At 63.8% G+C, this 461,373-nt stretch carries 401 protein-coding genes, 3 tRNA genes, 3 pseudogenes and 2 riboswitches (2 of these 409 only partly in view); of the genes and pseudogenes, 221 read left to right on the top strand and 186 right to left on the bottom strand.

Annotated features, from left to right (window positions below):
- A protein-coding gene (locus KI609_RS13600; RefSeq protein WP_226444011.1) for an aldehyde dehydrogenase family protein crosses the window boundary here: on the bottom strand, positions 1–961 show its 5' portion. The gene continues 491 nt to the left of window position 1, outside the view; 961 of the gene's 1,452 nt are visible here — the first part of the coding sequence; its start codon is at positions 959–961; its stop codon lies off the left edge, out of view.
- Between the two features lie 105 nt (positions 962–1,066).
- On the opposite strand from KI609_RS13600, the gene KI609_RS13595 reads away from it, so the two are divergent.
- Positions 1,067–2,056, top strand: coding sequence for a LysR substrate-binding domain-containing protein (locus KI609_RS13595; RefSeq protein WP_226444010.1), 990 nt, complete (start codon positions 1,067–1,069; stop codon positions 2,054–2,056).
- A gap of 71 nt (positions 2,057–2,127) precedes the next feature.
- On the opposite strand, the gene KI609_RS13590 is transcribed toward KI609_RS13595, so the two are convergent.
- On the bottom strand, positions 2,128–2,922 hold the full coding sequence (locus KI609_RS13590) for an SDR family NAD(P)-dependent oxidoreductase (protein WP_413463320.1): 795 nt from the start codon (positions 2,920–2,922) through the stop codon (positions 2,128–2,130).
- 146 nt (positions 2,923–3,068) lie between these two features.
- Here KI609_RS13590 and KI609_RS13585 point away from each other — a divergent pair, with 146 nt between their 5' ends.
- From KI609_RS13585 to KI609_RS13535, 11 genes are all read left to right on the top strand, one after another.
- The gene (locus tag KI609_RS13585) at positions 3,069–4,046 is read left to right on the top strand and encodes an SMP-30/gluconolactonase/LRE family protein (protein WP_226450398.1); all 978 of its coding nucleotides are present in this window, start codon (positions 3,069–3,071) and stop codon (positions 4,044–4,046) included.
- 86 nt (positions 4,047–4,132) lie between these two features.
- The gene (locus KI609_RS13580) at positions 4,133–5,089 is read left to right on the top strand and encodes an aldose 1-epimerase (RefSeq protein WP_226444008.1); all 957 of its coding nucleotides are present in this window, start codon (positions 4,133–4,135) and stop codon (positions 5,087–5,089) included.
- A 420-nt stretch (positions 5,090–5,509) separates the two neighbouring features.
- Positions 5,510–6,529 (top strand): D-xylose ABC transporter substrate-binding protein, encoded by a 1,020-nt coding sequence (gene xylF / locus KI609_RS13575; RefSeq protein WP_226444007.1) that lies wholly within the window; start codon positions 5,510–5,512, stop codon positions 6,527–6,529.
- A gap of 116 nt (positions 6,530–6,645) precedes the next feature.
- Positions 6,646–7,824 carry a sugar ABC transporter permease gene (locus KI609_RS13570; protein WP_226444006.1) on the top strand — a complete coding sequence of 393 codons (1,179 nt, stop codon included), beginning with the start codon at positions 6,646–6,648 and terminating at the stop codon, positions 7,822–7,824.
- Positions 7,821–8,606, top strand: a complete 786-nt coding sequence (locus KI609_RS13565; protein WP_226444005.1) for an ATP-binding cassette domain-containing protein — start codon at positions 7,821–7,823, stop codon at positions 8,604–8,606. Before KI609_RS13570 ends, KI609_RS13565 begins: the two co-directional genes overlap by 4 nt.
- Before the next feature lie 19 nt (positions 8,607–8,625).
- On the top strand, positions 8,626–9,780 hold the full coding sequence (locus KI609_RS13560; RefSeq protein WP_226444003.1) for an ROK family transcriptional regulator: 1,155 nt from the start codon (positions 8,626–8,628) through the stop codon (positions 9,778–9,780).
- 31 nt (positions 9,781–9,811) lie between these two features.
- Entirely contained in the window at positions 9,812–11,275 is a 1,464-nt protein-coding gene (xylB, locus tag KI609_RS13555; protein ID WP_226444001.1) for a xylulokinase, read from the top strand.
- Positions 11,276–11,334: 59 nt separating this feature from the next.
- Positions 11,335–12,651, top strand: coding sequence for a xylose isomerase (gene xylA, locus KI609_RS13550; protein ID WP_226443999.1), 1,317 nt, complete (start codon positions 11,335–11,337; stop codon positions 12,649–12,651).
- Positions 12,652–12,948: 297 nt separating this feature from the next.
- On the top strand, positions 12,949–14,307 hold the full coding sequence (yjjJ, locus tag KI609_RS13545) for a type II toxin-antitoxin system HipA family toxin YjjJ (protein WP_226443997.1): 1,359 nt from the start codon (positions 12,949–12,951) through the stop codon (positions 14,305–14,307).
- A gap of 268 nt (positions 14,308–14,575) precedes the next feature.
- Positions 14,576–15,070 carry a hypothetical protein gene (locus KI609_RS13540; RefSeq protein ID WP_226443995.1) on the top strand — a complete coding sequence of 165 codons (495 nt, stop codon included), beginning with the start codon at positions 14,576–14,578 and terminating at the stop codon, positions 15,068–15,070.
- A complete protein-coding gene (locus KI609_RS13535) occupies positions 15,067–16,053 on the top strand; it encodes an IS5 family transposase (RefSeq protein WP_226443853.1) in 987 nt (328 codons plus the stop codon). Before KI609_RS13540 ends, KI609_RS13535 begins: the two co-directional genes overlap by 4 nt.
- 735 nt (positions 16,054–16,788) lie before the next feature.
- Here the strand turns inward: KI609_RS13535 and KI609_RS13530 are convergent.
- From KI609_RS13530 to KI609_RS13520, 3 genes are all read right to left on the bottom strand, one after another.
- Positions 16,789–17,751, bottom strand: a complete 963-nt coding sequence (locus KI609_RS13530; protein WP_226450145.1) for an IS5 family transposase — start codon at positions 17,749–17,751, stop codon at positions 16,789–16,791.
- A gap of 206 nt (positions 17,752–17,957) precedes the next feature.
- Positions 17,958–18,944: an IS5 family transposase gene (locus KI609_RS13525; protein WP_226443853.1), complete on the bottom strand. Its 987-nt coding sequence runs from the start codon at positions 18,942–18,944 to the stop codon at positions 17,958–17,960.
- A gap of 225 nt (positions 18,945–19,169) precedes the next feature.
- Positions 19,170–20,132, bottom strand: coding sequence for an IS5 family transposase (locus tag KI609_RS13520; protein WP_226450219.1), 963 nt, complete (start codon positions 20,130–20,132; stop codon positions 19,170–19,172).
- An 84-nt stretch (positions 20,133–20,216) separates the two neighbouring features.
- Here KI609_RS13520 and KI609_RS13515 point away from each other — a divergent pair, with 84 nt between their 5' ends.
- Entirely contained in the window at positions 20,217–20,741 is a 525-nt protein-coding gene (locus KI609_RS13515) for a hypothetical protein (protein ID WP_226443993.1), read from the top strand.
- Positions 20,742–20,789: 48 nt separating this feature from the next.
- On the opposite strand, the gene KI609_RS13510 is transcribed toward KI609_RS13515, so the two are convergent.
- Positions 20,790–21,791 (bottom strand): LysR family transcriptional regulator, encoded by a 1,002-nt coding sequence (locus KI609_RS13510; protein ID WP_226443991.1) that lies wholly within the window; start codon positions 21,789–21,791, stop codon positions 20,790–20,792.
- A gap of 97 nt (positions 21,792–21,888) precedes the next feature.
- Here KI609_RS13510 and KI609_RS13505 point away from each other — a divergent pair, with 97 nt between their 5' ends.
- The 5 genes from KI609_RS13505 (at position 21,889) to KI609_RS13485 (ending at position 28,856) form a co-directional block, all read left to right on the top strand.
- Entirely contained in the window at positions 21,889–23,148 is a 1,260-nt protein-coding gene (locus KI609_RS13505; protein ID WP_226443989.1) for an MFS transporter, read from the top strand.
- A 210-nt stretch (positions 23,149–23,358) separates the two neighbouring features.
- The gene (locus KI609_RS13500; protein WP_226443987.1) at positions 23,359–24,561 is read left to right on the top strand and encodes an MFS transporter; all 1,203 of its coding nucleotides are present in this window, start codon (positions 23,359–23,361) and stop codon (positions 24,559–24,561) included.
- 262 nt (positions 24,562–24,823) lie between these two features.
- Positions 24,824–26,833 carry a PAS domain-containing sensor histidine kinase gene (locus KI609_RS13495; protein WP_226443985.1) on the top strand — a complete coding sequence of 670 codons (2,010 nt, stop codon included), beginning with the start codon at positions 24,824–24,826 and terminating at the stop codon, positions 26,831–26,833.
- 293 nt (positions 26,834–27,126) lie between these two features.
- Entirely contained in the window at positions 27,127–28,173 is a 1,047-nt protein-coding gene (locus tag KI609_RS13490) for a methionine ABC transporter ATP-binding protein (RefSeq protein ID WP_226443983.1), read from the top strand.
- 17 nt (positions 28,174–28,190) lie between these two features.
- Positions 28,191–28,856, top strand: coding sequence for a methionine ABC transporter permease (locus KI609_RS13485; RefSeq protein WP_226443981.1), 666 nt, complete (start codon positions 28,191–28,193; stop codon positions 28,854–28,856).
- A 191-nt stretch (positions 28,857–29,047) separates the two neighbouring features.
- Here KI609_RS13485 and KI609_RS13480 read toward each other — a convergent pair whose 3' ends face one another.
- Entirely contained in the window at positions 29,048–29,833 is a 786-nt protein-coding gene (locus KI609_RS13480) for a GNAT family N-acetyltransferase (protein WP_226443980.1), read from the bottom strand.
- Positions 29,834–29,966: 133 nt separating this feature from the next.
- On the opposite strand from KI609_RS13480, the gene KI609_RS13475 reads away from it, so the two are divergent.
- On the top strand, positions 29,967–30,551 hold the full coding sequence (locus KI609_RS13475) for a DUF1566 domain-containing protein (RefSeq protein WP_226443979.1): 585 nt from the start codon (positions 29,967–29,969) through the stop codon (positions 30,549–30,551).
- 33 nt (positions 30,552–30,584) lie between these two features.
- On the opposite strand, the gene KI609_RS13470 is transcribed toward KI609_RS13475, so the two are convergent.
- Positions 30,585–30,986: a carboxymuconolactone decarboxylase family protein gene (locus KI609_RS13470; RefSeq protein WP_226443978.1), complete on the bottom strand. Its 402-nt coding sequence runs from the start codon at positions 30,984–30,986 to the stop codon at positions 30,585–30,587.
- Positions 30,913–31,350, bottom strand: coding sequence for a MerR family transcriptional regulator (locus tag KI609_RS13465; protein WP_226443977.1), 438 nt, complete (start codon positions 31,348–31,350; stop codon positions 30,913–30,915). Before KI609_RS13465 ends, KI609_RS13470 begins: the two co-directional genes overlap by 74 nt.
- A gap of 620 nt (positions 31,351–31,970) precedes the next feature.
- On the opposite strand from KI609_RS13465, the gene KI609_RS13460 reads away from it, so the two are divergent.
- The 5 genes from KI609_RS13460 to KI609_RS13440 all read left to right on the top strand — a co-directional run bounded on the left by KI609_RS13460 (position 31,971) and on the right by KI609_RS13440 (position 36,886).
- Positions 31,971–33,110, top strand: a complete 1,140-nt coding sequence (locus KI609_RS13460) for a zinc-binding dehydrogenase (RefSeq protein WP_226443976.1) — start codon at positions 31,971–31,973, stop codon at positions 33,108–33,110.
- Between the two features lie 73 nt (positions 33,111–33,183).
- Positions 33,184–34,011: a hypothetical protein gene (locus KI609_RS13455; protein ID WP_226443975.1), complete on the top strand. Its 828-nt coding sequence runs from the start codon at positions 33,184–33,186 to the stop codon at positions 34,009–34,011.
- Positions 34,012–34,099: 88 nt separating this feature from the next.
- Positions 34,100–35,191: a DUF6817 domain-containing protein gene (locus KI609_RS13450; protein ID WP_226443974.1), complete on the top strand. Its 1,092-nt coding sequence runs from the start codon at positions 34,100–34,102 to the stop codon at positions 35,189–35,191.
- A 115-nt stretch (positions 35,192–35,306) separates the two neighbouring features.
- Entirely contained in the window at positions 35,307–36,107 is an 801-nt protein-coding gene (locus KI609_RS13445) for a MetQ/NlpA family ABC transporter substrate-binding protein (RefSeq protein ID WP_226443972.1), read from the top strand.
- Between the two features lie 230 nt (positions 36,108–36,337).
- Positions 36,338–36,886 (top strand): NADPH-dependent FMN reductase, encoded by a 549-nt coding sequence (locus tag KI609_RS13440; RefSeq protein WP_226443970.1) that lies wholly within the window; start codon positions 36,338–36,340, stop codon positions 36,884–36,886.
- 179 nt (positions 36,887–37,065) lie between these two features.
- Here the strand turns inward: KI609_RS13440 and KI609_RS13435 are convergent, their stop codons facing one another.
- A complete protein-coding gene (locus KI609_RS13435; protein WP_226443968.1) occupies positions 37,066–37,707 on the bottom strand; it encodes an FMN-dependent NADH-azoreductase in 642 nt (213 codons plus the stop codon).
- Between the two features lie 129 nt (positions 37,708–37,836).
- Here KI609_RS13435 and KI609_RS13430 point away from each other — a divergent pair, with 129 nt between their 5' ends.
- The 8 genes from KI609_RS13430 (at position 37,837) to KI609_RS13395 (ending at position 45,473) form a co-directional block, all read left to right on the top strand.
- The gene (locus KI609_RS13430) at positions 37,837–38,784 is read left to right on the top strand and encodes a LysR substrate-binding domain-containing protein (RefSeq protein ID WP_226443966.1); all 948 of its coding nucleotides are present in this window, start codon (positions 37,837–37,839) and stop codon (positions 38,782–38,784) included.
- A gap of 296 nt (positions 38,785–39,080) precedes the next feature.
- On the top strand, positions 39,081–39,722 hold the full coding sequence (locus KI609_RS13425; protein ID WP_226443964.1) for a peroxiredoxin: 642 nt from the start codon (positions 39,081–39,083) through the stop codon (positions 39,720–39,722).
- Positions 39,723–39,800: 78 nt separating this feature from the next.
- Entirely contained in the window at positions 39,801–40,382 is a 582-nt protein-coding gene (locus tag KI609_RS13420) for an RBBP9/YdeN family alpha/beta hydrolase (RefSeq protein WP_226443962.1), read from the top strand.
- A 255-nt stretch (positions 40,383–40,637) separates the two neighbouring features.
- On the top strand, positions 40,638–41,642 hold the full coding sequence (locus KI609_RS13415; protein ID WP_226443960.1) for a sulfate ABC transporter substrate-binding protein: 1,005 nt from the start codon (positions 40,638–40,640) through the stop codon (positions 41,640–41,642).
- Positions 41,643–41,803: 161 nt separating this feature from the next.
- The gene (cysT, locus tag KI609_RS13410; protein ID WP_226443958.1) at positions 41,804–42,631 is read left to right on the top strand and encodes a sulfate ABC transporter permease subunit CysT; all 828 of its coding nucleotides are present in this window, start codon (positions 41,804–41,806) and stop codon (positions 42,629–42,631) included.
- Positions 42,632–42,770: 139 nt separating this feature from the next.
- Complete coding sequence (gene cysW / locus KI609_RS13405) at positions 42,771–43,676, top strand: sulfate ABC transporter permease subunit CysW (RefSeq protein ID WP_226443956.1); 906 nt, start codon at positions 42,771–42,773, stop codon at positions 43,674–43,676.
- Between the two features lie 13 nt (positions 43,677–43,689).
- A complete protein-coding gene (locus KI609_RS13400) occupies positions 43,690–44,814 on the top strand; it encodes a sulfate/molybdate ABC transporter ATP-binding protein (protein WP_226443954.1) in 1,125 nt (374 codons plus the stop codon).
- A 122-nt stretch (positions 44,815–44,936) separates the two neighbouring features.
- On the top strand, positions 44,937–45,473 hold the full coding sequence (locus KI609_RS13395; RefSeq protein WP_226450396.1) for a disulfide bond formation protein B: 537 nt from the start codon (positions 44,937–44,939) through the stop codon (positions 45,471–45,473).
- A 198-nt stretch (positions 45,474–45,671) separates the two neighbouring features.
- On the opposite strand, the gene KI609_RS13390 is transcribed toward KI609_RS13395, so the two are convergent.
- The 3 genes from KI609_RS13390 to KI609_RS13380 all read right to left on the bottom strand — a co-directional run bounded on the left by KI609_RS13390 (position 45,672) and on the right by KI609_RS13380 (position 48,160).
- The gene (locus KI609_RS13390) at positions 45,672–46,214 is read right to left on the bottom strand and encodes a flavin reductase family protein (protein WP_226443952.1); all 543 of its coding nucleotides are present in this window, start codon (positions 46,212–46,214) and stop codon (positions 45,672–45,674) included.
- Positions 46,215–46,472: 258 nt separating this feature from the next.
- On the bottom strand, positions 46,473–47,162 hold the full coding sequence (locus KI609_RS13385) for a glutathione S-transferase (RefSeq protein WP_226443950.1): 690 nt from the start codon (positions 47,160–47,162) through the stop codon (positions 46,473–46,475).
- Positions 47,159–48,160 carry a rhodanese-related sulfurtransferase gene (locus tag KI609_RS13380; protein ID WP_226443948.1) on the bottom strand — a complete coding sequence of 334 codons (1,002 nt, stop codon included), beginning with the start codon at positions 48,158–48,160 and terminating at the stop codon, positions 47,159–47,161. Before KI609_RS13380 ends, KI609_RS13385 begins: the two co-directional genes overlap by 4 nt.
- 98 nt (positions 48,161–48,258) lie before the next feature.
- On the opposite strand from KI609_RS13380, the gene KI609_RS13375 reads away from it, so the two are divergent.
- Positions 48,259–49,869: an HD family phosphohydrolase gene (locus KI609_RS13375; RefSeq protein WP_226443945.1), complete on the top strand. Its 1,611-nt coding sequence runs from the start codon at positions 48,259–48,261 to the stop codon at positions 49,867–49,869.
- Positions 49,870–49,978: 109 nt separating this feature from the next.
- Here KI609_RS13375 and KI609_RS13370 read toward each other — a convergent pair whose 3' ends face one another.
- A complete protein-coding gene (locus tag KI609_RS13370; protein WP_226443943.1) occupies positions 49,979–50,860 on the bottom strand; it encodes a LysR family transcriptional regulator in 882 nt (293 codons plus the stop codon).
- A gap of 102 nt (positions 50,861–50,962) precedes the next feature.
- Here KI609_RS13370 and bla point away from each other — a divergent pair, with 102 nt between their 5' ends.
- The gene (gene bla, locus KI609_RS13365) at positions 50,963–51,880 is read left to right on the top strand and encodes a class A beta-lactamase (protein ID WP_413463319.1); all 918 of its coding nucleotides are present in this window, start codon (positions 50,963–50,965) and stop codon (positions 51,878–51,880) included.
- Here the strand turns inward: bla and argA are convergent.
- Positions 51,867–53,213, bottom strand: a complete 1,347-nt coding sequence (gene argA, locus KI609_RS13360; RefSeq protein ID WP_226443941.1) for an amino-acid N-acetyltransferase — start codon at positions 53,211–53,213, stop codon at positions 51,867–51,869. The genes bla and argA overlap by 14 nt on opposite strands.
- 162 nt (positions 53,214–53,375) lie before the next feature.
- On the opposite strand from argA, the gene hrpA reads away from it, so the two are divergent.
- Complete coding sequence (gene hrpA, locus KI609_RS13355; protein WP_413463428.1) at positions 53,376–57,344, top strand: ATP-dependent RNA helicase HrpA; 3,969 nt, start codon at positions 53,376–53,378, stop codon at positions 57,342–57,344.
- Between the two features lie 56 nt (positions 57,345–57,400).
- On the opposite strand, the gene KI609_RS13350 is transcribed toward hrpA, so the two are convergent.
- On the bottom strand, positions 57,401–57,757 hold the full coding sequence (locus KI609_RS13350; RefSeq protein ID WP_226443937.1) for a hypothetical protein: 357 nt from the start codon (positions 57,755–57,757) through the stop codon (positions 57,401–57,403).
- Between the two features lie 188 nt (positions 57,758–57,945).
- Here KI609_RS13350 and KI609_RS13345 point away from each other — a divergent pair, with 188 nt between their 5' ends.
- Positions 57,946–59,631 (top strand): long-chain fatty acid--CoA ligase, encoded by a 1,686-nt coding sequence (locus KI609_RS13345; protein ID WP_226443935.1) that lies wholly within the window; start codon positions 57,946–57,948, stop codon positions 59,629–59,631.
- 69 nt (positions 59,632–59,700) lie between these two features.
- On the opposite strand, the gene KI609_RS13340 is transcribed toward KI609_RS13345, so the two are convergent.
- Positions 59,701–60,075, bottom strand: coding sequence for a PilZ domain-containing protein (locus tag KI609_RS13340; RefSeq protein WP_226443933.1), 375 nt, complete (start codon positions 60,073–60,075; stop codon positions 59,701–59,703).
- A 189-nt stretch (positions 60,076–60,264) separates the two neighbouring features.
- Between KI609_RS13340 and KI609_RS13335 the strand changes: the two genes are divergently transcribed.
- The 4 genes from KI609_RS13335 to KI609_RS13320 all read left to right on the top strand — a co-directional run bounded on the left by KI609_RS13335 (position 60,265) and on the right by KI609_RS13320 (position 65,467).
- Positions 60,265–63,162: an EAL domain-containing protein gene (locus tag KI609_RS13335; protein WP_226443931.1), complete on the top strand. Its 2,898-nt coding sequence runs from the start codon at positions 60,265–60,267 to the stop codon at positions 63,160–63,162.
- A 312-nt stretch (positions 63,163–63,474) separates the two neighbouring features.
- Positions 63,475–63,981: a hypothetical protein gene (locus KI609_RS13330; RefSeq protein ID WP_226443929.1), complete on the top strand. Its 507-nt coding sequence runs from the start codon at positions 63,475–63,477 to the stop codon at positions 63,979–63,981.
- Between the two features lie 106 nt (positions 63,982–64,087).
- A complete protein-coding gene (locus KI609_RS13325) occupies positions 64,088–64,873 on the top strand; it encodes a 2OG-Fe dioxygenase family protein (protein ID WP_226443927.1) in 786 nt (261 codons plus the stop codon).
- Positions 64,874–65,029: 156 nt separating this feature from the next.
- Positions 65,030–65,467: a universal stress protein gene (locus KI609_RS13320; RefSeq protein WP_226443925.1), complete on the top strand. Its 438-nt coding sequence runs from the start codon at positions 65,030–65,032 to the stop codon at positions 65,465–65,467.
- Between the two features lie 197 nt (positions 65,468–65,664).
- Here KI609_RS13320 and KI609_RS13315 read toward each other — a convergent pair whose 3' ends face one another.
- The 5 genes from KI609_RS13315 to KI609_RS13295 form a co-directional block, all read right to left on the bottom strand.
- Complete coding sequence (locus tag KI609_RS13315) at positions 65,665–66,648, bottom strand: Bug family tripartite tricarboxylate transporter substrate binding protein (RefSeq protein WP_226443923.1); 984 nt, start codon at positions 66,646–66,648, stop codon at positions 65,665–65,667.
- A 201-nt stretch (positions 66,649–66,849) separates the two neighbouring features.
- Positions 66,850–68,034 carry a beta-ketothiolase BktB gene (gene bktB / locus KI609_RS13310; protein WP_226443921.1) on the bottom strand — a complete coding sequence of 395 codons (1,185 nt, stop codon included), beginning with the start codon at positions 68,032–68,034 and terminating at the stop codon, positions 66,850–66,852.
- A 93-nt stretch (positions 68,035–68,127) separates the two neighbouring features.
- Positions 68,128–68,889, bottom strand: a complete 762-nt coding sequence (locus tag KI609_RS13305; protein ID WP_226443919.1) for an SDR family NAD(P)-dependent oxidoreductase — start codon at positions 68,887–68,889, stop codon at positions 68,128–68,130.
- 216 nt (positions 68,890–69,105) lie between these two features.
- Positions 69,106–69,765: an RluA family pseudouridine synthase gene (locus KI609_RS13300; RefSeq protein WP_226443917.1), complete on the bottom strand. Its 660-nt coding sequence runs from the start codon at positions 69,763–69,765 to the stop codon at positions 69,106–69,108.
- Entirely contained in the window at positions 69,762–71,954 is a 2,193-nt protein-coding gene (locus tag KI609_RS13295; RefSeq protein ID WP_226443915.1) for a PAS domain-containing sensor histidine kinase, read from the bottom strand. The genes KI609_RS13300 and KI609_RS13295 overlap by 4 nt, the downstream gene beginning before the upstream one ends.
- 321 nt (positions 71,955–72,275) lie before the next feature.
- On the opposite strand from KI609_RS13295, the gene KI609_RS13290 reads away from it, so the two are divergent.
- The gene (locus KI609_RS13290) at positions 72,276–72,935 is read left to right on the top strand and encodes an NAD(P)H-dependent oxidoreductase (protein ID WP_226443913.1); all 660 of its coding nucleotides are present in this window, start codon (positions 72,276–72,278) and stop codon (positions 72,933–72,935) included.
- Positions 72,936–72,998: 63 nt separating this feature from the next.
- Here KI609_RS13290 and KI609_RS13285 read toward each other — a convergent pair whose 3' ends face one another.
- The 9 genes from KI609_RS13285 to KI609_RS13245 all read right to left on the bottom strand — a co-directional run bounded on the left by KI609_RS13285 (position 72,999) and on the right by KI609_RS13245 (position 84,044).
- On the bottom strand, positions 72,999–74,354 hold the full coding sequence (locus KI609_RS13285; protein WP_226443911.1) for an MFS transporter: 1,356 nt from the start codon (positions 74,352–74,354) through the stop codon (positions 72,999–73,001).
- A 76-nt stretch (positions 74,355–74,430) separates the two neighbouring features.
- Positions 74,431–75,492 carry a MerR family transcriptional regulator gene (locus tag KI609_RS13280; protein WP_226443910.1) on the bottom strand — a complete coding sequence of 354 codons (1,062 nt, stop codon included), beginning with the start codon at positions 75,490–75,492 and terminating at the stop codon, positions 74,431–74,433.
- A 149-nt stretch (positions 75,493–75,641) separates the two neighbouring features.
- Complete coding sequence (locus KI609_RS13275; protein WP_226443909.1) at positions 75,642–76,046, bottom strand: FKBP-type peptidyl-prolyl cis-trans isomerase; 405 nt, start codon at positions 76,044–76,046, stop codon at positions 75,642–75,644.
- A gap of 173 nt (positions 76,047–76,219) precedes the next feature.
- Positions 76,220–79,123: an aminomethyl-transferring glycine dehydrogenase gene (gcvP, locus tag KI609_RS13270; protein ID WP_226443908.1), complete on the bottom strand. Its 2,904-nt coding sequence runs from the start codon at positions 79,121–79,123 to the stop codon at positions 76,220–76,222.
- A 30-nt stretch (positions 79,124–79,153) separates the two neighbouring features.
- Positions 79,154–79,528, bottom strand: a complete 375-nt coding sequence (gene gcvH / locus KI609_RS13265; protein WP_226443907.1) for a glycine cleavage system protein GcvH — start codon at positions 79,526–79,528, stop codon at positions 79,154–79,156.
- An 87-nt stretch (positions 79,529–79,615) separates the two neighbouring features.
- Complete coding sequence (gene gcvT / locus KI609_RS13260) at positions 79,616–80,773, bottom strand: glycine cleavage system aminomethyltransferase GcvT (RefSeq protein ID WP_226443906.1); 1,158 nt, start codon at positions 80,771–80,773, stop codon at positions 79,616–79,618.
- A gap of 48 nt (positions 80,774–80,821) precedes the next feature.
- Positions 80,822–80,952, bottom strand: a riboswitch (glycine riboswitch).
- A gap of 13 nt (positions 80,953–80,965) precedes the next feature.
- A riboswitch (glycine riboswitch) is annotated at positions 80,966–81,070 on the bottom strand.
- Positions 81,071–81,076: 6 nt separating this feature from the next.
- Complete coding sequence (locus tag KI609_RS13255; RefSeq protein WP_226443905.1) at positions 81,077–82,354, bottom strand: TRAP transporter large permease; 1,278 nt, start codon at positions 82,352–82,354, stop codon at positions 81,077–81,079.
- Between the two features lie 85 nt (positions 82,355–82,439).
- Positions 82,440–82,934 (bottom strand): TRAP transporter small permease, encoded by a 495-nt coding sequence (locus KI609_RS13250; RefSeq protein ID WP_226443904.1) that lies wholly within the window; start codon positions 82,932–82,934, stop codon positions 82,440–82,442.
- A 138-nt stretch (positions 82,935–83,072) separates the two neighbouring features.
- Positions 83,073–84,044: a TRAP transporter substrate-binding protein gene (locus KI609_RS13245; protein ID WP_226443903.1), complete on the bottom strand. Its 972-nt coding sequence runs from the start codon at positions 84,042–84,044 to the stop codon at positions 83,073–83,075.
- Between the two features lie 465 nt (positions 84,045–84,509).
- Between KI609_RS13245 and KI609_RS13240 the strand changes: the two genes are divergently transcribed.
- Entirely contained in the window at positions 84,510–84,968 is a 459-nt protein-coding gene (locus KI609_RS13240; RefSeq protein ID WP_264181339.1) for an Lrp/AsnC family transcriptional regulator, read from the top strand.
- Between the two features lie 95 nt (positions 84,969–85,063).
- Here the strand turns inward: KI609_RS13240 and KI609_RS13230 are convergent, their stop codons facing one another.
- The gene (locus tag KI609_RS13230) at positions 85,064–86,764 is read right to left on the bottom strand and encodes an electron transfer flavoprotein-ubiquinone oxidoreductase (protein ID WP_226443902.1); all 1,701 of its coding nucleotides are present in this window, start codon (positions 86,762–86,764) and stop codon (positions 85,064–85,066) included.
- 142 nt (positions 86,765–86,906) lie between these two features.
- On the opposite strand from KI609_RS13230, the gene KI609_RS13225 reads away from it, so the two are divergent.
- Both KI609_RS13225 and KI609_RS13220 read left to right on the top strand, forming a co-directional pair.
- Positions 86,907–87,689, top strand: coding sequence for an SDR family oxidoreductase (locus KI609_RS13225; RefSeq protein WP_226443900.1), 783 nt, complete (start codon positions 86,907–86,909; stop codon positions 87,687–87,689).
- Positions 87,686–88,111, top strand: coding sequence for an acyl-CoA thioesterase (locus tag KI609_RS13220; protein ID WP_226443898.1), 426 nt, complete (start codon positions 87,686–87,688; stop codon positions 88,109–88,111). The genes KI609_RS13225 and KI609_RS13220 overlap by 4 nt, the downstream gene beginning before the upstream one ends.
- Positions 88,112–88,191: 80 nt before the next feature.
- Here KI609_RS13220 and KI609_RS13215 read toward each other — a convergent pair whose 3' ends face one another.
- Both KI609_RS13215 and KI609_RS13210 read right to left on the bottom strand, forming a co-directional pair.
- Positions 88,192–88,764, bottom strand: a complete 573-nt coding sequence (locus KI609_RS13215) for a peroxidase-related enzyme (RefSeq protein WP_226443896.1) — start codon at positions 88,762–88,764, stop codon at positions 88,192–88,194.
- A gap of 57 nt (positions 88,765–88,821) precedes the next feature.
- A complete protein-coding gene (locus KI609_RS13210) occupies positions 88,822–89,607 on the bottom strand; it encodes an IclR family transcriptional regulator (protein ID WP_413463427.1) in 786 nt (261 codons plus the stop codon).
- 205 nt (positions 89,608–89,812) lie between these two features.
- On the opposite strand from KI609_RS13210, the gene KI609_RS13205 reads away from it, so the two are divergent.
- The 11 genes from KI609_RS13205 to pcaC all read left to right on the top strand — a co-directional run bounded on the left by KI609_RS13205 (position 89,813) and on the right by pcaC (position 101,498).
- Positions 89,813–90,826, top strand: a complete 1,014-nt coding sequence (locus tag KI609_RS13205) for a Bug family tripartite tricarboxylate transporter substrate binding protein (protein WP_226443894.1) — start codon at positions 89,813–89,815, stop codon at positions 90,824–90,826.
- 63 nt (positions 90,827–90,889) lie between these two features.
- Complete coding sequence (locus tag KI609_RS13200; RefSeq protein ID WP_226443892.1) at positions 90,890–91,813, top strand: amidohydrolase family protein; 924 nt, start codon at positions 90,890–90,892, stop codon at positions 91,811–91,813.
- A 19-nt stretch (positions 91,814–91,832) separates the two neighbouring features.
- On the top strand, positions 91,833–92,831 hold the full coding sequence (locus KI609_RS13195) for a Bug family tripartite tricarboxylate transporter substrate binding protein (RefSeq protein WP_226443890.1): 999 nt from the start codon (positions 91,833–91,835) through the stop codon (positions 92,829–92,831).
- Between the two features lie 69 nt (positions 92,832–92,900).
- Positions 92,901–93,587 carry an RraA family protein gene (locus tag KI609_RS13190; RefSeq protein ID WP_226443888.1) on the top strand — a complete coding sequence of 229 codons (687 nt, stop codon included), beginning with the start codon at positions 92,901–92,903 and terminating at the stop codon, positions 93,585–93,587.
- Positions 93,584–94,516, top strand: a complete 933-nt coding sequence (locus tag KI609_RS13185; RefSeq protein WP_226443886.1) for an NAD(P)-dependent oxidoreductase — start codon at positions 93,584–93,586, stop codon at positions 94,514–94,516. Before KI609_RS13190 ends, KI609_RS13185 begins: the two co-directional genes overlap by 4 nt.
- Before the next feature lie 132 nt (positions 94,517–94,648).
- Complete coding sequence (locus KI609_RS13180) at positions 94,649–95,650, top strand: Bug family tripartite tricarboxylate transporter substrate binding protein (protein ID WP_226443884.1); 1,002 nt, start codon at positions 94,649–94,651, stop codon at positions 95,648–95,650.
- Positions 95,651–95,758: 108 nt separating this feature from the next.
- The gene (locus tag KI609_RS13175) at positions 95,759–96,715 is read left to right on the top strand and encodes a tripartite tricarboxylate transporter substrate binding protein (protein WP_226443882.1); all 957 of its coding nucleotides are present in this window, start codon (positions 95,759–95,761) and stop codon (positions 96,713–96,715) included.
- A gap of 6 nt (positions 96,716–96,721) precedes the next feature.
- Positions 96,722–97,615 carry an amidohydrolase family protein gene (locus tag KI609_RS13170; protein ID WP_226443880.1) on the top strand — a complete coding sequence of 298 codons (894 nt, stop codon included), beginning with the start codon at positions 96,722–96,724 and terminating at the stop codon, positions 97,613–97,615.
- 17 nt (positions 97,616–97,632) lie between these two features.
- Positions 97,633–98,550, top strand: coding sequence for an SMP-30/gluconolactonase/LRE family protein (locus KI609_RS13165; RefSeq protein WP_226443878.1), 918 nt, complete (start codon positions 97,633–97,635; stop codon positions 98,548–98,550).
- 197 nt (positions 98,551–98,747) lie between these two features.
- Entirely contained in the window at positions 98,748–100,952 is a 2,205-nt protein-coding gene (katG, locus tag KI609_RS13160) for a catalase/peroxidase HPI (RefSeq protein ID WP_226443876.1), read from the top strand.
- 159 nt (positions 100,953–101,111) lie between these two features.
- Entirely contained in the window at positions 101,112–101,498 is a 387-nt protein-coding gene (gene pcaC, locus KI609_RS13155) for a 4-carboxymuconolactone decarboxylase (protein WP_226443874.1), read from the top strand.
- A 32-nt stretch (positions 101,499–101,530) separates the two neighbouring features.
- On the opposite strand, the gene KI609_RS13150 is transcribed toward pcaC, so the two are convergent.
- Positions 101,531–102,076: a PAS and helix-turn-helix domain-containing protein gene (locus KI609_RS13150; RefSeq protein WP_226443873.1), complete on the bottom strand. Its 546-nt coding sequence runs from the start codon at positions 102,074–102,076 to the stop codon at positions 101,531–101,533.
- A gap of 76 nt (positions 102,077–102,152) precedes the next feature.
- Here KI609_RS13150 and KI609_RS13145 point away from each other — a divergent pair, with 76 nt between their 5' ends.
- The 6 genes from KI609_RS13145 (at position 102,153) to KI609_RS13120 (ending at position 111,033) form a co-directional block, all read left to right on the top strand.
- Positions 102,153–102,890 (top strand): CoA transferase subunit A, encoded by a 738-nt coding sequence (locus KI609_RS13145; RefSeq protein WP_226443872.1) that lies wholly within the window; start codon positions 102,153–102,155, stop codon positions 102,888–102,890.
- A 2-nt stretch (positions 102,891–102,892) separates the two neighbouring features.
- A complete protein-coding gene (locus KI609_RS13140; RefSeq protein ID WP_226443871.1) occupies positions 102,893–103,531 on the top strand; it encodes a 3-oxoacid CoA-transferase subunit B in 639 nt (212 codons plus the stop codon).
- A 207-nt stretch (positions 103,532–103,738) separates the two neighbouring features.
- Positions 103,739–105,079 (top strand): HD-GYP domain-containing protein, encoded by a 1,341-nt coding sequence (locus KI609_RS13135; protein ID WP_226443870.1) that lies wholly within the window; start codon positions 103,739–103,741, stop codon positions 105,077–105,079.
- Positions 105,080–105,170: 91 nt separating this feature from the next.
- A complete protein-coding gene (gene imuA, locus KI609_RS13130; protein ID WP_226443869.1) occupies positions 105,171–106,070 on the top strand; it encodes a translesion DNA synthesis-associated protein ImuA in 900 nt (299 codons plus the stop codon).
- 18 nt (positions 106,071–106,088) lie between these two features.
- On the top strand, positions 106,089–107,678 hold the full coding sequence (locus KI609_RS13125) for a Y-family DNA polymerase (RefSeq protein ID WP_226443868.1): 1,590 nt from the start codon (positions 106,089–106,091) through the stop codon (positions 107,676–107,678).
- 67 nt (positions 107,679–107,745) lie between these two features.
- Positions 107,746–111,033, top strand: coding sequence for an error-prone DNA polymerase (locus tag KI609_RS13120; RefSeq protein WP_226450390.1), 3,288 nt, complete (start codon positions 107,746–107,748; stop codon positions 111,031–111,033).
- Between the two features lie 66 nt (positions 111,034–111,099).
- On the opposite strand, the gene KI609_RS13115 is transcribed toward KI609_RS13120, so the two are convergent.
- Entirely contained in the window at positions 111,100–113,472 is a 2,373-nt protein-coding gene (locus KI609_RS13115) for an AsmA family protein (RefSeq protein WP_226443867.1), read from the bottom strand.
- A 291-nt stretch (positions 113,473–113,763) separates the two neighbouring features.
- Here KI609_RS13115 and KI609_RS13110 point away from each other — a divergent pair, with 291 nt between their 5' ends.
- From KI609_RS13110 to KI609_RS13080, 7 genes are all read left to right on the top strand, one after another.
- A complete protein-coding gene (locus tag KI609_RS13110) occupies positions 113,764–114,672 on the top strand; it encodes a pseudouridine synthase (protein WP_226443865.1) in 909 nt (302 codons plus the stop codon).
- 193 nt (positions 114,673–114,865) lie between these two features.
- The gene (locus tag KI609_RS13105; RefSeq protein WP_226443863.1) at positions 114,866–116,908 is read left to right on the top strand and encodes a methyl-accepting chemotaxis protein; all 2,043 of its coding nucleotides are present in this window, start codon (positions 114,866–114,868) and stop codon (positions 116,906–116,908) included.
- 59 nt (positions 116,909–116,967) lie between these two features.
- Positions 116,968–117,041: transfer RNA gene (locus tag KI609_RS13100), tRNA-Gly, on the top strand.
- Positions 117,042–117,215: 174 nt separating this feature from the next.
- Positions 117,216–118,448: a tyrosine-type recombinase/integrase gene (locus KI609_RS13095; RefSeq protein ID WP_226443861.1), complete on the top strand. Its 1,233-nt coding sequence runs from the start codon at positions 117,216–117,218 to the stop codon at positions 118,446–118,448.
- 27 nt (positions 118,449–118,475) lie between these two features.
- A complete protein-coding gene (locus KI609_RS13090; RefSeq protein WP_226443859.1) occupies positions 118,476–118,616 on the top strand; it encodes a hypothetical protein in 141 nt (46 codons plus the stop codon).
- Between the two features lie 144 nt (positions 118,617–118,760).
- Positions 118,761–119,237: a hypothetical protein gene (locus KI609_RS13085; protein ID WP_226443857.1), complete on the top strand. Its 477-nt coding sequence runs from the start codon at positions 118,761–118,763 to the stop codon at positions 119,235–119,237.
- Between the two features lie 11 nt (positions 119,238–119,248).
- Positions 119,249–119,587 carry a hypothetical protein gene (locus KI609_RS13080; RefSeq protein ID WP_226443855.1) on the top strand — a complete coding sequence of 113 codons (339 nt, stop codon included), beginning with the start codon at positions 119,249–119,251 and terminating at the stop codon, positions 119,585–119,587.
- A gap of 154 nt (positions 119,588–119,741) precedes the next feature.
- On the opposite strand, the gene KI609_RS13075 is transcribed toward KI609_RS13080, so the two are convergent.
- Positions 119,742–120,728: an IS5 family transposase gene (locus KI609_RS13075; RefSeq protein WP_226443853.1), complete on the bottom strand. Its 987-nt coding sequence runs from the start codon at positions 120,726–120,728 to the stop codon at positions 119,742–119,744.
- A 233-nt stretch (positions 120,729–120,961) separates the two neighbouring features.
- Here KI609_RS13075 and KI609_RS13070 point away from each other — a divergent pair, with 233 nt between their 5' ends.
- From KI609_RS13070 to KI609_RS13030, 9 genes are all read left to right on the top strand, one after another.
- Complete coding sequence (locus KI609_RS13070; protein ID WP_226450145.1) at positions 120,962–121,924, top strand: IS5 family transposase; 963 nt, start codon at positions 120,962–120,964, stop codon at positions 121,922–121,924.
- Between the two features lie 142 nt (positions 121,925–122,066).
- Entirely contained in the window at positions 122,067–122,774 is a 708-nt protein-coding gene (locus tag KI609_RS13065; RefSeq protein ID WP_226443849.1) for a hypothetical protein, read from the top strand.
- A 99-nt stretch (positions 122,775–122,873) separates the two neighbouring features.
- Positions 122,874–123,119 carry a helix-turn-helix transcriptional regulator gene (locus KI609_RS13060; protein ID WP_226443847.1) on the top strand — a complete coding sequence of 82 codons (246 nt, stop codon included), beginning with the start codon at positions 122,874–122,876 and terminating at the stop codon, positions 123,117–123,119.
- The gene (locus tag KI609_RS13055) at positions 123,116–123,328 is read left to right on the top strand and encodes a hypothetical protein (protein WP_226443845.1); all 213 of its coding nucleotides are present in this window, start codon (positions 123,116–123,118) and stop codon (positions 123,326–123,328) included. The genes KI609_RS13060 and KI609_RS13055 overlap by 4 nt, the downstream gene beginning before the upstream one ends.
- A complete protein-coding gene (locus KI609_RS13050; RefSeq protein ID WP_226443843.1) occupies positions 123,325–123,702 on the top strand; it encodes a hypothetical protein in 378 nt (125 codons plus the stop codon). The genes KI609_RS13055 and KI609_RS13050 overlap by 4 nt, the downstream gene beginning before the upstream one ends.
- Positions 123,699–123,890, top strand: a complete 192-nt coding sequence (locus KI609_RS13045; protein ID WP_226443841.1) for a hypothetical protein — start codon at positions 123,699–123,701, stop codon at positions 123,888–123,890. The genes KI609_RS13050 and KI609_RS13045 overlap by 4 nt, the downstream gene beginning before the upstream one ends.
- Positions 123,890–124,072, top strand: coding sequence for a hypothetical protein (locus KI609_RS13040; RefSeq protein WP_226443839.1), 183 nt, complete (start codon positions 123,890–123,892; stop codon positions 124,070–124,072). Before KI609_RS13045 ends, KI609_RS13040 begins: the two co-directional genes overlap by 1 nt.
- Positions 124,073–124,462: 390 nt before the next feature.
- On the top strand, positions 124,463–124,954 hold the full coding sequence (locus KI609_RS13035) for a hypothetical protein (protein WP_226443837.1): 492 nt from the start codon (positions 124,463–124,465) through the stop codon (positions 124,952–124,954).
- A gap of 372 nt (positions 124,955–125,326) precedes the next feature.
- Positions 125,327–126,529 (top strand): ROK family protein, encoded by a 1,203-nt coding sequence (locus tag KI609_RS13030; RefSeq protein ID WP_226443834.1) that lies wholly within the window; start codon positions 125,327–125,329, stop codon positions 126,527–126,529.
- Positions 126,530–126,597: 68 nt separating this feature from the next.
- On the opposite strand, the gene KI609_RS13025 is transcribed toward KI609_RS13030, so the two are convergent.
- The 6 genes from KI609_RS13025 to gabT form a co-directional block, all read right to left on the bottom strand.
- Positions 126,598–128,088 (bottom strand): NAD-dependent succinate-semialdehyde dehydrogenase, encoded by a 1,491-nt coding sequence (locus tag KI609_RS13025; protein ID WP_319003106.1) that lies wholly within the window; start codon positions 128,086–128,088, stop codon positions 126,598–126,600.
- Between the two features lie 212 nt (positions 128,089–128,300).
- The gene (locus KI609_RS13020; protein ID WP_226443830.1) at positions 128,301–129,122 is read right to left on the bottom strand and encodes an ABC transporter permease; all 822 of its coding nucleotides are present in this window, start codon (positions 129,120–129,122) and stop codon (positions 128,301–128,303) included.
- Positions 129,123–129,143: 21 nt separating this feature from the next.
- Positions 129,144–130,403: an ABC transporter permease gene (locus tag KI609_RS13015; protein ID WP_226443828.1), complete on the bottom strand. Its 1,260-nt coding sequence runs from the start codon at positions 130,401–130,403 to the stop codon at positions 129,144–129,146.
- An 85-nt stretch (positions 130,404–130,488) separates the two neighbouring features.
- Positions 130,489–131,523, bottom strand: a complete 1,035-nt coding sequence (locus tag KI609_RS13010; RefSeq protein WP_226443826.1) for an ABC transporter substrate-binding protein — start codon at positions 131,521–131,523, stop codon at positions 130,489–130,491.
- Positions 131,524–131,575: 52 nt separating this feature from the next.
- On the bottom strand, positions 131,576–132,685 hold the full coding sequence (locus KI609_RS13005) for an ABC transporter ATP-binding protein (RefSeq protein ID WP_226443825.1): 1,110 nt from the start codon (positions 132,683–132,685) through the stop codon (positions 131,576–131,578).
- Between the two features lie 28 nt (positions 132,686–132,713).
- The gene (gabT, locus tag KI609_RS13000) at positions 132,714–134,006 is read right to left on the bottom strand and encodes a 4-aminobutyrate--2-oxoglutarate transaminase (protein ID WP_226443824.1); all 1,293 of its coding nucleotides are present in this window, start codon (positions 134,004–134,006) and stop codon (positions 132,714–132,716) included.
- A 202-nt stretch (positions 134,007–134,208) separates the two neighbouring features.
- Here gabT and KI609_RS12995 point away from each other — a divergent pair, with 202 nt between their 5' ends.
- Entirely contained in the window at positions 134,209–135,627 is a 1,419-nt protein-coding gene (locus KI609_RS12995; RefSeq protein ID WP_226443823.1) for a PLP-dependent aminotransferase family protein, read from the top strand.
- Between the two features lie 140 nt (positions 135,628–135,767).
- On the opposite strand, the gene KI609_RS12990 is transcribed toward KI609_RS12995, so the two are convergent.
- The 9 genes from KI609_RS12990 to KI609_RS12950 form a co-directional block, all read right to left on the bottom strand.
- The gene (locus KI609_RS12990) at positions 135,768–136,442 is read right to left on the bottom strand and encodes a GntR family transcriptional regulator (RefSeq protein ID WP_226443822.1); all 675 of its coding nucleotides are present in this window, start codon (positions 136,440–136,442) and stop codon (positions 135,768–135,770) included.
- A gap of 85 nt (positions 136,443–136,527) precedes the next feature.
- Entirely contained in the window at positions 136,528–137,553 is a 1,026-nt protein-coding gene (locus KI609_RS12985; RefSeq protein WP_226443821.1) for a TRAP transporter substrate-binding protein, read from the bottom strand.
- A 58-nt stretch (positions 137,554–137,611) separates the two neighbouring features.
- Entirely contained in the window at positions 137,612–138,877 is a 1,266-nt protein-coding gene (locus tag KI609_RS12980) for a TRAP transporter large permease (protein WP_226443820.1), read from the bottom strand.
- 38 nt (positions 138,878–138,915) lie between these two features.
- Entirely contained in the window at positions 138,916–139,551 is a 636-nt protein-coding gene (locus tag KI609_RS12975) for a TRAP transporter small permease (RefSeq protein WP_226443819.1), read from the bottom strand.
- Positions 139,552–139,701: 150 nt separating this feature from the next.
- Positions 139,702–141,069, bottom strand: a complete 1,368-nt coding sequence (locus tag KI609_RS12970) for an FAD/NAD(P)-binding oxidoreductase (protein ID WP_226443817.1) — start codon at positions 141,067–141,069, stop codon at positions 139,702–139,704.
- Complete coding sequence (locus KI609_RS12965; protein WP_226450388.1) at positions 141,066–141,326, bottom strand: 2Fe-2S iron-sulfur cluster-binding protein; 261 nt, start codon at positions 141,324–141,326, stop codon at positions 141,066–141,068. The genes KI609_RS12970 and KI609_RS12965 overlap by 4 nt, the downstream gene beginning before the upstream one ends.
- Before the next feature lie 20 nt (positions 141,327–141,346).
- Entirely contained in the window at positions 141,347–142,462 is a 1,116-nt protein-coding gene (locus KI609_RS12960; protein WP_226443815.1) for an NAD(P)/FAD-dependent oxidoreductase, read from the bottom strand.
- A gap of 28 nt (positions 142,463–142,490) precedes the next feature.
- Entirely contained in the window at positions 142,491–143,438 is a 948-nt protein-coding gene (locus KI609_RS12955) for a 4-hydroxyproline epimerase (RefSeq protein ID WP_226443813.1), read from the bottom strand.
- A gap of 37 nt (positions 143,439–143,475) precedes the next feature.
- Positions 143,476–144,393 carry a dihydrodipicolinate synthase family protein gene (locus KI609_RS12950; RefSeq protein WP_226443812.1) on the bottom strand — a complete coding sequence of 306 codons (918 nt, stop codon included), beginning with the start codon at positions 144,391–144,393 and terminating at the stop codon, positions 143,476–143,478.
- A gap of 290 nt (positions 144,394–144,683) precedes the next feature.
- Here KI609_RS12950 and alaS point away from each other — a divergent pair, with 290 nt between their 5' ends.
- Together alaS and KI609_RS12940 are read left to right on the top strand one after the other, a co-directional pair.
- On the top strand, positions 144,684–147,311 hold the full coding sequence (alaS, locus tag KI609_RS12945; RefSeq protein ID WP_226443811.1) for an alanine--tRNA ligase: 2,628 nt from the start codon (positions 144,684–144,686) through the stop codon (positions 147,309–147,311).
- Between the two features lie 102 nt (positions 147,312–147,413).
- On the top strand, positions 147,414–150,398 hold the full coding sequence (locus KI609_RS12940; protein WP_226443810.1) for an HD domain-containing phosphohydrolase: 2,985 nt from the start codon (positions 147,414–147,416) through the stop codon (positions 150,396–150,398).
- Between the two features lie 96 nt (positions 150,399–150,494).
- Here KI609_RS12940 and KI609_RS12935 read toward each other — a convergent pair whose 3' ends face one another.
- From KI609_RS12935 to KI609_RS12915, 5 genes are all read right to left on the bottom strand, one after another.
- Positions 150,495–151,547 (bottom strand): GGDEF domain-containing protein, encoded by a 1,053-nt coding sequence (locus KI609_RS12935; RefSeq protein ID WP_226443809.1) that lies wholly within the window; start codon positions 151,545–151,547, stop codon positions 150,495–150,497.
- Between the two features lie 34 nt (positions 151,548–151,581).
- Entirely contained in the window at positions 151,582–152,346 is a 765-nt protein-coding gene (gene trmB, locus KI609_RS12930; RefSeq protein WP_226443808.1) for a tRNA (guanosine(46)-N7)-methyltransferase TrmB, read from the bottom strand.
- Positions 152,343–153,362, bottom strand: a complete 1,020-nt coding sequence (gene gluQRS / locus KI609_RS12925; protein ID WP_226443807.1) for a tRNA glutamyl-Q(34) synthetase GluQRS — start codon at positions 153,360–153,362, stop codon at positions 152,343–152,345. The genes trmB and gluQRS overlap by 4 nt, the downstream gene beginning before the upstream one ends.
- Complete coding sequence (locus KI609_RS12920) at positions 153,359–154,501, bottom strand: NAD(P)/FAD-dependent oxidoreductase (RefSeq protein WP_226443806.1); 1,143 nt, start codon at positions 154,499–154,501, stop codon at positions 153,359–153,361. The genes gluQRS and KI609_RS12920 overlap by 4 nt, the downstream gene beginning before the upstream one ends.
- A gap of 97 nt (positions 154,502–154,598) precedes the next feature.
- Complete coding sequence (locus tag KI609_RS12915) at positions 154,599–155,537, bottom strand: LysR family transcriptional regulator (protein WP_226443804.1); 939 nt, start codon at positions 155,535–155,537, stop codon at positions 154,599–154,601.
- Between the two features lie 104 nt (positions 155,538–155,641).
- Between KI609_RS12915 and KI609_RS12910 the strand changes: the two genes are divergently transcribed.
- The 5 genes from KI609_RS12910 to KI609_RS12890 all read left to right on the top strand — a co-directional run bounded on the left by KI609_RS12910 (position 155,642) and on the right by KI609_RS12890 (position 158,888).
- Positions 155,642–156,343, top strand: coding sequence for a pirin family protein (locus KI609_RS12910; RefSeq protein ID WP_226443802.1), 702 nt, complete (start codon positions 155,642–155,644; stop codon positions 156,341–156,343).
- Between the two features lie 64 nt (positions 156,344–156,407).
- Positions 156,408–156,821: a DoxX family protein gene (locus tag KI609_RS12905; RefSeq protein WP_226443800.1), complete on the top strand. Its 414-nt coding sequence runs from the start codon at positions 156,408–156,410 to the stop codon at positions 156,819–156,821.
- An 88-nt stretch (positions 156,822–156,909) separates the two neighbouring features.
- On the top strand, positions 156,910–157,464 hold the full coding sequence (locus tag KI609_RS12900; RefSeq protein ID WP_226443798.1) for a flavodoxin family protein: 555 nt from the start codon (positions 156,910–156,912) through the stop codon (positions 157,462–157,464).
- Positions 157,465–157,557: 93 nt separating this feature from the next.
- Positions 157,558–157,965, top strand: coding sequence for an OsmC family protein (locus KI609_RS12895; RefSeq protein WP_226443796.1), 408 nt, complete (start codon positions 157,558–157,560; stop codon positions 157,963–157,965).
- Positions 157,962–158,888: a pirin family protein gene (locus KI609_RS12890; protein WP_226443794.1), complete on the top strand. Its 927-nt coding sequence runs from the start codon at positions 157,962–157,964 to the stop codon at positions 158,886–158,888. The genes KI609_RS12895 and KI609_RS12890 overlap by 4 nt, the downstream gene beginning before the upstream one ends.
- A 95-nt stretch (positions 158,889–158,983) precedes the next feature.
- Here KI609_RS12890 and KI609_RS12885 read toward each other — a convergent pair whose 3' ends face one another.
- The 4 genes from KI609_RS12885 to KI609_RS12870 form a co-directional block, all read right to left on the bottom strand.
- Positions 158,984–159,781: a sulfurtransferase gene (locus KI609_RS12885; RefSeq protein WP_226443792.1), complete on the bottom strand. Its 798-nt coding sequence runs from the start codon at positions 159,779–159,781 to the stop codon at positions 158,984–158,986.
- A gap of 106 nt (positions 159,782–159,887) precedes the next feature.
- Positions 159,888–160,742 carry a MinD/ParA family protein gene (locus KI609_RS12880; RefSeq protein WP_226443790.1) on the bottom strand — a complete coding sequence of 285 codons (855 nt, stop codon included), beginning with the start codon at positions 160,740–160,742 and terminating at the stop codon, positions 159,888–159,890.
- A gap of 10 nt (positions 160,743–160,752) precedes the next feature.
- A complete protein-coding gene (locus KI609_RS12875) occupies positions 160,753–161,526 on the bottom strand; it encodes a GGDEF domain-containing protein (protein WP_226443788.1) in 774 nt (257 codons plus the stop codon).
- A 79-nt stretch (positions 161,527–161,605) separates the two neighbouring features.
- A complete protein-coding gene (locus tag KI609_RS12870) occupies positions 161,606–163,294 on the bottom strand; it encodes a SulP family inorganic anion transporter (protein ID WP_226443786.1) in 1,689 nt (562 codons plus the stop codon).
- A 164-nt stretch (positions 163,295–163,458) separates the two neighbouring features.
- Between KI609_RS12870 and KI609_RS12865 the strand changes: the two genes are divergently transcribed.
- From KI609_RS12865 to KI609_RS12850, 4 genes are all read left to right on the top strand, one after another.
- Entirely contained in the window at positions 163,459–163,950 is a 492-nt protein-coding gene (locus KI609_RS12865; protein ID WP_226443784.1) for a BON domain-containing protein, read from the top strand.
- 119 nt (positions 163,951–164,069) lie between these two features.
- On the top strand, positions 164,070–165,326 hold the full coding sequence (locus KI609_RS12860) for a PLP-dependent transferase (RefSeq protein WP_226443782.1): 1,257 nt from the start codon (positions 164,070–164,072) through the stop codon (positions 165,324–165,326).
- Positions 165,327–165,477: 151 nt separating this feature from the next.
- Entirely contained in the window at positions 165,478–166,383 is a 906-nt protein-coding gene (locus KI609_RS12855; protein ID WP_226443780.1) for a DUF2189 domain-containing protein, read from the top strand.
- Positions 166,384–166,437: 54 nt separating this feature from the next.
- Positions 166,438–166,629 carry a hypothetical protein gene (locus tag KI609_RS12850; RefSeq protein ID WP_226443779.1) on the top strand — a complete coding sequence of 64 codons (192 nt, stop codon included), beginning with the start codon at positions 166,438–166,440 and terminating at the stop codon, positions 166,627–166,629.
- Between the two features lie 41 nt (positions 166,630–166,670).
- Here KI609_RS12850 and KI609_RS12845 read toward each other — a convergent pair whose 3' ends face one another.
- On the bottom strand, positions 166,671–167,360 hold the full coding sequence (locus KI609_RS12845) for an arylesterase (RefSeq protein ID WP_226443778.1): 690 nt from the start codon (positions 167,358–167,360) through the stop codon (positions 166,671–166,673).
- A gap of 15 nt (positions 167,361–167,375) precedes the next feature.
- On the opposite strand from KI609_RS12845, the gene KI609_RS12840 reads away from it, so the two are divergent.
- The 4 genes from KI609_RS12840 to KI609_RS12825 all read left to right on the top strand — a co-directional run bounded on the left by KI609_RS12840 (position 167,376) and on the right by KI609_RS12825 (position 171,143).
- Positions 167,376–168,101, top strand: coding sequence for an ABC transporter ATP-binding protein (locus KI609_RS12840; protein WP_226443777.1), 726 nt, complete (start codon positions 167,376–167,378; stop codon positions 168,099–168,101).
- 140 nt (positions 168,102–168,241) lie between these two features.
- Positions 168,242–168,991, top strand: coding sequence for a 23S rRNA (guanosine(2251)-2'-O)-methyltransferase RlmB (rlmB, locus tag KI609_RS12835; RefSeq protein WP_226443776.1), 750 nt, complete (start codon positions 168,242–168,244; stop codon positions 168,989–168,991).
- A 62-nt stretch (positions 168,992–169,053) separates the two neighbouring features.
- Positions 169,054–169,779 (top strand): SIR2 family NAD-dependent protein deacylase, encoded by a 726-nt coding sequence (locus KI609_RS12830; protein ID WP_226443775.1) that lies wholly within the window; start codon positions 169,054–169,056, stop codon positions 169,777–169,779.
- A 197-nt stretch (positions 169,780–169,976) separates the two neighbouring features.
- Positions 169,977–171,143 carry an ABC transporter substrate-binding protein gene (locus KI609_RS12825; protein WP_226443774.1) on the top strand — a complete coding sequence of 389 codons (1,167 nt, stop codon included), beginning with the start codon at positions 169,977–169,979 and terminating at the stop codon, positions 171,141–171,143.
- A 71-nt stretch (positions 171,144–171,214) separates the two neighbouring features.
- On the opposite strand, the gene KI609_RS12820 is transcribed toward KI609_RS12825, so the two are convergent.
- The 3 genes from KI609_RS12820 to KI609_RS12810 form a co-directional block, all read right to left on the bottom strand.
- Positions 171,215–171,829 carry a chromate transporter gene (locus tag KI609_RS12820; RefSeq protein WP_226443773.1) on the bottom strand — a complete coding sequence of 205 codons (615 nt, stop codon included), beginning with the start codon at positions 171,827–171,829 and terminating at the stop codon, positions 171,215–171,217.
- Complete coding sequence (locus KI609_RS12815; RefSeq protein ID WP_226443772.1) at positions 171,826–172,416, bottom strand: chromate transporter; 591 nt, start codon at positions 172,414–172,416, stop codon at positions 171,826–171,828. Before KI609_RS12815 ends, KI609_RS12820 begins: the two co-directional genes overlap by 4 nt.
- Positions 172,417–172,724: 308 nt before the next feature.
- Complete coding sequence (locus KI609_RS12810; protein WP_226443771.1) at positions 172,725–173,009, bottom strand: DUF6150 family protein; 285 nt, start codon at positions 173,007–173,009, stop codon at positions 172,725–172,727.
- Positions 173,010–173,230: 221 nt separating this feature from the next.
- On the opposite strand from KI609_RS12810, the gene KI609_RS12805 reads away from it, so the two are divergent.
- Both KI609_RS12805 and KI609_RS12800 read left to right on the top strand, forming a co-directional pair.
- The gene (locus tag KI609_RS12805; RefSeq protein ID WP_226443768.1) at positions 173,231–174,637 is read left to right on the top strand and encodes a PQQ-dependent sugar dehydrogenase; all 1,407 of its coding nucleotides are present in this window, start codon (positions 173,231–173,233) and stop codon (positions 174,635–174,637) included.
- 115 nt (positions 174,638–174,752) lie between these two features.
- Positions 174,753–175,460: a VIT family protein gene (locus KI609_RS12800; protein WP_226443766.1), complete on the top strand. Its 708-nt coding sequence runs from the start codon at positions 174,753–174,755 to the stop codon at positions 175,458–175,460.
- A gap of 156 nt (positions 175,461–175,616) precedes the next feature.
- Here KI609_RS12800 and KI609_RS12795 read toward each other — a convergent pair whose 3' ends face one another.
- The 3 genes from KI609_RS12795 to KI609_RS12785 form a co-directional block, all read right to left on the bottom strand.
- The gene (locus KI609_RS12795) at positions 175,617–176,996 is read right to left on the bottom strand and encodes a type II toxin-antitoxin system HipA family toxin (RefSeq protein ID WP_226443764.1); all 1,380 of its coding nucleotides are present in this window, start codon (positions 176,994–176,996) and stop codon (positions 175,617–175,619) included.
- Between the two features lie 39 nt (positions 176,997–177,035).
- Positions 177,036–177,338, bottom strand: a complete 303-nt coding sequence (locus KI609_RS12790; protein WP_226443762.1) for a helix-turn-helix transcriptional regulator — start codon at positions 177,336–177,338, stop codon at positions 177,036–177,038.
- Positions 177,339–177,591: 253 nt separating this feature from the next.
- Positions 177,592–178,272, bottom strand: a complete 681-nt coding sequence (locus KI609_RS12785; protein ID WP_226443760.1) for a GntR family transcriptional regulator — start codon at positions 178,270–178,272, stop codon at positions 177,592–177,594.
- 103 nt (positions 178,273–178,375) lie between these two features.
- Between KI609_RS12785 and KI609_RS12780 the strand changes: the two genes are divergently transcribed.
- Positions 178,376–179,362 carry a Bug family tripartite tricarboxylate transporter substrate binding protein gene (locus KI609_RS12780; RefSeq protein WP_226443758.1) on the top strand — a complete coding sequence of 329 codons (987 nt, stop codon included), beginning with the start codon at positions 178,376–178,378 and terminating at the stop codon, positions 179,360–179,362.
- A gap of 114 nt (positions 179,363–179,476) precedes the next feature.
- Positions 179,477–180,751 carry a glucarate dehydratase family protein gene (locus KI609_RS12775; RefSeq protein ID WP_226443756.1) on the top strand — a complete coding sequence of 425 codons (1,275 nt, stop codon included), beginning with the start codon at positions 179,477–179,479 and terminating at the stop codon, positions 180,749–180,751.
- Between the two features lie 273 nt (positions 180,752–181,024).
- On the opposite strand, the gene KI609_RS12770 is transcribed toward KI609_RS12775, so the two are convergent.
- Positions 181,025–181,981 (bottom strand): LysR substrate-binding domain-containing protein, encoded by a 957-nt coding sequence (locus KI609_RS12770; RefSeq protein ID WP_226443754.1) that lies wholly within the window; start codon positions 181,979–181,981, stop codon positions 181,025–181,027.
- Positions 181,982–182,077: 96 nt separating this feature from the next.
- Here KI609_RS12770 and KI609_RS12765 point away from each other — a divergent pair, with 96 nt between their 5' ends.
- The 4 genes from KI609_RS12765 to KI609_RS12750 all read left to right on the top strand — a co-directional run bounded on the left by KI609_RS12765 (position 182,078) and on the right by KI609_RS12750 (position 187,328).
- A complete protein-coding gene (locus tag KI609_RS12765; protein WP_226443752.1) occupies positions 182,078–183,442 on the top strand; it encodes a D-serine ammonia-lyase in 1,365 nt (454 codons plus the stop codon).
- A gap of 105 nt (positions 183,443–183,547) precedes the next feature.
- Entirely contained in the window at positions 183,548–184,531 is a 984-nt protein-coding gene (locus KI609_RS12760) for a Bug family tripartite tricarboxylate transporter substrate binding protein (RefSeq protein WP_226443750.1), read from the top strand.
- Positions 184,532–184,586: 55 nt separating this feature from the next.
- Positions 184,587–186,143 carry an amidase gene (locus KI609_RS12755; RefSeq protein WP_226443748.1) on the top strand — a complete coding sequence of 519 codons (1,557 nt, stop codon included), beginning with the start codon at positions 184,587–184,589 and terminating at the stop codon, positions 186,141–186,143.
- Between the two features lie 21 nt (positions 186,144–186,164).
- Positions 186,165–187,328, top strand: coding sequence for an NAD(P)/FAD-dependent oxidoreductase (locus tag KI609_RS12750; protein WP_226443747.1), 1,164 nt, complete (start codon positions 186,165–186,167; stop codon positions 187,326–187,328).
- A 58-nt stretch (positions 187,329–187,386) separates the two neighbouring features.
- Here the strand turns inward: KI609_RS12750 and KI609_RS12745 are convergent, their stop codons facing one another.
- From KI609_RS12745 to KI609_RS12735, 3 genes are all read right to left on the bottom strand, one after another.
- The gene (locus tag KI609_RS12745) at positions 187,387–187,602 is read right to left on the bottom strand and encodes a YjfB family protein (RefSeq protein ID WP_226443746.1); all 216 of its coding nucleotides are present in this window, start codon (positions 187,600–187,602) and stop codon (positions 187,387–187,389) included.
- A gap of 162 nt (positions 187,603–187,764) precedes the next feature.
- Positions 187,765–189,204, bottom strand: a complete 1,440-nt coding sequence (locus KI609_RS12740) for a dihydrolipoyl dehydrogenase (RefSeq protein ID WP_226443745.1) — start codon at positions 189,202–189,204, stop codon at positions 187,765–187,767.
- 220 nt (positions 189,205–189,424) lie between these two features.
- Positions 189,425–190,018 carry an IMPACT family protein gene (locus KI609_RS12735; RefSeq protein ID WP_226443744.1) on the bottom strand — a complete coding sequence of 198 codons (594 nt, stop codon included), beginning with the start codon at positions 190,016–190,018 and terminating at the stop codon, positions 189,425–189,427.
- 218 nt (positions 190,019–190,236) lie between these two features.
- On the opposite strand from KI609_RS12735, the gene KI609_RS12730 reads away from it, so the two are divergent.
- Positions 190,237–190,431, top strand: coding sequence for a hypothetical protein (locus KI609_RS12730; protein ID WP_226443743.1), 195 nt, complete (start codon positions 190,237–190,239; stop codon positions 190,429–190,431).
- 63 nt (positions 190,432–190,494) lie between these two features.
- On the opposite strand, the gene KI609_RS12725 is transcribed toward KI609_RS12730, so the two are convergent.
- Complete coding sequence (locus tag KI609_RS12725; RefSeq protein ID WP_226443742.1) at positions 190,495–191,475, bottom strand: helix-turn-helix domain-containing GNAT family N-acetyltransferase; 981 nt, start codon at positions 191,473–191,475, stop codon at positions 190,495–190,497.
- Positions 191,476–191,664: 189 nt separating this feature from the next.
- Between KI609_RS12725 and KI609_RS12720 the strand changes: the two genes are divergently transcribed.
- Complete coding sequence (locus KI609_RS12720) at positions 191,665–194,076, top strand: YgiQ family radical SAM protein (RefSeq protein ID WP_226443741.1); 2,412 nt, start codon at positions 191,665–191,667, stop codon at positions 194,074–194,076.
- A gap of 23 nt (positions 194,077–194,099) precedes the next feature.
- Here KI609_RS12720 and KI609_RS12715 read toward each other — a convergent pair whose 3' ends face one another.
- The 3 genes from KI609_RS12715 to KI609_RS12705 form a co-directional block, all read right to left on the bottom strand.
- Positions 194,100–194,582, bottom strand: coding sequence for a hypothetical protein (locus KI609_RS12715; protein ID WP_226443739.1), 483 nt, complete (start codon positions 194,580–194,582; stop codon positions 194,100–194,102).
- Between the two features lie 184 nt (positions 194,583–194,766).
- The gene (locus KI609_RS12710; protein WP_226443737.1) at positions 194,767–195,465 is read right to left on the bottom strand and encodes a DUF1294 domain-containing protein; all 699 of its coding nucleotides are present in this window, start codon (positions 195,463–195,465) and stop codon (positions 194,767–194,769) included.
- An 18-nt stretch (positions 195,466–195,483) separates the two neighbouring features.
- Positions 195,484–196,374: a CoA transferase gene (locus tag KI609_RS12705; RefSeq protein WP_226443735.1), complete on the bottom strand. Its 891-nt coding sequence runs from the start codon at positions 196,372–196,374 to the stop codon at positions 195,484–195,486.
- A gap of 139 nt (positions 196,375–196,513) precedes the next feature.
- On the opposite strand from KI609_RS12705, the gene ygiD reads away from it, so the two are divergent.
- Positions 196,514–197,419, top strand: a complete 906-nt coding sequence (gene ygiD, locus KI609_RS12700) for a 4,5-DOPA dioxygenase extradiol (protein WP_226450386.1) — start codon at positions 196,514–196,516, stop codon at positions 197,417–197,419.
- Positions 197,420–197,529: 110 nt separating this feature from the next.
- Here ygiD and KI609_RS12695 read toward each other — a convergent pair whose 3' ends face one another.
- Both KI609_RS12695 and KI609_RS12690 read right to left on the bottom strand, forming a co-directional pair.
- The gene (locus tag KI609_RS12695) at positions 197,530–198,132 is read right to left on the bottom strand and encodes a nucleotidyltransferase family protein (protein ID WP_226443733.1); all 603 of its coding nucleotides are present in this window, start codon (positions 198,130–198,132) and stop codon (positions 197,530–197,532) included.
- Between the two features lie 162 nt (positions 198,133–198,294).
- A complete protein-coding gene (locus tag KI609_RS12690; protein ID WP_226443731.1) occupies positions 198,295–199,491 on the bottom strand; it encodes an amino acid aminotransferase in 1,197 nt (398 codons plus the stop codon).
- 105 nt (positions 199,492–199,596) lie between these two features.
- Here KI609_RS12690 and uvrB point away from each other — a divergent pair, with 105 nt between their 5' ends.
- The 16 genes from uvrB to KI609_RS12610 all read left to right on the top strand — a co-directional run bounded on the left by uvrB (position 199,597) and on the right by KI609_RS12610 (position 212,323).
- On the top strand, positions 199,597–201,687 hold the full coding sequence (gene uvrB / locus KI609_RS12685; RefSeq protein ID WP_226443729.1) for an excinuclease ABC subunit UvrB: 2,091 nt from the start codon (positions 199,597–199,599) through the stop codon (positions 201,685–201,687).
- Positions 201,688–201,931: 244 nt separating this feature from the next.
- Positions 201,932–202,468 carry a Fe-S cluster assembly transcriptional regulator IscR gene (gene iscR, locus KI609_RS12680; RefSeq protein WP_015013980.1) on the top strand — a complete coding sequence of 179 codons (537 nt, stop codon included), beginning with the start codon at positions 201,932–201,934 and terminating at the stop codon, positions 202,466–202,468.
- A gap of 197 nt (positions 202,469–202,665) precedes the next feature.
- Positions 202,666–203,886: an IscS subfamily cysteine desulfurase gene (locus tag KI609_RS12675; RefSeq protein ID WP_226443727.1), complete on the top strand. Its 1,221-nt coding sequence runs from the start codon at positions 202,666–202,668 to the stop codon at positions 203,884–203,886.
- 48 nt (positions 203,887–203,934) lie between these two features.
- Positions 203,935–204,336 (top strand): Fe-S cluster assembly scaffold IscU, encoded by a 402-nt coding sequence (gene iscU, locus KI609_RS12670; protein ID WP_226443725.1) that lies wholly within the window; start codon positions 203,935–203,937, stop codon positions 204,334–204,336.
- Positions 204,337–204,365: 29 nt separating this feature from the next.
- Positions 204,366–204,689, top strand: a complete 324-nt coding sequence (gene iscA, locus KI609_RS12665; RefSeq protein ID WP_008904781.1) for an iron-sulfur cluster assembly protein IscA — start codon at positions 204,366–204,368, stop codon at positions 204,687–204,689.
- A gap of 104 nt (positions 204,690–204,793) precedes the next feature.
- The gene (gene hscB, locus KI609_RS12660; protein WP_226443723.1) at positions 204,794–205,312 is read left to right on the top strand and encodes a Fe-S protein assembly co-chaperone HscB; all 519 of its coding nucleotides are present in this window, start codon (positions 204,794–204,796) and stop codon (positions 205,310–205,312) included.
- Positions 205,313–205,390: 78 nt separating this feature from the next.
- Positions 205,391–207,262: a Fe-S protein assembly chaperone HscA gene (hscA, locus tag KI609_RS12655; protein WP_226443721.1), complete on the top strand. Its 1,872-nt coding sequence runs from the start codon at positions 205,391–205,393 to the stop codon at positions 207,260–207,262.
- A 36-nt stretch (positions 207,263–207,298) separates the two neighbouring features.
- Positions 207,299–207,637: an ISC system 2Fe-2S type ferredoxin gene (gene fdx, locus KI609_RS12650; protein WP_226443719.1), complete on the top strand. Its 339-nt coding sequence runs from the start codon at positions 207,299–207,301 to the stop codon at positions 207,635–207,637.
- Complete coding sequence (gene dnaQ / locus KI609_RS12645) at positions 207,637–208,350, top strand: DNA polymerase III subunit epsilon (protein ID WP_226443717.1); 714 nt, start codon at positions 207,637–207,639, stop codon at positions 208,348–208,350. Before fdx ends, dnaQ begins: the two co-directional genes overlap by 1 nt.
- 37 nt (positions 208,351–208,387) lie before the next feature.
- A tRNA-Val gene (locus KI609_RS12640) sits at positions 208,388–208,462 on the top strand.
- Positions 208,463–208,511: 49 nt separating this feature from the next.
- Positions 208,512–208,586, top strand: a tRNA-Val gene (locus tag KI609_RS12635).
- Positions 208,587–208,823: 237 nt separating this feature from the next.
- Positions 208,824–209,861, top strand: a complete 1,038-nt coding sequence (locus KI609_RS12630; RefSeq protein WP_226450384.1) for a histone deacetylase family protein — start codon at positions 208,824–208,826, stop codon at positions 209,859–209,861.
- Between the two features lie 129 nt (positions 209,862–209,990).
- Positions 209,991–211,088 (top strand): NAD(P)/FAD-dependent oxidoreductase, encoded by a 1,098-nt coding sequence (locus KI609_RS12625; protein ID WP_226443715.1) that lies wholly within the window; start codon positions 209,991–209,993, stop codon positions 211,086–211,088.
- A gap of 135 nt (positions 211,089–211,223) precedes the next feature.
- Positions 211,224–211,526 carry a DUF883 family protein gene (locus KI609_RS12620; protein ID WP_226443713.1) on the top strand — a complete coding sequence of 101 codons (303 nt, stop codon included), beginning with the start codon at positions 211,224–211,226 and terminating at the stop codon, positions 211,524–211,526.
- A 42-nt stretch (positions 211,527–211,568) separates the two neighbouring features.
- Complete coding sequence (locus KI609_RS12615) at positions 211,569–211,964, top strand: phage holin family protein (protein ID WP_226443711.1); 396 nt, start codon at positions 211,569–211,571, stop codon at positions 211,962–211,964.
- Positions 211,965–211,966: 2 nt separating this feature from the next.
- Positions 211,967–212,323: a hypothetical protein gene (locus KI609_RS12610; protein WP_226443709.1), complete on the top strand. Its 357-nt coding sequence runs from the start codon at positions 211,967–211,969 to the stop codon at positions 212,321–212,323.
- 145 nt (positions 212,324–212,468) lie between these two features.
- Here the strand turns inward: KI609_RS12610 and KI609_RS12605 are convergent, their stop codons facing one another.
- Positions 212,469–213,521, bottom strand: a complete 1,053-nt coding sequence (locus tag KI609_RS12605) for a quinone-dependent dihydroorotate dehydrogenase (protein ID WP_226443707.1) — start codon at positions 213,519–213,521, stop codon at positions 212,469–212,471.
- 37 nt (positions 213,522–213,558) lie between these two features.
- On the opposite strand from KI609_RS12605, the gene rpiA reads away from it, so the two are divergent.
- Positions 213,559–214,248: a ribose-5-phosphate isomerase RpiA gene (gene rpiA / locus KI609_RS12600; RefSeq protein ID WP_226443705.1), complete on the top strand. Its 690-nt coding sequence runs from the start codon at positions 213,559–213,561 to the stop codon at positions 214,246–214,248.
- 142 nt (positions 214,249–214,390) lie between these two features.
- Here the strand turns inward: rpiA and KI609_RS12595 are convergent, their stop codons facing one another.
- The 5 genes from KI609_RS12595 to KI609_RS12575 all read right to left on the bottom strand — a co-directional run bounded on the left by KI609_RS12595 (position 214,391) and on the right by KI609_RS12575 (position 221,376).
- Positions 214,391–215,038 carry a glutaredoxin family protein gene (locus KI609_RS12595; RefSeq protein WP_226443702.1) on the bottom strand — a complete coding sequence of 216 codons (648 nt, stop codon included), beginning with the start codon at positions 215,036–215,038 and terminating at the stop codon, positions 214,391–214,393.
- Positions 215,039–215,117: 79 nt separating this feature from the next.
- Positions 215,118–217,163, bottom strand: a complete 2,046-nt coding sequence (locus KI609_RS12590) for a M3 family metallopeptidase (protein WP_226443700.1) — start codon at positions 217,161–217,163, stop codon at positions 215,118–215,120.
- A 97-nt stretch (positions 217,164–217,260) separates the two neighbouring features.
- The gene (gene folD, locus KI609_RS12585) at positions 217,261–218,115 is read right to left on the bottom strand and encodes a bifunctional methylenetetrahydrofolate dehydrogenase/methenyltetrahydrofolate cyclohydrolase FolD (RefSeq protein ID WP_226443698.1); all 855 of its coding nucleotides are present in this window, start codon (positions 218,113–218,115) and stop codon (positions 217,261–217,263) included.
- A gap of 76 nt (positions 218,116–218,191) precedes the next feature.
- On the bottom strand, positions 218,192–218,818 hold the full coding sequence (locus KI609_RS12580) for a response regulator transcription factor (RefSeq protein WP_226443696.1): 627 nt from the start codon (positions 218,816–218,818) through the stop codon (positions 218,192–218,194).
- The gene (locus tag KI609_RS12575; RefSeq protein WP_226443695.1) at positions 218,815–221,376 is read right to left on the bottom strand and encodes a PAS domain S-box protein; all 2,562 of its coding nucleotides are present in this window, start codon (positions 221,374–221,376) and stop codon (positions 218,815–218,817) included. The genes KI609_RS12580 and KI609_RS12575 overlap by 4 nt, the downstream gene beginning before the upstream one ends.
- 189 nt (positions 221,377–221,565) lie before the next feature.
- Here KI609_RS12575 and aceE point away from each other — a divergent pair, with 189 nt between their 5' ends.
- The 8 genes from aceE to KI609_RS12535 all read left to right on the top strand — a co-directional run bounded on the left by aceE (position 221,566) and on the right by KI609_RS12535 (position 233,897).
- The gene (gene aceE, locus KI609_RS12570) at positions 221,566–224,286 is read left to right on the top strand and encodes a pyruvate dehydrogenase (acetyl-transferring), homodimeric type (protein WP_226443694.1); all 2,721 of its coding nucleotides are present in this window, start codon (positions 221,566–221,568) and stop codon (positions 224,284–224,286) included.
- Positions 224,287–224,307: 21 nt separating this feature from the next.
- Complete coding sequence (aceF, locus tag KI609_RS12565; protein WP_226443693.1) at positions 224,308–226,056, top strand: dihydrolipoyllysine-residue acetyltransferase; 1,749 nt, start codon at positions 224,308–224,310, stop codon at positions 226,054–226,056.
- Between the two features lie 15 nt (positions 226,057–226,071).
- Positions 226,072–227,943 carry a dihydrolipoyl dehydrogenase gene (gene lpdA, locus KI609_RS12560; RefSeq protein WP_226443692.1) on the top strand — a complete coding sequence of 624 codons (1,872 nt, stop codon included), beginning with the start codon at positions 226,072–226,074 and terminating at the stop codon, positions 227,941–227,943.
- 259 nt (positions 227,944–228,202) lie between these two features.
- Positions 228,203–230,341, top strand: coding sequence for an acyl-CoA dehydrogenase (locus KI609_RS12555; protein WP_226443691.1), 2,139 nt, complete (start codon positions 228,203–228,205; stop codon positions 230,339–230,341).
- 390 nt (positions 230,342–230,731) lie between these two features.
- Positions 230,732–230,992: a DUF3079 domain-containing protein gene (locus KI609_RS12550; RefSeq protein ID WP_226443690.1), complete on the top strand. Its 261-nt coding sequence runs from the start codon at positions 230,732–230,734 to the stop codon at positions 230,990–230,992.
- A 49-nt stretch (positions 230,993–231,041) separates the two neighbouring features.
- Positions 231,042–231,686 carry a GDP-mannose pyrophosphatase NudK gene (gene nudK, locus KI609_RS12545; protein WP_226443689.1) on the top strand — a complete coding sequence of 215 codons (645 nt, stop codon included), beginning with the start codon at positions 231,042–231,044 and terminating at the stop codon, positions 231,684–231,686.
- 207 nt (positions 231,687–231,893) lie between these two features.
- Positions 231,894–232,856 carry a class I SAM-dependent methyltransferase gene (locus KI609_RS12540; RefSeq protein WP_226443688.1) on the top strand — a complete coding sequence of 321 codons (963 nt, stop codon included), beginning with the start codon at positions 231,894–231,896 and terminating at the stop codon, positions 232,854–232,856.
- A 60-nt stretch (positions 232,857–232,916) separates the two neighbouring features.
- Positions 232,917–233,897: a GGDEF domain-containing protein gene (locus KI609_RS12535; protein ID WP_226443687.1), complete on the top strand. Its 981-nt coding sequence runs from the start codon at positions 232,917–232,919 to the stop codon at positions 233,895–233,897.
- Between the two features lie 103 nt (positions 233,898–234,000).
- On the opposite strand, the gene KI609_RS12530 is transcribed toward KI609_RS12535, so the two are convergent.
- From KI609_RS12530 to KI609_RS12505, 6 genes are all read right to left on the bottom strand, one after another.
- A complete protein-coding gene (locus KI609_RS12530) occupies positions 234,001–234,507 on the bottom strand; it encodes an EVE domain-containing protein (RefSeq protein ID WP_226443686.1) in 507 nt (168 codons plus the stop codon).
- Between the two features lie 131 nt (positions 234,508–234,638).
- The gene (gene alkB, locus KI609_RS12525; protein ID WP_226443684.1) at positions 234,639–235,292 is read right to left on the bottom strand and encodes a DNA oxidative demethylase AlkB; all 654 of its coding nucleotides are present in this window, start codon (positions 235,290–235,292) and stop codon (positions 234,639–234,641) included.
- Positions 235,293–235,346: 54 nt separating this feature from the next.
- A complete protein-coding gene (locus KI609_RS12520; protein WP_226443683.1) occupies positions 235,347–236,102 on the bottom strand; it encodes a 2OG-Fe(II) oxygenase in 756 nt (251 codons plus the stop codon).
- Positions 236,099–237,232 (bottom strand): bifunctional DNA-binding transcriptional regulator/O6-methylguanine-DNA methyltransferase Ada, encoded by a 1,134-nt coding sequence (gene ada, locus KI609_RS12515; RefSeq protein WP_226443682.1) that lies wholly within the window; start codon positions 237,230–237,232, stop codon positions 236,099–236,101. The genes KI609_RS12520 and ada overlap by 4 nt, the downstream gene beginning before the upstream one ends.
- Before the next feature lie 219 nt (positions 237,233–237,451).
- Complete coding sequence (locus KI609_RS12510; protein WP_413463318.1) at positions 237,452–240,328, bottom strand: DEAD/DEAH box helicase; 2,877 nt, start codon at positions 240,326–240,328, stop codon at positions 237,452–237,454.
- Between the two features lie 181 nt (positions 240,329–240,509).
- Entirely contained in the window at positions 240,510–241,379 is an 870-nt protein-coding gene (locus tag KI609_RS12505; RefSeq protein ID WP_226443681.1) for a helix-turn-helix transcriptional regulator, read from the bottom strand.
- Positions 241,380–241,508: 129 nt separating this feature from the next.
- Between KI609_RS12505 and KI609_RS12500 the strand changes: the two genes are divergently transcribed.
- Both KI609_RS12500 and KI609_RS12495 read left to right on the top strand, forming a co-directional pair.
- The gene (locus KI609_RS12500) at positions 241,509–241,985 is read left to right on the top strand and encodes a DUF3237 domain-containing protein (protein WP_226443680.1); all 477 of its coding nucleotides are present in this window, start codon (positions 241,509–241,511) and stop codon (positions 241,983–241,985) included.
- A gap of 48 nt (positions 241,986–242,033) precedes the next feature.
- On the top strand, positions 242,034–243,059 hold the full coding sequence (locus tag KI609_RS12495; protein ID WP_226443679.1) for a Bug family tripartite tricarboxylate transporter substrate binding protein: 1,026 nt from the start codon (positions 242,034–242,036) through the stop codon (positions 243,057–243,059).
- 68 nt (positions 243,060–243,127) lie between these two features.
- On the opposite strand, the gene KI609_RS12490 is transcribed toward KI609_RS12495, so the two are convergent.
- The 3 genes from KI609_RS12490 to KI609_RS12480 form a co-directional block, all read right to left on the bottom strand.
- A complete protein-coding gene (locus tag KI609_RS12490) occupies positions 243,128–243,628 on the bottom strand; it encodes a hypothetical protein (protein WP_226443678.1) in 501 nt (166 codons plus the stop codon).
- 79 nt (positions 243,629–243,707) lie between these two features.
- The gene (locus tag KI609_RS12485) at positions 243,708–243,959 is read right to left on the bottom strand and encodes a GlsB/YeaQ/YmgE family stress response membrane protein (RefSeq protein WP_226443677.1); all 252 of its coding nucleotides are present in this window, start codon (positions 243,957–243,959) and stop codon (positions 243,708–243,710) included.
- A 150-nt stretch (positions 243,960–244,109) separates the two neighbouring features.
- The gene (locus KI609_RS12480) at positions 244,110–244,799 is read right to left on the bottom strand and encodes an adenylate/guanylate cyclase domain-containing protein (protein ID WP_226443676.1); all 690 of its coding nucleotides are present in this window, start codon (positions 244,797–244,799) and stop codon (positions 244,110–244,112) included.
- Positions 244,800–244,962: 163 nt separating this feature from the next.
- Here KI609_RS12480 and KI609_RS12475 point away from each other — a divergent pair, with 163 nt between their 5' ends.
- Entirely contained in the window at positions 244,963–245,343 is a 381-nt protein-coding gene (locus KI609_RS12475) for a hypothetical protein (RefSeq protein WP_226443675.1), read from the top strand.
- A 122-nt stretch (positions 245,344–245,465) separates the two neighbouring features.
- On the opposite strand, the gene KI609_RS12470 is transcribed toward KI609_RS12475, so the two are convergent.
- Positions 245,466–246,047 (bottom strand): C40 family peptidase, encoded by a 582-nt coding sequence (locus KI609_RS12470; protein WP_226443673.1) that lies wholly within the window; start codon positions 246,045–246,047, stop codon positions 245,466–245,468.
- 503 nt (positions 246,048–246,550) lie between these two features.
- On the opposite strand from KI609_RS12470, the gene KI609_RS12465 reads away from it, so the two are divergent.
- The 3 genes from KI609_RS12465 (at position 246,551) to KI609_RS12455 (ending at position 249,696) form a co-directional block, all read left to right on the top strand.
- Complete coding sequence (locus KI609_RS12465; protein WP_226450380.1) at positions 246,551–248,080, top strand: thymidine phosphorylase family protein; 1,530 nt, start codon at positions 246,551–246,553, stop codon at positions 248,078–248,080.
- Between the two features lie 2 nt (positions 248,081–248,082).
- Positions 248,083–248,997 carry a ribose-phosphate diphosphokinase gene (locus KI609_RS12460; RefSeq protein ID WP_226443671.1) on the top strand — a complete coding sequence of 305 codons (915 nt, stop codon included), beginning with the start codon at positions 248,083–248,085 and terminating at the stop codon, positions 248,995–248,997.
- A 93-nt stretch (positions 248,998–249,090) separates the two neighbouring features.
- A complete protein-coding gene (locus tag KI609_RS12455; RefSeq protein ID WP_226443669.1) occupies positions 249,091–249,696 on the top strand; it encodes an isochorismatase family protein in 606 nt (201 codons plus the stop codon).
- A gap of 271 nt (positions 249,697–249,967) precedes the next feature.
- Here the strand turns inward: KI609_RS12455 and chrA are convergent, their stop codons facing one another.
- Positions 249,968–251,191, bottom strand: a complete 1,224-nt coding sequence (chrA, locus tag KI609_RS12450; protein ID WP_226443667.1) for a chromate efflux transporter — start codon at positions 251,189–251,191, stop codon at positions 249,968–249,970.
- Between the two features lie 249 nt (positions 251,192–251,440).
- On the opposite strand from chrA, the gene KI609_RS12445 reads away from it, so the two are divergent.
- A complete protein-coding gene (locus KI609_RS12445) occupies positions 251,441–253,333 on the top strand; it encodes a propionate--CoA ligase (protein ID WP_226443665.1) in 1,893 nt (630 codons plus the stop codon).
- Positions 253,334–253,399: 66 nt separating this feature from the next.
- Here KI609_RS12445 and KI609_RS12440 read toward each other — a convergent pair whose 3' ends face one another.
- From KI609_RS12440 to KI609_RS12420, 5 genes are all read right to left on the bottom strand, one after another.
- A complete protein-coding gene (locus tag KI609_RS12440) occupies positions 253,400–253,867 on the bottom strand; it encodes a GNAT family N-acetyltransferase (protein WP_226443663.1) in 468 nt (155 codons plus the stop codon).
- 77 nt (positions 253,868–253,944) lie between these two features.
- Positions 253,945–257,772, bottom strand: coding sequence for an EAL domain-containing protein (locus KI609_RS12435; RefSeq protein ID WP_226443662.1), 3,828 nt, complete (start codon positions 257,770–257,772; stop codon positions 253,945–253,947).
- A 325-nt stretch (positions 257,773–258,097) separates the two neighbouring features.
- On the bottom strand, positions 258,098–259,021 hold the full coding sequence (locus tag KI609_RS12430) for a DMT family transporter (RefSeq protein ID WP_226443661.1): 924 nt from the start codon (positions 259,019–259,021) through the stop codon (positions 258,098–258,100).
- Positions 259,018–259,581 (bottom strand): methylated-DNA--[protein]-cysteine S-methyltransferase, encoded by a 564-nt coding sequence (locus tag KI609_RS12425; protein WP_226443660.1) that lies wholly within the window; start codon positions 259,579–259,581, stop codon positions 259,018–259,020. Before KI609_RS12425 ends, KI609_RS12430 begins: the two co-directional genes overlap by 4 nt.
- Before the next feature lie 56 nt (positions 259,582–259,637).
- Complete coding sequence (locus KI609_RS12420) at positions 259,638–261,263, bottom strand: DNA-3-methyladenine glycosylase 2 family protein (protein WP_226443659.1); 1,626 nt, start codon at positions 261,261–261,263, stop codon at positions 259,638–259,640.
- A 171-nt stretch (positions 261,264–261,434) separates the two neighbouring features.
- Between KI609_RS12420 and KI609_RS12415 the strand changes: the two genes are divergently transcribed.
- From KI609_RS12415 to KI609_RS12395, 5 genes are all read left to right on the top strand, one after another.
- The gene (locus tag KI609_RS12415) at positions 261,435–262,823 is read left to right on the top strand and encodes a phosphomannomutase/phosphoglucomutase (protein ID WP_226443658.1); all 1,389 of its coding nucleotides are present in this window, start codon (positions 261,435–261,437) and stop codon (positions 262,821–262,823) included.
- A 112-nt stretch (positions 262,824–262,935) separates the two neighbouring features.
- A complete protein-coding gene (locus tag KI609_RS12410; RefSeq protein WP_226443657.1) occupies positions 262,936–263,736 on the top strand; it encodes a carbon-nitrogen hydrolase family protein in 801 nt (266 codons plus the stop codon).
- Entirely contained in the window at positions 263,733–265,115 is a 1,383-nt protein-coding gene (locus tag KI609_RS12405; protein WP_226443656.1) for a 3-deoxy-D-manno-octulosonic acid transferase, read from the top strand. Before KI609_RS12410 ends, KI609_RS12405 begins: the two co-directional genes overlap by 4 nt.
- 76 nt (positions 265,116–265,191) lie before the next feature.
- Positions 265,192–265,497: a hypothetical protein gene (locus KI609_RS12400; RefSeq protein ID WP_226443655.1), complete on the top strand. Its 306-nt coding sequence runs from the start codon at positions 265,192–265,194 to the stop codon at positions 265,495–265,497.
- A 185-nt stretch (positions 265,498–265,682) separates the two neighbouring features.
- Complete coding sequence (locus KI609_RS12395; protein WP_226443654.1) at positions 265,683–266,855, top strand: trans-sulfuration enzyme family protein; 1,173 nt, start codon at positions 265,683–265,685, stop codon at positions 266,853–266,855.
- 53 nt (positions 266,856–266,908) lie between these two features.
- Here KI609_RS12395 and KI609_RS12390 read toward each other — a convergent pair whose 3' ends face one another.
- The 6 genes from KI609_RS12390 to KI609_RS12365 form a co-directional block, all read right to left on the bottom strand.
- Positions 266,909–268,243, bottom strand: coding sequence for a TolC family outer membrane protein (locus KI609_RS12390; protein WP_226443652.1), 1,335 nt, complete (start codon positions 268,241–268,243; stop codon positions 266,909–266,911).
- A gap of 78 nt (positions 268,244–268,321) precedes the next feature.
- Positions 268,322–268,663, bottom strand: coding sequence for a rhodanese-like domain-containing protein (locus KI609_RS12385; RefSeq protein ID WP_226443650.1), 342 nt, complete (start codon positions 268,661–268,663; stop codon positions 268,322–268,324).
- A 36-nt stretch (positions 268,664–268,699) separates the two neighbouring features.
- Positions 268,700–269,413 (bottom strand): protein-L-isoaspartate O-methyltransferase family protein, encoded by a 714-nt coding sequence (locus KI609_RS12380; protein WP_226443648.1) that lies wholly within the window; start codon positions 269,411–269,413, stop codon positions 268,700–268,702.
- 34 nt (positions 269,414–269,447) lie between these two features.
- Positions 269,448–272,648, bottom strand: a complete 3,201-nt coding sequence (locus KI609_RS12375) for an efflux RND transporter permease subunit (RefSeq protein ID WP_226443646.1) — start codon at positions 272,646–272,648, stop codon at positions 269,448–269,450.
- 15 nt (positions 272,649–272,663) lie between these two features.
- A complete protein-coding gene (locus tag KI609_RS12370; RefSeq protein ID WP_226443644.1) occupies positions 272,664–273,833 on the bottom strand; it encodes an efflux RND transporter periplasmic adaptor subunit in 1,170 nt (389 codons plus the stop codon).
- Positions 273,834–273,835: 2 nt separating this feature from the next.
- Positions 273,836–274,552, bottom strand: a complete 717-nt coding sequence (locus KI609_RS12365; RefSeq protein ID WP_226443642.1) for a TetR/AcrR family transcriptional regulator — start codon at positions 274,550–274,552, stop codon at positions 273,836–273,838.
- A gap of 100 nt (positions 274,553–274,652) precedes the next feature.
- Between KI609_RS12365 and msrA the strand changes: the two genes are divergently transcribed.
- The 10 genes and pseudogenes from msrA to KI609_RS12315 form a co-directional block, all read left to right on the top strand.
- Positions 274,653–275,189 (top strand): peptide-methionine (S)-S-oxide reductase MsrA, encoded by a 537-nt coding sequence (gene msrA, locus KI609_RS12360; RefSeq protein WP_226443640.1) that lies wholly within the window; start codon positions 274,653–274,655, stop codon positions 275,187–275,189.
- A 209-nt stretch (positions 275,190–275,398) separates the two neighbouring features.
- Positions 275,399–275,824: a Fur family transcriptional regulator gene (locus tag KI609_RS12355; RefSeq protein WP_226450378.1), complete on the top strand. Its 426-nt coding sequence runs from the start codon at positions 275,399–275,401 to the stop codon at positions 275,822–275,824.
- Positions 275,821–276,495, top strand: a complete 675-nt coding sequence (locus KI609_RS12350; protein WP_226443638.1) for an ABC transporter ATP-binding protein — start codon at positions 275,821–275,823, stop codon at positions 276,493–276,495. The genes KI609_RS12355 and KI609_RS12350 overlap by 4 nt, the downstream gene beginning before the upstream one ends.
- A 5-nt stretch (positions 276,496–276,500) precedes the next feature.
- Entirely contained in the window at positions 276,501–277,739 is a 1,239-nt protein-coding gene (locus KI609_RS12345; RefSeq protein ID WP_226443636.1) for an ABC transporter permease, read from the top strand.
- An 89-nt stretch (positions 277,740–277,828) separates the two neighbouring features.
- Positions 277,829–278,080, top strand: a complete 252-nt coding sequence (locus KI609_RS12340) for a hypothetical protein (protein ID WP_226443634.1) — start codon at positions 277,829–277,831, stop codon at positions 278,078–278,080.
- 302 nt (positions 278,081–278,382) lie between these two features.
- Entirely contained in the window at positions 278,383–278,895 is a 513-nt protein-coding gene (locus tag KI609_RS12335; protein WP_319003144.1) for a DUF3299 domain-containing protein, read from the top strand.
- 150 nt (positions 278,896–279,045) lie between these two features.
- Positions 279,046–279,630 (top strand): hypothetical protein, encoded by a 585-nt coding sequence (locus tag KI609_RS12330; protein WP_226443632.1) that lies wholly within the window; start codon positions 279,046–279,048, stop codon positions 279,628–279,630.
- A 354-nt stretch (positions 279,631–279,984) separates the two neighbouring features.
- Entirely contained in the window at positions 279,985–282,099 is a 2,115-nt protein-coding gene (locus KI609_RS12325; RefSeq protein ID WP_226443630.1) for a TonB-dependent receptor domain-containing protein, read from the top strand.
- A gap of 182 nt (positions 282,100–282,281) precedes the next feature.
- Positions 282,282–283,904, top strand: coding sequence for a sensor domain-containing diguanylate cyclase (locus KI609_RS12320; RefSeq protein ID WP_226443628.1), 1,623 nt, complete (start codon positions 282,282–282,284; stop codon positions 283,902–283,904).
- A gap of 9 nt (positions 283,905–283,913) precedes the next feature.
- Positions 283,914–284,108, top strand: a pseudogene (locus KI609_RS12315) (hypothetical protein); the annotation flags it as partial.
- 141 nt (positions 284,109–284,249) lie between these two features.
- Here KI609_RS12315 and KI609_RS12310 read toward each other — a convergent pair.
- From KI609_RS12310 to KI609_RS12285, 6 genes are all read right to left on the bottom strand, one after another.
- Positions 284,250–285,236, bottom strand: a complete 987-nt coding sequence (locus tag KI609_RS12310; protein WP_226443624.1) for an FAD:protein FMN transferase — start codon at positions 285,234–285,236, stop codon at positions 284,250–284,252.
- Positions 285,217–287,424 (bottom strand): PepSY domain-containing protein, encoded by a 2,208-nt coding sequence (locus KI609_RS12305; protein ID WP_226443622.1) that lies wholly within the window; start codon positions 287,422–287,424, stop codon positions 285,217–285,219. The genes KI609_RS12310 and KI609_RS12305 overlap by 20 nt, the downstream gene beginning before the upstream one ends.
- Positions 287,425–287,433: 9 nt before the next feature.
- A complete protein-coding gene (locus tag KI609_RS12300) occupies positions 287,434–287,910 on the bottom strand; it encodes a DUF2271 domain-containing protein (protein ID WP_226443620.1) in 477 nt (158 codons plus the stop codon).
- A gap of 26 nt (positions 287,911–287,936) precedes the next feature.
- Positions 287,937–288,404 carry a PepSY domain-containing protein gene (locus KI609_RS12295; RefSeq protein WP_226443618.1) on the bottom strand — a complete coding sequence of 156 codons (468 nt, stop codon included), beginning with the start codon at positions 288,402–288,404 and terminating at the stop codon, positions 287,937–287,939.
- A 278-nt stretch (positions 288,405–288,682) separates the two neighbouring features.
- Complete coding sequence (locus KI609_RS12290; RefSeq protein ID WP_226443616.1) at positions 288,683–289,324, bottom strand: RES family NAD+ phosphorylase; 642 nt, start codon at positions 289,322–289,324, stop codon at positions 288,683–288,685.
- A 62-nt stretch (positions 289,325–289,386) separates the two neighbouring features.
- The gene (locus KI609_RS12285; protein ID WP_226443614.1) at positions 289,387–289,779 is read right to left on the bottom strand and encodes an antitoxin Xre-like helix-turn-helix domain-containing protein; all 393 of its coding nucleotides are present in this window, start codon (positions 289,777–289,779) and stop codon (positions 289,387–289,389) included.
- 205 nt (positions 289,780–289,984) lie between these two features.
- On the opposite strand from KI609_RS12285, the gene KI609_RS12280 reads away from it, so the two are divergent.
- From KI609_RS12280 to KI609_RS12255, 6 genes are all read left to right on the top strand, one after another.
- Positions 289,985–291,049: a patatin-like phospholipase family protein gene (locus tag KI609_RS12280; RefSeq protein WP_226443613.1), complete on the top strand. Its 1,065-nt coding sequence runs from the start codon at positions 289,985–289,987 to the stop codon at positions 291,047–291,049.
- Between the two features lie 492 nt (positions 291,050–291,541).
- Positions 291,542–292,414, top strand: coding sequence for a FapA family protein (locus KI609_RS12275; protein WP_226443612.1), 873 nt, complete (start codon positions 291,542–291,544; stop codon positions 292,412–292,414).
- Positions 292,415–292,645: 231 nt separating this feature from the next.
- A complete protein-coding gene (locus tag KI609_RS12270; protein ID WP_226443611.1) occupies positions 292,646–293,599 on the top strand; it encodes an AEC family transporter in 954 nt (317 codons plus the stop codon).
- 95 nt (positions 293,600–293,694) lie between these two features.
- The gene (locus tag KI609_RS12265; RefSeq protein WP_226443610.1) at positions 293,695–294,309 is read left to right on the top strand and encodes a Maf family protein; all 615 of its coding nucleotides are present in this window, start codon (positions 293,695–293,697) and stop codon (positions 294,307–294,309) included.
- A gap of 34 nt (positions 294,310–294,343) precedes the next feature.
- Positions 294,344–295,834, top strand: a complete 1,491-nt coding sequence (gene rng / locus KI609_RS12260) for a ribonuclease G (protein ID WP_226443609.1) — start codon at positions 294,344–294,346, stop codon at positions 295,832–295,834.
- 88 nt (positions 295,835–295,922) lie between these two features.
- On the top strand, positions 295,923–297,182 hold the full coding sequence (locus KI609_RS12255; protein ID WP_226443608.1) for a cation:proton antiporter: 1,260 nt from the start codon (positions 295,923–295,925) through the stop codon (positions 297,180–297,182).
- A 50-nt stretch (positions 297,183–297,232) separates the two neighbouring features.
- Here the strand turns inward: KI609_RS12255 and KI609_RS12250 are convergent, their stop codons facing one another.
- Positions 297,233–297,841, bottom strand: coding sequence for a glutathione S-transferase family protein (locus KI609_RS12250; protein ID WP_226443607.1), 609 nt, complete (start codon positions 297,839–297,841; stop codon positions 297,233–297,235).
- Positions 297,842–297,935: 94 nt separating this feature from the next.
- On the opposite strand from KI609_RS12250, the gene KI609_RS12245 reads away from it, so the two are divergent.
- On the top strand, positions 297,936–298,910 hold the full coding sequence (locus tag KI609_RS12245; protein ID WP_226443605.1) for a helix-turn-helix transcriptional regulator: 975 nt from the start codon (positions 297,936–297,938) through the stop codon (positions 298,908–298,910).
- A gap of 6 nt (positions 298,911–298,916) precedes the next feature.
- Here KI609_RS12245 and KI609_RS12240 read toward each other — a convergent pair whose 3' ends face one another.
- The 11 genes and pseudogenes from KI609_RS12240 to lptF form a co-directional block, all read right to left on the bottom strand.
- On the bottom strand, positions 298,917–299,639 hold the full coding sequence (locus KI609_RS12240) for a response regulator (protein ID WP_226443603.1): 723 nt from the start codon (positions 299,637–299,639) through the stop codon (positions 298,917–298,919).
- Positions 299,640–299,885: 246 nt separating this feature from the next.
- Positions 299,886–302,615: pseudogene (locus KI609_RS12235) on the bottom strand (DUF4118 domain-containing protein).
- Positions 302,616–302,685: 70 nt separating this feature from the next.
- On the bottom strand, positions 302,686–303,300 hold the full coding sequence (gene kdpC / locus KI609_RS12230) for a potassium-transporting ATPase subunit KdpC (protein WP_226443601.1): 615 nt from the start codon (positions 303,298–303,300) through the stop codon (positions 302,686–302,688).
- Positions 303,301–303,473: 173 nt separating this feature from the next.
- The gene (kdpB, locus tag KI609_RS12225) at positions 303,474–305,540 is read right to left on the bottom strand and encodes a potassium-transporting ATPase subunit KdpB (RefSeq protein ID WP_226443598.1); all 2,067 of its coding nucleotides are present in this window, start codon (positions 305,538–305,540) and stop codon (positions 303,474–303,476) included.
- Between the two features lie 20 nt (positions 305,541–305,560).
- Positions 305,561–307,354, bottom strand: coding sequence for a potassium-transporting ATPase subunit KdpA (gene kdpA, locus KI609_RS12220; protein WP_226443596.1), 1,794 nt, complete (start codon positions 307,352–307,354; stop codon positions 305,561–305,563).
- Complete coding sequence (kdpF, locus tag KI609_RS12215) at positions 307,351–307,446, bottom strand: K(+)-transporting ATPase subunit F (RefSeq protein WP_010458774.1); 96 nt, start codon at positions 307,444–307,446, stop codon at positions 307,351–307,353. The genes kdpA and kdpF overlap by 4 nt, the downstream gene beginning before the upstream one ends.
- Before the next feature lie 311 nt (positions 307,447–307,757).
- Complete coding sequence (locus KI609_RS12210; protein WP_226443594.1) at positions 307,758–308,930, bottom strand: pyridoxal phosphate-dependent aminotransferase; 1,173 nt, start codon at positions 308,928–308,930, stop codon at positions 307,758–307,760.
- A 123-nt stretch (positions 308,931–309,053) separates the two neighbouring features.
- The gene (locus KI609_RS12205) at positions 309,054–309,995 is read right to left on the bottom strand and encodes a CysB family HTH-type transcriptional regulator (protein WP_226443592.1); all 942 of its coding nucleotides are present in this window, start codon (positions 309,993–309,995) and stop codon (positions 309,054–309,056) included.
- Positions 309,996–310,070: 75 nt separating this feature from the next.
- Positions 310,071–310,442, bottom strand: a complete 372-nt coding sequence (locus KI609_RS12200) for a sirohydrochlorin chelatase (protein WP_226443590.1) — start codon at positions 310,440–310,442, stop codon at positions 310,071–310,073.
- Between the two features lie 78 nt (positions 310,443–310,520).
- Entirely contained in the window at positions 310,521–311,633 is a 1,113-nt protein-coding gene (gene lptG / locus KI609_RS12195) for an LPS export ABC transporter permease LptG (RefSeq protein WP_226443588.1), read from the bottom strand.
- Positions 311,630–312,736 (bottom strand): LPS export ABC transporter permease LptF, encoded by a 1,107-nt coding sequence (gene lptF / locus KI609_RS12190; RefSeq protein WP_226443586.1) that lies wholly within the window; start codon positions 312,734–312,736, stop codon positions 311,630–311,632. The genes lptG and lptF overlap by 4 nt, the downstream gene beginning before the upstream one ends.
- 295 nt (positions 312,737–313,031) lie before the next feature.
- Here lptF and KI609_RS12185 point away from each other — a divergent pair, with 295 nt between their 5' ends.
- The 4 genes from KI609_RS12185 (at position 313,032) to KI609_RS12170 (ending at position 316,918) form a co-directional block, all read left to right on the top strand.
- Positions 313,032–314,576 (top strand): leucyl aminopeptidase, encoded by a 1,545-nt coding sequence (locus KI609_RS12185; protein WP_226443584.1) that lies wholly within the window; start codon positions 313,032–313,034, stop codon positions 314,574–314,576.
- Between the two features lie 7 nt (positions 314,577–314,583).
- Complete coding sequence (locus KI609_RS12180; RefSeq protein WP_226443582.1) at positions 314,584–315,018, top strand: DNA polymerase III subunit chi; 435 nt, start codon at positions 314,584–314,586, stop codon at positions 315,016–315,018.
- Entirely contained in the window at positions 315,018–315,659 is a 642-nt protein-coding gene (locus KI609_RS23045) for a hypothetical protein (protein ID WP_413463317.1), read from the top strand. The genes KI609_RS12180 and KI609_RS23045 overlap by 1 nt, the downstream gene beginning before the upstream one ends.
- A 131-nt stretch (positions 315,660–315,790) precedes the next feature.
- Complete coding sequence (locus KI609_RS12170) at positions 315,791–316,918, top strand: branched-chain amino acid ABC transporter substrate-binding protein (RefSeq protein ID WP_226443578.1); 1,128 nt, start codon at positions 315,791–315,793, stop codon at positions 316,916–316,918.
- Between the two features lie 150 nt (positions 316,919–317,068).
- Here KI609_RS12170 and KI609_RS12165 read toward each other — a convergent pair whose 3' ends face one another.
- Together KI609_RS12165 and lexA are read right to left on the bottom strand one after the other, a co-directional pair.
- Positions 317,069–318,076, bottom strand: coding sequence for a D-2-hydroxyacid dehydrogenase family protein (locus KI609_RS12165; protein WP_226443576.1), 1,008 nt, complete (start codon positions 318,074–318,076; stop codon positions 317,069–317,071).
- Between the two features lie 1,044 nt (positions 318,077–319,120).
- Positions 319,121–319,795 (bottom strand): transcriptional repressor LexA, encoded by a 675-nt coding sequence (gene lexA, locus KI609_RS12160; RefSeq protein WP_226443574.1) that lies wholly within the window; start codon positions 319,793–319,795, stop codon positions 319,121–319,123.
- 83 nt (positions 319,796–319,878) lie between these two features.
- Between lexA and KI609_RS12155 the strand changes: the two genes are divergently transcribed.
- A complete protein-coding gene (locus tag KI609_RS12155) occupies positions 319,879–320,829 on the top strand; it encodes an asparaginase (protein WP_226443572.1) in 951 nt (316 codons plus the stop codon).
- A gap of 109 nt (positions 320,830–320,938) precedes the next feature.
- On the opposite strand, the gene adk is transcribed toward KI609_RS12155, so the two are convergent.
- The 6 genes from adk to KI609_RS12125 form a co-directional block, all read right to left on the bottom strand.
- Positions 320,939–321,595 carry an adenylate kinase gene (adk, locus tag KI609_RS12150; RefSeq protein WP_226443570.1) on the bottom strand — a complete coding sequence of 219 codons (657 nt, stop codon included), beginning with the start codon at positions 321,593–321,595 and terminating at the stop codon, positions 320,939–320,941.
- Between the two features lie 310 nt (positions 321,596–321,905).
- Complete coding sequence (kdsB, locus tag KI609_RS12145; RefSeq protein WP_226443568.1) at positions 321,906–322,733, bottom strand: 3-deoxy-manno-octulosonate cytidylyltransferase; 828 nt, start codon at positions 322,731–322,733, stop codon at positions 321,906–321,908.
- Entirely contained in the window at positions 322,730–322,912 is a 183-nt protein-coding gene (locus KI609_RS12140; RefSeq protein WP_226443566.1) for a Trm112 family protein, read from the bottom strand. Before KI609_RS12140 ends, kdsB begins: the two co-directional genes overlap by 4 nt.
- A 28-nt stretch (positions 322,913–322,940) precedes the next feature.
- Entirely contained in the window at positions 322,941–324,044 is a 1,104-nt protein-coding gene (lpxK, locus tag KI609_RS12135) for a tetraacyldisaccharide 4'-kinase (RefSeq protein WP_226443565.1), read from the bottom strand.
- Positions 324,045–324,049: 5 nt separating this feature from the next.
- Positions 324,050–324,484: an ExbD/TolR family protein gene (locus KI609_RS12130; protein ID WP_226443564.1), complete on the bottom strand. Its 435-nt coding sequence runs from the start codon at positions 324,482–324,484 to the stop codon at positions 324,050–324,052.
- Positions 324,481–325,128 carry a MotA/TolQ/ExbB proton channel family protein gene (locus KI609_RS12125; protein WP_226443563.1) on the bottom strand — a complete coding sequence of 216 codons (648 nt, stop codon included), beginning with the start codon at positions 325,126–325,128 and terminating at the stop codon, positions 324,481–324,483. The genes KI609_RS12130 and KI609_RS12125 overlap by 4 nt, the downstream gene beginning before the upstream one ends.
- Before the next feature lie 351 nt (positions 325,129–325,479).
- Between KI609_RS12125 and xseA the strand changes: the two genes are divergently transcribed.
- Both xseA and KI609_RS12115 read left to right on the top strand, forming a co-directional pair.
- Positions 325,480–326,805 (top strand): exodeoxyribonuclease VII large subunit, encoded by a 1,326-nt coding sequence (xseA, locus tag KI609_RS12120; RefSeq protein WP_226443562.1) that lies wholly within the window; start codon positions 325,480–325,482, stop codon positions 326,803–326,805.
- Between the two features lie 140 nt (positions 326,806–326,945).
- On the top strand, positions 326,946–327,527 hold the full coding sequence (locus KI609_RS12115) for a superoxide dismutase (protein WP_226443561.1): 582 nt from the start codon (positions 326,946–326,948) through the stop codon (positions 327,525–327,527).
- 321 nt (positions 327,528–327,848) lie between these two features.
- Here the strand turns inward: KI609_RS12115 and KI609_RS12110 are convergent, their stop codons facing one another.
- Both KI609_RS12110 and KI609_RS12105 read right to left on the bottom strand, forming a co-directional pair.
- Positions 327,849–328,286, bottom strand: a complete 438-nt coding sequence (locus KI609_RS12110; protein ID WP_226450373.1) for a DUF192 domain-containing protein — start codon at positions 328,284–328,286, stop codon at positions 327,849–327,851.
- Between the two features lie 221 nt (positions 328,287–328,507).
- Positions 328,508–328,741 carry a hypothetical protein gene (locus KI609_RS12105; protein ID WP_226443560.1) on the bottom strand — a complete coding sequence of 78 codons (234 nt, stop codon included), beginning with the start codon at positions 328,739–328,741 and terminating at the stop codon, positions 328,508–328,510.
- A gap of 206 nt (positions 328,742–328,947) precedes the next feature.
- Between KI609_RS12105 and icd the strand changes: the two genes are divergently transcribed.
- From icd to KI609_RS12085, 4 genes are all read left to right on the top strand, one after another.
- Complete coding sequence (gene icd, locus KI609_RS12100; RefSeq protein ID WP_226443559.1) at positions 328,948–330,207, top strand: NADP-dependent isocitrate dehydrogenase; 1,260 nt, start codon at positions 328,948–328,950, stop codon at positions 330,205–330,207.
- Positions 330,208–330,605: 398 nt separating this feature from the next.
- Positions 330,606–332,459, top strand: a complete 1,854-nt coding sequence (locus tag KI609_RS12095) for a PAS domain S-box protein (protein WP_226443558.1) — start codon at positions 330,606–330,608, stop codon at positions 332,457–332,459.
- Positions 332,456–332,899, top strand: a complete 444-nt coding sequence (locus KI609_RS12090; protein ID WP_226443556.1) for a response regulator — start codon at positions 332,456–332,458, stop codon at positions 332,897–332,899. The genes KI609_RS12095 and KI609_RS12090 overlap by 4 nt, the downstream gene beginning before the upstream one ends.
- Positions 332,874–336,500, top strand: a complete 3,627-nt coding sequence (locus KI609_RS12085; protein ID WP_226443554.1) for an EAL domain-containing protein — start codon at positions 332,874–332,876, stop codon at positions 336,498–336,500. Before KI609_RS12090 ends, KI609_RS12085 begins: the two co-directional genes overlap by 26 nt.
- Before the next feature lie 93 nt (positions 336,501–336,593).
- On the opposite strand, the gene mmsB is transcribed toward KI609_RS12085, so the two are convergent.
- From mmsB to KI609_RS12060, 5 genes are all read right to left on the bottom strand, one after another.
- The gene (mmsB, locus tag KI609_RS12080; RefSeq protein ID WP_226443552.1) at positions 336,594–337,487 is read right to left on the bottom strand and encodes a 3-hydroxyisobutyrate dehydrogenase; all 894 of its coding nucleotides are present in this window, start codon (positions 337,485–337,487) and stop codon (positions 336,594–336,596) included.
- Positions 337,488–337,601: 114 nt separating this feature from the next.
- Positions 337,602–338,075, bottom strand: coding sequence for a TfoX/Sxy family protein (locus tag KI609_RS12075; RefSeq protein WP_226443551.1), 474 nt, complete (start codon positions 338,073–338,075; stop codon positions 337,602–337,604).
- A 60-nt stretch (positions 338,076–338,135) separates the two neighbouring features.
- Complete coding sequence (locus KI609_RS12070; protein ID WP_226443550.1) at positions 338,136–339,302, bottom strand: acyl-CoA dehydrogenase family protein; 1,167 nt, start codon at positions 339,300–339,302, stop codon at positions 338,136–338,138.
- A 159-nt stretch (positions 339,303–339,461) separates the two neighbouring features.
- Entirely contained in the window at positions 339,462–339,881 is a 420-nt protein-coding gene (locus tag KI609_RS12065; protein WP_226443549.1) for a lysozyme inhibitor LprI family protein, read from the bottom strand.
- 167 nt (positions 339,882–340,048) lie between these two features.
- Positions 340,049–341,572: a CoA-acylating methylmalonate-semialdehyde dehydrogenase gene (locus tag KI609_RS12060; protein ID WP_226443548.1), complete on the bottom strand. Its 1,524-nt coding sequence runs from the start codon at positions 341,570–341,572 to the stop codon at positions 340,049–340,051.
- Positions 341,573–341,742: 170 nt separating this feature from the next.
- Between KI609_RS12060 and KI609_RS12055 the strand changes: the two genes are divergently transcribed.
- Positions 341,743–342,642, top strand: coding sequence for a LysR family transcriptional regulator (locus KI609_RS12055; protein WP_226443547.1), 900 nt, complete (start codon positions 341,743–341,745; stop codon positions 342,640–342,642).
- Positions 342,643–342,817: 175 nt separating this feature from the next.
- Positions 342,818–343,399: a hypothetical protein gene (locus tag KI609_RS12050; protein WP_226443546.1), complete on the top strand. Its 582-nt coding sequence runs from the start codon at positions 342,818–342,820 to the stop codon at positions 343,397–343,399.
- Between the two features lie 164 nt (positions 343,400–343,563).
- On the opposite strand, the gene KI609_RS12045 is transcribed toward KI609_RS12050, so the two are convergent.
- The 6 genes from KI609_RS12045 to pdxH all read right to left on the bottom strand — a co-directional run bounded on the left by KI609_RS12045 (position 343,564) and on the right by pdxH (position 350,225).
- Positions 343,564–343,722: a DUF3309 family protein gene (locus tag KI609_RS12045; RefSeq protein WP_082516826.1), complete on the bottom strand. Its 159-nt coding sequence runs from the start codon at positions 343,720–343,722 to the stop codon at positions 343,564–343,566.
- Between the two features lie 406 nt (positions 343,723–344,128).
- Positions 344,129–345,772, bottom strand: a complete 1,644-nt coding sequence (locus tag KI609_RS12040) for a DHA2 family efflux MFS transporter permease subunit (RefSeq protein WP_226443545.1) — start codon at positions 345,770–345,772, stop codon at positions 344,129–344,131.
- A gap of 12 nt (positions 345,773–345,784) precedes the next feature.
- On the bottom strand, positions 345,785–347,107 hold the full coding sequence (locus KI609_RS12035) for an HlyD family efflux transporter periplasmic adaptor subunit (RefSeq protein ID WP_226443544.1): 1,323 nt from the start codon (positions 347,105–347,107) through the stop codon (positions 345,785–345,787).
- Between the two features lie 133 nt (positions 347,108–347,240).
- Complete coding sequence (locus KI609_RS12030; protein ID WP_226443542.1) at positions 347,241–348,695, bottom strand: efflux transporter outer membrane subunit; 1,455 nt, start codon at positions 348,693–348,695, stop codon at positions 347,241–347,243.
- A 51-nt stretch (positions 348,696–348,746) separates the two neighbouring features.
- Positions 348,747–349,295 carry a MarR family winged helix-turn-helix transcriptional regulator gene (locus KI609_RS12025; protein ID WP_226443540.1) on the bottom strand — a complete coding sequence of 183 codons (549 nt, stop codon included), beginning with the start codon at positions 349,293–349,295 and terminating at the stop codon, positions 348,747–348,749.
- 291 nt (positions 349,296–349,586) lie between these two features.
- Positions 349,587–350,225 (bottom strand): pyridoxamine 5'-phosphate oxidase, encoded by a 639-nt coding sequence (gene pdxH, locus KI609_RS12020; protein WP_226443537.1) that lies wholly within the window; start codon positions 350,223–350,225, stop codon positions 349,587–349,589.
- Between the two features lie 105 nt (positions 350,226–350,330).
- Here pdxH and KI609_RS12015 point away from each other — a divergent pair, with 105 nt between their 5' ends.
- The 3 genes from KI609_RS12015 to KI609_RS12005 all read left to right on the top strand — a co-directional run bounded on the left by KI609_RS12015 (position 350,331) and on the right by KI609_RS12005 (position 353,887).
- Positions 350,331–350,903, top strand: a complete 573-nt coding sequence (locus KI609_RS12015) for a TetR/AcrR family transcriptional regulator (RefSeq protein WP_226443535.1) — start codon at positions 350,331–350,333, stop codon at positions 350,901–350,903.
- A gap of 204 nt (positions 350,904–351,107) precedes the next feature.
- On the top strand, positions 351,108–351,569 hold the full coding sequence (locus KI609_RS12010) for a (2Fe-2S)-binding protein (protein WP_226443533.1): 462 nt from the start codon (positions 351,108–351,110) through the stop codon (positions 351,567–351,569).
- A gap of 11 nt (positions 351,570–351,580) precedes the next feature.
- The gene (locus KI609_RS12005; RefSeq protein ID WP_226443531.1) at positions 351,581–353,887 is read left to right on the top strand and encodes a xanthine dehydrogenase family protein molybdopterin-binding subunit; all 2,307 of its coding nucleotides are present in this window, start codon (positions 351,581–351,583) and stop codon (positions 353,885–353,887) included.
- 99 nt (positions 353,888–353,986) lie between these two features.
- On the opposite strand, the gene KI609_RS12000 is transcribed toward KI609_RS12005, so the two are convergent.
- Positions 353,987–355,387, bottom strand: coding sequence for a PLP-dependent aminotransferase family protein (locus KI609_RS12000; RefSeq protein ID WP_226443529.1), 1,401 nt, complete (start codon positions 355,385–355,387; stop codon positions 353,987–353,989).
- Positions 355,388–355,555: 168 nt separating this feature from the next.
- On the opposite strand from KI609_RS12000, the gene KI609_RS11995 reads away from it, so the two are divergent.
- A complete protein-coding gene (locus tag KI609_RS11995; RefSeq protein ID WP_226443527.1) occupies positions 355,556–355,789 on the top strand; it encodes a hypothetical protein in 234 nt (77 codons plus the stop codon).
- Positions 355,790–355,847: 58 nt separating this feature from the next.
- On the opposite strand, the gene KI609_RS11990 is transcribed toward KI609_RS11995, so the two are convergent.
- The gene (locus KI609_RS11990) at positions 355,848–357,092 is read right to left on the bottom strand and encodes an alpha-hydroxy acid oxidase (RefSeq protein WP_226443525.1); all 1,245 of its coding nucleotides are present in this window, start codon (positions 357,090–357,092) and stop codon (positions 355,848–355,850) included.
- A 145-nt stretch (positions 357,093–357,237) separates the two neighbouring features.
- On the opposite strand from KI609_RS11990, the gene KI609_RS11985 reads away from it, so the two are divergent.
- Positions 357,238–358,137 carry a LysR family transcriptional regulator gene (locus KI609_RS11985; RefSeq protein WP_413463316.1) on the top strand — a complete coding sequence of 300 codons (900 nt, stop codon included), beginning with the start codon at positions 357,238–357,240 and terminating at the stop codon, positions 358,135–358,137.
- A 154-nt stretch (positions 358,138–358,291) separates the two neighbouring features.
- Entirely contained in the window at positions 358,292–358,849 is a 558-nt protein-coding gene (locus tag KI609_RS11980) for an NTP transferase domain-containing protein (RefSeq protein ID WP_226443523.1), read from the top strand.
- 13 nt (positions 358,850–358,862) lie between these two features.
- Here the strand turns inward: KI609_RS11980 and KI609_RS11975 are convergent, their stop codons facing one another.
- Complete coding sequence (locus KI609_RS11975; protein ID WP_226443521.1) at positions 358,863–359,396, bottom strand: superoxide dismutase family protein; 534 nt, start codon at positions 359,394–359,396, stop codon at positions 358,863–358,865.
- A gap of 104 nt (positions 359,397–359,500) precedes the next feature.
- Positions 359,501–360,094 (bottom strand): gamma-glutamylcyclotransferase, encoded by a 594-nt coding sequence (locus KI609_RS11970; protein ID WP_226443519.1) that lies wholly within the window; start codon positions 360,092–360,094, stop codon positions 359,501–359,503.
- A gap of 93 nt (positions 360,095–360,187) precedes the next feature.
- On the opposite strand from KI609_RS11970, the gene KI609_RS11965 reads away from it, so the two are divergent.
- Positions 360,188–360,721, top strand: coding sequence for an OmpA family protein (locus tag KI609_RS11965; protein ID WP_226443517.1), 534 nt, complete (start codon positions 360,188–360,190; stop codon positions 360,719–360,721).
- A gap of 150 nt (positions 360,722–360,871) precedes the next feature.
- Here KI609_RS11965 and gloA read toward each other — a convergent pair whose 3' ends face one another.
- Positions 360,872–361,285, bottom strand: coding sequence for a lactoylglutathione lyase (gene gloA, locus KI609_RS11960; protein WP_226443515.1), 414 nt, complete (start codon positions 361,283–361,285; stop codon positions 360,872–360,874).
- On the bottom strand, positions 361,282–361,833 hold the full coding sequence (locus KI609_RS11955; RefSeq protein WP_121942929.1) for a PaaI family thioesterase: 552 nt from the start codon (positions 361,831–361,833) through the stop codon (positions 361,282–361,284). Before KI609_RS11955 ends, gloA begins: the two co-directional genes overlap by 4 nt.
- Positions 361,834–361,906: 73 nt before the next feature.
- On the opposite strand from KI609_RS11955, the gene KI609_RS11950 reads away from it, so the two are divergent.
- The 4 genes from KI609_RS11950 to KI609_RS11935 are packed head-to-tail and all read left to right on the top strand — an operon-like array spanning position 361,907 to position 365,588.
- Positions 361,907–362,386 (top strand): MarR family winged helix-turn-helix transcriptional regulator, encoded by a 480-nt coding sequence (locus tag KI609_RS11950; protein ID WP_226443513.1) that lies wholly within the window; start codon positions 361,907–361,909, stop codon positions 362,384–362,386.
- Complete coding sequence (locus tag KI609_RS11945) at positions 362,376–363,635, top strand: MFS transporter (RefSeq protein ID WP_226443511.1); 1,260 nt, start codon at positions 362,376–362,378, stop codon at positions 363,633–363,635. The genes KI609_RS11950 and KI609_RS11945 overlap by 11 nt, the downstream gene beginning before the upstream one ends.
- A 41-nt stretch (positions 363,636–363,676) precedes the next feature.
- Positions 363,677–364,180, top strand: coding sequence for a MaoC family dehydratase (locus KI609_RS11940; protein ID WP_226443509.1), 504 nt, complete (start codon positions 363,677–363,679; stop codon positions 364,178–364,180).
- 31 nt (positions 364,181–364,211) lie between these two features.
- Complete coding sequence (locus KI609_RS11935) at positions 364,212–365,588, top strand: MATE family efflux transporter (protein ID WP_226450369.1); 1,377 nt, start codon at positions 364,212–364,214, stop codon at positions 365,586–365,588.
- A 79-nt stretch (positions 365,589–365,667) separates the two neighbouring features.
- On the opposite strand, the gene KI609_RS11930 is transcribed toward KI609_RS11935, so the two are convergent.
- Positions 365,668–366,465 carry an SDR family NAD(P)-dependent oxidoreductase gene (locus KI609_RS11930; protein ID WP_226443507.1) on the bottom strand — a complete coding sequence of 266 codons (798 nt, stop codon included), beginning with the start codon at positions 366,463–366,465 and terminating at the stop codon, positions 365,668–365,670.
- Between the two features lie 345 nt (positions 366,466–366,810).
- The gene (locus KI609_RS11925; protein ID WP_226450367.1) at positions 366,811–367,149 is read right to left on the bottom strand and encodes an ArsR/SmtB family transcription factor; all 339 of its coding nucleotides are present in this window, start codon (positions 367,147–367,149) and stop codon (positions 366,811–366,813) included.
- A gap of 97 nt (positions 367,150–367,246) precedes the next feature.
- On the opposite strand from KI609_RS11925, the gene KI609_RS11920 reads away from it, so the two are divergent.
- The 13 genes from KI609_RS11920 (at position 367,247) to KI609_RS11860 (ending at position 382,352) form a co-directional block, all read left to right on the top strand.
- Complete coding sequence (locus KI609_RS11920; RefSeq protein WP_226443505.1) at positions 367,247–368,317, top strand: efflux RND transporter periplasmic adaptor subunit; 1,071 nt, start codon at positions 367,247–367,249, stop codon at positions 368,315–368,317.
- Position 368,318: 1 nt separating this feature from the next.
- A complete protein-coding gene (locus tag KI609_RS11915; protein WP_226443503.1) occupies positions 368,319–371,657 on the top strand; it encodes an efflux RND transporter permease subunit in 3,339 nt (1,112 codons plus the stop codon).
- A 54-nt stretch (positions 371,658–371,711) separates the two neighbouring features.
- Positions 371,712–372,998, top strand: coding sequence for an NAD(P)/FAD-dependent oxidoreductase (locus KI609_RS11910; protein WP_226443501.1), 1,287 nt, complete (start codon positions 371,712–371,714; stop codon positions 372,996–372,998).
- A 63-nt stretch (positions 372,999–373,061) separates the two neighbouring features.
- On the top strand, positions 373,062–373,271 hold the full coding sequence (locus KI609_RS11905; RefSeq protein WP_226443499.1) for a DUF2892 domain-containing protein: 210 nt from the start codon (positions 373,062–373,064) through the stop codon (positions 373,269–373,271).
- A 13-nt stretch (positions 373,272–373,284) separates the two neighbouring features.
- Positions 373,285–374,694 carry a TolC family protein gene (locus tag KI609_RS11900; RefSeq protein ID WP_226443497.1) on the top strand — a complete coding sequence of 470 codons (1,410 nt, stop codon included), beginning with the start codon at positions 373,285–373,287 and terminating at the stop codon, positions 374,692–374,694.
- 41 nt (positions 374,695–374,735) lie between these two features.
- A complete protein-coding gene (locus tag KI609_RS11895; protein ID WP_226443495.1) occupies positions 374,736–375,029 on the top strand; it encodes a rhodanese-like domain-containing protein in 294 nt (97 codons plus the stop codon).
- 66 nt (positions 375,030–375,095) lie between these two features.
- Complete coding sequence (locus KI609_RS11890) at positions 375,096–375,956, top strand: MBL fold metallo-hydrolase (protein ID WP_226443493.1); 861 nt, start codon at positions 375,096–375,098, stop codon at positions 375,954–375,956.
- A gap of 48 nt (positions 375,957–376,004) precedes the next feature.
- A complete protein-coding gene (locus tag KI609_RS11885) occupies positions 376,005–376,451 on the top strand; it encodes an OsmC family protein (RefSeq protein ID WP_226443491.1) in 447 nt (148 codons plus the stop codon).
- Positions 376,452–376,494: 43 nt separating this feature from the next.
- Positions 376,495–376,875: a rhodanese-like domain-containing protein gene (locus KI609_RS11880; protein WP_226443489.1), complete on the top strand. Its 381-nt coding sequence runs from the start codon at positions 376,495–376,497 to the stop codon at positions 376,873–376,875.
- Between the two features lie 106 nt (positions 376,876–376,981).
- Complete coding sequence (locus tag KI609_RS11875) at positions 376,982–377,173, top strand: DUF2892 domain-containing protein (RefSeq protein WP_226443487.1); 192 nt, start codon at positions 376,982–376,984, stop codon at positions 377,171–377,173.
- A 375-nt stretch (positions 377,174–377,548) separates the two neighbouring features.
- Positions 377,549–378,079 carry a molybdopterin-dependent oxidoreductase gene (locus KI609_RS11870; RefSeq protein ID WP_226443484.1) on the top strand — a complete coding sequence of 177 codons (531 nt, stop codon included), beginning with the start codon at positions 377,549–377,551 and terminating at the stop codon, positions 378,077–378,079.
- 30 nt (positions 378,080–378,109) lie between these two features.
- Positions 378,110–381,190, top strand: a complete 3,081-nt coding sequence (locus tag KI609_RS11865; protein WP_226443482.1) for a response regulator — start codon at positions 378,110–378,112, stop codon at positions 381,188–381,190.
- Positions 381,162–382,352: a two-component system response regulator gene (locus KI609_RS11860; protein WP_226443480.1), complete on the top strand. Its 1,191-nt coding sequence runs from the start codon at positions 381,162–381,164 to the stop codon at positions 382,350–382,352. Before KI609_RS11865 ends, KI609_RS11860 begins: the two co-directional genes overlap by 29 nt.
- A gap of 161 nt (positions 382,353–382,513) precedes the next feature.
- Here the strand turns inward: KI609_RS11860 and bioB are convergent, their stop codons facing one another.
- From bioB to scpA, 7 genes are all read right to left on the bottom strand, one after another.
- Positions 382,514–383,563 carry a biotin synthase BioB gene (bioB, locus tag KI609_RS11855; protein WP_226443479.1) on the bottom strand — a complete coding sequence of 350 codons (1,050 nt, stop codon included), beginning with the start codon at positions 383,561–383,563 and terminating at the stop codon, positions 382,514–382,516.
- A 52-nt stretch (positions 383,564–383,615) separates the two neighbouring features.
- The gene (locus KI609_RS11850; RefSeq protein WP_226443476.1) at positions 383,616–383,852 is read right to left on the bottom strand and encodes a hypothetical protein; all 237 of its coding nucleotides are present in this window, start codon (positions 383,850–383,852) and stop codon (positions 383,616–383,618) included.
- 225 nt (positions 383,853–384,077) lie between these two features.
- Positions 384,078–384,548, bottom strand: coding sequence for a VOC family protein (locus KI609_RS11845; protein WP_226443474.1), 471 nt, complete (start codon positions 384,546–384,548; stop codon positions 384,078–384,080).
- A gap of 115 nt (positions 384,549–384,663) precedes the next feature.
- Positions 384,664–386,712, bottom strand: a complete 2,049-nt coding sequence (locus tag KI609_RS11840) for an acetyl/propionyl/methylcrotonyl-CoA carboxylase subunit alpha (RefSeq protein ID WP_226443472.1) — start codon at positions 386,710–386,712, stop codon at positions 384,664–384,666.
- A 21-nt stretch (positions 386,713–386,733) separates the two neighbouring features.
- Positions 386,734–388,266 carry an acyl-CoA carboxylase subunit beta gene (locus KI609_RS11835; RefSeq protein ID WP_226443470.1) on the bottom strand — a complete coding sequence of 511 codons (1,533 nt, stop codon included), beginning with the start codon at positions 388,264–388,266 and terminating at the stop codon, positions 386,734–386,736.
- A gap of 33 nt (positions 388,267–388,299) precedes the next feature.
- On the bottom strand, positions 388,300–389,301 hold the full coding sequence (gene meaB, locus KI609_RS11830) for a methylmalonyl Co-A mutase-associated GTPase MeaB (protein WP_226450365.1): 1,002 nt from the start codon (positions 389,299–389,301) through the stop codon (positions 388,300–388,302).
- Positions 389,302–389,324: 23 nt separating this feature from the next.
- Complete coding sequence (gene scpA, locus KI609_RS11825) at positions 389,325–391,493, bottom strand: methylmalonyl-CoA mutase (protein ID WP_226443468.1); 2,169 nt, start codon at positions 391,491–391,493, stop codon at positions 389,325–389,327.
- Positions 391,494–391,620: 127 nt separating this feature from the next.
- Between scpA and KI609_RS11820 the strand changes: the two genes are divergently transcribed.
- Positions 391,621–392,256, top strand: coding sequence for a GntR family transcriptional regulator (locus tag KI609_RS11820; RefSeq protein WP_226443466.1), 636 nt, complete (start codon positions 391,621–391,623; stop codon positions 392,254–392,256).
- Positions 392,257–392,344: 88 nt separating this feature from the next.
- On the opposite strand, the gene KI609_RS11815 is transcribed toward KI609_RS11820, so the two are convergent.
- Positions 392,345–393,679: a ferric reductase-like transmembrane domain-containing protein gene (locus tag KI609_RS11815; protein ID WP_226443464.1), complete on the bottom strand. Its 1,335-nt coding sequence runs from the start codon at positions 393,677–393,679 to the stop codon at positions 392,345–392,347.
- Between the two features lie 382 nt (positions 393,680–394,061).
- A complete protein-coding gene (locus KI609_RS11810; RefSeq protein ID WP_226443462.1) occupies positions 394,062–394,727 on the bottom strand; it encodes a c-type cytochrome in 666 nt (221 codons plus the stop codon).
- Positions 394,728–394,970: 243 nt separating this feature from the next.
- On the opposite strand from KI609_RS11810, the gene KI609_RS11805 reads away from it, so the two are divergent.
- Positions 394,971–396,866 carry an AMP-dependent synthetase/ligase gene (locus KI609_RS11805; protein ID WP_226443460.1) on the top strand — a complete coding sequence of 632 codons (1,896 nt, stop codon included), beginning with the start codon at positions 394,971–394,973 and terminating at the stop codon, positions 396,864–396,866.
- Positions 396,867–396,886: 20 nt separating this feature from the next.
- Here KI609_RS11805 and KI609_RS11800 read toward each other — a convergent pair whose 3' ends face one another.
- Entirely contained in the window at positions 396,887–398,008 is a 1,122-nt protein-coding gene (locus KI609_RS11800; protein ID WP_226443458.1) for a saccharopine dehydrogenase family protein, read from the bottom strand.
- A 180-nt stretch (positions 398,009–398,188) separates the two neighbouring features.
- Here KI609_RS11800 and KI609_RS11795 point away from each other — a divergent pair, with 180 nt between their 5' ends.
- Positions 398,189–398,641, top strand: coding sequence for an Lrp/AsnC family transcriptional regulator (locus KI609_RS11795; RefSeq protein WP_226443456.1), 453 nt, complete (start codon positions 398,189–398,191; stop codon positions 398,639–398,641).
- A 100-nt stretch (positions 398,642–398,741) separates the two neighbouring features.
- On the opposite strand, the pseudogene KI609_RS11790 reads toward KI609_RS11795, so the two are convergent.
- Positions 398,742–399,330 (bottom strand): annotated as a pseudogene (locus tag KI609_RS11790) (lysophospholipid acyltransferase family protein).
- Positions 399,331–399,628: 298 nt separating this feature from the next.
- Here KI609_RS11790 and dusA point away from each other — a divergent pair.
- A complete protein-coding gene (gene dusA, locus KI609_RS11785; RefSeq protein ID WP_226443454.1) occupies positions 399,629–400,639 on the top strand; it encodes a tRNA dihydrouridine(20/20a) synthase DusA in 1,011 nt (336 codons plus the stop codon).
- 83 nt (positions 400,640–400,722) lie between these two features.
- Here dusA and KI609_RS11780 read toward each other — a convergent pair whose 3' ends face one another.
- Positions 400,723–403,647, bottom strand: a complete 2,925-nt coding sequence (locus tag KI609_RS11780) for an EAL domain-containing protein (protein ID WP_226443452.1) — start codon at positions 403,645–403,647, stop codon at positions 400,723–400,725.
- A gap of 169 nt (positions 403,648–403,816) precedes the next feature.
- On the opposite strand from KI609_RS11780, the gene KI609_RS11775 reads away from it, so the two are divergent.
- From KI609_RS11775 to rsxB, 3 genes are all read left to right on the top strand, one after another.
- A complete protein-coding gene (locus KI609_RS11775) occupies positions 403,817–404,902 on the top strand; it encodes a GTP pyrophosphokinase family protein (RefSeq protein ID WP_226443450.1) in 1,086 nt (361 codons plus the stop codon).
- Positions 404,903–405,119: 217 nt separating this feature from the next.
- Positions 405,120–406,682, top strand: coding sequence for a polyhydroxyalkanoate depolymerase (locus KI609_RS11770; protein ID WP_226443447.1), 1,563 nt, complete (start codon positions 405,120–405,122; stop codon positions 406,680–406,682).
- Between the two features lie 26 nt (positions 406,683–406,708).
- Complete coding sequence (gene rsxB / locus KI609_RS11765; protein WP_226450363.1) at positions 406,709–407,431, top strand: electron transport complex subunit RsxB; 723 nt, start codon at positions 406,709–406,711, stop codon at positions 407,429–407,431.
- Between the two features lie 99 nt (positions 407,432–407,530).
- Here rsxB and KI609_RS11760 read toward each other — a convergent pair whose 3' ends face one another.
- Positions 407,531–409,018, bottom strand: a complete 1,488-nt coding sequence (locus KI609_RS11760) for a methyl-accepting chemotaxis protein (RefSeq protein WP_226443445.1) — start codon at positions 409,016–409,018, stop codon at positions 407,531–407,533.
- A 152-nt stretch (positions 409,019–409,170) separates the two neighbouring features.
- On the opposite strand from KI609_RS11760, the gene dapC reads away from it, so the two are divergent.
- From dapC to KI609_RS11730, 6 genes are all read left to right on the top strand, one after another.
- Positions 409,171–410,376, top strand: coding sequence for a succinyldiaminopimelate transaminase (gene dapC / locus KI609_RS11755; RefSeq protein ID WP_226443443.1), 1,206 nt, complete (start codon positions 409,171–409,173; stop codon positions 410,374–410,376).
- 16 nt (positions 410,377–410,392) lie between these two features.
- Positions 410,393–411,226, top strand: a complete 834-nt coding sequence (gene dapD / locus KI609_RS11750) for a 2,3,4,5-tetrahydropyridine-2,6-dicarboxylate N-succinyltransferase (protein ID WP_226443441.1) — start codon at positions 410,393–410,395, stop codon at positions 411,224–411,226.
- 71 nt (positions 411,227–411,297) lie between these two features.
- A complete protein-coding gene (locus KI609_RS11745) occupies positions 411,298–412,461 on the top strand; it encodes a PilT/PilU family type 4a pilus ATPase (RefSeq protein ID WP_226443440.1) in 1,164 nt (387 codons plus the stop codon).
- A 108-nt stretch (positions 412,462–412,569) separates the two neighbouring features.
- Positions 412,570–413,763: a succinyl-diaminopimelate desuccinylase gene (dapE, locus tag KI609_RS11740; RefSeq protein ID WP_226443439.1), complete on the top strand. Its 1,194-nt coding sequence runs from the start codon at positions 412,570–412,572 to the stop codon at positions 413,761–413,763.
- A complete protein-coding gene (prmB, locus tag KI609_RS11735; protein WP_226443438.1) occupies positions 413,760–414,695 on the top strand; it encodes a 50S ribosomal protein L3 N(5)-glutamine methyltransferase in 936 nt (311 codons plus the stop codon). Before dapE ends, prmB begins: the two co-directional genes overlap by 4 nt.
- A 121-nt stretch (positions 414,696–414,816) precedes the next feature.
- Entirely contained in the window at positions 414,817–416,844 is a 2,028-nt protein-coding gene (locus KI609_RS11730; RefSeq protein WP_226443437.1) for an ABC-F family ATP-binding cassette domain-containing protein, read from the top strand.
- Positions 416,845–417,370: 526 nt separating this feature from the next.
- Here the strand turns inward: KI609_RS11730 and phbB are convergent.
- From phbB to KI609_RS11715, 3 genes are all read right to left on the bottom strand, one after another.
- Positions 417,371–418,108 (bottom strand): acetoacetyl-CoA reductase, encoded by a 738-nt coding sequence (phbB, locus tag KI609_RS11725; RefSeq protein ID WP_226443436.1) that lies wholly within the window; start codon positions 418,106–418,108, stop codon positions 417,371–417,373.
- A 387-nt stretch (positions 418,109–418,495) separates the two neighbouring features.
- The gene (locus KI609_RS11720; protein WP_226443435.1) at positions 418,496–419,674 is read right to left on the bottom strand and encodes an acetyl-CoA C-acetyltransferase; all 1,179 of its coding nucleotides are present in this window, start codon (positions 419,672–419,674) and stop codon (positions 418,496–418,498) included.
- 107 nt (positions 419,675–419,781) lie between these two features.
- Positions 419,782–421,482 (bottom strand): PHA/PHB synthase family protein, encoded by a 1,701-nt coding sequence (locus tag KI609_RS11715; protein WP_226443433.1) that lies wholly within the window; start codon positions 421,480–421,482, stop codon positions 419,782–419,784.
- Positions 421,483–421,619: 137 nt separating this feature from the next.
- Here KI609_RS11715 and KI609_RS11710 point away from each other — a divergent pair, with 137 nt between their 5' ends.
- The gene (locus KI609_RS11710) at positions 421,620–422,003 is read left to right on the top strand and encodes a hypothetical protein (protein WP_226443431.1); all 384 of its coding nucleotides are present in this window, start codon (positions 421,620–421,622) and stop codon (positions 422,001–422,003) included.
- Here the strand turns inward: KI609_RS11710 and KI609_RS11705 are convergent.
- The 3 genes from KI609_RS11705 to KI609_RS11695 all read right to left on the bottom strand — a co-directional run bounded on the left by KI609_RS11705 (position 421,923) and on the right by KI609_RS11695 (position 424,150).
- Entirely contained in the window at positions 421,923–422,849 is a 927-nt protein-coding gene (locus KI609_RS11705; protein WP_226443429.1) for a polyphenol oxidase family protein, read from the bottom strand. The genes KI609_RS11710 and KI609_RS11705 overlap by 81 nt on opposite strands.
- Positions 422,850–422,851: 2 nt before the next feature.
- The gene (gene maiA, locus KI609_RS11700; protein ID WP_226443427.1) at positions 422,852–423,520 is read right to left on the bottom strand and encodes a maleylacetoacetate isomerase; all 669 of its coding nucleotides are present in this window, start codon (positions 423,518–423,520) and stop codon (positions 422,852–422,854) included.
- Positions 423,521–423,637: 117 nt separating this feature from the next.
- A complete protein-coding gene (locus tag KI609_RS11695) occupies positions 423,638–424,150 on the bottom strand; it encodes a MarR family winged helix-turn-helix transcriptional regulator (RefSeq protein ID WP_226443425.1) in 513 nt (170 codons plus the stop codon).
- Between the two features lie 154 nt (positions 424,151–424,304).
- Here KI609_RS11695 and KI609_RS11690 point away from each other — a divergent pair, with 154 nt between their 5' ends.
- Together KI609_RS11690 and KI609_RS11685 are read left to right on the top strand one after the other, a co-directional pair.
- Complete coding sequence (locus KI609_RS11690; protein ID WP_226443423.1) at positions 424,305–425,000, top strand: fumarylacetoacetate hydrolase family protein; 696 nt, start codon at positions 424,305–424,307, stop codon at positions 424,998–425,000.
- A 109-nt stretch (positions 425,001–425,109) separates the two neighbouring features.
- Positions 425,110–425,661 (top strand): NUDIX hydrolase, encoded by a 552-nt coding sequence (locus KI609_RS11685; RefSeq protein ID WP_226443421.1) that lies wholly within the window; start codon positions 425,110–425,112, stop codon positions 425,659–425,661.
- Between the two features lie 75 nt (positions 425,662–425,736).
- On the opposite strand, the gene KI609_RS11680 is transcribed toward KI609_RS11685, so the two are convergent.
- The 11 genes from KI609_RS11680 to KI609_RS11630 form a co-directional block, all read right to left on the bottom strand.
- Positions 425,737–426,243, bottom strand: a complete 507-nt coding sequence (locus KI609_RS11680; protein ID WP_226443419.1) for a hypothetical protein — start codon at positions 426,241–426,243, stop codon at positions 425,737–425,739.
- Positions 426,244–426,393: 150 nt separating this feature from the next.
- On the bottom strand, positions 426,394–426,867 hold the full coding sequence (locus KI609_RS11675) for a periplasmic heavy metal sensor (RefSeq protein WP_226443417.1): 474 nt from the start codon (positions 426,865–426,867) through the stop codon (positions 426,394–426,396).
- Positions 426,864–427,334: an anti-sigma factor family protein gene (locus KI609_RS11670; protein ID WP_226443415.1), complete on the bottom strand. Its 471-nt coding sequence runs from the start codon at positions 427,332–427,334 to the stop codon at positions 426,864–426,866. The genes KI609_RS11675 and KI609_RS11670 overlap by 4 nt, the downstream gene beginning before the upstream one ends.
- 23 nt (positions 427,335–427,357) lie before the next feature.
- Entirely contained in the window at positions 427,358–427,912 is a 555-nt protein-coding gene (locus tag KI609_RS11665; RefSeq protein WP_226443413.1) for a sigma-70 family RNA polymerase sigma factor, read from the bottom strand.
- A gap of 361 nt (positions 427,913–428,273) precedes the next feature.
- Entirely contained in the window at positions 428,274–430,643 is a 2,370-nt protein-coding gene (locus KI609_RS11660) for a penicillin-binding protein 1A (RefSeq protein WP_226443411.1), read from the bottom strand.
- A 69-nt stretch (positions 430,644–430,712) separates the two neighbouring features.
- Positions 430,713–431,654: a patatin-like phospholipase family protein gene (locus tag KI609_RS11655; protein WP_226443409.1), complete on the bottom strand. Its 942-nt coding sequence runs from the start codon at positions 431,652–431,654 to the stop codon at positions 430,713–430,715.
- Positions 431,654–433,762 (bottom strand): NAD-dependent DNA ligase LigA, encoded by a 2,109-nt coding sequence (gene ligA, locus KI609_RS11650; RefSeq protein ID WP_226443407.1) that lies wholly within the window; start codon positions 433,760–433,762, stop codon positions 431,654–431,656. The genes KI609_RS11655 and ligA overlap by 1 nt, the downstream gene beginning before the upstream one ends.
- 14 nt (positions 433,763–433,776) lie before the next feature.
- Positions 433,777–434,892, bottom strand: coding sequence for a cell division protein FtsZ (locus tag KI609_RS11645; protein ID WP_226443405.1), 1,116 nt, complete (start codon positions 434,890–434,892; stop codon positions 433,777–433,779).
- A gap of 16 nt (positions 434,893–434,908) precedes the next feature.
- Positions 434,909–438,433, bottom strand: a complete 3,525-nt coding sequence (smc, locus tag KI609_RS11640; RefSeq protein ID WP_226443403.1) for a chromosome segregation protein SMC — start codon at positions 438,431–438,433, stop codon at positions 434,909–434,911.
- Positions 438,434–438,904: 471 nt separating this feature from the next.
- Positions 438,905–442,111, bottom strand: coding sequence for an EAL domain-containing protein (locus KI609_RS11635; RefSeq protein ID WP_226443401.1), 3,207 nt, complete (start codon positions 442,109–442,111; stop codon positions 438,905–438,907).
- Between the two features lie 307 nt (positions 442,112–442,418).
- Positions 442,419–443,909 carry a short-chain fatty acyl-CoA regulator family protein gene (locus KI609_RS11630; RefSeq protein WP_226443399.1) on the bottom strand — a complete coding sequence of 497 codons (1,491 nt, stop codon included), beginning with the start codon at positions 443,907–443,909 and terminating at the stop codon, positions 442,419–442,421.
- A 112-nt stretch (positions 443,910–444,021) separates the two neighbouring features.
- Between KI609_RS11630 and KI609_RS11625 the strand changes: the two genes are divergently transcribed.
- The 4 genes from KI609_RS11625 to prpF all read left to right on the top strand — a co-directional run bounded on the left by KI609_RS11625 (position 444,022) and on the right by prpF (position 449,651).
- On the top strand, positions 444,022–444,429 hold the full coding sequence (locus tag KI609_RS11625) for an acyl-CoA thioesterase (protein ID WP_226443397.1): 408 nt from the start codon (positions 444,022–444,024) through the stop codon (positions 444,427–444,429).
- 44 nt (positions 444,430–444,473) lie between these two features.
- Positions 444,474–445,640 carry a 2-methylcitrate synthase gene (prpC, locus tag KI609_RS11620; protein ID WP_226443395.1) on the top strand — a complete coding sequence of 389 codons (1,167 nt, stop codon included), beginning with the start codon at positions 444,474–444,476 and terminating at the stop codon, positions 445,638–445,640.
- A 95-nt stretch (positions 445,641–445,735) separates the two neighbouring features.
- Complete coding sequence (gene acnD, locus KI609_RS11615; protein WP_226450361.1) at positions 445,736–448,384, top strand: Fe/S-dependent 2-methylisocitrate dehydratase AcnD; 2,649 nt, start codon at positions 445,736–445,738, stop codon at positions 448,382–448,384.
- A 10-nt stretch (positions 448,385–448,394) separates the two neighbouring features.
- Complete coding sequence (gene prpF, locus KI609_RS11610) at positions 448,395–449,651, top strand: 2-methylaconitate cis-trans isomerase PrpF (protein ID WP_226443393.1); 1,257 nt, start codon at positions 448,395–448,397, stop codon at positions 449,649–449,651.
- A 938-nt stretch (positions 449,652–450,589) separates the two neighbouring features.
- Here prpF and KI609_RS11605 read toward each other — a convergent pair.
- The 3 genes from KI609_RS11605 to prpR form a co-directional block, all read right to left on the bottom strand.
- A complete protein-coding gene (locus KI609_RS11605) occupies positions 450,590–451,525 on the bottom strand; it encodes a sensor domain-containing diguanylate cyclase (protein WP_226443392.1) in 936 nt (311 codons plus the stop codon).
- A gap of 55 nt (positions 451,526–451,580) precedes the next feature.
- Positions 451,581–452,387: a hypothetical protein gene (locus KI609_RS11600; protein ID WP_226443391.1), complete on the bottom strand. Its 807-nt coding sequence runs from the start codon at positions 452,385–452,387 to the stop codon at positions 451,581–451,583.
- Between the two features lie 368 nt (positions 452,388–452,755).
- The gene (gene prpR, locus KI609_RS11595) at positions 452,756–454,741 is read right to left on the bottom strand and encodes a propionate catabolism operon regulatory protein PrpR (protein WP_226443390.1); all 1,986 of its coding nucleotides are present in this window, start codon (positions 454,739–454,741) and stop codon (positions 452,756–452,758) included.
- 175 nt (positions 454,742–454,916) lie between these two features.
- Here prpR and KI609_RS11590 point away from each other — a divergent pair, with 175 nt between their 5' ends.
- The 6 genes from KI609_RS11590 to KI609_RS11565 form a co-directional block, all read left to right on the top strand.
- The gene (locus KI609_RS11590) at positions 454,917–455,903 is read left to right on the top strand and encodes a Bug family tripartite tricarboxylate transporter substrate binding protein (protein ID WP_226443389.1); all 987 of its coding nucleotides are present in this window, start codon (positions 454,917–454,919) and stop codon (positions 455,901–455,903) included.
- 111 nt (positions 455,904–456,014) lie between these two features.
- Positions 456,015–457,037 carry a Bug family tripartite tricarboxylate transporter substrate binding protein gene (locus KI609_RS11585; RefSeq protein ID WP_226443388.1) on the top strand — a complete coding sequence of 341 codons (1,023 nt, stop codon included), beginning with the start codon at positions 456,015–456,017 and terminating at the stop codon, positions 457,035–457,037.
- 114 nt (positions 457,038–457,151) lie between these two features.
- Positions 457,152–458,012, top strand: coding sequence for an isocitrate lyase/PEP mutase family protein (locus KI609_RS11580; RefSeq protein WP_226443387.1), 861 nt, complete (start codon positions 457,152–457,154; stop codon positions 458,010–458,012).
- Between the two features lie 261 nt (positions 458,013–458,273).
- Positions 458,274–459,653 (top strand): bifunctional diguanylate cyclase/phosphodiesterase, encoded by a 1,380-nt coding sequence (locus tag KI609_RS11575; protein WP_226443386.1) that lies wholly within the window; start codon positions 458,274–458,276, stop codon positions 459,651–459,653.
- A 326-nt stretch (positions 459,654–459,979) separates the two neighbouring features.
- Complete coding sequence (locus tag KI609_RS11570; protein ID WP_226443385.1) at positions 459,980–460,453, top strand: CopD family protein; 474 nt, start codon at positions 459,980–459,982, stop codon at positions 460,451–460,453.
- A gap of 498 nt (positions 460,454–460,951) precedes the next feature.
- Positions 460,952–461,373, top strand: partial view of an ABC transporter ATP-binding protein gene (locus tag KI609_RS11565; protein WP_226443383.1) — the 5' end (the start) only. Its footprint extends 1,423 nt past the window's final position; 422 of the gene's 1,845 nt are visible here — the first part of the coding sequence; the start codon lies at positions 460,952–460,954; its stop codon lies beyond the right edge, outside the window.

Raw genomic sequence — 461,373 nt, 5'->3', positions numbered from 1 at the left:
CAAGCGCGTGCCCTACCTTGAGAGCCGCAAGCCGTTCGCGGAGCTTGTCCACAAAGATATCGTGCACACGGGCTTCCACGATCAGGCGGCTTGATGCGGTGCACCGTTGGCCGGTTGAAAAATAGGACCCATTCAGTGCGCAATCAATCGCCTGTTCCATGTCGGCATCCGCCAGCACGATCAGCGGGTTTTTGCCGCCCATCTCCAGTTGCACCTTGGCACGCCGGGCTGTGGCTGCGCGCAGGATGCGTTCGCCTGTGGAGACCGAGCCCGTAAAGCTGAGTGCATTGACCAGGGAGTGGTCCACCAGTGTCTGGCCCACCTCGCGGCCACTGCCCATGACCAGGTTGAACACACCCGCTGGCAAACCGCTTCGGCTGATGATCTCGGCCAGCGCCCAGCCGCAGGCCGGGACCAGCTCGGCAGGCTTGAACACCACGGTGTTGCCATAGGCCAGCGCGGGTGCGATCTTCCATGCCGGGATGGCGAAGGGGAAGTTCCAGGGCGCGATGATGCCCACCACACCCACGGGTTCGCGGGTCACGTCTACCTGCACCCCTTGGCGCACGGATGCCATTATTTCGCCGGGGATGCGCAGTGCCTCGCCCGCAAAGAACTTGAAAATCTGCCCGCTGCGCGCGACCTCGGCCACGGCCTCGGGCAGTGTTTTTCCTTCCTCACGCGCCAGCAGTGCGCCCAGTTCGTCCCTGCGTGCCAGCAACTCGCTGCCCACCATGTCCAGCACGTCGGCGCGGCGCTGAGGGTTGCTTTGGCTCCAGTGGGGCAGGGCGTCGGCCGCAGCGCGAATGGCCTGTTCGGCCTGGTTGCGGTCAGCGCGTGCGAATTCAGCCACCACCTCGCGGGTGTCCGACGGGTTGGTGCTCACCCCGGTAGTGGTGCCTGTCTCCCAGCGGCCATTGATCAGGTGCCGGGGCGTGTACTGCATGTCGCCGAACTTCATGAGAGCCTTTGTTCCTGTAGCCGCAAAGTCTATGAATGATTTTGATATCAATCCAATAGTTTTTTAGACAAAATACATATCAATTCACACATTCTGGAAAACCCCATGAGCACCTACAACCATTGGTTCATCCGGGCACGCCTTAAAACGCGGCAATTGCTGCTGCTGGTAGCGCTGGCTGAGGAGGGCAACATCCACCGCGCAGCGCAGGTGCTCAGCATGACGCAGCCCGCAGCATCGAAGCTGCTCAAGGATCTGGAAGACGTGCTGGAGGTTTCGCTTTTTGATCGCCTGCCGCGCGGCATGCGTCCGACCTGGTATGGCGAGGCGATGATCCGCCACGCGCGCATGGCGCTGGCCAGCCTGAACCAGGCGCACGACGAAATTGGTGCGCTCAAAACCGGTCACTTTGGCCAGGTGGGTATCGGTGCAATCACGTCGCCGGGCCTGAGCCTGTTGCCTGCGGCGGTGGCCCAGGTCAAGCAAGAGCACCCCAGCCTGCGCATTTCACTCGACATTGAAACCAGCCCTGTGCTGCTGGACCGGCTGGAGCAAGGCAAGCTCGACATCGTGGTCGGGCGGCTGTATGCGCAGCACGACAAGAGCAATCTGCGCTACGAATCCCTGACCGAAGAAATGGTGTGCGCCATGACACGGCCAGGGCACCCTTTGCTGGGCATCAGTGGTTTGACACTGCGCGATGTGGTGTCGGCCTGCTGGATCGTGCCGCCCGCCGGCAGTGTGCTGCGCCACCGGTTTGATCTCATGTTTCAGCAAGATGGCCTGGCCCCGCCGATCAATACCGTGGAGACCTCAGCGCTGCTGTTCATCACGCGCATGCTCCAGCAAAGCGACATGGTGGCCGTGGTGGGCGCTGACGTGGCGCACTATTACGCATCCCACGGATTTGTCTCGGTGCTGCCGCTGGCCATGCCCTGCCACATGGATGCGTTTGGCATCATCACCCGCAGCGACCGGCTGCTGTCGCCAGCTGCCAAGGTGATGATGAAAGCCATCAAGCAGAGCAGCATGATCCAGTACGGGCGCAAGCTGGACGCGGACTTTGAACAGGCGCTAGCGGGCACAGCGCGCTGAACCGGTGTGCGCGGATTCATTCGCAGTCCTACGGCTCGGCAGGGTGCTGCGCCAGATTCATGCCGCTTTGGTTACACCCAGCCCGCGTCCACTTTGAACTCCTGCGCCGTGCACATGGCGGCATCGTCGGATGCCAGAAACAGCACCATGCGCGCGATGTCGTGGGGGCGCAGCTTGTCGGGCAGGCACTGGTTGCGGGCGATTTCAAGCTCGCCTTCTGCGTCCAGCCACAGTTTGATCTGGCGCTCTGTCATGACCCACCCGGGTGACACCGTGTTGATGCGAATGCGGTCGGCCCCAAGCGTGCGGGCCAGGCCCCGGGTCAGGCCATTGACCGACGATTTGGCAATCGCGTAGCAGGGGTAGCCTGCGCCCTTGCCCTGCCAGCCTGTGGAGCCCAGGTTGATGACCGAACCGGCGCCGAGGCGGCGCATGCCCGGCACCACGGCCTGAATGGCAAAAAATGCCGGGCGCTCGTTGATGGCCATGCGCTCGTCGTAGTACTCCGGCGTGACGGATTCGAGCGAATGTCGGTCATCGCTGGCCACGTTGTTCACCAGCGCCGAAAAATCGCCCAGTTCAGTGGCCGCCGCGCTGATGCAGGCCTGCAAGGCCGACACGTCACGCACATCACATACACGCCACCACGGGCGCTCAAGCCCTGCGTCGGCGATCTCTTGCACCAGGCTTTCGCTCGCCTGCTGGGCCACGTCCACAAAAGCCACACGTGCCCCTTGTTCGGCAAACGCCTTGACGATGGCGGCGCCAATACCGCTGCCACCGCCGGTCACAAACACGGTGCGGCCATGCAGGCTGGGGAAACGTGAGAAACCCTGGGGTGCTGCGGGGGCTGGGGATGGGCTCATGGAGTGTGAAATGTTTGACATATCAATTTATGTATCAATTGATGATAAAAATATTAATTACGAGCATCAATTTGCGTTGATAAGATGCCGCCCGTCAAGAGCCATGCGACAGACATGTGCATAAACAACAACCGGAGACTGCCTTGATTCCCTCAAATCTTCCGCCTGCCGAACCGCCGGCCACCCGTTTTTATGCGCCCTCGGCGGGCGCCGCGCGCTGCGTGCAGGCACTGGGCGATGCCCTGGGGGAGGGCTTGCTGTGGTCGGTGCGCGAGCAGGCGCTGTATTGGGTGGACATTCTTTCGTGCCACCTGCACCGCTGGGTTCCGGCCCTGGATGTGCACCGCCAATGGACTTTTTCTGAGGAGATATCGGCACTGGCCGAGCGGGCCAACGCCCCTGGCCTGGTGGTGACACTGCGCCGGGGTTTTGCGCTTTTTGACCCGGCCTGCGATACCGCGCCCCAATATCTGCACCAGCCAGAACCCGAGCGCGGGGGCAACCGGTTCAACGACGGCAAATGCGATGCGCAGGGGCGTTTTTGGGCGGGCACGATGGACTTCGCCTGCGAGCGCCCCACGGGTGCCTTGTACCGCTATGACCCTGACGGGCGCTGCACGCGGCATGACGACGGGTTTGCGGTAACCAATGGCCCCACCTGGGGGCCCGTTGCGCGCAATGGCGGCCAGCAGCAAGAGGGATCGCAGGCCACGCAAGCGCTGTATTTCAACGACACCGTGCAGGGCTGCACTTACCGCTATGACTTCGATGAGGCCAGTGGCACCTTGTCCCACAAAAACCTGTGGAACCGTTTTGCGCCCGGCGACGGTGTGCCCGATGGCATGACCACCGACGCCCAGGGCCGTTTGTGGATTGCCCATTGGGGCGGCTCGTGCGTGAGCTGCCACGACCCTGTCACCGCCGCCGAGCTGGCGCGGGTGGTGCTGCCGGTCAGCCAGGTCACCAACTGCGCGTTTGGCGGGCCGGATCTGCGCACCCTGTTCATCACCTCTGCCCGCGTGGGGCTCTCGCCCGCTCAACTGCTTGCCGAGCCGCTGGCCGGCGCGTTGTTTGCCGTGTCGCTTGACAGCCCCGGCTTGCCCGCCCACGCGTTTGGTGGATGAGGGCGCATGCATCGCTTGAAAACCACCACCACCGTCCATAGCGTCCATCGCTCACCGGTTTTATTGCCCTCTCAGAAAGTCTGCCCATGACCGACACCGCTCATCCCATCGTCTGGCTGCACCATGCCGGTCAACACCTGGGGCTGGTTCCCTCCCTCGGCGCAGGCGTTGCGGCCTGGCAGATCGATGACCCGCGCGCACCCCAAGACGCGCAGGCACGCATCGATCTGTGGCGGCCTTGGGACGGCCAGACGCCAGACCTCTACCAGATGGCGTCGTTTGCGATGGTGCCGTGGTCCAACCGCATCAGCGGCGGTGGTTTCTCGCAAGGGGGGCAGTTCTATCCCATGCGCCCCAATCGCGAGGGAGAGCCTTACCCCATTCATGGCGATGGCTGGTTGCAGGCATGGGCCCTCGCGCAGCCCGCCGATGACACGCTGGAGATGTCGCTGCGCTCGCGGTGCTTTGATGGCAGCCCCTACGACTACGACTGTGTGCAGACGTTTCGTCTGGTCGATGGCGGCCTGGACCAGCGCGTGCAGGTGCGCCACCACGGCGCTCAGCCGCTGCCATATGGGCTGGGGTTGCACCCCTGGTTTCCGCGCACGGCCGCCACGCGCATCACGGCGCCGGTGCAAGGTGTCTGGCTCAGCGGGGCGGACCCACTGCCCACCGAGCACACCACCCGGTTCCCCGCTGGCTGGGACCTGAACGCCGGGGTGGCCGCCAATGGCAGCCTGATTGACAACGCCTACACCGGCTGGGGGGGCACGGCGTGCATCGAGTGGCCCGAACGGGGCCTGCAGCTCACAGCCCACATGCCTGATTTTGCGCAGGACGGGGGCGAGGCCCAGCACTATTGCCTGATCTACCGGCCGCCCCAGGGCCCTGCGTTCTGCTTTGAGCCCGTGAGCCAGCCCATTGATGCGTTTCACCAACCCGGGCAACCCGGGTTGCGTGTGCTGGCACGGGGCGAAAGCATGGCGCTGAACGTGCAGTGGCGTTTTGGCCCCTTCGGCGATGGCGGCGCAGCCATGCGCTGAAGCGTGTTGGGGGCACCACGCATCCTGTTCGGCCTGGGGGTGTTGGGTCTATCAAAAAAGATAGCTGCTAGCGCTTATGGATAGGGCGCTAGAGCCATTTTTTGCTTGAAATTTGAACCCGCAGGGGTTGCCAAGCGCTGCCACGGTGATGGGACCTCAGCGACGGCGCATGTCTGCTGGGCGGCCGCCTGTCGCCCAAAAAAGCTAGTCGCAAGCCACATGTCGGCGTGCGCGGCCAGTCATTAAGTTCGATCAATAAACTATGTCGGGTTTTCACCAAGGCTGTTTCTGGGGCAGTGTCTTCATAATTAGTTTGTCGTTCGCACTAAATGCACTGGGTGGCATGGAGGGCAGCACGATGGGCACGTGAATTTTTCCCAAACCAAAGGCTTGTTCAAGGCCAACCAACAGGAGACATCGATGCAACTGAAGACAACACTGACCGCTTTGACGCTAGGCCTCGCCGCTGCGGGCGCTTTTGCTCAGACGGTGGGCGTGAGCTGGTCCAACTTCCAGGAAGAGCGCTGGAAGACGGACGAAGCCGCCATCAAGGCGCAGTTGGAAAAGTCGGGTGCCAAGTACATCAGTGCCGATGCTGGCGGCTCGCCCGAGAAGCAGTTGGGGGACATCGACAGCCTGATCGCCAAAGGCGCCAAGTCGCTGATCATTCTGGCCATGGACAAGGACGCCATCCTGCCCGCCATCAACAAAGCCAACCAGCAAAAGATCCCTGTGGTGGCCTACGACCGCCTGATCGAAGCCCCTGGCGTGTTCTACATCACGTTTGACAATGTGGAAGTGGGGCGCATGCAGGCCCGCGCCATCCTGGCTGCCAAGCCCAAGGGCAACTACGTGATGATCAAAGGCTCCCCCACCGACCCGAACGCCAATTTTCTGCGCGCCGGTCAGCAAGAGGTCCTTGAAGTCGCTTTGACAAAAGGGGAGATCAAGATCGTTGGCGAGGAATACACCGAGGGCTGGAAGCCCGAAGTGGCGCAGAAGAACATGGAGCAAATTCTGACCAAAACCGGCGGCAAGGTGGACGCCGTGGTGGCCTCCAACGACGGCACGGCGGGCGGGGTGGTGGCCGCGCTCAACGGCAAAGGCATCAAGGGCGTGCCGGTGTCTGGCCAGGACGGGGACCATGCCGCGTTGAACCGCGTCGCGCAAGGCACCCAGACCGTGTCTGTCTGGAAGGACGCTCGTGAACTGGGGCGTGATGCCGCTGCCGCTGCCGTGGCCCTGGCCCATGGCAAGAAGGTGGATGGCGCCACGAACTGGAACGGTGGCGAAAAGAAGATGGTCATGCAGGCCCAGTTCCTCAAGCCCCTGCCTATTTCGTCGGCCAATCTGGACGTGGTGGTGAAAGCGGGCTGGATCAAGAAAGACGACCTGTGCAAAGGTGTGAACGCCGCTACCGGCCCCGCAGCCTGCAAATAAGCCGGGTTTGGTTTGCCGGCGTTCCGCGCCGTCGTCCCGCAGGCCCGGTGCCTGCGGGATTCCTTTGAGCCCCGACCCTACGACCTCTCTGGCGGAGAACGCATTTGAACCCCGTGATGAATTCGCTTAAACAGGCGGCCGTTGACTGGCGCCTGGTGATGATGAGCCTGGTGCTGGCCGCCATTGCCATCGTCTTCAACTGTCTCTCGGGCGGTCTGTTTTTGAGCCCCGAGAACCTCTACAACATCGCCCAGCAAACGGCCGTGGTCGGTATCGTCGCCACCGTGGTGGTGCTGGTGATCGTGGCGCGCCATATTGACTTGTCGGTGGGCTCCGTCATGGGTTTTGTGGGCGTGCTGATTGCCACGCTCATGTACAGCCGAGGCTGGCACTGGGTCGAGGCGTCGCTGGCCGGGCTGGCCGTTGCCATCGCCGTGTCGCTGTACCAAGGCGCGTTGACCTCGCTGATGGGGGTGCCGTCGTTTGTGGTCACGCTGGGCGGCCTCATGTCGTTTCGCGGCGCCGCATTTTTGGTGGCAGACGGCAAGACCCAACCCGTCACCGATGAATTTTTCCAACGCCTGGGCGGCGGTTTTGCGGGTGCCATTGGCGTTGTTCCCAGCTGGACGCTGGCTGCTGTGGTGGTGGTGGTGCTGGTCTGGCTGGCCGTGGCCAGGCGCCGCGCCAAGGCGTCGTACGGGGTGCCCAACAACCCCTTGTGGCTGGACGCCGTCATGGTGTTGGTGCCAGCCCTGATCGTGCTGGCCTTTGTCAACGCCATGAACAGCTACCAGATTGGCAGCAAAGAGGCGCCCCAGGGCATTCCGATTCCGGTGCTGATCTGGGCCGCTGTGGCGATGGCGCTGTCTTTCATCGTGCACCGCACGCGCTTTGGCCGCTACGTGTTTGCCATGGGCGGCAACCCCGAGGCTGCGGCCCTGGTGGGGATCCCGGTGCGCCGGGTCACGCTGATGCTGTTCATGCTGATGGGTGTTCTCATCACCATTGCCGCCGTGGTCTCCATTGCCCGGTTGAACGCAGGCACCAACTCGCTGGGCACCAGCATGGAGCTGTATGTGATTGCCGCTGCCGTCATTGGTGGCGCTGCGCTCTCGGGTGGCAGTGGCTCCATCATGGGCTCTGTGTTTGGCGCACTGATCATGCAGTCGATTGACAGCGGCATGCTGCTGCTGGACGTGTCGATTGGCATGCGCTACGTGATCATTGGGCAGGTGCTGATTGCGGCCGTGGTGTTTGACGTGATGTACCGCAAAGTGACGGGAGACACCGTATGAGCCCCGCGAACCCAACGGGCAGCGCGCCACTGGTGGATCTGCGCCACATCGGCAAGGCGTTTGGCGGCGTGCAGGCCGTTGACGATGTGAGCCTGAACCTCTACCCCGGCGAAGTGGTCGCCCTGCTGGGCCACAACGGCGCTGGCAAATCGACCCTGATGAAAATGCTGGCCGGGGCCTACCCGATTGACAGCGGCGAGGTGGCCATCAACGGCGAGCGCGCCACCATTCGCTCGCCCGTGGACGCGCAACGCTGCGGCATTGAATCCATCTACCAGACGCTGGCGCTGGCCGACAACCTCGACGCCGTGGCCAACCTGTTTCTGGGGCGTGAGTTGCTCACCCGCTGGAACACGCTGGACGACCACCGCATGGGCGCCGATGCGCGCAAGGTCTTTCACCGGCTCAACAAAAACTTCAAAAACGTCCACACGCCGGTGCGCCGCCTCTCGGGTGGACAGCGGCAAGTGGTGGCGATTTCGCGGGCGATCTATTTCAACGCCCGCATTTTGATCATGGACGAGCCCACCGCAGCGCTGGGGCCAGAAGAAACAGCCATGGTGGGCGCGCTGGTGCGCCAGCTCAAGGCCGAAGGCGTGGGCATCTTTCTGATCACCCACGACATGCCCGACGTTTTTGGCTTGAGCGATCGCCTGGCAGTGATGAAAAACGGCCGCCTGGTGGGCACCTACCGCACGAGCGATGTCACCGAAGACGAGGTGCTGGGCATGATCATCGCGGGCAAAAAGCCCGATGGAAAATCGCAGGCACTGACCTGCTGAGCGTTTACGCACCCTGACCATGAAAACCACCGGCGACCAACAACTTGTCAAACGCATCAACCGCAGCGTGTTGCTGCGCCTGGTTCGCGCCCACAGTGGCTTGTCGCGCGCCCAGTTGGCGCAGGCCAGTGGGTTGACGAAATCCACCGTGAGTTTGTTGGTGCGCGAGCTGATAGACGAAGGCTGGCTGTCAGAGACGGGCGTGACGCCCGCCAGTGGCCAGGGCCGGCCGTCCACCCCGCTGCACATCGACGGCACCACCCGGGGGCTGATTGGTGTGGAGGTGGCGGTGGAAGCCCTGCGCGTGGTTGGCATCTCGCTGACTGGCGAGGTGTTGTGGTCGGTCGAAGAGCCTCTGGCCGACACCGCGCCCGAGCGTGTGTGCAAACAAGCCGCACAACTCGTATCGCTGGCATGCATGCAGTTCATCAAACGCGAGCTGCGGCTGACCGGCATCGGAATAGGCCTGCCGGGCGCCTTTGATGACGCAACCGGCGTGGTGCGTTTTGCCCCCAACCTGGGCTGGCGCAACGTGAACTTTGTTCCCTTGATCACCCAGGCCCTCAGCGATGCGGGTGCGCCCGATGTGCCGGTGCATGTGCAAAACGAAGCGGACACCGCCGCCCTGAGCGAGTATGAGTTTTCTCCCGGCGACGCCAAAGACTCCCTCATCTTCGTCAGCTGTGGTGCTGGTGTGGGTGCAGGCATTGTGTTGAACGACCGCCTGTTCACCGGCGCACAGGGCATGGCTGGCGAAATAGGGCACAGCATTTTGCAGGTCGATGGCGCGCTCTGCTCCTGCGGGCGACACGGATGCGCCGAAACCTTTTTTGGCGCGCGGGCCCTGGCCCGTTTGCCAGAGCCCGCGCACGGCGGGCGTTACCTGGGCGTGGTGCTGCAAAACCTGTGGACCACGTTCAACCCCAACGTTCTGGTGGTGGGTGGGCCTTCGTGTGTGCGTTACCCCGCGATCGTCGAGGTTGCTCAAAGCAGCCTGCAGGCCTACGCCAACAGTGCGGGCATGGCCGCACCGACTTTGCGTGCGGCCCGTTTCGGTTTGCTCGCCTCTGCCGTGGGCGCGGCTGCCCTGGTGCTGCACCACGAGCTGCGTCCCATGCACAACCGCTCGCCATCGCCGGTGATGTCTCCCCAGGGCGCGACCGACGACCTATGACTGCTAGCCCACTCCCAACTTTGGATCTCTCATGTATTTAGGCGTTGATATTGGCACCTCGGAAGTCAAGGCACTGCTGCTCGACAACCGCCACCAGGTGATTGGCTCGGCGGGCGCGGCGCTCCAGGTGTCTCGTCCCCACCCTGGCCACAGCGAGCAGGCACCGGCGGACTGGTGGCACGCCACCCAGCAGGCCCTGGCCCAGCTGCGCCAGGACTTCCCTGCAGCGTTCGCGCAGGTGCAGGGCATTGGGCTGTCTGGGCAAATGCATGGCGCCGTGCTGCTCGATGCGCACGACCAGGTGCTTCGCCCCGCCATTTTGTGGAACGACACGCGAAGCGCGTTGGAGTGCACCGAGATGATGGCCGAGTGCCCCGAGCTGCCCACCTTGGCCGGCAGTTTGGCGATGCCCGGCTTTACCGCGCCTAAGCTGCGCTGGGTCGCCCGCCATGAGCCGGGGGTGTTCCAGCGCGTGGCAAAGGTGCTGCTGCCCAAAGACTATGTGCGCCTGATGCTCACAGGCGACTACGTGAGTGATTTGTCCGATGCCAGCGGCACCCTCTGGCTGGACGTGCACCGGCGCGCCTGGTCGGACAAGCTGCTGGCCCTCTCGGGGCTCACCAGCGCCCAGATGCCGCGCCTGGTGGAGGGCAGCGAAGCCGGTGGGCAGCTGCGGGCCGAGGTGGCACATGTCCTGGATCTCACCCCTGGCATCGTGGTGGCTGGCGGCGCAGGCGACAACGCGGCCAGCGCCGTGGGCATGGGGGCCGTCGAGGCGGGGCAGGGGTTTTTGTCACTGGGTACCAGCGGCGTGCTGTTTGTGGTCACGCCCAGCTATCAACCCAACGCCGCCAGCGCCACCCATGCCTTTTGCCACGCACTGCCACACCGTTGGCACCAGATGAGTGTGATGTTGTCCGCCGCCAGCGCGCTGCAGTGGGTCACCGGCCTGCTGGGGCAGTCTTCCGAAGGCGTGTTGGTTGCGCAAGCAGAAACACTCACGCTGGCGCAGCGCGCCGCAGCGCCCCTTTTTCTGCCGTATCTGGGCGGCGAGCGCACCCCGCACAACGATGCCAAGGTGCGCGGCAGCTTTCATGGCCTGGGTTTTGACACCGACGCGGCGCGCCTGGGCTATTCGGTCATGGAGGGCGTGACCTTCGGCTTGAAAGATGGCCTGGCCGCGCTCAACGCCGCAGGCAGCACGGTGCAGCAACTGTCCCTGGTGGGCGGCGGCAGCCGCAGTGCGCTGTGGGCGCAGCAACTGGCGTCGGCCCTGAACGTTGAGGTGGTCACCCACGGCAGCTCTGCGGTGGGTGGGGCCCTGGGGGCCGCGCGCCTGGCGTGGCTGGCCACAGGGGCACCACTGTCCACGGTATGCCGTCGTCCAGACGTGGAATCCACTTACCGGCCCGCTGCGCTGGAGCAAGACATGCTGGCCCGCCGCTACACCCAGTTTCGGGCGCTTTACCCCGCGTGTTCTGCCTTCTCGGCGTGACCCGCTTGACTTGACTCTATGGCTTCGATGGATCTCTCACCGCTTCTGACAAGGAACCCATGACCACTTACTTTGCCGATATCGCGCCCATCGCCTACCAAGGGCCCAACACAGACCACCCACTTGCCTTCAAGTGGTATGACAAGAACCGCACGGTCCTTGGCAAGCCCATGGCGGAGCACCTGCGCTTTGCGTCCTGCTACTGGCACAGCTTCTGCTGGAACGGCCTGGATGCTTTCGGGGGCGACACGTTTCAGCGCCCCTGGCACAGCATGGCCGACCCCATGGCCGCAGCCAAAGCCAAGGCCGACGCAGCCTTTGAGTTTTTTGCCAAACTGGGCGCGCCTTACTACTGCTTTCATGACCGCGATGTCGCCCCCGAAGGCGCCACCCCGCGCGACAGCGTGAACCATCTGCACGAGATGGTGGATGTGTTGGGTGCCAAGCAAGAGGCCACCGGCATGAAGCTGTTGTGGGGCACGGCCAACCTGTTCAGCCATCGCCGCTTCATGGCGGGCGCATCCACCAATCCCAATCCTGACATCTTCGCGCTCAGCGCCTTGCAGGTGAAAGAGGCGATGGACGCCACGCTCAAGCTCGGTGGCGAAAACTATGTGTTGTGGGGCGGGCGCGAAGGTTATGAAACCCTGCTCAACACACGCATAGGCCAAGAGCTGGACCAGATGGGCCGCTTTCTCAACATGGTGGTGGAATACAAGCACAAGATCGGCTTCAAGGGCACCATCTTGCTCGAACCCAAGCCGCGCGAGCCATCCAAACACCAGTACGACTTTGACACCGCCACGGTGTACGGCTTTCTGTGCCGCTATGGGCTGGAGAAAGAAGTCAAGGTCAACATCGAAGCCAACCATGCCACGCTGTCGGGCCACAGCTTTGAACACGAAATCGCCACCGCCATTGATCTGGGCATTTTTGGCTCGATCGACATGAACCGGGGCGACATGCAATGCGGCTGGGACACCGACCAGTTCCCCAACAACATCCCCGAGACCGCGCTGGCGATGTACCTGATCCTCAAAGGTGGCGGCCTTGCCTCGGGCGGGCTGAACTTTGATTCGAAGGTCCGCCGCCAGTCCATTGACCCTGAAGACCTGTTCCACGGGCACATCGGCGGCATGGATGTCTGCGCGCGTGCGCTGCTGATTGCTGAGAAGATGATCCTGAACGACGAGCTGGAGCACTTGAAAGCCGCGCGGTATGCCGGTTGGACCAGCGCCTTCGGGCAGGACCTGATGGACGGAAAGATGACACTCGATGCGGTGGCCGCCCATGTGTTGGCCCACAACACCGACTCCCAGCCCGCCTCGGGCCGCCAGGAGCGGCTGGAAAGCCTGTTGAACAGTTACGTCTATTGATTTGATGCGGCTTTATGGCGCGGCAGAGGTTCTCGCCGCGCTGGTCGTTGCCGCCCGGCCCCGTGCATCGTTTGGCGGAACCGGTAGCTGCGCTTTCTGTCGATGGTGTGAAGACAGAATTTTAGTGAAATTGGCCTCTGGCGCTTTATCCATAAGCGCTAGCAGCTATTGAATTGATAGTAAAACTGGTAGTTCCAATCTGGCCCGCTCCCATGTGAGTGCTTGTGTACAGATCAACGCCATTTATCCATTCTTTTATCTATTCAAGTTTCAATGCAATCGGCGTATCCTTAGCGCATGCCCTCAGCCGCCCAGACCTACGCCAGCGCCATCCGGCCCCTGCTGCGCCCCGGCCCCGCCAAGGCGCAGGCGCTGGCCCAGGCGCTCCAGGTCAGCCAGCCCACCGTCTCCAGAGCACTCGGCGCGCTGGGAGACGATGTGGTGCCTTTTGGCGCCGCCAGATCTATTCAATACACGCTCCGCGATCCCCTGCGCACCGATCTGGAGGCCACCGTGTACCGCGTCACCCCCCAGGGCGCGCTCGAAACCCTGGGCGCCCTGGTCCCGGTGTGCCCGCAGGGCTTTGTGATGGTCGAAGCGGGCGGGGCCCGGCTGCACAGCGACGGCCTGCCGTGGTGGATTTTTGACATGCGCCCACAGGGCTACCTGGGGCGCGCCTACTGCCAGCGGCACGGCCAGCGCCTGGGCCTGCCCGAGCGGCTGGGCGACTGGAGCGACACCCACGCGCTGCGCGCCATCCTGGACCAGGGCGACGACATGCCCGGCAACCTGCTCATCGGCCCCACCGCGCGCGACCAGTTCGTCAACGCGCCCGACCCCGTGCCGATTGCAGCCGCGCAAAAGCTGCACAGCTACGCCCAACTGGCCGACCTGGCGGCGCGCGGCGAAGTGGCGGGCTCGTCAGCCGCCGGAGAGCAGCCCAAGTTCACCGCCTACGCAGAGCAAGCCGATGGCACCGCCGCACATGTGATGGTCAAGTTCACCGCAGAACTCGACACCCCCGTGAGCGCCCGCTGGCGCGACCTGCTGCTGGCCGAACACATCGCCCTGCAGGTGCTGCAAGGCCATGGCGTGCCTGCCGCGCGGTCAATGACCTGGACGCACGGCACCCAACGGTTTTTGGAGGTGCAGCGGTTTGACCGGCTAGGCGCGCGCGGTCGCAGGGCGCTGCATTCCTTCGCCGCGCTGGATGCCGAGTTTGTGGGCAGCGGTGGCAACTGGCCGGTGATTGCCAAGGCGTTGTGGAAGGAGGGCGTTATCACCCCCCAGGCCTTTGACACGGCCTGCCTGCTGTGGGCGTTTGGCACCCTGATCGGCAACACCGACATGCACAGCGGCAATCTGTCGTGCTTGTCAGAGGGGCGCAGGCCCTACGAGCTGGCGCCTGCGTATGACATGACGCCCATGGCGTTTGCACCCACGGCGGGGGGAGGCTTGCCGGATCGGGCGCTAGAACTGACGGTGGGGGAACAGGTCAGTGCAGCGGCTTGGAAGGAGGCGCTTGCGATGGCGCAGGTGTTTGTTCGTCGGGTGGAGGGCGAGGATGAGTTCAGCTCAGGTTTCGAGGCATGCAAGGCTGAGTTGGTGCGACATGTGACGGTGGCTGCTGAGCGTATCGGGCGGCTCGTGCTTTGAGGGGGTTACCGGGGTGGCGAGTTGACCTCTAACACTGCCGCCGCCTCGCCAGTCAACCTCCTGTATGGCGGTGAGTCGAGAGGCGCATGCTGCACCACCGCAGCTGTGTCGTCTGCGGAATAGAAAGCGGTGCTCGTAACGGTTGTGCGAGAGATGACGCAATCATCAGCGGCGGCTGACTTTAACTATCAGGAACCAGAGCCTGTTTGCTTAGATAGACTGGACAAGACACAAAACGTCAATGGAGGGCAAGATGGCAGGTCATTTCATGCACCCACGTGAACTTGAGCTTGATGGCAAATTGAAAGATGAACATGGCAACACAATAGGTGTGCACTGCCGGCTTTCATTCCCTGTAGCTAGTCACGAACGAATATTTGTTGAGCTTTCCATTCCCCACTCGGCAATGCCTGCTCCCTCGCTGGCCAATGCGTGTACGTTTGACGGCACTACGCAAGGCCCTCCTGGCCCTATTACTGTTCATATGAGAGGGCTGCATTGGCAGAGATACACACAGACAAGAGAAAATTTGACAGAGTTCGGCCGTTCTGTGATCGAACTATTGCATATTGAATGGCTGGATATCAGCCGATCGCAGAATATAGATCATATCCAAAAAGAGGAAGTCGTCACTTTCCATCTGACTAATCCAAAGTTGACGCAAAAAATGCGTCCTCTTGGCTGGGGGGAGCTAGGGATTCTCTGCACAAATCCCTGCGTAATGTGCTTACGAAGGCTTGAAGCCGAGACAATAAGGCCATGAAGCAAAGCAGCCTGGGCCTGAGCAATACCACCAAGCGCACACGCAAGCGCGAGTTCCTTGATGCGATGGAGTTGGTGGTGCCCTGGGCCGAGTTGGTCTCGCTCATTGAGCCCTACGCCCCAGAGATCGGACGCCGGGGCCAGCAGCCCTTTGCGGTGCAGACCCTGCTGCGTATCCATTTCATGCAGCAGTGGTTCAAGCTTAGCGACCCAGCCATGGAAGAGGCACTGCACGACGTGCCAGCCTTTCGGGACTTTGCCGGCCTGTCTCACTGGGACGAACACATTCCCAGTGAATCGAGCATCCTGCGTTTTCGGCATCTGCTGGAGCGCCACAAACTGGCCGATCAGATCCTCGCTACGGTCAATGCCCTGCTGCAAGCCAAAGGGCTGCAACTCAAAGCAGGCACGGTGGTGGATGCCACGCTGATTGCGGCGCCGACGTCCACCAAGAATGAAGGCAAGGCACGAGACCCCGAGATGCATCAAAGCAAGAAGGGCAACGAGTGGTACTTTGGCATGAAGGCTCACATTGGCGTGGATGCGGATTCAGGCCTGGTGCACAGCGTGCGCGGCACCAGTGGCAATGTGAACGACGTGATAGAAGCCAACAGCCTGCTGCACGGGCAAGAAACGGATGCCTTTGGCGATGCGGGCTACCAAGGAGTGGACAAGCGGCCCGATGCCAACAAGAACGTGCGCTGGCATGTAGCCATGCGCCCGGGGTTGCGCCGGGCTTTGGACAAAAACAAGCCTGTGGATGCGCTGATCGACCAACTTGAACGCACCAAGGCCAGCATCCGGGCCAAGGTGGAGCACCCGTTCAGAGTGCTCAAGCAGCAGTTCGGGTACGTGAAGGTGCGCTACCGGGGGCTCATGAAGAACACGGCGCAGATCGTCACGCTGTTTGCGCTGGGCAATCTGTGGATGGCAAGGCACAAGTTGCTGGCCTGCATGGGGCAGGTGCGCGTGCAGGGGGCGTAAAGCCTCCGATATAGGGGCAATGGCCCTCGCCAAACGCCTGCTGGGTGCGCTGCGCACGCCTCATTACTCAAAGCGAGTGCTGTTTTAGTTCAGGCATCGCTGTGACATAGCCAGAACCGATTCGTGAAGAGCTTCCCTAGCTGATGCTCATCCAATATTTAGTATTGGGACGGTAATCGGGCTCATCACCTTTTATCGTTATTGGAACTCTGTTTTCGATCATCACGCCGATACCTTTAGTGGAGTTGCAGGTACTTTTGCGACCGTGTTGTTAAACGGGCCCCCGACGGAATTAGAAAAAATTTCAAATCAGTTTGATCGGGTGCGCCTCTGTCTATCACTCCTTTCCCGGCAGAGCGTGTTGTTTCGTTCTATCCACGGCTGCGTGGAAGGGGTTTCTATTTTCTCACGCAGATATCCCTTGGATGATGAAAATCCACCATATATGGCTATGGAGCCCCTTGACTATGCAGTACCTATCTCAAATGTAGAATCTGTATTGGAACAAACTGTGGCAGCGGCTCTCCCTATGGAAAAAGAGAATTGGGATATATTGACTTTTCTCATTACAGCGCTAGGGATGTTCTGAACAACTCGGTTTCGCGCGTGCTACGAGACTGAGTTTTTCAGCTGGCGCAATGGAGACCGTCTTTCCTGCGGTTCCGTCTTGTTTGGTGCCCCTTGTGGGGGCCGCTTGCGCAGCCGCTGCGGCTGCACGGCTGTTTGCGGACGCACTCATGCCTGCGCCCCCAGCAATTGGTGGCGCACCATCCACAGGTTGGACAGCGCAAACAGCGTCTTGAGCTGCAGTGTGTTCTTCTTCAATCCCCGGTAGCGCACCTTCACATATCCAAACTGCCGCTTGATCACCCTAAAGGGATGCTCCACCTTGGCCCGGATGCTTGCCTTGATCTTCTCCATCTGGTCTATGAGCGCGTCAACGAGGTTGTGCTCTTTGTCCAGCTCTTTGCGCTTGCCCGGGCGCATCGCTATGTGCCACGTCACGCCCGCCCTGGCATCCGGGCGCTTGTGAACGCCTTGATAGCCCGCGTCACCAAACCCGTCTTTTTCTTGCCCGTGCAGCAAGCTGTTGCCTTCTACAACGTCGGCCACGTTGCCCGAGGTTCCGATGACGGTGTGCACCAGTCCTGAGTCCGCGTCCACGCCAATGTGGGCCTTCATGCCAAAGTGCCATTCATTGCCCTTTTGGCTTGAGTGCATCTCTGGATCGCGCTTTCTGTCCTTGTTCTTGGTAGAGCTGGGCGCTGCGATCAACGTGGCGTCTACCGCAGTGCCCGCCTTGAGCAGCAAGCCCTGCGCTGCCAGCAGTTCGTTGACGGTGGCCAGAATCTGCTCGGCCAGCTTGTGCTTCTCCAGCCGGTGGCGAAACCTCAAAATGGTGCTCTCGTCAGGCATTCGTCCATGGGCATCAAGCCCTGCAAAATCCCGGTAGATCGGGGTGTCAAAGAGGGCTTCCTCCATCGCCAGATCCGACAAGGTAAACCACTGCTGCATGCAGTGGATGCGCAGCATGGTCTCCAGGGCAAAGGGTGGGCGGCCGTTCTTGCCCTCGGGGTAATACGGGGCAATGACATCGAGCAATGCAGCCCAGGGAACCACCCGATCCATCTGGGCCAGCAGTTCCTGTTTGCGGGTCTTCTTGGTGCTCAGGTTCAGGTCAAGGCTGCTTTGCTTCATGGCTTGCGAGGATGCCATGACTGGCCGGGGTCTATCAGACTGACCACGAGGTTTTGCAGGATTTCCCTAGGGAAGCTCTTCACGAATCGGTTCTGGCTATGTCACAGCGATGCCTGAACTAAAACAGCACTCGCTTTGAGTAATGAGGCGTGCGCAGCGCACCCAGCAGGCGTTTGGCGAGGGCCATTGCCCCTATATCGGAGGCTTTACGCCCCCTGCACGCGCACCTGCCCCATGCAGGCCAGCAACTTGTGCCTTGCCATCCACAGATTGCCCAGCGCAAACAGCGTGACGATCTGCGCCGTGTTCTTCATGAGCCCCCGGTAGCGCACCTTCACGTACCCGAACTGCTGCTTGAGCACTCTGAACGGGTGCTCCACCTTGGCCCGGATGCTGGCCTTGGTGCGTTCAAGTTGGTCGATCAGCGCATCCACAGGCTTGTTTTTGTCCAAAGCCCGGCGCAACCCCGGGCGCATGGCTACATGCCAGCGCACGTTCTTGTTGGCATCGGGCCGCTTGTCCACTCCTTGGTAGCCCGCATCGCCAAAGGCATCCGTTTCTTGCCCGTGCAGCAGGCTGTTGGCTTCTATCACGTCGTTCACATTGCCACTGGTGCCGCGCACGCTGTGCACCAGGCCTGAATCCGCATCCACGCCAATGTGAGCCTTCATGCCAAAGTACCACTCGTTGCCCTTCTTGCTTTGATGCATCTCGGGGTCTCGTGCCTTGCCTTCATTCTTGGTGGACGTCGGCGCCGCAATCAGCGTGGCATCCACCACCGTGCCTGCTTTGAGTTGCAGCCCTTTGGCTTGCAGCAGGGCATTGACCGTAGCGAGGATCTGATCGGCCAGTTTGTGGCGCTCCAGCAGATGCCGAAAACGCAGGATGCTCGATTCACTGGGAATGTGTTCGTCCCAGTGAGACAGGCCGGCAAAGTCCCGAAAGGCTGGCACGTCGTGCAGTGCCTCTTCCATGGCTGGGTCGCTAAGCTTGAACCACTGCTGCATGAAATGGATACGCAGCAGGGTCTGCACCGCAAAGGGCTGCTGGCCCCGGCGTCCGATCTCTGGGGCGTAGGGCTCAATGAGCGAGACCAACTCGGCCCAGGGCACCACCAACTCCATCGCATCAAGGAACTCGCGCTTGCGTGTGCGCTTGGTGGTATTGCTCAGGCCCAGGCTGCTTTGCTTCATGGCCTTATTGTCTCGGCTTCAAGCCTTCGTAAGCACATTACGCAGGGATTTGTGCAGAGAATCCCTAGGGATGTTCTGAACAACTCGGTTTCGCGCGTGCTACGAGACTGAGTTTTTCAGCTGGCGCAATGGAGACCGTCTTTCCTGCGGTTCCGTCTTGTTTGGTGCCCCTTGTGGGGGCCGCTTGCGCAGCCGCTGCGGCTGCACGGCTGTTTGCGGACGCACTCATGCCTGCGCCCCCAGCAATTGGTGGCGCACCATCCACAGGTTGGACAGCGCAAACAGCGTCTTGAGCTGCAGTGTGTTCTTCTTCAATCCCCGGTAGCGCGCCTTCACATATCCAAACTGCCGCTTGATCACCCTAAAGGGATGCTCCACCTTGGCCCGGATGCTTGCCTTGATCTTCTCCATCTGGTCTATGAGCGCGTCAACGAGGTTGTGCTCTTTGTCCAGCTCTTTGCGCTTGCCCGGGCGCATCGCTATGTGCCACGTCACGCCCGCCCTGGCATCCGGGCGCTTGTGAACGCCTTGATAGCCCGCGTCACCAAACCCGTCTTTTTCTTGCCCGTGCAGCAAGCTGTTGCCTTCTACAACGTCGGCCACGTTGCCCGAGGTTCCGATGACGGTGTGCACCAGTCCTGAGTCCGCGTCCACGCCAATGTGGGCCTTCATGCCAAAGTGCCATTCATTGCCCTTTTGGCTTGAGTGCATCTCTGGATCGCGCTTTCTGTCCTTGTTCTTGGTAGAGCTGGGCGCTGCGATCAACGTGGCGTCTACCGCAGTGCCCGCCTTGAGCAGCAAGCCCTGCGCTGCCAGCAGTTCGTTGACGGTGGCCAGAATCTGCTCGGCCAGCTTGTGCTTCTCCAGCCGGTGGCGAAACCTCAAAATGGTGCTCTCGTCAGGCATTCGTCCATGGGCATCAAGCCCTGCAAAATCCCGGTAGATCGGGGTGTCAAAGAGGGCTTCCTCCATCGCCAGATCCGACAAGGTAAACCACTGCTGCATGCAGTGGATGCGCAGCATGGTCTCCAGGGCAAAGGGTGGGCGGCCGTTCTTGCCCTCGGGGTAATACGGGGCAATGACATCGAGCAATGCAGCCCAGGGAACCACCCGATCCATCTGGGCCAGCAGTTCCTGTTTGCGGGTCTTCTTGGTGCTCAGGTTCAGGTCAAGGCTGCTTTGCTTCATGGCTTGCGAGGATGCCATGACTGGCCGGGGTCTATCAGACTGACCACGAGGTTTTGCAGGATTTCCCTAGCCCCTGCAATTAGCATGAACACGGCCGGGAGATTTGTGGCCCTTATGCATGGATTTGAAGCAATTCGCGTCGAATCTCCTCCGCTCGATGAGGCCGCGGAACGGTCGAAATCAGAGTTAATTGCTGCTTTGGTGGATGCAAGAAAGAACGTTTCGGATCCGGTTTCTGAACGAATCAAGGGCTTTGAGAAATTAGTTGCTGATGGAGCACCAAAAAACTTCAAAGCCCGAATGCGGCAGCACTTTGAGAAGTCTTCGGTGTTGGTCGCAGACCTCTGGCCGATGGCTGGAACCAGCAGTAGCCCAGGACTGATTGATATAAGGGACCGATTGGCCCATATGGGGTGGAGATCTATCAATTCACAATCGCTGTCAGTGGCAACATGGCATCTAAGCCTATACGCCGAGCGCTACTGCTTCGATAGGCTTGGGGTACAGCTCTCAAAAACCACAATATGCCCGGATCGATTGCGAAGAGAGGAATGGTATTCCGTGGCGGCTTGGCAGAAGGCGAGGTCCGAAGCGTTTGATCGCAACTAGACGCCGTGATTCCAAACATCAACGATCGGCCAGACCGTCCGATCATTCTCAACACGACGTTGAGCGTCCGTTCTCACTTGCCCCACAGGCAGCTCCTGACCCCACCGCCCGCATCCCCACCAACCCCGGCATCGCCCCCCGCATCGCCTCCAAAAACAACCGCAGCCGCGCCGGATAAAACCGTGCATACGGGTACACCAAGTACACCGGCAGCGGCGCTGCATGCCAGTTGGGCACCAGGTGCAGCAAGTTCCCCTGCCGCACATCGTTGTCCACGATCCATGCCGATGAAATGCACGCCCCCAGCCCGGCCAAGGCGGCGCTGCGCAGGGCGTACAGGCTGTCGGTGGCCAAACGCGGGGTGATGCCGAAGGTGTGGGCCTCGCCGCCGGGCTCTTGGGTCAGCGTGACCTCGCGGCGGTAGAAGGTGCTCAGGGCCAGCCAGGGCAGGGGCTGCAGGTCTTGCGCGTGCTGGGGCGTGGGGCGCCCGGCCATGAGGGCGGGGGCGGCCAGCACGATGCGGGGCACCTCGGCTAGGCGCACCGCCACCACGCTGGGGTCGTCCACCGCGCCGACCTGGATGGCGCAGTCGATGCCTTCGGCGATGAAATTGGGGCGGCGGTCGTGCAGCATCCATTCCACGTCCACCTCGGGGTAGCGGCGCAGGTAGGCCATCAGCGGGGCGATGAACTGGTCTTGCCCAAAGGCGTGGGGTGCCAGCACGCGCAGGGTGCCGCGCGGGGTGTCGGCGGTGCCGCGCAGGTCGTCTTCCATGGCGCGCCAATCTTCCAGCAGGGCCTTGGCGTGGGCAAAGCAGCGGTCGCCGTCTTCCGTCAACTTCATCACATGGGTGGAGCGCTGCAGCAGCTTGATGCCCAGGCTGCGCTCCAGCGCCTGCAGGCGGCGGCTCACGGTGGGCTGGCTGGTGCCCAGTTGCTGGGCGGCGGCAGACAGGCTGCCGGCCTCGACGATGCGGACAAAGGTCCGCATCAGCTCGATGCGGTCGGCGCCGGGTGGCTGGGTCGGGAGGGCCGCGAGGGTGTTGGTCATACGCCAAGCGTATAACTAATCTGCAATTGAGCCTACTACCCAGCGCGGCAGCGGGCTAGAACAATCGCACCATTCCTTTTTAACCGATGGTGTTGTGATGTCTTCCATTCAAAATGTGCATGCAAGGGGTGCGGTGGGCGTGGCCCCGGTAGCGCCGCCTGCTGAAGGTCCAGTGGGTGCAGAAAGCACAGTGAGCGCGCCGCTGCTGTTGCTGCTGGCGACCACGGCGGGGCTGAGCGTGGCGTCGCTGTATTACAGCCAACCCATACTGGGCGTGCTGGGGCCCGACATGCAGGCCGACAGCCGCGTGGTGGGGCTGGTGCCCACGCTCACGCAGCTGGGGTATGCGCTGGGCATCTTGCTGCTGGCGCCGCTGGGCGACCGGTTTGACCGGCGCCGCATCATCGTCATCAAGTCCATTGCGCTGATGCTGGCCTTGCTGCTGAGCGGCCTGGCGCCCGGCATGGGCGCGCTGCTGGCGGCCAGCCTGGCCGTGGGCCTGGCGGCCACGGTGGCGCAAGACGTGGTGCCCGCCGCCGCCACGCTGGCCCCGGCTGCGCAGCGCGGGCGCATGGTGGGCACGGTGATGACGGGGCTGCTGCTGGGCATTTTGTTGTCGCGCGTGGTCAGCGGCTTTGTGGCGCAGCAGTGGGGCTGGCGCACGGTGTATGTGGCGGCGGCGGTGGCCATTGCGCTGCTGACAGTGGCCGTGTGGCGCGGGTTGCCGCGCTTTGCGCCCACCACGCAGCTGGGCTATGGCGCGCTGATCGGCTCGATGGTGGCGCTGTGGCGGCAGCACGCTGCGCTGCGCCGTGCGGCCTGGGCGCAGGGGCTGTTGGCCGTGGGCTTTAGTGCGTTCTGGTCCACGCTGGCGGTGATGCTGCACAGCCAGTTTGGGCTGGGCACGGCGGCGGCGGGCGCGTTTGGCCTGGCCGGGGCGGCGGGTGCACTGGCTGCACCGTTGGCCGGGCGCCTGGCCGACAAGCGTGGGCCCGAGGTGGTGACGCGCTATGGCGCCGGGCTGGCTGCCGCGTCGTTTGCGGTGATGGCGCTGGCACCGCTGCTGCCTGCGCAGGCCCAGCTGGGTTTGATCGTGGTCAGTGCCATCGGCTTTGACTTTGGCGTGCAGGCCACGCTGGTGGCGCACCAGACCATCGTGTACGGCATCGACCCTGCGGCGCGCAGCCGGCTCAATGCGCTGCTGTTCACCGGCATGTTCATCGGCATGTCGGCCGGGGCGGCGCTGGGCAGCCTGGCGCTGGCGCAGTGGAGCTGGGTGGGGGTGGTGGCGCTGGCTACGGTGGCTTCGCTCGCGGCCCTGGCGGTGCGGGTGTGGAGGCCATTGGCAAGAATTTGAGCGAAAAACGGCGCTGGCGCATATGTGGTGAGCGCCAGCCGCTATCAATTTGCGAGTAAACGGTGTGCTCAACGGGATGTCTGACGGCGCTGGTGAGTCATCGCCCGACCGGGGCCTTTGCCGTTCGACCCGTGCTTGTGACCTTCACCGCGCGGGGTACATGCCCGTCGGGTCAGCAGCCCGGCAAAGCCCGCACGACAATCGGGTCATATGACATCTTCCTCGACCATGCTCCGGCTCATCAGCCTGGCCGCTTTTTCCAGCATGGCATCCATGCGTGTGTGCGACCCGATGCTGGTCGCCTTGTCCCAGGATTTCAGCATCACCACCGGCGACGCCTCGGCGGTGATCGCCGCATTTGCGGTGGCCTATGGGGTGTTGCAACTGGTGTATGGGCCGCTGGGTGATCGCATCGGCAAATTGCGGGTCATCATCGGCGCCACATCGGCTTGCGCGCTGTTCAGTGCCATGACGGCGCTGGCACCCAGCTTCACGTTGCTGGTGGTGGCCCGGGCAGCGATGGGCGCGGCGGCGGCGGGGATCATTCCGTTGTCCATGGCCTGGATTGGCGATCAGGTGCCTTACGAGCAGCGGCAGGAAACCCTGGCCCGCCTCATGGTGGCCACCGTGACCGGGATGATGGCGGGGCAATGGTTTGGCGGCTTTGCCACCGAGACGCTGGGCTGGCGCACTGCGCTGGGCGTGCTCGCGCTGCTGTTTACGGCAGCGGCGGTATTGCTGTTTCGCCATGCGCGCGGCAGTGGGGCCCTGCAGCCCCATGCGGCAGGTGATGCGGGGGCCTCTTTTTCGCTGGCGACGTATTTGGCAAATACCATGGCGCTTTTGCGCATTCCGCGCGTGCGCTGGGTGCTGATCGTGGTGGCCATCGAGGGCGCGCTGGCATTTGGCACGCTGGCTTTTGTGCCGGCACGCATGGTGGGCGGCTTTGGGTTGTCGGCCTCGGCGGCCGGGGGCGTGATGGTGCTGTATGGGCTGGGCGGGTTGATCTATAGCCTGTTTGCGCGGCGCTGGCTGGCCATGATGGGTGAACAGGGCTTGGCGCTGACGGGTGGGGCGCTGATCGCCATGGGGTTGCTGGCACTGGCGTGGGCGCCCGTGGTGGCCTGGGCCGTGGGCGGGTGTTTTCTGGCGGGGATCGGGTTTTACATGCTGCACAACACCCTGCAGGTGCAGGCCACGCAGATGGCGCCCCACGCGCGTGGCACCGCTGTCACGTTGTTTGCGTGCCTGCTGTTTCTGGGCCAATCCACAGGGGTGCTGGTGGTCGCGTTCAGTGTGGACCGGGGTTGGCTGCCTGCGGTGTTTTCGTTGGCGGCGTTGGGGGTATTTGCGCTGGGTCTTGTGGTGTCGCGCCAGGTGCAAGGGCGTGGCACTGTGGCTGCGGGGGCTTGAGCCAAGGGTATGCGGCTTGTCTTTGTTCGCAACCGCACGAAGCCTCCTGCCTACGTCGTTTCACTTGTAGACTCGGCGGCACTGTGATTGCCCCGTGGCCCGCCGAGGCCGGCGGCGCCCACGGCGACCACTGCGGGGCACGTTGTTTGGCCACGGGCCCGCAGTGACCCCAAGGTTTTCCGGGCGGACCACCGCGCGGCCTTTACTCGTCATGACTGATCCCTTGTCATCAATGGCTGTTTTTCCACGCGCTCAAGGCCCCATGGCCGACAAGATCCGGCAGTACGACTGGGCGAACCATGCCCTGGGGCCCATGGAGGGGTGGCCGATGGCCCTGCGGTTTGCGGTAGAGACCGTGCTTTCGTCGCATTTCCCCAAATGCCTGGTGTGGGGCAGCGGGCTCACCACGCTTTACAACGATGCATTTCGCCCCATCCTGGGCCATAAACCCGAGGCGCTGGGCCGTCCGTTCAACGAGGTGTGGGCCGAGGCATGGCCTGTGGTGGGCCCCCTTGCGCACCGGGCGTTCGAGGGGGAGTCCACCTTCGTCGAAGACTTCCCGCTGACCATCAACCGCAACGGTTACGACGAGCAGACGTACTTCACCTTCTGCTATAGCCCGGTGCGCGACGAGGCAGGCGTGGTGGTGGGCCTGATGGACACGGTGATCGAAACCACCGGCAAGGTGCATGCCGAACGCCAGCTGCGCGAAGCCACCGTGTTGCTCTCGCAGCAGGTGGCCCAGCGCACTGCTGACCGCGACCGCCTGTGGCTGCGCTCGGACGCGCTCTTACTGGTGGCCCGCTTTGACGGCGTCATTGTGGCGGTGAACCCCGCGTGGACTGACTGGCTGGGCTGGAGCGAGCGGGAAACTGTGGGCCGGCCCATGCGGTTGTTCGCACACTCCGACGATGACGCCGTGCTGGACGACGAATTTGCGCAGTTGCAAAAAGGGGCGCAAAAGCGCCAGGGTACGCTGCGGTTTTGCCACCGTGACGGGATGGTGCACTCGGTGTTCTGGACGGCATCGCCGGCCGATGGTTTTATCCACTTCGTGGGCCGCGATGTGACCGAGGAAAACGCCCGCGCGCAGGCGCTGCAAGAGGCCGAAGAGCAGTTGCGCCAGGGCCAGAAGATGGAGGCCATGGGGCAGCTTACCGGCGGTATTGCGCATGACCTCAACAACATGCTGCAGGGCATCGTGTTGCCTTTTCAGATCATCCGCCAGCGCATTGCGCAGGGCCGCCAGGAAGAGGCGGGCAAATACATCGATGCGGGCCTGGCCGCAGCCCGCCGCGCAGCCTCGCTCACGCAGCGCCTGCTGGCGTTTTCACGCCGCCAGCCACTGGACTCGCGGCCCGTGGACATGGTGGCCTCGCTCCACGGGCTGGAGTCGATGATCCAGACCACCTGCGGCGAGAACATCGCGCTGCAGTTCTCGTTGGCGCCCGATCTGTGGGCGGCCCTCACTGACGCCCACCAGTTCGAAAACGCCGTGCTCAACCTGGCCATCAACGCCCGCGATGCCATGCCCAGCGGCGGCACGCTGCGCATTACCGCCGACAACGTGCACCTGGATGCGGCCGACAACCACACGGTGGCCAGCCTGGACGATGGCGACTATGTGTGTGTGGCCGTCAGCGACACGGGCACGGGCATGTCGGACGATGTGTTGACCCGCGCCTTCGACCCCTTCTTCACCACCAAGCCGCTGGGCCAGGGCACGGGCCTGGGGCTGTCCATGATCTACGGCTTCATGCGCCAGTCGGGCGGGATTGCGGTGCTGGAGAGTTCGGCGGGGCAGGGCACCCGGGTGTCCTTGTATTTCAAGCGGTCGCAGGCGCCTGCGGTGCTCGAGCAGACCGAGCCCACCACGCCGCTGAGCGGCCCGCGCCGGCCCGATTCGGCCCTGGTGGTGGAGGACGATGACACCGTGCGGGCGCTGGCGGTGGAGTTGTTGCGCGACAGCGGCTTTTTTGTGATGGAGGCCGCCTCCGGCAACGCCGCCATGGCCTTGCTGTCGGGCGCGGTGCACTTTGACCTGCTGGTGTCCGACGTGGGCCTGCCCGGCCCCAATGGCCGCCAGGTGGCGGATTACGCTATCGAAAAGCTGCCCGCCATCAAGGTCATTTTGATGACCGGCTATGCAGAACAGGCCGCCATGAGCCCGCAGTTTCTGGGCGCGCGGATGGAGTTGCTGGTCAAGCCTTTCGACGCCCAGGCGCTGGTCAGCAAGGTGCACGCGGTGATGGGAATGGGCCCGGCGCACTGAGCCGCACGGTGGAGGGCAAGCCATAAGGCCGCAAGACACTCTGCGTCGGCTTAGCCGAATGGGGCAGGTGTTTGGGCGAAAATGGCAGATAGCGCTTATCTATAAAGCGCTGGCAGCTATTTATTTGATAGTAAAACCCTTCGCGGGTATGCTTCTTTATAAGCAGCAGGTCTATTCAATCGATTTTTTGATCGTTTGAGATATGACGCTTCACCGATACATTTCACCCATCCTTTTTCTCTTGACGGCGCCGCGTCCGGCCTCAACCGGGTCAACGCGGCGCTTTGCATTCCATGATCGACTTACGGGGTATTACCCAAACCTACCAGGGCTCCCAAGGCCCGGTCGAGGCCCTGCGCGGCATCGACCTTCACATCACGTCGGGCGAGGTGTTCGGCATCATCGGTAAAAGCGGGGCGGGCAAAAGCTCGCTGGTGCGCGTCATCAATCTGCTCAACCGGCCCACCACGGGCCAGGTCATCGTGGGCGGGCGTGATCTCACGCAACTGGGCGATGCGCAACTGCGCGAGGCCCGCCGCGAGATCGGCATGGTGTTCCAGCACTTCAACCTGCTGTCGTCGCGCACCGTGTTTGACAACGCCGCGCTGCCGCTGGAGCTTGCAGGCATGAGCAAATCGGACATCCGCGAGCGGGTGAACCCGCTGCTGGAGCTGGTGGGCCTGTCGGCCCTGGCCAACCGCTACCCGGCACAGATCAGTGGCGGGCAAAAGCAGCGTGTGGGCATTGCGCGTGCGCTGGCCAGCCGCCCCAAGGTGTTGCTGAGCGACGAAGCCACATCGGCGCTGGACCCTGAGACGACACGCTCCATCCTCGACCTGCTGCGCCAGGTCAACCGCGAGCTGGGCCTGACGGTGGTGCTCATCACGCACCAGATGCAGGTCATCAAGCAGGTGGCCGACCGCGTGGCCGTGATCGAAGCCGGCCGCATCGTGGAGCAGGGCCGGGTGCTGGACGTGTTCACGCGCCCGCAGCAGGCCATCACCAAGAGCCTGGTCGACGAAATATTGCCGCAAGAGCTGCCCGCCAGCGTGCTGGGCCATGTGCGCAAGCTCGCGGGCCAGCTGGGTGAGGGACGAACCGGCCAACTGCTGCGCCTGTCGTACGCTGGCGACAGCGCCTACCAGCCCATCCTGTCGCAGCTGATCCGCCAGTTTGGTGTGGACATGAGCATCCTGCACGGCCAGGTGGACGAGATCCAGGATGAAACCTTTGGCTCGCTGGCCGTGTACGCCAGCGGCGCGGCCGACAGTGTGCGGGGCGCCGTGGCGCACCTGCGTGCTGGTGGTGTGGCAGTCGAAGAAGTCGCCGTCCAGGCCTAGAGAGAGGGAAACACATCATGTTTGACAACTTCACGCCAGCCATGCTGGACCTGTTTGTTTCGTCGCTGTGGGAGACGCTCATCATGGTCGGCATCTCCGGCCTGGTCGGTGCCCTGCTGGGCGTGCCTCTCGGCGTTTTTCTGCGGCTGACCGACGACGGCGGTGTGCTCGAAAACGGGCCGCTCAACAAGATCGTGGGCTGGGTGGTTAACGCCGTGCGGTCCACGCCCTTCATCATTTTGCTGGTGGCCATCATCCCGTTCACGCGGCTCATCACCGGCTCGTCCATCGGCACCGCAGCGGCCGTGGTGCCGCTGACCATTGCCGCTGCCCCGTTTGTGGCGCGCCTGGTCGAAGCCGCGCTGCGCGAGGTGGACCACGGCCTCATTGAAGCCGCCCAGGCCATGGGCGCCACCACCAGCCAGATCGTCTGGAAGGTGCTGCTGCCCGAGGCACTGCCCGGCATCGTGGCGGGCCTGACCATCACGTTCGTGAGCCTGACCGGCTACTCGGCCATGGCCGGTGCCATTGGCGGCGGCGGCCTGGGCGACCTGGGCATTCGCTATGGCTACCAGCGTTTTCTGCCCGAGATCATGCTGGCCGTGGTGCTGGTGCTGATCTTCTTTGTGCAGGCCGTGCAAAGCCTGGGCGACTGGGCCGTGCGCAAGCTGAGCCACCGTTGAGCGGCAGACAGTGGGCGGTGGGTGGTGTTTGCTATTGAATCAATAGCTTCTAGCGTATGATGCGCAAGCGCTAGCGGCCTTTTTGGCTTCAAACCCACGTTTGGGCGCTGTGTGAGCCCCTGCGGTGGTCTTCACTCCGTCTCCCACAAGGGACGAGGGGCCAACACCGCCCTTAGATCGTAAACACGTTCTTAGCCCGGCACCCGGTAGTGGTAGCCGTAGGCCGTCTTGAACCCCATCGATTCATACAGCCGCAGCGCCGGCGTGTTCTGCGCGCGCACCTGCAGGTAGGCGCTGGTCGCCCCGGCCTCGGCGCCCCAGTGCAGCAGGGCCTGCACCAGCGTGCGCCCGCGCCCGCCGCCCCGGTGTTCGGGCGCCACGGCCAGGTCGTACAGGCCCACGGCGCCGCGCTCCAGCACCGCCAGGCCAAAGCCCACGGCTCGGCCCTGGGCGTCGTGTTGCAGCGCATAGCCCACCGGGTGAGCGATGGCGTCGAGGATGCTGCGGTGCAGGTTGCGGTGGTGCGGGGCCACGCCGTTGGCCGCTGCAAAACCTTCCAGCCATGCAGGTGAAGGCGAAGTGCTGACCACGGTGCTGCCGTCGGGCCGGGGCACCGAGCCCAGCGCCAGCGGCCGGTGCAAGACCAGCGAGGGGTCAAAGTGCTGGTAGCCCGCGTTGGCCAGCTCCTGGTCGGCCTCGGCCGAGGCCAGGGGGGAGATGCGAAACACGGCGGGCAACCCATGCCGTGCATACAGCGCAGCCGCCGCCTCGCGCACGCCGTCGAACGGCGCGCCGGGCATCAGCGCGTTGACCGAATTGGCACGCTTGGTATAGCCGCCCGACAGCCGGAACACCCAGCCCCGGTGAAACACCGTCTGGTGCGCGGGCCATGCGTTGAAGGCGCGCTCTTCCAGCGCGCGGACGAGGGCTGCGGGGGCTGTGTTGGCAATGGGGGCGGTGGCGGCGGTGGCGGTCATCGTGGGTTTATACAACCCGCCCCAGCCGCCTTGCCACCTTGGAGAACTGCTTTCTTGATCCAGTGGGTGGCGCAGTTGTCGCCACGGGGTTAGGGTGTTGGGGTTACCTCGTTGTTCTGCGCTCCGCCTGTCCATGAAGTCACCGTTCCATCTCCTTGCCTTGCTGTGTTCCCTGGCCGTGCCGCCTGCCATCGCTGCGGAGTCGTCTGCATCGGCCGATTGGTCCCTGTCGGCCGATGGTGCCTACGTGCTGGACCAGCGGGCCGGCCTAGCTTGGCCGCGCTGTGTGGAGGGCATGCAATGGACCGGCAAAACCTGCACGGGCCAGCCCCTGCTGCTGGACCGCGCCGAGGCCACCGCCCTGGCCGCTGACCGCTGGAAGGCCGAGGGTGTGGGCTGGCGCTTGCCCCGCGCGGCAGAGCTGCAGCGGCTAGTGGACAAGTCGCTGTCGTCGCCGGGCCTGAGCCCCTTGCTGTTCCCCGCCGCGCCGGGCCAGTGGCACTGGACGGCCACGGCCAATGTGAACGCACTGAGCACCAACCAATACACCTACGGCAACATCGCCCAAGGCCGCGCGGGCGATGGAGCGCGGCAGGCTGCCATGCTCAACGGCTGGGCGGTGAACCTGTCCACCGGCGAGGCGCGGGGTGATGCCGCGCGGGCCAGCAAGCTGCCCGTGCGGTTGGTCAGGCCGCAGCCGGTGGGGGCGGGGAAGTAGTTGGACCAATCGCTCGAAGCCGCGTGCGTAGCCTTATGCAGCCACGGCTTCGCCATCGCTCGCCGCAAATACTTCACGTGCCGCCGCCAACCCGTTGAGCGCGGCCGGAAAGCCCGCGTACACCGCCATCTGCATGAGCACCTCCACGATTTCTTCGCGGGTGACGCCCACGTTCAGCGCTGCCTGCAAATGCACCTTGAGCTGTGGCGTGGCGTTGCCCAGCGCGCTCAGCGCTGCGATGACTGCAATCTCGCGGCTGCGCAGATCGAGCCCGGGGCGCGAGTAGATGTCGCCAAACGGAAACTCGATCAGATAGCGGGCAAAGTCGGGGGCAATGTCGGCCAGGCTGGCGACGACGCGCTTACCCGCGTGGCCGTCGATTTCGCGCAGCTTGGCGAGGCCCTGGAGATAGCGGGGTTGGGTTTCGGGGGACATGGGAGCTTCCTTGGTGGGGTGGTGGCGATGGCGTGTGGCGAAGGGAAGCTTCCAGGCCCTGGTAGTGCGCGATCTTGGCTTGCAGCGCCTGTGCGGCTTGCTGCATCGCGGTGATCGTTGCCAGAACCTGTGCAAAGTGTTGCTCCAGCAACTGGCGCCGCTCAGGGGCGGTGGCGCTCCCTTCGCTGCGCAGCCGCGCAAAGGCCTGCATCTGCCCGATGGGCATCTGGGTCTCGCGCAGGCGCAGCAGGAATCCGATCCATTCCATGTCCGACGCCGCATAACGGCGCTGGCCGCCCGACGCACGCGCCACGGGCGCGATCAGCCCGGCGCGTTCGTCGTAGTAGCGCGGGGTGTGTGCCAAGAGCCTGTTTACGATCTCGCAGGGGATCGCGTTGGAGCGCAATCGGGATGAGTGGACGCTTCGGATGCGCCGCATGGGCTCATGCCCATGCAAGCAGCCGGGGCGTTCAATCACCCGATTTCGCTCCAACCCTTCGGGCAGTGGTCTTTGCGGGCGGTCTGCGGCGTTGCGGCGCTTGCCAATAGCCGAGCTATTGGCTGCACACCGTGCCTTGCATCCCATCCTGCAAAGACCGCTGCGCGACCCCTGGGAGATCGTAAACAGGCTCTACGGCCGGTGCGTTCGGTGACTTCGGCAATGGTGAGGATGGATGCCATGGGAGCGATTCTGAAAGTTGGAGTGCACTCTAAGTCAAGCGCCAAGTGTGGAATTGTCTTGAGGTGGTTGGCTGGGCCAGGAGCGGGAGTCTCTCCACGGGGGGCTATGACGCCTTTTGACTGAAAACGCAGGGGATGATGCAGCCTTTGAACCCAGGGGACAGCAGAGCGAGGCAGCTTGGTCAAGAATGGCGGCTGGTGATAGCGAGCCGCTGACGAACCCTGTCCCTCTCCCTCCACACAGTGTGACCCAACGCACGCGGCCACATCCTCACTGTCCACCTATCCCACTGCGAGTCCCCCATGAACCCATCCATCCCAACCACCGCGCTCCAACTGCGTTCGCTTGTGCAGGCCGACGGCACCTTGCAAATCAGTCTGGAGTCTGTGCCCGTGCCCACCCCGGGGCCTGACGAGGTGTTGATCCAGGTGCAGGCCACGCCCATCAATCCGTCTGACATTGGTCTGCTGCTGGGCCCCGCTGATCTGTCCACCGTGCAGGTGTCGGGCAGCCCAGACCGGCCGGTGGCCACCGCCCGCATCCCCGAGCGCGCCATGCCCGGCATGGCTGCGCGCATTGGCCAGAGCATGCCGGTGGGCAACGAGGGCGCCGGGCTGGTGGTGGCCGCGGGTGCCTCGCCCGCCGCGCAGGCCCTGCTGGGCCGCACGGTGGCCGTGATTGGCGGCGCCATGTATGCGCAATACCGCGCCATGCCTGCCGCGCAGTGCCTGGTGCTGCCACCCGGCACCACGGCGGCGGAGGGCGCGTCGTGTTTCGTCAACCCGCTGACCGCATTGAGCATGGTCGAGACCATGAAGCGCGAGGGCCACACCGCGCTGGTGCACACCGCAGCCGCCAGCAACCTGGGCCAGATGCTCCACAAGATCTGCCAGAAGGACGGCATTGGCCTGGTCAACATCGTGCGCAAGCCCGAGCAGGCCGCGCTGCTGCGCAGCATGGGGGCCCAGTATGTGTGCGACAGCAGCGCGCCCACCTTCATGGCCGAGCTGACCGACGCGCTGGCCGCCACCGGGGCCACCATTGCATTTGATGCCACAGGCGGCGGCACGCTGGCTGGGCAGATCCTGCAGTGCATGGAGGCCGCCATCAACCGCACAGCCAAGGAGTACAGCCGCTACGGCTCGGCCGTGCACAAGCAGGTGTATCTGTATGGCCACCTGGACACGCGCCCCACCGAAATCCAGCGCACCTTTGGCATGGCCTGGGGCGTGGGCGGGTGGCTGTTGTTCCCGTTCCTGAACAAGATCGGCGACGCGGCTGCGCAGGCACTGCGCGATCGTGTGGCCGCCGAACTCAAGACCACGTTTGCCAGCCACTACGCACGCACGGTGTCGCTGGCGGGGGCTTTGAGCGCCGATGCCATTGCGTTCTATGGGCCGCGCAATACGGGGGCGAAGGTGTTGATTGATCCGTCGCTGTGATTGTGTGCCCCAACTTTGTGCCATGCATTGTTGGCGGATTTGGACTCGACCAGAACTTTTGTTTGATCTGCAAATGACCCTCAAACTTCTCGCTACCGCAACGCTTGTGGCGTTGCCTGTTTATTCGTTCAGTCAGACATTTGACTGCTCTGCCTATCGCAACGTTGCTGACAACATGGCGTGCAAAGACCCGGTCATCAAGCAGCAAAAGGCAACGTACGAGAACATGCTGATGCAATTGCGCAGAGCCAATCCCGAGGCAAGCAGGGCGATTGCTCAAATTGACCATCAGAAGAAGCAGGAGGTCCAAGCCCAATGCCAAGATGCCCGATGCGTGTCTACTTGGTACGACTCTCAAATGGCTGCACTGCGAGATGGCACTTGGGCGCCAAAGCCGCAGCCACCGGCCCAGCGCGGTCCTCGCGCCGTTGGCAATGAAGAGCGCAATAGCCTCCAGGCTGCGGACCAAAGCACACCGCAGCAATTGCGAGACAACCCACCGCCCCCAGAGGTCTCGACGTCGACACCATCGACGCCGCCCAAACCGGAGCCGATGGCCGTCTCCGAGGAAGACAAGGCTCACATGGCCGACGTCGTAACGCGCTTTTGGACCGGCAAGAAGTGTGCAGACTTCAAAGGACTCATGACCAGGAACTCGTGGGATGCACTTGCCGAAAATCTTGGGGCGTCAGATGACATGATTTGCCGCACCTATGAGTCTATGCACGCGAAGGTTCGACGAGTGCAAATCACCAGGTTCAAAGCCGAGGCGAAGGGCGTCGAGGTGGAGTCTGAAGTCTTTCTGGCAGGGGGCGCGTCCATGAGCCAATCGGATTACATGGAAAAAGATAACGGCACGTGGAAGCTTGGCGCCCGGCCTCCGTACCGGCCAAGTCGTTAAGCCGTGCAGCCCCAGGAATGCCGATACTTACTGTGTGTACATTGCATTTCTGCTTTCTGATCCCTACCAATGCCGGAGACAAGACACCATGACCCTGCCGTTTCACCCCCTGGACGCTGACCTGTTCGCCCGCGCGCAGCCGCTGCTGGACGACGAGTGGCTGACCCGTGACCCAGACCTTGCCCCCGTGTTGCCCACGGTGCTGGCGCGCAATGTGGGGCAGGACTGGCACAAGGCGGGCACGTTTCGCCACCACCTGGTGGGCGTGACGCGCACGCTGACGGTGTGGCAGCAGCCGCGTGACGTGCGCCTGCTGGGGCTGCTGCACAGCGTGTACGGCAATGCATTTGTGGACCTGGTGAAGTTCGACCCCGCCAAGGAGCGCGCCCGGGTGCGCGAGATGGTGGGTGGGTCGGCCGAGCACCTGGTGTACCTGTTCTGCACCCAGTCGCGCACGCAGTTTGTGCAGCGCGTGCTGGCCCATGCGCTGGAGGCCGATGGCAGCCTGGTGCTACAAAAAGACGGGCAGGACCATGTGCTCACGCCGTACGAGGTGGCCACCTTCATCATCGTGAGCATGGCCGACACCATCGAGCAATGGTTCAGCTGGCAGGACGACATCTTCTCGCGCTTTCCGGACGTGCAGCACCGCAACCAGAAGGCCCACTGGGCCGCGTCGCTGTGGCCCGGGCCCATGCGGCCGACGGGGCGCATGGTGCACCAGATCAATGGGCTGGCCAAGGCGCTGCAGCACCCGGGCCTGAAGGGCCTGCTGCCCATGCCACCCGTTTTTGACCACTGCACGCAACACCTGTCGGCGGCCAACGAGGCGGCGGCCACGTCGCTGTATTGGTCGGTGATCCAGCAAGACCAGCCCCTGGTGGACCTGGACGTGGCCACCGGCGTGCTGGAGAGCGCCGTGCGCCACAACCCCTGGGTGGGTGAGCCGCAGATGGTACTGGCGCAGTTGTATCTGTCGGCCGGCCGCAAGGACGACGCCAAGGCCGCTGCCGAGAGTGCGCTGCACCTGTTCAGCGCCTGGGGCAACTCGTGGGACAAGCGCGTGCAATGGGACGCCTGGGTGGCCTGGACGCGCATCTTGTTGCAGGGCGCCACGGTGGAGGGCACCTGGCCGGAACGGCTGGACAAGCTGAACAACGTCGCCCTGCGGGGACAATGAACGCCGAAACACAATCGTTATTCGAATAGGTTGTAAGGACATGAAAACCTATTCGTTTGTGTTTTATCGGTGAAACCCTAGGATGTGAAACATCTCTTATCCAAAGGTGCCTTTCGTGAACAAACGCTCGCTGCTGCTGCAAACCACTCTCGCCCTGGCCTTGGCCGCTGGCTTTTCGACCGGCGTGCTGGCGCAAGACAAGCCCATCAAGGTGGGCGTGACCGGTGGCCCCCACGCGCAGATTTTCGAAGTGGTCAAGAAGGTCGCCGAGAAGGACGGCCTCAAGATCCAGGTCGTTGAATTCAGCGATTACGTGCAGCCCAATGCTGCGTTGTCGGCGGGCGACCTCGATGCCAACAGCTACCAGCACAAGCCCTACCTGGACGCCCAGGTCAAGGACCGTGGCTACAAGCTGGTGTCTGCGGGCTACACCGTCAACTTCCCCATCGGCCTGTATTCCAAGAAGGTCAAGAAGCTCGAAGACCTGAAGGAAGGCGCCAAGTTCGGCATCCCCAACGACCCCACCAACGGCGGCCGCGTGCTGCTGGTGCTGCAGGACAAGGGCCTGATCAAGCTGCGTGACGGCGCCGGCCTCAAGGCCACGCCGCTGGACGTGGTGAGCAACCCCAAGAAGCTCAAGTTTGTGGAGCTGGACGCCGCCCAGCTGCCCCGTTCGCTGGACGACCTGGACGCCTCGGCCATCAACACCAACTTCGCGCTGTCGGCGGGCCTGAACCCTGGCAAGGACGCGATTGCACAAGAAAACGCCAAGAGCCCCTATGTCAATCTGATCGCTGTGCGCGAAGCCGACAAGGACAAGCCCTGGGTGGCCAAGCTGGTGAAGGCCTACCACTCGGAAGAAGTGCGCCAGTTCATCCAGACGGAATTCAAGGGGTCGGTGCTGCCCGGGTTCTGATTTCGCCGGGGGTTATTTAGATAAAAACGGCTGCTGGCGCTTGTGTATAAAGCGCCAGCAGCTATTTTTTTGATAGTAAAGTGCTTCGGTATACCCCGCGATGGGTGCGCACGGAGCCGCTGCCGCTTGATGGCGTCATATGGGAGGCCTACGATAGGGAGGCCCGTATTTTCAAGGCCCCGTCGCGGTCCTGCGGGCTTGCACCTCATTGACTACCAAGGAGTTTCACCATGGCCCAGCTCAACATCGCCGTCATCGTCGGCAGCCTGCGCAAGGATTCTTTCAACCGCCAGCTGGCCACCGGGCTGGCACGCCTGGCGCCGCCGGATGTGAAATTCACCCAGCTGCGCATCGACGACTTGCCGCTCTACAACCAGGACGACGATGGCCAGCAAGCGGCTTCGGTGGTGCGCCTGAAGGGCGAGATCAAGGCGGCGCAGGGCGTGCTGTTTGTGACCGCTGAATACAACCGCTCGATTCCGGGCGTGCTCAAAAACGCCATTGACCACGCTTCGCGCCCTTATGGCCAAAGCGCCTGGGCTGGCAAGCCTGCGGGGGTGATTGGTGCGTCGGTGGGCGCCATTGGCACGGCGATGTCGCAGCAGCATCTGCGCAACGTGCTGGCCTACCTGGACATGCCCACGCTGGGCCAGCCCGAAGGTTTCATTCATGCCAAGGATGGCTTGTTTGATGCCGATGGCAGCATTGGTGCCGCCAGCCGCGAGTTTCTGCGAGCCTGGGTGACCAAATACGTGGACTGGGTCAAGAAGCACAACTGATCTGATTCAGTTGCTACTGGATCGATAGCTGCTCGCGCTTTATAGACGGGCGCTACAGCGTGTTTTTATCAAAATGAGGTCGAAAAATGAAAAGCCCGGCGCAAGTCCGGGCTTTTTACATGGCGAGAGCGAAAAGACAACGCAGGGTGCCTGGGGCGCCCTGGGTGTCACTCACTGAATCAAGCCGCTTGCGTGGCCTGGGCCTGGTTGGCGGCGGCCTGGCTGCGGATGGCCTGGGTGGCGCTCTCCAGTGCGGCGGCCTTGGCGGCGTCGCCCATGGCCACGCCTTCAGCGCGCACAAAACGCACGTCGGTCACGCCGAAGAAGCCCAGCACGACCTTCAGGTAGCTTTCCTGGTGTTCCATCGCCTGGCCACCTTCGCTGGTGGAGTACACGCCGCCGCGGGTGGAGGCGATGATGACCGTCTTGCCCTTGGCCAGGCCTTCGGGGCCGTTGGCGGTGTAGTGGAACGTGCGGCCAGGCTGGGCGATGCGGTCGATCCAGGCCTTGAGCTGGGTCGGGATGCTGAAGTTGTAGAACGGGGCGCCGATCACGACCACATCAGCCGCCAGGAACTGGCTTACCAGTTGCTCGGACACTGCGTTTTCGCGCTTTTGTGCTTCGCTCAGGCCATCGGTCTGGCCGGTGCGGGGTGCCATCGCGTCCATGGTGAAGTGGGCGGGGGCATTGGCCACCAGGTCGAGGTAGCTGACCTGGGTGCCGGGGTGGTTGGCCTGATAGGCGGCCACGATCTGTGCGGTCAGCTGACGCGAAACGGAATTGGCACCGGTGATGGCGGAATCGATGTGAAGCAGTTGCATGAGGTTCTCCGGGGGGGTTGTAAGGGAGCCACCACGTGTGGCCATGGGGTCAATTGTGGTTAGATGTCGTTTTGTTGATAAGCCAGCAAAATTGCGATAGATTGTTCTATCCATAGAACAATGCTCCCTATGCAAGACCTCAATGACATGCTGTATTTCGCCGAAGTGGTGGAGCGGGGCGGTTTTGCCGCTGCAGGCCGGGCGCTGGGCATTCCCAAGTCGCGCCTGTCGCGGCGGGTGTCCGAGCTGGAAACGCAGCTGGGCGTGCGGCTGTTGCAGCGCACCACGCGCAAGCTGTCCCTGACCGAGGTGGGCGAGGCCTATCTGCGCCACTGCCAGGCCATGCGCGAATCGGCCCAGGCCGCTGCTGACACCGTGGCCCAGGTGCAGACGACCCCACGTGGCACCGTGCGCGTGAGTTGCGCAGTAACACTGGCACAAACCGTGGTGGCCGATCTGATGCCGCAGTTTCTCGCCACCTACAAAGAGGTGCGGATCGAGATGCTTGTGACCAACCGCGCGGTGAATCTGGTGGAGGAGGGCATTGATGTGGCGCTGCGCGTGCGCCCCTCGGTGGACGACAGCGGGAGCATGGTGGTCAAGCGGCTGGACCATGCCACGCAGATCCTCGTGGCCAGCCCCGATCTGCTCATGCGGCAAGGCACCCCCGAGACCCTGGAAGACCTGGCGCGCATCGACAGCATTGCCATGTCGGCACCCGATGGCCGCTCTACCTGGAACCTGATCGGCCCTGGCGGTGTGCACCAGGTGGTGCACCACACCCCGCGGTATGTGGCCGATGATCTGCTCACGCTCAAGATCGCGGCCGTGGCCGGCACCGGCATGTGCTGGATGCCTGACTACATGTGCCAAGACGAAATGCGCGAGCGCCGGCTGGTGCGCGTGTTGCCCGCCTGGGCGCCGGCACCTGCCATCGTGCATGCGGTGTTCCCGTCGCGCCGGGGCCTGTCGCCTGCGGTGCGGCGGTTCCTGGACTACCTGGGCGAGGCCATGCCCGGGCGCAGCAGCTTGAGCACAAGGCTTGCCCTCCAGGGTGTGGGTGGCGCAGACATCTGACCGGCCAACCTTGCGCCCCTGTGGGGGCATCGGCGCACCGCCGGGCCTGTTTGTGGCAACTCGATAGCGTGCAAGAAGGGGACCCTGCGTGGCTGTGCCCCTCTCCCGGCACTGGAAGCCATGCGGTTCTGCTCAGCCCATCCCGATCCGCAGCGCACGCTTTCCGCTTGATTCGGGAAGCGCATTCATAGCGGTCTTTAGATGTTTTGGCGATTAAATAAAAACGATATATTTGTTTGGGTTTTAAAGACGGCGCCGCAGAATGCCCTTACCGCAATCCGCAAGGGGTTTTTTGTATGACGACTCTCCGCCTTGGCGACACCGCCCCCGACTTCACGCAGGACTCCACCGCCGGCCCCATCCACTTTCATGAGTGGGCCGGCGATTCGTGGGTGGTGCTGTTCTCGCACCCCGCCGACTTCACGCCCGTGTGCACCACCGAGCTTGGCAAAACCGCCGCCTTGGCCAGCGAATTTGCCCGCCGTAACGTCAAGCCCATCGCCGTGAGCGTGGACCCTGTCGATTCGCACAACCGCTGGGTGGGCGACATCAACGACACGCAGAACACCACCGTCAACTTCCCCATCCTGGCCGATGCGGACAAAAAGGTGGCCGACCTGTACGACATGATCCACCCCAACGCATCGACCACCGTGACGGTGCGCAGCGTGTTCATCATCGACCCGCAAAAACGCATCCGCACCACGTTCACCTACCCGGCCAGCACGGGGCGCAATTTTGACGAGATCCTGCGCGTGATCGACTCGCTGCAGCTCACCGACAGCCACAAGGTGGCAACGCCCGCCAACTGGCGCGATGGGGACGACGTGATCATCGTGCCCAGCCTGCAAGACCCGGCCGAGATCGCGCAGCGTTTCCCCAAGGGGTTCAAGGCCTTGCGCCCCTATCTGCGCATCACGCCCCAGCCGAACAAGTGAGCCAACCACCCAGCCCACGGAAAGCAGAGCGGTATTGCCATCGGCCGTGCCGTGGATGGCAGCCCTTTTTTTAAAACTGTGACCACCCCCTCCGTCATCATCGTGCCCGGCTGGCGCGACTCCGGCCCCGGCCACTGGCAAAGTCTGTGGGCTGAGCGCATGCCCCATGCCAGTCGCGTGGTGCAGGACGACTGGATCACGCCCACGCGCGCCGCCTGGGTGAGCCAGCTCGAGAAAACCGTGTTGGCCGCACCGAACCCGGTGGTCATCGTGGCGCACAGCCTGGGCTGTATGGCCACCACCCACATGGGCCCCGAAGCGGCGGCCCGTGTATGTGGTGCGCTGCTTGTGGCCCCTGCCGACCCGGAGCGCCGCGCCATCCTGAGCGACTTTGCCCCCGTGCCTTGTGCCGCGCTGCCCTACCGCTCCATCGTGGTGGCCAGCAGCAACGACCCGTATTGCCCCATCCGCCTCGCCGGTGCCTATGCGCGCGCCTGGGGCAGCGAGTTTGTGCGCATGCAGAACGCAGGCCATATCAACATCGACTCCGGCCACGGCGAATGGCCGCTGGGCTGGGCCCTGCTGCAGTCGCTGGGAGGCATGCCCGGCCCGCAGACGCTGCCATCCCATCGCGGTGTGGCTGATACGGTTGGCTCCTGAGGTGGTGCCATGGTGCCGAGGGGTGCTATTTTAATGATAGCTGTTTGCGCTTGATGCATAAGCGCTGCAGCCTGATATTGCCTTAAATGTGGGCATAAAACCACCCACGGCAATCTGCTAAAAAGCGGGGCAAAAAATGCGGCTCAATTTTCTATATTCAAAAAAATGATTATTTAACAAGAATATATTCTTTTGAGTTTTAAGCATGTGCTCCACACAATGGAGCATCTTCCGTACCTCTAAAGACCAGCCACCATGAATTCTTTGAAGCTCAAAACCCTTTTGGCCTCAGTCGCACTGGCCGCCAGCGGCATGGCGGCTGCGCAAAATTCGCTGTTGAATGTTTCGTATGACGTGGCGCGCGAGTTCTACAAGGACTACAACACCGCCTTCGTCGCGCACTACAAGAAGACCACAGGCCAGGACATAAAGATCGACCAGTCGCATGCCGGCTCCAGCGCCCAGGCGCGTGCCGTCAATGATGGACTGGCGGCCGACGTGGTCACCATGAACACCACCACCGACGTGCAGTTCCTCGCTGACAACGGCGTGGTGGCGAAAGACTGGGCCAAGAAGTTTCCCAACGACGCATCGCCCACCACCTCCACCATGTTGTTCCTGGTGCGCAATGGCAACCCCAAGAACATCAAGGACTGGGAAGACCTCATCAAGCCCGGTGTTCAAGTGATTGTGGTGAACCCCAAGACCGGCGGCAACGGCCGCTATGCCTACCTGGCGGCCTGGGGCGCGGTGCGCGAAAAGGGCGGCACCGAAGCGCAGGCGGCCGAGTTTGTGGGCAAGCTCTACAAGAACGTGCCCGTGCTGGCCAAGGGTGGGCGCGATGCGACAGCGACCTTCCTGCAGCGCAACCAGGGCGACGTGCTGATCACTTTTGAGTCCGAAGTGGTATCCATCAACCGCGAGTTTGGCGCGGGCAAGGTCGATGCGATCTATCCCTCGGTGAGCGTGGTGGCCGAGAACCCCGTGGCCGTGGTGGAGCGCACCGTGGCCAAGAAGGGCACCGCCCAGCTGGCCAAGGCTTATCTGGACTACCTGTACTCCGAAGAGGCGCAAGAGATCGCGGCCAAGCACGCCATCCGCCCCCGCTCGGAAGCCGTGCTCAAGAAATACGCCGGCACCTTCAAGCCGCTCAAGCAGTTCACGGTGGCCAAGTATTTCGGCTCGCTGACCGAAGCGCAAAAAGTGCACTTCAATGATGGCGGCCAGTTCGACAAGCTCTACACGCCTGGCGCCAAGTAGTAGTGAACAACCCCCTGAGGCGCTGCGCGCCTTCCCCCTTGTCTCGAATCGCTGCGCAATTCGGGAAGGGGGACGCCACCCGTGCGGCGGGGCGGCCCTTGCACGGTGGCCCTGGCCTGGGCCGCGTCAGTTTTTAGCGTTACCCGGAAAAATAGTTTGCTATGAATCGAAATAAGAGCGCGAAGAGGGTGCTGCCCGGCTTCGGGCTGACGCTGGGCTACACGCTCTTTTACTTGAGCATCATCGTCCTGATCCCGTTGTCAGCACTGGTCTTCAAGACCTTCACGCTGACCTGGGAGCAGTTCTGGGCAGCCATCAGTGCGCCGCGGGTGCTTGCTTCGTACCGGCTCACTTTTGGCGCGTCGTTTCTTGCGGCGCTGGTCAACCTGGTGTTTGGCCTGCTGATCGCCTGGGTGCTGGTGCGCTACAAGTTCCCGGGCAAGAAGATCGTGGACGCGTTGGTGGACCTGCCGTTTGCGCTGCCCACCGCCGTGGCCGGTATCTCGCTGACGGCCTTGCTGGCGGGCAATGGCTGGGTCGGCCAGTATCTGGAGCCACTGGGGATTCAGCTGGCCTTCAAGCCGGCCGGCATCGTTATCGCGTTGATCTTCATCGGCCTGCCGTTTGTGGTGCGCACGGTGCAGCCCGTGCTCGAAGACTCTGAAAAAGAGCTCGAAGAGGCGGCCACCTGCCTTGGTGCCACCCGCTGGCAAACCTTCACCAAGGTCATCCTGCCGTCCATCACTCCTGCCTTGCTCACGGGCTTTGCCATGGCTTTTGCACGGGCGGTGGGTGAATATGGTTCGGTCATCTTCATCGCAGGCAACATGCCCATGGTGTCTGAAATCACGCCGCTCATCATCATCGGCAAGCTGGAGCAGTACGACTACGCGGGCGCTACCGCCGTGGCGGTGGTCATGCTGATCATCTCGTTCATTCTGCTGCTGGTCATCAACGCGCTGCAGGCCTGGCAGCGCCGGAAGTCATGAAACACCCCTTGAGTCGCTTCGCGCCTTCCCCCTCTCCTTTGGGAGGGGGACGCACCCGGTGGCCTGGCAGAGCCAGTTCCACGGGTGCACTGGTCTGGGCCGCGCCAGCTTCGATCGCAATGCGCCATGGAAGGCTGATATGAATACCCGTACTGTTCGCCGTGCGCGGGCTGGAACCACCGAGGCCCCCTGGGTGCGCTACACGTTGATCGCCATCGCGCTGGCATTCATGCTGCTGTTTCTGGTGCTGCCGCTGGCCGCCGTGTTTGCCGAGGCGCTGCGCAAGGGCTTTGGTGCGTATCTCGACGGCCTGCGTGAGCCCGACGCGTGGTCGGCCATCAAGCTCACGCTGATCACCGCGCTGATTGCCGTGCCGCTGAACCTGGTGTTTGGCGTGGCCGCTGCGTGGTGCATTGCCAAATACGAGTTCAAGGGCAAGGCCTTTTTGACCACGCTGGTGGATTTGCCGTTCTCGGTGTCCCCCGTGGTGGCCGGGCTGGTGTATGTGCTGATGTTTGGTGCCAATGGCTGGTTTGGCCCCTGGCTGCAGGCGCACGACATCAAGATCGTCTTTGCCGTGCCGGGCATCGTGCTGGCCACCATCTTCGTGACCTTCCCGTTCATCGCGCGCGAGCTGATCCCGCTGATGCAGGCCCAGGGCAATGACGAGGAGCAGGCCGCCATCGTGCTGGGGGCCACCGGTTGGCAGACCTTCTGGCACGTCACGCTGCCCAACATCAAGTGGGGGTTGCTGTATGGCGTGATCTTGTGCAACGCGCGGGCCATGGGCGAATTCGGCGCGGTGTCCGTCGTTTCAGGCCATATCCGGGGTCAGACCAACACCATTCCGTTGCATGTCGAGATCCTCTACAACGAGTACCAATCCGTGGCTGCATTTGCCGCCGCATCGCTGCTGGCCTTGCTGGCGCTGGTCACGCTGGTCATCAAGTCGATCGCCGAGTGGCGCAACGAGCAGGAAATGAAGGCTGCGGCCGAACTGCCCCCGGAGCGCCCCGCGCCCACCGTTGCAACGCCCGCGCGTTGAAGGAAAAAACACCATGAGCATCGAAATTCGGAACGTCAGCAAGCAGTTTGGCGACTTTCACGCGCTGCGCGACGTGAGCCTTGATATCGCCTCGGGCGAGCTGATCGCGCTGCTTGGCCCCTCTGGCTGCGGCAAAACCACACTGCTGCGCATCATTGCCGGCCTGGAGACGGCCGACGTGGGCACCATCCATTTCAGCGGCGAAGACACCACCGACGTGCATGTGCGCGACCGGGGGGTGGGGTTTGTGTTTCAGCACTATGCGCTGTTTCGCCACATGACCGTGTTTGAGAACGTGGCCTTCGGCCTGCGCGTGAAGCCCCGTGGCGAGCGCCCGAGCGAGGCGCAGATCAAGCAGAAGGTGATGGACCTGCTCAAGCTGGTGCAGCTCGACTGGCTGGCAGAGCGCCACCCCGCGCAGCTGTCGGGCGGCCAGCGCCAGCGTATTGCACTGGCCCGCGCCTTGGCGGTGGAACCCAAGGTGCTGCTGCTCGATGAACCCTTTGGCGCGCTCGACGCCAAGGTGCGCAAAGAGCTGCGCCGCTGGCTGCGCCGCCTGCACGACGAGCTGCATGTGACCAGCATCTTCGTGACCCACGACCAGGAGGAAGCGCTGGAGGTGGCCGACCGCGTGGTGGTGATCAACCAGGGCCGCATCGAACAGACCGGCTCGCCCCAGCAGGTGTGGGACCAGCCTGCGAGTCCCTTTGTGTATGGATTTCTGGGGGACGTGAACCTGTTTCACGGCCGTGCGCACGAGGGGATGGTGCACATGGAAGGTGTGCAGATCGACTCGCCCGAACACAGCCAGGCACAAAACGCCAAAGCCTTTGCCTACGTGCGCCCGCACGATCTGGAGGTAGAGCGCTATTCGCCCGGGGCCGACCAGGACGCCCAGGGGCGCCCGCGTGGCATCGTGGCCCAGCTCACCCGTGCCATTGTGGTGGGGCCGATTGCGCGGCTGGAACTAATTGCGGTGCGCGATCACCAACCAGCGGACAATGTGTCCGCAGACCAATTGATTGAGGCGCAGATTCCTGCGCAACAATTCAAGGAAATGGGCTTCAGGGAGGGCGAAACGCTGGTGGTGACACCTCGCCGCGCCCGGGTTTTTCTGGATCAGGCCGCCGGGATTTGACTCCCCCCTGAGCCACTTTGCGTTTTCCCCCCGAGGGGGACGCATCCGGTGGACTGGCATGGGCCGCGCCCGTTTCGAAGGCTGCACCGTTTGCAATAGCTATTGGATGAGGGATAAGAATGATGGTGTTGAACTGGATCGATCAGGCCCCGCGACGCGTGCTCGCGCTCATCAGCGTGGCCTGCGTGGCCATGCTGGTTTTTGGCATGTACCTGCAGCATGTGGTGGGCCTGGAGCCTTGCCCCATGTGCATCGTGCAGCGCTATGCGCTCATTGGTGTAGCGGTCTTCACAGGCATGGCAAGCGCTAGAGGTCAAAAAGGCTGGTGGATGTCTTGGGCGGTGCTGGCCGTGCTCACTGCCGGGTTCGGCGCCTTCGTGGCGGCCCGCCAGAGCTGGCTGCAGTGGTATCCGCCCGAGATCGCCACCTGTGGCCGTGACTTCTACGGCATGATCGAAAACTACCCCATCAGCCGCGCCGTCCCCATGATCTTCCGGGGCTCGGGTGACTGCACGGCGATTGACTGGACCTTCCTCGGGGGCTCGATTGCCAACTGGTCGTTTGTCTGCTTTATCGGTTTTGGCATGGTGTTGCTGGTGCTGTTGGTGCGTGCGTTGAAGGGCAGCAGCCGGGCAGGCTCGGGTTTCTCGGTGGCTTGACGCCCCTGGCTCGCCGCAGACCTCGCTAAAGGCGCTCTTTGGAGCGCCTTTTTTTTATTTCTTCAGGCGGTTCGGAGCCAGCGAGAGTGCGCGCGAATCCCGGGATGGGGTGGCGCCGTCTGGTTGCCCTGATCGGCTGCAGCGGGCCGACTCGAGCCCATGGATGTGGCCTATGAGCGCTGAGAACGTGTTCACGTTCTAAACGCCCGGCGGAAGCTTGGAGGCCATCATCTTCTTGCGGTCGATCTTGCGCCCATCAACGATGAAGGTTCCATCACCCACCGCGTGCACCGTGCGCGTCTCCTTGCGTGTGGGGTCGATGTATGCGGCAACCGCTTCCAACACAACAATATGGTGTTTATCAATGAAGTCGATGACCTTGCACTCCATGTTGGCGAGGCACTCCTGAATCAAGGGGGGCCTGACGAGCTTGGCCTGCACGGGCGTGAGATCAAACTTGGCAAACTTGTCTGTATCCGCCCCCGAGCATGTCCCTATGCCAACTACCTTGTCCAGTAGGTCGACGGTGGGGATGGCAATGACGCATTCCCGATGCTTTCGCAGCGCCGCGAAAGAGTAATTCCATGCCCCCGTGGTGATGGCAAACACCGGGGTGAAATCCATCACCATGGTCCAGGAGATGGTCATGATGTTGTTGTTGTATCCATCACCGGTTGTCACGAGGACCACAGGCCCTGGTTCCATCAGGGTGAAAGCCTTGTTCAGGGCCATCTGCTGCATGCGAACTCCTTCAGTAGTTCTTGCCAAGCAAGCGCGCTGCATCGCTCAATGGCGCTGCCCTCGACGCGCAATATGCCCGCATGCCCGCATGCCCGCATGCCCGCATGCACGTGTGCACGCATACGGGCAACGCGAGGGGCGGCTAGACGGCGTTTTTTGGGGTGACCGCCCCTGGCTGGCAACGCAAGTCTAGCCCCCAGTCGGCCAGTTACGCCCGGCTTTGCATCAAAGCAGCTGCAGGGGCGTTCAGAGCGGGCTTCAGGCGTTGCCACCTGGCGCGAAAACCCCTTCGACGGGCGGAAACAGCACGCCCTCGGTGCCATCCGCCCATGCGGGCAGCTTGTGCATCACGCTATCGAACAGGCTGCTCGCCTGCCACTGCGCCAGCCAGGCCTGCAGGCGCGGCCAGGGCTGGGCGCCCCACCACGTGGCGTCAATGCCTGCAAACTGCCGCACGAAGGGGGCGATCGCCATGTCTGCGAGGGCTGCGTGGCCGCCAAACAGAAAGGGAGAGGGGCGCAGGGACAGCCGCGTCTCCAGCCCCAGCAGCCATTGCACCGCCTGAGCGCGGGCCTGGATGGCGTCGGCCTCGGGGTAGCGGCTGGGGTATTTGCAGCGATCCAGCGCCTGTTTGAAAGGGCCATCACACTCGGCGATCAGTGCCAGCATGGCGGCTTCAGTGCCTTCGCTGGGCGTCAGCCAGCCCACAGGGTCGTGCCGGGCCAATGCCCATCGCATGATGTCCAGACTCTGCTCCAGCACCTGCCCATCCGGGAGCACCAGCACGGGCACCGTCCCCTTGGGGGAGGCTTCAAGCAGGCCTTGGGGTTTGTTTCTTAGTACCACCTCGCGCAATTCGCAGACCTGGCCGCTCGCGGCCAGCGCCAGCCGCGCGCGCATGGCGTATGGGCAGCGGCGAAAGGAATAGAGAACGGGCAGGGCGTTCATGGGGACTCGCCCTCGCTACTCCCTTCATCGTCCCTGGCGGCGGCCCGCACCGGGTTGCCCGGTTGCCGCGCGCCGATGTGTTCTTGCCCGCGCTGGGCAGCCAGCTCCATCTGCCGCTCGCGTTCGGCCAGTGCGCGTTCTTGCTCGGGTGTGCGCGTGCCGTGGCAATAGGGACAGCTCACGCCGGCCACATAGTGCGGCGATGCCAGCTCGGCGGTGCCCAGCGGCATGCGGCAGGAGCGGCACAGTTGGTGGTGGCCTGGCACCAGGCCATGGCCCACCGACACGCGTTCGTCGAACACGAAGCAGTCGCCGTGCCATCGGCTGGCTTCTTCGGGCACGGTCTCGAGGTATTTGAGGATGCCGCCTTCCAGGTGGCACACCTCGTCAAAGCCTCGCGATTTGAGGAAGGCGGTGGACTTTTCGCAGCGGATGCCGCCCGTGCAGAACATGGCCACGCGCGGCTTGTCGGCCAGAACGCCGCCCGGTTGCGATTGCTGATCGACCCAGGCCGGAAACTCAGCAAAGCTCTGGGTGTGCGGGTTGATCGCGTGCTCGAACGTGCCGATGCCCACCTCGTAGTCGTTGCGCGTGTCCACCACCACCACATCCGGGTCGTCGATGAGCGCGTTCCAGTCCTCGGGCTTCACGTAGGTGCCCGCGTTGCGCGCGGGGTTCAGGCCCGGCACGCCCAGGGTGACGATCTCGCGCTTGAGCCGCACACGCATGCGATAGAACGGCATGCGCTCGGCATACGCCTCTTTGTGCTGCAGGGCGGCAAAGCGCCCATCGCTGCGCAGCCAGGCGAGCACCGCATGGACTGCGGCAGGCTCGCCCGCGATGGTGCCGTTGATGCCCTCGGGCGCCAGCAGCAGCATGCCGCGCACGCCGTTCGCGTCGCACAGTGCCTGCAGCGGTGCGCGCAAGGCAGCGCAGTCGGGCAGGTCGACAAACTGATAAAGGGCAACGGTGAGAAATGGGGAGGTGACCGAGTCCACGAAATGGGCGGGTTGGATAGCGGATAGTGAGAGGGGGATGATAGCGATCACCTTTCGTTACGATGCGGGCTTGCCAACGCTGTACCCAAGGTGGTTGTATGAGCAAGGAATCCACTCTCAATCTGTTTCGCCGGCTGGAGCAGCTCAATGGCATTGGTGCGGCGCTCTCGCGTGAGCGGGACATCGACCGGCTGCTGGAGAACATTCTCGAAGCGGCCAAGGCCATCACGGGCGCGGACGGGGGCACGCTCTACAGCGTGACCGAAGACCAGTCGGCGCTCAAGTTCGAGATTCTGCGCACCGACTCGCTTGGTATCCGCCTGGGCGGCACCACGGGCAAGCCCGTTGATTTTCCGAACTTGCCGCTGCGCCATGCCGATGGGACACCCAATGACTCGCTGGTGGCCGCCCATGCCGCCATCCATGACCGCACGGTGAATATTGCAGACGCTTATCGCGCCGAGGGATTCGATTTTTCGGGCACACGGGCGTTTGACGTGCGCAGCGGTTACCGCTCGCAGTCCTTTCTCACGGTGCCGATGAGAAATCACGACCACGAATTGATCGGGGTGCTGCAGCTCATCAATGCGCGCGACGCCGACACGGGCGATGTCACCGTTTTTTCCGAGGCCGACCAGAGCCTGGCGGAGTCGCTGGCCTCGCAGGCGGCCATAGCGCTCACCAACCGCTTGCTGATCACGCAACTCGAGCGCCTGTTCGAATCGTTCGTGAACCTCATCAATCTGGCAATTGACGAAAAATCCCCCTACACCGGCGGGCATTGCCAGCGCGTGCCTGCGCTCACCATGATGCTTGCAGAGGCGGCCCATGCCGTTGAGCACGGGCCGCTTGCCAGCTTTCGCATGACGGACCGCGACCGCCACGAGCTCAAGATGGCAGGCCTGCTGCACGACTGCGGCAAGATCACCACACCTGTGCATGTGGTGGACAAGGCCACCAAATTGCAGACGATTTTTGACCGCATCGGTCTGGTGGACACCCGATTCGAAGTGCTCAAGCGCGATGCCGAACTGGCCGCACTGCGCCGCCAGCTGGCGCTGCGGCCGGTGGTGGATGCACGCGCCGAGGGGCGAGAGTTGCACGGCATGCACCAGGAGATCCAGGCGCTGCAGGACGACCGCGAGTTTCTGCGCCGCTGCAACACCGGCACCGAGGCCATGCGGCCCGAAGACCAGCAACGGGTGCGCGACATTGCCGCCACGCGCCACTGGCGCAACCCCCAGGGCGTGCAGACCAGCTTTCTCACGGCAGAAGAAGTGGAGAACCTCACCATTCGTTCAGGCACCCTCAACCAGGCCGAGCGCGACACCATCAACTACCACATCGTCGCCACCATCAAGATGCTGGAGACGCTGCCCTGGCCCCGCCACCTCAAGAACGTGCCCGAATACGCGGGCGGCCACCACGAGCGCATGGACGGCAAGGGCTACCCGCGCGGCCTCACGCGCGACCAGATGTCGCAGCAGGCCCGCATGATGGGTATCGCTGATATCTTCGAGGCGCTCACGGCGGCAGACCGGCCGTACAAGAGTGGCATGACCTTGTCAGAGGCGCTGGCCATCATGCGCCGCATGCGAGACAACGGCCACGTCGACCCCGACCTGTTTGACGTGTTCGTGTCTGAGGGGGTGCACCTGCGCTATGCGCAGGCGTTTCTGGACCCATCACAGCGCGATCTGTCGCCGTAGGGGTGGCAGCGTCTGCGGTGTATGCAGTGTTTGCTATCGAATATGTAGCTGCTAGCGCTTGTGTATAAAGCGCTAGCGGCTTATTTGATTCAAATGGCTGCAGAACCCGTCACAGGCGCTGCGTGTAGGCATGCGGATTGGCCTGTGCGTGCAGCCACTGCTGAAAGGCCCCCATCGCGGCCGATTCGCTGCGCGACTGCAGCCGCGTGAGCCAATACGCACCGTGGTGCAACTCTTGGGCAAACGGCCGTACGAGCCGCCCTTGTTGCAGTTCGCGCATGAACAGCGCCACCGGCAGCAGCGCCACCCCCGCACCTTGCACGGCCGCTTCGGCCAGGGTGAGGGATGAGTCGAACACGGCGCCGCGCAGCACGGGGCAGGGCAGGCCCGCAGCCTCAAACCAGGCGGCCCATTCATCCGCGCGATAGCTGCGCAGCAGTGGCAGGCGGGCCAGGTCCGCCGGGTGCTGCAAGCCCTGCGCCAGGGCGGGGGAGCACATGGCGGAGAGCGGGGCCCGAAGGATGCACTCGGCATGGGTGCCGTGCCAGGCACCGTCGCCAAAACGGATCGCGTAGTCCAACCCTTCACCGGCCATGTCCACCCGGTTGTTGTGCGTGAGCAGGCGCAGGTCCACAAACGGGCAGGCCTGCTGGAAGTCGCGCAGCCGGGGCAGCAGCCAGCCCACGGCAAAGGTGCCCACGGCGCCCACGGTCAGCACCTCGCGCGGGCGGGCGTCGCCCAGTTTTTCCAGGGCGCGCGCCAGGTTGGCGAACGATTCAGCCACCACCGGCAGCAGTGCCTGTCCTTCGTCTGTTAACGCGAGCCCGCGCGGCAGCCGGCGGAACAGCGGCTTGCCCAGGCGCTCTTCGAGCTTGCGGATGTGCTGGCTCACGGCGGTCTGCGTCACATGCAGCTCTTCAGCCGCCCGCGTGAGGTTCAGATGGCGCGCCGAGGCCTCGAATGCGCGCAGGGCATTGAGTGGCAGGTGCATGGGCTGGTATAAGTTTTTCTTGGGGCTGGCGGCAATTATTGTCGATGGTGCTGAGGGCTGAGGCCTCGTATCGTCTGGACTTCTTTCAATTCACCGGAATTTATGATGCAAAGACGACAGTTTTCCTTGGGTTTGACGGCTGCAGCGGCGCTGCCGTTGTGGGGTTGCGCCGCTGCCGGCAATGCCATGGGCCGTGACCAAGCTGCCCGCCAGTGGCACGCGGCGCTGACCGACATCGAACGCCATGCCCAGGGCCGTCTGGGCGTGGCCATGCTGGACACGGGGTCGGGCCTGGCACTGGGCTGGCGCCAGGACGAGCGTTTTGCCATGGCCAGCACCTTCAAGCTGGTGCTGGCGGGCTGGATGCTGGCGCTGGTGGACCAGGGCAAGGAGCGGCTGGACGCCCGCGTGTTGTATGGCCGCGATGCCGTGGTGGAGTACTCGCCCGTGAGCGGTCCGCGCGCCGGTGACGGCGGCGGACTGACGGTGGCTGAACTCTGCGCTGCCACGGTGAGCCTGAGCGACAACACCGCCGCCAACGTGCTGCTGGCGCGCCACGGCGGGCCGACGGGGTTCACGGCCTTTGTCCGCTCACTGGGCGACAGCACCACCCGGCTGGACCGCAATGAGCCCACGCTGAACGAAGTCCGGGTGGGCGACCCCCGCGACACCACGACGCCGCAGGCCATGCTGCAGACCATGCAAAAACTGGTGTTGGGCGATGCGCTGACTTCCCCATCGCGCACCTTGTTGCAGCGTTGGCTGGTGGAAACGAGCACGGGCGACAAGCGCCTGCGCGCCGGTGTACCAGGCTGGAAGGTGGGCGACAAGACGGGCACGGCGGGCGACAGCGGCACGGCCAACGACATCGGCGTGCTGTGGCCGCAGGGCGGCGGTGCACCGGTGCTGGTGACCTGTTACCTCACGCGCTCCACGGCGTCAGGCGAGCAGCGGGACGCCGCCATCGCCCAGGTGGCGCGCGCCGTGGCCGCTGCGCGCGAAACGTTCAGAGCTTTTTGACCAGCACCTGGCTGCGCCGATCCCAGTTGTATTTGCGCTTTCGCGCATCGGGCAACCAGTCGGGGTCCACGGGCTGAAAGCCGCGTTTGATGAACCAGTGCATGGTGCGGGTGGTCAGCACAAAGATGCTGTCGAGCCCGGCGGCGCGGGCGCGCTGCTCGATGCGCTTGAGCAGCTTCTCCCCGTCGCCCGTGCCCTGGCTTTGTGGCGACACGGTCACGGCGGCCATCTCCGCCGTCCTGGCCTCGGCATAGGGGTAGAGCGCGGCGCAGCCAAAGATCACGCCATCGTGTTCGATGATGGTGTACGAGGCGATGTCGCGCTCGATCTCGGTGCGGTCGCGTTTGACGAGGGTGCCGTCTTTTTCAAACGGCTCGATCAGTTGCAGAATGCCGCCCACATCGTCAATGGTGGCCTCGCGCAGTTCTTCGAGCTTCTCGTCGATGACCATCGTGCCGATGCCGTCGTGCACATACACCTCCAGCAGCAGCGAGCCATCTACCGCAAACGGCAGGATGTGGCTGCGTTCCACGCCCGCCTTGCAGGCTTTGACGCAATGCTGCAGGTAAAACCCCGTGTCGGTGGGGCGCTGCGGAGGTGGCAGGCTCGCCAGCAGGGCCTGCGCCGCTGCCAGGGGCAGCTCGGTGTCGATGGGGTTGTCCTCGCTTTCGGGCTGGCTCGGGTCCATGCGGATGCCTTGCACTTCGCTCAGAAAGATCAGTTTGTCGGCCCGCAGCTCGATCGCCACGCTGGTGGCGACCTCTTCCATGTTGAGGTTGAACGCCTCGCCCGTGGGCGAAAACCCAAAGGGCGACAACAACACCATGGCACCCATGTCCAGCGAACGCTGGATACCGCCCACGTCCACCTTGCGCACCAGCCCCGAATGCTGGAAATCCACCCCGTCCACAATGCCCACGGGCCGCGCCGTGAGGAAGTTGCCCGAAATCACACGCACCGTGGCGCCCGCCATGGGGGTGTTGGGCAGCCCCTGGCTGAAGGCGGCTTCGATCTCGTAGCGCAACTGGCCCGCCGCCTCCTGGGCACAGTCCAGCGCCACGGAGTCGGTGATGCGGATGCCATGCGAATACCGCGCGGCATGGCCTTTGGCGGCCAATTGCTCATTCACCTGCGGGCGAAAACCATGCACCAGCACAATGCGCACGCCCATCGCCTGGATCAGCGCCAAGTCTTGCGCAATGTTTTGCAGCTTGCCTGCCGCAATCGCTTCACCCGTGAGACCGATCACAAAGGTCTGGTTGCGAAACTTGTGGATGTAGGGCGCCACCGAGCGAAACCAGGGGACGAAGGTGAAATTGAAGACAGCAGACATGTGCGGCAGGGTGGCGGTCGGGAGAAGTGAGGGGAACAGCAAGGGCTGGGATAATTCGCGATTCTCTACGAAGTTTCTGCTTTGACCGCGTCCACCGCTTCCTCTCCCCTGCACATCGAGTTTCCCGAATCCCTGCCCGTCTCTCTGCGACGCGACGAGATCATGGAGGCCATCACCCAGCACCAGGTCATCATCGTGTGCGGCGAAACCGGCTCGGGCAAGACCACGCAGTTGCCCAAGATTGCACTGGCGCTGGGCCGGGGCAAATGCAATGCCAAGCCGGGACAGAAAGGTCAGCTGATTGGCCACACCCAGCCGCGCCGCATTGCCGCCAGCAGCGTGGCCAAGCGCATTGCCGAAGAGCTGAAAACGCCACTGGGGGACGTGGTGGGCTTCAAAGTGCGGTTCCAGGACCGCCTCAGCCGCGATGCCTCCGTCAAGCTCATGACCGACGGCATCTTGCTGGCCGAGACGCAGACCGACCCTCTGCTCAAGAATTACGACACCATCATCATCGACGAGGCGCACGAACGCAGCCTCAACATCGACTTCCTGCTGGGTTACATCCGCCAGATCCTTCCGCGCCGACCGGACCTCAAGGTCATCGTCACGTCGGCCACCATCGATGCCGACCGGTTCGCCAAGCATTTCGAGAGCGCCAAGGGGCCAGCGCCGGTCATCATGGTGTCGGGCCGCACCTTCCCGGTGGAGCAGCGCTATCGCCCGTTTGAAGACAGCCGCGACTACGGCCTGAACGATGCCATTGCCGATGGCGTGGACGAACTCTGGCAGGGCAATGCGGCGGGCGACATCCTCGTCTTTCTGCCTGGCGAGCGCGAAATCCGCGAAGCGGCCGACCACCTTCGCAAGCACCTCTCGCACCAGCCCGTGATGCGCAATGCCGAGGTGCTGCCGCTGTTTGCGCGCCTCAGTCAGGCCGAGCAGGACCGCATCTTTGATGGCCACACCGGCCGCCGCATCGTGCTGGCCACCAACGTGGCCGAGACCTCGCTCACCGTGCCTGGCATTCGCTACGTGATTGACGCAGGCACAGCGCGCGTGAAGCGCTACAGCTTCCGCAGCAAGGTGGAGCAGCTGCTGGTGGAGCCCATCAGCCAGGCCGCCGCCAACCAGCGTGCGGGCCGCTGCGGCCGGGTGGCCAACGGCATCTGCATCCGCCTGTACGACGAGGCCGACTTCAACGGCCGCCCGCGTTTTACCGACCCGGAAATCCTGCGTTCGTCTTTGGCAGGCGTCATCCTGCGCATGAAGTCGCTGCACCTGGGCGATGTGGTGCAGTTCCCGTTCATCGAGGCCCCCTCGGGCCGTGCGATTGCCGACGGCTATCAGTTGCTGGCCGAGCTGGGTGCGGTGGACGATGCCAACGAGCTGACCCCCATGGGCACGGAGCTGTCGCGCCTGCCGCTCGACCCCCGCGTGGGCCGCATGATCATCGAGGCGCGCGACCGCAAGGCGCTGGAAGAGGTGCTGGTGATTGCCAGTGCCCTGAGCGTGCAGGACGTGCGCGACCGGCCGCTGGAAGCCCAGCAGCAGGCCGACCAGGCACACGCCAAGTTCGACGACGACAAGAGCGAGTTCAGCGGCTACCTCAAGCTGTGGAAGTGGATCAACGAGGCCCGTGGCGGGGCACCCAGCCTGCCGTCGGCCCGCGCGCAGAAGGCCATGGCCGCGCACAAGGCGCCATCACAGGCATTTTTGCCCGTGGCACAACGCAGTGGCGGTGGCAGCCCTGCGGCAGCGCCTGCCCCATCCACTGCCGCCCCAGCCGCTACCCACAAGCTGAGCAACCGCCAGTACGAGCAGCTGCTGCGCCAGAACTTCATCAGCATCCGCCGCCTGCGCGAGTGGCGCGACATCCACACCCAGCTGCTCACCGTGGTGACCGAGCACAAGTGGCAGATCAACACCCAGCCTGCGAGCTATGAGCAACTGCACCTGTCCATGCTGGCCGGGCTGCTGGGCAACGTGGGCGCCAAGGGCGACGAGGAAGACTGGTACCTGGGCGCGCGGGGCATCAAGTTCTACAAACACCCCGGTGCGCACCTGAACAAGAAGCCCGGGCGCTGGATCATCGCGTCGGAGCTGGTGGAAACCACGCGCCTGTTTGGCCGAGGCATCGCCGCCATCGAGCCGCAGTGGCTGGAGCAGATGGGCGGGCACTTGCTGAAGAAGCAGCTGCTGGATCCGCACTGGGAAAAGAAGTCGGCCGAGGTGGTGGCGCTGGAGCGCGCCACGCTGTATGGCATCGTGGTCTACAACAACCGCCGTGTGAACTTCGGCAAGGTCGATCCCTACGCCGCACGCGAGATCTTCATCCGCGAGGCCCTGGTCGGCAGCAACTGGGAGACCAAGCTGCCCTTCCTGGCCGCCAACCAGAAGCTCATTGCCAAGGTCGAAGAGCTGGAGCACAAGTCGCGCCGCCAGGACGTGCTGGTGGACGACGAACTCATCTACGCCTTCTACGACCAGCAACTGCCGCCCGAGGTGTGCAGCGGCCACAGCTTTGAGGCCTGGTACCGCGAGGAAAGTAAAAAGCGACCCGACCTGCTCAAGCTCACCCGCGACGAGCTGATGCGCCATGAGGCCGCAGGCATCACCACCAACGCGTTTCCCAAAACCGTGCGCCTGGGCGGCGTGGACTGCGCCGCCACCTACCTGCACGAGCCCGGCGATGCGCGCGACGGCATCACCGTGACCATCCCGCTCTTCGTGCTCAACCAGGTGAGTGACGAGCGCTGCGAATGGCTGGTGCCCGGCATGCTCAAGGACAAGATCCAGGCGCTGCTCAAAAGCCTGCACCAGCGCCCGCGCAGCCGCTTTGTGCCGCTGCCTGAATCGGCCACGCGGCTGGCCGAGCTGTTCAACGCGCCCGAGCGTTTTGGCACCGGCAGCCTGACGGACGCTTTGCTCAAGCAGGTGCGCGATGAGACCTCGCTCGATGTGAAGCGCGCCGACTTCAAGCTCGACATGCTCAGCCCGCACTTGTTCATGAACTTCCGCGTGGTCGATGAACATGGCCGCCAGCTCGGCCATGGCCGCAACCTGGGCGCCCTCAAGGCCGAATGGGGTGCCAAGGCGCGCGGCGCGTTCCAGGCGCTGGCAGGGCTCAAGTTGGGTGTTGTGGCGGCACACAGCGAGAAATCTGAATCAAATATGCCTCCAGCGCTTGATATTAAAGCGCAAGCAGCTATCAAATCAGGAGTAAAAGGCGCAAGCCCCGTCTCGGCAAAACCGGCAAGCGCTGCGCCATCGGCCCAGGCAGGCCAGCGTTACACGACCTGGACGTTTGGTGAGCTGCCTGAGCTCATGGAGATCAAGAAGGGCGGGCAGACGCTGGTGGGCTTCCCGGCGCTGATTGATGGCGGCGATGGCGTCACCATCGAGGTCTTCGATGAACCCGAGGTGGCCGCCGCCAAACACCGCGCGGGCCTGCGCCGTCTGTTTGCGCTGCAGATCAAGGACGCGCTCAAGTACCTTGAAAAGAACATCCCCGACCTGCAGAAGATGGCCGTGGCCTACATGCCGCTGGGTACGCAGGAAGAGTTGCGCACCCAGATCATCGACGTGGCGCTGGACCGCGCCTTCTTGCTCGACCCACTGCCCACCGATGAGTTCGACTTCAAACGCCGCGTGGAAGAAGGGCGAGGGCGCCTGACCTTGATCGCCAACGAAGTCGCGCGCCTGGCCGCCACCATCCTCACCGAATACGCGGCAGCCGCCCGCAAGATCAAGGACACCAAGAACGCGCCTGACGCGACAGCGGATGCTTTGCAGCAACTGCAACGCCTGGTGCCCAAGAACTTCATCGCCGTGGCACCCTGGGCGCAGCTGGCCCATTACGCCCGTTACCTCAAGGCCATCACCCTGCGGCTGGACAAATACCGCGCCGACCCCGCCCGCGACGCCGCCAAGCTGGCCGAGCTGCGCCCGCAAGAGCAGCGCTACTGGCGCCTTGTGGCCGAGCGCAAGGGCGCGGTGGATGCGCGCATGCAGGAGCTGCGCTGGCTGCTCGAAGAGCTGCGCGTGAGCTTTTTTGCGCAAGAGCTGCGCACGCCGCAGCCGGTGAGCGTGAAGCGGCTGGACAAGCTGTGGGCGCAGGTCAATAGCTGACGGCCTGAGCGAGCTGCGGGGTAAAGACGGTGTTGCCTAAGATCGTGAACACGTTCTCACTGCCTGAACCAGATCTTGAGCGTCACGTACATCGCGTAGCCCAGGGCTAGCACCAGCCACACCACAAAAAACAGGTTGGCCCAATACTGACCCGCATGCTCCGCCAAGGTGTAAATCTGGCCTGCGCAGCCTTTTCCGACACAGGGGATTTCGCGCAGCACCAAGGCCCGCATGGCCGCAAACAAAAGGTACGCAGCCACACCGCTGATAACCACAAACCCGACCGGCCCGACTGGTGGCTTGGTGAGTTCATCGTTCTCATCGCGCAGGCCCTGGCGCAGCAACTTCTGGCCGTATCTGTACCAAAAGACCCCGACCAAAAGCATCAGTAGGTAGTAAAGGGCAGTCAGCATGTCGTCGAGTCGTATCGTGGAGATAGAGGGAGCGGAACCGTCGGCAACGATGGTATCCGAGTGCCTTGCAACCAGATGCCGGGACCTTCGCCTTGCTTTCGCGTCACCTGCGCGACCCGGCATCAGTGGCATCCCCAATGCCATGCCGATGCATGGCCTCTAGGCTGCGGGGTAAAGGAATCTCATCCATGCGCCCTCACTTCAAGTTCTGGCCCCGCCGTCTGCCCCATGCCATCACCCTGCCTGCCACCTCGCTGTGGGACAACCTGGCCATCAGTGCCCGCCGTTACCCCGACAAGGCGGCGCTGGTGTTCTTTGGCCGTTCGGTGAGCTATCAGGAACTGGCTGAAGGGGCAGAGCGCTTGGCTGCGCGCCTGGTGCAGTTGGGGGTGAAGCGCGGCGACCGCGTGGTGCTGTGCATGCAGAACTGCCCCCAACTGGTGATGGCGCATTTCGCCATCCTGCGCGCCAACGCGGTGGTGGTGCCGGTCAACCCCATGAACCGGGCCGAGGAGCTCAAGCACTACGTCACCGACCCGGACACCAAGGTGGCCTTCACCACCGCTGATCTGGCGCCCGAAATGGCCAAGGCCAGCAACGCGCTGCCGCTTGGCGAGCGTCTGGCCCATCTGGTGGTGACCCAGTTCACCGACGCTTTTGATCCCGGCGTAACAGGCGCTGATGCTCCGCCCGAGGCCTGGATGGAATGGCTGAGCACCCGGCATCCGTTGCCGGCATTGGAGGGGGGGCGCACCTATGCCTGGACGGATGCGGTGGCCTGCTCCGACATGCCCCCCGCGCTGGCTGTGGGGCCCGACGACCTGGCGTTGTTGCCTTACACCAGCGGTACCACCGGCTTACCAAAGGGCTGCATGCACCTGCACAAAAGCATCATGCACAACGCGGTGTCGGGCTGCCTGTGGGGCAATGGCTCGGCCGACAACGTGACGCTGGCGGTGGTGCCCATGTTCCACATCACGGGCATGGTGAGCGTGATGCACACGGCGATCTACAGCGGCGCCACGCTGGTGATCATGCCGCGATGGGACCGTGACCTGGCGGGGCGCCTGATTTCGCGCTACCAGGTCACGACCTGGACGAACATTCCCACCATGATCATCGACCTGCTGGGCAGCCCCCATTTTGCGAACTACGACCTCTCCAGCCTGGCCTACATCGGCGGTGGCGGTGCAGCCATGCCCCAGGCCGTTGCACAGCGCCTGCTGGAGCAGTATGGCCTGCGCTATGCCGAAGGCTATGGGCTCACGGAGACGGCGGCGCCGTCGCATTCCAACCCACCCGATCATCCCAAGCAGCAATGCCTGGGCATTCCCTTCATGGGCACCGATGCCCGCGTGATCGACCCTGACACGCTGCAGGAGGTGCCCGTGGGCGAGCAGGGCGAGATCATCATCCATGGCCCCGAGGTGTTCGAAGGGTATTGGAAGCGGCCAGACGCCACCGAAGCGGCGTTCATCGATTTCGAGGGCAAACGTTTCTTCCGCTCGGGTGACCTGGGGCGCATGGATGAAGACGGCTACTTCTTCTTGACGGACCGGCTCAAGCGCATGATCAACGCCAGTGGCTTCAAGGTCTGGCCGGCGGAGGTCGAGGCGCTGATGTTCCGCCACCCCGCCATCCAGGAGGCCTGCGTCATCGCCGCCAAGGACAGCTACCGGGGCGAGACCGTGAAGGCCGTGGTGGTGTTGCGTGCCACACACCAGGACACCACCGAGCAGCAGATCATCGACTGGTGCCGCGAAAACATGGCGGTGTACAAGGTGCCGCGCATCGTGCAGCTGGTGACGGCGTTGCCCAAGAGCGGCAGTGGCAAGGTGATGTGGCGTGCGCTGCAGGAGCAAGAAGCGCAATAAACGGCCTGCTCTACCAAGACCAAAAAAGGGCTGCCTGTAGCAGCCCTTTTTGCTGGGGAATCAGGGGACTCAGTGGGATGAGGCGGCTGTCGTCAGCTCGCCCAGATCGCGCTCCAGCAAGGCGGGGTCACCCAGTTGCAGCTCGATCAGTTTGCGCAGATGGGTCACGCTGTCCAGATCGATGCCACGACACAGAAGGCCAGTGTGCAGACCTTGCACATGCGCCACTTCGGTGGACATGGCGATGTGGTTGCCGGTTTCGGCCAGGGGAATGGTGATCTGGCACAGCATGCCCGCTTCCAGCGCAGCCTCAGGGGGGGCCATGATGAGTGCTCCCTTTAGCGAAAGGTCCAGCACATGCACGCTGAATGCGTCGTTGGAGGTGGTCAGCAGGGCCGGCGCATCAAAACTGACGCGAACGAAGTGGCGGCGTTCATGGGGCATCGCTGTCTCCTGGGCCAAGCGTGGGGTTGGCACATGCTACTCCAACGCCCGCCATGGCAGATTGTCTTTGGAGGTTTTTGCAGGCTTTCGGTAACATGGGCTTTCCGCTGTGTGGGGAGGCAGGCTGTGGGTTCACGCGTGTATCGGTTCAGGCGCCGATGGGTTGGCTGGCTGCGTTGGGTCGCGGTCTTGCCCCTGCTGTGGGCCTGCGCCAGCGTGTCTGCCGCGCCCCGTGAGTTGCGGGTGGGGGTCTACTCCAACGAACCCAAGGTGTTTGCCGATGCCGGTGGCAAGGCCTCCGGCATTTTTGTGGACCTGCTGCAGCTGGTGGCAACGCGTGAGCAGTGGACGCTGAAATTCGTGCCCTGCGACTGGCAGGACTGCCTGGACGCGCTGCGTGCCGGGGAGCTTGATCTGATGCCCGACGTGGCCCGCTCGCCAGAGCGTGAAGCGCTGTACGACTTCCATACCCTGCCGGTGCTGCACAGTTGGTCACAGATCTATCGCGCGCCGGGCAGCGCGATTCATTCGCTGTTTGACTTGCAGGGCAGGCGGGTGGCGGTGCTCAGGGGGTCGGTGCAGCGCGCCACGTTCGCCAGCATGATGGACAGTTTTGGCATCCAGGTTTCGCTGGTGGATGCCGCCAGTCTCGTGGATGCCTTTGTGATGGTGCAGCGGGGCGATGCCGATGCGGTCATCTCCAACCACCTGTTTGGCAATTTCCATTCGGCCCGGTATGGGGTGCTGGATTCCGGCATCGTCTTTCAGCCTGCTGCGCTGTTTTTTGCGACCGGCCCGCAGCGCAATGCCGATGTGCTGGCGGCTATTGACCGGTCGGTACAGGACTGGCGCAGCGGGGCTGATCCTGCCTACAGCGAGGTCTTGCGGCGCTGGGGTGCGCAGGACCCGGGGGGGCGGATCTCGCCACTGCTTTGGTGGAGCTTGGGCGGGTTGCTGGTGTTCAGCCTGTTGGCCGCGCTGACGGTGGTGTTTCTGCGCCGGCAGGTGCAGGCGCGCACGCGCCACCTCAAAGACAGTGAACAGAAGCTGGCCACCATTTTGGACAGCGTGGGCGCGTTCATCTACATCAAGGGCAAGGACTACCGTTACCAGTACGCCAATCACCACACGCTCAAGCTCTTCGGCAAGTCGGCCCAGGAGGTGGTGGGGCATGACGACACGTTCTTTTTTGATGCGGCCACGGTCGCGCAGTTGCGCGCCAACGACCGCCGCGTGCTCGAAGACGGCGAGACCCTCGAAGCCGAGGAGGTGAATACCTCCCGGGCCGACAGCGAGCCCCGGGTTTTCTGGTCCATCAAGATCCCGTTGCGCCAGGCCGACGGCAGCATCCATGCGCTCTGCGGTATTTCCACCGATATCACCGAGCGCCGCAAGGCCGAAGAGTCACTGCAGATTGCCGCCATCGTGTTCGAGTCGTTCGAGGGCATGATCGTCACGGGCCCCGACCAGCGCATCCTCAAGGCCAACCAGGCCTATGCGCGCCTTACGGGATATGCCGTGGAGGAGCTCGTGGGGCAGACCCCCCGCTTGCTGCAGTCGGGGCGGCAGGATGCCGCCTTCTACGCCAGCATAAAAAGCGCACTGCGCACCACGGGCATGTGGCAGGGTGAGGTGTGGAACCGGCGCAAGAATGGTTCGGAGTATCCGGCCTGGATCACGATCACCGCCGTGCGTTCGCCCCAGGGCGACATCACGCACTATGTGGGCACGCAGACCGATATCTCCAGCCGCAAGGCCGCCGAGGAAGAGATCCGGTTGCTGGCGTTCTACGACCCGCTCACGGGTTTGCCCAACCGCCGCCTCATGACCGACCGTCTGAAGCACGGCATGGTGGCCACCGCGCGCTCTGGTTGCGGGGGCGCATTGCTGTTTGTGGACCTGGATAACTTCAAGGACCTCAACGACACCCAGGGCCATGAGCTGGGCGACCAGCTTCTGCGCCAGGTAGCGTCCCGCCTGGAGGGCTGCGTTCGCATGGGCGATACGGTGGCGCGCCTGGGTGGGGACGAGTTTGTCGTGCTGCTGGAAGGGCTGAGTCCGCACCCGCACGAAGCGGCCGCCCAGGCGGAGACGGTGGCGCGCACGGTGCTGCAGGCACTGAGCCAGAGCTACCAGCTCGATGGCCGTGTGCACCACAGCGCCTGCAGCATCGGCATTGCGCTCTATGCCGATGCGCAAGGTTCTGTGGACGAGTTGCTCAAGCACGGCGATATGGCCATGTACCAGGCCAAGGGGGCTGGGCGAAACACCTTGCGGTTCTTCGATCCGCGCACGCAGGCCAACGTCACGGCGCGCACGCTGCTGGAGGCCGGTTTGCGCGAGGGATTGCGCGACGGCCAGTTCCTGCTGCACTACCAGGCCCAGATCAGCCAGCACCACGGCATGGTGGGCGCCGAAGCCCTGGTGCGTTGGCAGCACCCGCAGCGTGGGCTGGTGTCGCCGGCCGAATTCATTCCGGTAGCCGAGGCCTCGGGTCTTATTGTTCCGCTGGGCGCGTGGATTCTGCGCACGGCGTGTCTACAACTCGTGGACTGGGCGCGTGACCCGCTGACGGCGCACTGGACGCTGGCCGTGAACGTGAGCGCGCGCCAGTTCCGCCACAGCCATTTTGTGAACGAGGTGTTGGGCGTGCTGGAGGAAACGGGGGCCAACCCCCATCGCCTGAAGCTGGAGCTGACGGAAACCCTGCTGCTTGACGATGTCGAAGACACCATCGAACGCATGGCCACGCTGCGTGCGGCGGGCCTGGGCTTTGCGCTCGATGACTTTGGCACCGGCTATTCCAGCCTGAGTTACCTCAAGCGGCTGCCGCTGGACCAGCTCAAGATCGACCAGGGTTTTGTGCGCGACCTGCTCACCGACGCCAATGACGCCAGCATTGCCCGCACCATCGTGACGCTGGCGCAGAGCATGGACCTGAGCGTGATCGCCGAAGGTGTGGAAACCGTGGAGCAGCGCGACATGTTGGCCAGCCTGGGTTGCCACACCTGGCAGGGCTACCTTTTTGGGCGCCCTGGCCCCGCTGCCGCATTGCGTGCGTCGGTGGCCCCGGTGCCCGTGCCTTGATCTCACCACCGGTTCAAAGCAATCGGTTCAAAGCAAAAGGTCTTGCCTGAAAAAAGCCCCGTTGCATTGGATGCTGAGTTTGCTTTCATTGTGATAGCGGAAGGCGCTTGCATATCAAGCGTTACAGGCTGTTTTGGCTTACAGAATTTCACAGATTGGTTGCGCCCAAGGCGCGGTAGTATCTGTCGCCATTGGCTGACATCTTTTCTGCACTTCCTGGGCTAAGGTACAGCAGCCTTTGTTACAAATACAGGCTGGCACACTGATCCACACCGCTCGAGCCTTCGGCGAGCCAGTCATCTGGAGTCCCCCATGAAAAACACCACCATCACCACGATCCGCCTTCTTGTTTCCGGAGCCGCTGCTGCCCTGCTGCTCGCTGCCGCTGGCGGTGCCCATGCACAAGCCTATGTCAATGCCACGGTGGGGGGCGAGCTGGCGCCCGGCGTGTATGGCCGCATCAATATCGGCAATGCGCCACCGCCGCCGCTGATCTATGCCGAGCCCGTCATCATCCAGCGCCCGGCTGTCATGGTGCCTCGTGCGCCCATCTACCTGTATGTGCCGCCAGGCCACGCCAAGAACTGGGGCAAGCACTGCGCCCGTTACAACGCCTGCAATCAGCCCGTGTACTTTGTGCAGGAGCCGCCACCACGGCGCGGCAACCCATACCCGGGCCCACGCGGGCGTGATGACCGCCGCTGGGACGATGACCGCCGCCACGGCGGCGGCAAACACGACCGTTACAACGGGCGTGGACATGGCCGAGGTGATGACCGCGGTGAAGGGCGTGGCAAGGGCCACGGCCACCGGGATTGAGCGGGGCCTGCGCGCCACGCCCTCTTTGACGAACGCCGGTGGGCGTTCGTTGGCAATGCGCCATCACCGCAGGCGGCCCAGCGCCTGCGGTTAAGCTTGAGCCCCTATGGCCCAAGTCACCTTTTCCCCTCCGTTCACCACCCCTTCCGATGTTGTCAGCCAGCTGCGCCAGGGCGGTTATGCCGTGCTTTCTCCGGCGGCCGTGGCCCAATGGGTGGGTTGTGATCTGTCAGAGTTAATGGGCCTCAATGGCGACTGGGCGACGCTGCCGCCCGATGATTTCTTGAAAGACGGTGGCCGCTATCGCCGCCGGCGCCACGCCTGTTTTGTGGTGCAGGATGGGCAAGCCCGGCAAGTGCCTCACCGCGCTCACTGGCAGCCCGTGGAGTACAACGCCTTGCACGGTGGCATGGAGCGCTGGTTTGCCCCCATGGAGCCCACCACGGTGGTCAAGCCGGTGTGGCAGCGGCTGCTGGCCGCGCTGGCCGGGGTCTCCGACGCCGTGTTTGCGGGCGCGGACGCACCCGCACCGTGGTTTGTGGAGGCGCACCAGTTCCGCATCGACACCACGGACGGCATCGGCCGCCCAACGCCCGAGGGCGCACACCGCGATGGTGTGGATCTGGTGGCGGTGTTCCTGGTGGGGCGAGAGGGCGTCAAAGGCGGGGAGACGCGTGTGTTTGAGGCCGCGGGGCCTGGCGGCCAGCGTTTCACGCTCACGCAGCCGTGGTCGCTGCTGCTGCTCGATGATGCCCGCATGATCCATGAGTCCACCCCCATTCAGCCGCTGGCCGACGGTGGCTACCGCGACACGCTGGTGGTGACCTGCCGGCGCGGCAACTTCCAGGGCGCTGAGGTGATGGGCCCAACACCGGCAACGGCGAATATCTGACGGAACCCGCTTTCTGGCGCCTGGGCCGACCCCGTCGCCATGGCGGATGAGTGCCCCTGATTTGATACGGATCAAGATGCCGGGTATGGTGGACGTTCACACTGGTGTTCAGCCGGGCCACTAGCCCGCTCACCATTCAACCCAAGGAGAAGCACCATGTTCAAACACATTCTGGTTCCTGTCGACGGCTCCAAGACCTCGATGCTGGCCGTATCCAAGGCCGCAGGCCTTGCCAAGACCTTCGGCAGCGCCGTGACAGCGGTGTATGTTATCGACCCGTATCCCTTCACTGGTGTGGGCGCCGATTTCGCTTATGGCCAGGCGCAGTACATCAGCGCAGCCACGGCCGAAGCCAATGCAGCACTCGACGCCACCAAGAAGGCGATGGCAGAGGCTGGTGTGCAGGTGACGGTCGTGGTGGGCGAGGGCCATGCGGTGCACGACGGCATCTTGCGCGCGCTGGAAAGCACGGGCGCCGACCTCATCGTGATGGGCTCGCACGGCCGCCGTGGCCTGGAAAAGCTGGTGCTGGGCAGCGTCACGCAGCGCGTGCTGGGTGTGGTGCATATCCCGGTGCTGGTGGTCAGGGACTGAGCGCCATTGCTCCATGACAAACGGCTCCGAAAGGAGCCGTTTTGCATTTCAGGTCTCAATGATGCCGCGCATCACCCGCAACCCACCACTGTCGTGGACTAGGCGCGCCTCAAACCAGTGCACCCGTGGAACTGGCTTAGCCAGGCCACCGGGTGCGTCCCCCTCGGGGGAAGGCGCCCCAGGCGCCTCAGGGGGGGTTACTCGATTTTTGCGCCAGAGGCTTCCACGATGCCCTTCCACTTGGCGTAGTCGGTCTTGAGCAACGCGCCGAACTGTGCCGCCGACATGGCCTGTGGCTCTGCGCCCTGGGCCTGGATGGCGGCCTTCATGTCGGCGGTGGCCAGCAGCTTGTTGATCTCGGCGTTGAGGGTGTTGACCACGCTCGCCGGGGTGCCTGCGGGGGCCAACACGCCATACCAGGTGCTGACGTCAAAGTTCTTGAAGCCTGATTCAGCCACGGTGGGCACGTCGGGCAGCGACGAGCTGCGCTTGGCCGACGTCACGGCCAAGGGGCGCAGCTTGCCGGACTTGATCTGACCCATGGCGGAGGGCAGCGAGGACACCAGCAGGTCCACGTTGCCGGCCAAGGCATCCATCAAAGCGGGGTTCGAGCCCTTGTAGGGGATATGGCTCAGCTTCACGCCCGCCGCCTTTTCAAACAGATCGCCCGCCAGGTGGATGGACGTGCCGTTGCCGGGGGAGCCATAGGTGATGCTGCCGGGCGCGGCCTTGGCTGCGGCCACCACATCGGCCAGGGTCTTGAACTTGGAGTTGATGCTGGTGGCAATGACCACGGGCGTGTAGGCCACGTGGGCCACGGCGGTCAGGTCCTTGGTGGGATCCCAGGGCAGGTTCTTGTAGAGCCAGGGGCCGATGACCAGGTTGTCCTTCTGGCCCATCACCAGGTCGTAGCCCGTGGGCGCGGCCTTGACCGCTTCGGTGATGCCGATGGTGCCACCCGCACCCGCCCTGTTGTCGACCACGACCGTCCATTTGGCGGTTTCGGTGAGTTTGGTGGCCACCAGGCGCGAGAGGATGTCGGTGCCGCCGCCGGGCGGGAAGGGCACGATCAGGCGGACGGGTTTGTTGGGGTAGGCGGCAGCGGGCGTTGGCGCTTGGGCATGGGCTGTGGCGCCCACGGCAAAGGCGAGTGTGGCAAAGGAAAGCAGGGTGCGAATCATGGTGGGGTTTGTCTCTGTCGGTTCAATGGATAAAGCGGTTGCGCGGGCGCGCTGCGCTCAGTTGGTCTTGGTGCCAGCTACGCATGATCGCTGATCCTGCGCAGGGCTTGCCTTGCCAATAGCGGGTGGCAGCATCGCCGGTGGCGATGGCAGACGCAGCGCCATCGCTGCCCCCACCGCCACCATCCGCTGGGCGATGCCTCAGATGCGTTCAAAAATCGCTGCAATGCCCTGGCCGCCGCCGATGCACATCGTCACCAGCGCGTAGCGGCCCTGGATGCGGTGCAGCTCGTAGATGGCCTTGACGGTGATGAGCGCGCCGGTGGCACCAATGGGGTGGCCCAGCGAGATGCCCGAGCCGTTGGGGTTGACCTTGGCCGGGTCCAGGCCCAGGTCCTTGGCCACCGCGCAGGCCTGGGCGGCAAAGGCCTCGTTGGCTTCGATCACGTCGAGGTCGTTGACGGTGAGGCCCGCTTTTTTGAGCGCCAGTTGCGTGGCGGGCACGGGGCCGATGCCCATGTACTTGGGGTCCACGCCCGCGTGCGCATAGGCCACCAGGCGGGCCAGGGGCTTGGCGCCGCGCGCCTTGGCGGCACCGGCCTCCATCAGCACCACGGCGGCGGCAGCGTCGTTGATGCCCGAGGCATTGCCTGCGGTCACGGTGCCGTTTTCCTTCACGAACACGGGCTTGAGCTTGGACAGGTCTTCCATCGTGGCGCCGGGGCGGAAGTGCTCGTCGGTGGCGTATTGCACGTCGCCCTTCTTGCTCTTCAAGGTGACGGGCACGATCTGGTCCTTGAACACACCGGTCTGCGTGGCGCGCTCGGCGCGGTTGTGGCTTTCGACCGCCAGCTTGTCCTGGTCTTCGCGGGTGATGCCCCACTTGGCGGCGATGTTCTCGGCCGTCACACCCATGTGGATGTTGTGGAAGGGGTCGTGCAGCGCGCCGATCATCATGTCCACCATCTTGGTGTCGCCCATGCGGGCGCCCCAGCGCATGTTCAGGCTGGCAAAGGGCACGCGGCTCATGTTTTCGGCGCCGCCGCCAATGGCCACGTCGGTGTCGCCCAGCAGGATGGACTGGCTGGCGCTGACGATGGCCTGCAGGCCCGAGCCGCACAGGCGGTTGACGTTGAAAGCAGGCGTGCCTTCGCCGCAGCCGCCATTGATGGCGGCCACGCGCGACAGGTACATGTCCTTGGGCTCGGTGTTGACCACGTGGCCGAACACCACATGGCCCACGTCCTTGCCTTCCACGCTGGCACGGGCAAGGGATTCGCGCACGACCAGTGCGCCCAGCTCGGTGGGGGGCACGTCCTTGAGGCTGCCGCCAAAGGTGCCAATGGCGGTGCGCACTGCGCTGACGACGACGACTTCACGGGTCATGGGGAGGTCCTTTCAGATGAGGTTCAGGTCAAATTGGCCGCTAGCGCTTGTCTATCAAGCGGTAGCAGCTATAAAAACAGGAGTGGTAAGGCTTTATGCGTCGCGCACATCGGCCACCGGGTGGGTGCCGAAGTCTGCGCGGTCCAGCCAGGCGAGCACGCGGATAGCGGCGTCGGCAGGCGATGTGAGCTGGCCACCCGTCTTGAGGTTGGCGAAATTCTGGCGGTCCGGGAAGGCGGCCGGGTCGGCGCCACGCAGCTGGACCTGCATGTCGGTGTCGATCACACCGGGAGCCAGCGAGCATAGCTTGGCGCCATGGGGCTTGATGGCCTCGTCCAGCGCCACGCAGCGCGTGAAATGGTCCATGCCCGCTTTCGCGGCGCAGTAGGCGGCTTGCGAGGCCATGGCCCGGCGGCCAAGGCCCGACGAGATGTTGAGCACCTTGCGCGGCACCGTCCAGGCATCCGTGGCGTAGAGGAAGGCGGCGGTGAGCTGCATGGGGGCCTCCAGCCCCACGCGCAGGGCTTGGGCCAGGTCGGCGGCATCGCTGTCAGACAGCGGGGTGATGCGCGGGATCATGCCCGCGTTGTTGATCAGCGTGGCACTGGCAAAGGCCTGGGGGCCTTGGGCTGTCAGCCAGCTGTGCAGTTTGTGTGCGGCCTGCTCGCCCTGCGACAGGTCTTGCTGCCATTGCTCGATGGTGACGCCAGCGGCCCTGGCTTCTGTGGTCAGATCTGCGTTGGCGCTGCGCGCGATGCAGACCAGCGTGTTGCCGCTGCGCAGCAGTTGCTGGGCCATGGCCAGCCCCATGCCGCGCGATGCGCCGGTGAGGATGTAGAGGTGGTTTTGGGGCATCCCGCCATGGTACTGCGTAGCAAGCGGCCCATGATTTTTGGGGGGCACGCACGGCACTTGCTCGATGGTGCGCTGGGCGATATCGCGGCTGGCCACAGCCAGGCTGCGACGCTGTGGCGCAAGGGCGCGCTGCGGCCCACTGCGGCGCACTGTGTGTGGTGCTATCTAATGAATAGCTGCTAGCGCTTGTCTATAAAGCGCTACAGGCCTATTTTGCTAAAAAACAGCCACCCATTCCATCGCCACGGGCACCCCTGTCACCGGGTGGGTGAAGGCCAGGTGGCTGGCGTGCAGCAGCAGGCGCGGGGCCTTCGTTTGCGCTGCGGCGTCGGCATACAGGGCATCGCCCAGAATGGGGTGCCCAATGGCCGCCAGGTGCACACGCAACTGGTGGGTACGGCCAGTAACGGGCTCCAGTTCGACGCGGGTGGTCTGGGCCACCAGGTCATGCGCCACGGCCCGCCAGCGCGTCAGGCTGGGCTTGCCCAGGGTGTGGTCAATCACGCGCAGCGGGCGCCGCTCCCAGTCGGCCGCGATGGGCAGGTCGATGTCGTTCCAGGTGTTGTCCAAGGCCCCCACAAGCCCTTGCACCACGGCCTGGTAGCGCTTGTGCACCTGGCGCTCGGCAAACGCGTGGCCCAGGCGCCGCTGCACGTCGATATGGCGGGCCATGAGAACCAGCCCCGAGGTGGCCTGGTCGAGCCGGTGCACGACGAGCGCATCGGGCCAGCGCTGTTGCGCGCGGGCGCTCAGGCAATCCTGCTTGTCAGGCCCACGGCCTGGCACACACAGCAGGCCCGAGGGCTTTTGCAGCACCAGCAGGTCGGCGTCCTCATACGCCGCGTCCACAGTGGCGGCGCAAGCGGGCAGACTCATGCCTGGCCCGACACCAGCCGCTGCACGGTGGCGCAAAGTTCTTCCACGTCATTGGGCTTGTGGATCAACGCCTGTGCGCCCTCAGCAAGTGCGGCCTGTTCGATCTCTGCCGTGACGTAGCCCGACGCCAGGGCCACGGGCAGATCGGGGCGGATGAGGCGGGCCTCGCGCACCAGGTCCACCCCACAAAAACCGGGCATGTTGTAGTCGGTCACCAGCAGGTCGTAGCGGTGAGGATCGGCGCGCAGCGCGGCTGTGGCCTCGTGGGGGTCGGTGAAGCCGCTGACCACGTAGCCTCGGCGGCGCAGCAGGCGCTGCACCAAAAACACCAGCGCCTGGTCGTCATCCACGTACATCACATGGGGTTTGCGTGCAGGGGGCTCGCCGTCGGCCACGGGCGAGGGCGTGTCGGCTGCGGGCATGGGGGGCGCGGCCTCCACCAACACCTGGGCAGCACTGGCCGGTGCCACCGGAAAATACAGCGTGAACCGGCTGCCGTGGCCTGGCGTGCTGTGGACGTCCACCGCGCCCTCGTGGGTACGCATCACGCCGTGCACCACCGCCAGGCCCAGGCCCGTGCCCTGGCCTACGGGTTTGGTGGTGAAGAAGGGCTCAAAGATGCGTTCGAGCTGGGCTGCCTCCATGCCGGGGCCGTTGTCGCGCACGGTCAGCGCCACATAGTCGCCCGCCGCCAGACCCAGCCTCTCTCCCAGGCGCTGGTCGGGCTGCACTGTGCAGGCCTCTACATGGATGCTGCCGCGCTCGGTGCCTATGGCATGGACCGCATTGGTGCACAGGTTGAGCAGGGCCTGCTCCACCTGGGTGGCGTCGGCCAGCACCGGGGGCAAGCTGGCTGGCAGTTGCATGTGCAGTTCGATGGCCGGGGGCAGGGTGACACGCAGCAGGCGCTCGGTGTCGTGCGCTGCTTCGGCCAGTGAGACGGCGGCGCGGCGCGGGGGCTCGTTGCGGCTGAAGGTGAGGATCTGGCGCACCAAGTCGCGCGCCCGGCGGCCGGCTTTTTCGATTTCGGTCAGGCTCTCCAGCACGGGTGAGCCGGGCGGGCTGTCGGCCTTGGCCAGCTCCACGTTGCCCAGAATGGCCCCGAGGATGTTGTTGAAGTCGTGTGCAATGCCACCGGCCATGGTGCCCACGGCCTGCATCTTGTGGGACTCGCGCAGCTGTGCCTCCAGCTCGTTGCGGTGGGCCTCGGCCTTTTTGCGGCCCGTCAGGTCGCGCGCAAACACCGTGGTGGTTTCGCCTTCGGCATGGCGCTCGAACGACACGCTCACTTCCACGGCCAGCTCTTTGCCGCTGGCCGTGAGCGCCGTCATCTCGCCCAGCATGGCTTGGGTGGTGAGCTGTGCAAACGCCAGTGCCTGCGCCGCATCGGGCAAAAAACGGTCGAGCGTGCTGCCCAGGGCATCGCTGGCACTGCACTGAAACAGCGCCGCTGCCGTGGGGTTGAACACACTGATGCGCTGGTGCTGGTCCACGCAGACAATGGCATCCAGCGCGGAATTGATGACGGCCTCCAGCCGCTTTTCGCTGGCATAAATCTGCTCGTTGCGCTGCAGCAGCGCACGTGCGCTTTGCTGCAGTGCCTGGCGCTCGGCCAGCAGCGGGCCCTGGTCGATCAACACGCACAGGAATTGCGGCAACGGCGGCCCGCCATCCTGGGGGGCCTCGATGCGCGCGATGTGCAGATCGCCGGTGATGCGCGTCTGCTCGTTGATGGAAAAGACGACTTCCTTGACTTCGCTGTGCCCCAGGTTTTCGGCTTGCACAAACGCCTCGCGCACGCGCCGTGTGTCCTGCGCGCCCACAAACGGCATCAAGGCCGAAAGGGGGCGGTCGCGCTCCGTGGGCTGAAAGGAGCGGTGGGCCATCGAGTTGGCCTGCACCACCATGTCGTGCTCGTCCACCACCATGAGGGCCAGAGGCACGCTGGCAAACAGGGTTTCGAAGCGTTCATACGCGCTTTCGGCCACGGTCTGGCTGTAGCGCAGCACCTTGTTCTGGCTTTCCAGCTCGGCCTGGTAAGCGCGCAGTTCGGCTACCAGGTCATCGACCGGGGTGCCCGTCAAGGCGGGCGCCGGTGGGGAGCGTGGGGCGGTTTTGACCGCTGATCCACCCGGGCGGGCGGGCATGCGACCCGATGGGTCCAGAAAAGAAAGATCGGGTTCACTCATGGGAATGCAGCACTGTCCACATAGAAACCTGCGCACCAAGGCGGCGTGCCGTACCGTGCTGTGGGTTGCCAGAACACAGCGCCGAAGTGTACGCCCCGCAGGCCTTTGCTCACGCGGATGGCGGGCGTGACGAATGCCTGCATATGCACGTTTTGAGGCGATTTTTGGCTGATCGATGGCCTATTGTTCGTGAAATGGGAACAGTGCTTTTCCCCGCCATGCCTTACAAAGTGCCAGGTGCTTGCCTACATTACCTACACGGCACCTTGACAACCGGGGCCGGCACATAGAACCCCCTTTTTCTGAATACGGCATTCCACCATGACCTCTATCGATACCGCAGGCTCCCAACCGCTGCTGAACCAATTGCAATGGCGTTATGCCGCCAAGAAGATGAACCCTGCCAAGAAGGTGCCGCAAGAGAAGGTGGAGCGCATTCTCGAAGCGGCACGCCTGGCGCCTACGTCCAGCGGCTTGCAGCCGTTTGAGATTTTTATGGTCACCGACGCCGCCGTGCGCGCCAAGATCCAGCCCATCGCATGGAACCAGGCGCAGATCACCGACGGCTCGCACCTGCTGGTGTTTGCCGCGTGGGACAACTACACCGTCGAGCGCATCAACATGATGTTCGATTTGACCAATGAGCAGCGCGGCTTCAAGAACGAAGGCTGGGAAAACTATCGCCAGATGCTGCTGGGCACATACCCGCAGCGCGATGCCGAAGTGAACTTTCAGCACGCCGCACGCCAGGCCTACATCGGCATGAGCGCTGCCCTAGTCGCTGCGGCTTTTGAGCAAGTGGATTCCACACCCATGGAGGGCTTTGACGCCAATGCCCTCGATGACATCCTGGGTCTGCGCGCCAAGGGTCTGCGCAGCGTCGCCATCATGCCGCTGGGTTACCGTGCCGACGAAGGCGACTGGCTGGTGAACCTGAAGAAAGTACGCCGCCCGCGCGAACAGTTCGTGACCGAAGTCTGAGCCGTTCGCTTTCAGACATCTAAAAGGCCGGGCAGCTGCCCGGCCTTTTTTGCGTGTGCAGCATCAGCGCGTGGCCGGGGCAGCATCCGTTACGCGGCGCATCGGCGTCAGCACCAAAGCCAGTGTGGTGAGCACCACCAGCGTGCCGCCACTGGTCGCAAACAGTTGAGGCAGCGTGATGCTTTTCATCACCCAGCCCGTCACCGCCGCAGAGATTGGCGCTAGGCCCATGAAGATGAACATGAACAGGCTCATCGCGCGGCCCAGCAGGGCAGGCGGTACACGTTGCTGGATCCAAGTGAACACACTCACCTGCATGAAGCCACCCAGCAGGCCGATGACCAGCATCAACGTCGCGCCCTGCCAGACGGCGGTGATCATGCCCATGGGCATGAACAGCACACCGATGATAGTGTCGAACGCCAGGATGGTCATGCCCAGGCTGCCAAGACGCAGCCGTGGCACCGTGCCCGACACCACCATGCCCAGCAGCGTACCCGCACCGTGGGCGCCCAGCATGATGCCGAAAGCGGCCGCGCCCAGCGCTGGCGTGCTGCTGGCCAACACCGGGATGGCAATGTGGATGGGCCCCATGATGAACAGGGCAATCGCGCTCCAGTAGAGAAAGCAGGTGCGCAGCTCGCCATCGCGCCAGAAGTGAACCAGGCCCTGCGCCACCGATGCCAGCACCGCCTGGGGTGCGGCTGCCGGTGCCGAATTGCCTGCATGGGGCTGCACCTTGGACAGTGTCCAGGCCGACACCGCAAAGCTCAGGGCATCGAGCGCAAAAGCGATGCCGATGCCGGTGGCATTGGCGTGGGCCGGTGCACCGGCAGCTCCTTGGGGCGCGTCGCCCGCACCAAACAGTGCAATCAGCAGTCCCGCCAGCAGGGGGCCGAGGAACATGGTCAGCTGCCGCAGCCCCAGGCTGATGCCGTTGGCGGCCTGCAATTGCGAGCGCGCCACCACATGGGGCATCATGGCCGTGGCTGCTGGGATGCTGAAGGCTGTGGCCAGCCCAATGCCCAGCGACAGCGCGTACACCATCCACAGCGTCAGGGTGCCCGCAAGCACCAAGCCCGCCAGCACGGCCAGCAGCACCAGGTTGATGTACTTGGTGATCATCAGCACCTGCTTGGGCGAGTGGCGGTCTACCAGTGCTCCGCCAATCAATATGAACAGCGCGCGCGGCACGCTGATGAGGGCCAGCACGGTGCCCAGCACCAGGGTGTCGCCCGTCATCTGCAGCACCAGCCAGGGCAGGGCAATCAGCGTGAACTGGTCGCCCAGCATGGACAGCAGGGAGCCGCCCGTCATCCAGCGGAAGTTGTGGTCTTTGAACAGCGCCGCGCGCGGGTCGTGAGAAGGGCCAGGGCGGGGAGGCTGTGGCTTGTGGGGTGATGCAGTGTCAGTAGTCATGTGTCGATCCATTCCAGGGGGCCGACTGTGCAGCCTCACGTTGCGTGAGGGTCAAGCACTTTTCAGAAATTCTGGGTCACTGTGTTGGCGGCGGCGGCGGCGGCGGTGCCGTGGCTGCGGATGCCGTTGTCGCTGGCTCGATGTGCGCCAGTGCGGCTTGCAGATAGGCACGCACGGGCGCACTCAGGGGCGAGCCCGCCTGCAGCAGCGGTTCGTTGGCGGAGGCCGTGAGCAGTTTTTGGCGCAGCTGGGGGCTCTGGCGGGCCAATGCATCAAACAGCGTGTTCCAGCGCAATGCGGCGGCCATCGCATCGGGGTGGTGGGGCGCAAGGGCCCGCGTCATAAGCTGTTGAACGTCCCGCTCCAGCGTCGCCCAGTCGGTATGGGGCACATGGCCCAGCGTGCGCAGGTCGTCACGGGTCAGGTACTTTTCAAGCAGTGCCATGCGCAGCTTGATGGCCGTTTCGATGTACTCGATCATGTCGCCATGCGGTGCATGGTTGCGCCCCTGGGTGCTGGGCTCGGTGCGGAACATGTGGCCCCAGCGCTCCAGCATGTCGAGGTCGCCTTTCATCCAGTGCAGCATGAGCGCCATCCAGCGGTAGGCCAGCGCCTGCACCTCGGGCGTGTCGGGCGCCAGTTGGCGGTCCATGGCGCTTTGCACCAGGTCCTTGACTGCCAGCCAGTCGGCCTCGATGAGGTTCCAGTTCTGAAAGATGTGCTTGAGTTCGGCCGAGCTGAAGTACTTGCCGTAGGTCGTCATCAACGCCAGAGCCTCCAGCCAGTTGCCCATGTCAGGATCGGCGCCGGCCATCAGGCCGTCCCGCAGCATGGTCAGGCGCCCGCGCAGTTCCGTGGCCTGTGCGATCTGCTGATCGAGCGAGCGGATCTGCTGCCCGATGATGCGCTCGGGGGCCATGCCTTCGCCCGCCAGCAGCTCCCCGATGTCACTGAGCGCCAGGCCCATCTGGCGCATGGTCTGGATGCCGTGCAGCCGCTGCACGTCGGCCTGGCTGTACAGGCGATAGCCCGCCTCGGACCGGCCCGAAGGCTTGAGCAGGCCAACCTCGTCATAGTGGTGCAGCGTGCGCACCGTCAGGCCGGTGCGCCGCGCGAGATCACCAACCTTCAGCAACACGAGCGATCCCACGATGCATCTTGCATTCCCCCTGAACGACACAACTGGCGCTCCTCAAGCCAGGGCAGCCGAACAAGGGCCGCCCCGCAGCGAGGGCTGCGTCCCCCCTTGGAGGAAGGCGCCACAGGCGACTCAGGGGGGATTCCATTTCAGCGACCGACTGAAATCAGCTCGATCTCGAAGTTGAGCGTGGCGTTGGGTGGGATCACACCGCCCGCTCCCCGGGCACCGTAGGCAATGCTGGGCGGGCAGGTCAGCTTGGCCTTGCCGCCTGGCTTCATGCGTTGCACGCCTTCGGTCCAGCAAGGGATCACCCCGTTGAGCGGGAACGACGTCGGTTCGCCGCGCTTGTAGGAGCTGTCGAACTCCTTGCCGTCCAGGAACATGCCCTTGTAGTGCACCTTGACGGTGTCGGTGGCCTTCGGGGAATCGCCCGTGCCGTCCTTGAGCGATTCATAGACCAGGCCACTGGCCGTGGTCACGGGCTTGGTTTGGGCCATGGCGGCGGGGGCGATCACGAGGCTGGCGAGCACGAGGCACAAGAGGTTTCTCAAAGGGGTCTCCTTGGGAGGGGGGTAAAACAGACAAGCCGCGATCTTATTCGCCTTTGTGGGGGCGCCTGGGCATGCTGGGCCATGAAAAAGCCCCCGTGCAAGCGGGCTGCACGAGGGCTTTGTAGCGACGCCACTACGGTTCGCAGGGGCGTCGTCTGCGCACAGGGCGTGAATCAGGCGTAGTCGCTCACGGGGATGCAGCTGCAGCTCAGATTGCGGTCACCCCACACGTTGTCCACCCGGCCCACCGGCGACCAGTACTTGTTGCTGCGCAGGGCGGCCACAGGGTAGGCGGCGGCTTCGCGGGCGTAGGGGCGGGCCCATTCGGTGCCCAGCAGACTCTCGGCCGTGTGGGGGGCGTTCTTGAGCGGGTTGTTGTCCTGCGGCCACGCGCCGTTTTCGATCTGGCGGATTTCTTCGCGGATGGCAATCATCGCGTCGATGAAGCGGTCGATCTCGAACAGCGTCTCGCTCTCGGTGGGCTCCACCATCAGCGTGTTGGGCACGGGGAAGCTCAGCGTGGGCGCGTGAAAGCCGTAGTCGATCAGCCGCTTGGCCACGTCCTCGGCCATCACGCCGCTGGTGTCCTTGAGCTGGCGCAGGTCCAGGATGCACTCGTGCGCCACATGGCCCGGCTTGCCATCCTTGCCTTCGCTTGCGTACAGCGTGGGGTAGTGGTCTTTGAGGCGTGCGCTGATGTAGTTGGCCGAGAGAATGGCGGTTTCGGTCGCCGCCTGCAGGCCCTCGGCACCCATCATGCGGCAGTACATCCAGCTGATCGGCAGCACGGCGGCATTACCCAGGGGTGCGGCCGAGACGGCGCCCACGCCACCGGGCACACCGGCTGTGGCATGGCCCGGCAGATAGGGCACCAAGTCGGCCACCACGCACACGGGGCCCACGCCGGGGCCGCCGCCGCCGTGGGGAATGCAGAAGGTTTTGTGCAGGTTCAGGTGGCTCACGTCGCCGCCGAATTCGCCGGGGGCGGCCACGCCCACCAGGGCGTTCATGTTGGCGCCGTCCACGTAGACGCGGCCGCCGTGCTGGTGCACCAGGGCGCACAGCTCCTTGACCTGGGTCTCGAACACGCCATGGGTGCTGGGGTAGGTGATCATCACGGCGGCCAGGTTGGCGCTGTGCTGCTCGCACTTGGCTTGCAGATCGGCCATGTCCACGTTGCCGTTGGCATCGCAGGCCGTCACTACCACTTGCATGCCCGCCATTTGGGCGCTGGCGGGGTTGGTGCCGTGCGCGCTGCTGGGGATCAGGCAGATGTTGCGGTGGCCGTGGCCCTGGGCCTCGTGGTAGGCCTTGATGGCCAGCAGGCCTGCGTATTCGCCCTGGCTGCCGGCGTTGGGCTGCAGGCTGATGCCGGCATAGCCCGTGGCCTGGCACAGCCAGGCGCGCAGTTGCTCGTCCAGTTCCTGGTAGCCTAGCAACTGGTCAGCGGGTGCAAACGGGTGCACGTTGGCGAACTCGGGCCAGGTGATGGGGATCATCTCGCTCGTGGCGTTGAGCTTCATGGTGCAACTGCCCAACGGGATCATGCTGCGGTCCAGCGCCAGGTCCTTGTCGGACAGCTGGCGGATGTAGCGCAGCATGGCCGTCTCAGAGTGGTGGGTGTTGAACACCGGGTGCGTGAGGTAGCTGCTGGTGCGGCGCAGTTCGGCGGGGATCAGTGGTTCGACGCCTTTTTCAAAGGCGTCGAAGGTGGGGTGTTGCTGGCCATCCTTGGCGAAGACTTTCCACAGCAGCTCGATGTCGGCGCGCGTGGTGGTCTCGTCCAGCGAGATGCACAGGTAGTTTTCGAAGTAAATTCGCAGGTTGGCGCCCATGGATACTGCGCGATTAGCTATGGATTTTGTAGCGTCGTCGGTTTTGAGAGACAACGTGTCGAAGCAAGCCTGTGGGCGCACCGGCGCGCCCAGCTGCGTGAGCCCCTTGGCCAGGATGGCCGTGTAGCTGGCCACGCGCTGCGCAACGCGCTTGAGGCCTTGGGGCCCGTGGTACACGGCGTACATGCTGGCGATCACGGCGGGCAGCACCTGCGCGGTGCAGATGTTGGAGGTGGCCTTTTCGCGGCGGATGTGCTGCTCGCGCGTTTGCAGGGCCAGGCGGTAGGCGGGTTTGCCGTGCACGTCCATGCTCACGCCCACCAGGCGGCCGGGCATGGAGCGCTTGAACTCGTCGCGGCAGGCCATGTAGGCGGCGTGGGGGCCACCGGCGCCCATGGGCATGCCAAAGCGCTGCGTGGTGCCCACCACGATGTCGGCGCCCCATTCGCCGGGCGGGGTGATCAGGGTGAGGGCCAGCAGGTCGGCCGCTGCGATGAAGGCGGCCTGTTTGGCATGGGCCCTCTCCACGTCGGCGCGCAGGTCATCAATGCGGCCGCTGGTAGCGGGGTACTGGGCCAGCACGGCGAAATACTCGCCATTCAGCGCGGCGTCCCATTCGGCGGCGGAATGGGCCAGCACCACGTCGATGCCCAGGGGCTTGGCACGGGTCTGGATCACTTCGATGGTTTGCGGATGGGCGTCGCCAGCCACCACAAACACATTGCTTTTGCTCTTGACCGAGCGCTTGGCCAGCGTCATGGCCTCGGCGGCAGCGGTGGCCTCGTCCAGCATCGATGCGTTGGCAATCGGCATGCCGGTCAGGTCGCAGGCCATGGTCTGGAAGTTGACCAGCGCCTCCATGCGGCCCTGCGAAATCTCGGCCTGATAGGGCGTGTAGGCCGTGTACCAGGCCGGGTTCTCCAGAATGTTGCGCAGGATGACGCCCGGCGTGTGGGTGCCGTAGTAGCCCTGGCCGATGAAGCTCTTCAAGACCTGGTTCTCCGATGCAATCGCCTTGAGTTCGGCCAGCGCCGCCGCTTCCGTGATCGGCAGGGGCAGATCCATCGCGGTGCTGCGCGCGATCGAGCGCGGCACGATGCTTTCGATGAGGGCGCGGCGCGAGGTCTCGCCGATCACCGACAGCATGTGCGCTTCGTCGGCCGCGTCGATGCCGATGTGACGGGGCAGGAATTCGGTGGCGTTTTCAAGCTCGCCAAGCGGCAAGGCGGATTGCATCAACATGGTGGGGCAGTCTCGAAGAGGGAATCGGGGTCAGGCGTTCTTGGCGAAGTCGGCGTAGGTGGCTTCATCCAGCAGCGCATCGAGCTGGCTGGCGTCACTGAGCTTGACCTTGAAGAACCAGCCGGTATTGAGCGGGTCGGAGTTGGCCAGCGAGGGGTCGGCACGCAGGGCTTCGTTCACTTCGGTGATCTCGCCAGAGACGGGCATGTACACGTCGGCGGCGGCCTTCACGGACTCCACCACGCCAGCGACATCGCCTTGGGCAAGGGTCTTGCCCACTTCGGGCAGGTCCACAAACACCACATCGCCCAGCGCGTCTTGCGCGTGGACAGTGATGCCGACCACGGCTGCATTGGCGTCAGCGGCGTTGATCCATTCGTGGTCTTTGGAGAATTTGACGGTCATGGGAAGGCTCCTCAAGCAACTAGAAAAATGAAAGGAATCTGCAATGTAGCGGCCGCAGGCGCGCTCTGTGCGCTGCGCCGGGCGAAATCAGCCGCGGAAGTAGTTGGCGGGCAGGAACGGCATGGCGCGCACTTCCATCGGCACGGCCTTGCCGCGCACGATGGCGTTGACGCGCGTGCCGATGGCGGCAAACGCGGGCGCGATATAGCCCATGGCCACAGGCTCGTTCACCGTGGGGCCCAGCAGGCCGCTGGTCACTTCACCAATCTTCTGGCCATCGGTGTTTTGCAATTCGGTGTGTTCGCGCACAGGCACACGCTCCAGCGCGACCAGGCCCACCCGTTTGCGCGGCAGACTGGCGGGGTTGTCGATCTGCGCCAGCACCTTGTCAGCGCCGGGGAATCCGCCTGCGCGGGCGCCACCCGTGCGGCGCACCTTCTGGATCGCCCAGTTCAGCGAGGCTTCGGGTGGTGTGGTGGTGGTGTCGATGTCATTGCCATACAGGCACAGGCCGGCTTCGAGGCGCAGCGAGTTGCGCGCGCCCAGGCCAATGGGCTTGACTTCCGGCTGCGCCAGCAGCGCGCGGGCCAGAGTGTCGGCTTGTGCGGCGGGCACCGAGATCTCGAAGCCGTCTTCGCCCGTGTAGCCGCTGCGGGTCACGAAGCAGTCGCAGCCTGCTATGGAGAAATTGCCGCCTGTCATGAACACCAGCTTTTCCACGCCGGGCGCCAGGCGGGCGAGGGCGGTGGCGGCCTGTGGGCCTTGCAGGGCCAGCAGAGCATGGTCGGGCATGGGAGAGACCTTGCAGCGCTGGCCAATGCGCGCCTGGATGTGGGCCATGTCGCCCACCTTGCAGGCGCCGTTCACGATGACGAACAGGGTGGGCTCGCCGTTCACCACGCCCTGGTTGAAGAACATCAAATCGTCGATGACCGTGCCCTCGTCGGTGAGCAGCAGGCCGTAGCGCTGTTTGCCCACGGGCAGGTCGATCACGTCCACGGGCATGAGGGTTTCAAACGCCGCAGCCGCATCGGGGCCGACGAGCTTGAGCTGGCCCATATGCGAGACGTCGAACAGTCCTGCCGCGCTGCGCGTGTGCTGGTGCTCAGCCATCAGGCCCGCAGGGTATTGCACGGGCATGGAATAGCCTGCAAACGGCACCATGCGGGCGCCCAGCTCGATGTGCAGGGCGTTCAGGGGCGTGGTGAGCAGGGGGGCGGCGGTGGCAGGGGTAGAAGCGGTCAAGGCGGAACTCCGGGGCAAATAGGGGCCGCGACCACCATGGGTCACGGAATTTGCCCTGCTGTCCGCTCTACCTGAGAGATTCACCGCAGCGCCTTGGCTGGCCGTGCGGTTTGCTCCTTCGGTGGGTGGCCTCGCGCACAGTTTTCATGTGGGGGCCACCTCTCTCCAGCAAGGGAACGCCCGCATCACTGCGGGCGGTTGTCAGTCCTTTTGCCTGAGCGTTCGGCTGCTGCCTGCGCCTTCGGCGGTGCGGTTGTCCTGATGGCAAGACGGAGCACTCTCTCCTGACCCGACGAATTCTAACTACTTTGCGTAGACCAGATCGCGAAGTGCCAGCGAGATCGAGGGGACGTACGTGATGATCAACAGGCACACCAGGATCACGCCGACAAAAGGCAGCAGGTGTTTGATGATCCGGTCCAGCGAGATTCTGGCTACCGTGCAGGCTGCAAACAGGTTCACGCCAAAAGGCGGCGTGATCATGCCGAGCGCCAGGTTCACAACCATGATGAGGCCGAAGTGCACAGGGTCAATACCGAAGTGCATGGCCACGGGCGCCAGGATGGGGGCCAGCACAATGATCGCCGCGCTGGTCTCGATGAACATGCCAATCACGAACAGCGCTGCATTCACGCCAAGCAGGAACAGGGCAGGGGACTGCAGCACTGCCTCCAGCCAGCGGCCGATGGCATCCGGCACACCAGCGCGCGTGATAAGGAAGGCGAACAACCCGGCGTTGGCGATGATGAACATGATCACCGCCGACGAGATGGCCGACTTGCGCAGGATGGCGAACAGATCCTTGAGCTTGATCTCGCGGTAGATCACCAGACCCACGACCAGCGCGTAGAACACGGCCACGGCCGATGCCTCGGTGGGGGTGAACACACCGCCATATATGCCGCCCAGAATGATCACGGGCATCAGCAAGGCCCAACCGGCCTGCAGCGTGGCCTTGCCAAAGGGCATGCGCCCATCGCCGTCGTTCTTGCCCCAGCCCTTGTACTTGCAGTACGCCCACACGAAGAACATCAGCGCGCCACTGATCAGCAACCCAGGGCCAAAGCCTGCAATGAACAGCTCGCCAATCGATACCTCGGCGCTCACGCCGTAAAGGATCATGGGGATGGAGGGCGGAATGATCACGCCCAACTCGGCGCTCGTGGCCTGCAGGGCCGCAGCATAGCTGGTGGGGTAGCCATGCTTGATGAGCGCAGGAATCAGGATGGCGCCGATGGCGAACGTGGTGGCCACCGACGAACCTGATACGGCCGCAAAGATCATGCAGGTCAGCACGCAAGTCATGGGCAGGCCACCCTGCACGCCACCGACGATGCTCTTGGCGAACTCGACCAGGCGGCGCGAGATGCCACCGGTTTCCATCAGGTTGCCCGCCAGAATGAAGAACGGAATGGCAGCCAGCGGAAACTTGTTGATGGCCCCGAACATCTCCTTGACGGAAATGAGCATGCTCGCGTTGGATGCCTGGATACCCAGGATGGATGCGAGTCCGATGGATACGGCCACTGAGACGGTGAGCGCAAAGCACAGCACCATCGTTGAAATCATGACCATGCTCATCGTGTTGCCCCCACGCTCGGCATTGCATGTCCTCGCTGCCCTTTGAGAGGGGCGTTCATTGGTTTGAGGCGGCTCGGCGCGGCGTTCATTGGGCGGTCTCCAGTTCCATACGCAGTGGGTCGATGAGGTTGCCGATGATGCCGATCACACAAAATAGTCCACCCACCGGCATGGCGAGATAGGCCCAGAACATGGACACGGACTCCAGCCCTGCCATGCTCTGAACGCCGCCGCGTTGGGCGTAGTCCCAGCCCCACCAGATGATGATGCCGATCAGGGTCAGGGCGGCCAGCGCCACCACCCAGTCCAGCACCCGCTTGACGCGTGGCGGACTCCAGCGGTACAGCACGTCCACGCTCACCATCGCACCCTGGCGAAAGGCGGCCGGGATGGCCAGAAAGACCATCCAGATCAGGCTGAAGCGGATGAGCACTTCTGTCCACTCGGCAGGCTGCTCCAGTACAAAACGCGTCACGATCTGGAACATGCCCAGCGATGCCGATAGGGCCAGCATGGCGCACGCCCCCAGCATGGCGATGAACGTGGTCCAGCGCTCAAAGGTCAAAAATGAATTTTTCATGGGGCAATGCCGACCGTGGAGTGATAGGCAGGGTGATGGCAAATGAACACGGGCAGGTAAAGAATGAAAACGCCCGTTAGCGCAATGGCTACGGGCGTTTTTAGCTATTTTATCAATAGCGTTGACCGAAAGGCCGAGTTACTTGAAATTGCGGATCTTGTCGAGAGTGGCTTTGCCGAACTGCTTTTCGAACTCGGCATTGACGGGCGCCAGCGCGGCCACAAACTTGGCTTTGTCCACGTTGTCGATCACGGTCATGCCTTTGGCGCGCAGATCCGCAACGCCCTTGGCATCGTCTTCGTCAACCCGTGCACGGTTGGCCTTGGTGCCTTCCTTGGCAGCGTCGAGGAACGCCTGTTTGTCGGCAGCGCTTAGCTTGTCAAAGGACGCCTTGTTCATCACAAAGATACAAGGCGAATACACGTGGCCCGTGAGCGTGAGGTGCTTTTGCACCTGGTCGAACTTGGCAGAGATGATGACAGGCAGCGGGTTCTCCTGTCCGTCGACGGTGCCTTGCTGCAACGCGGTAAACACTTCAGGGAAGGCCATGGGTGTGGTGATGATGCCAAAGCCCTTGTAGGCTGCGATGTGCACGGGGTTCTCCATCGTGCGCATCTTCAGGCCCTTGAGGTCGCCCGGCTCTTTCACATCACGCTTACTGTTGGTCATGTGGCGAAAACCGTTTTCGGCCCAGGCCAGGGCCTTGAATCCTTTGGCATCAAACTTGGTCAGCATCTCCTGACCGATGGGGCCGTCGAGCACGGCACGCGCATGGGCCTTGTCGCGGAACAGGAAGGGTACGTCCAGGATCTTGGTTTCAGGTACGAAATTGGGAATGGGACCGGTGGAGCTGAACGCCAGCTCCTGCGTGCCCAGTTGCACGGCTTCAATCGATTCGCGCTCGCCACCCAAGGCACCGTTGTAGAAGGTCTGCACCTTGTAGCGGCCGCCAGTGCGCTTTTCGACTTCCTTGGCAAACGTGTCGATGGCCACGCCCTGGTGGGAGTTCTGGGCGGTCGAAATGCTGATGCGCATGGTGGTCTGCGCGGCAGCAGTGGCCACAAAACCCAGAGCAAGGCTCAGGCCGATGACGAGTTTGGACAATTGCATGGTGTCTCCTGTTGTGTGGGGCCGCTGGCCTCGATAAAGAATGCGCCTATGGGCGCAGATGCGGTGGAGTGGCAGCAGTCAAATTATGGCGGTGCAACATGGCCCCAGGCATCGGGGTTTGTGCTGGTAAGCGTGCTTATTAATGCGGCATGCCATGCCGCTGGTGACGCCGCTTGTGGCGATCTCCCCCACGCTGCCAAACGTCGGGGCGGTGCCTAAAAGCAGTAGGGCCTGGGCTTTGGGCTGCATGGCTCACCACCCATCGCCATGCGGGCTCAAAATGCCAAGGGCCCCGCGCTGGCGGTAACCAGCCGGGGCCTTGTCAGTTCGTGCACTCCGGTAAGAGCGCCTTGATGGATGAAGTATGCGCGGCAGTCCGAAGATGAATTTGCTGAAATCAGTCCATTTGCACTTGTTTTCAGAAGAATTTTCTGTAAAGCGGTGTTTTGCTGAATAATCAGGCTAATGGATCGACTGGATAGAAAAATTCTCGCTGTGCTCCAAGGCAATGCCCGCGCCAGCCTGCAAGAGATCGGGCAGGCCGTGGGGCTGAGCGCTTCGCCGTGCTGGGGCCGCATCAAGAAGATGGAAGAGGCCGGCATCATCCAGGGCTACACGGTACGCATCGACCCCCAGGCGCTAGATCTGGCCGACACGGTGCTGGTGCAGGTCACGCTCGACAGCCATTCCGACAACACGCTCGAAAAATTTGGCGAGACGCTGGCCAGTATTCCCGAGGTGATCGAGGCGCACCTGGTTTCCGGCGACTACGACTACCTGTTGCGTATCGTCGTCAAAGACACGCGCGACTACGAGCGCTTGCTGCGCGAGAAGCTCTACAAGATCAAAGGCATTCGCCACAGCCGCTCCAGCTTTGTGCTGCGTACGCTGAAGAAGGCTGATCTGCCGCTGTTCGCGGGTTAGCCTCGCGCGACAGCGGCAGCACACCACAGCCACAACTTTCATAAAAAAAGGCCTGCAATGCAGGCCCATCAAGCGCAAGGCGCTATGAATATTGATTACATGCCCGAGTAGTTCGGGCCGCCGCCGCCTTCAGGCGTCACCCACACGATGTTCTGCGTGGGGTCCTTGATGTCGCAGGTTTTGCAGTGCACGCAGTTTTGCGCGTTGATCTGCAGCCGCTGCGCATCGCCGCCTTTGGTGGTGTCAGGCACAAACTCGTACACCCCTGCCGGACAGTAGCGCGCCTCGGGGCCCGCGTACTTGGCCAGGTTGATGTTCACCGGCACGCTCGCGTCCTTGAGCGTCAAGTGCGCGGGCTGGTTTTCTTCGTGGTTGGTGTTGCTGATGAAGACGCTGCTCAAGCGGTCAAAAGTCAGCTTGCCATCGGGCTTGGGGTAGACGATGGGCTTGCACTGGGCGGCGGGCTTCAGGTAGGCGTGATCAGGCTTGTCACGGTGCAGCGTCCAGGGGATATGGCCGCGCAGCACAAACTGCTCGAAACCGTTCATCAGCGTGGCGGTGGTCAGGCCGTACTTGAACCAGTTCTTGAAGTTGCGGTCCTTGTTCAGCTCGGTGTGCAGCCAGCTCTTTTCGAAGGCTTCGGGGTAGGCCGTCAGTTCGTCGTGCTGGCGGCCTGCCACCACGGCGTCGTAGGCGGCTTCGGCGGCCAGCATGCCGGTCTTGATGGCGGCGTGGCTGCCCTTGATGCGGCCCACGTTCAGATAGCCCGCATTGCAACCGACCAGCGCGCCGCCTGGGAAGATGGTCTTTGGCAAGGCGTTGATGCCGCTGGCGTTGATGGCGCGCGCGCCATACGAGAGGCGTTTGGCCGTGACTTCGCCCTTGTCGTTTTCGAAGTAATAGCGGATGTTGGGGTGGGTCTTCCAGCGTTGGAATTCCTCGAACGGGCTGAGGTAGGGGTTGGTGTAACCCAGGCCGGTGACAAAGCCCACCGCCACCTTGTTGTTCTCTGCGTGATAGAGGAACGCGCCGCCGTAGGTGTCGTTTTCCATCGGCCAGCCAGCGGTGTGCAGCACCAGGCCAGGCTGGTGGCGGGACGGGTCGATTTCCCACAGTTCCTTGATGCCGATGCCAAAACTCTGCGGATCGCGGTCCGCGTCGAGTTGGTAGCGTGCGATGAGCTGCTTGCCCAGATGGCCGCGCGCACCCTCGGCAAACACGGTGTATTTGCCCAGCAACTCCATGCCGAGCTGAAAATTCTCGGTGGGCTCGCCGTCTTTGCCTATCCCCAAGTTGCCGGTGGCAACGCCTTTGACCGCGCCGCCTTCGTTGTAGAGCACTTCAGCCGCGGCAAACCCGGGGAAGATCTCCACGCCCAGGGCTTCGGCCTGTTCCGCCAGCCATTTGGTCAGGTTGCCCAGGCTGACGATGTAGTTGCCGTGGTTGTGCGCGAAAGGCGGCAAAAACATGTTGGGCACACGAAAGCCCGATTTTTCGCCCAGAAAAACATAGGCGTCGTCGGTCACGGGCTGGTTCAGCGGCGCGCCGCGTTTCTTCCAGTCGGGGATCAGCTCGGTCAGGGCCTTGGGGTCCATGATGGCGCCAGAGAGAATGTGCGCGCCGGGCTCGGAGCCCTTTTCGAGCACCACCACCGAAACGTCCTGGCCTTTTTCTGCAGCCAGTTGCTTGAGGCGGATGGCCGTGGCCAAGCCGCCTGGGCCGCCACCGACGACCACCACGTCATATTCCATGGATTCACGGGGACCGTATTGGGCAAGAATTTCATCGTTCGTCATGGGCGTCTCGTCGGGCGTTTGATAATGGTCTGAATTTCAACAGGCAGGCGTGGCAATTGCTGTCTGACTGGCGACTGATTGTATTCATGGAATACAGACAAAAGAACGGTCGTTCTTTTTTATGGGAATTGGGAGGATTTCAATGACCTACAGCATCGACTTGTCGGGCCGCGTGGCCTTTGTCACCGGGGCCTCCAGTGGCCTGGGCGCCCAGTTTGCACGCACGCTGGCCAAGGCCGGCGCCGGCGTGGTGCTGGCCAGCCGGCGCATTGAAAAGCTCAAGGAACTGCGCGCACGCATCGAAGGTGAGGGCGGCGATGCCCACGTGGTCGAACTCGACGTGACCGACCACGACTCCATCAAGTCCGCCGTCGCGCACGCCGAGACCGAAATGGGGTCGATTGACATCCTGGTCAACAACTCGGGCGTGAGCACCACGCAGCGCATCCAGGACGTGACGCCCGAAGACTACGACTTCATCTTCGACACCAACGTGAAGGGCGCTTTCTTCGTGGCGCAAGAGGTGGGCAAGCGCATGCTGGCCCGCTCGCGCGGCGCGGCGCCGGGCAGCTTCACCGGTGGGCGGATCATCAACATTGCCTCGATGGCAGGCCTCAAAGTGCTGCCGCAGATCGGCGCCTATTGCATGAGCAAGGCCGCCGTGGTGCAGATGACCCGCGCCATGGCGTTGGAATGGGGCCGCTTTGGCATCAACGTCAACGCACTGTGCCCGGGTTATATCGACACCGAGATCAACCATGACCATTGGCGCACCGAGCAAGGCCAGAAGCTCATGGCCCTGCTGCCGCGCAAGCGTGTGGGCCAGCCCCAGGACCTGGATGTGCTCATCGTCATGCTGGCCAGCGACCAGAGCCACTTTGTCAATGGCGCGGTGATTGCTGCGGACGACGGCTTCGCCGTATGAAGATCGAGATCCCTGAGATCAAAAAGCGGGTGTTTGAAATGCGCTTTCCGGTGCGCTGGGGCGACATGGATGCGATGGGCCACGTCAACAACACCGTGTACTTCCGCTACCTGGAAACCGCGCGCATCGAGTGGATGGTGTCGGTGGGCTGCAACCCCGACCCGCGCGGGCAGGGGCCTGTCATCGTTAACGCGTTCTGCAACTTCTACAAGCAGCTGGAATACCCGGCCGACGTGCTGCTCAAGCTCTACGTGAGCGACCCCGGCCGCACCACGTTCGAGACCTGGGGCACGATGGAACGCGTGGACCAGCCCGGCGTAATTTGCGCGGCGGGTGGAGCCACGACGATCTGGGTGGACTTTCCGCAGCAGAAGGCCGCGCCCTTGCCCGACTGGATGCGGGCACTGGTCACCGCAGATTGAAATTTAAATGAAATAGGGCTGTAGCGCTTATTGAATAAGCGCTAGCAGCTATCAAATCAATAGTAAATTGCCTGAGGCACTCACTTCTGTTTGGGCACGCGCCCCATCAGATAGAACTCTGGGTTGGGCAACATGCCCGCAAAGCTGGCCATGCGGTTGGACAGACCGAAGAAAGCGGTAATGGCTGCGATGTCCCAAATGTCTTCGTCATCGAAACCATGGGGGTACAGGGCTTCGAAGTCCGCGTCGTCGATCTCATGCGCGTTCTGGCACACCTTCATCGCGAAGTCGAGCATGGCGCGCTCTCTTGGGCTGATGTCCGCCTTGCGGTAGTTCACCGCCACCTGGTCGGCGATGAGGGGCTTCTTTTCGTAGATGCGCAGGATGGCGCCGTGGGCCACCACGCAGTACAGACACTGGTTGGCCGCGCTGGTGGTCGTCACGATCATCTCGCGCTCGCCTTTGGTCAGGCTGCCTTCTTCCTTCAACATGAGGGCATCGTGGTAGGCGAAGAACGCGCGCCATTCGGCGGGGCGGCGCGCAAACGCCAGGAACACGTTGGGGATGAAGCCCGCCTTCTCCTGCACTTCCACAATGCGTGCGCGGATGTCTTCGGGCAGGGTGTTGAGGTCAGGGAAAGGGTAGCGGCTCATGTCGTCTCCGAAGGTGGTTATGTGCAATGGGTGGGCGATGAAAGGATGCTGCAAGTATCAAGGATGCCACTGCGTCGCTCGCACGGGGCTCTGTGAAGGAGCGGCTGTGTTGCCGGCCAGTGCATACGACAGCCGGGTGGCAGCGGCGATCACGGTCTGCGCCAGAGCCTCCAGTTTTTCAGCCGGCAGGCGCGACGCCGGGCCCGAAATGCACACCGAGCCCATGAGCCGCCAGTGCATGCCAAACACGGGCGCAGACACCGTGGCCACGCCCTGCTCGCGTTCGCCAATGGACCAGTGGTAGCCCTTCTTGCGGATGTCTTCATAGGCTCTGCCCGGCTCGCCGGAGAACGCCAGGATCACGCGGCCTGGCGAGCCCTTGTCCAGCGGCAGTCCCTCGCCCATGCGCGCATGGTGGCGCAGCGCCTGGGGGCCTTCCACGCGCACCAGGCAGGTCCGCACATTGTCTTCGCGCACATAAAAGGCCGCGCTTTCGCCCGTGGCAAGGGTCAGCTCGCGCAGCGCGGGCTCCAGCACGTTCTGCACGTCAAAGCCTGCCTGGTAGCGCGCGCCGAGCCAGCCGGCTGCCGGGCCCAGGCGCCAGTCGCCATCCTCGCGCTGCACCATGAAGCCCGACTGCGCCAGCGTGCGCGCCAGGCGCAGCACCGTGGTCTTGTGCAGGCCGCAGCGGCGGCTCAGCTCGGCCAGCGGCAGGCTCGATTCGCCCAGTACAAAGGCCTCCAGCACTTGCAGCGCGCGCGTGACGGCAATCACGCCGCCCGTTTCCTTGCCCGCGCTGCCGTCCGTCTCGGCTTCTCGCTCCGGTTGTGGGTTGCGCGCCAAGGGGGCCCTGGCAGGCACGGGCGCCTTGGCGGGGGCAGGGGGCAAGGGAGGTTTTTTGCGAAGGTTGCTCACGGCGCAATTCGTTTCATGGTGCGAAACAGCATTGTATGGGTTGAAACGTCTGCGTACAGTCGCCGCCACAGCGCCGGGCCTGCAGCAGATTGTGCAGAACGGCGTGAAGAACCACCCACAAGGAGACAAATCCATGCCCGCTTTTTCATCTCGTTTGCTTTCGCGCTCCCTGGGGGCGCACCTGTGCGCCGCCGTGGTTGGCCTTGTCGCTGTGGCAGCGCCCTTTGCAGGCGCTCACGCGCAGGCCGCCTATCCCAGCAAGCCAATCCGCCTGATCGTGCCGTTCCCACCCGGCGGTGGCACCGACATGATTGCACGCACCGTCGCGCAAAAGCTGACAGAGCAGAACAAGTGGAATGTCATTGTGGACAACCGCCCCGGCGCCGGAGGCAACCTGGGCGTGGACGCGGCCGCCAAGTCGCCCGCCGATGGCTACACGCTGGTGATCGGCCAGACCAGCAACCTGGCCATCAATCCCACGCTGTACCCGAAGCTGCCTTACGACCCGCTCAAGGACCTGGTGCCCGTGGCGCTGGTGTCGTCCTCGCCCATCGTGATGGCCGCGCCCGCCAATTCGCCGTTCAAGAGCTACGCGGATGTGGTGGCTGCCGCCAAGGGCAAGCCCGATGCATTGACCCTGGGCTACTCGGGCAACGGCACCGTGGCCCACCTGGCCGGGGAGCTGGCTGAAAACGCGGCCGACATCAAGCTGCGCCACATCCCCTACAAGGGCGCGGCCCAGGCTATGACGGACCTGGTGGGCGGGCAGATTGACCTGTACATGTCGTCCGTGCCCACGCTGCTGGGCCAGGTGCGCAACGGCAAGCTCAAGGTCCTCGCCATCACCTCGGCCAAGCGCTCCCCGCAACTGCCCGATGTACCTACGCTGGCCGAATCCGGCTACAAGGGTTTCGAAGCCGTCACGTGGTTTGGCATCCTGGCACCGGCCGGCACGCCCGCGCCCATCGTGGCGCAACTGAACAAGGCCATCAACCAGGCTTTGCAGCACCCTGAAGTGGCTGAAAAACTGCGCTCTGAAGGCGGCGATGTGCTGGGCGGCACGGCCGAGCGGTTCAGTACGCTGCTGCGCACCGAAGTGCCGCGCTGGTCCAAGATCGTGAAGGATTCGGGCGCCAGCCTGGATTGAGCGATACCGCGGCCCGCACGTCGTTCGCTACCCCCCCCTTTCTTCGCTCCCCCGGCCCTCGCCATGTCCAGCGAAAGCCTTGCTGCGCCGGTGCCATTTTCGGCAGGCACCGGTGTGCCCCGCGCCGCGCTGCCAGCGGGCGCGTGCGACTGCCATGTGCATGTGTACAGCCGCCGTTTCCCTGCTGCATCCGGCGCCCGGCTGCTGCCGCCCGACGCCTCGGCGCAGGACTACCGCGCGCTGCAGCGGCGTATTGGCACCACGCGTTCCGTGCTGGTCACGCCATCGACCTACGGCACCGACAACCGCTGCATGCTCGAAGGGCTGGCTGCACTGGGGGCGATGGGGACTGAAGCACGCGGCGTGGCGGTCATCGACGGCACCGAAAGCGATGCCGAACTGCATCGGCTGCACGCCAGCGGGGTGCGTGGCGTTCGGCTGAACCTGTCGTTGGGCATATCGGGTTCGGTGGATTCCATCGTGCCCCTGGCCCATCGCATCGCGCCTCTGGGCTGGCACCTGCAATTGCTGATGGCACCCGACCTGCTGGTGGCGCAGGCGCAGGTGCTTCACACCCTCCCAGTGCCTGTGGTGTTCGACCATTTTGGCCGCATCGCGCCAGCGCAGGTGGGGACTCACGCCGCCCATGCGTTGTTGCTGGACCTGCTCCAGCAAGGGTATGCGTGGATCAAGCTGTCGGGCGGCTACATCGTGAGTGCCCTGCATTCGGTGCAAGACCCTGCGCTGGACGCCCTGGCCGCGAGCTACCTGCGCTGCGCGCCCGGGCGCGTGCTGTGGGGCAGCGACTGGCCGCACGCCACCGCATCGGCCGGTGTGCAGCCCATGCCCGACGACGCACGCCAGGTCGACCGGCTCATCGATTGGACCCATGCCTGTGGTGCAGACGTTTTGCTCCACCAGGTGCTGGTGGACAACCCGCATGCCCTGTATGGCTTCGCCAAGCCGTCTTGCCCTTCCCATTTCTGACTCTCTGGAAAGCCCCTCCATGACCATCCACTCCCGCAACCTTTCGCCCATCGCCCGTCGCAGCCTGCTGGCGCTGGGTGCTGCCTTGTGCGCTGTTCCTGTGTTTGCACAGAGCGACTGGCCCGGGGGCAAGATCATCACCTGGGTGGTGCCGTATCCACCCGGCGGCAGCACCGATGTGCTGGGCCGCAACATCGCCCAGCGCCTGGGGCCGGCCCTCTCCACCAACGTGATCGTGGACAACAAGGCCGGCGCTACCGGCACCATCGGCGCAGCCTATGTGGCCAAGGCGCAGCCAGACGGGCTGACCTTGCTGGGCACCTCCATTGGTCCGCAGGCCATTGCGCCGCACCTGATGGCCAAGTTGCCCTACGACCACATCACCGCGTTCGAGCCCGTCATCACCATTGGCACCATCCCTCACATCCTGGTGGTGGGGCCGCATCAGCCTTTCAAGACCGTGGTCGACCTGCTGGCGGCCGCCAAGGCGCAGCCTGGCAAGCTGGCGTTTGCGTCGGGCGGCAACGGCACCATCTTGCAGATGCAGGGCGAGCTGCTGCAGCAGCAGACCGGTGCGCGCTTCATCCACGTGCCCTACAAGGGCGACACCCCGGCCCTGCAGGACACGCTGGCCGATCAGGTGCAGTTCATGTTCGCCCCCGCCGCTGCCGCGCTGCCCCACGTGCAGGCAGGCAAGCTGCGCGCCCTCGCGGTCACTTCCGTCCATCGCCTGCAGGCGCTGCCTGCCGTGCCCACGATGGGCGAGGTGGGGATGAAGGATTTCGTGGTCGAGCAGTGGCAGGCCGTGTTTGCCCCTGCCAAGACACCCGCGCCCGTGGTGCAGCGCCTGAACCAGGAAATCAACAAGGCGCTCAAGGACCCGGCTGTGGCCGCGCTGGCCGACAAGCTGGGCGTGACCCTGGTCGGCGGCACGCCGCAGCAGCTGGGCGCTTTGCAGAAGGCCGATTCCGCCAAGTGGGCCAAGGTCATCAAGGACGGAAACATCAAGGCCGACTGAAGTCGCCGGTGCCCCTGCCCACTGCTTCCTCACCCCTTCTTTTTTCTTTCTCCATCCGACAGAACCACCATGAGCCAACTACCCGAAATCATCCGTGACATCGACCGCGTGAGCGGCGACGTCGTGGCCAAAGCCTCTACCTACCAAGCCGCCATCCTGGCCGACGTGGCAGGCCGCCGCGGCACCATGCATGGCCGCGTGGCGCCCGTGCACCAGTCCATGAAGGTGGCAGGCCCTGCCTTCACCGTGGAAGTGCGCCCCGGCGACAACCTCATGATCCACGCCGCCATCGCGCTGGCCCAGCCGGGCGACGTGCTGGTGATCGACGGCAAGGGCGACCAGACCGCCGCGCTGATGGGCACGCTGATGCTCAGCGCCTGCAAGAAGCGTGGCCTGGCGGGTGTGATCGTGGACGCCGCCATCCGCGACAAGCTGGAAATTCTGGAGCTGGACTTCCCCGTGTTCAGCGCGGGCTTCAACCCCGCAGGGCCCACCAAGTACGTGCCCGGCCGCATCAACCACCCCATCAGCGCCGGTGGCGCGGTGGTGAACCCCGGTGACCTGGTGGTGGGCGACGCCGATGGCGTGGTCGTCATTGAGCGCGAAAAAGCCCCCGCCATGCTAGCCCTGGCCGGCAAGAAGGTGGCCGACGAAGCCGCCCGCATCGAGGCCATCGCGCGTGGCGACACGGCCTCCAAATGGCTGCCCGCCGCGCTGCGTGCTGCCGGTGTATTGAAGGAAGGGGAGTCGCTGTGAGCACACCAGCCATCATCGTCACAGGCGCCGACCTGGCGCAGCAGGCGCTGGACCTGCTGGCAGGTTTCGAGGTCATCTACGCCGGCAAGACGCCGACGGAAGACGATCTTCTGGCCCTCGCCAAGCAGCACGACCCCGTGGCCATCATCGTGCGCTACGGCAAGGTGGGCGCGTCCGTGATGGACGCGGCGCCGTCGCTCAAGGTGATCTCCAAGCACGGCAGCGGCACCGACACCATCGACAAGGTGGCTGCCCAGGCCCGTGGCATTGAGGTGGTGGCCGCCGTGGGCGCCAACGCCGCCGCCGTGGCTGAGCAGGCCCTGGCCCTGCTGCTGGCCTGCGCCAAATCGGTGGTGCAGCTCGATGCGCGCATGCATGTCGGCCACTGGGACAAGGCCACGCACAAGAGCCTGGAGCTTGCTGGCCGCACCGTGGGCCTGGTGGGCCTGGGCGCCATCGGCCTGCGCTTTGCCAAGATGGCCGACGCGCTGGGCATGCGCGTGATCGGCTTTGACCCGTATGCCAAGAACCTGCCGGACTATGTGCAGAGCGTCAGCCTGGACACCCTCTGGCGCGAGGCCGATGCAATCTCGCTGCATTGCCCGCTGACCGACGAGAACCGCAGCATGCTCAACACCGCCACGCTGGCGCAGTGCAAGCGTGGCGTGATCGTGGTGAACACCGCGCGCGGCGGGCTCATCGACGAAGCGGCGCTGCTCCAGGCGGTGCGCTCCGGCCAGGTGATGGCGGTGGGGCTGGACAGCTTCGCCGTGGAGCCCATGACGGCGGGCCACCCGTTCCAGGGCGAGAAGCACTTCATCCTGAGCCCGCACATCGGCGGCGTGACCAGCGATGCCTACGTGAACATGGGCGTGGGTGCAGCCAGGAACCTGCTGGAGGTGCTGGCCCGCGTGCCAGCGGCCGCGTGATCTGCGGCTGAAAGGTGCAGCGCAGGGCACGCCAGCGTTGTGTGCCTGAGGACAACAAGGGGCCGGGCACCGATCCGGCCCCGTTCATAACAAGAGGCTGCGGTCAGCGTAGCCCCGCTACAGGAGACATCCATGAACAAAAAGTTCAAGCTAAATTGGCCTCTGGCGCTTATTCATAAAGCGCTACCAGCTATCTTATTGGTAGCGTCCACCGCATGTTTCCCGCAAGGGAGCGGCTATCCCGACAAGCCGGTGAAACTGGTGGTGGGCTTTGCCGCCGGCGGCCCGACCGATGTGGTGGCGCGCGCCTTTGCCGATCACGCGAGCCGCGCGTTGGGGCAGCCGTTCATCATCGATAACAAGCCCGGCGCCAACACCATCCTGGCCGCACAGGCCGTGGCCAGTGCGCCGGCCGATGGCTACACGCTGCTGTTCGGCGCCACCAATCACACGATGATTCCTGGGCTGTACAGCGGCCGGGTCAAGTTCGATGCGGTGAGCTCCTTCAAGCCGCTGTGCACGGTGGCCACTAGCCCCACGGTGCTGGTCGTTGGGCCAGGCCTGCCTGTGAAGTCGCTGGCCGATTACATGGCCCGTGCGCGCAAGGAACCGGGCCGCGTCACGGCAGGCACCGCAGGCGTGGGGAGCTCGGGGCACTTCGCCACCGAAATGTTCGCGCGGGCCAACCACCTGCAGTTGAACCACGTGCCCTACAAGGGCGCCGCGCCCGTTGTCACCGACCTGATGGGCGGGCAGCTCGACAGCTCGTTCGCCACGCTGGGCTCGGTGCTGCCGCAGATCAAGAGCGGAAAGCTCACGGCGCTGGCCGTCGCGTCGCCCAAGCGCTCGTCGCTGCTGCCGCAGGTGGCCACATTCGCCGAATCAGGCGGCGGCAACTATTCTGCCGATGCCTGGTACGGCATGTTGGCACCGGCCGGCATTCCCGAGCCTGTGGCGCAGGCCCTGGAGCGTGTAGCCGCCGAATTCGCCAAGAGCAGCGCGGCGGCGGAGAAACTGCGTGGCCTGGGGCTGGATGCCGAGTCGACCTGCGGCGCGGCCTTTGCGACGCAGGTGGCGCGCGAGGTGGCCACATACACGCAGATCGCGCGCGACCTGAACCTCAAGGCCGAATGACCGTGCCAGCCCAGCTGCTTCTCACACTACCCACAGACTGGTCAGGTTGACCGGCGGCCAGATGCCGCCCTCCGGCTTCACCATCGCTTCATAAAAACAGGAGACCCCATGCACCCCTTCATCAAACCCCTGATCGCCGCCTGCGCCTTCGCTGCCGCTGTGGCCCATGCCGCGTTCCCCGAGCGGCCCGTCACCATCGTCGTGCCCTACGCGCCGGGCGGCGCTGCCGACGCCGTGGCCCGCCTGCTGGCCACGCGCCTGGGGGCCAAGCTGGGTACCAGCGTGATCGTGGACAACAAGGCCGGCGCCAGCGGCACCATCGGCGCGAGCTACGTTGCCAAGTCCAATGCCGACGGCTACACCATGCTGTACGACGCCACGCCGTACTCCATCAACCCGCATCTCTTTCCCAAGATGCCATACGCCAGCAACGCGCTGCAGCCCCTGTCGCTGGTGCTGCTGGCGCCCAATGTGCTCATCGTGAAATCGGATTCGCCGCTCAAGAACATCCATGACCTGGTGGCCAGGGCCAAGGCGGCACCAGGCAAGCTCAACTTTGCCTCTGGCGGCAGCGGTACGGTGCAGCGCCTGGCCGCAGAGCTGATGCGCCAGCAGCTCAACCTGGACATGGTGCATGTGCCCTACAAAAGTGGCGGCCCCGCCATTACCGACGTGATGGCCGGCCAGGTGGACTTCATGTTCGGCACCGTGGCTGCCACCTACCCGCATGTCTCGGGCGGCAAGCTGCGCGCCCTGGCCGTGTCGGCGCCCGAGCGCTCCAAGCGCCTGCCCGACGTGCCTACGGTGGCCGAGACGGTGATCCCTGGCTATGAGGCCTATGAGTGGAATGGCGTTTTCCTGCCCGCTGGTACGCCCGAGCCCGTCGCTGCCAAGCTGCGCGACGCGGTGCAGGAGGTGATGAAGGAAGACGAGATGAAGCAGCGCCTGGCCGACATGGGCGCACAGCCCGTGGGTTCCACGCCCGCCGAGTTTGCGGCCTTCCTCAAGAAGGAAGACAGCAAGTGGAGCGAAGTGGTGCGCAAGGGCAATATCAAGCTGGACTGACCTTTCATGGGTCTGCCACTGCTTTTCGCGCCCGTGCCGCATTCGGTGGGCTTGAATCGGCCTTCGCGCGTGCTGCAGCCGCTGGCGTGTGACAGCCACATGCACATCTTCGACACGCGCTTTGCGCCGTCGCCGCACTGGCAGCGCACGCCGCCCGATGCGCCCGTGGCGGCCTACCGGCGGTTGCAGCTGCGCCTGGGCACGTCGCGCACGGTGGTGGTCACGCCCTCCACCTACGGCACCGACAACGCCTGCACACTGGATGCGCTCGACCAATTGGGCGACAGCGCACGCGGCGTGGCGGTTGTGGATGCGTCGGTGAGCGATGACGAGCTGGCCCGCCTGGCCGCGCGCCGCGTGCGCGGGCTGCGCGTGAACTTCGTCTCGCCGCTGTCGTGGGGCACCACCACGCCAGAGATGTTGGCCACGCTGGCACGCAAAGTGGCGCGGCTGCAGGGCTGGCACATCCAGGTCCTCATGCAGCCTGAGCAGATCGTTGCCTGGGAGCCCCAGCTTGCGGCGTTGCCCGTGCCGATGGTGGTGGATCACCTGGGCCGCATCGACCCCGCCGAGGGGCCGTCGGCCACGGCCTATGGCGCGCTGCGTCGGTTGCTGGATGGCGGCAACACCTGGGTCAAACTCTCGGGGGCCTACATGCGTTCCATGGTGCGCGGCCCCAGTTATTCGGACACCCTGCCGCTCGGCCGCGCCCTGGTGTTGGCCGCGCCCGAGCGGTTGGTGTGGGGCAGCGACTGGCCGCACACCACCGAGACGCCCGGCACCGTGAACGACGCCGACCTGGTCAATCTGCTGCTGGCCTGGGCCGACAGCGACGCGGCCATGGACCGCATCCTGGTCGACAACCCGGCGCGGCTGTATGGTTTCGACGCCATTTCCTGAACACGAAAGACTCCGCCATGTTTTTGCTGCAAGCCCCCCAGGTCCGTGATTTGGAGGTGTTCACCACGCTCCCCGAACACTTTCGCCGCCGCGAGCGCAGCGACTGGGCCGACGCCAACCGGGGCGGCACCATCACCGACTCCTTCCTCGAAGGCCCGGTCTTCGACGATGCAGGCAACCTGTACGTGACCGACATCCCCTGGGGCCGTGTCTTCCGCATCAGCCCGCAGGGCGAATGGACGCTGGTGGCCGAGTACGACGGCGAGCCCAATGGCCTGAAATTCCTCAAGCCCGGAACGCTGCTCATCACCGACTACAAGAACGGACTGATGCAGCTCGATGTCGCCACGGGACTGGTCACGCCCTACCTGCAGCGCCGCAACAGCGAGCGCTTCAAGGGCGTGAACGACCTGATCTTCGATGCCGAGGGCAACCTCTACTTCACCGACCAGGGCCAGAGCGGCCTGCACGACCCGAGCGGCCGGCTGTACCGCCTGCGCCCCAATGGCCAGCTGGACTTGTTGCTGCACAACGTGCCCAGCCCCAACGGGGTGGCCTTGTCGCCGGACGGCCGTGTGCTGTATCTCGCCGTGACGCGCGGCAATTGCGTCTGGCGTGTGCCCCTGTTGCCCGATGGCAGCGTGGCCAAGGTCGGGCAGTTCTTCACCTCCTACGGCCCCAGCGGCCCCGATGGCCTGGCCGTGGACGCCGAAGGCCACCTGTTGGTGGCCAACCCCGGCCTGGGTTATGTGTGGGTGCTTAACCACCGGGCTGAACCCGACGTGGTGCTGCGCGGGCCCGCAGGGGCGTCCACCACGAACCTGGCATTTGGCGGGGAGGACGGCCGGACGGTGTTCGTGACCGACTCGACCCACGGCGATGTTCTGCGTGCGCGGCTGGATGCGCCGGGCCTGCCGCTGGCTCACGGCGGCTGAGGACGGGCGCTGAGGACAGGCCCTGGTGACACGCGGATGCCACCGGGCATAGCATGGTGGGTGCTACTGATTCGAGTGTTTTGATAAATATTGGCTATTGATCAAATTCAATCGATTCAATGTACGTGTCATGGATTGCTTCTTAACATTGATCCCACTGAGCGCTTGCTCTGAGCCCGATCCACAGGAGAGACTCCATGACGACAGAAGCCAAATGCCCCTTCGACCACACCCAGGCCGCCGCGCCCAAGGACCGTGGTAACGCCGGCTGGTGGCCCAACCAGCTCAATCTCCGCCCGCTGAACCAGAACTCCCCGCTCACCGATCCGATGGGCGATGGCTTCAACTACGCCGAGGAATTCAAGACCCTCGACCTGGCCGCCGTGAAGGCCGACCTGCGTGCGCTGATGACCGACTCGCAGGATTGGTGGCCCGCAGACTTTGGCCACTATGGCCCGCTGTTTGTGCGCATGGCCTGGCACAGCGCCGGCACCTACCGCCTGGCGGACGGGCGCGGTGGCGCGGGGGCAGGGCAGCAGCGTTTTGCGCCGCTCAACAGCTGGCCTGACAACGCCAACCTGGACAAGGCCCGCCGCCTGCTCTGGCCCGTCAAGCAGAAATACGGCCGCAAGATCTCCTGGGCCGACCTGATGATCCTGACGGGCAACGTCGCGCTCGAATCCATGGGCTTCAAGACTTTCGGCTTCGCTGGTGGCCGCCCCGACGTGTGGGAGCCCGATGAAAACGTGTACTGGGGGGCAGAGACCACCTGGCTCGGCGGTGACAAGCGCTACAGCGGCGAGCGCGACCTGGCCAATCCGCTGGCCGCCGTGCAGATGGGCCTGATCTATGTGAACCCCGAAGGCCCGAACGGCAACCCCGACCCCATTGCCGCAGCACGCGATATTCGTGACACCTTTGCGCGCATGGCCATGGACGATGAAGAGACCGTGGCGCTCATCGCCGGTGGCCATACCTTTGGCAAGACCCATGGTGCGGGCGATGCAGCGCTGGTGGGCCGCGAGCCCGAAGCCGGTGGCGTCGAAGACCAGGGCCTGGGCTGGATCAGCAAGCATGGCAGCGGCTTCGGCGGCGACGCCATCACCAGCGGCCTGGAAGTCACCTGGACCACCACGCCCACGCAATGGAGCAACAACTTCTTTGAAAACCTGTTCGGTTTTGAATGGGAGCTGACCAAGAGCCCCGCCGGTGCCCACCAGTGGACGGCCAAGGGCGCGGCGGCCACGATCCCGCATGCGCACGACCCGTCGAAGAAGCTGGTGCCGACCATGCTGACCACCGACCTGTCGCTGCGGTTCGACCCGGCTTACGAGAAGATTTCGCGCCGCTTCCTGGCGCACCCAGAGCAGTTTGCCGACGCGTTCGCACGGGCCTGGTTCAAGCTCACGCACCGCGACATGGGCCCGCGTGCGCGCTATCTGGGGTCGGATGTACCCGCTGAAGTGCTGGTCTGGCAAGACCCGGTTCCTGCGGTGGACCATGCGCTGGTGGATGCGCAGGACATCGCTGTGCTCAAGGCCAAGGTGCTGGCCTCGGGTCTCTCGATTGCAGAGCTGGTCTCTACGGCTTGGGCGTCTGCATCGACCTTCCGGGGCGGAGACAAGCGCGGTGGCGCCAACGGGGCCCGTATTCGCCTGGCACCTCAGAAGGACTGGGAAGTGAACCAGCCTGCGCAACTGGCCAAGGTGCTCGGTCAGCTCGAAGCCATCCAGCGCGAGTTCAACGCCGCGCAGACGGGCGGCAAGAAGATATCGCTGGCCGACCTGATCGTGCTGGCCGGTAGCGCCGCTGTGGAAGCGGCCGCCCAAAAGGCCGGGCAGAGCGTGAACGTGCCCTTCACCCCGGGCCGCACCGATGCCTCGCAAGAGCAGACCGATGTGCCTTCGTTCGCAGTCATGGAGCCGGTGGCCGACGGCTTTCGCAACTACGTGCGCCCTGGCCTGGAAGGCGCCGTGGCCGAACTGCTGGTGGACCGCGCCAACCAGCTCACGCTGACGGCTCCCGAGATGACCGTGCTGGTGGGGGGGCTGCGGGTGCTGGGCGCCAATGTGGGCCAAGCTCCTCACGGCGCTTTCACGCGGCACCCTGAAATGTTGAGCAATGACTTCTTCGTGAACCTGCTCGACATGCGTACCAAGTGGCAGAAGTCAGCCAGCGCGGCCGGTGTGCTGGAAGGTGTGGACCGCGCCACCGGTGCCCGGAAGTGGACTGGCACGGTGGCGGACCTGGTGTTTGGCTCCAACTCGGTGCTGCGTGCGCTGGCCGAGGTGTATGCCAGCAGCGACGCCCGGGGAGTGTTTGTGCAGGACTTCGTCAAGGCCTGGACCAAGGTAATGAACCTGGACCGGTTTGATCTGGCGCCTGGCAGCACCCAGGTCTGAGCACGATCCGCCATGGGCCGCGCGGTCGGGCGACCGCGCATATCGGTCCGATCAGGCCCTGGGCCCCGCTGAGTGCAATGCATTCGGCGGGCGTTTCTCCTTTTAAGGGCCCCCCGCTACCATCGGGCCTTCACATCCCAGGACCCAAGGAGAGCCCGCGTGACGCAACCCCCATCCAAAGATTTTGAAAAAGGCCTTGCCACTCGCCGCGAGGTCATGGGTGACGATTTTGTGGACCGTGCACTTGGCAACGCGACCGCCTTCACGCAGCCCATCCAGGAATACATCACCCGCAATGCGTGGGGCGACGTCTGGCAGCGCCCGGGGCTGGACCGCAAGACGCGCAGCCTCATCACCGTCTCGATGCTGATCGCGCTGGGCAAGCAGCACGAGCTCAAGGGCCACGTACGGGGTGCGCTGAACAACGGCGCCACAGCCGAGGAACTGCAAGAAGTGTTGCTGCACGCCAGTGTGTACTGCGGCTTGCCCACGGCGGTAGAGGCCTTCCGCACAGCGGCTGAAGTGATCGACGGCCCTGGCAAGTAGACAAAGCAACAGGGGGCCAGGCCCGCGACGGCTCAGCCGCCCGCCAGCAGCTTGTGCACCAGGTCGGCAGCAGTGGATGCGTTGTACTTGCGCATGAGGCGCGCCCGGTAGATTTCAACCGTGCGGTGGCTGATCTCCAAGGCCCGTCCGATTTCCTTGGAGGTCAGGCCCTCCAGAAGGCGTGCGGCCACCTCGCGCTCGCGGCCGGTCAATTCGGCTTTTACGGCGCGTTGAGAACTCAGGTCTTCAAAGCTCCAGATGCCTGATTCGTGCGGTGCATTGCGGTTGAGTGCACGGCCTGACACGTGGCACCAGAAAACCTCGCCATTGGCGCGCTTCATGATGCGGTTGTCCGCATAGTGGCCTTTGGCGTTGAGGATGGGCTCCATGTGCGCACCCAGACGCACATACTCGTCCACGCTCGGATAGAGTATCTGGAACGACTGCCCGATCAGCACCTCACGGGACGCGTGGAACATCTCGCAGACATGCCGGTTGCAGTCGATCATGGTGCGGTTGCGCGACAGCACCAACCCCACGGGCGCCATATCGAAGGCCAAGCGGTAATCAACGTCCATAGTGCAAATATCTACGAAAAACTACTTATTAAAGTACGTAGTATCGTAACGCATCCAATTACACAAGGAGATCGTGGTGAACAAGTTATTCCCCTCGGCAGCCGCAGCCCTCCAAGGCGTGGTTGCAGACGGCCAGCTCATGGCTGTGGGTGGCTTCGGGCTGTGTGGTATCCCCGAAGCACTGATCGACGCCTTGCGTGATTCGGGTGTAAAGGATCTCACCGTGATCTCCAACAACGCGGGGGTGGATGGCTTTGGCCTGGGCAAGCTACTGAACACGCGCCAGATCAAAAAGATGATTGCCAGCTATGTGGGCGAGAACAAGGAGTTTGAGCGCCAGTTTCTGGCGGGCGAGCTGGAGCTGGAGTTCACGCCCCAGGGCACGCTGGCCGAGAAACTGCGTGCCGGTGGTGCGGGCATCCCTGCGTTTTTTACCAAGACCGGGGTGGGCACCATGGTGGCCGAAGGCAAGGAGCTGCGCGAGTTTGACGGCGAAACCTATGTGATGGAGCGTGCCTTGGTGCCCGATGTGGCGCTGATCAAGGCCGACGTGGCGGACACCTCGGGCAACCTGCGCTTTAACCTGACCGCGCGCAATTTCAACCCTGCTGCGGCCACTGCGGGCAAGGTCTGCATCGTCGAGGTGGAGCGTGTGGTGGAGGTGGGCGAACTGGCCCCCGACGACATCCATCTGCCGGGCATTTATGTGCACCGCATCGTGCACAACCCGAGCCCCGAAAAGCGCATCGAAAAACGCACGATCACCGAAGCGCCGCGCGACCACGCGGCTCAGACCGAGAAAGCAGGAGCCTGACCATGCCGTGGACCCAAGACCAGATGGCCGCCCGTGCGGCGCAAGAACTCGAAGACGGCTTTTATGTGAACCTGGGCATCGGCATCCCCACGCTGGTGGCCAACTTTACGGGCGACAAGGAAGTGTGGCTGCAGTCAGAAAACGGCATGCTGGGCATTGGCCCTTTTCCGACTGACGATCAGGTCAACCCCGACCTCATCAACGCGGGCAAGCAGACGGTGACCACCATCAAGGGCTCGTCCATCTTTGGCAGCGACCAGTCGTTTGCCATGATCCGTGGCGGCAAGATCAACCTATCCATTCTGGGGGCCATGCAGGTCAGCGAAAAGGGCGACCTGGCCAACTGGATGATCCCCGGCAAGATGGTCAAGGGCATGGGCGGCGCCATGGACCTGGTGGCGGGCGTCAAGCGTGTGATCGTGCTCATGGAACATGTGGCCCGCAAGAAGGACGGCACGGAAGACATGAAGATTCTGCCCCAGTGCTCGCTGCCACTGACCGGCGTGGGGGTGGTGGACCGCATCATCACCGACCTGGCCGTGATGGACGTGACGCCACAAGGCATCAAGGTGGTGGAGCTGGCCCCCGATGTCACCTTCGAAGCCCTCCAGTCCAAAACGGGCGTGCCGCTTATTGCATAAGCATTGGTCCGTGCTGGGTGCGAATGCTTCGTGCCGCAAAAAGGCTGGTGTCCCACACGGGGCCCCGGCCTTTTGCTTTTTTTCATCCCGTGTGGTGGTGAAAGCCCCTTGATGTGGGTTAAGACTGTGCGGAAATCCAAGGGGGCTAGGGTCAGTGCCCGGACAGGGAAGGCCATATAGTCGAAGGCAACAATTTGTGTTTCTTGCATGGCAGATATCTCTCTTACTGCAGACATTGGCAGCGCTGACATGGCGACTGCTGACAGCCCTCATTACCTGCGCGCATTGACGGCCATGGCCGATCAGCGCGCCGTGGTGGCCGGTGCCGCGATCTACACCGACACCGGCATCAAGCTGGTGGAGAAGGGCGCGCGTATTGACAGCCGCCTGTATGACCGACTGGTGCAGCACAAACTGCGCGAACCCATCGACCGCCATCTGTCCATCGAGAACCCCGTGGATGTGCCCGCTTTGCTGGCTTTCGCCCAGGCCTTGATGGAGCAGGAGGTGTTGCCAAATATCCTGGCCGAAGCTTTGGGCTCGGCGGCCCGGTTGCTGGCGCCGTTGCGTTCGTTGCCGTTGCCGGCCTCCATGGCCTGCAAGCTCACCGTCATGCGGGACCAGCGCCCCGAGTTGTTTCAGCACAGTCTGCAGATGATGACGGTGACATTGTTCCTGGGTGTCAAAAGCGGTCTGTCCGACCGCGACTGCGCCACCTTGGCAGCCGCCGCGTTGCTGCATGACCTGGGGGTGCTGCACATGGACCCGGCCTGGAGCGACCCGGACCATAAGGTGGTGGGCGCACAGCGCAAACACCTGGTGGCCCACCCGATCACGGCGATGCTGATGATCCGGGATACCCAGTCTTACCCCCGTGCCGCCGAACTGGCCGTGCTGGAGCACCACGAGCGCATGGATGGCAGCGGCTACCCGCGTGCGCTAGTCGGCGCCGACATCACCCCCATGGGGCGCATTCTGTTGCTGGCAGAGGTCGTGGCTGCGTTCTACGAAAAGTATGACGACATGCCCGCTCAGCGCCTGTCGCTGATGCTGCGACTCAATCACCGCAAGTTTCCGTCCGCACTGGTGGCGCATATCCTGCCGCTATTGCAGGAGGAGGTGGTGCGTGAATCGACCTTGATGCCTTTGGGCAACGACGCAGCGCGCCAGATTGATTTGCTGGCCGACGCTTTTAACTACTGGGAACAGCTCAAGGCAGCCTTGGCGCCCACGGTGGCCACCCTGACTCAGACGGGCAAGCCCCCGGTGGGCAGTGCGTATGCATTTATGGATAACCGCCTGCAGGCTTTGCACAAAGTATTGCTCGAAGCCGGCGCCCACCCCCGGCAACAAGGCGATCTGCTGGAGCAGCTGCGAGGCGATGCCATCGGAATGGCCGAAGTGGCCATGGTGGGGCGTGAGGCCTTGTGGCAACTGCAAAGTATCGTCAATGCCACCCACCGCCGCTGGCCGCAGTTGTCCGGTCGAGCCACCCCAGCGGATGCCGCAGTGGCCGACTGGTGTGATTGGACGATGCGAAATTTGTAGATCCGGTTTTTAACCCCGGTTTGGAGGGTGGGACGGCACTTCAACGAATGCTGTGTATATTTACAGTATTCATTGAACCACTGCCACCACAATGTCTGCATCACGCCTGCCCTTGCGGAAGGTACCCCCTCCCTTTGCTTTTGAGGTGCCAGGCGTCTGGCACGCCGATGCGTTGGGTGCGGGGCCGTCACCGGTGCAGCCCACGGGGTATCCGCTGCTGGATGCGCAGTTGCCCGGCGGGGGCTGGCCTGTGGGGGCGTTGTGCGAGGTGCTGCAACCCCTGGCAGGCTTGCATGAATGGCAGCTGTTATTGCCCGCGCTGGCGCAAGCCACCGCCCGGCGTGCCGGGGCTCTTGTGGTGGTGGCGCCACCTTGTGAGCCTTTTGGCCCGGCCTTGCAGGCCCAGGGCCTGGCAGCCCACCGGCTGTGCCTGGTGCGAAGCAACGCAGCGGCGCCCGCATTGTGGGCGGCAGAGCAGGCGTTGCGGTGCCGTGATGTCATCGCTGTGATGGCCTGGCTGCCGCAAGCGCAGCCAGCCGCACTGCGCAGGTTGCAACTGGCGGCCGCGCAGCAGCAGCAACTGCTGTGGGTGTTCAGGCCCCTGGCAGCGTCGCCCCAGGCGTCGCCCGCTTTGCTCCGGTTGCAGGTGCAAGGACAAACACAAAGACAAGGGGATGTTCAAGGGCTTGGCATGGGCATGGCACCGGGCGCTTCTGCACCCACTGGTATGCAGGTGCACATTCTCAAACGCAGGGGGCCCCCGTTGATGCAGGGGCTGGATCTGCCGGGATGCCACGCCCACCTGGTGCAGATGCTGGCGGCTCAGGCACAGCGAAGGCGCGCAGCGCAACAACTGGCGCCCGGCCCCACGCAAAGCACTCTGCAAGAGAAGGAGCCAGGGAGAGCACAAGAAGCAGCGCAAACCATGGCGAACGACACTGCCCGTGGCAAATCGCCGCGATGGGCTGCGGCGTCTGCGGCTGTGCCATGAGATGAGCGGAGGGGATGCATGCACTGGATCGCGCTGCCGTTGCCACCGAGCGCGGGTGACAACCCCGCCGCACCCGCCTGCATCGATGCTACCGGGTGGTGGGCATTGCGTTTTACCCCGCGCGTGGTGCTGGTGGATGACGAAGCCGTGTTGCTGGAGGTCTCCACCACCGAGCGGCTTTGGGGCGGGCGCGATGCCTTGCTGGCACAGGTGCGCCAGGCCTGGGCGCAGGCTGCCGAAGGCGCTTTTGCCCAGCAAGGCGCTGATGCGCAAGCGGCTGATGGGGCGCATGGGGTGCATTCAACTCATGGGATATGGGGCTGTGGGCCTACCGCGCTGATGGCGCACGCCTTTTTGCGGGTGCACATGGCCATGGCTGGGGCCGGGTGTGCCCTGCCGTCGCAGGGCCCACAAGGATGTCCGCACCCACAAACCCTGCCTCTGCACACACTGACCGTGCTGCGCCCCCATGTGGCCAGCCTGGAGCGCATGGGCTGCCGCACCTGGGGGGCGTTGCAGGCGTTGCCCCGGGCAGGCGTGGCACGGCGTTTTGGTGCGGCGGTCTTGCAGGTGCTGGACCAGGCGCTGGGGCATGCCCCCGAGGTGCACCGTTGGCTGGAGCTGCCCGAGCAATTTGTGCTGACAGCCGAGCTGCCGGCTCTGGCCGAGTCGGCAGACGCCTTGCTCTGGAGCGCCCACCGTTGCCTTACCCTGCTGCAGGGCTGGCTGCAGGCGCGCCAGCAGGGCGTGTTGGCGCTGGCGCTGACCTGGCGCCATGACTTGCGCCGCATCGATGGGGTGGTGATTGCCCCCTCGCAAGCCTTGGTGGTGCGCACGGCACAAGCCACACAGGACATCACGCACCTGAGGCGTCTGCTGTCAGAAAACCTGGCACGCACCCAACTGGCGGCCCCCGCCAACCAGATCACGCTGCGTCTGCTGGAGTCGGCCTTGCTCCCACACCGCAGTGCCAGCCTTTTGCCACCCCATGGAGATGGCCGCCAAGTCGATCACCAAAGTGGGGGTGGTGATGTTTCGGCCGCGCAAGGGGAAGCCTTGCACCAGCTGCTGGAGCGCCTGTCGGCCCGACTGGGTGCAGACCAGGTGCAGGCGCCGGTGCTGCTGGCCGACCACCGGCCTGAATGCATGCAGCAGTGGCGGCCCGCAGCGCAGGTGCTGACAGCCAAAAATGCCCGCCTTGTGGACTACCTTGGTCCGGGTGGCCATGGCGGATCGGGCATCCCTGGCGCCACCGGCGGCTCGCATGCGCCAGACGCATCGCTGTGGCCCACCTGGCTGCTGCGCACGCCCCGGCGCCTGGCCATGCAGGGCCACCGGCCTTGCCACCATGGGCTGCTGCGCCTGCTGGCGGGGCCACACCGGTTCGAGGCCGGCTGGTGGACGGATGCCGATGCAGCGCCTGCCGATGCAGAACACCCCAGCCCAGGCCTGGTATTGCGCGATTATTTTGTGGCACACAACGAGGTGGCCGGGCTGGTGTGGGTGTTCCGTGAGCGCCTGGCGCTGCGCTCTGGTGACGCGGAGGCGGGCAGGGTGGCGGGGCCTGTGCAGCCGCACCGCTGGTTTTTGCATGGCATTTTTGGCTAATGCCATGGCCTGGACACCTCCTCGATTAACGCCGGTAGGCCCGGTGCCAGCAGTGCCCACCACCACAATGCCCGCGCGCGCACTGCCGGGATATGCCGAGCTGCACTGCCTGTCCAACTTTAGTTTTCAGCGCGGCGCATCCCACCCGCAAGAGCTGGTGGATCGTGCCGCCGAGCTGGGCTACCAGGCGCTGGCGCTGACCGACGAATGCTCGGTGGCGGGCGTGGTGCGGGCGCATCAGGCCGCCGAAAAATCGGGTCTGCACCTCATCCTGGGCAGCGAATTCTTGTGGGGCGGGCTGCGGATCGTGGCGCTGGCGCGCGATGCCGAGGGCTGGGGGAACCTGTGCGAGTTCATCACCGCCGCCCGCGCGCAAGCGCCCAAGGGGCAATACCACGTAGGCCCTGACAGCCCCTTCCGCCTTCTGGATCGCTGCGAACTGCTGCTGGCCCCTTGCCGCGAGCGTTTTAATGCTTCTGATTTTGTAGCTGTTAGCGCTTGTGTATCAAGCGCTAGAGGCCATTTTGATCAATATTTTAATGGCCATATCTGGTTGGCGGTAGAGCTGCACCTGGCCCCGGACGATGGCCTGTGGCTGGCCACGCTGCAGCGTGTGGGGGCGGCGCTCAGCCTGCCGCTGGTGGCTGCCGGCGATGTGCACATGCATGGGCGCGGGCGCAAGCCGTTGCAGGACGTGATCACGGCTGTCCAACGGGGCTGCAGCGTGGCCGAGTGTGGTTTTGCGCTGCAGCCCAATGCCGAGCGCCACCTGCGCCGTCGCGTGCGGCTGGCAGGCATTTATCCCCCTGAGCTGCTAGCCGCCACGCTGGCGGTGGCCGCACGCTGCACCTTCAGCCTGAACGAAATCAAATACCAATACCCGCTGGAGACCGTGCCTGCAGGCATGACCCCGGCTCAGGCCCTGGCCTGGCTGGTCGAGGTCGGCGCAGCAGGCTTTTACCCGCAAGGCGTGCCTGCCACCATCGCCGCGCAGATCCGCAAAGAGCTGGACTTGATTGCGCACCGCAAGTACGAGATGTACTTCCTCACCGTGCACGACATCGTGCGCTTTGCGCGCAGCCAGGGCATCCTGTGCCAGGGGCGCGGCTCGGCGGCCAACTCGGTGGTCTGCTACGTGCTGGGCATCACGGCCGTGGCCCCTGAAAACTCGCACCTGCTGTTTGAGCGCTTCATCAGCAAGGAGCGCAGCGAGCCGCCCGACATTGATGTGGACTTTGAGCATGACCGGCGCGAAGAAGTCATTCAATACATCTACGCCAAATACGGCCGTGATCGCGCCGCCATCACTGCGGTGGTCACCACCTACCGCACGCGCAGCGCCTTGCGCGATGTGGGCAAGGCGTTGGGCGTGGGGCCTGCTCTGGTGGATGCCTTTGCCAAGGACCACCACTGGTTCGATGAAACATTCGCCACCGACCGCCTGCAGGATTTGGCACAGGCCGTGGGGGAGACACTGCACCCGCGCACCGCTGCCTTGTGGCTGGAGCTGAGCGCGCAGCTCAAGGGGTTTCCGCGCCATCTGAGCCAGCATGTGGGCGGTTTTGTTCTCACACAGGGCAAGCTCACGCGCCTGGTGCCGGTGGAGCCCGCCAGCATGCAAGACCGCTCCATCATCCAGTGGGACAAGGACGACCTTGATGACATGGGCCTGCTCAAGGTTGACGTGCTGGCGCTGGGCATGCTCAGCGCACTGCGCCGCTGCCTGAACCTGCGCGCCGCGTTGCGCGGGGAACGCTGGCAACTGCACGACATTCCGGGCCGCGATGCCGCCACCTACGACATGATCTGCGCAGCGGACACGGTGGGGGTTTTCCAGATCGAAAGCCGTGCCCAGATGAGCATGTTGCCGCGCCTGCAACCGCGTGAGTTTTATGACCTGGTGGTGGAGGTCGCCATCGTGCGGCCCGGGCCGATTCAGGGCGGCATGGTGCACCCGTACCTGCAGGCGCGTGAGCGAAGGCGGCAGGGTAAACCGCTGACCCTCGAAAAACCCGAGTTGTATGAGGCGCTTGAGCGCACCCTGGGGGTGCCCATTTTTCAGGAGCAGGTCATGCAGATCGCCATGATTGCTGCGGGCTTCACGCCGGGTATGGCCGATGACCTGCGCCGCTCCATGGCCGCCTGGAAGCGCAAGGGGGGCGTGCACCGGTTTGAAGAGCCCCTGATCAAGGGCATGCTGACACGCGGTTATCGCCTGGAGTTTGCGCAGGCCATCTTTCGGCAGATGTTGGGTTTTGGCGAATATGGCTTCCCCGAAAGCCATGCCCACAGTTTTGCGTTGCTCGCTTATGCCAGCAGTTGGCTCAAGTGCCACGAACCTGCGTGTTTTCTGGCGTCGCTGCTCAACTCGCTGCCCATGGGCTTTTACTCGGCCTCGCAGTTGGTGCAGGATGCGCGCCGCCACGGCGTGCAGGTGTTGCCCATCGATGTCAATACCAGCGACATCGAATGCACGCTGGAAGGCCCGTTGGCACCGCTGCGGCCCCAAAAAGGCTTTCCATCGCCGTCGTTGCCGCAGCCCGCCGTGCGCCTGGGGCTGCGGTTGGTGGCCAGCCTGCAGCAAGACGCTGCCCAACGCCTGGTGCAGGCGCGTGCTGCCAGCACGGGGTTCACCAGCACCGAAGACCTGGCTTTGCGTGCCCAGCTGCGCCAGCAGGATCTGCAGGCGCTGGCCGCCGCCGATGCCCTGGCCAGCCTGTCGGGCCACCGGCGCCAGCAGATGTGGGACGCCGCAGCACAACACACCGCGCCAGCCTTGCTGCGCGATGTCCCGGTGAACGAAACCCCTTTGGTGTTGCCCGCTGCCCCAGAAGGCGAAGAAATTTTGTTCGACTATGCCGCTACTGGCCTCACGCTGCGCCGCCACCCGCTGGCGCTGTTGCGTCCGCGCCTTGCACGCTGGCGGCTGCAGACAGCGTTGCAACTGCAGGCGGTGCCCCCTGGCCGCAAGGTGCGCGCCTGTGGCATCGTCACCGTGCGCCAACGCCCCGGCACGGCCAAAGGCACCATGTTTGTCACTCTGGAAGACGAGACCGGCCCCGTCAATGTGATTGTGTGGCCCGCCTTGGTGGAAGCCTGGCGCGATGCGCTGCTGCGTTCGCAACTGCTGGCGGTAGAAGGGGTCTGGCAGTGCAGCGCGGCCCCACCAATGCATTCGAGCGGATCAGAAGACCCCAGCCCGCCGGAGGCCACAGTGGCTGTCGCCCCACAAGCGTCAGTGCCAGCCTCTGCGCCTGCGGTGGTGCGCCATCTGGTGGCCCAGCGATTTAAAGACTTGACCCCGCTGCTCGGTCGTATGGCCGGGGCACTGCAAGGCAGCCGCGATTTCCATTGAGCGGCGCAAGGGGCCTGGAGAAGCGGCGTCTACCCGTGCGCTTTTGTCACCCAGGCATGCCTGAAATCACCGGGGAGCAGTCGCCTTTTTGGCTGCTTTGCGCGCAGCCTGCGACGCCGTACCGGCAGCGCCTTCGCTGCCGGGTTTGACCGGTTCCTTGGCCAGCGTGAGCAGGGGTTTGCAGTGGGTGTCGTCGTCGCCAGCCGGCACGGTGACCGGCACCAACGCCAACGCAACGGGTGCGGCGACGGCCGCCGCCACCGCAGCGCCGGCCCGCAGCAAGAGGGGGCCTACTTCCACGCCTACATCCGGGTTGCCGAAGGTGCCCTTCACATACAGCGGCGAGCGCAGCGAGAAGAACTTCCACTGCAGAGATTCGGGTTTGATGCGCAGATTCATCTGCTCGGTGCCCAGGTCAATCGTGCCCGTGGCCTGCACCACCGCGTCGTCGGTGCTCATCTTGACGATGCGCGTGCTCGCCAGGCCATCGACCACCGTGAAGTCCGCCACTGCGCAGCGCAGATGCACTTCCTTGTCGTCGCCAAACAGCTTGCCGACAATGATGCTGCCCACGTTAAGGGCCGCCAGATCCAGCATCTGCTTGCTCAGGGTGCCGTCGCGCACATACAGGCGCGCTTCTCCCGTGCCCTGGCCCAGTAGCCCGGCGATGCTGTTGCCGCGACTTTCCAGCGCGATGGCGCCATCCATGCGGCCCAGGCTTTTTTTCATCAACTGCACTTTGGGGAACAACTCGGACAGTTGCAGCCCCTGGATCTTGCCGTGGATCTGGGCCTTCAAAGGGGGCGAGCGCCCGTCAATGCTGACCTCGGACTCGATCTTGCCCTGAGCCACCCCAAAGGTGAGGGGCGCGAGCTTGAGTTGTGCGTTGTCCATCACGGCCCGAAGGCTCAGATTCTCCAGCGGCAAGCTCTCGGGACGGATGATGTGCTGGCCTTTGAAGGCAATGTCCATGTCCATGGCGTTCCAGCGTTCGGCTGCGAACTTGGAGTCGGGCAGCACCTTGCCGCGCTGGCCGGTTTTGTCTTGGCCCCGGTTGGCGTTGTCGGCATTGTTGGTGCCCACGGTGGGGCCCAGGTCGGACAGGCGCAACTGGTTGGACGACATCTGCCCGGTGAGGCGAGGGCGCGGCTTGCCAGAGGTGTATTTCAAAGAACCATGCAAATCGCTTTGGCCCACCTTGCCATCAAAGCCGTTGTATTGCCACACCGCGCGCTCTGGCGTCAGGCTACCCGTCAGTTGCCCATCGGTTTCAAAAGGCGGTGTGCTGGGCAATACCAGCCCGGTGACGTCATACAGGTCGGCCATGCTGGCGCCTTTGAGGAAAACCTGGAAATCCAGGCCAGAAAGAGCGCCCGGGTTGGCCAAAATGCCTTCGGCGGAAAGTGCCAGGCTGCCTGCGCTGGCCGCAATCTGCAGTGGGTAGTTCACCATCTTGTTGCGCAGACTGATGACCTGGCCCGCCCGGCCACTGCCCTTGATTTTTGCCTTGGCATAGCGCCCCTCCAGTTCAAAGCGCAGGCCATAAGGCATGGGGCTGGTGGACGATGCGCTTGCTGCGCTGGCCGTGGCGGGCGTCATGAACGATGCTGCAACGTGGGGCGTTGTTGCCTTGCTGGCGCTGGCTGTCGATGCCTTGGGCGTGGCTGCCGATGTGCTGGTGGATGCCGCTTTTGCAGGAGCCTGGGCGGAGCGCTTGTCAAAGGTTGGCTCTGTGGTATCGATGCGTGCACGCAGATCCAGGTCTTTCATGCCATCGGCATAACCGAGGACACCTTGGCGCACCATCAAACGGTCCACGTCGAAGGTCCAGCCGCTGGGGGGGCCATCCTGGCGCTGGAAAGTCCAGTTGTTGTCTCCATGGGCCGTTCGTGCCAATGCAATGTCCGGCCCCGTGAGATCGATGGTCTCAATGGACAGATAACGGCCCAGCAACGGCAACAGGCGCACCGTGGCCGTGGCGCTGTCGATGCGTGCCATGGTGGCTGGTGCTGCAGGGGTGTCCGCACCGGCGTTTTTTGAGGCAGCGGATCTGCTGCCTGGGTGCGTGTCTGCAAAAGGCGGCTTGAAATCCGAGGGGTTGTCCATCACCAGGTGGTTGGCCGTCACTGCGACGCCAGGAACCCAGCGGTGCCAGCCTTCTTCGAGCGGCCGCGGCCAGCGCCATGCCACCGACAGATCTCCTTTGATGGCGAAGCGCCGCCCCGTGGCCTCGCTCACCTTTTGGTTCACCCACGGCCTGGCGCGGTTCCAGTCCATGACGGCCACCGCAATCGCCAGCACCACCACCAGGCCCAGCAGCAATCCAAACAACCACAGGCCCCAACGCGCTACACGCGGTAATCGCTGTGGCGCGGGGGGCGCCAGAGGTGCCATATCGGGTGGCGTCGCATGGGAGGAACTGCTAGGGGCTGGAGACATGTCAGGCTGAATGGGTTGAGATGATGGGGGTCGATGAAGCAGTCAATGCAAGGCCGTCGGCTGATTGCCTTTCTTGTCTTTTCAGTTCATTGCCAGCACGGTGGGCCAGAAAAGGTCATGCCATGCTAGCCCGCATCGACCGCAGTCATGGCTGGGGGCAACGAACTGCCGCCGTTGTCCTACAGATGCCTCCAGCATGGTGGCCGCGGCCTTGTGGGGAGTGCGCTGTGATTTTTTCAAAACCCTACAGACGTTCTAAGAACGTGAACAGGTTCTTAGAATGCGCGCACCATGCACAACCCCGTTCATAGCCACCTCCCACCGCCACGCCATGGTGTCGGGCCCAGTTGCGTGGCGCTCCCACACCGGGGCGAGGGCAGCATGCTTGACTTTCTGACCCAGCGTTTGCCGGTGGTCACCCGTGAAGAGTGGCGCCAGCGCATGCTGGCGGGTGACGTGGTGGACGAACGCGGCCATTCGGTGGCGCCCGAGCGGCCCTTTGAAGGGGGGCTGCGCCTGTATTACTACCGCAGTCTGGTAGCAGAACCCGCGTTGCCATTCAGCGAAACGGTGTTGCACCAGGATGATCATCTGGTGGTGGCCGACAAGCCCCACTTCATGCCCGTCACGCCTGCGGGCCGCTATCTGCACACCACGCTGCTGGTGCGGCTCAAGCTGAAGCTCGGGCTGCCGGAGCTGACGCCTTTGCACCGCATTGATCGCGATACCGCCGGGCTGGTGATGTTCTCGGTGCAGCAGCGCACCCGAGGTATTTACCAAGCCTTGTTCCGCGAGCGCCAGATCATCAAACATTACGACGCCATAGCGCCTTGGCGTGCAGACCTCGCCTTCCCACGCGACCATGCCAGCCGCCTGGAAGAAAGCCCGCAGTTCTTTCGCATGCACGAAGTGCCCGGCGAGTCCAACAGCCATACCCATATGCAGGTGCTGCAGGTGGTGGGCGACTGGGCCCTGTACCGACTGTCGCCCGTCACTGGCAAGCGCCATCAGCTGCGGGTGCACATGGCCGCCCTGGGATTGCCACTGCGCAATGACCCGCTGTACCCCGTCGTCAACGATGCGCCGGAGGGGGACCATTCACGGCCGCTTCAGCTGCTGGCGCGTTCGCTGGCGTTTGTCGACCCGCTCACGGGTGAGCACCGGGTGTTTGAGAGCAGGCAGTCGCTGAGCCTGCCTTGAGCGTTTGCTCAGAAAACAACGGGGGCATGCCACTCTCGCGCATGCGTGATACGGCACATGCTTGCTTGGATCAAGGGTTTACCCTTGGTTTGAAAAGGCCATTTTAGCGCCTATTACCCTATTTTTGGCGTACATATCAGACAATTGACGGTCTCATATGCAAATGGATGCATAGATTACCTAAAAGCACTATATGACTCCCTCCAACGCCCGCCACTCGGTAGCCTTCAAGTTATCGCTCACGGCATTGCTCAGCCTGCTGGTGGTTTTGTTGGTCACGATGGGCATCGTCAGTGCACTGCTCTGGAAGGACTTCGGCCGTATGGCGCGCGACGATGCCATGCAAGCTGCCGTCCAGGTGCGCACCCTGGTACAGACTTTTGACGAAACGGCTCAGGAGCAAGCCAAGCGTGACTTTGCCCAGTTCAAGGCGCGTTTCTCGGGCAAATTTGCGTTGACAGAGGCCCCGGGGCCTGACGGCAAACCCGAGGCTGTGTTGACGTTTCAGGACGCAGCGCTGAACGGCGACTTTGAAGGGATGGACCGTTACACCAAAGACAGCCTGGGCGCCGTGGCCACGATCTTTGCGCGCACGGGGGATGACTTTATTCGGGTGACCACGTCGGTGAAGAAGCAGGACGGTGAGCGCGCCTTCAAAACCCTGCTGGACCGCAATCACCCTGCCTATGCATTGATGAATGAGGGCAAGACCTATATCGGCAGAGCCAACCTCTTTGGCCGTGAGTACATGACCGTGTACGAGCCTATCCGTGAAGGCAACCGCACCATCGGCATTTTGTTCATCGGCTCTGATATTTCCGCCATCCTGGGCAAGCTCGATACGGTGATGGCTGGGCAAAAGTTGTTCCGCACAGGGGTTGTTTACGCCGTGAACCTCTCGACCGGCCCGGCGCGGGGCACGATTGCCGGGCTGCCAGCTGCCGAAAAATCCTTGAAAGTGGATGATAAAAACGACCAGGCTAAAGCGTGGCTCAGCTCGCTGGCAACCATTGAGCCCACCGGTGATCTGAAGTCGAACTGGTCGCCCCGCCGCAGCGGTGACAACGACCGGGCCACACGCTACGTGGCTGTGCAGCACTACAAACCCTGGAATTGGGCCATCGTGGCCGAGGCGCCCTTGGCAGAGATGATGAGCGAGGCGCGTGCCGTGCTCACCTGGCTTTGGCTGGGGGTGGTGATAGCCCTGGCCTTGCTGGCGATAGTGCTGGTGATGGCCACCCGACGCCTGGTAGGTGGGCCCGTGCAACAACTGAGCACCGCGCTGGCGTATCTGGCGCAGGGGGACCTGACGCACCCTGTGTCGATCCGGTCGCGCGACGAAATTGGCTCCCTCGCGCAGGCCATGGAAGGTTTTCGGGTGCGCCTGCTCGAAAGCCTTGGCATGGTGCGCACCAGCGCAGACAGCGTATCGGCCGCCAGCACCGAAATCGCCCAAGGCAACCAGGACCTTTCTGGCCGCACCGAAAGCCAGGCCAGTGCGCTGGAGCAAACGGCTGCCAGCATGGAGCAACTGGGCGCCACCATTCGCCACAACGCCGATAGCGCAAGCCAGGCCAACCAGCTTGCGGTGGGTGCAAGCCGCGTGGCGCAGCAGGGCGGAGAGGTTGTGTCCAAAGTGGTTAGCACCATGCAAGACATCCACACCAGCAGCCAAAAAATTGCCGACATCATCGGCGTGATTGACGGCATCGCATTCCAGACCAACATCCTGGCGCTTAACGCCGCTGTCGAGGCGGCGCGTGCGGGTGAACAAGGGCGTGGTTTTGCGGTGGTGGCCGCCGAAGTCCGTAACCTGGCGCAGCGCACGGCCGCCGAAGCCAAGGCCATCAAGGAGCTGATAGGCACCAGTAGTGCCATGGTGCAGGAAGGCTCTGTGTTGGCTGATCAGGCTGGAAGCACCATGCAGGAGGTGGTCGCCTCCATTCAGCGCGTGGCCGACATGGTGTCCGAGATCAGTGCTGCAAGCAACGAGCAGACCGCTGGAGTGGGCCAGGTGGGCGAGGCTGTCACCCAACTGGACCAGACTACCCAGCAAAATGCGGCGCTGGTGGAGGAAATGGCCGCAGCCGCCAGCAGCCTGCGGGGGCAGGCGCAGCAGATGGTGGCCGCGATTGCGCAGTTCAATCTGGGCCATTCAACACCCAGTGGGTCTGGCCCGGTGCCCCTGCCCACCTCTGCATTCTCCAACCCGGCCCCGCGCAGGCTGAACGACTGAGCCAAATGAGCGCAATCCGGCCGGCTGCCCGCGCTGGAATGCCTATAATGCGAAGCTACGCGGGTGTAGTTCAATGGTAGAACGGCAGCTTCCCAAGCTTCATACGAGGGTTCGATTCCCTTCACCCGCTCCATTTATGACATTCATATCCAGTCATAAACAGTCAAAAAACCAATCAAATCAAGCGCTTAGACCTTTTTAGGCCGTCAAGTGCTGTCATGTTCCGCCATTGCAGCGCAGAACATTTGGGGGTACAAACTGGGGGAACAGGGCAAATTTGTCCCCTTTCCTGGAGTTTTGTTCCCCCATGCTCACCGAGATTGCCTGCAAAGCTGCCACCTGCCCAGACGACAAGCCGCGCGTGCGCTTTACCGACGCTGGCGGGCTCTATCTGGAGGTCACTCCGAACGGGGCAAAGCGCTGGTTCTGGAAGTACCGCTACGACAACAAGGAGAAGCGGCTTTCGCTGGGCAGCTACCCCGCCGTCAAGCTCAAGGAAGCGTGTCTGACTCGGGATGACGCCCGCAGGCTTCTGTCTCAAGGTAGCGACCCGGTGCAGCGCCGAAAGATCGACAAGGCCACCGCCCGCGTCAACTCGGGCACCACCTATGAGAAGGTCGCCCGCGAGTTCCACGCCTTGAAGGCGAAGGAATGGAGTGATGCCCATTTCACCAAGTGGATAAAGCTGCAAGAGGCAAACCTTTTCCCCTGGATTGGCCCGCTGCCCATCGCTGAAATCACCGCGCCGCTGCTGCTGGAGACTCTGCGCCGCGTAGAAGCCAGGGGCAAGAACGAAACCGCCCATTCCCTGCGCCAGTACGCGGGCCAGGTGTTCCGCTACGGCATGGCAACAGGCCGATGCATCCAAGACCCCGCCCACGCTCTGCGCGGTGCTTTGCAAGCCGTGATCGTCAAGCACATGGCCGCCGTGCTGGAGCCTAAGCAGGCCGGGGAGCTGCTGCGCGCTATTGACGCTTACCACGGGCACCCGACGACGCGAGAGGCCCTGATCCTGTCCGCGCTGCTATTCCAGCGCCCCGGCAACATCCGGCAGATGGAATGGGCATGGGTTGACCTGGAAGGCGGCCTGCTGACCATTCCGGCCGCATCCATGAAGCGCACCGTTCAAGGCAAGCGCACCGGCAAACCTCACCTTGTCCCGTTGGCTCCGCAGGCCGTGGAATGCCTCAAGCGAATGCACGTTCTATCGGGCGCGGGCCGGTACGTGTTCCCCTCGCTGCTGACGGGCGAGCGCCCCATGAGCGACAACACCGTAAACACTGCGCTGCGCCGCATGGGCTACACCAACAGCGAGATGACCGCCCACGGGTTCCGGGCGATGGCCCGCACCATCCTGGGCGAACACCTGGAGACAGACCCCGAAGTGATCGAAGCGCAATTGGCCCACGGGAAATCCGGGCCGCTGGGCATGGCCTATGACAGAACCCAGTATCTGGCGCAGCGCCGCAAGATGATGGTGGAGTGGGCCGACTACCTGGACAAGCTACGCGGCGCGGACGTGGTCCCACTGCGGGCCTGAGAAGCTGAAAACGAAGGAGAACGACAAATGACAGAAGCCGAAACTGCGGCGATGCAACTTGCTTTTGAGCGTCACTACGACACGCATTGGGACGAAGCAAGTCTGCGCAATGAGCGCCTGGGCTGGATTGCTTGCTGGAAAGCAGCACGCGCCGCCCTGTCACGATAACCGGCAAGCCCTGCGCCGGTATTGGCAGGGCAACAAGCGAACGGCCAGGGTGCGCTAACACCCCAGCCGTTCTAACCACAACTGATCATTATAGGATCACCCATGGCTACAGCTAAGTCTACTCGCGCACCGCGCAAACCCTCCGTGAACAAGTTGGCAAAAGACGCCGAAACCGTCTTGGTGCCAGTGCTGGCCCAGCCCTATGCAAAGGCTCCAGCGACCGACCCCCACCTTCGGCCTGGCACAGTCACTGCCGAAGCGCTGACCGTTTGCGGCTACACGCTGCCCCCCATCTTGCGCGGCATCCAGCCCGGTCTAGGCCTGCAGGGCCAGCCTACCGACTACTCCGTGAAGGTTGTCTGGGTGTCACGCCAGCAGATTCAGGGCATGTTGGCCGCCATCGGAAACGCCCACCCGGAGCTCGACAAAGCGCTGGGTGTTGTCAGCGCCTACCTGTGCCACCTCGACACCATGCGCGATGAAGCAAAGCTGGGCGTGTCGGCTGCTGCAGGGTGGATTAAGAAGGATCACCCCACCTGCGCCGGAGCGCTCGACAACCTCCAGACCGTCACCAAGATGCTGGGCCGCTGGCGCGATGAAGCACGCCTGCACCTGCGCTGAAAGGAACGGACATGGCCAAAGCAAACAATCCTAGAGACGGCAGGCTTAAAGCAAACCGCGACTTTCGGCGCTTCTTTAAAGCCGCTGTTTACGAACCGCAGTGGCGGGGGACGTTCAAAGATGACCCCACGGTTTACCCTCCGGAACACGATGCAGAGAGTGCCGTGCGTCAGGCGCTACAGCGGACCATCAGGGCCAAGACCCGTGACGATATTGCAGACTCCGATCTGGTAGCAATGCTGCGTTTTGCGATGCTGCACGAGAGCGTGAAGCCGCTTTCTACCGCTGACAACATCCTGGCAGAACTACGCGAGCGCATTGCAAAGCGCGAAGCACAACGCCGGGCATGAGCCATTCGCCAGCCCTAGGGAAGCTCTTCACGAATCGGTTCTGGCTATGTCACAGCGATGCCTGAACTAAAACAGCACTCGCTTTGAGTAATGAGGCGTGCGCAGCGCACCCAGCAGGCGTTTGGCGAGGGCCATTGCCCCTATATCGGAGGCTTTACGCCCCCTGCACGCGCACCTGCCCCATGCAGGCCAGCAACTTGTGCCTTGCCATCCACAGATTGCCCAGCGCAAACAGCGTGACGATCTGCGCCGTGTTCTTCATGAGCCCCCGGTAGCGCACCTTCACGTACCCGAACTGCTGCTTGAGCACTCTGAACGGGTGCTCCACCTTGGCCCGGATGCTGGCCTTGGTGCGTTCAAGTTGGTCGATCAGCGCATCCACAGGCTTGTTTTTGTCCAAAGCCCGGCGCAACCCCGGGCGCATGGCTACATGCCAGCGCACGTTCTTGTTGGCATCGGGCCGCTTGTCCACTCCTTGGTAGCCCGCATCGCCAAAGGCATCCGTTTCTTGCCCGTGCAGCAGGCTGTTGGCTTCTATCACGTCGTTCACATTGCCACTGGTGCCGCGCACGCTGTGCACCAGGCCTGAATCCGCATCCACGCCAATGTGAGCCTTCATGCCAAAGTACCACTCGTTGCCCTTCTTGCTTTGATGCATCTCGGGGTCTCGTGCCTTGCCTTCATTCTTGGTGGACGTCGGCGCCGCAATCAGCGTGGCATCCACCACCGTGCCTGCTTTGAGTTGCAGCCCTTTGGCTTGCAGCAGGGCATTGACCGTAGCGAGGATCTGATCGGCCAGTTTGTGGCGCTCCAGCAGATGCCGAAAACGCAGGATGCTCGATTCACTGGGAATGTGTTCGTCCCAGTGAGACAGGCCGGCAAAGTCCCGAAAGGCTGGCACGTCGTGCAGTGCCTCTTCCATGGCTGGGTCGCTAAGCTTGAACCACTGCTGCATGAAATGGATACGCAGCAGGGTCTGCACCGCAAAGGGCTGCTGGCCCCGGCGTCCGATCTCTGGGGCGTAGGGCTCAATGAGCGAGACCAACTCGGCCCAGGGCACCACCAACTCCATCGCATCAAGGAACTCGCGCTTGCGTGTGCGCTTGGTGGTATTGCTCAGGCCCAGGCTGCTTTGCTTCATGGCCTTATTGTCTCGGCTTCAAGCCTTCGTAAGCACATTACGCAGGGATTTGTGCAGAGAATCCCTAGGCTGATCCCCGAAAACCCGTTTCCCCTGACGGGCTGGGCTGGCACCTTTTCAGGGAGCGTGAGGGAACGCGATGACGCTAGTTAATGGTAGAAATCTAAGGAAATCCTGCAAAACCTCGTGGTCAGTCTGATAGACCCCGGCCAGTCATGGCATCCTCGCAAGCCATGAAGCAAAGCAGCCTTGACCTGAACCTGAGCACCAAGAAGACCCGCAAACAGGAACTGCTGGCCCAGATGGATCGGGTGGTTCCCTGGGCTGCATTGCTCGATGTCATTGCCCCGTATTACCCCGAGGGCAAGAACGGCCGCCCACCCTTTGCCCTGGAGACCATGCTGCGCATCCACTGCATGCAGCAGTGGTTTACCTTGTCGGATCTGGCGATGGAGGAAGCCCTCTTTGACACCCCGATCTACCGGGATTTTGCAGGGCTTGATGCCCATGGACGAATGCCTGACGAGAGCACCATTTTGAGGTTTCGCCACCGGCTGGAGAAGCACAAGCTGGCCGAGCAGATTCTGGCCACCGTCAACGAACTGCTGGCAGCGCAGGGCTTGCTGCTCAAGGCGGGCACTGCGGTAGACGCCACGTTGATCGCAGCGCCCAGCTCTACCAAGAACAAGGACAGAAAGCGCGATCCAGAGATGCACTCAAGCCAAAAGGGCAATGAATGGCACTTTGGCATGAAGGCCCACATTGGCGTGGACGCGGACTCAGGACTGGTGCACACCGTCATCGGAACCTCGGGCAACGTGGCCGACGTTGTAGAAGGCAACAGCTTGCTGCACGGGCAAGAAAAAGACGGGTTTGGTGACGCGGGCTATCAAGGCGTTCACAAGCGCCCGGATGCCAGGGCGGGCGTGACGTGGCACATAGCGATGCGCCCGGGCAAGCGCAAAGAGCTGGACAAAGAGCACAACCTCGTTGACGCGCTCATAGACCAGATGGAGAAGATCAAGGCAAGCATCCGGGCCAAGGTGGAGCATCCCTTTAGGGTGATCAAGCGGCAGTTTGGATATGTGAAGGTGCGCTACCGGGGATTGAAGAAGAACACACTGCAGCTCAAGACGCTGTTTGCGCTGTCCAACCTGTGGATGGTGCGCCACCAATTGCTGGGGGCGCAGGCATGAGTGCGTCCGCAAACAGCCGTGCAGCCGCAGCGGCTGCGCAAGCGGCCCCCACAAGGGGCACCAAACAAGACGGAACCGCAGGAAAGACGGTCTCCATTGCGCCAGCTGAAAAACTCAGTCTCGTAGCACGCGCGAAACCGAGTTGTTCAGAACATCCCTAAATTGGAATGAACATCAAGCTAATCCAAATAATTGGCTGAAAATTCCTGAGTTCAACGTCATGCCGATGGATGTGAATTTTGAGGGCTTTGCATACCCTATATTGGGATCAAGATCGAATGATTTTTATTGGAAAGTGCCAATATTTGAATCTGTATGTACAGTAAGAGCGCTTGCGTGCAAGCGATTTACGCTTAAAAGACTGAAAGAATTAGTCCGCGAGGCAGTTATGTCGGACGAATTTATGTTCGGTGCCTTTGATGAAAAACCAATTAGCTGGACTTCTGAGCAAATATTCGCGTGGCGCTACGACGCTTTTTTTGCGCACATTACTAATGCGATTAATTATTTTCCGCATAAAAAGCAGGAAGCCATGGGGCAACTGGCTTATGCCATGTGCTACGCATTGGAGCTGTCAAGCGATTTGCCTTTGAGTGGATCAAGCGTAAAAGCTATTCGCTCGGAAATGGCGAAGGCGGGCGCGGCTGGCCGGATAGCCAAAGATCCGAAGCAGTCGGCAAAGACTTCGGTAAAAGAGTGCTGGGAGCTATGGCAGCGAGACCCCGAGAGGTACAAAGGACCGTCTGCTTTCGCCCGTGATATGCGTTCGAAGTTTGAGAACCTCGAAAGCGATGAGGTCATCCGCCGCTGGTGCCGAGAATGGAAGACTGCTACTGAACAGGCGCAGTAACTACCGAGCCGCCTGAGTTACTACTAAGCTGGCGCGCTGCTATATATTTTATAGCAAATTAAAAGCACATTGCACCCATGTTCATTCATGAGGTGCAAGATGCAACCCGACACAGTTTCTAGCCGTCATACCCGAGCGCCAGCGCAGACGCTCCAAGCGCTTCACATTCCCGAAGCGCTCCTGAAAATCCAGACGGTAATAGCTGTCACTGGGTTGTCTGAATCGACCATTCGGCGCAAGGTGGCCGAGGGCAAATTCCCGGCCCCTGTTAAAGACGGCACGCGCTGCACCCGCTGGGTTGCGGGCAACGTGACCAATTGGCTGCGCGCCAAGGTGTCGGCATGAGCTGCCAGCACACCGGGCACGATCCCGACGGAAAAACCTTTGCCACCATCGCTGCGAAATTCGCACTGAAGGGCCACGCCCTGCACCGCACAGTGCGCGCAGACGATGGCCGCGTGACGTACACCGCAAGCCGCTGGAACCAGTCCCGCGCCTTCACCACCTGGCACGACGTGCTGGCGTTTCTCATGCAGATTGGCGGTGCAGCATGATCGCCTGGAACGACTTTCCCGAAGGCGACCACCGCACCCAGTGCCCCGCCTGCAATCGCCGTGACAAATCCATGGGCGTGACCGTCCTGGGTCCGGGGCACGGGGTGGCGCACTGCTTTCGCTGTGGCTATGTGGAAACCCGCCAGACCACCCGAGAGCTGACGCCTGCAGAGCGCCAAGCCTTCGCCCGCCGCATGGATGCGCTCAAGGTCCAACACGACGCAGAACAACGCGCACGACAACCCGGACGCCTATATGCCAAGAACAATCTCGTGACGGATCAAGCTGGCACCTGGGTTGCTTTGCGCACGACCCAGCAAACGCCAGGTGACGGCGATGGCTGGCGGCACTGCGGTGCGGAGGCGACAACGTGAAAACAATCGAAGAAATCCGCGTTTGGCAGGCACAGGAGCGAGCACGGGCGCGTTCAAAGCTGCTGGCCGAGGGCATGCCATCAGAAACCGTTGACATGCTTCTCAACGAAGCTCAGGACATGCATGAGGCCCAGGTCGAATGCGTTGCACGGGCTGTCGGAGAGTCTCCGCCTGTGGTGGTGCACTGATGGGAATCACCATTCAAGACGTGCAGTTGGCCGCGCATTACGCGGGCTTGCAGGTTTGGGAGCGCAACAACCCAGGCGGCGGCGTGTATTGCATCGGGCGAGGGCGGAAGATCCTGCACATTGCAGAGGATATCGTTGACGCGCAGGGGTGGCTTAGGGCCTGGATCAGCCATGTGAATTGACATACACGCTGGGTAAACAGAAAAGCAGTTCCTTAAAATTTGGGCGCTGCTTTTTTCTTTGTCCACGTCATTTCTCGCGTGCGCGCCGAACCGTCAGAAAGCACCGCAACGCCTTTTTTCTGGACGTTTAACTCACTGAGTGGAACAAGACGGTGTCCCAGGATGACGCGCCATCGTCGTGAAGGCACCCCCCGAGATAGAGGCGACCCAAGGGGGGGCGAGACGGTCAAAAAAACCGGATCAGGCTGGAAACCGGCCAGTCCCCTAAACATTCGCATCCGCAATTCAAAAGACGACCCTGGAGGCCGTGGGAGCCGGGAAATCCCTGAGTGCGTGCGACCGACCTCAGAGCCACATTCAACGGGCCGCTGTTGGCATTTAGGAGGATGTATGGGTGCACAAAAAGACGATATTGCCGTGAAAGCAGTAGCTGCGGGAGCCTTTGAATTTGGGCTAGGTCAGGCTGCTGAACGACAGACGGATTTCCTGCAGTTACTGAAGCAGGCCGAAGGGCACCTGCTGCATCAGAAAGTGTCCGTCAACTGGCCTAGCATCGACAGTTCACCCAGTGCTATCAGCTTCACCAGCCCACTCGGAGAAATCCAAGCCAAATTTTTCAACGTGCTGGGCGATGGTGGCTATATCACCGCCGGGCTGGTTTTTTTCGACGAGAAGCCGCTTTCCACGTCCCTCGACAAGCGCCCGCTTTACTCAGTAAAACTCATGAGCAACGGCGAGTGGATCGGCAGCGATGGGGAGAGCATGGCAGTGGACCATGGACGACTCACTCCGGCGAGCGCCTTCAAGGCGGTTCGGTCAGCGCTCGCGCGGAAACTGCGGTTGGACACGGAGTTTGTTGATGCCATCGGGGGCGGCTCGTAGTCGCTGTGTTTCTTTCCGCGGAGGACGCAGACGCAGCACCGGCCCTGGTGCTGATGGAATAGAACCGATGGCGATGGGGAAAAAGTGGGGGTAAAAAATAAATCGAATCGCTGAAAACAAGCACCCATGCGGAATAGAAGCAACAGTTCGACTCCCTTCACCGCTCCAGCCTTCTCTGGCTGAGCATCCTCTCCCGCTTCCCTCCCTGGCCTCGCTTTTGTCATCCCCCGTGTATTGCGCGGGGTGCACGTCAATGCTGCGCGTATCGCAAGCGGAGCGATGTCAAGGCATTGGCTGACGTGGCTCCGTTGCCCCTTGCCTCACCATGCCTGGATGGCCCCGCGCGCGGGTCTCCATCGCATGAGGAAATGAATGGCTTCCAAGGACGCGGAAAAGGTAAACGGCAACGGCAAAAGCAAAAGCAACGGCAAGGAACAGCATCCGGCAAAGAAGCGGGTGGGCCACGCCAGGCCCGGTGCCGTCCGCGAAACCAAGGAGGCCAAGGATGCCAAGGCCCAGCGTGAACTGGGCATCATCGGGCCGCACGGCGATATGCGGCTGGCGTCAGCGGTCATTGAGGGATACAGCCTGGAGCTGCGTGACGGTGATGGTTATGTGGGCGATGCAGCCAGCCGCACGGCCTTTCGCCACATGCTGGATGCCTGGCGGAAACTGTTTACCTCCATGGCAGGCAAGGACCCGATGGGCGACAAGCCCACGCGCGAACTGAGCAAGCACCGGCTCGACGCCTTGCTGGAGAAGGACGGCGTTGCAGCGCAAGCCATCGCGGCTGCTTCGGAAGACTATGCGATGCAACTCGCGCACGTGGTGCGGTGTTTTCTGAAACACAAGACCTGGCGCGGCGTGCAGCGCATCATCATCGGCGGTGGCTTTCACCAAAGCGAGGTGGGTAGTGGCGCCATTGCCCGCGCCGCCAAAATCCTCCAGGCCGAAAAGGTGCCCGTGGAACTGCGCACCCTGCGCCACCACGCCGATGAGGGCGGATTGATCGGCTGGGTGCATCTGGCGCCGCCCGCGCTTTTGCAGAGCTATGACGCCATTCTCGCCGTGGACATTGGCGGCACCAACGTGCGCTGCGGCATTGTGCAGACCCACTTGCACCGTGCGCCCGACATGTCACTGGCCGAGGTGGTGCGCCGCGAAAAATGGGCCCACGCCGATGACGGGCCCACGTGTGACGGACTGGTGGAAGGCATCGTCACCATGCTGGAAGACCTGGTCGCGCATGCCGAGAAAAAGAAAATCCGCCTGGCACCCTACATCGGCGTGGCCTGCCCGGGGCTGGTGGAGGAGGACGGCTCTCTGGCCGGCGGCACCCAGAATCTGCCGGGCAACTGGGAGAGCACCCGCTTTCACCTGCCGCGCGATGTGTGTGAGCGGCTGCCGCACATCGGCGACGGCCGCACCCAGGTGTGTCTGCACAACGACGCGGTGGTGCAGGGGCTTTCGGAAATGCCCTTCATGCAGGACGTCAGGCACTGGGCCGTGCTGACGGTGGGCACGGGGCTGGGCAATGCAAGCTACACCAACCGCGTGCCGCAGTTATCTCGGTGATTTTGGCCTCTAGCGCTTATCTGTTAAGCGCTAGCAGCTATTAAATCAATAGTAAAATGTGCGATGGCCTACTTCTGGATATCCCCCAGGCACAGGTACTTGATCTCCACATAGTCGTCCATGCCGTAGTGCGACCCCTCGCGGCCCAGGCCCGACTGCTTGACGCCGCCAAACGGCACGTGCTCGGTGGCCAGGATGCCCACGTTGGCGCCGACCATGCCGTATTCCAGTGCCTCGGTCACGCGGAAGATGCGGCCCACGTCGCGGCTGTAGAAGTAGCTGGCCAGGCCAAACTCGGTGTTGTTGGCGGCGTCGATGGCTTCTTGTTCGGTCTTGAACTTGAACACGGGGGCAAAGGGGCCGAAGGTTTCCTCGCGGGCGCACAGCATGTCGGCCGTGGCGTTGGCGATCACTGTGGGTTCAAAGAACTGGCCCGAACCCAGGCTTTGCAGTCGTTTGCCGCCCGCTAGCACTTGGCCGCCCTTGGCAATCGCATCATCCACATGGCGTTGCACCTTCACGAGCGCGGCTTCCTCGATCAGCGGGCCCTGGTTCACACCGGCCTCAAAGCCGTTGCCTACCTTGGCCGCCTTCACCTTGGCCGCGAATTTGGTCACGAACTCGTCGTACACGCCTTCCTGCACATAAAAGCGGTTAGTGCACACGCAGGTCTGGCCCGCGTTGCGGTACTTGCTGGCAAAGGCGCCTTCGACGGCGCTGTCGATGTCGGCGTCGTCAAACACCAGGAAGGGCGCATTGCCGCCCAGCTCCAGCGACATCTTCTTGACGGTGGGGGCCGACTGCGCCATCAGGATGCGGCCCACTTCGGTGCTGCCCGTGAAGCTGATGTGGCGCACCACGTCGCTTGCGCACAGCACCTTGCCGATGGCGATGGAGTTGTCACTGTCGGCGGGCAGGATGTTGAACACACCGGCTGGAATGCCAGCGCGGATGGCCAGCTCGGCGGCTGCCAGGGCGGTGAGCGGCGTCAGCTCGGCGGGCTTGATGACCACGGGGCAGCCTGCGGCCAGGGCGGGTGCGACTTTGCGGGTGATCATGGCCAGCGGGAAGTTCCACGGTGTGATGGCCGCGCACACGCCGATGGGCTGCTTGAGGACCAGCAGGCGGCGGCTGTTGTCAAACTGAGGCAGTGTCTCGCCGTTGATGCGCTTGGCCTCTTCGGCAAACCATTCCACAAAACTCGAGCCGTAGGCGACTTCGCCCTTGGCTTCGGCCAGGGGCTTGCCTTGTTCGGCGGTCATGATGCGGCCCAGGTCGTCCTGGTTGGCCATCAGCAGGTCGTACCACTTGCGCAGGATGATGCTGCGCTCCTTGGCGGTCTTGGTCTTCCAGGGGCCCCAGGCGGCGTTGGCGGCGGCGATGGCCGCCTCGGCGTCGGCAGGGCCCAGGTTGGCCACGTCGGCCAGCTTGAGGCCCGTGGCCGGGTCGTTCACGTCAAAACGGCTGCTGCCCGCCACCCACTGGCCGTTGATGAGGCCGTCGGTCTTGAGCAGCGTGGGGTCGTTGAGCAGTGCGAGGGGAGATGTCTTCATGTCCATGGGAGTGCTTCCGGGATAGGTGACGAAACAGAGGGCGAGCAGAAAGGGGTAAGGGAAGGGGTGCGGGGCGGGCGCCTAAGAGCCTGTTCAAAGGGCCTGCGTGCGTCTAGCCAAAGGCTAGCATGGGCAGGGTTGCGCCCTGCGTCGCCAAAGTGGCACCGGCAACAGGGGCATGGTGCGGGCACATGCACGGGTGAACACGCCCTGCGCCGTCATGCGCGCCGACCCCGGATCCACTCCAGCATCAGCAGCAGGCTGGTGGTGAATAGGATGAGCAGCGTGGCCACTGCCGCAATGGTGGGCGAGATGTTCTCGCGGATGCCGGTGAACATCTGGCGCGGCAGCGTGGCCTGCTCGGCGCCCGCCAGGAACAGCGTGACTACCACTTCGTCGAACGAGGTGGCAAACGCGAACAGCGCCCCCGAGATCACGCCCGGTGCAATCACTGGCAGTGTGACGCGAAAGAAGGTGTTGAACGGTGTCTCGCCCAGGCTCAGCGAGGCGCGCACCAGGTTGTGGTTGAAGCCCGCCAGCGTGGCCAGCACGGTGGTCAGCACGAACGGCGCACCTAGCGCTGCGTGCACGATGATGAGGCCGAAGTAGCTGTCTGCCAGGCCCAGCGGCGCAAAGTACAGGTAGGTGGCCACACCGACCACGATGATGGGCACCACCATGGGGGCAATCAGGATGGCCATCAGCAGCCCCTTGAACCGGAAGTCCGCCCGCGACAAGCCCACGGCGGCCAAGGTGCCCAGCACAGTGGCAATGAGCGTGGCTGCGGGTGCCACGATGAAGCTGTTGCGCGTGGCACGGGCCCATTCGGCCGACTCGAACAGGTTGCGATACCACTTGAGCGACCAGCCGTGGATGGGGTAGGCGAGGAACGAACTCTCGGAGAACGACAGCGGCACCATCACCAGGATGGGGGCCAGCAGGAACACCAGCACGGCCACGCACAGCGCGCGCACGGCCCACCAGCCGAGCTTGTCGGCCAACGTGGCGTACAGGGGGAATTGGGGCAGGTAATGACGCATGGCGAATGTCTTATGAAGTGGTTAGCCCAGGCTCAGTTCGGCCTTGCCAATGCGGCGGTACACGCCGTACAGCAGCAGCGTGGCGGCCAGCAGCAGGGCGCCCAGCGCGCAGGCCATGCCCCAGTTCACTTCCACGTTGGTGTAGCGGGCGATGTAGTAGCTCAGCATCTGGTCATCGGCCCCGCCCAGCAGCGCGGGCGTGACGTAGTAGCCGATGGCCAGGATGAACACCAGCAGCGCACCCGCGCCAATGCCGGGGTAGGTTTGCGGCACATACACCCGAAAGAACGCGGCGATGGGCGAGCTGCCCAGCGACACCGCAGCGCGCAGGTAGGTGGGCGGCACGCTTTTCATCACGCTGTACAGCGGCAGGATCATGAACGGCAGCAGGATGTGCACCATGGCAATCACCACGCCCGTGCGGTTGAACAGCAGCGCCAGTGGCTGCTCGATCAGGCCCAGGCCCATCAGCCCCCGGTTGACCAGGCCTTCGGACTGCAGCAGCACGATCCATGCGGCCGCGCGCACCAGGATCGAGGTCCAGAACGGCACCAGCACCAGGATCATCAGCACGTTGGCCGAGCGGGCGGGCAGCGATGCCAGCCACCAGGCCAGCGGGTAGCCCACCAGCAGGCACACCAGCGTGACCACCAGGCTGATGTGGAATGTGCGCAGCAGGATGCCGCCGAAGGCGCGCTGCTCCTCGGGCATGCGTTCGACCTGGCCCAGCGCGTCGCGCTGCAGGTCCACCGATGCGAGCAGGTAGTCGGGCGTCCAGCGGGCGCCGTTTTTGGCAATGGCGCGCCAGAAGGGCGCCTCACCCCAGCGTGGGTCTGCGCCCAGCAGGCGCTCCTTGATGGCGTCCGGGGTGCCTTCAAAAGGCAGGTCGCGGTAGGCCCCCATCACCATGGAGCGTGCGCCCGGCACCTCGGAGTTGAGTCGGCGCGCCAGGGCGCCAGCGTCCGAGCGGTCTGGCAGGCGGGCGAGGTCGCCCACCAGTGCGGCGTAGGCCGCAGCCGGTGGTGCGTCGCGCCGGTCCCAGCCGTCCAGGGCACGCATGGTGCCGGGCAGTGCGTTGGCCACCTCGGGGTTCTCCACCGCACGCTGCAGCAGCGCGGCAATGGGCACCAGCAGCGTGAGCAGCAAGAACACCAGCAAGGGCAGCGTGAGGCTGAACGCCCGCCATTTGCGCCGCACTTCGGCGCGGGCCAGGGCTTTGCGCAGCGCGCCGGGGGCGTGGCTGTCCTGCGCGCGGGGCGGGGCCATATCAGGGGCGTTCATGGCGATCACGCCGGAGGGGCTTGCATGGTGGTGGGCTCTGTGTGCTGCTGGTGTGTGCTCATGGCTCAGGCGGGCGGGCGCAGGCTTACTGCGTGGCCCAGGCGGCAAAGCGCTTTTCCAGCGCCTCGCCCTGGTCGGCCCAGAAGCCCACGCTGAACTGCAGGGCCTCCTTGGCGTTGGTGGCCGAGGTGGGCAGGTCGTCCAGCACCTTCTTGTCCAGAGTGGCCAGGGCCTTGGTGTTGGCGGGGCCGTAGGCAATGTTTTGTGCGTAGGCGGCCTGCTGCGGCGTCTGCATGGTGAAGGCGATGAACTTCACGGCCGCATCCTTGTTGGGCGTGCCCTTGGGGATGGCCCAGTAGTCCAGGTCGTAGATGCCGCCGGGCCAGTAGATCTTGAGGTTGCGGCCTTCGCGGTTGGCGGCGTCGATGCGGCCGTTGAACACCGTGGTCAGGGCCACATCGCCCGCCACCAGGAACTGCGGCGCCTGGGCACCAGCCTCCCACCACTGGATGTTGGGCTTGAGTTCGGTGAGCTTCTTGAAGGCGCGGTCGGCACCGTCCTTGGTGGCCAGCACCTTGTACACGTCGGCGGGCTTCACGCCATCGGCCAGCAGCGCAAATTCAAGGTTGTAGCGCGCGCCCTTGCGCATGCCGCGCTTGCCAGGGATCTTCTTGGTGTCCCAGAAGTCAGCCCAGCTGGTGGGTGGGGTCTTGAGCTTGTCGCCGTTATAGGCCATGACGGTGGACCATACGAAGATGCCCACGGCGCATTCGTTCACCGCAGCGGGCAGCAGGTCGGCCTTGGGCACGATCTTGCTGTAGTCCAGCTTTTCGTACAGGCCTTCATCGCAGCCGCGTGCGGCGTCGGGTGACTCGACCTCGACCACGTCCCAGGTCACCTTCTTGGCCTCGACCATGGCCTTGACCTTGGCCTGCTCGCCGTTGTACTCCACGGCCACGATCTTGTTGCCTGCCTTTTCGTAGGGCTCGTAAAACGCCTTCTTTTGCGCATTGGCGTTGGCACCACCAAAGTTCACGACGGTAAGTTGTTGCTGTGCCAGGCTGGGCAGGGCCAGGCAGGCAGACAGGGCAGCGCAGGCGATCAGGCTCTTGTTTTTCATGGTGCGGATTCCTAGGGGTTGAGGGACGGGAACGGGGAACAAAAAATGCGGTTCAGTGAACGGTGGGCGGGGCGTAGATGCGCACCGACTCGGTGGGGAACTCCAGCCACACCGCATCGCCCGGCTCGGGGTGCGGGTTGGCATCGGCGCGGGTCAGCGGCAGCTTGACGGTGGCTTGCGCCTGCCCGGGGCCGATGTCGCACATCAGGCGCAGGTGGTCGCCGTAGTAGATGGCGCGGGCCACGGTGGCGCGCAGCGTGGGGCCTTGGGGCGTGGCGCTGGCGGCGTGCAGCGCAATGCGCTCGGGGCGGATGCAGGCCTCGGCCGGTGCGCCCGGTGCCAGGTGGTTCACATTGAGGCCGGGCAGGCGCTGGCCGTCTGGCAGCTGCAGCGCGCACGCAGCACCGCTGGCTTGCAGGGTGCCGGTGATGACGGTGCTGTCGCCCACAAAGCCCGCCACAAAGCGGTTGGACGGGGTCTCGTACAGCGATTCCACATCGGCCAGTTGCTGAATGACACCTTCGTTGAACACCGCCACGCGGTCGCTCATGGTCAGGGCCTCGCCCTGGTCATGGGTCACGTACACAAAGGTCACGCCCAGCTGGCGGTGCAGCTCTTTCAACTCGATCTGCATGTGCTCGCGCAGCTGCTTGTCCAGCGCGCCCAGGGGCTCGTCCATCAGCACCAGCTGGGGGTTGAAGACCAGCGCGCGCGCCAGCGCCACGCGCTGCTGCTGGCCGCCCGACAGGCGCGCGGGCAGGCGGTCGGCCATGCCGGTCAGGCGCACCATATCCAGCGCCTTCTTCACGCGGTCGGCCTGCTCGGCCTTGGGCACCTTGCGCACCGTGAGCGGGTAGGCCACGTTCTGCCCCACCGTGAGGTGCGGGAACAGCGCGTAGTTCTGGAACACCATGCCAAAGTTGCGCTTGTGCGGCGGCGTGCGCGTGATCTGCTTGCCGTCGAGCAGGATGTCGCCCGCGGTGGGCGACTCGAAGCCCGCCAGCATCATCAGCGTGGTGGTCTTGCCGGAGCCCGAAGGCCCCAGCAGGCTCAGAAACTCGCCGCGCTGGATGTCCAGATCCAGCGCGCGCACCACAAGCTGTTCGCCGTCGTAGGTTTTTTGCACGCCGCTGAAACGGACCAGGGGTTCTGCGTGGTTCATGGTGGTGGGGCAATCAAGGGAGAAAAATTCAGCCCACAGCCGCGAAGCTGTCGGCCAGGATGGCCAGGCCTTCGTGCAGCAGTTCGTCCGATGCGGTCAGGGGCACCAGGATGCGGATCACGTTGCCGTAAGTGCCGCAGGACAGCAGGATCAGCCCGCGCCGCGCGGCTTCGGCCACGACCTTTTTGGTCAGTGCGGCGTCGGGGCGGTGTACATCGCCGTTTTCAAACAGCTCGATCGCCACCATAGCGCCCAGGCCGCGCACGTCGCCGATGGCGGGGACTTTGGCAGCCATGTCTTTCAGCGCATGGACCAGCAGCGCGCCCATGTCCTGGCTGCGGGCCAGCAGGTTTTCCTGCTCGAACGCATCGATCACGGCCAGGGCTGCAGCGCAGGCCACGGGGCTGCCGGCATAGGTGCCACCCAGGCCACCGGCCGCTGGCGCGTCGATGACGTCGGCGCGGCCCACCACGCCCGACAAGGGGAAGCCGCCCGCCAGCGACTTGGCGGTGGTGATGAGGTCCGGGGCCACCGGCCATTGCTCGCACGCAAACCAGGTGCCCGTGCGGCCCGCGCCAGTTTGCACTTCGTCGGCAATCAGCAGGATGCCGTAGCGGTCTGCCAGGGCCTTGAGGCCGGTGATGAATTCCGGCGGGGCCACGTAGAAGCCGCCTTCGCCCTGCACGGGCTCAACGATGAAGGCAGCCACGCGCTCGGGCTCGATGTCGTTCTTGAAGATCAGCTCCACCGAGTGCAGCGCCTGCTCCACGCTTACGCCATGCAGTGCATTGGGGAAAAGGGCGTGGTACATCTCACCAGGGAAGGGGCCGAACCCAATCTTGTAAGGCGCGACCTTGCCGGTCAGGCCCAGCGTGAGGTTGGTGCGGCCGTGGTAGCCGCCCGTGAAGGCGATCACGCCGGGGCGCTTGGTGTAGGCTCGGGCGATCTTGATGGCATTTTCCACGGCCTCGGCGCCGGTGGTCAACAGCAGGCTCTTTTTGGCAAACGCGCCAGGGGCCAGGGTGTTCAGGCGTTCGCACACATCCACGTAGGGCTCATACGCCACCACCTGAAAGCAGGTGTGGGTGTACAGGTCCAGCTGGGCCTTCACGGCGGCAATCACACCGGCGTGCAGGTGGCCGGTGTTGAGCACGGCGATGCCACCGGCAAAGTCGATGAAGCGGCGGCCCTCCACATCCCACAGCTCGGCATTGCGGGCCTTGTGGATGAAGAGGTCATGGGCCTGGCCCACGCCCCGGGCCACGGCGGCGTGGCGGCGGGTGAGGAGGGCGGCGTTGGTGAAGTGGCGGTCTTGCTGCATGGTGTGGGGCGGTGGCTGTGAAGGACAAAAAGGGGATGAAAACCAGGAATTGAACGAATTCTGGAAGTCACGTCACGGCCCGTCCATGTACAGCGCAGCGCTGTTTGGCGCGCACTGTGCAGGTCTAGAATCCTGTACAGGCAATCCCTGATTTGGTGTGCGCCAACCCAGTGCACAATTCGCCCCCTTTTTTGCTCTCCTGATGCTCACTCTCAGCCCCGACCTCCAGACACCTCTGGTCAGCCAGATCGTCGACGGTCTGCGGGGGCTCATCACCGGGCAGGTGCTCAAACCCGGCAGCAAACTCCCGTCCATCCGTGCTTTTGCCGCTGCGCACGGCGTGAGCGTGTTCACCGTGGTCGAGGCCTATGACCGCCTGGTGGCGCAGGGCTGGTTGGTGTCGCGGGCCAATGCGGGCTTTTTTGTGAAGCGGCGGGGCGATGAGGGCGCTGCGCCCGGCGCTGGTGCGCCCGAGCAGGCCGTGCCCCGTTTTGATGCGCGCTGGTATCTCAAACAAATTTTTGAAAACCGCAACCTGCCCATGAAACCGGGCTGCGGCTGGTTGCCGCACGACTGGCTGTTCAGCGACGCGGTCAAACGCAGCATGCGCCAGCTGTCGTCCGACGGCCCCGAGCTGGACGGCTACGGTCTACCGCATGGCCATATGGCACTGCGCATGGTGGTGGCCGAGTCGCTGGCCGAACACCATCTGGCGGTGGACGCCGACCAGGTGCTGCTGACCCAGGGCTCCAGCCAGGCGCTGGACCTGGTGGCGCGCCGCCTCGTCAAGCCCGGCGACGTGGTGCTGGTGGACGACCCCGGCTACCCCAACCTGCTGTTCATGCTGCGCTTTGCAGGGGCCCAGGTGGTGGGTGTGCCGCGCACCGCCACCGGCTACGACCTGCCCGCACTGGAGGCCCTGCTGGCCGAGCACCAGCCCACGGTGTTCTTCACCCAGCCGCGCCTGCAAAGCCCGACCTGTTCGGTGGCATCGGTGGCGCACCTGCACCGGCTGCTGCAACTGGCCGAGCAGCACCACTTCATGCTGGTGGAGAACGACATCTATGCCGACATGGACCCCGGTGTGCGCCCCTCGCTGGCCAGCCTGGACCAGCTCAACCGCGTGATCTACCTGGGCAGTTTCTCCAAGACGATTTCGCCCAACCTGCGCACCGGCTTTCTGGCGGCGCGGCGCGATCTGCTCGATGAGCTGGTGCAGCTCAAGATGATCTCGGGCCTGACCTCGTCCGAGATCACCGAGCGCATCACCTTTGGCGTGGTGACCGATGGGCGCTGGCGCAAGCACCTAAAGTCCCTGCGCGAGCGCCTGGCCGAGGCACACCGCACCGTGGGGCGGCGCTTGCTGAACCTGGGGTTTGAGCTGTTCCACGAGCCCGAGGCGGGCATGTACCTGTGGGCACGCCACCCCGACCTGCCCGACAGTGCCGAGCTGTCCAAAGAGGCCACGGGTGCGGGCATCATGCTCGGGCCGGGCCAGCTGTTTCTGGTGGAACCGCGCCCCACGGGCTGGCTGCGCTTTAACGTGGCGTTCAGCCAAGACGAGCGCCTATGGCGCTTTCTGGAGCAGCGCATCGAGATGGGCCAGCAGGTGGCGGAATAGGCTCGCCGCCGTCGCCGTCTTTGCCAGAGTTTTAAGTCTTTTTGGCCGCTAGCGCTTATCTAATAAGCGCTAATAGCTGTAAAAACAATAGCAAATTCATCAAGGCAGCTGTCCATTCGGTCGCAGGCGCTGGGGATGGACTACCGGTCAATGATGCGCCGCGCAAACCGCTCCAGGTATTCCATCAGCTGCTCCGCACCCGCCACGGCCTGGGCCTCGTCGCCGCTGGCGATGCCCTGGGCCAATTGCATGTGCGCGCGGGCGCCTTCCGACACCTCGCCTTCGTGCTGGTAGGCGTACCAGAAGCGGCGGCACTGCACGATGAGCGGTTGCACGCATTTGACGGCCGAGTGGTTCTGGCTGGCCTGGTGGATGACCAGATCGAGTTCATGGTCGGCCAGCATGTAGTCTTCCAGGTGGCCGCGCGCTGCGGCTTGCACCATGTTTTCGGCGCAGCGCACGATGGCCTGGCGCTCTGGCGCGGTGGCGCGACGGGCGGCGTTGGAGGCCAGCAGGCGCTCCAGCACACGGCGGGTCTGTATCACGTCCAGGTGGTCGGCCAGGTCGATGTGCGACACCAGCAGCCCGCGCCGGGGCTGCTGCACGATGAGCCCGATGGACACCATGCGCAGCAGCGCCTCGCGCACCGGCGTGCGGCCCAGGCCCGTGCTCTCGGCGATCTCGGCCTCGACCACGGGGCTGCCGGGCTGCAGCTGTAGCGTGGAGATCATGGTCTCGATGGCGTCGTAGGCCACGTCCGCCGCGCGCCGCTTGGGCGCGGGGTCTTGCTGGGGGGCGGGGCGGCGGAGTGTCATCTGGCGTGGAAGGCGTGAAGGGCAGGGCGTTGCGAGAGGCCGCATCTTAGGCCAAGGCCATCGGATGCGGTCCTCGCTGGGCTCATCAGAGGCTTGCGCCCGCTTTGCGCAGCTCGGCAATCTGCGGTGCCTTGGGCAGCCACAGCTTGTCGAACTCCTGGACGATGCCGTCGGGGTTGAACGACGATGCCGTCTTGAAGGCGATGGACGTGCCCTTGAACTTTTCGATCAGCCCGGCCTCGGTGGTCACGATGTCGTTGATCTGCGCATCCAGCGACTGGGCCACCAGCTTGCGGATGATGTCCTTGTCCTTGGCGTCCAGCCCTTGCCAGATGCGGCCGGACACCAGTGGCGCGAATGGCATGAACAGGGCGTTCATCTGCAGCAGGGTCTTGGCTACCTTGTCAAAACGCTGGTTCCATGAGAACTCGATGTCTGCCTCCAGCCCATCGACCTGGCCGTTGCTCATCGCATCAAACACCTGCGGCGTGGGGATGGGCGTGGGCGCGGCGCCCAGCATTTGGTAGAAGTCGCGGTACACAGGCGTGGGGTTGATGCGCAGCTTCATGCCCTTGATGTCGGTGGGCACGGTGATGTCCTTGGTGGAAAACACGGCGCGCATACCGGTGATGCCCCAGCCCAGGCCGATGGTGCCGGTCTCCCGGGGCAGCACCTCCAGCAGCTTGGTGGCGGCCGGGTGCTTGACCAGCTTGGCTACGGCGGGGGTGGATCGCACCAGATACGGTGCATTGATGGCCGCGATGCTGGCCACGCGCGAGCCCAGCTCGGCGGCCTGGATCCAGCCCATGTCGAGCGCGCCGGACTGCAGCTGCTGCATCATCGCCGCCTCGTTGCCCAACTGGCCCGAGTGGAAGACGGTGACGCTCAGGCGGCCATCGGTTTCCTTCTTCAGCGCTTCGCCAAACTGCAGTGCGGCGCGGTTCCAGGAGTGGCCTGCGGGCGTGATCAGGCCCAGGCGAAACTCCTTGGCGTCGGCGGCGCGCACCAGCGCTGGAAAGCCCAGCCCCGTGACGGTGGCAGCGACCACGGCGTGGCGCTGGATGAAATGGCGGCGGGTGACAGTGCTGGTGTTGGCGGGCTGGGTCGTCATGGTGAACTCCGTGTGAAAGAACCTTGGGAGGGGGACGGGGGATTTGCTGCGCGGCGGGCTACTTGAGCAAACCGAGCGACAGGCTGGGGAACAGCGACAACATCACCAGCGCCACGCAGCTGATGATGAAAAACGGCAGCGTCACGATGAACATCTTTCCGGGTTTGGCCCCGGTGACGGCCGACGCGACAAAAAAGCTCAGGCCCACGGGCGGGGTCATCAGCCCCAGCACCAGGTTGACGACGATCACCACACCAAAGTGGCGCGGGTCAATGTGATAGACCTCGGTGGCAATCGGCAGCAGGATGGGCGCGGTCATGATGAGGCCGGGGATGCCGTCGATCACCGTGCCGATGACCAGCAGGATCACGTTGGTGAGCAGCAAAAAGGTGACCGGGTCGTGTGCCACGGTCTGCACCCAGGCGGCCACCATCTGCGGCACCTTGCCGTAGATCAGCAACCACGAGAACACGGCCGCTGCCGCCACCAGGAACAGCACGATGGCGGAGTAAATGGCCGAGCGCAGCAGGATGGCCGGCATGGCGCTGAAGCGGAATTCCTTGGTCACGTACCGACCCACCAGCGCCGATACCAGCGCACCCACGGCGGCAGATTCGGTCGGGTTGGCCAGGCCACTGAGGATGGAGCCCACGATGATGATGGGGATCAGCAGCGTGGGGCTGGCCTGCACCACGGTGCACGCGCGCTGGGCCAGCGTGCGCTTTTCGCTGCGTGGGTAGTTGTAGACGAAGCCCATGAGCGCGATCACGACGAAGAACAGCACCGTGAGCAGCACGCCGGGCAGGATGCCCGCAATCAGCATGTCGCCCACGGCCACCTGGGCCAGCACGCTGTAGACCACAAACATCACCGAGGGCGGGATGATGGGCCCGAGCATGCCGCCATACACCGTGAGGCCTGCCGCAAAGGTCTTGTCGTAACCCTGCTTTTCCATCTCGGGCACCATGACCTGCGACATGATGGCCACCTGCGCGGTGGCCGAGCCGATGATGGATGACACTAGCATGTTGGCCAGGATGTTCACGTAGGCCAGCCCCCCTTTGACGGAACCGATGAAGGCCATGGACAGGTCCACCAGCCGCCGCGTGATGCCGCCGCTGTTCATGATCTCGCCGATCAGGATGAACAGCGGGATGGCGATGAGGCCATAGCTGTCCACCCCGCCGAACATCTGCATGGGAAAGGACTGGAACAGCACCGGGCTGCCGATGCTGAGGATGTACACCGCGCCCGACAGGCACAGGCATACGCCGATGGGCACACCCACCATCAAGGCGGCGAGGAAGAACAGGATGGTGATCATGGTCGGGCTCTGGTGGGTTTTGCGTGCGTGGGTGGCGTTCAGTTCACGGCGTCGGCGTTGACCACGTCAAAGCCTGCGTGCTGCACACGCTCTGCGGCGCCCATGTCTTCGAGCAGGTTGGCCAGCGCATGCACGCTGAAGGTGGCAGAGAAGATTGGCAGGATCAGCTGCAGCACCCAGGTGGGCCAGTTCAGCGTCTGGGTGCGCTCGGTGTAGAGGAAGTTGAAGCTCTCGGCCGCAAACTCCTTGGCGTCAAAGCCGTAGCGCGCAATGCCGATGGGGTCCATCCACACCCAGCACATCACCAGCATGGCCAGGCCAAACAGCAGCACGCCGCATGTGGCCACCACCTTGGACGCCTGGGCACCCCGCGCGCCGAGGTGGTCGGTCAGCATGGTCACAGCAAAGTCCATGCGCAGCCGCGTCATGACCGAGGCGCCCACAAAGGTCAGCCAGACCACCGTATAGACCGCCGCCTCGTCCACCCAGTAGATCGGCATGCCGGTGTAGCGCGTGACCACGTTGAGCAGGATCAGCAGCACCAGCAAGGTCATGAGGGCGGTGAGCAGATGCCGCTCCATGCGCAGAACCTGCGTGGACAGCGCCAGCACCCAGCGGACGGGGGCGCGCGGCGATGCAGCTTGTGGGGCGGGTGGGCTGGTGAGCGTGGGCATGGTGTGGTTTCGGGGGAGGAGGGCTTGCCGAGGGAAGAAGAAGTCTTGCGATTTTTAATATCTAACAAATATATTTAAAAGCAAGATAGATGCCTGCTGGGTGCGGGTAAGCCCTGAAAAGGAGGACGGGGAAAACGGGCGGTGCGCCTGTCAGCCCGAGGGCGCTGCAGGCTCGCTACTGGGCATGAGTGCAGGTGCGGGCGTGCAGGCGGCCAGCGTGCCAATGCGTGCGGGTGCCAGCAGGTGCCGTGGCGGCGCGGGCGTCCAGCCGAAGAGGTGCTGCGTGGCTGCGCCGCAGATGCGGCCCTGGCAGGCGCCCATGCCGCAGCGGGTGTGGAGCTTGGCGTCGATCCAGCCTTTGCGCTGCGTGAGCGCGGCGTAGGGCACGTCTTCGCAGCGGCACACCAGGGTGTCGGGCTGTGCCAGTGTCTTGAGTGCGTCGTTCAGTGGAAAAGAAGCCTGCAGCACCTGTGCAAAACCCTCCCAGCGTGCCAGTTGCGGGCGCAGCGCTTCGGCCTGCTTGACATGCCCCGCCGCAGCATGGCCCGCCATGGCGCCCTGAACCAGTGCGCGTTCGCTGCCGCCAAAACCGGTGTTCTCACCGGCGGCGTACACACCGGGCACGCTGGTGCGCATGTGCGCATTCACGGCCAGGCCCTGGCCACCGCTGAGCGGCCCGCCCAGCGCACAGCCCAGCATCTGCCCCAAGTGAGTGTTGGGCACCAGCCCGAACCCGCAGGCCACGCGGTCGCAGGCGATGGTCTCTTCTGCATGTTGACTTTTGCGCAGCCGCACGGTTTGCACCTGCGTGGTGCCTTGGACTTCCAGTACATGGCTGCTGGCGCGCAACCGCGGGTGAAGCAGCGTGAGGGCCTGCGCCACCTTGGCGGGCCAGCGCGGCATTTGCGCCGCAAAGCCTGCGAGTGCGCGCCACGGCGCTTGTTCGGCCACGCGCACCACGGTGGCACGGGCTTTTGTGGCGGTGGCAGCAGCGGCCAGCAGTAGCGGGCCGGTGCCTGCGATGATGATGCGCTGGCCCTGAACGTCGAGCCCTGCCTTGATGAGGGCCTGCAAGGCGCCGGCACCCGTCACACCGGGCAATGTCCAGCCCGGGAAGGGCAGCAAAAGCTCGCGGGCTCCGGTGCACAGGATGATGCGGTGGCTGTGCTGGGTCCAGCCTCGGTCAGCGTCTTCCAGCAGCAGGGCGGGGGCCTTGTCGCCGGGTTGTGGGGCACCCAGGCCCACCACGCGGGTGCTGCGCAGCAGGCGGATGTTGGCGTGCTGGCTCAGTGCAGTGCGATGTTGCTGGGCCAGGGCAGGTAAGACCACCTGGGGGCCATCGCGCCAGATTTGCCCGCCGGGCTGCGGGTTGTCGTCCACGATGGTGATCGATGCACCGCTGGGCGCGGCGGCCAGGGCTGCGGCCAACCCTGCAGGGCCGGCGCCGATGATGAGGATGTCGCAGCGCTCGTGCGCCGATGGTTGCTCGGTCATGGGCTGGGTCACTGGCTGGGTCATGACGTGGCGCTCCCAGGCGCCGTGCCGACATCGGTGTGTATCGACATGCCCTCGGTGCAGACCGTCTGGCACGCCAGGCGGGTGCGGCCATGGATGCGGACCCTGCATTCGTGACACACGCCCATGCCACACAGCGGTGCCCGTGCCTCGCCAGTGACCGAGGTGCGCGTGGTGCCTGGTGTTTGCTGCGCCAACGCGGCGGCCACGCTGGTCCCCGCAGGCACCTGCAGGGGCGCGCCATTCACAACGATGTGCACCTGGGTGGGGGCGGATATGGTCATGGCGTGTTCAGGCCCGCAAAGCGTGCAGGTGCATAGGGCGTGGGGTCGATCGCTGGCGTGCCCCCTGTGATTTGCGCAGCCAGTAATTGCGCGGTGGCCGGGGCGGTGGTCGCGCCCAGCCCTTCATGGCCCACGGCCAGCCACAGGTGCGGGTGTTCGGGGTGCGCGCCAATGAGGGGTAGGCTGTCGGGCGTGGCGGCGCGAAAGCCGGTCCAGGTGCGAATGGCATTCAGGTCGGCCAGGCCCGGCAGGTAGTCGAGCGCACGTTGCAGCATGCGCGCCATGACGGCGTTGTTGACGGCGGGGTCGGTGGTGTCGAACTCGCGCGACGAGCCGATCAGCAACTGCCCTGTGGGCCGGGGCTGCACGTTGAAGGCCACCGAGGTGCCGTCGCTGTGGTGCGCGCTGGTGATGTAGCCCAGCTCCACCAGTTGGTGGCGCACGGTGCCCGGGTAGCGGTCGGTGATGACAAGGTGGCCCTTTTTGGGGCGCAGCGGCAGGCCGGGGCACAGCTGGGGGGCCTGGATGCCGCTGGCCAGCACGATGGCGCCCGCGCTGCGCTGACTGCCATCGCGCAGGGTGACGGTGTGGCCGTCGATGTGTGTGGCTTCAGCCTGCTCAAAGATCAAGTGTCCTTGGGCTGCGGCCTGGTCCAGCAGCCACTGGGCTGCGCGCGGGGCATAGACCACGCTGTCGCCCTGCACCTTGAGCGCACCCGCCAAACCGGGGCGCAGCGCGGGTTCTGCGCGGGCGAGGGCGGTAGCGTCGAGCATCTCGCAGGCGATGCCGTGCGCTTGCAGGGTGCTGCGCTTGTTATGCGCCGCCTGCAGTTCTGCATCGTTGGCAGCCAGCCAGAGCGTGCCGCAGGCGGTGAAAGCGCAGCCCGCATCCATGTGGGGTGCCCAGGCGTGCCAGAGGTCGAGCGATGTTTGGCTTAGCGCCAGTTCGGCCGGGTTGTCGTCCATCACCACCAGATGGCCCATGCCCGCCGCCGTGGCGCCGCCGAGGCGCGCATCGATGACACGCACCGACAGTCCGGCCTGGGTGAGGGCATGGGCACAGGCCGCGCCCACGATGCCGGCGCCAATCACAAGGACATCGGTGTGTTGCATGGGGCGCAGGTGCAGCAACAGGGCCGGGTTACAGCCGGATGCCCCAGCCGAAGGGGTCCGCGTCTTCAATCAAGAGCGTGGCCTCGGCGCTCATGTGGGCGCGACCCCGCAAGGTCGGGATGACCTTGCCATCGCCCTGCAGCGTGTAGCTGGCCTCGAACTGGCTGCCGATGATGCTGGCCTGGCGCCACACCTGGTCGGGCTGCAACTTGCCGTCTGCCGCGAGGCAGGCCACCTTGGCACTGGTGCCGGTGCCGCAGGGGGAGCGGTCATACGCTTTGCCGGGGCACAGCACATAGTTGCGGCTATCGGCGGGGTCATCGGCATTGTCGTCGTCGGCAAACAGTTCGATGTGGTCTATCTCGCCGCCGTTGTCGCCCCGAATGCCCTGGTCCTTGAGGGCCTGCTGTACGGCGCAGCTGTAGTCCATCAACGCCTCCAGGTTGTCACTGGCCACACGCTGGCCGTGATCGGAGATCAAAAAGAACCAGTTGCCGCCCCAGGCCACGTCGCCCACCACGCGGCCGTAGCCCGGCACCTCGATGGCCAACGCGTGGTGCAGGCGGTAGGCGGGCACGTTGCGCACGCTGACAGAGCCGTCGGTGTGCAGCGTGGTGGTGACGGTGCCCACCGGGGTTTCGATGCGGTGCTCGCCGGGCGTGATGCGGCCCAGGTAGGCGAGCGATGCGATCAGCCCGATGGTGCCGTGGCCACACATGCCCAGGTAGCCGCTGTTGTTGAAGAAGATCACGCCCGCCGCGTTGGCCGGGTCCTGCGGTGTGCAAAGCAGCGCCCCCACCACCACATCGCTGCCACGCGGCTCCAGCACGGTGGCGGCCCGCCAGGCATCGTGGCGCTCGGCCAGCAGCGCACGCCGCTCGGCCATGGTGCCGGTGCCCAGGTCGGGGAAACCGTCAATGACAAGCCGGGTGGGCTCGCCGCCGGTGTGGGAGTCGATCACATGGATGCGTTGCATGGTGCTCTGGTCGTGGCGGAGTAGGGCGCTCAGTGTCTCAGGCGACAGACTGGTATTTTGTTGGGCGCGTGGCCAGGGCCTTGCGCACCACGCTCTCCACAAACGCGCGCTCTTCGCCCACCAGTGGCAGACGGGGGCGGCGCATGTGTTCGGTGCCTACACCCACCAGCGCATCGATGAGCTTGAGGTTCTGCACGAGCTTGTTCGACACATCGAGGTGCAGCATGGGCGTCATCCACTGGTACAGCGGCAGCGCCTCGGCAAATTTGCCAGCCTTCATCAGGTCGTACAGCGCCACGGTTTCGCGCGGGAAGGCGCAGCCCACGCCGGCCAGCAGGCCATCGCAGCCCAGGGCCAGGCCTTCGTAGGCCAGGTCGTCCACGCCCAAAAAGAGCTGGTAGCGGTCGCCCACGGTGTTGCGCAGGTCGGTAATGCGGCGGATGTCACCCGTGCTTTCCTTGATGGCGGCGATCCACTCGCAGTCGGCCAGCTCGACCATGTGTTCAGGCTTCAGGTCCACGCGATAGGCCACGGGGTTGTTGTAGATCATCAGGGGGCGCTGGGCGGCTGCGGCCATGGCGCGCACATTGGCTATGGCCTCGCGGGCGTCGGCCACGTAGATCACCGAGGGCATGACCATATAGCCCGCCACGCCGAGCTTGTTGCCGCCGTCGATGTAGCGCAGGGCCTCGCGGGTGCTGGTTTCAGACACGTTGGCCAGCACGGGCACACGGCCGTCCGCAGCTTCCAGGGCAATTTTGGTGACCTGGAGTTTTTCTTCAAGCGACAGCGTGCTGGCTTCGCCGAGAGAGCCGCAGGTGACCAGACCATGGATGCCGTTGCGGATCTGGAAGTCGATGTGGCGGGCCGTGCCCTCGGCGTCGATGGACTCGTCGGCGTGGAACTTGGTGGTGATGGCGGGGAAGATGCCTTGCCAGCGGGGTTGTGGGTTCACAGGGTGCTCCTTGGGTGCGTTGGGCGATGAGATTGTTAATATATTAACAAGATATTTGATGTCGGCAAGCGAAAATTTGGGCTAAAACAATCGACTCCGAGGTGAGCAAGGGGCAGGGGATGCCAAGGAATCTGGCAAACCCTGTGCCAGCCGTCACTGTCGCGGCGCCGCCACGGGCCCCAGGCCTGCAAACCTATAATGAAAGGTTGGTCCCCATAGGGGCAGCGACAGGCAGCGCTCAGGTGCGGGGCCTGCGGTCTGCCTGCTCCGTGCAACCACTCCACAACACCATGAGCACTCCCACTTTTTCTGTCGCTGACATCCGCAAGTCCTTCCTGGATTTCTTCGTCTCCAAGGGCCACACCGTCGTGGCGTCGAGCCCGCTGGTGCCCGGCAACGACCCCACGCTGATGTTCACCAACTCCGGCATGGTGCAGTTCAAGGACGTGTTCCTGGGCACGGACAAACGCCCCTATAAGCGTGCTGTGTCGGTGCAGGCCTGTCTGCGTGCGGGCGGCAAACACAATGACCTGGAGAACGTGGGCTACACCGCGCGCCACCACACCTTCTTTGAAATGTTGGGCAACTGGTCGTTTGGTGACTACTTCAAGCGCGAGTCGCTCAAGTGGGCGTGGGAGCTGCTGACCGAGGTCTACAAGCTGCCGCCCGAGCGCCTGCTGGCCACGGTCTATCAGGAAGACGACGAGGCCTATGACATCTGGACCAAGGAAATCGGCCTGCCCCCCGAGCGCGTGATCCGCATCGGCGACAACAAGGGCGGCCGCTACAAGTCCGACAACTTCTGGATGATGGCCGATACCGGCCCCTGCGGCCCGTGCAGCGAGATCTTTTATGACCACGGCGACCACATCCCCGGCGGCCCCCCAGGCAGCCCCGATGAGGACGGCGACCGTTTCATCGAGATCTGGAACAACGTGTTCATGCAGTTCGACATGGCCGAAGACGGCTCGGTGAGCCCGTTGCCTGCGCCCTGCGTGGACACCGGCATGGGCCTGGAGCGCCTGGCTGCCATCCTGCAGCACGTGCACAGCAATTACGAGATCGACCTGTTCGACCAGCTCATCAAGGCCGCATCGCGCGAGACCGGTGAGAAGGACCTGGGCAACAAGAGCCTGCGCGTGATCGCCGACCACATCCGCGCCACCGCGTTTTTGGTGAGCGACGGCGTGATCCCCAGCAATGAAGGTCGCGGCTACGTGCAGCGCCGCATCGTGCGTCGCGCCATCCGCCACGGCTACAAGCTGGGCAAGAAGACGCCGTTCTTCCACAAGCTGGTGGCCGACCTGGTGCGTTTGATGGGTGATGCCTACCCCAAACTGCGCGAGCAGGAGCAGCGCATCACCGACGTGCTCAAGGCCGAGGAAGAGCGTTTCTTTGAAACGCTGGCCAACGGCATGGAAATCCTGGATGCAACGCTGGACGGTGGGGCCAAGGTGCTGCCCGGCGACGTGGCCTTCAAGCTGCACGACACCTATGGCTTTCCGCTCGACCTGTCGGCCGACGTGTGCCGCGAGCGCGATGTGGAAGTGGACGAGGCCGGCTTCAAGGTCGCCATGGAAAAGCAGAAGGCCCAGGCCCGCGCTGCGGGCAAGTTCAAGATGGATAAGACGCTGGAATACGCTGGCGCGGCCAATCTGTTCACCGGCTACGAGCACCTGGCAGAGACTGCAAAAATAGTAGCACTCTACGTAGATGGCACAAGCGCTGCAGCGCTGAAAGCAGGACAACACGGTGTGGTGGTGCTCGACACGACACCTTTCTATGCCGAAAGCGGCGGCCAGGTGGGCGACGAAGGTGTCATCACCAGCGGCTCGGCCCGCTTCGCGGTGGGCGATACGCAGAAGATCAAGGCCGATGTGTTTGGTCACCACGGCACGCTCGAAGAGGGCACGTTGAATGTGGGCGACACGGTGCAGGCGCAGGTCAACACGGCGGTGCGCGCCGCCACGGTGCGCAACCATTCGGTCACCCACCTCATGCACAAGGCCCTGCGCGAAGTGTTGGGCAGCCATGTGCAGCAAAAAGGCAGCTTGGTCAATGCGGACCGCACGCGCTTCGACTTCACACACAACGGTGCCGTGACGGCCGCCGAGATCCGCGAGATCGAGCGCCGTGTCAATGAAGAGGTCTTGGCCAACCAGCCCACGCAGGCCCGCGTAATGGACATCGAGTCGGCCCAGAAGACCGGCGCGATGATGCTGTTTGGCGAAAAATACGGCGAAACCGTGCGCGTGCTCGACATCGGCACCAGCCGCGAGCTGTGCGGCGGCACCCATGTGCAGCGCACGGGCGACATTGGCCTGTTCAAGGTGGTGGGCGAGGGCGGGGTGGCTGCAGGGGTGCGCCGGATCGAGGCCGTGACAGGCATCAATGCATTGGCTTACCTCCAGCAACTCGAAGACACCGTGAGCCAGGCCGCCAGCACGCTCAAGGCCCCGGTGGCCGAACTCAATGGCCGCATTGGCCAGGCGCTGGACAACGCGCGTGCCCTTGAAAAGGAAGTGGCGGCCTTGAAGGGCAAACTGGCCTCCAGCCAGGGTGATGAGTTGCTCAACCAGGCTGTTGACGTGAAGGGCATCAAGGTATTGGCTGCCGCGTTGCCCGGCGCCGACGCCAAGACCCTGCGCGACACCATGGACAAGCTCAAGGACAAGCTCAAGACCGCCGCCATCGTGCTGGCCGCCGTGGACGGCGACAAGGTGCAGATCGCTGCAGGCGTCACGGCCGACAGCGTTGGCAAGCTCAAGGCCGGTGAGCTGGTCAACTTTGTGGCCCAGCAAGTGGGCGGCAAGGGCGGCGGCAAGCCTGACATGGCCATGGCAGGCGGCACGAATGCTGCCCAATTGCCCGCTGCCTTGGCGTCGGTCCAAGGATGGGTGACGCAGCAGCTCGGTTAAACCGCTTGGGGCGCTGCGGCCGCTGCGGCGCCCGAATTCACTACGGCCTGCGGGCGAAATAAGGGGTGACGGCAGGCCGCCTTTCCCCCTACATTCAAGCGCATGGACACCTTGCGCAAAAGCGTGCCTGAGCCGCCACCTGTCGTTCGTGATCACTTGCCGGTCACTTCTGGTGGGCGTGCGGCTGACCTTCCCTGGTGGCGCCGCGTCGCGATTCCGTTTGAGGTGTTGATCGCTTGCGTGGTGGTGGCGGCCATGCTGTTGCTCACTGCGCTGATGGCTTATCAGGTGGGCTCCAGTGCGCGACAAGCCATCATTGACGCGTCAGATGACAGTGCGCAGCACATCAGCCAGTTGATCGGGGAGCGGGTGCACCGCATCGTGGATCCGGCCGATGCCACGATCCGTCTGCTGGCCTTCGACCCCATCGCTGCTGCCCCCACATTGCCGTTGCGACTGCGCCGCCTGCCCGTGCTGGCAAACATGCTGGCGCAAAACCCGTTGTTGTCGGCGGTGTTCGTTGGTTACCCCGACGGGCAGTTCCTGCTGGTGCGCCCGGTGCGCAGCGATGCTTTGCGCGAGCGCATCGGCGCCCCCCGCGACGCCGCCTTCCTGGTGCAATCGGTGGCCCGCGAGCGCGGCGCAAACACCATGGTGGGGCGCTGGAGCCATTACGACGCTGCCCTGCATCTGATTGATTCGTCGATACGTACAGACTACCGGTATGACCCACGCACGCGTCCCTGGTATGTCGAAGCAATGGAAAAGAACACTCAAATTCTGACCGAACCGTACGTGTTCTTTACGACGCAGGAGGTGGGCGTCACACTGAGTCAGCCCAGCGAAGACGGGCACGCAGTGATAGGGCTTGATGTGGCCCTGAGCGACCTGGGGCGTGAGATTGGCGGGCTGCGCCTGATGCCCCGCACCGAAATCGCGGTGGTGAACAACAGTCTTCGTGTTCTGGCCTACCCCGACATGTCCCGCGTGCTGTTGCGTGACGGGGCGGAGCCAACCGGCCTGCGGCTGGGCACGCTCAGCGACCTGGGGGTTGCAAGCCTTGAAGCCATCGAGGCGCTGGGTTTGAAAGAAGGGCAGTCTCGCCGTCTGGTTGCCAATGGCGAGGAATGGCTGGCCCATGTCTTGCCGCTGGAGTCGATGCGCTGGCGAGGTTTGCACATTCTGATGGCCATTCCCACCCGCGAGCTGTTGGCCAATGTGAACAGCAACCTGCGGCGCCAGGTGTGGCTTTCCTTGTCGCTGATCGGGCTCATGCTGCCATTTGGCTGGTTGGCGGGGCGGCGTGTAGGGCGCAGCCTGACGGGGCTTGCCACGCAGGCGCAGGCATTGGCGCGGTTTGATTTCCGGCGGCCCACGCACCGCGTGTCACCCGTGCGGGAGGTGCGCGAACTGGGCCAAGTGATGGACCGCATGTCGGACACCATTCAGGAGTTTTTGCACATCACCCACCACATCAGCGCGGAGTCGCGCACCGACCTGATGCTGTCGAGCGTGCTGTACGAGTTGGTGCGTGCCACCAGTTGCACTGGCGGCGCGGTCTATCTCGTGGAGCCCGAACGCGCAGGGCTGCTGCGCACCGCACGTTATTGCGAAGACCCCGAGCAACAGTCGCGTTATCCCGAACATCTGGGCATGGCGCATTTTGTCAACCACGCGGAACCGCAGGTGGCGGATCTGCATGAAGACGACAGCGGGGCCATGCCGCCCCAGCGCGTGTTGCGGGTGCAGTTGCGCACCCGGGATGGCGAGCCCCTGGGCTTGCTGGTGCTGCGCCACGTGGCCGATAGGTCGCAAGACGATGCCCACTTTCGGGCCTTTGTAGAAAAGCTCTCTGGCACCTTGTCGGTGGCCATTGAAACGCGCAGCCTGATCGACGGGCAAAAGAAGCTGTTGGATGGTGTCATCCGCCTGCTGGCCGATGCCATTGACGCCAAGAGCCCCTACACCGGTGGCCACTGCGAGCGGGTGCCGCAGTTGGCCGAGTCGTTGATGCAGCGCATGTGCGACACAAAGGAAGGTCCCTTTGCCCAGGTGGCGATGACAGAGAACGAGCGCTATGAGTTTCGCCTCGGGGCCTGGTTACACGATTGCGGCAAGGTCACAAGCCCCGAGTACATCATTGACAAGGCCACCAAGCTGGAAGCGCTCTACAACCGCATCCACGAAGTACGCATGCGATTTGAGGTGCTCTGGCGCGATGCCGAGCTCGACTATTGGAAGCAGCACGTTGCGGGTGTTGATCCGGTGCGCCTGCAGCGCGAACTGCTGCAACGCCGCGAGCGCCTGCAGGACGATTTTGCCTTTGTGGCCCGGAGCAATGTGGGTGGAGAGTTCATGGCCGATGCCGATAGAGCGCGGCTTGCGGTGATCGGGCGGCAGGTGTGGCAACGCCACTTTGATGACCGGCTGGGCTTGTCGAAGGCGGAGAAGGCGCGGCTGGAGACTGTACCGGTGCGCCCCACGCCCGCCAATGAGCCCTTGCTGGCAGACCGTCCCGAACATATCGTGCCATGGGGTACAAGACGTCCGCCGGTAGAGCCCGGCAATCCTGCCAACCATTGGGGCTTTGACATGACGCTGCCTCCCCAGGAGGCCCATCTGGGCGAGTTGCACAACCTCTCGATCCAGCGCGGCACGCTCACAGCCGAAGACCGATTCAAGATCAATGACCACATTGTGCAGACCATCATCATGCTCAGCGGCCTGCCGTTTCCTCCCCATCTGGCGCGTGTGCCGTCGATTGCGGGGTCGCACCACGAGAAGCTGGACGGCACAGGCTACCCACGGCGGCTCAAGGCCGCAGACCTGACACTGGCCGACCGTGTGATGACCTTGGCAGACATTTTTGAGGCATTGACAGCCTCGGATCGCCCCTACAAGCCACCCAAGACGTTGTCGGAATCGCTCGCCATCATGGCCCAGATGGTGCGAGATCGGCATATTGATGCCGATGTGTTCCGTTTCTTTCTGACGAGCGGCGTGTGGCGCGAATATGCAGACCAATTCTTGCCACAGGCGCAGCACGATGGCGTCGACGTGCAAGCCATCATGCAGTCGTTGGGCTGACGCAGCCGGCACTTTCCGCTCTTTGCGGCGCTTGCTGTGCTGCTGGCTAGCGCCTGCCCCCAGCGCTCGTTGAAGGCGCGGACAACGGGCAGGCGCTCAGAACAGTTCGACGTCGTCGTTGGCCACTTTGGTGACCAGGTGACCGGCAGCGACGAGGTCGTCATAGAAGCACACCTCGTTGCGGCCATGCTCCTTGGCGTAGTAAAGCGCCTGGTCCGCCTGGCCCAGAATTTCCACGGGAGAACCCTGCGCCGTGCTCACAAAGCCCAGGCTGACCGTCACTTGACCCACCTGCGGGAAGTGGTATTCCTGCACCGCCAGACGGAAGCGGTTGAACACCTTGTGGGCCGTGCTCAGTGTGGTCGAGCGCAGCAGCACCACAAATTCTTCACCGCCAAAGCGGAAGATGCGGTCATGGCTGCGAAACGAGGAGCGCAGGATGTTGGCGATCAGGATCAGAACCTCGTCACCATACAGGTGCCCAAAACGGTCGTTGACCTGCTTGAAGTGGTCGATGTCCACCACCGCCAGCCACTGCTGAACCGGCTCATCCCCTGCGGCGCCGTCCTCCACTGCAAATGACTCTGAAATAGCACTCGAGCGACTGTCCAGGCCATTCATCGCATGGCGGGAGAACTGCTCGTCAAATGTCTTGCGGTTGAACAGGCCGGTGAGCGCATCCCGCTCGCTGTAGTCAAGCAGGCTCTGGTAGTTCTGGTAAACCTGAAACACGCCCTTGATCACATCCAGCTTGTGCGCAGACAACGGGCGTGACTGTGTGATCTCCAGGCACGTGCTGACCTTGTCGTGCATCCACACAGGCAGCCACAACACATGGCAGCCCTTGCGGGGTGACGAAACGGCGCTGCTTTCTTTTTTGGCAATACAGTCGCGCAAGGCGGGGTAGTGGTCCAGCGATTCCCGGCGGGGATCTGCGGCAGCCTCCGAGTCGGTAGACACCAGCTGGCCACTGTCTTCCACCCAGGTACGGGGCCGTACATGGGGCACCCCTGCGTCAGTGAAGATCTCCAGAGCCCGCACTTCGGTGATGCTGCTGAGCTTTTGTAGCGTGGACAACACCGACACTTCCAACCGCAAATGATCGCGGTGACCGGTCATTTCGACCAAGTTCTGCAGAATGGGTTTCATGGGCGGGTAGTGGCGGACCGAGGGGTGCTGTAGGTCAGGGACGTCGCAGAAACACAAGATCCCACACGCCGTGCCCCAGCCGCAAGCCGCGGTTCTCGAACTTGGTCAGCGGGCGGTAATCGGGTTGGGTCGCAAAGCCGGTGGCGGTGTTCTGAAGCATCGGCTCGGCACCCAGCACCTCCAGCATCTGGTCTGCGTAGGGCTCCCAGTCGGTGGCGCAATGCAGGTAGCCGCCGGGTTTGAGGCGCGCTGCCAGCTTGGCCACCAGCGGCGCCTGAATCAGGCGGCGCTTGTTGTGTTTGGTTTTATGCCAGGGATCTGGGAAGAAAATGTGCACACCATCCAGGCTTGCCAGAGGCACCATGTGGTCGATGACTTCGACGGCGTCGTGCTGCAGGATGCGGATGTTGGTGAGTTCCTGCTCGCCAATGCGCTTGAGCAGTGCGCCCACGCCGGGTTCATGGACCTCGCAGCACAAGAAATTGTCTTCAGGGCGCACGCGCGCAATGTGCGCCGTGGCCTCGCCCATGCCAAACCCGATTTCCAGCACCAGCGGCGCGTTGCGGCCAAAAACGGCGGCAGCATCAAGCGGGGCGGGCGTGTAGGGCACGATGAAACGCGGGCCCAGGTCTTCAAAAGCCTTGGCCTGACCTGTGGTGGTGCGGCCTGCGCGGCGCACAAAACTCTTGATGGTCTTGGGATGGGTAACGCCCGCAGGCGCAACACCTGGGGTTGAAGGCGCCGGTGCTGCAGCAGGCACGGCGCTGAGAGGGACAGAAGCTGTGGTCAATTCGTTCACGATGGGTGATTGTAGTTTCGTCGCCACGCTGCCACCCAGTGGGCCAGTGCGTCCGAGACACAAATATTGTCAGGATCTGCCAACACCGGCAAACCCAGTGTGAATGCGGCCTGCGACAAGGCCCGTACGGGTTGATTCAGGTCAAGGGCTTGGGCGCCATTCTGTTTGGATAGCTTCTCTCCGTTGTCGCCGCACACCAGCGGCGCATGCAGGTAGCAGGGGGTGGGCACACCAAGCGCCTGCTGCAACAAGATCTGGCGTGGGGTGTTGTCGGCCAGGTCCTCGCCCCGCACCACCTCAGTGATTCCCTGATCTGCATCATCCACCACCACCGCCAATTGATACGCCCAGAGGCTGTCGGCACGGCGCAGCACGAAGTCTCCCACGGTGCTCGCCACGTCTTGCCGTTGAACGCCCAGTCGCCGGTCTTGCCATTGCAATGCACCGTGATGTTCTGAATTGATAGCATCAAAGCTATGTTTGATAGGCGCAAGCGGTTGTTTTTGCTTGAATTCTGTCGCATTGAACCGCCATGATCGCGCGCTGCGGCCTTGCAACCCATGGCGGCAGGTTCCGGGATAAGGCAGCGCGGCGTGGCGTTCGCGGGCGTGGCCCAGGGCCGCGTTGGCGTCTTCGATGTCTTTGCGCGAGCAGGCGCAAGGGTAAACATGCCCCAGTGCAATCAACCGGTCCAATGCGCGCTGATAAAGCGCCCCTCGTGTGGATTGCCATACGGGGGGCTCATCTGGCAGCAGGCCGCAGGTGGCCAGCTGCTTCAGGATGAACTCGGCGGCACCCGGCACGCAGCGAGGCGTGTCCACGTCTTCAATGCGCACCAGCCACTGGCCGCCCAGGCCGTTTTTCCAGGCACGGGCGTCGAGCCAGCTGGCCAGCGCCGCAACCAGCGAGCCCGCATGCAACGGGCCCGTGGGGGAGGGGGCAAACCGGCCCACATACCGCTCGCCGTCGCGCCCCTCATCGCGCGGCGACGGGTTGGCGCCCGCACTCGCAGTCATGCCACCGCTAGTGCCAGTTCCAGTCCCGACAAGAATGCGTCTTCAAGCCGGTGTCCCAGGCACCAGTCGCCACAGGCGCCCAGGCCTGTGGTGGCGTCCCACAAATGACTGCGACCCAGTGGGTGGGTGGTTTTTGCGTAACGCCAGCGGCGCGTATCCGCATGCGCGGGCTCAGCGCGGATGCCAGTGATCTCGGCAAAGGCTTTGATGAGCTTGGCCTGAACGCGGGCGTCGTCGTCTTCCAGATGCTCGGCGGACCAGGCCGGGCTGGCCTGCACGGTCCAGCGCTCTATCACCGTGCGGCCAGGTTTGGACGACTCGCGGGCCAGCCAAGAAATGCGGTGGTGGGTGCTGCGTGCAGCATTCCATTGTGGGCCTAGCGTGGTCAAGCCGGGGCGCACCGCTTGAGGGTAGGCAAGCATCAGGGTCCAGCAGGGCGCAATGGACACCTGGGACATGGCTTCCGTCAAGACGGTATCTACCGACGAGCTTGCCAGCAGCGCCTGAGCGGGCACTGACGGCTGAGCCAGCAGCACGGCGTCAAACCCCGCATACACCTGCCTGCCTCCGCCGGGCCCCTCGGTGCGCACTTGCCAGCCAGGGGCGTTCAGCGCGTCCTGTTCGATGTGGGTGACGCAGGTGTTCGTGATGAGCTGGCCGGTTTGCAGCAGGGGCTCGGCCCAGGTGGTTACCAGCGACTGCATGCCGGGGGTGGCCACCCAGTGGGCTTCGCGATGGGGCAGGCCCACGGCAGTCACATTGCCTGCCGCATCCAGGACCTGTACGGAATTGGCGCTCCAGCGTTTGCAGACGCCCGGCACGCTGTCGATGGCTCGGGCAAAACGCGGGTCGCGCACGGTGAAGTATTGGGCCCCTGCATCAAAGTTGCCAAAAGGAGTGTCGATGGTGGTGGTGCGGCCACCCGCGCGCGATGATTTCTCGAACACTGTCACGCGGTGCCCGGCTTGCACCAGCGTGCGCGCACAGGCAATGCCGGCCATGCCGGCGCCGATGATGGCGAAATGGCGCTGCGCTTTCCCGGAGGCCGCAAGAGGTGCCGCAGGGGCTGTGGCAGCCGCGTTTGCGGAGGCGCTGGCGCGTCGCAGCCGTTTGGCGGGAAGAGGATCGGGTTTGCTCATGGAAGGCCTTTCGGTGACGTTCGGCGGGTGAAATGCAATGCGAAACCAACAGCGACCACTCTACACGCGCCAGACCCTCATGGGCCCTTGATCCGCATCAGAAATGATGGTGGTTTTCCAGCAGTGCCTTGCGTGTGGTCGGGCTTTGCAACTGCGTCAGCCACCATTGCAGCGCGCGACCCGGTGCGGTGAAGCCCGGCCCACCCCAGGCATAGTCGACGCGGACCTTGCGCTCGGGCCGGGACACGCGGCGCTGCACCAGGCGGCCTGCCTCGAGGTAGGGGCGCACCATGGGTTCGGGCAAAAAACCGCCTCCGAGACCACGCAGTTGTACCTGCACCTTGGCCTGCATGGTGTCCACGGTGAGGACATCTTGCCCGCCCAGCAAGCCCATGGTGGCGCCGCCCCGGGTAGCCGAATCGGCCACGGCCACGGCGCGGTGCTCCAGTAGCATGGCATCGGTGATGGGCTCGGGTGCGCTGGCCAGCGGGTGGTGCGGCGCCACCACATAGATAAAGAGCATTTCACCCAGTGGCGCCTGCTGCATGCCCGCCACGCTGCCGCTGGCGATCGACACGCCGATGGCCAGGTCTGCGCGGCCCGATGTGAGCGCCTCCAGTGTGCCGGTCATGATGCCGTCGCGCAGCTTGAGCCTGGTGGGCGGGCCCATGGCATAAAAAGCGTCCACCAACTCCAGCATGGTGTACGGCGAAATGATGCCATCGACCGATATCGTGAGGTGCGGCTCCCAGCCCGTGGCCACGCGGCGCACGCGATGGGCCACGGCATCAATGTCTTCAAGCAGGCGTGCGCCCTCGCGCAGCAGCTCCCTGCCCGCTTCAGTGGGGCGGGCTTGGCGGGCGCTGCGGTCGAACAGCAGCACGTCCAGTGCGTCTTCGATCTGCCGCACCCGGTAGGTCAGCGCGCTGGGAACCAGACCCAACTGCCGCGCGGCTGCGGCAAAGCTGCCTGCCGCCGCGATCACCTGCAGCATGGTCAGTGCGTCGGGGGTGAGAACATCGCGTGCATTTTGCATGGTGACTATCCGCTGGTTCAGATAATTTGAATGATGCCATCAATTTGCCAGCCCCTGCAAGACGGGTCGCAGATCTACAGTGGGGGCTTGAAAGGAGCACACCGATGCTGACTGTTCGTAAATCACAAGACCGGGGCCATGCCGACCATGGCTGGCTCAATTCTTTCCACAGCTTCTCGTTTGCGGGCTATTACGACCCGGCCCACATGGGGTTTGGCAACCTGCGCGTCATCAACGAAGACCGTATCGCACCGGGCACGGGTTTTGGCACCCATGGCCACCGCGACATGGAAATCATCAGCTACGTGTTGTCGGGCGAACTGGCCCACAAAGACAGCATGGGCAACATCAAAGGCATACCGCCCGGCGATGTGCAGCGCATGAGCGCTGGCACCGGTGTGATGCACAGCGAGTTCAACCATGCTGCGGGTCAGACCACGCATTTTCTGCAGATCTGGATCGAGCCCAATGTGCGCGGCATTGCGCCGAGCTATGAGCAAAAGACGTTTGCAGAAGCCGAAAAACGGGGTGTGCTGCGCCTGGTGGCCTCACCCGATGGTGCGCAGTGCTCGGTCAAGATTCATGCAGATGCATCGGTGCATGCGGGATTGATCGACGCCGATGAGGCTGTCACACGGGCTCTCAACCCCGAACGCAAGACCTACGTGCATCTGGTGCGTGGCGCGCTGCAGGTGAATGGGCATAGCCTGTCGGCCGGCGATGCCGCGCTGATGGAAAACGAAACCACCTTGTCGTTGACCCATGGCCACGACGCCGAGGTGCTGGTGTTTGACCTGGCCGCCTGACGGTCTATTTTTTCCTACCGTCTTCTGTATTTTTTTCCTCCCCATTTTTCATCAGGAGCTCACCATGTACGCATCCCTGCAAAATCCTCTGGCCCTCGTTGCCCGTCTGTTGATGGCCGCGCTGTTCCTGCCTGCCGGCATTGGCAAGCTCACCGGCTTTGCCGGCACGGTGGGCTATATCACCTCGGTTGGGATGCCCATGCCCACCGTTGCGGCGGCCATTGCAGCCGTCGTGGAAGTGCTGGGCAGTTTGGCGCTGATTTTTGGTGTGGGAACCCGTGTCGCCGCGTTGGTGTTGGCATTCTTCACCTTGGTGGCCAGCTATTTCTTTCATGCCTACTGGGCCGTGCCGGCTGATCAACAAATGATCACGCAGTTGCTGTTCTTCAAGAACGTCGCGGTAGTGGGCGGTTTGCTCGCCCTGGCAGCCTTTGGTGCTGGCGCCTGGAGCATTGACGGCAAGCGCACGGACCGCTAAACCCGGTAGGTTCCGGCTGGTCCCGGATGACTCCGCTCCCGCCCGCTGGGGCGAGGGCGTATTTTTTATACAGAAAGCACCGCTTCCCATGTCTCTGATTGCAGTGGTTTATCACTCCGGCTACGGCCACACCCAGCGCCTGGCCCAGGCCGTGGCCCATGGCGCAAGCGGCCAACTGGTGGCGATTGACGCCGATGGCAACCTGCCCGACGGTGGCTGGGATACCTTGGCCGCCGCCAGCGCCATCATTTTTGGCGCGCCCACGTATATGGCGGGGCCGAGTTGGCAGTTCAAGAAGTTCGCTGACGCTTCTTCCAAACCCTGGTTCACCCAGGCCTGGAAGGACAAGCTGTTTGCTGGCTTTACCAACAGCGCCAGCACCAACGGCGACAAGCAAATCACGCTGGACTATCTGTTTCACCTGGCCATGCAGCACGGCGGCTTGTGGGTGGGCAATGGCGTGCTTCCGTCCAACGCCAAGACCGCCATGCGCAACGATGTGAACTGGATCGGCGCCTACACCGGCGCGATGGCGCAGTCGCCGTCGGATGCCTCCGCCGCCGAGATGTTCCCGGGCGATCTGGAGACCGGCCGCTTGCTGGGCCAGCGCGTGGCCGAAGCAGTTGCCCGCTGGAGCCGTTAAGAACGTATTCACGTTCTCCGCTACATTGACGCATTCACTGGGGGCCCGGCCTTGGCACGCAGGGCCCCAGCACACCTGAAAGAGAGACGCACCATGTCCCTAGAACTGCGGCGCATTCCCGGCGCCCCCATGGCCCAGACGCTGCAAATCCGCAGCCACGAACTGACGGTGGATGGCAGTGTGGCAGAGGGCGGCGCCGATGGTGGCCCTGACCCCCATGACCTGTATGACGCTGCACTGGGGGCCTGCAAGGCACTCACCGTGTTGTGGTACGCGCGCCGCAAAGGCCTGCCGGTACAGGATGTGCACACGGTGATCGAGCGAGATGCGAGCGCCGAGCGCAGCGGCACATACCGGCTCGCGGCGCGGCTGCAGATCAGTGGCGACCTGACGGACGCCCAAATGACCGAGCTTGAAGCCGTGGCCCACAAATGCCCGGTGCACAAGCTCATGGCCAGCGTGACAACCGAAATCACCACGACGGTGGAGCGCATGCCATGAGCGGTGACCCATTGCTTCACCTGACAGGGCATGACAAGGATCTGGGCGGCGGATTCACCGTGCGTCGTCTGTTGCCTGCGCTTCAGCGCAGGGCCGTGGGCCCCTTTCTGTTTTTCGACCACTTCGGGCCTGTGACGGTGCACCCGCAGGATGAACATGACGTGCGCCCACATCCGCACATCGGCCTTGCCACCGTCACGTACCTGTTCGAAGGCGCGATCATGCACCGCGACAGCCTGGGTTCGCTGCAGCAGGTGGAGCCTGGCGCGATCAACTGGATGACGTCGGGGCGTGGCATCGTGCACTCCGAGCGCCGTCCCGAAGCCCTGGCCTCGCGCGACTACGTGAACCATGGCCTGCAACTGTGGGCCGCTCTGCCGCGCGAGCAGGAGGAGGCGGAGCCCGCCTTTGTCCACACGCCCGCCGAGGCCATCCCCGAGGTACGCGTGGGCGACGCAGTGGTGCGTGTGCTCATCGGCACCGCTTTTGGGCAGACATCGCCCGTGGCCACGTTCGCCCCCACGCTGTACCTGGACGTGCAATTGCCCGCGGGGGCTGTTCTGGAGCTTCCGGCGTTGGCCCCCGAGATGGCGATCTACTGCGTCAATGCCGACCTGCAGCTGGACGGCGACAGCGAGCCGCTGCCCCTGCATACCCTGGGCGTGCTGCCCGAGGGGCGGGGCGCCACAGTGCGCAGCACAGCCCCCAACGCTATCGGCCGAGGGACCGCAGGTGCGGGCGCGCGCTTCGTGGTCATTGGCGGGGCGCCGTTGGACGGACCACGCCATATCTGGTGGAACTTTGTCTCCAGCCGCAAGGAGCGCATCGTTCAGGCGGCACACGACTGGGAAGATCAGGCCATGGGCAAGGTGCCAGGCGAGGTGGAGTGGATTCCACTGCCGGAGCGCCGTTTCAAACCCTGATGCCCATGCCCATGCCTATGCCCATGGGAAGGATCTTTTGGGCAAATGTATTGATGAATTAAGGCGCTAGTGCTTATCCAATAAGCGCTAGCAGCTCACTTATTAGGAGCGAAATCAGGTATTGCAGGCGTGGCGGACTTTTCTGGTGCTGCGGACAGCGTGCCGGTCGACAGGTCTGCAGCCAGGGTGCGGCGTTCGTCGAAAACAAAACAGCCGCCGTGGTAGTGCGCGCCATCCGTTTCCTCGAAGTATTTCAGGATGCCACCTTCGAGCTGGTAAACGTGCGTGAGGCCTTCCTCGCGCATCAGAATGGCGGCCTTCTCGCATCGAATGCCGCCCGTGCAGAAACTCACCACCGTCTTTTCCGCGAGATCGGCCTTGTGGGCCTTGAGTGCAGGGGGAAATTCGGTGAATTTGTCGATGCGCCAATCGATGGCATTGTCGAATGTGCCTTCATCCACTTCGAACGCGTTGCGCGTGTCCAACGTCACCACGGGTCGGCCCGAGTCGTCGTGGCCCTGGGCCAGCCAGCGGCGCAGGGTGGCGGGGGTGACCGCCGGAGCGCGGCCCTCGGAGGGCTGAATGGCAGGGTGGTCCATGCGGATGATCTCGCGCTTGACCTTGACCAGCATCTTGCGAAATGGCACGGTGGCCGACCAGCTTTCTTTGGGTTGCAGATCAGCAAAACGCGCGTCGATACGCAAGGCATCGACAAAGCCGCGCACCGCATCGACTGGGCCAGCCAAAAAGAAGTTGATGCCTTCCTCGGCCAGCAGGATGGTGCCCTTGAGCTGGGCGTTGGTGGCCCGAGCCTGCAGCAGGTCGCGCAATGCCTGGGCATCGGGCAGCGGCACGAACTTGTAGCAGGAGATGTTGAGGACGTTGTTGTTCACGGCAATAAAACGGACAAAGGCCCGTTGAAGGCCTGTTGGGTGGGTCTGTCAATCACCTGCGCCGCCGGTCACCCCATGGATGGGCACCCCGGGGCAGCGGGCGCTGTCACGCTGCGGGCGAAAGCAGGGTGGTTTCTATCTTGTTGGCCAACTGGGCAATCGCCAGAGCGGCCGGGCAGTTGGGGGTTTGCAGCAGCAGCAACTGGCGCCGCATCACCGCATCGCGCACCGAGGGGTCGGCCGGGATATCGCCCATGTGGATCAGACGCATGGGCCTGCCCGACTCGGTGGTGACAAAGCGGTCCAGCACCTGCTGCAACTGGCTGGTGATGGCGCGGCCATCGCCGGGGCGCGCCGCCTGGTTGATCACCATGCGCACATGCTGGCGTTTTTGCTGCATGGCCAATACCTTGATCGCGGCGTAGGCGTCGGTCAGCGAGGTCGGCTCAGGGGTGGCCACAATCAAAACCTCGGAAGCCAGCGACACCGAGAACAGCACCACATCGGATATACCGGCGCCGGTGTCCAGCAGCACCACGTCATAACGCGGCGTGAGCGCCTGGATCACGCTCAAAAACTGGTTGCGCACTTCGGGGGTGAGCCGTGAATACTCCACCATGCCCGAGCCGGCCAGCAAGACGTCGAAGCCGCCCGGGGCCGCGATGACGGCGTCGTCCAGCGCAGCTTTGCCCGTGAACACATCGTGCAGGGTGATTTTGGGGTGCAGGTTCAGCACCACGTCCAGGTTGGCCAGACCCAGGTCGGCATCCAGCACCAGCACACGTTGACCGCGGCGGGTGAGGGCAGCGGCCAGATTGGCCGACACAAAGGTCTTGCCCACACCGCCTTTGCCGCTGGTCACCGCGATGATGCGGGCGCCGTGTGGGGATGGGGCCATGGGTATAGAGGGGCCAGCTGGGGCTGCTGGAGAGGTGGGTTGGGGGGACAGCGCGTCACTCATCATCGAACTTTCAGTAGGCGCTGCCTGTTGGGTGGGGGTCCAGTGGAGGCAGGTCGCCCCAGCCCGATGGGGTGTAGAGCGGGCCAAACAACAGGCTTTTCTCTTCGGCACTGACGGTGCTGTCGGGTTGCTCCTCAATGCTGACATGGTCGCGGCCCGCCGCCTTGGCCTGGTAGAGCTGGTGGTCGGCGCGGTCGGTCCACAGCAATGTGGTGGAGCGGATCCACTGCATGGCAAATGCACCGCCAATGCTGACCGTGACGTTCAGCTCGACCGATGGCGAGATGCGGATGGACGTATTGGCCACCGCCCGCCGGATACGCTCGGCCACCACACGGCCAAACGCGGCCTGGCACGCGGGCAACACAACGGCAAACTCTTCACCGCCATAACGGGCCAAGGTGTCCATGGGGCGCACACATGCACTCAATGTGCGGGCGACCGACTGCAGAACCGCGTCGCCGGCCAAGTGGCCGTGGGTGTCGTTCACCTTTTTGAAGTGATCGATGTCGAGCATGAGCAAAAGGGCGGCTTCGCCTGAGCGGGTCACGCGATCGATTTCACGCTCCAGCACGGCACGAAAATGCCTGCGGTTGGCCAACCCTGTAAGGGGATCTTTGAGCGAGAGTTCACACAGGCCATCGATAAGGCCCTGCAAATAGCGCGAAGGCGCTTCGCGTTGCAATGCCGCTTCGCTGCCGCCGGCTTGAGTCACCAGCGCGTGTGCAGTGTCAAGGCGAAGGTCGCGCAGATCGACTAAATGAGAGGCCGCAGAGTCAGACACAAGTGGATCAAAGAGAGTTTGCCGAGTGTACCAGTGCGTCAGCATGTAGAACGGGCGACCGCCGCAGCAATTTGGTTGCTCAAACCCTTGGTGTGGGCTCGGGCAGCTGTGCAATGGCCGCCATCGCCTCGGCATCGGTACGGTACATGGCCAGCCCCGCGTTTGGCTCCAGCAAACCGGCTTGTCGGAGGGCTTTTTCGGCGGGCAGTTTCAGGCCGCTCAGGTGCAGCGTTCCGCCCCTGGATTGCATCAGCGCCAGCAACTGGGCGAAGGTTTCTACTCCTGTCACATCGATGCGGTTGATAGGCTGGGCCAGCAGGCACAAATGTACGATCTCGGGGTGCCGCACCAGATGCTCGTTAACACGCCGCTCCAGCGCGCTGGCCGAGGCAAAGTCGAGCTCGGCATCCATGCGCAGCGCCAGAAGCCGGGGCGCCAGCGGGGGGAGGTTCCACAAATGGCGGTCACGCATGCTTCCGTCCGGGTGCAGGCCTACTTCGATGATGCGCGGGTGCAGGCGCTGATAAAGAAAATGGCTGAGATTGATCAGCAGCCCCACCAGCACGCCCCAGTACATGCGGGGCGCCGTGGCCAGCGTCAGTGCAAAGGTAATGCCGCTGATTGCCGCTTCAACCCGAGACACCTTCCACAGCCTGACGAACGTCCCCGGTTTGATCAGGCTGGTGACTGCTGTTACCACCACGGCCGCCAGCACCGACTGCGGCACGTGGTACAGCACGGGCGTCAACCACAGCAACACCACCAGCACCAAGCCAATGGCAAAGAGCGTGGCCCAGCCACTCTTGGCGCCCGCGTACAAATTGATGGCCGAACGCGAGAACGACGCGCTGGTGGCAAAGCTGCCACACAGGCCGCTGCTGATCTTGGCAAGCCCCTGTCCAATCAGGTCCTGGTTCTCGTCCCATTGGTCGCTGGAGCGCTGGCTCTCCACCTTGGCGCTGGAGGCTGTCTCCAGAAAGCTCACCAAGGTCACCACCAGCACCGGCATCACCAGCGCCGTGAAACTCGTCCAGGACAGAGCACCCGGCCAGTACGGCGCGGGCATACCCGACGGCAGGGCCCCCACTACAGCACCTCCTGCGTCGGCGTAGCCCAGGGCCCAGCTCAACGCACCTGCGGCGCTCACCACCACAATGGCCGCCGGAAAACTGGGGCGCAGCCGGCGCGCCAACACCAGCAGCGCCAGACTGCCCAACCCGAACGTCGCTGCCGTCAAATCAAACAGCCCGGGCGACGGGGTGGAAAACAGCGCACTCCATTCGGCCGCACGCATTCCCGTCAACGACCGCAACTGAGAGCCCAGGATAAGGAGCGCCGCCGCCTGCGTGAAGCCGCTGAGCACGGGAGACGTCACCAGGTTGAGCAACCAGCCAAACCGGACCATGCCCATGACGAGTTGGAGCAGGCCAGACAACAGTGCCATCCACGCTGCGAGGGCCACCCAGTCAGCGCTGCCTGGCTCTGCCAGCCCCGTGAGCGATGCGCCGATCAAAAGGCTCGTCAGCGCAGTGGGCCCCACTCCCAGGCGAGTGGATGAGCTGAACAGCACCGCGACCAGGGCTGGGATCAGGGACGCATAAATCCCGGTGACCAGCGGCATCCCGGCTAGTGCGGCATAGGCCACACCTTGAGGCACGAGCATCAGTCCGACGGTCATTCCCGCCCAGAACTCTCCTTTGATCAAAGCCCGATCAGGGCGGGGCCACTTGAGGAACGGAAACCAGCGGGCCAGTGGTAATGACGTCATGCCCCGATTGTCGCGTGTCACGCCGGAGTTCCGCTGGAACCCGTTTCGCCAGGGAGGGATGAATTCGGTCTCTGTCCTACACGCACCTCGGCTCTGTCTGACCCCGTCGGCGTGCACGATTGCCTACGATGGCTTCATCCCGTCCCCATCCAAGGAGCAATCCCATGAACCCCATCAAAATGACCGAACGCCCCGCACACCGCTTTGCCAGCATCCTGGCCGTCAGCGCCCTGGCGCTGGGTTTGGCGGCCTGCGGCAAAAACGAAGAGCCTACCGTGGGGCAACGTCTGGACTCAGCTGTTGAAAAAACCGAGCAGGCCGCCGCCGATGCCCGCGTCAAAGCGGAAAGCGCCATGAACAAAGCGGAAACCAAAATGGAACAAGGCGCAGCCACCGCCGAGTCCACCGCAAAAAGTGCCGCCAACAGCGCCATGGGGGCCATTGATGACGCCACCATCACAACCCAGGTCAATGCCGGACTTGCCAAAGACCCAGACTTGAGTGCCGTCAAGATCAACGTCGATACAGTGGGCGGCAAGGTGACCTTGAATGGGCCGGCTCCCACCACGGCAGCCCGCGACCGGGCCGAAACCATTGCCAAAGCGGTCAATGGTGTGACCTCGGTCAACAACCAGCTGGTGGTCACACCCAATTAAGAACGTGTTCACGATCTAAGGGACTTCCACGCCCTGCAAAAAGGCCCTGCACCTGCACTGCACCGGGCCAGCGCCTGGACCAAGCGCCGCCACGGAATGACCCATGGCGGCGCGCTACCATGGTGTGCATGAAAGACCACCTGCCTGATCTCTCCACCCGTCTCGTTCATCACGATTATTCGCCACCGCCTGGCTTCATGGCTCCCCAGCCTGGTGTTTACAAGGCGTCCACGGTCATCTTCCCCAATGTGGCCGTCATGCGCTCTCGCGAATGGAAGGACAAGAGCGGGTACACCTATGGCCTGCACGGCACGCCCACCACCTTCATTCTCGAAGAGCGCCTGTGCACACTGGAAGGCGGGCTGCAATGCCTGCTGGTGCCCAGTGGCCTCGCGGCCATTGCCAACGTGGCCCTGGCGCTGCTCAAACCGGGTGATGAGGTGCTGATTCCCGACAACGCCTACGGTCCCAATAAAGACCTCGCCCACGCAGAACTCGCCCGCCTGGGCATCAAGCCCGTGCTGTACGACCCTTTGAATCCTGCAGATCTGGAGGCGCGCCTTACGCCTGCCACGCGGCTGGTATGGCTTGAGGCGCCGGGGTCGGTCACCATGGAGTTCCCGGACCTCTGCGAGCAGGTGCGCATTTGCCGTGCGCGCGGGGTCACCACCGCACTCGACAACACCTGGGGTGCGGGCCTGGCATTTGCGCCGTTCGACCTGCTGGGCGACGGCACCCTGGGCGTGGATGTTTCTGCGCATGCACTCACCAAGTACCCGAGCGGAGGGGGGGATGTGCTGATGGGCAGCGTGATGACGCGCGACCCGGCCCTGCACATGAAGATCAAGCTCACCCACATGCGCCTGGGACTGGGTGTGGCGGGCAATGACGCAGAAGCCGTGTTGCGTGCCCTGTCCAGTATCGGCCTGCGTTACCGTGCCCACGACGAGGCGGCCCGCCGCCTGGCCCAATGGCTGCAGCAACAGCCCGCCATCGCCCAGGTGCTACACCCCGCATTGGAGTCATCGCCCGGCCATGCCCACTGGAAGGCCCTGTGCGGAGCCGCGCAAGGCGGGCAGGGCGCGGCAGCGGGGTTGTTCAGCGTGATGATCGATGCGCGATACACGCAGCAGCAGGTGGATGCCTTCTGTGACGGCTTGCGCCTGTTCAAGCTGGGCTACAGCTGGGGCGGCCCGATGAGCCTGGTGGTGCCTTATGACCTGGCCACCATGCGCAGTCGGCCCGCTCCGCATTTGGCACCCGGCACCCTGGTGCGGTTTTCGGTGGGGCTTGAAGCGGTGGAAGACCTTCGCTGCGATCTGGAGCAAGCCATGGCTCGGGCCTTTCCCCCGCTTGACCCGTCTGCGGCGGGGTGACAGGCTTTACGCCTTGGGTTGTGGCGGGGTGGTATCGGGGTGGTAGTTTCCTCAGTGGCGCGGCGCGGATAGGTGGCTTAGTGTGAGGACTCGCGGATTTGCGGCAGTCGCTTGTGTCGCCCGCTGCCCACCTCCGCTTGTTTTTCCCCCCATGACCGCCACACCGTCTCTCCCCATTTCCAAGCCCGCCACGCCGACCACGCCCGGCCATTCTGTCGAACCGGTAGACGCTGCCTTGCTGGCGCGGCCGGCTCAGTCAGCGGGCCTGGCGCCAAACCATTCATCCAGTCCAGAGGCCACACCGCCCGTCACACTGCAGCGGTTGCGGTGGGGCGACCCTTTGCGGTGGCTCGCCCGGGGGGTACAGGACGTGCGCGCCGCGCCGGGGGTTGCGGTCTTTTATGGCTCCTGCTTTTGGCTCATGGCATTGGTGCTGGGCTGGGTGTTTCGCACACGGCCCGAATACGCCATGTCCCTGGCCAGCGGCTGCTTGTTGCTGGGGCCATTTCTGGCCATGGGGCTTTATGACACCAGCCGGCGTCGCGAGGCCGGGTTGCCTGCGGCGTTGAGCGAGTCGCTGACCTGCTGGGACAGCCATATGGGCAGCATGGGCATGCTGGTACTGGTGCTCGTGGTGCTGGAGCTGCTGTGGGGCAGGGCTTCGCTGGTGGTGTTTGCGGTGTTCTTCAACACGGGCATGCCATCCACCACGGGCGTGGTGCAGGCGGTGTTCAACCCCCAGAACTGGAGTTTTGTGGCGGTGTACACCGTGGTGGGCGGGGTTTTTGCCACCCTGGTGTTCTCCACCTCGGTGGTGTCCATCCCCATGATTCTCGATCGCGACACCGACGCGCTCACGGCGGGCATTACCAGCATGCGGGTAGTGATCGAAAACCCCTTGGTGATGTTTTTCTGGGGGGCGCTTCTCACGGCCATCGTGTCTCTTTCGCTCTGGTTCTGGGGCGTGGGACTGTTATTGGCCGGACCAGTGCTGGGCCATGCCAGCTGGCATGCCTACCGTGCTGCAGTAACCCCACGCCAGTCGGCGCCTGCATAAGCCCGGCAAGGTTCATGCTGTTACAGTGGGCCTCTACTTTAGGAAGCAATTACCTTGGCAACACCCAACTACGGATACGAAAAGCGCCAGCGCGAACTCGCCAAAAAGAAAAAAAAGGAAGAGAAGCTGAGAGCTAAAACCCACCCCCGGCCAGACGGCCCGCAGGACGATCGGCAGCCCGATGACGCCCAAGCCGGTGGCGATGCCCCCGCCTCTGACCAGCCTGCAGGCCCCGCCAGCGCGTAGACCGTCCACGTTCCCCCCGATGCTGCACGTGCGCATCCGTATCAGCGCAGCAGCTTCTTGAGCTCCGGCCACACGTTGGCCAGCATCTGCGGGTGTGCCTCGGCGCGTGGGTGGATACGATCTGCCTGAAACAGGCGGGTCGGGTCCGGCCCGTCGGCCACCCCCTTGAGCAAGAACGGTACGACCCCCGCTTTGTTGGCCTGCGCCACGCCAGCAAACAACGCTGCAAACTTATTGGCATAGTCAGTGCCATAGTTCGGCGGCACCTGCATCCCCACCAGCAGCACCTTGGCGCCGGCTTTTTGCGCCGTTTGTGTCATCCAGTTCAGGTTGTCTTCCGTATTTTTGAGCGGTAGCCCGCGCAGTGCGTCGTTGCCCCCAAGCTCGATCACCACATGGCTGGGCTGGTGCTGTGCAAGCAAGGCCGCTAGGCGCGAGCGGCCGCCGGAGGTGGTTTCGCCACTCACGCTGGCGTTCACCACGGACACACCTGGTTTTTCTTTGGATAGCTGCTTTTCGAGCAAGGCCACCCAGCCCGTGCCGCGCGCCAGGCCATATTCGGCGCTCAGCGAATCACCCAACACCAGAATCAACGGTGGGCGTGCATGGGGCGTCGCTGTGGCTTTCACCGCAGGTTTTGCCTGGGCCCACACGGCCGGGGCGCAAATCCCCACCACCAGGCCGGTAGCGGCGCTCAGGATAAAGTGGCGCCGGTGTTGATGTCGAATCAAAATAAAGAGCCTTTCATGTCCGAACCCTTCTCATCGCCGGTGGCGTCCATCCCGGCATCGTCTGCGACACCCATTATTGCGGTGGAGCATGTCTTCAAGTCGGTGACGGATTCCACGGGAACGCTCGACATTCTGCGGGATATCGATTTCCGCCTGGCACCGAGGGAAACCGCTGCCATCGTGGGTGCATCGGGCTCGGGCAAAAGCACCTTGTTGTCCATCATCGCCGGGCTGGACACGCCCACCCGTGGCACGGTGCGCATCGACGGCCATGACCTTTTTGCCGTCGATGAAGACGCGCGTGCCGCTCTGCGCGCCCAGAAGATAGGCTTTGTGTTCCAGAGCTTTCAGCTCATGGGGAACCTTACCGCGCTCGAAAACGTGATGCTGCCGCTGGAGCTGTCCAGCCGCCCGGAGGTCCGCAAAAGTGCCCGCAAGGCCGCCACCGACATGCTGGCCCGTGTGGGCCTGGGCCAGCGCCTGGCGCATTACCCCAAGGTGCTGTCGGGTGGTGAGCAGCAGCGCGTGGCCCTGGCGAGGGCCTTTGTGGTGCAGCCGGCCGTGCTGCTGGCTGACGAGCCCACGGGCAGCCTGGATTTTGCGACGGGCGAAACCATCATGCGGCTCATGTTCGACCTGAATCGCGAACTGGGCACCACACTGGTGTTGGTCACACACGACCGGGCGATTGCCGATCAATGCGAACGGCGCATCACCATCGAGGCGGGGCAGGTGGTCTGATGGCCTGCTCGCACCGGGGGGTGTGCGCTGCGGTTGATTTTTTGGTGTTTTTGGCCTCTGGCGCTTGTGTATCTTGCGCTGGCAGCTATTGAATTGATAGTTTTCTAAGCCACACCCCTGCGCCAGCGGATAATCCTCCCATGTCCAGCCCCAAAGTTCTCTTCGGCTTTCACGCCGTGGGCGTGCGTCTGAAGACCGCGCCGCAATCCATCATCGAGATTTACTACGAAGCCACGCGGCGCGATGCCCGCATGCGCCAGTTTCTCGACCGCGCCCGCGAAGCCGGCGCCCGGCTGATCGAAGCCGACAGCGTGCGCATCGCCAAGCTGGCGGGCAGCCATGGCCACCAGGGCGTGGCTGCACGGGTAGAGCCCGTGGCACAGATCACCTCGCTCGACGAGCTGCTGGAGAACTTGGAAGCCGCCGGCATTGAAAACCCGCTGCTGCTGGTGCTCGACGGTGTCACCGATCCGCACAACCTGGGTGCCTGCCTGCGCGTGGCCGACGGTGCCGGCGCACATGCCGTCATCGCGCCCAAGGACCACGCCGTGGGCATCAACGCCACCGTGGCCAAGGTGGCCAGCGGGGCGGCCGAGACCATGCCGTATTTCATGGTGACCAACCTCTCGCGCACCCTGAACGAGCTCAAGGAGCGCAACATCTGGTGCATCGGCACCAGCGACGATGCGCCCAAAACCGTGTACCAGGTCGATCTGAAAGGCCCTGTGGCCCTGGTGCTGGGGGCCGAGGGCGACGGCATGCGCCAGCTCACGCGCAAGACCTGCGACGAACTGGTCAGCATCCCCATGAAGGGCGCGGTCGAGAGCCTGAACGTCTCGGTGGCCAGCGGCGTGTGCCTGTACGAGGCGCTGCGCCAGCGGTCGGCCTGACGGGCCCGCCAACCGGCCGACCTGACACCGCCACTCCCGGCACCCGATACCCAGCAACCGCCATGCCCCATACCGCCATTGCCTGGGTGCGCAACGCCCGGCGCATTGCGGTGCTTACGGGGGCGGGCATCAGCGCTGAATCGGGGGTGCCCACCTTCCGGGATGCGCAGACCGGCTACTGGGCGCAGTTCCGCCCCGAGGACATGGCGACCGAGGCGGGCTTTCGCGCCCACCCCCAGCGCGTGTGGGACTGGTACCAGCACCGGCGCGACCTGCTGGCCGGGGTGTCCCCCAACGCCGGGCATCTGGCGCTGGCCGACTTCCAGCGCCGCCATCCCGACCGTATCACCCTCATCACCCAGAACGTGGACGGCCTGCATCAGCGTGCGGGCAGCACGGGCGTGCTCTGCCTGCACGGCGACATCTTCCAGGACCGCTGGCTTGACACCCCGCGCAACTGTTGCTTCCTCGACCACGCGGTGGCGGGCCACCCGCCATACTGCGACCGCTGCGGAAATCTGGTGCGCCCCGGCGTGGTGTGGTTTGGCGAGCCGCTGCCACTGGCGGCGCTGGAGGCCGCACAACCGGCGGCACGCCAGTGTGATGTGATGCTGGTCATTGGCACCGCAGGCGCTGTATACCCGGCCGCAGGCCTGGCGCAACTGGCGCGCACGGCGGGCGCGCGCGTGGTGGTGGTCAACACGGCCCCCAGCGCGCTCGATGAGACTGCGCACGCCGTGTTGCGGGGCGCTGCGGGCACCTTGCTGCCGCAGTTGCTTGCTGCCTGATCGTCCTTTTACGTCCTTTCATTGTCAGAGCCCATCCTTTGGGTGTCCTCCACGCATTGCATGGATGCATCCGTGCAATGCGGCGTTATGTGTTGTGCGTTGTTGCTGGCGCGCTGCGTTATGTCGCGAAACGGACACTTCAATCCCTCCGGTTGCCGGTAGGCTGCCGCACCTTTGTTTTTTTGGGTCCACTACTCATGAGCCGTCGTCAATTCCTTTTGCGAGCTACCCAGGCCGCAGCTGCTACCGGCCTGCCCGTGTGGGCCCATAACGCGATGGCGGCCGACGAGGGGCTGACCGGCAGGTCGCTCACGCTGGGTTGCTCGATTGCGCTGACGGGGCCCCTGGGCCAGGCTGGCACCGAGCAGGTGGCCGGCATGAAGGCCGCTTTTGCCGAGGTGAACGCGGCCGGTGGCGTGTATGGCCGCGAAATCCGCATGGAGGTAAAGGACGACGGTTATGTGGCCAGTCGCACCCTCAAGAACGTGACGGAGATGGTGGATACGCAGTCGGTGTTTGCACTTATCTCCCCACTGGGCACGGCCAATACCGCCTCCATCTTGCCGCTGATCGAATCCAAGGGCATCCCCACCGTGGGCCCGGTGACCGGGGCGACATCCCTGCGCATGCCTGAAAACCGCCACGTGTTCTTCTTGCGCCCCACCTACCGCGAAGAAACCCGCCGCCTGGTCAAGCAGATCGTGGACATGGGCCTCAAGCGCATCGCCGTGGTGTACCTCGACAATCCTTTCGGCAAAGAGGTGCTCAAGGACATGGCCCAGGCCCTTGACGACATCAAGGTCGAGCGCAGTGGTGAATTTGCGTTGGCGGTTGATGGAAAGAACGGCGCGGCGCTGGCCGAAAAAGTTGCCGCCGAGCGCCCGGGCGCCGTACTGCTGGCCACCACCGGCACGGCCAACACCGCCTTTGTGCAGGCGTTTCGTGCCAAGGCGCAGGGCGTGCCGCTGGCGGGCATTTCGGTCACGGTAGTTTCGTCGGAGCTGCCCAAGCTGGCCGCATCCACACGCGGTTTGGCGTTGGTGCAGGTGTTCCCCGATGCCACGTCACAAAAATCGGTGGTGGTGCGCAAGTTCCAGAGCACCATGAAGGCCATGGGCGCTGATCCGGCGTTTGTGAGCAGCGGCAGTTCGCTCGAAGGCTGGCTCAATGGCCAGATCATGATTGAAGGCCTCAAGAACGCGGGCAAGGATGTCACCCGCGAGCGCCTGCGCGCCGGCCTTGCCAGCATCCGCGCGCTCTCATTCGGTGATTTCAATATCGGCTTTGGCAACAAGGCGCCCTACATCGGCTCGGACGCGATTTACCTGGCGATATATGCCGACAACGGCCGGCGATTGAGCTGATAAAAAATGGCAGCCCTGTTATCGGGGCTGCACCTGCGCCTGCGCCTGCTGCGCTCCTTGCGCCCACGCGCCTAAATCCAGCCCAACGCCCCCAGCGCCGCGCCAGTCCCGAGCATCCACAACAGATGCAGCTTAGTGCGCCACACCAGCACCACGGTTACGGCCGTCAGCAGCCACACCGGCCAGTCGGTGGCCCACACGCCGTGGGCGCGGGCCAACACCCACGCAGTGGCCAGCAGCAGGCCAATCACCACCGGGGCCATTCCCTGCTTGAAGGCGCGCACGGCGCGCCGCTCGCGGTTGCGATGTCCCCAGCGAGTGGCCAGCCAGGTGAGCAGGCTGCTGGGCAGCATCACCCCCAGCATGCACACCGCCATGCCCAGGGCGCCCAGCAGCCAGCCCGCCACACCGGGGCCACCCGCGTTGATGCCCACGTTCCAGCCCAGCAGCGCGATGAACAGCACATTGGGGCCGGGCGCGGCCTGCGCAATGGCGATGGAGGCGCTGAATTGCGGGTCGGTGAGCCAGGCCTGGCGCTCGACCAGAAAGCGGTGCATATCGGGTGCGGTGGCAATGGCGCCGCCCACGGCCAGCAGCGACAGCGACAGGTAATACAAGAACAGGTTCAACCAGTCGCCGGCATTCAAGGCCAGAAGGGGGGCAGTCACGGTGGTGGCGGCGGTCATGGTGCCAACTTTCGCCAGGTCAGCACACACGCGGCGCCGCCGAGCACCGGCAGTATCCAGAACAGCGGCAACCGCAGGCCCGCCATGGCCACGATGGTCAGCCCCGCTAGCACCACACACAGCGGCCGCCCCAGCGGGTGGTTCTTGATGGATGCGAACAGCTTGATCCCCACGCCTGCGATCAGCCCGGCAGCCACGGCACCCATGCCACGCAGCGCACCGGCCACCGCAGGCTCGCTGGAGAATTGGGCATACACCATGGCAAGCGTCAGCACGAGGATGAGCGGAAACGTGAGCATGCCCGCCAACGCCGCCACGGCGCCCCGAAGGCCAAAGTAGCGGTCCCCGATCATGATGCTGAGGTTGACCACATTAGGCCCGGGCATGATCTGCGCCACGGCCCAGTCCTCCACAAACTCCTCGTTGGTCATCCACCCCTTTTTCTCGACCAGTTCGCGTTGCACCACAGCCAGCACGCCGCCAAACCCCTGCAGTGCCAGCAAGGTAAAAGACCAGAACAGATCGGTCGGGTTGCGGGGCTGTGGGCGCGTGGGCGCATTGGGGTGAGGGGAGGTGGCAGGTGCCATGACTGCGATATCAGTAAAAAACGGCTGTAGCGCTTGTTATATAAGCGCTGATAGCTATGTATAAAGGAGCGGTTGAGGCGGCGCATTCCGCAGGGCTGACGGGCTCGCAATAGCCCCGGCATCGCCCGTTGCATCTGCTGAGGGGCCCGGCGCCACGGTGCGCCCGCCATGTTACGCGTGTTCGGTGCGCTGCGATGGCATGGGCGGCGTCGTGATCGGGCAGATCCGGCGACGCCATTGGCGCAGTCAAGACCTGTTTGACTGCTGACATCCCGGCTGTCTGTCACCTGTTTGGCGGCTGCACCCCGTCATGCCAGGCTGCCGTTGAGCGGGTGCCCCATGGTGCGCCACCCCGCCTGCTCGCGGTACTTGACCTTGAAGGTCTTGAGGTCTGCCTGGCTTGCGTACTTGACCCGCAAGATGCTGAACGTGGCCAGGGAGGCGTGGTCCACAAAACACCACACGGCATCGCCCTCGGCCTGCTGCGCGTGGGGCATTTCGTACCAGCACAGGTCAGCCTGGCTTTCATAGGGCACTTCAAACACCTTGGCATCGGCGGCGGGGGCCTGTGTGACCACCAGAATTTTTGCCATGCACAACCTCCTGTGAAAAGCGCGAAGCCAGCGGTCGACAGCTTGGGCGTGCCCGACCCATGGCCCCTCGCCCATGGTGCGCAAGCCTGCGGCGCCGCGCAGTGGTACATACCCGCCCTTCCTGCGGTCAGGCGTTCGCGCCACCGGCTGACAGGCCCGGCGCACCCAGCGGCACACACTGCACCGTGATGCAGCCTGTGCGCTGCGGTGCAAGGTGTGCCATGTCTCTGTTCCCCCGTTGTGCAACCCCCGGCCCTGATGGCGCTGCGGGCCGGTGCGCCCATGGCAATGCGCCCAACCATGGGCATCGCCGGTGGCAGGTGGTGGGGGCTGTCATCGGCACCCTTTGTGCCCTGAGCGCCTGCACCGACCCCGTCCCCCTGCCGCCCGAAGCGGGCATGGGCCGGTCGCCCACGCTGCCACCGCCCTCGTCAGCGCTGTTGCCCACCGTGCACATTGCGCCCGCCCAGGGTTGGCCCGCAGGCACCCAGCCCACGCCCATGAACGGCCTGCGCGTGACGGCGCTGGCCACGGGGCTGGACCACCCGCGCTGGCTGCTGGTGCTGCCCAATGGCGACGTGCTGGTGGCCGAGAGCAACGCGCCGCCCAAGCCCGATGACGCCAAGGGCATCAAAGGCTGGGTCATGAAGTGGGTGATGAAGCGCGCCGGGGCCGGGGTGCCATCGGCCAACCGCATCACCCTGCTGCGCGATGCCGACGGTGACGGCGTGGCCGAAACCCGCACCACCTTTGCCGCCGACCTGCATTCACCCTTTGGCATGGCACTGGTGGGCAACGCCCTGTATGTGGCCAACACCGATGCCGTGCTGCGCTTCGACTACACCCCTGGGCAGACCCGCCTGGCGGGCCCTGGCACCAAGCTCATCGACCTGCCCGCAGGCCCCATCAACCACCACTGGACCAAAAACCTGATCGCCAGCCCCGACGGCAGCAAGCTCTATGTGACGGTGGGCTCCAACAGCAATGTGGCCGACAACGGCATGGCCGCCGAGGCGGGCCGCGCCGCCATCTGGGAGGTGGGCCGTTTGACAGGCGCCCACCGCGAGTTTGCCTCGGGCCTGCGCAACCCCAACGGCCTGGGCTGGCAGCCCGACACCGGCGCGCTGTGGACGGTGGTGAACGAACGCGACGAACTGGGCGACGACCTGGTGCCCGACTACCTCACCTCAGTCAAAGACGGCGCGTTTTACGGCTGGCCCTACAGCTACTTTGGCCAGAACGTGGACGTGCGCGTGCAGCCACCCCGGCCCGACCTGGTGGCCCAGGCCATCGCGCCCGACTATGCATTGGGCTCGCATGTCGCCCCGCTGGGCTTGGCGTTTGCCACCGGCCCGGCGCTGTTGCCGGCACTGGCCAGCGGTGCCTATGTGGGCGAACATGGCTCGTGGAACCGCAAGCCCCGCAGCGGCTACAAGGTGGTGTTTGTGCCGTTTGCCAACGGCCAGCCCGTGGGCCTGCCGCTGGATGTGCTGACGGGCTTTGTCAGCCCCGACGGCAAGGCCTGGGGCCGCCCGGTGGGCGTGGCCGTGGACCCGCGCGGTGCGCTGCTGGTGGCCGACGACGTGGGCAACACCGTGTGGCGCGTGACGTGTGCCCCCCGGCCCTGAGCAGCGCATGGCCGTTGGGGCTGACTTTTATGGATGAGATGGAGTGGCGCAATTGACGAACTGGGCCGTTGGCACCTACCCTGCAAGCCTTCTCTCTTCACCCAAAGACATGCCCATGACTTCAGCCACACGCCGCCTGCATCTTGAACGCCACCGTACCGACCGCATTGGTTGGCTCCGCGCCGCCGTGCTGGGTGCCAATGACGGCATCGTCTCCACTGCCAGCCTGGTGGTGGGCGTGGCGGCCGCGCAGTCCAGCCAGTCCACCATCGTGATGACGGCGGTGGCCGGGCTGGTGGCGGGCGCCATGTCGATGGCGGCGGGCGAATATGTGTCGGTGCACTCGCAGGCCGACACCGAAAAGGCCGACCTCGACCGCGAGCGCGCTGAGCTGGCCGCCGACCCAGTGGCCGAGGCCCGCGAGCTGACCGCCATCTATGTGGGCCGGGGCCTCACGCCCGAACTGGCCCAGCAGGTGTCATCGCAACTGATGGCGCACGATGCGCTGGGCGCCCATGCGCGGGACGAGTTGCATGTGTCCTCGGCACTGGCAGCCCGCCCCGTGCAGGCCGCCGTGACATCGGCCGCTGCCTTTGCCGTGGGGGCCGCATTGCCATTGGCCGTGGCTGCGTTGGCGCCCATGGCCAGCCTGCTGTACTGGGTGGCCGGCACCGCGCTGGTCTTTTTGGCACTGCTGGGGGCCGTGGCGGCCCGCACGGGCGGCGCGGGCATGGTGGTGGGGGCCTGGCGCGTGACCTTCTGGGGCGCACTGGCCATGGCGATCACTGCGGGGGTGGGGGCGTGGTTTGGTGCGCCGGTATGAAGGCCACCCACAGGCCCAACGCACTGCTGGCTGAGCGGGCATCCCATAAGGTATTGGTATTGCCATAAGGCATTGGGCTCGCAGATTTGAATCAAATCGGCCTGTGGCGCTTGTTAAATAAGCGCCAATAGCTATCAAAATAAGAGCGTTTTGATATCAGCCAGCGGTGCTGCGGCTGGCGGCCTGCCCCAGCGCCGTCGCTCCCGCCAGCCGTTGCTGCACGGTGGCTTGCACGGCCGGTGGCGCATCACGCAGCAGCGCGGGCCAGTCGGCACGGGCCTGCTTCACCACATCACGCAGCAGCGCCAGGTGCCGGGGCACGCGCAGCAGCCCGGCGGACTTCATCAGTCCTTCCATGTCATCCCAGGTCAGCGCCCGCAGGGTGTTGTCGATGGCGCGGTTCACCGCGTACTGGTGGTTGGGCACGCCATCAAAAAACGCAGCCACACACACCGGGTCGTACACCGGGGCCAGCTGGGGCACGCGGCCGTCGGGGTAGATCAGGGCCCAGTTTTTCAGGTGGGCGTCGGTGTTGCCCATCAGGATGAAGACCACCATGCGCGCCAGAAACTCGCGCGTGTCCAGCACCGGTTGGCGGCTCAGGCGGTTGAGCACGCGCAGCATGGTGGCCCAGTCCTGCAGCACCCCTTTGCCATGGGTTTTGCCGTATTTTTGCCGGGGTGTGTAGCCCAGCACCTGATTGAACTCCTCCATGTGCACGCGGGCGCCGCCGGGCAGGTGGTCAAACCGCTGCACGGCCAATATCTCGTTAAAGGGCACGGCATCGGGCAGGTCGGCCTGGGCGCGGGTGATGACGCGCGCATCGGCCACGTTCAGCCCCAGCGCCTTGCACAGCTGGTAGCCGGTGTACTCGTTGGCCACCAGGTCAGGGTGGGCGGTGGTGGGCAGCTTCAAGATCACACTGCCAGCCGCGCCCTGGCGGTGCACGGTGTAGCGGCGGCCGTCCTGCACCGCGCTGAACTTGGTGACTACGCCGGGCAGTGATGCCGCGTCTTCCACCGGGAACTCGACAAACCCCGGCTCCAGCACATCCAGGCCTTGCGTGGTGTGCCAATGCCGCACCACGTCCGGGATGCCGTCTTGCGCGGGCACGGGCTCCACCTCCAGCGCGCCCATCAGGTCGTGGCCTGCGGCGGCCAGCAGCTCAAACTCATCATCAGGGCTGCAGCCCCGCTCACGCGCCAGCCGCTCGCGGTTGTGGCCCTCGGGCAGCAGGTTCTGAAAGTACACCGGCCAGCGCCCATCGGTGCGCACCAGCCGCGCATCGCGCGCCGACGCCAAAATCTGCTGCGTGGCCGCCTCGTCGGCGCCCTGAAAGCTCAGCGACAGGGTAGGGCGCTGCGGGTTGCGGATGTAGCTCTCGTCAAACGACACGCGCAGGATGTCGCCGTATTGCGAGAGGTAGCCAATCGGTTCGCGACGGCTGGCTGGCGCACTGGACTCGCCCGGCGTGCCCCCGTCCGCCAGCGCAGGCCGGTGCAGGTACAGGCGCAGGTAGCGGATGGAGGTGCTCATGGAGTGTGGACCGAAGGGGTGTGCGAGGAGTCTCTACGGTCAGCCGCGCAGACCATCCACCACCGAGGGCGGCGCATCCACCCCCTCGGGCTGGCCCAGAAACTTGCCCCCCGACTGGATGAACGCCTCCAGACTGGGCCGCAGGCTGCTGGGCACCGCGATGATGTCCATGCCCAGCACGCGGGCCATCTCGGCCAGGGTGGAATAGCGCGGGTCCAGGTCGCCGCCTTCGGTGCGCTGCACCGTCATGCGGCTGAGGCCCGCGCTCTCGGCAAGCTGGGCCTGCGTCATCTGGTGGGCCTTGCGGGCGGCGGCGAGGGTGGGGATGAGGTCGGCATTCATGATTGCATTTATACTCTTTTTATTTGATAAGAGTATTTTAATAATCAAATATTCGCTATCACGTGAAGGATTTGTTCTGCATGCGTCGCAAGTGTCGATGGCTTTGATCCGTTGACCGTTCAGGGGGCCGCCCATGAAGCCTTTCTGGCCGGTGCATAACGGTCCCAATGCCCGGCGAGCCGACCAACCCCGGTGAGAAAGCGGTACCGCTGCTTTGGCAAAGCAAGCGGGCGTGCGGGATACCCCTCTGAGGCTACGCAGTCACATAGTCTGGGTGCCGTGCCCGGATGTCAGCGACATGGCCCAGGGTGCCCGAGAGGTGGGTGCGCAGTGCTGCCTGTGCGGCGTTGGGGTCGTGTGCGGCCAGGGCCTCGACGATCGCGCGGTGGTCGCGCACCACCCGCGCCGCTTTGCCAGGCGACGGCAGGTCAAGCCGACGCAGCCGGTCCAGGTGGCCACTGCGCTGGCGCACCAGCTCGTACAGATTGGGCACAGCGGCGGCCTCATACATCATGCGGTGGAATGCTTGATCAGACGCGATGAACTCCTCGGTATCGGCCGTTGCCAGCGCCGCCTGCAAGTCCACCTGTGCGGACAGTTTGGCGCGCAGCACGGGGTCGTCGACCAGGGCCAGCGTGCGAACCACTTCCAGCTCAATGGCACAACGCAGAAAGTGCGCCTGGGTGGCCGATGCGATGTCGATGCGGCTCACCAAGGTGGCGTGCTGAGGATAGATGTCCACCAGGCCTTCCTGGCTCAGTTGCAACAGGGCATCGCGCACGGGGGTCTGGCTTAACTCAAAACGCTCGGCCAACTCAGCGCGCGACAGCGGAGTGCCCGGAGCCAGCTCCAGTGAAAGGATGACCTCGCGCAGCCATTCAAATACCTGGGGGGCTGCTTGGCGAGTACGGTCGAACTTGTGGATTTTTTTCATGAGGAAGGGAGTCCGGCGCTGAATTCTAGTGGGATGCAGAATTGACGCACTAATACATTAGTGCTTTAATATTCCAATAACTACCACCCTATGGAGACAAACCATGCACCGATTCCACCGTCGCGTTACTTTGCTTGCGGCCTGCAGCGCCCTCAGCCTGGCTGCTGTCAGCGCGTATGCGTCCGATTGGCCCACGTCCAAACCCATCACATGGGTGGTCCCATTCGCTGCGGGGGGGTCTACCGACGTGGTGGCCCGGGTGGTGGGGCAAGAGCTTTCGGTCGCAGTAAAGCAGTCGGTGGTGATCGACAATCGCCCCGGTGCGGGGGGTGTGATCGGTGTTCAGTCAGTCGCCAAGGCGCCAGCCGACGGTTACACCCTTATTGGCGGAACCATCAGCACCCACGCCATCAATGCCGGGCTGTACAAAAAGCTGCCATATGACCCGGTGAAAGACTTTGAGCCCGTCACCTTGATTGCCTATGTGCCCAATGTGTTGATGGTCAACAGCGACCTGGGGGTGAACTCGGTGCAAGAGCTGGTGGCCTGGATCAAGAAGAACCCTGACAAGGCTTCTTATGCGTCATCCGGCGCGGGCACCTCCACCCACTTGACCGGTGCCCAAATGGCCGAACTGATCAAGGTGCCCATGCAGCACATCGCCTACAAGGGCAGTCCGCAGGCGCTGCAGGACGTGGCCGCCGGCAACGTGCCGTTTCTGTTTGACCAACTGACCGCAGGCGCGCCGCTCGTGAAGGCCGGCAAGCTGAAGTTTCTGGCCGTCACGACCAAGACGCGCTCGCCGTTGGCGCCCGACGTACCCACCACGGCAGAGGCTGGTTTCCCGGGCCTGGACCTCGTGTCCTGGCAGGGCGTTTACGCACCCAAGGGCACCCCCAAGGAGGTGATCACCCGCCTGAACACCGCAATCGTCAAGGCGCTGAATGGCCCAGAGCTCAAGAACAAGCTGGAGACCCAGTTCGGGATGCAGGTCGTGGGCAGCACGCCCGCTGAACTGGCGGCCGTCACACAGAAAGACGTCACCCGCCTGGGCGACCTGGTCAAGAAAATCGGCGCCACCGTCGATTGATGACTTGGCCCAGGTTGTGCGCAATGCGCTTATTAAGCCCGCAGCGGTGGGCTTACCGCTGATCCACGGTCTTTTTGATCGAACCACCACGCCCCGTTGAAAGAACACGATTCCATGGCACGCGACACCACCATCACCCGCGTTTTGGTCACGCCCATCGCCTTTCGCGACGGCCCGCTGCTCAACGCCGCGGGCATCCACGAACCTTGGGCGTTGCGCGCCATCGTCGAGATCGAAACCAGCGACGGCCGGGTTGGCATTTCTGAAACCTATGGCGACGAGCCCATGTTACGGATCCTGGCGCAGGCTACCCCGCTGCTGATTGGCCTGTCGCCTTTCGCGCTCAACGTGATGGAAGAACGGGTGCGAGCTACCGTCAAAGCGGTGCCCGGCGCCATTGAGTTCGAGTTGGCGCCCGGCTCCCACGCCATCAAGAACGTACCCAAGGTGATCAGCACCTTTGAAGTGGGCATGCTCGACTTGCAAGGTCAGATCGTCGGTGCGCCAGTGGTGGACCTGCTGGGGGGCAAGGTGCGCGACGCTGTGCCCTACAGTGCCTACCTGTTCTTCAAGTATGCAGAGCACATCGGCAAGCCCTATGCACCGGACGCCTGGGGAGAAGGCATCAGCCCCGCGCAGATCGTGGCGCAGGCGCAGCGCATGATCGACTTGTACGGTTTTCAGAGCATCAAATTGAAGGGCGGCGTTTTTGAGCCAACGCACGAGGTTGCGTGTATGCAGGCGCTGGCCAAAGCCTTCCCTGGCGTGCCGCTGAGGCTGGACCCGAACGCCAATTGGTCCCTTGCGGCCAGCATCGCCGCAGCCCTGGCTTTAGACGAAATCCTGGAGTACTACGAAGATCCGACGCCCGGCCTTGCGGGCATGGCCGAGCTGGCGAAACACACCAAGCTGCCGTTGGCCACCAACATGGTCATCACGACCATGGACGATTTTCGCAAGGGCTGCGAAATGGGTTCAGTGAAAGTGCTGCTGTCTGACCACCACTACTGGGGTGGCCTGCGTGCCACCCAGACGCTGGCGCGCATGTGCCGACTGTGGGGGCTGGGCATGTCGATGCATTCCAATTCACATTTGGGTATCAGCCTGATGGCCATGACCCATGTGGCCGCCAGCGTACCCAACCTAACCTACGCCTGCGACACCCACTACCCCTGGCAAGAGGAAGAAGTCATCAAAGGCGGGCGCATCCGTTTCGACAAAGGCTCCGTGGTGGTGCCGACCCGCCCGGGCCTGGGCGTGGAATTGGACCAAGACGCATTGGCTGTGTTGCACGAGCAGTACAAGACCTGCGTAGTGCGCAACCGCGACGATTTGACGCAGATGCGCAAATACGATCCCGCGTTCAGCGGAAAAACACCGCGTTTCTGACCCGGTCCCGGCGCCGCGTGCCTGGCCTGTTGTGTGGTTTGCGACTCGCTGTGGGTTTCTCCCCCGGTAGCTTTTTTGGCAACCCATTGGTTCTGAGTTGGGCTAAATGCAGCGCAGTGGGGCCTTCCGTTTGGGTTTTTTGAGGTGAACGGCCAAGCGAAGGCGTTGGAGAATACTTAAAAATAATAGCTACTAGCGCCTATGGATAAAGCGCTAGAGGCCAAAAATACTGAAATTATGCTTTTTTTGAGCAGCGACCGCACTTTGCGCACGTCAGGCCGATGGCGCTGTCAGCACCTGCGCCCGCTCGCTACAAAACCGCTGCGCCTCATCAGCCAGCCACTCCCGCACCAGCTGCATTGCCGGGCTGGGGCGCGTGGTGGTCACAAACGAATACGCCGCACGCGACAACACGCTGCGCCCCAGCAGCGGCACCAGGCGCCCGGCCTTCACGTCTTGCAGCACCAGCGCCGCGCGGCCCATGGCGATGCCTTGGCCGGCCAGGGCGGCGCCCAGGGCCAGTTGCGACAGGTTGAATTGCTGGCCGCCCACCCAGGGCGGCGGCGTGGCGCCCACTTGCGCAAACCAGTGTTGCCATTCTTCGTAGGTGTCGGCGCCGTCCCAGGCGCTGCCGTCGTGCAGCAGCCAGTCGCCTTGCAGGTCTTGCGGCTGGGTGATGGGTGGGTGGCGGGCCAGAAACGCGGGGCTGGCCACGGGGATGAGCCATTCGTCCAGAAACACGGTGGCGTTCAGGTCGCGGTAGCCGCCCAGGTCAAAGCGCACGGCGGCTTCCACGCCGTCGCGCACCATGCGGGTGCGGTCGAGCGTGTGGAACTCGCCAAACACGCGCAGGCCGGTGTGGGGGTGCTGGCGAAAGAAGTCGCCCAGCCGGGGCGTCAGCCAGCTCATGGCAAATGAGGGTGAGCAACTCAAGGTAGCGGTGGCGGCCTCTAGCGGTTGGCGCACTTGGGCCAGGGTGCTTTCGATGGCGTCAAAGCTCTCGCGCAGCACCACGGCCAGCCATTTGCCCTCGGGCGTGGGCACCAGGGCGCGCGGCGTGCGCAAGAACAGCGGGCGGCGCAGCCAGTCTTCAAGCTGCTTGACCTGTTGGCTGACCGCGCCCTGGGTGATGCACAACTCGGCAGCCGCCTTGGTGAAGCTGCCGTGCCGGGCCGCTGCATCAAAACTGCGCAGCCACGCCAAGAGGGAGGGGGAGAGGCGAATATCCATTATTAATACTAATGCAACGCTCAATATAAATGTGTTGTGACACCGGCGTGGCCGACGAAGAATGCAAGCACTGAATCATTTTGTGAATGAACGTGCATGCCGTCTGTAGAAATTAAGCCCGCCTTGGATGCCCAGCTAGCCGCCCGATTGCGCAATGCCCAGCCCGCGCTCTGGACCAACCCGGCCCGGCAGGCGCACCCCCCGGCCGGTTTGCAGGCACTGGGGCGTAGCATTAGTCTAGATGATACGAAAGCCGCGGCTGCGCGGTGGGAGCGGTTTGCGGGTTTGCTGGCGTTGGTGTTTCCAGAGCTGGCGGAGACCGCTGGCGTGGTGGAGTCACCCTTGCTGGCCGCTACCGCCTTGCAGCCTGCACTGGGCATGGGCGAAGGGCAGGGGCGCTTGTTCATCAAGGCCGACCATGGGCTGCCCGTGGCGGGCTCCATCAAGGCCCGTGGGGGCATGCACGAGGTGCTGGAGTTTGCCGAGCAACTGGCGCTGCAGCATGGGCTGGTGCAGCCGGGCGGCGACTATCGCGTGCTGGCCACGCCCGCCGCGCGCGAGGTGTTAGGCCGCTACCAGGTGGCGGTGGGCTCCACAGGCAACCTGGGGCTGAGCATTGGCGTGGTGGCGTCGGCGCTGGGCTTCAAGGCAGCCGTGCATATGTCTGCCGACGCGAAGGAATGGAAAAAAGACCGCCTGCGCCAGCGCGGCGTGTTGGTGGTGGAGCACGCGGGTGACTACGAACGCGCCGTGGCTGCGGGCCGCGCGCAGGCCAACGCAGACCCGCTGTGCCACTTTGTGGACGATGAGCAGTCGTTCTCGCTGCTGCTGGGTTACAGCGCAGCGGCCTTGCATCTGCAAAAGCAGCTGGCAGAAGCGGGCGTGCAGGTGGACGCAGAGCACCCGCTCATCGTTTATCTGCCGTGCGGTGTGGGTGGTGCGCCAGCGGGCATCACCTTTGGCCTGCGACAGGTGCTGGGGCCGCATGTGCATTGCTTTTTTGCAGAGCCGGTGCAGTCGCCGTGTTTTTTGGTGCAGATGCTGGCCGACGCGACCCACGGCGCGGGGCAGCATCCGTCGGTGTACGACTGGGGCCTGACCAACCGCACCGAGGCCGATGGTCTGGCGGTGCCGCGTGCGTCGCTGCTGGCGGCCGCGCTGATGGGGCCGCTGCTGTCGGGCGTGTTCACCGTGGCCGACAGCACCTTGTTTGCGCAGCTGGTGTTGGTGCTTGACACCTTGGGCGCGCGCATCGAGCCATCGGCGGCTGCGGGCTTTAGCGGGCCGGCCATGCTGACGGGCACCACCGCCGGCCAGGCCTGGCTGCAAAGTTCGGGCGTGGAGCCCGTGCTGCACAACGCCACACATCTGGTGTGGACCACGGGCGGCCTGCTGGTGCCCGACGCGCAATACCAGGGCTTTGTGCAGCGTGGCCGCGCCGTGCTGGCTGAGTCTGCGTAGTTTGTCGATTCCGGTTCCGATCCCTATTGCCCCTTTTTTCGCTTTTCCCTCGCTTTTCGCTTGCTTTTTTTATCCCCCAACTTTGTGACCTTTGGAGAAAACCCTATGAACCGCAAGAAGCTGTTGTTGTCCGCCGTTGCCTGTGCCATGGGGGCCGCTGCGTGGGCTCCGGCCATCGCGCAAGAGGGTGGGTTTCCGAACAGGCCGATCACGCTGGTGATTCCTTTCCCGCCCGGTGGCGCCACTGATGTGCTGGGCCGCCTGATTGGCAAGAAGCTGGGCGACAAGCTGGGCCAGAGCGTGGTGATTGACAACCGCGCAGGGGCCGGCACGGTGATTGGCGCGACCTCGGTGGCCAAGGCGGCGCCCGATGGCTACACGTTGCTGCTGAGCTCGGGCACCACGTTCACGGTGAACCCCGCCGTGCGCACCAAGCTGCCCTACGACCCGGTCAAGAGCTTCGAGCCCATTGGCATTGCCGGGCGTACCAGCCTGATTTTGCTGGCCAACAAGGATGTGCCGGTCAGCGACGTGAAGCAGTTTGTGGCCATGGTGAAGGCCGGGCCCGACAAGTATTCGTACGGCTCGTTTGGTGCAGGCACCACATCGCAGTTTGCGGGCGAGATGTTCTTTCACGCGGCGGGTCTGAAGATCCAGCATGTACCTTACAAGGGCAGCGCTCCGGCCATGGTCGACCTGATGGGCGGGCAGATTCCGTTCACGGTCGATACCGTGTCGGCCGCGCTGCCCCAGCTGAGGGACGGCAAGATCAAGGCCATTGCGGTGACGGCGGCCAAGCGCTCGGCGCTGTTGCCCAAGGTGCCCACATTGGCCGAAAGCGGCTACGCCGGGGTGGAGATGGACACCTGGCTGGCCATGATGGCGCCACGCGGCTTGCCCGCCGGTGTCAAGTCGCGGCTGGAATTGACGCTGGCGCAGGTGGTGGCAGACCCTGAAACGCGCGACAAAATGATCGCCGTGGGGTTTGATCCTGCCTATGCGTCGTCCAAGTCGGTTGCTGAGCTGATCGACAAGGAATTGCCCCTGATGCGCGCCGTTGCCCAGCGAGCCGCCATCACCGCTGACTGAGCCACTGAGCCACCGAGACCGCCACGAAGCCGATGAGCAAGGAGACAATCCAAAAATGACAAACCCCAGCCCCCTGGTCGAGCTGACCGCCAATGAACTGCGCCACCGTATTGGTACCCGCGAGGTGTCGCCCGTGGAGCTGTTGGACGCCTGTATGGAGCGCATCGAGGCGGTGAACCCGTCCATCAATGCCATCACCGCCACCTGTTTTGACCGCGCCCGCGTCGAAGCCAAGGCGGCTGAGCAGGCGGTGCTGCGCGGCGAGCCGCTGGGGTTGCTGCATGGCTTGCCATTGGGGGTGAAAGACCTCGAAGCCACGGCAGGGCTGCTGACCACCTACGGGTCGGAAATCTACCGCGAGAACATTCCCACCCAGGACAACGTGCTGGTGGCACGCCTGCGTGCGGCGGGTGCCATCGTGGCGGGCAAGACCAATATCCCTGAAATGGGCGCGGGCGCCAATTCACGCAATACGGTGTGGGGCGCTACCGGCAACCCGTTCAACCCTAACCTGAATGCCGGGGGCTCGTCGGGTGGCTCGGCGGCTGCGTTGGCGTGCGACCTGCTGCCGGTGTGCACGGGGTCGGACACGGGCGGCTCGCTGCGCATCCCGGCGTCCATTTGCGGCGTGGTGGGCTTCAGGCCATCGCCCGGCGTGGTGCCCAGCTCGCGCAAGCTGATGGGCTGGACGCCGATTTCGGTGGTGGGCCCCATGGGGCGCACGGTGGAAGAAGCCTGCCTGCAACTGGCCGCCACGGCCGGCATGTCGGCTGGCGACCCGCTGAGCTACCCGCTGGACCCGATGAGCTTCTTGCTGCCCGATACGGTGGACCTGAGCCGCTTGCGCGTGGCGTATACCGAAGACTTTGGCGCCTGCGCTGTGGACAACGGCATCCGCGCCGTGTTCCGCCGCAAGGTGCAGGCCATGAAGCACCTGTTTGCCAGTTGCGACGCCATCGACATCGACCTGGGCGATGTGCACCGTTGCTTTGACGTGCTGCGCGCCGAAGCCTTTGTGGCCAGCACGCGCGACGCCTACGAGCGCGACCCCGCAAGCCTGGGCCCCAACACCCGGGCCAACTACGAGATGGGCGCCGCCATGAGCCTGCTGGACAGCGCCTGGGCCCAGGCCGAGCAGACGCGCATCCTGGCGCGGTTCCAGAAGCTGTATGAACAGTACGACATCATCCTGGCGCCCACCACGCCGGTGTCGCCGTTTGCCTGGACGCAGCTGTTTGCCAGCCACATCAACGGCGAGCCGCAAGCCAACTATTACCGCTGGCTGGCGCTGACCTATGTGACCACGCTCACCACCCACCCGGCGCTGAGCCTGCCGTGCGGGCTGGACGATGCGGGCATGCCGTTTGGCCTGCAGATCGTGGGCCGCTTTCGCGCAGACCGCCACACGCTGGGCGTGGGCCATGCGATGGAGCAGGCGTTCAAGGGCATTGCGGGGCTGGCCCGTCCACGGCCCGACCTGGCCAAACTGATGCAAATGCGCGCCGAGCCCGCGCTGACCTCCATCGTGACCGGCGCGCCTGATCCGCGTGATGCCCGCAGCCTGCCGCGCGATGACCGGGCGGCCTCGGCGGCTCAAGTGTCAGCGGTGTAAATCGAGCCAGGAGACCTATCCATGCAATCAGTGGACACCATCGTCATTGGCGCGGGCATTGCAGGGGCCTCGGTGGCCTGGCAGCTTGTGCAGGAGAAAGTTGGGGGTGAGGGTGAGGGTGGGGGTGAGGGCGCCAGCGTGCTGCTGTTGGAGCGCGAATCGCAGCCTGGCTACCACACCACGGGCCGCTCGGCAGCGTTGTACATGGCCACCTACGGCACGCCCAACATCCAGGCGCTGACGCGGGCGAGCCGCACGTTTTATGACGCACCGCCGCCCGAGTTTGGGGCTGACCCCATCCTCTCGCCCCGGGGCGTGGTCTATGTGGCGGGGCCTGACCAGCTCGACATGCTGAAACAGGCCTATGCGCAAGCCCATGCCATCTCTCCCAATGTGGAATGGGTGGAGCAGGGCGCACTGCTGGCCCAGCTGCCGTGCCTGAAGTCCGAGGCCGTGGCTGCAGGCATGAGCGAGCCCGAAGCCGCCGATATTGATGTGAACGCGCTACACCAAGGCTACCTGCGCGGCTTGCGCCAGCGCGGCGGCCAGGTGCTGACGAATGCGGAGGTGACGGCTTTGCAGCGCCGGGCTGATCTTTGGTTGGTTACCTTGGCCGATGGCCGCGAGTTGCAAGCCAAGACCATCGTCAACGCGGCAGGCGCCTGGGCCGACGTTGTGGCGGGTCTGGCGGGTGTGCCGCCCATCGGGCTGGAGCCACGCCGCCGTACCGCCTTTACCTTTGCGGTGCCCGAGGGCATGGACGCCACCCACTGGCCTGCGGTGATCGGCATCGACGAAAGCTTTTACTTCAAACCCGACGCGGGCCAGTTGCTCGGCTCACCGGCCAATGCCGACCCTACCCACCCGCACGACGTGGTGCCCGAAGAGCTGGACGTGGCCACCGGCATCTATCACATCGAGGAAATGACCACCTTCCAGATTCGCCGCCCGTCACACACTTGGGCCGGGCTGCGCTCGTTTGTGCCCGATGGCGACATGGTGATCGGCTGGGACAACCATGTGCCCGGCTTCTTCTGGCTGGCAGGGCAAGGCGGTTATGGGATTCAGAGCGCGGCGGGCGCTTCGTTGCTGGCGCGGCAGCTATTGCGCGGCGAGCCGCTGGCTGAGGCTCTGGTGAGCGAGGGCGTGGTGCTGCAGGGGCTGTCGCCTGCGCGGCTGAGGTAAGAACGGCTTGTGCAGGCAGCAGGGGCTTTGTGCCCCTGCCGCCCTTGGCAGCGCGCGGTCAGGCGAAGGTGTTGACCTGCGTGCCCAATGCGCCCGATGTGGCCAGAGTGGGCTGGGGCATGGATTGCTGCATGGCGTCAATCAGGGTGGCGGCCGATGCGGCCTGCATATCCAGCGCCTTTTTCAGAACCAGAACGTTGAGCGCGTCAGATGTCTTGGCAGAAGCCAGGCTGGTGGCGGTGTTCACGATGCTGTTGGTGAGGGCGACGTCCATGGGGACTCCTTGATGCGGTGCTTGGTTATCGGCATGCGCCCCAGTAAGTTGAGCGGTTTTACAACTTGGGCTGCGTCTTGGTGCCCACCAGCCGACGCCCCTTGTCCCGACAGGGGGCATCCGCGTGTGCTGCGGGGCGAGGGAAGGGCCCACAGGCGCATCTCAGTCCAGTGCGGGTACACCAAGGTCTTCGCAGGTAGCAAGGTCTGATGGCGGTGTGTGCCCCACTTTGTGCAGTTGTCGGGCGGCGTCGCGCAACGCTGTGCGCAGGCCTTCTTCAAGCGTTGGGTGATAAAACGGCATGCGCAGCATCTCATCGACGGTGAGCTTTTGCCCAATGGCAAGTGCCAGCAGGTGCGCCATGTGTTCGCCCGCTGGCGCACACAACTGTGCGCCCAGCAAGCGCCCCGTGGTCTGGTCGGCATAGATGCGCAGGCCGCCGTGGTTGCGCAGGGCCGCTCGTGCCCGGCCCTGGTCGTGAAAGGAGGCCGCACCCGTGATGGTGTGCGCCTTGTCCAGGTCGTCAAACCGTTGACCGACCGATGCAATGGTCGGACTTGAAAACACGATGGACAGCGGCGTGCGGCGCTTGAAGCTGGTGGGTGCATGCGCCATGGCATTGGTGCCGGCAATATGTCCTTCATCAGCCGCTTCATGCAGCAGGGGCGCGTGGGTGGTGGCGTCGCCCGCCAAAAAAACAGGTAGATCGCCCACTTGCAGCGTTGATGGGTCGACCGTGGGCAGGCCGTGTTTGTCGAGCGGCACGCCCAAGGTCTCCAGGCCCAGGTATTCAATGTTGGGGACCCGCCCCATGGCCGCAATCACCTGGTCCACCACCACGCGGTTCGGTCCGCTGCTCACTTCAATGCCTCCGGGCACTTCTCGCAACTGGGCGGGGGCGCCGATGTGCAACACCATTTCGGTCTTGAGCAGCGCTGCCATTTTGGCGTTGAGCTGCGAATCGGCAAGGCCCGCCAGCGAATCACTGGTGCTGAAGGCAGCCACTTCAAGACCCAGGCGTGCCAATGCTTGCGACAGCTCCACACCTAGGGGGCCCATGCCGATCACGGCCACACGAGGGCCTAGCGTGGGCTGCTCGAACAGCGTGTCGGTGGTGAGCATGCGGTCGCCAAACGCCAGCCATTCTTCGGGCACGCTGGGGCGCGAACCCGTGGCAATGATGATGCTGCGCGTGTCATAACGCTTGCCATCGATGTCCACAGCGCTGGGCCCCAGCAGGGTGGCGTGGCCCGAGAGGCGTGCGCGGCCCAAGTCGTTGGTGGCATCCAGCGCACCTGTTACAAACTCGTCGCGCAACGCCCGCACCCGCTTTAGCACGGCAGGGATGTCGGCGCTGAGCCCTGCGGCGCCACGCAGCCCCAATTCATCGAAAACGTGGCGCCGATGAAAGGCGTTGGCCGCTTCGATCAGGGTTTTGGATGGCATGCAGCCCACGCGGGCGCAGGTGGTTCCCCAGGGGCCGTCGTTGACGATGAGATACCGCTTTGTGTGCTTGCGCACCTCCCGCAAGGCGGCCAGGCCTGCCGTGCCTGCACCGATGATGATGGTGTCGAGCGGCTGCAACGATTGGTGTTGGCTCATGAAAGTGTCCCCAGGTGCGATGGCAGCCCTGAGTGTGTTGCGTGCACCGTTGCTTGCTTGTAGGCCCAAAGGACTTTTGGGCGCTGTTTGGAAACGCCATGTTTCAAGCGGCTCAGGGGCGCCGGGTATGCGATGCATCTGCGATGCGAGATGCGAGATGCGAGATGCGCCACATGGGCCACCGCGCGTGGATGGGGTGCGCGGTGGGGGCGGCTCGCTCTCAGGCGTCGTAGCGCATCCACCCCACACGGCCCTGGCCGCTGTCGTTGATGCGTTGCACAAACGCGGGTGCCTGCGCTTCGGGCAGCCGGATTTGCAGCGTGACGAGGCTGGCGTGCTGCACCTGCAAAAGCTCTGCGCCTGCCGCCTCTATCTCGCGGCGCAGCAGGCCTTCCAGCGCATAGGGCACCTGGCATTGCAGGGTCTGCATGTGTTGCAAGATGATTTTGGGGGCGGTGAGCAAGGCTTGGGCAATGGTGTCGGTATAGGCGCGCACCAGGCCGCCCGCTCCCAGTTTCACGCCGCCAAAGTAGCGCACCACGGTGGCCAGTACCCCCTCCAGATCCTGGTGGCGCAGCACTTCGAGCATGGGGCGTCCAGCGGTTCCCCCGGGCTCGCCATCGTCCACGGCGGCCGACTGCCCCCCCGCCAGCAGCGCCCAGCAAACGTGGGCAGCGCCAGGGTGTTGCTTCCAAAGCGCATCGACGGTGGCCTGGGCGCTGGCGCGGTCGGCCATGGGTTGCACACAGCCGATGAAGCGGCTTTTCTTGATGATGAGTTCGCTGTGCGCGGGCACAGCCAGTGTGTGGGGCATGGGGCAATAAGTTTACGGCGCCCCCGGCCGGTGGCCGACGGGTGACAGAAAGCACACCCCAGGAGCGCTGCATGGGTAGGAAAACCCACAGCATGTGTTGTTTGTGCGTTCTGTCACACAAGGGTTTGGCATCCGTTCCTACACTCGTGGCTTGTTGCTGTGGCTTATGCTGGCGCTACACATTTTGAAGCACCCCGGCCACCGGAAAAGGAATTGCCATGTTTGCCTCGATCTCCTCCTCTGCACCCATGCCAAGCTCCCTTGCCAGCCACGTGTTTGGCAGGTTCATGGGGCGATCTGATGGTTCGGGAGCCAAAGAGGCCGTGACGGTGCCAGCGGCAGAAACACCAGCGACGGACGACGATGCCACGCCAGACCTGGCGCAGCGCGTGCGCGAAGCGGGGGAGTGGTAACGCGCAGGCGGGGCCGGTGTGCGGCCGTGTGTGGGGAACCAGGCGGGGCGCGCTATAGCTTTGCTATAGCTTTAGCTCCCAGGTTTCCCCCACAAGGTTGAGCCCAAAGCCTTCGTAGGGCTCAGATTTCACGAGCCTGAAGCCCCGTTGGCCGTAGATGCCACGCGCTGCGGTCAGGCAGCTGTTGGTCCAAAGCACCATCTTCTTGTAGCCCTTGGCGCGCGCAAACGCGATGCACTCGTCGGTCAACCGCGCGCCCAGGCCCAGCCCACGGGCCTTGGGCGCGAGGATCAACATGCGCAATTGCGCGGTGGTCGGAGATTTGCGCACGACAAAAACGGCGCCCACCCGCTCGCCGTCCAATTCGGCGATCCAGCCCTTTTCCCATGCGGGTTGGAATTTGCGCACGAATTGCGACGCAATATCGGCGACGAGGGCCTCAAAACGGCTGTCCCAGCCGTATTCGCGCCAGTAGATCTCTCCGTGTTGCTGCACCACCCAGCCCATGTCTCCGGGCACGGGGTCACGAAAAACTGCCATGCGGGTGGTGGCGGCAAGCTCGGGGGCCGGGGCCAGCAGTGTTTCGATGCGTTCCATGGCATCCACTACCTCTTGCCGACGAGCGGGCGTCAACGGCGCAAGCAAGGCGGTGGCGTCATCGTGCGAGCGTTGCTGCAGCGGCTCAAACGACGCCCGTCCTGCGGGTGTGAGCGAAATCACGTTGTGCCGGGCATCTTTGGCACTTGAGCTGCGATGGATCCAGCCTGCGACCTCGAACCGCCGAAGAATCCGGCTCATGTACCCACCGTCCAGTCCCAGTTCACGCGCCAGTTCGCTGGCCACGTGCGTCTCACGGTGGGCCAACTCATACAGCACGCGCACACCCGTCAGCGACAGGTCGCTGCCAAGGTAAGGGTCAAGCACGCCGATGCGGCGGGTGAAGAAGCGGTTGAAGCGGCGCACTGCGTTCACTGCGTCCACGGGCACGGGCACCGGCGTAAGGGTGGCTGTTCCTTTGCCAATTCCTTTGTCTGAGGTGTTCATGGATGTTTTTGTCATCTAGTTAATTGACAAAAGCAAGTATATACAGGGCATGGCGCAAGCCCTCGAAGATGCAAGGACAAGACAGCGGCAGCGACAAAATGGGCCTGTCCCCGTAAAATGGAAGGTTACCCACCACCGCCGTCTGCCACCAAGCCCTGTCGCTGAGCTGGCTGGCCGCGCCCCCTTTGCATGAACGCCCCCGTTGACGTCTCCTTTTTTGCGCGCGCCGCAAAGCCTTTGACCAGCTACAGACCGTACTGGGCCAAACGCTTTGGCACGGCCCCGTTTTTGCCGATGAGCCGCGCCGAGATGGAGAAACTGGGCTGGGACAGCTGCGACATCATCCTGGTGACGGGCGACGCGTATGTGGACCACCCGAGCTTTGGCATGGCCGTGATCGGCCGCACGCTGGAGGCGCAGGGCTTTCGCGTGGGCATCATCGCCCAGCCCGATTGGCAGAGCGCCGAGCCCTTCAAGGCGCTGGGCAAGCCCAACCTGTTCTGGGGCGTGACGGCGGGCAACATGGATTCGATGATCAACCGGTACACCGCCGACCGGAAGATCCGCAGCGATGACGCCTACACCCCGGGCGACGTGGGCGGCAAGCGCCCCGACCGCGCCGCCATCGTCTACAGCCAGCGCTGCCGCGAAGCGTTCAAAGACGTGCCCATCATCCTGGGCGGCATTGAAGGCAGCCTGCGCCGCATTGCGCATTACGACTACTGGAGCGACAAGGTGCGCCGCTCCATCGTGGTGGACGCCAAGTGCGACCTGTTGCTGTACGGCAATGCCGAACGCGCGCTGGTCGAGGTGGCGCACCGCATCGCAGCGCGCGAGCCGGTCGAGAAGATCACCGATGTACGTGGCACGGCCTTTGTGCGCCGCTCAGACGATGAAAGCGGCAAGGGCTGGTTCGAGATCGACTCCACCAGCGTGGACGAGCCCGGCCGCGTGGAAGCCCACATCAACCCCTACATGACCACCAGCGAACAGGCCGTTGCCCAAGGCAGCACCTGCAGCAAAGACGATGCTCCTGATTCAGTAGCTGCTAGCGCAGATGGATCAAGCGCTGGAGGCCAAAAAGACCCTCAATCGACCGAGCCCAACCCCGCCATTCAGCCCATGCTGTTTGTCGCCAACCCGGCGCTCAAGGCCAGGCTCAAGGTGCCGCCCCGCGACACGAGCGTGATCCGCCTGCCCAGCTACGAGCAAGTCAAGAGCGACCCGGTGCTCTATGCGCACGCCAACCGAGTGCTGCACCTGGAGACCAACCCCGGCAACGCCCGTGCGCTGGTCCAGGCACACGGCGAAGGGGTGACGGCGCGCGACGTGTGGATCAACCCGCCCCCCATCCCGCTGACCACGGCCGAGATGGACTACGTGTTTGACCTGCATTACGCCCGCAGCCCGCACCCGAGCTACGCCGACGAGAACGGCAGCCACGACGGCGCGACCAAGATCCCCGCGTGGGAGATGATCCGGTTCTCCATCAACATCATGCGTGGCTGCTTTGGCGGCTGCACCTTCTGCTCGATCACCGAGCACGAGGGCCGCATCATCCAAAGCCGCTCCGAGGATTCGATCATCCAGGAGATCGAGGACATCCGCGACAAGGTCAAGGGCTTCACCGGCACCATCAGCGACCTGGGCGGCCCCACGGCCAACATGTACCGCCTGGGCTGCCGCAGCCCGCAGATCGAAGCCGCCTGCCGCAAGCCGAGCTGCGTGTACCCCGGCATCTGCCAGAACCTGACCACCGACCACGGCCCGCTGATCAAGATCTACCGCAGGGGCAGGGCGCTCAAGGGCATCAAGAAGATACTGATTGGTTCAGGCCTGCGCTACGACTTGGCCATCAAGAGCCCCGAGTATGTGAAAGAGCTGGTGCAGCACCATGTGGGTGGCTACCTCAAGATTGCGCCCGAGCACACCGAATCGGGCCCGCTCACCAAGATGATGAAGCCGGGCATCGGCAACTACGACAAGTTCAAGCAGCTGTTTGAAAAGTTCAGTGAAGAAGCGGGCAAGAAGCAGTTCCTGATCCCGTACTTCATCGCTGCACACCCGGGCACGAGCGACGAGGACATGATGAACCTTGCGGTCTGGCTCAAGAAGAATGGCTTCCGTGCCGACCAGGTGCAGACCTTCTACCCGAGCCCCATGGCCACGGCCACGGCCATGTACCACAGCAACAAGAACCCGCTGCGCAAGGTCACGCGCGACAGCGAGACCGTGGACATCGTGCGCGGCGAGAAGCGCCGCCGCCTGCACAAGGCCTTCCTGCGCTACCACGACCCCAACAACTGGCCGTTGCTGCGCGACGCACTCAAGGCCATGGGCCGGGCCGACCTCATCGGCAATGGCAAGCACCACCTGATTCCCACCTATCAGCCACTGACCTGTGGCGGGTATGAGAGTGCACGCCGCAAAAATTCGACGCCCCCGGGGGCGAAGGGCGCCAAGGGTGTAGCGCCTGAATCTCCGGCGAAATCCTCCACACCGCAAAAAGGCCGCATCCTTACGCAGCACACCGGCCTGCCGCCGCGGGTGACGGGGGCTGGTAAACCGTCAGGCGCAAAGACCTTCAAAAAAGCCCGCTGAGGTGCGGGCTTGGAGGGAGGCCTTCAACGATCGGCGTGTGTGCCTACCACCACGGATTGAGGGGCGTCTGCATCGACAGCCGCCGCTGCAGGCGTGAGAGGCGGTGTCAACAGGTCTTCGATGATGAAGGTGCGGTAATAAAAAGCCGCCACAGCGCACTCAGGCGTGATGGCAGACACCACGTTTTCAATCTCATCCTTGTCACCCATGGCAATCAGCAAGCCGTGGTGGCCGCTGCCGGCCAGGTCGGCCATGCGGCGCACCATGTCGCCCTCTGCGCCCACCGACGGCAAGGGCGCGTCGGCGTTGCCCAGCGTGTGCACGATGTCTTGCAGGATGACGTCGGGGCCCGCATACGCCGTGATGCCGGAGTGCCCCGCGTTGTGCAGACGGGCGTCGGCCTGGCGCACGCAGTCTTCATCCGGAAAAAGCGCAAACACATGGCCTGTCGGGTAAAAAGTCCCGCTCATGTTGGTCATGGAGGAATCGAGAACGAGGGGTTTCATAAGCATCTCCCGATGGGTTTCAAGAGTTTTGATTGAAGCCGCTCTGGGGTGTGCCGTGTGTAGGCCATGCCACCTTTGTGGCGTCAGCACCCTGTGTCCGCAGCGGCGGGATAGAAATAAGGATAAAAATGGCCTCTAGCGCTTATGGAGCAAGCGCTAGCAGCTATCAAAACGATAGAAACCGTTATCGAATCCAGCCCGCTATCCACCCCGCCACCCAGGCCAGCAGCGCCCCGCAGTGCAACACCACGGTGACCCAATAGACCGCGCGAAATTCCACTTTGCTGGATTTGTGCCGCAACCATTGCTGGGCACACCACGCGCCCGGCCAGCCGCCTGCCAGCGAGAGCAGGTGCAGATGGCTCTCCTTGGTGCGCCACTGCCCGTTTTGCGCGGCACTCTTGTCCATGGCGTAAGCCAAAAATGTGATCAGGTTGATGGCCACTGCCGCGCCCAGCACCCAGGGCGCAAGCCGGCCCGACCGAAGGCCCCATGCCAGCAGTGCCAGCCAGCCCAGCATCAGCAGCCATGCGGGGCCTGCGGATGCCGAGCGGGCGCCGGTTTTTGCGGGCCGCCGGCCACTTGGGGGCTGGCTGGGTTTTTGCGCCTGGGCAGACGCAGGCCGCGCGCGTTGTGCCGACGTGGGCGCGGGGCGATGTGAAGGCACCACACCCTGTGGGCCCGTGGGTTGCACCGCCATGGCCCGAGGCCCTTTTCCGCCCACGTGGATTTCCTCATAGACAACGGTCAGGCCTTCGCTCGGCGCAGCGGCGCCTTGGAAGTCCCGGATGTGAAAGAACACATCGGCCGGCGTGCCAGGGCTGCGGATGAAACCGAAGGCGCGGGTGACATCCCAGCGGATGACGGTGCCTTGTTTTTGCATGGATCAACGGCGCTTTATTTAGGCCAGCGTGTGCAGCGGAATGTCCTGCGCCACTGCCAAAGCGTCGAGCGCCGCACGGGTTTGTGTTTGCATGAATTGGGCCACTGCGCGGTGTGTTGCCGGGTTGCGCAAAACATCGGCATCGCCCGATGCGGGCAGGCCCGCTGCGGCGCACAGTCGCGCGGCAAAGTGGGGCTCCAGGGCGGCCACGGCCACGCGGCCGTCGGCGCAGGGGTAGATGCGGTATCCCGCGTGGTGGCCGCCCACGTCGCCCTCGGGCGTGGTCAGGCCCCAGTCGCGCGGCTGGGCCAGCCAGGCGGCGGTGTCGGCCAGGGCCACTTCGATGCACACGCCAGCGCCGGTGTGGGCGCGCTCCAGCAGGGCCTGCAGCACGGCTTCGCTGGCCATCAGGGCGCCGCCCATGTCGGCGTACAGGGTGGGGGGCATCTCGGTGCCGGTGACCAGCCCGGCATCGGCCAGGTAGGTGAGGTCATGGCCGGGTTCTTCGGCACGCTCGGCCGCAGCGCCCACGATGCGCACCAGCGACAGGCGCGGGTATTTCGATTGCAGCGCCTCCCAGGAGAGGCCCAGCTTGGTGAGCGCCGAGGGGCGAAACGAGGTGATCAGTACATCGGTGCGGGTCAGTTCTTCGTGCAGCGCGGCCTGGCCTTCTGCCGTCTTGAGGTGGGCATGCACCACGCGCACTCCGCTGTGCAGCGTGGCATAGGCCGCCGGGCTGTAGATGCCCATGGGGTCGGCGCTGGGGTGGCCCGGGGCGGGCGGGGGTTCAAGCTTGGTGCAGTCGGCCCCCATGCGCGCGCAGCGCATCAGGGCGGCGGGGCCGGGCAGGTTGAGCGCGAGGCTCAGGACACGGACATTGCGCAGGGGCTGGGGCAGGGCGGTTGTCATGGGTGTGGGGTTGTCTCGGTGTTGTGGTTTTGAACGAAAGGAGAAGGCGCGGCGCTGGAACTTCAAGGGGCGCGCGGGTTCACTCCCCGCGTTATACATAATTTGTTACGCTCCCGGGTCCATGCAACGCAGAACCTCTTTGGCCGCTCTCACGGGCTTGGCCGCCTTTCCGGGAGCTTTCATGACCACGTCTCTGAGCAGCGCCGCCACCGCGCCCGCGTTGCAGGCATTGAAGCCTTCACCGCGCATGCCGGTGCTGTTTGTGGGCCACGGCAGCCCCATGAACACCATCGAGGACAACGCCTGGCGCCGCAGCTGGCAGGCGATGGGCACCGAGCTGATGGCGCGCGCCGTGCAGCCGCAGCTCATCCTGTGTGTGTCGGCCCACTGGCTTACGCGCGGCGGCTGGCAGCTGACCGGCATGACCAACCCCAAGACCATCCACGACTTTGGCGGTTTTCCGCAGGCGTTGTTCGACCAGCAATACCCCGCGCCTGGAGCACCGCAGGTGGCGCGCAGCCTGGCGTCCGAACTCAAGTCGCCCGCGACGGGCGGCGCATTGGGGGTGGACGAAGGCGAATGGGGGCTGGACCACGGCACCTGGTCGGTGCTCAAGCCCATGTTCCCCAAGGCGCAAATCCCCGTGATGCAGCTGAGCATGGACTACAGCCGCGCCCCGGCCGAGCACTACGCGCTGGGCCAGCAGCTCCAAGGCCTGCGCGAGCGGGGCGTGCTGATCGTGGGCAGCGGCAACGTGGTGCACAACCTGCGCGCCACGCGCCGTGGCACAGCGGCCAATGAGGCTTACGACTGGGCCACCGAATTCGACACCGTGGTGCAGGAGCAGATCAAGAAAGGCCAGCTCGGCGCCCTGCAGGACTTTCAGAAACTGGGCGCGGTGGCCCAGCAGGCCCACCCCACGCACGAGCACTTTCTGCCGCTGCTGTACGCGGCAGGGGCGGTGTTGCCCACCGAGATGCCGCGTTTCTTCAACACGGGCTACCAGTCGGCGTCGATCTCGATGCGGTCGGTGTTGTGGGGGTGACGGGGTGCGGCGCTGGGTTGCGATAGATTGCTTCTTTTTTGATAGCTGGTAGCACTTGTAGATAAAGCGCTAGAGGCCAAAAATGCTTCAAAAATAATCTGCCGCAGCTATCACGCAGCGATGTGATCCGCCCGGATCGTCAGCCACGGCCAGCGTTCGCGGTAGCTTTCGGCCTTGGCCTGGAACAGCGGCAGATGTGGACAGGCCGGGTTGGGGCGCAGCAGCCCGGCGTACAGCTCTTCAAGCCCATAGGGCGCGTACAGCGTGGGCTCCTTCGTTCCAAGGTCGACGGCAGGCTGCAGACCCACACAGGTGCAGGGCACCAGAAAGCGCTCGATCCCATTGCGGGCGGATTGCAGCGGCGCATACGGGTAACCAAACCAGTGCTCGTACCAGAGGTGCACACGGGCCTGGTTCTTGGCTTCCACAGTGATGGGCAGATCGGCAAAGAGGGCGGTGACGCGGGCTTGCACGGCCTGCTCGGCCGCTTGGGACAGGTCCGACGCGTCGAAATAGAACAGGTCGTAGTCCTTGATGTGCGCCGTAGGCGTCAAGCCAGAGCGCAGGTTCCACACCGTCTGGAACAGACAGCCCGCCACCAGCCAGGCATCGGGAAGGCCCAGAAACGGCAAACGCTCCAGAAGGGCCGCGTTGTGCGGGTTCTGGAGCGTTTCGCTCACAAAGCGGCGCTGAAGATCAGAGCTGCGGTTCAAAGGGGTATTCACCGAATTGGGTATTGCCACAGCCTTCCGAGCAAGTGCAGCCAATGCGAGGTAGCCGCGCAAGGGCCGCCCCGCCGCGCTGGCTGCGTCCCCCTTCCCGCCTCGCGCAGCGAGGCGAGAGAAAGGGGGGAGGCGCGAAAGCGCCTCAGGGGGTTAGACCACTTTTGCAATGGCCTGGCAGACGTAGTCGATGTTCTTGCTGTTGAGCGCAGCCACGCACATGCGGCCGGTGTCGGTGCCGTACACGCCAAACTCATTGCGCAGGCGAACCATCTGGTCCTTGGTCAGGCCCGAGTAGCTGAACATGCCGATCTGGGTGGTGATGAAGCTCATGTCCTGCTTCACACCGGCGGCCTTGAGGCCATCGACCAGCTTTTGGCGCATGGCCTTGATGCGCACGCGCATTTCGCCCAGTTCCTTTTCCCACAGTGCACGCAGCTCGGGGTTATTCAGCACCGCAGCCACCACAGCACCACCGTGAATGGGTGGGTTGGAGTAGTTGGTGCGGATGACGATCTTGAGCTGGCTCAGCACGCGCGATGCTTCTTCCTTGTCGGCGCACAGCACCGACAGGCCGCCTACGCGCTCGCCGTAGAGGCTGAAGCTTTTGGAGAACGAGGTGGAGACAAAGAAGTTGAGGCCTGCGGCCACGAACTTGCCGATCACGGCGCCATCTTCGGCGATGCCGTGGCCAAAGCCCTGGTAGGCCATGTCGAGGAAAGGTGTCAGGCCCTTGGCCTTGACGGCGGCAATCACCTGGTCCCACTGGGCTGCAGTGATGTCGTAGCCGGTGGGGTTGTGGCAGCAGGCGTGCAGCACAACGATGGTGCCGGGGGCGGCGGCATTCAGGCTGGCCAGGAAGCCTTCGAAGTTCACGCCGCGCTTGGCAGCGTCGTAGTAGGCGTAGGTATCGACTTCAAAGCCGGCGTTGGTGAACAGCGCGCGGTGGTTTTCCCAGCTGGGGTCGGAGATCAGCACCTTGGCGTTGGGGCTGAGTTTCTTGAGGAAGTCAGCGCCGATCTTCAGGCCGCCCGTACCACCCACCGCTTGCACGGTGGCCACGCGGCCGGAGGTGACGGGTTCGCTGTCGGCGCCGAACACCAGGCTCTTGACGGCGTTGTCATAGGCCACGATGCCGTCGATGGGCAGGTAGCCGCGGGCCGTGGGGGTGGACATCATGGTCTTTTCTGCGGCCTGAACACATTGCAGCAAGGGCAGCTTGCCGTTGTCGTCGAAATAAACGCCGACGCCCAGGTTGACCTTATTGGGGTTGGTGTCGGCGTTGAATTGCTCGTTGAGGCCCAGGATGGGGTCGCGGGGGGCCATTTCGACGGCGGTGAAAAGAGACATGAAAATCCTTGAAAGGTTGTCAGTAGCGAAGAATCCGGGCGTGGTGTACTGTGCCGGGTTCCGCCGATTTTAACGGTCGCTACCCCTTACTCGTTGACTGCACCCATGCCGGATATCACAGAAGTCATAACTGAAAAGCAAGACGGCGAGTTCGTCCATTTTCCTGGCTCCCCCTTTGAATTGTTCCAGCCGTATCCACCGGCAGGCGATCAGCCTGAGGCCATCAACAAGCTGGTAGAGGGCCTGAACGATGGGGAAACCTTCCAGACGCTGCTGGGTGTGACGGGTTCTGGCAAGACTTTCACCATGGCCAACGTGATCGCCCGCATGGGGCGCCCGGCCATCATCTTTGCGCCCAACAAGACGTTGGCCGCGCAGTTGTACAGCGAGTTCCGCGAGTTCTTCCCCAAGAACGCTGTGGAGTATTTCGTGAGCTACTACGACTATTACCAGCCCGAGGCGTATGTGCCGCAGCGCGATCTGTTCATCGAGAAGGACAGCGCCATCAACGAGCACATCGAGCAGATGCGGCTGTCATGCACCAAGAGCCTGATGGAGCGCAAAGACGTGGTCATTGTGGCCACCGTGTCGGCCATCTACGGCATTGGCGAGCCCGAGAGCTACCACCGCATGGTGATGACGCTGCGCACCGGCGACAAGCTGGGCCAGCGCGATGTGATCGCCCAATTGATCCGCATGCAATACCAGCGCAACGAGGCTGATTTCTCGCGTGGCAAGTTCCGCGTGCGCGGTGACACCATTGATGTGTTCCCGGCCGAGCATTCCGAGTTGGCCATCCGCATCGAGCTATTTGACGACGAGATCGAGAGCCTGCAGTTGTTTGACCCGCTCACGGGCCGCGTCAAGCAGAAGATCCCGCGCTTCACGGTCTACCCCAGCAGCCACTACGTGACGCCGCGCGACAAGGTGCTGGCGGCTGTGGAGACGATCAAGATCGAGCTGGCCGAGCGTTTGAAGCAGCTTGTGAGTGACGGCAAGCTGGTGGAGGCGCAGCGCCTGGAGCAGCGCACCCGGTTCGATCTGGAGATGCTCAGCGAAGTCGGGCACTGCAAGGGCATCGAGAACTACACGCGCCACCTGTCGGGCGCCGCGCCGGGCGATCCGCCGAGCACGCTAACCGACTACATGCCCAAAAACGCGTTGATGTTCCTGGATGAGAGCCACCAGATGATCGGCCAGCTCAACGCCATGTACAGCGGCGACCGCTCGCGCAAGACCACGCTGGTCGAATATGGCTTTCGCCTGCCATCGGCGTTGGACAACCGGCCGCTCAAGTTTGAGGAGTTTGAGCAGCGCATGCGGCAGGTGATCTTTGTATCGGCCACGCCAGCAGACTATGAAAAGACCCATTCCGGCCAGGTGGTAGACCAGGTGGTTCGCCCCACCGGGCTGGTGGACCCGGAAGTAGAGGTGCGGCCGGCCACCCATCAAGTGGACGATGTGCTGCAAGAAATACGCATACGCGCAGAAAAGCATGAACGCGTACTCATTACGACGCTGACCAAGCGCATGGCCGAGCAGTTGACCGACTACCTCACGGACAACGGTGTGAAGGTGCGGTATCTGCACAGCGATGTGGACACGGTCGAGCGCGTGGAGATCATTCGCGACCTGCGGCTGGGGGCCTTCGATGTGCTGGTGGGCATTAACCTGCTGCGCGAAGGGCTTGATATCCCCGAGGTGTCATTGGTGGCGATCCTGGATGCCGACAAGGAAGGTTTTTTGCGGGCCGAGCGCAGTCTGATTCAGACCATTGGCCGTGCGGCGCGCAATGTCAATGGCCGGGCCATCCTGTACGCAGACCGCATTACCGACTCCATGAAAAAAGCCATGGGCGAGACGGAACGCCGCCGCGTCAAGCAGATCGCACACAACGAAGTCCACGGCATCACGCCGCGCAGCATTGTCAAGCGGGTAAGAGACCTGATTGACGGGGTTTACAGCGAGAAAGCGGGCAAGGATGCCGAGCGCATGGAGCAGGAAGCCATGCAACGCGCGCAGGTGGAGGACATGTCCGAAAAGGATGTAGCGCGCGAAATAAAGCGGTTGGAAAAGCTCATGCTGGAGCACGCCCGCAACCTGGAGTTTGAGCAGGCGGCCCGCGTAAGAGATCAGTTGACTCGGCTCAAGGACCAGGCCTTCGGGGCGCATGGAAGTGATGTGGTTGGCTTGTAACCGGGCGTGAAACCAGGGTGAATAAACAGGCAAGGTCAAAACAAGACTGATAAGTTATTTATCCCGACAAAATTGGTAGGCATTTGTGGTATACTCACACAAAATAGTCAAGAAAACAGCCCAACGATGAAGGGCTCCGCGCCAGGCAACTGGGCGGGGTAAGGGGCGGAGACGGTACCTCGCTGATCAACAGTCAGCGCAGGCGGTTTCTACAACGAACAAGCCTTAGCACAAGGAGCTTGCGATGCGTCTCACTACCAAAGGCCGTTTTGCGGTCACTGCCATGATTGACCTGGCCCTGCGCCAGAACAATGGTCCCGTCACGCTGGCGGCGATCAGCCAGCGCCAGCAGATCTCGCTGTCGTATCTGGAGCAGCTTTTCGGCAAGCTGCGCCGCCACGAACTGGTGGAGTCTACCCGTGGCCCTGGTGGTGGTTACACCCTGGCTCGCAAGGCCGGTGACATTACGGTGGCAGACATCATCGTTTCGGTGGATGAACCCATTGATGCCACCCAATGCGGCGGTAAAGAAAATTGCCTGGGTGAAGCCGGGCGCTGCATGACCCATGAGCTGTGGGCATCACTGAATCAGCGCATGGTGGAGTTTCTTGATTCCGTCACCTTGCAAAAGCTGGTGGACGAGCAGCTCGCCAAGGGTGTGCAGATTGAAGACAAACCAGTGGTGCGCCGCGCGATCTCGACCACTCCCGTGGTCAAGCCGATCCGGGTGAACGCCCCTAACTCGGTGTTTGCACTGGGCAACGTCTTCGCCAAATCCTGATGTTCTTGGCGATGGTGCCGGCCCATGGGTCTGCGCTGCCCTGAACGCGGTTTTCGTATTTCGTTTTTATCCTTACCCCTTACCCCTTACCCCTTACCCCTTACCCCTTACCCGTTACCCGTTACCCGTTACCCGTTACCCCTTACCCGTTTCTCTGCTTCTCTTTTTGCCAGCCAGAGACATTCACTGAGCCAGCCATGGACACGACCCCGCACTTTCCTATCTATCTCGACTATGGCGCCACCACACCGGTAGATCCCCGCGTGGTGGACGCCATGATTCCCTGGTTGCGCGAGCATTTCGGCAACCCCGCATCGCGCAGCCATGCGTGGGGCTGGGAGGCCGAAGAGGCTGTGGAAAAGGCGCGTGTGCAAGTGGCTGACCTGATCCATGCCGATCCGCGTGAGATCGTCTGGACCAGTGGCGCTACCGAATCCATCAATCTGGCGCTCAAGGGGGCCGCCCAGTTCTACAAAGGCAAGGGCAAACACCTCATCACGCTCAAAACCGAACACAAGGCGGTACTGGACACGATGCGTGAGCTGGAGCGCCAGGGGTTTGACGTGACCTATCTTGATGTCCAGGAAGACGGCCTGGTGAACATGGAGGCGCTGAAGGCTGCCATTCGCCCAGACACGATTCTGATCAGCATCCTGTTTGTGAACAATGAGATCGGTGTGATCCAGGACATTCCGGCCATTGGTGCGCTGTGCCGTGAAAAGGGCATTTTGCTGCACGTCGATGCGGCCCAGGCCACCGGTCGCGTGGCCATCGACATGGATGTTCTGCCCATCGATCTGATGAGCATGACGGCGCACAAGACCTATGGCCCCAAAGGTATAGGTGCTTTGTTCGTGCGCCGCAAGCCCCGGGTGCGCCTGGAAGCGCAGATGCATGGCGGGGGGCATGAGCGTGGCATGCGCTCTGGCACCTTGCCCACGCACCAGATCGTGGGTATGGGCGAGGCATTTCGCATCGCCAAGGAAGAAATGGCTGAGGGCAATGCCAAGGCGAAAGCTTTGCAACAGCGCCTGCTGGATGGCCTCAAGGACATCGAACAGGTGTTCATCAACGGCAGCATCGAGCACCGTGTGCCTCAAAACCTCAACATGAGCTTCAACTTCGTCGAAGGCGAGTCGCTCATCATGGGGATCAAGGGTTTGGCCGTGTCGTCGGGTTCAGCCTGCACGTCTGCGAGCCTGGAGCCCAGCTACGTGTTGCGCGCCCTGGGCCGTAGCGATGAATTGGCGCACAGCAGCCTGCGCATGACCATTGGCCGCTTCACGACTGAAGAAGAGATCGACTACGCCATCTCCACCATCCGCGAAAACGTGGCTCGTCTGCGCGAGTTGAGCCCGCTGTGGGAGATGTACAAGGATGGCATCGACATCAGCACCATCCAGTGGGCGGCGCACTGAATTCGCGAAGTTTTTTGCAGATTTCTGAAGATTTGAGAGGTACACATCATGGCTTACTCTGACAAAGTGGTTGACCACTACGAAAACCCCCGCAATGTCGGTTCCTTCGATAAAGGTGACGATTCGGTGGGCACCGGCATGGTGGGCGCTCCTGCCTGCGGCGACGTGATGAAGTTGCAGATCAAGGTCAATCCCGAAACCGGGGTGATCGAGGATGCGCGTTTCAAGACTTATGGGTGCGGCTCGGCCATTGCGTCATCGTCGCTCGTGACCGAATGGGTCAAGGGCAAGACACTCGACGAAGCAGCGGCGCTCAAGAACAGCGAAATCGCACAGGAACTGGCTCTGCCACCCGTCAAGATTCACTGCTCCATCCTGGCCGAAGATGCCATCAAGGCGGCTGTTCTGGACTACAAGACCAAACATTCGCTGGCCGCAACCGCTGCCTGAGCGGGTGGGCGAGCGACGGAGTGACTGATATGGCCATTACGCTGACAGAAGCCGCCGCCCGGCACGTGAACCGCTACCTTTCCCGCCGTGGGAAAGGGCTGGGTGTGCGTCTGGGTGTGAAAACCACCGGCTGTTCGGGGCTTGCCTACAAGCTCGAATATGTCGATGACAGTGAACCCGAAGACATCGTGTTTGAAAACCACGGAGTCAAGGTGCTGATTGACCCCAAGAGCCTTGCATACATCGATGGTACCGAGTTGGATTTTGTGCGTGAAGGCCTGAACGAGGGCTTCAAGTTCAATAACCCCAACGAACGTGACCGTTGTGGTTGTGGAGAAAGCTTCCGCGTCTGAGAGTACGCCTTTGGCTGCTGTACCGTTCAACCGCCATCGCGCTTCGTGCTGGCGGTTTTTTGTTGTACTGACCTGTTGCGATCTGAACCCATTTGGCTGTTGGCATGAACCTGCAATCTGACGACTTTGAACTCTTTGGCCTCGTGCAGCGTTTTGTGCAAGATCGGGCTGCGATTGATGCGCGCTGGAAAGAGCTGCAGCGCGGAGCCCACCCGGACAAATTTGCAGCCCAAGGTGCGGCGGCCCAGCGTGTGGCCATGCAATGGTCCGTGCGCATCAATGAGGCTTACCAGCGCCTGAAAGATCCGATGCGCCGCGCTGCGTACCTGTGCGAATTGCACGGAGCGCCCATTCGCGCGGAGGACAACACCGCCATGCCCGCCGCCTTCCTGATGCAGCAGATGGAATGGCGCGAAGCGCTGGAAGAAGCACAGGCTGACGATGCGCTGGATGCCCTGGAGGATGGTGTTGGCCAGGCCCGCCGCGAAGCGCTGGCGCAGTTAGAGCAGCTGATCGATCTGCAGCACGATTACGCGGGCGCTGCGCGCTGTGTCAGAGCCCTCATGTTCATTGCGCGATTTGCCGACGACATTGAACGTCGCCGGGAGCAACTGGGACAATAGCGCCGAGCGATTTTGTTTTTCCCTTTGGATGCCGGCTGTTGTGATGCCGTGCTCCACCACGTAGAGAACCCAATTTTCATGGCGCTTTTGCAGATTTCCGAACCCGGCCAGTCCCCCGACCCACACCAGCGGCGCATTGCCGTAGGTATTGACCTGGGCACCACCCATTCCCTGGTGGCCGCCGTGCGCAATGGTGTGTCCGAGTGCCTGCCAGATGCGAAGGGAAGGGTGCTGCTGCCCTCCGTGGTGCGCTACCTCGACAACGGTGGCCGGGAAATTGGTTACGACGCCGTTGCCTCCCAGCCTCTGGATGCCCGCAACACCATCGCGTCCGTGAAACGGTTCATGGGGCGTGGCCTCAAGGACGTGGCCGAGGCGGGCAAGCTGCCTTACGACTTTGTATCTGCCGGGGATGAGGGCGTGCAAGGCATGGTCAGCATCGCCACGGTGGATGGTGCCAAGTCGCCAGTGGAAGTCAGCGCCGAGATACTGGCAACGCTGCGTTATCGCGCCGAAGACACCTTCAATGATGACCTGTATGGCGCGGTGATCACCGTGCCGGCCTACTTTGATGATGCCCAGCGCCAGGCCACTAAAGACGCGGCCAAACTGGCCGGCATTCATTTGTTGCGCCTGATCAACGAACCCACTGCGGCCGCGATTGCCTACGGCCTCGACAACGCCAGTGAAGGCATTTATGCCGTGTATGACCTGGGTGGTGGCACGTTCGACATCTCCATTCTTCGCCTGACCCAGGGCGTGTTTGAAGTGATTGCCACGGGCGGTGATTCTGCGCTGGGTGGTGACGACTACGACGCGGCCTTGGCTGACTGGGTGTTGCAGCAACTGAACCTGCAGGTCAGCACGTCCACCGACAAGGTCTCTGTGCGCATGGCAGCCAGGGCCTGCAAAGAGGCTTTGACTGCTACTGATTCCGTAGCGTTTAGCGCTTATGTATCGGGCGCTAGCGTGCAATTTGATGTCAAGCGATCGGATTTTGATGCCATCACGGCTTCCCTGACCGATCGCTCGATGGCCGCAGTGCGCCGCGCATTGCACGATGCGCACCTCGCACGTGACGAAGTCAAAGGCGTAGTGATGGTGGGCGGCTCCACCCGCATGCCGCAGGTGCAGCGTGCGGTGGCTGATTTTTTTGGCACGGAGCCGTTGACCAATCTGAACCCGGACGAGGTCGTGGCGCTCGGCGCAGCCATCCAGGCCAACCAACTGGCTGGCAACAACACCGCTGGCGACCTTCTGTTGCTGGACGTGATTCCTCTGTCGCTGGGCATTGAGACCATGGGCGGGTTGGTGGAGCGCATCGTGGCGCGCAACGAGACCATTCCCACGGCCAAAGCCCAGGATTTCACGACGTACAAAGACGGGCAGACGGCGCTCGCCATCCACGTTGTGCAGGGCGAGCGTGACCTTGTCCAGGATTGCCGGAGCCTGGCGCGGTTTGAATTGCGTGGTATTCCGCCGATGGCGGCGGGCGCTGCGCGCATCCGCGTGACATTTACTGTCGATGCCGATGGCCTATTGAGCGTCAGTGCACGAGAGCAGGGCAGCGGCGTGGAGGCCCGCGTAGATGTCAAGCCATCTTATGGGTTATCGGACGACCAGATAGCCCGTATGCTGCAGGAGGGTTTTGCGACGGCCGCGCAGGACATGAAAGCGCGCGCCCTGGTGGAAGCTCGCGTCGATGCAGATCGCATGCTCATCGCTACGCAAAGCGCTCTGGCCGCCGATGGCGATGTGCTTTCAACCTCCGAACGTGCAGCCATTGATGCCCTGATGGTGTCACTGCGCCATCAGCGCGACAGCGAAGATGCCGCCGTTATCGAAGCCGCTACCCAGGCGCTTGCCAACGGCACCGAAGCCTTCGCCGCACAGCGCATGAACCGCGGCATCCACCAGGCGCTGGCGGGCAAAAATGTGCAGACCCTTTGACCAAGATCCCAGCGCGAACAAGAGCAAAGCCACCCCATGCCTGTCATCAAGATTCTTCCCCATCCCGAGTATTGCCCCCAGGGTGCTGAAATCACAGCCCCCGCTGGCACGTCGATCTGCGAAGCGCTGCTCGAGAATCACATCAACATAGAACATGCCTGCGACATGAGCTGTGCCTGCACCACCTGCCACGTGATCGTGCGGCAGGGGCTGAACTCGCTCAACGACGCGCAAGAAGAGGAAGAAGATCTGCTCGACCGCGCCTGGGGCCTGGAGCCACAGTCGCGCCTGTCGTGCCAGGCCATCTTGGCGCAGCAGGACCTGGTGGTGGAGATCCCCAAATACACCATCAACCACGCCAAGGAGAACCACTGATGTCGCGCCAGATTGTTCTGGATACGGAAACCACCGGCCTATCGGCTGACAGTGGTGACCGCATCATTGAACTCGGTTGTGTCGAGCTTCTGAATCGCAAACTCACCGGTAACAACCTGCACCTGTACTTCAACCCGGGTCGCAACAGCCATGAAGACGCTCTCAAGGTGCATGGCATCAGCAACGAGTTCCTGAAAGACAAGCCCAAATTTTCCGAAACAGTGGATGACATCCTTGAATACCTTCAGGGCGCCGAGATCATCATCCACAACGCAGCGTTCGACGTGGGTTTTCTGAACAAGGAGCTGGAGCTGATCGGACGCCCTGCGTTTGGCAGCTACGTAGCCGGTGTGACCGACACCCTGGCCATGGCCAAGGAGATGTACCCCGGCAAACGCAATTCGCTCGATGCACTGTGCGACCGGCTGGGGGTGGATAACTCTGGCCGCACATTGCATGGTGCCTTGCTTGATGCCGAACTGCTGGCTGATGTGTACATCAACCTCACGCGTGGGCAGGACGCATTACTAATTGGCGACGACACACACGACAGCACCAGCGGGCCCAAGGTAGCGGCGGTGGACTTGAGTGCGCTGGTCCTTCCGGTGTTGCGCGCCAGCGAATCCGAGCAAGCGGCGCATACCGATGTGCTCGCACAAATCGACAAGGCAAGTGGCGGCAAAACAATTTGGCGAACTGTCTTGGCAGCCTGAAAAGCTGTGCCATAATCGAAGGCTGTCACAGCGACGCGGGTGATTAGCTCAGCGGTAGAGCACTGCCTTCACACGGCAGGGGTCACATGTTCGATCCATGTATCACCCACCACGTTAGTGCAGACCTTTGCGTGATGTTTTTGATTCAAAAACAGCGCAATGGGTGATTAGCTCAGCGGTAGAGCACTGCCTTCACACGGCAGGGGTCACATGTTCGATCCATGTATCACCCACCAGTTTTAAAGCCTCTGCAGATTTTTAGTCTGCAGAGGCTTTTTTGCTTGTGGTGATCGTATGCGGCAGGTGTACGCCATCGTCAATGTGGATGGTCGTGTAGTGGTATCTGAGTCGGCTTTGCCCCCACTGAGAAAACAAGACAGCGAGCACCCCATCACAGCTGGGATCGCGGTGGCATGGGAGGCGCTACAGTGCAGAGTGGAACCACCACGCAATCACCTACCTTCTTGTTCCACATGATCGCTTTTCATAACCCTTTGCACCAAGGCCACGCGCCCGAACACGAGTTTTACCGTGGTGAGCGGGTGCCATGTTTCGAGACACCAGCGCGCTTGGACTATGTGGAAGAAGCGCTGCGCATGAGAAACCACCCCTTGCGGCCCCCAGATGTGGACAGCATGGAGGTGCTGGGTCAGGTCCATGCACCGCGCTACCTCGCCTTTTTGCAGACAGCCTGGCAGCAATGGCTGGCACTTGATCCGGCCAATGCACTGGTGCAGCCGTTTCCGTCGGTATGGCCGGTGCGCTCATTGCGCAGCGATGTCGAGCCAGACAATTTTGTGGCCCGGCTGGGTTTGTATTCGATGGACAACGGAACGCCGATGGCTGCCGGAACATGGGCGGCGGCCAAGGCGGGGGCGGATGCTGCTGCCAGCGCCGCCAATCTTGTTGCGCACGGGGCGTCGTCCGCGTTCTGCTGCACGCGTCCGCCGGGGCATCATGCAGGTTCCGATTTCATGGGCGGGTACTGCTTTCTGAACAATGCAGCCGTCGCCGCACAAACCCTGCTGGGGAATGGCGCTCAGCGGGTTGTGGTCTTGGATGTGGACTATCACCATGGCAACGGGACGCAGAGCATTTTTTATCGACGCGACGATGTGTTGTTCATCAGCATTCATGGCGACCCTCGCACCGAGTACCCTTTTTATCTGGGCCATGCAGACGAAACCGGCGAGGGACCAGGCGCAGGATTCAATCTGAACGTGCCGCTGCCAGCGGGCACAAGTGCGCAGACTTGGCGGGATGCGCTGGACACGGCTTGCCACCGTATCGCCGCTTACCGCGCTGATGGGCTTGTGGTGTCCCTGGGTCTCGACACTTTCGAGGGCGATCCGATTTCTCGTTTTTCGTTAGCGTCGTCTGATTTCACCCGTCTCGGCGAACGGCTCGCAAGGCTTGGGCTACCGACTGTGTTTGTGCTTGAAGGCGGTTACGCCGCTGCGGAACTGGGAACCAACGCTGTCAACGTGATTGACGGGTTTGAGCAAACTTAACAATGGTGAACTGCGCTGGAGTCGTTAAAGAGTGGGGCGACGTCGTGATTGCCTGCTGTACCGTTGTCTGCCGCAGCGTTGAAGCAGGCCGGACGATGTACCCCTCTGGATTTCAATGCGGAGGCTGAGATGACAGATGTGCTCGATTGTGTGGTGATTGGTGCAGGCGTGGTGGGCCTGGCCGTTGCACGGGCCTTGGCGCTACGTGGGCGCGATGTCATGGTGCTGGAGGCTGCGGGCGCTATTGGAACGGGCATTAGTTCGCGCAACAGCGAGGTGATTCACGCCGGGATTTACTACCCCCCGGGCTCGTTGAAAGCCCGTTTGTGTGTGCAAGGCAAGGAGTTGCTTTACGCCTATTGCGCGGAACGTGGCGTACCCCATCGCCGTTGCGGAAAATTGCTGGTGGCCACCTCGGCCACGCAGCTCGCCAGCCTGGAGTCCATCCAGCAGCGGGCTCGGGTCAATGGAGTGAACGATCTGCAGTGGCTCAGCCGCTCGGAGGTGCTGGCGCTGGAGCCCGCGCTCGAATGTGTCGGTGCGCTGTATTCACCCAGCACCGGTATTGTGGATAGCCACGCCTTGATGCTTGCGCTGCAAGGAGATCTGGAACACGCGGGTGGGATCGTGGCAATGAATTCGCCTCTAGCGCTTGCTGATATTTCGCCATTAGCTATAAAATTGGTAGCAAAAGATGGCACCCAAGTGCATGCAAGAACCGTAGTGAACGCGGCAGGGCTGCACGCTCCGATGCTGGCCGCGCATTTTGCTGGCCTGGACCCCGCGCATATTCCGGTGGCCCATTACGCCAAGGGCAGCTACTTCTCGCTGGTTGGCAAGGCACCCTTCAGTCACTTGATTTATCCGGTGCCTGAAGCGGCCGGCCTGGGGGTGCATCTGACACTCGACCTGGGAGGCCAGGCGAAATTCGGGCCTGATGTGCAATGGGTCGATTCAGCCGACGACTTGTTAGTCGATGCCACCCGCGGAGACGCGTTTTATGCAGAGGTGCGCAAGTACTGGCCGGCGCTGCGCGACGGAGCGCTGGCACCCGCTTATGCGGGCATACGCCCCAAAATCCATGGCCCAGAGGCGCCCGCCGCGGATTTTGTGATCCAGGGGCCGTTGGTCCACGGCGTGGCGGGTTTGGTGAATCTGTTTGGTATCGAGTCCCCTGGATTGACAAGTGCTCTGGCGATTGGCGAGCACGTGGCTGCACTTATTTGATTTTCAGCAAGTGATTTGCAATCCGCAACCGCTGTCGCCCTCGTCCTACGAGGGGTCTCTAACCATGTGGCTAAGATGGGCTCTAATATTGTTTCGTTAGCCACCGGTATTTTGTTGATCCACAGAAAGGCTTGTATGACGTCTCCAGAAATCACCACCACTCAAGGCGAACTTGAAAAACTGGTCTCCGACCTGCGAGGCCTGCTGTCCAACAAGGATCTGGATGCGGTGCCAGAAATCAAGCTGCTGCGCCAACGCCTTGACGACGGCATGCACAACGTTCGCGAATCGGCCGTCCGTGCCGCGCAAGATGCCGCCCGACAAGCCAAAGATGCGGCCTTGGCAGCTGATCGTTACGCCCACGACGAGCCATGGCGTGTGGCCGGTGCGGCTCTGGCGGTAGGCGCATTGGTCGGTTTTTTGCTCGCGCGCCGTTGATCTGCTTTTCGGGCGAATGACCGCAGCTCGAGGGCTCCACGCATGAACTGGTTTTCGTTATTGGGCCTTGAAGGGTTTGTCGCACGTTGGCGGGCCAACGTGATCGAGGCGGCCATCGCCGCCGAAGATCGGATGGACCTTGCAAGGCTCGAATGGCATGACCTCAAGCGCCGTTTGCAGCAGCTCCTGGTGTTGACGATTGTGGTGGGCGGGTTGACGGTGGTCGCTTTGACCATGCTGTCGCTCGCCGTGCTGGTGCATTTTTGGGATACCCCCCAGCGGGCGACGGTTGCCTGGCTGCTTGCGGGTGGGTGGACGATTGTCTGGGCGGCCTCGCTGGCTACGCTGGTAACAATCGGTCAACGCGCTGGTAGCGGTTTCGCGTTAACACGCCGCGAACTGGCGCATGACTGGCGCGATATCAAGGAGCGCTTGTGAGCATGTCCTCTTCAACGTCTTCAAAGCCCTCTGTCTTGTCGTCGGCGCCCCGGCCAGATCCGACATTGCTGGTGCAGCCCACCGCAGAACAACAACATCTGCTCGACCGTATAGCTTTGCAGCGTGAGCGCATCCATGCGCGTCGTGTGGCCCGTGCCCAATCCCAGGCGATCGCTCTCAACACCGAGCCCGCAATGGGCGGCGTGGATGAATCGTTCGCTCTGCGAGCTGCAGGGTTTGCACGCGAACATCCGTTGGCGGTCTTGGGTGTGGTGGGTATCGCTGCGGTGGCGGGCCCTCGCCGCCTTATTCGATGGGCGGGCGTGCTGCTGCCGATGGTGATGCGACTGCGTCGGTAAAACCCCAGTGTGCAGGCTTTGATTGGGTGACAGCAGGTGTACCAATGTCTGGCCTGGTAGTTCAAAAAAGCCACTGCTCATTGTGTGCAGTGGCCTTTTTCACGCAAGCGATCACCGATCACATCAACCCGCACACGGCGCAGGTTCAACCCATGGTCTTGATGGCCCTGGCCGCGTTGACGACGAGTTGTGGTCCTTCGTAGATAAGGCCGGTGTAAATCTGAACCACATCAGCACCAGCGCGTATCTTGCTCACGGCGTCGTCAACACCCATGATGCCGCCTACGCCAATGATGGGGAAACGGCTTCCCAATGCGGCGCGCAGCTGCCGGATCACCTGGTTGCTGGCCTCCAGCACCGGGGCTCCGCTGAGCCCTCCGGTTTCTTCGGCGTGGCGCATGCCTTGGACGGCGACACGGCTGATGGTGGTGTTGGTGGCAATCACGCCATCCATGCCGTGCTTTTTAAGCGTGTCTGCAATCACGGCGACCTGGGATTCGTCCAGATCAGGGGCGATCTTGACAAACACCGGCACACGTCGCCCGTGTCGTGATGCCAGCGTTTCCCGGCGCTCGGCAATGGCGCCGAGTAACGCGTCCAGCGCTGCGTCGCTTTGCAAGGCGCGTAGATTCTGTGTGTTGGGCGAACTGATATTCACTGTCACATAGTCTGCGTGGGGGTATACGCCTTCCAGGCAGATCAGGTAATCGCTGGTGGCATTTTCGATGGGGGTTGCAGCGTTTTTGCCGATGTTCAAGCCCAGCAGCAGGCGATTCTCCCCGGGCTGCGAGCGACACTGCGCCTGTTGCACGTTGCGTAAAAAAGCATCCAGGCCGTCATTGTTGAACCCAAGGCGGTTGATCAACGCGCGCGCTTCAGGCAGGCGAAACATGCGGGGCTTGGGATTGCCCGGCTGGGGTTTGGGTGTCACGGTGCCCACCTCGACAAACCCAAAACCCATGGCCGCGAGCGCGTCGATGCAACGGGCGTTCTTGTCCAGACCGGCTGCCATGCCCACGCGGTTGGGAAAACGCAGCCCCGCCAGTTCGATGGGGTCGTTCACCGTTTCATTGCACCATGCCCATTGCAAAGGTGTGCGCTGGCCGCGAGCCAGCATGTTCATGGTGAGTTCATGCGCGGCTTCGGCATCCATGCCAAAAAGAAGCGGGCGGGCGAGGGCGTAGGGTATGAGAGACATGGGGGGATAATTCAAGGATTACCCCTGATTTTCTCTCATGACGACCACTACTTCCCTTACTCAAGACGAACTCAAAACCCTGGTGGGCCAGGCCGCATTGCAATATGTGGTGCCTGGCGAAATTGTGGGGGTGGGCACCGGCTCTACCGTCAACAAATTCATCGATGCGCTGGCGAGCATCAAGGACCAGATCAAAGGTGCCGTATCAAGCTCTGTCGCAAGCACTGAGCGCCTGCAGGCGTTGGGCATTACGGTGTTTGACGCCAATGCGGTCGAGTCGCTGTCGGTGTACATCGACGGTGCCGATGAAATCGACGGGAAGGGCCACATGGTCAAGGGCGGCGGCGCGGCATTGACGCGAGAAAAAATCGTGGCTGCGCTGGCTCAGCGTTTTGTGTGCATTGCCGATGAGTCGAAGTTGGTGTCGGCGTTGGGGCGGTTCCCACTGCCCGTTGAAGTGATTCCGATTGCCGCCAACCATGTCGCTCGGCGTTTTGCCGCCATGGGTGCACAGGCTAACCTGCGTCTAGCCAATGGGTTGCCCATGGTGACGGACAACGGTCAGCACATTCTGGACGTGAAGGGCCTGACGATCGCGGATCCGCTGGCCTTCGAATCGGAAATCAACCAATGGCCCGGCGTGGTGACGGTGGGCGTATTCGCGCACCAGAAGGCGTCGGTGTGTCTATTGGGCACTGCGCAGGGTGTGAAGACACTGGTCTTTTGATTTGCAGATCTGCTGATCACCAATCACTCATCCGCGCAGCGCAAATCATCCACATCACCATAAAACAAGGGGCCAGACGGGCCCCTTGTTTTATGGTGGTGGCAGTCAACACGAGGCCCCCGGTGCCGACGTGTTGCCCCGGTTAGAACCGAATGCCCGCAGGGTTGCTCTGGGTGGGCCCGTCGGTGGGGGCTGCCGGCACGGGGCGCGTGGGTGCTGTAGCCTTGGGGGGCGTGGCAGCTGTGGGGGCCACAGGCTTGACGGCAACCAGCGGGGTGGCCGGAGGCTGGCGATAGCTGCTGGGCAGTTGGGATTGTTTTGGGTAACCCGCCGCGTCAATGTATTGTGACCATTCCACGTCGGAGTAGCCCGTCAGCTGCTGCCCGCCGATGGTGCCAAAAGGCAGGCTGGAGCTACCGCTCAGCCGCTCAAGCGCCGCAATGTCTTCGTTGGTGGCGACAGTGCGCTCGGTGAACGGAATCCCGCGTGCCGAAAGCATCGTGCGCACGCTGGAGCAGGGCGCGCAATCGCTGCCCGTGTAAATAGTGACAGGGAAGCGGCTGGCGATCTGCTTGAGCTCATAGGGCAGGGCGGCACCGTTGGATGCCGCAGCGTTGGCGCCGCCGGAGCGCGCAGCGGCAGGGGCTTGAGCGTCTGCGGGTGGACGGTCCGAGAACGTCACTTTGCCGTCGGGCCCGACGATACGATAAACGCCCTGTGCCTGGGCGCTGGTGCAAGCCAGCGTCATCAGCAACGACGCCAGAAGATGCGTGGACAAGGGTTTGGACATGGTCAGACTCCTAGGGCTTCAACAGTGGGTGGCCGTGCGCAAAAGTCGCGGCACATGGCGTCAGGGTGTCTTTGGGGTTTCAGGCGTGCAGATCTTTGGCCATGCCCTGGTGCCGCAACAAGGCGTCCAGTGTGGGCTCGCGGCCCCGGAAGGCCTTGAACGATTCCATGGCCGGGCGGCTGCCTCCGGCTTCCAGGATGGCTTCGCGATAGCGTCGGCCAGTTTCGGTGCTGGGCAAACCGTTGCTGCCTGCAGTCTCTTCGAAGGCGGCGTAGGCATCCGCACTCAGCACTTCGGCCCACTTGTAGCTGTAATAGCCCGCCGCATACCCGCCGGCAAAAATATGGCTGAACGTGTGCGCCGTCCGGCTGAAGGCCGGAGGGGGCAGTACGGACACCTCGCTGCGCACCTGCGCGAGCAGGGGCATGAAATCATCAGCAGGATCGTGCTCGGTGTGCAGCAGCATGTCGAACAGCGAGAACTCGATCTGGCGCAGTGTCTGCATGCCGCTTTGGAAATTCTTGGCGGCGATCATCTTGTCGAACAGCGCGCGCGGCAGTGGGGCGCCCGTTTCCACATGGGCGGTCATGTTCTCCAGCACGTCCCATTCCCAGCAGAAGTTTTCCATGAACTGGCTCGGCAGCTCGACCGCGTCCCATTCCACGCCGCCAATGCCGGAGACATCGCGCTCGTTCACCTGCGTAAGCATGTGGTGCAGGCCGTGCCCGAACTCGTGAAACAGCGTGATCACGTCGTCATGGGTCAGAAGGGGCGGTTTGCCGTCCACGCCGCCGGCAAAATTGCACACCAAGTGTGCCACTGGTGTTTGCAATACGCCGGTATCGGGGCGCTTCCAGCGGGTTCGGACGTCGTCCATCCAGGCGCCGCCACGTTTGCCGGTGCGCGCGGGTTGGTCGAGGTAGAACTGGCCCACCAGCGTGTCGCCGCGTTCAATGCGGTAGAACTCGACGGCGGGGTTCCATACAAGGGCGCTGTCGCGGCGGATGGAGACCTCAAACAGGGTCTCGATGATCTTGAAAAGGCCCGCCAACACCTTGGGCGCCGTGAAATACCGCTTGAGCTCCTGCTCGCTGAAAGCGTAGCGCGCCTCTTTGAGCTTTTCTGCGATGAAAGGCCAGTCCCAGGCCTGCGGATCATTCAGGCCCAGATGTTCGGCGGCAAATGCGCGCAGATCGGCGATGTCCTTTTCTGCATAGGGGCGGGCGCGATGGGCCAGGTCGCGCAAGAAGTGAATGACTTCTGCCGGCGATTTGGCCATCTTGGGAACGACCGATACCTCGCCAAAATTGGCATAGCCCAGCAACTGTGCTTCTTCACGACGCAGGGCGAGAATCTCACTAATGAGGGGGGTGTTGTCGAATTTCTTGCCTTCGCCTTCGGCCTGGTCAGAGGCTCGGGTGGCATACGCGCGGTACAGCTTTTCGCGCAGGTCGCTGCGGGTGGCGAACTGCATCACGGGCAGATAGCACGGCATCTTGAGCGTGAGTTTGTAGCCCGACTTGCCTTCGGCCTGCGCCGCCGCCAGTGCGGCTTGTTGCACGTCGGCCGGCACGCCATCGAGCTCTTCGGCGCTGGCGTAGTACGCGTAGGCATCGGTGGCGTCCAGTGCGTTTTCGCTGAACTTCTGGCTCAACTCGGCCTGTTTCTCCTGGATTTGGGCAAACCGTTCTTTCGCCGTGCCTGTCAACTCGGCGCCGCTGAGCACGAAGTTGCGCACTGCATTCAGATGGGCCTGGCGTTGTTCGGAGGTCAGCGAGGCCGGGTCGATGGCCTTGTATTTGGCGTACAGGCGTTCGTCGGCGCCCAGGCGCGTCCAGAACTCCGTGACGCGGGGCAGGGCTGCGTTATAGGCAGCACGCAGTTCGGGTGTGTCTGCCACGCTGTTCAAGTGGCTCACGGCGCCCCATGCGCGGCCCAGTTCTTCGGTGGCAACGTCCAGAACCTTGGCGATTTCATCCCAGCGCGCAGGGAACGAGGCCGCCGTGACAGTCTCCAGCGCCTGGCTGGCGCGCTCAAGGAGCACGTCCATGGCGGGCGCGACGTTCTCAGGCGTAATGCGATCAAACGCGGGAAGGTCGGTGAAGTCGAGAAGGGGGTTGCTCATGCGAAATTAGATGGCACCAGATGGCGCAGGTTCAAGTTGCAAAGCGGCTGGCATCGGTTTGGGGCGCACGGGCGGCACGGTCAAAAGAACCCCAGCCTCAGCGTGCTGCCGTGCGTTCGGCGGCCTCGAGGGTGTTCACCAGCAGCATGGTAATCGTCATGGGGCCCACCCCGCCCGGAACGGGGGTGATCCAGCCCGCCACCTCTTTGACGCCGTCAAAATCCACGTCGCCGCACAGTTTGCCTTCGTCGTTGCGGTTCATGCCCACGTCAATGACCACCGCACCGGGTTTGACCATGTCGGCGGTCAGTACATTGCGTTTGCCCACGGCGGCCACGATCACGTCGGCCTGCAGCGTCTGTGCCTTGAGGTTGTGTGTGGCGCTGTGGCAGATGGTGACGGTGGCATTTTTGCCCAGCAGCATCAGCGCCATGGGCTTGCCCACGATATTGCTGCGCCCGATGACCACCGCGTGCTTGCCTTTGAGGTCGTAGCCGATGCTCTCGAGCATCTTCATGCAGCCGTAGGGCGTGCAGGGCCAGAACCCGGGCATGCCGGTCATCAGGGCGCCTGCGCTGGCGATGTGAAAGCCGTCCACGTCCTTGGCGGGCGAGATGGCCTCGATCACCTTCTGGGCATCGATGTGCTGGGGCAGCGGGAGTTGCACCAGGATGCCGTGGATGGACGGGTCGTTGTTGAGCGCCTCCACACGGGCCAGCAGCGCGGCCTCGGTCATGTCGGCCTCGTATTTTTCAAGCACCGAATGCAGGCCGCTGTCTTCGCAGGCCTTGACCTTGTTGCGCACGTAGACCTGGCTGGCAGGGCTATCGCCCACAAGAATGACCGCCAGCCCCGGCGTGGTGCCGCGAGCCTTGAGGGCGGCGGCCCGCCGCGTGACTTCGGCACGCAGTTGGCGGGAAAGGGCGTTGCCGTCGATGAGTTGCGCTGTCATGGGAAAATATCAGTCTAATTGGCCTCTAGCGCTTGCTGAATAAGCGCTACCAGCTATCAAAAGGTGAGTAATTGAATTACGCTTTGGGTGCGTTCTGACCGAGGGCGATCTTGAGCAGGTCGGCCACGGTGTTGGCATTGAGCTTTTCCATGATGTTGGCGCGGTGCGCCTCCACGGTTTTGATGCTGATACCCAGGTCGTCAGCGATCTGTTTGTTCAGACGGCCCGCCACGATGCGTTCAAGCACCTGGGCTTCACGGCTGGTGAGCTTGGAGAGCAGTGCATCGCGGCTGGCGGCCTGCTGAGAGCCAGTGAAGGCCTCGCGCGCGCGGTCGAGCATGCGCTCGACAAGGCCAACCAGTTCTTCTTCGTCAAAAGGCTTCTGGATAAAGTCCAGCGCGCCTTTTTTCATGGTGTTCACCGCCATCGGCACATCGCCATGGCCGGTGATGAAGACGATAGGCAGCGGCGATTTGCGCTCGATCAGGCGGTCTTGCAGCTCCAGCCCCGTCATGCCGCCCATGCGGATGTCCACGATCAGGCAGGCCACTTCGCGGGGGTCGTAGCGCGAGAGAAATGTTTCGGCCGAATCAAAGCAACGCACCCGGTAGTCCTTGCCTTCGAGCAGCCACTGCAGGGAATCGCGAACTGCCTCGTCATCGTCTACGACGTAAACAGTGCCTTTTTTCGGAATCAAGCTCATGCAATTGTCCTTGGATTTTGTACGTTTGCTACAGAATTTGTAGTGCCATCAGCAGGCTTGGCGAGCGGCAACCAGAAGGAGAACCTGCAGCCTGTGACCTCTGAACCATTGTAGAGGTTCTCCGCATGCATCCTGCCCTGGTGCGACTCGACAATGCTGCGGCACAGGTTCAAGCCCATGCCCATGCCCTCTTGCTTGGTCGAGAAGAAGGCTTCAAAGAGCCGCTCCAGCACTTCGGGCGCCAGGCCTTTGCCTGTGTCCTGCACCGAAAACTCCACCACCTGGCGGTCATCGATCTGCTTGGGCCCCACGCGCAGCTCCACGCTGCGGTTGGGGGCGGGCCGGCCAGCGTTTTCAATGGCCTCCGCGCCGTTTTTCATGAGGTTCACCAGCACCTGTTCGATCAGGATGGTGTCGGCCATCACGGGCGGCATGCGGGCTGCTACATAATGGGTAAGGCGCACGTTGTGGCGGCGCAGCTCGATGTCGGCCAGTTCGACCGCTTCGTCCACCATCGAATGCACGTCCGACAGCGTGCGGTTGGGTTCGCTCTTTTTCACAAAGGAGCGAATCCGTTGAATGATCTGGCCCGCGCGTTGCGCCTGGTGGGCCGTTTTTTGCAGCGCCGTGAGCAAGGCTTCTTCGGTGAGTTGCCCGCTCTGGATGCGTGACACCATGCCGCTGCAGTAGTTGTTGATGGCGGTGAGCGGCTGGTTCAACTCGTGGGCCACGCTGGATGCCATCTCGCCCATGGTGATGAGGCGGCTGACCGACTGGGCGCGTTCGGCTTGCCGCTTTGCCTGTTCTTCGGCAAGCCGCCGCGGGGTGATGTCGGTGGCAATCACCATTTGAGCCAGTCGCCCGTCTACCCAGTTGAGATACCGGGACCGCACTTCGAGCCACTTGCCCAGGTCGGGCAGGTAAATCTCGGCGTTTTCGCTGCGGGCGCTGGTGAGCGAGTCGGTGGGCAAGCCCATCAGGCCGTCTTCGTCGTCCATGCCACTGGGGTCTTTGCCCGCCACCGGAACCACCCCGGCCTGCGCCACGAGTTGCAGGTGGCCGCCCGTTTGCGAGCCAAACCACTGGCGGTACAGCTTGTTGGCAAACAGCAGTTCTTCGCTGCCCAGGGGCGCCACCGATACCGAGGCATCCAGCGACTCGAGCACGATGGTGAAGCGCTCATGAGACGCCGACAATTGCTCGCGGATGCGGTTGGGCTCGGTGATATCGGTCATCGACGTCATCCAGCCCGTTTGTTTGCCGTGGCCGTCAATGAGCGGCGACACATACAGCCGCGCGTCAAACAGCGTGCCGCTCTTGCGTTTGACGCGTACCTGAAAGCCGCCTGCAACGGTGTTGCCATGCAGCTCATCGCGCAGCTTGGCCTGCAGGGCATCGTGGTCGGTGTCGGGCCAATACGGGAAGGGGGCCTTCAGCCCGATCAGCTCCTCGGCGCTCCAGCCGGTCATCTGGCAAAACGCCGCGTTCACGTAGCTGATGCGGCCCGTCATGTCGAGCGCCCGCATCCCGGTCAGGATGGAGTTTTCCATGGCGCGGCGAAAATTGGTTTCGGCGACCAGGGCCTCTTGCGTGCGCATGCGCCGGCGCGTGTGCCGCCAGGTGGCGATCAGCATCCAGGCCGTCATGGCGCTCAGGGTGCCCACCAGCCAGAACAGGCCGCTGCCCACCACGCCCAGCGAGGTGCGATACGCCTGGGCCCTGATGATCAACCCGTTGCCCACTGGCGAGACAGGCACCTCATATTCGTTGGCGCGAGCGCGCCACGGCAGCAGTTCGGTGGCCTTGTTGCGGGGCGCCAGCGGCGTGCCAGCCAACACTTCGTTCTTGCTGTCTAGCAGCGTCACCGCATAGCGCGCCAACACTTCGGTGGGCGTGCCATAACGCAGCAGGCTGTCGATGGAGTATTCGCCCAGCACCACGCCCGCGAACTTGCCCTGGTTGTTGAGTGGCACCTGCAGTTGCAGCAGCGGGGTGGCATCGCCCACGGCCAGCGCTGGCTGTGCATACACCGGCTGCTGCAGGTCACGCGCCAGGCCAAAGGTGTCTGCGGTTTCGCCGGGCTTGAGCACTTCGCCGGCAATGCGCAATTCGCTGCTGGCCAAGGTGGGGGCCGCCTGGCTGGCCCGGATGCGGCGGCGCTCGTCGATCCAGGTGATGGCCTGCAGCTCGGGGTATTGGCTGATCAGGGCTTCCGAGCGGCTGACGAAGTCGGCACGGCCCATGTCCTGGTTGGACAGGTCGCGCGCAATGCGCATCAATTGCTCTTGCCGCTCCAGCAGACGCAGGCGCACCCGCTGCTGTGCATATTCCACATCGCGCCGCAGGGCTTCCTGTTCGCGTTCGGCCTCTTCTGCGCGCAAATACCAGAACGCCGCCACGATAGCGGCCAGAAACATCAGTACGGCTGCCAACGGTGCAAGGGCCGCAAATCGGTCTTGCCTGGTGGGCGACAGTCCGCGCCACCATTTGCGCCACCAGCGCAGCGGCGCAGGCGTGATGGACGCTGGAGCAGGGGCTTTAGACGGTGTCGATTCCATGCTGTGAGTGTAGGGGAGCCTATGGCGTTGTGATGGCGTCGTTGTGGCGCTGTGATGGCACGCCTGGTTATGTGCATTTGCAGCAAAATATTGCATTATGAAATCAAGAAGCACAATTTGAAATCATAAAAAATTATGCGAAACTAGAGCCAACGTACTAAATTGCTGCCACACCTACAGGAGACAAACATGTCAGCTCAGCCCGACCCGCAAACCGGATTTGGCATCGGCACCGATGCCGATCAGCAGGAAACCCGCGAATGGATGGACGCCCTGTCCGCCGTGATCGACAAGGAAGGCCCTGAACGCGCGCATTTCCTGCTGGAGCAGTTGATCGAGCATGCGCGCCAGAACAGCATTGACATGCCCTTCTCGGCCAACACGGGCTACGTCAACACGCTGGAGCCTGAGCAGGAGGCCCATTGCCCCGGCAACATCCAGATCGAAAAACGCTTGCGCGCGTATATGCGCTGGAACGCCATGGCCATGGTGGTGCGCGCCAATCGCTTGCACCCTGCGGACGGCGGCGATCTGGGCGGCCACATCGGCTCGTTTGCTTCGGTGGCCAGCATGTTTGGTGCGGGCTTCAACCATTTCTGGCACGCCGAGAGCGAGAACCATGGCGGTGATCTGCTCTACATCCAGGGCCACAGCGCACCCGGCATTTATGCCCGTGCGTACCTGGAAGGGCGGCTGACGGAAGAGCAGCTGGACAGCTTCCGCCAGGAAGTCGATGGCAAGGGCCTGTCGAGCTACCCACACCCCAAACTCATGCCCGAGTTCTGGCAGTTCCCCACCGTGTCGATGGGTCTGGGCCCGCTGATGGCGATCTATCAGGCGCGTTTCCTCAAATACCTGCATGCCCGTGGCATTGCCAACACCGAGAACCGCAAGGTCTGGGTGTTCTGCGGCGACGGTGAAATGGACGAGCCCGAATCGCTCGGTGCCATCGGCCTGGCCGCGCGCGAGAACCTCGACAACCTGATCTTCGTGGTGAACTGCAACCTGCAGCGCCTGGACGGCCCGGTGCGTGGCAACGGCAAGATCGTGCAGGAGCTCGAAAGCGAGTTCCGTGGCAGCGGCTGGAACGTCATCAAGCTCTTGTGGGGCAACGGCTGGGATGCACTGCTGGCCCGCGACAAGACCGGCAAGCTGCGCCAGTTGATGATGGAAACCCTGGACGGTGACTACCAGGCGTTCAAGGCCAACGACGGCGCCTTTGTGCGCAAGAACTTCTTTGGCAAATATCCAGAAACCCTCAAGCTCGTCGAACACATGACCGACGAAGAGGTGTTCGAGCTGCGCCGTGGCGGCCATGAGCCTGCGAAGGTCTACGCCGCATTTCACGCCGCCAACGAGCACAAGGGCCAGCCCACCGTGCTGCTGGTCAAGACCATCAAGGGCTATGGCATGGGCAAGGCCGGTGAAGGCAAAAACACCGTGCACCAGACCAAGAAGCTCTCGGACGAAGACATCAAGTACATCCGCGACCGCTTCAACATCCCGATCCCCGACAGCGAGCTGGCCAGCATCCCTTACTACAAGCCCGCTGAAGACACACCCGAAATGCGCTACCTGCAAGAGCGCCGCAAAGCGCTGGGTGGTTACCTGCCACACCGCCGTCCCAAGGCGGACGAGCACTTCACGGTGCCCGCGCTCGACACCTTCAAGGCCATCCTTGAGCCCACGGCTGAAGGCCGCGAGATCAGCACCACGCAAGCTTTTGTGCGTTTTGTCACCCAACTGCTGCGCGACCAGGCCCTGGGCCCGCGCGTGGTGCCTATCGTGGTGGATGAGGCCCGCACTTTCGGCATGGAAGGGCTGTTCCGCCAGATCGGCATCTACAACCCCAAGGGCCAGCTCTACACTCCGGTCGATCGCGACCAGGTGATGTATTACAAGGAAGACAAGGCCGGCCAGGTCTTGCAGGAAGGCATCAACGAAGCCGGCGGCATGGCCAGCTGGATCGCTGCCGCCACCAGCTACAGCACGAACAACCGCATCATGGTGCCGTTCTACGTGTACTACTCGATGTTCGGCTTTCAGCGCATTGGCGACCTAGCCTGGGCTGCGGGCGACATGCAGGCGCGCGGCTTCCTGCTGGGCGGCACGTCAGGCCGCACCACGCTCAACGGCGAAGGCCTGCAGCATGAAGACGGTCACAGCCACATCCTGGCGGGCACCATCCCCAACTGCGTGAGCTACGACCCCACCTTTGCCCACGAGATCGGCGTGATCATGCAGCACGGCTTGAAGCGCATGGTCGAGCAGCAAGAGAACGTGTATTACTACATCACGCTGCTCAACGAGAACTACGCCATGCCCGGTTTGCAGACCGGTACCGAAGAGCAAATCATCAAAGGCATGTACCTGTGCAAGCCCGGCGCTGAAAGCACAGCCAACGACGCGCGGCGCGTGCAGCTGCTGGGTTCGGGCACGATCCTGCGTGAGTCGCTCGAAGCCCAAAAGCTGCTGGCCGCCGACTGGGGCGTGCAGGCCGATGTGTGGAGCTGCCCAAGCTTCAACGAACTCACCCGCGAAGGCCAGGACGCCGACCGCTGGAACCTGCTGCACCCGCTGGACACGCCCCGTGTGCCGTTCGTCTCTCAACAACTGTCCAAGAGCGCAGGGCCCGTGGTGGCATCCACCGACTACATGAAGGCGTTTGCCGAGCAGATTCGCCCCTTCATCCCGAAGGGCCGCAACTACAAGGTGCTGGGCACCGACGGTTTTGGCCGCAGCGACTTCCGCAGCAAGCTGCGCGAGCATTTCGAGATCAACCGCCACTACATCGTGGTGGCCGCGCTCAAGGCGCTCAGCGAAGACGGCGTGGTGCCTGCCACCAAGGTGGCCGAGGCCATCCAGAAGTACGGCATCAATGCCGACAAGATCAACCCGCTGTACGCGTAACCCACCACACCGGAGACAGACATGGCATTGGTAGATATCCAGGTCCCGGACATCGGGGATTTTGACGAAGTGGGCGTGATCGAGTTGCTGGTGAAACCGGGCGACACGGTCAAGGCCGAACAATCGCTGCTCACGGTGGAGTCGGACAAGGCGTCGATGGAAATCCCGTCGAGCCACGCCGGCACCGTGAAAGAAGTGAAGGTGGCGTTGGGCGACAAAATCAAGCAAGGCACGGTCATCGTGGTGCTTGAAGTCGCTGACGCGGCCGCTGCAAGTGCAAGTGCAGGAGCCAGTGCTTCAACAGGTTTTGAGCAAAAAACGGCTCCAGCGCCCGCCGCACCTGCGCAAGCAGCTACTAAAACAGAAGCAAGCACCGCCGCGGTGCCAGCGCCTACAGCCGCCGCCCCCGCCGCCACGCCCTCAGGCCCCGTCGAAGTGCGTGTGCCCGACATCGGTGATTTCAAGGACGTGGCCGTCATTGAAATGCTGGTGAAGGTGGGCGACACCGTCAAGCTCGAGCAATCGCTGTTCACGGTCGAATCCGACAAAGCCTCGATGGAAATCCCGTCGCCGGTGGCGGGTGTGATCAAGGAACTCAAGATCAAGATCGGCGACACCGTCAACATCGGTGACCTGATGGCCATCATGGAAGGCAGCGCTGCTGCAGCGCCTGCTCCTGCAGCCGCCGCAGCGTCCACACCATCGGCATCGGCACAGGCTTCTTCCCCTGCGCCTTCACCCGCTGCACAAGCCGTCGCTTCACTTGCTGCGGCACCCGCCGCCGCTGCGGTGGACGTGCCCGCGCACCAGCCCGGCACCCTGGTCACGGGTCTGCCACACGCATCGCCTTCGGTGCGCAAGTTCGCCCGCGAACTCGGTGTGCCGATCGACGAGGTCAAGGGCTCGGGCCCCAAGGGCCGCATCACGCAGGACGACGTCCAGGCCTTCACCAAGCAGGTCATGTCAGGCAGCGTGCAGACCAAGGCCCAAGCGGCCAAGGCGCCTGCTGCTGCCGCAGGTGGTGGCACGGGCGTGGGGCTGGATCTGTTGCCCTGGCCCAAGGTGGACTTCGCCAAGTTCGGCGCCATCGAGCGCAAAGACCTCTCGCGCATCAAGAAAATCAGCGGCGCCAACCTGCACCGCAACTGGGTGATGATTCCCCACGTCACCAACAACGACGAAGCCGACATCACCGAGCTTGAAGCCTTCCGCGTCTCGACCAACAAAGAGAACGAGAAGTCGGGCGTGAAGGTGACCATGCTCGCCTTTGTCATCAAGGCCGTGGTGGCCGCGCTCAAGAAGTTTCCCGACTTCAATGCCAGCCTGGACGGCGATGCGCTGGTGTACAAGCAGTATTTCAACGTCGGTTTTGCAGCCGATACCCCCAATGGCTTGGTCGTGCCCGTTCTCAAGGATGCCGACAAAAAGGGCATCTTGCAGATCAGCCAGGAGATGGGCGAATTGGCCAAAAAGGCCCGCGACGGCAAGCTCGGCTCGGCCGACATGCAGGGCGGCTGCATGTCGATCAGCTCGCTCGGTGGCATTGGTGGCACCCACTTCACGCCCATCATCAACGCGCCCGAGGTGGCCATCCTGGGCCTGTCCAAAGGCCAGATGAAACCCGTGTGGGATGGCAAGCAGTTTGTGCCGCGCCTGGTGCTGCCGCTGTCGCTGTCGTATGACCACCGCGTGATCGACGGCGCCAGCGCCGCGCGTTTCAACGCCTATCTGGGTCAGGTGCTGGCGGACTATCGCCGCATCCTGCTGTAACGAGGAGAGCCCGGTATGGCAATCATTGACATCAAAGTGCCCGACATCGGCGATTTCGCCGAAGTGGCCATCATCGAGGTGCTGGTAAAGCCCGGCGACACCATCAAGGCCGAGCAAAGCCTGGTCACCGTGGAGTCCGACAAGGCCTCCATGGAGATCCCCTCCAGCCACGCTGGTGTGGTCAAGGAATTGAAGGTCAAGCTCGGCGACAAGATCGCCGAAGGCTCGGTGGTGCTGACGCTGGAGGTGGAGGGTGCTGGCGCTGCGGCGACCCCGGCGGCCCAGGCTCCGGCTTCTGCGGTGACGACTGCTGAGCCAAAACAGGCGTCAGCGCAGGTGCCACAAGCGCAGGTGCCACAAGCGCAAGCAGCTATCAATCCAGTAGCATCCAGCTTTGCTGGTACGGCGGATCTGGACTGCGACGTGCTCGTGCTCGGCGGCGGCCCCGGCGGCTACAGCGCCGCCTTCCGCGCCGCCGACCTCGGTCTCAAGGTGGTCATCGTCGAGCGCTACGCCACCCTGGGCGGCGTGTGCCTGAACGTGGGATGCATCCCCTCCAAGGCACTGCTGCACGTGGCGGCGGTCATTGACGAAGTCAGCCACCTGAAAGCTGCCGGCATCGAATTCGGCGCACCGCAGGTCAACGTTGACACGCTGCGCGGCCACAAGGAAAAGGTCATCGGCAAGCTCACCGGCGGCCTGGCCGCCATGGCCAAGATGCGCCAGGTGACCACCGTGCGCGGCTACGGGGCCTTTGTGGGCGCCAACCATGTCGAGGTGGAAGAAACCACCGGCACCGGCCAGGAGAAGACAGGCACCAAGAAGGTCATCGCCTTCAAGAAAGCCATCATCGCCGCCGGTAGCCAGGCCGTGCGCCTGCCGTTCATGCCCGACGATCCACGTGTGGTCGATTCCACCGGTGCACTGGAGCTGAAAGAAGTGCCCAAACGCATGCTCATCCTGGGTGGCGGCATCATCGGCCTTGAAATGGGCACCGTGTACAGCACCCTGGGCGCACGCCTGGATGTGGTGGAGATGATGGACGGCCTGATGCAGGGCGCCGACCGCGACCTCGTCAAGATCTGGCAGAAGATGAACGCCAAGCGCTTCGACAACATCATGTTGAAGACGAAAACCGTCGGTGCCAAGGCCACGCCCGAAGGCATCGAGGTGACGTTTGCCTCAGCGGAAGAGGGCGGCACCGCCCCAGCGCCGCAGGTGTACGACCTGGTCCTGCAGGCCGTGGGCCGCACCCCCAACGGCAAGAAGATCGCCGCTGAAAAGGCTGGCGTGGCCGTCACGGACCGTGGCTTCATCAACGTCGATATCCAGATGCGCACCAACGTGCCGCACATCTTCGCCATCGGCGACATCGTGGGCCAGCCTATGCTGGCGCACAAGGCGGTGCATGAGGCGCACGTGGCGGCAGAAGTCATCGCGGGTGAACTGCAAGGCAACAAGGAACTGGCATCCGCCGCCTTCAACGCCCGCGTGATTCCCTCCGTGGCCTACACCGACCCTGAAGTGGCATGGGTCGGTCTCACCGAAGACCAGGCCAAGGCCCAAGGCATCAAGGTCAAGAAGGGCCTGTTCCCCTGGACGGCTTCGGGCCGCGCCATCGCCAACGGCCGCGACGAAGGCGTCACCAAGCTGCTGTTCGATGATTCACCCGAGGCCCACGGCCACGGCAAGATTCTGGGCGGCGGCATGGTCGGCACCCATGCGGGCGACATGATTGGCGAGATCGCGCTGGCTATTGAGATGGGTGCAGACGCTGTGGACATTGGCAAGACCATCCACCCGCATCCCACGCTGGGCGAGAGCATTGGCATGGCGGCTGAGATTGCGCACGGCAGTTGCACCGACGTGCCACCACAAAAGAAGTAGCAACGCCTTTTGCACTTGTGCATCCCAAAGCCCGCGCGGGAAACCGCGCGGGCTTTTTTGCTTTTGCTTCTGATCAAGTGCTTCAGAAGCGGTGACGTCCTCCTGCACGTGCTGGGCACACCGGCCAGCAATCCCCCTGATTCGGGATGGAGGATGACAAGAGAGTCAGAGGATGGGGACGCCGCAGTCGTTGCAGCCAGTTGAAACTCCTGTTCATACATCTCAGCAAAAGATGGTTTTCCACTTTCAGGAGACAGTCATGGGCATTGCATCAATCGTCGGCCAACTTGCCATGGCACCGTTTGCCAAAGCCTTACCCGCCATGGGCGACACCGAACGCGCCGCGCTGGAGGCGGGCACCGTCGGTTTCGAGGGCCAGTTGTTCGCGGGCACGCCAGACTTTGACGCGCTCATCGCCACCGGCCCCAACAAGCTGACGGCTGACGAGCAATCCTTCCTCGACAACGAAGTGCGCGTGCTGTGCGGCATGTTGGACGACTTTGCTATCGACACCGCGCGCGACCTGCCGCCCGAGGTGTGGCAGTTCATGCGCGACAAGCGCTTCTTCGGGATGATCATCCCCAAGGAATGGGGTGGCCTGGGGTTTGGGCACTTTGCCCACGCTGCGGTGGTCACGCGCCTGGCCACCGTCAACGTGTCGGCTGCGGTGACGGCGATGGTGCCCAACTCACTGGGCCCTGCCGAGCTGCTGCTGCACCACGGCACCGACCAGCAGAAAAAACACTACCTGCCGCGCCTGGCCGATGGCCGCGACCTGCCTTGTTTTGGGCTCACCTCGCCCTATGCGGGGTCGGACGCAGCCTCTATCCCCGACCGGGGCATCCTGACCACGCGCGAGATCGACGGCCAGCAGGTGCGCGGCTTCAGCGTCACCTTCTCCAAGCGCTACATCACGCTCGCGCCCGTGGCCACCGTGGTGGGCCTGGCCTTCAACGCCTGCGACGAAAGCCGACCCGAAGGCGAGCGCGACCTGGGTATCACCTGCGCGCTGATTCCGGTGCCCACGCCCGGCATGCAGATTGGCCGCCGCCACCGCCCCATGGACAGTGCCTTCATGAACGGCCCGATCTTTGGCGAGGACGTGTTCGTGCCCATGGACTGGATCATTGGCGGCGAGAAGCAAGTGGGGCAGGGCTGGCGCATGCTGATGGAAAGCCTGGCGGCAGGCCGCGCGATTTCTTTGCCGGCCCTGGGCGCGGCTACCCAGCAAAGCTCGGTGTTCATCGCCAACGGCTACGGCGAGGTGCGCGAGCAGTTTGGCTTGCCGATTGGCAAGTTCGACGCCGTGGCCGGCATCATCGCGGGCATGGCGGTAGCGCTTTATGCCACCGATGCAGCCCGCCGCTTCACCGCTGCCGCGCTCGATAACGGCGGCCAGCCCGCTGTGGCCAGCGCCATCCTGAAGGTGCACCTGACCGAAGCAGGGCGCACCTCCATCAACCACGCCATGGATATCCTGGGCGGCAAAGGCATCATCAACGGGCCGTCCAACCTGCTGTCGGTGGCCTACCGGCACATGCCCGTGGCCATCACGGTCGAGGGGGCCAACATCCTGACCCGCTCGCTCATCATTTTTGGACAGGGCGCGGTGCGCTGCCACCCTTATGTGATGGCGGAGATGCAGGCTGTCGCAGACAAGAACGACGAGGTGCTGGGCCGTGCCTTGCTGGGCCATGGCGGCCACGTGGCAAAAAATTTCTGGCGCAGCCTGTTTGACGCGCCCGTAGTCGGCACACCGCCCCAGGATTTGGCCCATGAAGCCCGCATGCTGGCCCGCTTGAGCGCCAAATATGCGTTGACTTGTGATTTGGCCATGGGCTTGCTCGGCGGCAAGCTCAAGCGCATGGAGCTGTTGTCGTCGCGCCTGGGCGATTGCCTGGCGCACCTGTACATGGCGAGCGCCAGCATCTGGCGGTATGCGGTCGAAGGCGATGCGCAGATGCTGCCGTTGGCCCGGGCTGCCCTGCGCACGCAGCTGGATGCTGCCGAAGAAGTGCTCAAAGACCTGTACGCCAATCTGCCCACCCCCGGCCGGCGTCTCATTGGCCGCCTGGTGTTGAGGCGCACGGCCCACCTGGCGCCGCTGCGCGATGTGCAGATGCTCGCACTCGCCAAACTGCTGCGCGAGAACCCCTCAGTGGTGCAGCGTTTGTGCCCCGACGTGAGCGTGCCCAAAGGCGGCGGGCTGGTCGACTTGATGAAGGCGCTGGAGTTGGCTGCGCAGCTGGGTGACGACGCCAGCGCCCAGCTCAACAAGCTGGTGCGGCGCACCCACTCTTTCGAAGAGGCGGCAGCGGGCATGCCCAACCCCGCGCTGGCGCTGGCCTACCTGCAAGCCGCAGACAAGGTCATTCAGGTCGACGACTTCGCGCCCTGAGCGGCTTCGGCGAATGATGGGCCAATACACCTTGATTTACCGCCCTCAGGAGGCGCTTGTCTTTGCCACCAGTGGGGGCTTTGTCATTCAAGCGAGGCGCACAGGCACCGCCGAATGACGTGTCTCTGGTGCCAGGGATGCAGCGCAATCATGGCGCCGACCTCGATTGGGTCAATGTCTCGTTTGGCGGCGGCACGGCCGACGTCCCTCGGCGCCCTATCATTGCTTCCATTGCCGGGTGCAACGGATAGACCGATCATTCACGCCCGCAGGCGAAAAGTGAGCAACATGGCCTCAAAACCCGTTCATCGCCGCTTCGTGGGTGTCTGGACCGCTTGCGAATAGCCCGTGAGCGACGCACCAGATTGGCAAAACCCCTGAAAGTTAGCCGTGGCCACCAAGAAGTTTCCCAACGCACCCCAGCATCCTGAGCGGATTTGTTGGGGCTGCGACCTGTATTGCGCTGCCAACGATCTGCGCTGTGGCAACGGGTCCGACCGCACGCCGCACCCGGCGGAGCTGTTTGGGGATGATTGGGCGGAATGGGGGATTTCTGAAAACACCGGGGCAGCCACGGCCCCGGCGGTTGGCACCGAGGCGGGCGCCCAAGGTGCAGCAGACTTCGCCCCGCCGCTGCGCAAGCCCGAGTGACATCATTGCTGGGTGACAGGGCGTTGCAGACATGTTTTGATAGCACCCCATGACTTCACCTGATAGCCCGCAACCCACATCCGCTCCAGCCATCACCGTGCCCGTGGTCGACCATGTCCGCAACGTTGAGGTGCAGGTGCTGTCCGACAACTGGTATGTGCTGCGCAAGGTCAGCTTCGACCTGCGCCGGCGCGACGGCCAGTGGCAACGCCAAAGCCGCGAGGCCTATGACCGGGGCAATGGCGCCGCGCTGCTGCTGTTTGACCCACGCCGCCAGACGGTGGTGCTCACACGCCAGTTCCGGCTGCCAGCGTTTCTGAATGGGTGCGCCGATGGTTATCTGATTGAAACCTGCGCCGGCCTGCTGGACGGGGATGACCCCGAAACCTGCATCCGCCGCGAGGCCGAGGAAGAAACTGGCTACCGCATCCGCGCCCCGCGCAAGGTGTTCGAGGCCTATATGAGCCCAGGCTCCGTCACCGAAAAACTGCACTTTTTTGTGGCCGACTATGAGCCCGCTGACCGCATTCGTGCCGGGGGTGGCATGGCCGATGAAGGCGAAGACATCGAGGTGATCGAAATGCCCCTGGGCGACGCCTTGGCCGCCATACGCGACGGCACAATCCAAGACGGAAAAACGGTGATGCTGTTGCAGCACGTGGCGCTGGAGCAGTACGCGGCAGCACGCAGCTGAGCAGGGCAGAGCGCTGCGGGCTCGTTCGGCGTTCGGCATTCGGCTGCGCATGGTGCTGCCATCGGCCGCACACAGGGCTCCTTCAGCCCGGACCCGCGATAATCGCTGTCTGCTATTGATTCAGTAGCTTCAAGGCGTTCATGCACAGGCGCTCGCTGCTTGTCGCATGCACATTTCGGCATTTTTCTTCCACCGATCCCACCTTTCATGCAAGCCCTGCTCGACGCCATTGCCGCCATGCCTTTGCCTACCGATGCCCAGCGCATCTTTCACGGGCGGGGCGGGTTGCACGCGGGGTGCGAGCAGTGGTCGCTGGATGTGTATCCCCCCGTTTTTGTGCTTACGAGTTTTGCGCCCGCTGCAGAAGAAGACCTCGCCACCATCGGCGCGGCGCTGCAGGCGCGGTGGGCGCAGATCGCGCCTGCAGGCGAGCCGCTCAACTGGGTGTTTCAGCACCGGGGAGAGGCCTTGCGCATTGAGGGCCGCAGCGAAACGCGCCTGATGGCCGGCGCCGTGCCCGACCCGCATGTGGTGACCGAGCGCGGCGCGCGCTACCGCGTGCACGTGTTGCGCGGCCAGAACCACGGCCTGTTTCTGGACATGGCCGAGGGCCGCCGCTGGGTGCGCGACTTTGCCCAGGCCCACAGCCAGGACCGGTATGGCCTGAAGGTGCTCAACCTGTTTGCCTATACCTGCGCCTTTTCGGTGGTGGCCCTGCAGGCAGGTGCCAAGCACGTGACCAATGTGGACATGAGCCACGGCGCCATGGGGATCGGGCAGCAGAACCACCAGCTCAACGGCATCACCACCGGGGCCAGCTTTCTGGCGCACGACATCTTCAGCAGTTGGGGCAAGATCAACCGCAGCGGGCCCTACGGTCTGGTCATCATGGACCCGCCCAGCTACCAAAAGGGCAGCTTCGTGGCCACCAAGGACTACGCCCGCCTCATTCGTCGCCTGCCCGACCTGCTGGCGCCGGGCGGCTTTGCGCTGCTGTGCTTGAACGCACCCGAGCTGGGCGCCACTTTCCTGCAAGAGCAGTTGCGCGAACTGGCGCCCGGGCTTGAGTTGGTGGAGCGCGTGGCTAACCCTGCGGTATTTGCCGACACCGACCCCGAGCGCGCCTTGAAGGTGCTGGTGGTGCGTGCGCCAGATGGCGTGGCCCCGTAATGCTTACCGGCACCCACTGCGCTATGCTCAACGCACCATCGGCCACCGATAAGCCACGCCATGACCCTGCCAGCACCAGCACCAGCACTCGCGTCTGTACCTGCATCTGTGCCAGGTTCTACACCCGACAGCACCCTTTTTCGTACGTTGCTCGAGTCCACGCTCGCCATCCCGTGGAAGATTGACTGGGCCACGGCGACGTTTGAATACATCGGCCCGCAGATCGAAGCCTTGTTGGGCTGGACCCCTTCGAGCTGGTTGACGGTGCAGGACTGGGCCGACCGCATGCACCCCGACGACCGCGAGCACGTGGTCAACTTCTGCGTCTCGCAGTCGCAGGCCGGGGTGGACCATGAGGCGGATTACCGAGCGCTCACCGCCAGTGGAGGCTATGTATGGATCCGCGATGTGGTGCATGTGGTGCGCGATGGTGAGGGCAACGTCCAGTCCCTGGTGGGGTTCATGTTTGACATCACCGAACGCAAGCAGACCGAAGAGCGATTGCTGCAGTTGCAGCACGAGCTGGAAGACCTGTCGTTTCGCGATGGCCTGACTGGCGTGAGTAACCGGCGCAAGTTTGATGAGGTGCTGCACGCCGAGTGGCTGGACGCGCGGCGCGAAGTGCGGCCCCTGTCGCTGCTGCTGTTTGATGTGGACCATTTCAAGCTGTTCAACGACCACTACGGCCACATCGAAGGCGACGAGTGCCTCAAGCGCGTGGCGCGTGCGCTGGCCGACGCCACACACCGCCCGCGTGATCTGCTGGCGCGTTACGGGGGCGAAGAGTTTGTGCTGTTGCTGCCCTCCAGCGACGCGCCGGCCGTCATGGCCGTGGCCGAGCGCTGTCGGCAAGCCGTGTTCGAGGCGCAAATTCCCCACGCTGCGTCGCCTGATGGGCAATGGCTGACGGTGAGCGTGGGCGCGGGCACCATCATCCCGGCCGAAAAAGACGACCCCGTGCTGTTTGTGCAAGAGGTGGATCGCTGCCTCTACCAGGCCAAACACCAGGGCCGCAACCGCATCGTGGGCCAGGCGGCCTAATTGCCGCCAACGCTGGATGGACGGATGGGTGGGCGGTGGCAGGGGCCGCGCACTGCATCGCGCATCGCTGCATCACACCGCTGGCCCCTCGGTTCGCTGTCGGTCACCCCGTCTGATCCTGTAGTGCCCGCGTGATGGCGTCCCACTCGTGCGGCGTGACGGGCGTGATCGACAGCCGGCTGCCTTTTTGCAGCACCCGCATCTCGGCCAGAGCCGGGTGTTCGCGCATTTCAGCCAGCGGCATCAGGCGCGTCTTGCGCAGCGCCTGCACATCCAGCAGCAGCCAGCGGGGCGTGTGAGCTGGCGACTGAGGGTCGTGGTAAGGCGATGTGGGGTCGAACTGCGTGGGGTCGGGCCGCACGCCAGACGCCACCCGTGCAATGCCGGCGATGCCGGGCTCGGGGCAGCTGGAGTGGTAGAACAGCACGCCGTCACCCACCTGCATCGCATCGCGCATGAAGTTGCGCGCCTGGTAGTTGCGCACGCCGGTCCAGGGCACCGTGGCGCCGGGCGCGGCCAGGGCGTCGTCGATGGAGCACTCATCGGGTTCGGACTTCATGAGCCAGTAGCGAGGAGCCGAAGATGGAGTGGGTTGGATGGACTGTGGCATGGCGCCATTCTGGCAAAGACGGGAAGGCGGCTTTTTACGCTCCTTTTTTGATAGCTTTTAGCGCTTGTGTAGCAAGCGGTAGCGGCCTAAAAGATCTAAAAAGTCTAAAAGGCATGCAATGCGCGACCGACTCACCGCGCCTTGCGAAAGGTGATGTTGATACGGTGGGCGCCCGTCAGGGCGTGACTGGCCTCGGGCAGCGGCAGCACCCCATGAAAACGCAGCCTCGCCGGGCCACCCCAGACCACCACATCGCCATGCAACAACGCAATGCGCCGGGTTTTATCAGCCCGCTGTGCGCCGCCCCACAGGAACAGTGCCGGAATGCCCAGCGACACCGACACGATAGGGTGGGCGTAGTTGCCTTCGTCGCGGTCCTGGTGCAACGACAGCCGCGTGCCGGGGGCATAGCGGTTGATGAGGCACGCATCGGGCGCAAAGCCGGGGAAGCCCGCTGCGTGGGCCGCATCGAGCGCCAGCTGGCGAAACAGCGGCGGCATGGCAGGCCAGGCCTGGCCGCTCTCTGGGTCGATGGGGTCATAGCGGTAGCCACTGCGGTCACTGACCCAGCCGAGCGCACCGCAGTTGGTCATGGCCACCGACATGCGCAGGCCGCCGGGCGTGATGAGGTGCCTGAAGGACGCCTGGGATGTGATCTGCTGCACTGCGGCCAGCAAGTCTGCCGCCTGCGCCAGCGCAAAGCTGCGCAGCACCATGGCGCCGGGCTCCAGCACCTCGGGCGGCTGGGCGGGCTGGGGCGGGTCGTCGAACAGGCTTGCGGTCATGGCATTGGTCGTGCGTGGCGATGGTGCGGCATGCGTCGGCCACCGCGAACGTCGTCACTCTGCGTCATGAAAGATGATGCCCAGCGTGTGCCGCTGCCCGCTGCGCAACCGGCTCACGCCATGGCGCATCTGTACGCGGTATGGCCCGCGCGTGCCTTGCACGGGGCGGTGGTGCACGGCAAACACCACGGCGTCGCCGCGCTGCAGCGGCACTACCTCGGCCCGCGACTGCATGCGCGGGCGCTGCTCGGTCAGCACGAATTCGCCGCCCGTGAAGTCGTCCCCCGGCTCTGACAGCAGCACCGCCACCTGCAGCGGGAACACATGCTCGCCATACAGGTCCTGGTGCAGGCAGTTGTAGTCGCCTGCGGCGTATTGCAGCAGCAGCGGGGTAGGGCGCACCTGGCCTGCGGCGTGGCAGCGGGCCATGAAGTCGGCATGCCGCGCGGGGTAGCGCACGTCGATGCCCATCGCGGTGTTCCATTGGTTGGCGATGGGGGCCAGGTGGGGGTACAGCGCCTCGCGCAGACTGGCCACCACATCGGGCAGCGGGTAGCTGAAATACCGGTATTCGCCCTGGCCAAACCCATGGCGCTGCATCACCACACGGCTGCGAAAGGTGGTTTCACCCGCATGGCCGTACAGCCGGGCCAGCGCGGCGCATTCGGTGGCGCACAGCAGGTGGGGTAGCACCGCGTTGCCCTGCTGGTGCAGGGCCTCAGTGGCGGCATGCCAGTCGAGGGCGGCCGCGCGCTGGGGCCAAGCCCCATCTGCTGCGGTGGCTGGTGTGGGAAGCGCCACAGCGCTCATGCCACCTTCTCCACCAGCGGCTGGGTAGGTTCCGTAGCGGATTCGCGCGTCAATAGCGCCTGCTTGCGCTCTACGCCCCAGCGGTAGCCCGACAGCGCGCCATTGCTTTTCACCACCCGGTGGCAGGGGATGGCCACCGCCAGCGCGTTGGCCGCACAGGCTTGCGCCACGGCGCGCACAGCCGTGGGGCTGCCGATGCGCTGGGCCACCTCGGCGTAGCTGGCCGTCTGCCCGGCGGGAATGGTTTGCAGCACCTGCCACACCCGCTGCTGGAACGCCGTGCCACGCACATCCAGCGGCAGGTTCAGCCCCAGGCCCGGGGCCTCGACAAACGCCACCACCTGCGCCACCAAGGCTTCAAACGCGGCGTCGCCGCCGATCAGGTGGGCCTGCGCAAACCGGTCCTGCAGCTCGCGCAGCAGCGCCTCGGGGTCATCCCCCAGCAAAATCGCGCAGATGCCCCGGTCGCTTTGCGCCACCAGAATGGCGCCCAGCGAGCACTGGCCAATGGCAAAGCGGATGTCCTGGGCTGCACCGCGTGCACGGTAGTGGCTGGGGCGCATGCCCAGCACCTGGGCCGATTGTTCATAAAACCGGCTGCTGGACTGATAGCCCGCGCCATAGATGGCGTCGGTCACCGAGGCCGTCTGCTGGCTGTCGAGCGCGCTGCGCAGCCGCTGTGCACGCTGGGCCACCGCGTAGGCCTTGGGGGTGAGTCCGGTGGCCTGCTTGAAGATGCGGTGCAGGTGCGATGCACTCAGCCCCACCCGCGCCGCCAGTGCATCGAGCGTGGGGGCTTCACCGGGCGAGGCGCTTTCGATGATGCGGCAGGCCTCTGTGACCAGCGCCGCGTGGTGCGACAGCGGGGTGGCCTGGCGTGGCTTGCAGCGTTGGCAGGGGCGAAACCCGGCGCGTTCTGCGTCGTCGCAGCTGGCATGAAACCGCACGTTCTCTGGCCGTGGCGTGCGCGCCGCGCAACTGGGACGGCAATACACGCCCGTGGTCTGCACCGAGTACCAGAAGCTGCCATCCGCCGCCGCACTGCGCGCCGCCACTGCGGCCCAGCGTGGGTCGGCTTGGGTGGCGGTGGCCTGCGCGGCCTTGGCAGAGGGGGGGTTGCGGGTTGGCATGGTGGCGCTGTGAGGAAGGGCGTTCACATTCATCATGGTGCATGGCTCACGAGGTGGTTTGCGATGCCTTGCACTCTAGGGACGGTGGCCGTGGGGCGCACTCCGAAGCTTGCTTTTGAATTCTGCGCTTTTCGTGGGCCAAGGTTCTCAGACCCAGATTGCTTCTGTATTGATAGCTTCCAGCGCTTGACAGATAAGCGCTAGTGGCCACAAAAACACTCAAACTTCAGGCGGCTGCAGCGGCCGAGGCCGCCGTTTGCCGGTGCCGCCCCAGCGCAGCGCGTCTTCGCCTGGTATGCCCAGCGGGTTGTTGGCTGGCTCGGTCAGTGGCGCCAGCAGGGCGTGCAGGTCGGCCTCGCTGAACTTGACCGCGCCCTCGGTGTCGTGGCCCAGCACGCCCTGGGCCAAGGCAGCCTTGCGGGCCTGCAGCTCCAGCATGCGCTCTTCGATGCTGCCTTCCACCACCAGCTTGTAGACGAACACCGGCTGGTCCTGCCCGATGCGGTGGGCGCGGGCGGTGGCCTGTTCTTCCACGGCGGGGTTCCACCAGGGGTCCAGGTGGATCACGGTGTCGGCGGCCGTGAGGTTCAGGCCCAAGCCACCGGCCTTGAGGCTCACCAGCAGGATGGGGGCGCTGGTCTCGTCCTTTGCCTGAAAGCGTTTCACTACGGCTCCGCGCTGGCGCGGCGGCGTCTGGCCCGTGAGGGTGAGGTAGGGCAGGGCCAGGGTGTCGAGCAGCTCGGCCGCCAAGCCCAGCATTTCGGTGAACTGCGAGAACACCAGCACGCGGCGGCCTTCATCGACCAGGGCGGGCAACAGGTTGGCCAGCAGTTCGAGCTTGGCGCGCTCCATCGTTTGCGCAGTTTTCGTGGTGCCTTTCACCAAGCGCGGGTCGCAGCAGACCTGGCGCAGTTTCAGCAGTGCATCGAGGATGGTGATCTGCGCGCCGTCAAAGCTCTGGCGCTCCAGTGCGCGGCGCACCTGCTTGTCGGCGGTGGTGCGCACGGCCTCGTACAGCTCGCGCTGCTTGCCCTGCAGTTGCACCCGCAAGATGGTTTCTGTGCGCGGCGGCAGCTCGGTGGCCACGTCCTGCTTGCGGCGGCGCAGGATGAAGGGGCGCACGCGCTGCGCCAGCAACTGGGCGCGCAGGGTTTCGCCATTTTCCTCGATGGGCTTGCGCCAGCGGGCGTTGAAGCTGCGCACATCGCCCAGAAACCCGGGCATCAAAAAGTCGAACTGCGCCCACAGCTCGCCCAAGTGGTTTTCCAGCGGCGTGCCGGTCAGGCACAGCAGGTGCGGCGCCTGCAGCTTGCGCAGGGCGCGGGCACTGCGGCTGCCGGCGTTTTTCACCATCTGCGCTTCGTCCAGGATCAGCAGGTGAAACGGCTGGGCCGCCAGCGCGTCCACATCGCGCCAGAGCAGCGGGTAGGTGGTCAGCACCAGGTCGTGGTCGGCGATCTGCAGATAGCGCTGGCCCCGGCTCGCGCCGTGCAGTGCCAGCACACGCAGGCCGGGGGCCATGCGCGCGGCCTCGGCCTGCCAATTGAAGAGCAGCGAGGTGGGCAGCACCACCAGGGCGGGGCGGGTGAGGCGGCCGGCCTCTTTCTCTGCCAGCACATGGGCCAGGGCCTGCGCGGTTTTGCCCAGGCCCATGTCGTCGGCCAATATGCCGCCCAGGCCTTGGGCGCGCAGGTATTGCATCCAAGCCAGGCCTTCGAGCTGGTACGGGCGCAGTTGCACCTGCAGACCCTGGGGTGCAGCCACCGGCTGCGGGGTGCCGATGGTGCGCAGGCGCTTGGCGAGCTGGGTCAGTCCCGCGTCGCCCTGCAGCTGCCAGTCGTTGTTCCAGCCATTGACCGTGCCCACGCGGTGCGCCAACACCAGCCCGGCGCGCAGGGCTTCGATGCGGCGGGCCTCCCACGCGCCCAGGTGCAGCGGGTCGCCGTCCTTGCGCTGATTCCGTGTCGGGTCGGTCAGCAGATCCACCATGGCGCCCACGATGGCCTTGAGCGGGCCCGCGGGTGCGTCAATGCGTTTGCCGCCCGGGGCGCGCAGCGAAATGATGGCGATGTCATCAATGGCGGCCATTTGCTGCGCGTTGAGCCAGCGGGCGTCGCGGCGCAGCAGGTCGGCCAGCATAGGGGCCAGGTCCAGCGTCTGCCCGTCGATTTCGATGCCCAGGCTCAGCAGCCAGGCGCCTTCGCGCTCGGGCAGCATGAGCTTTTGCACGGGGCGTTCGCGTGAAGCCAGCGGGCCATCCACCTCCTTGCCCAGCACCTCACCGGTGTCGGGGGCGATCAGCAGCTTCCAGCGCTGTACGGGCACGCTTTCGTGCGCAAAGCCGGGGTGCACCACCACGCTCCAGCCCTCGGCGCGCAGCTGCGGGATCTGCTCGGCCCAGAAGTCACCAAACTGCGCCTCCTGCGCCAGCGTCCATACGGGGCCCAGCGTGGCGGCAGCAGCGCGGTGGCGCCATTGCAGCTTGCTGGGATCCACGGGGATCAGGCCCAGGTCCCACATGCGGTCCATGGCATCGGATTCAGCCGCCAGATTGCGCTGCATGCGCACCACCGGGCCGCCGGTGTCGAACAGGTCTTGCACCGGGGCAGGGCGCGCGTTGAGGATGGAGGTGGGGGCAGGCGTCTGCCAGGTGGCGCCGCTGTCGGTGCGGTAGGTCCAGTCAATCTGCACCAGCGTCACGCTGTCGCCGCGCGGCCCCATCTTGCCCTGCGGCTTGAGGCCCAGCAGCCCATCGCCCCGGCCCAGGGTTATGAGCGTGATGCGCGGTTGGAAGTGGCCGGGGGCCATGCCGGGCGGCAGGACCGGGCGCTGGGCGGGGGCTGATGCGGTATCTGTATCGTCGCCCCGCATCTGCCCCATCACGCGCGCAGCCTCGGCGTCCGTCAGCGGGGGCAGGGCCTTGAGCGCTGTGGCATCGGCCTGGCGGCGCAGGGCGGCCACCCAGGCGGCGATCACCGTCTGGCGGTCCAAGCGCGGTGGAATGGGTTCTGCGGAATGGGAGGAAGGGTCACCGGGGCGTGTCACTGGGCAATGATTGTGCCCGGACCACTCGACCACCGGCACGGCGCAGTGCATGACTCCTGGCCTTGGCGCCAGGCTCAGGCCTCAGCGTTCGTGGCCAAGATCCACGCTGACTGGGCGGCCGTCGGGGGCCGTAGCAGTTTGAAGAGGAACTGATCCCGGCGGCAACGTGAGGAAAAGGCCGCAGCCCCTCATGCCGGGTCACCGGTCAACAGGCGCTGCACGCCGCTTTGGATCAGCGGCCCAGGACTTTTGCAAACAGTTCGTTGCGAAAGTGGATGCCCAGGCGGGCAAAGGCCCGGTTGCGGTAGGTCTTGATCGTGGGCACGCCCAGGCCCAGGTCGGCCGCGATGCCTTCGTGCGTCATGCCCTGCAGCACGCGGGCACAGACGTCGAGTTCGCGGTCCGTGAGGTCTGGCTGCAGGCGCAGCAGGCGCTCGCGCAAGGCCGGCAGGCCCTGGGGGAGGGCGGCCAGGGCAGGCCGCAGCACCTCATCCGCGTCGGGATGGTCTTGCACGGCTGGCATGGCCTGCGGGCGCGCCAGCGCGATGTGCTTGCGCGCCAGGGCCAGCAGCACCGGGGCAACGGCCTCGAAGTCGCTGATCTGGCCATCGCGGAAGGGCACCTGGTGCTGGTGGCGGTAGAAATTGACCGCGAAGACCGAACCGTCGCTTTCATAGTCGGCCACCGAAACACGCTCGGCCACGCCATGCGCTTCGTAGACACGGGCTCGGTGCTCGCCTTCGACTTCGGTGGCGGTTACGTGGCACAGGCGGGTCAGGCGCTCTGCGGGCGCGTCTTCGAATGCGCGGCCCCAGGTGCGGTCGCGGCGGTAGGGGCCGGAAAGGTAGGCCCACCAGCAGTCCTGCGTGGTGTCAGGCACGCCCCGGCTGGCGGACATGAACAAGGTGGGCTTGCAGCGGTGCCCGGTGCGGTACACGGACCATGAGGCCGCTGGCAGCACGGGCACCAGCTCGTCGAGCAGGCTGGGTGCAAAACCGGGCTCGCCCAGGCGCTGCACCATGCCGGCCAGGGCATGCGCGGCCGAGCCGATGGCGGCCTGCCGGCTGGGAGCGGCAGGTGTGGAGAGGATCCATTGCCTCATCGTTGAATGCGCCTGGAGGGCATGTAAAACCGTGTCATCGGGTTGTCATCCTCAGGGATGACAGGCGACTGGCACAACCGGATTTACGCTAGGTTCATTCCTAACCCGTTGCGTGATGCGCCTGTGCCCATGTCCGACCTGCTGCCCTTGCCAGAACCCCGCTTGACTTTTTTTGCCGACTTGCGCGTGCAGGTGGGCCAGCCCCAGGAGGTTGGCCAGACGGTGCATGGCCTGCGACGGCTGATTCCGATTACCGGCGGCATGGCCACGGGCGACGGCTGGACCGCCCGGGTACTGCCTGGTGGCGCGGATTTCCAGCTCATCGTGAACGAGCGGCTCTCCGAGCTCGATGCGCGCTACGTGCTGGAGACCGATGGCGGCGACTTCATCTACGTGCACAACCAAGCGGTGCGCTCGGGCCCGCCGGAGCTGATCGCGCGGCTGGTGCGCGGTGAAGCGGTGGATCCGGGGGCGATTTACTTTCGCTGCAGCCCGCGCTTCGAGACCGCCTCGCCCGCGCTGGCCTGGATAGCCGAGCGCATGTTCGTGGGCTCTGGCGCGCGCTACCCGGACTCGGTAGCCATGCGTTTCTTTGAGTTGGCCTGACGCTCGCCTTTTGCGATTTCCCTCATAAAACCACGTGGAGACAAATAAATGAAGCCTCTTTTCAACGCACCCCTGGTCGTGAATGGTCGCCGCACCTTGATGGCGACCATCGTGGCTGCCAGCCTGGGCACCCCCTGCGCGATTGCGCAGGCGCAGACCGCCGGGAGTGCCGCCTACCCGAGCAAAGCGGTGCGCATCATCGTGGGCTTTCCCGCAGGCACGGGGCCGGACATCGTGGCGCGCCTGCTGGCGCAAAAACTCTCGGAAGGCTGGGGCAACCTGGGGGTGATCGTGGACAACAAGCCTGGCGCTGGGGGTTTGATCGCCGCCAGCGAGGCCGCGCGTGCAGCACCCGATGGCTACACGTTGATGCTGGGAGAAACCGGCCAGCTCAGCATTGCCCCCAGCAGCTACAACAAGCTGCCCTACGACCCTGCCAAGGATTTCGTGCCCGTGAGCCAGGTGGTCACCTCTGACTTTGTGCTCCTGGTCAATCCGCAGAAGGTGCCCGCGCGCAACGTGAAAGACTTCGTGGACTGGACTAAACAGCAAAAAGGCCTGTTTCTTGCCACGTTTGGTGCAGGCACCCCGGGGCATTTTGGCGCCTATATGTTTGGCGATGCGGTCAAACTCAAGCCTGAGCCCGTGCATTACAAGAACACATCGGATGCGCTCGGTGGCCTGTTCAGCGGCGATGTACAAGGCGTTTTTGCCAGCGTCGGGTTGGCAGCTCCCAACGTCAAGGCCGGCAAACTCGTTGCCTTGGGAAGCACGGGCGCCGCGCGCACCAATATCCTGCCCGATGTCCCCACCATCAAGGAGCAGGGGTATGCCAACCTGGAGTTTTCGTCATGGTTCGGTATCGTCGCGCCGGCGAAAACCCCGCCCGACATCATCGCCAAACTCAACGCAGACATCGTGAAAGCCGTGCAGTCTCCCGAAGGTCAGACAAAGATGGAAGAGGCGGGCTTTCGCGTGACGGGCACCAGCCAGCAGGACTTTGCACGCACCATTGCGGCCGACACCGTCACCTGGGGCAAAGCCGTGGCCGCAACGGGGTTCAAGGCCGACTAGCGATCGATGTATCCAGGGGGCGCGGTGTGGGGCGCGGCGTGACAAGTCAACCCGCTATGAGGCTTTGCTTACTGGAGGCCCGGGCCCTGCAATTTGAGTCCCGATTGCTGCACCACACGCACACAGTCGCGCAGGTGTTGTTCGCCCAGATAGCGCAGCGTGGCATACCCCATCGTGGCGGCCAGTGCCTGGCCCGCCAGCGGCACATATTTGGCGACCTGCTTGGTGGTGAAGCGCAGACCCATGGATTGGGTGAGCCGCAGGATAACTTCACGGGTGATCATCTTCCCAATGAGCACGGAGCCCACCAGCCCCACGGCTTTTTGCACCTGTTCACGTTTGTTGGGGTCAAGCTGGTCTAGTTGCTCGGCTGAGAGACCAAACTCGGCACTGATTTGAGGAACCAGCCGTGAAAGCAGCGCAGCGTCGACAGCCCAGTCGAGCCCGGGAATGGGGACTACGCTGGCCGCAGCGGCGGCCAGCGCCCGACGGTGAAGCAGCTTTCGGGCACGCTGCACGGCCGCGATCAGCGTCGGATCGCCTGCAGCCATTTGAGCGGACGTAGCCATCGGCACCCTCAGCCTGCAGTCGTGGCGCGCGACATGCTACCCATTGGTTCAGACAGGCGGCGCCAGTTCACGTTTTGCTTCACGTCTTGCTCTTGACCAGGCCGTACAACACCAGCAGCACGACTGCACCGACCACCGAGGCGATCCAGCCCGCCGTGTCGCCCTGCGCATACCAACCCATGGCCGTGCCGACGTAGCTTGCCAAGAATGAGCCCGCGACGCCCAAAAGCGCTGTCATGATCCAGCCCAGCTTGTCGTCGCCAGGCTTGATGGCGCGAGCGATGAAGCCGACGACCAGACCGATCAATAGCATCCCCAGTAGTGAAAACATTCATATCCCCTCGATGTGATTTGGACTCAGTGATTACTCTACAGACAAATGGATTCGTTGCCGTGTCAGACAACGTATACAAAGTGAATGTGCACAAATTTTGCACTGCACTGTAGAGGGTGATTGCCGCCCCGCTGCCCGCCTGCTTTTTTATGGCTGCAAGGCCCCATGAGGCGACATGTTGCCCAAAGGACGTTCAAACAGGCAGCGCTCAAAGCGGTGCGCCTGCAGGTGCAGGCCTGAGAGGTGGTGTTCGGTTGCTACACACGCATAGTGGCCGGGCGGCAAACAGACATGTGCGGCCCGTGTGAGCAGAATTTCGTTGGTCGCTGCGATGTCTTCGCCCAGTTTGCAGGCGCCATTCACTTCGGCGCCAAACAGGTCCTCATTGGCAATGACGAGCGTGGCGCCATAGCCGATGCCTGCACTCACGTGGAGGGCGCGCTCGGGAGGGAGCACGGCATTCATGGCGTCAAGCGCGCGCAGCGTGTCCAGTGCCGCTTCCAGCGCCTGCTCGGGCGCGGCAAACACAGCAAACAGGTTGTCGGCCTCCTGCTTGATGACCTCACCGCCATTGCCCTCAATAGCGGGGCGGGCAGCCTGCTCCATTTGGTGGATCATCGCCAGAAAATGAATGATGCCGTGGCTTTGTGTAATGCGCGAAAAGCCACACATGTCCAGCACGAGGATGGCGACACGGCGTACAAATGCCTGTTCGATGGCGGCGTCCACGGTGGCCGTGCACCCCGGCATCTGGTTGCGGGCAGACAGCAGGCGTCGCAGATAAGCCTTATCGTGCTGCGCCGGGGTGTCGTCGTCTACGGGGGCCGTGGATGGCATGGCAACGCCTTGTAGGTGGTGGCCCACATGGTAGCGCGGCACAGGCTGGCGGGGGGTGTCCCGTGGCAGGCCTACAGTGGAGCGACATCAGCCCGGATGTCGGAGTCACCTGAAACCGATTTTTTGCCTCGTGACACCGAGTGATGAAGAAAAAGGAGTTTTCATGCAAACATGGTGCTTTACCCCCTCACGTTCTTTCTTGGCCATGGTCTTGGCGGCCGGCGGCTTGCTGGCGGTACCCTTGGGCGCATCCGCACAAAATGACGAGGCATCGTTGGCGCGCGGTGCGGTGCCAGACTCCACACCCCAACAGCGGTATCAATCGGCCATTCGCGAAGCGGGCGGCGGCTTGAAGGTGAGCCTGGAGGAATGCCGGACCATGGCTGCCGCCGAGCGCAAGGGATGTGAATCTCAGGCGAGGGCCCGATATCGCGCGGATATGGCGTCGGCCAAAGCGATGCTCAGCAATCCGTCCATCGGGCCGGTAAATATTGTGGGTGCGCCGATTCGCAGCACAGAGACGACATACGTCGTGAAGCCTTAGTCAGCATAAAAACGCCTGCTCGACGTTCGCCAGGGCCCACTGATTTAAGCGCTCGCTCGGGCGCCTCAGAGAGGCTCGGCCAAGGTACGGTGGGCAGTTTTATCCGCCACCGTGACCAACGTTTATTGCTGCGCGGCTGGCGCGTTAGCCACGGTTTCGGGGGGATTTACCCGGCGGGCGCCATTGAAGCGGCGGGCCCAGTAGGAGATGCCCATGTCTTCCACCCGGATTTCAGTGCCGCTGCGGGGGGCATGGATGAATTTCCCGTCGCCCACGTAAATACCGACATGGCTGAAACTGCGGCGCATGGTGTTGAAGAAAACGAGATCGCCGGGCTGCAGTTCTTTTTTGTCGATGATCTGGGTTGCTGCGGCTTGCTGATCCGCCCGGCGGGGCAACAGGAGGCCCACGGTTTGTTCATACATGGCGCGGACAAAACCGCTGCAGTCAAAACCGGTCTCTACACTGTTGCCGCCCCGTTTGTAGGGCACGCCCAGAAAACCCATGGCATTGCTCACCAGATCAGACGCTCGGTCGGCAACGCTGTGGGCCTTGTCTGCCACCTTGTGGCCGACATCTTCAAACCGCGTCAAGAGCCCTTTTTCTGCAATCAGACGATCGATATCGTCATGGCTGGTGAGGGCTGGTGCGGCCTGTGCGGTGGCCGCGCAGGCAAGAAGAAGAGTGCAAAACCATCTGGACATGGGGGCGAAGGGTAACACGGCTTCATTGGTTATTTGTAATAAGCGATTTTACAAGCCGTTGATTTGATTCAGATAATCTGACTTCGCAGGTTTTATGCGACCACCTTGCGGTGGGCCGTGGCGCCTGCCAACCGGGCATGCGCTGGGTGTTGTGGGCTCCTTGCCTCTCACTATCCCTTCTTTCTGTACCTGTTTGTACCTGTTGAAGGGAGCGATGCTTTACAGGGTGATCGGCAGCCCCGTGGGCCTGGTTGCTGCGGTTGCAGCCGAATCGAGTGACCTGTGGCTGCGGCGATGGCGAGGTGTTCTTGATGCAGGTCATGAGATTTGACAGATCTGCGTGCTGCACACGCTGGCGTGGGGTGCCCCTGAGATGTCGCGGCGCATTTTCGGTATAGGCTGACGCTATGCACGCAGCGCCTTACCCTTCATCCGATTCTTCCTCCCCTGCACCCGCTGCCACGGCCCTTGTCGATGGCACTGACGCGTTGCCCCGGTCCCAGCTGGCCCTGCGCCGTGTCGCCATCGACACCTGGCGTGAAAACGTGGCTTACCTGCACCGCGACTGCGCCGTGTACCGGGCCGAGGGCTTCCAAGCCCTGTCCAAGATCGAGGTGCGTGCCAATGGCCGCCGCATTCTGGCCACGGTGAACGTGGTGGACGACGCTGCGATCGTGGGCTGCAACGAATTGGGCCTGTCGGAAGATGCCTTTGCGCAATTGGGCGTGGACAACGGCCACACCGTATCGGTGGCCCAGGCCGAACCGCCCGAATCCATGGGGGCGCTGTTTCGCAAGATTGCCAGCGAGCGCCTCACGCGCGAGGACTTTGGCGCCATCGTGCGCGACATTGCCGACCACCGCTATTCCAAGATAGAGCTCACGGCCTTTGTGGTGGCCTGCCACCGCAGCGAGCTGGACCGCGAGGAGGTGTTCTTCCTCACTGACGCCATGGTGGCCAGCGGCAGGCGGCTGGACTGGCACGAACCGCTGGTGGTCGACAAACATTGCATTGGCGGCATTCCCGGCAACCGCACCACCATGCTGGTGGTACCCATCGTGGCGGCGCACGGCATGTTGTGCCCCAAGACCTCGTCGCGTGCCATCACCTCTCCGGCTGGCACGGCCGACACCATGGAGGTGCTGGCCAAAGTGGAGCTACCGCTGGAGCAGTTGGCTGACATCGTGCGCGACTATCGGGGTTGTCTTGCCTGGGGCGGCACGGCCAATCTGTCGCCCGCTGATGACGTGCTGATCTCGGTGGAGCGGCCCCTGGCCATCGACTCGGCCGGGCAGATGGTCGCATCCATCCTGTCCAAGAAGGTGGCGGCCGGTGCCACGCATCTGGTGCTCGATATTCCCATCGGCCCCACGGCCAAGGTGCGGTCCATGCCCGACGCGCAGCGCCTGCGGCGGCTGTTTGAATATGTGGCACGGCGCATGGGCCTGTCGCTGGACGTGGTCATCACCGATGGCCGCCAGCCCGTGGGTAATGGCGTGGGCCCGGTGCTGGAGGCGCGTGACGTGATGCGGGTGCTGCAAAACGATCCGCGCGCGCCCGACGACCTGCGGCAAAAATCGCTGCGCCTGGCCGGGCGTCTGATCGAGTGCGACCCCGATGTGCGCGGCGGCGACGGCTATGCCATTGCGCGTGACATCCTCGACTCCGGCCGCGCCCTGGCGCGCATGAACGCCATCATCGCGGCCCAGGGCAGCACGGGTTTCGACCACAACCACCCGGCGCTGGGCGCGCTCACGCTCGACGTAGTGGCGCCGGCCAGCGGCGTGGTCGCGGGCATCGACAACTACCAGATCGCCCGCGTGGCCCGACTGGCAGGGGCCCCCAAGGTGCCGGGCGCCGGGGTGGACCTGATGCACAAGCTGGGCGACACCGTGGCTGCGGGGGACTTGCTGTACCGCGTGCATGCCAGCTACCCGGCCGACCTGGAGTTTGCGCGCCACGCGTGCGAGCGCGACAGCGGCTACCGCCTGGGCGCCGCCGACGAAGTGCCCCGTGCGTTTGTGGAATTCTGACAATGACCCCATCAGAAACCGCCTGTTTGCTGTATTTCGACGATGAAGCGGCGCCTGCGGTGCGCTTGGCGCAGGCTGCAGGCCTGGCCGCCCAGGCCATCGAACGCCATCGTTTCCCTGATGGAGAACTCAAGCTGCGCCTGCCGGTGGATGCCGCAGGCCGCCTGCCAAGGCACGCCGTGCTGCTGCGCAGCCTGCACCAGCCCAACGAAAAACTGGTGGAGCTGCTGCTGGTGGCCCGCACCGCGCGCCAGCTGGGCGTGCAGCACCTCACGCTGGTAGCGCCGTACCTGGCCTATATGCGGCAGGACATCGCTTTCCACCCCGGCGAGGCCGTGAGCCAGCAGGTGGTAGGCGGGTTCCTGGCTGGGTTGTTCGACGCAGTGATCACCGTGGACCCGCACCTGCACCGCATCGACCGGCTGGGGCAGGCCATCCCCGTGCCACAGGCCGTGGTGCTCAGCGGCGCCGAGCCCCTGGCCGACCTGATCGCAGAGCAGCGCCCGAATGCACTGCTGGTGGGCCCTGATGGCGAATCCGCGCAATGGATCGCCCAGGCCGCCGCGCGCCACGGGTTTGATCACGCTGTCTGCACCAAGGTACGCCATGGCGACCACGAGGTGGCCATCGAGCTGCCCACCCTCAACGCACAGGGCCGGGCGGTGGTATTGCTCGACGATATGGCCAGTACCGGCCGCACGCTGGCGATGGCGGCGCGGTTGCTGCTGCAGGCAGGCGCCGCATCGGTCGATGTGGCTGTAACGCATGCACTGTTTGCGGGCGACGCGCTGCAGGCGCTGCACGATGCGGGCGTGGGTGCGGTGTGGAGCACCGACTGTATTCCCCACCCCAGCAACGCGGTGGCGATGGCGGGGTCGCTGGCTGCGGCGCTGCAGACGGTACTGTCGTCTTCATAGCCGATCACCCCCGCAGGGCTGCGACAATGCGCCACGCTCTGAAAGCGCTGCCACCCCAGCGGGCAGGCCCACCAACAAACCACATCTCACACCATGCTGCTTGACGCCACCGAATCCCAACTCGTCCTGGTCGACTACCAGGAGCGCCTGATGCCCGCCATCTTTGAAGGCACCGCTGTGCTGGCCAACGCCCGCCGCTTGGCCGAGATCGCCCGCATGCTCGACGTGCCCGTGTGGGGCACCGAGCAAAACCCCTCGCGCCTGGGCGCCAATGACGCCGCGCTGCGCGCGCTGTGCCAGAAAACCCTGGCCAAGATGCACTTCAGCGCCGCCGAAGAAGGTCTGGGCGAATGGCTGCGCCCCCCCGCCAAGCCCCAGGGTGGCAATGCGCGCAGCCTGCCCAAACACCTGCAAAAGCCCGCTGCAGCCCAGGGCGACGAGCGCGGCACCATCGTGATCGCCGGGTGCGAAGCCCATGTCTGCCTGCTGCAGACGGCGCTTGACCTGCTGGAAGACGAGTTCGACGTGTGGGTCGTGACCGACGCCTGCGGCTCGCGCACCGAACGCAACCGCGACGCCGCCTTTGACCGCCTGGCCGGCGCGGGCGCTGAGCTGGTGACCACCGAGATGGTGGCGTTTGAATGGCTGGGCACATGCGAGCACCCCGCGTTCAAGGACGTGCTGGGGTTGATCAAGTAACTGATTCTTGATGGTTTTTGGCTGTTAGCGCTTGTCCATCAAGCGCTAACAGCTATCAAAAATATAGCGTATTGGCGTGCCTGCGCCCGTGCGCGGCAAGCGCAATCACCGGTCATTGGGCCTCAAACAGTGCACCGAACAGCTCTTTGACCTTTGCCCGCGCCTCTGCAAGCGCTATCTGGCCTTGCCCGGTGATCTCGTAGACGCCTCTCTCGCGTTTCTCGCGGCGCTCCGTGCGCTCATGTCGTCTTTGCCGGTCATTGCCCCGGTCTCACAAAACCGCGCCCAGCAGCCAACCCACCGCGCCGCTACCAACAACGACCAGCCAGGGTGGGAGCTTCCAGAACATCAGCGCCACAAAAGCCACTACGGCCAGCCCGAAGTCTTGTGGCTGATGGATGGCGCTTATCCATACCGGCTGGTAGAGCGCCGCCAGCAGGATGCCGACCATGGCAGCATTGACACCGGCCAGCGCCGCCTGCGTGCGCAGGCTGTGGCGCAGCCGCTCCCAGAAGGGCAGGGCACCGACGACCAGTAGAAAGGACGGCACAAAGATCGCCAGCAAGCAAATCATGCCGCCGATCCAGCCAGAAGGCGCCGTGGCCATGGAGGCCCCGAGGAACGCGGCGAATGTGAACAAGGGGCCGGGCACCGCCTGCGCGGCACCGTAGCCCGCCAGGAAGGCTTCGTTGCTGACCCAACCGGAAGGCACGACCGCGGCTTGCAGCAGCGGCAACACGACGTGGCCGCCGCCAAAAACCAGGGACCCCGCACGGTAGAAGGCGTCCACCATGGCCGTGACGGGGTTCGGCACGATTTGCGCCAGCAATGGCAGACCGGCCAGCAGGGCAAAAAACAGCGTCAACCAGATCACGCCAGCGCGGTGGCTCACCGTGATCGGCAAGGGATCGTGCGCGCCGTCTTGCGTGGGTTTGAACACCAGCAGACCCGCGATGCCTGCGGCCACAATCGTGCCGACCTGCCCCCAGGCGGACGGCACAAGCAGAACGACACAGGCTGCAACGGCCATGATGCTGACACGCAGCACGCCCGTGCAGAGGTTGCGTGCCATGCCCCACACCGCTTGGGCAACGACCGCGACTGCCACCACTTTCAGGCCGTGCAGCGCTCCGGGCGATAGGACATCGCCGTGGTTGGAAATGCCCAGCGCGAACAGGATCAAGACAACGGCCGAAGGCAGCGTGAAGCCTGCCCAGGCGGCCAGCGCACCGGCATAACCCGACCGGGACAGGCCCAATGCCATGCCCACTTGGCTGCTTGCGGGCCCCGGCAGGAATTGGCACAGCGCCACCAAATCTGCATAGCTGCGCTCGGACAGCCAGTGCCGCCGGGTAACGAACTCATCCCGAAAGTAGCCCAGGTGCGCGACAGGGCCACCAAAAGAAGTGAGCCCAAGGCGCAGAAAGATGAGAAAAATAGACCAGGGGTTGCGGTCGCCACGGTGCGAATCGGCCAGGGATTCGTTTGATTTCATTGACGATCGCTTTTCAATAATCGATTGCCGATACAGAAAGTCGATTTTATAGAGATGGCTGCCCACGGGATGGATACTGCGCCTGGGCGATGGCGCGGCGGCGCATGGCGGCGCAGGAACCTGCGTGTGATGGACTCAGCGTCCGCTTTGGAATACCTTCCGTCAGTTTGCCGCAAGCCCGTTATGAATAATTATGAATTCAAAACCTGCTGTTCTGGCAGGGCGAGAGATGCCGAGGAGACACCCGCAATGACCGCATATGCCGACTTCTACCGCCAGTCCATTGACGACCGCGATACTTTTTGGGCCGAGCAGGCCCGTCTGATTGACTGGCGTACCCCGCCAAAGCAGGTGTGCGACTACAGCAACCCGCCATTTGCCAAGTGGTTTGAGGGCGGCACCACCAATCTGTGCCACAACGCCGTGGACCGCCATCTGCTGTCGCGCGCCGCGCAGCCCGCGCTGGTGGCCATCTCCACCGAAACCGATACCGAGCGCAGCTACAGCTTTGCCGAGCTGCATGCCGAGGTGCAGCGCATGGCGGCCGTGCTGTTGTCCCTGGGGGTGAAGAAGGGCGACCGCGTGCTCATCTACATGCCCATGATTGCAGAGGCCGCTTTTGCCATGCTGGCCTGCGCGCGCATCGGGGCGTTGCACTCGGTGGTGTTTGGCGGCTTCGCGTCGGGCTCGCTCGCTTCGCGCATCGAAGACTCGGAACCGGTAGCGGTGGTCAGTGCCGATGCGGGTTCGCGCGGTGGCAAGGTTGTGCCCTACAAGCCCTTGCTGGATGACGCCATCACCTTGTCCAAACACAAGCCAGCAGCCGTGCTGATGGTGAACCGTGGCCTGGCGCCCATGCAACTGCAAGTGGGGCGCGATCATGAATGGGGGCCGCTGCGCGAACGATTTCTCCACCTCACGGTGCCTTGCGAATGGGTCGATGCCACCCACCCCAGCTATACGCTCTATACCAGTGGCACCACCGGCAAACCCAAGGGCGTGCAGCGCGACACGGGGGGCTATGCGGTGGCGTTGGCCGCCAGCATGAAGCACATCTTTGATGGCAAGGCGGGAGACGTGTACTTCGCCACCAGCGACATCGGCTGGGTGGTGGGCCACAGCTACATCATTTATGGCCCGCTGATTGCGGGCATGACCACCATCATGTACGAGGGCCTGCCCACGCGGCCCGACCCTGGCGTGTGGTGGAGCATTGTCGAAAAATACAAGGTCACCCACATGTTCTCGGCCCCCACGGCGGTGCGGGTGCTCAAGAAGCAGGATGCGAGCTGGCTCAAGAAGTACAACGTCTCCACCCTCAAGGCCCTGTGGCTGGCGGGTGAGCCGCTCGACGAGCCCACAGCGCAATGGATCAGCGATGCACTGCAGGTGCCCATCATCGACAACTACTGGCAGACCGAAACCGGTTGGCCCATCCTGACCCTGGCCAACGGCGTGGAGCCGCAGACGACACGTTTTGGCAGCCCTGGCAAAGCCATGTATGGCTTTAACGTCAAGCTCATCGACGAGAGCAACGGCGAAGAACTGACCGGCGCCAACCAAAAAGGCGTGGTCGCCATCGAAGGCCCGCTGCCCCCCGGCTGCATGCAGACCGTGTGGCGCGATGACGCACGTTTTGTGAACACCTACTGGAAGAGCATCACCGGCCGCCTGATCTACAGCACCTTCGACTGGGGCATCCGTGACGCCGACGGCTATTACTTCATCCTGGGCCGCACCGATGACGTGATCAACGTGGCCGGCCACCGCCTGGGCACGCGCGAGATCGAAGAGAGCATCGCCTCGCACCCCAATATCGCCGAAGTGGCCGTGGTGGGCGTGGCCGACAGCCTCAAGGGCCAGGTGGCCATGGCGTTTGCCGTGGCGCGCGATGCCTCGGGCCTTGATTTAGAGGCCGCACGCCTCAAGCTCGAAGGCGAGGTGATGAAGCAGGTGGACAGCCAGCTCGGCGCCGTGGCGCGACCATCCCGCGTGTACTTTGTGACCGTGCTGCCCAAGACACGCAGCGGCAAACTGCTGCGCCGAGCCCTGCAGGCCGTGGCCGAGCGGCGCGATCCAGGCGATTTGACCACCATGGAAGACCCGGCTGCGCTGCAACAGGTGAAGGACCTGGTGGGGTAACCGAGCCTGTGCGCGGGGCCTGCAGCTACTTTTCTGACGGCTTGGCGTGGTGATGACCGCGACGGCCTAAGTCACCGGTTTGGCGACAAAAGCCTGTTTGCCGTTCCGGTCAAAACCAGCTTTCTCGTAGAACCTCAGCGTGCTTTCGTCCTTTCGGCCGGTCATCAGCATGACCTTGTAGCAGCGCTCCCGCCATGCGTGGGCCAGTGCGTGCTGCAACAGGGCATGCCCCCAGCCCTGGCCGCGATGGGCCGAGTGCGTCACGACGTTCTCGATGACGCCGTAGGGGCGGCATGCGCGTGTCAGATTGGGTATGACGGTGAGCGTGCAAGACGCGACCAAAAGGTCCTCGTTCCAATCCCCAAAGTACCGAATGCGTGGATTGGCAAGTGCCTCGGCCCACACGGCTTCGACTCCAGGCGACGGGGGGAGCGGCTCGTCGTGTTCGTGCAGATGCTGGTACAGGGTGAGCAGCTGCGTGAGTTCGTGGGTACGAAGTTCGCGAATGTTCCTGGGCGCTGCCTGGCGGTGCATAGAGATTCAAAACGGTATTAAAAAGATAGCTATCCGTGCTTTATGGACAAGCGCTAGAGCCATTTTTTATTCAAATTTCATACCGGCCGCTGCCGCTGCCACCCCGCCGGTGGTTGCCACGCTGGCGCCCAGCCAATGAAGTCCTCCAGCGGCATCGGGCGTGCAATGCAGTAGCCCTGCGCCTGGGTGCAGCCGAGCTGCAGCAGCATCTGGCCCTGCTCGACGGTTTCCACGCCTTCGGCGATCACGCGGTAGCCGAACGAGCGGGCCAAGCCGATCACGCCCTGCACGATGGCCAGGTCGCCGGGGTCGCCCATCATGCCGTGCACAAAGCTCTGGTCGATCTTGAGCGTGTCCATGGGCAGCCGCCGCAGATAGGTCAGCGATGAATAGCCGGTGCCGAAATCGTCGAGCGATACCGCTACGCCCTGGCCGCGCAGCTCCTGCAGCGTGGCGGTGACGGCCAGCAGGTCATAAAGGGCCGCACTTTCGGTGATTTCAATCTCCACCAGGTGTGCGGGCACCCGAGGGTGGCGCCCCAGGCATTCGGCCATCCAGGGCGCAAAGCCGGGTTGCTGCAAATGCTGTGCTGAGATATTGATGCTCAGCGGCATGGGCATTGCGTTGTCGAGCAGGTGCTCCAGAACCGCCAGCGCGGCTTCTACCACCCACTCGCCAAAACCGATTTCCAGCCCGGTGCCTTCGAGCAGCGGCAGAAATTCGGCAGGGCTCACGATGCCACGTTCGGGGTGTTGCCAGCGGGCCAGTGCCTCGGCTCCCACCACGGCGCCGCTGCGCATGTCTACCTTGGGTTGCAGATACAGCGTGAACTGGCCGTCCGCCAACGCATCGCGCAGATGGAGCCCTTGCGCGCGCATGAACTGCATGGCTTGTTCGTGGGCCGCGTCAAACTGGTGAAACCGGTTGCGACCGGCCTGTTTGGCGGCGTACATGGCCTGGTCCGCATGGCGCAGCAGCGTGTCTGCGTCGGCCGCATTGTGGGGGAAGATCGTGTAGCCGATGCTGGCGGTCACCACCACACGCTCGGTGTCGATGGTGTAGGGGGCCGAGACGCTTTGCATCACCCGTTCAAGCAAGTGATCGCAGTCGCTTACCGATTCCAGCCCCGGCATGAGGATCACGAATTCGTCGCCGCCCAACCGGGCCACGCAATCCATGGGCCGCAGTGCGCGGGTCAGGCGCCCTGCAACCACCACCAGCAACCGGTCGCCCGCACCATGCCCCAGCCGGTCATTCACGGGTTTGAACCCGTCAAGATCGAGGTACGCCACCCCCAGCTGCGTGCCGGTATCACGGGCCTGGTCCATGCACTCTTGCAGCTTGCGCGCCAGCAACACCCGGTTGGGCAGGCCCGTCAAGGCGTCATACAGCGCCAGGCGTTGCAGCAGCAGCTCTTGCTCGCGCTGGGGCGTGACGTCGATAGACACCCCCAACATGCGCTCTGGCCGGCCTTGGTCATCAAAGCCCACGATCTTGCCCAGGTTGCGCACCCACCGGGGCGTCTGGCCCACGGTGCTGACCCGCAGCGTGGTGTCGAACGGCGTGGCGGGGTGCTCGGTATGGCGGATCAGTTCGGCCGTGATGCGGTCGATGTCTTCGGAGGCCGTCCCATTCGTCCATTGGATCGATTCGATCGAGGTCTGTGCCCCTTCTGGTACGGGCAGGCCGCGCATTTCGCTCCAGCGGTTGTCGCCCATGACAAAACCTGTTTGCAGGTTCCAGTCCCACAACCCCAGCGATGCGGCCGATAGGGTGAGCGACAGCAGGGCTTCGCGTTCGCGCACCTGTTCTTCTTCACGCGCGCGGTTGGTGATGTCGTGCACCGAGAACAGCCAGCAGGATTCGCCGTCAAACTCGGTGGGCCGCATCGACTGCAGCACGATGCGTTGCGAGCCGTTGCGCACGTTCAGCTTGACCTCATAGTCGCGCAACTGCCCGCTGTTTTTGACCTCGGCCATCAGGCGCTGGCGATCCTCGCTGCTGAAAAGACCCAGTTCAATGGCCGTATGGCCAATCGCTTCTTCGCGCGGGATGCCCGTCAGCGCCACCCAGGCGGGGTTGATGTCCACATACTGCCCGTCGCTCTGACGGGACAGGCCCATGGGGTAGGGCATGAGGTGAAAAATGCGCGAAAAGCGCTCTTCCGACTGGCGCAGGCGCTGCTCGGCGCGCTTGACCTCGTCGATGTCCTGCATCACACCACGCACTTTGACGACGCGGTCGTTTTCAATCACGGGCTCGCCGCTGGCGCGTACCCACAGCAGGTGGCCATCAGCATGCACCACCTCCAGCTCCATGCTCCACGCCGCGCGCTGCAGGATGCTCAGACGGAACCTGTCGCGCAGTGGCTCCCGGTAAGCCGGCGCCACATGGCGCTCGATGTAGTTCGAGGGCAGTGGCAGCCGTGGGTCGAGCCCGTGGATCTCAAAACACATGTCCGACCACGACACCAGCCCCTTGCCGCGTTCGTCTTCCCACGCGCCCAGCCGCGCCAGCCGGCCCGCCTGCCGTAACTGGTTGTAGAGCGCCCGCAGTTCGTCGCTTTGGCGTTGCGCTTCCGTCATGTCGTGAAAAATGAAAACAAAGCAATTTTCACCATTGATCAGCACAGAGCGTGCTGACATGAGCCCAGGAATGGTCCGGCCTCTGCCCCGGGCCATTAGCGGCAGCCGGTCGACCTTGCCATCGCGCAGAAAGGTCTCCACCAGCCGGGCGCGTTCCTCGGGGCTGGCCCAAATGGAGAGTTCGCCGGAGGTACGGCCCACCACGGCCTCAAGGGTGAGTCCCATCACCTCGCAAAACGCGGGGTTCACATCGACGTAGCGGCCGTCTGAAATGCGCGAGATGCCGGCCGGATCGGGCAGGGTCTGATAGAAGGTGGTGTACTTGGTCTCGGCAGACCGCAAGGCTTCTTTCACTTCGTGGTGGGCTGTGATGTCCACGTCCATGCCGACGAGGCTCAGCGGGCGACCCAGGTCATCGCGCCGTGCTACGGTGCCGCGCGACATCAGCCAGCGCCAGTGCCCCGCCGTGTCCATCACGCGGAACTCCGCCTCATAGCTTTCTTCCAGCCCGTCCATGGCGCGCGCAAGGTGCGCGGCGTTGCGCTCGGCATCCTGGGGGTGGCGGCGGGCGTACCAGCGGTTCCAGAGGTCGGGCGCCTGGGCGTCGGCCGAGGTGATGCCGTAGGCCTCGTAAAAAGCACCATCACAACGGAACCGGCGCGCGGCCACGTCCCACTCCCAGCGGCCACCGCTCAGCGAGCCCAACGCAAGGCTCAACTGCTGCTCACGCTGCAACAGCGATTGCTGCATGTCTTTGCCCGCCAACTCGGAGCGGGCCTTGCTGGCCAGCAGCAACTGGCCCACGCCCAGCATCAAGACCCCCGCGCCGTGGTACCACGGCATGTCGTGCCCGATGCCAGGCCCGGTGTCCGCCCCCCACAGGCCGCAGGTGGCCGCCAAGGGCAGGGTCAGAGACAGTCCGATCAGGGGTGCCCAGGCCGGCGTGCGCAGGCGATAGCCCATCCAGCGCCATAGCAGCCCGGTGGCAACGGTTGTGCCCAGCACCGCGGCGGCGGGGATGGCGGCCGAGGTGTCTGTCCACAGCACCGCCGCCAGGCTGATCAACGCCGTGAGGATGGCCGCCGGGGCGCCAAAAAAAAGGGCCATGAAAGCGGCGACAGTGGGATACGCCACAACATGCAGCTCGGGGGCGTTGGCTCGCAGGGCCTCAAAGGAGGCCACCGAAACGATCCCGCCCGCCACGCCGAGCAGCAGCAATGTGTTGCGCGACGGGCGCAACGACTCTTGTGGCGGTAGCCAAGCCAGCACCAGCAGCAGCGACATGAGCGCGGTGCCGGCCAAAAGGGTGTTGTTACCCATGAGAAAACGCGTGTACCGGAGACTGTGGCGGGATGGCTTGAACCGAGCGGGCAATGGATGGGCAACTACCAGGGGCTTGTATGAAAGAACCCCGCCCCATGCCGCTGACGAACTTGGTCATGTCACACGACACCGATAAGAAACCCATGGGCAGAGTTTAGAGCCTGTTCAATGTCTTTTGGGAGTCGCACAAGTACCTAGCCGGGATGGGATGCTAGGCGCGGCAACGCCGCAGACCTCCCGGCAAGGCACTTGCCCAAAGAGTTGGAGTGAAATCGGGCGATTGCACTCCAATGCGATCCCCAAAAAGACTTTGAACAGGCGCTCACCGTTGAGAAGGCGGCGGCGCAAGCCTGAGCGTCCTGACAAGTCCGGTTGACAACATCGTGCCGCACACGATCACCAGGGCGCAGCCAATCATCCAGGGCGTAACCCTCTCGCCCAGGAACAAGCTGCCGTAGAACACGGCGAACACGGGGGCGATGAAGGTCACCGCCAGCGCGCGGCTGGGGCCTGCGTGCGCGATGAGGCGAAAGTACAGGATGTAGGCAATGCCGGTGCACAACACGGCGATGGCCCCAATGGCCGCCCAGGCACGCAGTCCGGGCATTTGCGCAGGCCAGAGCCACACGGTGGGCAGTGCCAGGCCCAGCGACGCGCCCAGTTGGCTGCCGGTGGCCGTGGCCAGTGGGGGAATGCCCGTGAGGTAGCGCCGTGCGAAGCTGGCCGACAGGCCATAAAAGCTGGAAGCCGCCAGGCAGGCCGCAATGGCCCAACCGGCATGTTCGGTCTTGAACCCGGTGCCCGCAGGGGCCCGCCAGGCCAGCAACGCCACCCCGATAAACCCCAGGGCCAGCCCCGCCCAGCGCAGGCGGTTGATGCGGTCACCCAGCCAGATCCAGGCCACCAGCGCGCCAAACAGCGGCACGGTGGCGTTGAGGATGGAGGTCAGGCCGGTGGCAATGTGCATCACGGCCCAGGCAAACAGCGCAAACGGAATGGCCGAATTGAGGACCCCCGCCACCATGATGGGCCGCCAGTGCCTGCGCAATGCGGGCCAGTGGCCCTGGCGCATCATGATGGGCCACAGGAACACCGTGGCCAGCATCACGCGCAAACCGACCATGGGCAGCGGGCCGAATTCAGCCGCGCCCATGCGCATGAAGAGAAACGATGCGCCCCACAAGGCCGCCAGCAGGATGAATTCTCCGATCCAGGTCGATACAGGCTGGGTTCCCTGGCTGTTCATGCGCATCCTTTGTGGTGGTTGTTGTCGTGTGGGTAGGCGGCTGGGCCACCGGGTTGTGCATTCTCCAGGGTCAGCAAGGCCCTTTTTCGGTCGAGGCCTCCGGCATAGCCGGTAAGGCTGCCGTCGGTGCCTACCACCCGGTGGCAGGGTACGACCACGCTGATCGGGTTGCGCCCCACGGCGGCGCCCACCGCCCGCACGGCCAGCGGGCGGCCCAGCTGGCGGCTCAAGGCGCCATAGCTGGTGGTGGCGCCACGGCCTACGGCGAGCAAGGCGCGCCACACCTCCTGCTGGAACGGCGTGCCGCCCGAGAGGTCCAGCGGCAGGTCAAACCCGGCGCGCTCACCGCAAAGGTACTGCCGGAGCTGGCGGGCTGCCTCCTGCAGCACCGGGTGGCCAGCCGCGTCGGCCCAGGCTGCCGGGCCATGGAGCTGCGTGCTGGGCTCGTGGCGCTGGCCTTCAAACCACACGCCAGCGAGGCCGGTGGGCGATGCTGCCAGGCGCACCGGTCCCAGCGTGGTGGAGGTGCGCATCTGCACGGTATGGGGATGGAATTGCATGGTTCAGTGGAACTGTTTTTGAATGAAATGGGCCGATAGCGCTTGATACATAAGCGCTAGCAGCGATTGTTTTTGTAGTGAATCGGTTGGCGGGGCGGGGCGGGGCTGGCGATGCTGCCCGCCGCCCACGCACGCAGCACCGCATAGCTGCGCCAGGGCCGCCACGCCTGCGAGGCCTCGGCAGCGGCGCGGGCCGGGTTCTTGTGCCCCTGCACAGACAGCGCCTTGTGCAGTGCCACATCTGCGGCCGGGAAGGCGTCGGGCCAGCGCAGCACCCGCATGGCGATGTACTGGGCCGTCCAGTCGCCAATGCCGGGCAGGGCGCACAGGGCGGCGGTGGTTTTTTCGACATCGGCGCCCGCATGCAGGGCCAAAGCGCCGCTGTCCACCGCCCGGGCCAGCGCGACGATGGCGGCTTGGCGCTGGCGCACGATGCCCAACTGGCCCAGCGTGTCGCCATCGGCGTTGGCCAAGGTCGTGGCGGTGGGGAACAGCCGGTGCAGCTCAGGCCAGGGCGTTTCGATGGGCTCACCCAGCCGCTCCACCAGGCGCTGGCCCAGCGTGCGGGCGGCGGCCACGGTGATCTGCTGGCCCAGCACGGCACGCACGGCCAGCTCGAAGCCGTCAAATGCACCGGGCACGCGCAGGCCGTCGCCTTCGGGGAAGTGGGGGTGCAGCACAGCGTTGATGGCGGCCGGGTCGGCATCAAGGTCGAGCATGGCGCGCACGCGGCGGATCACGAGCGGCAGCACGGGGTACAGGCTGTCGCTGGTCTGCAGCACCACCTGGTGGCGGGTTGCGTCAAAACGGGCACTGAGCCAGCCAGTGGTTTCTTGCGGCAATCCGGTGCGGGTGCTGGGCAGCCGCACCGTGCGGCGCAGGCCGGGGCCGTCGGTGCCGTGCACGACCCATTCCACGCCATGGAACTGCCGTTTTTCAAAAAAGGCCAGCAGGGCGGCCACATCAAAGGGCGGGCGCCAGGCCAGTCGCAGTGCGCTGGTGCGGCCCGCGCCCGGACTGGTCGTGCTATCAACGCCGCTGCGCCGCAGCTGGGTGGGGTTCAGGCCATAGTGCCCGGCAAACGCGGCGTTGAAGCGGCGCACGCTGGCAAAACCGCTGGCCAGCGCCACCTGCGTCACGGGCATGGCCGTGTCGGTGAGCAGCTGTTTGGCCGTGAGCAACCGCCGGGTCTGCAGATATTGCAGCGGCGAGACACCCAGCGCGGCTTCAAAGATGCGCCGCAGGTGGCGGTCGCTCACACCCAGGCGCTGTGCCAGGCGGGCCACGGTGGCACCTTCACCCGGGGTGCCCGGGGTCGAAGGGTGCGGCCACAGATCGGGGGCATCGAGCAGGCGCACGGCCTGCTGCACCAGGATGCCGCTGGCGTCCTGCACCGACCACACCAGCGCCTGGGGTGCGACCTCGGGCCGGCAACGCAGGCAGGGGCGAAACCCGGCACTCTCGGCCTGCGCGGCCAGGGCATAGAAGCGGCAGTTTTCACGCCGGGGCGCGCGCACGGCGCACACCGGGCGGCAGTAGATGCCGGTGGAGGTCACTGCGGTGAAAAAGTGCCCGTCAAACCGTGCATCGCGGGCCAGCACGGCCAGGTAGCGGCCCTCGTCCGACGCGGTTTCTGCGGCGGTTGCGGTAGCGGCAAGGGAGGGCGGTTTGGCCAATGTCATGGGCTGAATCATAGGAGGCTGATTCGGCATCACTAGCCGTTTTCGGACATGTGCCTCGGGCTGTTGGCCCGGCGGTGCGCTCCACCGGGCGGCATTGGCTGACAGATGCTGCAAAAGGCGCCGCCTACAATGCAGCGGACTTTCAACCCCCATCGCGAAAGGCCCTTCTGCGTGCAACCTACCCCCGCCATTTTCAAAGCCTATGACATCCGCGGCATCGTGCCGTCCACCCTGAACGAAGACGTGGCCCTGGGCCTGGGCCGGGCCTTTGGCACCGCCGCCCGCGCCGAAGGGCAGACCACGGTGGCCGTGGGGCGTGATGGCCGCCTGTCGGGCCCTGCCATGTCGGCGGCGCTGATCCGGGGCTTGGTGGAGGCGGGCATTGAGGTGATCGACGTGGGCCTGGTCACCACGCCCCTTTTGTACTTTGCGGCCAGCACGCTGTGCAACAGCGGCATCCAGGTTACCGGCAGCCACAATCCCAAGGACTACAACGGCTTCAAGATGGTGCTCAATGGCCGCGCCATCTATGGCGAAGAGATCCAGGCCCTGCGCCGCACCATGGAGCAGGAAAGCTGGCAACTGCTGCCCGGCGGCTCGGTGCGGCATGTGGATGTGCTGCCTGCGTACCGCGATCGCATCGTGGGTGACGTGAAGCTGGCCCGGCCGATCAAGATCGTGGTGGACTGCGGCAACGGCATTGCGGGTGCCTCGGCCCCCGACATCTTCCGTGCGCTGGGCTGCGAGGTGGTCGAGCTGTTCTCGGAGGTGGATGGCAACTTCCCCAACCACCACCCCGACCCGAGCAAGCCCGAGAACCTGCGCGATTTGATCGAGGCCTTGAAGAGCAGCGATGCAGAGCTGGGCCTGGCCTTCGACGGCGACGGCGACCGCTTAGGCATCGTGACCAAGGAAGGCACCAACATCTTCCCCGACCGCCAGATGATGCTGTTTGCCCAAGACGTGCTCTCGCGCGTGCCCGGTGGCGAGATCATCTTCGACGTGAAATGCACCCAGCGCCTGGCGCCCGCCATTGCAGCGGCAGGTGGTGTGCCGGTGATGTTCAAGACCGGCCACTCGCTCATCAAGGCGCGCATGAAGGAGACCAACTCCCCGTTGGGCGGCGAGATGAGCGGCCACATCTTCTTCAAGGAGCGCTGGTACGGCTTTGACGACGGCACCTACGCAGGCTGCCGCCTGCTGGAAATTCTGAGCCGCAGCAGCGACCCGAGCGCGGTGCTCAACGCGCTGCCCACCAGCTTCTCCACGCCTGAGCTGAACGTGGCCTGCGCCGAGGGCGAACCCCACCGCCTGACGGCCGAGTTGCAAGCCCTGGCCGCCGAGACCTTCACTGCGCCTGCCACCATCAGCACCATCGACGGTCTGCGTGTGGACTGGCCCGATGGCTTTGGCCTGATCCGCGCCAGCAACACCACGCCGGTGCTGGTGTTGCGCTTTGAAGGGCATACCACCGAAGCCCTGGCGCGCATCGAAGCGGCCATGCTCGCGCTGCTGCACCGGGTCAAGCCCGATGCCCATGTGGGGGCTGCCAGCCACTGACGGTGGCGCGGGCGCCGCGTGGTCATGGGCATCTGCGCCCTGCAGCCGTAGCGGCCGTCCAGCCCTGCATGCCTCAGTCCCGAAGCCTTCCTTCCTCCTTCCTCCTTCCTCCTTGTCCGTACGCCGCGTGAATCCCTCTTTATCTATCCCTTTGCGCATTGCGGCGGCGCAAGCCTGCTCGGTGCCCGGAGATGTCGCGCGCAATGTGCAGACGCACCTGGTGCTGGCGCAGGCGGCGGCGCACCGGGGTGTGCAACTGCTGGTGTTTCCGGAGCTGTCGCTGACGGGCTATGAGTTGCCCTTGCTGGCTGGCCATGTGCTGGATGCCGGCCATGCCGCGCTGGCACCGCTGCGCCAGGCAGCACACCACCTTGGCATGACGCTGGTAGTGGGCGGCCCGGCAGCACCGGCAATGGCCGGGGGCCTTCCCGCCATCGGTGCGTGGGTGCTAGGCGCGGACGGATCTGTGGCGCTGTACCGCAAACGGCATCTGCACGGCAGCGAAGAGCAGTTTGCAAGCGCCGGTGATGAAGATGCCCAGGTGCGGGTTTTGGCGGGCGAGGCCACGGGCCTGGCCATCTGCGCCGACGCTACCCACCCGGAACATGCGCACGCAGCGGCCATGGCAGGCGCTGCGCTGTATGCAAGCGGCGCACTGATCTCGGAAAAAGGGTACGGGCCCGAATCGGCCCAGCTCCAGGGTTACGCCAGGGACCACACCATGGGCGTGCTGGTGGCCAACCATGGGGGGCCGTCGGGCGGCTACGTCAGCGTGGGCCGCAGCGCTTTCTGGGCGCCAGGGGGCCGGTTGGTGGTGGCAGCGCCGGGGGCGAGCACCTGTCTGGTGCTTGCGACGCGTGGGCCCGATGCGGTCTGGTCGGGTGAGGTGGTTGCGCTGGAAGCGCTTGCATGAACGCCGCACGCGCCCTGTATTCGCTGTTCACCTGGTGCGCCCAGCCCCTGCTGCGCCGCAAGCTGCGCCGCCGTGCCGTGGCCGAGCCTGGCTATGCCGTTGCGGTGGGCGAGCGGTTTGGCCGCTATCCGCAACCCATCGACAGCCTCATGCCCCACAGCAGCATGAATGTGATGGGCCGTTTTGTGTGGATCCATGCCGTCTCGCTGGGGGAGACCCGGGCCGCTGCCATCTTGGTGGCAGCCCTGCGGGCGCAGTGGCCAGACATGCGCCTGCTGCTCACGCATGGCACCGCCACCGGCCGGGCTGAGGGGGAGAAATGGCTGTTGCCCGGTGACATGCAGGTCTGGCTGCCGTGGGACACACCGGGCGCCGTGGCGCGGTTTCTGCGCAAATTCAAGCCGGCCATCGGCGTGCTGATGGAAACCGAGGTCTGGCCCAACCTCGTGGCCGGGTGCCGCAAGCAGGGTGTGCCCCTGGTGCTGGCCAATGCACGCTTCAACGAAAAATCGCTGCGCAAGGCACAGCGCGTGGCGGCACTGGCGCGGCCCGCCTACAGCGGGTTGTCGGCGGCCTGGGCGCAGACCGAAGAAGATGCGATCCGCCTTCGGGCCCTGGGCACCAATGTGCGTGGCGTGTTTGGCAACCTCAAGTTTGATGTGGTGCCCGACGCCAGCCAGTTGGCGCAGGGCCGCGCATGGCGGGCCACCAGCGCCCGCCCGGTGGTTTTGCTGGCCAGCAGCCGTGAGGGCGAAGAAACCCTGTGGCTCGATGTTCTGAAGCAAAAACAGGCGCCAGCGCTTGTCCATAAAGCGCAAGCAGCTATCAATAATGAAGCAAGCGCCACCATCCCCCCGGCGTCCGCCGAGGTGCAATGGCTCATCGTGCCTCGCCACCCCCAGCGTTTTGACGAGGTGGCCGAGCTCTTGGCGCGTGCGGGCCTGCGTGTGTCGCGCCGCAGCCAGTGGCACAGCGCGCCCGCAACGCCCGAAGATGCCGATGTGTGGCTGGGCGACAGCCTGGGGGAGATGGTGCTGTATTACGGCCTGGCCGACGTCGCCTTGCTCGGGGGCAGTTTTGCCCCGTTGGGTGGCCAGAACCTGATCGAGGCGGCCGCTTGCGGGTGCCCGGTGGTGCTGGGCCCCCATACCTTCAACTTTGCGCAAGCCGCAGATGCCGCATGCAGCGCAGGGGCGGCGCAGCGCGTGGCGGACATGGCGCAGGGCCTGCGCGTGGCCTGCGAATGGGCCGGCAACCCCCAGCGCCTGGCGTTGGGCCGCGCGCAGGCCCTGCAGTTCGCACAAGCGCACCGGGGTGCCGCCGAGCGCACGGCCCACGCACTGGCCGATGTACTTGCCGCCACCCGAACGCGGGAGTAGGGTGGCGCGTTGTGCCCTGGCCCGGATGATCGGATCTCGGAGCGCAACAACGGTTGGATGAACAAAGGAGCCACACGTGCAGACCTGGTTTTCGCAGTCCCTCGGCGATGGGGTGATGGCCTTTGAGCCCAAAGAAGCCTTGCGTGAGCAGTTTGACGCCCTGTTTCAGGCCGCAGGCAAGCCGCTGGACATGGCCGTTTTCACCCGCCACGAGCTGGAAGGGCGCTTGCAGTGCGAGGCCATGGCCTACTTTTCACCCGCCGCTGCTGCTCTGGCGCGCGAACTGGGTGCGCGGCCTTGCGAGCGGCCCTCCACCAACGACCTGGATCTGCTGGCGGGCGATCCGGGGTGCTGGGCTGTGCTGTTTGCGGTGCCATCGTAGGCGGGCAGGTGCTGTCTCGCACCCGAGGCCGGGTTGGTGCCAAAACACCCTCCCGCGCTTATGGTGCCTGCGCTGGCAGCTATGAAGAGTGGAGCACAATGACCGCTTAGATCGTGAACGCGTTCTGAGGCACCGTTCGCTTCGCCGTCCTTGTTTGGCCACCGCCGCTTTTTTCTTCCAGCACCATGACCCACCTGCGCACCCGCGCTGTCCACGCTGGGCAGCACCCCGACCCCACCACAGGCGCCATTGCCACCCCCATCAACCAGACCACGGCCTTTGGCTATGGCACGCTGGAGCGTGGCGCCGCCATCTTTGCCGGTGAGGCAGCGGGCTACCGCTACAGCCGCTTCGCCAACCCCACCGTGGCCGCGCTGGAGGCCAAGATGGCCGACCTCGAAGGGGCAGAGGCGGCCGTGGCGTTTTCAAGTGGCACGGCGGCCTCTTCGTCTGTGCTGCTGGGGTTGCTGAACCCCGGCGATGAGCTGGTGTTCCTGGGCCCACTGTACGGCGGCACCGAAAGCCTGCTGCGGTCGCTGGGCGAGCGTTGGGGGATCAAGGTGGTGGATGCCACGGTGCCTGGGCTCTCCGCCTGCCTGACCCCGGCTACCCGCATGGTCTGGGTCGAAACCCTCTCCAACCCCACGCTGCGCCTGCACGACCTGGCGCAGGTGGCCGCCGTGGCGCGCGCGCACGGCGCGATCACCGTGGCCGACAACACCTTTTGCACGCCGTGCCTGCTGCGCCCACTCGCCTGTGGCATCGATCTGGTGTTGCATTCCATGACCAAATACCTCGGCGGCCACGGCGACGCCACGGGTGGCCTGGTGGCGGGCTCCGAAGCGCTGGTGGGCAACATCCGCAAGACCGGGCTGGGCCATGTGGGCGGCAACCTGGCGCCGCAAGAGGCTTTTTTGTTTCTGCGCGGCATCAAGACCCTGCCGCTGCGCATGGCCGCCCATTGCGAGGGCGCTGCGGCGGTGGCGCGTTTCCTGGCGTCGCACCCCGCCGTGCGCGCCGTGCATTACCCTGGCTTGCCGGGGCACCCGCAGCACGCGCTGGCGCAGCGCCAGCTGCAGGGCGGTTTTGGCGGCATGGTGTCCTTCGAGCTGGCGCAGAGCGAACGCGCGGTGGCCGCACAGGTGCTTAACCGGCTGGCGCTGTTCACGCAGGCCGTGTCATTGGGCGATGTGGACAGCCTGGCCTGCCACCCGGCCAGCACCACCCACAGTTTTGTTTCGGCCCAGGCCCGGGCCGCCAACGGCGTGACCGAGGGGTTGATACGCCTGAGTGTGGGCATCGAGCACCCTGACGACCTGGTGGCCGATCTGGCGCAGGCACTGGACGCCGTGCATTGAACCGTGGTTCGGCACCGTGCGCTCGGGCCCGGTTCCGAATCCCTTGAATACGCTTATTTCACCAGCAGCGCGTTGATCGCCTGCACATCATCGGGCGTGAGCGTGCCAGCGGCCTGGCGCAGCTTGAGCGTGCCCAGCAAGACGTTGTAGCGGGCCTGCGCCAGGTCGCGTTTGGTCTGGAAGAGCTGGCTTTGGGCATTGAGCACATCGATGTTGATGCGCACGCCCACCTGATACCCCAGCTTGTTGGCATCGAGCGCGCTCTGGCTGGAGGCCTCGGCGGCCTCAAGGGCCTGCACCTGGCCCTGGCCTGACTGCACCCCAAAGAACGCGGCGCGTGTGGCTTGGGCGACGTTGCGGCGGGCCGTTTCGAGGTCGGCGGCGGCTTTTTCTTCAAGTGCCAGGGTTTCTTTCACGCGGTTTTGCACGGCAAAACCGGCAAAAAGCGGCAGATTCAGGGCTACACCCACACTGGCGCTGTTGGCGCGGCTGGTAATGCCTGGCGCCGTGATCGTGCCGTTCACGTTGCGCGTGATGTTGTAGCCCGCTTGCAGGTCCACCGTAGGCAGGTGGCCGGTTTCGGCTTTTTTGGTTTCGAGGCGTGCAATGTCCAGGGCAATGGCCGCCTGGCGCACGGCCGGTTGTTGCTCGCGTGCGGTTTCCACCCAGGTGGCCACGTTGTCGGGCAACACGCTGGGCACTTGCACCGGCAAGGCCAAGGGTCGGGGCTGGGCACCGGCAATACCCACCAGTTGGTCGAGCGCGAGGTGCTTGACGCGCAAATCGTTTTCGGCGGCGATCTCTTGGGCGATCACGAGGTCGTAGCGGGCCTGCGCTTCGCGCGAATCGGTCACCGTGGTGGTGCCCACTTCGAAGTTGCGCTTGGCCGATGCGAGCTGCTCGGAGACGGCGGCTTTCTGGGCCTGCACAAAGGTCAACGTGTCTTGTGCGGCGAGCACGTCGAAATAGGCCTGGCTCACCCGCACCAGCAGATCCTGCGTGGCCGCATCCAGCTGCGCCTGGGCCACATCCACGCCGCGTTCACCCTGTTGCAGGGTGATGCGGTTGGCAGGCCGATACAACGGCTGGGTGGCATTGATGCCCACGGTCTGGGCCGTGCCGGTGTTTTGGATGGAAGGGCGGCTCAACTCCACATTCGACCGGTTCAGGCCACTGGACAGGGCTGCCGAGGGCAGCAGGCCCGCGCGGGCTTGATCGGCTCGGCGTGCGGCGGCGTCCAGCTGGGCACGGGCCGATTGCCAGGTGGTGTCGTAGGTCCGCGCCGATTCCACCAGTTCCAGCAGGCTCTGCGCCTGCGCCGGGGCACACAGCGCTGTGCCCAGCGCCATGGACAGAAGTGACAGGGAGAGAGGCCGGAGCGGTGTCATGGAAGTCTTTCGGAGGAACTGCGGATCGAATGAACGGGGGCGAAAGGGCGGCACCCCCTAAAAAGGGCGCCAGGCCGGTCAGTAGCGGGGTACGCCGGGATCGGCTTCATGCGACCAGGCATCGATCCCGCCAGTGATGTTGGCCACCCGCTCAAAATCGTGGTGATCCAGAAACGCCGCCACGCGCAGGCTGCGTGCGCCGTGGTGGCACAGGCAAGCGGTGGGGCGGGCCGGGTTGAGTTCGGCCAGGCGCGCGGACAGCTCGCCCATGGGAATGGCAACCAGTTCGAAACCGTCCGCCCGCACACTCGCGGTTTGCAGCTCCCAGGGCTCGCGCACGTCCAGCACCAGGGGCATGCTGCCTTCGGGCGCGGTGGCAAACCATGCAGACAACTGGGCAGGGCGGACGTGGTCGATCATGCGGAACTCCGAGGAAAAAGACTCAGAAAGCGGGGCTCAGAACGTGAAGCCCGAGGGTTCGGGGAAATGGACAAGGCGTGGCGCAATGGTGTCCCACGGCGAGGTGGTCTCGAAGCGGTCGCCCGTGCGGCGGACCAGGGTGAAGCGCATCACGGGCTCACTGCCCACGATGGCGCCCAGGCGGCCACCGTCGCGCAGCAACGCCAGCAGGTGAGGGGGCACGTCGACCACCGAACCACTGAGCACGATCACATCAAACGGGCCATCGGGAATGGGGTCGCGCGCACCATCGGCCTGGCGCACATCGGCGTTGGCCACGCCGGCATTGCGCAGGTTGTCGTGGGCCATGCTGGCCAGGGCGGGGTTGATTTCGAGCGAGACAACGCGCTCGGCACGGGAGGCCAGCAAGGCAGCCATATACCCCGAGCCCGCACCAATTTCGAGCACGCGGTCGGTGGGCTTGATTTGCATGTCTTGCAGGATGCGGGCCTCGACACGGGGCTGCAGCATGCTGTGGCCCAGGCGCACGGCTTCTTCGGCATCAGTGCCGAGCAAGGGGATTTCGATGTCCATGAACGCCATGCTGCGGTAGGCGGCAGGCACGAAGTTTTCGCGGTGCACCTGCGTCAGCAGTTCCAGCACGTCAGCGTCGAGCACGTTCCAGGGGCGGATCTGCTGCTCGATCATGTTGTAACGGGCCTGGGCGACGGGGTCGCTGATGTTGGCAGACGTGTTCAGGGGCATGTTCATGAAATTTCTCCGTAGGGGGCGGGTGTCGAGACGATCAGGACAAACCCTTGATTTTAGAGGCCTCGGGCTGTGCGCTGGCGCGGCCCATCTTGCGAAGCGCCCACTGGGCCAGATCGTCCATGTAGCAATACACCACCGGCACGACGACCAGCGTCAAAAGCGAGGACGTAATCACGCCGCCAATCACCGCCTGGCCCATGGGCGCGCGCTGCTCGGAACCTTCAGACAACGCAAACGCCAGGGGCACCATGCCAAAAATCATGGCCAGTGTGGTCATCAGGATGGGGCGCAGGCGCACGCGGGCGGCCAGCAGCAGTGCATCCGATCGCGGCAGGCCGGGAACGGTGACTCCGTTTTCGTTCACGTACTCCTGGCGGGAGCGGATCGCAAAGTCCACCAGCAAGATGGCGTTTTTGGTCACCAGGCCCATCAGCATCACCACGCCGATGATCGAAAACATCGACAGCGTGGAGCGGAACATCAACAGCGCCAGCACCACACCAATGAGGGTGAGCGGCAAAGCCGTCATGAGCGCCAGCGGCTGCAAGAAGCTCTTGAACTGGCTGGCCAGGATCATGTAGATGAAGATGATCGCCATGGCCAGCGCCGAAATCGCATAACCAAACGATTCGGCCATGTTTTTGGTGGAGCCGCCAAACTGATAGCGGTAGCCGGGCGGGAAGCTCACGCTGTCCAGCGCCTTCTTGATGTCGGCCGATACCTCGCCGGCCGAGCGCAGGCCCACGTTGGCATTCACGGCCACTTCGCGGGTCAGGTCGCGCCGATTGATCTGGTTGGCGCCAGTGGATTCGGCCACGGTGGCGACCTGGTTCAGGCGCACGATGCGGGTGGTGCCATCGGCAGCCGTCAGGGCAAAGGGCAGGCGTGCAAGGTCCTCGGGGGCGGTGCGGGCCTCGGGGGCCAGGCGCACGTTCACGTCATAGGTCTGGTCGTCGGGCGCGCGCCAATTGCCCACGGTGGTGCCAGCCACCAGCGTGCGCAGCGACGCTGCCATCGGCGCCACCGAAAGGCCCAGGTCGGATGCCACGTCGCGCTTTACCGCCAGGGATATCACGGGTTTGTCGGGTTTGGCACTGGTGTCCAGGTCCACCAGACCGGGGATGTCGCGGATCTTTTCAGTCACCACACGGGTCAGGCGCTCCAGTTCTTGCAGGTCGGGCCCTTGCAGCGAAAACTCGATCTGCTTTTGCCCCCCCACCGGGTCCAGCAGACCCACATGGGTGACCGTGATGCCGGGCACACTTTTGAGGCGCTCGCGCAACACGGTGGACATGTCGTCCACGCTGCGGGTGCGGTCCTTGCGGTCCACCAGGCGCACGTAGATGCTGGCGTAAATCTTGCCCTGCGCGGTGCCTGTGTTCAGCGTGGCCAGGGTGTAGCGCACTTCTGGTAGCTCACGCAGGATGCCCTCGACCTGCCGTGCCTTGGCCTCGGTGGCCTCCAGCGATGAACCGACAGGGGTGTAGAAATTGACGGTGGTCTCAGAAAAATCGGCCTTGGGCACGAACTCGGTGCCCAGCAGCGGCACCATGAAGATGCTCAGCACGAAGATGCCCAGGGCGATTGCCATGGTGGTCAGCTTGTGAAGCAGTGACCAGCGCAAAATGCGCTGGTAACCCTCGGCCAGGGTGTCTGTCGCGCGTTCGAACCAGCCCGTCACGCGGCCGATGGTCTTGTCATAGAAGGTGACCGGGGCCACCTGCTGACCATGGCTGCGGATGCTCGGGTCGTGCCAGATGCTCGAGAGCATGGGGTCGAGCGTGAAGCTCACAAACATCGAGATCATCACCGCCGCGACGATGGTGATGCCGAACTCATGAAAGAACTTGCCGATGATGCCGCCCATGAAGCCGATGGGCATGAACACCGCCACGATGGACAGCGTGGTGGCCAGCACCGCCAGGCCAATCTCCTGCGTGCCGTCCATGGCGGCAGCGTAGGCGCCTTTGCCCATCTGCACATGGCGCACGATGTTCTCGCGCACCACGATGGCATCGTCGATCAGCAGGCCCACGCACAGAGAGAGCGCCATCAGCGTGATCATGTTGATGGTGAAGCCAAACATGTTCATGAACAGGAACGTGCCGATCAGCGCAATCGGCAGGGTCAGCCCCGTGATCACGGTCGAGCGCCAGGAATTGAGGAACAGAAAGACGATGAGCACCGTGAGTGCCGCGCCTTCGATCAGGGTCTGGCGCACGTTGTTGACCGCCACACGGATGGGGCGGGCGCTGTCGCCAATGGTCTCCAGCCGCACGCCAGGAGGCAGCTGGCTGCGCAACTCGGCCACGGCGGCGTTCAGTCCATCGACCACTTCGATGGTGTTCTCTTCCTGCGATTTCTGCACCGACAGCAGCAGCGTGCGCTGGCCGTTGTACAGCGCCAGGCTCTCCACTTCCTGTGCGCCATCGTTCACGCGGGCCACCTGGTCCAGGTACACGGGCGCGTTGTTCTTGCGGGCAACGATGATCTTGCCGAAGTCCTCGGGGCGTTGCATGCGGGCGTCGATCTGCACCACGCGCTCCTGCGCCAGCGAGCGGATGGCGCCCACCGGCAAGTCCTGGTTCTCGTTGCGCACGGCATTGGCCACCTGGTCGGGGGTGACGCCGAACGCTTCCAGCGCCTGCGGGTTCAGGTAGATGTTTATCTCGCGCTTGGTGGCGCCCACCAGGTTCACGGCGCCGACGCCGCGCACATTCTCGAGGCGCTTTTTCAGGATCTGCTCGGCCCAGGTGGTCAGCTCCACGGCACTGCGGGCCGTGGAGCCCGCCGTGTCGTCGGGCAGCACGGCCAGTGACCACACGGCGCGGCTGGCCGGGTCAAAGCGCAGCACGCGTGGCTCCTTGACCTCGGTGCGCAGCAGGGGGCGCACGGTGGCGACCTTCTCGCGCACGTCTTCGGCGGCCTTGCGGCCATCGATGTGCAGCTGGAACTCGATGATGACCACCGCCGTGCCCTCGTAGCTGCGTGAGGTGAGGGCGTTGATGCCTGCAATCGAGTTGACACCTTCCTCGATCTTCTTGGTGACTTCGCTTTCGACGATTTCAGGCGATGCCCCGGGGTAGTCCACGGTAACCACGACCACCGGGAAGTCGATGTTGGGGAACTGATCGACCTTGAGGCGCTGGTAAGAGAACAGGCCCAGCACGACGATGGCGAGCATCACCATCGTGGCGAACACGGGGTTTTTGAGGCTGACTTTGGTGAACCACATGGTGGGCCGGGGAGGTCAGGGCGCTGCGCGGGATGTTGCGGGCAACGCGGCGGCTGTCGCAGCCACGGCCACGGCCGTGCCCTCGCGCAACTGGCCGATCCGGCCCGCAACCACCACCGTGCCTTCCGGCACACCTTCGACCGCCACCAGGGTCTGGCCATTGACCACGGCACGCGTGCCCGTCTTGACCTCCACATAGGCCACACGGCCATCCTTGAGCGTTTGCAGGTAGGGCGCGGGTTTGTCGGTGCGCACGGCATCCAGCGCAACGGCCAGCACATCGGCCCGCCCGGTATCGAGCGTGCCCTGCACAAACAGGCCTTGCCGCAGCGGCATGGCGCCGGAGGGCTGCTCCACCCGCAGGTAGACCGGCACCGTGCGGCTGCCCGCCTGGGCGCTGGGGTTGATGCGCACCACGGTGGCAGGCACCGGGGCCCCGATGCCCTCGATGGTGAGCTGAGCTTTCTGGCCCACGCGCACCGCCACGGAATCCGACGGGCTGAGCAACGCCTCCAGCTCCAGCCGCGACAGGTCCACCACCTCAATGATGCGGGCGTCAATGGCCACGCGCTCGCCCGGTTGGGCCAATCGCTGGGCCACCAGCCCGCTGATGGGGCTTTTAAGCACCGTATCTTCGAGCGCCTTGCGCGCCACGTCGGCCGTTGCCACGGTGGCCTGGTAGCTGGATTGGGCCGCTTCCAGGCTGGCCTGCGAGGTCACCAGTGCCGTGGCCGAGATAAAGCCCTGGTCCACCAGCGCGCGGTTGTTGGTGTACTGCCGCTGGTTGATGTCCACCTGCGATTTGGCGGCGTCGGCCTGCTGCTGGGCCTGGCGCAGGCGTGCACGGGCTTCGGTCGGGTCGATGCGTGCCACTACCTGGCCCGCCTTGACGCTGTCGCCTTCACGCAAAGTCAGGCCCTGCAGTTCGCCGGCCACGCGTGCCTTGACCATGGCCGAGTCCACGGCCCGCAACGAGCCTGATACCGGCACCCCCAGCGAGAGCTGGGACGACTGCACGGTGACGACCTCATCGGGTGCCAGTTGCAGCGGTGCCTCGGCGCGTTGGGTGGTGGCCTCGGCCAAAGCCTTTTGCTGCGCCTGCCGCGCCGCCATGGCACGCCACACACCGCCACCGATCAGCACGACGGCGATGGCTGCAACGCCCAAGGGAATCCAGCGTTTCATGGTCAGGTGCCGCGTGGGGGCGGTGAAGAGGAGGAAGGGGGTGGAATGGGCTGCGAGCCTTCGGGCCGCACCAGCAGGCCATGCAGCACGTTGTCGATCTGCGCCTCGATATACAACTCAGGCCGTAATCCCAGCGAGTCTGGAATACACGCGCCCACCGAATGTTTCCACATCATGAGGAAGATCATGGGGGCCAGCACCACGTGCACGATGTAGTCCAGCGGCACGGGGCGGAACTCGCCGCGCTCGATGCCGCGCTCGACGATGCGGCGGATCAGCGCTTGTCCCGGCAGAATCACCTCCTGCTGGTAGAACTCGGTGATCTCCGGGAAATTCTGGGCCTCGCTGAACATCAGCTTGGTGATGCCCGAGGCCTTGGTGGCGCCGATGCGCTCCCACCACACCTGGTAGCAGTAGCGCAGCAGATCGCTCGTGGTGCCTTCGAACGACTCCAGTTCGCCTCGCCACTCTTCAAACCGGCCTGCAATGTTCTGCCGCACCACGGCCTTGAACAGTTCTTCCTTGCTGGGGAAATACAGAAAGAGCGTGCCTTTGGACACCCCGGCCCGCGCCGCCACCTCATCCACCCGCGTCGCGGCAAAACCCTTTTCGACAAAAAGGTCCAGCGCAGCCTCCAGCAGCTCACCCGGGCGGGCTTCCTTGCGGCGCTCGCGTTTGGTGCCAACTGGGGCGGTAGTGGGAACAGGCGTATGGGACAAGGGGCAACTTCGTTAATGACTGACCGGTTAGTAATGTAGCAAGCACGTGCGGGAGCGTCAATTGATAATCAGACGATTTGACGAACAACCAAGGATTGCCATGACTTTGCAAACCATCACCCTGGGCGGCGGCTGTTTTTGGTGCACCGAAGCCGTGTTCGACCGCGTGCGCGGTATCACCGACGTGGAAAGCGGCTACACCAACGGCCACACCGTCCACCCCACGTACGAGCAGATCTGCCAGGGCGATACCGGTCACGCCGAGGTGGTGCGCCTGACGTTCGATGCCGACGAGATCAGCCTGCAAGAGATCCTGGAAATCTTCTTCCATACCCACGACCCCTCCACGCTCAACCGCCAGGGCAACGACGTGGGCACGCAATACCGCAGCGGCATCTACTTTGACAACCCTGAGCACGGCGAGATCGCTAACGTCATGATCCGGCAGATGTCGCAAGACAAGCTGTTTGGAGCGCTCATCACCACCGAGGTGAAGCCGCTCTCGGACTACAGCACGGCCGAGGCGTACCACCAGGACTACTTTGCGAACAACCCGAACGCAGGCTATTGCGCGTTTGTGGTGGGGCCGAAGGTGGAGAAGTTTCGCAAGACGTTTACGCGCTATTTGAAGGGGTGAGTCGAAGGCTCGGGTGGCTGTGAAAGGTGCGGCGTCACTGCCTCAGGCCCTGAGTCCATCGGCTTTCATGCCCGCTGTGGTCAGTGCGGGGGTTGTGTGCGGGCATAATGCAACCCAATTGCGTTATGCCACGTCCATACGCCACATCCATGTCCGCACCGTCCTCTTCAAACGCTCACCGCTTCCAGCCCTGGTCGCTCCCGCCCGGCATGCGCGCCACCCGCGCCACGCGGGCGCTGGCTGCGCTGTATGAGGCCCGACCAGACGCCGCGTTGTCTGAAGCCGAGGTCGAGACGGCCCTGGCTGCCGCGGGTGCTGCGGTCAACAAAGTCACCGTCTACCGCCTGCTCGACCGCTTTGCCGCTGCAGGCCTGCTGCACAAGCAGGTGGATGCCGCCCGCGTGACGCGGTACGCGCTGGCCCCACAAGGCGAAGAGGGCGCTGCACCCCGCTTTGAATGCGACGACTGCCACCGCCAATTCCGCCTGTCGCAGGGCTCGGTCAAAGTGCAGACGGCTCTCAAGCAGGTGCTGCAGGCGCTGGCCACGGCCGGGCATGAGGGCCTGGCCGTGGACATTGCAGTGCGCGGGCGGTGCTCGGGCTGTGCGCACCCCTCGGAAGGCTCCGCCGCATGATCCGCACCCGGGGCCTGTCCTACACCTACGCCACGGGCGGCGCTGCGCCGCTGCGCTTCCCGGACGTGGATCTGCGCCAGGGCGGCACCTTGCTGCTGCGTGGCCGGTCGGGCACGGGCAAATCGACCTGGCTGTCGCTGATGGCCGGGTTGCGCGGGGCCAGCGGGGGCGACCTGTTTGTGGCGGGCACGCAGCTGGGCACGCAGCGCGGGGCCGAGATCGATGCCTGGCGCGCCCGCACGATTGGTTTTTTGCCGCAAAAGCTGTACCTCAGCAGCGCACTCACGGTGGCCGACAACCTGGCGTTGGCTTACTTTGCGGCCGGGCTGCCACGTGACGATGCAGCCATCCAGCGCGCATTGGCGCAGGTGGGGGTGGCCGAGCTGGCCGCCCGCAAGCCACACCAACTCTCGGGCGGGCAGGCACAGCGCGTGGCGCTGGCGCGGGCCGTGTTGCTGGCGCCGCAGGTGCTGCTGGCCGACGAGCCCACGGCCAGCCTGGACGACGAGGCCGCCTTTGATGCGCTGGCGCTGCTGCAGCAAAGCGCCGCCGCCTGCGATGCCAGCCTGGTGATCGCCACGCATGACCAGCGTGTGGTGTCCGCCCTGGCGGGTGTTCAGCCCCTGGATTTGAATGAAATGGGCGCCCAGCGCTTATCGGATAAGCGCTAGCAGCTATGAATTCAGGAGTATTCAAACTCGCCCGCCTGTCATGGCGCTACCTGTGGTCTCGCCCGCTGGCGGCCGTGCTCAACCTGCTGGTGCTCACGCTGGGCCTGGCGGCCATCACGCTGGTGCTGCTGGTCGCCACGCAGCTCGACAAGGCGTTCGAGCGCGACCTCGCGGGCATTGACCTGGTGGTGGGCGCCAAGGGCAGCCCGCTGCAGCTCATTCTGGCGGGGGTGTTCCACATCGATGTGCCCACCGGCAACATCCCGCTGCAGGATGTGCAGGCGCTGCAGAAGAACCCGCTGGTGGCGCAGGTCATCCCGCTGAGCCTGGGCGACAGCTACCAGGGCTACCGCATCGTGGGCACCACGCCTGACTATGTGGCGCACTACGAGGCCACGCTGGCCGAAGGCGCGCTGTGGCAGCAGCCCATGGATGCCGTGCTGGGCGCCACGGTCGCGCGCAGCATCGTCAAAGCCACCCATGGCGGCGCCCCGCTGGTGGGCTCCACGTTCATTGGTAGCCACGGCCTGGGCGGGGGAGGGCACGCGCATGGCGACCACCCCTACCGCGTGAGCGGCGTGCTGGTGCCCTGCGGCTGCGTGCTTGACCGGCTCATCCTGACCAGCACCGAATCCGTCTGGCTGGTGCACGAGACCGCCACGGCCGATGGCCCCGACGACCTGGAAATCCTCAAGCAAGAGCGCGAAGTGACCGTGGCCCTGGTGCGCTACCGCTCGCCCCTGGCCGCCGTCACGCTGCCGCGCCAGATCAATGCCGACACGGCCATGCAGGCGGCCGCGCCCGCGATCGAGGTCACGCGCCTGCTGCGCCTGCTGGGCGTGGGGGCCGATGTGCTGCGCGCCTTTGGCTGCGTGCTGCTGGCGGTGGCCGCGCTGAGCGTGTTCATCGCGCTGTGGAACGCCGTGCGCGAGCGCCGGGCCGACCTGGCCATGCTGCGCATGCTGGGCGCGCCCCCGGGCCGCGTGGCCGGGTTGGTGCTGTGGGAAGCGCTGTGGCTGGCCGCGCTGGCGTCTGTTTTGGGCTTGGTGCTGGGCCACGGCCTGGCCGAAGGGCTGGGCTGGGCGCTCAGCGCCCAGGGGTTGTTGCCGGTGACCGGGCTGGTGTGGCTGCCGGCCGAAGCTGGCGTGCCCTTACTGGCTGCGGCGGTGGCCGCATTGGCCGCGCTGCTGCCCGCTTTGCAGGCCTATCGCACCGATGTGGCCGATTTGCTGGGCCAGGCATGAGCGATCGCCTGCCCACTTGGGGGTTGCACCCCTTTCGTTTTTTGTCTTTTTCGTATTGTTTTCAACCCCTCCGTACTGAAAGGTCCTTCATGAAAAAATCCCTCCTCGCGCTGGCCCTGGCCCCATGGTTGCTGGCAGGTGCCTTCGCGCAGGCCCAAGGCCATGGCGACAAGGAAACCAAGGCCGACATTGAGCGCCACCGCGCCATGGCTGCCGCGCATGAATCTGCCGCCAAATGCCTGGAGTCGGGCAAAGACCATGACCAGTGCCAAAAAGACCTGCAGGCGGCCTGCCGCAACCTGGCCATTGGCAAAGACTGCGGGATGAAACACGCGCACTAAGCGCTTGTTCAAAGCATCGATTCGGCCGCTGCATTGACCCACGCTCATCCCCCAGCCTACCCATAGCCCAACCTATACCTATGTCTATCCCCATGTTCACCCCAACCGTCACCAGCGCAACGCCTCGCCATGCCACGCAGCGCGCGGCAACGCTTTCGCGGGTGCTGGGGGCGGCGGTGGTGGTGGGTTGTGGCGTGGTGGCGGTTATGGGTGGCGCGCTGCATGCACAGCCGGTGGTGGGCACCGCGCCCAAGCCCGCTGCGGCCCCTGCGGCGCAAACGGGGGCGCAAACGGGGGCGCAAATGGGGGCGCAAATGGGGGCGCAAATGGGGGCGCAAATGGGGGCGCCCGTGCTCTCGTCCCCGTTGCCGGCAGGCGCGGCCATGGGTGGGTTGCCTGCGGGCACCGGGCCGGGCTTTCACAGCCCCAGCAGCCCGATTGCGCCGCTGCCCCAGCGCTCGGATGTGGTGCCATGGTCCACGCTGACGGACCTGACCAAAAAGACCACCAAAGACGCCGTGCTGCCCGTGTTCAGCGCCCGCCAGCAGGGGTTGAACAAGACCGTGCAGCGCATTCAGGGCTTTATGGTGCCGCTGGATGCCAAGCCCACACAAACCCATTTTTTGCTGACCTCGGTGCCGCTGACCTGCGCTTTTTGCCTGCCCGGCGGGCCTGAGAGCATGGTCGAGGTCAAAGCCCGTACCCCCGTGCGCTACTCGCTGGAACCCGTGGTGGTGGAAGGCCAGTTCACGCTGCTCCCCAACGATCCCTATGGGCTGTATTACCGCGTGGTGAATGCGGTGCCGGTGAAATAGATCCGTCAATCAATCAACAAACAACTAAGTAAGTAAATAAATAAACAGTCCGGTGCATGGTCCGAAGACATCGCACGCCTCCGTTCCCCTGTTCCCCTGCTGCGCCAGTTTCTCTCGCCTCTTTCTTTTTCTTATTGCCCGTCCCGTTCCGTGAGCCACCCACCCATTTATTCGCCCGCTGCCTTTGCAGGCCGAGCCCCGCTGCGCCAGCCTGCGCGTGCGGCGGCGGCCCTCGGCGTGGCGCGGCGTTGGGCGGGGCAGGGCCTGCGCGTGGTGGGTGCCCAGGCCGCGCTGGTATGGCTGCTGCTGGCGCTGGTGGTGGCACCCACGCTGGGCCGTCTGCACCAGGTCACCCACGGCAGCACGCTTGACCGGGTGCACGCCGGGCGGGTGCTGCTGGCGCTGCAGGCTCCAACACAAGCCCAAGCGCAGGGTCTGGGGCCGCTAACCCTAACGCCAACGCCAGCGCAGCACCCCGCACTGGCCGCTGCACCGGCTCAGCCAGCGGGCGCCGTCCCCGCCAGCTCCCCCGGCCTGTTCGACCTGCTCGCCGGCCACCACAGCGCCGCCGACTGCCTGTTGCTCGATCAGCTCGCGCTGGGCGACGCCTTGTATTCCATCCCCATGGCGGTGCCTGCGCCCGTGCTGGCGCAAGCACCGCCCGCACCACCGGCCGACCGCGTCGGTGTGCTGCACGTCACGCTGTTCTACGCGCGCGGCCCGCCCGCAGTGTGAGCGCGTGAACACGTTTTAAGCGTCGCTTCAAAACGCTTGCGCTGCGGCCCGAGCCGGGGCCAGTGCAGCCATTCACCTTTGCCTATCGCTTCTTGAAAGAGGCGCACAACTCTGCGTGCCGTCAGCTGCTGGCAGATGGATGCAGATGAATGCAAAGGGGCGCAGAGCCGCGCAATGGATGGGTGTGTGGCGCCTGACAGCTCACATATCGATAGCTGCCAGCGCTTACGAATAAAGCGCTACATGCACTTTTTAATCATATTTTCGGGGCATGAACCGCCCCAAGCACCGCCGCAGCGGGCACTGGTTGCCCGCCATGTCGGCGCGCACCTATTGCACAGACAACAAGACACCATGAACACTTTTCACCCTGCACACCTCCTTCGCACACCCCGCCGTCCTGCCCTGCGCCCTGTGGCCCTTGCCGCGATGGTTCTGCTGTCTGGCACCCGGCTGGCACACGCGCAGGCCAGCCCCGACAGCGCGGCAGCCCCCACTCTGGCACCCGTTACCGTGTCGGCCAGCGGCCTGCAGCTGGGTGCCAACGACATGACCACACCGGCCACCGTGCTGGAGGGGGACGAGCTCGTGCGCCGCCGCGAGGCCACCCTGGGCGAGACGCTCAACAGTGAGCCCGGTATCACCAGCAGCCACTTTGGCGCCGGTGCCAGCCGCCCCATCATTCGCGGCATGGACGGCCCGCGCGTCAAGGTGCTGAGCGACGGGGCCGAGCTGCACGACGCCTCCACCATCAGCCCCGACCACGCCGTGGTGTCCGAGCCTTTGCTGGCCACCCAGATCGAAGTGCTGCGCGGCCCCTCGGCCCTGGTCTATGGCAACGGCGCCGTGGGCGGCGTGGTCAATGTGCTCGACGGCAAGGTGCCCACTGCGGTCCCTGAAAAAGGCTACGAAGGCAGCGCCGAGCTGCGCGCCAACACGGGCGCCCGCGAAGGGGCAGGGGCCTTCTCGCTGACCGGCGGCGCGGGCCACCTGGCGGTGCACGTGGAAGGCGTGGCGCGCGACGCAGGCGACTACCGCGTTGGCAAGGGCTGGGCGCCTGAGGGCGAACCCACCCGCAAGGTGTTGGGCAGCTTCAACCGCACCGACACCGGCAGCGTCGGCCTGTCGTGGGTGGGCGACCAGGGCTACCTGGGCGCGGCCTACACCCGCCAGACCGCCCAATATGGCCTGCCGGGGCATAACCACAGTTTTGACGGCTGCCACACCCACGGCGACCACCTGCACTGCGGCGCCCATGCCGATGACGAAGCAGACGGCCATGACCACGACCACGACGGGGCAGCGGGCGACGTGCCCGTGGTGGACCTGCGCAGCGAACGCTTCGACATCCGGGGCGAGCTGCGCAACCCGTTCACCGGCTTTTCGGCCCTGCGCCTGCGTGCGGGCGTCACCGACTACCAACACGACGAGGTCGAAGACGGCGCGGTCAGCACCACCTTCAAGAACAAGGCCTACGACACCCGCATCGAGCTACAGCACGAGCCGCTTGCTGGCTTCAAGGGGGTGGTTGGATTGCAAACCTCGCAACGCAAGTTCAGCGCCGAAGGCGAAGAGGCCTATGTGGAGCCCACCATCACGCGTAAGCTGGGCTTCTTTGCGCTAGAGGAATATCGCCTGGGCGACTGGCGCTTTGAAGCCGCCCTGCGCCACGACCGCCAGACGGCCGAAGCGCAAACCAGCGGCATCGAACGCAGCCACAACGGCACCTCGGCATCGCTGGGCGCGGTGTGGAAGTTCACGTCCGGCTACCAGGTCGGCACCTCTTTCACCCGCGCCAGCCGCGCCCCTTCGGCCGAAGAGCTGTATGCCAAGGGCCTGCACATGGCCACCAGCACGTATGAGCGCGGCAACGCCGACCTGAAGTCCGAGATCTCGCAGAACATCGACGTGAGCCTGAAGAAAACCAGCGGCGACACCACCTTTGGCGTGAGCGTCTTCCGCAACCGCATCAGCAACTACATCTATGGCCGCACGCTCGATGAAGTGGATGGCCTGCAACTGCTGCAATACAGCCAGGCCGACGCCACCTTCACCGGCATCGAAGGCCAGGTGCGCCAGCGCCTGACGCGCAATCTGGGCATCACCCTGTTCGGCGACACCGTGCGCGCCAAGCTCGACGGCGGCAACGGCCTGCTGCCCCGCATCCCCGCCACCCGCGCTGGCGTGCGGCTGGACGCCAACTGGCAAGCCTGGGAAGGCCAGGTCGAATGGGTGCAAGTGGCCCGCCAGACCCGCGTGGCCGAATTCGAAACCGCCACGCCCGGCTACGGCATGCTGAACCTGGGGGTGAGCTACAACGGCCAGTTCAGCAGCGGCACGCCATGGCAGGTGTATTTAAAGGCCAACAACCTGACGGACTGCCTGGCGTACGCGCACACCTCGTTCATCAAGAACGCAGCGCCGCTGATGGGGCGCAATCTGACGGTGGGGATGAAGGTGGCGTTTTGACGGGTGATGCCGTCGTGATGTGAGCGAGCCAGCGGCGGGGGAGGGCGTCGCTGGCTCGCGCTGTTTGGCTGCCCCAAACCACCGAAAATAAGGGGGCCCGGAACCCGTGCCATACTTGATCTCACGTGGTTGATTTTGCTATCCGTTGGATGTATTTGCCTCCCTTTTTGCAACAGCCCTGCATGCCCACCACTCCCACGCCGTCCGCAAAACTGCTGCAACTGTTACCCGAGGCGGTGGTGCAAACCGATGCGCTGTGGGAGATCACTTATCTGAACCCGGCGTGGCACAAGCTCACCGGCCATTCGGTGGCGGCGGCGCTCGGCAGGTCTTTGCTTGAATTCGTGCATCCTGACGACATCGGCACCCTGCGCTCGGGCATGCCGGTGTTCCGCTTGCGCTTTGCCGACGCGGACTATCGCTGGGTGCGTCTGCAGTTCCACCCGGAGACGGATGCGGCCGAGCGGGTGATCAGCCGCCAGGGTGTCCTGATCGAGATCACCGAGGTTACCGAGCAGGTGCTGGTGGAAATTCGCCAGCGCTTTCTGCGCTTGCTGGAAACCATTGATGGCGTGGTTTGGGAAGCTGAAATCGGGGTGGGCAATACCTTTCTGAGCCCGCAGGTCGAGCGCTTGTTCGGCTACTCGGTCGAGGAGTGGCGGGCTGACCCGGGCTTCTGGCGGGCGCATGTGCATCCCGATGACCTGGCGCAGGCCCTGCTGATTGACGATGCCGCTTACAACGCCACGCACAGCCATGCCTACGAGATGAGTTACCGGCTGATTGCCAAGTCGGGCAAGGTCGTGTGGGTGCGTGATCTGTGCCGCGCAGTGGTCGAGCCGGGTCGGCCGAACCGCATGATCGGCCTGATGATCGACGTCACCCAGCAGAAGAACACCGAACTCGATTTGTTGCGCTCCGAAAACCGCTATTCGCTGGCGACCCGCGGATCCAATGACGGCATCTGGTATTGGGACTTGCGAACGGACGCCCTGCATGTGTCTGGGCGTTTTCTTCAGATCGTCGGGCTGGGTAGCTCCGATCTTTTGCATGACGGGGGCTGGCGCTTTCTCGAGCAACTCATCGATACCGAGGATCGCGAGCGCGTGCAGGAGGCCTACCGCAGGCACCTGTCCGGAAACAGCTCGAACTTTTCGGTGGACTTCCGCGCGTTCCACGGGGCTGAGAGGCTGGTATGGGTCAATTGGCGCGGGCTCGCCGAGTTTGAAGACGGCGTTCCCGTGCGCATGGCGGGATCGTTGAGCGATCTGGCCGAGCGTGGCAGTTCCTACGATGCGCTGACCAACTTGCCCGGCCGGCCGTTGTTCCGTGATCGACTCGCGCAACTCATCGCGCTGCACCAGAACGACGGGGTGAACGGTGATGGCGTGCCGACGCGCGATGGATCTGCGATGTTCGCCGTGCTGCTGCTGGATCTCAACGGGTTCAAGGCTGTCAATGACAGCTATGGACATCATGTGGGCGACCAGCTATTGCAACAGGTGGCGCGGCGGCTCGAATCCTGTGTGCGGGCGATTGATCTGGTCGCCCGCATGAGTGGCGACGAGTTCAATGTGCTGTTGGAGTCCATTGATCCCGCTGAAGCCAGCCAACGCGCGGAGCAGATTGCCGCCGCCTTGGAAGCACCTTACGTGATTGGCAGGCACACCGTGATCAGTGGTGCGAGTATCGGATTGGCCAGCAGCGCATCCAAGTTGGCGACGGTCGACGACTACCTGCGCGCTGCAGACGCCGCCATGTACCGGGCCAAAAGTCAGTCATTGGGCGTGTGCGTGGCTCAATAAAGCGTCGTGGCCACGCCCGGCTACGGCATGCTGAACGTGGGGGTGAGCTACAACGGCCAGTTCAGCAGCGGCACGCCATGGCAGGTGTATTTGAAGGCCAACAACCTGACGGACCACCTGGCGTATGCGCACACCTCGTTCATCAAGAACGCAGCGCCGCTGATGGGGCGGCATCTGACGGTGGGGGTGAAGGTGGCGTTTTGACGGCGCAGCAAATCGAGTGCGCTGAAAAGGCGTGACCGGGCCGGTGGGAGAGGGCCATCCCCCGCTGGCCCCGGTTGCGATGCGTGGTACTGGCAAACGCAGGGGGTTCGACGGGCTTCACGCTACCAGCGACGCAAGGCTTCACCCATCAGCAGACGTGCCGAACCGCCCCAGCCCCACTTGCGTCAGGCCTTCCGCACGACGCAACAGGAACAGCACATCCATCCTCATGCGTTGTGCCATGGCCAGGCCTTCGTCGGGGCCTGCCACCAGCAAGGCCGTGGCCCAGGCATCCGCCAGCATGCAGGTGCGTGCCAGCACGGTGACCGAGGCCACGGCGTTGTTCACGGGCGCGCAGCGGCGCGCATCCATGGTGTGGGCGATGCGCGCATCGCCCACGTCCAGATAGTGCCGGTAGTCGCCCGAGGTGGCCACAGCCAGATCCTCCAATTCGATGACCCCATGCACCGCGCGGCGCCCTGTCTCGGGGCGTTCGAGCGCCACCGCCCAGGGCGCGCCGCTGGCTTGAGCGCCCACGGCACGCAGCTCACCATCCAGCGCGGCCAGTGCATGCCGCACGCCGTGTTGTTGCAGCACTTTGGCCATGTGATCCACCCCGTATCCCTTCGCAATGCCGCACAGGTCCAGTTGGATAGATGCATGCTTGCGGGAACGGCCTGCGGGCCTGTCCAGTTCCAGGCGCCCGTTCGCGGCGAGAGGCACGGACTGGCGTGCGGCGCGGATCGCTTGCGCGTCCGGTGCATCGCGCACCGCGCCAAACCCCCACGCGTCAACCAGCGCCCCCACGCACGGATCGAAGGCACCCGCGCTCAAGCTTTGAACATCGAGTGCGCAGTCCAGTACCTCCAGGATTTCAGCGGGCAGGTCCACCCATTCGCCCACAGACGCGCGGTTCAGGCGCACGAGGTCGCTGTCGGGTTTCCAGGGGGACATCTGCGCGTCCACCTGCTCCACCGCAGCGGCGAGGTCCTGGCGCAAGGCCTTGAGGTCCACCGAGGCGTCGGCATCGACGTTGGCAGACCAGCGCGTGCCCATGGTCGGGCCGTGCAGGGTGGTGCGTTTGCAGGGCGCAGCGTGCTCATGGGGCTCAGAAGACATCTTCGGCATAACGCTCCTTGGCTTTCAGCGCTGATACGCTCCAGTCCAGTGGCGCCAACACGCTGTCCAGCGCCTCGGCCACGCCCTGCGCCATGGCACGGCTGCCGCAAACGCGCACGATGGCGCCCTGCGCCACCAGGTCGCGCACGCGCTCGGCGTCACGGCGCAGGGCATCCTGCACATAGCCGCCGCCGTCGGGCACGCGCGAGAAAGCCGTCTGCAGCGTTGCCAGGCGCCCTTCGGCGAGCCAGCGCTGAATGTCGGGGCCAAAGTAAAAGTCCCGCGCCGGGTCACGTCCGCCAAAGTACAGGTGCATCGGGCTGCGCCTGTCGTTGCGCCGGATGAAGCCCGCCAGCGGCGCCACACCGGTGCCCGCCCCAATCAGCAGCACAGGCCGCCGCGATCGCGGCAGTGCAAAGCCGGGGTTGGACCGTATGAAGGCGCTGATGCTGTCCCCCATCTGCAGGCCCAGCAAGTGCGTGGAGCACAGGCCGCCGCTCATCTGACGCACGCAGATTTCCACAAAACCATCTTCCCAGCCCGACGCCAGCGAGTAGTAGCGCGGTACGGCCGAACCCGGCGGCACAACGCCCACAAGATCGCCCGCGGCAAACCGCGCCAGACCGTGCCCGCGCAAGCGTGCGTCCAGTCCTTGTGCAGGCCACGCAAAGCGCATGATCGCCGAGGCTTGCCCGGTGACACCGGAATAGTCCTGCCGCGCGACGAGCGTGAGCGCCACCGTGGCTGGCAAGCGCGGCACATGCTCCAGCACCAGGGGTTCGCCCAGCGCCTGTGCCAGGGCATCGCCCCAGCGCGCAAACTGCTGGCCCGATTGCTGGTGGATGCACTCGACCGGCAGCAACGTGGGCCAGCCCTGTGCGCGCAAGGTCTGATCCAGCGCCTTGGCAAAGGCGCAGAAGGCCGGGAACTGTCGGTCGCCGAAGCCCAGCACCGTGACCGGCACAGCGCTGGCGTTGAGCTTGGCGATGTGCTCCAGGGCGTGGCTGGCATGGGCCGGGGCCTGGCCTTCGCCGTAGGTTGCGGCAAGCACAAACACCTGCCGTGTGGCGGCCGTGGTTCGAAAGTTCTCCAGTGCACTGGTGTGTACGCGGTGACCGCCTTGCACGAACGCGTCTTGCAGTGTCTGCGCGAAACCCCAGGTGCTGCCACCTTCGCTGGCCACGAAGATGAGCACGTCGGCCTGTGCCATGGGCGTGTTGCCGATGATGTGCGGTGCCTGGCGGCGTGCTCGCCACCAGATCACAACGCCCGACAGCCAGAACAGCAGCACGCTGGCGCCCGCGAGCCCGAGCACCACGGCCCAGGGCCAGGCCGCTTCGCCGGTGTGCAGCACCACGGCCCAGTCGTAGATACGCTGCGCCAGGGGGGCATCCTGCCAGGCCAGCATCTGGCCCGAGGTCCGGTCAATCCAGCCTTGCCCTTGGGCGGCGACGACCTTCCAGGTGTCTTCCGGGTCGGTGGCGCCAGGAAGGCTCAGCTTGCGCAAATCCTGCACCTGGAGGTTTTGCAGCGTTGTCAGCTGTGCGCCGGGCATGTCGGGCTTGCCGGTTACTACTGAAAACACTTCAGGTTCGGTTCTGGGGTCCAGCGTCACCAGCCCCAGGGTCGATGCGCTCATGGTCAGCGCTGTGAGCGATGTGATGCAAAGGATGGCAAGCACCACGCGGCCGGTCACCACGTGGATGCGCTGCGCCAGCGAGCCACGCACCCGTGCCGCCAGCCGCCGCCAGCCGCCCATGCGCCGCAGCAACAGCACCAGGGCAGAGACGCACAACAAGCCCACGGTCAGCGCAGTGCCCGCCGCACCCCAGCGCCCGGCGTCGCCCAACAGCAGTGAGCGGTGCAGGTTCTTCACCCAGCGCGGCAGCGCCGAGGCTTGCCACGCACCCAGCACATGGCCATCGGCGGGGTCCACGTAAGACGCCTGCGGCTGGTCCCCTGCAAAGCTGAATACCACGATGGCGCCCGATGGCAGACGGCGGATTTCTTCTGCATTTGGGACGCTGCGCGCCACGCGCTCCACCAAGGTGGCCACGGGAAAATTGCCCGGGGCAGCGGGCGCCTGCCACGCCTGCTGCACCGGGTCAATCGCCAGGATGGCACCGGTGATGCCCAGCACCACCGCCAGGGTGCCAATGGTCAGGCCGAGCCAGCGGTGGATCGCTTTCCAACTCATGCGGGCCCTTTACTGGAGTTGAAAGGTTGCCGACTGGATGTACTGCTTGCCCGCCTGCGGCTTGCCGGCGTTGGCTTTGGACAGTGGAATGCGGACCTCCGACGGGCTGTCTCGCATGTCCTCTGCCGCAGCGTCGATGCGGATTTCATAGCCCGCGTCGATCAGTGCATCCGCCAGATCGGCGGTGACCTTGAGCGTGCGCCCAGCGCCCACGCTGGCACCGGTGACGCCATTGAGGCGTTTGGCGTCCCCCGCCGAGAGGCGGCTCCAGTCAGACAAGTGCTTGTGGTACTTGGCCTTGCCGCCTGCCACCCACAGCGTGCGCACATAGGCGCCTTTGGCATCGGTCAGGTAGGCCGCCAGGTAGGCGCCGTCGCCGCCGTAGTTCTTGAGCTGGGCGGTCAGCGTGAGCGGGCGGCTGTGTGCCAGGGCGGGAAGGGCCAGCGCGCAGGCGGTGGCCAGAATGGTCAAAAGAGGTTTGGACATGGTGATGCTCTCTGTGAGAAATGTGTTTATTCGACCTGGCCGCGCGGCGCGGAGCCAGGGGCTGACGTAGGCGATGAAGTAGGCGATGAGATCGGCAATGCCATAGGCGCAGGCCCGGCGGCGGCGCCCGGTTGCGGCGGTCGAGCGTGCCGCGCAGCACCCTCGTCATCGCGCTCCCGGTCCCGGTCCCGGTCCCGGTCCCGGTCCCGCTGGTGGTCGCCTTGCTTCATCTTCAACACCTTCAGGGTTTCCGGGTCGATCTTGGCTTTGAAGGTGCGTCCTTGGGCATCGGTACCGCGAATTTCATAGCAACCGTCGTCAATCTTCAGCCGCTGGATCTGCCAGCCCTGTGCGGCGGCCATCTGCCGCACCGCATCACGCGTTTGCCAGCGATTGAGCGGCGCATCGCAATCGTCACTGGCCCACGTGGGCAGGGCGGCCAAGCCTAGCCATAGAACCAGCACGGCATGGCGCAAAGTGGGGGTGGATTTCATGGGCGGTTCCTGTAAAAAAGGCACAGCACGAGACAGTTCGCAGTGCAGGCTTCGTGTCGTGTGGCATTGTCCGAATACCACCCTGAAAGTACGCTGAACGGCTCATTCACGCTCTGTTCAGCATCAACGAACCCAGCCGTTTGACTAAGGTTTTAAGACTTTTAGGCCTCTAGCGCTTTATCAATAAGCGTTAGCAGCTATATATTTAATAGCATTTCTACAAGCCGATACACCGTGCCACTGCCAGGACGCCCGCTTGCTTAGATCGTGAACACGTTCTAAAAGTCAAACCGCACACGGCCGTTGGATAACGTGACCCGGTCGCGTGTGGTGTGGCAGTGCCACTGTTCATACCGGCCCTCTGGGGTGACCATGGCCAGACTCCGTGGGTCAAATACGGCGGCGCAGGTGTGCCCGGGCGCGCGCACCGAGGCATAACGGATCCACGCCACATCGCCAGTGTCTTGAACCAACGCCCCCAGCTTCTGTGTTGCGGTGTAGTTGCTGGGGTGTGTCCACTGGGCTTCGGCTTGTGACCAGGGGAGTGACAGCAGATCAAGGGCCCGCCCGCTGACAACAGCTTCATACATCGAGTGCTCGGTGGACAGTTGTTGCGCCACGAGCCCCGCGCTGTCCAGCAAAAACCGCTGGCGCCAATAGGCAATTTCGGCACAGGCACAAAACGGATCGTCGGCGCCATACCAGAGGCAGGTCATCTGGGTGCCGCGAAATCGAGACCCTGTCGGTGACCGGTAACGAAAGGGCGCGGCCAGCAGGTAATGAAGCCCCTTGGCGTGTGGGGGCAGCGGGGGTTTGGCGTCGTCCAGCATTTGCTCGAGCAGGGTCTGTTCGTCCGCAGAGTCCACCAGGCGCATGGTGGCCGCGGTGTGCTGCGTCTCGACCATGCGAAACGCGTTCATCGCCAGGTCTGCTGCGTGTTCTTGAACCCAGCCGGGGTTCCAGGAGGCCTGGGCCTGCACCATCACGCGGCGGCCCGCATCCCGTCGAGGTAGGCCAGGGCTGTGACCAGGCCTGCAGGGGTTTCGATCAAGGCGGCCGGTGCGCCATTGAGGGCCTTGTTATGACTGCGCAGCCAGTCGTGGCGCTTTTGCGCGTCCGAGCCGACCAGCGGGTCCAGGGACCGGAACAGGCGCACCAGCAGCAAGGCCAGCTGCCCTTCTTTGGAGAGGGGGTCGATGCCACGCGCGCCGCCCACGATGCGGCTGATGGTGGGCTCGCTCAAGCCAATCACCCGGGCCAACGCGGCATTGGACAGGCTGAGCTCTTGTGCGGCACGGGCCGTGGCCTTGCCCAAAACCAGGGCTTTGTCGGGGGCGGCCTCCAGATTCGCCACCTTTGCCAGGCGAGCAACCATGATGACTCCTTCGTTTCGTGTGAAAGAATATAGCATGATCGTGCAATATTTTGTCGCCATGTCATGCCATGCCCTGGCGTGAATAAGTGCCACTGGATGGCACGGGGTTGTCGCGCGGTGCCCGTGCAGGCCGTTGCGGCATTGGCGGACAATCAAGCCTGTGCCCGCGCCCCGCAATGGGGCTGGGCCTCTGGATCCATCGCCCATGACCGCTTTTACCCCCCGCACCTTCCCCACAGTCTTTTCGCCCTTGTTCGCGGTGTTGGGCGTATGCGCGCTGGCGGCCCTGAGCGCCTGTGGCAGCAGTTCGCCGCGTTCGGCTGCCGCCTTGCCCGAGCCCATCGCCACGATCGCCGCACCGGCCCCCATCAAGATCGGCATCGCATTGGGCGGTGGGGCGGCCAAGGGGTTTGCGCACATCGGGGTGATCAAGATGCTGGAGGCCAACGGCTTTGCGCCCGCCGTGGTGGCGGGCACGAGCGCGGGCAGTGTGGTGGGGGCGATGTACGCCAGCGGCATGAACGCGTTCGAGCTGCAGGAAAAAGCCGTGGCGCTGGATGAATCGAAGATCCGCGACCTGCAGTTGTCGTCGGGCGGGCTGGTGCTGGGCCAGGGGCTGGAGGACTATGTGAACGCGCAGGTGCGCAACAAGCCCCTGGAGCAGCTGGCCAAGCCCTTTGTGGCGGTGGCGACGCGGCTCGAAGACGGCGAGCGCACGGTGTTTGCGCGGGGCAACACGGGGCAGGCGGTGCGGGCGTCCAGCAGTGTTCCGGGTGTGTTTCAGCCGGTCACGCTGGGCAAATACCATTTTGTGGATGGAGGCATCGTGAGCCCGGTGCCGGTGGATGCGGCGCGCCAGCTGGGTGCGGATGTGGTGATTGCGGTGGACATCTCCAACAAGGCCCGGGGCAAATCGCCGGGCGACATGCTGGGCACGCTCAGCCAGTCGATTGCCATCATGGGCCAGAAGTTGGGGCAGGCCGAGCTGGCGCGCGCGGACGTGATCATCCGGCCCCAGGTGCTCGATTTGGGCTCGGCAGACTTCAGCCAGCGCGCCAAGGCGATGGTGGAGGGCGAAAAAGCCGCGCTGGCCGCCATGCCCCACATTCGTGAGCGCGTGGCGCAGTTGCAGGCCGAGCGCGCCACTGCCACACGCGTGGCCCAGCAAAAAGCGGCGGCCGCCCAGCACCAGGCCTGCCTGGACAACCGATCCAGCCTGCAAAAGGTAGCGGGGTATGCGGGGCTGGGCGAACCCTGCGCCAGCCCTTGAGTCGGCGCTGCCGCACGTGACGCACCTGCTGCACGTGACGGCGGCGGATGCGGCATGGCAATCCCCCCTCAAGCCGCAGCGAAAGGCCTGGCTGATACCATCTGCGCCTATGTTTTTCCCCACCCCATTCGCCCACACCGGCCCGCTGCGCGGCTGCGTGCCTATGGCCGGGTGTGTGGGCGGGGGCGCTGCGGTGTGTGAGATCTGGCCCTACAAGCCGGTCGCACATTCCCCCGCCCGGCGATAACCTTCTTTTCTCCCCACACTGCGCAGAACATCCATCGCCGGGCCCCAGCCCAGCGCGATGGTGGCCGTCCGATGTGCTCTTTGCTGCACCGGCACGGGCCGCTCTTTCACGAGATGCCTCATGTTTACTTGCCTTGTTGTTGGGCCCACGCCCATCTGGTCACACCCCGTCCATCCGCCTTCCGCGCGGTTGTCCATCGCTGCGCCCGCGCCTTCATGGGCGCGGGCCCACCGGGGGTGAGGGCCATGGAGTTCACCAAAAAATTCCTGCGGGCCAAAAACCCTTGTGCGGACGGGTTTCGCTGGTTCAGCCGCAATGTGGAAGACGGCAGCGGCTACCAGGAGGTGCTCGATTCGCTGGTCAGCGCCGGGCGGGTGGGCGATGCGTGTTGGCTGCTGTCGCAGTTTGGCCCCACCAACGCAGTGTTGTCGGTAGATCAGCTGGAGGCCGATGCCATCGTGTTTGCCGGCACGGTGCTGGTGCGCGGCAGCATCGAGGTGTCGAGCGTGATCCAGGCGGGGCGGTCCATCCGCGCGGGTGGGGGTTTGCGGGCCGGGGAATCGGTGGTGACGGGCGAAGACCTTCGCGTCGCGGGCGGCATTGTGAGCGGCGGCCTTTTGCAGGCGGGCGGCGATCTGCGCGCTGACTGGGGCGTGGAGGCTGCGGGCAACATCACGGGCGGTGGCGACCTGCGCGCCGGGTGGGATGTGGTGTGCGGCGGCAAGCTGGTGCTCCAGGGAGGCGCCTTTGTGGGGCAAGACCTGATCGCCCGCGGCGCGGTGGAATGCGACAAGGGCGTGCGCGTGGGCGGGCACCTCACCGGCGCGGGCAGCCTGCGCGCGGGGCACGGCATTTTGGTGGGCGGCGCTATCACCGGCGTGCAGCACCTGGAAGCGGCCTGGGGCATCAAGGCGGGCGAGTGCATCCACACCCACGGCTCGATCAAGGCGGGCGAGAGCCTGTGCGCGGGCGAAGACATTCGCGCTGGCGACGGCTACGGCGTGTTTGCCGGCCTGAACGTGCAGCAGGAGACCTGGGAGTCGAGCGCCCAGGTGTGGGCGCAGCAGGTGCCCGAGCGCCTGCGCAGCGGGGTGTGGCTGGGGCCGAGCTTGGTGTGAGGGGAGGGTGAGGGTTGTGGTGAGGGTGGCGGTGGTGGCTGAGGGGGTGGGCTGTGCGACACCTGCGCCACAAACGGTTGATTCATGAGCGAAAATGGCCGCCAGCGCTTGATGCAAAAGCGCTAGCAGCTATTAAAATCATAGTGCTGTGACCTTGCACACCGTGGTGTGTGGCCGTGGTTACCCGCTTGTCCGCTTTTCCGTACCTTTGTCCTCCCGGGCCCGTGCACCTTGAACTCCGCCGTTTTCACCTCGCTGATCCCTGTCATTTTGTTCATCGCCATCGGCTTTTTTGTGGGGCGGCGCGGCTGGATACGGGCGGGTGCGGTCAAGGACCTGGCCAATCTGGTGTTCATGGTGCTCACGCCCGCATTGCTGTTTCGCACCATGAGCACGGTGCACCTCGAAGACCTCAACTTCGGGCCGGTGGGCATTTACTTTGTGGCGTTTGGCATGGTGTACACGGCCTCGCTGGTGTGGCAAGGCTTTAGCCGCCTGGGCGCGGCGCGGGCGCTGGCCAACACGTTCAGCAATGCGCTGATGATTGGGGTGCCCGTGGTGGGCCTGGTGTTTGGCGAGGAGGGGCTGGTCACGCTGTTCACGCTGATCTCGGTGCACTCGCTCATCTTGCTCACGGCGGCCACGGTGGTGTTTGAACTGGCCAGCGCGCGTGAACATGCGGGGCGCGATGGCGGGGTGCAGCTGCCCATGTGGCGCACCGTGCTGCAAGCCATTCGCAACGGCATCTTGCACCCCGTGCCGCTGCCGATCATCGCGGGCCTGTTGTTTGCGCAAACGGGCCTGTTGGTGCCCGAGCTGGTGGGCAAGCCACTGCAGTTGCTGGGCCAGGCGCTGGGGCCCATTGCCCTGCTGCTGGTGGGGGTCACGCTGGCGTTCACTACGGTGGGCCACCATTTCAAGGCGGCGCTGCGCATTGCGCTGGTCAAGTGTGTGGTGCACCCGTTGGTGCTGGCAACCCTGGGCTGGGCGCTGGGCCTGTCGGGCATGCCGCTGGCCGTGATGATTGTTACCGCCGCACTGCCAGTGGGGGCCAACGTGTTTTTGTTCGCCCAGCGCTATGCCGTGGCCGAAGACGAAGTCACGGCGAGCGTGGCGGTGTCCACCGCGCTGGGCCTGGTGACGATGCCGGTGGCGATACTGGCGGTGACGCGTTTTGTGGTTTAGGAGCCTGTCCGCCTTGGACATCGTCGGCTGCAAATCCGACAGTATCCTGCCCACTGCCTTTCATCGTGCCCTTTTTTATTCATCAAGATCTGCCCATGCCCACTTTCGTCTACCTCGCCTCCCAAAGCCCCCGTCGGCGCCAGCTGCTTGAACAGCTGGGGGTTGCGCATGAACTATTGCTGCCCAACACCCCAGGCGACGAGCCCGAAGACGCCGAAGCCATGGAGGCCGTGTTGCCGGGCGAGGCGCCCACCGCCTATGTCGAGCGGGTGACCGGCCTCAAGCTTGATGCGGCCGTGGCGCGGCGCATGCGCCGTAGCTTGCCCGACGCACCGATCCTGTGCTCGGACACCACAGTGGCATTGGGCCGCACCATCTACGGCAAACCCGACGACGCTGCCCACGCGGCGCGCATGCTGGGCGAGCTGGCGGGCCATGAGCACCGCGTGCTCACGGCTGTGGCGTTGCAGGTGGGTGCCAGGCGCCTTTGCTCCTTGTCGGTGTCACGGGTGACGTTCGGGGCCATGACTCCTGCCCAGATTGATGCTTATGTGGCCACCGGCGAGCCGCTGGGCAAGGCAGGCGCCTATGGCATTCAGGGCAGGGCAGCGGCGTATGTGCAGACCCTGAGCGGCAGCTATTCGGGCATCATGGGCCTGCCCATGTACGAGACAGCACAGCTCTTGCGCGCAGCGGGTTTTGCCATATAAACACCACAAAACATAACAACAGAACGCACACTCCATGCAACAAGACATTTTGATCAACTGGTCACCCCAGGAAACGCGCGTGGCCGTGGTGGAGCACGGTGCGGTGCAAGAGCTGCACATCGAACGCACGCTGGAGCGCGGACTGGTGGGCAATGTCTATCTGGGCAAGGTCTCGCGCGTTTTGCCGGGCATGCAGTCGGCGTTTATCGACATCGGGCTCGAGCGCGCAGCGTTTTTGCATGTCGCCGATGTCTGGCACCGGCAGCCTGACGGCGAACCGCCAGCTTTTGCACGCAAGACCGAGCCGCAGACCCCCATTGAGAAACAGGTGTTTGAAGGCCAGGCCCTCATGGTGCAAGTCATCAAGGACCCGATTGGCACCAAGGGCGCGCGGCTGTCCACGCAAATCAGCATTGCAGGCCGCCTGCTCGTGTTTTTGCCGCAGGACGACCACGTGGGCGTGTCGCAAAAAATCCCGCCCGCCGAGCGCGATGCGCTGCGCGCGCGGCTGCAGGCGCTGGTGGGCGACAAGTCCACGGGCGGCGGTGGCGGCTTCATCCTGCGCACCAACGGCGAAGATTCGACCGATGCCGAGCTGGCCGAAGACATTGCCTACCTGCGCAAGACCTGGGCGCGCATCAAGGAGGCCTCGCTCAAGCTGCCCGCGATGTCACTGCTGCACCAGGACCTGGACCTGCTGCAGCGTGTGCTGCGCGACATGGTGGGCGACCACACGCAGACCATCCGGCTCGACTCGATGGAGCAGTTTCACCGGCTGCGTGCGTTTGGGCAGGAGTTCATGCCCGCCGCCGCAGGCAAGCTGCAGCACTACAAGGGCGAGCGGCCGATTTTTGACCTCTACGCCATCGACGAAGAAGTGGCCAAGGCCCTGGGACGACGGGTCGAGCTCAAATCGGGTGGCTACCTGATCGTGGACCAGACCGAGGCGCTCACCACCATCGACGTGAACACTGGTGGCTACGTGGGCGCGCGCAACTTCGACGACACCATCTTCAAGACCAACCTCGAAGCCGCACAGGCCATCGCCCGCCAGCTGCGCCTGCGCAACCTGGGCGGCATCATCATCGTGGACTTCATCGACATGGTGCGGGACGACCACCAGCAGGCTGTGCTGGCGGAGTTCAAGAAGCAGCTTGCGCGCGACCGGGTCAAGACCATGTCGTCCGGCACGTTCTCCCAACTAGGCCTGGTCGAGATGACGCGCAAGCGCACCCGCGAATCGTTGGCCCACATGCTGTGCGAGCCTTGCGAAGCCTGCCAGGGCAAGGGCAGCGTGAAGACTGCGCGCAGCGTGTGCTACGACATCTTGCGCGAAATTTTGCGCGAAGCCCGTCAGTTCAACCCCCGAGAGTTTCGTGTGGTCGCATCGGCGCCTGTAGTGGAACTGTTCCTGGACGAAGAGAGCCAGCATCTGGCTGGGCTGTCGGACTTTATCGGCAAGCCCATTTCACTGCAGGCCGAAAGTGCCATCGGGCAAGAGCAGTACGACATCGTGCTGCTATAGGCGCTTTGTATGGCGCCAGGGGCCGCTCATTGGGGTCCGGTGCATTGTTTTTCTCTCCCCCATCCCTCAGCCATAAGACGCCACCTCCATGCTCGACATTGCCGCCATTTGCCTGGTTGTGACCGCGCTGCTTTCGTATGTGAACTTCCGATTTGTGCGCCTGCCCACCACCATTGGTGTCATGGTCATCGCCATGGTGTTCTCGCTGGTGCTGGTGGCGCTGGATGCTGCGGGCTTGGACTACGGTTTGTTGGCACGTGAAAAGTCGTTTTTGCGCACGCTCGATTTTTCCGAGGTGCTGATGCAGGGCATGTTGTCGTTCCTGCTGTTTGCGAGCGCCTTGCATGTGGACTTGTCGGCACTGCGCAAATACCGCTATACGGTGGCAGGGCTGGCATTGGTGGGCACAACACTGTCCACCATCGTCATCGGGTTGGGGATGTGGTGGGTATTGCCCTGGGTGGGCGTGCCAGTGCCGCTGCTGTATTGCCTGCTGTTTGGTGCGCTGATATCCCCCACGGATCCGATTGCCGTGATGGGCATTCTCAAGTCCGCCGGGGCTCCCAAGTCGCTGGAGTTGGTGATCTCCGGCGAATCGTTGTTCAACGATGGCGTGGGTGTGGTGCTGTTCTCGTTGCTGCTGGGCGTGCTCGCCAGTGGCGGCCTGCCCACGGCGGCACAAGGCGCGTCGCTGCTGGCGCAAGAGGCGGGCGGTGGCGTCGTGCTGGGCCTCGTGTTGGGGTGGGTCACGGTGTGGCTGCTCAAATCCATCGACCAGTACCAGATCGAGGTGATGTTGACCTTGGCCGCCGTGGTGGGCGGTTACGCCCTGGCGTCGCATCTGCATGTCTCCGGGCCGCTGGCCATGGTGGTTGCAGGCTTGATTGTGGGAAATGGCGGGCGTGCCCGCGCGATGTCCGACACCACGCGGCGCTATGTGGACATGTTCTGGGAGTTGATTGACGAAATCCTCAATGCTGTGCTGTTCGTGCTGATTGGCATGGAGGTGTTGTTGATTTCGTTTTCGGTGCCGCTGTTGCTGGCAGGTGTGTCGGCGGTGCTGGTGGCGCTAGCCGCGCGTTGGCTCACCGTGGGGCTGCCGGTGCGCGCTGGCGCACAGTGGTTGAATTTGCCGCAGGGCTCCGAGCGCGTGTTGGTGTGGGGCGGCCTGCGCGGGGGGATCTCTGTGGCGCTGGCACTTTCGCTGCCTGCGGGGCCAGAGCGCAACATCGTGCTCACACTCACTTATTGCGTGGTGGTGTTCTCAATTCTGGTGCAGGGTCTGAGCATTGGGCGTGTGGTGCGCACTGCGGCGCATGGCGACGGCGACAAGGGCGCAGAGTACTAGCCGGCGCCCGTTTCGGTCACTGTGATCGCTGGTGTGGCTGCTGCACCGCGTCAACCGTCGATCTGCATGGCCGGGCGCGCTTGGACTTTGGCGAGCCAGGCTTGTACATGCGGATGCGCATTGACAGGCGCACCCAAGTACACGCTGTAACCCAGCACCGAGCCCACCACCAAATCCACCAACGAGTAGTTCGCCCCCAGCATCCAGGGTTGCTGGGCCAGCCGCGCGTCCAGCACGACCAGCAACTCGCTCAGCTGACGCAGAACGGCCTCTGCCTGGGCAGTGTTGCGCCACACTTCTTCGCCCTGGGTTGCCACATGCAGGCGTCCCACCAGCGCGCCATAGGTCACATACGACCAAGCGCACCAGGATAGGGCTTGCAACGCCTCTGGCGTGCCGCCAGCGGGCCACAGGCCGCGCTCCACGCCAAAACGATGACCGAGCCACAGGTGGATGGCCAGGGCCTCAAACATCGGTGCGCCGTCAACCGTCAGCGTGGGCACCTTGCCGTTCGGGTTGAGGGCCAGGTAGTCGGGGCGGCGCTGCTCGCCGGTGCGGATGTCGATCTTGATGCGCTCATGCGGCGCACCCAGTTCGGTGAGGGCGCAGGCGATGGGGGTGGCGCTGGACATGGGGTGCCAATAAAGGACGATGGACATGAAGAACTCCTTGCAAGTGGTGGAAGAAAAGGTGGAGTCACTGTAAGAACCATTGCGGACAATTTCAGTCCTCGATTCAATGTACAGTGGCGGCATGCTCACTTCATCCACCCGCCTGTTGCGCCTGCTGTCACTGCTCCAAACCCGCAGCCACTGGATGGGCCCCGAGCTGGCCGAGCGGCTGGAAGTGCACCCGCGCACGCTGCGGCGCGACATCGACCGCCTGCGGCAGCTGGGCTACCCGGTGCAGGCCAGCAGTGGCGTGGCGGGCGGCTATGCCTTCCGCGCGGGGCAGGCGTTTCCCCCGTTGCTGCTGGACGATGAAGAAGCCCTGGCCGTATCGATTGCGCTGCGCACCGCCACCGCGGGTGCTGTGGGCGGCATTGAAGAACCCGCTTTGCGCACCTTGGTGAAACTGGAGCAGGCCATGCCCCTGCGGCTGCGCGAGCAGGTGGACGCGCTGCGCTCCACCATCCTGCCGCTGGACCGCACCGGGCCGGTGGTGGAGGCCTCGCTGTTGGCCACGCTGGCATCGGCCTGTCGCGACCAGTTGCGGCTAGGTTTTTCGTACGAAGACGGCAAGGGGCGTGCCACCCAGCGCACGGTGGAGCCGCAGGGCGTGGTGCACACCGGCATGCGCTGGTATTTGGTGGCGTGGGATTGCAGCCGTGGCGACTGGCGCACCTTCCGCATCGACCGCATGGTGGCAAAGCCGGAAGTCGGCGCGCATTTTGTACCGCGCCCTGGGCCGGACGGCGGTGACCTCAAGGCCTATGTCTCCCGCTCCATCACCGTGGCGCCGCACCCCGACCAGGCGAGGGTTGTGCTGCACGCGCCCTACGCAGAAATGGCGCGGCGCATTCCGCAGTCGGCCGGTGTGGTCACCACGCTGGCCGATGGGCAGCAGTGCCAGCTGGAATGCGCCGCCAGCGATGCCCTGGCGTTCTGGCTCATGGCGCTGGATGTGGAGTTTGAGGTGTTGGCGCCCGCGTCGCTGCAGGAGCGGCTGCGCGTGGCGGGAGAGCGCGCTTTGCGCTGTGCCACCACCCTTACTGCGAAGGGTTCGTGAGGCGCATCAAGGCACGAACCGGTACCCAATGCCCGCCTCAGTCCGAAGGTGCCGGGGCATGGAGGCGTTGTGTTCCACCTTCTTGCGCAGGTTGGCCATGTGCACGCGCACATAGTGCGTGTCTTCGGCATGGCCTGGGCCCCACACGGCCTTGAGCAATTGGGCGTGGGTGATGACGCGGTCGGGCTGGGAGGCCAGGTAGGTGAGTAGCTTGTATTCGATGGGCGTGAGGTGCAGTGCCTCGCTGCCATCGCCTTCACCATTGCCGTCCGTGCTGCGCTCTACGGTGCGGCGGGCCAGGTCCACGGTGATGGGGCCGAACTGGATGACGGGTGTGGCTTCGGTGCCGGATGCGCGCTGGCTGCGGCGCAGCTGGGCGCGCACGCGGGCCATCAGCTCGTCCGAGCCAAAGGGCTTGACCAGGTAGTCGTCGGCCCCGGCGTCCAGCGCCGCGATCTTGCTGGCCTCGGCGCTGCGGGCCGAGAGCACGATGATGGGCATGGCCGACCAGGTGCGCAGGTCGCGGATCAAGTCCACGCCGTCGCCGTCGGGCAGGCCCAGGTCCAGCACCACCAGATCGGGGCGGCGGGTGCCGGCCTCGATCAGGCCGCGCTGCAGGGTGGCGGCCTCGTGCACGGTGTGGCCCTCGCTCTCCAGCGTCAGGCGCACAAAGCGGCGGATGTCGGCTTCGTCTTCGACGATGAGGATGTGGGTGGGCAGGTCGGTCATGGTGCGTGCTTGGGGGGACAGCGAGGCTGGAAAAATAGCTCCGTTCGCCCTGAGCCTGTCGAAGGGCTGCTGACGATCAGCGCCCCGGCTTCGACAAGCTCAGCCCGAACAGATGGGGTGGCGGCATCTGATTCCATTTCCAAATCATTTGTGTCTAGGCGCGAAGCCGCAGACAGTGCTGTAGCACGGCAAGGCGAAGCAACAACGACACGGATGATTTAGAAATGGAATGAGCATCCTTGCGAATCAAGCATAGGGGACATCGGTGCCCAGGTCGGTGGGCGGTGTGCCGCGTGGCAGCAGCAGCGTAAAGCGTGCGCCTGCAGGCTGGCCCTGCGCGTTGAGGATCGTATCGCCCCGGATGCTGCCACCATGCGCCTGCACGATGGCGCGGCAAATCGCCAGCCCCAGGCCGACGCCGGGCGTGGCGCTTTCGCGGGCGCCACGCTCAAACTTTTCAAACAGCAGCTCTTCGCGCCCTTTGGGCAGGCCGGGGCCTTCGTCGGTGATGGTCAAGGCCACGGCATCGCTTTGGGGCTGCACGCTGATGTGAATGGTGGTGTCTACGGGGGTGTACTTAGCGGCGTTTTCAAGCAGGTTGACCAGCACGCGTTCCATCAGCACGGCGTCGATTTGCAGCAACGGCAGGTCGTCGGGCAGGGTCACCTCGATGCGGCGCGCAGCGATGGCCGGGGCGCTGGCGGCCAAGGCGCTGCCCACCACTTCTTCCAGCGGCTGCCAGGCCTTGTTGAGCTGCACGGCCCCGGACTCCAGGCGGGCCATGTCCAGCAGGTTGTTGACCAGCGCGCTCATGCGCTGGGCCGATTGCTGGATGGCTCCGGTCAGCTCTTGTTGGTGGGCAGGCAGGGGCGGCTGCACCATGGCCAGCGATTCGGCCAGGCCGACCAGCGAGGCCAGCGGCGTGCGCAAATCGTGCGAGATGGCCGAGAGCAGCGAGTTGCGCAGCCGCTCGGACTCGATCTGCACCGTGCTTTTTTGCGCCACGTCGATGTAGTGGATGCGTTCGAGCGAAATGGCGAGCAGCGAGGCGCAGGTCTGCAGCAGGCGGCGCGGTTCTACACCGGGTACCTGGCCTTGACCTTGGTGTTGTGGCATGGCCACCACCAGCACACCACGGATGCGCATGGGCGCCTTGAGCGGCAGCACCAGCGTGGGGCTGGAGTGCAAGGTATCCGTGCCCCGGCCTGCGGGCTCGCCGCGCTCAAACGCCCATTGCGCCACGGCCATGTCCACGGGGGCGGTGCCGCCGGGCAGCACCTGCAGGCGGTTGTCATCGTCGGCCACCACCAGCGTGCTGCCTGCGCTGAATTCGCCAGTGATAAAGCGTGCGCCAATCTCCGCCACCTGCTCGGGCAGCAGGGCAGCAGACAAGTCCCGCGCCATGTCGTACAGGCTGCGCACGCGGTGTTCGCGCTCGGTAGCGGCCTCGGCCTGTACCTTGAGCCCGGCGGTGAGCTGGCCCACCACCAGGGCCACCACGAGCATCACGGCAAAGGTGACGACGTACTGCGCGTCGCTCACCGCAAAGTTGAAGCGCGGCGGCACAAAGAAAAAGTCAAAGAACCCCACGCCCATAAAGGCGGCCATGATGGCCGGGCCGCGACCAAAACGCAGCGCCACACCCACCACCACCAGCTAAAACAGCATGACGATGTTGGTCAGCTCCAGCACATTGGCGAGCGGTGTGGCGATGACGGCGGCCACGCAGCAGGCGAGTGCGGCGGCGATGTAGCCGGGCCAGAATGCAGTGCGAGACACGGCGGCGGTGGCGCGGGTCGCTTTGCGATCGTTGTGGTCAGAGCGGTTGGGCAGTGTGCCCACCTGCAACAGGTCCAGGTCGCAGGCACTTTGCCCGATCTGCTCGGCCAGCGTGGCTTGCCAGGGCCAGCGCCGGGCGCTGCGCCCCATCACCACGCGCACCAGGTTGTGCTCACGCGCATAGCGCACCAGGGCTTGTGCGGGCTGGGCTGCGGGCAGCACGGCGCAGGCGGCAGCGCCCAGTTGCTAGGCGATCTTCAGCGTGCGCTCCACCTGCGGGTGCAGGGTGGCCGACTGGCCTTGCTGCTCCGGCGTTTCCACGTGGACGGCGTGCCAGGGCAGGTCGAGCTGGGCGGCCAGGCGGGCGCAGCTGCGCACCACTTTTTCGGCGTTGTCGCCCGTGCCTACGCAGGCCAGCAGGGCCTCGCGGTTGGGCCACACGGCCTCGGCCGTGGTGGTGCTGGCGCGGCGGTAGGCGCGCATTTCGTCGTCCACCCGGTCGGCAGTGCGGCGCAGGGCCAACTCGCGCAGGGCCAGCAGGTTGCCTTTGCGAAAGAAGTTGGCGGCGGCTCGTTCGGCCTGCTGCGGCAGGTAGACCTTGCCGGCTTTCAGGCGCGCCAGCAGCTCGTCAGGTGGCAGGTCCACCACCACCACTTCGTCGGCCGCGTCAAAAAACTGGTCGGGCACCGTCTCCCACACGCGGATGCCGGTGATGCCGCTGACGATGTCGTTAAGGCTCTCCAGGTGCTGCACGTTCATGGTGGACCACACGTCGATGCCTGCGGCCAGCAGTTCTTCGGCGTCTTGCCAGCGCTTGGGGTGGCGCGATCCGGCCACATTGCTGTGGGCCAGTTCGTCCAGCAGCACCAGGCCCTCGGGGTGCGCGGCGCCCCAGGCCAGGGCGGCGTCCAGGTCAAACTCGGGCAGGGTGCGGTCTTTGTAGGGCAGGGCGCGCAGCGGTAGGCGCGGTAGGTGGGCGGTCTGCGCGTCGGTGTCGGCGCGGCCATGCGTCTCGACCACGCCGATGGTGACGGGTGTGCCCTGCGCCTGTGCCGCCCGGGCGGCGGACAGCATGGCAAAGGTCTTGCCCACCCCCGCGCAGGCGCCAAAGAACACCTTGAGCCGCCCACGCTGCTGCTGGGCCTGCTCTTGCTGGATGCGCTGCAGCAGCGCGTCGGGGTCGGGGCGATCCTGCATGGCTACAGTTTACTCGTCACTTTTGAATCAAATGGGCCTTTAGCGCTTATTCATCAAGCGCAAGCAGCTATTATTTTGGTAGCGCATCGAGCGCCAGGTTCAAGGCCAGCACGTTCACACGCGACTCCCCGAACAAACCCAGCCAGGGGCCTTCAGTATGTTGCGGCACCAGCGCCTGTACCTGCGCCACGGGCAGGCCCCGGGCACGGGCCACGCGCTCGGTTTGGTAGGCGGCGGCTGCCGGGCTGATGTGGGGGTCCAGCCCGCTGGCCGATGCGGTGACCAAGTCCACGGGCACGGGTTGGGTGTTGCCGGGGTCGGCAGCGCGCAGGGCCTCGATGCGGGCCTTGACGGCATCTGTCAGCGCCGGGTTCGTGGGGCCCAGATTGGAGCCGCCCGATGCCGATGCGTTGTAAGGCATGGGCGCTGTGGCCGACGGGCGGCCCCAGAAATGGCCGGGCTCGGTGAACGACTGGCCGATCAGCTCGGAGCCCACCGTCTTGCCACCCTGGGTGATCAAGCTGCCGTTGGCTTGGTGTGGGAAGGCCGTTTGCGCCACGCCCGTCACGGCCAGCGGGTACAGCAGGCCGGTGACGATGGACAGCACAACAAACAGCGTGAGGGCGGGGCGCACCAGGCCGCCTGGGCTGGCGGGCACGTCGTCGCGGGGGATACGGATAGGCATACGATTTTCCTTTCAATGAGATTCCGGGAGCTGCTTATCGGACTGGCGCGGCCCAGGCCAGGGGACACCGAGCAAGGGCCGCCCCGCAGCGAGGGTGTCGTCCCCCTCCCCGCGTAGCGCAGCGAAGCGAGAGGAGGGGGAAGGCGCGAAGCGACACAGGGGGAGGTCCTTGTTCAAGTCAGACCGGCAGCCGCCAGCACCATGTCAATCAACTTGATGCCAATGAACGGCACCACCATGCCCCCCAGCCCATAAATGGCCAGGTTGCGGCGCAGCAGCGCGGCGGCCCCCACGGCGCGGTAGGCCACGCCCTTCAAGGCCAGCGGGATCAGGAAGATGATGATCAGCGCGTTGAACACCACGGCCGACAGAATGGCTGACGAGGGGCTGGCCAGGTGCATGAAGTTCAGGGCCGACAACTGCGGGTAGGTGGTGACAAACGCCGCCGGGATGATGGCGAAGTACTTGGCAATGTCGTTGGCGATGCTGAAGGTGGTGAGCGAGCCGCGCGTCATCAGCATCTGCTTGCCGGTCTCCACAATCTCGATGAGCTTGGTGGGGTTGCTGTCCAGGTCCACCATGTTGCCGGCCTCCTTGGCGGCCTGGGTGCCGGTGTTCATGGCCACGGCCACGTCGGCCTGGGCCAGGGCGGGGGCGTCGTTGGTGCCGTCGCCCGTCATGGCCACCAGTTGGCCATTGGCCTGGTAGCTGCGGATGAGCTGCAGCTTGGCCTCGGGTGTGGCTTCGGCCAGAAAGTCGTCCACACCGGCCTCGGCCGCAATCGCGGCGGCGGTCAGGCGGTTGTCGCCCGTCACCATCACGGTCTTGATGCCCATGCGGCGCAGCTCGGCAAAACGCTCTTTAATGCCGCCCTTGACCACGTCTTTCAACTCCACCACGCCCAGCACATGGGCGCCATCGGCCACCACCAGCGGTGTGCTGCCGCGGCGCGATACATCGTCCACTGCGGTCTGTACGGCGGTGGGGAAGCGCCCGCCCAGTGCCTCCACGTGCTTGCGGATGGCATCGGCTGCGCCCTTGCGCAGCAGGCGGGCGCCGGGCAGGTCCACACCGCTCATGCGCGTTTGCGCAGTGAACGGCACGAACGTGGCTTGCAGGCTGGAGAGATCACGCTCGCGCAGGTTGAACTTCTGCTTGGCCAGCACCACGATGCTGCGGCCTTCGGGGGTTTCGTCGGCCAGCGACGCGAGCTGCGCTGCATCGGCCAGGGCCGCATCGGTCACGCCGGGCGCAGACACGAACTGGCTGGCCTGCCGGTTGCCCAGGGTGATGGTGCCGGTCTTGTCCAGCAGCAGCACGTCCACGTCGCCTGCAGCCTCCACCGCGCGGCCGGAGGTGGCGATCACATTGGCCTGCATCATGCGGCTCATGCCTGCCACGCCGATGGCGCTGAGCAGGCCCGCGATGGTGGTGGGGATCAGGCACACCAGCAGGGCCACCAGCACGACCAGGCTCACAGGCTCGCCCGCGCCGCTGGCCTGCACGCTGAACAGCGAGAACGGCAGCAGCGTGACCACCACGCCCAGGAACACGATGGTCAGCGCCACCAGCAAAATGGTCAGCGCGATCTCATTGGGTGTCTTGTGGCGCTTGGCGTTCTCGACCATGGCGATCATGCGGTCCACAAAGGTCTCGCCGGGGTTCACGGCCACGCGCACCACGATCCAGTCGGACAGCACGCGGGTGCCGCCCGTCACGGCCGAGAAGTCGCCGCCCGATTCGCGGATCACCGGGGCCGATTCGCCGGTGATGGCGCTCTCGTCCACTGAGGCCACGCCATCGATCACCTCGCCATCGGCAGGGATGATGTCACCGGCTTCCACCAGCACCACATCGCCCTTGCGCAAGTTGGCGGCTTCCAGCGGCAGCCAGGTCATTTCGGTGCGTGGGGTGGTGCGGTCAAACTGGCCGTCGAGTTTTTTGGCCCAGGTCTGCTTTTTTAGCCCGCGCAGCGATGCTGCCTGGGCCTTGCTGCGGCCTTCGGCCATGGCCTCGGCAAAGTTGGCAAATAGCACGGTGAACCACAGCCACAGGGCCACGGCAGCCGTGAAGCCCTCGGGCTTGCTGGCGGCCAGCGCGGTGGTGAAGGCGCTGCCTACGTACACCACAAACATCACCGGGTTGCGCCATTGCACACGCGGGTCCAGCTTCTTGAAAGCCTCCAGCAGCGCAGGGCGCACCAGGACGGGGTCGAACAGGGTCAATGTTTTGCGAGTCATCACAATCTCCCAGCCATTTATCAACGGGGTGTGAGCACGAGGTGCTCAACCACCGGGCCCAGCGCGAGGGCGGGCACATAGTTCAGCAAGCCCACCAGCAGCACCACGCCCGCCAGCAGCGCCACAAACAGCGGGCCGTGGGTGGGCAAGGTGCCATCGGTGGCGGTGGCGCGCTTCTTGGCGGCGAGGGACCCGGCCATGGCCAGCACGGGCACGATCACACCAAAGCGCCCCAGCCACATGGCCACGGCCAGCAGCACGTTGTAGAAGGGGGTGTTGGCCGACAGGCCTGCGAAGGCGCTGCCGTTGTTGTTGGCGGCGGAAGACAGCGCGTACAGCACTTGGCTAAAGCCGTGCGCGCCGGGGTTGGAGAGGCCCGCGCGGCCTGCCTCGCTCATTACCGCCACGGCGGTACCGAGCAATACGAGCAACGGCGTGACGAGGATGGCGATGGAGACGAGCTTCATCTCATGCGTCTCGATCTTCTTGCCCAGGTATTCGGGCGTGCGGCCAATCATCAGCCCGGCGATGAACACGGCCATGATGGCGAACACCAGCATGCCGTACAGGCCCGAGCCCACGCCGCCGAACACCACCTCGCCCATCTGCATGAGCACCATCGGCACCATGCCGCCCAGGGGCGTGAAGCTGTCGTGCATGGCAATCACCGCACCGCAGCTGGCCGCTGTGGTGATCACGGCGAACAGGGCCGAGGTGGCGATGCCGAAGCGCGTTTCCTTGCCTTCCATGTTGCCGCCCGCCTGCAGGGCGCTGGCAGCCTGGTCCACGCCCAGCGATGAAAGCAGCGGGTTGCCCTGCTGCTCGAAGGCGGTGGTGGCCACCACGGCGACCACAAAGAGCAGGCTCATCGTTGCCAGAATCGTCCAGCCCTGGCGCTCATCGCCCACCATGCGGCCAAACACCAGGCATAAAGCGGCGGGTATCAGGAAGATCGCCAGCATCTGCAGCAGGTTGCTGGCGGCCGAGGGGTTCTCGAACGGGTGGGCCGAGTTGGCGTTGAAGAAGCCGCCGCCGTTGGTGCCCAGCATCTTGATGGCCAGCTGCGAGGCCACGGGGCCCATGGCCAGCGTCTGGGTGGTTTGGGTGGCGGGCTCGGTCACCGCAGCGCCTTGGGCGTCCAGCACGGGCTGGCCTGCGCTATCGAGCTTGGGGGCGTCGTAATGCACGGGCTCCAGCGTCTGCACTTCGGTATAGGGCGACAGGTTCTGGATCACGCCCTGGCCTGCAAACACCACGGCCAGCACCAGCGACAGCGGCAGCAGCACCCACAGCGTGGCGCGGGTCAGATCGGCCCACACATTGCCAATACTCTGCGCTGAATGCCTTGCAAACCCACGCACCAACGCAATGACGACGACCAAGCCTGTGGCGGCAGACAGGAAGTTCTGCACCGTCAGCGCCAGCATCTGCGTGAGGTAGCTCATGGTGCTTTCGCCGCCATAGCCCTGCCAGTTGGTGTTGGTGACAAAGCTGATGGCGGTGTTGAAGGCCGAGTCGGGCGACACGGCAGCCATGCCTTGCGGGTTGAACGGCAGCACGGCTTGCCAGCGCTGCAGCGCATACACCGCCAGCACGCCCAGGCCATTGAACACCAGCAGGCCCAGCGCGTAGCGCAGCCAGCCGGTCTCTTCATCGGGCCGCACGCCTGCCAGTTGGAACAGCGGGCCTTCCAGCCGCCGCCCCAGCGCAAAGCGGCCTGCCATCACGGCGTCGATACCACGCGCCAGCGGCCAAGCCAGCGCCAGCAGCAGTGCCATGAACACTGCCAATTGCAGCCATGCACCGGTGCTCATGAAAAGTCCTCCGGCCGCAGCAACACGGCGACCAGGTACACCAAAAGCGCAGCAGCCAGCACGGCCGCCAGAATCATCCAGCCGCTGGTCATGACCGCCCCCCTTGACCTTGCGCCTGCAGCCGTGCGCAGCCTTTGGTTAACCCACAAATGGCGAGCCACAGCGTGCCGCCCATTGCCATATAAACCCAGTCCATCTGCTTCTCCTTGAAACATGGACCGATGCTAGGAAAGCCCGCATCAAGATGGGCGCAAGAGGTGGCTGTGGGGTATCAAGAAAGCATCAAGATGCGCCTGGGGTCATGGGGCGCAGAGCGATTGCGTGAAAGCAGAATTTTCAAAAATGATAGCTGTTCGCGCTTTATCCATAAGCGCTGCAGCCACTTTTTATCTATGGGCTGGAATCAGAGCCTGCGCAGGCGCTCCAGCGCGGCGCGCAGGGTCTCGTCTTTCTTGGCAAAGCAAAAGCGCACCACGCGCTGGTCAAACCCATCGGCGTAGAAGGCCGAGAGTGGAATGGCCGCCACGCCCACCTCGCGAGTGAGCCATTGGCAGAAATCGGCTTCGCCCAGGTCGCTCACGCCCGAAATATCGACGCACTGGAAGTAGCTGCCCGTGCTGGGCAGCAGCTTGAAGCGCGAGCCTTGCAACCCCTGGCGGAACAGGTCGCGCTTGGCTTGGTAGAAGGCGGGCAGTTGCAGGTAAGGCGCTGGGTTTTCCAGGTAAGCCGCCAGGCCGTACTGCACCGGCGTGTTCACGGTGAACACGTTGAACTGGTGCACTTTGCGGAACTCGGCCGTCAGGGCTGCGGGCGCGGCCACGGTGCCCACCTTCCAGCCCGTGACATGGAAGGTCTTGCCGAAGCTGGACACGATGAAGGCGCGCGCCGCCAGACCAGGAAAACGCGCTGCGCTCTGGTGCTCTGCGCCGTCGAACACCATGTGCTCGTACACCTCGTCGCTGATGAGCAGGATGTCGGTGGGGGCGAGCAGGGCTTCGAGCTGGCGCATTTCCTCGGCCGTCCAGATGGTGGCGCTGGGGTTGTGCGGGCTGTTGATGATGATGGCGCGGGTGCGCGGCGTGATGGCGGCGCTGATCTTGGCAAAGTCGGGGCGGAAGGTGCCCGGTGTGAGCGGCACGCGCACGGCCTTGCCACCGGCCAGGTCGATGTTGGGCACGTAGCTGTCGTAGCAGGGGTCGAGCACGATCACTTCGTCGCCCGGGTGCACGATGGCCAGGATGGCGGTGATGATGGCTTGCGTGGCGCCAGCGGTGATGGTGATTTCGGTGTTGGGGTTGTAGGCCTTGCCGTGCAGCGCCTCGATCTTGCGGGCCACGGCCTCGCGCAGCACTGGCACGCCGGGCATGGGCGGGTACTGGTTGTGCCCTGCCTGCATGGCAGCGGTGACGGCGTTCACCAGTTCAGGGGCGCATTCAAAGTCTGGAAAACCTTGCCCCAGGTTGACGGCCTTGTGCTCGGTGGCCAGGGCAGACATCACCGTGAAGATGGTGGTGCCCACGTTGGGCAGCTTGCTGGGAAAGGCGGGGGTGCGGGCGGAGTTGGTAGCTTGGGTCATGGCGCAACAACGGGGAAGACAGAACGTTGGGAAAAATGGGGGAGCATCTTGAACGGTACGAGAAGGCAAGGGTGAATCCGGCTTGCCCAACATGGGGCGGGGCGGTTTCTTGCCACCTTCTTCTTACAGTTCGTAGTCGTTGACGTGGCCTGTCATGGCACGGGCAATCAGCTCGCGGCTCAGGCGGTCGCTGAGCAGTTCGGCAAATTTGTAGACAAAGTTGCGCAGGTAGGCACCGCGCTTGAAGGCCACGCGTGCCACGCTCTGCCCGAACAGGTGGCCCACGGGGCGTACGGCCAGGTCGCCCAGCGGGTCGTCGCGCATGGCCATCTCGGCCACGATGCCGATGCCCAGGCCCAGGCGCACGTAGGTCTTGATCACGTCGGAGTCGATGGCCTCAAGCACGATGCGGGGCGTGAGCTTGCGCGCCGCAAAGGCGTGGTCGATCTTGCCCCGGCCGGTGAACGATGGGTGGTAGGTGATGAGCGCTTCGTGGGCCAGGTCGTCCAGGCCAATGCGCTCCTTTTGCGCCAGCGGGTGGTCGTTGGGCACCACCAGCACGTGCTGCCATTCGTAGCAGGGCAGGGTGACGAGTTCGGGGTAGTCGGCCAGAGATTCGGTGGCCATGCCGATCTCGGCCACTTCGTCAATGATCATGCGGGCCACTTCATGCGGCGTGGCCTGGTGCAAGCTGATGTTGACCTTGGGGTAGGCCTCGCGCAGCCGCGCCACGGGCACGGGCAACACGTAGCGGGCCTGGGTGTGGGTGGTGGCGATGCTGAGGGTGCCGCTGTCTTGCGCGCTGAACTGCTCGCCAATGCGCTTCAAGTTGCCCACCTCGCGCATGATGACTTCGATGCTTTTGAGCACATGCTGGCCGGGCTCGGTGATGCGCTTGAGGCGTTTGCCGTGCCGGGCAAAGATGTCCACGCCCAGTTCTTCTTCCAGCTCGATGATGGCCTTGGAGACGCCGGGCTGCGAGGTGTGCAGGGCCTTGGCGGCCTCGGTCAGGTTGAGGTTGCGGCGCGCAGCCTCTTGAACGAAGCGGAATTGGTGCAGGTTCATATCTAATATCGCCTAAAGATTGGCATCATTATTCTACAATCGTCTAAGCAATATCGGTTGCCGCGCCGAGAAAGCTCAGTGGGGAGCGATTTCGCACGCAATGTGGGCCATCAGCGCGGTCATGCGCGGGTCTTCACCAATGGCCGCCTGCACCGTAAAGGGCACACCGGGGTGGGCCGAGCGCAGCGCAGCGACCAGCAAAGGCAAATCTTCGCGGGCATGCTTGCCGGTGCCCAGAAACATGGGGACAACGGTCACCTGGGTTGCTCCTTGCGCAACCAGTTGGCTCGCAGCGTCGGCAAGGGTGGGCTCGCACAACTCCAGATAGGCACATGCCACGCTGCGGTCGGGGTGCTGTGCGGCGATGTGGGCCGCAACAGCCTCCACGGGGGCGCGCCAGAGTGGGTCGCGCGAGCCGTGTGAGAACAAGATGATGGCGTGGGTCATTGTGTGAATCAGGTGCGAGGTGCGACAGCGGGCAGCGATGGCGGCGGGCAGGCTTTGGGATGATGCGCTGGCTGCGGGTCAACGCCTGAGCACCAGCCAACCAAACGCTCCCAGCGATAACACCGAATAAATCAACCCGGGGGCCGCCGCCGTGAGCCAGGGCGACCAGTTCTGCAAGTTGCCTGCATAGCCAAACACGTTGTTCAACAAGAAGAAGCTGATGCCTGCCATGACCCCTCCAAACACGTAGCCCGCAATACCACCGGAGCGGAAATGAAGGTACGCAAAGGGCAGCGAGAGCACCACCATCACCAGGCAGCTCAAGGGGTAGAACACCTTGCGCCAGAATTCGATCTCGTACTTTTGGGCCGACTGCCCATTGGCGTTGAGGTGTCGGATGAACTGGAACAGATCCAGTGTGGCCATGCGATCAGGCTTCAGAAGTGATGCGGCCACCATGTCGGCGGTAATGCGGGTGTGCCACTGAAAGATGGGTGTGTTCAGGTGTTCCACGCGGGCTTCATTGCCGTTGCTGCCGCCGTGGTCAAAGCGGCTGCTTCGCACGTTGTCGAGCCTCCAGGCATCGCCAGAATCGAATTGACCCGAGTCAGCGTGTATCTGCGCGGCCAGGCGCCCCTTGCCGTCGAACTCGAAGATGCGCACATCCAGCATGCCGCCGTGGGGTGCCAGGGCCCGCACGTTGACTGCGAACGAGTGGTCGTCCTGGCGCTCTTTGAGCCAAGCCCCCGTCGCACCGCTTGTCAGGCGGCCCAGATACCGCACCTTGACGAGCTGCGCGGCGCGGTCCGCCAATGGGGCCAGATAGTCGCCCACGGCAAAGGTCAACAGCACAAACACGCCGCCCAACGCCAGCAGCGTGCGCAATGCACGCCAAGGGCCCATGCCGCTGGTGCGCATGATGGTGAACTCAGAGCTTTGTGCAAAGCGCGCCATCACGAAGATGGTGCCGATGAGCACCGTGATGGGCAACAGCTCATACAGATGGCTCGGAATGCTCAACGTCACAAACAAAAGGGCATGCGACAGCTGGTATCCATCTGCGCCGGCACGGCCCACCCAGCGCAATTCGTCGATCAGGTCGAAGAAAAAAAACAGCGCCAGGAAACCCGCCGTGACAAAGGCGACGGCCGACAGGGCCTCGCGGTGAATGAGGTGACGAAGGGTTTTCATGACGCGCTCGCTTCAGGCTTTGGCGCTGGCCAAAGGCGGCGCACGCTCCACTGGTTATGCCGTATGGCCAGTACGAGCAAGGCCAGCACCAGCGTGCCGCCATGCAGCAGCAGCATGAAGCTACCCAAGCCCAGGCGGCTGGCACCGACCCAGCTTTGGCCCAGCGTCATCAGGTTGTAGTAAGTGACGAAACCAAAAAGCGCGAACACCATGCTGGTGCTGCTGGCTGCGCGTGGGTTGACGCTGGCCACCGCCAGGCCCAACAACACAAAATTGACCGCCGCCAGCGCCAGCCCCAAGCGCCAGCCCAGCTCCGCGCGATAGGCGGGCAAAGGTTGTGTGAGCAAATCGTAGGTGGTGCGGGATTTCACGGCCTGCTCTTCGGCCGAGCCCGTGGGGGCCGACCCGATACGGGTGCCGTATTCGGCAAACTCGCTGATCTTGACCCCGGGCTTATCGAGAGCTGTCTCCAGCCGCTGGCCCTGGGTGAGGATGGCCACGCGTTCGCTGTTCTGCGTCTCCAGCCGAGCGCTACGGGCGGATGTCACTGATTCGCGTTTGCCGTCGTTGGCGGCAATGAAGACGTTGTTGCCAACCTGGTTGTCCGGGCTGTCTTTGTCGACGAAGAAAACACGGCTGCCATTGGATGACTCCTGGAACTCGCCGGGTGCAATGCGGTCGATGTCGCTGCGCTGCTCGTAGCGGGTTTTGAGCTCCTGGATCTGGGAGTTTGCCCAGGGCCACACCAGCAGGGACAACACGGCGATGACCACCATCACCGGCCAGGCAAATCGAATCAGGGGACGAACCAGGCTGATCAGCCCGCGTCCGCTGGCGAACCAGATCACCATTTCGCTGTCTCGGTACATGCGCGACAACGTGGCGACCACGGCGATAAAAAGACTCAGGCTCAAAATCGTGGGCAATTGGCCCAGAACCGTGAAGCCCATGACCAGCATGACGTCGGAGGGACTGACACTGCCTTTGGATGCCTGGCCGAGGGTGCGAATAAGCATCATGGTCATGACCACGGTTACCAGCACCACCAGCGTCGCGCCAAAGCTGCGGGCCAACTCTTTGCGTATGGATGAATCGAATAACATAAGCTACGAGCGTGTCATGTACTTTTACGTGCCCGCGAAAACCACAAGAACCGGAAAACAGGGCCGGAATAAAACGCAGGGCGGAGCGCAGCGTGATTGCCACATGTGTTCTGCAACGTAGTGGCCGGGCCTGTTTCCTGGCTGCCCCGAAGGCCGAGCCTGGAGGTTGTCACTCGGGTCGCTGCACTGGCCCAAGCCTTGGTACTGGTGGCGCACTGCACGTCGTGATAAGTGGCACCAATCGTTAATACGGGTACGTAAAAGTGCATGACACGCGCTAAGGAAAACACCGATTATGAACTTTGATCTCAAGACCCTTGACCTGGCAACGGCTGCCTCGGAAAAATGTGACCTGCTGCTTGTGCTGATCCCTGAGGGCTTCAAGCCGGGCCCCGATGGCCTGTCCTTGATCATCGCGCAAGCGCTCAAAAGTGGGGATCTGACATTGAAGGCAGGCAAGCAGTTGCCGCTGTACCAGGTGCCGGCGGTGGCCGCACGCCGCGTACTGCTGGTGGGTGTGGGGGATGGCTCTGCGCGCGCATTGCGCCAGGCGGTGTTGGCAGCCAGCGGCGCGTTCAAGGCCCCTCAAACCAAGCGGTTGGTGCTGTGTTTTGCAGGAGCTGTCGCGCCGGGTGCGGTCAGTGCTGTGGTGCAAGCGGTTGCCGAGGCCAGCTACGTCTACACCACCACCAAACCAAAGGCTGAAGCGCGCGCCCTGGGCCGTTGTGTCGTGGGGGTGCCCCATATCGCCGAGGCCCGTGAGGCTTTCGACAACGGCGTTGCACTGATTGCGGGCATTGAGTTTGCTCGTGAGTGGGGCAACCGCCCGGCCAATCACGCAACCCCCAACCTTTTGGCAGATGCGGCCAAAGCACTGGCCAAATGGCCGCGCATTCAATGCAAGGTCTACGGCAGTGCCGACGTTGCCCGGCTTGGCATGGGCGCCTTCATGGCCGTGGCCCGGGGTTCAGAAGAACCTTTGCGCTTCATCGAGCTGCGTTATAGCGGCGGCGCCAAAAACAAGGCGCCGGTGGTTCTGGTGGGCAAGGGAATCACCTTTGACACGGGTGGCATTTCCATCAAGCCCTCGGCTGAGATGGATGAAATGAAGTTCGACATGTGCGGGGCCGCCAGTGTGCTCGGCACTTTCCGCGCGTTGGCCGAGCTGCAGCCTGCTATCAACGTGGTGGGGTTGATCCCCGCCTGCGAAAACATGCCCGATGGACGTGCAGTGAAGCCAGGTGACGTGGTCACCAGCATGAGCGGGCAGACCATCGAAATTTTGAATACCGATGCCGAAGGCAGGCTGGTACTGTGTGATTCCCTGACGTATGCGGCGCGCTTCAAGCCGGCGGCGGTGGTGGATATCGCCACGTTGACGGGCGCTTGTGTCATCGCCTTGGGGGGGGTGCGCAGCGGGCTGTTTGCCAATAACGATGGCCTGGCCTCTGCGTTGCAAGACGCCGGCGACGCCGCGCAGGACCCCTGCTGGCGCATGCCGCTGGACGACGACTACGCAGATGGCCTCAAGAGTAATTTTGCGGACATGGGCAACGTGGCTGGCCGCGCGGGGGGGGCCATCACGGCGGCCAAGTTCCTGCAAAAATTTGTGGGTGATACGCCCTGGGCGCACCTGGACATCGCTGGCACCGCATGGCGAGGCGGCGCAGCCAAAGGTTCGACGGGGCGGCCAGTGGGTCTGCTCGTGCACTATCTTTTGGGCCAGGCCGCAGTACACGCGGCAATGCCTGCGCCACCGGCGACCACCAGCGCCACCAAGGTCGCAAGGGTCGCAAAACCCGCAGCCAAGCGCGCGCAGCGGGCAAAAATTTCCTCCTGAGCGAGCCATGACAGAGGTTGCCTTTCACTTCAACGCGCCCGACAAGCTCGCCTATGCCTGCCGTTTTGCGCGCAAGGTTCACCGCAGTGGGGCACGCCTGGTGATTGCAGCACCTGCAGACACATTGCAAGTACTGGACCGCATGCTCTGGACACTGGCACCCCAGGATTTTCTAGCCCATTGCCGCAGCGATGCCGACGAAGAACTGGTGCATGCGTCGCCTGTGTTATTGGCGGTGGATGTGGCGTCAGCCCCACACCACGAAGTTTTGCTGAATCTTTACAGCGAGGTCCCTGAGGGATTCGCGCGGTTTGACCGGCTGGTGGAAGTCGTGAGTGCCCAGGATGAAGCGGATCGTGCACAAGCGCGCGTGCGGTGGCGCCACTATGCCTCGCGTGGTTACTCCATCGTTCGTCACGATCTGGTGTTGAAAGCAGGTTAATGGCACTCCCACCCAGAACACCTCCGCGCTTTGTGCCGACACTCACTGAAGTGGTGCAGGTGCCGGGCGTGTCGTCGACTCCCGGGGCCAATACGACGACCAGTGCACCATTGCAGCGCACCCCTGTTGTGCCCGTGGCTATGCCAAGTCACCCGCCAGCCCCATCCTCTCCATCGCCGTTATTGCAGCCACAAGGCATCGCCGCACGATCAGCCCCCCCGTCGGCGCTGCCGCCCGCAAAGGCCCCACTGCCGATGGCATCCCCTGGTTCTGCCTCATTGCAAGGTGGTCAGGCATTGTCGTCGGTCACCACCTCGGTGCCAGTTGCTGGGGTGGCTCGTCATGTGTCCACGGCCGCACCTGGCTTGGCGGTTCACAGCAATGCACCGGCAAGCACGACGCTTGGCACTCAGCGGTTACCCGATGGCATGGAGGAATACATGGTGCATCGGGTGATGCAGCGTGTGGACGTTGTGCTGGATCAACGTTTGCGTGATGCGATTGCCACGGTGGTGCAAGAGCAGACAAGATCCGTGCTGCCGAGATTGCGCGAAGAGATCGAATCGGTGGTTCGCCATGCCGTTTATGAGGCCGTTGCAGACGAATTGGCAAGCGGTTCGGCCTCGTCGCCCCGGCGATGACAGGGTATTCCCCTGTGGCTTGGCTCGCACGTAATCGTGTTCCCTAATGATCTGGCCCGTAAATTGCGATATGTTCGCCTGCGTTGGGACACGAAACTAATTCTCAGCGTTTATCTTTACTGGAGATTTATATGCAATTGAAGTTGAAACTGACCGTGGTTGCTGCTATCGCGGCTGCTGCTGGTGTGGCCTCTGCACAAGAGCAGGTGGTCAAGATCGGCCACGTAGCTCCGGTTTCCGGCGCTCAAGCTCACTACGGCAAGGACAACGAAAATGGCGCCCGTATGGCCATTGAAGAGCTGAACGCGCAAGGCATCACCATTGGTGGCAAGAAGACCAAGTTTGAACTGGTGGCTGAAGATGACGCTGCCGATCCAAAGCAGGGCACGGCTGCTGCACAAAAACTGTGTGACTCCAAGGTTGCAGGCGTTGTTGGCCACCTGAACTCCGGCACCACCATCCCAGCATCCAAGGTTTACAACGACTGTGGCATCCCCATGGTGACGGGTGCAGCGACCAACCCTAACCTGACCAAGCCCGGTTACAAGACGACCTTCCGTATCATCGCCAACGACAACGCCCTGGGCGCTGGTCTGGCTTTCTACGCGGCGGACACCCTCAAGCTCAAGACCGTTGCGATCATCGATGACCGTACCGCTTACGGCCAGGGCGTCGCCAACGTGTTCAAGAAGGTTGCCGCTGAAAAGGGCATGAAGGTGGTGGACGAGCAGTTCACCACGGACAAGGCCACGGACTTCATGGCCATCCTGACTGCCATCAAGTCCAAGAACCCCGATGCCGTGTTCTTCGGCGGCATGGACCCTCAAGCAGGCCCGATGCTGCGTCAGATGGAGCAGTTGGGCATGGGCAAGGTGAAGTACTTTGGTGGTGATGGCGTTTGCACGTCAGAAATCGCCAAACTGGCTGGTGGCGCCAAGACCCTGGAGAACGTCATCTGCGCTGAAGGTGGTTCATCGCTCGCCAAGATGCCTGGTGGTACGGCCTGGAAGGCCAAGTACGATGCCAAGTACCCCAATCAGTTCCAGGTTTACAGCCCATACACCTACGACGCCACGTACCTGCTGGTAGACGCCATGAAGCGCGCCAACTCCGTGGATCCCAAGGTTTACGTGAACGAACTGGCCAAGGCGAACTTCAAGGGCGTGACCTCCACGATCGCTTTTGAACCCAACGGCGAAATGAAGAACCCAGCCATCACGCTGTACAACTACAAAGACGGCAAGAAGACCCCTCTGTAATTGAGCGGCACCTTCCCGCAAGGCACCCTGGTGCGTTGCGGATGTCAAAAAGGCTTCCGGTTGGAAGCCTTTTTTCATGGGCGTCAATGAAACACGGCGCGCTGAGCTCAACGAGCGCCAGGAACTGAATGGTTCGTTGTCGTTGACTAGCTAGCGGCGCACTTGAAGCGCCCCAGGGTTGACGATGTTCGTGGGAGTGCCCTTGATGAAGTTCACCACGTTTTCAAACGCCGCACCAAAATAAAGCTCGTAGCTGTCTTGCTCAACGTAGCCGATGTGGGGCGTGCAAATACAGTTTTCGAGCCTGAGCAATGCGTGGCCTTGCAAAATGGGTTCGCTCTCGAACACGTCCACGGCAGCCAAGCCCGGACGGCCCCGGTTCAAGGCCGCAATGAGGGCATCCGGTTCGATGATTTCGGCGCGCGATGTATTGACGAACAGTGAGGTGGGCTTCATGCACGAAAGGTCTTCAAGCGAGATCACCCCCCGCGTTTCATCATTGAGCCGAAGATGAAGCGAAATGACATCGCATTGCGAGAAGAATTCTTCGCGCGTAGTGGCCACCTGATAGCCATCGGTGAGCGCCTGCACGCGTGAGGCCTCTCGCCCCCATATCCGCACGTTCATGCCAAACGCACGCGCATAACCTGCCACGAGTTGGCCGGTGCGGCCATAGCCCCAGATACCCATGGTTTTGCCCCGCAACACAGTGCCAAGGCCGAAGTTGGTAGGCATGGATGCGGTTTTGAGCCCCGACTGTTGCCACGCACCATGTTTGAGGTTGGAGATGTATTGCGGCAGCCTGCGCGCAGCGGCCATGACCAGGGCCCATGTCAATTCCGCCGGTGCGACGGGGGAGCCCACGCCCTCGGCAACCGCAATGCCACGCTCGGTGCAGGCAGTCACGTCCACGTGGCTGCCGACCTTGCCCGTCTGCGCAATGAGCTTGAGCCTGGGGAGCTTTTCAACCAGTTGCCGGGTGATTTGCGTGCGTTCCCTGATGAGCACGATCACGTCTGCATCTTTGAGCCGAATAGAGAGCTGACCCAGGCCCTTGACAGTATTGGTGTACACCTTGGCGGTGTAAGGGTCGAGACGAGAGGCGCAATGCAGTTTGCGCACTGCGTCCTGATAATCGTCGAGGATCACAATATTCATTCTGATATTGTGCCTTGGTAGAACATGCATCCACCCATGGGTGACGCGCGTGGCGTATCAAAACGACCTGCTTTTGGTGACCGAGTGTTTGCATGGGCGGGCGAAACCGCCGATGCGAGCCTCGTGAGGCGCCATTGAGCGCTACATTGAGCCGACGCACCTGTGCACAAATACGGTGCCGACCGGGTCGCAAGCCGGCGTTGGGTCGTTCCTTGGTGTGTTTTTCACAGTGCTTGGCGCCATTGCCCAGACTTCAATCGGGCACGGTCATGCCTGCAACGCCTCCGAAGCTGCCAGGCGGTCCAGTTCGGCACAGACATCGGCCATTCGTCCCGCGATGACCAACCGCCCGCTGCGCACATCCGAAACGCGTTTAACAGCCCTTGCAGGCGCATTGGCGGAAGCCTCTGCGGCTAGCGATGCAAGAAAGGTATTGCGACGGCTGCTTGCAGCTAATTTTGGCAAAAAAGACCGCCGCGCTATGGGTGAGGGTTGGGTGGGCAGGTCCGGCTGGCGGGACGGGGGACGGACAGTGAACGGCCAGTTGCCGCGCAAGGGTCGTGGGGCGGGCAGCTCGGCGGGGCTGTGGTTGGCAGACAAGGTGCCGCTTGCGCTGATGCTGCCATCTGCCGTGGCTGAGTTGCTGTGCACACGGTGGTGTTGATCGGTTGTATCAGGCCCGCAATGTGTGCCTTCAGATACTGGTATTCGTGGGAAATGCGCGAGCAGCCGCTTGATACGTCGCCACGGGCCTCGAAGGGCAAAAAATGCAGAAAGAGTGGTCAAGGCAAATCCCATGTGAAAACTCCGAAGGTCGGGGGTCGAACATAGGCAGGATTGCGTGTGATTCCCCGTCGATGCCTCGCGTGTGAAGCAGGCGCCGACACGGTCGAGCCCAACGCCAACACAGCTTGTGTGGCGCTGTTTTGTTTCACAGAGAGGCAAGATTGACGGATAAAGAGGCCGTCACCGCAGGGCTGGTGCACCATGGCTGGTACACCAAACGCCCGCCACCCGCGGTGTGGCCCAAAAGGCTCCAGGCGCTTACATCAGCATGGTGTTGCGGATAAGTCCCACAGCGAGGCCTTCGATTTCAAAGGGCTCACCCGGTTCAACCACAATCACTGGGTAATCGGGGTTTTCAGGCAGCAACTCGATGGCGGTGGCGGTACGGCGCAGGCGCTTTACCGTCACCTCGTCGCCGAGGCGGGCCACGATGATCTGGCCATTGCGAGCTTCTCGCGTGGATTGCACGGCGAGCAGGTCTCCGTCCATGATGCCAACGTCGCGCATGGACATGCCGCGCACTTTGAGCAGGTAATCGGGCTTGTGCTGAAAGAGACTGTTCTCAACGCTGTAGGTTTTGTCCACGTGTTCCTGCGCGAGAATGGGCGATCCCGCTGCCACACGGCCTATCAGGGGCAACACCAGTTGCGACAGGCCTGGAATCGGCAGACTGAACTGGTTGCCACGCGCGGCATTGATTGAGCGCACAGTGTCACTGCGCAGACGAATCCCACGGGAGGTTCCGCTGACCAGCTCAATCACGCCCTTGCGTGCCAGGGCTTGCAGATGCTCTTCTGCGGCATTGGCCGACTTGAAGCCCAGTTCGTTCGCGATTTCTGCGCGGGTGGGCGGAGCACCGGTGCGTGCAATGGCGGTCTGGATTAGGTCCAGGATCTGCTGCTGGCGAGCGGTGAGTTTGGGGTTGTCGAGCATGGTGCTTTCCGGTGGAGGCGGGTACAGTGACGAACAACTGTTTTTTAATCCAGTAGCTGTATTTTTCACCAGTTTTTCGGAGTGTGCAAGTGAGCGGGCAAAAAATTGTGGTTTTGGGGACAGGCGGCACGATTGCAGGAACCTCTGCAACCGCTGGCGACAACATCGGCTACATCGCTGCGCAGGTAGGCGTGGAGCAACTACTGGGCGCGGTACCCGGCTTTCAGGCGTTTGTCCACGGTACGCTCGTGACCGAGCAAGTGGCGCAAATCGACAGCAAAGACATGGACGTGGATGTGTGGAGGGCGCTTGCCCTGCGTTGCATCCACCATTTGGCAGACCCTGAGGTGCGTGGCCTTGTCATTACCCATGGCACCGATACCTTGGAAGAAACCGCATGGTTTCTGCAACAGGTAGTGGACACCTGCAAACCGGTGGTGCTGACCTGTGCGATGCGCCCCGCAACGGCATTGGCGCCCGACGGCCCACAAAATCTGCTGGATGCCCTGGCCGTGGCTCAAATGCCTGGCGCCACGGGTGTGCTTGTGGTTGCAGCGGGTGAGATCCATGACGCCCTGCACGTTCAGAAAGTGCACCCCTACCGCGTGCAGGCGTTCAGTTCGGGCGATGCTGGCCCTGTGGGCTGGGTGGAGGAGGGCCAGGTGCGATTAGTACAAAACTGGCCTACAGCGCTTGCACAGAAAGCGCTAAATGCTATTGAAAATATAGCTAAGGCACCCAATTGGCCTCTTGTTGAAATCGTCATGAGCCACGCAGGTGCCTCGGGTACGCTGGTGGATGCGCTGGTCCGCGAGGGGGTCCGGGGCATTGTGGTGGCCTGCACGGGCAATGGGACCATTCACCAGGTGCTCGAAGCGGCATTGCTGCGGGCACAGGCTGCCGGGGTGCGCGTCGTGCGCTCCACACGCTGCCCCGAAGGACAGGTGATTCCCAAGCCTGGCGATCAATTGCCGGACGCCCGTGGTTTATCGCCTGTGAAGGCGCGTATTTCCCTGGTATTGGATCTGCTCTGAGGCAAAAAGCACCACAGGTGCCACCAAGCCAAAAAAAAAGCGACACCCCATAGGGGTGTCGCTTTGGTATTTGCGTAATGGTGCCGATCCAGGGCCGACCGTCAGTGCATCAGCTGGCCAGCGCCTGCAACGCGCGCGCGGTGATTTCATCCACACTGCCTGTGCCACTGATGGCGCGGTACTTGGGGGCCATCGTCGGTTCGCTTTGGGCCCAGCTGCTGTAGTAATCCACCAAAGGACGCGTTTGGTCGCTATAAACCTGCAGACGTTTCTTGACGGTTTCTTCCTTGTCGTCGTCGCGCTGGATCAGCTCTTCACCCGTCACATCGTCTTTGCCGGCGACCTTGGGCGGGTTGAACTTGACGTGATAGGTGCGGCCGCTGGCGGCGTGCGAGCGGCGGCCGCTCATGCGCTCGATGATGGCGTCAAACGGTACGTCGATTTCAAGCACATAGTCCAGCTTGACGCCCGCTGCCTTCATGGCGTCGGCCTGAGGAATGGTGCGGGGAAAACCGTCGAACAAAAAACCATTGGCGCAGTCGGGCTCGGTAATACGCTCCTTGACCAGTCCAATGATGATGTCGTCACTGACCAGGGCCCCTGAATCCATCACGGCTTTGGCCTGCAGGCCCAGGGGCGTGCCAGCCTTGACGGCAGCGCGCAACATGTCGCCAGTGGAGATTTGCGGGATACCGTATTTCTGGCAGATGAACGTGGCTTGCGTGCCCTTTCCGGCGCCTGGCGCGCCCAGCAGGATCAGTCTCATGGAACTCCTCGAAGGTTAGAAATCTTTTGGCGCCGCTGGCATGGGCTTGCAAGGGGCGTCAAAAGCCCTCGTGCGCACCCGGGGTGTAGCGCTCTCTTTGCGAACAAGGATAGCATGTGACAACCTTGTGCTGACTTACACGGCATCCGCATTTCGGCGCATGAAAACGCCTCGGTTTCTACCGCAGGGGTTCAATGCCTTTTGCCGGGCAGCCTGTCACCAGAATGCCCGGCAAAAGGCATTGGTCGCCTGCGCGCGTAGCAATCCGTCTATCTCGCTACCCTCATGACTGGATCAACGAATGAATCGATCAGCTTGATTCGCCAAAAAGCGCACGCACCCGTTCCAGATCTTGCGGGGTATCCACGCCCGGGCCGGGTGCAGCCGCTGCCAGGTGCACGGCAATGCGGTGCCCGTGCCACAGGGCTCGCAGTTGTTCAAGCGCCTCGACCGCTTCGGTGGGCGCTGGCGCCAGGGCGGGGAACGCGCGCAAAAAACCGGCGCGGTAGCTATAGATGCCCACATGGCGAAGGGGCGCGAATCCGGCCAGCGCCCCCATCAGGGGCGACGCCGCTTGTGCGGCGCCTTGCCACCAGGCGGTGCCGGCATGGTCGCGAGCGAAGGGAATCGGCGCCCGACTGAAATAGTGCGCCAGGCCGCGCGCGTCCAGCACCACCTTCACCACGTTGGGGTTGGTGTAGTCGGCCAGCGAATCAATCGCGTGGGCCGCCGTGCCCATGCTCGCGTCAGGCCGGGCGGGCAGCAAGGCGGCCACGGCGTCGATGAGGACCGGGTCCATCAGGGGTTCGTCTCCCTGAACATTGACAACAATGTCGTCGCCATCGAGCCCCAGCGCAACACACGCTTCGGCCAAACGATCGCTGCCGCTGGCATGGTCGGTGCGCGTCAGAATGGCCTGCACGCCGTGGGCTTCGCAGGCCCTGAGGATGCGCGCATCGTCAGCCGCGACCACCACACGCGTCGCATGGCTTTGCATGGCACGCTGGGCCACCCGCACCACCATGGGGCGGCCGGCGATGTCGGCCAAAGGTTTGTCTGGCAACCGGCTTGACGCCATGCGCGCCGGAATCAGCACCGTGAACGGGCTGGCAGCCGCCGTGGCGCCCGTGGCGCTCATTGCGCCAGTTCCTCATCGGTCAGCACGCGTGCTTCCGTTTCAAGCAGCACCGGAATGCCATCGCGCACCGGATAGGCCAGCCGCGCACTGCGCGAGACAAGCTCTTGCGCTTCACGGTGGTAGGTCAAAGGGCCTTTGGTCACGGGGCAGACCAGCAGTTCAAGCAGTTTGGGGTCCATGGGACAGTGGCTTTCCGCAGGGGATCAATCAAGCTGGGGATGATAGCGGCGACATCGGCGGAACATGCCCACGCAAACGCGCATCCAGCGCCTCAAAAAAGCCTGGATCGATGTCCAGCACCAGGGGAACAGCCAAAGCATCCGGTGATACGGTCCACAGCTTGACCGCATCTTTTTCGGTGCAAATGACCTGATTGCGCTTGTTGGAATTACCTTTCCAGCTATCAAAATCATAGTGATCAGGCAACGCATCGGTGCGCGCCAGTGTGAGCCCACGGGCACGCAGCATGGCAAAAAAATCGCCAGGCCGCGCGACGGCTGCGACGGCGTGCAGGGCTTGACCCTGCAAACTGGCCAATGGGACCTGTGTTCCGTCGGACCTGAGTGCATAGGCGGCCAGGTTGCGCCGCAGGGCAAAGGCCGGCGGCGGTGGGGACGCCAATGGCGGCACGCTGCCCGCATACAGCAGTAAATCCATCGGGCGGGGCCACGCCTCGCGCAGCGGGCCCGCAGGCAGCAAAAAGCCATTGCCTACGCCCTGGTCATTGAAGACGCAGACCTCGATGTCCCGCTGCAGCGCGAGATGCTGCAGGCCGTCATCACACACGATCACGTCGGTGTGGGGGTGGGCCGCAAGCAGCGCACGGGCGGCCGTGATGCGGCGCGGCGCCACGAAGAGGGGTACGGCAGGGCCGGCAGCCAGGCTGCGTGCGATCAACGCGGGCTCATCCCCCACATCGGAGGGCAGGCTGTCAGGCGTCACCGCCCGGCAATCGCGGCTGCGGCGGCCATATCCGCGCGAGATCACGCCCGGATGCAGGCCCTGCGCCTGCAGGTGCTTGACCAGCGCGATGACCACGGGGGTTTTGCCGGCGCCACCGGCGATGACGTTGCCCACCACCACCACGGGGCGGCCGGGGTGCTCAGATGTGAAAACCCCGGTGCGATAGAGCAGGCGGCGCAGGGCTATCAACGCGCGATACAGCTGCGACACGGGCCACAAGCCCCATGCGGCCACGCTGCGCGACTGCCAGATTTTTTGCAGTCCGCGTTCTTCTGACGCACCGTGGTGCAGAACGGGTGACGTGCGGGGGGGCGTCGAGGAGGGCGGCTGCGGCCCAGCGGCAGCCATGTGCCTCAGTGGTTGCCTGCGCGCGCGGAGGCGGACGACTGCGTGGCGAACGTGATCTGCGTCAGGCCCACGCGGCGCGCGGCCTCCATCACCGTGACCACCGATTGGTGTGGCGACATGGCGTCGGCACTGATGATGACCACACTGTCGCGTCCAGCCGTGGCTTGCGCCCGCAGCACCTGCGCCACCGCATCCACGGTTTTGCCTTCCACCCCTGTTTTATTGACCGCATACCGGCCATCGGCCGCCACGGAGACGATCACTTCTTTGGGGTGGTCGCGCTGCTGCTCGGCATCGGCCACAGGCAGCGTGAGTTGCAACTCGGTGAACTTGCTGTACGTGGTGGTCAGCATCAGAAAGATGAGAATCACCAGCAGCACGTCGATGAAGGGGATCAGGTTGATCTCCGGCTCATCTTTGGCGCGGGGGCGGAAGTTCATTTGGCTTTGCGCAGGCGAAGAATGTGGCGCACGAACTGCTCGGAGGCAAGCTCCAGCGTGAGCAGATACGCGTCCACGCGGGCACGAAAGTAGCGCCAAAAGATCAACGACGGGATGGCCACAATCAAGCCAAACGCGGTGTTGTACAGGGCCACAGAAATACCGTGGGCCAACTGGGCCGGATTGCCGCCGCCTAGGCCTTGGCCCACGCCACCCGAGCCTGCCTGCGAGCCAAAGATCTCGATCATCCCGATCACCGTGCCCAGCAGCCCGAGCAGGGGCGCGGCAGAGGCAATGGTTGCCAGCGCGGGCAAATACTTCTCAAGCCGATGGGCCACCGCGCGACCCGAGCCCTCCATGGCAGCGCGCAAATCGCTTTCGCTGCATTGGGGGTTGCTGTTCAAGGTGCGCAGGCCACTGGCCAACACCTCGCCCAGGGCTGAACTTTGCGCAAGCTGGTTCACCACGTCGGGCGTGGGCAACGCCTTGGATGACACCGTGATGGCTTCATCGAGCAGTTTTGGGGGGGCAACGCGGGCCGTTTTCAGGGCCAAAAAGCGCTCAAAAATGAGTGCCAGTCCCAGAATGGAACACGCAACCAGGGGCCAGATGGGCCAGCCTGCGGCTTGTATGATGGACAGCAAATCTCTCTCCGCGCAGATGAAGCAACCGCCGATTATGGCCCAGCTTGGAACGGCTTCTTCGTCACAAACCATTACACAATCCACCGGGGGATCAACCCACCCGGTCACCCACAAAAACTGTGGATAACTTTGTGGGCAACCCTGCCTCAGCGTCTCGCAAAGTGGCGCCACGCCGTGCTTACAACAGATTGATGAATTTTTGAACAGTGAAATATCCTTATAAATCAATCACTTGCACGTGCACTGGTGCTATGCGGGCGATTCCTGCTGGGGCCTTCCGTTCTGCCACGGCTGCTCGGCTTCTGTGGAGTACTCGCCTGGTGAACGCGGCGCAAACGCCCGCCGTTGCTCATGTTTGAGCGCTCAGGCCTCGCCGTGGCGCCGCGTGTATGGGAGGTTGGCGCGCTATGCCGCGCCATTGCTGATGCGCTGGAGGCGCGGTTCAACCCTGTGGCGGTGCGCGGCGAGATCACAGGCTTCTCGCGCGCATCCAGTGGGCATTGCTACTTTTCGATCAAGGACGCCAACGGCCAGTTGCGTTGCGCCATGTTCCGTCGCGCGGCCACCCTGCTTGACTTTTCGCCGCGCGATGGCGAATTGGTGGAAGTGCGGGGGCGCCTGGGTGTGTATGAGGCGCGCGGCGATCTGCAGTTCATTGTCGAAAGCATGCAGCGCGCGGGGCAGGGCGCTCTTTTCGAGCAGTTCCTGCGGCTGAAGGCGCAACTGGACGCCGAAGGCCTTTTTGACCCCGCCCGCAAGCGCCCGTTGCCCCTGCAGCCGCGCGGTATCGGCCTGGTTACCTCGCTCGGCGCTGCGGCGCTGCACGATGTCATCACGGCGCTGCGCCGCCGAGTGCCCCACATCCCCGTGGTGCTGGTGCCGGCCCTGGTGCAGGGTGTATCGGCCCCGACATCCATCATCGCAGCGCTATCAAAACTGTATCTATTGGCGCAGGCAGAACAAGCGCCAGGGGCTGATTTGACTCTAACCCCTGCCGTCGATGTGATTTTGCTGGTGCGCGGCGGCGGTTCCATGGAAGACCTGTGGGCCTTCAACGACGAACAACTGGCACGCACCATCGTGCAAAGCCCGGTGCCGCTGATCAGCGGGGTAGGGCACGAGACCGACTTCACCATCGCCGACTTCTGCGCAGACCTGCGCGCACCCACACCCACGGCAGCGGCCGAGCTGGTGGCGCAGCCGCGCGATGTCTGGCTGGGGGCGCTGGGCCTGCTCGGGAACCGTATCAGCGACGGTGTGCAGCGCCAGCTCGATACACGCTACCAACGGCTCGACCAGGCTGCGGCCAGGCTGGGCCGCCCGTCGGGCCTGGTGGCGCGACAACACCTGCGCCAGGCGCGCCTGGCGCAGCGCATGCGCCATGGGATGCTATTGAAACTGCAGCGCCTTGCGCAGGGCCAGCAAGCGCTGCAAGCCCAATTGCCTGAAAAAATGCAGCGCAGCCTTACCCAACAGGCTGACCGCATCGAACGCGCCGCCATGCGCCTTGAACTGCTGGACCCACGGCTGGTGCTGCAGCGGGGTTATGCCTTGTTGACTGGCGCTGACGGCCACGCCGTGACCAGCGTCCGGCAGGCGCCGCCCGGCACGGCGCTGCGCGCCACGCTGGCCGACGGAGCCGTCGATGTCACCGTGTCACAACCCCGGCTCCTGTAGGACAGGAGCGGTTTCGTGGGCTTTTGTCCATCCGCACGGGATGGCAGAGGCTGCACAGGTCATCCGTTCTTCCTACAATGCCTTTTTCGCGCTGAGACCGACGGTCATTCCAGAATTTCAAACCACAAGGAAACACCACCATGGAACACACCCTTCCCCCGCTGCCATATGCCATCGACGCCCTGGCGCCCCATTACAGCCAGGAAACGCTGGAGTACCACCACGGCAAGCACCACAACGCGTATGTGGTGAACCTGAACAACCTGCAAAAGGGCACCGAATTCGAAGCCATGACGCTCGAAGAGATCGTCAAGAAGGGCAGCGGCGGCATCTACAACAACGCCGCGCAGATCTGGAACCACACGTTCTTCTGGAGCTGCATGGCTCCCCAAGGCGGCGGTGAACCTTCGGGCGCGTTGGCCGCTGCCATCAATGCCAAGTGGGGCAGCTATGCAGCCTTCAAGGAAGCTTTTGTGAAGTCCGCCGTGGGCAACTTCGGCTCGGGCTGGACCTGGCTGGTGAAGAAGGCCGACGGCAGCGTGGACATCGTCAACACGGGCGCCGCTGGCACGCCACTGACCACCGCTGACAAGGCGCTGCTGACGGTCGATGTGTGGGAACACGCTTATTACATCGACTACCGCAACATGCGCCCCAAGTTTGTCGAGACCTTCCTCGACAAGCTGGTGAACTGGAAGTTTGCGGAAGCCAACTTCGCCTGAGACCCGAAAGGCATTCAGACCACCTGGATGCATGTGGGTTCTGCCGTTCGGCAGTCGGCAGTCGGCAGTCGGCAGTCGGCAGTCGGCAGTCGGCAGTCGGCAGCAGGGTAAATGTGCCCTGCCGCCAGCCCATAAAAAAACGGCCTTCGGGCCGTTTTTTTATGCGTGATTTCAACCCACGATCAGCGTGCCGCAGCGTCGCTAGAATCCATCAAAAAATATCTAGCCTTTTAGGCCTCTAGCGCAAGCACAGTAAGCGCGAGAAGCTACCAAAAATATAGTGCTTCAAACCCAAACTATGGGCGGCTTTCATGTCGATAGTCACTTGTGGCTAAAGGGCGTGCCCGCAAGCTTGGTGCCTGCCTTGATGCCCTTTTTGGCAAACCAGCCCTGGTTCATCTCCAGCACGTAGCGCACCGGCTTGCTGGAGCAGTGCGAGTCCAGCGTCTGGGGTTTCATGTCCGCCAGATTGACGATGGCGCCGTCATCGGCCACAAATGCCGCCGTAAGCGGCAACAAGGTGTTTTTCATCCAGAAACACTGCTGTGCGGGCTGCTCAAACACAAAGAGCATGCCTTCGTGCTGGGGCATGTCTTTGCGAAACATCAAGCCGATCTGGCGTTCCTCGGGGGCCATGGCCACCTGGGCGTCGATGCGATGCATGCCCGCCGACAGCTCCACCCGCTGCAGGCCCATCTGTGGCCCTTCTTGTGCCACAGCCACAGAGGCTGGCAGTGCGAGTGCGGCGACCAAGGCCATTCCCGCTGCAAACAGGCCCCGGTATGGGTTTTTCCGGGCGAGGGCTGGACTCAAGAAGACAAGGGGAGAGGCGTTCATGGAGGGGGCTTTTCGATCAACGGCAGGCAAAGTGGATGAGTGACTGCGGGGCTACGGGAAAGTTCGGGCACGCCCAATAAAAACGCCCGCAGAAGCGGGCGATTTTGAATCAGACGAGACCTAAAAAGCCCCGTTGCTCAGCTTCAGACAGCTTTGTGAGCGGTCTTTTTCTTGGCGACCTTCTTGTGCTTGGCCTTCTTGTGGGCTGCTTTGGTGGTCTTGGCAGCCTTGGGCGCCTTGGCTACCGGTGCGGGAGCGTCAGCAGCCATGGCAGCAGGAGCAGCGGCGGGGGCAGGAGCAGGAGCTGCAGCAGGGGCCTGTGCAAAAGCACCAGCAGCGAACAGACCGGCCACGAGGACAGCGAGGAGTTTTTTCATATATGCCGTTTCCAGTGTGAGCGAGGGGTTGAGGGCCGTGCGGTAACTCGAACGGCTCCACCCACAACGATAGCAGCGCTAGCAGCGTTGACAGGGTTCCGGGCAATATTTTTTGTCATTAGAATGGTTTGAAACCACAGTGTTTTCGCACTGTTTCGCGCTATCCGCCGGAGCCATTTCGGCACGCACAGGAGCCCCCGCTTTCCATGACCACCTCCACGCACATCAAGGTTCCGGCTGAAGGCCAGAAAATCACCGTCAATGCCGACATGTCCCTGAATGTGCCGGATGAGCCCATCATTCCGTTCATCGAGGGTGATGGCACGGGCCGGGACATCACCCCGGTGATGATCAAGGTCGTGGATGCCGCCGTGGCCAAGGCCTATGGCGGCCAAAAAAAGATCCACTGGATGGAGGTCTATGCGGGCGAAAAATCCACCAAGGTGTATGGCCCCGACGTGTGGCTGCCCGAGGAAACCCTGCAGGTGCTGCGCGAATATGTCGTGTCGATCAAGGGCCCGCTGACCACGCCCGTGGGCGGCGGCATCCGCTCGCTGAACGTGGCGCTGCGCCAGGAGCTGGACCTGTATGTGTGCCTGCGCCCTGTTCAGTACTTCAAGGGCGTGCCCTCGCCGCTGAAAGAGCCTGAAAAAACCAACATGGTGATCTTCCGTGAGAACTCGGAAGACATCTATGCGGGCATCGAATTCGAAGCCGAATCCGACAAGGCCAAGAAGCTCATCCAATTTTTGCAGGACGAGATGGGTGTCAAGAAGATCCGCTTCCCCAACACCTCGGGCATCGGTGTCAAGCCCGTATCGCGTGAGGGTACGGAGCGCCTGGTCCGCAAGGCCATCCAGTACGCCATCGATAATGAAAAGCCCAGCGTGACCATCGTGCACAAGGGCAACATCATGAAGTACACCGAAGGCGGCTTTCGCGACTGGGCGTACGCACTGGCACAAAAGGAGTTTGGCGCCCAACTGATTGACGGCGGCCCTTGGTGCAAATTCAAGAGTCCCAAGACGGGCAAGGACATCACCATCAAGGACAGCATCGCCGATGCCTTCCTGCAGCAGATTTTGCTGCGCCCCGCCGAGTATTCGGTCGTGGCCACGCTCAACCTCAACGGCGACTACATCTCGGACGCGCTGGCCGCTCAGGTGGGTGGCATCGGCATTGCCCCCGGCGCCAACATGTCCGACTCGGTGGCCTGCTTTGAAGCCACGCACGGCACGGCGCCCAAGTACGCCGGCAAGGACTACGTGAACCCCGGCTCCGAGATCCTGTCGGCCGAGATGATGCTGCGCCACATGGGCTGGACAGCGGCGGCAGACCTGATCATCCGTTCGCTCGAAAAATCCATCGCGTCGAAGAAGGTCACTTATGACTTTGCCCGCTTGATGGACGGCGCCACGCAGGTGAGCTGCTCGGGGTTCGGCCAGGTCATGATCGACCACATGTGACCTGCGGCAGAGGTCGACTCAGCCTCTGCGTTGCCGGATCGATCCACATGGATTTGCGGCCCCTGATCCCGTCCCGAGATCAGGGGCTTTTTCGTGGCGACTGCGGCTGTGTGCCCCCCCTGGCGCCACACCGTCAATTCTGTGTTGGCATTTTTCAAGCTTCCCGCCTACCATGGCCCAAATCCGTCTGTGCTTGGCTGCAAATACACCGAATGGAGGAGGGCAGAACCCGGCCTGCAGGGTTCTGTGGGGTGACGGAAATGACGAGGCATGGAGCGGGAATGCCGGGCCTGGCACCACACCATCCCTCAAACAACATAGATACCGGCGAGAGGGTGGTTTTTAGTGCGCTGCAGGTGCAACGCGCGGGAACGCCCGCCCCGGAGCAAGAGGGTTACATGGCATCTGATCTTTCTGCCGCGTACTGGGATCAAAACCCCGATGCATTGCTGGTCCTGTCACCCCAGGGCACGGTGCTGAACTGGAACCCCGCTGCCGAGGTGATCTTTGGCTATGCGCAAGCCGAGACGCTGGGGCGCTCTGTCCTGGACCTGATCGTTCCCCCCGACAGAGTGCAGGAAGACGACGGCATGCGTGCCGAGGCCCTGCGGGGCAGCTCGGTGGTGCATGAGTCGGTGCGGCGCCGCAAAGACGGCTCGCTGGTGCACGTTAACGTATCAACCAAGGCAGTGTGTGACGGCACTGGGCAGTTGCTGCATTTCCTCTCCAGCACCAAGGATGTCACCCAGCTCAAGGTGCAGCGCGATGCCAAGCTGCTGGAGGCTCGGTTTCGCGACCTGCTCGAATCCACCCCCGACGCCATCGTGATGGTCAACGTGACGGGGCGCATCGTGCTGGTCAACTCGCAGGCGGAGCGTGTGTTTGGCTACCCCCGCGCCGAGCTGCTGGGCCAGGCGGTGGAGGTGTTGCTGCCCCACCGCTATCGAGGCGCCCACCTGGGGCATCGCAGCGGTTTTTTTGGCCAGCCGCGCACCCGCACCATGGGCGCAGGGCTGGAGCTGCATGGTCTGCGCAAGGATGGCTCGGAGTTTCCGGTGGAGATCAGCCTGAGCCCGATCGACACCGAAGAGGGCACTATGGTGATGAGCGCCATCCGCGACATCACCGACCGCAAAAAAGCGGACCAGAAATTCAAGGACTTGCTCGAAGCCGCGCCCGACGCCATGGTCATCGTCGACCGCGGTGGGCACATCGTGCTGGTCAATTCCCAGGCGGTGAGGCTGTTTGGCTGGAGCCGCGATGAACTGCTGGGTCAGCCGATTGAGTTGCTGGTGCCACAGCGTTTCAGTGCCCGCCACCCCGACCACCGGCGGAATTTTTTTGCCGAACCGCGCACCCGCTCCATGGGGGCGGGCCTGGAGCTGCATGGCCTGCGCAAGGACGGCAGCGAGTTCCCCGTGGAGATCAGCCTGAGCCCGCTGGAGACGGAGGAGGGCCTGTTTGTCTCCAGCGCCATCCGCGACGTGACCGAGCGCAAGCGCATCGAGCAGGTGCTGCGCGACAAGAACCTGGAGCTGGAGAACGCGGCCCTGGTCAAAGACCGCTTTCTGGCCAGCATGTCCCACGAGCTGCGCACGCCGCTGAACGCCATCATTGGTTTCACGGGCACCTTGCTCATGAAGCTGCCCGGCCCGCTCAACACCGAGCAGGACAAGCAATTGCGCATCGTGCAGACGGGTGCCAAGCACCTGCTGTCGCTCATCAACGACCTGCTGGACGTGGCCAAACTCAGCGCCAACAAGGTCACGCTGAACCTGGAAACGTTGGACTGCAAGGCCATCATCGAAGAGGTGTCTGCCACCCTGGAGCTGGAGGCCAGGCGCAAGGGCCTGGCGTTTGTGATCCAGACCCCACCAGGGGCGGTGTCTCTGCAAACCGACCGGCGGGCTTTGAGCCAGATACTCATCAACCTGCTGGGAAATGCCATCAAGTTCACGCAGCAAGGCCAGATCGACATGGTGCTCCAGGAGCGCGTGCTGCCCGGTGGCGGTCGAGCCGTGCAATTGGAGGTGCGGGACACGGGCCCGGGCATCCCGCAGCATGAGCAGCCCCGCTTGTTTGAGGCGTTTTCCCGCGTAGAGAGCGCCGACCGCCGCCACCATGAAGGCACGGGCCTGGGTTTGCACCTGAGCCGCAAGCTGGCAGAGGCCCTGGGTGGAACCCTGGGCTTTGACAGCGAGGAAGGGCGGGGCAGCACTTTCACGCTTGAACTCCCGGAGGCCAATACATGACAAAAGCCCGCATTCTGGTCATCGAGGACGACGATGCCAGCCGGCAACTGGTTACCTACCTGCTCGAAGCGGCAGGCCATGGCGTGCTGGCGGCAGAGAACGGCGCCATTGGGCTCGCCATGGCCCTGGACGAAAGCCCGGACATCATCCTGTGCGACTTGCAAATGCCGGTGATGAATGGCTATGAGGTGGCCCGCAACCTGCGCACCACCCCCCAATGGCGCGTGGTGCCATTGGTCGCCATCACGGCTTTTTCGATGCCCGGCGACCGCGAGAAGGCACTGGAAGTCGGCTTTAATGAACACCTGTCCAAGCCCATCACGCCAGAGACGTTTGTCCAGCAGATCGAAGCGTTTCTGGGTTCCGCCGCCATAGAATCGCCCCCCCAAGGGCTGACACCACTACAGGCCCAGCATGGCGAAGATCCTTGTCGTCGATGACCTTCCCGCCAATCGGGCGCTGGTGGTCACGCTCATTGGGCACAGCGGCCACCAGGCCCTGGAAGCAGCCGATGGCGCCGAGGCGCTGGCACTGGTGCGCGCTGAGCGGCCCGATCTGGTGATCTCCGACATCCTGATGCCGACGATGGACGGCTACGAGTTTGTGCGCCAGTTGCGGGCCGACCATGGGCTGGCGGCCACGCAGGTGATCTTCTACAGCGCGCATTACCGCGAGCAGGAGGCACGCAACCTGGCGCTGGCCTGTGGTGTCACGCAAGTGTTGGTCAAGCCGTGCGAGCCGCAGGACATCCTGGCGGCCATCGAGCAGGCATTGACGCAGGTGCCGCCACTGGCCTCGGTGGCGCTGGAGCACGGCTTTCAGACCCGCCACCTGCAGCTCATGACGGACAAGCTTACCGGCAACGTGGCCGAGCTTGAAGCCATGAACCGGCGCTTGGCGGCATTGACCGATTTGAACCTGCAACTGGCCTCCGAGCGCGATCCGCAGGTGCTGCTGGCCAACGTGTGCCGCGGTGCGCGCGACCTGGTGGGTGCGCAATATGCGGTGCTGTGTGTGGTGAGCAAGCACACCGACGACGCCATCACCTGCACCAGCGGCATTGATCCTTCGCTCACCGGCCCACTGGACCTGCCCGTGGTGTCGCACGGTCTTTTGGGGCAGTTGCGCGCCGATCGCCGCTCACAGCGCCTGGTCAATGAGCGCGGCGACCCCCGCCAGATTGGCCTGCCTGCTGGCTATCCCTTGCTGCATACAGCCTTGATTGCACCCATTACCTCGCTGTCGTTTTCCTACGGCTGGATTTGCCTGGCCAACAAGCAGGGCGCAGATGCGTTCAGCGCCGATGATGAAAAAGTCCTGGCCATCCTGGGCGCACAGGTCGGGCGCATCTATGAGAATGGCAGCCTCTATCTAGAAATCCAGAAACACGCCGAGCAACTGCAGATAGAGGTTTTGGAGCGCCAGCGGGCCATGGATGCGCTGCATGCCAGCAAGGCCAGCCTGCGCAGGGCGCAAGTGCTGGCCAAGATCACCCATGTGATCAGCGGCCGTGACGGCACCTTTGAAAGCTGGCTCGACACCCTGCCGGACATGCTGGGGCTGCAAGCCGATGCCATGCCCCAATCCGCGCGCGAATGGCTGACACTGGTACACCCGGATGACCGCGACATGTTCCGCCAGCACGCGCTGCAGGCTGCACACCAGGGGGCGCGGCTCGACTTCACCTACCGCTTGTTGCGGGGCGATGGCGAGCTGGTGCACCTGCGGCAGGTGATGGAGCCTCTGGAGGACGAGGCGGGCCGTGGTGAGCAGGGCCGCTGGTTCAACACCATCCAGGATGTCACCAAGGAAAAGCGCGCCGAGGAAGAACTGCACGAAAGCGACCGTCGTTTCAATGACATGCTCGACAAGGTCGAGATGATCTCGATGATGCTCGACTGCGAAGGCCGCATCACCTACTGCAACGACTATCTGCTGCGGCTGACGGGCTGGCAGCGCGAAGAGGTGTTCGGCCGCAACTGGTTCGATCTGTTCGTGCCGGCCGAGTTGGCCCATGTGCGTGGCGTGTTTGCCGACGTACTGGCCGACCGGCCATCGGCCTGGCACTACGACAACGAGATTCTCACCCGCTCGGGCGGGCGGCGCCTGGTGCACTGGAACAACACCGTGTTGCGCTCGGTGGGCGGGCAGGTCACCGGCGTGGCGGCGCTGGGGGAAGACATCACCGAGCGCCGGGAGGCCGACCGCCGCATCAAGCGGCTCAACCGCGTGTACGCCATGCTCAGCGGCATCAACACGCTGATCGTGCGTGTGCGCCAGCGCGACGAGCTGTTTCGCGAGGCATGCCGTATTGCCGTGGAGCATGGCCAATTCAAGATCGCCTGGATCGGCCGGGTGGACCACCAGCTGCAGGAGGTGGTGCCCGTGGCCCTGGCTGGCGCGGGGGCGGAATTTCTCATGCACGTGCAGCGCCGGCTCTGGCTCCGTGAGGCCCCCACCGTCGGTGAGAGCCTGAGCGCGAGTGTGGTGCGCACCCAGCAGCCCGTGGTGTGCGAGGACATCCAGAACGACCCACGCATCCTGGTGCCCCAGCAGCTGGCTGAGTGCGGCGTGGCCTCGATGGCCGTTTTGCCGTTACTGGTGGCCCACCAGGTGGTGGGAGTGATTGCCCTGTTTGCCGATGAAATCGGGGTGTTTGATGACGACGAGATGCGCCTGCTGACTGAGCTGGCCGGGGACATCGGTTTTGCCATGGACCACCTCGACAAAGAGGACCGGCTTAGTTACCTGGCTTACTACGACGAGATTACAGCGCTACCCAACCGCACGTTGTTTTTGGAGCGCAGCGGGCAGCACCTGCGGCTGCGCGAGGGCGGCAAGGCATTGCAGGGCATTGCGCTGATGGACATCAGCCGGTTTCGCATCGTCAACGACACCCTGGGGCGGCAGGTGGGGGACGAACTGCTCAAGCAAGTGGCGCTCAGGCTGCAGCATGCGGCGGGTAACCAGTACGACGTGGCACGCATCGGCATCAACAGCTTCGGCATTGCCGTGACCGAGGCACGCGATGCCGGTGCGATGGCCCTGGCGGTCGATCTCCTCATGCGTGCCTGTTTTGATACCCCCTTTGCTGTGGGTGGCACCGAGCTGCGCATGACGGCCAAGGCTGGTGTGGCCCTGTACCCCATGGATGGCGCTGATGCCGAAACGCTGCTGCGCAATGCCGAAGCGGCCGTCAACAAGGCCAAGGCGTCGGCAGACAGCCTGCTTTTCTATACCTCGGAGATGAACACCCGCGTGGCAGAGGCGCTGAGTTTGGAAGGGCGCCTGCGCGAGGCGCTTGCACAGAGCCAGTTCGTGCTGCACTACCAGCCCAAGCTCAATTTGGCCAATGGCAGCATTGCGGGTGCCGAGGCGCTGATCCGCTGGAACGACCCACGCCGGGGCCTGGTGCCGCCCGTGCAGTTCATCCCCATCCTGGAAGAGACGGGCCTGATCTATGACGTGGGCCGCTGGGCGCTGCGGCAGGCGCTGGCCGACAACCTGCGCTGGCGCCAGGCGGGTCTCGCGCCCCTGCGGGTGGCCGTCAACGTGTCATTTTTGCAGCTGCGGCATCGGGACTTCATTGCCGAGGTGCGAGACGCCGTGGCCCACGATGCCCAGGCGGCCAGCGGGCTGGAGCTGGAGATCACCGAGAGCATGGTGATGGACGACGTGGACCACAGCACACAAAGCCTGCATGCGCTGCGCCAGATGGGAATCACCATTGCCATTGATGACTTTGGCACCGGGTTCTCGTCCCTGAGCTACTTGGCCACGCTGCCGGTGGACACGCTCAAGATCGACCGCTCCTTCATCATGAACATGGACTCGGGGCCGCAGGGCCTGGCGCTGGTCTCCACCATCATCAACCTGGGGCATTCGCTGCGCCTGAAAGTGGTGGCCGAGGGGGTGGAGACCGAAGAACAATCGCGCCGACTGGCGCTGCTGGGCTGCGATGAAATCCAGGGTTACCTGCTCAGCAGGCCTGTGCCGGCCGACGTGTTTGGGGCGCAGTTTCTGCGAGCCCTGTCGGGGTAGCTCCTTTTTTTAAGAACAACACCGGCCTGCGGGCCGGCGCCAGCATCAGCGGCGCACCCTCCGTATCTGCGCCGCGTTCGACTTCTTAACCTCTTAACCTTTTTGCACCATCTTGATGATGCTGGAGAAGTCCAGCGCACCATGCCCCGCCAGACTGTGCGCTGCGTACAGGTTGCGCGCCAGGCCGCCCAGCGGGGTGCTGGCTTTGACCGCAGTGGCGTTCTCTTGCGCCAGGCCCAGGTCCTTGAGCATCAGGTCGGTGCCAAAGCCGCCGGCGTAGCCTTTGGAGGCGGGCGCGGTCTCCATGACGCCGGGCATGGGGTTGTACTTCTCCAGCGCCCAGTTGCCGCCCGAGCTGCGGCGCATGATCTCAGACAGCACCTTGGGGTCCAGGCCGTTGGCCACGCCCAGGGCAATGGCTTCGCTGGTGCCGGCCATCAGGATGCCCAGCAGCATGTTGTTGCAGATCTTGGCCGTCTGGCCCGCGCCCACTGCGCCCGCGTGGAAGATGTTGGCACCCATTTTTTCGAGCAGGGGGCGGGCGCGTTCCAGGGCTGCGGCAGGGCCACCGACCATGAAGGTGAGGGTGCCTGCGATGGCGCCACCGGTGCCGCCAGAGACGGGGGCGTCGATAAAGGCAACGCCTGCAGCCTCGGCCGTCTTGGCAACCTTCTGGCTGGTGGCGGCGGCGATGGTCGAGCTGTCGATGATGAGCGCGCCTTGGGCAATGCTTTGCAGCAGGCCGGGTTGCCCGTCGCGGCCCAGAAACAAGGCTTCCACATGCTGGCTGGCGGGCAGCATGCTGACGACCACCTCGGCGCCTTGCACGGCGGTAACGGCGTCGGGGGCAATGGGCACGCCGTCTGCGGCCAGTTTGTCGCGGGCGGGCTGCGAGAGGTCAAACGCGCGCACCTCGTGGCCCGCTTTGTGTAGGTTGTGGGCCATGGGGCCGCCCATATTGCCCAGGCCGATGAATGCGATTTTCATGTGCTGTCTCCTTGTGGTGGTGTGTGTTGAAGGTGGTTAATATCAATTTGATAGCTATCAGCGCTTGATACATAAGCGCTATAGGCGAAAAACGCTTGTATTTTTAATGCCCGATCAAACATCGTCGTCAAAGATGCTGTGGCGTTTGCGGGGCGCGCTGGAAGGACGGGACGAACCAGACGAACCAGATGAACCGGCAGGCTGGCCGGATGGCCCTGGCGTTGAGGCTTTCCGTTTGCGGGGTGGGCTGGCTTTGGCCGCGGGGTTGTACGCTAGGGCTTCACGCACCCAAAAATCCCACTGCGCCCGCGTGGCGTAGCCGTTGGGCTCCACCCAAAAATAGCCTTGCATTCCACCGCCGGGTGAGAGCTCGCGGGTGTTTTCCAACTCTTGAAACTCGGCGTGCCGGGTGGGCGGCAGGCGCACCAGCAGCTCATCGTTCTTGACGCCAATGCACAGTTTGCCGTCCACAAAGAAGCAGTAGCAGCCGAACATGGTGCGCTCGTCCACATCGTTGCGATGCGCCAGCGCCAAACGCACGGCGTCCATCAGGTGCAGCGTTTCGTCAGAGAGTGGGCGGGCAGGCATGGTGATGGGTTAAATTGGCCACCAGCGCTTGAATGTCAAGCGCTGGCAGCTCCTGAAATGCTAGCGAATCACCTCCGTCGCATCGCCGTCGAGCATGCGCCGCGCAATGATGACCCGCATGATTTCGTTGGTGCCTTCCAGGATCTGGTGCACACGCGCGTCGCGCACCAGGCGCTCCAGCGGGTATTCGCGGATGTAGCCGTAGCCGCCGTGAAGTTGCAGCGCCTCGTTGCACACGGTAAAGCCCACGTCGGTGGCAAAACGCTTGGCCATGGCGCAGTAGGTCGATGCATCCCGCGCCCCGGCGTCTAGCTTGCTGGCGGCCAGGCGCACCATCTGGCGCGCGGCGACCAGCTCGGTCGCCATGTCGGCCAGCTTGAACTGCAGGGCCTGAAAGCTGGCGATGGGCTTGCCGAACTGTTTGCGGTCTTGCATGTACTGCTGCGCGGCGTTCAGTGCGCCTTGCGCTGCGCCCACCGAGCAAGTGGCGATGTTGATGCGGCCGCCGTCCAGGCCCTTCATCGCGATCTTGAAGCCTTCGCCCTCGCGGCCCAACAGGTGGTCGGCCGGGATGCGCACGTTGTCAAAGCTGATGGTGCGCGTGGGCTGGCTGTTCCAGCCCATCTTGTGTTCCTTCTTGCCGTAGGTAATGCCTGCGGCATCGGCGGGCACCACAAAGGCGCTGATGCCGCCCGCGCCGGATGCTGCGTCACCCGTGCGTGCCATCAGCACCAGCACATCGGTGGCGCCTGCGCCGCTGATGAAGGCCTTGCTGCCGTTGATGACGTATTCATGGCCCACGAGCTCGGCGCGTGTCTTGAGCGATGCGGCGTCGGAGCCTGCACCGGGCTCGGTCAGGCAGTAGCTGGCGAGCTTTTCGCCGGTGGTGAGCAGCGGGCCCCAGTGGTCGCGCACGGCGGGTGTGGCCCAGGTGCCCAGCATCCAGGTGGCCATGTTGTGGATGGTGATGAAGGCGGTGGTGCTGGGGTCGATGGCGGCCATCTCCTCGAACACCAGCGTGGCGTCCAGGCGGGGCAGGGCCAGGCCTCCGGCGTTCTCGGGCGCATACAGGCCACAAAAGCCCAGCTCGCCCGCTTTGGCAATCGCCTCGCGCGGGAAGATGCCCTCGGCGTCCCACAACGCGGCGTGGGGCGCGAACTCGGCTTGCGCAAAGTCGCGGGCCGTCTGGGCAAAGGCGCGTTGTTCTTCAGAGAGCTCAAAGTCCATGGTGTTGTCTCGATGTCGCTTGTTGTTGTGCTTTGCGTATGGGGCTGGCGTGAAGCCACTTCAACCGCTCACGCTGAGCCTGTCGAAGCGCTGCGCGAGGGTTCGACAGGCCCAGCCCGAACGGATATTTCACGTTCAAAGAGGCCGAATCCCTAGTGCTCATGGCTTGGCGGACGGGTGGTCCAGCGTCAGCCAGCGCATCAGGCCCTTGCGGCGCGCCTCGGTCTCGATGGCCAGGCACTCGTGGTACAGGCGCGGCCACTGCGGCTGCGACTCGCTGCTTCGCATGGCCTGCTTGCAGCGCGTGGTTCGCTCGCGTTGCCAGGCCGTGTGCTCCTGGCGCAGCTGGGGCCGTTCGTGGGCCGACAGCGCGCGCATTACATCGCCGTAGAGGATGGCGATCTGCGTGTCGGCCGCCTGAAAGGCCTGCACCGCACAGGCGTTGGTTTCATCCACACTGCCGCCGGGCTTGCAGGCAGCGCCCGCTTGGGCATGCACTGCATCGGCACCCATCAGCATCACGCAAGCCGCTCCGAAGACCATGGCCAATTCCCGCTTCTTCATCTTGAAAATTTGCATGACCCGCTTTTACCACCGCCCGCTACCGCCGAAACCGGCGCGGCCCAGGCCAGCGGCAGCCGCGCAAGGGTCGCCAATTCCCGGTTCAGGTGCTGGCCGCGTCCCCCTTCCCGCATCGCATAGCGATTCGAGAGCAAGGGGAAGGCGCAAAGCGCCTCAGGGGGATGTCACTTCAGACTGATCGTCGTGTTCACACCGTGCGAGATGGTGCTGTCATCAAACCAGCGTGCCGTCACCGTCTTGGTCTGCGTGTAGAACAGCACGACCTGCTTGCCGTAGGGCCCCAGGTCGCCCAGCTTGGAGGCACGCGAGCCCGAGAACGAGAACAGTGGCACTGGCACGGGAATTGGCACGTTGATGCCGACCTGGCCCACATCGATCTCTTCCTGGAACTTGCGCGCGGCCGCGCCCGACTGCGTGAAGATCGCCGTGCCGTTGCCGTTGGGGTTGTCGTTGATGAAGGCGATGGCTTCATCGATGTCTGCTGCGGAGGACAGGCACAACACGGGGCCAAAGACTTCCTGCTCGTAGATGCTCATGCCGGGCTTGACGCCGCTGAACACCGTAGGGCCCACGAAGTTGCCCTTTTCATAGCCGGGCACTTGCGGGTTGCGGCCGTCCAGCTCCAGCTTGGCACCGTCGGCTACACCGCGTTCGATCAGACCCTGCACACGGTCTTTGGCTGCGCACGACACCACCGGGCCCACGTCCGTGCCTTTTTCCACACCGGCGCTGATCTTGAGCGTCTTGGCCTTGGCCACCAGCTCAGGGATCCACTTTTGCGCCTCGCCCACCAGCACCACCACCGACAGTGCCATGCAGCGCTGGCCTGCGGCACCAAAAGCCGCACCGGCCAGGGCGTTGAGCGTTTGCTCCTTGTTGGCGTCGGGCATCACGATGGCGTGGTTCTTGGCGCCCATCATGCATTGCACGCGCTTGCCGTTCAGGCTGGCACGGTTGTAGACATGGGTGCCCACCTTGGTAGAGCCGACGAAGCTGATCGCCTTAATGTCCTTGTGGTCGCAGATCGCGTTCACGGCCATCTCGCCGCCATGCACCACGTTGAGCACGCCTGGGGGGATACCGGCTTCCAGCGCCAGTTCACACAGGCGCATGGTCACCATCGGGTCTTGCTCTGAGGGTTTGAGCACGAAGGTGTTGCCGGTGGCAATGGCCATGGGGAACATCCACAGCGGGATCATGGCGGGGAAGTTGAAGGGGGTGATGCCCGCGCACACGCCCAGCGGCTGCATCAGCGTGTAGGTGTCCACCCCATTGGCCACATTGTTGGCCAGCTCGCCCAACTGCAGGTTGCCGATGCCGGCGGCGTGTTCGACCACCTCCAGGCCACGGAACACGTCGCCTTCGGCGTCAGGCAGGGTCTTGCCTTGTTCAGCGGTCAGGATGGCGGCCAACTCGGCCATGTTTTCACGGATGAGCTGCTGGTATTTCAGAAAAATGCGGGCCCGGGCGCCGATGGGCGTTTTCTTCCAGGTCTTGAAAGCATCTTTGGCCGACGCCACGGCGGCGTCGATTTCTTCCGGTGTGGCAAACGGCACGCGCGCCAGGACCTCCTGCGTGGCCGGGTTCACCACATCGCGCCATTGGGTGGTCTTGGATTCGACGAACTGGCCGCCGATCAGCAGTTTGACGGTAGGGGCGAGTGCGGCCACGTTGGTGGGTGCGTTCATGCGGTTGTCTCCAGAAAAAAACGGGGGCGGTTTGCCTGCAAAGAATGTATGGTATCTGTGCGAAATTGCCATTGCAATACAAAATAATGCACTTTGTCTTTGCAAATTTGCATATCGATGCGGCCGGCCCAAACCATCTGGACCCCGGCCGCACACCAAGGAGACGCCCCATGGACTGGGACAACCTGCGCTACTTCCTCGAACTGGCCCGCTCGGGCACCCTGGCCGCCGCCGCGCGGCGTGCCGGCGTAGAACACACCACGGTGGCCCGCCGCATTCAGGCCCTGGAAAAGCAGATGGGGGCGGCCCTGTTTGCCCGCGAGGCCGGTGGGCACCGTCTGACCGAGGCCGGGCGCCAGTTGCTACCGGCCGTCGAGGCCATGGAAACCGCGGTGCTGGGCGCCGAGCGGGCGGCGCCAGTCCACGCTGGCGCGGGCCCGTCAGGCCTGGTGCGGGTGGGCGCCACCGAGGGGTTTGGCACGGTGATCCTGGCCCCGCACCTGGCGCGGCTCACGCAAAAGCATCCCCACCTGTCCATCGACCTGTTGGCCTTGCCACGCATGCTGCACCTGTCGCGCCGCGAGGCAGATATCGTGATATCGCTGGAGCGGCCCACACGCGGCTCGGTCATCGTCACCAAGCTGGCCGACTACACGCTGCACCTGTACGGCCAGCGCGAATACCTGGCCCGCCGCCCCCTGGTGGCCACCCGCGAAGACTTGCGCCACCACGCCTTTGTCAGCTACGTGGACGACCTGCTGTTCACCAAAGAGCTGCAGTTTCTCGATCAGTTGTATCCCCCCGAACGTTTTGCCCTGCGCAGCACCAGCATCACCGCCCAATACGAAGCCGTGCGCGCAGGTGCCGGGCTGGCGGTGCTGCCCGCTTTTCTGGCCGACAGCGACCCGGTGCTGGCACGCGTGCTGCCGCAAGAGGCGCGCTTCACCCGCACCTTCTGGATGAGCATGACGGCGGAAGCCAAACACATGGCGCGCATGCAGGCGGTGTGGAGCCTGCTCAAGGAGATAGGGCAGGTGGAAGGCCTGCGGCTCCGGCCCGACCGGCGATGACGGGATGACGGCAGCAGCGCGCGAGGGCCGTGGCATGCCGAGATGGCAGGCAAAACACGCGCTCATCGGGGCACCATACCGCAGCGTGATGCATAAGCTGGCGGGAATCTGGGCGCGGCGGCGGTTGCTGATGGAGCAGCACACCAGGCGGCCCGCCCATAAGGAGTGCACGACGATGACCCCTCTCATTTCTGGCCTGGCCTCTGTGGCCTCTTTGATCTTCAACGCGTCCTCGGGTGGTGCGGCAAAGGCAGCGGCGCCACGGCGCAGCACCGACGCCGAGGCCCCCGAAGCATCTGCCGTGGTGACGCTGAGCCCACAGGCCGAGGCCCTGGCAGGGTTTGCGGGCAAGGGCATTCTGGTGTCGCAGGGCCAGCTGGATGCACCGATCGGCGCGGTGTCGCGGGGCGGGGCGAGCGGCGGCGGCGGCCGCTCGGGAGGTGCTGCACTGCTTTCAGGGCAGTCGGTGTCTGCCCAGGACTTCAAAGACCTGTTGACCCGTTTTGGCGCCAGCGATGCCGAAAAAGCGGCGCTGACTGCAGGCTTCGACACTAACCAAGACGGTGCGATTTCTCACGACGAGTTCCTCAAAGGGCTGGCCAACACGTCGGCAACCAAAACAGGCACGGATTTTTCGCAAGCGGTGCTGCAACTCATGGACCGGGGCGGGAACGGCGATGGTGTGGTGGCGGCCAAGGAGTTTGCGGCGTTCACGACCGCATTCGCGAACGTTGAAAAACGCGTGGGGTCTGCATAGCGGCCTGTCTGCAGGGCGCCATCTCGCCATGCCGTGAAATGCAGGCGAACGCGGGTGCGCAGTCAATCTTCGACGGAGGAACCCATCCCAAAGAGGGGCAAAAAAAACGGCCGCAGGGCCGTTTTTTTGTGGGCTTTCACGCCCTGTGCGGTCTTCTCAGACCGTTATATCCGCCCCATGAGGAGCAAGACCACCAGGATCAGCACCACCAACCCGATGCCTCCACTGGGCCCATACCCCCACGAGCGGCTGTGGCCCCAGGTGGGCAGAGCGCCCACCAGGATGAGGATCAGAACGATCAGCAGAATCAGCGAAAGCGACATGGCGTTTCCTTGTTGTGTTGGGATGGATGCATTGTTGGGTGCGCCCACGGCCAAGCCCGCAGGTGCTGCGCCTTTGCAGGGGTCAGGCTTTTCCGACACGCGGCGTGGGATATCCGCGCTGCACCGAGGGCGGGCACTCGGGGCAAGGCGCCTTGCAAGGGGCCCATCGCTGTTGGTTACTATATTTTTAATAGCTGCTTGTGCTTACTGCATAAGCGCTACAGGCCAATTTCATTAAATAAATGAAATGCAATGAAATAGCAACCTTGCACTACAACCCCGCCTGTACGCGCAAAACGACAACGACCGCGACGCTGCACAAAAAAAACGCCGCCCGATCAAGCGCGGCGGCGTTTTTTTGGGTGGGGCAGGGCGCAATGCCCCGCGTCGCCCTGCGCAATACCCGTCAGTGGGCTCCCCCGGCATCGGCGGCCGCGCCCCCTGCGCCGCGCGATGGGCGTTTGGTCAGCCAGATCAGCGCAATCAACACCAAAAACAGCCCTGCGGACCCGATGAAGATGTCGTCTGCCGCACGGGTGAACGCCTGCTGGTCGATCAACCGGTTGACCTGCGCCAGCGCCTGCATTTGCGTCAAACCGGCAGTCTGCAGCCCTTGCAAGGTTTGCGCGAACACACCCTGGCCTTGCACCAGGCCCTCGGTCAGGTGGGCGTGGTGCATGGCAGCGCGGCTCTCCCACAGCGTGGTGGCAATGGAGGTGCCCATCGCCCCGGCGGTGATCCGCACAAAGTTGCTCAAGCCGGCGGCGGCCGGAATGCGCTCTGGGGCGATGCCCGCCAGCGTGATGGTGGTCAGCGGGATGAAGAAAAACGCCATGGCTGCGCCCTGCAGCAACGTGGGGATCAGGATGTGCACGAAGTCGGTTTCCACCGTGAACTGCGAACGCATCCACAACACCGAGCTGAACACGATGAACGCCCCCGTGGCCATGCGCCGGGGGTCCCACTGGCCTACCTTCTTGCCCACCAGCGGCGTGAGCAGGATGGCAAACACACCGACCGGCGCCAGCGCCATGCCAGCGGATGTGGCGGTGTAGCCCATCCACTGCTGCAACCACAGCGGCAGCAAGACCACATTGCCAAAGAACAGGGCATAGGCCACCGACAGCGAGAGCACGCCAAAAGTGAAGTTGCGGCCCTTGAAGAGCTTCAGGTCCACCACGGGGTGTTTATCGGTCAGCTCCCACACCAGGAACACGGCAAACGCCACCACCGCAACAATGCCCAAGGTGATGATTTCGCCCGACGCGAACCAGTCCAGCTCTTTGCCCTTGTCCAGCATGAGCTGCAGTGCGCCGACCCACATCACCAGCAGAGAAAGACCGACGGTGTCGATGGGCAGCTTGCGGGTGGGGGTTTCACGCTTGCGGTAAATGCCCCACGTGAGCGCCGCCGCCAACAACCCCACCGGCACGTTGATGTAGAAAATCCACGGCCATGAAATGTTGTCGGTGATCCACCCCCCGAGCAGCGGCCCCACCACGGGCGCAACCAGCGTGGTCACCCCCCATAAAGCCAGCGCCGTGCCCGCCAGGGCACGCGGGTAACTGGCCAGCAGCAGCGTCTGGCTCAGCGGAATCATCGGCCCGGCCACCAGGCCTTGCAGCACGCGGAAAAAGATCAGCATCTCCAGCGACGAGGCAAAACCGCACAGCCACGACGTGAGCACGAACAGCAACACGCTCACGGTAAAAAGGCGCACCGCGCCAAAGCGCTGCGTGAGCCAGCCCGTGAGCGGCACAGAGATGGCATTGGCCACGCCAAAGCTGGTGATCACCCAGGTGCCCTGGCCGGGACTCACGCCCAGGTCACCGGCAATGGCGGGGATGGAGACGTTGGCAATGGACGAATCCAGCACGTTCATGAACGTGGCCAGCGACAACGACAACGTGCCCAGCAACAGGGCCGTGCCATGCAGCGGCTCATAGGCCTGGGGCACCGCCGGCGCAGGGGCGGGAGCAGGGGCGGGTTGGGGTGCAGCAGGCGCCGCCGTGGCGGGGGCCTGGTCTGCAGTTGGGTTGGCGGCAGTCATGCGAAGCCCGGTTTACTGCACCACGGGCGCTGCAAGGGTGGTGCCAGCAGCAGGCTGGGGTGCCGATGCATGCTTTTGGGGCGATGCGGCGGTCTTGCTGCCCAGCTTGCGCGCGGCCACGGCTACCCCCGGTTTGCCCCGCCCGAGGTTGGAGGCAATGATCTGCGCGACTTCGGTGTCGGCGGCCTTGAACTGCTCGTCAAACACGGTGGTGGCAGCCACCGGTGTGGTGCGCTGCGTGTCGGCCAGGGCTTTGCCGCTTTGGTCGGCCGTGTCCACCTTCACTTCCATCGACAGGCCCACGCGCAGCGGGTGCTCTGCCACTTCCTTGGCATCCAGGGCAATGCGCACGGGCACGCGTTGCACCACCTTGATCCAGTTGCCGGTGGCGTTTTGTGCGGGCAACAAGGCAAACGCAGCGCCTGTGCCGGCACCCAGGCCTGTCACCGTGCCGTGGTAGACCACCTTGGTGCCATACACGTCGGCTTCGACCTCGGCGGCTTGGCCGATGCGCAGGGTTTTGAGCTGGCTTTCCTTGAAATTGGCGTCCACCCACAGGTCGTTGAGGGGCACCAGCGTCATCAGCGGGGCGCCGGCCTGCACGCGCTGGCCCACCTGCACGCCGCGCTTGGCCACATGGCCGTCCAGTGGCGCCAGCAGCTGAACGCGTTGCACCGCGAGATACGCCTCGCGCACGCGGGCCGACGCGCGCTGCACATTGGGGTGCTGCTCGATCGAGGTGCCTTCGGTCTGCGTCTGGCTGGCGGCCAGCTGCTCTTGCGCGGCCAGCACGGCCGACTGGGATGCGGCCACGGTGCTCTTGGCGGCGGCCAGCTGGGCTGTGGCGTGCTGGAACTCTTCCTTGCCCACGGCGCCACTGGCCATCAGCGGCGCACGGCGGTTGACATCGTCCTGCATGCGGGTGGCGTCGGCCTGCGCGCGGGCCAGGTCCGCCTTGCGCAGGCTCACCTGGGCTTGCAGGGTGGCGTTGTTGGCATACAGCGTGCGCACTTCGCGCACGGTTTGTGCCAGTTGGGCCTCGGCCTGCTCCAGCGCAACACGTGCATCGGAGGGGTCGAGCTTGACGAGCAACTGGCCCGCTTTCACATAGTCGGTGTCGTCGGCACCGATCGACACCACGGTGCCGCCCACCTGCGGGGTGATCTGCACGACGTTGCCTGCCACGTAGGCGTTGTCCGTGCTTTCAACATGCCGACCGTTGGCCCAGTGCCATCCACCCCATCCCACGGCCACCAGGGCAACGGCAACGGCAATGATGGTCAGGCCCCGGCGGCGGGCGGTGCTGGATTCTCTGGGTGTGAGGGGTTCACTCATGGCATCAGTCTTTCGAAAATAGGTTGTTGTGTGGTTTTTGGGTCGGGTCGGGTTGGGTCAGGTCATTGCCTGCTCAGTACGAAACTGGCGCGGCCGAGGCCAGTGCACTCGTGGAACTGGCTCAGAGGGTGTCTCATAGCGCCGTGTCATCTGTCCAGCCGCCGCCCAGTGCCTTCATGAGCACCAGGCGCGTGTCGAGCTGGCGGGCGCGCAAGTCCACGGCCAGGCGGCGCTGGGCCAGCACCTGGCTTTCGGTGCTGAGCACCACGAGGTAGTTGCCCAGGCCTGCGCGATAGCGCTCTTGTGCGAAGCGGTAGGCTTTTTCGGCGCTGGCGGCGGCATCGTCCTGCAGGGTCTGCTGGCGCGTGAGCGACTGCACCGACGCCATGGCGTCACCAGCTTCCTTCACCGCATCCAGCACCGCACCGTTGTATTGGGCAATGGCGGCATCCAGCTCGGCCTGGCGGCCACCGAGCTGGGCGCGCAGGCGGCCGCCGTCAAAAATAGGCAGGCGCAATGCGGGCGTCACGCCCATCTGGCGCGAGCCTGCGGTAAACAGGTTGTCCAGCCCCAGCGAGTTCAAGCCGATAAATGCACCGATGTTGATGTTGGGATAGAACTCGCTGCGCGCGCTGTTCACGCCCTGGGTGGCAGCCTCGACCCGCCAGCGTGCGGCCACCACATCGGGGCGGCGGCCCAGCAGGTCGGCCCCGAGCACGTCGGGCACGGCGGTGGGCTGCAGCCGGGTCAACTGGGGTGCCAGGGTGGGCAATGTGTCCGGCGCCTGCCCGCTGAGCACGGCCAGTTGGCGGCGCGCCAGCGTGATTTGTTCCTCCAGGGCTTCAATCTGGGTACGTGCGTCGGGCACGGCGGCCTGGGCCTGTGTCAGTTCTACCTGGCTGTCCAGGCCGGCGGCCGTGCGCTCCTGTGTCAGGCGGCGTTGCTCTTCACGCTGCTCCAAGGCACGTGTGGCCACGTCGCGCTGTGCCAAGAGCCGGGCCAATGCCACATAGCTGCGGCCCACCTGGGCGGCCAGGGTGTTGGCGGCGGCGGCGGCATCGGCCTGGGCCGCACGGGCCTGCCCCAGCGCCGCCTGCAATTCAGCCGCGTGTTGGCCGAAGAAGTCGGGCGACCACGACAGCGTGGCCTGCACGTTGCCGCTGTTGTAGACGTTGCCAGCAATGGGCGCAGGCACCAGTCCGTTGGCGGAATACCGCTCCCGCGTCACGTCCACGCCCAGGCTGGCCTGCGGGCCGTTCGCGGCCTCGCGCACCTGGCTCAGTGCCACGGCCTGCTCCAGCCGCGCGCGGCTCACAGCCAGGGTGGGGTTGCCTTGCAGGGCTTTGTCGATCAACGCGTTGAGCTGTTCATCACCCAGGGTTTTCCACCATTGGGTGGGCGCTGCGGTCTCGCTGTTTGCGGCGTTCAGCCCCAGGGCAGCGGGCGTGGTCTGGGCCAGTGGTGTGTGGGCGGGGCCTGGGCTGGCACAGCCCACCAGCAAGAGGGCGGCGGCCAGCGCAACGGCCGATACAGCGAGGTGCGCTGCAACGGCAACGCGGGTGGAAGTAGCGGGGATGCTAGGGGTCACGGGGATTCTCCAGAGAGGCAACTCAAGGGGGTGCGGGCAGCGTTTTCTTCTTCAGCTGGCCGAGGGGTTGTTGGTGTCTGATGGGGCGGCAGGCGTTTGCTGCCGCAGGGCTTCGCCATTGGCCAGCATGCGACGCAGCATGCTCAGCAGCAGTTGCCACTCATCCCGGCTGAAATCGCTGAGATGCCCGTTCAGCACATCGGCCAGCACGGGCGGCACCAGTGCAGCCAGCCGCTGGCCTTCGGGGGTCAGCGCGAGCTGCACCACACGGCGATCCACGGTGGATCGCTCGCGCACCACCAGGCCTTTGGCCTCGATGCGATCCAGTGCGCGGGTCATGGATGGGGGGTCCATTTCAAGATCCCGCGCCAGGCCGGCCACGGTGGCCCTGTTGCACAGCGACAGCTTGAACAGCGGCAGCCATTGCGCATAGGTCAAGTCGTGCGACGCCAGCTGGGCATCCGCTTGGGTGCGGATGGAGGACATCACCTTGCGCATGAGGTATCCGATGCTGTCCTCGGGTGTAAGCCGTTGGGCGTTGTAGAGCGAGCCCGGCGGGTCGGCGCCTGGTGCGCAAGAAGGTGTGGCCGATGAAGTCATGGCGTGGAATTTAATTGACTAGACAATCATTGTCTTGGCAATCATAAATTCCCCGCAAAATTTGAGGGCTATATCCGACGGTGATTCGTGTGCCGCATGGCGTGCCCAAAGCAGCCGGGCAGGCAAGCACCGACGGCCATGCCACCGCCCAAGGCACGGCTGGCAGCCGATTTAACAAACGGTTTGGAAACCCCCAGCGCAGGGCGCCGGGTTAGCGAGAGCAGGGGCTGTCGTGCGACCTATCAATCCCCACCCGCCAGGCGTCATGCGGGCCTCGCCGAAGGCCGATCTTTACGGCGCCAGACGCTCGCGCACCCATTCGCCGCCGTCCAGGCGGTAACGCAGCCGGTCATGCAACCGGCTTTTGCGCCCCTGCCAAAACTCCCATTGGTCAGGTTTGAGCCTGAAACCGCCCCAGTGGAGCGGGCGGGGCGGGTTCAGCAAGAACTGCGCGCCGTACTTGGCGGCATTGGCCACCAACACGCCGCGGCCGGTGATGACCTGGCTCTGGGGGCTGGCCCATGCGCCGATGCGCGAGTCGAGCGGGCGGCTTTTGAAGTACTCATCGCTCTCGGCATCGCTGACCTTTTCCACCACGCCTTCGATGCGCACCACGCGCTCCAGCTCCACCCAGTGGAACTGCAGGGCCACGTAAGGGTTGCCGGCGATCTGGCGGCCCTTGCGGCTGTCGTAGTTGGTGAACCAGACGATGCCGCGTTCGTCATAGCCCTTGATGAGCACGATGCGGGTGCTGGGGCGCATATCGCTGCCCACGGTGGCCAGGGTCATGGCGTTGGGCTCGGGCACTTGGGCGCTGATGGCTTCCTTGAGCCATTGGTCAAACTGCTGCAGGGGGGCGGCGTGCGAGGCGTCTTCGTTGAGTTCGGCGCGCTCGTAGCTCTTGCGAAGGTCGGCGATGGAGGTGGTCATGGACACGATTGTGCACGGCGACCTTAGCGTGGCGGCGGCAGTGTTTTGGGGCATTCCAGGGCCTCGGTTGTTGCCGAATGAATATTCGCTTATATTCCCGCACCGATGAAACCCAAAGACGACGAAAAGCAGCGCGCCATTGCCCAGGCCACCTTCGAGCTGGTGGCCCAGACAGGCCTGAGCGGCCTGACCATGGCCGAAATTGCCCGCTCCGCCGGCATGGCCACGAGCACGCTGTATGTGTATTACCCGTCCAAGGATGAGCTCATCAGCCAGCTCTACCAGGATGCCAAGACGGTCACCGCCGCCCGCATCATGGAGGGCGTGGTGCCCGGCACGCCTTACCGGGCGCGGGTGCGGCGCACCTGGGGCAACCTGCTGCGCCACCGGCTGGACCAATATGCCGAGGTGGTGTTCCAGGAGCAGTACTACAACTCGCCCTGGTTCACCGAGGGCAATCGTGAGTTTTCGACCCGCCTCATGGCCGGTTTTTTTGCGCTGATGCAAGAGGGGCAGCAGCAGGAGATCCTCAAGGCCGTGCCCATTCCGCTGCTCACGGCCAGCCTGGTGGGCTCGGTGCGCGAGACAGGCAACCTGATCCGCACCCAGGTGTTACCCGATGAGGAGGCCGTGCACCAGATGGCGTTTGGCCTGTGCTGGGACGCCCTGAAAGCCTGAGCGGTTTGCCAGAGAGATGCCTTCATTCGCCCCTCATTGATCTCTTAATCGAATTAATATTCCCTTAAAGATGCCAACCCCTGTGCCCCAACCCTTTCGTGACCGATGGCGTTGCTGAAGCAACCTCTCTGAAGCAACCCCCTGTCCGTTCGCGAACCACCCTCACAACAACATCTAACAACACCTTTCCCCGGAGAACCCACGATGCCCATCCTCAATATCAATGGCAAAGACACGGCAGTGGACGCCGATGAATCCACCCCCATCCTCTGGGCCCTGCGCGACACGCTGGGCATGACCGGCACCAAGTTTGGCTGCGGCCAGGCGCTGTGCGGTGCGTGCACCGTGCACCTGAACGGCGCGCCGGTGCGGTCCTGCATCACGCCGATCTCGGCAGCGGCGGGCCAGAAGATCACCACCATCGAGGCCGTCACGGCCGACGACAAGGTGGGCAAGGCCGTGCATGCCGCCTGGGTCAAGCACGACGTGGCGCAGTGCGGCTACTGCCAGAGCGGCCAGATCATGAGCGCCACGGCGCTGCTGCAAGGCAAGAAGAAACCCAGCGACGCCGATATCGACGCCGCCATGGCGGGCAATGTGTGCCGCTGCGGCACCTACGTGCGCATCCGCGCGGCCATCCATGACGCTGCGAAAACCCTGGCTTGAAGGAGATCACCATGCATTTTGACGCTCATACCCTGCAGGGCCAAGCATCTATTTTTATGCCAAAACACCTTCAAGCGCTTATGGATAAAGCGCAAGCAGCTACTAATTCAGGAGTAAACGACGCCCTGGAAGGCGTTCAAGGCCTGGCGCGGCGCACCTTTCTCAAGGTGTCGGCGGCCTCTGGCTTTGCACTCGGCGCGTTTCCGCTGGGGGCTGCTGCACAGGGCGCTGGGGTAGCCGCCGCGCCTGCAGGTCTCAAGCCCTTTGAACAGCCCTCGGCGTTTGTCCGCATCGACACCGACGGCACCGTCACCGTCACCATCAACCGCCTGGACTTTGGCCAGGGCGTGCAGACCGGCCTGCCCATGATCCTGGCCGAAGAGCTGGATGCCGACTGGAGCAAGGTGCGCAGCGTGCACGGCGACGCCAACCCGGCCTATGCCGACCCTGCGTTTGGCATGCACCTCACGGGTGGCTCCAACTCCATCAAGAACTCCTACACCCAGTACCGCGAGCTGGGCGCACGCACCCGCGCCATGCTGGTCTCGGCCGCTGCCGCGCAGTGGGGCGTGGATGCGTCGGCACTGCGCACCAGCAACGGCTTCGTCGTCGGCCCCGGGGGCAAGAAGCTGGGCTACGGCGCACTGGCCGAAGCGGCCATGAAGCAGCCCGTGCCCGAAAAGGTCACCTTGAAAGACCCCAAGCAGTTCCGCCTCATCGGCAAGCCCACGGGCCGGCTCGACGCCAAGGCCAAGTCGAGCGGCCAGCAGGACTACGGCATTGACGTGCGCCTGCCCGGCATGCTCACGGCCGTGGTGGCGCGCCCACCCGTGTTCGGCGCCAAGCTGAAGTCGCTGGACGACAGTGCCGCCAAAGCCATCAAGGGCGTGAAGGCCGTGTTGCGCGTGCCCACCGACCGGGGCGGCGAGGGCGTGGCCATCGTGGCCGATGGTTACTGGCCCGCCAAGCAGGGTCGCGATGCGCTGAAGGTGGAATGGGACACCAGCGCGGTGGGCAAGCCCGACACCACGGCACTGCTGGCGCAGTACCGCGAGCTGGCCGCCAAGCCGGGCAACGTGGCCATGCAGGCCGACATGGCGCCGCTGGCAGGTGCACCCCACAAGATCAGTGCCGAGTTCGTCTTCCCGTACCTGGCGCATGCGCCCATGGAGCCGCTCAACTGCACCGTGAAGCTGGACGGCAAAGCTGGCATTGAAGGGGCCGAACTGTGGATGGGCACCCAGATGCCTGGCCTGGACGCCATGGCCGCCGCCAAGACGCTGGGCCTGCAGCCGCAGAACGTGAAGGTGCACACGCAGATGGCCGGTGGCGGCTTTGGCCGCCGTGCCATTCCCACCAGCGACTACGTGGTGGAAGCCTGCGGCGTGGCCAAGGCCGCGCGCACGGCAGGCATCACCGCACCCGTGCGCACCCTGTGGAGCCGCGAGGACGACATCAAGGGCGGCTACTACCGCCCCATGCACGTGCACCGCGCCGAGATCGGGTTTGACGCCAAGGGCAATATCCTGGCGTGGGACCACACCATCGTCGGCCAGTCCATCACCAAGGGCTCGCCGTTCGAGGCTTTCATGATCAAGAACGGCATCGACGCCACGACCATCGAGGGCATGAAGGAGCCGTACGACGTGCCCATGAAGCTGTCGGTGCACCACCCGGATGTGAACGTGCCTGTGTTGTGGTGGCGCAGCGTGGGTTCCACCCACACGGCCTACGCCATGGAGACCCTGATCGACGAAGTGGCCCGCACGACAAAGCAAGACCCCGTGGCCTACCGCCTGGCCCTGATGGGCGACAAGCACCCGCGCCACAAGGCGGCGCTGCAGCTGGCCGTTGCCCAGTCGGGCTACGGCAAGAAGAAGCTGGCCGCAGGCCGTGCCTGGGGCGTGGCGGTGCACGAGTCGTTCGAGTCGGTGGTGGCCTATGTGGTCGAGGCCTCCGTCAAAGACGGCACGCCCAAGCTGCACAGCATCACTGCCGGCGTGCATTGCAACCTGGTGGTCAACCCCAAGAGCGTGGAAGCCCAGGTGCAAGGCGCCGCGCTGATGGGCCTGGGCACATGCCTGCCGGGCGCCGCGATCACGCTCAAGGACGGCGTGGTGGAGCAGAGCAACTTTGGCGACTACGCCGTGCCCCGCATCACCGACATGCCGCAGGTGACAGTGCACATCGTGCCTAGCGCCGATCCGCCGAAGGGCATGGGCGAACCCGGCCTGCCACCGCTGGCACCGGCGTTTGCCAACGCCATTGCGCAACTCACGGGCAAAACGCCACGCGAGCTGCCGTTCAAGCTGGCGTGAAGCCGTGAGATCGCCGGGCCTAGCGTGGCCCGGCGGTTAGCGCTCTGGTGGGCTCTGCAACTACGTTGCGATGTTGATGCAAAACGTCTTCCTGGGCAGCTAAACCACAGCAGCGCTGAACGACTCGGGCCGCCGCGCAAGCAGGTGAGACAGCCGTTGAAGACCCGCCTGTAAGCGTCCTCGGTCCTTGATGCTGCCCAAAGAGATGCGAATGGCATTCACGGATCCTCTGCCCGTTGTGCCAGTAGCGAATGCCTCTGCCGGCGTGACCGCTATGCCCTCGCTGTCGGCGGCACGCGCAAGCTGCGAGGAACTCCAATACCCCGGCAACTCGATCCATACATGCAGGCCGTCCCCGGCGCCGCTGTACCGCCCCGCCAGAATACCCCTGGCCATTCGGTGGCGCAGACGCGCCTCCTTGCGCACGCCTTCCATCAATGCGTCAGCCGAACCGTCGAGGATCCACTGCGTGGACAGTGCGGCCGTCAGAGGTGCGACCATCAGCGCAAATGATCTGAGCGCGACCAGGAAACGTTCGCGCTCCTGCGGGTCACGGATGAGCACGAAGGCGACACGCAAGCCGGGCGTCAGGCATTTCGACAGGGTTGAGATGTAGACCACCTGTTCCGGGGCAAATGTGGCAATGGGTGGTGGCGGGGCATCGGCAAGCAGCCAGTAGGGATCGTCCTCGACGATGCGTACATGGCAGCGCTTCGCAATGCTGGCAAGCTCTTTGCGCCGGTGTTCTGGAATGGTGATGGTGGTCGGGTTCTGCAATGTCGGATTGAGGTAGACCAGCCCCGGCTTGTGCTGGTGGCAGGCTTGCGCAAGCATCTCAGGCACCATCCCGTGTTGGTCCGCTTCCACCGCAATGATGTGCCGACCGAATTGGGTCGCTGCGGTACGCAGGCCGGGATAACTCGTTGGCTCTGTCAGTATCACGTCGCCAGGCACCGTCAGCGCAAGGATCAATGCGGCGATCGCCGCTTGCGCGCCCGGACAGACAAGCACCTGCCGCGAATCCAGCGTTCCAAACATCGGCTTGAGCCATTTGGCTCCAGCCTTACGGTCAGATTCGCTTCCCCCGCTCAAGTGGTAAGTCATCAGCAATGCACTATCTATCCTCATCAATACCTGAGACAAACCTTGTTTCAGCAGGTCGTTGAAGTCCACACCATCCGGCGGTGGTGGGGTATTCATGCTCAGGTCGAGGATCGAGGTCAGTTCAACTTGCGGCGCCGCGACATAAGTACCTCGCGCGCCGCGGCCCTCCAACAAGTGGCGGCGTCTGGCTTCGTCGTATGCACGCGTGACCGTCGTCAGGTCAACGTCCAAATGGGCTGCCAACTGGCGCTGCGGCGGTAGACGGTCACCCGGTGCCAGCGATCCGTCTGCCATCGCCGCCTGCAAGGCATCCGCAATCTGCAAAAAACGTGGCCCCCCATGCACGGCCAATCGCGGCAACCAAACGGGCAAATGGTCAGCTTGTATGGTTTTCATACGCAGACATTTTGTCTCAATGTATGGATATTGCTTCTAGGTAATATGCATCAGCACGTGGAGCAACGCCATCCTTGTATGGCAATCGCTGACGTTTCGCCTCTCTTGTCGGGGGGGTAGTGCTCCTCACGATAGACGGTGTCAAGTCATAGGCTGGAAATTCTCAAAATGATCGATTGGGTCCCTGTAGTCTTCATTACGTTCAAGGTCCTCATCTTCGGTACCTGCATGTACTTCGCCATCAAGTGGCATTACGACCAGGGGAAGAAGGGGATGGACAAGCGCGCGCTGCTACGCACGGGCGGCAAAGTGGCCGCCGTCTTCATACTGGCGCTCGTCGGTGTTTTGCTCTTCACCTTCGGCATTGCCAGCATGCTGGGTATGGACTTGAGCCTCCCATGAGGACAAAGACTGGTCGGCTGATACCCGGTGGTCTAAGAACGTGTTCACGATCTAAGATTTAAATGCACCAAGGCGCTCGCCGGTCCATGAGGTGTTCCGCCCCCAAGTCGGCACATGACGTGACCCCCAGCATCGCCAGGTTCCGATCCACCTCGGCACGCAGCAGGCCGATAGCGGCGGCCACTCCCGCCTCCCCATCCACAGCCGCCGCGTAGTTGAACGGGCGCCCCACCCAGACGGCCCGTGCGCCCAGGGCCAGGGCCTTGATCACATCGGTGCCCCGGCGGATGCCGCCGTCCAGCATCACGGTCATGCCGCTGCCCGCCTGCTCGGCAATGGCGGGCAGCATGCGCAGGGGGGCCACGGCGCCGTCGAGCTGGCGACCGCCGTGGTTGCTGACGATGATGCCGTCCACCCCGTGCTGGCGGGCCAGGGCAGCGTCTTGTGGGCTGAGGATGCCCTTGATCACCAGCGGGCCGCGCCACTGGCGGCGGATATGGGCGATGTGGCTCCAGTCGAAATGGTCGCGGGCGGCAAAGTCGCGCTGCACGCGCGACGAGAGGATGGGCGCACCGCGCTCGGCAAACGAATTCTCGAAGTGCGGCATGCCGTGGCGCGCCAGGGTGCGCAGCAGTGTGCCGGCCAACCAGCGGGGGCGCACCAGGCCATCCCACGCCAGGCGCAGGCTGGGGCGCAGCGGGGTGGAGAATCCCGCGCGAATGTTGTTCTCGCGGTTGCCCGCCACCGGGATATCCACCGTCACCACCAGCGTCTGCACACCCGCCGCCGCCGCACGCTGCAGCAGGGCGTCGATGCGCTCGGGCGTGCCCGGCAGGTAGGCCTGGAACCAGGTACCTGGGGCGGCAGCCACCACTTCCTCCAGCCGGACGAGTGAACTGCCGCTTTGCACGGCCAGGATGCCTGCCGCTGCCGCCGCACGGGCCAGCACGATGTCGCCCCGGTAGGCCGACAGGGCCGCAATGCCCATGGGCGCAACACCGAAGGGGCTGGCATAGCGCGTGCCAAACAGGGTCACGCCCTGGTCGCGTTCGGCCACGTTGCGCAGCACGCGGGGGACGAGGGCCAGTTCACGGAACGCCTGGCGGTTGTCGTCCAGTGCCAGGTTGTCCTCCGCCGCCCCAGCCACGTAGCCAAAGATGGGGCGCGGCAGCACGCGGCGTGCGGCGGCTTCGAAGTCGTCCAGCGACAGCAGATGGGCCGTGCGGCCACTGCGGCGCGTGCCGTTGAAAGCGCCCCAGGCGTTGGGGGAAGTCGGTTGGAGTGTGGGGGAGGGAATGGACATGGCGCGGTTCCAGGCAAGGGCGAGCAAGGCTTTCAAAGAGGAGGCTGCCAAGAGGGCTAAGTGGCAGTGTCCTGAAATCGCAATAATCAAGAAAGCGAATTTATTGCGAACTATTTGTTCGCCAAATTGAAAGCACATTGAGGACATGACTCTCAAGCAACTCGAAGCCTTCTACTGGGCCGCCACTTGCAGCAGCTTTGCCATGGCGGCCGAGCGGGTGCACCTGTCGGTCTCGTCTCTCTCCAAGCGCATTGCAGAGCTGGAGTCGTCGCTGGGCCAGCCATTGTTCGACAGGGCAGGGCACCGCGCGGCGCTGACCGAGGCGGGCACGCGACTGCTGCCCCTGGCTGGCGCCTTGCTGCAGCAGGCCGACCTGCTGCAACAGGAAATGGGCCACACCACCGGGCTGCGCGGCCCCTGCCGCCTGGGTGTGGGCGAGCTCACCGCACTGACCTGGCTGCCGCGCTGGGTGTCGGCCATTGCCAGCGCACACCCGCAGCTTGACGTGTCGGTGCATGTGGATGTGGGCGGAGCCCTGGCGGAGCGGCTGGACAAGGGCGAGCTGGATGTGGCCGTCATCGCTGGCCCCGCCAGCCGCAGCGCGCTGACGTCCGTGCCCCTGGCGCACGCGCGCTTCACCTGGTGCGCCAGCCCGCTCATCGCAGGTGGCCTGGTCGGCATGGATGCGGACGCCCTGCAGCAGCACCCGCTGGTAACGCTGCCCCAAAGCTCTGGCATCACCCACCTGATCGACGACTGGCTGCGGCACGCCAGCGCACGCCCCGCGCGCCATCTGGCGTGCAACCACTGGGGCGCCATCGTTGGCCTGCTGGCGCAAGGAGTGGGCATTGGCCTGTTGCCCCAAGGTTGGGCGCAGGCGCTGTGCGCGCGCGGGACGCTGCAGGAGTTGGCCAGCCCGGTGCCGCTGGGGCTGCTGGGCTATGCGCTGCACAGCCGGCGCGACGACTTGCGGCCGCTGGTGGCAGCAACGCGCACGCTGGCAGCGCAGCAGGCGGACTTCACGGTGGTGAGCAATGCATTCTGAGCCGTTCGGAACGGCTTCATCGGGCCGAACGCCTTAGCTACGCTTGGCTGCTGGGGCCAATGGGCCAAGCTGCCTAGAATCGGGACCGCTGACATCGCAGTACATGGCCGCGCCTTGCGATGGATGGCCCGCACCCGCTTTTTGACACCCCCACATGCCCACTTCGCCTTCATCCCCCGTTGTCTTGGTCCTGGCCTCCGGCCGTGGCGAGCGTTTCAAAGCATCGGGCGGCGCTGTGCACAAGCTGCGCGCGCCCTTGGGCGACACGACGGTGCTGGAGCACACGCTGGCGGCCGTGCGTGCCAGCGGCTTGCCCTGGCACCTGGAGGACGCAGGCCATCCGGGCATGGGCGATTCGATTGCGGCGGCGGTGCGCGCCACGGCGGATGCCCCCGGCTGGCTGGTGCTGCCCGGGGATCTGCCGCTGGTGTCGCCCGCAACCCTGCGCACCATCGCCGCCGCCCTGGCGGACTGTGCCGTGGCGGTGCCGGTGCACCACGGCGAGCGCGGTCACCCGGTCGGCTTTGCTGCGCAATGCCTGCAGGGCTTGCTGGCCCTGACAGGCGAGCAGGGCGCCGCCAGCGTGGTGCGCGAGCAAGCCCAGCAGGGCAGGGTGCGGCGGGTGGAGGTGGACGACGTAGGTGCGGTGACCGATGTGGACACCGTGCAGGACCTGGAGCGCGCCGCGCAGTGGCTGGCGGCGCGCCGGTAACTTGGCCGGTAACTTACTTTACCGCCGTGATCACCGCACAAGCCAGGCGCGGCCCGGCGTTGCCGGTCGGCTGGGTCTGGTAGTCGTCGGGGTCGCGGTGAACGATCAGGCCTTTGCCGACGATGTCGGTGGTCGGGCCCGCCACGCTGATGGTGCGCGACACAAAGCTGAAGGCCGCCACACCGTACTTGTCTGCCATGAGGCTGGGCAGATCGCCTGTGTGGTGCTCGCCCATGCCATGGTGGCCGTGGGGCCGCCCGCCCGGGTTGTAGTGGCCGCCCGTGCTCATGCCGTCGCCGCTGGAGCAATCGCCTTTTTCGTGGATATGAAAGCCATGCTCGGCACCGGGCTTGAGGCCGCGGATTTCCCCGGACACTTGCACGCCATCGCCGGTCTGGACAAAGGTCACGGTACCGGTGGTCGTGCTGCCGCGGGTGGGCTCCAGTTTGGCTGTGGCGCGGTTGCCCGCGAGGTGCGACGCGCAGCCTGCCAGGGCGACAGCAGCCACCAGCGACGACAGAATCGACAGGGTGAAACGAGGATTCATGACCCACACTCCTTTGAACATATGCCGAAGAACACCGCGCGGCGTGGGCATCGTTGACGACGCCTGCCAGCGGTGACCGCCATCGTATCGGGGGCGGTCGCGAATTACGCGTCTTTTTTTGCCAATGCGATCAAACGGCCCAAAGCCCGGTCGTTGATGCCGTGCCTTTGCAGCTCTTCGTAGGTGGCTTGTGCATAGTCTCTGGTCGTGCCAAAACGCCCGGCGGCCTGCTCAAAAATGCGGCAAACCTCCTGATCGGGCAGCTCCCCTGTGTGGTTGGGGCTCTTGCGTGACAACGTAAAGGCCAGCGCACGCACGGGCCCGTCAGGCGTGTGGCAGGTAAGCCAGCGCGGGTCGTAAACGCCAGTGACCATTTCGCGCTGCCACAGGTTGATCATGACCTGACGGGCGTGTGCCTTGCCTACCCGAAACACCATGCCCCGGCAACTGCCACCCGACAACATGCCGAACACCAGCCCCGGGCATTCGGGGGTGCCGCGGTTCACACGGCTCCACATCTTTAGCGCCCTGTGCCAGCCGTGGACCCTGGCCGCGCGGCGTTCGGCAAAGTCAAAATCGGGCCGCCAAATGAGCGACCCATAACCAAACACCCACAAGTCGTCGTGGCCGCCCCATTCGTCCAGGGCACGTTCCAGCATGGTGGCTGGGTCTCGAAGGGGGGCGGGCAGATTCATCATGGCTTGACTCTACAATCCAAGGCTTTGTTTCAACAGGCCGGGCCGCAACTTGCGGTGTTATCCCGGGTGCCACCATTTTTACGAGGATCTCTCATGTCTGACGACGACAGCCAAGAACGTTTTGCACTCGGTTTCCTGTTTGCGCTGATTGCGCTGGTGATTTCCGTGGTCGTGGGTGGGGTTGTGGTCAAGCGCCTGGGAAGCTCGGGGCCATCGAAGGCGCCCACCACAGCCATTGCCAACAACGCGCCAGCCGCCACGGCTGCGGACACCGCAGCGCCGGTGACTGTCGATGATGCGGCCAGCGTGCGTGTCGAAAATGGCGTCGTGAAGTTCTACTTTGCCACCGCCAAGGCCGAACTGGCTGCCGGTGCCAACGAAGCCCTGGCCGATGTGGTCAAGGGCGTGGCCGAAGGCAAGACGGCGGTGATCTCCGGCTTCCACGACGCCACCGGCGACGCCGCCCTGAACGCCGAGCTGGCCAAGCAACGCGCCTTCGCCGTGCGCGACGCGCTCAAGGCCCTGGGCGTGGCGGAAGACAAGATCGAACTCAAGAAGCCTGAAGAAACCACGGCCACCGGCAGCAACGCCGAAGCACGCCGCGTGGAAGTGGCCCTGGGCGCATAACGCCTGCGCAGCGACCTCCCGCAGGTCACCCAACAAGAAAACCCGGCGTTGCCGGGTTTTTTATTGATCAAATAGGCTTCTAGCGCTTATCCAGCATGCGCTAGCAGCTATAAATCTGATAGTTATTTGATAGTTATTTGATAGTGGTGGTTAACGCAGGCCTGCGCCGCCAGTCCCTTCGGCGCGCTGGATCAGCTCAATCTTGTAGCCATCCGGGTCAGTCACAAACGCGATCACCGTGGTGCCGCCTTTGACCGGGCCCGCTTCGCGCGTCACGTTGCCGCCCGAGGCCTTGATCTTCTCGCACGCGGCATACGCGTCGGGCACGCCCAGGGCGATGTGGCCGTACGCCGTGCCCATGTCGTAGCTCTCGGTGCCCCAGTTGTAGGTCAGCTCGATCTCGGCCTGGCCGGGGTTGCCGCCCTCAAACCCCAAAAAGGCCAGCGAGTATTTGTACTCGGGGTTCTCGGACTGGCGCAGCAGTTGCATGCCCAGCACCTGGGTATAGAAATCAATCGAGCGTTGAAGGTTGCCAACGCGCAGCATCGTGTGGAGGAATTTCATCCCTTCGATTGTGCAGGCAAGTCAAAAACCAGGCAGGTGGTGGTGGCGTGGGCATACAGCGTGCCGTCCGGCCCCACCAGGCGCGCCTCGGCCGTAGCCAGCTGGCGCCCGCTGTGGATCACGCGGCCTTCGGCGCGCACGCGCTGTACTTTGGGCGTGATGGCCTTGACCAGGTTGATGCCCAGCTCGGCCGTGGTGTAGCCGCGCCCGGGCTCCATGCGCGTGTGCACGGCGCAACCCAGGGCGGAGTCGAGCAAAGTGGCAAACCAGCCGCCGTGCACGGTGCCCATGGGGTTCAGGTGCTCGGCGCGGGGAGTGCCCTGAAAGATCGCTGTGCCTTCGCCCACTTCCACGATCAAGAAGTCCAGCGTCTTGGCAATAGCGGCGTAGGGCAACTCACCGCGCAGCATGGCCTGCATTTGCTGCAGGCCGTTCAGGTGGGCGATCTGCTCACGCCGAGCCACACCCGGGCCGGGGCCCGCATCCAGCGTTGCAAGGATGTCGCGCTCCTGCGCGAGCCAGTGTTCAAGGTGGTTGTGTTGGGTCATGGGGTGGTGGGGTTGGTGGTGGGTTTGAAACGCATGAGTTGCATATGCAATTATTGCAGATACAATCAAATCCATGCAAGCCGAATCACCCACACTGGCCCCTGTCCTGCCGCAGGGCTGCACCAACTTCAAACTGCGTCAGTTGATGCGCCGCGTGGCCAGCCACTACGACGCCGAAATGGCGAAGTGCGGGCTCAAGACCACGCAGTATTCGCTGCTGTCGCATGTGCTCAAGCTGGGCCCCATCCGCCCTGGCGATCTGGCTGCAGAGATGAAGATGGATGCCTCCACGCTGACGCGCAACCTGCGCCCCCTGGTGGATGCCGGTTGGGTGACGCTGGAGGCTGGCGCCGACGCACGCAGCCGCCTGGCCCACATCACCGACACCGGCCGCGACAAGCGCGCCGAGGCTCAGCGCCACTGGAAGGCCGCGCAATTGGCGCTGAACGACACATTGGGCGTGCAGCGCGTAGCGGCACTGCATGCGCTGGTGGATGAATCCATGGATTTGCTGGCGGCACTGCCAGCGCAGGAGGCTGGGCATGACGAATAACAACGCCCCTCAAGCCAAAACCACGTCCACGGCACCGCTGGCGCTGTGGCTCGTACTGCTGGCCGCCGCAGGCGCTTTTGCGCTGACCATGGGCACGCGCCAGACCATGGGCCTGTTCTTGTCGCCGCTCAACACCTCCACCGGTCTGGGCATTGGCAGCATCAGTCTGGCCTTTGCGTTTGGCCAGCTCTGGTGGGGCCTGACCCAGCCGTTTGCCGGGGCGGTGGCCGACCGCATCGGCACGGGGCGTGTGATCCTGCTGGGTGTGGCGCTGGTGGCACTGGGCACCTTCATCACGCCGTACATGACGACCACGGCAGGGCTGATTTTTGCGATTGGCGTGTTGGCCGCAGGCGGCGCAGGCATGGCCGGGCCGTCTGTGCTGATGGCGGCCACTGCGCGGCTGGTGCCTCTGCAAAAGCGCGGCCTGGCCAGTGGCCTCGTGAACGCGGGCGGCTCGTTCGGCCAATTTGTGATGGCACCCATTGCCATCAGCCTCACAGCAGCCGTGGGCTGGGCCAGCGCGATGCAGTGGCTGGGTGTGCTGGTGCTGCTGGCGCTGCCTGCGGTGTGGGTGCTTCGGGGCAATTCGAACGCATTGGCCGCGCAGGCCGCCGCCGCATCCGGCCAGAAGGCGCTGACCGCGCGCGAGGCCATTGCACAGGCGCTGGCCACGCCCAGCTACCGGTATCTGGCGGCGGGCTTTTTAGTGTGCGGCTTTCACGTCGCGTTTTTGGCCACGCACCTGCCCGGCGTGATCGCGGCCTGCGGGTTGGCGCCCGAAGTAGGGGGCTGGTCACTGGCCATGATCGGTTTGTTCAACATCGTCGGCAGCCTGGGCATGGGCTGGGCGGTCGGCCGCTGGCGCATGAAGTCGCTGCTGTCGCTGCTGTACGCCACACGCGGCCTGGCGGTGCTGATCTTTTTGTTTGCGCCCAAGACACCTGCCGTGGTGCTGATTTTTGCGGCGGTGATGGGGGTGACTTTTCTCTCCACGGTGCCGCCCACGGTGGGGCTGGTGGCCAAGATGTTCGGCACGGCCAACATGGCGATGTTGTTTGGCATCGTGATGCTGGCGCACCAGATCGGCGGCTTCTTCGGCGCGTATCTGGGCGGCAGCGTGTTCCAGGCCACGGGCAGCTATGACTGGGTCTGGTACATCGACATCGTGCTGGCCGTTGGCGCAGCGCTGGTCCACCTGCCCATCCGCGAGGCGCGGTTGGTGCGACCCGCAGCCTCCGCCGCCTGAGCCCGCAGCGCCATCCATCCCCTTGAATGAAAGCGAATGACATGACGGACACCCACGCCAGCAGCGCCTCCATGGCAGGCAAATCACCGATCTATCTGGATGACCTGTCTGTGGGCGACCAGTTCACCAGTGGCGAACACGCCATGGACGAAGCGCAGATCACCACCTTTGCCGCGCAGTTCGACCCACAGCCCTTCCACCTGGACGACACCGCAGCCCGCGCCACCCTGTTTGGCGGCCTGGCCGCCAGCGGCTGGCACACGGCGGCCGTGACCATGCGCCTGCAAGTGACCAGCGGCCTGCCGATTGCGGGCGGCATCATCGGCGCAGGGGGCGAGCTGAGCTGGCCCCGGCCCACGCGCGCCACCGATGTGCTGCATGTGGTGAGCGAGGTGGTGCAGATCCAGCCCTCCAAGTCCAAGCCCGACCGTGGCATGGTCACCGTGCGCAGCGAAACGCGCAACCAGCATGGCGATGTGCTGCAGGTATCTACCGTGCGCATCGTTGTGCCACGCAGGCCGGCAGCCGGTGGGGCAGGGGCCTGATGTGACCGAGGCCCTGAACCCGCGCACCCGCATGCTGCTGGAGGCGCCGATTGCGCCCACCTTGCTGCGGCTGGCCGCGCCCAATGTGCTGGTGATGCTGGCGCAGGCGGGCGTCGGGCTCATCGAGACCTACTTTGTCGGCCAACTGGGCACCGATGCGTTGGCGGGCATGGCGCTGGTGTTCCCGGTGGTCATGCTGATGCAGATGACCTCTGCGGGGGCCATGGGCGGCGGCATTGCGTCGGCCATTGCGCGTGCCTTGGGCGCGCGGCGGCGGGACGATGCCGATGCGCTGGTGCTGCATGCGCTCGCTATTGCCGCGGTGTTTTCGCTGGTCTTCACCGTGGGCGTGGTGGGAGGAGGGCGCTGGCTTTACACCCGCATGGGCGGCACGGGCTGTGCGCTGGAGGCGGCACTGGTCTATTCCAACTGGGTGTTTGCGGGCGCGTTTCTGGTGTGGCTGTTCAACACGCTATCGGCCGTGATTCGGGGCACGGGCAACATGGCCGTGCCAGCCTATGTGACAGTGCTGGGTGCTTTTGTGCTGGTGCCGTTGTCGCCGTTGTTCATCTTTGGTTGGGGCCCCATGCCCGGCCTGGGCATTGCCGGGGGAGCCATTGCGTTGATGGCGTACTACCTGATCGGCAGCGTGGTGCTGGCGGCGTATTTGTGGTCGCCACGCAGCCTGCTGCGGCCATCGTTGGCGCACATCCGGTTTCGCTGGGTGTTGTTCAAGGACATTTTGCGGGTGGGGCTGGTGGGTACGGTGTCTACCGTGGCCACCAACTTGGCGATTGGTGTCACCACCGCGCTGGTCGGCGGCTTTGGCACGGCCGCCATTGCGGGCTACGGCACGGCGTCGCGGCTGGAATATCTGCTGGTGCCGCTGGTGTTTGGCCTGGGCGCGCCACTGGTGGCCATGGTGGGCACCTGCATGGGCGCGGGCCAGCATGAACGTGCCTTGCGCGCCACGTGGATCGGTGCGGCCATGGCGTTTGTGATGGCGGAGGCCATTGGCCTGTGGGCGGCGGCGTATCCCAACACGTGGCTGTCGCTGTTCAATAGCGACCCCGCCATGCTGGAGGCGGGTGCGCTGTATCTGCGCACCGCCGGGCCGGTGTATGGCTTTTTCGGCCTGGGCCTGGTGCTGTACTTTGCCTCGCAAGGGGCAGGGCGCCTGCTGTGGCCGGTGATCGGCAACATCGTGCGGCTTGCCATTGCGGTGACCGGTGGTTGGCTGGCGCTGCGCTGGAGCGGTGGGTTGGCAGCGGTGTTTGCCGCACAGGGCGTGGCCCTGGTGCTCTACGGCGCGGTCAACGCCTGGGCGATTGCAGGCGGTGCCTGGTTCGGCCCTGTCGGCTGGCCGCGCAGCATGGCGGGCTTGCTGCGGCGCATGCCGCAGGCATAAAAATTTGGCTGAAATGGCAGCTAGCGCTTATGCAGCAAGCGCTAGCAGCTATCAATTCAGTAGTATTCGGCAGACTGAATCAGACGGGGACCGTGTAGTTCAACGTCATGCGCCCGCCATCCACGGTCACGATCTCGCCGGTCACATAGCTGGCAGCGTCGCTGGCCAGCCAGGCCACCACGTCGGCAATCTCCGACGGCTCGCCCAGCCGCTTCATAGGCGTGCGGCTCATGATCTTGTTCTTGGCCTCGTCGCTGGTCAGCACGGCCTTGGCGGCCAGCTCGGTGGCGATGGTGCCGGGGGCCACAGCATTGACACGGATGTTCTTGTCGGCCAGCGCCAGGGCCATGACGCGCGTGAGCTGGTTCACGCCGCCTTTGCTCACGTTGTAGCTGGAGATATTGGGAATGGTCAGCACGCCGTTGACCGAGCTCATGTTGACGATGGAGCCGCCGCCCGAAGCTACCATGGCCCGCGCCACCGCCTGACCCACCAGGAACGAGCCCTTGAGGTTGACCCGCAGCACGGCGTCAAAGTCGGCCTCGGTCACATCCAGAAAGTCTGCAGCGCGAAAGATGCCCGCGTTGTTCACCAGCACGTCGATGCGCCCGTAGGTCGCCAGGGTCTGGGCCACCAGTGCATCCACCTGCGATTTATCGCCCACATCGCAGCGCACATACAGCGCGCCCAGTTCCTGCGCCAGCGCCTGGCCGCGCAGATCGTCCACATCGACGATCACCAGTTTGGCACCTTCAGCCGCGAAACGGCGGACACAGGCCTCGCCAATGCCTTGTGCGCCGCCAGTGACGATGCAGACACGGCCCTGATGGCCGAAGTGGATGGGTGATGTGGAGAGTGCTTGGGTGGGAAGGGTCATGGGCGTGGATGGTAGCGGCTTGCGTGGTGGACAGAGTCGACAGCGCCTGAGATGCGTGTGGAGGCCGGATCGTTTTGGCTTCTATACAACTAGATACGATGTATATTATGTCAAATTATAAATTGATGTCGGCAAACGAAAACCACCATTTCCACCGTGCAGTTGTGATGGATCGGATTGCGCCAGCTACAGCACCTGGCCCATTCGGGGCGCCATCATTTCCGACGAACTGTGTGTGTGTCGTGCAGCGAGCATCCGACTATCTTCTGCTGGCCCCATCCATTCAGATTCAGCGCGCCGCGCTTGCGCTCAGCGCGTGGACTCTGCAATCCACACCAACACAGACTAGCGCGCTATCTGAAACGCAGCACTGGCCGCAGAATCCCGCTCCAGTCGGCGGGCGATATTGCCGCAGACCAGATCACACAACGCATCCACCGACTCATCGGTCAGCCGGTAAAACACGCTGGTCCCACGCCCTTCCCGTGCCACGAGACCATGTTTGGTCATCAACGACAGATGCCGGGAAATGTTGGCCGCCGTGTAGCCACATTGCTGAGCAAGGTCTCCCACATTTTTCTCTCCGCCACGCAGCAGATTGAGGATACGCAACCGCGTGGGTTCGGCTAGAACCTGAAAATAAGCAGCAACTTGCTCAAGGGCTTCTGGGGGCATCTCTCTCATCGCGGGATCTCCGTGCATCGGAAGTACATGATACATTATTGACTAATTAGCTGATTAGTTAAATAATCAATCGCACAAAAATTCTACGGAGCCTCCCATGAAGTCCCTGCCCCTGTTGACCGCTGCGCTTTCCCTGGCCGTGTCGGGCGCATGGGCTGCCAGCGACGGCGCTGTGCAGCAGATTGCCAGCTTTACCGTGAAGCCGGCGGCCACCCAATTGGCCAGCAGTGTGGACGCTCAGGTCGAGGCCGTACGGGATGCCACCCTCTCTGCCCAGGTGCAGGGCGCGGTGATCAGCCTCCTTGCCAAGGCAGGCGACCGCGTGGTCGCGGGTCAGGAGCTGGCACGCATCGATGCGCGCGCGGCGCAACAGAACGCCGCCGCCAGCGCCGCCCAGGTAGACGCGGCACGCGCCGCCCAGCAAGTGGCCACCAAGGAATACGAGCGCCAAAAACAGCTGTTCCAAAAGCAATACATCAGCCAGGCAGCGCTGGACCGGGCCGAGGCACAGTGGCGCGCCAGTCAGTCGCAGGCGCAGGCCCTGCAGGCCCAGGCTGGCGCTGCCGCCACACAGTCCGGCTTCTACGTCATCAAGGCGCCGTTTGCGGGCGTGGTGGGCCATGTGCCTGCCACCTTGGGTGACATGGCCATGCCCGGCAAACCTTTGCTGACCGTGTACGACCCGTCGCTGATGCGTGTTACCGCCTATGTGGGACAACAGCAGGCCGCCGCGCTGCGCGATACGGGCGGTGGTGACCTGCAGGTCGACATTCCAGGCATCTCCGCACCGCGCGTCGCGGTCCCAGCATCCAAGGTGCAAGTGCTGCCTACTGTCGATGCGCAAAGCCATACCGTGCAGGTGCGTGTGGAGCTCCCGCCCAGCGTGGTGGGCGCCGCCCCCGGCATGTTTGCCCGTCTGTGGTTGAACGCGGGCAAGGGCGCTGCGGCCTCCGCGGACGCTGCCTTTGGCCCGTTGCTGGTGCCCGCTGGCGTGGTGGTGCGGCGTGCGGAAATGACGGGCGTCTATGTATTGGACGGCCAAAACCGGCCGCTGCTGCGCCAGGTGCGCCTGGGGCGGCCCGCAGGCGACATGGTGGAGGTGTTGAGCGGGGTGCGTGCTGGCGACCGCATTGCACTTCAGCCACAAGCTGCCGCCAAGGTGCGCTGACATGAAGACCCCCCAAATTTCTTCTCCGCTTGGCATTTCCGGCCGCATCGCCGCCCTGTTCCAGGGCGCACAAATCACGCCTTTGCTGGCTGTGGTGGCGTTTTTGCTCGGCGTGTTTGCCGTACTGGTCACGCCGCGCGAGGAAGAGCCGCAGATCGACGTCACGATGGCCAATGTCATCGTGCCGTTCCCGGGTGCATCCGTGGCAGATGTCGAACAGATGATTGCCACACCAGCCGAACAGGTGCTGTCGCAGATGCAAGGCACGGAGCACGTGACCTCGGTGTCGCGGCCGGGCATGGCGGTGATGACGGTGCAGTTCAAGGTCGGTGTGCCACGCACGGAAGCGCTGGTGCGCCTGCACGACACCTTGCGCAGCAATGCCGATTGGCTGCCCAAGGGCCTGGGGGCCATGGATCCGATCATCAAACCCAAGGGCATCGACGATGTGCCCGTGGTGACACTCACCTTGCACAGCCGCGACAACACCTCGGGCGCCTTTGCGCTGGAGCGCGTGGCCCACAGCCTGGAGGCTGAGATCAAGCGCGTGCCCGGCACCCGCGAGGTGCAAACACTCGGCGGCCCGGGCCGCGCTGTGCTTGTGCGCATCGACACAAACGGCATGGCCGCCACGGGCACCACGTTAGACGACCTGCGCAGCGCCTTGCAGTCGGCAAACATGGGATTGCCCGTGGGCGAACTACTGGGCGGCGACCGGTCCATCCAACTCGACAGCGGCCCGTTCCTGACCCGCGCCGATGAGGTGGCCGACATCATGGTGGGCGTGCGATCGGGCAAGCCGGTGTTCCTCAAGGATGTGGCGGACGTGCAGGACGGCGCTTTGCCAGCAAGCCGCTACGTCTGGCACGGGGTTCCACGGCGAGCGGCCGACAACGGTACGGCAGCCTCGCAGAGCACCGTGGACGAATACCCCGCCGTGACCCTCACGGTGACCAAGAAAGCGGGCGAGAACGCCATCGACGTCGCCAATGCCGTGATGCAAAGGGTCGCACAGTTGCACAACACCGTGATTCCCGAAGGCGTGGAAGTGACGGAAACACGCAACTACGGAGCCACCGCCAACGACAAGGCGCAAAAGCTCATCCAGAAGCTGCTGTTCGCCACGGCGTCGGTCGTTGCATTGGTGTTCCTGGCCCTGGGCCGCCGCGAGGCCGCCATCGTAGGCCTGGCCGTGGTGCTGACGCTCACGGTGACGCTGTTTGCGTCTTGGGCCTGGGGCTTCACGCTCAACCGCGTGTCGCTGTTTGCCCTGATTTTCTCTATCGGCATCCTCGTGGACGACGCCATTGTGGTGGTGGAAAACATCCACCGACACCAGTTGTTGCACCCAGGGCGCAGCCTCAAGGATCTCATCCCGCACGCCGTGGATGAGGTGGGAGGTCCGACCATTCTGGCCACATTCACCGTGATCGCAGCCCTGCTGCCCATGGCATTCGTGAGTGGCCTCATGGGCCCTTACATGAGCCCCATCCCGATCAACGCCAGCATGGGCATGCTGCTGTCGCTGGCCGTGGCGTTCATCATCACCCCCTGGCTGGCCCGCCTGTGGATGAAGGAGCACGCTGCCCACCCTCAAGGGCATTCCACCCCGGCACACAGCGGCCTCAGCGCACGAATTGCACCGGTGTTTGAGCGCGTGTTCAGCCCCTTGCTGGATGAGCGCCATGGCACGCGAAACAGGCGCTGGCTGGGCCTTGGTGTGGCCGCCCTCATCGCCTTGTCGATAGCCCTGCCAGTGCTGGGCTGGGTGCAACTCAAGATGCTTCCGTTCGACAACAAGTCCGAGTTCCAGGTGGTGGTGGACATGCCTGCGGGCACACCCGTGGAACGCACGGCCGCCGTGTTGCACGAGCTGGGTGCCTACCTCGCCACCGTGCCGGAGGTGACCGACTACCAGGCCTATGCAGGCCTGTCAGGGCCCATCAACTTCAACGGCCTGGTGCGCCAGTACTACCTGCGCGCAGGTGGCGAAGTGGGTGACATCCAGGTCAACCTGGTCGACAAACACCACCGCAAGGACCAAAGCCACGCCATTGCCATGCGGGTGCGACCTGCGTTGCAAGAGATCGGCAAGCGCCATGGTGCCAACGTCAAGGTGGTGGAGGTGCCTCCCGGCCCGCCGGTGCTGTCGCCCATCGTTGTCGAGGTGTATGGGCCCGATGCCGAAGGTCGGCGTGAAGTGGCGCACGCCGTGCGCACCGCACTGGCCGCCACCGAAGGCATTGTGGACGCGGATGACAGCAGCATTGCCGACGCCCCCCGCAAGCTGCTCACCGTGGACCGGCGCAAGGCCGCGCTGCTGGGAATCCCCCAGCAGGCCATTGTGAGCACGCTGCATGCGGGGCTCAGTGGCGAAGCCGCCACCTGGCTGCGCGATGCGAGCAAATACCCCGCGCCTGTGCTCCTGCAGTTGCCGGCAGAAAGCCATGGCGACCTGGAGGCGCTATTGCGGCTGACGGTACGGGGTTCTCAAGGCCAGCTGGTTCCCATCCGCGAGCTGGTCACCGTGAGTAACACCTTGCGCGAACAGCCGGTGCACCACAAAGACATGTTGCCCGTGAACTATGTCGTGGCCGACATGGCAGGCCGCGTGGACAGTCCTCTCTACGGCGTGTTCCAGGCCCGCAGCGCCATCGCCCGCATCGTCGCGCCTGACGGCGGATCGGTGCAAGAGTATTTCGTGCGCCAGCCTGCAGATGCGCTGCGCGGCTATGCGATCAAGTGGGATGGCGAATGGCAGATCACCTTTGAGACCTTCCGCGACATGGGTGCGGCCTACGCAGTGGGCCTGATTCTGATCTACCTGCTGGTGGTGGCGCAGTTCGGCTCCTACCTCACGCCACTCATCATCATGGCGCCCATTCCGCTCACCATCATCGGTGTGATGCCGGGCCATGCGCTGATGGGCGCGCAGTACACGGCCACCAGCATGATCGGAATGATTGCCCTGGCAGGCATCATCGTGCGCAACTCCATCCTGCTGGTGGACTTCATCAACCTGCAGGTGCGGGAGGGTATGCCCCTCAAGACAGCCATCATCCACTCGGCCATCACGCGTGCACAGCCCATTGTGCTCACGGGGCTGGCGGCCATGATCGGCGCATTTTTCATTCTCGACGACCCGATCTTCAATGGCCTGGCCATTTCGCTGATCTTCGGCATCTTTGTTTCCACCGTGCTGACACTGGTGGTGATTCCGACCCTGTATTACGCCGCATACCGCAATGGCAGCGAGAACAACAGCGCGGGCGCCGCCGTGCCTGCCAGCCCACCTGACGACAGCCCATCAGAGGCGACCGTTCACCACGGAACAGACTGAGCGCTCGGAACGAAAGATCCGGCAACAACCATCCGTCAACCACAGGAGACAACCATGGCACATGTAGTGATTATTGGAGCGGGTATCGGCGGCATGCCAGCGGCGTACGAGATGCGCAGCAAGCTGCCACGGGAAGACCGGGTCACGGTGATCAGCGCAGTCGACTACTTCCAGTTCATGCCCTCCAACCCCTGGATCGCTGTGGGATGGCGCAAGCGCGACGATATCGTCTTGCAGATCCGCCCCCTGCTGGAACGCAAGGGCATTGACTTCATCGCCCAGCCGGTGAAATCCATCGACGCCCCGGGCAATGCCCTTACGCTGGCAGACGGGAGCACTGTGGCCTATGACTACCTCGTCATCACCACCGGGCCCCGGCTGGCCTTCGAGGAAGTGCCAGGCTCTGGTCCTGTGAACGGTCACACGCATTCGGTGTGCTCGGTGGACCACGCGGAACATTTCTGGGAGGACTATCAGAAGTTTCTGGAGGCCCCAGGGCCCATCGTCGTCGGTGCCATGCCAGGTGCCAGCTGCTTTGGCCCTGCCTACGAGTTCGCATTCATCGTTGCAGCGGACTTGCGCAAGCGCAAGCTGCGCCACAAGGTGCCAATCACCTTTGTCACCAGCGAGCCCTACATCGGTCACCTGGGTCTGGGTGGCGTTGGCGACAGCAAGAGCATGCTGGAGAGCGAGCTGCGCAGCCAGGACATCAAGTGGATCCACAACGCGCGCACCACTCGGGTAGAAGCCGGCAAGATGTTCGTCGAGCAGCTGGACGACAAGGGCCAGGTGCACCAGCAGCATGAGCTGCGGTTCAAACTGTCGATGATGCTGCCCGCCTTCAAGGGCGTGGACGCCGTGGCCTCCGTACCCGGGCTGTGCAACCCGCGCGGCTTTGTGTTGATCGACGAACACCAGCGCAGCAAGGCCTACCCCAACATCTTCTCGGCCGGGGTCTGCGTGGCGATCCCGCCCGTTGAGGTAACGCCTGTACCCACCGGGGCACCCAAGACGGGTTACATGATCGAGACGATGGTCTCGGCCATCGTGCGCAACATCGCCGCTGATATTGCAGGCCAGCCAGCCACGGCTACCGCCACCTGGAATGCCATTTGCCTGGCCGACATGGGGGACACCGGTGCAGCGTTTGTCGCCCTGCCCCAGATGCCACCGCGCAACGTCAACTGGTTCAAGAAGGGCAAATGGGTGCACCTGGGCAAGATTGCGTTCGAGAAATATTTCCTGAACAAGATGAAGTCAGGCAATTCCGAGCCCATCTATGAAAAGTATGTGCTCAAGCTCCTGGGCATCACCCGCCTGCAGGAGCACAAACAGCAATGACAAGACGGTGGCCCAGCGCCGCCCTCCCCCTGTTTTCAACGTTTTTTCGACAAGGAGTTCCTCATGACAACCTGGCAAATCGTGCGTGTGGCCGCAGGCGCCTTCATCCTGCTTTCTCTGGCGCTGGGCATTCCTGGCAGTCCTGTTTTCGTCAGCCAATGGTGGCTTGCATTCACGGCGTTCGTGGGCGTGAACCTGTTGCAAAGCGGGGTCACCAAGTGGTGCTTCATGGAGACCATGCTACGCAAGCTGGGCGTTCGCCCTGGCTGCTGAGAAGGACAAAGCCATGCGCAAGCTCCTTCTGAGTGTGGCCTTGCTGGCCAGCGGCATAAGCGCGTCCCAGGCGGCAGATTTGCGCGAAGCCTGGCTGGCCGCAGCGCAGCAGCACCCGGACATGGCCGCTGCGGCAGCCACACGCGCCGCAGGGCAAGCGCGTCGCCTGCAGGCCGAGCGATTGTGGAGCCCTACCGTGACAGCACAGGGCGCTGCAGGCGCTATGGGCTCTCGCACCTCTTCGCAAGGAGCTGCTTTTTCCATGCCAGGGGTGCCACAGACCTCGGGGGTGGGTTTTGACACCTCGGTGAACAGCGGCCCAGGTACACGTTGGGGTGTGGAGGCACGTATGCCGCTGTACAGCCCAGAGCGCAGTGCGCAAGGGCGACAGTTGCTGCTATCCGCCGGCCTGGCCGAACTTGAGGCGGCCTCGGTGCAGCAACAGTTGATGCTGCAAACGGCCCAGCGGTATTTCGCAGCGGTCTTGTCACAACAACAGCACGCCTTGCTACTGCGCCAGCAGGAAGCCACGGACCGGGCCCTGAAAGAAGCGCAGGACCGCTTCACGCTGGGCGACTCCCCAGTAACCGATGTGCGCGAAGCCGAGGCACGCGCTCTGGCCAATGTGGCCCTGGTACAGACGGCCGATGTAGAGATGCAGATTGCGCGCCAGACACTGGCCCAGGCCACAGGCTGGAACCCCGCGCAGCTGCCGCCCTTGCAATTGCCCGCCCCGTCTGGCAATGAAACCACGGCCGCGCGCGATGGCAACACGCTCGCACCCCTACCCTACTGGCTCGATCTCGCCGCCCACACCAACCTCCAGGTGCGTATGCAGGCCCAGGCCCTCGCACTGGCAGAGCAAGAGGCCGCCAAGGCCACGCGCGCAGCCAGCACCAAGGTGGACCTAGTGGCCCAGGCGGGCGCGGACCATCTTTCAGGATCTGGCCGATGGGGTTCTGCCAGCAACTCCGCACGCCAATACATGGTGGGTGTACAAATCCAGGTACCGCTTTACACCGGTGGCCAAGTTGATGCGCGGCAGCAGGAACTGCTGCGTCTGCAGGACAAGGCGCAGGCCGAGCTGGACAGCGCTCGGCTTGCCGTGGCCCAGCAAGTGCACGCTACGTGGCTGCAGCTGCGAGCAGGTGCAGCCCGAACGCAAGCCCTGGAGTCTGCGCGCTTGGCGGCCCAGGTTCGGCTCGAGGCGACCCAGCTTGGCCGCCAGGTGGGAGATCGCACCACGCTGGATCTGCTGCAGGCACACAACGACGCCATGCAGTCGCAATCCAACCTGCTGGGGCACCAGGCCCGCATGGCGCAAGAGCGCCTGCAGTTGATGGCGCTGACGGACCAATTGGACGAAGCCGCATTGCAATCGGCCACCGATGCCACGCAAACACTCGCGCCACCCCATCCTTGAATGGCTCTGACTCCCGCGTTCACCCTGCCACTTTCACAACCATGCGCTCTGCCACCCAACCACCGCATCAACTGGTCGTCGACGTCCGATCGCCTGGTGAGTTCGCCTCCGGCCATGTGGCCGGTTCAATCAATCTGCCGCTAGACAGCCTGGCGCAGCAGGCCGCTACCGTATTGCCACAACGCGACCTGCCCATGGTGCTTTGCTGCCTCTCGGGCGCACGCTCTGGCATGGCAGTCCAGTGGCTGCAGGCGCAAGGCTACAGTCAAGTGACAAATGGGGGTGGTGCGGGCAGCGTCGCCTTGCAACTGGGGCGCCCTATCGTGCGCGACTGACGCGATCAGGCGTCCCCCTCCTTAGCGGCTTGCGGTGTACACCGAGAACGAAGCAGGAAACAACCCATGAAACCCCGGATACAAGCCTTCTTTGACGACGCCACCTGGACCGTGAGCTACGTGGTTTTTGATGAACCCGGTGGCCACTGCGCGCTGGTGGACTCCGTGCTGGACTACGATCCCAAATCAGGCCGTACCCGCACACACTCTGCCGATTGCTTGGTGGATTTCGTCCAAAGCCATGGCTTGGCAGTGCAGTGGATTCTGGAGACCCATGCCCATGCCGACCATTTGTCTGCCGCGCACTACCTGCGCAACAAGCTGGGGGGCAAGATCGCCATTGGTGCCGCAATTACCCAGGTGCAGGAGGTGTTCAAGGCCATCTTCCATCTGGAGCCGGGGTTCCACCCCGATGGCCGCCAGTTCGACAGGCTGCTTCACGACGGAGAGGTATTGCGCATCGGCCAACTGGAAGCCAAAGCGTTGGCCGTGCCAGGCCACACTCCCGCATGCATGGCTTACCAGGTCGCAGACGCCGTGTTTGTCGGCGACACCCTGTTCATGCCCGATGTGGGCACTGCGCGCTGCGACTTCCCGGGGGGCAATGCGCACGCGCTGTACCAGTCGGTGCGCAAACTGCTCAGCCTTCCACCGCAGACCCGGTTGTTCATGTGCCATGACTACCCACCAGCAGGGCGGGCGCCCGCGTGGCAGACCACGGTGGCCGATCAGCGTGCCCACAACATCCATGTGCACGACGGTGTGACCGAGGCGGCGTTTGTAGAACTGCGCACCCGGCGCGACGCCACGCTGGACATGCCTGTCCTGATTCTGCCTTCGGTGCAGGTCAACATCAGAGCGGGGGCGATGCCCCCCGCAGAAGACAACGGCGTGACCTACCTCAAGATTCCAGTCAACGCGCTGTGACACGCTATCCCAGGAACCAGCCCCCTCTTTGCCAACCCGGAGGTTTTCATGAGCAACGAACAGGTCACCGTTGAGCTCGTCCAGCAACGGGACTACCGCTTTGACATCCAGTTCGGGGATGCCGTCCCTCACCTGATCGCGGATGAACCTGCTCCGCTGGGCTCTGGCAAGGGTCCTTCACCTGTACAACTGCTTTGCGCCGCAGTGGGCAGTTGCCTGAGCGACTCATTGCTGTTCGCGCTGCGCAAGTTCAAACAGGCACCGGACCCATTGCATGCCACCGTGGTGGCCCACGTGGGTCGCAACGCCGAAGGCCGTCTGCGCGTGCTGCGCATGGATGCCACTTTGCGCCTGGGCGTGCCTGCCAGCCAATTGGATCATCTGGACCGGGTGCTGACTCAGTTCGAGAGCTATTGCACTGTGACCCAGAGCGTAGGCCAGGGCATTCCCATTGCAGTGAAAGTGCTGGATGCCAACAACACCGTCCTCCAATGACATCGCAGCAAATCTTCCCTCTCCTCCGTCAAGAAAGCACCCCATGAAAACAGCCCACGATCTCGTGACCGCAGCCAAGGCCCATGTCCAGGAAGTCCCCATCGCCCAAGCGGATGAAGCCATCCGCTCGGCCGATGTGCTCATCGATGTACGCGAAGCCGATGAGTACCAGGCCGGTCACATCCCCGGGGCTATCCACGCCTCCCGCGGGGTGCTTGAGTTCAAGCTCAGCAGCACGCCCGAGCTCACCTCGCGCGACCTGAAGGTAGTGGTTTATTGCAAGACCAGCGGTCGGGCCGCCTTGGCTGCGCGCGCCATGCATGACATGGGCTACCTGCAGGTGCAGTCCATCGCGGGTGGGTTTGATGCGTGGGTGGCAGCGGGCAAGCCTGTCGCAGCTCCTGCATCTCCTTCATTCGAATAATCGGGCCGTGCATGCCTTGCGAATCCATTGCGATGGTGCAAGAAGGGCCCTGCCGCTGGGCGCCGTAACGTTAAGCAACACCCAAACCTCAACCTAAGGAATCATCATGAACCTCAATGTAGGAACTATGGATCGCGTGCTGCGCATCGTGGCTGGACTGATCTTGATCGCTCTGGCTGCCACCGGCACGGTGGGATGGTGGGGTTGGCTCGGCGTAGTGCCCCTGGCCACTGGACTGTTTCGTTTCTGTCCGGCCTACGCGTTGCTGGGCATCAACACCTGCCCGATGAAGAAATGAACACACGCTGAGCTGCGCACTGGTCAGCGCGGAGCCCACGGCGTGACCCGCAAGGGATCGGCTGGGTTTTTTTGAGGGGTAAGTAGGTCTGACCACGGTCATCAAAGACGCGCCCCTTTGTGACTGCCAGGGCTGCGGCCCCGTGCACATGCATACAGCTGCATACAACCGAAGCGCTGAAAGCCCGGGATACCGGGCCGCAGCTGGCATCCGCCCCTCAGAACACCCTACCAAACCGCCTCTGAAAACCGCAGGCCACCCCGCCCCTGCGTGACATCTGCGCCACCTTCCCGCTGAAACCGCCACCGCGAGGTCGTGAATCGGTTTACATTTTGAGCGTCAGTCCACGCGATTGTTGCAAAAAAGGGGGCGACCATGTCTGCAAGTTTTCGTGCGGTGCGCCTTGGTGCTTGTTGGGCCCGGGCCATCGCCATCGGAGCCTTCGCGCTGTCAGCCGCAGGAGCGCATGCCCTGGACAAACCCACCGGCCGGGTGATTCTCACCATTGAAGGAGCGATCAGCCAAACCAACAACGGCCCGCTGGCGCAATTCGACATGAAGATGCTGGAGAAACTGCCCCAGCACAGCTTTTCCACGCAAACACCCTGGTACCCCGACCCCGTCACATTCACCGGCCCGTTGTTGCGCGATGTACTGGCCGCCGTGGGCGCCAAGGGAAGCAAGATCACGGCGGTGGCGCTGAATGACTATAAAACCGAGATCCCCGTGGAGGACGCCACACGCCACGATGTGATCGTGGCGCACCTCATGAACAACCGGCCCATGCCTGTCCGAGAAAAGGGGCCGCTGTTCATCATCTACCCTTTTGACACCAAGGCTGAGCTGCGCAGCGAGCTGTACTACAACCGCGCGGCCTGGCAACTCAATGCCTTGCGGATCCGGTAGTTCTGCACAGCGTCCCCAGGCACCCCACGCATGCTGCGCAGCAAACACATTCTGCGGCTGATCATTGCGGGCCTCGTGCTGGCATATGTGGCCATTGCGGCGGTGCAGTACCTCCAATTCCGCAGTGTCGAGGCGGTCATGCGCCGCGGCGATGTCAACGCGCTCTGGTCATTTCTGCAGCTCAATGTGGAATATGAAAAGCTAGATCACGCGCTGCACCAGTTCGAGCTGGCCCCATCCAGCATTCCCATGGAGCAGCTTGAACTGCGCTACGAGCTCTTTTTAAGCCGGTTCAGCACGCTTGAAAGCGGCACAGCGCGCACGCTGATGCAGGACGAGCCCATCTACGCGCAGGCGTTGGCTGCGTTGCAGATCTTTGTTGCGGCGGGTGACACCTATTTCGGGGCCAGCGTGGATGCGGCCTCCTGGCAGAAAAACATGCGGCTCTTGCGCGGCGAGCTCGACCTCCTGCGCGAACCTGTGCGCGAACTCGCCCTGAACGCCTCGCGCGTGTCTGCGCTATTGGGCGATACGCGCAATGCCGAGATCAAACGCCAGACCCTGCTTACCACCGGGCTCACGGCATTCCAGGCCGTCCTCACGTTTTTGCTGGCATTCGCTATGGCGCGGCAGTTTCTCAAACGCGAAAAAGCCAAATCTCTGGCCATGGCCGCCCAGGCCGATCTGGTCGAGGCCCTCAAGCGCAACGAAGAAGCACTGGAGGCCCGCGTAACCCAGCGCACCGTCGAATTGCAACGGGTGAATGCAGCGCTGCGCGAGCATGAGGAGGAGCTGGAGATTGCCCGGGCCAAGGCCGAAGACGCCTCCCAGATGAAGTCGGACTTTTTAGCCAACATGAGCCACGAGATCCGTACGCCCATGAATGCGGTCATCGGCATGAGCCACCTGGCGCTAGGCACCGATCTTTCACCTCGTCAAAGGGACTATGTCGAAAAAATCCAGCGCTCTGGCCAGCACCTGTTGGGGCTGATCAATGACATTCTGGATTTCAGCAAGATCGAGGCAGGCAAGCTTGAAGTGGAGGTGGTGGATTTCGAGCTGCGCAGCGTGCTCGACAATGTGGCCAACCTGATCAGCGGCAAATCGAGCAGCAAAGGGCTGGAACTGCTGTTTGATGTGGACCCTGTCCTGCCCGATGACCTGCGGGGCGACCCCTTGCGCCTAGGGCAAATCCTGGTGAACTACGCCAACAACGCCGTCAAATTCACCGACGAAGGCGAGATCATTTTGCGGGTAAGGGAAATATCGCGCAATGTGGACGGCATCCTGATGCGCTTTGAAGTGCAGGACACGGGCATTGGGCTTACCGAAGAGCAGCAGTCGCGGCTGTTCCGCTCCTTCGAGCAGGCCGACAGCTCCACCACGCGCAAATACGGCGGCACAGGCCTGGGCCTGGCCATCTCCAAGAAGCTCGCGAGCCTGATGGGTGGCGACGTGGGAGTGCATAGCATTCCCAACCAGGGCAGCACCTTCTGGTTTACCGCCCGCCTGGGCCTGGGCAGCACACAACACAGCGCCCTGATGCCCAAGCCCGACCTGCGCGGGCGCCATGTGCTGGTGGTGGATGACAGCGAACAGGCGCGGCGGATCCTCAGCGGCCTGCTCAGCAGCATGAGCTTTGCGGTGACAACCGCCAGTTCTGGTGAAGATGCCTTGACCAAGGCACGCAACGCCGACCTGGCGGGCCACCCTTGTCAGATTGCGTTTCTGGACTGGAAGATGCCCGGCATGGACGGCTTCGAAACGCACCGCCAGCTCGCCCTTTTGCCCCACCCTCCCCGCTCCGTCATCGTGACGGCGGCGGGCCACGACGATGCCCTGCCGGAGCTTGAGCGCTCGGGCATTGCACTCATGCTGACCAAACCCGTCAGTCCTTCCGACCTGTTTGACACGGCCATGCGGGCTCTCGGTGGCCGCGTTGTTTCAAGCAATGAGCCGCGCACCCATGCCCCGGGCCATGCCCCCAACATGGCGACGATCCGTGGCGCCCGCGTGCTGCTGGTGGACGACAACGACCTCAACCAGCAGGTAGGCAGTGAACTGCTCACGGGCGCAGGCATGGTCGTCGAGGTCGCGGATAACGGCCAGATCGCACTCGACATGCTCACGCGTGCGCCCTACGACGTAGTGCTCATGGACATGCAGATGCCTGTCATGGATGGCCTCACCGCCACTCGCTTGTTGCGCGGCAACCCCCAGTGGGCCGAGCTGCCTGTGCTGGCCATGACCGCTAACGCCATGAGCCGTGACCGAGATCGTTGCCTGGAAGCTGGCATGAACGGCCACCTTGCCAAACCCATTGATCCGAACGAATTGTTTGCCAGCCTGCTGCGATGGGTCAAACCGCGCGCAGTGGCGCAAGAAGACCCCGCTACCGCGCTGGCGATAGCTGCCTCCGAACCCACACCTGACCTCGCCCCATGCCCCGATGCGCTGCAGCGCATCGGCGGGCTGGACGTCAAGGCCGGCCTGCGGCGCGTGCTCGACAAGCGCCCGGCCTACGAAAGCCTGTTGCGCAAATTTGTGGCCGGGCAGGCTGTGGCAGTGCAAACCGCCCGTGCCGCCTTGGCAGCACACCAACCAGACAATGCACAGCGCGCCATGCACACGCTCAAAGGCACAGCCGCCACAATTGGCGCGGGGCCACTGGCTGAACTGGCCCACGCGGCAGAACAGGCCATCGGACAGAACGCACCCGCGACCACCCTGGAAGCACTGCTGCAACCCGTAGACACCGCGTGCAAAGCCTTGATAGCGGCGCTGCAAACCGCCCTGCCTCTGGAAAATGAACCCGACACCTATGGCGCAGACAGCGCGGCAAGCGCGCCCATCGATACCGCTGCGGCACAACAGCTGCTGGATCGGCTGGAGGCCCTGCTGGCAGACGACGATTCGGAAGCCATCGAGCTCTTCAACGCAGAGGCCTCTGCCTTGAGGAGTCTGCTCGGACCTGCGTTGCCCCCCATGAAGCGCGCGCTGGACAGCTACGATTTTGTGAATGCGCTGGCCACCCTGCGCAAAGCCCGAATCTCCCACCCACATGACAAAGAGGACCCGGTTCATGAACAGCCCACTGGAGATAAGCGGTAAGTGCACGGTGCTGGTTGTCGACGACACCCCCGACAACCTGTCACTGATGAGCGATCTTCTGCGCACGGACTACAAGGTCAAACTGGCACCCAGTGGCGAGCGAGCGCTGCAGATCGTGGCCGCAGAGAGCAAGCCCGACCTGATCCTGCTGGACATCATGATGCCGGACATGGACGGCTACGAGGTGCTGCGCCGCCTGCAATTCAACCCCGACACCGAAGACATTCCGGTTATTTTTCTCACTGCCATGAGCGCGTCGGAAGACGAAAGCATTGGCCTGGAGCTGGGTGCGGTGGACTACATCACCAAGCCCATCAACCCCGCCATCGTGATGGCCCGTGTGCGCAACCACCTGCAGCTCAAGCGTGCACGGGACTACCTGGCGCGGCACAACCTGTTGCTGGAGCAGGAGATCACCAACCGCACACGCGCATTGGCCGAGCTGCAGGACGCCACCATACGCGCCATGGCGTCTTTGGCCGAAACGCGTGACAACGAGACCGGCAACCACATCCGGCGCACGCAGCACTATGTTGAGGCGCTGGCTCGCCACCTGCAAGACCACCCGCGCTTCAAAGACGATCTCACAGACACCGCCATCGAGACGATCTTCAAATCGGCGCCCCTGCACGATATTGGCAAGGTGGGCATTCCTGACCGCATCCTGCTCAAGCCCGGCAAGCTCACGCCCGAAGAGTTCGAGATCATGAAGACGCACACCACGCTGGGGCGTGACGCCATCGTGGCCGCTGAAACAGATGCGATGCTGGACAACCCGTTCTTTCGCTACGCCAAGGAAATCACCTACAGCCACCAGGAGAAATGGGATGGCTCCGGCTACCCCGAAGGCCTGATGGGCAACAACATCCCCCTGTCCGCGCGGCTGATGGCTGTGGCGGATGTGTATGACGCATTGATCTCAGAACGCGTCTACAAACCCGCTTACTCGCACGAACATGCCGTGGAGATCATCCGCGACGGCCGTGGCAGCCATTTCGACCCCGACATGGTGGACGCCTTTCTTGCGCTGTCCGAAGAGTTTCGGCGCATTGCCCAGCGTTTCGCCGACGCAGAGCCTTCGCGGCTGGCAGAGATCGACCGCCTGGCCGCCGATGTACCCCCGGAGCGCGTCGAGCGGATGTCGGGCGAAGAGCCGCGCTGATCCCGGAGTGGGTTGAATCCGGCAGTGGCCTACCGGCCTCAGAGGGCCTGCTGGCACGCGATCCGCGTGGCTAAGCCCTGCAGCGAATCGGGTGACAACGCTGTCCAGCGGGCGCGCCACCTGCGTCAATTGGGTGACCTGGGTGACTTGGGTGACTGGGGTCAGCGGCACTCGGTTTGTTCTTTTTCAGTGGTTGTGGTCCGGTGCCCGTTCAACCCCAGCTTGCCCAGCAGTTGCACATCGGCCTCCACGTCGGGGTTGCCGGTCACCAGCAGTTTGTCGCCATAAAAGATGGAGTTGGCTCCCGCCAGAAAACACAACGCCTGCACGGCGTCGCCCATCTGCTGGCGACCCGCAGACAGGCGCACGCGTGCCTTCGGCATGGTGATGCGTGCCACGGCGATTACGCGCACAAAGTCGAGGGGATCTACCGGCGCGCTGTCGGCCAGTGGCGTGCCGGGCACCCGCACCAGGCTGTTGATAGGCACCGACTCGGGGTATGGCTGCAGATTGGCCAGCTGCGCGATCAGGCCCGCACGGTGCACCGGCGCCTCGCCCATGCCCACAATGCCGCCGCAGCACACGCTGATGCCTGCGGTGCGCACATGCGCCAGCGTGTCCAGCCGGTCCTGGTAGGCCCGGGTGCTGACCACGTCGGAGTAGTACTCGGGGGCGGTGTCCAGGTTGTGGTTGTAATAGTCCAGCCCGGCGTCCTTCAACGCCTGCGCCTGGTGTGATTCGAGCATGCCCAGCGTGGCGCAGGTCTGCAGGCCCAGGCCCTTCACGGCGCCAATCAGGGCGCTGACTTTTTCAATGTCGCGGTCTTTGGGGGCGCGCCAGGCGGCGCCCATGCAAAAGCGGGTGGCGCCAGCGTCTTTGGCGGCCTGGGCGGCGCGCACCACTTCATCCACCTCCATGAGTTTGTCGGCCTTCACGCCGGTGTCGAACTCGGCGGCCTGCGGGCAATAGCCACAGTTTTCGGGGCAGCCCCCCGTTTTGACCGACAGCAGCGTGGCCAGCTCAATGTTGCCCGCAGGCCAATGCTGGCGGTGCACCGTCTGGGCCTCGAACAGCAGGTCCATGAACGGTTTGTCGAGCAGCGCCTGAATGGCCTCCACCGTCCACGGCCCGGCAACCACCGGTGCAACTGCATTGCGGTGGATGCGCACTGGCTGAGCGCGGTGGGTGGGGATTGTTGCGTTGATTTCCATGGGGCACTTTCTTCAAAGACGATGGCAACCGGCGCGGCCTTGGTGCGGTGTTTTACGCAAGCCGTGCGACGTGACCGGCCGGATTCTGGGCGAGAAATCCATGCCAATCCAGCCTTTGGGCCCACAAAGTCATCCAAAATTTGGCGCGCCCATCTGCGTCCAAATCAGCCATCCATTTGCTTGCAGATATGCCATGAATCGCGGCTTTTGCCGGCGGTTGAACGCATGCCATTTCGCGCTGCAGCAACCCGCTGCCATCAGCCCGCAACGCATTCAATTCATCCGTCAACCCGTTTCCCAACGGCTCGGAGAAAGCCACTTTTACGGTACGCGCCGCGCGAAGAAGACGAACGAAGCCGGTGATTTCGCAGGTTGCGCGCCACGCCGATCCCTACCAACACCCGGCGGCGCAAAAACACGCACACCAAAGCAAAGGGCCAGCCGCATCACTGCGACTGGCCCTTTGCCGGGTCAAATAGGCTCCAACACGCGGAGCGATGGAACAAGCAGCCGCCTACCCCAACGCGGCAATCACATCCGTGGGTGCCTGCACCAACTCGATCAGCACGCCTTCGCCCGCAATCGGAAACTCGTCATTGCTCTTGGGGTGCAAAAACGTGATGTCGTAGCCCGCCGCCCCCTTGCGGATACCGCCCGGCGCAAAACGCACGCCTTTGGCGGTGAGCCATTCCACGGCCTTGGGCAGGTCGTCAATCCACAGGCCGATGTGGTTGAGCGGTGTGGTGTGCACGGCGGGTTTCTTGTCGATGTCGAGCGGCTGCATGATGTCCACCTCGACCTTGAACGCGCCCTGGCCCATGGCCAGGATGTCTTCATCGACGTTCTCGCGCTCGCTCTGGAAGGTGCCGGTCTGCGTGAGGCCCAGCATGTCCACCCACAGGGTCTTCATGCGCTGCTTGTCGGTGCCGCCAATGGCGACCTGCTGGATGCCCAGAACTTTGAACGGGCGTTGAGAGGCAGTCATAGTTACTCCTGATTTGATAGCTGCTTGCGCTTGATACATAAGTGCCAGAGGCCAAAAACACTAAAAAGGGGCGCAAGGCCCCTCTTCTGGATTGGTCAGTGAACCACGCGGCAGATCACTGGAATTCCAGAATGATCTGGTCCACCGCCAGCGATTCGCCCTTGCCTGCGGTGACCTTGCCCACCACGCCATCCTGCGCGGCAAAGAGGATGTTCTCCATCTTCATGGCCTCGATCACCGCCAGCTTTTCACCGGCCTGCACCTTCTGGCCCGGCTGCACCGCCACATCGACCAGCAGGCCGGGCATGGGTGACAGCAGGAACTTGGACAAGTCTGGCGGCGCCTTGAAGGGCATGAGCTTGTGCAGCCGTGCACCCAGCGGCGACAGCACCAGTGCATCGATCTGCGTGCCGTTGTGCGCAATGCGCAGCGCCAGCGGGTTCTTGCCCACGCCACGCTCCACCTGAGCAGTGAAGCCCTGGCCGTTGCACGCGCCCTGCACGCGAATCTGGCCCAGCGTGGCGGTGCTACTGATCTGATAGCTATTACCGCCCGCGCTGATTGCGCTGGAGCCCGATTTGTCTTCAAAGTCGGACACCGTCACCTCGTGGTGCTGGTTCTGCCCTTCGGCGCCCAGCGTCACCACCACAAACTGCTCGCCCACCTTCACCTCGTGCCCCGCCAGCTGGCCGCTGATGCCCGACGCGCGGGCACGGTAGCGGCGATGCATGAACGCGGCCAGCGCCACCAGGAACAGCGGGTCGCCGTGCGGCACGTCTTCGGCGTGGAAGCCCTTGCTGTAGTTCTCGGCGATGAAACCGGTGTTGAAGTCGCCCGTCACAAACTTGGGGTGCGCCAGCAGCGCGGCTTGGAACGGGATGTTGCTGCTGATGCCGCGAATCACAAAGCTGTTGAGCGCCGCGCGCATCTTGGCGATTGCGTCGTTGCGGTCGGTGCCGTGCACGATGAGCTTGGCGATCATCGAGTCGTAGTACATCGGGATCTCGCCGCCCTCATACACGCCCGTGTCCACCCGCACGCCCAATTTTTTGGTCGTATCGGACTGGAACATCGACTCCTCCGGCGGCTGAAAGCGCACCAGGCGGCCGGTGGACGGCAGGAAGTTGCGGAAAGGATCTTCGGCGTTGATGCGGCACTCGATGGCCCAGCCATCGCGCTTCACATCGGCTTGTGTCAACGGCAGCTTCTCGCCCGCCGCCACGCGGATCATCAGCTCCACCAGGTCCAGGCCGGTGATGCATTCCGTCACCGGGTGCTCCACCTGCAGGCGGGTGTTCATCTCCAGAAAGTAAAAGTCCTGGTCCTTGCCGACCACAAACTCCACCGTGCCCGCGCTCTGGTACTTCACGGCCTTGGCCAACTGCACCGCCTGCTCGCCCATGGCCTTGCGGGTGGCGTCAGAGATGAAGGGCGATGGGGCCTCTTCGATCACCTTCTGGTGGCGGCGCTGGATGGAGCATTCACGCTCGTTCAGATAAATCACATTGCCATGGCTGTCGCCCAGCACCTGGATCTCGATGTGGCGCGGCTCCTGCACGAACTTCTCGATGAAGATACGGTCGTCGCCAAAGCTGTTGCGGGCCTCGTTCTGACAGCTGGCAAAGCCTTCAAACGCTTCCTTGTCGTTGAACGCCACGCGCAGGCCCTTGCCACCGCCACCGGCCGAGGCTTTGATCATCACGGGGTAGCCAATGCCCTTGGCAATTTCCACGGCCTGCTCGGGCCCGGCAATCGCGTCGTTGTAGCCCGGAATGGTGTTGACCTTGGCCTCGTTGGCCAGCTTCTTGGAAGCGATCTTGTCGCCCATGGCAGCAATCGAAAACGCCTTGGGGCCAATGAAGGCGATGCCTTCGTCTTCGCAGCGCTTGGCAAAGGCCTCGTTTTCCGACAGGAAACCATAGCCCGGGTGCACTGCCTGCGCGCCGGTCTGCTTGCAGGCGGCAATGATCTTGTCGGCCAGCAGATAGGACTCGCGGCTAGGCGCAGCGCCAATGTGCACGGCCTCGTCGGCCAGCTTGACGTGGCGGGCTTCCTTGTCGGCGTCGGAGTAGACGGCGACAGTGGCGATACCCATCTTGCGGGCAGTAGCGATGACGCGGCAGGCGATTTCGCCACGATTGGCGATCAGGATTTTCGTAAACATGTTTTTATGCTCCTTGTCCGCTCACAGGGGGATGTTGCCGTGCTTGCGCCACGGGTTTTCCAGCTTCTTATCGCGCAGCATGACCAGACTGCGGCAAATGCGCTTGCGCGTCTCATGCGGCAGGATCACGTCGTCGATAAAGCCCCGTGCACCGGCCACAAACGGGTTGGCAAAACGCTGCTTGTATTCCGCTTCACGCGCGGCCAGCTTCACCGGGTCGTTCTTGTCTTCGCGGAAGATGATTTCCACCGCGCCCTTGGCGCCCATCACGGCGATTTCTGCGTTGGGCCAGGCCAGGTTCACGTCGCCGCGCAGGTGCTTGGAGCTCATCACGTCGTAAGCGCCGCCGTAGGCCTTGCGGGTGATGACGGTGATCTTGGGCACGGTGCACTCGGCATATGCGTAGAGCAGCTTGGCGCCGTGCTTGATGATGCCGCCGTACTCCTGGCTGGTGCCAGGCATGAAGCCGGGCACGTCCACAAACGTGACGACCGGGATGTTGAACGCATCGCAAAAGCGCACAAAACGCGCGGCCTTGATGGAACTCTTGATGTCCAGGCAGCCCGCCAGCACCAGCGGCTGGTTGGCCACGATGCCCACGGTCTGGCCTTCCATGCGGGCAAAGCCGATCAGGATGTTCTTGGCGTACTCGGGCTGCAGCTCGAAGAAGTCCCCGTCGTCCACCGTCTTGAGAATCAGCTCCTTCATGTCGTAGGGCTTGTTGGGGTTCTCGGGCACCAGGGTGTCCAGGCTCCGATCCATGCGGTCGGCCGGGTCGTTGCTGGGGCGAACCGGGGCCTTTTCGCGGTTGTTGAGCGGCAGGTAGTTGTACAGGCGGCGAAGCATCATCAGCGCCTCCACGTCGTTCTCAAACGCCATGTCGGCCACACCGCTCTTGGTGGTGTGCGTCACGGCGCCGCCCAGTTCTTCGGCCGTCACTTCTTCGTGGGTCACGGTCTTCACGACTTCGGGGCCGGTCACGAACATGTAGCTCGAATCCTTGACCATGAAGATGAAGTCCGTCATGGCGGGCGAGTACACAGCGCCGCCAGCGCTGGGGCCCATGATCATGCTGATCTGCGGAATCACGCCGCTGGCCAGCACGTTCTTCTGGAACACGTCGGCATAGCCGCCGAGGGACGCCACGCCTTCCTGGATGCGCGCGCCGCCCGAGTCGTTGAGGCCGATGACCGGTGCGCCCACCTTCATGGCCTGGTCCATCACCTTGCAGATCTTCTCGGCATGGGTTTCGGAGAGTGCCCCGCCGAACACCGTGAAATCCTGGCTGAACACGAACACCAGGCGGCCGTTGATCATGCCGTAGCCCGTCACCACACCGTCGCCGGGGATCTTGTTGTCCTCCATGCCAAAGTCGGTGCAGCGGTGCTCGACAAACATGTCCCATTCCTCGAACGTGCCGTCGTCCAGCAGCAGCTCGATGCGCTCGCGCGCCGTCAGCTTACCCTTGGCGTGCTGCGCATCAATGCGCTTTCGCCCGCCGCCCAGGCGTGCCAGCGCACGCTTTTTCTCCAGTTGATCCAGGATGTCTTGCATGGTCGTCCTTTGGTGAATTCGGTTATTTGCTATTTATTTGATAGCTGCTTGCGCCTGATTGGATTGCGCCAGCAGCAGATTTCGTGCGGCAGTGGATGCCGCGATGCGCCCGGCGGCCACATCGGCCTGCATTTGCGGCAGCAGCTCGCGCACCTGCGGGTGCTGGCGAAACGCGAGCTTGAGGCCCGCGTCGATACGCTCCCACATCCAGGCCAGCGCCTGCTTTTCGCGCCGTGAGGCGAGGCGGCCATTGGCAGTTTGCAGCTGGCGAAACTGCGTGACGGCGGCCCAGAAGCTGTCCACACCCTGCCCCAGCAGCGCGCTGATTTGTACGACCTTGGGGTGCCACAAGGTTTCGTCGTGGTGCGCGTTTTCCGGGTTGCCGTGCTGGCTCAAGAGGCGCAGGCTCGACGTGATCTGCGCCTCGGCCCGCGTGGCGGCGTTCTTGTCGATGTCGGCCTTGTTGATGACGACCAGGTCGGCGATCTCCATCACGCCCTTCTTGATGGCCTGCAGGTCGTCGCCTGCATTGGGCAACTGCATCAGCACAAACATGTCTGTCATGCCCGCCACCGCAATCTCGCTCTGGCCCACGCCCACGGTTTCGACAATGACCACGTCGTAGCCTGCGGCCTCGCAGACCAACATGGCCTCGCGGGTCTTCTCTGCGACTCCGCCCAAGGTGCCGCTGGACGGGCTGGGGCGGATGTAGGCCTTTTCGTGCACCGACAGGTGCTCCATGCGCGTCTTGTCGCCCAGAATGGATCCGCCCGAGACGGTGCTGGACGGGTCGATGGTGAGCACGGCCACGCGGTGGCCTTGACCGATCAGGTACAGGCCCAGGGCCTCGATGAAGGTGGACTTGCCTACGCCCGGCACGCCGCTGATGCCTAGGCGAAATGAGTTGCCGGTGTGGGGCAGCAACTGCGTGAGCAGTTCATCGGCCTGGGCGCGGTGGTCCACCCGCGTCGATTCGAGCAAGGTGATGGCTTTGGACATGGCGCGGCGCTGCACGGCAGCGTTGCCATGCAACATGCCCTCCAACAACACGCCTGAATTCACGCCACTGCCTTGCGAATCTGCTCCAGCACGTCTTTCGCACTGGCTGGAATCGGCGTACCGGGCCCGTAAATGCCCTTCACGCCCGCCTCATACAGATGCTCATAGTCTTGCGCCGGAATCACCCCGCCCACAAACACAATGATGTCGTCCGCGCCCTGGTCCTTGAGCGACTGGATGATGGCGGGCACCAGTGTCTTGTGGCCTGCCGCCAGCGTGCTCACGCCCACGGCGTGCACGTCGTTTTCGATGGCTTGGCGGGCGCATTCCTCGGGGGTCTGGAAGAGCGGGCCCATGTCCACGTCAAAGCCCAGGTCAGCAAAGGCGGTGGCCACCACCTTGGCGCCCCGGTCATGGCCGTCCTGGCCCAGTTTGGCGATCATCACGCGGGGGCGGCGGCCCTGTTCTTCGGCAAAGGCGTTGATTTCGGTCTTGAGTTTGTCCCAGCCTTCGGCCGAGTCATAGGCAGCTGCGTACACACCGGTCACCTTTTGCGTATCGGCGCGGTGGCGCCCAAAAACCTTCTCCAGCGCATCGCTGATCTCGCCCACAGTGGCACGCAGGCGCACGGCTTTGATCGACAGGTCCAGCAAGTTGCCCTCGCCGCTTTCTGCTGCAGAATTGAGAGCATCTAGCGCTTGCTGGACAAGCGCTGGATCGCGTTTTCCCCGAATATTCTTCAGGCGCTCGATCTGGCCGTCACGCACCTTCATGTTGTCGATCTGCAGGATATCGACCGGGTCTTCCTTGGCCAGCTTGTATTTGTTGACGCCGACGATCACGTCCTTGCCGCTGTCGATGCGTGCCTGCTTCTCTGCGGCTGCAGCCTCGATCTTGAGCTTGGCCCAGCCGCTGTCCACGGCCTGCGTCATACCGCCCATGGCCTCGACCTCTTCGATGATCTTCCAGGCGGCGTCCATCATGTCCTGGGTCAGCTTTTCCATCATGTAGCTGCCAGCCCAGGGGTCGATCACGTTGGTGATGTGGGTCTCTTCCTGGATGATGAGCTGCGTGTTGCGCGCAATGCGGGCGCTGAACTCGGTGGGCAGCGCAATGGCTTCGTCAAAGCTGTTGGTGTGCAGGCTTTGGGTGCCGCCAAACACGGCCGCCATGGCCTCGATGGTGGTGCGCACCACGTTGTTGTAGGGGTCCTGCTCGGTGAGGCTCCAGCCCGAGGTCTGGCAGTGCGTGCGCAGCATGAGGCTCTTGGGGTTCTTGGCGCCCGTGGCCTTCATGATGCGGCACCACAGCAGGCGCGCGGCGCGCATCTTGGCGACTTCGAGATAGAAGTTCATGCCAATCGCCCAGAAGAACGACAGGCGCCCGGCGAACTCGTCCACGTCCAGGCCCGAGGCGATGGCGGTCTTCACATATTCCTTGCCGTCGGCCAGCGTGAAGGCCAGCTCCAACGCCTGGTTGGCCCCGGCCTCCTGCATGTGGTAACCCGAGATGGAGATCGAGTTGAACTTGGGCATGTTCTTGGCCGTGTAGCCAATGATGTCGCCAATGATGCGCATCGAGGGCTTGGGCGGGTAGATGTAGGTGTTGCGCACCATGAACTCTTTCAGAATGTCGTTCTGAATGGTTCCGCTGAGCTTGTCTTGCGAGACGCCCTGCTCTTCCGCCGCCACCACATAGCCCGCCAGCACAGGCAGCACGGCGCCGTTCATGGTCATCGACACGCTGACCTTGTCGAGCGGGATCTGGTCGAACAGGATCTTCATGTCCTCGACCGAGTCAATCGCCACACCCGCCTTGCCCACGTCGCCCGTCACGCGAGGGTGGTCGCTGTCATAGCCCCGGTGGGTGGCCAGGTCGAAGGCCACGCTCACGCCCTGCCCGCCTGCAGCCAGGGCCTTGCGGTAGAACGCGTTGGATTCTTCAGCGGTCGAAAAGCCTGCGTATTGGCGAATGGTCCAGGGGCGCACCGCATACATGGTGGCCTGGGGGCCGCGCAGGTAGGGCTCGAAGCCCGGCAGCGTGTTGGCATACGGCAGGTTGGCCGTGTCTTCGGCGGTGTACAGCGGCTTGACGGTGATGCCGTCGGGCGTGACCCAGTTCAAGGCGTTCACATCGCCACCGGGGGCCGACTTGGCGGCCGCCTTGGTCCAGGCGTCCAGCGAAGCGGCAGCGAACTCGGGGGCGTTGTTGTGGGGTTTGTCACTCATGGCGAAAGCTTCTCCGAAGATGGCGTGGGGCGTAAAACGGCGCGAGGGCGGGTCCCAATGTGGCGGCGAGTTTACATCATTCATAATTATTGATTCAAAATATTCCACGCAGCTTACAATCCGCCCCATGTCTGCCCTCACCCTCACTCCCCGCGCGCTCTACGAAGAAGTGGCTGAGCAGTTGCGCCAGCGCATCTTTCGCCGCGAACTGGAGCCCGGCAGCTGGATTGACGAGCTCAAGATTGCTGAAGAATTCGGCATCAGCCGCACCCCCTTGCGCGAGGCGCTGAAGGTGCTGGCCGCCGAGGGCCTGGTCACGATGAAGGTGCGCCGTGGCGCCTATGTGACCGAAATGAGCGAAAAAGACCTGCGCGACGTGTACCACCTGCTCAGCCTGCTGGAAAGCGACGCAGCTGGTGTGGTCGCCACCACCGCCACCCCCGCGCAACTGCAAGAGCTGCAGGACCTGCATGCAGAGCTGGAGGCCGCCGCCAGCGAACGCGAGCGCTTTTTTGCCGTGAACGAGCGCTTTCACATGCTGCTGCTGGAGCTGGCCGACAACCGCTGGCGCAGCCAGATGGTGGCCGATTTGCGCAAGGTGATGAAGCTCAACCGCCACAACTCACTGCTCAAACAGGGGCGCATCGAAGACTCACTGAACGAGCACCGCGCCATCCTCGCCGCCATGGTGGCGCGCGACGCCAAAGCCACGGCGAAGGCCATGCACGCCCACTTTGCGCAGGGCCTCGAAGCGGCGACCTAGGACGTATCGGGCCAGGCGCATTCACTGGCGCGTAGGCATACTCCGCCGCATTGAATAGCGCCAACCTCGTATGGGCACAGCGCCCAGATCACCGCATCTGAAACAGCTCCTGGTGAAAGCGGGATTCGAGCAGCCCCATCACCATAAGGTCCGTCTTCAGCGACCGGCCAAAAAGCGCGGGGCCGCAAAACCAGATGTCGGCGTCCTGCCAGTCGGGCACCTGCTGGGTCAGGCGCGCCGCATTCAGCGGGCCGCCGCGCTCGCTGCCCAGAACGTGCAGGCGCACACCTGCAGCCTCTGCATCGCGCGCCATCAAGCCGATGGCGTGTTCATCGACGATGGATGTGGGATGAAACAGGTCGATGGACTTCCCGTCGTGGGCCATCGCCAGCGCCTTCATGCGCGCAATAAACGGTGTGATGCCGATGCCGGCCCCAATCCAGATCTGGCGCTTGCATGCCCCCTGGAAGTTGAATTTCCCATAAGGCCCTTCCAACTCCACCCCATCACCGAGGGCGACGCGCTCGCTCAGCGTGCTGGTGTAGTCCCCCAGCGCCTTGATGATGAAAGTGATGCGCCCGTCGCCCGCCCACGCCGAAGCGATGGTGTAAGGATGGGGCCCCTCGTCCGCATGCAGGGTGACAAAGGCAAACTGGCCCGGCGCATGCCCCCGCCAAGCGCCTTCGCACTGGATGTCCACCTCTGTGACCTGGAGCAATGCATGGTGGCGAACCCCCACCACCGCACCCGCCACCTTGCGGGCCGCTGCCACGCGCCCAAAGAGCACCAGCAGGGCCGACACGGTGCCCGCCGCCGTCAGCAGCGCCATGAAGGGCCCCAGCACGCCACTCCAGTAATCAAACTTGAGCAGCACCACCGAGTGCCACACCAGCGCCAGGTAGGCCAGGGCCAGCAGGTGGTGGGTTTTGAAAAAGTACCGGTAAGGGAACCACTTGAGCAGCGCCAGCACCATCAGCACCACCGCCGCGTAGAAGGCCCATTCGCCAACCCCCTCTGCCAGATGCCGCTGGTCCAGCAGGAATTGCTGAACCGGAGCGTCGGGCAAAGTGCCTCTCGCGCCCCGCGCAGGGCGTTCCAACCACCCCCAACCCACCAGCCATTTGGGCGCCTTGGCCAAAAGCCAGTGGCTGGTCGAGATCACCAGCGCCGATATGCCCAGCCATTTGTGCAGGCGGTACATCTTGTCCAGGCCGCCAAAAAAGGGTTCAAAGACGACAGGGCGCACAGCGAGCACCATCGCAGCACTCATGACACCTATGGCCAGCACCCCGCTGTATTGCATCAGCACCACACGCCAGTCAAAAAAATGGGCTGGTGCCACCCAGACGGTGAGCTCGGCCACCAGCCACAGCGCACTCAGCGCGCCGAGATACATCCAGAGAAACCGTTTGATGTTGCGCATTGAACTACCCGGAAATTGTTTTTTCCAGTGTAGAAAATCAGCGTAAACATGTATTGACACCAGGTGTCTACTTCGTAAAAGGGAACGCATCACGCGGCGTGCAAGCGCACAAAACGGCGCTCGATTGCGCTAGATCAATGCCATGGAGCAGGGGCTTGCGGGCGCGGTACTCTGCGCGCTTGCCCTGGCGGCAGGTGCCCGCGAAGAGCGCACAAAGTCGAGACGGTGGCGGCACACCAGCGCCACGGGAACCGGGAGGAAAACCCGACGAGGCGCGCAATCAAAACGCTGTGCCGCAGGCGGTACGAGCCAGGCCTTGTTGGCGCAGACGGGGTGGCGGCAGCAGTGGTTTTCGGGCCCTGCTTATTTTTTCAGGCCCCGCTTATTGCATGGCAGAAACAAACGCCACGACCGCATGGATGTCGGCGTCGGACATCAGACGCGCATTGGCAGACATCACCGAGTCAGCGCGTACCCCGCCGCCAGCGCGGTAGCGTTCCAGCGTGAGCTGGAGGTAGCCGGCTTGTTGCCCCGCAAGGCGCGCGATCTGCGCGTTGCCACGCCCGTCGCTGCCGTGGCAACGGAAACAGGTCTTGTTGAAATACTCCTGCCCTTTGGCCACCAGGGCGGGGTTGGCGGCAGGCTTGTGCACCACCTCCTGGGCGGCATAAAAAAGCACCATGCCCACTTTTTCGTCGCTGCTCATCGCCTTGATCATGCCTTCCATGAATTCATTGCGGCGGCGCCCGTCAGCGAATTGGCGCAATTGCTCCAGCAAGTAGGCGGGGTTCTGGCCTGCCAGGTTGGGGATATCGGGCTTGACGCTGTTGCCGCCTTCACCGTGGCAATTGGCGCACACGGCGGCCACCTTGCGCCCTGTCTTGAACAAGGTCTCGGCCAGCTTGGGCTCGGCCTGCACTTCATTGAGCCGCGCATTCAGATCGACCGAGGCAGTCGCCCGGGCCTTGGCGGGCTGGGCGGCCACCGGCTGGATCGTGAGTGCTGCCAGCAGGGCGACAGCCAATGCAACAGAAATGCGTTTTGCCATGGATAAAACCATCTACAAAAAGAGGTCATTCTAGGCATGAAGAGACATTTTTTTGGATTTGTGATTTTTTTCTTCACCGCGTCTGATGCAGGTCGCAAGGTTGCGCTCGTTATGATTGCCACGGGTTTTCCCGGGCACATGCGCCATGCCTGCACCGCTGCGGACGTTTTGCAGCCTTTTCGCATTCGGCGAATTTCACACCGTATGGCCCCAGCGCCCGCCCTCTCTTTCAGCACCGATCCGATGACCTCACCTCTCCTTGATCTCCAAAGCGTGCAGACGCTGCCCCAACTGCTCGCCTACCGCGCAGCCAGCACCCCTGACGCAGAGGCGTATCGCGCGTTCGATCCTTCTGTGCAGGCCTGGGTCAGCCTGACCTGGGCACAAGCTGCGCAGCGTGTCGACGAATGGTCACAAGCCCTGGCGGCCATGCAGTTGCCAGCCGCCGCGCGGGTGGCGATCTTGCTACCGAACAGCCTGAACGCCATGTGCGCAGACCAGTCCACGCTGGCCACCGGCGGGGTGCCTGTGCCACTGCATGCCATCGACAACCCGGGCAGCATTGCCTACATCCTGGCGGATTGCGAAGCGTCGATGCTGATCGTGGGCCAGGCCGCACAGTGGGAAAAAATCCAGGCCGTGGGCATGCCGTTCCCGGCGCTGCGCGCCGTGGTGGTGACCGATGAAGACGCAGCATGGGAGCCCTCGCCCGCAGCTTCATCAACCTCCACCGCGACCTCCACAGCCGCAGGTGCGTCGCCTGGCCCGGCGGTTGGCTCGCTGGCGCAGTGGCTGGCCGGCGCCACCCATGCTGGCAATGCAGCGCCGGTTACTGCGCCTGGCGCCCACGATCTGGCGGCCATCGTCTACACCTCGGGGACCACGGGTAAACCCAAAGGCGTGATGCTGACCCACCACAACGTGGTCAGCGATGTCAAAGCGGTGATGGAATGCATCGCCCCCACGGTGGACGATGTGTTTCTGTCGTTTTTGCCGCTGTCGCACACCTTTGAACGCACCGGCGGGTACTACCTGCCCATTGCAGCCGGCAGTTGCGTGGCCTATGCGCGTTCGGTGCCATTGCTGGCGGACGACCTGAAAACCGTGCGCCCCACCATCTTGGTATCGGTGCCGCGCATCTACGAGCGCATTCACGCCAAGTTGCTGGAGAAACTGGCCCCGTCGCCCTGGAAGATGCAGCTCTATGAAGCCGCCCAGGCCAAGGGATGGGCCCGTTTTTGCGCCATCCAGAACCTTCCTGCCCCTGACCTTGCTGAAGCCAAGGCCGCAGGCTGGATGGCCGCCCTGCCCTGGCCGCTGCTGCAAGCCCTGGTGGCCAAGCCGCTGCTCGCGCAGTTTGGCGGGCGCGTGCGGGTGGCGGTGAGCGGCGGTGCGCCCCTGTCGCCCACCATTGCCAAGTGTTTTCTGGGGCTGGGCCTGCCGTTGATTCAGGGCTATGGCATGACCGAAACCGCGCCCGTGGTGTCGGTAAATACGCTGAATGACAACGACCCGGGCTGCGTGGGCAAGGCGCTGCTTGGTGTGGAGGTGCGCATTGGCGACAACCGTGAGCTGCAGGTGCGCGGCCCCATCGTGATGAAGGGTTACTGGAAGCGCCCGGAAGACACCGCGCGCATCCTGAGCCCCGACGGCTGGCTGGGCACGGGCGACCAGGCCGAGATCGTGAACGGTCGCATCTACATCAAGGGCCGCATCAAGGAGATCATCGTCACGTCCACCGGCGAGAAGGTGCCCCCAGGCGACCTGGAACTGGCCATCCTGGCCGACCCGCTGCTGGAACAGGCTTTTGTGGTGGGCGAAAACCGCCCCTTCATCGCCTGCGTGGCGGTGCTGAAGCCGGGCGAATGGCAGCGCCTGGCCGCCGACCTGGGCCTCAGTGCAGAAGACCCCGCAAGCCTCAACAACCCCAGCGTGCACCGCGCCGTGCTGGCCCGCATCGAAAAGAACACCGCCAGCTTTGCGCGCTATGCCGTGCCCCGCGCGGTGCACCTCACGCTCACACCCTGGACGATCGAAAACACGTTCATGACGCCCACGCTCAAGCTCAAGCGCAGCAACCTGATGGCGTTTTTTGCACAGGCGATTGAGGGGATGTACCAGAAACCTGGGGGGCGCTGACGCGCCTCCCAACAGGGCCGTCAAAGCACCAACTCGCCCTCCGCAGCGTAGGCCGAGCCAAAACGGTTGGCAAGAAAGTCCTTCAGCCCCACGGCCTCCTGCCCCACAAAACCCTGCTGTGGCAACTGGCCTGCGGCCACCAAGTCCAGCGCCGTACAAATGCCCGCCGCCGTGGTGAGCTGGATAGCGCTCAACGTATGCCCCGCCATTTGGGTGCCCACGATGCGGGCGGAATACGACTCTTGCACCAACCGCCCGCCCTTCAGGCCCGACGCGGTGACGAACACGACGATCACGTCCTGGTCGGTGGTGGGCACGGCCGTTTCCAGAATGTCCTTGAGCAGATCGCGCCGATCGCGCAGCCGCAGGTCGTTGAGCAGCAGCTTCAGAATGGCGTTGTGGCCCGGGTAGCGGATCGACTGGTAGTCCACCTGCCGGGCCTTGCCCGCCAGTGTTTCGGTGAGCGTGCCCAGCCCGCCCGAGGTGTTGAAGGCCTCGTATTCCACCCCGTCGAGCGCAAAGGTCTCCAGCCCCTCCAGCGCCGGCACCGTGGTGCGCTCGCCGTCCACAATGGCTTCGCAGGGGTTGCAATATTCGTTGATGAGGCCCTCGGTGCTCCAGGTCAGGTTGTAACGCAGCGCCCCTTGGGGATAACGCGGCAGCGCGCCCACCCGCATGCGCAGGGTGTGCAGCGTGTCAAACCGGCGGGCCAGGTCGTGGCCGACGATGCCGATGAACCCCGGCGCCAGACCACATTGCGGCATCAGCACGCTGCGGGCATTGGCTGCCAGGGCGCGGATGGCCTGGGTGCTTTGCACGTCTTCGGTCAGGTCAAAGTAGTGCACGCCGGCCTGCGCACACAAGGTGGCCACCGCCACGGCGCGATGAAAGGGCAATGCGTTCAGCACGGCAAAGCACCCCTGCACGGCTGCTTGCAGTGCGGCATCGTCGGCACACAAGCGCGTGGGCACGCCCAAGGCGGCCACCTGCGCCAGGCGCACCGGGTCCCGGTCGGCCACTTCAATGTCGTAATCGCCCGCTTCTTGCAGCAGCAACGCCATGGCAAAGCCGATATGGCCGGCGCCCAAAATGGTGACGGCACGGCGTGCTGCGTTGGCGGGGTGTGATGGGGCGAATGTCATGGCGGGCTCCTGGGCGGGGTGGGGGTGGGAGTGGATAGGCAAGGCAATACAACGAAATGCGATGCCTGATGCTAGGCAATAGCTCTGTCAATGTGTAGCGTCAAAACCGTCGAAATACTTATTTTATTTGGTCATAGTGGCGAATATCATCGGCGTATCGACTTTTCTGGAAATCCACCCATGACCATCGACCTGGACGACACCGACCGCCGGCTGCTGAGCCTGCTGCAGGCCAATGCACGTGAAGGCACGGCCACGCTGGCCCGCCAACTGGGGCTGGCGCGCACGACCGTGGTAGCGCGTATCGCGCGGCTGGAGCGCTCGGGGGTGGTGGCGGGATATGGCGTGCGGCTGGGTGCGCGGCTGGATGCCGCCACCGTGCGCGCCTGGTGCTCCATCAGTGTTTTGCCCAAGACAGCGCCCACCGTGCTGCGGGAGCTGCAGGCCATGCCCGAGGTCGAAGAAGTGTCGGCAGTGAGCGGGCCGTTTGATTACCTGGTGTATTTGCGCTGCGCGGGCCACGAGCAACTTGACGCGCTGCTCGACAAGGTGGGCCAGCTCGACGGCGTACACCAGACGCAGACCAGCATCGTGCTCAGCCGCAAGATTGACCGGCGGAGTGTGGGGGCGTGAAGGCGGCTGCCCTTAATGCATTTGCTGCAATTTTGATAGCTTCTAGCGCTTTCTGGATAAGCGATAGAGCCAAATTTCATTCAAAATTTGATGTCCCACATCAGGCCTCGAACTGCGTCGGGTTCTTGCCTTGGATGGGCGCATAAAACGCCTTGATGCGCGCCATGTCGCCGTCCAGGTCACCCGTGGGCTCAAACACCGGCCCCAGGCCACCCACCTTGCGGCCATAAGACCACAAACGCCAGCGCGATGGGCACGCCGGCCTGCTGGGCGATGAAGTAGAAGCCCGTTTTCCAGTGCCTCGTTTTGCCGCGCGTGCCCTCGGGAGGCACGATGAGTTGCATTGGACCATCAGCATCCCGCATAGCTTGGGCCGAGCTGGCGACGAGGTTGTTGGCTTGGCTGCGGTTCACCGGGATGCCCCCGAGCCAGCGCATCACCCCACCAAACGGCGTCTTGAACAGGCTTTGTTTACCCATCCAGTACACCCGCAGCCGCAGCGAGAACGCCAGCATCAGCGTGTACGGCAGGTCCCAGTTGCTGGTGTGCGGCGCGGCTATGAGCACGCTTTTGGCGGCGTGGGCGGGCAAGGCGCCTTCGATGGTCCAGCCGGTGATGCGCAACGTGAATCGGGACAGAACGCGCAAGAGCGTGTTGACGACCGGTGTGTCAAAAATAGTGTGGTGCATGTGGAGGAAGGCAGAAAACAGGGCTGCGCCCTGCAAAGGGGCGCCGGGAGTATCGCCGTCCCCCTCTAACCCCGGCGCTGCGGCAGTTCAACCAGAGGCTTTGATGGCGCGACGCAAGCCGTGCGGTATTGGCGCTGCGCCGGGCGCCATCAGGCTCTCAGATTTTGCTCTGATTTTTATAGCTATCAGCGCTTTATGGATAAGCACCAAAGGCCTATTTCAATCAAAACCCCAGAGTCCACCCCACCCGGGCACCGGTGGGATAATCACCGCCTTCGCCCCCTCCCCCCATTTTTCCGTGACCCCCACCCATAGCCCCTGGCGCATGTCCGTCGCGCCCATGATGGACTGGACTGACCGACACTGCCGCTACTTTCACCGGCTGCTGACGCGCCAGACCCTGCTGTACACCGAAATGGTGAATGCGGGCGCCATCATCCATGGCGGCACCGAACGCCACTTGCGGTTCAACGCTGAAGAGCACCCCGTCGCTCTGCAGCTGGGCGGCAACGAACCCGACAAACTCGCGCAGGCCGCCCAACTCGCGGCGCAGTGGGGGTATGACGAAATCAACCTCAATTGCGGCTGCCCCAGCGACCGTGTACAGCGCGGCGCCTTTGGCGCCAGCCTGATGAAAACACCACAGCTGGTGGCCGACTGCGTGAAGGCGATGAAGGATGTGGTGGACGCGCCTGTGACCGTGAAGCACCGCATCGGCATCGACAAGGAGGAGCACTACGGCTTTGTGCGCGACTTTGTGGGCACGGTAGCCGACGCTGGTTGCACCGTGTTCATCGTGCATGCCCGCAACGCGTGGCTACAAGGCCTGTCGCCGAAGGAAAACCGCGACATCCCGCCGCTGCGTTACGAAATGGTGCACCGGCTCAAGGCAGAGTTTCCGCAGTTCACCATCGCCATCAATGGCGGCATCCAGACCGATGCGGTGGTGCAGGAGCAGTTGGCGCACCTCGATGGCGTGATGATTGGCCGCGAGGCCTATCACAACCCCTGGTGGCTGGCCCGGTGGGACCCGCTGTATTACGGCGGCGCGCCCTGCCCCCTGACCCGCGAAGAGGTGGAGGTTGCCATGGTCGAATACATGGAGCGCGAAATGGCGCTGTATGGCACGCCCTGGCCCCACATAGCACGCCACATGCTGGGCCTGCGCCACAGCCTGCCGGGCGCACGCATCTGGCGCCAGGTGTGGAGCAACCACCTGCTCAAGGACCGGCCCGCTCGTGAGGTGCATGCGCTGGCGATGCAGTCCTATGCGCAGCCCGCGGCCACCGAAGCCGAAGTGGCACTGTAGAAAAACAGAAAGAAATGGCGCGGATCGCCCGGAGCTTTTGAACGCACTGCGGGCACACCAGGACGGGTCCCATCCCGCGTTATCTATGCTCCGGGCAGCAGGCGGCCCAGCCAGGCCTGCAGAGGCTCTGGCCGCCCAAACAGATAGCCTTGCAGGCAATCGCATTGGCTGCTGGTCAAAAAATCGGCCTGGGCGCGGGTTTCCACCCCTTCGGCCACCACGCGCAGGTGAAGGTGGCGCGCGACCGAAATGATGGACTGCACGATGGCCGTATCGTTGGGGTCGTGCGGGGTGTCCTGCACAAAACTCTTGTCGATCTTGAGCTCATACAGCGGCAACCGCTTGAGGTAGGCCAGGCTCGAATACCCGGTGCCAAAGTCGTCAATCGAAAAACGCACACCAAGCTGCACGATCTCGGTCATACGGGCGATGGTGTCATCCAGGTTTTCGATGAGCAGGCTTTCCGTCACCTCCAGGATGAGGTTCTGCGGCGCTGCACCGGTATGGGCGAGGATGTGGCGCACACGCTCGACAAAATCATCCTGCCGAAACTGCCGCTCGCTCACGTTGACCGACAGCGCCAGGTTTTGGCCCGCCGCCTGCAGGCGCGCCAGCGTCTCACAGGCCTGCTGAATCATCCAGTCGCCCATGCGCAAAATCAGCCCGGAGCTCTCCGCAATGGGGATGAAGCTGCAGGGTGGCACGTTACCGCGCACGGGGTGCTCCCAGCGCATCAGCAACTCTGCGCCCACCAGCCGCCCCTGTGCGTCCACCTGGTTTTGCGCGAAGGCCGAGAGCTGACCTTCGGCCTGCGCTTTCTTCAGGTCCTGCTCGAGCGCCAGGCGCTCTTGCACATCGGCCTGCATGGCCGCCTCGTAAAAACGAATGCGGTTGCGGCCCAGGTCTTTGGCGCGGTACATGGCGGTGTCGGCCTCGCGCAGCAGGTCTTCCACCGCATCTCCCCGCTTGGGGAACAGCGTGATGCCAATGCTGCCCGTGGTGCTGTAGAGGTGGGTGTCGATGCTGTAGGGCTCCTCCAGCGTTGCTCGCACCTCTTCCGCCACCAGCAGGGCGGCTCGGCCGGCAGACTCCATGTCTGAAGCCACGTCGTGCACCAGCACCACAAATTCATCACCACCAATCCGGGCCACGGTATCACCCGCTCGCAGTTGCTGTGTGAGGCGACCGGCCACCTGCATCAACAAGGTATCGCCAATGCTGTGGCCCCGTGCATCGTTGATCTGCTTGAAGTTGTCGAGGTCGATGTAGAGCACGGCCCCCACCTGCGACGTCTTCTGGGCCATGTGCAGCGCGTATTCCATGCGGTCTAGCAGCATGCGCCGGTTGGGCAGGCCCGTCAGCCCGTCAAAATAGGCGAGCTGATGCGTACGCGCCTCGGCCTGCTTGCGCTCGGTGATGTCGCGCGACAGCGCGATGAATCGTGGCTCGTCGTGGAGCGCGGTGCTCTCCTTGCGGGCGATCGACAGTTCAAACCAGTGGGTGGTGCCGTTGAGTTCAAGCCGATACTGGTGCCCCGCTGAATAGCCGGTGCGGTAAGCGGCCTCCAGCGCTGCGTGAAAACCGGCTGCCGCCTCCGGAGGAATCACATCGCGCATCAGGCGCCCCACAAACATGTCCGAGGGCAACAGCAGCAGGTCTGAACGGGCGGACCGGGAGTGGTGGATGCGCCCGTCACGCCCCAACTCGAACAACAGGTCCGGAATGGCATTGAGCGTGCTCTCCAGATCGTCGCGGGTGGAGCGCAGCTCGGCCGTCATGCGATAAGCCAGGGCCACCGCCCGCTCGCGCCCTGTCGCCAGCATCCACGTAATCCAGGCCAGCAGCAGGCTGAGCACGGCGCCCCCCAGCGCAATGACGTGGTGACCATCGTCCTGAAACCGCTGCGAAAAAGCGGGCAACGGTGCCATCACCAGCGTCCAGCGACGCCCGCCCAATTCAAGCAGGCGGGTGGTGCGCAATGGCGAACCGTGCAGCTCAGCGGCAGACGGATCTTCGTTGCTAAAGATACGTGTCCCGCCGGCATTGACCGTATCCACCGCATTTGCATTGGCAACGACGCCAGCGCCGCCACCCATGGCGCCTTGGACGCGGGCAGCATCGGGTACACCGGTGGTGTCGACGACCTGTAGCCCGATGTCGGAGTCGAACTCGCGGGACATGCCACTGATCACGTCTGTCAGCCGAAACGCTGCAGACACCCATCCCCGCAGTCCGGCACGCCGCCCGTCCACCGTGCGCGTGTCTGCCGCAGTGGCATAAAGGGGCAGATACATCACCAACCCCTGCTCGCCCTTTTGTACCAACCTCAAAGAGGCGGACAGTGCGAGAGAGCCGGAGTCTCGGGCTCGGTACAGCGCCTCTTTGGCAGCCGGGGCGGTCAGGACGTCGTACCCCAACGCCTTGAGGTTGTCGCCTTGCAGCGGTTCGATGTGCGTGATGGGGGCATACACAGCGCGTTCGCCGCCAGGGTGGATCGTGTAAGCGGGAAAGCCGCGCGCGCGCATGTCTTTGACGTAGGCGGCCAGGTCAGGCCTCGCCAGTTGCCCCACGAGCGACACCCCTTGCAGGCCAGACCGCGTCTCCTGGAGCTGCAACGCGTGCACGTAAGCCTCGTATTCGCTGCGAACAATGCGTTCAGACCCTTCAAAATAGCCCTTGATGCCGCGCAACACCAGCTCATAAGTGGCCATCCGGTCCTTGAGGTTATAGGCGATGTGATCGGCGGCCAACTCAAGGTTTCGCTCCCGCTTGCCAAGAGCGCCCCGCTCTTCCCCTTGCCAATAGAGCCCTGTGAGCGTGAGGCCGAGCACCGCAATCAGCGGCGCAAGCACGCGAGGCAACCACCGCAGGCGCGTGGCGCCGCCCACAGTGCCGCTCGTAGTGCCCAAGCCGCAGGCGTTGCCGGTGTCAGTGTCGCCCACACCAGGCGACACAGGCAGGCGGCCACCGCTGGCAGAACCGATTTCGTCAAAAGGCGGAGGTGTCATTGGTTTTGTGGTTGCGCACGCACTGGCGTGCCGGGGCTCGCCCACTGCAGAAAGAAGCCATTATGGGCATCTGTCCTGCACTGCCAATGCCCATTTTCAAGCACACTCACGGACGCACCGCGCAGGGCGGAACCACCGCACCACACTTTCTCAGGAGCCACTTAGAAACATGGCATCGCTCGATTTTGATCACGAAGAGTCTCAGTTTCGTACCTTTTATAGCCAGCAGACGCCTGCGCTGGAGGCTGCGTGTGCAGCCCTTACCGGTTTGGTGGCGGCCGTCGTCACGCGCTCGGGCCATGTGGACATTGCCAAGGTGGAAGGCCGCGTGAAAGAGGTCGACGAATGCATTCGCAAGTTTGTCCGCAAATACCGCCCCGCCCTGGAAGAAAGCAACACGCCCTACGACATCCAAAGCTATATCACCGATCTGATCGGCGTGCGGGTGGTGTGCCTGTATGAGGATGAGCTTGAGAAGATCGCCCAGATCGTGCAAGCACATTTCTCGGTGATCGACGTCACCGACAAGACGGCTGCGGTGGAGAGCACCGAGGCGTCCTTCGGCTACAAAGGGCTGCACCTGGATCTTCAACTGAGCAGCGCCGACCGCCAGTTGCCCGAACATGCGGCCTACGCCCACCAGCCCTTTGAGCTGCAGGTGCGCACCATCATTCAAGACTCATGGAGCGTGCTGGATCACAAGATCAAGTACAAAAAATCGATCCCCGGGCAGCTCAAGCGACGCATCAACGTACTGTCTGCATTGTTTGAGCTGGCCGACCGCGAGTTTCGCCAGATCCGGGACGCCACCGCCGCCGAGCTGCTGCAGGCTCCCGACGAAACCGTAGAGGCAACCCCAGAGTCCACCACCGACAACCAGGCGCCGAGCAAGGCTGGGGGCGGCAGCAGCGAGCTCAACGCCTTCACTTTCCTCAAGATAGCCACGCATTTTTTCAAGGAATTCGAGTTCGATCCGTCCAAGGTGGATGGGTTTGTGGACGACATTCAGATGTGGTCACCAGGCATGACGCGCGCACGCTTCAATACCCTGATGCGAGAGACCATTGGTGTGGTCAAGCGGTACAAACAGCATTTCGAAGAGCAAAACCCGCAAGGCAGCTTCAACCCTTACACGGTGATCCGGCACTGTCTTTACCTCAGCAACAAGTCAGCTTTCCGCGCTGCACTGCGAAATTCGACCCGCGAATCATTTGAAGCCTGGCTGAATGAAAACGGCGAACCCAAAGCGCACTGATCTTAGAAAAAAACCATGTAGCGCTTATGCACATTGGGTTTTTAGCTATTCAATTTATAGCTATTCATATGCAAATGGACGGCCAATAAGGCAATGAGAAGCGCCCCTGGGCCAGGCATATCCTGTCGCGCAAGTGACTGGGCGTCGGTGGTTTTCCTGCATGCAGCAGCTGCCAAGTGCTGCTATATTGCACTGCAACAAATCGGAGTTTTGCCCCATGCTGTACCACATTTACGAAACGCAACGGTCCTTGATGGAGCCGTTTACTGACTTTGCGCAGGCGGCTTCCAAGTTGTTCAGCAACCCCGTGTCGCCGCTGAGCCAGTCTGCAGCGGCCCAGCGCATGGCCGCTGGCTACGACCTGCTGTATCGTTTGGGCAAAGACTACGAAAAGCCAACGTTCGGCATCCACACGGTAGATGTGGACGGCGTGGGCGTAGCTATCCATGAACGCATCGAGATCGACAAGCCTTTTTGCGAACTGCGCCGCTTCAAGCGCTTCTCAGACGATCCAGCCACACTGACAAAGCTCAAGACACAACCGGTGGTCCTGATCGTGGCACCGCTGTCTGGCCACTACGCCACACTGCTGCGTGACACCGTGCGCACCATGCTCAAAGACCACAAGGTCTACATCACCGACTGGAAGAACGCACGCCTGGTTCCCCTGTCCGAGGGCGAATTCCACCTTGATGACTATGTGAACTATGTGCAGGAGTTCATTCGCCATCTGCAGGGCATTTATGGCAACTGTCACGTCATCAGCGTGTGCCAGCCCACAGTGCCTGTGCTGGCGGCTGTATCGCTGATGGCCAGCCGGGGCGAAAAGACGCCCCTGACCATGACCATGATGGGCGGCCCCATCGACGCGCGCAAATCGCCCACATCGGTAAATAACCTGGCGACCAACCGCAGCTACGAGTGGTTCGAGAACAACGTGATCTACCGTGTGCCCGAGAAGTTTCCGGGTGCTGGCCGCCGTGTGTACCCCGGTTTCCTGCAGTACACAGGTTTTGTGGCCATGAACCCCGATCGCCACGCCACCAGCCATTACGACTACTTCAAGGACCTGATCAAGGGCGACGACGCCAGTGCCGAAGCCCACCGCAAGTTCTACGACGAATACAACGCCGTGCTCGACATGGACGCGGACTATTACCTCGAAACCATCCAGACGGTGTTTCAGGACTACAAGCTGGTGCATGGAACCTGGGATGTACGCTCGCCCGAAGGCAAGATTGAGCGTGTGCGTCCCGAAGACATCAAGACCACGGCCTTGTTCACGGTGGAAGGCGAGCTTGACGACATTTCCGGTTCAGGCCAGACCGAAGCCGCACACGACCTGTGCACCGGCATCGTGCGCAAAGAGCAGCACCACCTTGAGGCCAAGGGTGCAGGCCACTATGGCATCTTCAGTGGCCGCCGCTGGCGCGACATCGTGTACCCCAAAGTGCGCAGTTTCATCCTGCAACACAACGTGGATCCCAACAAAAGCGCCGCATCGGCCACCAGCGTGTCCGCTACAACGATTGCCAAGGCAGTCACTGCCGTCGCATCTCGGACTGCAGCCAAAACCCCAACCAGCGCCCCACACAAGCCAAAACCCAGCCCTGCCCAAAAGCCAGCCCCGGCGGCGGGCGTCACAACACGCTGGGTCAAGCCCCAGGCAGCCGCAGTGACAGCGGCGGCCGAGCCGGTGCAGGGCAATGTCACCGAAGCCAAGGCGGCCGCATCATCCGCGCCCACGCCAAGCCGTCGTAACAAGCCCCGCAAAGCCTGACCAGGCAGGCCGACACGTTGAGCCTTCTGACGGCCAAACCCTCCCCCGCACGCGCCGAGAACGATCTTGTAGCGCGGATTGATGCTGCGCTACCGCAAACGCAATGCACGCGCTGCGGCTATCCGGACTGCCTGGCATACGCCAGGGCCATTGCGGCGGGCGCTGCGGGCATCAACCAATGCCCGCCCGGTGGCGCCGAAGGGGTCGCGCGCCTCGCGGCCATCACTGGCCAGGCCCCGCAGCCGCTGAGCACAGAACACGGGCTCGAAGGCCCCCGCTCGGTGGCTTTTATCGACGAAGCCTGGTGCATTGGATGCACCCTGTGCATCAAGGCATGCCCCACCGATGCCATCGTGGGCGCCAACAAGATGATGCACACGGTCGTCGAGCCCTATTGCACGGGTTGTGAGCTGTGTGTTCCCGTGTGTCCTGTCGACTGTATTGAGCTGGAAAGCGCTAGCGGCAGCTCTACCGGCTGGTCGGCATGGTCGGCCCCTCTGGCACAGCAGGCGCGCGAGCGTTATGCCCAGCACCGTGTGCGCATGCCATCACAAGACGCGCAAGACCCGGCAAGTGGTGCCATGGATGCCATCGAAACCGGCGCCAATAACCAGAATAACCAGCCGCACACCATGCCCTCGTCCAGCGATTTGGCCGCCGCCAGCGCACAAGACCCTGCCGCGCGGAAAGCAGCGATTGCGGCGGTCATGAAGCGTGCTCGCCAACGCCGGGAGCAAGGGAGCCACTGACTAACCGGCAACTGAAAACCCACGACCGGATTACGTTTTGCCATTTTGGTGGCACGGGAGCAGCACTCCACCGATGGGAGCAACGCCGCGTTGTATCAGTTACCGGGCCGCCAGCGACTTGTAAACCCCGCAACCGATATACAAGTCGCCACCACGGCAGACGTAGGACATCTTGGTTTGCACCACGCCTGTCGCAGGGTTGGTGATGTCGTATTCGACCCAGCCGGGGGCCCGGTCCGCCTGGCTCACGATGCTGCTCAGCAGCAAGCTGCCTTCCACGCCTGGAATATCCTGCACCCGGGTTCCAACCTTGGCTCCGTTGCCACCAAACGCCCGGTACGTGCCCGCAGCGTCGAGGACAAACACATACATGTCGCGGTCGTGGTAGGGCTGGCTTGGGTCCGTCACACTGCGCAGGAATTGCTCTTGCGAATGGGTTTTTTGCAAGCCCAGCGCCTTGGCGACCAGTGCCACCGCCTCTTCTGCCGTGCCCTGCTGCAGACGAAACACCGCCACCGCACGTGAGAGCGTCGATGCGCGGTGTTCCAGTGCCTGCGCCTGCTCAACGGCCTGCCCCACCATTTGCGCGTTGTGCTGCGTGATCTGGTCAAGCTGCTGCACTGCCGAACTCACTTCGCGCAAACCTGTGCTCTGCTCGGCGCTGGAGCCAGAAATTTCGCTCATGCTGACCGCCACGCTGCGGATACCGTCTGCCATGCTGGCAATACCGTCGCCCGCCGACCGGATCAACCCCGCGCTGGCCTCGACCTGGTTGACCGAGGCGCCAATCAGTTCGCGGATTTCCCGCGCCGCGTCACCTGACCGTTTGGCCAGCGTACGCACTTCACCCGCAACCACCGCAAAACCTCGGCCTTGTTCCCCTGCACGCGCGGCCTCGACAGCGGCGTTGAGGGCCAAGATATTGGTCTGGAAGGCAATGCCGTCGATAACACCGATGATTTCCGTCATGCGCCGCGCGCCCTGCTGAATGGCCTCCACGGATTGCACCGCGCGAGCCATCGCGTCGACCCCCGCATCCGCCGCCTTGCGCACCTCAGACGCCCGCGCATCGGCGCTTTGGGCGGTCTGGGCATTGTTCTGAACGGCAGACGACAACTCCTCCACGCTGGCGGCGGTTTGCTCCAGATTGGACGCCTGCTGCTCGGTACGGTCCGCAAGCGAGCGGTTTCCTTCGGCCAGGCTTTGCCCCGCATGGGCCACCAGCGCGGCATTGCTGCGGATATCGGCCACCATGGACGAAAGGGTCAGCACCATCTGGTCCAGCGACTGGGCCATCGCACCGACCTCGTCGCGCCCGAAAACACCCGCGTGCGCACCCAAGTCGCCGCGGGTGGTCTGTTGCATGGCCAGCGACAAGCTCGCCAGGTCTGACGACAGGCTCACATACAACGCCAGCAATGCGTAGAGCACCACGCAGCCGGCTACCACCACACCCCACCAGGCCCCATCCACCAGCGCGACCGCCAAAAGAACAGCCATCCACACGCCCAGCGTGAGCAGCTTGCCGGGCAGCCGCAGCCTGCGCATCCACCACAGTCCTGGACGCAGCGGAAAAAATCCTGACATCTTGTCTCCCATTTCATTCTTTGTTATGTCTAGATGCTAGGCGGTGGCTCTTACGGTGGATTGACACCCCCCCGACCCACACACAACACCATCCGCATCTGCAAGCCACAACAGCACATATGCGCGGGCTTGCTCGCCCATAATGGCGCACCATGAATCCCCTGCTTTCTCGCCTGCAGCCCTATCCATTTGAGCGGCTGCGCCAACTCTTTGCCGGAGTCTCGCCACCCGCGGTGTACAACCCCATCAGCCTAGGCATGGGTGAACCGCGCCATCCTACACCGCAGTTCATCAAAGATGCACTTAGTAACAACCTGGGTGGACTGGCCAGTTACCCCGCCACAGCGGGTGACCCCAAACTGCGCGAATCCTTCACGCAGTGGCTGAATCTGCGCTACGGGCTCACCGTGGACCCCGGCACCCAGGTTCTGCCGGTGAACGGTTCACGCGAGGCGCTGTTTTCATTTGCCCAGACGCTGATAGACCCCACACAACCCGACCCCGTGGTGGTGTGCCCCAATCCGTTCTATCAAATCTATGAAGGCGCCGCACTGCTGGCTGGCGCCACGCCGTATTACGCGCCCAGCGATCCAGACCGCAACTTCGCGGTGAACTGGGATACCGTGCCCCACAGGGTCTGGGAGCGCACACAGTTGCTATTTGTTTGCTCCCCCGGCAACCCCACGGGCGCTGTCATGCCACTGGCCGAATGGCAAAAGCTGTTTGAGCTGAGCGATCGCTACGGGTTTGTCATCGCATCAGACGAGTGCTACAGCGAGATCTATTTCCGCGACGAGCCCCCGCTGGGGGGCCTCCAGGCGGCAGCCCAATTGGGGCGCGGTGATTTTAAAAACATCATCTCCTTCACCAGTCTGTCCAAGCGCAGCAATGTGCCCGGCCTTCGCAGCGGCTTCGTCGCCGGTGATGCCGCGCTGATCAAGTCCTTTTTGCTCTACCGCACCTACCACGGCAGCGCCATGAGCCCCATCGTGCAGGCCGCCAGCATCGCCGCCTGGGGCGATGAGCAGCATGTGGTGGAAAACCGCACGCTGTACCGCAAGAAGTTCGCCCAGGTCACCCCGCTGCTGGCCGGGGTGATGGATGTTGCCCTTCCCGATGCGGGTTTCTATCTGTGGGCCAAGATTCCTGATGCGCTGGGCATGGACGATGCCGAGTTCGCCCGGGCCCTCCTGGCTCAATACAATGTCACCGTGCTCCCCGGGAGCTACCTGGCCCGCGAGGCCCAAGGCAGCAACCCCGGCGCCCAGCGCGTGCGCATGGCCCTGGTGGCCGAAACCGAAGAATGCGTGGAAGCAGCGCTGCGCATCGTGCAATTCATCCAATCCCATACAGCCTGATCTGATCGACAACGACATGACCCAACAACTCCAAACCCTCATCGACAACGCCTGGGACAACCGCGCCAGCCTCTCGCCCGCTGCCGCTCCCCAGGAGATCCGGGACGCTGTCGAGCATGTGATCGCCGAGCTGAACAATGGCAAATTGCGCGTCGCCACCCGCGAAGGTGTCGGCCAGTGGATAGTGCACCAATGGATCAAGAAAGCCGTGCTGCTGTCCTTTCGCCTCAAGGACAACGAAGTCGTCAAGGCCGGTGACCTGGGCTTTTACGACAAGGTGCAGACCAAGTTCGCCCACCTGTCCGAAGAAGAAATGAAGGCCACCGGCGTGCGCGTGGTGCCCCCCGCCGTGGCCCGCCGCGGCAGTTTCATCGCCAAGGGCGCGATCCTGATGCCGTCTTACGTGAACATCGGCGCCTATGTGGGCGAAGGCACCATGGTCGATACCTGGGCCACCGTGGGCTCGTGCGCGCAAATTGGCGCCAATGTGCACCTGTCCGGCGGCGTGGGCATTGGCGGCGTGCTGGAGCCCCTGCAGGCTGGCCCCACCATCATCGAAGACAACTGCTTCATCGGCGCCCGCTCCGAAGTGGTCGAAGGCGTGGTCGTCGAAGAGAACTCGGTGCTGGGCATGGGCGTGTACCTCGGCCAGAGCACCCCGATCTTCAACCGCGCCACGGGCGAGATCAGCTACGGCCGCGTGCCTTCGGGCTCGGTGGTGGTCAGCGGCAACCTGCCCAAGACGGCCGCCAACGGCGCGCCCTACAGCATGTACGCCGCCATCATCGTCAAGCAGGTGGATGCGCAAACCCGCTCCAAGACCAGCATCAACGACCTGCTGCGCGACTGATTGTTGATACCACCGATGCAGGCCGCGTGGTCTGCATCGCCGACAGATACCGAGAACAAGAGGGAAACACCATGAGTACGATGGAACGAATTCTTCGCCTGATGGCCGAGAAAAAAGCCTCCGACGTCTATCTGTCGGCCAACGCGCCAGCGCTGATCAAGATTGATGGCGAATGTGTGCCGATCAACAACCAGATCCTGCCGCCTGACGCGCCGCGCAATCTGTTGTCAGAAGTAGTGCCCCCAGACCGTATCGAGGAGCTGGAAGAAACCGGAGAGCTCAACATGGGCGTGCCGCTCAGCGGCGTCGGGCGTTTCCGTGTCAGCGCGATGCGCCAGCGCGGGAGCTACGCAGTGGTGATCCGGTTCATCTCGCAGCAGATTCCGGCATTCGACTCGCTGGGCTTGCCGCCCCTTTTGCGTGATCTGATCATGGAGAAACGCGGCCTCATCCTGGTGGTGGGTGCCACGGGTTCCGGCAAAAGCACCACGCTGGCGTCGATGATTGACACCCGCAATGAAGCGCTGACCGGCCACATCCTCACCATCGAAGACCCGGTGGAATACCAGTTCCGCAACAAGAAATCGATCGTCAACCAGCGCGAAATCGGCAGCGACACACAATCGCTCCAGACCGCACTGAAAAACGCGCTGCGCCAGGCGCCCGACGTGATCCTGATCGGCGAAATCCGCGACCGCGAAACCATGTCGGCCGCCATTGCCTACGCCCAGTCCGGCCATTTGTGCCTGGCCACGCTGCACGGCAACAACAGCTACCACGCGCTCAACCGCATTCTGTCTTTCTACCCCGTCGAGGTGCGACCCACCATGCTGGGTGACTTGGCCTCCGCACTCAAGGGCATCATTTCGCAGCGCCTGGTGCGCACGGTGGATGGAGGGCGCGTGCCCGCCGTCGAGGTGATGCTCAACACCAAGCTCGTTTCCGATCTGGTCGAAAAAGGCGATTTCTCGGGCGTAAAGGAAGCCATGGAAAAGTCCATGGCTGAAGGCTCACAAACTTTTGAAGCAGCCCTGGCCCACCTCATCATGGAGGCCAAGATCGACCGCAAGGAAGGCATGGCCTACGCCGATTCGCCCACCAACCTCATGTGGCGCCTGCAAAACGACTTTTCTCTGGCCGCCAATGCCGCCAAGGCACAGAAAGAGGCGCGCGACGCGCCCGACGACCAGCCCTCATTCACCGAGATCGTGCTGGACGTCAAGCCCGCAGCATGACCCCCCCTGAGTCGCCTTTGACGCCTCCCGCTCGGCCCGCGCCAGTTGCTGGCGCAGCGCCTCGGGCAACCGATTCTTTGAACGTCCCTGATTTATTCCACGCTTCCCATGTCCCGCACACTGCAACTGGCCGAACAGCTTATTTCGCTGCCATCCGTCACCCCCCAAGACGCAGGCTGCCTTGATCTGCTGGCCGACCGGCTGGCCCCCCTGGGTTTTGCGTGCGAACGGATGGACAGTGGCCCGGCGGACTTCCGTGTCAGCAATTTATGGGCGAAACGGCCTGCAGCGCTTATTCCACAAGCGCAAGCAGCTATCAAAACCGTAGTATTTGCGGGCCATACCGATGTGGTACCCACAGGGCCGCTGGAGCGCTGGAGCAGTGATCCGTTCGTGCCGACCCACCAAGACGGCAAGCTCTATGGCCGAGGCGCCAGCGACATGAAAACCTCTATCGCCGCCTTTGTGGTGGCGGTGGAAGAGTTCCTCGCCGCCACGCCGCAGCCCCAGATTCAAATCGCCTTGTTGCTCACCAGCGACGAAGAAGGCCCTTCCGTGGACGGCACCAAGGTGGTCGTCGAGCAACTGACGGCTCGTGGCGAACGGCTGGACTACTGCATTGTGGGCGAGCCCACGTCGGTCGAGCGCACAGGTGACATGATCAAAAATGGTCGGCGCGGCACCTTGAGCGGCAAACTATCGGTGCGCGGCGTGCAGGGCCACATCGCTTACCCACAACTGGCTCGCAATCCCATTCACCAAGCGCTGCCCGCGTTAGCAGAGCTGGCCGCCATTTCCTGGGACCAGGGCAACGATTTCTTTCAGCCCACCAGCTGGCAGATCAGCAATGTCCACGGTGGCACCGGTGCCACCAACATCATTCCCGGGGAGGTCGTGGTGGACTTCAACTTCCGCTTTTCCACCGAGTCCACCGCCGAAGGGCTCAAGCAGCGTGTGCACGCCGTGCTGGACCGCCATGGCCTCGAATACGACCTGCGCTGGACGCTGGGCGGTCAGCCTTTTCTCACCACGCCAGGTGAGCTTGTCGACGCTGTCCAACGTGCCATTCACGCCGAAACGGGCGTGACCACCGAGCTGTCCACCACCGGCGGCACCAGTGACGGCCGCTTCATCGCCCAGGTGTGCCCGCAGGTGATCGAAATGGGTCCACCCAACGCCACCATCCACAAGATTGACGAGTATGTGGTCGTGGCTGACATCGAACCCCTCAAGAATATTTATCGCCGTACGCTGGAAAATCTGCACGCGCAGGCCCTGGCATCGACCGAGGTGGCTGCATGAGCGCAGTGCAACAACCCCTCCCAATTGCAGGCGACACCGTGGGCGCCCTGGTTGAATCCGGCGCCCAATGCCTTGCATCGGCCAGCGTATCGTTCGGCCATGGCACCACCAACGCGCGCGATGAAGCCGCCTGGCTCGTCTTGTGGCGCCTGGGTCTGCCTCTGGACAGCGATCTTTCAGACGCCTCCGATTCGGTCAAAAATCAGCCTGTAGCGCCCGCTGAGCAAGCGCTGGTAGCTACACTTTTTGAAGAACGCATCCGCACCCGCAAACCCGCCGCCTACCTCACCCAGGAAGCCTGGCTGCAAGGCGTGCCCTTTTACATCGATGAACGCGCCATCGTGCCACGCAGCTTCATCGCCGAACTGCTGGTCGATGGGGGCGCCGATGAGTACCTGAGCGATCACACCCACCGGGTGCTGGATCTGTGCACCGGCAACGGCAGCCTGGCCGTGCTCGCGGCCATGGCCTGGCCCGAGGTAACGGTGACCGGTGCCGACATTTCAGCCGATGCATTGGCCGTGGCACGCATCAATGTGGACAAACACGGCCTGCAAGACCGCATCCAGTTGCAACTCTCCGACGGCCTGGATGCCCTGCCCGGCCCGTGGGACCTGATCCTGTGCAACCCGCCCTATGTCAATGCAGCCAGCATGGCAGCACTGCCGGCGGAATACCAAGCCGAACCCGAGCTTGCGCTGGCGGGCGGCACCGACGGCATGGACTTCGTGCGCCGGCTGTTTGCCGCCGCGCCCGCCTGCATGAGCGAAGACGCCGTGATCGTGCTAGAGATCGGCAATGAGCGCGAAAACTTTGAAACCGCATTCCCCCAATTACCCGCTTTCTGGCTCGATACCAGCGCTGGCGAGGACCAGGTTTTACTGGTGACTCGGCGGGCTTTGGCTGCTCAATCCCGGCTCACGGCACAATAGAGGGTTGCGCGCCACTGTCTTTTTGCTCCGTTTGCATCGGTTGCACCGTTTGCCATAGCGCTGGCCCCCTGCTTTTTACTGCCACCCGCCTTGTGCGGGTGCGCTTTTTTCTGAACTCCGAATGATCACCCTTAAAAACGTCACCTTGCGACGCGGCGCCAAAGTGGTGCTGGACAGCGTTTCCGCCACCATCAACCCCGGCGAAAACGTCGGCCTCGTGGGCCGCAACGGCGCGGGCAAGTCCAGCCTGTTTGCCCTGCTGAGCGGCAAACTGCACGAGGACGGGGGAGATTTCTACATCCCCACCAGCTGGCGCATGGCCGAAGTCGCGCAGAACATGCCCGAGACCGACCAGTCGGCCACCGAGTTCGTGCTGGAGGGCGACACGCGCCTGGCCGAGGTCCAGCGCCAGTTGGTCGAGGCTGAGGCCAGCGACGATGGCATGGCCATCGCCCATGCCTATTCGGACCTGCATGACGCCGGTGCGCACGACGCCGTGGCGCGCGCTCAGGCTCTGATTCTGGGCCTGGGCTTTCGCGTCAGCGAGCTAGAGCACCCGGTCAACAGCTTTTCGGGCGGCTGGCGCATGCGGCTTCAATTGGCGCGTGCGCTGATGTGCCCCAGCGACCTGTTACTGCTCGACGAGCCCACCAACCACTTGGACTTGGACGCCCTGGTCTGGCTCGAGGCCTGGCTCAAGCGCTATGCGGGCACCATGATCGTGATCAGCCATGACCGCGAGTTTCTCGATGCCATCACCAACGTCACCCTGCAAATCCAGCAAGGCGAGCTGAACCGCTACGGCGGCAACTACAGCAAGTTCGAAGAGCTGCGCGCCCAGCAGCTTGAACTGCAACAGGCCAGCTTCTCCAAGCAGCAAGAGAAGATGGCCCACCTGCAGAAGTTCATCGACCGCTTCAAGGCCAAGGCCAGCAAGGCCAAGCAGGCGCAAAGCCGCGTCAAGCAGCTCGAACGCATGGAGAAGATCGGACCTGTGCTGGCCGAGGCGGACTTCACCTTCGAGTTCAAGGAACCTGCCAATCTGCCAAACCCGATGCTGGCCATCAGCGATGCGTCATTTGGCTATGTGGACGACGAGGGCACGCCCACCACCATCCTCACTGGCGTGAACCGCTCTGTGCTGGCGGGCCAGCGCATCGGTATTCTGGGTGCCAACGGCCAGGGCAAGTCGACCCTGGTCAAGACCATCGCGCGCACCATGAAAGCCCTGAGCGGCAGCGTGACCGAGGGCAAGGGTCTGAACATCGGTTACTTTGCCCAGCAAGAGCTGGACGTGCTGCGCCCGGCGGAGAACCCGCTGGAGCACATGATCCGCCTGGCCAAGGAGCTGGGCCCTGACGCCAAGCAACCTAGCCGCGAGCAGGATCTGCGCAGCTACCTTGGCACATTCAACTTCACAGGCGACATGGTCAAGCAGGCCGTGGGCACCATGAGCGGCGGCGAAAAAGCCCGCCTGGTGCTGGCGATGATCGTGTGGCAGCGCCCCAACCTGCTGCTGCTGGACGAACCTACCAATCACTTGGATTTGGCAACGCGCGAAGCGCTGGCCATGGCCATCAACGATTTCGACGGCACCGTCATGCTGGTCAGCCACGACCGGTCGCTGCTGCGCTCGGTCTGCGAGGACTTCTGGATGGTGGGCCGTGGCGTTGTGGGCCCCTTCGACGGCGATCTGGATGACTACCAGCGCTACCTGTTGGAAGAATCCAAGCGGCTTCGTGAAGAGGCGCGGCAGGCCGAACAAGCCCAGACATCCCTGGTCAACGCAGCCCCTGCCGTGGCTGCCACCACCGCCGCCGCAGCCACGCCTGCCTCTGGCACCTCCGCCACCGCGCCCTCTCGAGATGGGCGGGAGCAGCGCAAACTGGATGCCCAGGCACGGCAACAGCTGGCAGAAAAAACCCGACCGCTCAAGAAAGAGCTGGAACAGATCGACAAACGCATGGGAGCCCTGGCTGCCGAACGCGCAAAGCTGGAGCAAAAACTCACCGAGCCCCTGCCCCCCGCTGAAATTGCCGAATGCGGAAAACGCCTCAAAGCCGGCACGGACGAGACCGCCAAGCTGGAAGAACGCTGGCTGGAAATTTCTTCTGAGCTGGAAGAAATTTCGGCTGCCACCGCCAGTTAAGCATGTAATTTGATGTAACTTTTGCTGTAAAAATATGGCTCTAGCGCTTACCCATCAAGCGCTATTAGCTATGAATTTTGTAGTCATTTTTTTATTCGGCATCCGGGCCATTGCGGTTGCATTTTTTTGCAGAACGCTGTCAACGGACTGTGTAGACACCGCGTTGTTGGTACATCACAGGAGTTTTTCAGTATGAATACCACCGTAATCTTGAATGCTTGGCCCGAAGACGAACGCGATCGCAAACGCGCTCCATCCCGCTACTGAAGGCGCGGTAGCCCGTCCCTCTTTTTGTAGTCTTATCACAATGCCCGCCGCCAGAGCAATGCACCGTCAAGATCCGCCAGGATTGCGCTTTGCACGCACTGAAAGGGACATTTCATAGGCCCGTCAAAAAGATGGAGACAGCAGGCAACCCCTTCCGTTTCCCCCGCTTCTTTCCGGCCCTTTCAAAAAAAACCCCGCGTCGCGGGGTTTTTGTCTTTCTGGATGCTCCTTTGCGGGCATCAATGGCCGGGCATCTGCATTAGCCCATGTGCAGACCGCCATTGACCGAGAAATCGGCGCCCGTTGCGTAGCCGCCTTCGTCCGATGCCAGCCAGGCAATGATGGAAGCGATTTCGCTGGGCTCACCCAAACGCTTGACCGGCACGGTGGCGACGATTTTCTCCAGCACGTCAGGGCGGATGGCCTTGACCATGTCGGTGCCAATGTAGCCTGGGCTCACGGTGTTGACGGTGACGCCCTTGGTGGCAAGCTCTTGCGCCAGAGCCATGGAAAAACCATGCATACCCGCCTTGGCCGCGGAGTAGTTGGTCTGCCCTGCCTGCCCTTTCTCGCCGTTCACCGAGCTGATGTTGATGATGCGGCCCCAGCCTTTCTCCACCATGTCGGCCACCACTTGCTTGGTCACGTTGAACATGCTGTTGAGGTTGGTTTCGATCACGGCGTCCCAGTCTTCGCGCGACATCTTGAGGAACATGCGGTCACGGGTGATGCCCGCGTTGTTCACCAGCACATCAATGCTTCCGTGCTCAGCCTTTGACTTGCCGAAGGCCTCCACCGTGGAATCCCAATCGCCCACATTGCCCACCGACGCGTAAAACGTGAAGCCCTGGGCTTTTTGCTCGGCCAGCCATTTGGCATGATCACGTGTGGGGCCGCACCCTGCGATCACCGTGAAACCGTCTTTGTGCAGGCGCTGGCAAATAGCAGTGCCAATGCCTCCCATCCCCCCGGTAACGTACGCAACTTTCTGGCTCATGGCATTTCTCCTTGTCAGTAATGTGATCACTGCCCACTCTAACGAAAAATTCGAACGACGCCGTGAAGGAAAACACTGAAGCCGTTTCCTTTTTGACATATCCCCATGTTCTTACAATGAATGCCCCTCGACCGCCAAGCAGGCAGGCCCGGTCACCGTTTCAAGAGTCTCGGCACCGATGTCGATGGGCCAGCATTGGTGCCCATGCGCTTCCCCAAACCAACGCCTGCCGCACAGGCTCGCCATCCCCATGAGTGGCCAATAAAAACCATTCACCCACAAAAAAGCCGCGTTACAACGCGGCTTTTTTGCGGTGCCCGGCACCTGTGCACCGTGAACGAAACGCAATGCCAGGCAGTCCTCAGGACATCGCCGGGTTCTGGACGCTTAACGCTCCAGCGCCAGAGACACACCCATTCCGCCACCAATACACAGTGCGGCCAACCCCTTCTTGGCGTCGCGGCGCTGCATCTCATGGAGAAGTGTCACCAAGATGCGGCAGCCAGACGCGCCAATGGGGTGGCCGATGGCGATGGCTCCGCCATTGACGTTGACCTTGGCCGGGTCAATGCCCAACTCTTTGTTCACCGCGCAGGCCTGCGCTGCGAAGGCTTCGTTGAGCTCGAACAGATCGACATCGGCAGCGCTCCAGCCAGCGCGCTGCAGAGCCTTGCGTGAGGCGGACACGGGGCCCATGCCCATGATGGCAGGGTCCAGGCCCGTGGTGCCAAAGGCGGCAATGCGCGCCAGTGGCTTCAGGCCCAGAGCGGAGGCCTTCTTGGCGCTCATGACCACCACGGCAGCAGCGCCGTCATTGAGGCCCGATGCATTGCCTGCAGTCACGCTACCGGCCTTGTCAAACGCCGGGCGCAGGCCCGCCAGCGCTTCGGCGTTGGTCTTGCGGTTGAGGTACTCGTCCACGTTGAACAAAACCGGATCGCCCTTCTTTTGCGGCAGACTCACACCCACAATTTCGTCGGCAAATTTGCCAGCGTCTTGCGCAGCGGCGGCCTTTTGCTGGCTCCCGAGCGCCAAGGCGTCCTGCATTTCGCGGGTGATGCCGTGTTGCTTGGCAACGTTCTCGGCCGTGACGCCCATGTGGTACTGGTTGTACACATCCCACAGGCCGTCCACGATCATCGAATCGGTCATCTTCCAGTCGCCCATGCGCTGGCCTTCCCGAGAGCCGTTGAGCACATGGGGGGCCAGGCTCATGTTTTCCTGCCCGCCCGCCACCACGATTTCACTGTCGCCCCAGGCCACTGCCTGCGCGGCCAGCATCACGGCCTTGAGGCCCGACCCGCACACGGCGTTGATGGTGAGCGCCGGGGTCTCCTTGGCCACGCCCGCCTTCATGGCCGCCTGGCGGGCCGGGTTCTGGCCCACGCCAGCCGCCAACACCTGGCCCATGATCACTTCCCCAATCTGGTCGGACGAAAGCCCTGCGCGCGCAATCGCCTCGCGAATCACGATGGCGCCCAGCTCGGTAGCGGGTGTCTTGCTCAGGGCTCCGCCAAACTTGCCCACCGCTGTGCGGGCGGCCGAAACGATGACGATGTCTTCCATGGTATGTCCTTGTGGTTGAAGGTTGTTGCTAGGTCATTCTCGCAGCGGTGCTGATCCGTGCTTTTGCGTATCAGCATGCAATCTCCAAAAAGACATTGAACAGGCTCTCAGGCCTTCTTTTTGACGTAGCTGCCCGGTGCAGGCTCCATGGCCTTGAACTTTGTGCCCCTGCCATAGCCCTTGGGTGCTGCAATCTGTTTGCCCGCATGGCCTTTGAGCCAGGTCGACCAGTCAGTCCACCAGCTGCCGGGGTGCTCGGTGGCGCCTTCCAGCCATTGGTCGAGTGTGGCCGGCAGCTTGCCGTCGGCGCGGATCCAGTGGCTGCGCTTGCCTTTGGCGGGCGGGTTGATCACACCGGCAATGTGACCCGATGCGCCCATGACAAACCGTTTTTTGCCCGGCAGCGTCTGCGTGGACGCATAGGCGGCCGTGATAGGCACGATGTGGTCTTCGCGCGAGCCATAGATGTACACCGGCAGCGTGAGATGACCCAGGTTGATCTTCTCGCCGCACACCGTCAGCTTGTCGGGCTTGACCAGGTTGTTTTCAAGATAGAAGTTGCGCAGGTACCAGGCGTAGAAAGGCCCGGGCAGGTTGGTGCTGTCGCTGTTCCAGTACAGCAGGTCAAACGGTGGCGGCGTTTCGCCCTTGAGGTAGTTGCCCACCACGTAGTTCCAGACCAAGTCGTTGGGCCGCAGAAAGCTGAAGGTGGACGCCAGGTCCTGCCCCTTCATGAGCCCGCCATTGCCCATTTGCATCTCGCGGAACTTGACGAAGGCCTCGTCGATGAACACGTCAAGGATGCCTGTATCGGTGAAGTCGATCAGCGTGGTCAAAAAGGTGGCGCTGGCCACCGGCTCGTCGCCGCGCGCCGCCAGCACTGCCAGCGCATTGCACAGGATCGTACCGCCCACGCAGAAGCCCAGCGCATTGATCTGCTCGGCGCCGGTGATGTTCTGCACCACGTCGATAGCGGCCATGGCGCCGTCTTCCACGTAGTCGTCCCAGGTCTTGTGGGCCAGGCTGTCGTCGGGGTTGCGCCAGCTCACGACAAAGGTACGGTGGCCTTGTTCGACGGCATAGCGGATCAGCGAGTTCTCGGGCTGCAGATCAAGGATGTAGAACTTGTTGATGCAGGGCGGCACCAGCAAAAAGGGGCGCTCGTAGACCTTGGCGGTGAGCGGCTTGTATTCGAGCAGCTGGAACAGCTCGTTCTCGAACACCACAGCCCCCTCAGTTGTGGCCACGTTGCGGCCCACCTCGAACAGGCTTTCGTCGGTCATCGACACATGGCCCTGCGTGATGTCGTGCAGCAGGTTCTTCAGCCCCAAGGCAATGCTCTCGCCCTTGGTCTCGATGGCTTTCTTCTGCGCTTCGGAGTTGAAAGCCAGGAAGTTGCTGGGCGCCATGGCGGCCATCCATTGCTCCACGCCGAAACGGATGCGGGCCTTGGTTTTTTCGTCGGCCTCCACAGCATCGGCCAGGCCCATCAGGGTACGGGCGTTGAGCAGATAAGCCGCTGCTGAAAAAGCCGCCACCGGGTTGCTGGCCCAGCCTTCACCCGCAAAGCGCTTGTCCTTGATCTCGGGTGCGCCCTGAAGGCCCTGGGTCCACAATGCTTGCGCCTCTTGAAGATACTGTTTCTGCAGAGCCTCCAGCTTTGGCGAGGACAGTTTCAGCGGCATTGCCGCCGACGATTGCGCGCCTGAATCCAGCTTCTGAAACGATTGCAAGGCCTGCGACCAGCTTTGTCCGAAAATCTGCTGGAATTGCTGGGCACTTTGGGCCCAGGGTGATTCAGAATTCATGCTCTTTCCTCGGTGGTTGGGTCGCTCACAGTGGCTGGACTCTCGGGACTGTCGGTTTGATTGTTGCCCACGCTCTGGCACAAGGCAACGGCTCAATCCCTCACCACACACCAGCGCTCATCGAAAATGCAAAAACAATGTACCTGATCGTCATCACATGGACCTATGTCACGCTCATGATGGCCGTGGCCGAGGCCACGAGCCCCCTGGGCACCGTGCTGGGCGCGATCATCACCTTCGTTTTGTACGGTGTGCTGCCCATGGGCATTGTGGTGTACATCCTGTCCACCCCCGCGCGCAAACGCGCGATCAAGGCGCGAGAGGCGGCTGCGCAGGCCGCTCATGACGCGAAGAAGCAAGAGGAAGAGGCGGCGCTGGCGGAACACGCGCTACAGGACGCGAAGGCAAGGGCGCCCACCGCCCCTGGCGAGGATGCCGCCTCAGTCGCGCCAGATGCAGGCGGCGAAGCGCCCGCTGCCCCCGAGGGCCGCGTTATCGCGCCGGTACGAAAAGAACCGTGAGGCGTTCGCCACGGTGCACCAGGGCGCCGTGCTGTTGTTGCCATACACGCGGGTGATGCCCAGCGCACCCAGCCGCTGGCGCGCAAGGCCCGCCAGATCACACCCGTATTTGCCACCAGCCCCGGCGCGGGCGGTGAAAAACGCGGCAGCATCGGGCGACACATCACAGAACGCGGCGCGCACTTCAGCGCCGACCTCAAAGGCCTCAGGGCCGATACAAGGCCCCAGCCAGACCAGGGTGTCTTGCGCAACGGCATCGTGGGACGGGAGCGGGGATGATTCCGCAGCTGCCTTATATGCCTTATCTGTCTTACCTGATTTATCTGCTTCACTTTTGATAGCTGGCAGCGCTTGATGGGTAAGCGCTAGCGCCTCAAAACGCTTAAAAACAGATTCCAGAACGCCCTGCCCGCCCCAACCAGCCAGTCCACGCCATCCTGCATGGGCCGCAGCCACCACCGCGCCCGAGCGGTGTGCGAGCAGCACGGGCAGGCAGTCTGCCACCATGATCGTGCAGACCACACCGGGTGCGGTGGCCACGCAGGCATCGGCGGCGGTGCCATCGGGCGTGTGTGGGCCGAGGTGCACCACGCCGTCCCCATGGATCTGGTCCAGAAAAATAGCCCGGGCACCCGGTGTGGTGGTTTGTATCGTCGCCTGCAGCCGACTGCGGTTGGCATCCACGGCGGCACGGTCGTCCCCCACATGGGTGCCCAGGTTCAAACTGTCGCGCGGCGCGCGGCTCACGCCGCCGCTGCGCGTGGTGCACAGGGCATGCACGCCCGGTGGCGCAGGCCAATCAGGTGCCAGCCAGTCAGAGGCAGACAAGGCGCCTGCGTGGTGCATGGTCAGGCCTCGCTGTCGGGGCAGGCCGAGGGCTGCGCTTTTTGAAACGCGGGCAGCGCCATGCAGGCGTCATGCGCCCCCACGGTGAGCGGCAGGCCGTCCAGGCGCACCTTGAAGCGCTGCGCATTGAAAATCTGCGGCACCAGGCAACAATCGGCCAGTGTGGGGGTGTCGCCCCAGCACATCACCGAAGGCGCCAGGCCCTGGCTGGCGCGCTCTTGCGCCAGCAGCGCCAACTGGCGTTCGAAGGCCTCCAGCCCACTGCGCGTCCAGTGGTGGTACCAGGCGTTTTTGGTGTCTTCACTGGCCCCTGCCTCGCGCACCAGGTATTTGAGAACCCGCAGGTTGTTGATGGGATGGATGTCGCACGCCACCATCTGCGCCAGCGCGCGCACGTGCGCGCGGGCCAGGGGGGTAGCGGGCAGCAAAGGCGGTGTGGGATGTGTCTCGTCGAGGTATTCGATGATGGCCATCGACTGCGAAAGTGCAGCACCATCATCGGTGACCAGCGTGGGCACCAGCGCATCGCCCACGTGCTGGGTATAGGCCGGCTGTTGGTGTTCGCCCTTGACGAGGTGCACGGGCAGGTAGTCGTAATCCAGGCCCTTGAGCTGCAAGGCAATGCGCACGCGGTATGAGGCCGAGGATCGAAAATAGTTATAGAGCTGCATACAAGACGTGATGAAAAAGGGGGGTGGAGGTGGTGGTGGCGGACCAACGCGCCATCGGTATCAGACCCAGACAGCGGTCCTTGCTTTGCTTTGCGTCGAGCCCCTGCCGCTGCGCTATCAGCGGCGTGCTGCGTCTATCGCGCCCAGTGCGCCCAGCGCGCTGCCCGATGCGGTCACGGCGCCCCCCGCACCGCCAAGGTCGTGGTGGTTGTACACCACCTTGGACAGCAAAACCATGAAGTCTTCGCGCTCTTGCGCGCTCAATGGCGCCACCAGGCGCTCTTGCACACGCTGGGCGGCATCGCGCATTTGCAAGGCGGCAGCTTCACCGTCGGGGGTGATCCACAACAGCTTGCGGCGCCGGTCACCGGTGTCGGGCTCGCGCCGGATCCAGCCGCGCTTTTCGAGCCGCCCGATCACCGAACCCGACGTAGCCGCATCAAAAGCCACCCGCGATGCCAGGGTGACCTGGTCTTCGCCGGGCCGCGCGAGCAACTCGTGCAGGATGGCGAACTGCACCGGCGTCACATCAAAACCCGCCGTCTCTTCCATGAAAAGCGCCACGGCGCGCTGGTGGGCGCGGCGCACCAGGTGGCCTGGTGTGTGGTGAAAATCGAAGCTCATAGCCATGGGCGCGAGTGTAGCGCCCCCCCTGCAAGCGGGCCGGGTCCGTGGCACACTGCCGCACGGGTTCAGGCCCCCGGTTTTTACCCGCCATGGCGCCTGCAGAACCTGTTTCCATCCCCCGTTTTCTTCGCCAGATCCAGACAAAAGAAAGGCAGACATGAGCTACGTATTTTCTCCCGCCCCCGTGGCCAGCGTGCCCGTGGAGGGCAGCGGCGACCAATTTCCCGTGCACCGCATTTACTGCGTGGGCCGCAATTACGAAGAGCATGCCAAAGAGATGGGTTTCACCGGCCGCGAACCGCCGTTTTTCTTCATGAAGCCTGCAGATGCCATCGTGGTGGTCAACACGGGCGAAACCGGCCAACTGCCCTACCCCAGCCTCACCGCCAACCTGCACCACGAGATTGAACTGGTGGTGGCCATCGGCAAAGGCGGCAAAAATATCAAGGCAGCCGACGCCCTCGCCCACATCTATGGCTACGCCGTGGGCCTGGACATGACCCGCCGCGATCTGCAAAACGACATGAAGAAGCAAGGCCGCCCCTGGTGTATCGGCAAAGGCTTTGACGCCAGCGCCCCCATCGGCCCCATCACCCCGGCAGCCCAGGCCGGTGACGTGGCCAAGGCCGACATCTGGCTGCAGGTCAATGGCACAGACAAGCAGCGCAGCACCGTGGCCCAGCTCATCTGGAACATCGCCGAAACCATCGAGCACCTGTCGGCCGCGTGGGAGCTGCAGCCCGGCGACCTGATCTACACCGGCACCCCCGAAGGTGTGGGCGCCGTGGTGCGCGGCGACGTGTTGGAAGGCGGCGTATCGGGCCTGGGCACGCTGCGCCTGAGCGTGGTGTAACCCCGAGCACGCCGCAACGCACTGCAGTTCGCCGCCAAATACTCACTTTTCAATAGCTACTAGCGCTTTATCCATAAGCGCTAGAGACCTATTTCATTCAAAATTCTGCATGACCCACCGCAGCCCCATCAAACACTGCCGCGAATGTGGCACCGCCGTGGTGTACCGCCTGCCAGACGACGGCGACACCAAGCCGCGCGCCGTCTGCCCCGCGTGCAACACGGTGCATTACGAAAACCCGCTGAACGTGGTGGGCACCGTGCCTGAGCTGGCCGATGGGCGCATCCTGCTGTGCAAGCGCAACATCGAACCGCGCTGGGGCAAATGGACGCTGCCCGCAGGTTTTATGGAACTGGACGAAACCACGGCGGAGGGCGCCGCCCGCGAGACCGATGAAGAAGCCGGCGCGCAGATCGAGATGGGCCCGCTGTTCAGCCTGCTCAACGTGCGCCGCGTGGGGCAAGTGCACCTGTTCTATCGCGCGGCCTTACTCAGCGACCAGTTCAACCCCGGCTACGAAACCATCGAGGCGCGCCTGTTCACCGAAGAAGAAATACCGTGGGACGAGCTGGCCTTTCGCACGGTAAAGCAAACACTCGAGGCGTATTTCGCCGACCGCAAGGCTGGCCAGTTCGGGCTGCACTGTATCGACGTGGAATAACGCGCCGCCCCGGCCTGCGGCCGGGAGCGGCCATACCCACTGCGCACGGTGCGCTACGCACTGACCCGTGTTCACTCAGTGGGACAAGGGCAACGGAATGGATTTCCACCCGGAGTGGTTGAAATGGCTGCCATAGGTGTTGAGTGCCTGGGCCACCTTCACAACCCCCGCAGCGCGCGCCGTGTCGCCTTCCTGGCCTTGAGCCGCCTCCACACCTTGGAGTATTTCGCCGATCACGGTATGCAGCTGGGCATCGGCCTTGGGTTCGAGCTTGCAGTTCTCCACGATGTACGCCACCTGTTTGGAGATTTCCGCACCAAAGGCATCGTAGTCGGCGGCCTGCGCCTTGCCTGCATGGGCCAGGGGCAGCGTCTGACGGACGGCCTTGTGAATGGCCCCCATGCCCTGGCGCAGGGGGGCATCGATGTTCCATTTTTTGCCGGCATTGAGCTCTATGTCATGGGTTGCTGCGGCGCCGTGGCCGTGATCGTGAGCCTGGGCGGCCGGGCTGGCGGCCAGCGCCGCCACAGGCAGAGTCAAAGCGGTGGCCAGCAACAGGGACAGATACAGGGGCGATTTCATGGGAAGACTCCAGAAGGTTGAACAAAGGGGCCCGGGGATTCCCGAGCCTTGTTGCTTCAAACGACTGGCCCAGAAAATTGTTCCATCTGATTTGCATCTTTATCGAATCCACCGCGCTGCGCGCCGTGCGTCGCACGTTCTACGCAGCCCTCAATCGCGGTGCAGCAGCTCTTCTTCCGTGGATTCCTGGGCGTAGCGGCTGAGCAGCAGGGCCATCAGCCGGGCACGCTGCGCCTCATCGAGCAGGGCGCGCTCGGCCAGCAATTGCGCAATCACGCGCCGCTGCTGCGCTTCCTGCAGGATCGCGATGCGGGTCTGCTCTGCATCGATGGCGGCAGGCAGTGGCTCATCGGCAAAGATATGCCGCACCAGCGCCTCGCGATGCCGGCGGATATCTGCCCAGTTCACGCTGACCTCGTGCAGAAAGGCGGGTTCCAGTTGTTGCCAGCGTTGGCGCTGGTCGGCACTCAACGCCAAATAATCCGGCAGATTCACGGGGGTGTGCGGTACAGCACCCACCCTGGCCGCAGGCTGCCACTGGTGCATGGCCACGGCCACGATGAAGCCTGCATTCAGCGCGAGCGACACGGCCAACAACCATGTCTGGAGATGACGGCGATTCATGGCATTCCTTTCGGGAGACGGCATATTTCTGCGGCGGCGCACAGGCCACCCGGGGGGATGGGGTCAAACACCCGCACCAACGCCCCGCCCGACACGCTCGCAGCCGCCCCACCCAGCATCAACCCACCCAGCATCAACCCGCCCAGCCAGAGCCCCGACACCAGGGCTAACCCCGTGGTCAGACCCGCCAATCCGACAGGCATCCAACCGCGCCAGCCTGCCCCCGCGCGAGCGGGCCGTCGCCCCAGGGGCTGGGTGTGCAGACGATCGTTCCACTGCGCCGCAAGGTCGAACCCGAGCTGAGGCGATGGCAGCGCACGCAGGCTCGTGCCCAAGGCGGTCATGTCGTCGAGCCGTTGCTGGCATATCGGGCAGGCCTGCAGATGGCCGTTGAAACGGGCCCGCTCTGGCGGTTTCATCATGTGGTCCACATAGGCGGACAGGTCGGTATCTCGGGGGCAGGTCATGGCAAAGTCTCCAAGGTCTATGTTCAGCGCGGCATTTTGTCCAGTAGCCCTGCGCGCGCCCGTGTAATGCGCGATTTGACGGTGCCCACATTCAGCGCGAGCACGGCTGCTATGTCTTCGTAAGACATTTCTTCAATCTCCCGCAGCAGCAAGATTTCGCGGTGCTCCTCGGGCAGGCGGGCCAACGCCTTTTCAAGCAGCCCGTAGCGCTGCGCCGTCTCCAGCACCGCATCGGGTGCCGGAGCGGGGTCAGGGTGGCTGGCGGCGGTGTCTTCGTCCAGCGGCACGAACCCGACCCGCTTGCCACGCCGCAGCCAGTCAAAAGCCAGATTGCGTGCAATGCGAAACAGCCAGGTGCTCAGGCGGGCATCGGGCGTCCAGCGCGCCAAAGCCTGGTAGGCGTGCAGAAAAGTCTCCTGTGTGAGTTCCTGCGCGTCATCGGGCGACCGGGTAAGCCGCGCCACAAAGCGGTAGATCCGATCCTGGAATCGCGCCACCAACTCCGAAAACGCCGCGCGGTCGCCCCGCTGTGCACGCGCGGCGCAGGCTTCGTCATCGAGATGGCTGCAAATTCCCATGATTGAATGACTGCTTCAACGCGCGGCTCACCAGAATGTTCCCTCTATTTTTTGGTTCCGGGCGCTGGTGCCGCACACGCCCGCATCTTGGCATGTGCCCGGGCGGGGGAGCCGCCCCAGCAACCGGTCAAGACCGACCGTGAAACCGCAGAGCCGCCAAACCGCAAAAACCCACCTTTTACCGAAAGCGAGGTAAGGGGACAGGTTTCACGTGTCGCGTGTCCCGCGTGCCCTGCATGGCACGCGTAGCAAGAACGCTGCGGCCCATGGCAACGACCGCATCGCGGCCCACGTGGGGCGACAAGGCGTTGGTATTGAACACCATGCAGTGCCTGGCACGACCCATCAACAGTTCAACAGTTCAACCGCCCACCCGCTCTTGCGCTGGCATGGCGGGCGTCAAGGGTGTCAAGGGCGCAAGGGGCGTGATGACGACCGGCGCGGGGGGCGCCATGGGCTGCGGCGGCACATACGGGGCCTCGTCGGTGGTCACCGGGGGCAAAGTGCCCGGCGGCGGTGTGGGCTGTGATGGCTGCTGCGGCGACGGGGCATCACCGCCCCCGAACAGCCCGCGAATCCATTCGCGCATGCTGCCCAGCGAGGTGTCGGCGGGCGGCGGCACGTCGAACTCGTCCACAAACCGCTCGTTGCCATTGATCACCTTCGCGCGCAGGCCCTGTTGCATGAATTCACCCACCATGGGCAGTGCACTGCGGGCGCCCTGCCCCCAGTAGTCGCTGCGCAGCGTGATGCGGCCGTCGTTGAAGCCCGCCCAGGCACCCGCCACCACGCGGGCGTTCATCAGAATGAACCAGCCATCGGTGTTGTCTTGGGTGGTGCCGGTTTTGCCGGCCACATCGGCCTGGATGCCGTAGCGTGATCGGATCGCCGTGGCCGTGCCCCGGTCGACCCCGCCGCGCATGGTGTTGCGCAGGGTCTGTGAGGCGCGGGCGTCAAACACTTGTTCGGGGGTGGACTTGGCAAATGTCTCCAGCACCTTGCCGTTTTTGTCTTCGATGCTGGTGATGAGCACGGGCTCGACGTAACGGCCCAGGTTCACGATGCTGCAATAGGCCGTGATCATTTCCTTGAGGGTGACCGGGCTCGTGCCCAGCGCCAGCGAGGGCACTTCTTCAAGCGGGGACTGCCGCACGCCCAGCGCGCGTGCCACCTCGGCCACGCGGGCGGGGCCCACTTGCTGCATCACCTGGGCGGTGATGGTGTTTTTGGAGTAAGCAAGGCCATCGGCCAGGGTCATGGGTTCATCGCTAGGTGCACGCCCATCGGTGGGGCGCCACACGCGGCCACCGCCCAGCGGGATCTCAACGGCCGAGTCCATCAGCGTATCGGTGGGCGATGCGCCCTGGGCAAAAGCGGCCCCGTACACAAAGGGCTTGAACGTGGAGCCCGGCTGGCGGCGCGCGGCCGCCACATGGTCAAACGGGTCAATCCCGAAGTCACGGCTGCCCACCCACGCCAGCACATGGCCGTTGACCGGGTCCTGCGCCAGAAAACCCGCCTGCACGCGCGTTTTTTCAAGCCGCAGCTTTTGCATGAAGGTGTCGTCGGCCAGCAGGGTGTGCAGCGCTTCATCGGGCGGCGTGCCCTTGTCCTGCGCGGCGCGGTATTCGGCGCTTTCGCGCACCAGCGCCTGCACCAGTTCGTTGCCGGGGCCCCAGCCATCCTTGCGTGCCCAGGCTTTGTCGGCCACGTCCTGCAGTGCACGCCCCTGGCGGGCCACGGCCTGGTTGGCATAGTTTTGCAGGCGCGAATCAATGGTGGAGCGAATCACCAGCCCGTCGGCATACAGGTTGTAGCCATTGGCGTCGGCCCAGCCGATGAGCTGCTTGCGCAGCTGTTGCGCAAAATGAGGCGCAGGGCCCATCACCTCGGTCTGGCGCTCAAAATTAATTTTCAAAGGGCGTTTTTCGAGGGCGTCGAGCTCTTTGGCTGTGAGCTTGCCGCGTTTGACCATCTGTGCCAGTACCGTGTTGCGCCGCGCCTGCGCGCGCTCGGGCTGGGTCACCGGGTTGTAATAGGCCGTGCCTTTGAGCATGCCGATCAGCGTGGCGCTCTCCACCACATTGAGCTTGCCCGCCGACTTGTCGAAATAGGTGCGCGCAGCCATCTCGATGCCAAACGCGTTGTACAGAAACGGCACCGTGTTGAGGTAGGTCTCCAGGATTTCGTCCTTGGAGTACGAGGCCTCGATCTTCACCGCCGTGATCGCCTCCTTGAGCTTACGTGTAAGGGTGCGCGAGCGGCCGATCTCTTCGGGGAACAAATTGCGCGCCAGCTGCTGCGTGATGGTCGAGCCCCCTTGTGTGTCGCCGCGCAGCGTGAGCAACACAGACGACGCCGTGCGCCGCCAGTCGAGGCCAAAGTGGTCGTAGAAGCGGTGGTCTTCGGTGGCGATCAGCGCGTTGACGACGTTGGGCGAAATCTTGTCGAGCGGCACCCACTCGCGGTTGGCCCAGCGGTATTCGGCCAGCAGCTTGCCGTCGGCCGACATGAGCTGCGCGGGCAATTCGCTTTTGGCCTTGCGGATGTCCGTGATGCTCGGGGTGAAGGGCACCAGCGCCAGCGCATACAGCAGCAGCGCCACGGGCAGTGCGGCCAGCAGCCAGCATCCGCTGCGCAGCGACAGCAGGCGCTGCGGCCGGCGGAAAACAAAGGCCAGGGCGCTGCGCACCCGCGCCTGCAGTGCTTGCGAAGAAGAAGAGGATTCCATCGAGAATATGATCTAAAAGTGCTTCTAGCGCTTACTAGACAAGCGCTCGTAGCTATCAAAAATAGTGTCTCACCCCATGAACCGCCGCAACTGCGGCAGGCTGGCCTTGGCGGCGCGGCGGCCTTCTTCGATGGCCTCGCCAGCGCGGTGAAAGTCCAGCAGACCCAGGTTCGCCAGGGCGGGCGCCACCACCACCTCGGGCGGGTCGCCCGCCATGCGGCTGCGGGTGATGCGCATCTGCATGATATTGACGCTGGTCATCACCACGTCCAGCACCGAAGGCACGCGCGGGCGTTCCACCGGCGGCGCTGCATCACCCGAACGCCAGGGCGTGAGCCGCTGGATCCAGCTGGCATTTTTGACCGGTTCGGGCTCGGGGGCGATGGCCAGCTCTGCATCGGCGGGCAGCGTTTGCACCACGGCCAGGGGCCGCATGTGGCGGTGCAGGATGTCGGAGTTCAGGTCCACCCCGATCACGATGTCCGCCCCCATCGCGCGCGCGAGCGATGTGGGCACGGGGTTGACCAGGCCTCCGTCTACCAGCAGCCGCCCGTCGTCCTGCCGCACGGGTGTGAACAGGCCCGGCAGCGCAATCGACGCGCGCACCGCATCGGCAATGGAGCCGTGGCGCAGCCAGACCTCGGCGCCTGAATGCAGGTCTGTGGCAACGGCGCCAAAAGGCAACGGTGAATTTTCAATGTCGAAATCGGCAAAATTGCGGCGCCAGAAGGCAATGAGCTTTTCGCCCTTGAGCATGCCGCCCGAGAGGTTGAAGTCCATGAAGCCGAACACGTCGCGCATGCCCAGGCCCTGCACCCAGTCCGAAAAACGCGCCAGCTCGCCCCCCGCGTACGCCGCCCCCACCAGCGCGCCAATCGACGAGCCGCAAATGATGTCGGGGCGCACGCCCTCTTCAGCCAACGCCTGCAGCACGCCGATGTGCGCCCAGCCGCGTGCCGAGCCACTGCCCAGCGCCAGGCCCAACCGGGGTGCGCGCCGTGCCAGCGCCATCAGGCCGCCTCGGCCCCAGGCGCATCGCTGGCCTGCCGCAGCAGCGCCAACATACCTGCTTCGTCCAGCACGGGCACACCCAGCTCCTCGGCCTTGGCCAGCTTGCTGCCAGCCTCTTCGCCCGCCACCACATAACTGGTTTTTTTGCTGACGGAACCCGCCACCTTGGCGCCAGCCGCCTCCAGCATGTCCTTGGCCGCGTCGCGGCTCAGGGTGGGTAAGGTGCCGGTCAGCACCACCGTTTTGCCCGCCAGGATTTGCGGGGCACGCTCGGCCACAGGGCCCTCAGGCCAGGTCACGCCACAGGCGCGCAGTTGCTCGACCACCTCGCGGTTGTGCGGTTGCTGAAAAAAGGTGTGCAGGCTCTGCGCCACCACGGGGCCCACGTCGTTCACCTCCAGCAACTGCTCCACGCTGGCGTCCATGATGGCGTCCAGCGTGCCAAAGTGCCGCGCCAGGTCCTTGGCCGTGGCCTCGCCCACATGGCGCAGGCCCAGGCCGAACAGAAAACGCGGCAAGGTGGTCTGCTTGGATTTTTCGAGGGCGGCCAGCACGTTCTGGGCCGATTTGTCGGCCATGCGCTCCAGCGCGATGAGGGAGGTGAGGCCCAGCCGGTACAGGTCGGGCAGCGTGCGGATCACGTTGGCGTCCACCAATTGGTCCACCAGCTTGTCGCCCAGGCCCTCGATGTCCATGGCGCGGCGCGCGGCAAAGTGCAGGATGGCCTCCTTGCGCTGTGCGGCGCAGAACAGGCCGCCCGTGCAGCGGTGATTGGCCTCGCCCTTTTCGCGCACCACGGCGCTGCCACACACGGGGCAGGCCTTGGGCATGCGAAAGTTGGGCACATAGCCCGTGCGGTTGCCAGGCATCACACCTACCACTTCCGGGATCACATCGCCCGCACGGCGCACGATGACCGTGTCGCCCACCCGCACACCCTTCTTGCGGATCTCGAACAGGTTGTGCAGCGTGGCATTGGTGACGGTGACGCCGCCCACAAACACCGGCGCCAAGCGTGCCACGGGCGTGATCTTGCCGGTGCGGCCCACCTGCACGTCGATGCCTTCGATCTTGGTGGCCATCTCCTGCGCCGGGTACTTGTGCGCCACGGCCCAGCGCGGCTCGCGGGTCTTGAAGCCCAGGTCGCGCTGCAACTGCAGTGCGTTGACCTTGTAGACCACGCCATCAATGTCGTAGGGCAGCGCATCGCGGCTGGCGCCCACCTGCTGGTGAAACGCTACCAATTCAGTAGCACCCAGCGCAATATGCACCTGCGCTGCGACCGGAAAACCCCATGATTTCAGCGTCTGCAGCATCTCGTAATGCGTGCGGAACACCGGCCCACCCTGGTCAGGCGGCGTGATGGCGCCCAGGCCGTAGGCAAAAAAGCTCAGGGGCCGCTGGGCGGTGATGTTCGAGTCAAGCTGGCGCACCGCACCTGCGGCGGCATTGCGTGGGTTCACAAAGGTTTTGCCGCCCTGCTCGCGCTGGCGCTCGTTGAGAGCATCAAAGTCTGCGCGGCGCATGTAGACCTCGCCGCGCACTTCGAGCAAGGGCGGAACGCCCTCAGGCAAGGTCAGCGGAATCTGCCGGATGGTGCGGATGTTGTGCGTCACGTCCTCGCCCACCTCGCCATCACCGCGCGTAGCGGCCTGCACGAGGCGGCCGTTTTCATAGCGCAGGCTCATGGCCAAGCCGTCAAACTTGGGCTCGGCCACGTATTCGATGGCGGGGTCCGATTCGGACAGACCCAGCTCTTTGCGCACACGCACATCAAACGCCTGGGCACCGGTGGCCTCGGTGTCGGTTTCGGTGTGGATGCTGAGCATGGGCACCGTGTGGCGCACGGGCGCCAGGCCCTCCATCACCGCGCCAATCACGCGCTGCGTGGGCGAGTCGGGGGTGACCAGGTCGGGGTGCGCGGCCTCCAGCGCCTGCAGTTCGCGGAACACGCGGTCGTATTCGGCGTCGGGCACGGTGGGCTCGTCCAGCACGTAATACTGGTGCGCCCAGTGGTTGAGCTGGTCACGCAGTGCTTCTATTTTGATAGCTGGTTGCGCTTTATCTACGGGCGCTGTGGCCGAAAAGAGATCCAAACTCTCGGTCATGACCGCCTCAGCAATTAACTGAAGAGGCGCCGCGCCAGCACCGACCCGGCCGACAAATCCCGCCCATCGAGCTGGTCATACAGCAGCTCCAGGTCGGCCGCAATCGGGTCCATGGCCATGGCGGGCAACGGGGTGCCATTCTGGTCGCACAGCACACCGTCCATGGCGTCACACAAGGCCACGGCCACCTCGCGCAAGCGTGCAAAGGGCTGTTCGGTGCGGTGCACCTGCGCCACATCCAGGCTCAGGGTGATGTCGCGAATGGCGGACTGGTCGGGGTCTTCGGCGAGGGCCGCCTGGGTGTCAAAGCCCAGCGTAAGCTGCGGCGGCAGGCCCTGAGAGCTGGCGGGCAGCACCAGGCGGCCAGGCATGGCACCCGCCACAAACCCCAGGCGCGCGGCGTTTTGCTGCACATAACCGGGGCTCCAGGCGGCCTGACGGGCCCGCAGCATGAAGGCGAGCTGCGCGTCATGGTCGCTGGCGAACTGGTCGAGTTCGCGGGCACGGGCCACTTCCTGCAACATGTCGGGGAAGTCGGGGGCCGCATTGATGGCATCCGCGAAGGCCTGGACCTTCACCACGAACTCGGAGTATTCGATCTCATTGAGCGCCCCCATGCGGTTGGCCAATTGCACCCCCGCCTGAAAGTTCTGATAACGCTGGCCGGGCGCTGGCATTTCCCAGTGCTGGGTGGCCACGTTGAAGCCCTCAATGGCAAACGGCTTGCTGCCAGCGCGGCGCGTGGGCGGCAAAACCGCCAGCGCGGCATCGCCCGACACCACGTGTTCGGGCTGCAGCGGCGCAATCACGTCAATGAGCGGGTCCAGCCCCGGGCGGCGGTCTGGCGAGAACGGTGGCACGGGCAGCTGCAGTGCATCGTCGGCGTTCACCGCGTGTTCAGATGGCTCGGGGCCACGGTCCAGGCCATGAAACTCACCGGGAGACACGGCCGCTGCGGCGCCAGCGTCAAAACCGGGCTCCTGCCGCAGGGTGGGTTCAGCCGCATGTTCAGACTCGGGCGGCAAGGCCCGCTTGGGGGCGTTGCGCCGTGAAGTCCAGGTGTTGTAAGCCACGATAAGGGCCAACAACAGGCCGCCGATGATGGCCAGACTCAGTTGCAATGTGCTCATGGTTGGATCTGTAGGTTCAAGCGTCTGCCATGGACAAGGCAGACTCCATATCAACGGCCACGATGCGCGACACGCCCTGCTCCTGCATGGTCACGCCGATCAGTTGCTCGGCCATTTCCATCGCGATCTTGTTGTGGCTGATGAACAAAAACTGTGTGCCCTTGCTCATGCTGGACACCAGCTTGGCATAGCGCTCGGTGTTGGCGTCGTCCAGCGGCGCGTCCACCTCGTCCAGCAGGCAGAACGGCGCGGGGTTGAGCTGGAAGATGGCAAACACCAGCGCAATCGCGGTGAGGGCCTTTTCGCCACCCGACAGCAAGTGGATGGTCTGGTTCTTCTTGCCCGGCGGCTGCGCCATCACCTGCACGCCCGAATCGAGGATTTCGTCGCCCGTGATGATGAGCTTGGCCTGCCCGCCGCCAAACAGCTCGGGGAACATGCGGCCGAAGTGGCCGTTGACGGTGTCGAAGGTGCCCGAGAGCAACTGGCGCGTTTCGCCGTCGATCTTGCGGATCGCGTCTTCGAGCGTGTTCATGGCTTCGGTCAGGTCGGCCGTCTGCGCATCAAGGAAGATCTTGCGCTCGCTGGCGAGCTTGAGTTCATCCAGCGCGGCCAGGTTGACGGCGCCCAGGGCGGCGATCTCGCGGTGCAGGCGGTCGATTTCGCTTTGCAGGCCACCCACGCGCACATTGCCGTCGGTGATCGACTGGGCCACGGCGTCCAGGTCGGCCTGGGCGTCGGCCAGCAAGGTGGTGTATTGCTCCAACCCCAGGCGCGCGGCCTGTTCCTTGAGCTGGAATTCGGTGATGCGGGCGCGCAGCGGGTCGAGCGCACGTTCGAGCTGCATGCGGCGCTCGTCGCTGGCGCGCAGCTTGGTGGTGAGGTCGTCGTATTCGCTGCGCTGGGCGCCGAGCGCTTTTTCGCGCTCCATCTTCACGTCGAGCGCGGCCTGCAAGCCGCCTTGTGCGGCGGCGTCGGACAGGCGGGCGAGTTCATCGCGCGCACGCTGCTGCTCATCGGCCAGCGCGGTGGCTTGCTGGGTAGCGGTTTCGATGGAACGGTTGAGTTCACCTCGGCGCGCCTCCAGGCTGCGCTGCGAGAAGGTGGCCTCTTGCGCCTGGCGCTCCAGCGTACGCTGCTGTTCGCGGCAGGCGGTGAGCTTGCGCTCGGCCTCGATGACCTTGTCGCCCAATTGCGCCTCGCGCTCCTGGCTGTCGGCCAGTTGCATGTCCAGCTCTTCAAAGCGCGCTTCGGCAGCCACGCGGCGTTCCTGCAGGTCGGCCAACTGGGCCTCAACCTCGGCCAGATCACCGTCGATCTGTGCGCTGCGCGCGCGGGTTTGCTCGGCCAGCTGCGTGAGGCGCAGGGTTTCGACCTGCAGCTCGTGCGCGCGGCTTTGGGTTTCGGTGGCTTCGCGGCGTGCGGCGACCAGGCGCTGCGAGGCATCGGCATAGGCGGATTCGGCACGGACCAGGGCGGTGCGCGATTCTTCGGCGATCAGTGCCTGGGCGCGCAGCTCTTTTTCGAGGTGCTCGATTTCCTGCGCGCGGGCCAGCAGGCCGGACTGCTCGGAGTCCTGTGCGTAAAAGCTCACGCTGTGGCTGCTCACGGCGTGGCCCGTGGGCACAAACACCACCTCGCCGGGCTGCAGCGTGCTGCGGCGGCTCAGGGCTTCGTCCAGCGTGGGCGCGGTGTAGCAGCCTTGTAGCCAGTCGGTGAGCACGGCGCGCAGGCCTGCGTCGTTCAGGCGCAGCAGGTCGGACAGGCGGGCGTGGGGTGACGGTGTTTCGGGGTGGCCCGCAGCGGGGGCGCTGTAGAACGCCAGGCGCGCGGGCGGTACGTCATTGCCGCCAGAGCCGAGGAAGCCGCGCACCATGTCCAGGCGCCGCACTTCCAGCGCAGCCAGGCGCTCGCGCAGGGCCGCTTCGAGCGCGTTTTCCCAGCCGGGTTCGATGTGGATGCGGCTCCACAGGCCTTGCAGGCCATCGAGCCCGTGTTTAGCAAGCCAGGGGCGCAGCTTGCCGTCGGTCTTGACCTTTTCCTGCAGCGCCTTGAGCGCTTCCATGCGCGCCGACAGGTCGGCCTGGCGGGCGCTTTCGGTGTTGACGGCCTGCTGGCGGGCGCGGCGGTCTTCGTCGAGCTGGGGAACGGACTCCTGCAGCTCGTGCAGGCGGGCCTCGGTGGTCTCGGCAATCTCTTGCGCTTCGTCGAGCTGTTCGCGCAGGTTGGTCAAGCGCGCTTCGTCGGGTGCGGCCAGCGCATTGCGGTCGGTGCGCAGGCGCTCAAAGCGGGCGTCGAGCTGGCGGCTCTGTTCGTCAACCCCCCGCTGCTCGGCGGCCAGCACGCCAATCTGTTGCTGCACCTGCACCACACTGCTGCGTTGCTCGGCCGTGCGGCTTTGCGCCTGGCGCAGGGCTTCTTCGAGGTCGGGCAATTGCATGGCCTGCTCTTCGACCTGGGCGGCCAGCATCTCGGCACGCTCCTCGGCGTCCACACCGGCACCTGCCAGGTTTTCGAGCTCGATGTCGGCCTCTTCCCTGCGGGTCTGCCACTGGGCGATCTGCTCGGCCAGCGTGACCAGACGCTGCTCCACGCGCTGGCGGCCTTCGATCACGTACCGGATCTCGGCTTCGAGCTTGCCGACTTCGGCGGTGGCTTCATAGAGCTTGCCCTGGGCCTGGTTGACCTGGTCGCCGGCGGCGTAGTGGGCCTGGCGGATGGTTTCGAGGTCGGACTCGACGGCGCGCAGGTCGGCCATGCGCGATTCGAGGTCGTTGACGGCCTGCAGGCCATCCAGGCGCACCTTGTTCTGCTGCTCTTCGGCCTCGGCGCGCTTCAAAAACCACTGCTGGTGCTGCTTGAGCGTGGCGTCGGCCTGCAACGTGTTGTATTTGGCGGCGACTTCGGCCTGCTTTTCGAGCTTTTCGAGGTTGGCGTTGAGCTCGCGCAGGATGTCTTCGACGCGCGTGAGGTTCTCGCGCGTGTCCGACAGGCGGTTTTCGGTCTCGCGGCGGCGCTCTTTGTACTTGGAGACACCGGCGGCTTCTTCGAGGAACAGGCGTAGCTCTTCAGGGCGCGATTCGATGATGCGGCTGATGGTGCCCTGGCCGATGATGGCGTAGGCGCGCGGGCCCAGCCCTGTGCCCAAAAACACATCCTGCACGTCGCGGCGGCGCACCGGCTGGTTGTTCAGGTAATAGCTGCTGGTGCCGTCGCGCGTGAGTACGCGGCGCACGGCCACCTCGCCGTACTGGCCCCACTGGCCGCCTGCGCGGTGGTCGGAGTTGTCGAACACCAGCTCCACGCTGGCGCGGCTGGCCTGCTTGCGGGTGGTGGTGCCGCTGAAGATCACGTCCTGCATGGACTCGCCGCGCAGCTCGCTCGCCTTGCTCTCGCCCAGCACCCAGCGCACCGCGTCCATGATGTTGGACTTGCCGCAGCCGTTCGGGCCCACCACGCCGACCAGTTGCCCGGGCAGCATGAAGTTGGTGGGTTCAGCGAACGACTTGAAGCCGGAGAGCTTGATCGAGGTAAGACGCACGGGTCAGGGGGCAGGCAAAAAGGGGACAACGCGGCAGCGAAAGCCAGTCCGGACGGGTGTTCCACGCAAGGAACTGGCTCTGGCACAAGCCCGGAATGATACCGCGCCGCCTGCTATGCCCCTGCCCGGCCGCCGCCCTGCGCCGCCGGGCAGCAGGCCACAGGCCCCTTTGCGGCGAAAACAAGATGAAAAACAGGCCCTAGAGCTTATAGATAAAGCACCAGCAGCTATCAATTTTGAATAATCAATGCGGGGCCTCGCTGCAGAACGCAGACCCGGTTGCGCCCTGCCGACTTTGCATTTAGCAACGCCTCGTCGCCCCGGACATGAGCGAACCCAACCGCCCTGGGGCCTTTTGAAAAACAGGGCGGGGGACAAGATTCCATTGCATTAAACCGGCGCTCCTGCGTCTCGTGCCTGCACCTGCGCCAGCCCGTGGGCGCGAGCGGCATTCATTCGCGGTGTTGATGGCTACGCATCGTGTGCAGGCTCGGGCGTGTCGCCTGGCAGACCGCCAGCGTTGGCACGTCCATCGTTCATGCGGCGCACCAGTGCCTCAAACTCGGCCACCGGCACCGGTGGACTCAGCAGAAAGCCTTGCCAAGCGTGGCAGTGGTTGCGCTCGAGAAATTCTCGCTGCGCCTCGGTTTCCACCCCTTCGGCAATCACATGCAGGCCCAGGCTGGTACCCAGCGCCACCACGGTGCGGGCAATGGCGGCGTCGTTGGGGTCGGTGAGCACATCGCGCACAAAACTCTGGTCGATCTTGAGCTTGTCGAGCGGCAGGCGCTTGAGGTAAGCCAGCGACGAGTACCCCGTGCCGAAATCGTCCAGGGAAAACCCGACGCCATAGCCCTTGAGCGTCGCCATCTTGTCGATGGTGTCCTCCACGTCTTCGAGCAGCAGGCTTTCGGTCATCTCCAGCTCCAGTTTTTTGCCGCTGGCTCCGGACCCGGCCAGCGACGCCAGCACCTGGGCCACGAACCCGCTTTGGTGAAACTGGCGCGCACTCACGTTAACGGCCAGGCTCAGGCCCGCCAGATCCGGTCGCAGCGCCCAGGCGGCCAGGCGTTTGCAGGCGGCCTGGAGCACCCATTCGCCCAGCGGCAGGATCAACCCGGTCTCTTCGGCCAGCGGGATGAAGTGCGCCGGCGAGACAAAGCCATTCCGCGGATGGCGCCAGCGCAGCAGCGCCTCGGCGCCGGTGATGCGCCCATGGTCGATTTGTGGCTGGTAATACAGCTCGAACTGCCCCTGCACCAGGCCCACACGCATGTCCAGCTCCAGCGCAGCGCGGGCGCTGACCGCCGCCTGCATCCGGGGGTCATAAAACCGCAGGGTGTCGCGGCCTGCGTCCTTGGCCTGGTAGAGGGCCAGATCGGCGCGCTTCAACAACTCGTCCACCGATTCACGCACGCCGCTGAAAATCGTCACCCCCATGCTCAGCGAGCTGTGGTGGGCTTCGCCGTTTATCTCATAAGGTTCGCGCAGCACGGACAGGATGCGCTGACCGATCTCCTCGCCGCGCGCAGCGGCTTCTTCGGGGTTGCTCCCCAGGTCCTCCAGCACCACCACAAACTCGTCGCCGCCCTGTCGCGCCACGGTGTCGTCCTCGTGCACACAGCTGCGCAGCCGGTGCGAGACCTGCAGCAGCAGCGCATCACCCCGTTCATGCCCACGGGTGTCATTGAGCGTCTTGAAATTGTCCAGGTCCAGCATCAGCAAGGCGCCACAACGCTGGTGGCGCGCGCTGGTGGCCAGCGCCTGCTGCAGCCGGTCCATCAGCAGCCGCCGGTTAGGCAGGCGGGTGAGCGGGTCGTAATACGCCAGGTGGTTGATTTCTTCTTCGGCCGCCTTGCGCTCGCTCAGGTCCTGCATGGTGATGATGCGGCCCCCTTCGACAAACACCGCCGACACCTCGATGGGCTTGCGCCGCCCGTCGGCGCACACGATGCTGTATTCGGCCATCGGCACACCCGCATCGCCAGCGACGGCACGCAGGTCGGTTGCGCGCCAGCGCTTGCGCATCGCTTCGCGCTCCACCGGATCAGGAACGGCGCGCGACCACCATGTCTCGGTGTCGGGCACTTCTTCCTGGGTATAGCCGCAGATTTCTACATAACGCTTGTTGCGAAAACTGATGCGCCCGTCGCTTTGCACCAGGCACAGGCCCATGGGCAGGCGTTCCAGCACGCTGCGCAGCCGCTGCTCGTTGGCGCGCAGCGTTTCTTCCATGCGTTTGCGCACGGTGATGTCTTGCACCATGGCCATGTGCAGGCCCGGCGTTGTGCCACGCACCCACATGGGCGACACCGTCACATCGCACCACACTTCATGCCCGTCTTTGTGGATGTAGCGCTTTTCCAGGCGGTACTGTGGCACCTCGCCCGTCTTGAGCCGCTGCAACAGCGTCAGCTCGTGCGCAAGGTCTTGCTCAGCCGTCAGGTGCTGAAAATCCATGCCCTGCATCTCATCCACGGTGTAGCCCAGGATGTCTGCATACCGCGCATTGACCCGCAGAAACCGGCCCGTTGCGGTGTCGAGCGTCGCTACGCCCGCCGTGGTCTGGTTGAAGAGCGCGTCAAACCGCTCCTCGCTGTCACGCCGGGCATCTTCAGAGACCTCGGCGCGCACCAGCGCCAACGTGCGCTGGCGCACCAGCAGCCCCACCAAGGTCGCCAAAAGCAACGACACCAGCGCGCCGGCAAGACCGGCCCACAGCGGCAAGCGCGACTCGGACGGGGTCAGGAACGACCGCGTGGGGTAGAACGTGAGTTGCCAGAGCCGGTCATGCACACGCACACTGCGCACCTGTGGCCGCGATCCCGGCAAGGCGGGCGCCGTCAGCGCCAGCAACGGGCGCGCCGCGGTGTCGTTGGTATCCGTGCGCACCGGGCCTTCATCCATCATCGACACGGCAATCCCGTTGAGGAAACCCTGCCTCTGCAACGCCTGCACCATGTCATACACGCGCACCGTGGCTGCCACGGCGCCAGTGAACCGGCGCTCTGGGGTGTCCGCCGTCGGGTCAAACACGGGGACGCGAATCACGATGCCAGCGCGGTACTCGGTCTCCTGCAACAAATCAAACGGGCCGGACATCACGGTCTGCCCGCTGTCGCGGCTGTAGCGCATCGCCGACAGGTTGGCGGGCTGCGCACTGATATCGAGCCCCAGCACCGCCTCGTTACCCACCATAGGCCATAGGTACTCGGCCACAAAATACTCAGCCCGCTCGCCGGCCGGGTGGATATGGAAATCAGGAAACCCCTCGGCCGACAAGGAATGGTCGGCACGCACCCTGGCCTCATAGGCGGCCCGGTCGCGGCCGGGCACCCAGCGGGTGAACGAGAGATTGCGCACACCGGCAAAGCGCTGGCCCACCTCCATCTCGCTGGTAACCCGCTCAAAATCCAGGCGCGACAAGTGGGGGTTGGCAGTGAACAGACCCCGCAGGCCATTGACCATTTCAGTGTGGCCGGCAATGCGTTGGCTCAACGCTTCGACAAAAGCCCGGGTCTCCTGGGAAAACCGGGCTTCTTCGACCTGCGCCGTCGAATCTGCCTGGCGCTGGGCCAGCCACAGGCTCAGTGCCAGGCCCAACAGGGCAACACCCACCCCCCACACCCAGTGCCGGTAACGGCCGTGTCGTGTAAAGCGGACCAACGGGGAATTCATCAAGACAGACAGACAAGCGCCTTTGTATGGACAGCCAGACCTCTGGCCGGACTTCTGGCCGGACCCTTCAACCCATTCACCACCACGAAACCACTTACCACCACGCAGGGCGCAACGATTGTATTTTTACGCCCCCGCAGCCCGCGTCTCACCCCGAAACCTGTTCCAGGGCCGCCCCGCAGGATAGCGGCAAACGCGGACCGCCAAGGCCTCCGGCCCCAGATCAAGCGATTTATTAGGGGAAAGCCCTGTAGCGCAATTCTGACAAGCGTTAACCGCTATTAAATAGTGAGTAAATTGTCGCACCTCACACCACAGGCCCATCCCGACGGGCATCGCCCTGCCGTGCCGCAGCCACCGGGTAGGGGGCAAACCGGCTGCGGTTTTCATTCACCTCCAGGGCGCGCCCAATGGCCGGAAACGCACGCTGCGGGCAGGCCTCGCGCTCACACACCTTGCAGCCCATGCCGATAGGTACGGCCGCATCGGGGCTTGCCAGATCAAGCCCACGTGCATAAACCAGCCGCTGGGCGTGCCGCACATCGCAACCCAGCGCCACGGAAAACTCCTTGCCCGGTGCCCCCCACCCGCCCCCGCTGCGCGACACCGTGCGCGCTACCCACAGGTAGGCCCGGCCGTCGGGCATGCGCGCCAACTGCGGCACGATGCGGCCCGGCTGGGCAAAAGCCTCATACACATTCCACAGCGGGCAGGTGCCGCCAATCTTGCTGAAGTGAAAATGGGTGGCCGACTGTCGCTTGCTGATATTGCCCGCCCGGTCCACCCGGATGAAAAAGAACGGCACCCCGCGCGCACTGGGCCGCTGCAGGGTGGACAGGCGGTGGCATACGGTTTCGAACCCCACGCCAAACTGATGGCCCAGCCGGTCAATGTCATAACCCACCGCCTCTGCGGCCTGCACAAACACCGTGTACGGCAGCACCAGCGCCCCCGCAAAGTAGTTGGCCAGCCCAATGCGCGCCAGCGCCCGGGCCTGGTCGCCTGACAGGGCCGCGCCGTCGGCTATACGCCGCAGCGCGCTGCCCTGCTCCAAAAACGCGAGCTGTGTCGCCATCTGGAAGGCGCGCTGCCCCCGCTCCAGCCCCACCGCCAACTGCAACACACCGGTGTCGGCCTGAAACACCCGTTGCGACTGGCCCGGCAGGTCTGCCACATCGACCACCCGCACGCCATGCGCCTCGCGCAGGCGCCGTGCCAGCGCTTCGTCGGCACGCCCGGGCACCAGCCCCCACGCGGTGGCGCAGTGCTCCGCCGCGTCATCCAGCTCGGCAATGTGGTTCTGGCGGGCAAAGAAAAAATCGCGCACCTCTTCATACGCCATGGGCGGGTGCTGGGGCAGTATGGAAGCGCCGGTGCGGTCGTCGCCGCCCAGCGCAGCACTCAGGGCCTCCAGCCGCTCCAGCGCCTGGCGATGGCGCTGGTGCAACGCCAGCAGCGTGCGGGCCACGGCGGGCATGCCAGCGGCCAGCTCGCGGATCTCGGCCAGCGACACCGTATCGTCCGCCCCGTCGCCCAGCGTGCTGGCGGGCAGGTCGGCCAGCACCTCGCGCAGGCCGGCGATCAGGCGCGCCTCGTCATCGTCCGAGAACCGCTGCACGTCCACCCCGAACACCGCGTTGATCTTGAGCAGCACCGGCACGGTAAGCGGGCGCTGGTTTTGCTCCAGCTGGTTCAGGTAGCTGGCCGACAAGTCCAGCGCGCGCGCCAGCGCAACCTGGGTCATGCCACGCTCTTCGCGCAGGCGCCGCAGGCGCACACCCATGAAGGTTTTTTTCATCTCCGGACTTTTCTAAAAATTCGCAAAATTTGCAAAACACACCCAATTCATTCGCAATCATTCGCCAATTCAGGCCTTATGCAGGGAGGGTATTTTGCGTAAATTGCGAATCATGACAAGCCCCACCGGTATCACCGAACTCACGGAAATCATCTTTCCCGAGCACGCCAACCACTACGGAACACTTTTTGGTGGCAACGCGCTCAAGCTCATGTCCAAGGCCGCCTTTGTGGCCGCACGCAGCGTCGCCGAGCGCGACGTGGTGATGGCGGGCGTGACGGACGTGCGTTTTCTGGCGCCCGTGGCCGTGGGCCACGTGCTCACGCTGCGCGCCTGGGTCAGCCGCATGGGCCGCAGTTCGCTCACGGTGTGTGTCACCGGTCTGGCGCAAACCCTGGGCTCGCCCCACGAAGAAGTGCTCAACGGCATTTTTGAAATGGTGGCAGTGGATGCCAAGGGCCGCCCCACCACCCTGCCCCACGTTTACCTACCCATCGACCAGAAACAGCACACCCCATGACCGCCACCACAGCAACCAACTCAACCGCAGCAACGGCCCCCACCATGACCGCAACCCCACGCTCAACCCCCCCTGTGGCCTTCAAGCCCAAAAAATCCGTGGCCTTGTCGGGCGTGACCGCTGGCAACACCGCGTTGTGCACCGTGGGCAAAACAGGCAACGACCTGCACTACCGGGGCTACGACATCCTCGACATTGCCGAGGTCTGCGAGTTTGAAGAAATCGCCCACCTGCTGGTGCACGGCAAGCTGCCCACACGCGCCGAACTGCGGGCCTACAAGGCCAAGCTCAAGGCGCTGCGCGGCCTGCCCCTGAGCGTGAAGCAGGCGCTGGAGCAGTTGCCCGCTGCCAGCCACCCCATGGATGTGATGCGCACGGGGGTCTCAGCCCTGGGATGCGCCCTGCCCGAAAAGGACGACCACAACCTGCCAGGTAGCAGAGACATCGCCGACCGGCTCATGGCATCGCTCGGGTCCATGCTGCTGTACTGGTACCACTGGGCCAGCTCGGGCCGCCGCATTGAGGTGGAGACCGACGACGACTCCATCGGCGCGCACTTTTTGCACCTGCTGCACGGCACCCCACCCAGCGCCGCGTGGGAACGTGCGATGCACACCTCGCTGAACTTGTATGCCGAGCACGAGTTCAACGCCAGCACCTTCACCGCCCGCGTGGTGGCGGGCACGGGCAGCGACATGTATTCAGCCATCACCGGCGCCATTGGCGCGCTGCGCGGCCCCAAGCACGGCGGCGCGAACGAGGTGGCTTTCGAGATCCAGAAGCGCTACGACAGCCCCGACGAGGCCGAGGCCGACATCCGCCGCCGCGTGGAGACCAAGGAGGTCGTGATCGGCTTTGGCCACCCGGTCTACACCGTGAGCGACCCGCGCAACGTCGTCATCAAGGGCGTGGCACGTTGCCTGTCTGACGAGGCGGGCAGCACCAAGATGTTCGACATTGCCGAGCGGCTGGAGACCGTGATGTGGGAGGTGAAAAACATGTTCCCCAACCTCGACTGGTTCAGCGCCGTGAGCTATCACATGATGGGTGTGCCCACCGCCATGTTCACGCCACTGTTTGTGATTGCGCGCACCAGCGGCTGGGCGGCACACATCATCGAGCAGCGGCAGGACAACAAGATCATCCGGCCAAGTGCGAACTACACAGGGCCGGAAGACCTGGTGTTTGTGCCCATCGAAAATCGCGCTTGATGCCCCCGCCCCCGCCTCTTTCTTCCTCCCTCTCCCGCGCGGGGAGAGGGGCGTTCAGCACCGGGCGCCAAAATACCCCGCCACTCGAACCCATGATGAACACCCAATACCGCCGCCCCTTGCCCGGCACCACCCTTGATTACTTTGACGCCCCCTGCGCCGTCGAAGCCCTGCAACCCGGCGCCTGGGCCACCCTGCCCTACACCGCCCGCGTGTTTGCCGAAAACATCGTGCGCCGTGCCGATCCGGCCATCGTCACCGACTGCCTGCTGCAGCTGGTAGAGCGCAAACGCGAGCGCGACTTTCCGTGGTTTCCTGCGCGTGTGGTGTGCCACGACATCCTGGGACAGACGGCGTTGGTGGACCTGGCTGGCCTGCGTGATGCCATCGCGTCGGCAGGCGGCGACCCTGCGCAAGTGAACCCGGTGGTGCCGGTGCAATTGATCGTGGACCATTCGCTGGCCGTGGAATGTGGGGGCTTCGACCCCGACGCGTTTGGCAAGAACCGCACCATCGAAGACCGCCGGAACGTTGACCGCTTTCACTTCATCGAGTGGACAAAAAAAGCCTTTGCCAATGTGGACGTGATCCCGGCGGGGAACGGGATCATGCACCAGATCAATCTGGAAAAGATGTCGCCCGTGGTCCACGCCGACCGCGGCGTGGCCTACCCCGACACCTGCGTGGGCACCGACAGCCACACGCCCCACGTCGATGCCCTGGGCGTGATCGCCATCGGCGTGGGCGGCCTGGAGGCCGAGAACGTGATGCTGGGCCGCGCATCCATGATGCGGCTGCCCGAGATCGTGGGCGTGGAGCTGACCGGCCAGCGCCAGGACGGCATCACCGCCACCGATGTGGTGCTGGCGCTCACCGAGTTTTTGCGCAAGGCCAAGGTGGTGGGCGCCTACCTGGAGTTCTTTGGCGAGGGTGCCGCCAGGCTCACCATTGGCGACCGCGCCACCATCTCCAACATGGCGCCCGAATACGGCGCCACGGCGGCGCTGTTCAGCATCGACGAACAGACGCTGGCGTACCTGACGCTGACGGGCCGCGAGGCAAGCCAAGTAAAGCTGGTCGAGACCTATGCCAAGGCGGCGGGGTTGTGGTCTGAAACGCTCCACAGCGCCGTGTACGCACGCAACCTCGTGTTCGATCTGTCGAGCGTGGTGCGCAACCTGGCCGGCCCTTCCAACCCCCACGCGCGTGTGGCCACATCCGACCTCGTCGCCAAAGGCATTGCCGGCCCCTGGGCGATGCCTTCGCCCAGCGAAGGCACCCTGCCCGATGGCGCCGTGGTCATCGCCGCCATCACCAGCTGCACCAACACCTCCAACCCGCGCAACGTGATCGCCGCCGCGCTGCTGGCGCGCAACGCGAACCGGCTGGGCCTGGCGCGCAAGCCCTGGGTCAAGACTTCGCTCGCGCCCGGCTCCAAGGCGGTGGAGCTGTATTTGAAAGAAGCCGGCTTGCTGGCCGACCTGGAAAAGCTGGGCTTTGGCATCGTGGGCTTTGCCTGCACCACCTGCAACGGCATGAGCGGCGCGCTGGACCCGGCCATCCAGCAAGAGATCATCGACCGCGGGCTGTACGCGACCGCCGTGCTCTCGGGCAACCGCAATTTCGACGGGCGCATCCACCCCTATGCCAAGCAGGCGTTTTTGGCCTCGCCCCCGCTGGTGGTGGCCTATGCCATTGCGGGCACGGTGCGTTTTGACATCGAAAAGGATGTGCTGGCGGTGGTGAACGGAAGGGAAATTCGCCTCAAAGACCTGTGGCCCAGCGATGCAGAGATCGACGCCGTGGTGAAGACCGCCGTGAAGCCCGCGCAGTACCGCGCCGTGTACGAGCCCATGTTCGCCATCAGGCAGGGCGATAGCGAGCGCGTGTCGCCCCGGTACGACTGGCGCCCACAGTCCACCTACATCCGCCGCCCGCCCTACTGGGACACCGAGGGCATCGGCGCGCTGGCCGCCCACCCGCGCACGCTGCAGGGCATGCGCCCGCTGGCCATCCTGCCCGACAACATCACCACCGACCACCTCTCGCCATCCAACGCCATCCTGCCAGACAGCGCAGCGGGCGAATACCTGGCCCACATGGGCGTGCCCGAGGAGGACTTCAACTCCTACGCCACGCACCGGGGCGACCACCTCACCGCCCTGCGCGCCACGTTTGCCAACCCGCAACTCGTCAACGAAATGGCCGTGGTGGATGGCCAGGTGAAAAAAGGATCGCTCGCCCGCGTGGAGCCCGAGGGCCAGGTGATGCGCATGTGGGAGGCCATCGAAACCTATCTGCACCGCCGCCAGCCGCTCATCATCATTGCCGGGGCCGACTACGGCCAGGGGTCCAGCCGCGACTGGGCCGCCAAGGGCGTGCGCCTGGCGGGTGTTGAGGTGGTCGTTGCCGAGGGGTTTGAACGCATCCACCGCACCAACCTGATTGGCATGGGGGTGCTACCGCTGGAGTTTGAGCCAGGCACCCATCGCATCACGCTGGGGCTCGATGGCACAGAGGTCTATGCCGTGGAAGGCGACCTGCAGGCGGGCGCCATGGTGACGCTGGTCATCCGCCGCCAACACGGCGACGTGGTGAAGGTGCCCATGCGCTGCCGGCTGGACACTGCGGAGGAAGTCTCGGTGCACGAAGCGGGCGGTGTCTTGCAGCGCTTTGCGCAGGATTTTTTAGCCAAAACACGTTCCAGCGCAGGTGCACCAAGCGCAAGCAGCTATCAAAATTGATAATCCCCCCATGACAACCGTCTCTACCCCCCACCCCGCGCCACAAATCAAGATCGCCGCCACCTATATGCGCGGCGGCACCAGCAAAGGCGTGTTCTTCAAGCTGCAGGACCTGCCCGTCGCTGCACAGCAACCCGGCCCCATCCGCGACGCCCTGCTGCTGCGTGTGCTGGGCAGCCCCGACCCCTATGGCAAGCAGATCGACGGCATGGGCAATGCGTCGTCCAGCACCAGCAAAGCCGTCATCCTGACCCGCAGCACCCGGCCCGACCACGATGTGGACTATTTGTTTGGCCAGGTCAGCATCGACCAACCCTTTGTGGACTGGAGCGGCAACTGCGGCAACCTCTCGGCAGCCGTGGGCCCCTGCGCCATCCACATGGGCCTGATCGACGCGGCGCGCATCCCCGCCAACGGCACGGCCACCCTCCGCATCTGGCAGGCCAACATCGGCAAAACCATCGTCGCCCACGTGCCCATCACCGACGGCCAGGTGCAGGAAACCGGCGACTTCGAGCTCGACGGAGTGACCTTTGCTGCGGCGCAAGTGGCGCTGGAGTTCATCGACCCGGCCGCCGAGGGCGATGGCAACGACGGAAGCGCTGGCGCCATGTTCCCGACCGGGCATCTCGTCGACGAACTGGACGTTCCTGGCGTGGGCCGCATTTCCGCCACGCTCATCAACGCGGGCATCCCCACCATCTTCCTGAACGCCCAAGACCTGGGCTACACCGGCCGCGAACCCCAAGCCGCCATCAACGAAGACGCCCACGCGCTGGCCCGGCTGGAAGCCATTCGCGCCCAGGGCGCCCTGCACATGGGCCTGATCCAGCACGTGTCAGAGGCCGCCAACCGCCAGCACACCCCCAAAATTGCCTTCGTGGCCCCCCCCGCCAGCTACACCACATCCAGCGGCAAAGAGGTGAATGCGAGAGACGTGGACTTGCTCGTGCGCGCCCTCTCCATGGGCCAACTGCACCACGCCATGATGGGCACCGCCGCCGTCGCCATCGGCGTGGCTGCGGCCATCCCAGGCACGCTGGTCCACCGGGCCGCTGGTGGCGCGGTGGACGCAGGCGCAGAGCATGGGGGCAGCGCCCCACGCCAGTCCGTGCGTTTTGGCCATCCCTCCGGCACCCTGCGCGTAGGCGCCGAGGCCGCCCTGGTAGACGGCCAGTGGCAAGTCACCAAAGCCCTCATGAGCCGCAGCGCGCGGATCTTGATGGAGGGCTGGGTACGGGTGCCGGGGGATGTGTTGGAGGGTTGAACGGTTGGCGCTGCAGCGTTGTGCGGCGGCGTTGTGCATTGTGCGCTGGGCGCTGGCTGGATTGATATGAAATGCGGCTGTAGCGCTTGATGGGATTGCGGTAGCAGCTATCAAAAATGATATACATGGCCGTAAAAAAAAGGCGCTGGGGTTTTGGATGCCAGCGCCTTTTCTGTGTGCGAAAGCGAATTTTTATCTGAGTGCCCAAGCCTGGGTGGGCATAGGCTGGCGGTTAGTGCTCTTCGATGTCCTGAGCATGCGTGAAACAGCTTGCCGGAACTCACCAAGAAGGCGATTCTGACCGTCAGTTGCCCTTCCGTCTGGGTAGGCAAGACGAAAATTCCCAGCGGTAGTCGGCACGAAGTTTCGATTGGGGTCGAAGTTTCCTGAGACAAGCCACTCCTCCCCGATGCCAACACGCGAAAACGGTTCGCCGCTCTCAATCGCCAAGCAGTTGTCGTTTGGATGGATGAGGGCATTTCCATTCACGGTGAGACTCTCAGGAACAGACCCCTTCAATACTTCCGTAACCCGAAGCTCAACGACATAGTCGCTTTCACCGGTCTGAAAACGGGGAACGACAGTCGCTGTGAAGATAGACGAGGAAGCCTTCACAATCTCGCTTGTTGATCGGAACGGCCCTCGACAAGCCGAGGCTTCACCAACAGCTACCGACTGTAGGAGCAGGACTGCGATGGCAATGGCAAGCGTGCGCATGGCCAGCGGCTTAACGAATGAAAGGGACTTCCCCGTCCCTAGTGATCCGCGCAGTTGCGGGGTACGGCATCGAAGTGCCACGATGGGAAGTACAGCCGCTCATCAACTCACTCGTTTTGCGGAAGGGGAAATCCATGTCTGCCATTGTCAGCATTGGAATCGATCTCGCCAAAAAACGTCATTGCTGTACACGGCGTTGATGCCACAGGCAAGAGCGCGCCCTACCCGCCCTCAATGCGATTCCTACCGTTTTTCTTGGCTGCGTAAAGCTGCTGGTCCACCGCTTCGATAAACGCGGAGGACTCCATGCCGTCACGCGGCACGGTGGTGCCTACGCCGATGCTGACGGTCAGCTTTTGGTCGAACGGCGATTTCGCGTGGGTAATGGCTTTGTTCTGAACCATGCGCTGGCAGCGTTCAGCGACCTTCCAAGCCACTGACGCATCGGCGCCGGGCAGCAGCACCACAAATTCTTCTCCCCCAAAACGGGCCACCAGGTCACGCGGGCCGTCCAGGGCCAGGCTCAGCGTTTGTGCAACGTCAGTCAGGCACTGGTCGCCGGGGATGTGGCCATACAGGTCGTTGTATTGCTTGAAGTAGTCGATGTCGAACATCAGGATCGACAGCGGTTGGCGCTTTTGGCGGGCGCTCTCCCATTCCTGCTCCAGGCTGGTGTTGAACCGGCGCCGGTTGGCGATGTGGGTGAGCCCGTCTTTGAACGACAGCGCTTCCAGCTCCTTTTGCAGCGCAACCATTTTTTCTTCGGTCTTTTTGCGCTCGGTAATGTCAAACATGAAGCCGATCAGCGATTCGACCTCGCCGCGCGCGTTGCGCTCGATGTGCACCACTTCGCGGATCCACACGTAGCCGTTGTCTTTGGTGAGCGCGCGGTAATCGGCCTCGTGGTCAATGCCGGCTTCGGACTGTGCCACGCAGAAGTTGACGACCGAATCGCGCTCGTCAGGGTGCATGCGCTCTGCCCAGTCGTTCACACTTTTCCAGCTGTCCTGGGGCCAACCCAGCAGCGTTTCGATCTGGGGGCCGACATAGGCGTATTGACGGGTGGCCCAGTCGATCTTCCAGGGGATGGCCAAGGTCGATTCGAGCAGGGTTTTGTAGCTCACGCTGTCATTGGCGAAGTCGGCTGGCCCAGACATGTTCAAGTTTTCCTTATTCTTTGGGCGTACTGGGGTGCGGGCTCGTTCACCACGATCAGCCCATGGGCGCGGGCCTGCCATGCACCGTGGCGATGGCGTTCCAGTACCAATAGAAATAGCCGTTCTTGTTTTGCAGCAGCGTGTGCGTGCGAACGCTATTTTGGTGAATATCGCCCCAGCAGGCGTGGGCAGACTGGCGGTTGCCGTGCAGGTCGATGCAGGGCGCGTGGCTGTTTGCCGGCATGGGCGGGATGTACAACGCGCTGCCGCGTGGCACCCACAGGTCCGCCAGCCGGATTTTGCCCAGGCCCGGCCAGTAACGCCCCACGGTTGTCACCAGCGGCTGCGTGGGGTCGGTGGATGCAAAAACGTGCGGAAAGTTGTGGTGCTCCAGGTCGGTGCACACGGCGCTGAGCAACGTGTTCTTCGTGCCCTGATAGGGCGACCAATGCCCGGCAAAAACGCCGTATTCGTACTCAATCTGCTCCAGCTTGGCGACCGGGCTGCGCACTTCGACCGCCTGCCCCGGCTCGACCAGCGTGATGCCAAAGGCGGCCGCCGCTTCGCGTGTGGCCCACAGCGGGGCAAACTCCACCTGCTCGGCGGCAAAGGCCAGCTGGGTCACAAAGCCCCAAGGGTCGCGGGCCTCGCGGTGCACCACACGAGGCACCTGGTACTCGTTGCCCATGGCCATCGCGGGGTCGGTCACCGCAGGCTCAAGCAAGTCCACACAGGGCGGTGGGCTCGCCAAAAAGGTGGGCTTGCCCCCATCGTTGAAGAAGATAGGGGTGCTGGCGATATCGACCGATTTTTGGTGAATCTCTTGGATGAACAAGGGTGGGTCGAGGTGTGTGCTGGGCATTTGGGGATAAATGAAGTGATGGACTGGGAGGGGCTGGCGTGACGCCCCCAGCAACGGCGTCCATGGTTTTTTGCAATGACTATAGCCTCGTGTCGTTACATATCGTGCATCCGTCACAAGGCGTCTGAGCACGCCTGAGCACATCTGAGCGCGCCCCTGCACCACCATCACCGCATGGCACGGCACCACGGGTTCCTTTGCCTGGCGTGGATTGCAGAGAGCCTGGTGCCAAAAAAGGGGGGCTGACGCTGGGTACGAGGTTGCACCCAAAAATTCAAACAAAAATACCTCTGGCGCTTTATTGACAAGCGCAAGCAGCTACAAAAAGAGAAGCAACTATCCGCCGGGCGCATCGTGTCGCGCGCGCCCTACCCCTTCATCCGGCGCCACAGCGTCGCCCGGCTGATCCCCAAAATATCGCACGCCTGCCGCTGGTCGCCCCCCACCGATGCAAGCACCTCGCGCACGCGCTGCTGCTCTGCGCGGTGGCGGGTGTCTTTCAACGGCAGGGCCGCCGCCGGGGCGTTGTCGGGAGCCGCCAGCGGCACAGGTTCGGCGCATTCGGGGAACACCTCCAGCAACCGCGCGGCGTCTACCCCGCCCTGCGCGTCACACACATAGTTTTGGCACGCCAGCAGGCGCTCCGTCCAGTTCTCCAGCTCGCGCACGTTGCCGGGCCATGGGTAGGCGACTGCGCGCTGCAGCACGGTGGTCAGCAACGTGTGGGCGACAGCGGCATTTCTGGCTTGCACGGCATCGGGGGCATGGGCGTTTGCGGCTTTCAGGCGGCGCTGCAGCAGTGCCTGTGCGAGCTGGGCCACGTCGCTGGTTGCGCGCTCGCGCAGCGCGGGCGTTGCCAGGCGCAACACGGCCAGGCGGTAGTACAGGTCGCGGCGGAACAGGCCTTTGTCGACCTGCGCGCCCAGGTCGGCGTGGGTGGCGGCAATCACGCGCACATCCACCGGCACGGGCGTGGTGGAGCCCACGCGCAGCACTTCGCGCTCTTGCAGCACGCGCAGCAGGCGCGACTGCAGCGCCAGCGGCATGTCGCCGATTTCGTCGAGAAACAAGGTGCCGGTGTGTGCCGCTTCGATCAGCCCGGTCTTGCCCCCACGGCGCGCGCCGGTGAAGGCGCCTTCTTCGTAGCCAAAAAGCTCGCTCTCCAGCAGGCTCTCGCCTAAAGCGGCGCAGTTCACGGCCAAAAAGGGCTGCGCCGCGCGGCGGCTGGCGCGGTGGATGCCTTGCGCCACCAGTTCTTTGCCGGTGCCGCTCTCGCCCATGATGAGCACGGTGGCATCACTGCCGGCGCACTGGCGCGCCAGCGCCCGCAGGCGCACCACGGCAGGGCTGTCGCCCCCATAGTCGTCGATGCGCCAGCGCACGCCCGAGCCACGCTGGCGCTGGTTGGCGCGCAGGTGGCGGTCGGCGTTCTGAATGACCAGCGGGTCGCGGCAGACCAGCAGCGCACCGGTGAGCACGCCGTTTTCGACAATCGGCGCGCGGCGTACCACCTGGGTGCGCATGGCCAGCTGCACCACCTCTTCGCTGCTTTCGCGGTGCAGCAACGTGGCCGCCATGTCCAGCTGCGGGGCCACGGCACCCAGTGCGCGGCCATGCAGCTGCTTGGCCGGTGTGCCCAGCAGCGCGGCCATGGTGGGGTTGAGTGCCTGGATGCGCTGGTCGCAATCGACCGCCACCACGCCGTCTTGCAGCTGGCCCAAAATGGTCTCCAGCCGCTGGTGGCGGGTGCGCTCGGACTGCCGATGGCGGGCCAGTGCCAGGGCCTCGTTCAAGGCCTGCAGCACAGCGGCGTCTGAATACAGCAGCACGCTGGCCATGCCGGCCTCTTCCGCCAGGTCGGCCACCAGGCCGGGGGCCACCACGGCGCCCACACCCGCGGCCAGCATGGACTGCACACAACTGTGTGCATCTTCTGGGCCGTGGTAGCTGAACTGGGCAATGCCCACGCCGAACTGGGCGTCGAACTGTGCCAGCAGGTCAGACGGCCCGTCAAACGTGACCAGGCCCACGCGCGGCGACAGCAATCGCGCCCGTGCCAGCGCGCCCAGCAGGTCAAAGCCACGCACCTCGATCATGGCGACGGGGATATCCACCCGCTCGCGTATCCACGCTCCGCTGGCCCCGGCCACCACCAGTGCGTCGATGGGTGTGCGCGCATGCAGTGCCAGCACGGCGTCGACAGCGGTGTCGAACGAGGCGCTGATGTGCTCCACCCGCGCCTGGCGTGACAAGCCCACGGCGATCCGCTCCAGCACACGGCCAATGCGGTGGCGCCCCACGGTGACGATGTGCGGCAAAGCGGTTTCAGGCAGCGACGCGGACATTTCATTCATGCAACCAATTATTTCATTTTTGAAACTCTTCACGAATACGCTCGCTGGCAATCCACAGAAAATTTCATGAAACCCCTTTTTAATCAATCACTTATCGTGCGCGCCGCTGGCCCGCCAGCCTCTGGCACAGGCATTGCAATAACCCCACGCAACAACATTCCACGGAGACACTCCCATGACATTGACCCGCCGCACCACCCTCGCCTGCGCTGCCCTTGCTGCCTGCGGTTTATCCGGGCTCTCGGCCACGCCGGTGTTGGCACAAGACAACTGGCCCAGCAAACCCATCCGCCTGGTGGTGCCGTTTTCGGCCGGAGGCGCCAATGACCTGATGGCCCGCGCGGCGGCGGAGGGAGCTACGAAAATTCTGGGCCAGCCGGTGGTGGTGGACAACCGGGGCGGCGCGGGCGGCACCATTGGCGCCGACATCGTGGCCAAGGCCGCGCCCGACGGCTACACCTTGCTGGTGAGCGCTGCGGGCGTCATATCCAACAGCATGATCAAGAAGACCATGCCGTTCAAGGACGACGCCCTCACGCCCGTGGTGATGATCGGGCTGGCACCGTCGGTGATCGTGGTGCCCAAAAACGCGCCCTACAACAACCTGCGCGACTTTGTCGAAGCGTCCAAGAAGGGCCAGGGGTTCAACTTTGCCACCGCCGGCACGGGTAGCACCCCGCACTTTGTGGCCGAGATGCTGAACGTGAAATACGGCGCGCAGCTGCAGCCGGTGCCTTACAAAAGTGGTGGTGAGAGCACCACGGCAGTGCTGGGGGGCCAGGTGGAGGGCACGTCAGAGGCCAGCATCATTGCCTTGCCCCACATCCTGAACGACGGCCGGTTCAAAGCCCTGGCCACCACCTGGACGCAGCGCATCTCGGCCTACCCGCAACTGTCCACCGCCGTAGAGCAAGGTTTTGCCGATGTGCAGATTGCGCACTGGGCCGGCATCCACGCGCCCGCCGGCACGCCCCCCGCCATTCTGGACAAGGTGGCCGCTGCCGTGGACAAAGCCATGCACGAGCCCGCCACAGTCGAAAAGCTCAAGGGCCTGGGCATTGAGCCCATCGGAGGCACCCGCCCAGAGTTCGTGAAGTTTGTGGACGCTGAGCGCAAGCGCCTGGGCGAGATCGTGAAGGCAGCCCACATGCAGGAGAAATGAGTCAAATCATTCAAATTGATAGCTAATTGATAGCTACTAGCGCTTATCCAGCAAGCGCTAGAGGCTAAAAACACCACAAACCGCCCTCCCAACTTGCACAGACACCATCCCATGATTTCACGCCGTATCGCCCTGCGCACCGCTCTTGAACGTGCTGCGGCACTGACCACCGTGGCGGTGGCCGCCACCGCACTGCTGGGCGCGCCCAGCCTGGCCAGCGCCCAGGCCGCTGGCGCCTGGCCCACACGCCCGGTGCGCCTGATCGTGCCCTATGCCGCTGGCGGCTTTGCCGACACCCGTGCGCGCCTGATCGCCGAGCAGCTGGGCAAGGTGCTGGGCCAGCCCGTGATCGTGGACAACCGGGGCGGCGCAGGGGGCGTGACGGGCACCGACGCCATCGCCAAGGCCACCGACGGCCACACCTTTGGCTTTGGCTCGCCCGGCCCGCTGGTCACCAACCCCATGCTGATGAAGAAGATGCCGTATGACGCGAAGACGGCGCTGCAACCCATCATCCTGATCGAAGAGGCGCCGCTGATTTTGACCACGGCGCTCAACCAGCCCTTCAAAAACGTCAAAGAGCTGGTGGCGTTTGCCAAGGCCAAGCCGGGCGAACTGAGCTTTGGCTCCTCGGGGGTGGGTGGTGCGCACCACCTGTCGGGCGAGCTGCTGGCCTATCAGACCCACACGCAGATGACCCATGTGCCCTACAAGGGCGGAGCACTGGCCGCGTCCGACCTGATGGGTGGGCACCTGGCGATGATGTTCGAGATGGGGTATTCGGCGCTGCCGTCCATCAAGGCCAACAAGATCAACGCGCTGGCCGTGTCGAGCAAAAAACGCCTGGCCGTGTTGCCCGATGTGCCCACGCTGGACGAGGCGGGCATCAAGGGTTTTGAGTCGTACAACTGGCTGGGCATGATCGCCCCCGCCGGCACACCCAAGGCTGTCATCACCCAGCTCAACCAGGCGGTGAACAAGGCGCTGAAGAACGACGCCGCACTGCGCGAGATGATTGAAGGCAGCGGCGGGATGATCGTGGGCGGCACCCCCGAGGCGTATGGCAAGTTCATGGACGCTGAACGCGCCAAGTGGGCGCCGGTGATCAAGGCGGCCCATATTTCGCTGGACTGAGCGCCCCGACCCTAGAAGCGCGGCCAAGGTGCAACACACGCCTTGGCAATGCACTCAATTCATAGCAGGCAGCCCATACCCAGCGGGCGCAAGCCCCATTTTTTGCCAACAATCATGAACACCAAACAACAACTCAAGGCGCTGGCCAATGCCCGCCGCGGCGTCCTTGTGCCGGGTGCTTTCAACGCCCTGTCGGCCCGTGTGGTGGCCGACCTGGGCTTTGAGGCGATCTACGTCACGGGCGCGGGGGTCACCAACATGTGGTTCGGCCTGCCGGACCAGGCTTTCATGGGCCTCACGGACATCGCCGACCACACGGCGCGCATCCGCGACGCCGTCGAGGTGCCGTTGATCGTGGATGCCGACACCGGCTTTGGCAACGCACTCAACACCTACCACGCCGTGCGCACGCTCGAACGCGCGGGCGCAGACTGCATTCAACTCGAAGACCAGGTCAGCCCCAAGCGCTGCGGGCACTTCAACGGCAAAGAGGTGACATCCACCGACGAAATGCTGGGCAAGATCAAGGCGGCGGTGGATGCGCGGCGCGACCCCGACCTGCTCATCATGGCGCGCACCGATGCAGCGGCCGTGCACGGGTTTGAAGCGGCAGTGGAGCGCGCCCAGCGTTTTGCCGAGGCGGGGGCCGACATCCTGTTTGTAGAGGCGGTGACCAGTGCCGACGAGATTCGCGCCCTGCCCCAACGCTTGGCCAAGCCCCAACTCATGAACATGGTGATTGGTGGCAAGACCCCCATCTTCAGCGCCCAAGAGCTGGGCGGCCTGGGCTACGGCATCGTGTTGTATGCCAATGCCGCGCTGCAAGGCGCTGTGGCCGGCATGCAAAAAGCGCTGACGGTGCTGCGCGACACCCAGCGCATCGACGAAGACCCCGCCCTCGTAGCGCCGTTTGCCGAGCGCCAGCGCCTGGTTCGCAAGGGCGAGTGGGACGCGCTGGAGAAAAAATACACCTAAAAGTGCCACCGGCGCTTTATTCACAAGCGCCAACAGCTATCAATTAAATAGCATTTACCGACATACACACGCATCGACATCGACATGCGACTGGCGCATGCCCTGCGGGCCGCAGGCAGGCAGACACGCCGGTCGGGGTGCGAGGGGCGCGCACTGGCTTTCTTTAACCTGTCGAATCTGCGTGTTTTCTGGCCACACACGAAACCAATCCGTGGGGCGCGGCACAATGGGCCTTCCAGCACCCTGTCCGCTTCCCGCCCCATGCAAAGCTATTCCTCCTCGAACCTTGTGGACCTGTTGCTCGACGCGGTCTGCGTCGTCCAAGCAGACAGCACCATTGAGTTTGTGAGTCCGGCGTTCGAGCGCATTTTTGGCTACCCCCCCGCCGAGGTGATCGGCAAACGCATGTTGGACATGGTGCACCCCGACGACCTGAAGGCCACCGAGCAACAGGCCCTGAAGGTGACCGCAGGCAGCCTGCAGCTGGAGTTTGAAAACCGCTATATCCGCAAGGACGGCAGCATTGCCCATATTGGCTGGACAGCGCGCTGGCTGCCCGACCGCCAGGTGCGGCTCGCTGTAGCGCATGACATCACCGAGCGCAAGCTCGCGCAATCCATGCAGGCGGTGGTCTACACCATTTCGGAAGCCGCCCACACCACACAGAACCTGCAGGCACTGTTTCAGCACATTCACCAGGTCATCGGCACCTTGCTGCCCGCCACCAATTTTGCGGTGGCGCTGTACGACGCTGACAGTGATTCCCTGAGCTTCCCCTACCACGTCGGCGAACAGACCCCGGCCCCCACACCCATCCCGCTGGCACATGACGCACTGTGCGCCGGGGTCATCACCCACGGCCGCACCGTGTTGCTGACCCCCGACGACAGCGTGGCGCTTGCAGCACATGCAAGGCAAGGGTGTGCAGGTTGTGCAGGCCAGGGCACCGCGCCGCTGTATTGGCTGGGTGTGCCTTTGCAAACCTCCAACGGCGCCATCGGTGCGCTGGTGCTGCAGAGTTTTTCGGAGCAGGACCGCTACACCGAAAAACACAAGGAGCTGCTGCAGTTCGTATCGACCCAGGTGGCGTCGGCCATTGAGCGCAAACAGATGCACGACCGCCTGGCCCATATGGCGCAATACGATCAGCTCACGCACCTGCCCAACCGCCAGCTGTTTCTGGACCGCCTCAAGACCGCCATGGCGCGGGCACGGCGCGAGCAGCACCTGCTGGCGCTGCTGTTTCTGGACCTTGATCGGTTCAAGGAAGTGAATGACACGCTGGGGCACGCCATGGGCGACCTGTTGCTGCAGCGGGTTGCACAACGGCTGATCGATTCGGTGCGTGGCTCCGATACCGTTGCGCGGCTCGGAGGCGACGAATTTGTGGTGCTGCTAGAAGGCGGCCAGGCACCCGAACACGCCACAGCGGCCGCCGAAAAAATCCTGGCCGCGTTCAGCCACCCCTTTGATCTGGAAGGCCATCCGTTGCACATCCGGCCCAGCATCGGCGTGGCGGTCTACCCCGAGCATGGCGGTGAAGAGCACCACTTGCTGGGGCACGCGGACGAGGCCATGTATGTGTCCAAGAAAAACGGTGGCAACCAGGTGCGCGTGGCCCGCCCATCGCCGTCGTTATAAAGAACACGAAAAACACGGGCCCCAGGCCCCATAGCGCTTGGAGCGGCTAACAAAACCCAGCGAAGCGGTTCTGGCTAGTCTGGCCAGGCGCTGCATCGCAGGCAGTACGAGTGGTACGACAAGACGCGGCAACAACGCCAGAAGAGTTTTGTTGGCCGCTCAGCGTGGGCACAGAAAGCCATCCAATGCAAGCGCACCCAGCACACCCACGGGCCGAAGGGCTACCGCCCCGGTGCGGCGGGGGCCCTGGGCGCATGTAGCGGCACAATCCGCACAACGACTTCACAAACGCCTTCACACCGGGCACCAGCGCCCCACACACGCCCATGCTTTACAACGCTCTCAAACTCGCCCACGTGCTGTCCATCATGGTGTGGATAGGCGGCATGGTTTTCGCCCACTACTTTCTGCGGCCCGCGGCGCAGGCGCTGGAGCCGCCTCAGCGGGTGCGGCTGATGCACGACGTGCTCCAGCGTTTTCTTGCGGCAGTGGGGGTTGCGGTGGTCATCGTGCTGGGCAGCGGGCTGTGGATGATTGGGCGCGTGGCAAGGCAGGCCGCGCAGTCGGGCGGCACTTTCTCGATGCCGCTGGGCTGGACCCTCATGGCCACGCTGGGCCTGGTGATGATCGCCATCTTCGGCCATATCCGTTTTGCGCTTTTCAAGCGGCTGCAACGCGCGGTGTCTGCGGGCAACTGGCCTGATGGTGGCAAGGCACTGGGCAGCATCCGCACGTGGGTAGCGGTGAACCTGGTGCTCGGGGTGGCCGTGGTGGTGATCGCCTTTTTGATGAAGGCCTGACGGCTGAGGCCGCGCCCGCCCCAGGAATCACACCAAACACCACGCCGCTTGGGTAAAAAGCGCGTGACCTGGATCGCGGCGCTGGCGGCTGCGGGCGTGTTGGCCATGGCAGGCGGCTGCACCTGGTGGGCCAAGCGCCGCGTGGATGCCGCGCTCGCCAGTGGCAAGAGGCCGCCAAACGCACCCAGAAACAGGGCGAAGCTATGGCGTCCGAGCCTGCCGCGATGGCGCTGTGTGAAAAGAGCCTGACCGAGTTTCTCTACCGCTTTTTGGCCAGGCAGCCCGGCGTGACATAGGTGCCGCGCATCACCGTGGTTGACAAGCCGTCGGCTTGAACCGCGCGCAGCCAGCGGGGTCGTCAAGCGCTGGTGCCTGCCGAATGCGGCTGGCCTCCCTCACCCTCTGCGAACACAACCCTTTGGCCACGGCGTGCATTGCCGCGCGCCGCACCAGCGCCGGATCACCCCACGTACCATCGGGGACCAAGGAGTTTTGATTTTGTTCCGATTTTTCGAAAACCGCCTGCCGCCCTACCCGCCCGCAGAGCCCCACCTTCCCCCGCGTGATTTCATGGCCTTTGTGTGGGATGGCACCCGTGGGCTGCGGGGTTATGTGGCGGCGATGGCCGGCTTGTCGGCGGCCATTGCCGTGTATGAGGCCCTGCTGTTTGCCGTGTTGGGCCGTGTGGTCGACTGGCTCTCGACCACCCCGCCCAGTGCACTGTGGGCCGGGCACAAGAGCGCGCTGATCGGCATCACTGCCTTGCTGCTAGCCTCGGTGGTGCTGGTGGTGGTGCAGACCAGCATCAAGCACCAGGTGCTGGCCATCAACTTTCCGCTGCGGCTGCGCTGGAACTTTCACCGCCTGATGTTGGGCCAGAGCATGGCGTTCTACGCCGACGAGTTCGCGGGCCGCATCAC

It is taken from the genome of Acidovorax radicis (assembly GCF_020510705.1).
Taxonomy (GTDB): Bacteria; Pseudomonadota; Gammaproteobacteria; order Burkholderiales; family Burkholderiaceae_C; genus Acidovorax; species Acidovorax radicis_A.
Note: the sequence above shows the minus strand (reverse complement) of the source record. Positions and strands in the feature narration are given on the sequence as shown.

Coding starts and splice junctions, on each gene's coding strand:
- KI609_RS13595 (WP_226444010.1), top strand. CDS start 1,067: ATGAGCACCTACAACCATTGGTTCATCCGGGCACGCCTTAAAACGCGG.
- KI609_RS13590 (WP_413463320.1), bottom strand. CDS start 2,922: ATGAGCCCATCCCCAGCCCCCGCAGCACCCCAGGGTTTCTCACGTTTC.
- KI609_RS13580 (WP_226444008.1), top strand. CDS start 4,133: ATGACCGACACCGCTCATCCCATCGTCTGGCTGCACCATGCCGGTCAA.
- xylF (WP_226444007.1), top strand. CDS start 5,510: ATGCAACTGAAGACAACACTGACCGCTTTGACGCTAGGCCTCGCCGCT.
- KI609_RS13570 (WP_226444006.1), top strand. CDS start 6,646: ATGAATTCGCTTAAACAGGCGGCCGTTGACTGGCGCCTGGTGATGATG.
- KI609_RS13565 (WP_226444005.1), top strand. CDS start 7,821: ATGAGCCCCGCGAACCCAACGGGCAGCGCGCCACTGGTGGATCTGCGC.
- KI609_RS13560 (WP_226444003.1), top strand. CDS start 8,626: ATGAAAACCACCGGCGACCAACAACTTGTCAAACGCATCAACCGCAGC.
- xylB (WP_226444001.1), top strand. CDS start 9,812: ATGTATTTAGGCGTTGATATTGGCACCTCGGAAGTCAAGGCACTGCTG.
- xylA (WP_226443999.1), top strand. CDS start 11,335: ATGACCACTTACTTTGCCGATATCGCGCCCATCGCCTACCAAGGGCCC.
- yjjJ (WP_226443997.1), top strand. CDS start 12,949: ATGCCCTCAGCCGCCCAGACCTACGCCAGCGCCATCCGGCCCCTGCTG.
- KI609_RS13540 (WP_226443995.1), top strand. CDS start 14,576: ATGCACCCACGTGAACTTGAGCTTGATGGCAAATTGAAAGATGAACAT.
- KI609_RS13535 (WP_226443853.1), top strand. CDS start 15,067: ATGAAGCAAAGCAGCCTGGGCCTGAGCAATACCACCAAGCGCACACGC.
- KI609_RS13530 (WP_226450145.1), bottom strand. CDS start 17,751: ATGAAGCAAAGCAGCCTTGACCTGAACCTGAGCACCAAGAAGACCCGC.
- KI609_RS13525 (WP_226443853.1), bottom strand. CDS start 18,944: ATGAAGCAAAGCAGCCTGGGCCTGAGCAATACCACCAAGCGCACACGC.
- KI609_RS13520 (WP_226450219.1), bottom strand. CDS start 20,132: ATGAAGCAAAGCAGCCTTGACCTGAACCTGAGCACCAAGAAGACCCGC.
- KI609_RS13515 (WP_226443993.1), top strand. CDS start 20,217: ATGAACACGGCCGGGAGATTTGTGGCCCTTATGCATGGATTTGAAGCA.
- KI609_RS13510 (WP_226443991.1), bottom strand. CDS start 21,791: ATGACCAACACCCTCGCGGCCCTCCCGACCCAGCCACCCGGCGCCGAC.
- KI609_RS13505 (WP_226443989.1), top strand. CDS start 21,889: ATGTCTTCCATTCAAAATGTGCATGCAAGGGGTGCGGTGGGCGTGGCC.
- KI609_RS13500 (WP_226443987.1), top strand. CDS start 23,359: ATGACATCTTCCTCGACCATGCTCCGGCTCATCAGCCTGGCCGCTTTT.
- KI609_RS13495 (WP_226443985.1), top strand. CDS start 24,824: ATGGCCGACAAGATCCGGCAGTACGACTGGGCGAACCATGCCCTGGGG.
- KI609_RS13490 (WP_226443983.1), top strand. CDS start 27,127: ATGATCGACTTACGGGGTATTACCCAAACCTACCAGGGCTCCCAAGGC.
- KI609_RS13485 (WP_226443981.1), top strand. CDS start 28,191: ATGTTTGACAACTTCACGCCAGCCATGCTGGACCTGTTTGTTTCGTCG.
- KI609_RS13480 (WP_226443980.1), bottom strand. CDS start 29,833: ATGACCGCCACCGCCGCCACCGCCCCCATTGCCAACACAGCCCCCGCA.
- KI609_RS13475 (WP_226443979.1), top strand. CDS start 29,967: ATGAAGTCACCGTTCCATCTCCTTGCCTTGCTGTGTTCCCTGGCCGTG.
- KI609_RS13470 (WP_226443978.1), bottom strand. CDS start 30,986: ATGTCCCCCGAAACCCAACCCCGCTATCTCCAGGGCCTCGCCAAGCTG.
- KI609_RS13460 (WP_226443976.1), top strand. CDS start 31,971: ATGAACCCATCCATCCCAACCACCGCGCTCCAACTGCGTTCGCTTGTG.
- KI609_RS13455 (WP_226443975.1), top strand. CDS start 33,184: ATGACCCTCAAACTTCTCGCTACCGCAACGCTTGTGGCGTTGCCTGTT.
- KI609_RS13450 (WP_226443974.1), top strand. CDS start 34,100: ATGACCCTGCCGTTTCACCCCCTGGACGCTGACCTGTTCGCCCGCGCG.
- KI609_RS13440 (WP_226443970.1), top strand. CDS start 36,338: ATGGCCCAGCTCAACATCGCCGTCATCGTCGGCAGCCTGCGCAAGGAT.
- KI609_RS13435 (WP_226443968.1), bottom strand. CDS start 37,707: ATGCAACTGCTTCACATCGATTCCGCCATCACCGGTGCCAATTCCGTT.
- KI609_RS13430 (WP_226443966.1), top strand. CDS start 37,837: ATGCAAGACCTCAATGACATGCTGTATTTCGCCGAAGTGGTGGAGCGG.
- KI609_RS13425 (WP_226443964.1), top strand. CDS start 39,081: ATGACGACTCTCCGCCTTGGCGACACCGCCCCCGACTTCACGCAGGAC.
- KI609_RS13415 (WP_226443960.1), top strand. CDS start 40,638: ATGAATTCTTTGAAGCTCAAAACCCTTTTGGCCTCAGTCGCACTGGCC.
- cysT (WP_226443958.1), top strand. CDS start 41,804: ATGAATCGAAATAAGAGCGCGAAGAGGGTGCTGCCCGGCTTCGGGCTG.
- cysW (WP_226443956.1), top strand. CDS start 42,771: ATGAATACCCGTACTGTTCGCCGTGCGCGGGCTGGAACCACCGAGGCC.
- KI609_RS13400 (WP_226443954.1), top strand. CDS start 43,690: ATGAGCATCGAAATTCGGAACGTCAGCAAGCAGTTTGGCGACTTTCAC.
- KI609_RS13395 (WP_226450396.1), top strand. CDS start 44,937: ATGGTGTTGAACTGGATCGATCAGGCCCCGCGACGCGTGCTCGCGCTC.
- KI609_RS13390 (WP_226443952.1), bottom strand. CDS start 46,214: ATGCAGCAGATGGCCCTGAACAAGGCTTTCACCCTGATGGAACCAGGG.
- KI609_RS13385 (WP_226443950.1), bottom strand. CDS start 47,162: ATGAACGCCCTGCCCGTTCTCTATTCCTTTCGCCGCTGCCCATACGCC.
- KI609_RS13375 (WP_226443945.1), top strand. CDS start 48,259: ATGAGCAAGGAATCCACTCTCAATCTGTTTCGCCGGCTGGAGCAGCTC.
- KI609_RS13370 (WP_226443943.1), bottom strand. CDS start 50,860: ATGCACCTGCCACTCAATGCCCTGCGCGCATTCGAGGCCTCGGCGCGC.
- bla (WP_413463319.1), top strand. CDS start 50,963: ATGATGCAAAGACGACAGTTTTCCTTGGGTTTGACGGCTGCAGCGGCG.
- argA (WP_226443941.1), bottom strand. CDS start 53,213: ATGTCTGCTGTCTTCAATTTCACCTTCGTCCCCTGGTTTCGCTCGGTG.
- hrpA (WP_413463428.1), top strand. CDS start 53,376: ATGGAGGCCATCACCCAGCACCAGGTCATCATCGTGTGCGGCGAAACC.
- KI609_RS13350 (WP_226443937.1), bottom strand. CDS start 57,757: ATGCTGACTGCCCTTTACTACCTACTGATGCTTTTGGTCGGGGTCTTT.
- KI609_RS13345 (WP_226443935.1), top strand. CDS start 57,946: ATGCGCCCTCACTTCAAGTTCTGGCCCCGCCGTCTGCCCCATGCCATC.
- KI609_RS13340 (WP_226443933.1), bottom strand. CDS start 60,075: ATGCCCCATGAACGCCGCCACTTCGTTCGCGTCAGTTTTGATGCGCCG.
- KI609_RS13330 (WP_226443929.1), top strand. CDS start 63,475: ATGAAAAACACCACCATCACCACGATCCGCCTTCTTGTTTCCGGAGCC.
- KI609_RS13325 (WP_226443927.1), top strand. CDS start 64,088: ATGGCCCAAGTCACCTTTTCCCCTCCGTTCACCACCCCTTCCGATGTT.
- KI609_RS13320 (WP_226443925.1), top strand. CDS start 65,030: ATGTTCAAACACATTCTGGTTCCTGTCGACGGCTCCAAGACCTCGATG.
- KI609_RS13315 (WP_226443923.1), bottom strand. CDS start 66,648: ATGATTCGCACCCTGCTTTCCTTTGCCACACTCGCCTTTGCCGTGGGC.
- bktB (WP_226443921.1), bottom strand. CDS start 68,034: ATGACCCGTGAAGTCGTCGTCGTCAGCGCAGTGCGCACCGCCATTGGC.
- KI609_RS13305 (WP_226443919.1), bottom strand. CDS start 68,889: ATGCCCCAAAACCACCTCTACATCCTCACCGGCGCATCGCGCGGCATG.
- KI609_RS13300 (WP_226443917.1), bottom strand. CDS start 69,765: ATGAGTCTGCCCGCTTGCGCCGCCACTGTGGACGCGGCGTATGAGGAC.
- KI609_RS13295 (WP_226443915.1), bottom strand. CDS start 71,954: ATGAGTGAACCCGATCTTTCTTTTCTGGACCCATCGGGTCGCATGCCC.
- KI609_RS13290 (WP_226443913.1), top strand. CDS start 72,276: ATGACCTCTATCGATACCGCAGGCTCCCAACCGCTGCTGAACCAATTG.
- KI609_RS13285 (WP_226443911.1), bottom strand. CDS start 74,354: ATGACTACTGACACTGCATCACCCCACAAGCCACAGCCTCCCCGCCCT.
- gcvP (WP_226443908.1), bottom strand. CDS start 79,123: ATGTTGATGCAATCCGCCTTGCCGCTTGGCGAGCTTGAAAACGCCACC.
- gcvH (WP_226443907.1), bottom strand. CDS start 79,528: ATGACCGTCAAATTCTCCAAAGACCACGAATGGATCAACGCCGCTGAC.
- KI609_RS13255 (WP_226443905.1), bottom strand. CDS start 82,354: ATGAGCATGGTCATGATTTCAACGATGGTGCTGTGCTTTGCGCTCACC.
- KI609_RS13250 (WP_226443904.1), bottom strand. CDS start 82,934: ATGAAAAATTCATTTTTGACCTTTGAGCGCTGGACCACGTTCATCGCC.
- KI609_RS13245 (WP_226443903.1), bottom strand. CDS start 84,044: ATGCAATTGTCCAAACTCGTCATCGGCCTGAGCCTTGCTCTGGGTTTT.
- KI609_RS13240 (WP_264181339.1), top strand. CDS start 84,510: ATGGATCGACTGGATAGAAAAATTCTCGCTGTGCTCCAAGGCAATGCC.
- KI609_RS13230 (WP_226443902.1), bottom strand. CDS start 86,764: ATGACGAACGATGAAATTCTTGCCCAATACGGTCCCCGTGAATCCATG.
- KI609_RS13225 (WP_226443900.1), top strand. CDS start 86,907: ATGACCTACAGCATCGACTTGTCGGGCCGCGTGGCCTTTGTCACCGGG.
- KI609_RS13220 (WP_226443898.1), top strand. CDS start 87,686: ATGAAGATCGAGATCCCTGAGATCAAAAAGCGGGTGTTTGAAATGCGC.
- KI609_RS13215 (WP_226443896.1), bottom strand. CDS start 88,764: ATGAGCCGCTACCCTTTCCCTGACCTCAACACCCTGCCCGAAGACATC.
- KI609_RS13205 (WP_226443894.1), top strand. CDS start 89,813: ATGCCCGCTTTTTCATCTCGTTTGCTTTCGCGCTCCCTGGGGGCGCAC.
- KI609_RS13200 (WP_226443892.1), top strand. CDS start 90,890: ATGTCCAGCGAAAGCCTTGCTGCGCCGGTGCCATTTTCGGCAGGCACC.
- KI609_RS13195 (WP_226443890.1), top strand. CDS start 91,833: ATGACCATCCACTCCCGCAACCTTTCGCCCATCGCCCGTCGCAGCCTG.
- KI609_RS13190 (WP_226443888.1), top strand. CDS start 92,901: ATGAGCCAACTACCCGAAATCATCCGTGACATCGACCGCGTGAGCGGC.
- KI609_RS13180 (WP_226443884.1), top strand. CDS start 94,649: ATGAACAAAAAGTTCAAGCTAAATTGGCCTCTGGCGCTTATTCATAAA.
- KI609_RS13175 (WP_226443882.1), top strand. CDS start 95,759: ATGCACCCCTTCATCAAACCCCTGATCGCCGCCTGCGCCTTCGCTGCC.
- KI609_RS13170 (WP_226443880.1), top strand. CDS start 96,722: ATGGGTCTGCCACTGCTTTTCGCGCCCGTGCCGCATTCGGTGGGCTTG.
- KI609_RS13165 (WP_226443878.1), top strand. CDS start 97,633: ATGTTTTTGCTGCAAGCCCCCCAGGTCCGTGATTTGGAGGTGTTCACC.
- katG (WP_226443876.1), top strand. CDS start 98,748: ATGACGACAGAAGCCAAATGCCCCTTCGACCACACCCAGGCCGCCGCG.
- KI609_RS13150 (WP_226443873.1), bottom strand. CDS start 102,076: ATGGACGTTGATTACCGCTTGGCCTTCGATATGGCGCCCGTGGGGTTG.
- KI609_RS13140 (WP_226443871.1), top strand. CDS start 102,893: ATGCCGTGGACCCAAGACCAGATGGCCGCCCGTGCGGCGCAAGAACTC.
- KI609_RS13135 (WP_226443870.1), top strand. CDS start 103,739: ATGGCAGATATCTCTCTTACTGCAGACATTGGCAGCGCTGACATGGCG.
- imuA (WP_226443869.1), top strand. CDS start 105,171: ATGTCTGCATCACGCCTGCCCTTGCGGAAGGTACCCCCTCCCTTTGCT.
- KI609_RS13125 (WP_226443868.1), top strand. CDS start 106,089: ATGCACTGGATCGCGCTGCCGTTGCCACCGAGCGCGGGTGACAACCCC.
- KI609_RS13120 (WP_226450390.1), top strand. CDS start 107,746: ATGCCCGCGCGCGCACTGCCGGGATATGCCGAGCTGCACTGCCTGTCC.
- KI609_RS13115 (WP_226443867.1), bottom strand. CDS start 113,472: ATGTCTCCAGCCCCTAGCAGTTCCTCCCATGCGACGCCACCCGATATG.
- KI609_RS13110 (WP_226443865.1), top strand. CDS start 113,764: ATGCACAACCCCGTTCATAGCCACCTCCCACCGCCACGCCATGGTGTC.
- KI609_RS13105 (WP_226443863.1), top strand. CDS start 114,866: ATGACTCCCTCCAACGCCCGCCACTCGGTAGCCTTCAAGTTATCGCTC.
- KI609_RS13095 (WP_226443861.1), top strand. CDS start 117,216: ATGCTCACCGAGATTGCCTGCAAAGCTGCCACCTGCCCAGACGACAAG.
- KI609_RS13090 (WP_226443859.1), top strand. CDS start 118,476: ATGACAGAAGCCGAAACTGCGGCGATGCAACTTGCTTTTGAGCGTCAC.
- KI609_RS13080 (WP_226443855.1), top strand. CDS start 119,249: ATGGCCAAAGCAAACAATCCTAGAGACGGCAGGCTTAAAGCAAACCGC.
- KI609_RS13075 (WP_226443853.1), bottom strand. CDS start 120,728: ATGAAGCAAAGCAGCCTGGGCCTGAGCAATACCACCAAGCGCACACGC.
- KI609_RS13070 (WP_226450145.1), top strand. CDS start 120,962: ATGAAGCAAAGCAGCCTTGACCTGAACCTGAGCACCAAGAAGACCCGC.
- KI609_RS13060 (WP_226443847.1), top strand. CDS start 122,874: ATGCAACCCGACACAGTTTCTAGCCGTCATACCCGAGCGCCAGCGCAG.
- KI609_RS13055 (WP_226443845.1), top strand. CDS start 123,116: ATGAGCTGCCAGCACACCGGGCACGATCCCGACGGAAAAACCTTTGCC.
- KI609_RS13050 (WP_226443843.1), top strand. CDS start 123,325: ATGATCGCCTGGAACGACTTTCCCGAAGGCGACCACCGCACCCAGTGC.
- KI609_RS13040 (WP_226443839.1), top strand. CDS start 123,890: ATGGGAATCACCATTCAAGACGTGCAGTTGGCCGCGCATTACGCGGGC.
- KI609_RS13035 (WP_226443837.1), top strand. CDS start 124,463: ATGGGTGCACAAAAAGACGATATTGCCGTGAAAGCAGTAGCTGCGGGA.
- KI609_RS13030 (WP_226443834.1), top strand. CDS start 125,327: ATGGCTTCCAAGGACGCGGAAAAGGTAAACGGCAACGGCAAAAGCAAA.
- KI609_RS13025 (WP_319003106.1), bottom strand. CDS start 128,088: ATGGACATGAAGACATCTCCCCTCGCACTGCTCAACGACCCCACGCTG.
- KI609_RS13020 (WP_226443830.1), bottom strand. CDS start 129,122: ATGCGTCATTACCTGCCCCAATTCCCCCTGTACGCCACGTTGGCCGAC.
- KI609_RS13015 (WP_226443828.1), bottom strand. CDS start 130,403: ATGAACGCCCCTGATATGGCCCCGCCCCGCGCGCAGGACAGCCACGCC.
- KI609_RS13010 (WP_226443826.1), bottom strand. CDS start 131,523: ATGAAAAACAAGAGCCTGATCGCCTGCGCTGCCCTGTCTGCCTGCCTG.
- KI609_RS13005 (WP_226443825.1), bottom strand. CDS start 132,685: ATGAACCACGCAGAACCCCTGGTCCGTTTCAGCGGCGTGCAAAAAACC.
- gabT (WP_226443824.1), bottom strand. CDS start 134,006: ATGCAGCAAGACCGCCACTTCACCAACGCCGCCCTCCTCACCCGCCGC.
- KI609_RS12995 (WP_226443823.1), top strand. CDS start 134,209: ATGCTCACTCTCAGCCCCGACCTCCAGACACCTCTGGTCAGCCAGATC.
- KI609_RS12990 (WP_226443822.1), bottom strand. CDS start 136,442: ATGACACTCCGCCGCCCCGCCCCCCAGCAAGACCCCGCGCCCAAGCGG.
- KI609_RS12985 (WP_226443821.1), bottom strand. CDS start 137,553: ATGACGACCCAGCCCGCCAACACCAGCACTGTCACCCGCCGCCATTTC.
- KI609_RS12980 (WP_226443820.1), bottom strand. CDS start 138,877: ATGATCACCATCCTGTTCTTCCTCGCCGCCTTGATGGTGGGTGTGCCC.
- KI609_RS12975 (WP_226443819.1), bottom strand. CDS start 139,551: ATGCCCACGCTCACCAGCCCACCCGCCCCACAAGCTGCATCGCCGCGC.
- KI609_RS12970 (WP_226443817.1), bottom strand. CDS start 141,069: ATGACCCAGCCAGTGACCCAGCCCATGACCGAGCAACCATCGGCGCAC.
- KI609_RS12960 (WP_226443815.1), bottom strand. CDS start 142,462: ATGCAACACACCGATGTCCTTGTGATTGGCGCCGGCATCGTGGGCGCG.
- KI609_RS12955 (WP_226443813.1), bottom strand. CDS start 143,438: ATGCAACGCATCCATGTGATCGACTCCCACACCGGCGGCGAGCCCACC.
- alaS (WP_226443811.1), top strand. CDS start 144,684: ATGAGCACTCCCACTTTTTCTGTCGCTGACATCCGCAAGTCCTTCCTG.
- KI609_RS12940 (WP_226443810.1), top strand. CDS start 147,414: ATGGACACCTTGCGCAAAAGCGTGCCTGAGCCGCCACCTGTCGTTCGT.
- KI609_RS12935 (WP_226443809.1), bottom strand. CDS start 151,547: ATGAAACCCATTCTGCAGAACTTGGTCGAAATGACCGGTCACCGCGAT.
- gluQRS (WP_226443807.1), bottom strand. CDS start 153,362: ATGACTGCGAGTGCGGGCGCCAACCCGTCGCCGCGCGATGAGGGGCGC.
- KI609_RS12920 (WP_226443806.1), bottom strand. CDS start 154,501: ATGAGCAAACCCGATCCTCTTCCCGCCAAACGGCTGCGACGCGCCAGC.
- KI609_RS12915 (WP_226443804.1), bottom strand. CDS start 155,537: ATGCAAAATGCACGCGATGTTCTCACCCCCGACGCACTGACCATGCTG.
- KI609_RS12910 (WP_226443802.1), top strand. CDS start 155,642: ATGCTGACTGTTCGTAAATCACAAGACCGGGGCCATGCCGACCATGGC.
- KI609_RS12905 (WP_226443800.1), top strand. CDS start 156,408: ATGTACGCATCCCTGCAAAATCCTCTGGCCCTCGTTGCCCGTCTGTTG.
- KI609_RS12900 (WP_226443798.1), top strand. CDS start 156,910: ATGTCTCTGATTGCAGTGGTTTATCACTCCGGCTACGGCCACACCCAG.
- KI609_RS12895 (WP_226443796.1), top strand. CDS start 157,558: ATGTCCCTAGAACTGCGGCGCATTCCCGGCGCCCCCATGGCCCAGACG.
- KI609_RS12890 (WP_226443794.1), top strand. CDS start 157,962: ATGAGCGGTGACCCATTGCTTCACCTGACAGGGCATGACAAGGATCTG.
- KI609_RS12880 (WP_226443790.1), bottom strand. CDS start 160,742: ATGAGTGACGCGCTGTCCCCCCAACCCACCTCTCCAGCAGCCCCAGCT.
- KI609_RS12870 (WP_226443786.1), bottom strand. CDS start 163,294: ATGACGTCATTACCACTGGCCCGCTGGTTTCCGTTCCTCAAGTGGCCC.
- KI609_RS12865 (WP_226443784.1), top strand. CDS start 163,459: ATGAACCCCATCAAAATGACCGAACGCCCCGCACACCGCTTTGCCAGC.
- KI609_RS12860 (WP_226443782.1), top strand. CDS start 164,070: ATGGTGTGCATGAAAGACCACCTGCCTGATCTCTCCACCCGTCTCGTT.
- KI609_RS12855 (WP_226443780.1), top strand. CDS start 165,478: ATGACCGCCACACCGTCTCTCCCCATTTCCAAGCCCGCCACGCCGACC.
- KI609_RS12840 (WP_226443777.1), top strand. CDS start 167,376: ATGTCCGAACCCTTCTCATCGCCGGTGGCGTCCATCCCGGCATCGTCT.
- rlmB (WP_226443776.1), top strand. CDS start 168,242: ATGTCCAGCCCCAAAGTTCTCTTCGGCTTTCACGCCGTGGGCGTGCGT.
- KI609_RS12830 (WP_226443775.1), top strand. CDS start 169,054: ATGCCCCATACCGCCATTGCCTGGGTGCGCAACGCCCGGCGCATTGCG.
- KI609_RS12825 (WP_226443774.1), top strand. CDS start 169,977: ATGAGCCGTCGTCAATTCCTTTTGCGAGCTACCCAGGCCGCAGCTGCT.
- KI609_RS12820 (WP_226443773.1), bottom strand. CDS start 171,829: ATGACCGCCGCCACCACCGTGACTGCCCCCCTTCTGGCCTTGAATGCC.
- KI609_RS12815 (WP_226443772.1), bottom strand. CDS start 172,416: ATGGCACCTGCCACCTCCCCTCACCCCAATGCGCCCACGCGCCCACAG.
- KI609_RS12810 (WP_226443771.1), bottom strand. CDS start 173,009: ATGGCAAAAATTCTGGTGGTCACACAGGCCCCCGCCGCCGATGCCAAG.
- KI609_RS12805 (WP_226443768.1), top strand. CDS start 173,231: ATGTCTCTGTTCCCCCGTTGTGCAACCCCCGGCCCTGATGGCGCTGCG.
- KI609_RS12800 (WP_226443766.1), top strand. CDS start 174,753: ATGACTTCAGCCACACGCCGCCTGCATCTTGAACGCCACCGTACCGAC.
- KI609_RS12795 (WP_226443764.1), bottom strand. CDS start 176,996: ATGAGCACCTCCATCCGCTACCTGCGCCTGTACCTGCACCGGCCTGCG.
- KI609_RS12790 (WP_226443762.1), bottom strand. CDS start 177,338: ATGAATGCCGACCTCATCCCCACCCTCGCCGCCGCCCGCAAGGCCCAC.
- KI609_RS12785 (WP_226443760.1), bottom strand. CDS start 178,272: ATGAAAAAAATCCACAAGTTCGACCGTACTCGCCAAGCAGCCCCCCAG.
- KI609_RS12780 (WP_226443758.1), top strand. CDS start 178,376: ATGCACCGATTCCACCGTCGCGTTACTTTGCTTGCGGCCTGCAGCGCC.
- KI609_RS12775 (WP_226443756.1), top strand. CDS start 179,477: ATGGCACGCGACACCACCATCACCCGCGTTTTGGTCACGCCCATCGCC.
- KI609_RS12770 (WP_226443754.1), bottom strand. CDS start 181,981: ATGGATATTCGCCTCTCCCCCTCCCTCTTGGCGTGGCTGCGCAGTTTT.
- KI609_RS12765 (WP_226443752.1), top strand. CDS start 182,078: ATGCCGTCTGTAGAAATTAAGCCCGCCTTGGATGCCCAGCTAGCCGCC.
- KI609_RS12760 (WP_226443750.1), top strand. CDS start 183,548: ATGAACCGCAAGAAGCTGTTGTTGTCCGCCGTTGCCTGTGCCATGGGG.
- KI609_RS12755 (WP_226443748.1), top strand. CDS start 184,587: ATGACAAACCCCAGCCCCCTGGTCGAGCTGACCGCCAATGAACTGCGC.
- KI609_RS12750 (WP_226443747.1), top strand. CDS start 186,165: ATGCAATCAGTGGACACCATCGTCATTGGCGCGGGCATTGCAGGGGCC.
- KI609_RS12745 (WP_226443746.1), bottom strand. CDS start 187,602: ATGGACGTCGCCCTCACCAACAGCATCGTGAACACCGCCACCAGCCTG.
- KI609_RS12740 (WP_226443745.1), bottom strand. CDS start 189,204: ATGAGCCAACACCAATCGTTGCAGCCGCTCGACACCATCATCATCGGT.
- KI609_RS12735 (WP_226443744.1), bottom strand. CDS start 190,018: ATGCCCCACACACTGGCTGTGCCCGCGCACAGCGAACTCATCATCAAG.
- KI609_RS12730 (WP_226443743.1), top strand. CDS start 190,237: ATGTTTGCCTCGATCTCCTCCTCTGCACCCATGCCAAGCTCCCTTGCC.
- KI609_RS12725 (WP_226443742.1), bottom strand. CDS start 191,475: ATGAACACCTCAGACAAAGGAATTGGCAAAGGAACAGCCACCCTTACG.
- KI609_RS12720 (WP_226443741.1), top strand. CDS start 191,665: ATGAACGCCCCCGTTGACGTCTCCTTTTTTGCGCGCGCCGCAAAGCCT.
- KI609_RS12715 (WP_226443739.1), bottom strand. CDS start 194,582: ATGAAACCCCTCGTTCTCGATTCCTCCATGACCAACATGAGCGGGACT.
- KI609_RS12710 (WP_226443737.1), bottom strand. CDS start 195,465: ATGCAAAAACAAGGCACCGTCATCCGCTGGGATGTCACCCGCGCCTTC.
- KI609_RS12705 (WP_226443735.1), bottom strand. CDS start 196,374: ATGACAACCGCCCTGCCCCAGCCCCTGCGCAATGTCCGTGTCCTGAGC.
- KI609_RS12690 (WP_226443731.1), bottom strand. CDS start 199,491: ATGTCTCTTTTCACCGCCGTCGAAATGGCCCCCCGCGACCCCATCCTG.
- uvrB (WP_226443729.1), top strand. CDS start 199,597: ATGCCGGATATCACAGAAGTCATAACTGAAAAGCAAGACGGCGAGTTC.
- iscR (WP_015013980.1), top strand. CDS start 201,932: ATGCGTCTCACTACCAAAGGCCGTTTTGCGGTCACTGCCATGATTGAC.
- KI609_RS12675 (WP_226443727.1), top strand. CDS start 202,666: ATGGACACGACCCCGCACTTTCCTATCTATCTCGACTATGGCGCCACC.
- iscU (WP_226443725.1), top strand. CDS start 203,935: ATGGCTTACTCTGACAAAGTGGTTGACCACTACGAAAACCCCCGCAAT.
- iscA (WP_008904781.1), top strand. CDS start 204,366: ATGGCCATTACGCTGACAGAAGCCGCCGCCCGGCACGTGAACCGCTAC.
- hscB (WP_226443723.1), top strand. CDS start 204,794: ATGAACCTGCAATCTGACGACTTTGAACTCTTTGGCCTCGTGCAGCGT.
- hscA (WP_226443721.1), top strand. CDS start 205,391: ATGGCGCTTTTGCAGATTTCCGAACCCGGCCAGTCCCCCGACCCACAC.
- fdx (WP_226443719.1), top strand. CDS start 207,299: ATGCCTGTCATCAAGATTCTTCCCCATCCCGAGTATTGCCCCCAGGGT.
- dnaQ (WP_226443717.1), top strand. CDS start 207,637: ATGTCGCGCCAGATTGTTCTGGATACGGAAACCACCGGCCTATCGGCT.
- KI609_RS12630 (WP_226450384.1), top strand. CDS start 208,824: ATGATCGCTTTTCATAACCCTTTGCACCAAGGCCACGCGCCCGAACAC.
- KI609_RS12625 (WP_226443715.1), top strand. CDS start 209,991: ATGACAGATGTGCTCGATTGTGTGGTGATTGGTGCAGGCGTGGTGGGC.
- KI609_RS12620 (WP_226443713.1), top strand. CDS start 211,224: ATGACGTCTCCAGAAATCACCACCACTCAAGGCGAACTTGAAAAACTG.
- KI609_RS12615 (WP_226443711.1), top strand. CDS start 211,569: ATGAACTGGTTTTCGTTATTGGGCCTTGAAGGGTTTGTCGCACGTTGG.
- KI609_RS12610 (WP_226443709.1), top strand. CDS start 211,967: ATGTCCTCTTCAACGTCTTCAAAGCCCTCTGTCTTGTCGTCGGCGCCC.
- KI609_RS12605 (WP_226443707.1), bottom strand. CDS start 213,521: ATGTCTCTCATACCCTACGCCCTCGCCCGCCCGCTTCTTTTTGGCATG.
- rpiA (WP_226443705.1), top strand. CDS start 213,559: ATGACGACCACTACTTCCCTTACTCAAGACGAACTCAAAACCCTGGTG.
- KI609_RS12595 (WP_226443702.1), bottom strand. CDS start 215,038: ATGTCCAAACCCTTGTCCACGCATCTTCTGGCGTCGTTGCTGATGACG.
- KI609_RS12590 (WP_226443700.1), bottom strand. CDS start 217,163: ATGAGCAACCCCCTTCTCGACTTCACCGACCTTCCCGCGTTTGATCGC.
- folD (WP_226443698.1), bottom strand. CDS start 218,115: ATGACAGCGCAACTCATCGACGGCAACGCCCTTTCCCGCCAACTGCGT.
- KI609_RS12580 (WP_226443696.1), bottom strand. CDS start 218,818: ATGAGCTTGATTCCGAAAAAAGGCACTGTTTACGTCGTAGACGATGAC.
- KI609_RS12575 (WP_226443695.1), bottom strand. CDS start 221,376: ATGGAATCGACACCGTCTAAAGCCCCTGCTCCAGCGTCCATCACGCCT.
- aceE (WP_226443694.1), top strand. CDS start 221,566: ATGTCAGCTCAGCCCGACCCGCAAACCGGATTTGGCATCGGCACCGAT.
- aceF (WP_226443693.1), top strand. CDS start 224,308: ATGGCATTGGTAGATATCCAGGTCCCGGACATCGGGGATTTTGACGAA.
- lpdA (WP_226443692.1), top strand. CDS start 226,072: ATGGCAATCATTGACATCAAAGTGCCCGACATCGGCGATTTCGCCGAA.
- KI609_RS12555 (WP_226443691.1), top strand. CDS start 228,203: ATGGGCATTGCATCAATCGTCGGCCAACTTGCCATGGCACCGTTTGCC.
- nudK (WP_226443689.1), top strand. CDS start 231,042: ATGACTTCACCTGATAGCCCGCAACCCACATCCGCTCCAGCCATCACC.
- KI609_RS12540 (WP_226443688.1), top strand. CDS start 231,894: ATGCAAGCCCTGCTCGACGCCATTGCCGCCATGCCTTTGCCTACCGAT.
- KI609_RS12535 (WP_226443687.1), top strand. CDS start 232,917: ATGACCCTGCCAGCACCAGCACCAGCACTCGCGTCTGTACCTGCATCT.
- KI609_RS12530 (WP_226443686.1), bottom strand. CDS start 234,507: ATGCCACAGTCCATCCAACCCACTCCATCTTCGGCTCCTCGCTACTGG.
- alkB (WP_226443684.1), bottom strand. CDS start 235,292: ATGACCGCAAGCCTGTTCGACGACCCGCCCCAGCCCGCCCAGCCGCCC.
- KI609_RS12520 (WP_226443683.1), bottom strand. CDS start 236,102: ATGAGCGCTGTGGCGCTTCCCACACCAGCCACCGCAGCAGATGGGGCT.
- ada (WP_226443682.1), bottom strand. CDS start 237,232: ATGCCAACCCGCAACCCCCCCTCTGCCAAGGCCGCGCAGGCCACCGCC.
- KI609_RS12510 (WP_413463318.1), bottom strand. CDS start 240,328: ATGCACTGCGCCGTGCCGGTGGTCGAGTGGTCCGGGCACAATCATTGC.
- KI609_RS12505 (WP_226443681.1), bottom strand. CDS start 241,379: ATGAGGCAATGGATCCTCTCCACACCTGCCGCTCCCAGCCGGCAGGCC.
- KI609_RS12500 (WP_226443680.1), top strand. CDS start 241,509: ATGTCCGACCTGCTGCCCTTGCCAGAACCCCGCTTGACTTTTTTTGCC.
- KI609_RS12495 (WP_226443679.1), top strand. CDS start 242,034: ATGAAGCCTCTTTTCAACGCACCCCTGGTCGTGAATGGTCGCCGCACC.
- KI609_RS12490 (WP_226443678.1), bottom strand. CDS start 243,628: ATGGCTACGTCCGCTCAAATGGCTGCAGGCGATCCGACGCTGATCGCG.
- KI609_RS12485 (WP_226443677.1), bottom strand. CDS start 243,959: ATGTTTTCACTACTGGGGATGCTATTGATCGGTCTGGTCGTCGGCTTC.
- KI609_RS12480 (WP_226443676.1), bottom strand. CDS start 244,799: ATGCCATCCACGGCCCCCGTAGACGACGACACCCCGGCGCAGCACGAT.
- KI609_RS12475 (WP_226443675.1), top strand. CDS start 244,963: ATGCAAACATGGTGCTTTACCCCCTCACGTTCTTTCTTGGCCATGGTC.
- KI609_RS12470 (WP_226443673.1), bottom strand. CDS start 246,047: ATGTCCAGATGGTTTTGCACTCTTCTTCTTGCCTGCGCGGCCACCGCA.
- KI609_RS12460 (WP_226443671.1), top strand. CDS start 248,083: ATGACCCCATCAGAAACCGCCTGTTTGCTGTATTTCGACGATGAAGCG.
- KI609_RS12455 (WP_226443669.1), top strand. CDS start 249,091: ATGCTGCTTGACGCCACCGAATCCCAACTCGTCCTGGTCGACTACCAG.
- chrA (WP_226443667.1), bottom strand. CDS start 251,191: ATGAAATCAAACGAATCCCTGGCCGATTCGCACCGTGGCGACCGCAAC.
- KI609_RS12445 (WP_226443665.1), top strand. CDS start 251,441: ATGACCGCATATGCCGACTTCTACCGCCAGTCCATTGACGACCGCGAT.
- KI609_RS12440 (WP_226443663.1), bottom strand. CDS start 253,867: ATGCACCGCCAGGCAGCGCCCAGGAACATTCGCGAACTTCGTACCCAC.
- KI609_RS12435 (WP_226443662.1), bottom strand. CDS start 257,772: ATGGGTAACAACACCCTTTTGGCCGGCACCGCGCTCATGTCGCTGCTG.
- KI609_RS12430 (WP_226443661.1), bottom strand. CDS start 259,021: ATGAACAGCCAGGGAACCCAGCCTGTATCGACCTGGATCGGAGAATTC.
- KI609_RS12425 (WP_226443660.1), bottom strand. CDS start 259,581: ATGCAATTCCATCCCCATACCGTGCAGATGCGCACCTCCACCACGCTG.
- KI609_RS12420 (WP_226443659.1), bottom strand. CDS start 261,263: ATGACATTGGCCAAACCGCCCTCCCTTGCCGCTACCGCAACCGCCGCA.
- KI609_RS12405 (WP_226443656.1), top strand. CDS start 263,733: ATGAACGCCGCACGCGCCCTGTATTCGCTGTTCACCTGGTGCGCCCAG.
- KI609_RS12395 (WP_226443654.1), top strand. CDS start 265,683: ATGACCCACCTGCGCACCCGCGCTGTCCACGCTGGGCAGCACCCCGAC.
- KI609_RS12390 (WP_226443652.1), bottom strand. CDS start 268,243: ATGACACCGCTCCGGCCTCTCTCCCTGTCACTTCTGTCCATGGCGCTG.
- KI609_RS12385 (WP_226443650.1), bottom strand. CDS start 268,663: ATGATCGACCACGTCCGCCCTGCCCAGTTGTCTGCATGGTTTGCCACC.
- KI609_RS12380 (WP_226443648.1), bottom strand. CDS start 269,413: ATGAACATGCCCCTGAACACGTCTGCCAACATCAGCGACCCCGTCGCC.
- KI609_RS12375 (WP_226443646.1), bottom strand. CDS start 272,648: ATGTGGTTCACCAAAGTCAGCCTCAAAAACCCCGTGTTCGCCACGATG.
- KI609_RS12370 (WP_226443644.1), bottom strand. CDS start 273,833: ATGAAACGCTGGATTCCCTTGGGCGTTGCAGCCATCGCCGTCGTGCTG.
- msrA (WP_226443640.1), top strand. CDS start 274,653: ATGACTTTGCAAACCATCACCCTGGGCGGCGGCTGTTTTTGGTGCACC.
- KI609_RS12355 (WP_226450378.1), top strand. CDS start 275,399: ATGCGCGCCACCCGCGCCACGCGGGCGCTGGCTGCGCTGTATGAGGCC.
- KI609_RS12350 (WP_226443638.1), top strand. CDS start 275,821: ATGATCCGCACCCGGGGCCTGTCCTACACCTACGCCACGGGCGGCGCT.
- KI609_RS12345 (WP_226443636.1), top strand. CDS start 276,501: ATGAATTCAGGAGTATTCAAACTCGCCCGCCTGTCATGGCGCTACCTG.
- KI609_RS12340 (WP_226443634.1), top strand. CDS start 277,829: ATGAAAAAATCCCTCCTCGCGCTGGCCCTGGCCCCATGGTTGCTGGCA.
- KI609_RS12335 (WP_319003144.1), top strand. CDS start 278,383: ATGGGGGCGCAAATGGGGGCGCAAATGGGGGCGCAAATGGGGGCGCCC.
- KI609_RS12325 (WP_226443630.1), top strand. CDS start 279,985: ATGAACACTTTTCACCCTGCACACCTCCTTCGCACACCCCGCCGTCCT.
- KI609_RS12320 (WP_226443628.1), top strand. CDS start 282,282: ATGCCCACCACTCCCACGCCGTCCGCAAAACTGCTGCAACTGTTACCC.
- KI609_RS12310 (WP_226443624.1), bottom strand. CDS start 285,236: ATGCCGAAGATGTCTTCTGAGCCCCATGAGCACGCTGCGCCCTGCAAA.
- KI609_RS12305 (WP_226443622.1), bottom strand. CDS start 287,424: ATGAGTTGGAAAGCGATCCACCGCTGGCTCGGCCTGACCATTGGCACC.
- KI609_RS12300 (WP_226443620.1), bottom strand. CDS start 287,910: ATGTCCAAACCTCTTTTGACCATTCTGGCCACCGCCTGCGCGCTGGCC.
- KI609_RS12295 (WP_226443618.1), bottom strand. CDS start 288,404: ATGAAATCCACCCCCACTTTGCGCCATGCCGTGCTGGTTCTATGGCTA.
- KI609_RS12290 (WP_226443616.1), bottom strand. CDS start 289,324: ATGAACGCGTTTCGCATGGTCGAGACGCAGCACACCGCGGCCACCATG.
- KI609_RS12285 (WP_226443614.1), bottom strand. CDS start 289,779: ATGGTTGCTCGCCTGGCAAAGGTGGCGAATCTGGAGGCCGCCCCCGAC.
- KI609_RS12280 (WP_226443613.1), top strand. CDS start 289,985: ATGACCGCTTTTACCCCCCGCACCTTCCCCACAGTCTTTTCGCCCTTG.
- KI609_RS12275 (WP_226443612.1), top strand. CDS start 291,542: ATGGAGTTCACCAAAAAATTCCTGCGGGCCAAAAACCCTTGTGCGGAC.
- KI609_RS12265 (WP_226443610.1), top strand. CDS start 293,695: ATGCCCACTTTCGTCTACCTCGCCTCCCAAAGCCCCCGTCGGCGCCAG.
- rng (WP_226443609.1), top strand. CDS start 294,344: ATGCAACAAGACATTTTGATCAACTGGTCACCCCAGGAAACGCGCGTG.
- KI609_RS12255 (WP_226443608.1), top strand. CDS start 295,923: ATGCTCGACATTGCCGCCATTTGCCTGGTTGTGACCGCGCTGCTTTCG.
- KI609_RS12250 (WP_226443607.1), bottom strand. CDS start 297,841: ATGTCCATCGTCCTTTATTGGCACCCCATGTCCAGCGCCACCCCCATC.
- KI609_RS12245 (WP_226443605.1), top strand. CDS start 297,936: ATGCTCACTTCATCCACCCGCCTGTTGCGCCTGCTGTCACTGCTCCAA.
- KI609_RS12240 (WP_226443603.1), bottom strand. CDS start 299,639: ATGACCGACCTGCCCACCCACATCCTCATCGTCGAAGACGAAGCCGAC.
- kdpC (WP_226443601.1), bottom strand. CDS start 303,300: ATGCCTATCCGTATCCCCCGCGACGACGTGCCCGCCAGCCCAGGCGGC.
- kdpB (WP_226443598.1), bottom strand. CDS start 305,540: ATGACTCGCAAAACATTGACCCTGTTCGACCCCGTCCTGGTGCGCCCT.
- kdpA (WP_226443596.1), bottom strand. CDS start 307,354: ATGAGCACCGGTGCATGGCTGCAATTGGCAGTGTTCATGGCACTGCTG.
- kdpF (WP_010458774.1), bottom strand. CDS start 307,446: ATGACCAGCGGCTGGATGATTCTGGCGGCCGTGCTGGCTGCTGCGCTT.
- KI609_RS12210 (WP_226443594.1), bottom strand. CDS start 308,930: ATGACCCAAGCTACCAACTCCGCCCGCACCCCCGCCTTTCCCAGCAAG.
- KI609_RS12205 (WP_226443592.1), bottom strand. CDS start 309,995: ATGAACCTGCACCAATTCCGCTTCGTTCAAGAGGCTGCGCGCCGCAAC.
- KI609_RS12200 (WP_226443590.1), bottom strand. CDS start 310,442: ATGACCCACGCCATCATCTTGTTCTCACACGGCTCGCGCGACCCACTC.
- lptG (WP_226443588.1), bottom strand. CDS start 311,633: ATGAAAACCCTTCGTCACCTCATTCACCGCGAGGCCCTGTCGGCCGTC.
- lptF (WP_226443586.1), bottom strand. CDS start 312,736: ATGTTATTCGATTCATCCATACGCAAAGAGTTGGCCCGCAGCTTTGGC.
- KI609_RS12185 (WP_226443584.1), top strand. CDS start 313,032: ATGAACTTTGATCTCAAGACCCTTGACCTGGCAACGGCTGCCTCGGAA.
- KI609_RS12180 (WP_226443582.1), top strand. CDS start 314,584: ATGACAGAGGTTGCCTTTCACTTCAACGCGCCCGACAAGCTCGCCTAT.
- KI609_RS23045 (WP_413463317.1), top strand. CDS start 315,018: ATGGCACTCCCACCCAGAACACCTCCGCGCTTTGTGCCGACACTCACT.
- KI609_RS12170 (WP_226443578.1), top strand. CDS start 315,791: ATGCAATTGAAGTTGAAACTGACCGTGGTTGCTGCTATCGCGGCTGCT.
- KI609_RS12165 (WP_226443576.1), bottom strand. CDS start 318,076: ATGAATATTGTGATCCTCGACGATTATCAGGACGCAGTGCGCAAACTG.
- lexA (WP_226443574.1), bottom strand. CDS start 319,795: ATGCTCGACAACCCCAAACTCACCGCTCGCCAGCAGCAGATCCTGGAC.
- adk (WP_226443570.1), bottom strand. CDS start 321,595: ATGAGACTGATCCTGCTGGGCGCGCCAGGCGCCGGAAAGGGCACGCAA.
- kdsB (WP_226443568.1), bottom strand. CDS start 322,733: ATGAGCGCCACGGGCGCCACGGCGGCTGCCAGCCCGTTCACGGTGCTG.
- KI609_RS12140 (WP_226443566.1), bottom strand. CDS start 322,912: ATGGACCCCAAACTGCTTGAACTGCTGGTCTGCCCCGTGACCAAAGGC.
- lpxK (WP_226443565.1), bottom strand. CDS start 324,044: ATGGCTGCCGCTGGGCCGCAGCCGCCCTCCTCGACGCCCCCCCGCACG.
- KI609_RS12130 (WP_226443564.1), bottom strand. CDS start 324,484: ATGAACTTCCGCCCCCGCGCCAAAGATGAGCCGGAGATCAACCTGATC.
- xseA (WP_226443562.1), top strand. CDS start 325,480: ATGTTTGAGCGCTCAGGCCTCGCCGTGGCGCCGCGTGTATGGGAGGTT.
- KI609_RS12115 (WP_226443561.1), top strand. CDS start 326,946: ATGGAACACACCCTTCCCCCGCTGCCATATGCCATCGACGCCCTGGCG.
- KI609_RS12110 (WP_226450373.1), bottom strand. CDS start 328,286: ATGGCCTTGGTCGCCGCACTCGCACTGCCAGCCTCTGTGGCTGTGGCA.
- KI609_RS12105 (WP_226443560.1), bottom strand. CDS start 328,741: ATGAAAAAACTCCTCGCTGTCCTCGTGGCCGGTCTGTTCGCTGCTGGT.
- icd (WP_226443559.1), top strand. CDS start 328,948: ATGACCACCTCCACGCACATCAAGGTTCCGGCTGAAGGCCAGAAAATC.
- KI609_RS12095 (WP_226443558.1), top strand. CDS start 330,606: ATGGCATCTGATCTTTCTGCCGCGTACTGGGATCAAAACCCCGATGCA.
- KI609_RS12090 (WP_226443556.1), top strand. CDS start 332,456: ATGACAAAAGCCCGCATTCTGGTCATCGAGGACGACGATGCCAGCCGG.
- KI609_RS12085 (WP_226443554.1), top strand. CDS start 332,874: ATGGCGAAGATCCTTGTCGTCGATGACCTTCCCGCCAATCGGGCGCTG.
- mmsB (WP_226443552.1), bottom strand. CDS start 337,487: ATGAAAATCGCATTCATCGGCCTGGGCAATATGGGCGGCCCCATGGCC.
- KI609_RS12075 (WP_226443551.1), bottom strand. CDS start 338,075: ATGCCTGCCCGCCCACTCTCTGACGAAACGCTGCACCTGATGGACGCC.
- KI609_RS12070 (WP_226443550.1), bottom strand. CDS start 339,302: ATGGACTTTGAGCTCTCTGAAGAACAACGCGCCTTTGCCCAGACGGCC.
- KI609_RS12065 (WP_226443549.1), bottom strand. CDS start 339,881: ATGCAAATTTTCAAGATGAAGAAGCGGGAATTGGCCATGGTCTTCGGA.
- KI609_RS12060 (WP_226443548.1), bottom strand. CDS start 341,572: ATGAACGCACCCACCAACGTGGCCGCACTCGCCCCTACCGTCAAACTG.
- KI609_RS12055 (WP_226443547.1), top strand. CDS start 341,743: ATGGACTGGGACAACCTGCGCTACTTCCTCGAACTGGCCCGCTCGGGC.
- KI609_RS12050 (WP_226443546.1), top strand. CDS start 342,818: ATGACCCCTCTCATTTCTGGCCTGGCCTCTGTGGCCTCTTTGATCTTC.
- KI609_RS12045 (WP_082516826.1), bottom strand. CDS start 343,722: ATGTCGCTTTCGCTGATTCTGCTGATCGTTCTGATCCTCATCCTGGTG.
- KI609_RS12040 (WP_226443545.1), bottom strand. CDS start 345,772: ATGACTGCCGCCAACCCAACTGCAGACCAGGCCCCCGCCACGGCGGCG.
- KI609_RS12035 (WP_226443544.1), bottom strand. CDS start 347,107: ATGAGTGAACCCCTCACACCCAGAGAATCCAGCACCGCCCGCCGCCGG.
- KI609_RS12025 (WP_226443540.1), bottom strand. CDS start 349,295: ATGACTTCATCGGCCACACCTTCTTGCGCACCAGGCGCCGACCCGCCG.
- pdxH (WP_226443537.1), bottom strand. CDS start 350,225: ATGACCACCTCCATCGCCGACCTTCGCAAGAGCTACGAGCGCGCCGAA.
- KI609_RS12015 (WP_226443535.1), top strand. CDS start 350,331: ATGAAACCCAAAGACGACGAAAAGCAGCGCGCCATTGCCCAGGCCACC.
- KI609_RS12010 (WP_226443533.1), top strand. CDS start 351,108: ATGCCCATCCTCAATATCAATGGCAAAGACACGGCAGTGGACGCCGAT.
- KI609_RS12005 (WP_226443531.1), top strand. CDS start 351,581: ATGCATTTTGACGCTCATACCCTGCAGGGCCAAGCATCTATTTTTATG.
- KI609_RS12000 (WP_226443529.1), bottom strand. CDS start 355,387: ATGAAAACCATACAAGCTGACCATTTGCCCGTTTGGTTGCCGCGATTG.
- KI609_RS11995 (WP_226443527.1), top strand. CDS start 355,556: ATGATCGATTGGGTCCCTGTAGTCTTCATTACGTTCAAGGTCCTCATC.
- KI609_RS11990 (WP_226443525.1), bottom strand. CDS start 357,092: ATGTCCATTCCCTCCCCCACACTCCAACCGACTTCCCCCAACGCCTGG.
- KI609_RS11985 (WP_413463316.1), top strand. CDS start 357,238: ATGACTCTCAAGCAACTCGAAGCCTTCTACTGGGCCGCCACTTGCAGC.
- KI609_RS11980 (WP_226443523.1), top strand. CDS start 358,292: ATGCCCACTTCGCCTTCATCCCCCGTTGTCTTGGTCCTGGCCTCCGGC.
- KI609_RS11975 (WP_226443521.1), bottom strand. CDS start 359,396: ATGAATCCTCGTTTCACCCTGTCGATTCTGTCGTCGCTGGTGGCTGCT.
- KI609_RS11970 (WP_226443519.1), bottom strand. CDS start 360,094: ATGATGAATCTGCCCGCCCCCCTTCGAGACCCAGCCACCATGCTGGAA.
- KI609_RS11965 (WP_226443517.1), top strand. CDS start 360,188: ATGTCTGACGACGACAGCCAAGAACGTTTTGCACTCGGTTTCCTGTTT.
- gloA (WP_226443515.1), bottom strand. CDS start 361,285: ATGAAATTCCTCCACACGATGCTGCGCGTTGGCAACCTTCAACGCTCG.
- KI609_RS11955 (WP_121942929.1), bottom strand. CDS start 361,833: ATGACCCAACACAACCACCTTGAACACTGGCTCGCGCAGGAGCGCGAC.
- KI609_RS11950 (WP_226443513.1), top strand. CDS start 361,907: ATGCAAGCCGAATCACCCACACTGGCCCCTGTCCTGCCGCAGGGCTGC.
- KI609_RS11945 (WP_226443511.1), top strand. CDS start 362,376: ATGACGAATAACAACGCCCCTCAAGCCAAAACCACGTCCACGGCACCG.
- KI609_RS11940 (WP_226443509.1), top strand. CDS start 363,677: ATGACGGACACCCACGCCAGCAGCGCCTCCATGGCAGGCAAATCACCG.
- KI609_RS11935 (WP_226450369.1), top strand. CDS start 364,212: ATGCTGCTGGAGGCGCCGATTGCGCCCACCTTGCTGCGGCTGGCCGCG.
- KI609_RS11930 (WP_226443507.1), bottom strand. CDS start 366,465: ATGACCCTTCCCACCCAAGCACTCTCCACATCACCCATCCACTTCGGC.
- KI609_RS11925 (WP_226450367.1), bottom strand. CDS start 367,149: ATGAGAGAGATGCCCCCAGAAGCCCTTGAGCAAGTTGCTGCTTATTTT.
- KI609_RS11920 (WP_226443505.1), top strand. CDS start 367,247: ATGAAGTCCCTGCCCCTGTTGACCGCTGCGCTTTCCCTGGCCGTGTCG.
- KI609_RS11915 (WP_226443503.1), top strand. CDS start 368,319: ATGAAGACCCCCCAAATTTCTTCTCCGCTTGGCATTTCCGGCCGCATC.
- KI609_RS11910 (WP_226443501.1), top strand. CDS start 371,712: ATGGCACATGTAGTGATTATTGGAGCGGGTATCGGCGGCATGCCAGCG.
- KI609_RS11905 (WP_226443499.1), top strand. CDS start 373,062: ATGACAACCTGGCAAATCGTGCGTGTGGCCGCAGGCGCCTTCATCCTG.
- KI609_RS11900 (WP_226443497.1), top strand. CDS start 373,285: ATGCGCAAGCTCCTTCTGAGTGTGGCCTTGCTGGCCAGCGGCATAAGC.
- KI609_RS11895 (WP_226443495.1), top strand. CDS start 374,736: ATGCGCTCTGCCACCCAACCACCGCATCAACTGGTCGTCGACGTCCGA.
- KI609_RS11890 (WP_226443493.1), top strand. CDS start 375,096: ATGAAACCCCGGATACAAGCCTTCTTTGACGACGCCACCTGGACCGTG.
- KI609_RS11885 (WP_226443491.1), top strand. CDS start 376,005: ATGAGCAACGAACAGGTCACCGTTGAGCTCGTCCAGCAACGGGACTAC.
- KI609_RS11880 (WP_226443489.1), top strand. CDS start 376,495: ATGAAAACAGCCCACGATCTCGTGACCGCAGCCAAGGCCCATGTCCAG.
- KI609_RS11875 (WP_226443487.1), top strand. CDS start 376,982: ATGAACCTCAATGTAGGAACTATGGATCGCGTGCTGCGCATCGTGGCT.
- KI609_RS11870 (WP_226443484.1), top strand. CDS start 377,549: ATGTCTGCAAGTTTTCGTGCGGTGCGCCTTGGTGCTTGTTGGGCCCGG.
- KI609_RS11865 (WP_226443482.1), top strand. CDS start 378,110: ATGCTGCGCAGCAAACACATTCTGCGGCTGATCATTGCGGGCCTCGTG.
- KI609_RS11860 (WP_226443480.1), top strand. CDS start 381,162: ATGAACAGCCCACTGGAGATAAGCGGTAAGTGCACGGTGCTGGTTGTC.
- bioB (WP_226443479.1), bottom strand. CDS start 383,563: ATGGAAATCAACGCAACAATCCCCACCCACCGCGCTCAGCCAGTGCGC.
- KI609_RS11845 (WP_226443474.1), bottom strand. CDS start 384,548: ATGACTGCCTCTCAACGCCCGTTCAAAGTTCTGGGCATCCAGCAGGTC.
- KI609_RS11840 (WP_226443472.1), bottom strand. CDS start 386,712: ATGTTTACGAAAATCCTGATCGCCAATCGTGGCGAAATCGCCTGCCGC.
- KI609_RS11835 (WP_226443470.1), bottom strand. CDS start 388,266: ATGCAAGACATCCTGGATCAACTGGAGAAAAAGCGTGCGCTGGCACGC.
- meaB (WP_226450365.1), bottom strand. CDS start 389,301: ATGTTGCATGGCAACGCTGCCGTGCAGCGCCGCGCCATGTCCAAAGCC.
- scpA (WP_226443468.1), bottom strand. CDS start 391,493: ATGAGTGACAAACCCCACAACAACGCCCCCGAGTTCGCTGCCGCTTCG.
- KI609_RS11820 (WP_226443466.1), top strand. CDS start 391,621: ATGTCTGCCCTCACCCTCACTCCCCGCGCGCTCTACGAAGAAGTGGCT.
- KI609_RS11815 (WP_226443464.1), bottom strand. CDS start 393,679: ATGCGCAACATCAAACGGTTTCTCTGGATGTATCTCGGCGCGCTGAGT.
- KI609_RS11810 (WP_226443462.1), bottom strand. CDS start 394,727: ATGGCAAAACGCATTTCTGTTGCATTGGCTGTCGCCCTGCTGGCAGCA.
- KI609_RS11805 (WP_226443460.1), top strand. CDS start 394,971: ATGACCTCACCTCTCCTTGATCTCCAAAGCGTGCAGACGCTGCCCCAA.
- KI609_RS11800 (WP_226443458.1), bottom strand. CDS start 398,008: ATGACATTCGCCCCATCACACCCCGCCAACGCAGCACGCCGTGCCGTC.
- KI609_RS11795 (WP_226443456.1), top strand. CDS start 398,189: ATGACCATCGACCTGGACGACACCGACCGCCGGCTGCTGAGCCTGCTG.
- KI609_RS11780 (WP_226443452.1), bottom strand. CDS start 403,647: ATGACACCTCCGCCTTTTGACGAAATCGGTTCTGCCAGCGGTGGCCGC.
- KI609_RS11775 (WP_226443450.1), top strand. CDS start 403,817: ATGGCATCGCTCGATTTTGATCACGAAGAGTCTCAGTTTCGTACCTTT.
- KI609_RS11770 (WP_226443447.1), top strand. CDS start 405,120: ATGCTGTACCACATTTACGAAACGCAACGGTCCTTGATGGAGCCGTTT.
- KI609_RS11760 (WP_226443445.1), bottom strand. CDS start 409,018: ATGTCAGGATTTTTTCCGCTGCGTCCAGGACTGTGGTGGATGCGCAGG.
- dapC (WP_226443443.1), top strand. CDS start 409,171: ATGAATCCCCTGCTTTCTCGCCTGCAGCCCTATCCATTTGAGCGGCTG.
- dapD (WP_226443441.1), top strand. CDS start 410,393: ATGACCCAACAACTCCAAACCCTCATCGACAACGCCTGGGACAACCGC.
- KI609_RS11745 (WP_226443440.1), top strand. CDS start 411,298: ATGAGTACGATGGAACGAATTCTTCGCCTGATGGCCGAGAAAAAAGCC.
- dapE (WP_226443439.1), top strand. CDS start 412,570: ATGTCCCGCACACTGCAACTGGCCGAACAGCTTATTTCGCTGCCATCC.
- prmB (WP_226443438.1), top strand. CDS start 413,760: ATGAGCGCAGTGCAACAACCCCTCCCAATTGCAGGCGACACCGTGGGC.
- KI609_RS11730 (WP_226443437.1), top strand. CDS start 414,817: ATGATCACCCTTAAAAACGTCACCTTGCGACGCGGCGCCAAAGTGGTG.
- phbB (WP_226443436.1), bottom strand. CDS start 418,108: ATGAGCCAGAAAGTTGCGTACGTTACCGGGGGGATGGGAGGCATTGGC.
- KI609_RS11720 (WP_226443435.1), bottom strand. CDS start 419,674: ATGGAAGACATCGTCATCGTTTCGGCCGCCCGCACAGCGGTGGGCAAG.
- KI609_RS11715 (WP_226443433.1), bottom strand. CDS start 421,482: ATGAATTCTGAATCACCCTGGGCCCAAAGTGCCCAGCAATTCCAGCAG.
- KI609_RS11710 (WP_226443431.1), top strand. CDS start 421,620: ATGTACCTGATCGTCATCACATGGACCTATGTCACGCTCATGATGGCC.
- KI609_RS11705 (WP_226443429.1), bottom strand. CDS start 422,849: ATGCACCACGCAGGCGCCTTGTCTGCCTCTGACTGGCTGGCACCTGAT.
- maiA (WP_226443427.1), bottom strand. CDS start 423,520: ATGCAGCTCTATAACTATTTTCGATCCTCGGCCTCATACCGCGTGCGC.
- KI609_RS11695 (WP_226443425.1), bottom strand. CDS start 424,150: ATGGCTATGAGCTTCGATTTTCACCACACACCAGGCCACCTGGTGCGC.
- KI609_RS11690 (WP_226443423.1), top strand. CDS start 424,305: ATGAGCTACGTATTTTCTCCCGCCCCCGTGGCCAGCGTGCCCGTGGAG.
- KI609_RS11685 (WP_226443421.1), top strand. CDS start 425,110: ATGACCCACCGCAGCCCCATCAAACACTGCCGCGAATGTGGCACCGCC.
- KI609_RS11680 (WP_226443419.1), bottom strand. CDS start 426,243: ATGAAATCGCCCCTGTATCTGTCCCTGTTGCTGGCCACCGCTTTGACT.
- KI609_RS11675 (WP_226443417.1), bottom strand. CDS start 426,867: ATGAATCGCCGTCATCTCCAGACATGGTTGTTGGCCGTGTCGCTCGCG.
- KI609_RS11670 (WP_226443415.1), bottom strand. CDS start 427,334: ATGACCTGCCCCCGAGATACCGACCTGTCCGCCTATGTGGACCACATG.
- KI609_RS11665 (WP_226443413.1), bottom strand. CDS start 427,912: ATGGGAATTTGCAGCCATCTCGATGACGAAGCCTGCGCCGCGCGTGCA.
- KI609_RS11660 (WP_226443411.1), bottom strand. CDS start 430,643: ATGGAATCCTCTTCTTCTTCGCAAGCACTGCAGGCGCGGGTGCGCAGC.
- KI609_RS11655 (WP_226443409.1), bottom strand. CDS start 431,654: ATGGCGCTGGCACGGCGCGCACCCCGGTTGGGCCTGGCGCTGGGCAGT.
- ligA (WP_226443407.1), bottom strand. CDS start 433,762: ATGACCGAGAGTTTGGATCTCTTTTCGGCCACAGCGCCCGTAGATAAA.
- KI609_RS11645 (WP_226443405.1), bottom strand. CDS start 434,892: ATGAGCACATTGCAACTGAGTCTGGCCATCATCGGCGGCCTGTTGTTG.
- KI609_RS11635 (WP_226443401.1), bottom strand. CDS start 442,111: ATGAATTCCCCGTTGGTCCGCTTTACACGACACGGCCGTTACCGGCAC.
- KI609_RS11630 (WP_226443399.1), bottom strand. CDS start 443,909: ATGAAAAAAACCTTCATGGGTGTGCGCCTGCGGCGCCTGCGCGAAGAG.
- KI609_RS11625 (WP_226443397.1), top strand. CDS start 444,022: ATGACAAGCCCCACCGGTATCACCGAACTCACGGAAATCATCTTTCCC.
- prpC (WP_226443395.1), top strand. CDS start 444,474: ATGACCGCAACCCCACGCTCAACCCCCCCTGTGGCCTTCAAGCCCAAA.
- acnD (WP_226450361.1), top strand. CDS start 445,736: ATGAACACCCAATACCGCCGCCCCTTGCCCGGCACCACCCTTGATTAC.
- prpF (WP_226443393.1), top strand. CDS start 448,395: ATGACAACCGTCTCTACCCCCCACCCCGCGCCACAAATCAAGATCGCC.
- KI609_RS11605 (WP_226443392.1), bottom strand. CDS start 451,525: ATGTCTGGGCCAGCCGACTTCGCCAATGACAGCGTGAGCTACAAAACC.
- KI609_RS11600 (WP_226443391.1), bottom strand. CDS start 452,387: ATGCCCAGCACACACCTCGACCCACCCTTGTTCATCCAAGAGATTCAC.
- prpR (WP_226443390.1), bottom strand. CDS start 454,741: ATGAATGAAATGTCCGCGTCGCTGCCTGAAACCGCTTTGCCGCACATC.
- KI609_RS11590 (WP_226443389.1), top strand. CDS start 454,917: ATGACATTGACCCGCCGCACCACCCTCGCCTGCGCTGCCCTTGCTGCC.
- KI609_RS11585 (WP_226443388.1), top strand. CDS start 456,015: ATGATTTCACGCCGTATCGCCCTGCGCACCGCTCTTGAACGTGCTGCG.
- KI609_RS11580 (WP_226443387.1), top strand. CDS start 457,152: ATGAACACCAAACAACAACTCAAGGCGCTGGCCAATGCCCGCCGCGGC.
- KI609_RS11575 (WP_226443386.1), top strand. CDS start 458,274: ATGCAAAGCTATTCCTCCTCGAACCTTGTGGACCTGTTGCTCGACGCG.
- KI609_RS11570 (WP_226443385.1), top strand. CDS start 459,980: ATGCTTTACAACGCTCTCAAACTCGCCCACGTGCTGTCCATCATGGTG.